This window comes from Pseudomonas sp. DSV-1 (assembly GCF_035830915.1).
In the GTDB taxonomy this organism is placed as follows: domain Bacteria; phylum Pseudomonadota; class Gammaproteobacteria; order Pseudomonadales; family Pseudomonadaceae; genus Aquipseudomonas.
Window position 1 is genome coordinate 3,762,065 of record NZ_JAYMYG010000001.1, and the last position, 459,593, is coordinate 4,221,657.

At 57.9% G+C, this 459,593-nt stretch carries 429 protein-coding genes, 7 tRNA genes, 4 pseudogenes and 1 riboswitch (2 of these 441 running past the window's edge); of the genes and pseudogenes, 200 read left to right on the forward strand and 240 right to left on the reverse strand.

The genetic code is table 11. The features are described 5' to 3' along the window. A protein-coding gene (locus VSQ83_RS17645) for an MFS transporter (RefSeq protein ID WP_133077334.1) crosses the window boundary here: on the reverse strand, positions 1–989 show its 5' portion. The gene continues 280 nt to the left of window position 1, outside the view; the window shows 989 of its 1,269 coding nt (coding positions 1–989); its start codon is at positions 987–989; its stop codon lies beyond the left edge, outside the window. A gap of 116 nt (positions 990–1,105) precedes the next feature. Continuing rightward, positions 1,106–2,062: a LysR family transcriptional regulator gene (locus tag VSQ83_RS17650; protein WP_133077333.1), complete on the reverse strand. Its 957-nt coding sequence runs from the start codon at positions 2,060–2,062 to the stop codon at positions 1,106–1,108. A gap of 106 nt (positions 2,063–2,168) precedes the next feature. Here VSQ83_RS17650 and VSQ83_RS17655 point away from each other — a divergent pair, with 106 nt between their 5' ends. The 7 genes from VSQ83_RS17655 to VSQ83_RS17685 all read left to right on the forward strand — a co-directional run bounded on the left by VSQ83_RS17655 (position 2,169) and on the right by VSQ83_RS17685 (position 10,422). Continuing rightward, positions 2,169–2,909: an SDR family oxidoreductase gene (locus VSQ83_RS17655; RefSeq protein ID WP_133077332.1), complete on the forward strand. Its 741-nt coding sequence runs from the start codon at positions 2,169–2,171 to the stop codon at positions 2,907–2,909. Between the two features lie 126 nt (positions 2,910–3,035). Further along, entirely contained in the window at positions 3,036–3,884 is an 849-nt protein-coding gene (locus tag VSQ83_RS17660; RefSeq protein WP_133077331.1) for an ureidoglycolate lyase, read from the forward strand. A gap of 38 nt (positions 3,885–3,922) precedes the next feature. Then, positions 3,923–4,897: a D-erythronate dehydrogenase gene (gene denD, locus VSQ83_RS17665; protein ID WP_326427273.1), complete on the forward strand. Its 975-nt coding sequence runs from the start codon at positions 3,923–3,925 to the stop codon at positions 4,895–4,897. 151 nt (positions 4,898–5,048) lie between these two features. Further along, on the forward strand, positions 5,049–6,419 hold the full coding sequence (locus tag VSQ83_RS17670) for an MFS transporter (RefSeq protein WP_133077329.1): 1,371 nt from the start codon (positions 5,049–5,051) through the stop codon (positions 6,417–6,419). Next, positions 6,416–7,300, forward strand: coding sequence for an NAD(P)-dependent oxidoreductase (locus tag VSQ83_RS17675; protein ID WP_133077328.1), 885 nt, complete (start codon positions 6,416–6,418; stop codon positions 7,298–7,300). The genes VSQ83_RS17670 and VSQ83_RS17675 overlap by 4 nt, the downstream gene beginning before the upstream one ends. Before the next feature lie 16 nt (positions 7,301–7,316). Next, complete coding sequence (locus VSQ83_RS17680; RefSeq protein ID WP_219262042.1) at positions 7,317–9,101, forward strand: IlvD/Edd family dehydratase; 1,785 nt, start codon at positions 7,317–7,319, stop codon at positions 9,099–9,101. 133 nt (positions 9,102–9,234) lie between these two features. After that, a complete protein-coding gene (locus tag VSQ83_RS17685) occupies positions 9,235–10,422 on the forward strand; it encodes a fumarylacetoacetate hydrolase family protein (RefSeq protein ID WP_326427274.1) in 1,188 nt (395 codons plus the stop codon). Positions 10,423–10,481: 59 nt separating this feature from the next. On the opposite strand, the gene VSQ83_RS17690 is transcribed toward VSQ83_RS17685, so the two are convergent. Beyond that, positions 10,482–10,558: transfer RNA gene (locus VSQ83_RS17690), tRNA-Arg, on the reverse strand. 616 nt (positions 10,559–11,174) lie between these two features. Between VSQ83_RS17690 and VSQ83_RS17695 the strand changes: the two genes are divergently transcribed. From VSQ83_RS17695 to VSQ83_RS17715, 5 genes are all read left to right on the forward strand, one after another. Continuing rightward, positions 11,175–12,716, forward strand: a complete 1,542-nt coding sequence (locus tag VSQ83_RS17695; protein WP_133077325.1) for an NCS1 family nucleobase:cation symporter-1 — start codon at positions 11,175–11,177, stop codon at positions 12,714–12,716. A gap of 55 nt (positions 12,717–12,771) precedes the next feature. After that, entirely contained in the window at positions 12,772–13,500 is a 729-nt protein-coding gene (locus VSQ83_RS17700; RefSeq protein ID WP_133077324.1) for an aspartate/glutamate racemase family protein, read from the forward strand. 233 nt (positions 13,501–13,733) lie between these two features. Continuing rightward, the gene (locus VSQ83_RS17705) at positions 13,734–13,964 is read left to right on the forward strand and encodes a hypothetical protein (RefSeq protein ID WP_326397505.1); all 231 of its coding nucleotides are present in this window, start codon (positions 13,734–13,736) and stop codon (positions 13,962–13,964) included. 29 nt (positions 13,965–13,993) lie between these two features. Then, positions 13,994–14,170: a PA3371 family protein gene (locus tag VSQ83_RS17710; protein ID WP_219262041.1), complete on the forward strand. Its 177-nt coding sequence runs from the start codon at positions 13,994–13,996 to the stop codon at positions 14,168–14,170. A gap of 273 nt (positions 14,171–14,443) precedes the next feature. Further along, positions 14,444–14,770: an Arc family DNA-binding protein gene (locus VSQ83_RS17715; RefSeq protein WP_133077322.1), complete on the forward strand. Its 327-nt coding sequence runs from the start codon at positions 14,444–14,446 to the stop codon at positions 14,768–14,770. Positions 14,771–14,882: 112 nt separating this feature from the next. Here VSQ83_RS17715 and mgtE read toward each other — a convergent pair whose 3' ends face one another. The 9 genes from mgtE to ltaE form a co-directional block, all read right to left on the reverse strand. Continuing rightward, positions 14,883–16,325 carry a magnesium transporter gene (gene mgtE, locus VSQ83_RS17720; RefSeq protein ID WP_133077321.1) on the reverse strand — a complete coding sequence of 481 codons (1,443 nt, stop codon included), beginning with the start codon at positions 16,323–16,325 and terminating at the stop codon, positions 14,883–14,885. A 298-nt stretch (positions 16,326–16,623) separates the two neighbouring features. Beyond that, positions 16,624–16,700: transfer RNA gene (locus VSQ83_RS17725), tRNA-Arg, on the reverse strand. 70 nt (positions 16,701–16,770) lie between these two features. Next, positions 16,771–16,847: transfer RNA gene (locus VSQ83_RS17730), tRNA-Arg, on the reverse strand. Between the two features lie 70 nt (positions 16,848–16,917). Further along, positions 16,918–16,994, reverse strand: a tRNA-Arg gene (locus VSQ83_RS17735). 106 nt (positions 16,995–17,100) lie between these two features. Next, positions 17,101–17,191, reverse strand: a tRNA-Ser gene (locus VSQ83_RS17740). Positions 17,192–17,252: 61 nt separating this feature from the next. Beyond that, positions 17,253–17,441, reverse strand: a complete 189-nt coding sequence (gene csrA, locus VSQ83_RS17745; RefSeq protein ID WP_003175645.1) for a carbon storage regulator CsrA — start codon at positions 17,439–17,441, stop codon at positions 17,253–17,255. 187 nt (positions 17,442–17,628) lie between these two features. Next, positions 17,629–18,864 (reverse strand): aspartate kinase, encoded by a 1,236-nt coding sequence (locus VSQ83_RS17750; RefSeq protein ID WP_019823401.1) that lies wholly within the window; start codon positions 18,862–18,864, stop codon positions 17,629–17,631. 83 nt (positions 18,865–18,947) lie between these two features. Beyond that, positions 18,948–21,566, reverse strand: a complete 2,619-nt coding sequence (gene alaS / locus VSQ83_RS17755; protein WP_219263248.1) for an alanine--tRNA ligase — start codon at positions 21,564–21,566, stop codon at positions 18,948–18,950. Between the two features lie 146 nt (positions 21,567–21,712). Further along, positions 21,713–22,717 (reverse strand): low-specificity L-threonine aldolase, encoded by a 1,005-nt coding sequence (ltaE, locus tag VSQ83_RS17760; RefSeq protein ID WP_133077319.1) that lies wholly within the window; start codon positions 22,715–22,717, stop codon positions 21,713–21,715. A 215-nt stretch (positions 22,718–22,932) separates the two neighbouring features. After that, positions 22,933–23,102: riboswitch (FMN riboswitch) on the forward strand. Positions 23,103–23,233: 131 nt separating this feature from the next. On the opposite strand from ltaE, the gene VSQ83_RS17765 reads away from it, so the two are divergent. Next, positions 23,234–23,746: a 6,7-dimethyl-8-ribityllumazine synthase gene (locus VSQ83_RS17765; RefSeq protein WP_326427275.1), complete on the forward strand. Its 513-nt coding sequence runs from the start codon at positions 23,234–23,236 to the stop codon at positions 23,744–23,746. A gap of 127 nt (positions 23,747–23,873) precedes the next feature. Here the strand turns inward: VSQ83_RS17765 and astE are convergent, their stop codons facing one another. The 7 genes from astE to VSQ83_RS17800 form a co-directional block, all read right to left on the reverse strand. Beyond that, a complete protein-coding gene (astE, locus tag VSQ83_RS17770) occupies positions 23,874–24,884 on the reverse strand; it encodes a succinylglutamate desuccinylase (protein WP_326427276.1) in 1,011 nt (336 codons plus the stop codon). Between the two features lie 13 nt (positions 24,885–24,897). Further along, entirely contained in the window at positions 24,898–25,188 is a 291-nt protein-coding gene (locus tag VSQ83_RS17775; protein WP_019823410.1) for a hypothetical protein, read from the reverse strand. Between the two features lie 67 nt (positions 25,189–25,255). Then, positions 25,256–26,602, reverse strand: a complete 1,347-nt coding sequence (gene astB / locus VSQ83_RS17780; RefSeq protein WP_326397504.1) for an N-succinylarginine dihydrolase — start codon at positions 26,600–26,602, stop codon at positions 25,256–25,258. A 148-nt stretch (positions 26,603–26,750) separates the two neighbouring features. Then, positions 26,751–28,217: a succinylglutamate-semialdehyde dehydrogenase gene (gene astD, locus VSQ83_RS17785; RefSeq protein WP_326427734.1), complete on the reverse strand. Its 1,467-nt coding sequence runs from the start codon at positions 28,215–28,217 to the stop codon at positions 26,751–26,753. Then, positions 28,214–29,251, reverse strand: a complete 1,038-nt coding sequence (gene astA, locus VSQ83_RS17790; RefSeq protein ID WP_133077314.1) for an arginine N-succinyltransferase — start codon at positions 29,249–29,251, stop codon at positions 28,214–28,216. The genes astD and astA overlap by 4 nt, the downstream gene beginning before the upstream one ends. Positions 29,252–29,306: 55 nt before the next feature. Next, a complete protein-coding gene (gene aruF / locus VSQ83_RS17795; RefSeq protein WP_133077313.1) occupies positions 29,307–30,326 on the reverse strand; it encodes an arginine/ornithine succinyltransferase subunit alpha in 1,020 nt (339 codons plus the stop codon). A gap of 168 nt (positions 30,327–30,494) precedes the next feature. Beyond that, on the reverse strand, positions 30,495–31,715 hold the full coding sequence (locus VSQ83_RS17800; RefSeq protein ID WP_133077312.1) for an aspartate aminotransferase family protein: 1,221 nt from the start codon (positions 31,713–31,715) through the stop codon (positions 30,495–30,497). Positions 31,716–32,186: 471 nt separating this feature from the next. Between VSQ83_RS17800 and VSQ83_RS17805 the strand changes: the two genes are divergently transcribed. After that, on the forward strand, positions 32,187–37,286 hold the full coding sequence (locus VSQ83_RS17805) for an NEL-type E3 ubiquitin ligase domain-containing protein (protein WP_326427278.1): 5,100 nt from the start codon (positions 32,187–32,189) through the stop codon (positions 37,284–37,286). A 2-nt stretch (positions 37,287–37,288) separates the two neighbouring features. On the opposite strand, the gene argR is transcribed toward VSQ83_RS17805, so the two are convergent. The 7 genes from argR to acs all read right to left on the reverse strand — a co-directional run bounded on the left by argR (position 37,289) and on the right by acs (position 45,129). Continuing rightward, positions 37,289–38,269 (reverse strand): transcriptional regulator ArgR, encoded by a 981-nt coding sequence (argR, locus tag VSQ83_RS17810; protein ID WP_133077309.1) that lies wholly within the window; start codon positions 38,267–38,269, stop codon positions 37,289–37,291. Between the two features lie 115 nt (positions 38,270–38,384). Then, on the reverse strand, positions 38,385–39,149 hold the full coding sequence (locus tag VSQ83_RS17815; protein WP_019823425.1) for an ABC transporter ATP-binding protein: 765 nt from the start codon (positions 39,147–39,149) through the stop codon (positions 38,385–38,387). A 23-nt stretch (positions 39,150–39,172) separates the two neighbouring features. Then, entirely contained in the window at positions 39,173–40,285 is a 1,113-nt protein-coding gene (locus VSQ83_RS17820) for a succinylglutamate desuccinylase/aspartoacylase family protein (protein ID WP_133077308.1), read from the reverse strand. Between the two features lie 3 nt (positions 40,286–40,288). Then, complete coding sequence (locus VSQ83_RS17825) at positions 40,289–40,987, reverse strand: ABC transporter permease (protein ID WP_016782124.1); 699 nt, start codon at positions 40,985–40,987, stop codon at positions 40,289–40,291. Further along, a complete protein-coding gene (locus tag VSQ83_RS17830; protein ID WP_133077307.1) occupies positions 40,984–41,673 on the reverse strand; it encodes an ABC transporter permease in 690 nt (229 codons plus the stop codon). The genes VSQ83_RS17825 and VSQ83_RS17830 overlap by 4 nt, the downstream gene beginning before the upstream one ends. Positions 41,674–41,764: 91 nt before the next feature. Further along, positions 41,765–42,538, reverse strand: coding sequence for an ABC transporter substrate-binding protein (locus VSQ83_RS17835; protein ID WP_133077306.1), 774 nt, complete (start codon positions 42,536–42,538; stop codon positions 41,765–41,767). 635 nt (positions 42,539–43,173) lie between these two features. After that, positions 43,174–45,129: an acetate--CoA ligase gene (gene acs, locus VSQ83_RS17840; RefSeq protein ID WP_133077304.1), complete on the reverse strand. Its 1,956-nt coding sequence runs from the start codon at positions 45,127–45,129 to the stop codon at positions 43,174–43,176. Positions 45,130–45,544: 415 nt separating this feature from the next. Between acs and VSQ83_RS17845 the strand changes: the two genes are divergently transcribed. The 4 genes from VSQ83_RS17845 (at position 45,545) to VSQ83_RS17860 (ending at position 48,558) form a co-directional block, all read left to right on the forward strand. Next, entirely contained in the window at positions 45,545–45,808 is a 264-nt protein-coding gene (locus VSQ83_RS17845; protein ID WP_133077303.1) for a DUF2790 domain-containing protein, read from the forward strand. Between the two features lie 143 nt (positions 45,809–45,951). Next, the gene (locus VSQ83_RS17850; protein WP_219262896.1) at positions 45,952–46,209 is read left to right on the forward strand and encodes a heme utilization protein; all 258 of its coding nucleotides are present in this window, start codon (positions 45,952–45,954) and stop codon (positions 46,207–46,209) included. Positions 46,210–46,713: 504 nt separating this feature from the next. Beyond that, positions 46,714–47,964: a ribonucleotide-diphosphate reductase subunit beta gene (locus VSQ83_RS17855; RefSeq protein ID WP_095035466.1), complete on the forward strand. Its 1,251-nt coding sequence runs from the start codon at positions 46,714–46,716 to the stop codon at positions 47,962–47,964. Between the two features lie 276 nt (positions 47,965–48,240). Continuing rightward, positions 48,241–48,558, forward strand: a complete 318-nt coding sequence (locus VSQ83_RS17860) for a helix-turn-helix transcriptional regulator (RefSeq protein WP_326427279.1) — start codon at positions 48,241–48,243, stop codon at positions 48,556–48,558. 12 nt (positions 48,559–48,570) lie between these two features. On the opposite strand, the gene VSQ83_RS17865 is transcribed toward VSQ83_RS17860, so the two are convergent. Next, positions 48,571–49,596 (reverse strand): MBL fold metallo-hydrolase, encoded by a 1,026-nt coding sequence (locus VSQ83_RS17865; protein WP_326427280.1) that lies wholly within the window; start codon positions 49,594–49,596, stop codon positions 48,571–48,573. A gap of 274 nt (positions 49,597–49,870) precedes the next feature. Between VSQ83_RS17865 and VSQ83_RS17870 the strand changes: the two genes are divergently transcribed. Further along, a complete protein-coding gene (locus tag VSQ83_RS17870) occupies positions 49,871–50,938 on the forward strand; it encodes a diguanylate cyclase (protein ID WP_133077299.1) in 1,068 nt (355 codons plus the stop codon). Between the two features lie 40 nt (positions 50,939–50,978). Here the strand turns inward: VSQ83_RS17870 and VSQ83_RS17875 are convergent, their stop codons facing one another. Continuing rightward, positions 50,979–51,302, reverse strand: a complete 324-nt coding sequence (locus VSQ83_RS17875) for a DUF2025 family protein (RefSeq protein WP_133077298.1) — start codon at positions 51,300–51,302, stop codon at positions 50,979–50,981. A 232-nt stretch (positions 51,303–51,534) separates the two neighbouring features. Here VSQ83_RS17875 and VSQ83_RS17880 point away from each other — a divergent pair, with 232 nt between their 5' ends. From VSQ83_RS17880 to VSQ83_RS17895, 4 genes are all read left to right on the forward strand, one after another. Further along, the gene (locus tag VSQ83_RS17880) at positions 51,535–52,659 is read left to right on the forward strand and encodes a glycerophosphodiester phosphodiesterase (RefSeq protein WP_133077297.1); all 1,125 of its coding nucleotides are present in this window, start codon (positions 51,535–51,537) and stop codon (positions 52,657–52,659) included. Positions 52,660–52,755: 96 nt separating this feature from the next. Then, on the forward strand, positions 52,756–53,061 hold the full coding sequence (locus tag VSQ83_RS17885; protein ID WP_133077296.1) for a PepSY domain-containing protein: 306 nt from the start codon (positions 52,756–52,758) through the stop codon (positions 53,059–53,061). Between the two features lie 149 nt (positions 53,062–53,210). Then, complete coding sequence (locus tag VSQ83_RS17890; protein ID WP_219262898.1) at positions 53,211–54,389, forward strand: GAF domain-containing sensor histidine kinase; 1,179 nt, start codon at positions 53,211–53,213, stop codon at positions 54,387–54,389. A gap of 120 nt (positions 54,390–54,509) precedes the next feature. Continuing rightward, positions 54,510–55,016: a GNAT family N-acetyltransferase gene (locus VSQ83_RS17895; protein WP_133077294.1), complete on the forward strand. Its 507-nt coding sequence runs from the start codon at positions 54,510–54,512 to the stop codon at positions 55,014–55,016. On the opposite strand, the gene VSQ83_RS17900 is transcribed toward VSQ83_RS17895, so the two are convergent. Next, a complete protein-coding gene (locus tag VSQ83_RS17900; protein WP_219262899.1) occupies positions 55,013–55,504 on the reverse strand; it encodes a GyrI-like domain-containing protein in 492 nt (163 codons plus the stop codon). The two genes, VSQ83_RS17895 and VSQ83_RS17900, sit on opposite strands and share 4 nt — an antisense overlap. A gap of 199 nt (positions 55,505–55,703) precedes the next feature. Here VSQ83_RS17900 and alaC point away from each other — a divergent pair, with 199 nt between their 5' ends. Next, positions 55,704–56,912 (forward strand): alanine transaminase, encoded by a 1,209-nt coding sequence (gene alaC, locus VSQ83_RS17905; RefSeq protein ID WP_219262900.1) that lies wholly within the window; start codon positions 55,704–55,706, stop codon positions 56,910–56,912. 112 nt (positions 56,913–57,024) lie between these two features. Here alaC and VSQ83_RS17910 read toward each other — a convergent pair whose 3' ends face one another. Beyond that, a complete protein-coding gene (locus tag VSQ83_RS17910; protein ID WP_019829158.1) occupies positions 57,025–58,377 on the reverse strand; it encodes a GntP family permease in 1,353 nt (450 codons plus the stop codon). An 85-nt stretch (positions 58,378–58,462) separates the two neighbouring features. Beyond that, a complete protein-coding gene (locus tag VSQ83_RS17915) occupies positions 58,463–58,996 on the reverse strand; it encodes a gluconokinase (RefSeq protein ID WP_133077291.1) in 534 nt (177 codons plus the stop codon). 229 nt (positions 58,997–59,225) lie between these two features. On the opposite strand from VSQ83_RS17915, the gene VSQ83_RS17920 reads away from it, so the two are divergent. Beyond that, the gene (locus VSQ83_RS17920; RefSeq protein WP_326427281.1) at positions 59,226–60,257 is read left to right on the forward strand and encodes a LacI family DNA-binding transcriptional regulator; all 1,032 of its coding nucleotides are present in this window, start codon (positions 59,226–59,228) and stop codon (positions 60,255–60,257) included. 21 nt (positions 60,258–60,278) lie between these two features. On the opposite strand, the gene VSQ83_RS26805 is transcribed toward VSQ83_RS17920, so the two are convergent. Both VSQ83_RS26805 and VSQ83_RS26810 read right to left on the reverse strand, forming a co-directional pair. Further along, positions 60,279–60,851 (reverse strand): methyl-accepting chemotaxis protein, encoded by a 573-nt coding sequence (locus VSQ83_RS26805; RefSeq protein WP_371928113.1) that lies wholly within the window; start codon positions 60,849–60,851, stop codon positions 60,279–60,281. Beyond that, positions 60,828–61,598, reverse strand: a pseudogene (locus tag VSQ83_RS26810) (PAS domain-containing protein); the annotation flags it as partial. The gene VSQ83_RS26805 and the pseudogene VSQ83_RS26810, both read right to left, overlap by 24 nt. A 591-nt stretch (positions 61,599–62,189) precedes the next feature. On the opposite strand from VSQ83_RS26810, the gene VSQ83_RS17930 reads away from it, so the two are divergent. Next, on the forward strand, positions 62,190–62,639 hold the full coding sequence (locus tag VSQ83_RS17930; protein WP_133077288.1) for a GNAT family N-acetyltransferase: 450 nt from the start codon (positions 62,190–62,192) through the stop codon (positions 62,637–62,639). Here the strand turns inward: VSQ83_RS17930 and def are convergent. Together def and VSQ83_RS17940 are read right to left on the reverse strand one after the other, a co-directional pair. Continuing rightward, positions 62,593–63,132 carry a peptide deformylase gene (gene def / locus VSQ83_RS17935; RefSeq protein WP_133077287.1) on the reverse strand — a complete coding sequence of 180 codons (540 nt, stop codon included), beginning with the start codon at positions 63,130–63,132 and terminating at the stop codon, positions 62,593–62,595. The genes VSQ83_RS17930 and def overlap by 47 nt on opposite strands. Positions 63,133–63,134: 2 nt before the next feature. Continuing rightward, positions 63,135–64,088, reverse strand: coding sequence for a YihY/virulence factor BrkB family protein (locus tag VSQ83_RS17940; protein WP_133077286.1), 954 nt, complete (start codon positions 64,086–64,088; stop codon positions 63,135–63,137). A gap of 279 nt (positions 64,089–64,367) precedes the next feature. On the opposite strand from VSQ83_RS17940, the gene VSQ83_RS17945 reads away from it, so the two are divergent. Continuing rightward, the gene (locus VSQ83_RS17945) at positions 64,368–64,745 is read left to right on the forward strand and encodes a hypothetical protein (RefSeq protein ID WP_133077285.1); all 378 of its coding nucleotides are present in this window, start codon (positions 64,368–64,370) and stop codon (positions 64,743–64,745) included. A 145-nt stretch (positions 64,746–64,890) separates the two neighbouring features. On the opposite strand, the gene fadD1 is transcribed toward VSQ83_RS17945, so the two are convergent. Next, positions 64,891–66,582, reverse strand: coding sequence for a long-chain-fatty-acid--CoA ligase FadD1 (gene fadD1, locus VSQ83_RS17950; RefSeq protein ID WP_133077284.1), 1,692 nt, complete (start codon positions 66,580–66,582; stop codon positions 64,891–64,893). A gap of 359 nt (positions 66,583–66,941) precedes the next feature. Continuing rightward, positions 66,942–68,630, reverse strand: coding sequence for a long-chain-fatty-acid--CoA ligase FadD2 (fadD2, locus tag VSQ83_RS17955; RefSeq protein ID WP_133077283.1), 1,689 nt, complete (start codon positions 68,628–68,630; stop codon positions 66,942–66,944). A gap of 209 nt (positions 68,631–68,839) precedes the next feature. Between fadD2 and VSQ83_RS17960 the strand changes: the two genes are divergently transcribed. Together VSQ83_RS17960 and VSQ83_RS17965 are read left to right on the forward strand one after the other, a co-directional pair. Continuing rightward, positions 68,840–69,784, forward strand: coding sequence for an alpha/beta hydrolase (locus VSQ83_RS17960; protein ID WP_326427282.1), 945 nt, complete (start codon positions 68,840–68,842; stop codon positions 69,782–69,784). A gap of 76 nt (positions 69,785–69,860) precedes the next feature. Beyond that, complete coding sequence (locus VSQ83_RS17965) at positions 69,861–70,331, forward strand: MaoC family dehydratase (protein WP_019829146.1); 471 nt, start codon at positions 69,861–69,863, stop codon at positions 70,329–70,331. 133 nt (positions 70,332–70,464) lie between these two features. On the opposite strand, the gene VSQ83_RS17970 is transcribed toward VSQ83_RS17965, so the two are convergent. Beyond that, on the reverse strand, positions 70,465–70,932 hold the full coding sequence (locus VSQ83_RS17970) for a PA2169 family four-helix-bundle protein (protein WP_133077281.1): 468 nt from the start codon (positions 70,930–70,932) through the stop codon (positions 70,465–70,467). A gap of 207 nt (positions 70,933–71,139) precedes the next feature. Between VSQ83_RS17970 and VSQ83_RS17975 the strand changes: the two genes are divergently transcribed. Together VSQ83_RS17975 and VSQ83_RS17980 are read left to right on the forward strand one after the other, a co-directional pair. Beyond that, entirely contained in the window at positions 71,140–71,376 is a 237-nt protein-coding gene (locus VSQ83_RS17975) for a DUF3820 family protein (RefSeq protein ID WP_019829144.1), read from the forward strand. Between the two features lie 11 nt (positions 71,377–71,387). Beyond that, complete coding sequence (locus tag VSQ83_RS17980; protein WP_326427283.1) at positions 71,388–72,578, forward strand: aminotransferase class V-fold PLP-dependent enzyme; 1,191 nt, start codon at positions 71,388–71,390, stop codon at positions 72,576–72,578. A 184-nt stretch (positions 72,579–72,762) separates the two neighbouring features. On the opposite strand, the gene VSQ83_RS17985 is transcribed toward VSQ83_RS17980, so the two are convergent. From VSQ83_RS17985 to zwf, 3 genes are read right to left on the reverse strand one after another with little or no spacing between them, the layout of a single operon-like run. Then, positions 72,763–73,428 carry a bifunctional 4-hydroxy-2-oxoglutarate aldolase/2-dehydro-3-deoxy-phosphogluconate aldolase gene (locus VSQ83_RS17985; protein WP_133077279.1) on the reverse strand — a complete coding sequence of 222 codons (666 nt, stop codon included), beginning with the start codon at positions 73,426–73,428 and terminating at the stop codon, positions 72,763–72,765. Positions 73,429–73,445: 17 nt separating this feature from the next. Further along, on the reverse strand, positions 73,446–74,159 hold the full coding sequence (pgl, locus tag VSQ83_RS17990; protein ID WP_326427284.1) for a 6-phosphogluconolactonase: 714 nt from the start codon (positions 74,157–74,159) through the stop codon (positions 73,446–73,448). Continuing rightward, a complete protein-coding gene (zwf, locus tag VSQ83_RS17995) occupies positions 74,146–75,615 on the reverse strand; it encodes a glucose-6-phosphate dehydrogenase (protein ID WP_219262906.1) in 1,470 nt (489 codons plus the stop codon). The genes pgl and zwf overlap by 14 nt, the downstream gene beginning before the upstream one ends. 205 nt (positions 75,616–75,820) lie before the next feature. Between zwf and VSQ83_RS18000 the strand changes: the two genes are divergently transcribed. From VSQ83_RS18000 to VSQ83_RS18010, 3 genes are all read left to right on the forward strand, one after another. Next, entirely contained in the window at positions 75,821–76,681 is an 861-nt protein-coding gene (locus VSQ83_RS18000) for a MurR/RpiR family transcriptional regulator (RefSeq protein WP_173667433.1), read from the forward strand. 481 nt (positions 76,682–77,162) lie between these two features. After that, positions 77,163–82,073 (forward strand): SpvB/TcaC N-terminal domain-containing protein, encoded by a 4,911-nt coding sequence (locus VSQ83_RS18005; protein ID WP_326427285.1) that lies wholly within the window; start codon positions 77,163–77,165, stop codon positions 82,071–82,073. 175 nt (positions 82,074–82,248) lie between these two features. Beyond that, on the forward strand, positions 82,249–85,014 hold the full coding sequence (locus tag VSQ83_RS18010) for an RHS repeat-associated core domain-containing protein (RefSeq protein WP_219262907.1): 2,766 nt from the start codon (positions 82,249–82,251) through the stop codon (positions 85,012–85,014). A gap of 79 nt (positions 85,015–85,093) precedes the next feature. Here the strand turns inward: VSQ83_RS18010 and VSQ83_RS18015 are convergent, their stop codons facing one another. The 6 genes from VSQ83_RS18015 to VSQ83_RS18040 form a co-directional block, all read right to left on the reverse strand. Next, entirely contained in the window at positions 85,094–85,957 is an 864-nt protein-coding gene (locus VSQ83_RS18015) for a D-hexose-6-phosphate mutarotase (protein WP_326427286.1), read from the reverse strand. A gap of 97 nt (positions 85,958–86,054) precedes the next feature. Then, the gene (locus VSQ83_RS18020; RefSeq protein WP_133077274.1) at positions 86,055–87,392 is read right to left on the reverse strand and encodes a carbohydrate porin; all 1,338 of its coding nucleotides are present in this window, start codon (positions 87,390–87,392) and stop codon (positions 86,055–86,057) included. 83 nt (positions 87,393–87,475) lie between these two features. Further along, a complete protein-coding gene (locus VSQ83_RS18025) occupies positions 87,476–88,636 on the reverse strand; it encodes an ABC transporter ATP-binding protein (protein WP_133077273.1) in 1,161 nt (386 codons plus the stop codon). 3 nt (positions 88,637–88,639) lie between these two features. Continuing rightward, positions 88,640–89,485, reverse strand: a complete 846-nt coding sequence (locus VSQ83_RS18030) for a carbohydrate ABC transporter permease (protein ID WP_133077403.1) — start codon at positions 89,483–89,485, stop codon at positions 88,640–88,642. A 1-nt stretch (position 89,486) separates the two neighbouring features. Continuing rightward, complete coding sequence (locus VSQ83_RS18035) at positions 89,487–90,395, reverse strand: carbohydrate ABC transporter permease (protein WP_019822330.1); 909 nt, start codon at positions 90,393–90,395, stop codon at positions 89,487–89,489. A 103-nt stretch (positions 90,396–90,498) separates the two neighbouring features. Then, positions 90,499–91,788 (reverse strand): ABC transporter substrate-binding protein, encoded by a 1,290-nt coding sequence (locus tag VSQ83_RS18040; protein WP_133077272.1) that lies wholly within the window; start codon positions 91,786–91,788, stop codon positions 90,499–90,501. A gap of 354 nt (positions 91,789–92,142) precedes the next feature. Between VSQ83_RS18040 and VSQ83_RS18045 the strand changes: the two genes are divergently transcribed. Further along, positions 92,143–92,790, forward strand: coding sequence for an AP2 domain-containing protein (locus tag VSQ83_RS18045; RefSeq protein WP_326427287.1), 648 nt, complete (start codon positions 92,143–92,145; stop codon positions 92,788–92,790). On the opposite strand, the gene VSQ83_RS18050 is transcribed toward VSQ83_RS18045, so the two are convergent. The 4 genes from VSQ83_RS18050 to edd form a co-directional block, all read right to left on the reverse strand. After that, positions 92,759–94,219, reverse strand: coding sequence for an ATP-binding protein (locus VSQ83_RS18050; RefSeq protein WP_133077270.1), 1,461 nt, complete (start codon positions 94,217–94,219; stop codon positions 92,759–92,761). The two genes, VSQ83_RS18045 and VSQ83_RS18050, sit on opposite strands and share 32 nt — an antisense overlap. Next, positions 94,209–94,940 carry a response regulator gene (locus tag VSQ83_RS18055; protein ID WP_219262909.1) on the reverse strand — a complete coding sequence of 244 codons (732 nt, stop codon included), beginning with the start codon at positions 94,938–94,940 and terminating at the stop codon, positions 94,209–94,211. Before VSQ83_RS18055 ends, VSQ83_RS18050 begins: the two co-directional genes overlap by 11 nt. 116 nt (positions 94,941–95,056) lie before the next feature. Continuing rightward, positions 95,057–96,013: a glucokinase gene (locus tag VSQ83_RS18060; RefSeq protein ID WP_133077268.1), complete on the reverse strand. Its 957-nt coding sequence runs from the start codon at positions 96,011–96,013 to the stop codon at positions 95,057–95,059. After that, the gene (gene edd, locus VSQ83_RS18065) at positions 96,010–97,836 is read right to left on the reverse strand and encodes a phosphogluconate dehydratase (RefSeq protein WP_133077267.1); all 1,827 of its coding nucleotides are present in this window, start codon (positions 97,834–97,836) and stop codon (positions 96,010–96,012) included. The genes VSQ83_RS18060 and edd overlap by 4 nt, the downstream gene beginning before the upstream one ends. Positions 97,837–98,045: 209 nt before the next feature. Between edd and gap the strand changes: the two genes are divergently transcribed. The 7 genes from gap (at position 98,046) to VSQ83_RS18100 (ending at position 105,231) form a co-directional block, all read left to right on the forward strand. Then, complete coding sequence (gap, locus tag VSQ83_RS18070; RefSeq protein ID WP_133077266.1) at positions 98,046–99,047, forward strand: type I glyceraldehyde-3-phosphate dehydrogenase; 1,002 nt, start codon at positions 98,046–98,048, stop codon at positions 99,045–99,047. A 4-nt stretch (positions 99,048–99,051) separates the two neighbouring features. Further along, entirely contained in the window at positions 99,052–99,516 is a 465-nt protein-coding gene (locus VSQ83_RS18075) for a methylglyoxal synthase (RefSeq protein WP_133077265.1), read from the forward strand. A 280-nt stretch (positions 99,517–99,796) separates the two neighbouring features. After that, positions 99,797–100,315, forward strand: coding sequence for an RNA polymerase sigma factor (locus VSQ83_RS18080; protein ID WP_133077264.1), 519 nt, complete (start codon positions 99,797–99,799; stop codon positions 100,313–100,315). A gap of 99 nt (positions 100,316–100,414) precedes the next feature. After that, the gene (locus VSQ83_RS18085) at positions 100,415–101,320 is read left to right on the forward strand and encodes a FecR family protein (RefSeq protein ID WP_257623035.1); all 906 of its coding nucleotides are present in this window, start codon (positions 100,415–100,417) and stop codon (positions 101,318–101,320) included. Positions 101,321–101,438: 118 nt separating this feature from the next. Beyond that, positions 101,439–104,036 (forward strand): TonB-dependent receptor, encoded by a 2,598-nt coding sequence (locus tag VSQ83_RS18090; RefSeq protein ID WP_326427288.1) that lies wholly within the window; start codon positions 101,439–101,441, stop codon positions 104,034–104,036. 111 nt (positions 104,037–104,147) lie between these two features. Beyond that, a complete protein-coding gene (locus tag VSQ83_RS18095; protein WP_133077261.1) occupies positions 104,148–104,756 on the forward strand; it encodes a biliverdin-producing heme oxygenase in 609 nt (202 codons plus the stop codon). Positions 104,757–104,811: 55 nt separating this feature from the next. After that, on the forward strand, positions 104,812–105,231 hold the full coding sequence (locus VSQ83_RS18100) for a YbaN family protein (protein WP_326427289.1): 420 nt from the start codon (positions 104,812–104,814) through the stop codon (positions 105,229–105,231). 95 nt (positions 105,232–105,326) lie between these two features. Here VSQ83_RS18100 and arcD (VSQ83_RS18105) read toward each other — a convergent pair whose 3' ends face one another. Next, entirely contained in the window at positions 105,327–106,754 is a 1,428-nt protein-coding gene (gene arcD / locus VSQ83_RS18105) for an arginine-ornithine antiporter (protein WP_326427290.1), read from the reverse strand. A gap of 453 nt (positions 106,755–107,207) precedes the next feature. On the opposite strand from arcD (VSQ83_RS18105), the gene arcD (VSQ83_RS18110) reads away from it, so the two are divergent. The 12 genes from arcD (VSQ83_RS18110) (at position 107,208) to VSQ83_RS18165 (ending at position 121,603) form a co-directional block, all read left to right on the forward strand. After that, positions 107,208–108,635, forward strand: coding sequence for an arginine-ornithine antiporter (gene arcD / locus VSQ83_RS18110; protein ID WP_133077258.1), 1,428 nt, complete (start codon positions 107,208–107,210; stop codon positions 108,633–108,635). Positions 108,636–108,668: 33 nt separating this feature from the next. Next, the gene (gene arcA, locus VSQ83_RS18115; protein ID WP_326397473.1) at positions 108,669–109,925 is read left to right on the forward strand and encodes an arginine deiminase; all 1,257 of its coding nucleotides are present in this window, start codon (positions 108,669–108,671) and stop codon (positions 109,923–109,925) included. A gap of 77 nt (positions 109,926–110,002) precedes the next feature. Next, complete coding sequence (locus VSQ83_RS18120; protein WP_133077256.1) at positions 110,003–111,013, forward strand: ornithine carbamoyltransferase; 1,011 nt, start codon at positions 110,003–110,005, stop codon at positions 111,011–111,013. A gap of 111 nt (positions 111,014–111,124) precedes the next feature. Next, entirely contained in the window at positions 111,125–112,054 is a 930-nt protein-coding gene (gene arcC / locus VSQ83_RS18125; protein ID WP_133077255.1) for a carbamate kinase, read from the forward strand. Positions 112,055–112,109: 55 nt separating this feature from the next. Further along, entirely contained in the window at positions 112,110–112,469 is a 360-nt protein-coding gene (locus VSQ83_RS18130) for a DUF5064 family protein (RefSeq protein ID WP_133077254.1), read from the forward strand. A gap of 151 nt (positions 112,470–112,620) precedes the next feature. After that, entirely contained in the window at positions 112,621–114,129 is a 1,509-nt protein-coding gene (locus tag VSQ83_RS18135; protein ID WP_219262913.1) for a sigma-54-dependent transcriptional regulator, read from the forward strand. A 389-nt stretch (positions 114,130–114,518) separates the two neighbouring features. Continuing rightward, positions 114,519–114,902 carry a glycine cleavage system protein GcvH gene (gcvH, locus tag VSQ83_RS18140; RefSeq protein ID WP_133077668.1) on the forward strand — a complete coding sequence of 128 codons (384 nt, stop codon included), beginning with the start codon at positions 114,519–114,521 and terminating at the stop codon, positions 114,900–114,902. Between the two features lie 10 nt (positions 114,903–114,912). After that, positions 114,913–117,771 (forward strand): aminomethyl-transferring glycine dehydrogenase, encoded by a 2,859-nt coding sequence (gcvP, locus tag VSQ83_RS18145; RefSeq protein ID WP_326427291.1) that lies wholly within the window; start codon positions 114,913–114,915, stop codon positions 117,769–117,771. Positions 117,772–117,914: 143 nt separating this feature from the next. After that, positions 117,915–119,291, forward strand: coding sequence for an L-serine ammonia-lyase (locus VSQ83_RS18150; protein WP_133077670.1), 1,377 nt, complete (start codon positions 117,915–117,917; stop codon positions 119,289–119,291). A gap of 17 nt (positions 119,292–119,308) precedes the next feature. Next, the gene (gene gcvT / locus VSQ83_RS18155; protein ID WP_326397470.1) at positions 119,309–120,433 is read left to right on the forward strand and encodes a glycine cleavage system aminomethyltransferase GcvT; all 1,125 of its coding nucleotides are present in this window, start codon (positions 119,309–119,311) and stop codon (positions 120,431–120,433) included. Positions 120,434–120,809: 376 nt separating this feature from the next. Next, positions 120,810–121,022 carry a cold-shock protein gene (locus VSQ83_RS18160; protein ID WP_019822293.1) on the forward strand — a complete coding sequence of 71 codons (213 nt, stop codon included), beginning with the start codon at positions 120,810–120,812 and terminating at the stop codon, positions 121,020–121,022. Between the two features lie 92 nt (positions 121,023–121,114). Continuing rightward, positions 121,115–121,603, forward strand: a complete 489-nt coding sequence (locus tag VSQ83_RS18165) for an RDD family protein (protein ID WP_133077672.1) — start codon at positions 121,115–121,117, stop codon at positions 121,601–121,603. 148 nt (positions 121,604–121,751) lie between these two features. Here the strand turns inward: VSQ83_RS18165 and VSQ83_RS18170 are convergent, their stop codons facing one another. The 4 genes from VSQ83_RS18170 to rpoE form a co-directional block, all read right to left on the reverse strand. Next, positions 121,752–123,173 (reverse strand): DegQ family serine endoprotease, encoded by a 1,422-nt coding sequence (locus tag VSQ83_RS18170; protein ID WP_219262916.1) that lies wholly within the window; start codon positions 123,171–123,173, stop codon positions 121,752–121,754. A gap of 179 nt (positions 123,174–123,352) precedes the next feature. Then, positions 123,353–124,315 carry a MucB/RseB C-terminal domain-containing protein gene (locus VSQ83_RS18175; RefSeq protein WP_219262917.1) on the reverse strand — a complete coding sequence of 321 codons (963 nt, stop codon included), beginning with the start codon at positions 124,313–124,315 and terminating at the stop codon, positions 123,353–123,355. A gap of 8 nt (positions 124,316–124,323) precedes the next feature. Next, positions 124,324–124,914: a sigma-E factor negative regulatory protein gene (locus VSQ83_RS18180; protein WP_133077675.1), complete on the reverse strand. Its 591-nt coding sequence runs from the start codon at positions 124,912–124,914 to the stop codon at positions 124,324–124,326. Positions 124,915–124,945: 31 nt separating this feature from the next. Beyond that, positions 124,946–125,527, reverse strand: coding sequence for an RNA polymerase sigma factor RpoE (gene rpoE / locus VSQ83_RS18185; RefSeq protein WP_048359852.1), 582 nt, complete (start codon positions 125,525–125,527; stop codon positions 124,946–124,948). A gap of 508 nt (positions 125,528–126,035) precedes the next feature. Between rpoE and nadB the strand changes: the two genes are divergently transcribed. Next, positions 126,036–127,643, forward strand: coding sequence for an L-aspartate oxidase (gene nadB / locus VSQ83_RS18190; RefSeq protein ID WP_326427292.1), 1,608 nt, complete (start codon positions 126,036–126,038; stop codon positions 127,641–127,643). A gap of 467 nt (positions 127,644–128,110) precedes the next feature. On the opposite strand, the gene VSQ83_RS18195 is transcribed toward nadB, so the two are convergent. The 4 genes from VSQ83_RS18195 to VSQ83_RS26815 all read right to left on the reverse strand — a co-directional run bounded on the left by VSQ83_RS18195 (position 128,111) and on the right by VSQ83_RS26815 (position 132,038). Beyond that, entirely contained in the window at positions 128,111–129,133 is a 1,023-nt protein-coding gene (locus VSQ83_RS18195) for a hypothetical protein (protein ID WP_326427293.1), read from the reverse strand. 65 nt (positions 129,134–129,198) lie between these two features. Beyond that, complete coding sequence (locus VSQ83_RS18200; RefSeq protein WP_326427294.1) at positions 129,199–129,597, reverse strand: hypothetical protein; 399 nt, start codon at positions 129,595–129,597, stop codon at positions 129,199–129,201. 393 nt (positions 129,598–129,990) lie between these two features. Next, on the reverse strand, positions 129,991–130,785 hold the full coding sequence (locus VSQ83_RS18205) for a hypothetical protein (protein WP_326427295.1): 795 nt from the start codon (positions 130,783–130,785) through the stop codon (positions 129,991–129,993). 812 nt (positions 130,786–131,597) lie between these two features. Then, positions 131,598–132,038 carry a BRO-N domain-containing protein gene (locus VSQ83_RS26815; RefSeq protein ID WP_442800236.1) on the reverse strand — a complete coding sequence of 147 codons (441 nt, stop codon included), beginning with the start codon at positions 132,036–132,038 and terminating at the stop codon, positions 131,598–131,600. A gap of 73 nt (positions 132,039–132,111) precedes the next feature. Here VSQ83_RS26815 and VSQ83_RS18210 point away from each other — a divergent pair, with 73 nt between their 5' ends. Beyond that, entirely contained in the window at positions 132,112–132,357 is a 246-nt protein-coding gene (locus tag VSQ83_RS18210; RefSeq protein WP_078467895.1) for a protein L, read from the forward strand. A gap of 71 nt (positions 132,358–132,428) precedes the next feature. Here VSQ83_RS18210 and VSQ83_RS18215 read toward each other — a convergent pair whose 3' ends face one another. Beyond that, positions 132,429–133,868 carry a tyrosine-type recombinase/integrase gene (locus tag VSQ83_RS18215; RefSeq protein WP_442800237.1) on the reverse strand — a complete coding sequence of 480 codons (1,440 nt, stop codon included), beginning with the start codon at positions 133,866–133,868 and terminating at the stop codon, positions 132,429–132,431. A gap of 43 nt (positions 133,869–133,911) precedes the next feature. Here VSQ83_RS18215 and VSQ83_RS18220 point away from each other — a divergent pair. The 6 genes and pseudogenes from VSQ83_RS18220 to VSQ83_RS18245 form a co-directional block, all read left to right on the forward strand. Continuing rightward, a pseudogene (locus VSQ83_RS18220) lies at positions 133,912–134,094 on the forward strand (L-aspartate oxidase); the annotation flags it as partial. 304 nt (positions 134,095–134,398) lie between these two features. Continuing rightward, a complete protein-coding gene (locus VSQ83_RS18225; protein WP_133077677.1) occupies positions 134,399–134,620 on the forward strand; it encodes a hypothetical protein in 222 nt (73 codons plus the stop codon). Then, entirely contained in the window at positions 134,617–135,474 is an 858-nt protein-coding gene (locus tag VSQ83_RS18230; protein ID WP_219262918.1) for a DUF4123 domain-containing protein, read from the forward strand. The genes VSQ83_RS18225 and VSQ83_RS18230 overlap by 4 nt, the downstream gene beginning before the upstream one ends. Then, the gene (locus VSQ83_RS18235) at positions 135,471–136,244 is read left to right on the forward strand and encodes a hypothetical protein (RefSeq protein WP_219262919.1); all 774 of its coding nucleotides are present in this window, start codon (positions 135,471–135,473) and stop codon (positions 136,242–136,244) included. The genes VSQ83_RS18230 and VSQ83_RS18235 overlap by 4 nt, the downstream gene beginning before the upstream one ends. Positions 136,245–136,256: 12 nt before the next feature. Continuing rightward, positions 136,257–137,033 carry a hypothetical protein gene (locus VSQ83_RS18240; RefSeq protein ID WP_219262920.1) on the forward strand — a complete coding sequence of 259 codons (777 nt, stop codon included), beginning with the start codon at positions 136,257–136,259 and terminating at the stop codon, positions 137,031–137,033. Between the two features lie 12 nt (positions 137,034–137,045). Then, positions 137,046–139,232, forward strand: a complete 2,187-nt coding sequence (locus VSQ83_RS18245; protein WP_219262921.1) for a lipase family protein — start codon at positions 137,046–137,048, stop codon at positions 139,230–139,232. Between the two features lie 10 nt (positions 139,233–139,242). Here the strand turns inward: VSQ83_RS18245 and VSQ83_RS18250 are convergent, their stop codons facing one another. Then, a complete protein-coding gene (locus tag VSQ83_RS18250) occupies positions 139,243–139,695 on the reverse strand; it encodes a protein YgfX (RefSeq protein ID WP_219262922.1) in 453 nt (150 codons plus the stop codon). Beyond that, positions 139,679–139,933, reverse strand: coding sequence for an FAD assembly factor SdhE (locus VSQ83_RS18255; protein ID WP_003440597.1), 255 nt, complete (start codon positions 139,931–139,933; stop codon positions 139,679–139,681). Before VSQ83_RS18255 ends, VSQ83_RS18250 begins: the two co-directional genes overlap by 17 nt. Positions 139,934–140,071: 138 nt before the next feature. On the opposite strand from VSQ83_RS18255, the gene ygfZ reads away from it, so the two are divergent. Both ygfZ and VSQ83_RS18265 read left to right on the forward strand, forming a co-directional pair. Further along, positions 140,072–141,016 (forward strand): CAF17-like 4Fe-4S cluster assembly/insertion protein YgfZ, encoded by a 945-nt coding sequence (ygfZ, locus tag VSQ83_RS18260; RefSeq protein WP_133077682.1) that lies wholly within the window; start codon positions 140,072–140,074, stop codon positions 141,014–141,016. 30 nt (positions 141,017–141,046) lie between these two features. Beyond that, a complete protein-coding gene (locus VSQ83_RS18265; RefSeq protein WP_133077683.1) occupies positions 141,047–141,850 on the forward strand; it encodes an HDOD domain-containing protein in 804 nt (267 codons plus the stop codon). 115 nt (positions 141,851–141,965) lie between these two features. Here VSQ83_RS18265 and VSQ83_RS18270 read toward each other — a convergent pair whose 3' ends face one another. Together VSQ83_RS18270 and VSQ83_RS18275 are read right to left on the reverse strand one after the other, a co-directional pair. Then, entirely contained in the window at positions 141,966–143,369 is a 1,404-nt protein-coding gene (locus VSQ83_RS18270; RefSeq protein ID WP_133077684.1) for a sensor histidine kinase, read from the reverse strand. Then, positions 143,362–144,033 carry a response regulator gene (locus VSQ83_RS18275; RefSeq protein ID WP_133077685.1) on the reverse strand — a complete coding sequence of 224 codons (672 nt, stop codon included), beginning with the start codon at positions 144,031–144,033 and terminating at the stop codon, positions 143,362–143,364. The genes VSQ83_RS18270 and VSQ83_RS18275 overlap by 8 nt, the downstream gene beginning before the upstream one ends. 423 nt (positions 144,034–144,456) lie before the next feature. On the opposite strand from VSQ83_RS18275, the gene VSQ83_RS18280 reads away from it, so the two are divergent. Genes VSQ83_RS18280 through VSQ83_RS18295 form a run of 4 tightly spaced genes read left to right on the forward strand, consistent with a single transcriptional unit; the run spans position 144,457 to position 148,506 of the window. Next, complete coding sequence (locus VSQ83_RS18280; protein ID WP_133077686.1) at positions 144,457–145,434, forward strand: Bug family tripartite tricarboxylate transporter substrate binding protein; 978 nt, start codon at positions 144,457–144,459, stop codon at positions 145,432–145,434. Between the two features lie 58 nt (positions 145,435–145,492). Continuing rightward, positions 145,493–145,951, forward strand: coding sequence for a tripartite tricarboxylate transporter TctB family protein (locus VSQ83_RS18285; RefSeq protein ID WP_219262924.1), 459 nt, complete (start codon positions 145,493–145,495; stop codon positions 145,949–145,951). Position 145,952: 1 nt separating this feature from the next. Further along, positions 145,953–147,467, forward strand: a complete 1,515-nt coding sequence (locus VSQ83_RS18290) for a tripartite tricarboxylate transporter permease (protein WP_133077688.1) — start codon at positions 145,953–145,955, stop codon at positions 147,465–147,467. Next, positions 147,460–148,506: an AbrB family transcriptional regulator gene (locus tag VSQ83_RS18295; RefSeq protein ID WP_133077689.1), complete on the forward strand. Its 1,047-nt coding sequence runs from the start codon at positions 147,460–147,462 to the stop codon at positions 148,504–148,506. Before VSQ83_RS18290 ends, VSQ83_RS18295 begins: the two co-directional genes overlap by 8 nt. A 44-nt stretch (positions 148,507–148,550) precedes the next feature. On the opposite strand, the gene ung is transcribed toward VSQ83_RS18295, so the two are convergent. The 3 genes from ung to VSQ83_RS18310 all read right to left on the reverse strand — a co-directional run bounded on the left by ung (position 148,551) and on the right by VSQ83_RS18310 (position 150,252). Beyond that, the gene (gene ung / locus VSQ83_RS18300; protein ID WP_133077690.1) at positions 148,551–149,243 is read right to left on the reverse strand and encodes a uracil-DNA glycosylase; all 693 of its coding nucleotides are present in this window, start codon (positions 149,241–149,243) and stop codon (positions 148,551–148,553) included. A gap of 62 nt (positions 149,244–149,305) precedes the next feature. Beyond that, positions 149,306–149,614, reverse strand: coding sequence for a hypothetical protein (locus VSQ83_RS18305; protein WP_133077691.1), 309 nt, complete (start codon positions 149,612–149,614; stop codon positions 149,306–149,308). 200 nt (positions 149,615–149,814) lie between these two features. Next, the gene (locus VSQ83_RS18310) at positions 149,815–150,252 is read right to left on the reverse strand and encodes a DUF3757 domain-containing protein (RefSeq protein ID WP_219262927.1); all 438 of its coding nucleotides are present in this window, start codon (positions 150,250–150,252) and stop codon (positions 149,815–149,817) included. A gap of 273 nt (positions 150,253–150,525) precedes the next feature. Here VSQ83_RS18310 and VSQ83_RS18315 point away from each other — a divergent pair, with 273 nt between their 5' ends. The 4 genes from VSQ83_RS18315 to VSQ83_RS18330 all read left to right on the forward strand — a co-directional run bounded on the left by VSQ83_RS18315 (position 150,526) and on the right by VSQ83_RS18330 (position 152,613). Then, on the forward strand, positions 150,526–150,735 hold the full coding sequence (locus tag VSQ83_RS18315) for a cysteine-rich CWC family protein (RefSeq protein ID WP_326427298.1): 210 nt from the start codon (positions 150,526–150,528) through the stop codon (positions 150,733–150,735). A gap of 45 nt (positions 150,736–150,780) precedes the next feature. Continuing rightward, positions 150,781–151,491: a pseudouridine synthase gene (locus VSQ83_RS18320; RefSeq protein ID WP_133077694.1), complete on the forward strand. Its 711-nt coding sequence runs from the start codon at positions 150,781–150,783 to the stop codon at positions 151,489–151,491. Between the two features lie 84 nt (positions 151,492–151,575). Beyond that, complete coding sequence (locus VSQ83_RS18325) at positions 151,576–152,433, forward strand: alpha/beta fold hydrolase (protein ID WP_326427299.1); 858 nt, start codon at positions 151,576–151,578, stop codon at positions 152,431–152,433. A gap of 106 nt (positions 152,434–152,539) precedes the next feature. Beyond that, positions 152,540–152,613: transfer RNA gene (locus VSQ83_RS18330), tRNA-Gly, on the forward strand. Positions 152,614–152,698: 85 nt separating this feature from the next. On the opposite strand, the gene VSQ83_RS18335 is transcribed toward VSQ83_RS18330, so the two are convergent. The 4 genes from VSQ83_RS18335 to VSQ83_RS18350 all read right to left on the reverse strand — a co-directional run bounded on the left by VSQ83_RS18335 (position 152,699) and on the right by VSQ83_RS18350 (position 156,531). Then, on the reverse strand, positions 152,699–153,976 hold the full coding sequence (locus VSQ83_RS18335; RefSeq protein WP_326427301.1) for a diguanylate cyclase domain-containing protein: 1,278 nt from the start codon (positions 153,974–153,976) through the stop codon (positions 152,699–152,701). 80 nt (positions 153,977–154,056) lie between these two features. Continuing rightward, complete coding sequence (locus VSQ83_RS18340; RefSeq protein ID WP_133077697.1) at positions 154,057–154,692, reverse strand: LysE family translocator; 636 nt, start codon at positions 154,690–154,692, stop codon at positions 154,057–154,059. An 89-nt stretch (positions 154,693–154,781) separates the two neighbouring features. Then, complete coding sequence (locus VSQ83_RS18345) at positions 154,782–155,939, reverse strand: phospholipase D-like domain-containing protein (protein ID WP_326427302.1); 1,158 nt, start codon at positions 155,937–155,939, stop codon at positions 154,782–154,784. Between the two features lies 1 nt (position 155,940). After that, positions 155,941–156,531: a YceI family protein gene (locus VSQ83_RS18350; RefSeq protein ID WP_133077699.1), complete on the reverse strand. Its 591-nt coding sequence runs from the start codon at positions 156,529–156,531 to the stop codon at positions 155,941–155,943. A 238-nt stretch (positions 156,532–156,769) separates the two neighbouring features. On the opposite strand from VSQ83_RS18350, the gene olsB reads away from it, so the two are divergent. Beyond that, complete coding sequence (olsB, locus tag VSQ83_RS18355) at positions 156,770–157,525, forward strand: L-ornithine N(alpha)-acyltransferase (protein WP_133077700.1); 756 nt, start codon at positions 156,770–156,772, stop codon at positions 157,523–157,525. Continuing rightward, a complete protein-coding gene (locus VSQ83_RS18360; protein WP_326427304.1) occupies positions 157,525–158,304 on the forward strand; it encodes a lysophospholipid acyltransferase family protein in 780 nt (259 codons plus the stop codon). Before olsB ends, VSQ83_RS18360 begins: the two co-directional genes overlap by 1 nt. Before the next feature lie 1,194 nt (positions 158,305–159,498). On the opposite strand, the gene VSQ83_RS18365 is transcribed toward VSQ83_RS18360, so the two are convergent. Then, positions 159,499–159,768 (reverse strand): short-chain dehydrogenase, encoded by a 270-nt coding sequence (locus VSQ83_RS18365; RefSeq protein ID WP_219261615.1) that lies wholly within the window; start codon positions 159,766–159,768, stop codon positions 159,499–159,501. A gap of 424 nt (positions 159,769–160,192) precedes the next feature. Then, positions 160,193–160,780, reverse strand: coding sequence for an acyl carrier protein phosphodiesterase (locus tag VSQ83_RS18370; RefSeq protein ID WP_133077704.1), 588 nt, complete (start codon positions 160,778–160,780; stop codon positions 160,193–160,195). 155 nt (positions 160,781–160,935) lie between these two features. Between VSQ83_RS18370 and VSQ83_RS18375 the strand changes: the two genes are divergently transcribed. Genes VSQ83_RS18375 through VSQ83_RS18385 form a run of 3 tightly spaced genes read left to right on the forward strand, consistent with a single transcriptional unit; the run spans position 160,936 to position 163,486 of the window. Further along, positions 160,936–161,238, forward strand: coding sequence for an ArsR/SmtB family transcription factor (locus tag VSQ83_RS18375; protein WP_019822239.1), 303 nt, complete (start codon positions 160,936–160,938; stop codon positions 161,236–161,238). Positions 161,239–161,249: 11 nt separating this feature from the next. Next, positions 161,250–162,416, forward strand: coding sequence for an MFS transporter (locus VSQ83_RS18380; protein ID WP_133077705.1), 1,167 nt, complete (start codon positions 161,250–161,252; stop codon positions 162,414–162,416). Positions 162,417–162,436: 20 nt separating this feature from the next. Beyond that, positions 162,437–163,486, forward strand: coding sequence for an alkene reductase (locus tag VSQ83_RS18385; protein ID WP_133077706.1), 1,050 nt, complete (start codon positions 162,437–162,439; stop codon positions 163,484–163,486). A 627-nt stretch (positions 163,487–164,113) separates the two neighbouring features. Here the strand turns inward: VSQ83_RS18385 and rpoS are convergent. From rpoS to VSQ83_RS18425, 8 genes are all read right to left on the reverse strand, one after another. Next, on the reverse strand, positions 164,114–165,118 hold the full coding sequence (rpoS, locus tag VSQ83_RS18390; protein WP_046810484.1) for an RNA polymerase sigma factor RpoS: 1,005 nt from the start codon (positions 165,116–165,118) through the stop codon (positions 164,114–164,116). Between the two features lie 106 nt (positions 165,119–165,224). Continuing rightward, positions 165,225–166,052, reverse strand: coding sequence for a peptidoglycan DD-metalloendopeptidase family protein (locus tag VSQ83_RS18395; RefSeq protein WP_133077708.1), 828 nt, complete (start codon positions 166,050–166,052; stop codon positions 165,225–165,227). Between the two features lie 209 nt (positions 166,053–166,261). Next, on the reverse strand, positions 166,262–166,897 hold the full coding sequence (locus tag VSQ83_RS18400; RefSeq protein WP_219261723.1) for a protein-L-isoaspartate(D-aspartate) O-methyltransferase: 636 nt from the start codon (positions 166,895–166,897) through the stop codon (positions 166,262–166,264). A 41-nt stretch (positions 166,898–166,938) separates the two neighbouring features. Beyond that, a complete protein-coding gene (gene surE, locus VSQ83_RS18405) occupies positions 166,939–167,688 on the reverse strand; it encodes a 5'/3'-nucleotidase SurE (protein ID WP_133077710.1) in 750 nt (249 codons plus the stop codon). After that, positions 167,676–168,734, reverse strand: a complete 1,059-nt coding sequence (gene truD / locus VSQ83_RS18410) for a tRNA pseudouridine(13) synthase TruD (protein ID WP_133077711.1) — start codon at positions 168,732–168,734, stop codon at positions 167,676–167,678. Before truD ends, surE begins: the two co-directional genes overlap by 13 nt. Then, entirely contained in the window at positions 168,731–169,204 is a 474-nt protein-coding gene (gene ispF, locus VSQ83_RS18415) for a 2-C-methyl-D-erythritol 2,4-cyclodiphosphate synthase (protein WP_095001325.1), read from the reverse strand. Before ispF ends, truD begins: the two co-directional genes overlap by 4 nt. Positions 169,205–169,266: 62 nt before the next feature. Further along, positions 169,267–170,109: an S-formylglutathione hydrolase gene (fghA, locus tag VSQ83_RS18420; protein WP_442800238.1), complete on the reverse strand. Its 843-nt coding sequence runs from the start codon at positions 170,107–170,109 to the stop codon at positions 169,267–169,269. 155 nt (positions 170,110–170,264) lie between these two features. After that, positions 170,265–171,377 carry an S-(hydroxymethyl)glutathione dehydrogenase/class III alcohol dehydrogenase gene (locus VSQ83_RS18425; protein WP_133077713.1) on the reverse strand — a complete coding sequence of 371 codons (1,113 nt, stop codon included), beginning with the start codon at positions 171,375–171,377 and terminating at the stop codon, positions 170,265–170,267. 108 nt (positions 171,378–171,485) lie between these two features. Between VSQ83_RS18425 and VSQ83_RS18430 the strand changes: the two genes are divergently transcribed. Further along, the gene (locus VSQ83_RS18430; protein WP_326427307.1) at positions 171,486–172,391 is read left to right on the forward strand and encodes a LysR substrate-binding domain-containing protein; all 906 of its coding nucleotides are present in this window, start codon (positions 171,486–171,488) and stop codon (positions 172,389–172,391) included. Between the two features lie 24 nt (positions 172,392–172,415). Here VSQ83_RS18430 and ispD read toward each other — a convergent pair whose 3' ends face one another. The 23 genes and pseudogenes from ispD to rpsB form a co-directional block, all read right to left on the reverse strand. Next, positions 172,416–173,120, reverse strand: a complete 705-nt coding sequence (ispD, locus tag VSQ83_RS18435; protein ID WP_219261620.1) for a 2-C-methyl-D-erythritol 4-phosphate cytidylyltransferase — start codon at positions 173,118–173,120, stop codon at positions 172,416–172,418. Beyond that, complete coding sequence (gene ftsB / locus VSQ83_RS18440) at positions 173,117–173,395, reverse strand: cell division protein FtsB (protein ID WP_019822218.1); 279 nt, start codon at positions 173,393–173,395, stop codon at positions 173,117–173,119. The genes ispD and ftsB overlap by 4 nt, the downstream gene beginning before the upstream one ends. Before the next feature lie 168 nt (positions 173,396–173,563). Beyond that, positions 173,564–174,853, reverse strand: a complete 1,290-nt coding sequence (eno, locus tag VSQ83_RS18445; RefSeq protein WP_133077716.1) for a phosphopyruvate hydratase — start codon at positions 174,851–174,853, stop codon at positions 173,564–173,566. A gap of 153 nt (positions 174,854–175,006) precedes the next feature. Then, the gene (kdsA, locus tag VSQ83_RS18450; protein ID WP_019822215.1) at positions 175,007–175,852 is read right to left on the reverse strand and encodes a 3-deoxy-8-phosphooctulonate synthase; all 846 of its coding nucleotides are present in this window, start codon (positions 175,850–175,852) and stop codon (positions 175,007–175,009) included. Between the two features lie 5 nt (positions 175,853–175,857). After that, positions 175,858–177,489, reverse strand: coding sequence for a CTP synthase (locus VSQ83_RS18455; RefSeq protein ID WP_019822213.1), 1,632 nt, complete (start codon positions 177,487–177,489; stop codon positions 175,858–175,860). 272 nt (positions 177,490–177,761) lie between these two features. Continuing rightward, a complete protein-coding gene (gene tilS, locus VSQ83_RS18460; protein ID WP_326397451.1) occupies positions 177,762–179,078 on the reverse strand; it encodes a tRNA lysidine(34) synthetase TilS in 1,317 nt (438 codons plus the stop codon). 108 nt (positions 179,079–179,186) lie between these two features. Beyond that, a complete protein-coding gene (locus tag VSQ83_RS18465) occupies positions 179,187–180,134 on the reverse strand; it encodes an acetyl-CoA carboxylase carboxyltransferase subunit alpha (RefSeq protein ID WP_046810490.1) in 948 nt (315 codons plus the stop codon). 184 nt (positions 180,135–180,318) lie between these two features. Continuing rightward, positions 180,319–183,840, reverse strand: coding sequence for a DNA polymerase III subunit alpha (gene dnaE, locus VSQ83_RS18470; RefSeq protein WP_326427308.1), 3,522 nt, complete (start codon positions 183,838–183,840; stop codon positions 180,319–180,321). A gap of 78 nt (positions 183,841–183,918) precedes the next feature. Then, positions 183,919–184,536 carry a ribonuclease HII gene (gene rnhB, locus VSQ83_RS18475; RefSeq protein ID WP_133077719.1) on the reverse strand — a complete coding sequence of 206 codons (618 nt, stop codon included), beginning with the start codon at positions 184,534–184,536 and terminating at the stop codon, positions 183,919–183,921. Between the two features lie 11 nt (positions 184,537–184,547). After that, entirely contained in the window at positions 184,548–185,678 is a 1,131-nt protein-coding gene (gene lpxB / locus VSQ83_RS18480; RefSeq protein WP_133077720.1) for a lipid-A-disaccharide synthase, read from the reverse strand. Between the two features lie 2 nt (positions 185,679–185,680). Next, positions 185,681–186,457: an acyl-ACP--UDP-N-acetylglucosamine O-acyltransferase gene (gene lpxA / locus VSQ83_RS18485; protein WP_133077721.1), complete on the reverse strand. Its 777-nt coding sequence runs from the start codon at positions 186,455–186,457 to the stop codon at positions 185,681–185,683. After that, on the reverse strand, positions 186,454–186,894 hold the full coding sequence (gene fabZ / locus VSQ83_RS18490) for a 3-hydroxyacyl-ACP dehydratase FabZ (RefSeq protein WP_016781990.1): 441 nt from the start codon (positions 186,892–186,894) through the stop codon (positions 186,454–186,456). The genes lpxA and fabZ overlap by 4 nt, the downstream gene beginning before the upstream one ends. A 109-nt stretch (positions 186,895–187,003) precedes the next feature. Next, a pseudogene (gene lpxD, locus VSQ83_RS18495) lies at positions 187,004–188,058 on the reverse strand (UDP-3-O-(3-hydroxymyristoyl)glucosamine N-acyltransferase). 2 nt (positions 188,059–188,060) lie between these two features. Further along, entirely contained in the window at positions 188,061–188,564 is a 504-nt protein-coding gene (locus VSQ83_RS18500; RefSeq protein ID WP_003440444.1) for an OmpH family outer membrane protein, read from the reverse strand. A 44-nt stretch (positions 188,565–188,608) separates the two neighbouring features. Beyond that, positions 188,609–190,957 carry an outer membrane protein assembly factor BamA gene (bamA, locus tag VSQ83_RS18505; RefSeq protein WP_326427309.1) on the reverse strand — a complete coding sequence of 783 codons (2,349 nt, stop codon included), beginning with the start codon at positions 190,955–190,957 and terminating at the stop codon, positions 188,609–188,611. A gap of 75 nt (positions 190,958–191,032) precedes the next feature. Next, complete coding sequence (rseP, locus tag VSQ83_RS18510; protein ID WP_326427310.1) at positions 191,033–192,385, reverse strand: RIP metalloprotease RseP; 1,353 nt, start codon at positions 192,383–192,385, stop codon at positions 191,033–191,035. 43 nt (positions 192,386–192,428) lie between these two features. Beyond that, positions 192,429–193,616: a 1-deoxy-D-xylulose-5-phosphate reductoisomerase gene (ispC, locus tag VSQ83_RS18515; protein WP_133077725.1), complete on the reverse strand. Its 1,188-nt coding sequence runs from the start codon at positions 193,614–193,616 to the stop codon at positions 192,429–192,431. Continuing rightward, entirely contained in the window at positions 193,613–194,419 is an 807-nt protein-coding gene (locus VSQ83_RS18520; protein ID WP_326427311.1) for a phosphatidate cytidylyltransferase, read from the reverse strand. The genes ispC and VSQ83_RS18520 overlap by 4 nt, the downstream gene beginning before the upstream one ends. Next, positions 194,419–195,174, reverse strand: coding sequence for a polyprenyl diphosphate synthase (uppS, locus tag VSQ83_RS18525; RefSeq protein ID WP_133077727.1), 756 nt, complete (start codon positions 195,172–195,174; stop codon positions 194,419–194,421). Before uppS ends, VSQ83_RS18520 begins: the two co-directional genes overlap by 1 nt. A 15-nt stretch (positions 195,175–195,189) precedes the next feature. Next, on the reverse strand, positions 195,190–195,747 hold the full coding sequence (gene frr, locus VSQ83_RS18530) for a ribosome recycling factor (protein ID WP_019822187.1): 558 nt from the start codon (positions 195,745–195,747) through the stop codon (positions 195,190–195,192). Then, complete coding sequence (gene pyrH, locus VSQ83_RS18535; protein ID WP_003440426.1) at positions 195,744–196,487, reverse strand: UMP kinase; 744 nt, start codon at positions 196,485–196,487, stop codon at positions 195,744–195,746. Before pyrH ends, frr begins: the two co-directional genes overlap by 4 nt. Before the next feature lie 208 nt (positions 196,488–196,695). Further along, positions 196,696–197,565, reverse strand: a complete 870-nt coding sequence (gene tsf, locus VSQ83_RS18540) for a translation elongation factor Ts (protein ID WP_133077728.1) — start codon at positions 197,563–197,565, stop codon at positions 196,696–196,698. 206 nt (positions 197,566–197,771) lie between these two features. After that, positions 197,772–198,515, reverse strand: coding sequence for a 30S ribosomal protein S2 (rpsB, locus tag VSQ83_RS18545; RefSeq protein WP_016781981.1), 744 nt, complete (start codon positions 198,513–198,515; stop codon positions 197,772–197,774). Positions 198,516–199,004: 489 nt separating this feature from the next. Here rpsB and map point away from each other — a divergent pair, with 489 nt between their 5' ends. Genes map through dapC form a run of 3 tightly spaced genes read left to right on the forward strand, consistent with a single transcriptional unit; the run spans position 199,005 to position 203,843 of the window. Next, a complete protein-coding gene (gene map / locus VSQ83_RS18550; RefSeq protein WP_326397448.1) occupies positions 199,005–199,859 on the forward strand; it encodes a type I methionyl aminopeptidase in 855 nt (284 codons plus the stop codon). A 55-nt stretch (positions 199,860–199,914) separates the two neighbouring features. Next, positions 199,915–202,617 carry a [protein-PII] uridylyltransferase gene (locus VSQ83_RS18555; RefSeq protein ID WP_326427312.1) on the forward strand — a complete coding sequence of 901 codons (2,703 nt, stop codon included), beginning with the start codon at positions 199,915–199,917 and terminating at the stop codon, positions 202,615–202,617. Between the two features lie 26 nt (positions 202,618–202,643). After that, positions 202,644–203,843, forward strand: coding sequence for a succinyldiaminopimelate transaminase (dapC, locus tag VSQ83_RS18560; RefSeq protein WP_326427313.1), 1,200 nt, complete (start codon positions 202,644–202,646; stop codon positions 203,841–203,843). 155 nt (positions 203,844–203,998) lie between these two features. Here dapC and VSQ83_RS18565 read toward each other — a convergent pair whose 3' ends face one another. Beyond that, on the reverse strand, positions 203,999–205,645 hold the full coding sequence (locus VSQ83_RS18565) for a Na+/H+ antiporter (protein ID WP_133077732.1): 1,647 nt from the start codon (positions 205,643–205,645) through the stop codon (positions 203,999–204,001). Positions 205,646–205,927: 282 nt separating this feature from the next. Here VSQ83_RS18565 and VSQ83_RS18570 point away from each other — a divergent pair, with 282 nt between their 5' ends. Genes VSQ83_RS18570 through VSQ83_RS18585 form a run of 4 tightly spaced genes read left to right on the forward strand, consistent with a single transcriptional unit; the run spans position 205,928 to position 208,971 of the window. Further along, a complete protein-coding gene (locus tag VSQ83_RS18570) occupies positions 205,928–206,236 on the forward strand; it encodes an arsenate reductase (protein WP_326427735.1) in 309 nt (102 codons plus the stop codon). 35 nt (positions 206,237–206,271) lie between these two features. After that, positions 206,272–207,306 carry a 2,3,4,5-tetrahydropyridine-2,6-dicarboxylate N-succinyltransferase gene (dapD, locus tag VSQ83_RS18575; RefSeq protein WP_133077733.1) on the forward strand — a complete coding sequence of 345 codons (1,035 nt, stop codon included), beginning with the start codon at positions 206,272–206,274 and terminating at the stop codon, positions 207,304–207,306. A 58-nt stretch (positions 207,307–207,364) separates the two neighbouring features. Continuing rightward, on the forward strand, positions 207,365–208,570 hold the full coding sequence (locus VSQ83_RS18580) for an aminotransferase class V-fold PLP-dependent enzyme (RefSeq protein WP_219261629.1): 1,206 nt from the start codon (positions 207,365–207,367) through the stop codon (positions 208,568–208,570). After that, positions 208,567–208,971: a SufE family protein gene (locus VSQ83_RS18585; RefSeq protein WP_133077735.1), complete on the forward strand. Its 405-nt coding sequence runs from the start codon at positions 208,567–208,569 to the stop codon at positions 208,969–208,971. The genes VSQ83_RS18580 and VSQ83_RS18585 overlap by 4 nt, the downstream gene beginning before the upstream one ends. A gap of 175 nt (positions 208,972–209,146) precedes the next feature. Here VSQ83_RS18585 and tcdA read toward each other — a convergent pair whose 3' ends face one another. Further along, positions 209,147–209,956, reverse strand: a complete 810-nt coding sequence (tcdA, locus tag VSQ83_RS18590; RefSeq protein WP_133077736.1) for a tRNA cyclic N6-threonylcarbamoyladenosine(37) synthase TcdA — start codon at positions 209,954–209,956, stop codon at positions 209,147–209,149. A 275-nt stretch (positions 209,957–210,231) separates the two neighbouring features. Here tcdA and VSQ83_RS18595 point away from each other — a divergent pair, with 275 nt between their 5' ends. The 4 genes from VSQ83_RS18595 (at position 210,232) to VSQ83_RS18610 (ending at position 215,346) form a co-directional block, all read left to right on the forward strand. Next, positions 210,232–212,823, forward strand: coding sequence for a glycosyltransferase (locus VSQ83_RS18595; RefSeq protein WP_326397444.1), 2,592 nt, complete (start codon positions 210,232–210,234; stop codon positions 212,821–212,823). Between the two features lie 104 nt (positions 212,824–212,927). Then, positions 212,928–214,079 (forward strand): succinyl-diaminopimelate desuccinylase, encoded by a 1,152-nt coding sequence (gene dapE / locus VSQ83_RS18600; RefSeq protein WP_046809204.1) that lies wholly within the window; start codon positions 212,928–212,930, stop codon positions 214,077–214,079. Beyond that, on the forward strand, positions 214,079–214,888 hold the full coding sequence (locus tag VSQ83_RS18605; protein ID WP_326397443.1) for a putative RNA methyltransferase: 810 nt from the start codon (positions 214,079–214,081) through the stop codon (positions 214,886–214,888). Before dapE ends, VSQ83_RS18605 begins: the two co-directional genes overlap by 1 nt. Before the next feature lie 80 nt (positions 214,889–214,968). Further along, positions 214,969–215,346, forward strand: a complete 378-nt coding sequence (locus tag VSQ83_RS18610) for a hypothetical protein (RefSeq protein ID WP_133077740.1) — start codon at positions 214,969–214,971, stop codon at positions 215,344–215,346. Positions 215,347–215,457: 111 nt separating this feature from the next. Here VSQ83_RS18610 and VSQ83_RS18615 read toward each other — a convergent pair whose 3' ends face one another. Further along, a complete protein-coding gene (locus tag VSQ83_RS18615; RefSeq protein ID WP_219261633.1) occupies positions 215,458–215,667 on the reverse strand; it encodes a cold-shock protein in 210 nt (69 codons plus the stop codon). Between the two features lie 240 nt (positions 215,668–215,907). On the opposite strand from VSQ83_RS18615, the gene plsB reads away from it, so the two are divergent. From plsB to VSQ83_RS18630, 3 genes are read left to right on the forward strand one after another with little or no spacing between them, the layout of a single operon-like run. Next, positions 215,908–218,418 (forward strand): glycerol-3-phosphate 1-O-acyltransferase PlsB, encoded by a 2,511-nt coding sequence (gene plsB / locus VSQ83_RS18620; RefSeq protein ID WP_326427314.1) that lies wholly within the window; start codon positions 215,908–215,910, stop codon positions 218,416–218,418. 11 nt (positions 218,419–218,429) lie between these two features. Next, complete coding sequence (locus tag VSQ83_RS18625; RefSeq protein ID WP_326427315.1) at positions 218,430–218,828, forward strand: YbaY family lipoprotein; 399 nt, start codon at positions 218,430–218,432, stop codon at positions 218,826–218,828. 14 nt (positions 218,829–218,842) lie between these two features. After that, complete coding sequence (locus VSQ83_RS18630; protein ID WP_133077744.1) at positions 218,843–219,532, forward strand: DUF4197 domain-containing protein; 690 nt, start codon at positions 218,843–218,845, stop codon at positions 219,530–219,532. 110 nt (positions 219,533–219,642) lie between these two features. Here VSQ83_RS18630 and VSQ83_RS18635 read toward each other — a convergent pair whose 3' ends face one another. Then, a complete protein-coding gene (locus VSQ83_RS18635; protein ID WP_133077745.1) occupies positions 219,643–222,717 on the reverse strand; it encodes an efflux RND transporter permease subunit in 3,075 nt (1,024 codons plus the stop codon). Positions 222,718–222,722: 5 nt separating this feature from the next. Further along, complete coding sequence (locus tag VSQ83_RS18640) at positions 222,723–223,823, reverse strand: efflux RND transporter periplasmic adaptor subunit (RefSeq protein WP_326427317.1); 1,101 nt, start codon at positions 223,821–223,823, stop codon at positions 222,723–222,725. A gap of 89 nt (positions 223,824–223,912) precedes the next feature. Here VSQ83_RS18640 and VSQ83_RS18645 point away from each other — a divergent pair, with 89 nt between their 5' ends. Beyond that, complete coding sequence (locus tag VSQ83_RS18645) at positions 223,913–224,551, forward strand: TetR/AcrR family transcriptional regulator (protein ID WP_133077747.1); 639 nt, start codon at positions 223,913–223,915, stop codon at positions 224,549–224,551. A 19-nt stretch (positions 224,552–224,570) separates the two neighbouring features. Here the strand turns inward: VSQ83_RS18645 and VSQ83_RS18650 are convergent, their stop codons facing one another. Next, positions 224,571–225,353, reverse strand: coding sequence for a class I SAM-dependent methyltransferase (locus VSQ83_RS18650; RefSeq protein WP_219261638.1), 783 nt, complete (start codon positions 225,351–225,353; stop codon positions 224,571–224,573). A gap of 93 nt (positions 225,354–225,446) precedes the next feature. Between VSQ83_RS18650 and VSQ83_RS18655 the strand changes: the two genes are divergently transcribed. Then, positions 225,447–226,067: an energy transducer TonB gene (locus VSQ83_RS18655; protein ID WP_219261639.1), complete on the forward strand. Its 621-nt coding sequence runs from the start codon at positions 225,447–225,449 to the stop codon at positions 226,065–226,067. On the opposite strand, the gene VSQ83_RS18660 is transcribed toward VSQ83_RS18655, so the two are convergent. The 5 genes from VSQ83_RS18660 to ppc all read right to left on the reverse strand — a co-directional run bounded on the left by VSQ83_RS18660 (position 226,064) and on the right by ppc (position 231,702). Then, entirely contained in the window at positions 226,064–226,933 is an 870-nt protein-coding gene (locus VSQ83_RS18660) for a DUF72 domain-containing protein (protein WP_133077750.1), read from the reverse strand. The two genes, VSQ83_RS18655 and VSQ83_RS18660, sit on opposite strands and share 4 nt — an antisense overlap. Before the next feature lie 3 nt (positions 226,934–226,936). Further along, positions 226,937–227,233: a hypothetical protein gene (locus VSQ83_RS18665; RefSeq protein WP_019822138.1), complete on the reverse strand. Its 297-nt coding sequence runs from the start codon at positions 227,231–227,233 to the stop codon at positions 226,937–226,939. Positions 227,234–227,358: 125 nt separating this feature from the next. Next, positions 227,359–228,042 (reverse strand): tRNA (adenosine(37)-N6)-threonylcarbamoyltransferase complex dimerization subunit type 1 TsaB, encoded by a 684-nt coding sequence (gene tsaB, locus VSQ83_RS18670; RefSeq protein WP_133077751.1) that lies wholly within the window; start codon positions 228,040–228,042, stop codon positions 227,359–227,361. 95 nt (positions 228,043–228,137) lie between these two features. Then, complete coding sequence (adk, locus tag VSQ83_RS18675; protein ID WP_016781956.1) at positions 228,138–228,785, reverse strand: adenylate kinase; 648 nt, start codon at positions 228,783–228,785, stop codon at positions 228,138–228,140. 286 nt (positions 228,786–229,071) lie between these two features. After that, the gene (gene ppc, locus VSQ83_RS18680; protein ID WP_326427318.1) at positions 229,072–231,702 is read right to left on the reverse strand and encodes a phosphoenolpyruvate carboxylase; all 2,631 of its coding nucleotides are present in this window, start codon (positions 231,700–231,702) and stop codon (positions 229,072–229,074) included. A 270-nt stretch (positions 231,703–231,972) separates the two neighbouring features. Between ppc and VSQ83_RS18685 the strand changes: the two genes are divergently transcribed. Both VSQ83_RS18685 and VSQ83_RS18690 read left to right on the forward strand, forming a co-directional pair. Beyond that, positions 231,973–232,386: a DUF4398 domain-containing protein gene (locus VSQ83_RS18685; protein ID WP_019822131.1), complete on the forward strand. Its 414-nt coding sequence runs from the start codon at positions 231,973–231,975 to the stop codon at positions 232,384–232,386. 66 nt (positions 232,387–232,452) lie between these two features. Then, a complete protein-coding gene (locus VSQ83_RS18690) occupies positions 232,453–233,232 on the forward strand; it encodes an OmpA family protein (protein WP_133077753.1) in 780 nt (259 codons plus the stop codon). A 77-nt stretch (positions 233,233–233,309) separates the two neighbouring features. Here VSQ83_RS18690 and VSQ83_RS18695 read toward each other — a convergent pair whose 3' ends face one another. The 7 genes from VSQ83_RS18695 to prfB all read right to left on the reverse strand — a co-directional run bounded on the left by VSQ83_RS18695 (position 233,310) and on the right by prfB (position 240,138). Further along, positions 233,310–233,636 carry a hypothetical protein gene (locus VSQ83_RS18695; protein WP_326427319.1) on the reverse strand — a complete coding sequence of 109 codons (327 nt, stop codon included), beginning with the start codon at positions 233,634–233,636 and terminating at the stop codon, positions 233,310–233,312. Continuing rightward, complete coding sequence (locus tag VSQ83_RS18700) at positions 233,633–234,544, reverse strand: alpha/beta hydrolase (protein ID WP_326427320.1); 912 nt, start codon at positions 234,542–234,544, stop codon at positions 233,633–233,635. Before VSQ83_RS18700 ends, VSQ83_RS18695 begins: the two co-directional genes overlap by 4 nt. Before the next feature lie 123 nt (positions 234,545–234,667). After that, positions 234,668–235,945: a flavohemoglobin expression-modulating QEGLA motif protein gene (locus VSQ83_RS18705; RefSeq protein ID WP_133077755.1), complete on the reverse strand. Its 1,278-nt coding sequence runs from the start codon at positions 235,943–235,945 to the stop codon at positions 234,668–234,670. Positions 235,946–235,970: 25 nt separating this feature from the next. Next, positions 235,971–236,519, reverse strand: a complete 549-nt coding sequence (locus VSQ83_RS18710) for a hypothetical protein (RefSeq protein WP_326427321.1) — start codon at positions 236,517–236,519, stop codon at positions 235,971–235,973. Positions 236,520–236,531: 12 nt separating this feature from the next. Further along, a complete protein-coding gene (locus VSQ83_RS18715) occupies positions 236,532–237,248 on the reverse strand; it encodes a TetR/AcrR family transcriptional regulator (RefSeq protein ID WP_326427322.1) in 717 nt (238 codons plus the stop codon). A 178-nt stretch (positions 237,249–237,426) separates the two neighbouring features. After that, a complete protein-coding gene (gene lysS, locus VSQ83_RS18720) occupies positions 237,427–238,929 on the reverse strand; it encodes a lysine--tRNA ligase (protein ID WP_133077758.1) in 1,503 nt (500 codons plus the stop codon). Between the two features lie 113 nt (positions 238,930–239,042). After that, positions 239,043–240,138 (reverse strand): peptide chain release factor 2 gene (prfB, locus tag VSQ83_RS18725; RefSeq protein ID WP_133077759.1). Its coding sequence is split into 2 segments (ribosomal slippage): positions 239,043–240,065 and positions 240,067–240,138, totalling 1,095 coding nucleotides; the frame shifts between segments, so codons are not numbered across the junction. 357 nt (positions 240,139–240,495) lie between these two features. Here prfB and VSQ83_RS26820 point away from each other — a divergent pair. Continuing rightward, positions 240,496–240,852 (forward strand): DUF3077 domain-containing protein, encoded by a 357-nt coding sequence (locus VSQ83_RS26820; RefSeq protein ID WP_442800239.1) that lies wholly within the window; start codon positions 240,496–240,498, stop codon positions 240,850–240,852. Positions 240,853–241,596: 744 nt separating this feature from the next. Here the strand turns inward: VSQ83_RS26820 and VSQ83_RS18735 are convergent. The 12 genes from VSQ83_RS18735 to VSQ83_RS18790 form a co-directional block, all read right to left on the reverse strand. Next, complete coding sequence (locus VSQ83_RS18735) at positions 241,597–242,598, reverse strand: response regulator (RefSeq protein WP_133077761.1); 1,002 nt, start codon at positions 242,596–242,598, stop codon at positions 241,597–241,599. Between the two features lie 52 nt (positions 242,599–242,650). Continuing rightward, complete coding sequence (locus VSQ83_RS18740; RefSeq protein WP_219261650.1) at positions 242,651–243,661, reverse strand: chemotaxis response regulator protein-glutamate methylesterase; 1,011 nt, start codon at positions 243,659–243,661, stop codon at positions 242,651–242,653. Beyond that, positions 243,658–245,970: a hybrid sensor histidine kinase/response regulator gene (locus tag VSQ83_RS18745; RefSeq protein WP_133077763.1), complete on the reverse strand. Its 2,313-nt coding sequence runs from the start codon at positions 245,968–245,970 to the stop codon at positions 243,658–243,660. Before VSQ83_RS18745 ends, VSQ83_RS18740 begins: the two co-directional genes overlap by 4 nt. Further along, positions 245,967–246,653: a chemotaxis protein CheW gene (locus tag VSQ83_RS18750; RefSeq protein ID WP_133077764.1), complete on the reverse strand. Its 687-nt coding sequence runs from the start codon at positions 246,651–246,653 to the stop codon at positions 245,967–245,969. The genes VSQ83_RS18745 and VSQ83_RS18750 overlap by 4 nt, the downstream gene beginning before the upstream one ends. Next, the gene (locus VSQ83_RS18755) at positions 246,650–247,924 is read right to left on the reverse strand and encodes a CheR family methyltransferase (protein WP_133077765.1); all 1,275 of its coding nucleotides are present in this window, start codon (positions 247,922–247,924) and stop codon (positions 246,650–246,652) included. The genes VSQ83_RS18750 and VSQ83_RS18755 overlap by 4 nt, the downstream gene beginning before the upstream one ends. Further along, positions 247,921–248,436: a chemotaxis protein CheW gene (locus tag VSQ83_RS18760; RefSeq protein WP_133077766.1), complete on the reverse strand. Its 516-nt coding sequence runs from the start codon at positions 248,434–248,436 to the stop codon at positions 247,921–247,923. The genes VSQ83_RS18755 and VSQ83_RS18760 overlap by 4 nt, the downstream gene beginning before the upstream one ends. Then, positions 248,436–250,058, reverse strand: coding sequence for a methyl-accepting chemotaxis protein (locus VSQ83_RS18765; protein WP_133077767.1), 1,623 nt, complete (start codon positions 250,056–250,058; stop codon positions 248,436–248,438). The genes VSQ83_RS18760 and VSQ83_RS18765 overlap by 1 nt, the downstream gene beginning before the upstream one ends. 278 nt (positions 250,059–250,336) lie before the next feature. Further along, on the reverse strand, positions 250,337–252,007 hold the full coding sequence (locus VSQ83_RS18770) for an acid phosphatase (RefSeq protein ID WP_219261652.1): 1,671 nt from the start codon (positions 252,005–252,007) through the stop codon (positions 250,337–250,339). A gap of 209 nt (positions 252,008–252,216) precedes the next feature. Next, the gene (locus VSQ83_RS18775; protein WP_133077769.1) at positions 252,217–252,936 is read right to left on the reverse strand and encodes a tellurite resistance TerB family protein; all 720 of its coding nucleotides are present in this window, start codon (positions 252,934–252,936) and stop codon (positions 252,217–252,219) included. 80 nt (positions 252,937–253,016) lie between these two features. Further along, positions 253,017–254,123 carry an NADH:flavin oxidoreductase/NADH oxidase gene (locus VSQ83_RS18780; protein WP_133077770.1) on the reverse strand — a complete coding sequence of 369 codons (1,107 nt, stop codon included), beginning with the start codon at positions 254,121–254,123 and terminating at the stop codon, positions 253,017–253,019. 231 nt (positions 254,124–254,354) lie between these two features. Continuing rightward, positions 254,355–256,064 (reverse strand): single-stranded-DNA-specific exonuclease RecJ, encoded by a 1,710-nt coding sequence (recJ, locus tag VSQ83_RS18785; RefSeq protein WP_326427324.1) that lies wholly within the window; start codon positions 256,062–256,064, stop codon positions 254,355–254,357. A 42-nt stretch (positions 256,065–256,106) separates the two neighbouring features. Continuing rightward, entirely contained in the window at positions 256,107–256,649 is a 543-nt protein-coding gene (locus tag VSQ83_RS18790; protein WP_019822101.1) for a YaeQ family protein, read from the reverse strand. Positions 256,650–256,784: 135 nt separating this feature from the next. Here VSQ83_RS18790 and VSQ83_RS18795 point away from each other — a divergent pair, with 135 nt between their 5' ends. Together VSQ83_RS18795 and VSQ83_RS18800 are read left to right on the forward strand one after the other, a co-directional pair. Beyond that, entirely contained in the window at positions 256,785–257,984 is a 1,200-nt protein-coding gene (locus VSQ83_RS18795) for a CaiB/BaiF CoA transferase family protein (protein ID WP_133077772.1), read from the forward strand. A 42-nt stretch (positions 257,985–258,026) separates the two neighbouring features. Continuing rightward, entirely contained in the window at positions 258,027–258,839 is an 813-nt protein-coding gene (locus tag VSQ83_RS18800) for a TIGR02285 family protein (protein ID WP_326397416.1), read from the forward strand. Between the two features lie 165 nt (positions 258,840–259,004). On the opposite strand, the gene VSQ83_RS18805 is transcribed toward VSQ83_RS18800, so the two are convergent. From VSQ83_RS18805 to xerD, 6 genes are all read right to left on the reverse strand, one after another. Next, complete coding sequence (locus VSQ83_RS18805) at positions 259,005–259,421, reverse strand: response regulator (RefSeq protein WP_326397415.1); 417 nt, start codon at positions 259,419–259,421, stop codon at positions 259,005–259,007. Positions 259,422–259,557: 136 nt separating this feature from the next. After that, positions 259,558–261,651 carry a transporter substrate-binding domain-containing protein gene (locus VSQ83_RS18810; protein ID WP_326427325.1) on the reverse strand — a complete coding sequence of 698 codons (2,094 nt, stop codon included), beginning with the start codon at positions 261,649–261,651 and terminating at the stop codon, positions 259,558–259,560. A gap of 119 nt (positions 261,652–261,770) precedes the next feature. Beyond that, positions 261,771–263,180, reverse strand: a complete 1,410-nt coding sequence (gene thrC / locus VSQ83_RS18815; protein ID WP_133077776.1) for a threonine synthase — start codon at positions 263,178–263,180, stop codon at positions 261,771–261,773. Between the two features lie 61 nt (positions 263,181–263,241). Next, positions 263,242–264,546 carry a homoserine dehydrogenase gene (locus tag VSQ83_RS18820; RefSeq protein WP_133077777.1) on the reverse strand — a complete coding sequence of 435 codons (1,305 nt, stop codon included), beginning with the start codon at positions 264,544–264,546 and terminating at the stop codon, positions 263,242–263,244. Between the two features lie 136 nt (positions 264,547–264,682). Further along, positions 264,683–265,414, reverse strand: coding sequence for a thioredoxin fold domain-containing protein (locus VSQ83_RS18825; protein WP_133077778.1), 732 nt, complete (start codon positions 265,412–265,414; stop codon positions 264,683–264,685). A gap of 123 nt (positions 265,415–265,537) precedes the next feature. Then, positions 265,538–266,434, reverse strand: coding sequence for a site-specific tyrosine recombinase XerD (gene xerD, locus VSQ83_RS18830; RefSeq protein WP_133077779.1), 897 nt, complete (start codon positions 266,432–266,434; stop codon positions 265,538–265,540). Positions 266,435–266,554: 120 nt separating this feature from the next. On the opposite strand from xerD, the gene VSQ83_RS18835 reads away from it, so the two are divergent. Further along, on the forward strand, positions 266,555–268,354 hold the full coding sequence (locus VSQ83_RS18835; protein ID WP_326427326.1) for a cation:proton antiporter: 1,800 nt from the start codon (positions 266,555–266,557) through the stop codon (positions 268,352–268,354). Between the two features lie 137 nt (positions 268,355–268,491). Here the strand turns inward: VSQ83_RS18835 and VSQ83_RS18840 are convergent, their stop codons facing one another. The 6 genes from VSQ83_RS18840 to ffh form a co-directional block, all read right to left on the reverse strand. Beyond that, on the reverse strand, positions 268,492–268,905 hold the full coding sequence (locus VSQ83_RS18840; RefSeq protein WP_019822086.1) for an acyl-CoA thioesterase: 414 nt from the start codon (positions 268,903–268,905) through the stop codon (positions 268,492–268,494). Positions 268,906–269,000: 95 nt separating this feature from the next. Continuing rightward, positions 269,001–269,351, reverse strand: a complete 351-nt coding sequence (gene rplS / locus VSQ83_RS18845) for a 50S ribosomal protein L19 (protein WP_003440273.1) — start codon at positions 269,349–269,351, stop codon at positions 269,001–269,003. Between the two features lie 45 nt (positions 269,352–269,396). Then, positions 269,397–270,149 carry a tRNA (guanosine(37)-N1)-methyltransferase TrmD gene (trmD, locus tag VSQ83_RS18850; RefSeq protein WP_003440270.1) on the reverse strand — a complete coding sequence of 251 codons (753 nt, stop codon included), beginning with the start codon at positions 270,147–270,149 and terminating at the stop codon, positions 269,397–269,399. A gap of 2 nt (positions 270,150–270,151) precedes the next feature. Further along, complete coding sequence (gene rimM / locus VSQ83_RS18855; protein WP_133076263.1) at positions 270,152–270,691, reverse strand: ribosome maturation factor RimM; 540 nt, start codon at positions 270,689–270,691, stop codon at positions 270,152–270,154. Between the two features lie 5 nt (positions 270,692–270,696). Continuing rightward, entirely contained in the window at positions 270,697–270,948 is a 252-nt protein-coding gene (rpsP, locus tag VSQ83_RS18860) for a 30S ribosomal protein S16 (protein ID WP_095001251.1), read from the reverse strand. A 249-nt stretch (positions 270,949–271,197) separates the two neighbouring features. Further along, positions 271,198–272,574 (reverse strand): signal recognition particle protein, encoded by a 1,377-nt coding sequence (gene ffh / locus VSQ83_RS18865; RefSeq protein WP_016781914.1) that lies wholly within the window; start codon positions 272,572–272,574, stop codon positions 271,198–271,200. Between the two features lie 208 nt (positions 272,575–272,782). On the opposite strand from ffh, the gene VSQ83_RS18870 reads away from it, so the two are divergent. The 3 genes and pseudogenes from VSQ83_RS18870 to VSQ83_RS18880 all read left to right on the forward strand — a co-directional run bounded on the left by VSQ83_RS18870 (position 272,783) and on the right by VSQ83_RS18880 (position 276,061). Further along, on the forward strand, positions 272,783–273,595 hold the full coding sequence (locus tag VSQ83_RS18870; RefSeq protein ID WP_133076264.1) for a cytochrome C assembly family protein: 813 nt from the start codon (positions 272,783–272,785) through the stop codon (positions 273,593–273,595). A 186-nt stretch (positions 273,596–273,781) separates the two neighbouring features. Next, a pseudogene (locus tag VSQ83_RS18875) lies at positions 273,782–274,486 on the forward strand (transporter associated domain-containing protein); the annotation flags it as partial. A 258-nt stretch (positions 274,487–274,744) separates the two neighbouring features. Beyond that, positions 274,745–276,061 carry an MFS transporter gene (locus tag VSQ83_RS18880; protein ID WP_133076265.1) on the forward strand — a complete coding sequence of 439 codons (1,317 nt, stop codon included), beginning with the start codon at positions 274,745–274,747 and terminating at the stop codon, positions 276,059–276,061. 107 nt (positions 276,062–276,168) lie between these two features. Here the strand turns inward: VSQ83_RS18880 and purT are convergent, their stop codons facing one another. The 5 genes from purT to VSQ83_RS18905 form a co-directional block, all read right to left on the reverse strand. Next, positions 276,169–277,350 (reverse strand): formate-dependent phosphoribosylglycinamide formyltransferase, encoded by a 1,182-nt coding sequence (gene purT, locus VSQ83_RS18885; RefSeq protein WP_133076266.1) that lies wholly within the window; start codon positions 277,348–277,350, stop codon positions 276,169–276,171. Between the two features lie 83 nt (positions 277,351–277,433). Further along, entirely contained in the window at positions 277,434–277,895 is a 462-nt protein-coding gene (locus VSQ83_RS18890; RefSeq protein ID WP_019822065.1) for a VUT family protein, read from the reverse strand. A gap of 93 nt (positions 277,896–277,988) precedes the next feature. Continuing rightward, positions 277,989–278,198, reverse strand: a complete 210-nt coding sequence (locus tag VSQ83_RS18895) for a DUF1289 domain-containing protein (RefSeq protein ID WP_133076268.1) — start codon at positions 278,196–278,198, stop codon at positions 277,989–277,991. Beyond that, a complete protein-coding gene (locus tag VSQ83_RS18900) occupies positions 278,191–278,718 on the reverse strand; it encodes a gamma carbonic anhydrase family protein (protein ID WP_326427327.1) in 528 nt (175 codons plus the stop codon). Before VSQ83_RS18900 ends, VSQ83_RS18895 begins: the two co-directional genes overlap by 8 nt. 40 nt (positions 278,719–278,758) lie before the next feature. Beyond that, a complete protein-coding gene (locus VSQ83_RS18905) occupies positions 278,759–279,361 on the reverse strand; it encodes a CoA pyrophosphatase (protein ID WP_133076270.1) in 603 nt (200 codons plus the stop codon). Positions 279,362–279,506: 145 nt separating this feature from the next. Between VSQ83_RS18905 and VSQ83_RS18910 the strand changes: the two genes are divergently transcribed. Together VSQ83_RS18910 and VSQ83_RS18915 are read left to right on the forward strand one after the other, a co-directional pair. Beyond that, entirely contained in the window at positions 279,507–280,064 is a 558-nt protein-coding gene (locus tag VSQ83_RS18910) for an NUDIX hydrolase (RefSeq protein ID WP_133076271.1), read from the forward strand. 35 nt (positions 280,065–280,099) lie between these two features. After that, the gene (locus VSQ83_RS18915; protein ID WP_133076272.1) at positions 280,100–280,666 is read left to right on the forward strand and encodes a L,D-transpeptidase family protein; all 567 of its coding nucleotides are present in this window, start codon (positions 280,100–280,102) and stop codon (positions 280,664–280,666) included. A gap of 72 nt (positions 280,667–280,738) precedes the next feature. Here VSQ83_RS18915 and VSQ83_RS18920 read toward each other — a convergent pair whose 3' ends face one another. Both VSQ83_RS18920 and purL read right to left on the reverse strand, forming a co-directional pair. Continuing rightward, complete coding sequence (locus VSQ83_RS18920; protein ID WP_133076273.1) at positions 280,739–281,050, reverse strand: Nif3-like dinuclear metal center hexameric protein; 312 nt, start codon at positions 281,048–281,050, stop codon at positions 280,739–280,741. Positions 281,051–281,071: 21 nt separating this feature from the next. After that, the gene (gene purL / locus VSQ83_RS18925; RefSeq protein WP_133076274.1) at positions 281,072–284,968 is read right to left on the reverse strand and encodes a phosphoribosylformylglycinamidine synthase; all 3,897 of its coding nucleotides are present in this window, start codon (positions 284,966–284,968) and stop codon (positions 281,072–281,074) included. 285 nt (positions 284,969–285,253) lie between these two features. Here purL and mltF point away from each other — a divergent pair, with 285 nt between their 5' ends. After that, a complete protein-coding gene (mltF, locus tag VSQ83_RS18930) occupies positions 285,254–286,711 on the forward strand; it encodes a membrane-bound lytic murein transglycosylase MltF (protein ID WP_133076275.1) in 1,458 nt (485 codons plus the stop codon). A gap of 21 nt (positions 286,712–286,732) precedes the next feature. Here the strand turns inward: mltF and pdxJ are convergent, their stop codons facing one another. From pdxJ to lptF, 8 genes are all read right to left on the reverse strand, one after another. Continuing rightward, positions 286,733–287,476: a pyridoxine 5'-phosphate synthase gene (gene pdxJ, locus VSQ83_RS18935; RefSeq protein WP_326427328.1), complete on the reverse strand. Its 744-nt coding sequence runs from the start codon at positions 287,474–287,476 to the stop codon at positions 286,733–286,735. A 50-nt stretch (positions 287,477–287,526) separates the two neighbouring features. Further along, positions 287,527–288,216, reverse strand: coding sequence for a DNA repair protein RecO (recO, locus tag VSQ83_RS18940; RefSeq protein WP_219261658.1), 690 nt, complete (start codon positions 288,214–288,216; stop codon positions 287,527–287,529). A 95-nt stretch (positions 288,217–288,311) separates the two neighbouring features. Continuing rightward, positions 288,312–289,214 carry a GTPase Era gene (gene era / locus VSQ83_RS18945; protein ID WP_019822047.1) on the reverse strand — a complete coding sequence of 301 codons (903 nt, stop codon included), beginning with the start codon at positions 289,212–289,214 and terminating at the stop codon, positions 288,312–288,314. Further along, complete coding sequence (gene rnc / locus VSQ83_RS18950; RefSeq protein ID WP_003440162.1) at positions 289,207–289,896, reverse strand: ribonuclease III; 690 nt, start codon at positions 289,894–289,896, stop codon at positions 289,207–289,209. Before rnc ends, era begins: the two co-directional genes overlap by 8 nt. Positions 289,897–290,114: 218 nt before the next feature. Further along, positions 290,115–290,969, reverse strand: coding sequence for a signal peptidase I (gene lepB, locus VSQ83_RS18955; RefSeq protein WP_019822043.1), 855 nt, complete (start codon positions 290,967–290,969; stop codon positions 290,115–290,117). Positions 290,970–290,974: 5 nt separating this feature from the next. Then, on the reverse strand, positions 290,975–292,774 hold the full coding sequence (gene lepA, locus VSQ83_RS18960; protein WP_133076278.1) for a translation elongation factor 4: 1,800 nt from the start codon (positions 292,772–292,774) through the stop codon (positions 290,975–290,977). Positions 292,775–292,935: 161 nt separating this feature from the next. Continuing rightward, entirely contained in the window at positions 292,936–293,997 is a 1,062-nt protein-coding gene (gene lptG, locus VSQ83_RS18965) for an LPS export ABC transporter permease LptG (protein WP_133076279.1), read from the reverse strand. Further along, positions 293,990–295,108: an LPS export ABC transporter permease LptF gene (gene lptF / locus VSQ83_RS18970; RefSeq protein ID WP_133076463.1), complete on the reverse strand. Its 1,119-nt coding sequence runs from the start codon at positions 295,106–295,108 to the stop codon at positions 293,990–293,992. Before lptF ends, lptG begins: the two co-directional genes overlap by 8 nt. Positions 295,109–295,417: 309 nt before the next feature. Here lptF and VSQ83_RS18975 point away from each other — a divergent pair, with 309 nt between their 5' ends. The 5 genes from VSQ83_RS18975 (at position 295,418) to rlmF (ending at position 301,945) form a co-directional block, all read left to right on the forward strand. Beyond that, complete coding sequence (locus tag VSQ83_RS18975) at positions 295,418–296,908, forward strand: leucyl aminopeptidase (RefSeq protein ID WP_219261659.1); 1,491 nt, start codon at positions 295,418–295,420, stop codon at positions 296,906–296,908. An 83-nt stretch (positions 296,909–296,991) separates the two neighbouring features. Further along, entirely contained in the window at positions 296,992–297,420 is a 429-nt protein-coding gene (locus tag VSQ83_RS18980) for a DNA polymerase III subunit chi (RefSeq protein ID WP_219261725.1), read from the forward strand. 7 nt (positions 297,421–297,427) lie between these two features. Then, entirely contained in the window at positions 297,428–297,811 is a 384-nt protein-coding gene (locus VSQ83_RS18985; RefSeq protein ID WP_133076281.1) for a DNA polymerase III subunit chi, read from the forward strand. Between the two features lie 172 nt (positions 297,812–297,983). Continuing rightward, positions 297,984–300,830 (forward strand): valine--tRNA ligase, encoded by a 2,847-nt coding sequence (locus VSQ83_RS18990; RefSeq protein ID WP_133076282.1) that lies wholly within the window; start codon positions 297,984–297,986, stop codon positions 300,828–300,830. Positions 300,831–300,928: 98 nt separating this feature from the next. Beyond that, complete coding sequence (gene rlmF / locus VSQ83_RS18995) at positions 300,929–301,945, forward strand: 23S rRNA (adenine(1618)-N(6))-methyltransferase RlmF (RefSeq protein WP_133076283.1); 1,017 nt, start codon at positions 300,929–300,931, stop codon at positions 301,943–301,945. Between the two features lie 174 nt (positions 301,946–302,119). Here rlmF and VSQ83_RS19000 read toward each other — a convergent pair whose 3' ends face one another. Next, positions 302,120–302,401 (reverse strand): HU family DNA-binding protein, encoded by a 282-nt coding sequence (locus VSQ83_RS19000; RefSeq protein ID WP_003440137.1) that lies wholly within the window; start codon positions 302,399–302,401, stop codon positions 302,120–302,122. A 386-nt stretch (positions 302,402–302,787) separates the two neighbouring features. Between VSQ83_RS19000 and yejK the strand changes: the two genes are divergently transcribed. After that, positions 302,788–303,792, forward strand: a complete 1,005-nt coding sequence (gene yejK, locus VSQ83_RS19005) for a nucleoid-associated protein YejK (protein ID WP_133076284.1) — start codon at positions 302,788–302,790, stop codon at positions 303,790–303,792. Beyond that, positions 303,792–304,142 (forward strand): glutaredoxin family protein, encoded by a 351-nt coding sequence (locus tag VSQ83_RS19010; RefSeq protein WP_133076285.1) that lies wholly within the window; start codon positions 303,792–303,794, stop codon positions 304,140–304,142. The genes yejK and VSQ83_RS19010 overlap by 1 nt, the downstream gene beginning before the upstream one ends. On the opposite strand, the gene VSQ83_RS19015 is transcribed toward VSQ83_RS19010, so the two are convergent. From VSQ83_RS19015 to VSQ83_RS19030, 4 genes are all read right to left on the reverse strand, one after another. Continuing rightward, positions 304,108–304,410 (reverse strand): GIY-YIG nuclease family protein, encoded by a 303-nt coding sequence (locus VSQ83_RS19015; protein ID WP_133076286.1) that lies wholly within the window; start codon positions 304,408–304,410, stop codon positions 304,108–304,110. The genes VSQ83_RS19010 and VSQ83_RS19015 overlap by 35 nt on opposite strands. Further along, positions 304,407–304,877: a nuclear transport factor 2 family protein gene (locus VSQ83_RS19020; RefSeq protein WP_133076287.1), complete on the reverse strand. Its 471-nt coding sequence runs from the start codon at positions 304,875–304,877 to the stop codon at positions 304,407–304,409. Before VSQ83_RS19020 ends, VSQ83_RS19015 begins: the two co-directional genes overlap by 4 nt. A gap of 66 nt (positions 304,878–304,943) precedes the next feature. Continuing rightward, positions 304,944–306,263 (reverse strand): MFS transporter, encoded by a 1,320-nt coding sequence (locus VSQ83_RS19025; RefSeq protein ID WP_133076288.1) that lies wholly within the window; start codon positions 306,261–306,263, stop codon positions 304,944–304,946. After that, positions 306,253–306,912 (reverse strand): FadR/GntR family transcriptional regulator, encoded by a 660-nt coding sequence (locus VSQ83_RS19030; protein ID WP_133076289.1) that lies wholly within the window; start codon positions 306,910–306,912, stop codon positions 306,253–306,255. Before VSQ83_RS19030 ends, VSQ83_RS19025 begins: the two co-directional genes overlap by 11 nt. A 164-nt stretch (positions 306,913–307,076) precedes the next feature. On the opposite strand from VSQ83_RS19030, the gene VSQ83_RS19035 reads away from it, so the two are divergent. Together VSQ83_RS19035 and VSQ83_RS19040 are read left to right on the forward strand one after the other, a co-directional pair. Then, positions 307,077–307,388, forward strand: a complete 312-nt coding sequence (locus VSQ83_RS19035) for a type II toxin-antitoxin system MqsR family toxin (protein WP_133076290.1) — start codon at positions 307,077–307,079, stop codon at positions 307,386–307,388. Next, entirely contained in the window at positions 307,385–307,855 is a 471-nt protein-coding gene (locus VSQ83_RS19040) for a type II toxin-antitoxin system MqsA family antitoxin (protein WP_133076291.1), read from the forward strand. Before VSQ83_RS19035 ends, VSQ83_RS19040 begins: the two co-directional genes overlap by 4 nt. 40 nt (positions 307,856–307,895) lie before the next feature. On the opposite strand, the gene VSQ83_RS19045 is transcribed toward VSQ83_RS19040, so the two are convergent. From VSQ83_RS19045 to VSQ83_RS19060, 4 genes are all read right to left on the reverse strand, one after another. Then, positions 307,896–308,660 carry an amino acid ABC transporter ATP-binding protein gene (locus VSQ83_RS19045; protein WP_133076292.1) on the reverse strand — a complete coding sequence of 255 codons (765 nt, stop codon included), beginning with the start codon at positions 308,658–308,660 and terminating at the stop codon, positions 307,896–307,898. Between the two features lie 9 nt (positions 308,661–308,669). Beyond that, positions 308,670–309,767: an amino acid ABC transporter permease gene (locus VSQ83_RS19050; RefSeq protein ID WP_133076293.1), complete on the reverse strand. Its 1,098-nt coding sequence runs from the start codon at positions 309,765–309,767 to the stop codon at positions 308,670–308,672. A gap of 10 nt (positions 309,768–309,777) precedes the next feature. After that, positions 309,778–310,959, reverse strand: coding sequence for an amino acid ABC transporter permease (locus tag VSQ83_RS19055; RefSeq protein WP_133076294.1), 1,182 nt, complete (start codon positions 310,957–310,959; stop codon positions 309,778–309,780). A 65-nt stretch (positions 310,960–311,024) separates the two neighbouring features. Continuing rightward, entirely contained in the window at positions 311,025–312,056 is a 1,032-nt protein-coding gene (locus VSQ83_RS19060) for an amino acid ABC transporter substrate-binding protein (RefSeq protein ID WP_133076295.1), read from the reverse strand. Between the two features lie 420 nt (positions 312,057–312,476). On the opposite strand from VSQ83_RS19060, the gene VSQ83_RS19065 reads away from it, so the two are divergent. After that, positions 312,477–313,133 (forward strand): alpha/beta hydrolase, encoded by a 657-nt coding sequence (locus tag VSQ83_RS19065; protein WP_133076296.1) that lies wholly within the window; start codon positions 312,477–312,479, stop codon positions 313,131–313,133. Between the two features lie 84 nt (positions 313,134–313,217). Further along, positions 313,218–314,720, forward strand: coding sequence for an ATP-dependent RNA helicase RhlB (rhlB, locus tag VSQ83_RS19070; RefSeq protein WP_219261661.1), 1,503 nt, complete (start codon positions 313,218–313,220; stop codon positions 314,718–314,720). A gap of 97 nt (positions 314,721–314,817) precedes the next feature. Here rhlB and moaE read toward each other — a convergent pair whose 3' ends face one another. From moaE to moaC, 3 genes are read right to left on the reverse strand one after another with little or no spacing between them, the layout of a single operon-like run. After that, entirely contained in the window at positions 314,818–315,267 is a 450-nt protein-coding gene (gene moaE, locus VSQ83_RS19075; protein WP_326427331.1) for a molybdopterin synthase catalytic subunit MoaE, read from the reverse strand. A 2-nt stretch (positions 315,268–315,269) separates the two neighbouring features. Beyond that, positions 315,270–315,515, reverse strand: a complete 246-nt coding sequence (locus VSQ83_RS19080; RefSeq protein ID WP_326397400.1) for a MoaD/ThiS family protein — start codon at positions 315,513–315,515, stop codon at positions 315,270–315,272. Beyond that, positions 315,512–315,985, reverse strand: a complete 474-nt coding sequence (gene moaC / locus VSQ83_RS19085; protein WP_133076300.1) for a cyclic pyranopterin monophosphate synthase MoaC — start codon at positions 315,983–315,985, stop codon at positions 315,512–315,514. Before moaC ends, VSQ83_RS19080 begins: the two co-directional genes overlap by 4 nt. Positions 315,986–316,130: 145 nt before the next feature. Here moaC and VSQ83_RS19090 point away from each other — a divergent pair, with 145 nt between their 5' ends. Next, a complete protein-coding gene (locus tag VSQ83_RS19090; RefSeq protein WP_326427332.1) occupies positions 316,131–316,577 on the forward strand; it encodes a DMT family transporter in 447 nt (148 codons plus the stop codon). Here VSQ83_RS19090 and VSQ83_RS19095 read toward each other — a convergent pair. From VSQ83_RS19095 to VSQ83_RS19105, 3 genes are all read right to left on the reverse strand, one after another. Then, positions 316,566–317,477 (reverse strand): LysR family transcriptional regulator, encoded by a 912-nt coding sequence (locus tag VSQ83_RS19095; protein WP_219261662.1) that lies wholly within the window; start codon positions 317,475–317,477, stop codon positions 316,566–316,568. The genes VSQ83_RS19090 and VSQ83_RS19095 overlap by 12 nt on opposite strands. A 228-nt stretch (positions 317,478–317,705) precedes the next feature. Continuing rightward, positions 317,706–319,100 (reverse strand): PhoH family protein, encoded by a 1,395-nt coding sequence (locus VSQ83_RS19100; RefSeq protein WP_133076304.1) that lies wholly within the window; start codon positions 319,098–319,100, stop codon positions 317,706–317,708. Between the two features lie 259 nt (positions 319,101–319,359). Beyond that, entirely contained in the window at positions 319,360–320,478 is a 1,119-nt protein-coding gene (locus tag VSQ83_RS19105) for a polysaccharide deacetylase family protein (RefSeq protein WP_326427334.1), read from the reverse strand. 134 nt (positions 320,479–320,612) lie between these two features. On the opposite strand from VSQ83_RS19105, the gene yaaA reads away from it, so the two are divergent. Then, positions 320,613–321,392 (forward strand): peroxide stress protein YaaA, encoded by a 780-nt coding sequence (yaaA, locus tag VSQ83_RS19110; protein WP_326427335.1) that lies wholly within the window; start codon positions 320,613–320,615, stop codon positions 321,390–321,392. Between the two features lie 48 nt (positions 321,393–321,440). On the opposite strand, the gene VSQ83_RS26825 is transcribed toward yaaA, so the two are convergent. The 3 genes from VSQ83_RS26825 to VSQ83_RS19125 all read right to left on the reverse strand — a co-directional run bounded on the left by VSQ83_RS26825 (position 321,441) and on the right by VSQ83_RS19125 (position 325,969). Continuing rightward, positions 321,441–322,874: an RHS repeat domain-containing protein gene (locus tag VSQ83_RS26825; protein WP_442800240.1), complete on the reverse strand. Its 1,434-nt coding sequence runs from the start codon at positions 322,872–322,874 to the stop codon at positions 321,441–321,443. 25 nt (positions 322,875–322,899) lie between these two features. Then, positions 322,900–324,452 (reverse strand): IS3 family transposase gene (locus VSQ83_RS19120; protein ID WP_326397640.1). Its coding sequence is split into 2 segments (ribosomal slippage): positions 322,900–323,990 and positions 323,990–324,452, totalling 1,554 coding nucleotides; the frame shifts between segments, so codons are not numbered across the junction. A 32-nt stretch (positions 324,453–324,484) separates the two neighbouring features. Beyond that, a complete protein-coding gene (locus VSQ83_RS19125; protein ID WP_326427337.1) occupies positions 324,485–325,969 on the reverse strand; it encodes an RHS repeat domain-containing protein in 1,485 nt (494 codons plus the stop codon). A 209-nt stretch (positions 325,970–326,178) separates the two neighbouring features. Between VSQ83_RS19125 and VSQ83_RS19130 the strand changes: the two genes are divergently transcribed. Together VSQ83_RS19130 and VSQ83_RS19135 are read left to right on the forward strand one after the other, a co-directional pair. Next, on the forward strand, positions 326,179–326,643 hold the full coding sequence (locus VSQ83_RS19130) for a multidrug transporter (protein ID WP_133076308.1): 465 nt from the start codon (positions 326,179–326,181) through the stop codon (positions 326,641–326,643). 10 nt (positions 326,644–326,653) lie between these two features. Continuing rightward, a complete protein-coding gene (locus tag VSQ83_RS19135) occupies positions 326,654–327,478 on the forward strand; it encodes an SDR family oxidoreductase (RefSeq protein WP_133076309.1) in 825 nt (274 codons plus the stop codon). Positions 327,479–327,509: 31 nt separating this feature from the next. Here the strand turns inward: VSQ83_RS19135 and VSQ83_RS19140 are convergent, their stop codons facing one another. After that, the gene (locus VSQ83_RS19140; RefSeq protein ID WP_219261666.1) at positions 327,510–328,394 is read right to left on the reverse strand and encodes a LysR family transcriptional regulator; all 885 of its coding nucleotides are present in this window, start codon (positions 328,392–328,394) and stop codon (positions 327,510–327,512) included. 109 nt (positions 328,395–328,503) lie between these two features. Here VSQ83_RS19140 and VSQ83_RS19145 point away from each other — a divergent pair, with 109 nt between their 5' ends. Both VSQ83_RS19145 and VSQ83_RS19150 read left to right on the forward strand, forming a co-directional pair. Further along, entirely contained in the window at positions 328,504–329,727 is a 1,224-nt protein-coding gene (locus VSQ83_RS19145; RefSeq protein ID WP_326427339.1) for an MFS transporter, read from the forward strand. Positions 329,728–329,740: 13 nt separating this feature from the next. After that, positions 329,741–330,136 (forward strand): DUF4440 domain-containing protein, encoded by a 396-nt coding sequence (locus VSQ83_RS19150; RefSeq protein ID WP_133076312.1) that lies wholly within the window; start codon positions 329,741–329,743, stop codon positions 330,134–330,136. Between the two features lie 103 nt (positions 330,137–330,239). On the opposite strand, the gene VSQ83_RS19155 is transcribed toward VSQ83_RS19150, so the two are convergent. From VSQ83_RS19155 to VSQ83_RS19170, 4 genes are read right to left on the reverse strand one after another with little or no spacing between them, the layout of a single operon-like run. After that, positions 330,240–331,103 carry an efflux RND transporter periplasmic adaptor subunit gene (locus tag VSQ83_RS19155; protein ID WP_133076313.1) on the reverse strand — a complete coding sequence of 288 codons (864 nt, stop codon included), beginning with the start codon at positions 331,101–331,103 and terminating at the stop codon, positions 330,240–330,242. A gap of 10 nt (positions 331,104–331,113) precedes the next feature. After that, a complete protein-coding gene (locus VSQ83_RS19160) occupies positions 331,114–331,314 on the reverse strand; it encodes a DUF1656 domain-containing protein (protein ID WP_016781859.1) in 201 nt (66 codons plus the stop codon). Beyond that, entirely contained in the window at positions 331,304–333,490 is a 2,187-nt protein-coding gene (locus VSQ83_RS19165) for an FUSC family protein (protein ID WP_133076314.1), read from the reverse strand. The genes VSQ83_RS19160 and VSQ83_RS19165 overlap by 11 nt, the downstream gene beginning before the upstream one ends. 30 nt (positions 333,491–333,520) lie before the next feature. Beyond that, a complete protein-coding gene (locus VSQ83_RS19170) occupies positions 333,521–335,032 on the reverse strand; it encodes an efflux transporter outer membrane subunit (RefSeq protein WP_133076315.1) in 1,512 nt (503 codons plus the stop codon). A gap of 221 nt (positions 335,033–335,253) precedes the next feature. Between VSQ83_RS19170 and VSQ83_RS19175 the strand changes: the two genes are divergently transcribed. After that, entirely contained in the window at positions 335,254–336,186 is a 933-nt protein-coding gene (locus VSQ83_RS19175) for a LysR family transcriptional regulator (protein WP_133076316.1), read from the forward strand. Between the two features lie 164 nt (positions 336,187–336,350). After that, a complete protein-coding gene (locus VSQ83_RS19180; protein WP_133076317.1) occupies positions 336,351–337,340 on the forward strand; it encodes a 2-hydroxyacid dehydrogenase in 990 nt (329 codons plus the stop codon). Between the two features lie 109 nt (positions 337,341–337,449). Here the strand turns inward: VSQ83_RS19180 and VSQ83_RS19185 are convergent, their stop codons facing one another. Beyond that, positions 337,450–338,346 (reverse strand): DMT family transporter, encoded by an 897-nt coding sequence (locus tag VSQ83_RS19185; protein ID WP_326427340.1) that lies wholly within the window; start codon positions 338,344–338,346, stop codon positions 337,450–337,452. Positions 338,347–338,480: 134 nt separating this feature from the next. Between VSQ83_RS19185 and VSQ83_RS19190 the strand changes: the two genes are divergently transcribed. Next, a complete protein-coding gene (locus tag VSQ83_RS19190; protein ID WP_133076319.1) occupies positions 338,481–339,353 on the forward strand; it encodes an AraC family transcriptional regulator in 873 nt (290 codons plus the stop codon). Positions 339,354–339,407: 54 nt separating this feature from the next. Here VSQ83_RS19190 and VSQ83_RS19195 read toward each other — a convergent pair whose 3' ends face one another. The 3 genes from VSQ83_RS19195 to VSQ83_RS19205 all read right to left on the reverse strand — a co-directional run bounded on the left by VSQ83_RS19195 (position 339,408) and on the right by VSQ83_RS19205 (position 343,494). Continuing rightward, complete coding sequence (locus VSQ83_RS19195; protein ID WP_326427736.1) at positions 339,408–341,825, reverse strand: TonB-dependent siderophore receptor; 2,418 nt, start codon at positions 341,823–341,825, stop codon at positions 339,408–339,410. Between the two features lie 125 nt (positions 341,826–341,950). Beyond that, entirely contained in the window at positions 341,951–342,937 is a 987-nt protein-coding gene (locus VSQ83_RS19200) for a FecR domain-containing protein (protein ID WP_133076320.1), read from the reverse strand. Continuing rightward, entirely contained in the window at positions 342,934–343,494 is a 561-nt protein-coding gene (locus VSQ83_RS19205) for an RNA polymerase sigma factor (protein ID WP_133076321.1), read from the reverse strand. Before VSQ83_RS19205 ends, VSQ83_RS19200 begins: the two co-directional genes overlap by 4 nt. Positions 343,495–343,670: 176 nt before the next feature. On the opposite strand from VSQ83_RS19205, the gene VSQ83_RS19210 reads away from it, so the two are divergent. The 4 genes from VSQ83_RS19210 (at position 343,671) to VSQ83_RS19225 (ending at position 348,198) form a co-directional block, all read left to right on the forward strand. Next, the gene (locus VSQ83_RS19210) at positions 343,671–344,159 is read left to right on the forward strand and encodes a sigma-70 family RNA polymerase sigma factor (RefSeq protein WP_219261669.1); all 489 of its coding nucleotides are present in this window, start codon (positions 343,671–343,673) and stop codon (positions 344,157–344,159) included. Continuing rightward, positions 344,156–345,121: a FecR domain-containing protein gene (locus tag VSQ83_RS19215; RefSeq protein WP_219261670.1), complete on the forward strand. Its 966-nt coding sequence runs from the start codon at positions 344,156–344,158 to the stop codon at positions 345,119–345,121. Before VSQ83_RS19210 ends, VSQ83_RS19215 begins: the two co-directional genes overlap by 4 nt. 109 nt (positions 345,122–345,230) lie before the next feature. After that, the gene (gene fecA / locus VSQ83_RS19220; RefSeq protein WP_133076324.1) at positions 345,231–347,567 is read left to right on the forward strand and encodes a TonB-dependent Fe(3+) dicitrate receptor FecA; all 2,337 of its coding nucleotides are present in this window, start codon (positions 345,231–345,233) and stop codon (positions 347,565–347,567) included. Between the two features lie 202 nt (positions 347,568–347,769). Further along, positions 347,770–348,198 (forward strand): HPF/RaiA family ribosome-associated protein, encoded by a 429-nt coding sequence (locus tag VSQ83_RS19225; protein ID WP_133076325.1) that lies wholly within the window; start codon positions 347,770–347,772, stop codon positions 348,196–348,198. A 70-nt stretch (positions 348,199–348,268) separates the two neighbouring features. On the opposite strand, the gene VSQ83_RS19230 is transcribed toward VSQ83_RS19225, so the two are convergent. Beyond that, positions 348,269–348,769, reverse strand: coding sequence for a phosphate-starvation-inducible protein PsiE (locus VSQ83_RS19230; RefSeq protein ID WP_133076326.1), 501 nt, complete (start codon positions 348,767–348,769; stop codon positions 348,269–348,271). A 256-nt stretch (positions 348,770–349,025) separates the two neighbouring features. Between VSQ83_RS19230 and VSQ83_RS19235 the strand changes: the two genes are divergently transcribed. The 3 genes from VSQ83_RS19235 to VSQ83_RS19245 all read left to right on the forward strand — a co-directional run bounded on the left by VSQ83_RS19235 (position 349,026) and on the right by VSQ83_RS19245 (position 350,369). Beyond that, positions 349,026–349,283, forward strand: a complete 258-nt coding sequence (locus VSQ83_RS19235; protein ID WP_019410845.1) for a YebG family protein — start codon at positions 349,026–349,028, stop codon at positions 349,281–349,283. Positions 349,284–349,361: 78 nt separating this feature from the next. Next, complete coding sequence (locus VSQ83_RS19240) at positions 349,362–349,937, forward strand: NAD(P)H-dependent oxidoreductase (RefSeq protein ID WP_133076327.1); 576 nt, start codon at positions 349,362–349,364, stop codon at positions 349,935–349,937. 39 nt (positions 349,938–349,976) lie between these two features. Beyond that, positions 349,977–350,369 (forward strand): MerR family transcriptional regulator, encoded by a 393-nt coding sequence (locus VSQ83_RS19245; RefSeq protein WP_133076328.1) that lies wholly within the window; start codon positions 349,977–349,979, stop codon positions 350,367–350,369. On the opposite strand, the gene VSQ83_RS19250 is transcribed toward VSQ83_RS19245, so the two are convergent. The 4 genes from VSQ83_RS19250 to hmgA all read right to left on the reverse strand — a co-directional run bounded on the left by VSQ83_RS19250 (position 350,345) and on the right by hmgA (position 354,853). Next, on the reverse strand, positions 350,345–351,370 hold the full coding sequence (locus tag VSQ83_RS19250) for a Leu/Phe/Val dehydrogenase (protein WP_133076466.1): 1,026 nt from the start codon (positions 351,368–351,370) through the stop codon (positions 350,345–350,347). The genes VSQ83_RS19245 and VSQ83_RS19250 overlap by 25 nt on opposite strands. A gap of 219 nt (positions 351,371–351,589) precedes the next feature. Next, a complete protein-coding gene (gene maiA, locus VSQ83_RS19255) occupies positions 351,590–352,228 on the reverse strand; it encodes a maleylacetoacetate isomerase (protein ID WP_133076329.1) in 639 nt (212 codons plus the stop codon). A 12-nt stretch (positions 352,229–352,240) separates the two neighbouring features. Next, the gene (gene fahA / locus VSQ83_RS19260) at positions 352,241–353,545 is read right to left on the reverse strand and encodes a fumarylacetoacetase (RefSeq protein ID WP_133076330.1); all 1,305 of its coding nucleotides are present in this window, start codon (positions 353,543–353,545) and stop codon (positions 352,241–352,243) included. A gap of 3 nt (positions 353,546–353,548) precedes the next feature. Continuing rightward, positions 353,549–354,853, reverse strand: coding sequence for a homogentisate 1,2-dioxygenase (gene hmgA / locus VSQ83_RS19265; RefSeq protein WP_133076331.1), 1,305 nt, complete (start codon positions 354,851–354,853; stop codon positions 353,549–353,551). Between the two features lie 164 nt (positions 354,854–355,017). Here hmgA and VSQ83_RS19270 point away from each other — a divergent pair, with 164 nt between their 5' ends. Further along, positions 355,018–355,812, forward strand: a complete 795-nt coding sequence (locus VSQ83_RS19270; RefSeq protein WP_133076332.1) for an IclR family transcriptional regulator — start codon at positions 355,018–355,020, stop codon at positions 355,810–355,812. A 12-nt stretch (positions 355,813–355,824) separates the two neighbouring features. Here VSQ83_RS19270 and VSQ83_RS19275 read toward each other — a convergent pair whose 3' ends face one another. The 3 genes from VSQ83_RS19275 to VSQ83_RS19285 form a co-directional block, all read right to left on the reverse strand. After that, entirely contained in the window at positions 355,825–356,199 is a 375-nt protein-coding gene (locus VSQ83_RS19275) for a hypothetical protein (RefSeq protein ID WP_326397380.1), read from the reverse strand. A 410-nt stretch (positions 356,200–356,609) separates the two neighbouring features. Further along, a complete protein-coding gene (locus VSQ83_RS19280; protein ID WP_133076334.1) occupies positions 356,610–357,296 on the reverse strand; it encodes an LrgB family protein in 687 nt (228 codons plus the stop codon). Further along, positions 357,286–357,672 (reverse strand): CidA/LrgA family protein, encoded by a 387-nt coding sequence (locus VSQ83_RS19285; RefSeq protein WP_326427341.1) that lies wholly within the window; start codon positions 357,670–357,672, stop codon positions 357,286–357,288. The genes VSQ83_RS19280 and VSQ83_RS19285 overlap by 11 nt, the downstream gene beginning before the upstream one ends. Positions 357,673–357,771: 99 nt before the next feature. On the opposite strand from VSQ83_RS19285, the gene VSQ83_RS19290 reads away from it, so the two are divergent. Beyond that, positions 357,772–358,668 (forward strand): LysR family transcriptional regulator, encoded by an 897-nt coding sequence (locus VSQ83_RS19290; protein WP_133076336.1) that lies wholly within the window; start codon positions 357,772–357,774, stop codon positions 358,666–358,668. Here VSQ83_RS19290 and VSQ83_RS19295 read toward each other — a convergent pair. Next, positions 358,649–359,104 carry a flavodoxin gene (locus tag VSQ83_RS19295; protein WP_133076337.1) on the reverse strand — a complete coding sequence of 152 codons (456 nt, stop codon included), beginning with the start codon at positions 359,102–359,104 and terminating at the stop codon, positions 358,649–358,651. The genes VSQ83_RS19290 and VSQ83_RS19295 overlap by 20 nt on opposite strands. 110 nt (positions 359,105–359,214) lie before the next feature. Between VSQ83_RS19295 and VSQ83_RS19300 the strand changes: the two genes are divergently transcribed. After that, positions 359,215–359,682 (forward strand): PAS domain-containing protein, encoded by a 468-nt coding sequence (locus VSQ83_RS19300; protein ID WP_133076338.1) that lies wholly within the window; start codon positions 359,215–359,217, stop codon positions 359,680–359,682. A 58-nt stretch (positions 359,683–359,740) separates the two neighbouring features. Continuing rightward, entirely contained in the window at positions 359,741–360,346 is a 606-nt protein-coding gene (locus VSQ83_RS19305; protein WP_133076339.1) for a hypothetical protein, read from the forward strand. Positions 360,347–360,352: 6 nt separating this feature from the next. On the opposite strand, the gene VSQ83_RS19310 is transcribed toward VSQ83_RS19305, so the two are convergent. Then, positions 360,353–361,285 (reverse strand): MerR family transcriptional regulator, encoded by a 933-nt coding sequence (locus VSQ83_RS19310; protein WP_133076340.1) that lies wholly within the window; start codon positions 361,283–361,285, stop codon positions 360,353–360,355. Positions 361,286–361,546: 261 nt separating this feature from the next. Between VSQ83_RS19310 and VSQ83_RS19315 the strand changes: the two genes are divergently transcribed. From VSQ83_RS19315 to VSQ83_RS19340, 6 genes are all read left to right on the forward strand, one after another. Continuing rightward, positions 361,547–362,116 carry an antibiotic biosynthesis monooxygenase gene (locus tag VSQ83_RS19315; RefSeq protein WP_326427342.1) on the forward strand — a complete coding sequence of 190 codons (570 nt, stop codon included), beginning with the start codon at positions 361,547–361,549 and terminating at the stop codon, positions 362,114–362,116. Between the two features lie 88 nt (positions 362,117–362,204). Continuing rightward, a complete protein-coding gene (gene folM / locus VSQ83_RS19320) occupies positions 362,205–362,915 on the forward strand; it encodes a dihydromonapterin reductase (protein ID WP_133076342.1) in 711 nt (236 codons plus the stop codon). Between the two features lie 24 nt (positions 362,916–362,939). Further along, positions 362,940–363,500, forward strand: a complete 561-nt coding sequence (gene folE / locus VSQ83_RS19325; RefSeq protein ID WP_133076343.1) for a GTP cyclohydrolase I FolE — start codon at positions 362,940–362,942, stop codon at positions 363,498–363,500. Next, positions 363,500–363,886: a dihydroneopterin triphosphate 2'-epimerase gene (gene folX, locus VSQ83_RS19330; RefSeq protein ID WP_133076344.1), complete on the forward strand. Its 387-nt coding sequence runs from the start codon at positions 363,500–363,502 to the stop codon at positions 363,884–363,886. The genes folE and folX overlap by 1 nt, the downstream gene beginning before the upstream one ends. A 14-nt stretch (positions 363,887–363,900) precedes the next feature. Continuing rightward, a complete protein-coding gene (locus VSQ83_RS19335; RefSeq protein WP_133076345.1) occupies positions 363,901–364,194 on the forward strand; it encodes a DUF1244 domain-containing protein in 294 nt (97 codons plus the stop codon). Continuing rightward, a complete protein-coding gene (locus tag VSQ83_RS19340; protein ID WP_219261674.1) occupies positions 364,191–364,532 on the forward strand; it encodes a HopJ type III effector protein in 342 nt (113 codons plus the stop codon). Before VSQ83_RS19335 ends, VSQ83_RS19340 begins: the two co-directional genes overlap by 4 nt. Before the next feature lie 70 nt (positions 364,533–364,602). On the opposite strand, the gene trxB is transcribed toward VSQ83_RS19340, so the two are convergent. Continuing rightward, positions 364,603–365,565, reverse strand: coding sequence for a thioredoxin-disulfide reductase (trxB, locus tag VSQ83_RS19345; protein WP_133076347.1), 963 nt, complete (start codon positions 365,563–365,565; stop codon positions 364,603–364,605). A 310-nt stretch (positions 365,566–365,875) separates the two neighbouring features. Here trxB and cysZ point away from each other — a divergent pair, with 310 nt between their 5' ends. Together cysZ and VSQ83_RS19355 are read left to right on the forward strand one after the other, a co-directional pair. After that, positions 365,876–366,625, forward strand: coding sequence for a sulfate transporter CysZ (gene cysZ, locus VSQ83_RS19350; protein ID WP_133076348.1), 750 nt, complete (start codon positions 365,876–365,878; stop codon positions 366,623–366,625). 64 nt (positions 366,626–366,689) lie between these two features. After that, positions 366,690–367,880 carry a glycosyltransferase family 4 protein gene (locus tag VSQ83_RS19355; protein ID WP_326427343.1) on the forward strand — a complete coding sequence of 397 codons (1,191 nt, stop codon included), beginning with the start codon at positions 366,690–366,692 and terminating at the stop codon, positions 367,878–367,880. Here VSQ83_RS19355 and VSQ83_RS19360 read toward each other — a convergent pair. Further along, positions 367,877–368,359 carry a glutathione peroxidase gene (locus VSQ83_RS19360; RefSeq protein ID WP_133076350.1) on the reverse strand — a complete coding sequence of 161 codons (483 nt, stop codon included), beginning with the start codon at positions 368,357–368,359 and terminating at the stop codon, positions 367,877–367,879. The genes VSQ83_RS19355 and VSQ83_RS19360 overlap by 4 nt on opposite strands. 133 nt (positions 368,360–368,492) lie before the next feature. Beyond that, positions 368,493–368,978 (reverse strand): FKBP-type peptidyl-prolyl cis-trans isomerase, encoded by a 486-nt coding sequence (locus VSQ83_RS19365; protein ID WP_019824979.1) that lies wholly within the window; start codon positions 368,976–368,978, stop codon positions 368,493–368,495. On the opposite strand from VSQ83_RS19365, the gene VSQ83_RS19370 reads away from it, so the two are divergent. The 3 genes from VSQ83_RS19370 to VSQ83_RS19380 are packed head-to-tail and all read left to right on the forward strand — an operon-like array spanning position 368,947 to position 372,350. Further along, positions 368,947–369,285: a DUF3565 domain-containing protein gene (locus VSQ83_RS19370; protein WP_133076351.1), complete on the forward strand. Its 339-nt coding sequence runs from the start codon at positions 368,947–368,949 to the stop codon at positions 369,283–369,285. The two genes, VSQ83_RS19365 and VSQ83_RS19370, sit on opposite strands and share 32 nt — an antisense overlap. Before the next feature lie 59 nt (positions 369,286–369,344). Next, complete coding sequence (gene pta, locus VSQ83_RS19375; RefSeq protein ID WP_326427344.1) at positions 369,345–371,444, forward strand: phosphate acetyltransferase; 2,100 nt, start codon at positions 369,345–369,347, stop codon at positions 371,442–371,444. Then, positions 371,445–372,350 (forward strand): acyltransferase, encoded by a 906-nt coding sequence (locus VSQ83_RS19380; protein WP_133076353.1) that lies wholly within the window; start codon positions 371,445–371,447, stop codon positions 372,348–372,350. Between the two features lie 226 nt (positions 372,351–372,576). Here VSQ83_RS19380 and cysN read toward each other — a convergent pair whose 3' ends face one another. The 3 genes from cysN to VSQ83_RS19395 all read right to left on the reverse strand — a co-directional run bounded on the left by cysN (position 372,577) and on the right by VSQ83_RS19395 (position 376,330). Beyond that, entirely contained in the window at positions 372,577–374,475 is a 1,899-nt protein-coding gene (cysN, locus tag VSQ83_RS19385; protein WP_133076354.1) for a sulfate adenylyltransferase subunit CysN, read from the reverse strand. A gap of 9 nt (positions 374,476–374,484) precedes the next feature. Continuing rightward, complete coding sequence (cysD, locus tag VSQ83_RS19390; protein WP_095028988.1) at positions 374,485–375,402, reverse strand: sulfate adenylyltransferase subunit CysD; 918 nt, start codon at positions 375,400–375,402, stop codon at positions 374,485–374,487. A 169-nt stretch (positions 375,403–375,571) separates the two neighbouring features. Next, positions 375,572–376,330 carry a Nif3-like dinuclear metal center hexameric protein gene (locus tag VSQ83_RS19395; protein WP_219261677.1) on the reverse strand — a complete coding sequence of 253 codons (759 nt, stop codon included), beginning with the start codon at positions 376,328–376,330 and terminating at the stop codon, positions 375,572–375,574. 100 nt (positions 376,331–376,430) lie between these two features. Between VSQ83_RS19395 and algW the strand changes: the two genes are divergently transcribed. Continuing rightward, positions 376,431–377,588: a Do family serine endopeptidase AlgW gene (algW, locus tag VSQ83_RS19400; protein ID WP_133076356.1), complete on the forward strand. Its 1,158-nt coding sequence runs from the start codon at positions 376,431–376,433 to the stop codon at positions 377,586–377,588. A gap of 126 nt (positions 377,589–377,714) precedes the next feature. Here algW and hisC read toward each other — a convergent pair whose 3' ends face one another. The 10 genes from hisC to VSQ83_RS19450 form a co-directional block, all read right to left on the reverse strand. Beyond that, complete coding sequence (gene hisC, locus VSQ83_RS19405) at positions 377,715–378,770, reverse strand: histidinol-phosphate transaminase (protein WP_219261678.1); 1,056 nt, start codon at positions 378,768–378,770, stop codon at positions 377,715–377,717. A gap of 2 nt (positions 378,771–378,772) precedes the next feature. Continuing rightward, positions 378,773–380,098, reverse strand: coding sequence for a histidinol dehydrogenase (hisD, locus tag VSQ83_RS19410; protein WP_133076358.1), 1,326 nt, complete (start codon positions 380,096–380,098; stop codon positions 378,773–378,775). Between the two features lie 147 nt (positions 380,099–380,245). Further along, on the reverse strand, positions 380,246–380,881 hold the full coding sequence (gene hisG, locus VSQ83_RS19415) for an ATP phosphoribosyltransferase (RefSeq protein WP_133076359.1): 636 nt from the start codon (positions 380,879–380,881) through the stop codon (positions 380,246–380,248). Between the two features lie 183 nt (positions 380,882–381,064). Next, a complete protein-coding gene (gene murA, locus VSQ83_RS19420; protein ID WP_133076360.1) occupies positions 381,065–382,330 on the reverse strand; it encodes a UDP-N-acetylglucosamine 1-carboxyvinyltransferase in 1,266 nt (421 codons plus the stop codon). 31 nt (positions 382,331–382,361) lie between these two features. Beyond that, positions 382,362–382,601, reverse strand: coding sequence for a BolA family protein (locus VSQ83_RS19425; protein ID WP_003439919.1), 240 nt, complete (start codon positions 382,599–382,601; stop codon positions 382,362–382,364). 115 nt (positions 382,602–382,716) lie between these two features. Next, positions 382,717–383,022, reverse strand: a complete 306-nt coding sequence (locus tag VSQ83_RS19430; RefSeq protein ID WP_019825006.1) for an STAS domain-containing protein — start codon at positions 383,020–383,022, stop codon at positions 382,717–382,719. After that, positions 383,019–383,678, reverse strand: coding sequence for an MlaC/ttg2D family ABC transporter substrate-binding protein (locus tag VSQ83_RS19435; RefSeq protein ID WP_133076361.1), 660 nt, complete (start codon positions 383,676–383,678; stop codon positions 383,019–383,021). Before VSQ83_RS19435 ends, VSQ83_RS19430 begins: the two co-directional genes overlap by 4 nt. A gap of 11 nt (positions 383,679–383,689) precedes the next feature. Next, a complete protein-coding gene (gene mlaD, locus VSQ83_RS19440; RefSeq protein ID WP_019825010.1) occupies positions 383,690–384,157 on the reverse strand; it encodes an outer membrane lipid asymmetry maintenance protein MlaD in 468 nt (155 codons plus the stop codon). After that, complete coding sequence (gene mlaE / locus VSQ83_RS19445; RefSeq protein WP_133076362.1) at positions 384,157–384,954, reverse strand: lipid asymmetry maintenance ABC transporter permease subunit MlaE; 798 nt, start codon at positions 384,952–384,954, stop codon at positions 384,157–384,159. The genes mlaD and mlaE overlap by 1 nt, the downstream gene beginning before the upstream one ends. Continuing rightward, positions 384,954–385,763, reverse strand: coding sequence for an ATP-binding cassette domain-containing protein (locus VSQ83_RS19450; RefSeq protein WP_046809022.1), 810 nt, complete (start codon positions 385,761–385,763; stop codon positions 384,954–384,956). The genes mlaE and VSQ83_RS19450 overlap by 1 nt, the downstream gene beginning before the upstream one ends. Before the next feature lie 292 nt (positions 385,764–386,055). On the opposite strand from VSQ83_RS19450, the gene VSQ83_RS19455 reads away from it, so the two are divergent. The 10 genes from VSQ83_RS19455 to VSQ83_RS19500 all read left to right on the forward strand — a co-directional run bounded on the left by VSQ83_RS19455 (position 386,056) and on the right by VSQ83_RS19500 (position 393,126). Continuing rightward, a complete protein-coding gene (locus VSQ83_RS19455) occupies positions 386,056–387,030 on the forward strand; it encodes a KpsF/GutQ family sugar-phosphate isomerase (protein WP_019825016.1) in 975 nt (324 codons plus the stop codon). Then, positions 387,030–387,554 carry a KdsC family phosphatase gene (locus tag VSQ83_RS19460; protein ID WP_133076363.1) on the forward strand — a complete coding sequence of 175 codons (525 nt, stop codon included), beginning with the start codon at positions 387,030–387,032 and terminating at the stop codon, positions 387,552–387,554. Before VSQ83_RS19455 ends, VSQ83_RS19460 begins: the two co-directional genes overlap by 1 nt. 8 nt (positions 387,555–387,562) lie before the next feature. Further along, positions 387,563–388,135 carry an LPS export ABC transporter periplasmic protein LptC gene (gene lptC, locus VSQ83_RS19465; RefSeq protein ID WP_133076364.1) on the forward strand — a complete coding sequence of 191 codons (573 nt, stop codon included), beginning with the start codon at positions 387,563–387,565 and terminating at the stop codon, positions 388,133–388,135. Beyond that, positions 388,122–388,667, forward strand: a complete 546-nt coding sequence (gene lptA, locus VSQ83_RS19470) for a lipopolysaccharide transport periplasmic protein LptA (RefSeq protein ID WP_133076365.1) — start codon at positions 388,122–388,124, stop codon at positions 388,665–388,667. The genes lptC and lptA overlap by 14 nt, the downstream gene beginning before the upstream one ends. Next, complete coding sequence (gene lptB, locus VSQ83_RS19475; RefSeq protein ID WP_133076366.1) at positions 388,667–389,392, forward strand: LPS export ABC transporter ATP-binding protein; 726 nt, start codon at positions 388,667–388,669, stop codon at positions 389,390–389,392. The genes lptA and lptB overlap by 1 nt, the downstream gene beginning before the upstream one ends. Before the next feature lie 231 nt (positions 389,393–389,623). Beyond that, positions 389,624–391,117 (forward strand): RNA polymerase factor sigma-54, encoded by a 1,494-nt coding sequence (locus tag VSQ83_RS19480; protein ID WP_133076367.1) that lies wholly within the window; start codon positions 389,624–389,626, stop codon positions 391,115–391,117. A 75-nt stretch (positions 391,118–391,192) separates the two neighbouring features. Continuing rightward, on the forward strand, positions 391,193–391,501 hold the full coding sequence (gene hpf, locus VSQ83_RS19485) for a ribosome hibernation-promoting factor, HPF/YfiA family (RefSeq protein WP_016781796.1): 309 nt from the start codon (positions 391,193–391,195) through the stop codon (positions 391,499–391,501). Positions 391,502–391,513: 12 nt separating this feature from the next. Then, on the forward strand, positions 391,514–391,978 hold the full coding sequence (gene ptsN, locus VSQ83_RS19490) for a PTS IIA-like nitrogen regulatory protein PtsN (protein WP_133076368.1): 465 nt from the start codon (positions 391,514–391,516) through the stop codon (positions 391,976–391,978). 2 nt (positions 391,979–391,980) lie between these two features. Next, positions 391,981–392,838: an RNase adapter RapZ gene (gene rapZ / locus VSQ83_RS19495; RefSeq protein WP_133076369.1), complete on the forward strand. Its 858-nt coding sequence runs from the start codon at positions 391,981–391,983 to the stop codon at positions 392,836–392,838. A gap of 15 nt (positions 392,839–392,853) precedes the next feature. Then, a complete protein-coding gene (locus tag VSQ83_RS19500; protein WP_019825032.1) occupies positions 392,854–393,126 on the forward strand; it encodes an HPr family phosphocarrier protein in 273 nt (90 codons plus the stop codon). A gap of 17 nt (positions 393,127–393,143) precedes the next feature. Here the strand turns inward: VSQ83_RS19500 and VSQ83_RS19505 are convergent, their stop codons facing one another. From VSQ83_RS19505 to VSQ83_RS19525, 5 genes are read right to left on the reverse strand one after another with little or no spacing between them, the layout of a single operon-like run. Then, positions 393,144–394,037 (reverse strand): ZIP family metal transporter, encoded by an 894-nt coding sequence (locus VSQ83_RS19505; RefSeq protein ID WP_133076370.1) that lies wholly within the window; start codon positions 394,035–394,037, stop codon positions 393,144–393,146. A 27-nt stretch (positions 394,038–394,064) separates the two neighbouring features. Continuing rightward, positions 394,065–394,676 (reverse strand): superoxide dismutase, encoded by a 612-nt coding sequence (locus VSQ83_RS19510; protein ID WP_326397368.1) that lies wholly within the window; start codon positions 394,674–394,676, stop codon positions 394,065–394,067. A 1-nt stretch (position 394,677) separates the two neighbouring features. After that, positions 394,678–395,127, reverse strand: a complete 450-nt coding sequence (locus tag VSQ83_RS19515) for a hypothetical protein (protein WP_133076372.1) — start codon at positions 395,125–395,127, stop codon at positions 394,678–394,680. A gap of 27 nt (positions 395,128–395,154) precedes the next feature. After that, positions 395,155–396,531, reverse strand: coding sequence for a class II fumarate hydratase (locus VSQ83_RS19520; protein ID WP_133076373.1), 1,377 nt, complete (start codon positions 396,529–396,531; stop codon positions 395,155–395,157). Beyond that, positions 396,524–396,919: a FagA protein gene (locus tag VSQ83_RS19525; protein ID WP_326397366.1), complete on the reverse strand. Its 396-nt coding sequence runs from the start codon at positions 396,917–396,919 to the stop codon at positions 396,524–396,526. Before VSQ83_RS19525 ends, VSQ83_RS19520 begins: the two co-directional genes overlap by 8 nt. A gap of 234 nt (positions 396,920–397,153) precedes the next feature. Between VSQ83_RS19525 and VSQ83_RS19530 the strand changes: the two genes are divergently transcribed. The 4 genes from VSQ83_RS19530 to VSQ83_RS19545 all read left to right on the forward strand — a co-directional run bounded on the left by VSQ83_RS19530 (position 397,154) and on the right by VSQ83_RS19545 (position 402,303). Further along, on the forward strand, positions 397,154–397,702 hold the full coding sequence (locus VSQ83_RS19530) for a fimbrial protein (protein ID WP_326427345.1): 549 nt from the start codon (positions 397,154–397,156) through the stop codon (positions 397,700–397,702). A 63-nt stretch (positions 397,703–397,765) separates the two neighbouring features. Then, positions 397,766–398,512, forward strand: a complete 747-nt coding sequence (locus tag VSQ83_RS19535) for a fimbrial biogenesis chaperone (protein WP_326427346.1) — start codon at positions 397,766–397,768, stop codon at positions 398,510–398,512. 225 nt (positions 398,513–398,737) lie between these two features. After that, positions 398,738–401,203, forward strand: a complete 2,466-nt coding sequence (locus VSQ83_RS19540) for a fimbria/pilus outer membrane usher protein (protein ID WP_326427347.1) — start codon at positions 398,738–398,740, stop codon at positions 401,201–401,203. Positions 401,204–401,256: 53 nt separating this feature from the next. Next, positions 401,257–402,303: a fimbrial protein gene (locus tag VSQ83_RS19545; protein WP_326427348.1), complete on the forward strand. Its 1,047-nt coding sequence runs from the start codon at positions 401,257–401,259 to the stop codon at positions 402,301–402,303. A gap of 183 nt (positions 402,304–402,486) precedes the next feature. Here VSQ83_RS19545 and pmbA read toward each other — a convergent pair whose 3' ends face one another. Beyond that, entirely contained in the window at positions 402,487–403,833 is a 1,347-nt protein-coding gene (pmbA, locus tag VSQ83_RS19550; protein ID WP_133076379.1) for a metalloprotease PmbA, read from the reverse strand. Positions 403,834–403,940: 107 nt separating this feature from the next. Here pmbA and yjgA point away from each other — a divergent pair, with 107 nt between their 5' ends. After that, entirely contained in the window at positions 403,941–404,462 is a 522-nt protein-coding gene (gene yjgA, locus VSQ83_RS19555; protein WP_095029013.1) for a ribosome biogenesis factor YjgA, read from the forward strand. A gap of 47 nt (positions 404,463–404,509) precedes the next feature. Here yjgA and tldD read toward each other — a convergent pair whose 3' ends face one another. The 8 genes from tldD to mreB all read right to left on the reverse strand — a co-directional run bounded on the left by tldD (position 404,510) and on the right by mreB (position 415,731). Next, the gene (gene tldD / locus VSQ83_RS19560; protein ID WP_326427349.1) at positions 404,510–405,952 is read right to left on the reverse strand and encodes a metalloprotease TldD; all 1,443 of its coding nucleotides are present in this window, start codon (positions 405,950–405,952) and stop codon (positions 404,510–404,512) included. 128 nt (positions 405,953–406,080) lie between these two features. Further along, positions 406,081–406,908, reverse strand: coding sequence for a carbon-nitrogen hydrolase family protein (locus VSQ83_RS19565; protein WP_133076381.1), 828 nt, complete (start codon positions 406,906–406,908; stop codon positions 406,081–406,083). 9 nt (positions 406,909–406,917) lie between these two features. Continuing rightward, positions 406,918–410,730, reverse strand: a complete 3,813-nt coding sequence (locus VSQ83_RS19570) for a YhdP family protein (RefSeq protein ID WP_326427350.1) — start codon at positions 410,728–410,730, stop codon at positions 406,918–406,920. A 75-nt stretch (positions 410,731–410,805) separates the two neighbouring features. Further along, the gene (gene rng, locus VSQ83_RS19575; RefSeq protein ID WP_133076383.1) at positions 410,806–412,263 is read right to left on the reverse strand and encodes a ribonuclease G; all 1,458 of its coding nucleotides are present in this window, start codon (positions 412,261–412,263) and stop codon (positions 410,806–410,808) included. Positions 412,264–412,319: 56 nt separating this feature from the next. Beyond that, the gene (locus VSQ83_RS19580) at positions 412,320–412,925 is read right to left on the reverse strand and encodes a Maf family protein (RefSeq protein ID WP_133076384.1); all 606 of its coding nucleotides are present in this window, start codon (positions 412,923–412,925) and stop codon (positions 412,320–412,322) included. 51 nt (positions 412,926–412,976) lie between these two features. Next, the gene (mreD, locus tag VSQ83_RS19585; protein WP_019825061.1) at positions 412,977–413,465 is read right to left on the reverse strand and encodes a rod shape-determining protein MreD; all 489 of its coding nucleotides are present in this window, start codon (positions 413,463–413,465) and stop codon (positions 412,977–412,979) included. Beyond that, on the reverse strand, positions 413,465–414,550 hold the full coding sequence (gene mreC / locus VSQ83_RS19590; protein WP_133076385.1) for a rod shape-determining protein MreC: 1,086 nt from the start codon (positions 414,548–414,550) through the stop codon (positions 413,465–413,467). The genes mreD and mreC overlap by 1 nt, the downstream gene beginning before the upstream one ends. 143 nt (positions 414,551–414,693) lie before the next feature. Then, entirely contained in the window at positions 414,694–415,731 is a 1,038-nt protein-coding gene (gene mreB, locus VSQ83_RS19595) for a rod shape-determining protein MreB (RefSeq protein ID WP_003439856.1), read from the reverse strand. A 210-nt stretch (positions 415,732–415,941) separates the two neighbouring features. Here mreB and gatC point away from each other — a divergent pair, with 210 nt between their 5' ends. The 5 genes from gatC to VSQ83_RS19620 all read left to right on the forward strand — a co-directional run bounded on the left by gatC (position 415,942) and on the right by VSQ83_RS19620 (position 420,792). Further along, the gene (gene gatC, locus VSQ83_RS19600; RefSeq protein ID WP_019825066.1) at positions 415,942–416,229 is read left to right on the forward strand and encodes an Asp-tRNA(Asn)/Glu-tRNA(Gln) amidotransferase subunit GatC; all 288 of its coding nucleotides are present in this window, start codon (positions 415,942–415,944) and stop codon (positions 416,227–416,229) included. 14 nt (positions 416,230–416,243) lie between these two features. After that, positions 416,244–417,695, forward strand: a complete 1,452-nt coding sequence (gatA, locus tag VSQ83_RS19605; RefSeq protein ID WP_133076386.1) for an Asp-tRNA(Asn)/Glu-tRNA(Gln) amidotransferase subunit GatA — start codon at positions 416,244–416,246, stop codon at positions 417,693–417,695. Between the two features lie 10 nt (positions 417,696–417,705). After that, complete coding sequence (gatB, locus tag VSQ83_RS19610; RefSeq protein WP_133076387.1) at positions 417,706–419,151, forward strand: Asp-tRNA(Asn)/Glu-tRNA(Gln) amidotransferase subunit GatB; 1,446 nt, start codon at positions 417,706–417,708, stop codon at positions 419,149–419,151. Positions 419,152–419,329: 178 nt separating this feature from the next. After that, the gene (locus VSQ83_RS19615) at positions 419,330–419,701 is read left to right on the forward strand and encodes a septal ring lytic transglycosylase RlpA family protein (RefSeq protein ID WP_133076388.1); all 372 of its coding nucleotides are present in this window, start codon (positions 419,330–419,332) and stop codon (positions 419,699–419,701) included. 50 nt (positions 419,702–419,751) lie between these two features. Beyond that, positions 419,752–420,792 (forward strand): calcium/sodium antiporter, encoded by a 1,041-nt coding sequence (locus tag VSQ83_RS19620; RefSeq protein ID WP_326427737.1) that lies wholly within the window; start codon positions 419,752–419,754, stop codon positions 420,790–420,792. Here VSQ83_RS19620 and VSQ83_RS19625 read toward each other — a convergent pair. Then, the gene (locus tag VSQ83_RS19625) at positions 420,783–421,730 is read right to left on the reverse strand and encodes an AEC family transporter (protein ID WP_326427351.1); all 948 of its coding nucleotides are present in this window, start codon (positions 421,728–421,730) and stop codon (positions 420,783–420,785) included. The genes VSQ83_RS19620 and VSQ83_RS19625 overlap by 10 nt on opposite strands. 65 nt (positions 421,731–421,795) lie before the next feature. After that, on the reverse strand, positions 421,796–422,353 hold the full coding sequence (locus VSQ83_RS19630; protein WP_133076390.1) for a hypoxanthine-guanine phosphoribosyltransferase: 558 nt from the start codon (positions 422,351–422,353) through the stop codon (positions 421,796–421,798). A gap of 165 nt (positions 422,354–422,518) precedes the next feature. On the opposite strand from VSQ83_RS19630, the gene upp reads away from it, so the two are divergent. Beyond that, a complete protein-coding gene (gene upp / locus VSQ83_RS19635) occupies positions 422,519–423,157 on the forward strand; it encodes a uracil phosphoribosyltransferase (RefSeq protein ID WP_133076391.1) in 639 nt (212 codons plus the stop codon). Between the two features lies 1 nt (position 423,158). Beyond that, the gene (locus VSQ83_RS19640; RefSeq protein ID WP_133076392.1) at positions 423,159–424,433 is read left to right on the forward strand and encodes a uracil-xanthine permease family protein; all 1,275 of its coding nucleotides are present in this window, start codon (positions 423,159–423,161) and stop codon (positions 424,431–424,433) included. 80 nt (positions 424,434–424,513) lie between these two features. Here the strand turns inward: VSQ83_RS19640 and hemH are convergent, their stop codons facing one another. After that, on the reverse strand, positions 424,514–425,539 hold the full coding sequence (hemH, locus tag VSQ83_RS19645) for a ferrochelatase (protein ID WP_133076393.1): 1,026 nt from the start codon (positions 425,537–425,539) through the stop codon (positions 424,514–424,516). A gap of 13 nt (positions 425,540–425,552) precedes the next feature. Beyond that, positions 425,553–426,455, reverse strand: coding sequence for a TIGR01777 family oxidoreductase (locus VSQ83_RS19650; RefSeq protein ID WP_133076394.1), 903 nt, complete (start codon positions 426,453–426,455; stop codon positions 425,553–425,555). Between the two features lie 191 nt (positions 426,456–426,646). Here VSQ83_RS19650 and VSQ83_RS19655 point away from each other — a divergent pair, with 191 nt between their 5' ends. From VSQ83_RS19655 to VSQ83_RS19700, 10 genes are all read left to right on the forward strand, one after another. Then, positions 426,647–427,633, forward strand: coding sequence for an NAD(P)/FAD-dependent oxidoreductase (locus VSQ83_RS19655; RefSeq protein ID WP_133076395.1), 987 nt, complete (start codon positions 426,647–426,649; stop codon positions 427,631–427,633). A 222-nt stretch (positions 427,634–427,855) separates the two neighbouring features. Then, complete coding sequence (locus VSQ83_RS19660) at positions 427,856–428,824, forward strand: DUF1722 domain-containing protein (RefSeq protein WP_133076396.1); 969 nt, start codon at positions 427,856–427,858, stop codon at positions 428,822–428,824. 2 nt (positions 428,825–428,826) lie between these two features. Further along, positions 428,827–429,762 (forward strand): MerR family transcriptional regulator, encoded by a 936-nt coding sequence (locus VSQ83_RS19665; RefSeq protein WP_326427353.1) that lies wholly within the window; start codon positions 428,827–428,829, stop codon positions 429,760–429,762. Between the two features lie 12 nt (positions 429,763–429,774). Then, positions 429,775–431,220, forward strand: a complete 1,446-nt coding sequence (phrB, locus tag VSQ83_RS19670; RefSeq protein WP_326427354.1) for a deoxyribodipyrimidine photo-lyase — start codon at positions 429,775–429,777, stop codon at positions 431,218–431,220. Beyond that, entirely contained in the window at positions 431,213–431,983 is a 771-nt protein-coding gene (locus tag VSQ83_RS19675) for an SDR family NAD(P)-dependent oxidoreductase (protein ID WP_326427355.1), read from the forward strand. The genes phrB and VSQ83_RS19675 overlap by 8 nt, the downstream gene beginning before the upstream one ends. Further along, positions 431,980–433,227 (forward strand): NAD(P)/FAD-dependent oxidoreductase, encoded by a 1,248-nt coding sequence (locus tag VSQ83_RS19680; protein ID WP_326427356.1) that lies wholly within the window; start codon positions 431,980–431,982, stop codon positions 433,225–433,227. Before VSQ83_RS19675 ends, VSQ83_RS19680 begins: the two co-directional genes overlap by 4 nt. Continuing rightward, complete coding sequence (locus VSQ83_RS19685) at positions 433,224–434,024, forward strand: DUF1365 domain-containing protein (protein ID WP_326427357.1); 801 nt, start codon at positions 433,224–433,226, stop codon at positions 434,022–434,024. Before VSQ83_RS19680 ends, VSQ83_RS19685 begins: the two co-directional genes overlap by 4 nt. Beyond that, entirely contained in the window at positions 434,011–435,282 is a 1,272-nt protein-coding gene (locus tag VSQ83_RS19690; protein WP_219261687.1) for an SAM-dependent methyltransferase, read from the forward strand. The genes VSQ83_RS19685 and VSQ83_RS19690 overlap by 14 nt, the downstream gene beginning before the upstream one ends. After that, positions 435,275–435,766 carry a DUF2878 domain-containing protein gene (locus VSQ83_RS19695; protein WP_326427358.1) on the forward strand — a complete coding sequence of 164 codons (492 nt, stop codon included), beginning with the start codon at positions 435,275–435,277 and terminating at the stop codon, positions 435,764–435,766. Before VSQ83_RS19690 ends, VSQ83_RS19695 begins: the two co-directional genes overlap by 8 nt. A gap of 102 nt (positions 435,767–435,868) precedes the next feature. Continuing rightward, a complete protein-coding gene (locus VSQ83_RS19700) occupies positions 435,869–436,174 on the forward strand; it encodes a YkgJ family cysteine cluster protein (protein ID WP_037032157.1) in 306 nt (101 codons plus the stop codon). A gap of 10 nt (positions 436,175–436,184) precedes the next feature. Here VSQ83_RS19700 and VSQ83_RS19705 read toward each other — a convergent pair whose 3' ends face one another. From VSQ83_RS19705 to hemA, 6 genes are all read right to left on the reverse strand, one after another. Continuing rightward, positions 436,185–436,703 carry an acyloxyacyl hydrolase gene (locus VSQ83_RS19705; RefSeq protein ID WP_219261689.1) on the reverse strand — a complete coding sequence of 173 codons (519 nt, stop codon included), beginning with the start codon at positions 436,701–436,703 and terminating at the stop codon, positions 436,185–436,187. A gap of 82 nt (positions 436,704–436,785) precedes the next feature. After that, positions 436,786–437,577 carry a glutamate racemase gene (murI, locus tag VSQ83_RS19710; protein WP_326427359.1) on the reverse strand — a complete coding sequence of 264 codons (792 nt, stop codon included), beginning with the start codon at positions 437,575–437,577 and terminating at the stop codon, positions 436,786–436,788. After that, positions 437,570–438,325 (reverse strand): molybdopterin-synthase adenylyltransferase MoeB, encoded by a 756-nt coding sequence (locus VSQ83_RS19715; RefSeq protein WP_133076406.1) that lies wholly within the window; start codon positions 438,323–438,325, stop codon positions 437,570–437,572. The genes murI and VSQ83_RS19715 overlap by 8 nt, the downstream gene beginning before the upstream one ends. Then, a complete protein-coding gene (prmC, locus tag VSQ83_RS19720) occupies positions 438,319–439,149 on the reverse strand; it encodes a peptide chain release factor N(5)-glutamine methyltransferase (protein WP_133076407.1) in 831 nt (276 codons plus the stop codon). Before prmC ends, VSQ83_RS19715 begins: the two co-directional genes overlap by 7 nt. After that, positions 439,150–440,232 carry a peptide chain release factor 1 gene (gene prfA, locus VSQ83_RS19725; RefSeq protein ID WP_019825109.1) on the reverse strand — a complete coding sequence of 361 codons (1,083 nt, stop codon included), beginning with the start codon at positions 440,230–440,232 and terminating at the stop codon, positions 439,150–439,152. It abuts the gene before it with no gap. A gap of 2 nt (positions 440,233–440,234) precedes the next feature. After that, a complete protein-coding gene (gene hemA / locus VSQ83_RS19730) occupies positions 440,235–441,518 on the reverse strand; it encodes a glutamyl-tRNA reductase (RefSeq protein WP_133076409.1) in 1,284 nt (427 codons plus the stop codon). 203 nt (positions 441,519–441,721) lie between these two features. Between hemA and VSQ83_RS19735 the strand changes: the two genes are divergently transcribed. From VSQ83_RS19735 to VSQ83_RS19825, 19 genes are all read left to right on the forward strand, one after another. Further along, on the forward strand, positions 441,722–443,446 hold the full coding sequence (locus VSQ83_RS19735) for a tetratricopeptide repeat protein (protein WP_133076410.1): 1,725 nt from the start codon (positions 441,722–441,724) through the stop codon (positions 443,444–443,446). An 18-nt stretch (positions 443,447–443,464) separates the two neighbouring features. Continuing rightward, positions 443,465–444,076, forward strand: coding sequence for a lipoprotein insertase outer membrane protein LolB (gene lolB / locus VSQ83_RS19740; protein WP_405046719.1), 612 nt, complete (start codon positions 443,465–443,467; stop codon positions 444,074–444,076). A gap of 1 nt (position 444,077) precedes the next feature. Further along, positions 444,078–444,965 (forward strand): 4-(cytidine 5'-diphospho)-2-C-methyl-D-erythritol kinase, encoded by an 888-nt coding sequence (gene ispE / locus VSQ83_RS19745; protein ID WP_326427360.1) that lies wholly within the window; start codon positions 444,078–444,080, stop codon positions 444,963–444,965. Positions 444,966–444,975: 10 nt separating this feature from the next. Then, positions 444,976–445,050, forward strand: a tRNA-Gln gene (locus VSQ83_RS19750). Between the two features lie 45 nt (positions 445,051–445,095). Beyond that, complete coding sequence (locus VSQ83_RS19755) at positions 445,096–446,037, forward strand: ribose-phosphate pyrophosphokinase (protein ID WP_019825119.1); 942 nt, start codon at positions 445,096–445,098, stop codon at positions 446,035–446,037. Between the two features lie 140 nt (positions 446,038–446,177). Beyond that, positions 446,178–446,765 carry a 50S ribosomal protein L25/general stress protein Ctc gene (locus VSQ83_RS19760; RefSeq protein ID WP_095035802.1) on the forward strand — a complete coding sequence of 196 codons (588 nt, stop codon included), beginning with the start codon at positions 446,178–446,180 and terminating at the stop codon, positions 446,763–446,765. Between the two features lie 166 nt (positions 446,766–446,931). After that, the gene (pth, locus tag VSQ83_RS19765; protein WP_003439790.1) at positions 446,932–447,516 is read left to right on the forward strand and encodes an aminoacyl-tRNA hydrolase; all 585 of its coding nucleotides are present in this window, start codon (positions 446,932–446,934) and stop codon (positions 447,514–447,516) included. Positions 447,517–447,539: 23 nt separating this feature from the next. Beyond that, positions 447,540–448,640, forward strand: a complete 1,101-nt coding sequence (ychF, locus tag VSQ83_RS19770) for a redox-regulated ATPase YchF (protein ID WP_133076413.1) — start codon at positions 447,540–447,542, stop codon at positions 448,638–448,640. A 131-nt stretch (positions 448,641–448,771) separates the two neighbouring features. Beyond that, positions 448,772–449,845 (forward strand): FUSC family protein, encoded by a 1,074-nt coding sequence (locus VSQ83_RS19775; protein ID WP_219261694.1) that lies wholly within the window; start codon positions 448,772–448,774, stop codon positions 449,843–449,845. A gap of 236 nt (positions 449,846–450,081) precedes the next feature. Then, positions 450,082–450,999 carry a sigma 54-interacting transcriptional regulator gene (locus VSQ83_RS19780; RefSeq protein WP_219261695.1) on the forward strand — a complete coding sequence of 306 codons (918 nt, stop codon included), beginning with the start codon at positions 450,082–450,084 and terminating at the stop codon, positions 450,997–450,999. Positions 451,000–451,293: 294 nt separating this feature from the next. Beyond that, entirely contained in the window at positions 451,294–451,575 is a 282-nt protein-coding gene (locus VSQ83_RS19785) for a hypothetical protein (protein WP_326427361.1), read from the forward strand. Positions 451,576–451,695: 120 nt separating this feature from the next. Continuing rightward, positions 451,696–452,046 (forward strand): EscI/YscI/HrpB family type III secretion system inner rod protein, encoded by a 351-nt coding sequence (locus tag VSQ83_RS19790; RefSeq protein WP_219261697.1) that lies wholly within the window; start codon positions 451,696–451,698, stop codon positions 452,044–452,046. Positions 452,047–452,084: 38 nt separating this feature from the next. Continuing rightward, a complete protein-coding gene (gene sctJ, locus VSQ83_RS19795; RefSeq protein WP_219261698.1) occupies positions 452,085–452,831 on the forward strand; it encodes a type III secretion system inner membrane ring lipoprotein SctJ in 747 nt (248 codons plus the stop codon). Continuing rightward, a complete protein-coding gene (locus VSQ83_RS19800) occupies positions 452,828–453,400 on the forward strand; it encodes a type III secretion protein (RefSeq protein WP_219261699.1) in 573 nt (190 codons plus the stop codon). Before sctJ ends, VSQ83_RS19800 begins: the two co-directional genes overlap by 4 nt. Next, complete coding sequence (gene sctL, locus VSQ83_RS19805) at positions 453,378–453,992, forward strand: type III secretion system stator protein SctL (protein WP_219261700.1); 615 nt, start codon at positions 453,378–453,380, stop codon at positions 453,990–453,992. Before VSQ83_RS19800 ends, sctL begins: the two co-directional genes overlap by 23 nt. A 21-nt stretch (positions 453,993–454,013) precedes the next feature. Beyond that, a complete protein-coding gene (locus VSQ83_RS19810; RefSeq protein WP_219261701.1) occupies positions 454,014–454,232 on the forward strand; it encodes a type III secretion protein HrpF in 219 nt (72 codons plus the stop codon). Next, a complete protein-coding gene (sctC, locus tag VSQ83_RS19815) occupies positions 454,232–456,262 on the forward strand; it encodes a type III secretion system outer membrane ring subunit SctC (RefSeq protein ID WP_326427362.1) in 2,031 nt (676 codons plus the stop codon). Before VSQ83_RS19810 ends, sctC begins: the two co-directional genes overlap by 1 nt. After that, the gene (gene hrpT, locus VSQ83_RS19820) at positions 456,259–456,462 is read left to right on the forward strand and encodes an HrpT family type III secretion system protein (protein ID WP_326427363.1); all 204 of its coding nucleotides are present in this window, start codon (positions 456,259–456,261) and stop codon (positions 456,460–456,462) included. Before sctC ends, hrpT begins: the two co-directional genes overlap by 4 nt. 34 nt (positions 456,463–456,496) lie before the next feature. After that, complete coding sequence (locus tag VSQ83_RS19825; protein ID WP_326427364.1) at positions 456,497–456,895, forward strand: type III secretion system chaperone; 399 nt, start codon at positions 456,497–456,499, stop codon at positions 456,893–456,895. Positions 456,896–456,911: 16 nt separating this feature from the next. On the opposite strand, the gene VSQ83_RS19830 is transcribed toward VSQ83_RS19825, so the two are convergent. Then, positions 456,912–459,593: the 3' portion of an AvrE-family type 3 secretion system effector gene (locus VSQ83_RS19830; RefSeq protein ID WP_326427366.1), read on the reverse strand. 1,722 nt of this gene lie beyond the right edge of the window; only the last 2,682 of its 4,404 coding nucleotides appear in the window; its start codon lies off the right edge, out of view — the gene reads right to left on this strand; its stop codon occupies positions 456,912–456,914.

Here is a 459,593-nt window from a genome sequence, read left to right on the forward strand (position 1 = left end):
AACATGGTCAGGCACAGCAGGATCACGCACGCCACCACGTTGGTGGTAAACGCCACGATCAGGGTAAACAGCGCCCCGCCCAGCAGGCCCAGAATCACCATCAGTTTTCGGCTGGCCAGTACCCGCATGCCCCTCGCCACCAGGCGGTCGCAGCATTTGCCGGCGACGATGGTGCCCAAGGCGCCGAACAGGTAAGCCAGCGATACCACCCAGGCCGTGCGGTACAGGTCCAGGCCATGCTCGCGCTCAAAGTAGCCGGGCAGCCAGGTGAGATTGAGCCAGATCATGTAGATCACGCCCATGAACCCGAGGAATGCACCCCATGTATTGCGGTCCTTGAACAGCGAGGTCCAGCGCACTTTCGGCGCCTTGGCCTGCTGCACCGGTACCGGTTCTGCGCGGCCTGTTTCGGCCATGTATTGCGCTTTGCTTTTGTAGAACTTGAACCAGCACACCGCCAGTAACAGGCCCATCACACCGGTCAGGATGAACATCCCGCGCCAGCCCAGATGCACCATGAATACGGTCAACAAAGGCGGCGCCAGGCACGGCCCGATGCAGGTCGAGGACCACACCCAGCCGGTTGCCGTGCCCCGCTCCTGGGTGTCGAACCACTCCGACAAGGCCTTGGCCGCCGAAGGAAAGACCGGTGCCTCGCCAATCCCCAGCAATACCCTCAGCCCGACCAGATGGCCGTAGCTGCTGAATAGCCCGAAAGCCGCCTGCGCTACCGACCACACCACCAGCGAGCCACCCAGTGCCAGCTTGCTGCCCAGCTTGTCGATCAAGGCACCGAGAGGGAGTTGGGAGAAGGCGTAGGCAATGGAAAAGGCAGAGAGCATCACGCCCATTTGCATCGGGCTGATGGCCAGGTCTTTCTGGATGGTGGTGTTGGCGATGGACAGCGCGCTGCGGTCCAGGTAGTTGACCACGCCAATCAGGAACAGGAAGAAGATTGTCAGCGTCTTGTAGCTTTTTATTGTTCTCATTCGCGCCTCTCATGAGCGGTTTCGCCCCTACCCGGCAGGTGGGGCGACGCTCACTTTAGAGGGCGATCTGGCCTGTGCCCAATCACATGATTGGATCAGTTAATAACTGAGGGTTATCAAGATGTCTGGCGAGCACCGCGCAGGGCATCGGGACCACTTAACAGGGCATCGATAAAGGCTTTGGCAGACCACTGAGGCACTTCGTTGCGCCGGGTAATCACGCCGTAATCCGCCAGTACCAGGGGAAACGGCAACGCCAGACGGGTCAAGCGCCCGGCCTGGATTTCCGGCTCGACCATCGACTCCGCCAGCATGGCCACCGCAGGCGTTGTTTGCAGCAGTTGCATGGTGGTTTGCAGGGACACGGTTTCCACGGTGTTTTCAGGGGTTTGCATACCCGCCTCGACAAAGGCTTTTTCTACCCGCGCCCGCATCGGTGTGCCCGTGGGGTAAATCACCCAGGGCCAACTGCCGAGTTCGGCCAGGGGGACTTCGCTGGCACCCGCCAACGGATGCTGACTGCCGGTGACCAGACACAACGGCTCCGGCGCCAGCGCCTGGAACTCGAACAGTTCACGGTGACGGTCGAGGGTAAACCGGGCCACCACCAGGTCCAGTTCCTTGTGTTCAAGCAGGGTCAGCATGTTGGCACTGGTGCCTTCAAGCACTTGCACGGTGAGCAACGGCCACTGCTGCTTGACCCTCACAATCGCCGCGGGCACCGCCAGAGCCGTTGCCGCATAGATAGTGCCGACCTTCAGCAGGCCATGCCCGCCCTGGCGCAGATGATTGATCTGGCTGACGAACTGGCCGGTATCGTTCAACGCGATCTGGGCGAACCGGGCCACGTGGGTACCCAGATCGGTAAGCGTCATGCTGCGCGGCAAGCGGGCAAAGACGTCGAAACCCAATTGGTGCTCGATCTCACGCAACATCTTGCTGACTGCTGGCTGGCTGATGCTCATTTCCTGCGCGGTGGCATGCATGTTTTGCGTGCGCGCCAGCGTGTCGATAAGCACCAAATGGCGAAACCGCAGCCAGTTGCACAGTTGGTTAAACCCGACATCCGCCATCCGATAACCTCCGGTTATTAAGTCCTGAGAATATCTCATTGGCGATTATCGCAAAGCAACTTTAGTGTGAAGGGGTTGCGCCAAATAATAACAACGGACTCTTGTCATGAACCTAGCCAACAAACGCGTTCTGATCACCGCTGCAGCGCAGGGCATAGGCCGCGCATCGGTACTGGCCTTTCGGGATGCCGGCGCTCAGGTCATCGCCACCGACCTGCATATCGAAGCCTTGCACGACATTCCCGGCATTCAAACCCTGTCTCTGGACGTGACCCGTGCCTCGGACATTGACGCGATCTGCCAACAGGTGGGCAACGTGGACGTGCTGTTCAACTGCGCCGGTTACGTGCACAGCGGTGCCGTCCTTGAGTGCGACGAACAGGCCTGGCAATTCTCTTTCGACCTCAACGTAACGGCCATGTACCGGATGATCCGTGCCTTCTTGCCAGGCATGTTGAGCAACGGTGGTGGCTCGATCATCAACATGGCTTCGGTGGCCTCCAGCGTCAAAGGTGTGCCCAACCGCTTTGCCTACACCGCCAGCAAAGCCGCCGTGATCGGCCTGACCAAATCGGTGGCCGCCGACTACGTAGGCCAGGGCATTCGCTGCAACGCCATTTGCCCCGGCACGGTGGACTCCCCGTCGCTGCGCCAGCGCATCGCCCAGCAGGCACTTGAGCAAGGGCGCTCCGAAGCCGAGGTGTACCAGGCTTTCGTCGACCGCCAGCCCATGGGCCGCATTGGCAACGCTGAAGAAATCGCCCGGTTGGCGCTGTACCTGGCCAGCGATGCCAGCAGTTACACCACCGGCACGACCCAGGTGATTGATGGCGGGATGAGCAACTGAAACCAGACTCACTGTAGTCGCTGCCGAAGGCTGCGATGGGTAGCGCAGCTACCCCGCTTTTGAAGGGCCTGCGGCAGCGGCTACAGGAAATGGCTGCACTCTTCTTATTTGGATAAAGGAGCTTTTATGAAACTGCTGCGCTACGGCGATAAAGGTCAGGAAAAACCCGGTCTGCTGGATGCTCAAGGCAATATCCGTGATGTGTCGGCGCACATCGCCGATGTCGCAGGCTCCGCGCTCAACCCCGAAAGCCTGGCCGCACTCAGCAAGATCGACCCCGCCACCCTGCCGCTGGTCAGTGGTTCGCCCCGTATCGGCGCCTGTGTCGGCCAGGTCGGCAAGTTCATCTGCATCGGTCTCAACTATGCGGACCACGCCGCAGAGTCCGGTCTGGCCGTGCCGTCGGAACCGGTGGTGTTCAGTAAATGGACCAGCGCCATCTGCGGCCCGAACGATAACGTAGAAATTCCCCGCGACTCGACCAAGACCGACTGGGAAGTCGAGTTGGGCGTGGTGATCGGCAAGGGCGGCCGCAATATCAACGAACACAACGCACTGGAACACGTGGCCGGTTACTGCGTGATCAACGATGTGTCCGAACGCGAATGGCAGCTGGAGCGTGGCGGCACCTGGGACAAGGGCAAGGGGTTCGACACCTTCGGCCCCCTCGGCCCGTGGCTGGTGACCCGTGATGAAATCACCGATCCACACCAGCTCGACCTGTGGCTAGAGGTAGATGGACAGCGCTACCAGAACGGCAATACCCGCACGATGGTGTTCCAGATCCCGGCATTGATTGCCTACCTGAGCCGCTGCATGTCGCTGCAACCAGGCGATGTGATTTCCACCGGTACGCCACCGGGTGTGGGCCTGGGCGTCAAGCCGTCGCCGGTCTATCTGCGCCCGGGTCAGGAAATGCGCCTGGGCATCAGCGGCCTGGGCGAACAGCGCCAGCGCACCGTGCAGGCCGACTGATTCACCGCTCAAACAACTATAAGAAACAGGGGCTGTACATGAGAATTCTAATCACCGGCGGTACCGGCTTTATCGGCAAGCAACTGGCTCAGCGTCTGCTTGACCTGAACACCCTGACCCTCGAAGGCCAGGCACCTCGTGCCATTGAACGCATCGTGCTGTTTGATGCCTTTGCGGGCGAAGACCTGCCCAGTGATCCGCGCATCGAACTGGTGACCGGTGATGTGGCTGACCCTGAAGTCATCGCCCGGGTGACTGACGGCGTGGATCTGGTATGGCACCTGGCAGCGGTGGTCAGCTCGGCTGCCGAGGCGGATTTCGACCTCGGCATGCAGGTCAACCTGCACGGCCTGATGTTGCTGCTCGAAACCCTGCGCAAACAGGGCAACGCACCGCGCTTTGTGTATGCCAGCGGCTTCGCCGTATTTGGCGGCACGCTGCCGCCTGTGGTCGATGACAACACCGTACTCACCCCTCAGTCCTCCTACGGCATGCAAAAAGCCGTGGGCGAACTGCTGGTGGCCGACTATGCGCGCAAGGGCTTTGTCGATGGCCGCGTGCTGCGCCTGCCAACGGTGGCCGTGCGCCCCGGCAAGCCGAACAAAGCGGCATCGACCTTCTTCAGCTCGATCATCCGCGAACCGCTGGCAGGCCTGCCTGCCGTCTGCCCGGTGCGCCCGGACACCCAGGTGTACCTGACCTCGCCGCGTCGCATTATCGAATCGATGTTGCTGGGCATGACCCTGTCGCCGCAAACCCTGGGCAACGAACGCATCATCCCGCTGCCGGGTGTGACCACCACCGTGGCGGACATGGTCTCGGCGCTGCAACGGGTCGCCGGTGAGGACGTCACCCAACTGATTCACTGGGAGCCGGACGCCACCATCCAGCGCATCGTCGAAAGCTGGCCGAGCAAGGTCCAGGCCCCTCGCGCCCGGGCACTGGGCTTTACCGCCGACCCGGACTTCGACGCCATCGTGCGCGCCCATATCGAGGATACGGCCCCCAAATAACCCCACACCTCTGTGGGTGCGGGCTTGCTCGCGACGGGATCGATGCGGTTGTTCAGTGACACCGCGTCGCCTTTATCGCGAGCAAGCCCGCTCCCACAAAAAGCAAAAAAGCTCGCGTTACACACAACAATAAAAACTGAGGCCGTGCGATATGACCACAACGCCACTTCCCGATGTCTCCGACATCGAACAACAGACGATCAAGCGCGTTACCAAACGCATGATCCCCTTTCTTATCCTGCTGTTTGTGGTCGCCTTCCTGGACCGCAACAACGTCGGGTTCGCCGCACTGCGGATGAACGAAGACATCGGCATCAGCCAGACCATCTATGGCCTGGGCGCGGGTATTTTCTTCCTCGGCTACTTCATGTTCGAAGTGCCGAGCAACATTCTGCTGCACCGCTACGGCGCCCGTGTCTGGATTGCACGGATCATGGTGACCTGGGGCATCATCGCAGGGGCCATGGGCTTTTTGCAGACGCCCGTGCACTTCGTCTCCCTGCGCGTACTGCTGGGTATCGCTGAGGCCGGGTTCTTTCCGGGGGTCATTTACCTGCTGTCGCTGTGGTTCCCGAGCCGTTACCGCGCCCGCATGATCGCTACCTTTTACCTGGGCGTTCCCATTGCACAAATCATCGGCGCGCCCCTGTCGGTAGGCCTGATGGAACTGGGCGATGCCTGGGGCTTGGTCGGCTGGCGCCTGATGTACATCGTTGAGGCCGTACCGGCCGTGATCCTCGGTGTGGTGTGCTACTTCTACCTCACCGACCACCCGGCGGATGCTCACTGGCTGACCGACAAACAGCGCAACTGGCTGATCAACACCCTGGCCCAGGAAGAGCGCAACAAACCGCTGGTGGTGGGCATTCAACCGACCAAAGGCCAGATGATCCGCAAGGCACTGTGCAACCGTCAGGTATGGCTGCTGGCGCTGGTGTATTTCGGCATCACGTCGGGCTCCAACGCGATGAACTTCTTCATGCCCACCGTACTGGCCTCGTTCCGTGGCTCGTTCGGGCTGGAGATCGGCCTGATGCAAAACGGCCTGATCACCGCCATCCCGTACGCCGTCGCCGCTGTGGCGATGATCTGGTGGAGCCGTCGCTCTGATCGCCTGCAAGAACGTCACTGGCATGCCGGCGGCGCCGCCATGCTCGCGGCCGTGTCCATTGCCGTGGCGCTGTGGCTCAACCAGCCGTGGATCATCGTCGTCGGTTTCATCCTTCTGGCGATGGGTGTTTACAGCGCGATCAACGTGTTCTGGGCCGTCCCGGGGCAAGTACTGACGGGCGTCGGGGCCGCCGTGGGGATTGGTCTGATCAACTCCATCGGTAACCTCAGCGGCTTTATCGGCCCTTACCTGACCGGCTATCTGTTCACCGTCACCGGCAGCTACACCCCAGGCTTCATGGTGATTGCTGCACTGGTCGGCCTGGGTGGCCTGGGCATGGTGCTGATGCCACGCAACAAGGTGTCGCAGATTGGCGAGCAAATGGTCCCGGCGGCTGGAGGCAAAGCATGAGCCTGCCAACCGTAGCCTTCATCGGTACCGGGATCATGGGCCAGCCCATGGCCCGCAACCTGCTGCACGCAGGCTTCCCGGTGCGGGCATGGAACCGTTCTTCCGCCAGGGCGCAGGCACTCGCGGCACAAGGTGCCGAGGCTTTTCAGGCCCCGGCGCATGCCGCAAACGGCGCCCAGGTGCTGATCTGCATGCTCAGCGATGGCCCGACCTGCGACGAGGTGCTGTTTGGCGAGAACGGCGCTGCCTTGGCCTTGGCGCCGGGTGCGCTGGTGATTGTGATGAGTTCGATCCCGGTCGACACCGCCGCCGCACAGGCACGGCTATGTGCTGAACGGGGCCTGCGCTACCTCGACGCCCCGGTGTCGGGGGGCGAGCGTGGGGCGCGGGAAGCCAGCCTGGCGATCATGGTCGGTGGTGAAACCGTGGCCTTCGAGCAAGGCCGCGAGGTGCTGGCCGCCATGGGCCGCCCGGTACACGTCGGCCCGGCGGGCACTGGCGAACTGTCCAAACTGGTCAACCAGTTGATTGTCGCCAGCACCATCGCCACCGTCGCCGAAGGCCTGCTGCTGGCCGAGCGCGGCGGCGCCGACCCGTCAAAAGTCCACGAAGCGTTGATGGGGGGCTTCATCGATTCGCCGATCTGGCGTCAACACGGCCAACGCATGCTTAACAACGACTTCACCCCCGGCGGCCCGGCCAAGTGGCAACTCAAGGACACCCGGACCGCCCTCGCCCAAGCGCAAAAGCTGGGCCTGAACCTGCCCGTGGGCACCCTGGTGGACAGTCTGTTTGCAGCGATGGTCGAGGCCGGTGACGGCGAACTCGACCACGCCGGACTGATCCGCCAAGTGCGCCGCAACAACCCTTTGCCCGAATAATCTGCTGGAGCCTGCCATGACCGATTCAACCCCACGCCGCCTGCGCAGCCAGCTGTGGTTCGACGATCCAAGCCACGCCGACCTTACTGCGCTGTACGTTGAGCGCTACATGAACCAGGGCCTGACCCGGGCCGAACTGCAATCGGGACGGCCCATCATCGGTATTGCCCAGACCGGCAGCGACCTCACGCCCTGCAACCGCCACCACATCGAACTGGCCAAGCGGGTCAAGGACGGTATTCGCGACGCGGGGGGCATTCCGATGGAATTCCCGGTGCACCCGATCGCCGAACAGTCACGTCGCCCAACCGCGGCGCTGGATCGCAACCTCGCCTATCTGGGCCTGGTGGAAGTGCTTCACGGCTACCCGCTGGACGGCGTCGTGCTGACCACCGGCTGCGACAAGACCACCCCGGCCTGCCTGATGGCGGCGGCCACCACTGACTTGCCCTCTATCGTGTTGTCCGGCGGGCCAATGCTCGACGGCTGGCACAAAGGCCAGCGCATCGGCTCCGGCACCGTCCTGTGGCATGCGCGCAACCTGCTCAGCGCAGGGGAGATCGACTACGAAGGGTTCATGACCCTGACCACGGCTTCATCGCCGTCCGTGGGCCACTGCAACACGATGGGCACCGCGCTTTCCATGAACGCACTGGCCGAGGCACTGGGCATGTCGCTGCCTGGTTGCGCGAGCATTCCGGCACCGTACCGCGAGCGCGGTCAAATGGCCTATGCCACCGGCATGCGCATCGTCGACCTGGTGCGCGAAGACGTGCGCCCATCGCACATCATGACCCACGCCGCATTTGAAAACGCCATCGCCGTGGCCTCGGCACTGGGCGCGTCCACCAACTGCCCGCCACACTTGATTGCCATTGCCCGCCACAGTGGCATCGATCTGTCGCTGGAAGACTGGCAGCGTGTGGGCGAAGACGTCCCGTTGCTCGTCAACTGCATGCCTGCCGGTGAATACCTTGGCGAAAGCTTCCACCGCGCGGGCGGCGTACCGGCAGTGATGCATGAACTGGACAAGGTTGGGCGCCTGCACCGCGACTGCCTCACCGTCAGTGGCCGCAGCATGGGGGAAGTAGTTGCCGACACCGTCACCGGCGATCGCGACGTGATCCGCTCGTACGAAGATCCGCTGATGCACCGCGCCGGTTTTATCGTGCTCAGCGGCAACTTCTTCGACAGCGCCATCATGAAAATGTCGGTGGTGGGTGAAGCCTTCCGCAAGACCTATCTCAGCGACCCGTTGCAACCCAACAGCTTCGAAGCGCGAGCCATTGTGTTCGAGGGACCCGAAGACTATCAGGCGCGCATCAACGACCCGACGCTGGACATCGATGAACGCTGCATTCTGGTGATTCGCGGCTGCGGCACTGTCGGTTTTCCCGGCAGTGGCGAGGTGGTGAACATGGCACCGCCTTCCAACCTGATCAAGGCCGGGATCGACTCGCTGCCGTGTATGGGCGATGGCCGTCAAAGCGGCACCTCGGCCAGCCCGTCGATTCTCAACATGTCTCCGGAATCTGCCGTGGGTGGCGGCCTGTCGTTGCTGCGCACGGGGGATCGCCTGCGCGTCGACCTGAATGCGCGCAGCGTCAATTTGCTGGTGGACGAAAGCGTGCTCAACGAGCGTCGCCAGGAACCCCTGCCACCGCTGGCCCCGTCGCAAACGCCGTGGCAGGAACTGTATCGCCAACTGGTCGGCCAGTTGTCCACGGGCGGCTGCCTGGAACCGGCAACACTGTACTGGCGCGTGATCCCGGAAAACGGCCCGCCCCGCCACTCTCACTAAACACTATGGACACATGACCTGTGGGAGCGGGCTTGCTCGCGATGCAGGCGGCGCGCTCTCTCAGGTACACCGCAGTGGCGTCATCGCGAGCAAGTCCGCTCCCGCACTGCCCATTTTTTCAAGGATCAGGCCTATGCAAACGCTGCAATTGACCGTAGAAAACTCCCTGCCGAACGACTGGCAGCGCGCGACGCTGGTGGGTCGTGTATGGCTACCTGGCGAGCGTGGTGGTCCGGCCGTGGTGGTGATTCGAGACGGCGAGGTGATCGACTGCACCGCGCACTTCGCCACCCTGAGCGCGCTACTGGAAAGCGACAAACCGCTGCAAAGCGTACGCGAAATCAGCGGTACGGCCTTGGGTACGATTCAGGCCCTGCTGGCCAACAGTGGCGAGCAGCGTGACATGGCCAAGCCCTATCTGCTGGCCCCTGCAGACCTGCAAGTGATCAAGGCCGCAGGCGTGACATTTGCCGCCAGCATGATCGAGCGGGTCATCGAAGAAAAAGCAGGCGGCGATGCCCTGCGTGCTCAAGAGATCCGTGCCCTGGTGCAAGAAGTCATCGGTGACAACCTGCGCGACCTGCTCCCCGGCTCGCCCGAGGCCATGCGCCTCAAGCAGGTGCTGATCGAACAGAACATGTGGTCCCAGTATCTGGAAGTCGGTATCGGCCCGGACGCCGAGATCTTCACCAAGGCCCCGATACTGGCGGCGGTGGGCAGCGGTAATGCCATCGGCATTCACCCGGGGTCAAGCTGGAACAACCCGGAACCGGAAGTCGTGCTCGCGGTGGACAGCCAGGGCCGGATTCACGGCGCAACCCTGGGCAACGACGTCAACCTGCGCGACTTCGAAGGCCGCAGTGCGCTGCTGCTGAGCAAGGCCAAGGACAACAACGCATCCTGCGCACTGGGACCGTTTATTCGCCTGTTCGACGAACACTTCAGTCTCGACGACGTGCGCCAATGCGAAGTGACCTTGCGCGTCGAAGGCACGGACGGCTACGTACTGGACGGCAAGAGTTCCATGAACCAGATCAGCCGCGACCCGGCCAATCTGGCGGAGCAAACCCTCAATGCCAACCACCAGTACCCGGACGGCTTTGTGCTGTTTCTCGGCACCCTGTTCGCGCCCACAGAAGACCGCGACCATTCGGGTCAGGGGTTCACCCACAAGGCGGACGACGTAGTGAGCATTTCGTCACCCGCTCTGGGCGCCCTGCACAATCGCGTGACGGGTAGCGACCAGGCTCCACAATGGGCATTCGGGGTTGGGGCACTGATGAAGAACCTGGCGGGGCGCGGGCTGCTGGGCCAGGCCTGACTGATTGAAAGCCACAAAAAAGGCCCCGCCTGTTCAACAGTGCGGGGCCTTTGCGTATCTGGTGTCCCAGGCGGGGTTCGAACCTGCAACCTTCCCCTTAGGAGGGGGATGCTCTATCCAATTGAGCTACTGAGACAAATGACGGCGAGCATGGTAACGGTCATGCCTTTGTTTGTCATGTCGTGCGTGGCCTTTTTAACGGTCAGACACACGCCCCTTGACCGTTAATGCCGTGTAACCGTCAGACCTGACGCCCAGGACTTACGACCGATCACAACCTCACGCAGCTCAACGACAACCACAGGCGCATACAGCGCCTAATGATCGTATACAAAACGTCACATAACGGTGCACCCAACCGCGCCACAAACCTTTTATGCATCAAAAAGTAACAACCCTCTCTCTGGTCACAATTGACCACGATCCATCTCCCTTTCTGTTCGCTGGTTTTTCAGATGGCCCGCAAAAAATAAAAAATCCATTAATTTCATACAGATAAAAAACAGCATAGGGATCCGTGAACACGGCTACTGATCTGTGTGTTTCTGCTGGCATGAATATCGCTTACACCCACACGACACTTGTATACAAAACGAACAAAAACTAAGTACACATTGTTTCGTGGCCTGCTACATAAAAGCAGGCATACCGCGAATTCTCACAACCAGTGATTTCCGCTGCCGTGACGAAGATTTGTCGAGCCAACGCTCATGAACAGTCATCACACCAGCGGACATCAGGAGCTTGCCAGAATGCGTTCAAGACTCTCCGATACCCTCGCTCTGGATTTACCTTCACCGGTTTCAACTCCCCTCCCCGACTCCCTGGACGCTACTGCATCCACCCTGGCGCTCAGTCCGCGCCTGCACAACAGTGACCTGGCCCCCACTAAAACCGAAGGCCGCCGCTGGGGCCGCTACAGCATCTTTGCCCTGTGGACCAACGATGTGCACAACATCGCCAACTACTCGTTCGCCATCGGGCTTTACGCCCTGGGCCTCAACGGCTGGCAGATCCTGCTTTCACTCGGGATCGGCGCTCTGCTGGTGTTCAACTTCATGAACCTGTCGGGCTATATGGGCCAGCGCACCGGCGTGCCCTTCCCGGTCATCAGCCGGATAAGTTTCGGCATTCATGGTGCGCAGATTCCTGCGCTGATACGCGCGGTCATTGCTATCGCCTGGTTCGGTATTCAGACGTATCTCGCCTCGGTGGTGTTACGGGTGCTACTGGTGGCCGTGCATCCCGGTTTCGACGCTTACGACCATGACTCGATCCTTGGCCTGTCGAGCTTGGGCTGGGTGTGTTTTGTCGCGATCTGGCTGGTGCAGCTGACGATCCTGGCCTACGGCATGGAAATGGTTCGCCGCTACGAGGCGTTTGCCGGACCGGTCATTTTACTGACGGTACTGTGCCTGGCAGGCTGGATGTACTTTCAGGCCAACGGCACCATTGCCTGGTCAGACCGCGTGCCCTTGAGCACCGCCGAGGTGTGGCGCAACGTGTTTGCCGGAGCCGCGCTGTGGCTGGCGATCTACGGCACGCTGATCCTGAATTTCAGTGATTTCTCACGTTCATCGCCGTGCTGCAAAACCATCAAGGTTGGTAATTTCTGGGGCCTGCCGGTGAACATTCTGGTGTTTGCCGGTATCACCGTCCTGCTGTGCGGCGCCCAGTTTCAAATCAACGGCACCATTATCGAAAGCCCGACGCAGATTATCGCGTCGATCCCGAACACCTTCTTTCTGGTGCTGGGCTGCCTGGCATTCCTGATTGTGACGGTGGCGGTGAACATCATGGCCAACTTCGTCGCACCGGCTTTTGTGCTGAGCAACCTGGCACCCAGGCATCTGACGTTCAAGCGCGCCGGACTGATCAGCGCAACCCTGGCCGTGCTGATCCTGCCGTGGAATCTCTATAACAGCCCGCTGGTTATCGTGTACTTCCTGTCCGGCCTGGGTGCCCTGCTTGGCCCGCTGTACGGGGTGATCATGGTCGACTACTGGCTTGTACGAAAAGGCCGTATCGACGTGCCGGCGTTGTACAGCGAAGACCCGAGCGGCGCTTATTACTACAGCCGAGGCGTTAATTTACGCGCCGTCGCGGCGTTTATTCCTGCTGCTCTGATCGCCATCGTGCTGGCATTGGTGCCAGGTTTTCATACTGTTTCGCCGTTCTCCTGGATGATCGGGGCCGGCATCGCGGCAATGCTTTACCTGATCATCGCCAGGCGCCAACCCCACTACGCCCACGTCAGCGGCGAGTCGATCGCGGTCGACAACGCTGGCCATTGATACGTTTGCGGTCTGGCCAATTCAGACCGCCCACTCTTGATTTGAAGGAGCCCCCATGCGAATTCTCGTGGTCAATGTCAACACGACCGACAGCATCACCCAGGCCATTGCACGTCAGGCGCAGTCCGTCGCCGCGCCGGGCACCGAAATCATCGGGCTGACGCCCGGTTTCGGCGCCGAGTCGGTTGAGGGGAATTTTGAAAGTTATCTGGCCGCAATCGCGGTGATGGACTGCGTCATGTCCTACGACCAGCCCTTCGATGCCGTGATACAGGCCGGGTATGGCGAGCATGGCCGTGAAGGGTTACAGGAACTGCTCAACGTGCCCGTGGTGGACATCACTGACGCAGCGGCCAGCACCGCCATGTTTTTGGGCCGCGCCTATTCGGTTGTCACCACGCTGGATCGCACCGTGCCGCTGATTGAAGATCGCCTGAAACTGTCCGGGCTCTGGTACCGCTGTGCATCGGTGCGCGCCAGCGGCCTTGCCGTTCTGGAACTCGAATCTTCGCCGCAACGCGCGGTTGAAGCCATTGTTCACCAGGCAGAACTGGCCGTCAGCGAGGACAAGGCAGAGGTCATTTGCCTGGGCTGCGGTGGTATGGCGGGCCTTGATGAGCAGATTCGCCAGCGCACCGGCGTGCCCGTGGTCGATGGCGTTACCGCTGCGGTGACCATTGCCGAGTCGCTGGTTCGCCTGGGGCTGTCGACGTCAAAAGTACGCACTTACGCGACCCCACGGCCCAAGGTTATCAGTGGATGGGCCGAACGTTTCGGGCGATAACCGATCGCCTGCAGGCGATATCGACTGAATCCTTGCCAAGCCCGCTCCCGCGGGCTCTGGCCTGTATCGTGCAATTTGCACTACATCAAAAAGCCATCATTGCAAATTGCACTGAAACCCTCTTGAATACATACTCCAAGCAGCTGTTTTATAAGGGTTTTTAGCTCTTTAACAGTTGGCACGAAGACTGCTCTATTAACAGTATCCCGTCCATGCTCTCAGAGATGACCGCCATGAACAGCACCCTGTTACTGTTAAATGCCCTGGCACTGGCTGTTTTAGTGATTTTTCACTTTCAACCTGAACCCGCCACCGATGAGCAATACGTCCAGACCTATGACAAACCCCTCGCGCCGCTGCCGCAAGTGGCGGTCATGAATAGCGTGAGCAGCGCGACACCTCATCTGACTACAGACCACCCTGCAGCCAACCTGGCTCCCGAGGGTGAGCGCTGGGTCTTTTGAAGCGCATATTGAGAGGTTGGCAGTAAATCATGTCCAAAATTGCTTTGAGTTTGTTGATGCTGGCGCTATCAAGCCTTGCACTTGATGTCTTCGCCCGTAACGAATTCGGAAACCTGCCCTTGATCGCTGCGGGAGTATTTTTCAGTTGCTGGCTGGTGGCGCTGATCATCGGGCGCAGGTTCAAATTTGACCCGCAATTACGCTGAGAGCGCCCTTCTGCTGGAGAACAGACCTTTCAGGATGAACGGTGGATTTGTGCACTATCCACGTCGATGCATTTTTTTAATAATCACTACTGGCATAACGCCTTTATCCGGTTCAATATTTGTCACAGAATTGACGCCAGGGAAGTGGCAGATTTGAGGCATGATGCGCGCCTCCTAGCAATTCAGGTTGAACTTTGGCTATAAGGACGGTCTTAATCACATCCTGCGGCCAATTCCCGAGAACCGCTCCCCTGAACTAACCGGTTAACTAAAATGCGCCCATTGAAACAGGCAATTTACTCCAGCCGTACGGCTGACAAGTTCGTCGTACGCCTGCCAGACGGAATGCGCGAGCGCATCGCCGAAGTGGCTCGCAATCATCACCGCAGCATGAACTCAGAAATCATTGCTCGCCTTGAGCAAAGCCTTATTCAGGAAGGCGTACTGGGTGACGAACTCAGCATGCGCCTGGACAGCCCCGAGCTCTCCCTGCACGAGCGCGAACTGCTGCAACGCTTCCGCCAACTGTCCCATCGCCAGCAAAACGCTCTGGTTTCACTGATTGCTCACGACGCTGAGGCAGCTTCGGAGGAAGCCTGATTTAATTCAGGTAACAAAAAGCCAGCATTGCGCTGGCTTTTTTTATGGGCGCCATTTGCGCCAGAAACAAAAACGGCCTGATCTGACAGCTGTCAGATCAGGCCGCTGGCCGTCAGAGCAGGAAGATGGTTGCCAGCCCCAGGAAGATGAAGAACCCGCCGCTGTCAGTCATGGCTGTGATCATCACACTTGCACCCATCGCCGGGTCACGCCCAAGCCGGGCAAGTGTCATGGGGATCAAGACGCCCATCAGCGCTGCCAGCAGCAGGTTAAGCGTCATGGCCGCGGTCATCACCACACCCAGTGACCAGCTGCCGTACAACAGATACGCGACAACACCGATCACCCCACCCCACACCAGGCCATTGATCAAGCCCACGGCCAGTTCCTTGCGCATCAGACGCGAGGTGCTACCGGTATTGACCTGATCGAGCGCCATCGCCCGTACGATCATGGTAATGGTCTGGTTGCCGGAGTTACCGCCAATACCGGCCACGATGGGCATCAGTGCTGCCAGTGCCACCAGCTTCTCAATCGAACCTTCGAACAGACCGATCACCCGCGAAGCAATAAACGCGGTGACCAGGTTGACTGCCAGCCAGGCCCAGCGGTTACGCAGGGACTTCCAGACCGAAGCGAAGATGTCTTCTTCTTCACGCAGACCGGCCATGTTGAGCACTTCGTTCTCGCTCTCTTCACGGATCAGGTCGACCATTTCATCGATGGTCAATCGGCCGATCAGCTTGCCGTTCTTGTCGACCACCGGGGCCGAGATCAAGTCGTAACGCTCAAACGCCTGTGCAGCATCGTAGGCGTCCTCGTCCGGATGAAAACTTACCGGATCGCTGGCCATGACCTCGGACACTTGTTTCTCGGGGTCGTTGACCAACAAACGCTTGATCGGCAACACGCCTTTGAGCGCACCGTCGTAATCAACCACGAACAGTTTGTCGGTATGGCCCGGCAATTCTTTGAGGCGACGCAGGTAACGCAATACCACTTCAAGGCTGACGTCCTCACGGATCGTCACCATCTCGAAGTCCATCAGTGCGCCGACCTGATCCTCGTTATAGGACAGCGCGGAGCGAACACGCTCACGCTGCTGACCATCAAGGGTCTCCATCAGCTCATGGACGACGTCTCGCGGCAGCTCGGGGGCCAGGTCAGCAAGTTCGTCGGCGTCCATCTCCTTGGCAGCTGCCAGGAGCTCGTGATCGTCCATGTCGGCGATCAGGGTTTCACGTACCGAGTCAGAGACTTCAAGCAGGATGTCGCCATCGCGATCGGCCTTGACCAGCTGCCAGACCGTCAGGCGGTCGTCCAGTGGCAATGCTTCAAGGATGTAGGCAACGTCTGCGGAGTGCAGGTCTTCCAGCTTGCGCTGGAGCTCAACAAGGTTCTGCCGATGAACCAGGTTTTCAACCCGGTCATGGTGATGGCCTTCCTGACGATGAGTCAGGTCTTCGACCACACGCTGGCGATTAAGCAGCTCAATGACTTGAGCGAGGCGGCTTTGCAGGCTTTCTTGTGTTTTCTTTACTTCAACTTCGGTCATAGGCGAACTCCACTCCCAGCAGCAGGGCACGCCGGAAGGATCAATCAGTCAATTCATGATTGGAAAAACGGGATGCTGAGTTACTACTGGGTAAGTCCATGGAGGTATTCCACAAGCCCCGGCGGGGCTGACGGGCGCAATCATACACGGCTTAAAAATTAATGACGCAAAAATCTTGGCAATAACAAAAGCTTGCGCAGCACTGCCAGAATAATCAGAAGAGAAGTCGTCAGGATGACAGCAATAGCCAAATCGCAGATAGCAAAAAGCCCGCATAAAATGCGGGCTTTTTGGTGTTTGGTGCACTCGACAGGATTCGAACCTGTGACCGCTCGGTTCGTAGCCGAGTACTCTATCCAGCTGAGCTACGAGTGCAAGTTGTGCTTGATAAACCAGACCACCCTGGTTGAAGCCAAGTTAACCGCCGAAGCAATTGACTCTTAAATGGTGCACTCGACAGGATTCGAACCTGTGACCGCTCGGTTCGTAGCCGAGTACTCTATCCAGCTGAGCTACGAGTGCAAGTTGTGCTTGATAGACCAGACCACCCTGGTTGAAGCCAAGTTAATCGCCGAAGCAATTGACTCTTAAATGGTGCACTCGACAGGATTCGAACCTGTGACCGCTCGGTTCGTAGCCGAGTACTCTATCCAGCTGAGCTACGAGTGCATTTGAAGCGGCGCATTATAGACCGTTGAATCTCTCTGGCAAGATTTTTTTCAGTAAATTCAATAACTTACCGAAACTACCCAGACCCAACGTGCTACATGAATAATGGCGGAGAAGGGGGGATTCGAACCCCCGACACCCTTTTGAGATGTACTCCCTTAGCAGGGGAGCGCCTTCGGCCACTCGGCCACCTCTCCGCAACACGGGGCGTATAATAACCAGCCTTTTCCCCGCTTGCAACTAAAAACTTAAATAAAATTAGAGACTTGGTTCTTCATCCTTTTCTTTCTTGATCCGCAGGTAGATCTCCTCACGGTGCACCGCCACTTCCTTGGGGGCGTTCACACCGATACGCACCTGGTTTCCTTTGACGCCGAGTACGGTCACAGTAATTTCGCCATCGCCTATGATCAGGCTTTCCGCACAACGGCGAGTCAGAATCAGCATACTTTTCTCCTCACACTTTTCATTTCAGTGGCCACAGTCTGCAAAAAAAAAGGGCTTCGGGCTATTCGCTAAACAGCTATAGCCCGCCGCTCCTTAGTATTGACCAACATGACGAAACAGGAGGTCTTCGTTCATGCCCGTCAAAAAAACAAAGGGCGCGGATTAACCGCGCCCTCCAGACAACGCCTTACTCGCCCTGTCGGGCTGGCGCGTCCAAATCAAAAGCGGTGTGCAAGGAACGCACTGCCAGCTCCAGGTACTTCTCTTCAATCACCACCGACACTTTGATCTCGGAGGTCGAGATCATCAGGATGTTGATGTTCTCTTTGGCCAGGGACTCAAACATGCGGCTGGCAACGCCCGCGTGAGAGCGCATGCCCACACCGACAATCGAAACCTTGGCAATGTTGGTGTCGCCGACCACTTCACGGGCACCGATCTCACGCGCCGTGTTTTCCAGCACGCTTTGCGCAGCACTGTAGTCATTGCGGTGCACGGTGAAGGTGAAGTCGGTGGTGTTATCGTGCGCAACGTTCTGCACGATCATGTCGACTTCGATATTGGTCGCACTGATCGGACCCAAAATCTTGAACGCCACGCCCGGGGTGTCTGGCACGCCACGGATGGTCAGCTTGGCTTCATCGCGATTGAACGCAATACCAGAAATGATCGGCTGTTCCATGGATTCCTCTTCATCAATAGTAATGAGGGTGCCTGGACCCTCCTTGAAGCTGTGCAAAACGCGCAGCGGTACGTTGTACTTGCCTGCGAACTCGACCGCCCGGATCTGCAACACCTTGGAGCCCAGGCTGGCCATTTCCAGCATTTCTTCGAAGGTGATCTTTTCCAGACGCTGAGCTTTTGCCACAACCCGCGGGTCAGTGGTGTAAACACCGTCGACATCCGTATAGATCTGGCACTCATCAGCCTTGAGGGCCGCCGCCAGCGCCACACCGGTGGTGTCAGAGCCGCCACGACCCAGGGTGGTGATGTTGCCGTGCTCATCAACGCCCTGGAAACCTGCAACCACAACCACACGCCCGGCCTTCAGGTCGGCGCGAATCTTCTGATCGTCAATTTTCAGGATGCGGGCTTTGGTGTGCGAACTGTCCGTCAGGATGCGCACCTGGCTGCCGGTGTAGGACACCGCTGGCACGCCGCGCTTGTTCAGCGCCATTGCCAGCAGACCAATCGTCACCTGCTCACCCGTGGACACAATCACATCCAGCTCACGGGGTAACGGCTGATCGCTGATCTGCTTGGCCAGTTCGATCAGGCGGTTGGTTTCGCCGCTCATTGCAGATAGCACGATCACCAGATCATTGCCGGCTTCGCGGAACTTCTTAACTTTATCGGCGACCTGCTCGATTCTCTCGACAGTGCCGACCGAGGTGCCTCCGAATTTCTGTACGATCAAAGCCATTTCAAAGCAGCCTCAGCCCATAAAGGGCGCCCATTTATCATTCAAACGACGCGCCATCACTAGACGATGGCGCGTACTGGACCTCAGATACCCTGTTCGACAAATGGCACAGTCAGGGCCAATGCGGCATCAAGGGCTGCAGCATCAACACCGCCGCCTTGCGCCATGTCAGGACGACCACCGCCCTTCCCGCCCACTGCCGCAGCAGCCTGCTTCATCAAATCACCGGCTTTGAGTTGGCCAGTCAGGTCTTTGGTTACGCCTGCAACCAGTACAACCTTGTCTTCATGGACACTGCCGAGCAGGATCACCGCACGGCCGAGTTTGTTCTTCAGCTGATCTACCAGCGCCAGTAGCGCCTTGCCATCTTGACCGTCCAGGCGGGCAGTCAGGACTTTCACGCCTTTTACGTCCACCGCCGACGATGACAGATCGTCACCGGCCGCGCTTGCTGCCTTGGCCTGCAATTGCTCAAGTTGTTTTTCCAACTGGCGATTGCGCTCAAGTACCGCCGACAGCTTGTCGACCAGATTCTCACGAGAACCCTTGACCAGGCTCGCGGCTTCCTTGAGCTGCTCTTCGGCGGCGTTCAAGTAAGCCAGTGCGGCTGCACCCGTAACCGCCTCGATACGACGGATACCGGAAGCTACGCCGCCTTCGCTGATGATTTTCATCAGGCCGATGTCACCGGTGCGTTTGGCGTGAATACCGCCACACAGCTCAACCGAGAAATCACCACCCATGCTCAGCACGCGCACGTTGTCGCCGTACTTCTCGCCAAACAGCGCCATGGCGCCTTTTTGCTTGGCGGTTTCGATGTCGGTTTCTTCAGTCTCGACCTGAGTGTTCTTGCGAATCTGGGCGTTGACAATATCTTCCAGCGCCTTGATCTGCTCGGGCTTGATCGACTCGAAGTGACTGAAGTCGAAACGCATGCGCTGGCTGTCGACCAACGAGCCTTTCTGCTGAACGTGCTCGCCCAGCACCTGACGCAAGGCCGCGTGCAGCAAGTGGGTCGCCGAGTGGTTCAGTGCCGTGGCGTGACGCACATCGGCGTCAACCTGGGCTTCAACGGTTTCGCCAACATTCAGGCCGCCCGCGGCAACCACGCCGTGATGCAGGAATGCGCCGCCGGTTTTGGTGGTGTCGCGCACGTCAAAGCGCGCCGCGCCAGCTTGCAGGAAGCCGCAATCGCCAACCTGGCCGCCCGATTCGGCGTAGAACGGGGTCTGATCAAGAATGACCACGCCCTCGTCGCCTTCGCTCAGGCTGGCAACCGATTGACCGTCTTTATAGAGAGCAACGATGGTGGCCGAAGCCTGGGTCGCGCTGTAACCGACAAACTCGGTCGGCACGTCAACTTTAACCAGCGTGTTGTAGTCCAGGCCGAAAGAGCTGGCCGAACGTGCGCGAACACGCTGGGCTTCCATCTCGCGCTCGAAGCCTTCTTCGTCCACGGTCAGGTTGCGTTCACGGGCGATATCGGCCGTGAGGTCCATCGGGAAGCCATAGGTATCGTAGAGTTTGAACACCACGTCGCCAGGCACTACGGTGCCCTTGAGCTCTGCCAGATCCAGCTCAAGGATTTTCAGGCCCTGTTCCAGCGTCTTGGAGAACTGCTCTTCTTCGGCTTTAAGTACGCGCTCGATGTTGGCCTGCTCGCGCACCAGCTCCGGGAAGCTTTCGCCCATCTCGGCAACCAGTGCCGCGACGATCTTGTAGAAGAAGTTACCGGTAGCGCCCAGCTTGTTGCCGTGACGGCAGGCGCGACGAATGATGCGGCGCAGTACATAGCCGCGACCTTCGTTCGATGGCAGCACGCCGTCAGCAATAAGGAAGCTGCACGAACGGATGTGGTCAGCCACCACCTTGAGCGATGCCTGGCCTTCGTTGGCACAACCGATCGCGTCGGCTGCAGCCGTCAACAGGCTCTGGAACAGGTCGATGTCATAGTTGGAGTTGACGTGCTGCATCACCGCACTGATCCGCTCCAGGCCCATGCCGGTGTCTACCGACGGCGCTGGCAACGGATGCAACACGCCATCGGCGGTGCGGTTGAACTGCATGAACACGTTGTTCCAGATTTCAATGTAGCGGTCACCGTCTTCGTCTGGCGAACCTGGCGGGCCACCCCAGATTTCTGGACCGTGATCGTAGAAAATCTCGGTGCACGGGCCGCACGGGCCGGTATCGCCCATGGTCCAGAAGTTATCCGACGCGTACGGAGCACCCTTGTTGTCGCCAATACGGATCATGCGTTCGGCAGGTACGCCGACGTCCTGGGTCCAGATGTCATACGCTTCGTCATCGCTGGCGTAGACCGTTACCCAGAGCTTGTCTTTAGGCAGGTTGAGTACGCCGGTCAGGAAGGTCCAGGCGAAGTTGATCGCGTCTTTCTTGAAATAATCGCCAAAGCTGAAGTTGCCGAGCATTTCAAAAAAGGTGTGGTGACGGGCGGTGTAACCGACGTTTTCCAGGTCGCTGTTCTTGCCGCCGGCTCGCACGCACTTCTGGCTGCTGGTCGCTCGGGTGTAGGCACGTTTTTCTTGACCCAGGAAACAGTCCTTGAACTGGTTCATCCCCGCGTTGGTGAACAGCAGGGTCGGGTCGTTATTAGGGACCAAGGAGCTGGAAGGGACACGGGTGTGACCTTGCTCCTCGAAGAAGCGAAGGAAGGCTTCACGGATTTCTGCGCTTTTCATAGGTTCTTCCACGGAGGCTGCGGCCAGAGGCAAGTAAATCACGTCAATCGACAGTGCGACTCGCAAAGGGCCGCATTATATCGGCCCTTCGCCCCGGGTACAGCGTGTTTATACGATAGCGACAAGCAATTGGACGGATCGCAAGCTTATTGGCTGGAAAACTCGGCAAAAACGGCTATTACCTGTTCAATCTGGCTGCGATTGACATCCATGTGCGTCACCATTCGCAAGCGCGACGCGGCACTGAGCACAATCCCCTGCTCGGCCGCAAAGGCCTTGAGGGCTTCGGCCCGCTCACCGATCTGAACGTACACCATGTTGGTCTGCACCGGTTCGACGTCATAACCGGCCGCACGCAAACCTTCAGCCAGTAACTGGGCGTTGGCATGGTCATCGGCCAGACGCTCGACCTGATGATCCAGCGCATACAGACCGGCTGCCGCCAGTTGACCGGCCTGGCGCATGCCGCCACCGACCATTTTGCGCAAGCGCCGCGCCCTGGCGATCAAGTCAGCAGTGCCGCACAACACGGAACCCACCGGAGCGCCCAGTCCCTTGGACAGGCACACCGATACCGAATCGAAATGCCGGGTGATCTCACCCGCATCGACACCCAGCTTGACCGCTGCGTTGTACAGCCGCGCGCCATCAAGGTGCAGCGCCAGGCCATGTTCACGGGTCAGGCGACTGGCAGCTGCCAGATACTCGAGTGACAGCACCTTGCCCTGCATGGTGTTTTCCAGTGCGAGCAAACGCGTGCGGGCAAAGTGAAAGTCGTCAGGCTTGATTGCAGCTGCAACCTGCCCCAAGTCCAGCGAGCCATCAGCCTGAACCTCCAGCGGCTGTGGCTGGATGGACCCCAGAACCGCCGCTCCGCCGCCTTCATATTTATAGGTGTGCGCCTGCTGACCCACAATGTACTCATCCCCGCGCCCGCAATGCGCCATCAGTGCCAGCAAGTTGCTCATGGTGCCGGTGGGCACGAACAACGCTCTGGCAAAGCCCAGACGCAGCGCCAGTTCGGACTCCAGCTTGTTCACCGAAGGATCTTCGCCATACACATCGTCGCCCATCGGCGCACTCGCCATGGCCTCGCGCATGCCGGTGCTGGGTTGGGTAACGGTGTCACTACGAAGATCGATAACAGTCATTGGAGCGGCCTCGGCAATAAGTGATCAGCTCTGGATGCTAATCGGGGAGTTCCCTTTCGGACAAGAGTCGTGCGGCCAGGATTTGACATATTCAGCGGCTTGAGCGGGATCGCGCTGATAACCCAGCGAAAAAATTGATGGCTATTAGCCAAAAGCAGCCATGCATCTGCGAAAAAATTATGATACAAAATGTCCGCCACCAGAAAAGCTGGTGGCAACGTTCTCAGGGCGGGGTGCGACTCCCCACCGGCGGTAATTGCGCGCAATGCGCATAGCCCGCGAGCGCTTGGCTGATCCACCCGTTTGGGTTGTGGGCAGTCAAGGTCAGCAGACCCGGTGTGATCCCGGGGCCGACGGTCATAGTCCGGATGAAGAGAGAACGGGATTGGCGCCAAAGGGCCGTCAACCAGGTGGGCAAGTGGCGATGCCGAAAGGCCATGCGCTGCCCTCCTGAACGCACCCTTTAATCCCATTCGATTCATATGCCCTGTTTTTCACACAAACAGGAATCTGAACATGCAACCCACTGCAATCGACAGCAAAAACAAAAGCCACCACAACGAACGCGTGGCATTTATCCAGGCCTGCTGGCACAAAGATATTGTCGACCAGAGCCGTAAAGGCTTCCTGGCCGAAATGCTGGTACAGGGCTATCAGGAAAGCGACATCGACTTTTTTGAAGTCGGCGGTGCCTTCGAAATCCCGCTGCACGCCAAGCTGCTGGCCAAGACTGGCCGTTATGCAGGCATCGTCGGCGCAGCGCTGGTAGTGGATGGTGGCATCTATCGTCACGACTTCGTGGCCCAGACCGTGGTCAGCGCCTTGATGCAAGTGCAGCTGGAAACCGAAGTCCCGGTTTTCTCGGTCAGCCTGACACCGCACCATTTCCATGCAGGTGAAGAGCACCAGAAGTTCTTCTTCGACCATTTCGAACACAAAGGCCAAGAAGCCGCGAAAACCTGTGCCGACACCCTGCACAAAATCCGCACCATCAAGCGCATGGACTCCCAGCAAAAACGCGCGGTGTAAAGCCAGCTCTTGCAGGAGCGGGCTTGCTCGCGACTGGAGCGGCGCGGTTTGACTCTCTGACCGCGTCGCCTGCATCGCGAGCAAGCCCGCTCCCACAGTTATCCTTAACTGACAGGCACTGCCCTGGCTACGCTAACGCCAGAGCGCGAGCCGGCTCGATGATCATCCCGGCCCGCAGGCCGTTTTTCACCTTCGGGTTGGGAAAGATAATCCGCGCACCCTCTTCTTCGACAACCCATCGGGTCTTGCCCGCGTCTTGCGCCAGCAAGTAGCCCTTGGGCAACTCACAGAAATTTTCGACGTCCGCCGGCAAGTGCAGGATAAAGGCATCGCTGTGCTTGATCACCTCGCGGGCCACGCTGAACAGCTGCAAGCCTTCGAGCGAGTCATCGGCCAGTGGCAGCTCGGTGCCTTCGATCATCTGCTGCAAGCGCAGCTCAAGACGCTCGACATTGACTCCGCCGTTCTGCCCAAAAGGCCGGGCCTTGCCCAGCTCAAGGGTAAACGCCTCGGCGCCCAACTGATCGTAGGTGTAAGCACTGAACACAATCGATGGCTTATTCTGCAACAAGACCGCTTCCATCCCGGCTGCGCGCAAGCGGGCCAGCTCATCGCGAGAGTGGACACGCCCTTCTTTATAGGGATACAGCGCGAACTGCTCGATCTTCGACCCACGAATGGCCGTGTGCAAATCGTAATGAAGGCGGGAGCGCTCAGGGAGGCTGAAAAACGTTTCGGCCAGGTGTTCAAGTTCACACGCACGCAGAGCCTCGGGGCCACTGCTGCTTTCGTGGCGGCCGTTGAACAGCCGGTTAAGGTCTTCTTCGACAAAGCGCGCACCGGTGCGCATGGCACCCGGGTTGCCGAACAAGAATAGAATTCGTGCGCGGGGCTTGATAACGCCCCGGGCAATGGCCTGCAACAGGCGATCGAGCAATTCGATCGGCGCTGTTTCATTGCCGTGGATGCCGGCTGACAACAGCAGATCCATACCGTTGTCACTCGCCTGGGGCGGGCGTACTTCGAGCGCGCCCTCGGTCAGCCAGCGCATCCGCACGCCGTCGACAGTCAGTTGAGTTTTCTCGGCCGGTTCACGTCCGGCCAAGGTCAGTTCAAGCAGTTTGCCGAGAGCGAGCATGGTGCATCCTTAATCAGTGGTTGCAGTCTGGACCGTGTACGTGGCCATCTTCACCGTCTTCTTCAATGTCTGCCGGTTCCATTTCCAGTTGCAGGCTGACAAGGTTAGTCGCCAATGGACGCAGCAGCAGGTTGGCGTATTCGGCATCGCCTTCTTCAACATCAACACCGATCAGCAGTTGGCCACGGCCGTCATGCTGGATCCACAATTCCTTGCCCTGCCACATCACGGCAACGCGGGTGCAAGAGGTTTCCAGTTGAGTGCCATCGGTGTCTTCAAGGATCAGCTTCAGGGTATCGGTCATTATTTCGCTCTCATTTGGAGGTGAAGGTGCGTGCCACAGGTTAATAATCCCTCAGGCACGCAGCCGTTCAATTGATCTGGAAGGGGTAAACCGCGCCCAGTTTAAGGATTTGCGTCAGTTCATCCAATGCCGCGCGGCATTCAAGCAGCAATTGTGGATCAGCCAGGTCACTTTCGCGCAGAGCATCGCGATAATGTTTGTTCACCCAGGCCGTCAGGGTGTCGTACAGCGCCGGCGTCATGATCACGCCGGGGTTGACCGCCGCCAGTTCAGCTTCATTGAGCGCTACACGCAACCGCAGGCACGCCGGGCCACCACCGTTCTGCATGCTTTGCTTGAGATCAAACACCTTGACCTCACGAATCGGTCCGCCAGCAGCGGTCAGCCCTTGCAGGTATTGCCAGACTCGCGGATTGGAGCGGCACTCTTCAGGCACGATCAACAACATCGAACCATCTGCACGGCTCAGCAGCTGGCTGTTGAACAGGTACGAACGCACTGCATCTTCCACCGCCACCTGATCGCGCGGCACGCTGATCGACTGGAAATTGCCGCCACGTGCTGCCAGCTTGCCATGCAGCTCGGCCAGCATTTGCTCGGTGTTGAGGAACGCATCCTGGTGATGGAACAGCAACTCGCCATTACCCACTGCGATCACGTCGTTGTGAAACACGCCCTGGTCGATGACCGACGGGTTTTGCTGAGCGAATACCACGCCCTCTTCGCTCAGGCCGTGCAGACGCGCCACAGCCTGTGAAGCTTCAAGAGTCTGGCGTGCCGGATATTTTTGCGGTGCCGGGTAGCGGCTGTCGAACGCACTGCGCCCGTACACAAAAAACTCGACACCCGCTTCGCCATATTCACGGCAAAAACGCGTGTGGTTGGCGGCGCCTTCGTCGCCAAACTGAGCCACTGCAGGCAACGCAGCATGGTGCGCAAAGTGTTGCGGGTCGGCGAACATCGCGCCCAACACGCGACTGGTGGTCGGATGCTCGATGCTGCGGTGGTATTTGCAGTTGAGGTTGGCTGCGGTGAAGTGCACGCGGCCATCTGCGGTGTCGGCACTTGGGCTGACCGTCGCGGCATTGGCCACCCACATGCTCGATGCCGAGCAACTGGCTACCAGCAATGGCATGGCTTCTTTGGCGGCGCGCTCGATGACCTGAGCGTCAGTGCCGCAAAACCCCAGACTGCGCAGACCCGCGACATCCGGGCGCTCTTGCGGCGCCAGCACGCCCTGGACAAAACCCATGTCCATCAGCGCTTTCATTTTTTCCAGGCCCTGCAGCGCGGCTTCCTTGGGGTTGGAAGCCTGCTGGCTATTGCTCTGGGAGGCGACGTTGCCAAACGACAAACCGCCGTAGTTATGGGTCGGCCCCACTAAACCGTCAAAATTGACTTCAAAGGACTTCATCAGCGAGGCTCCGGAAAACGGTTGTTATAGACACGAAAAATGCACTTCTGTAGTCGCTGCCGCAGGCTGCGAAGGGTTGCGGAGCAACCCGTTTTCTTGAAACCCCACCGATCCCTTCGCACCCTGCGGCAGCGACTACAAAGCCCGCTTACATCCGCACGCCCGGGGTCAGCGCAGCAGGCAAGGCCAGCGCCGGCGCTTCCAGGGATGCCACCGGATATGCGCAATAATCCGCCGCATAATAAGCACTGGCGCGATGATTACCCGATGCTCCGATACCACCAAACGGGGCACTGCTAGCTGCGCCCGTCAACTGCTTGTTCCAGTTCACGATCCCTGCACGGCTTTCAAGCCAGAACTGCTGATAACGTGCTTCGGAATCCGACAACAAGCCTGCCGCCAGACCAAACACGGTGTTGTTGGCCTCGGCAATGGCCGCGTCAAAGTCGGCGTAGCGAATCACTTGCAGCAGTGGCCCGAACAGCTCTTCATCCGAGCGGTCGCTGACCTCTGTCACATCGATAATGCCCGGCGTCAGCAAGGCCGCATTGCTGTCAGGCTGATGCATTTCCAGCAAGGCCACGGCGCCCGAACCCAACAACACTTCCTGCGCATCCATCAAGGCACGCGCTGCGCCCAGGGAAATCACCGACCCCATAAAGGGCGCTGGCTGCTGGTCAAAAGCACCCACTTCGATACGTTGGCTGACTTCAACCAGACGCGTCAGCAGGCTATCGCCCCAGGCGCCTTGCGGCACCAGCAAACGGCGGGCGCAGGTACAGCGTTGCCCGGCGGAGATAAACGCCGACTGAATGATGGTGTACACCGCAGCATCCAGATCCTCGACCTGATCGACCACCAGCGGGTTATTGCCGCCCATTTCCAGGGCCAGGATCTTGTCAGGGCGACCGGCAAACTGCTGATGCAGCGCATTGCCAGTACGGCTCGAACCGGTGAAGAACAACCCGTCGATACCCGTGTGCGCCGCCAGCGCGATACCGGTTTCACGGGCACCTTGCAGCAGGTTCAGCACCCCGGCTGGCAACCCGGCTTCGATCCAGCACTTGACCGTCAGCTCGGCGACTTTCGGGGTCAGCTCACTCGGTTTGAAAACCACGCTGTTACCGGCCAGCAACGCCGGAACAATGTGCCCGTTGGGCAGATGCCCCGGGAAGTTGTACGGGCCAAACACGGCGACCACGCCATGTGGCTTGTGACGCAAAACGGCGGTGGCATCACCCAGCGGGCCGCTCTTTTCACCGGTACGCTCGCGGTAGCTCTGTACCGAGATCGCCACCTTGTTGATCATGCTGGTGACTTCGGTGGCCGACTCCCACAGGGGCTTGCCGGTTTCTTCACCGATGCAACGGGACAGTTCGTCCGCGTGGCTTTTAAGACTTGCGGCAAACGCTTCGAGCACGCTCAGGCGCTCTTCAAACGTGCGCCTGGCCCAGGCCGGAAATGCCTGGCGTGCGGCCTTGACGGCGGCATCTGCCTGCTCGGCATTCGCGCCATTGCCTGTCCACAGCACGTGCTGCGTCACCGGGTTCAGCGATTCAAAGGCTTCGCCCTGCCCGTCCTGCCAGATGCCTGCGATGTACAACGTGCTCATTATTTCGACTCCCGTGGGACAACTGGCTGGGCAGACAACGCAACAGCGCGCACTTGATCGCCCGCCGTCAGTTGCAAGCGTTTGGCAGTCAACGGATCGACCACCAGAGTGCCCGCAGCCAGGCGCGCAGGAGCGGCCGTGATGCGGCAATCTTCGCGCTTGCGGTTGTGCATCAGGTAAGGCGTGGCATCGTCACCCGGTGTGCCGATCGCCAGCACCAGCGCTTCGCTGTCGCGTACAGCGCGGATTTTGCTGGTTTCACATTCAACCGCCGGGCCTGCGTCGAAAATATCGACGTAGCCCTGATAGCTGAACCCTTCGCTTTTAAGCATGTTCAAGGCAGGTTCGGTGTGGGTATGGACCTTGCCGATCACCCCACGGGCATCTTCAGACAAGAAGCAGGTGTACACCGGGAATTTGGGCATCAACTCGGCAATAAAAGCCTTGTTGCCTACACCAGTCAGGTAGTCCGCCTGGCTGAACTCCATTTTGAAGAAGTGCCGACCCAGGCTTTCCCAGAACGGCGAGCGCCCGGCTTCATCGGACATGCCGCGCATTTCAGCAATGATCTTGTTGCCGAACAGCTCAGGGAACTCGGCGATAAACAGCATCCGTGCCTTGGCCAGCATGCGGCCATTGAGACCGGTGCGGTAATCGGCGCTCAGGAACAACGAACACAGTTCCGAGTTGCCAGTCAGGTCGTTGGCCAGAAACAGGGTTGGAATTTCGCGATAAATATTCAACTCCTGGGAGGCGCTGACGGTCAGGCCCACCCGGAAGTTGTACCAGGGCTCACGCAGGCCAACGGCACCGGCAATGGCGGAAATACCCACCACCTTGCCTTCGTCGTTTTCAAGCACAAACAGATAATCCGCATCGCCGCGCTCGGCTTCGCCACGGAAGGTTTTTTCAGCCCAGGTCACACGATGCAGCAAGCGCTCTTCGTTGGCCGGCAAGGTGGTCAGGCCGGTTCCGGTGCTGCGTGCCAGCTCAATCAGGGCCGGTAAATCGCTGTTGCGTACAGGACGAACGATCATGCTATCTCCTCAAACAGGGCTCGCTGACGAACCCCGCGAAACTCGCTCAAACGCGTTAAACCGCCACGACTCGTACGCTGGCACCTTCGCCAACGCCCAGTGCTTCGGCCGCTTCCAGATCCAGCGTGACCGGCTTGCCCGGTGCCCAATCCAGCTCCAGCAACACCGCGCGGTAATCCTGCAACTGGGCATTGGCCACCAGGTACTGGCGACCGCCACCTTTGCTCAGCGTGCCGATCTTGACCGGCACCACACGGCTTTGGGCGATTGAGCGAATACCCGAGACCCGCGCATGCAGGGTTGGGCCGCCGTCGAAAATATCGATGTAATGATCGGTCTCGAAGCCTTCGCGCATCAGGATGTCGAAGGTAATCTGCGCCCGCGGATGAACCTGCCCCATGGCTTCCTGGGCAGTGTCTGGCAGCAGCGGCACGTAAATCGGGTAATGGGGCATCAGCTCGGCGAGGAAGGTGCGGCTTTTGAGCCCGCACAGGCGCTCGGCGGCGGCATAGTTCAAGTCGAAGAAGTTGCGGCCAATGGCGTCCCAGAACGGTGAGTCGCCATTTTCGTCGCTATAACCAACAATTTCGGTCACGACAGAATCGGCAAAGCGTTCCGGGTGGTTGGCCACAAACAGCAGGCGTCCACGGGAGTTGAGTTCCGACCAGGCCGAACCCACCAGCTGCGGGACCACATAAAAACTGGTCAGCAGGCTGTTACCGGTCAGGTCATGGCACTGCGAGAGCACGTGGATCTTGTTGTGAATCTTCAGCTCGCGGGAGGCATGCACGAAGGTCTCGTTACGGAAGCTGTAAAACGGCTCCGAGTAACCGGCCGAGGCCACGATCGCCGAACACCCCACCAGCGTGGAGGTGGCGGTGTCTTCAAGGACGAAGAAGTAGCTCTCTTCACCGTTGAAACTGACTTCGGCGGCAAACGAGGTTTCGGACGCAGCGATCTTGTCGCGCAGGCGTTCGATATCGTCCGGCAATGAAGTGACACCAATCGGGCTGTCCGCAGCCAGACGCTGTACCTCGCCCAGATCAGCCATTTGCGCAGGGCGCATCACCAGCATGGTGTCACTCCTTAAATCCTTGAACTACATAGAGGGGGTGTGGAGCGGGCTTGCTCGCGATGGCATCAGCGCGGTTGTGCAGACAGACCGCGGTGCTGCCATCGCGAGCAAGCCCGCTCCCACATTAATTCGGTTCGACGCCCGGCAAGCCGGGCGTCGAGGTCACACTCAGGCTTGCGTCAGATTCTTTACGGCGCGTTCGAAGCGGTTCAGGCCCTCTTCGATATCGGCTTCTTCTACCACCAGGCTTGGCGCAAAGCGCACCACGTCGGGGCCAGCCTGCAAAATCATCAGGTTTTCTTTTTCGCAGGCGTTAAAAATGTCTTTGGCGCGGCCTTTCCAGGCATCGTTCAACACGCAGCCGATCAACAGGCCCATGCCACGCACTTCAGTGAACAGGCCGTATTGCTGGCCGATCTGCTCAAGACGGGTTTTGAACTGATCGTGTTTGGTTTTGACGCCAGCCAGCACTTCAGGGGTGTTGATCACATCAATCACCGCATTGCCCACCGCGCATGCCAGCGGGTTGCCGCCGTAGGTGGTGCCGTGGGTGCCGACAACCAGATGCTTGGCCAGTGCTTCGGTGGTCAGCATGGCTGCGATCGGGAAACCGCCGCCCAGGCTCTTGGCGCTGGTCAGGATGTCCGGGGTCACGCCGTAATGCATGTAGGCAAACAGCTGGCCGGTACGGCCCATGCCAGTTTGCACTTCGTCGAACACCAGCAGCGCGTTGTGCTCGTCGCACAGCTCGCGGGCGCCTTGCAGGTATGCCTGCTCGGCTGGCAGCACGCCGCCTTCACCTTGAATCGGCTCCAGTACCACCGCGCAGGTCTTGTCCGAAATGGCCGCTTTGAGTGCGTCAAGATCGTTGAACGGAACGTGGGTAATGCCGGTGATTTTCGGACCAAAGCCGTCGGAGTACTTCGACTGCCCGCCGACGTTCACGGTAAACAGCGTACGACCGTGGAAGCTGTTGAGTGCGGCGATGATTTCGTACTTCTCGCTGCCGAACCGATCAAAGGCCACACGACGGGCCAGCTTGAAGGCGGCTTCGTTGGCTTCGGCACCGGAGTTACAGAAGAACACACGCTCGGCAAAGGTCGAGTCCACCAGCTTTTTGGCCAGGCGCAGCGCCGGCTCGTTGGTGAAAACGTTGGATACGTGCCACAGGGTATTGGCCTGCTCGGTCAGCGCGCCGACCAGTGCCGGATGCGCATGCCCCAACACGTTAACGGCAATGCCGCCAGCGAAGTCGATCAATTCACGACCGGCCTGGTCCCACACTCGGGAACCGGCGCCGCGCACAGGAATAAAGGCTGCAGGCGCGTAGTTGGGAACCATGACCTGATCGAAATCGGCGCGTTGCACCGGGGCTTGCTCAACGGACATCGGAGTCTCCTGAAGAGGAACGCCTGCCTAAACTGGCGAGCGATGGGAGGATTGTAGGGACACACGGGGGGCACGCCTTGTCGCCAAGCGACAACTTCTTATAGCGCCCAACCATGATTTTCCAAGGCATTACGACAATGCGACATATTCCGTCACAAAGGCGCAGTTTAAACGCTGAGGCACTTTTACGGCAGCACTCTGGCGTTTTGTTTGCGCGAAAAGCGTGAGCGTTTCCAGAGCGGCTTAGGCGGACCGCTTTCGGGTGCCAAATGTGTATCGGCTGAACGCTGTTTATTGATCGGAACCCCAGTGGGTTGAGCAGGTATTTGCGCTTTTTTTCAGTCCCGGGCTGGCCGATCTTGATGGCCACTCTTCGAGGCAATTACACGGTGTCGACTTGGGCCAGGGCCTGGGCAACGACGCCAGGCTAATGCGCACCCTCTTGTTCCACTCTCTGAAAATGGACTCATCATGAGCAGCATTCTCGAAACCCCGCCGCCCCCCGAACAGCTGTTTCACTACAGCCCTCACTTCACCCATGTGAGCAAGGCCCTTCCGAGCTGGGCAGGGCACTTGAAAACGCCCGATTTGCAGCGTCTGAAAACAATCAAACCAACCCTGCACCGCTCCCTTGCAGCCCTCACCGCCACTCAAAACCGCACCTTCAAAAACACACTGACCGAGCGCTGGGCCGCGCACGGCGCTGTGAACCAGCAACTTGAGCACATCCTCGATGTGCGCGCCTTTGCCGAACCGTTGCTCAAGCGACTGATCAAGCAACGCCACGGCCTGGACCTGGACGTCAACCAGATCTACATCAACCTTTACACCCCTACCTACCTGCCAGTGATCGGCCTTCTGGACAGCGGCTCTACAACCTGGCGCGCGTCGTTACTGGACGCCGCCCTGCACAACTTTGAACTGCATGAAACCTTGCCCTATGCCTACGAGCCTGACTCCGGCTATATCACTCGCCCCGACGAGCTGGGTCATTACAAACTCAGGGACGATATCACCGAAAAAATGCCGGTACTGGCCTTCACCGCCCTGTGCCGCGCACTCAACCTTGGCGCCCGCTATGACGCTCATTTGAGAACCCATCTGGGGCTCAATGACCGTGCCAGGCAATTACGGCTAAAAACCACCCTGGGCGAATGCCATCAGGCCGATCTCAAGGCTGACCTGCTCCATGGGGTTCTCACCCGGAAAATGCACGCACCCCTGTACGAGTCTTTGAATGGCTTTATGAGCGGCACGAGCGACAAGTGGCTGACCTACAGCCTCTCGGTGTGCGCATTGGCGGCAGAGGGACCGGTCATCTTCATTCCCGAGCATCAGCGCTCCATTGTGGTGTACCTCCCCCACGATCCGCTGCACCCGATAAAGGAATACTCATCCATCGGTAGCTTTGTTGAGCACCTGACCGCACGCCTGAGCGCTGACGACTACCAGCATTTCTTTCGTCGTTTCATCCCTCACGAGCATCTGGCGACGTACTTTTCAGCATTGAAAAGAACCTACTTCCACATCATCACCGACACCCCCAATGCCCCCGACCTGGAAGACCGCGACTTCGGGGTCGGACAATCCCTGATCCCGATCGACAACCCCCTGCTCGATTGTTCGATTGAGCCGATCACTGAAGACCTGTGGGAAACCCTCTACAGCAGAAAGCTGGCCAGGATATTCAGTGACGCCAAGAGCATTGCCGTCTCTACCGACGCAGAAGACCGCAAGACCCGCCAGGATCGACTGGAGCGCTGGAAGCGCATCGGCCTGGCCCTGTTCAATGCGGCAGCCTTTGTCATCGCCCCGTTTGTGCCGGTGGTCGGCGAGTTGATGCTGCTACAAATGGCCTATCAACTGCTGGATGACGTCTATGAGGGCGTGCACGACTGGGTGGAAGGCCAGACAACCGAAGCCTTCGAGCATTTGATTGCAGTGCTGGAAAGCACAGTACAGGCAGGGCTGTTTGCCGCGGGAGGACACATCGTCAGTGACCTGCTGCCAAAATCGTCAGCCTTCGTAGAGGGCATGACACCCGTGACGGGCAGCGACGGCAACACCCGCCTATGGAATCCTGACATCAGCGTCTACAACCATGAGTTGAATGTGCCCGACAGCGTAGCCACTGACGAACTGGGCCTGCGGCACCACAACGATCAAATGCTGCTGACACTCAACAGCACCGGTCTGGCTGAACACACCCTGGTGCTTGAGAAAGCCGAAGGCGCGCAACATTTCACCCTGCACCATCCCACTCGCCCGCACGCGTACCGGCCCAAAATCCTGCATAACGGCGAAGGGGCCTGGCTGATGGAGGGCGAGCGCCCGCAGACCTGGAAGGATGCCACCCTGATGCGGCGACTGGGGCATGCAACGGACGGACTCAGCGACACGGAGCTGCAAAACCTGCGACGTGTCAGTGCGACCTCCAATGGGGTCTTGCGCCGGGTACACATGAACAGCGAGAAGATCCCGCCCTTGCTCAAAGACAGCCTGACGCGCTTGAAGCTGCACAAACAAAACATCAAGGATATTGAGCATGTGCGCCAGGGCCTGACCACGTCAGAGAAGAGCAACTGGCTTGAAAGCCTGCCAACCGAGTTGCAAGGCTGGCCTGAGGAAAAGGCACTGGCCATCTACTCGGATCAAACTCTGTCCGGCCAGCCCCATGTGTACGGCAACCGTGACGCCCTGCCTGAAGACACGTTGAAAATATCCCAGGGCGAGGTCAAGCAGGGACAGCTTTGGCCACTGATTGTCGACAGCCTCGACTCAAGCCAGCTCAACGCATTGCTGGGCCCCGAGACCGTCAAGGCGGATGCCGTGAAAGCACTCCACGCCAAAGTGGCCGATTACGCCTATCAGCGCCGGGAAGATATTTTCAACCACACCTACGCCAAAGAGCGACTCACACATCGCCCCCAGGCCCGCTTGATTGAAACCGCCTTTGCGCAGCTTCCCGCCCCTGCGACCCAGGCCATGCTCGATACCGCCAGCACCCTTGAAAAGAAAGACTTGCTGATGGGTCATAACCTGCCGCTACGGATCAGGAACCTGGCCACGGAGCTGCAAATCCAGACAAGGATCGCCCACGCACAGGAGGGGCTGTTTGAAGAAGACCTGGTCAGCCCCGACGCCGAGAAAGCCGCCATTAACACGCTGAGAATGCACACCGACGCCATCAGCGACCTTAAGCTCGATGTTCGTGAATCAGTCGTGGACGGGGCTTTGCGCCATGCCCATCACCCGGAGGGGGCCAGTCAGTCACGAGTCATCGTGCGGCTGGGGCCGGGCAAGTACGAAGTTTATGATGAGCATGGGGCTTTGCTCCACCCGGCCTCGGGCTTCTACAGCGCCCTTCAGAAATCATTGCCCGAGACCAGCCTTGAACACGTGAGATCACACCTCAAGCCTGGGCAAAACTTCAAGCAATGGCTCATCGAAAAATACCAGCTCAACAATCAGGTGCGAACCGCCCTGGAGCTTGGTAATGCCAATCGCTCCGTGGCCCTGGAGACTGAAACGCTACTGCGCGGCATCGGCAGCAGTCATATAGATCCCAACTCCCCGTCCAGCCCCCTGAAAAACCAGGTCAGAGCGCTTTACCCGATGCGCGATGAGGCCGAAATCGGGCTGATAACCGCACGCATCAACACCGAACAGGCGTTGACCCAGCTCAATGTTCTTATGGATGAAAAAAACCTGTTGTTTCGCGAACTGGATGAGTGGGTACAGTCGCCACGCGCCAGCTCAGCATCAGACACCGACGGCCTCGAAATTCACGAAACCCGCAAATATGTCAGTGCCAGGATCAAGGACTCATGGCACACGGCAGATAAACCACACATCAATAAGGCCGGCAGAATCGAGATACGTGCAGTGCTCGACTTTAGCCACGCCGAGCTGGGCGCTATCGAACTCGACAGCCTGAACTTGAGCAGCCCCTTGCGTCATGTCGCCGGGCTGTTTCTCGATGATTGCCAGTTGTCGTCCTCCAGTGAAGAGTTCCTGAATCACTTTCCGAACCTGCGGGTGCTTTCTCTGGCGTCCAATCAGCTGGAACGCTTTCCACCAGCCCTGACCAGGCTGCGCCGACTCAGGCAATTGACACTCCCCAACAACAAGCTGGTGATGACCCGCGAGGCACAGGATCGTCTCAATGGCCTGACGCGGCTTTTGCATCTGGACCTGAGTAACAATCCCCTTGGACAACCTCCGGCCATTGGCCAAATGCCTGAGCTCCTGACATTGACCCTGAACAGAACCGGTATCACCCAGTGGCCAGAAGGCCTTCTTTCAGTGGGCAGGCCCCGAACCTTCAATTTGAGTCTGCTGGGTAACGAGATAGCAACAGTGCCTGATTACTTGCCCGAGTCCGCAGAGTCCTGGGTGGTCGCCAATACCCGTCTGGAGCGACAAAAACTCGATCTGGACAACCAGGACCGGATTATCCGGTACCGTCAGGCACAAGGCCTTGACCCCCATCGCACCTACCCGCCACGAGGCCTGGAAGGCAGCAAGTTTTGGCTCGACGACACACCCGCTGAACAGGCCTCGATGCAAAGCAGCTGGGATAACGTCGAAAAAGAGCACGGATCCCAGGGCTTTTTTGAAGTCATTTCCAGAATGGAAGTCCAGCCAGAGGTATTTGAGACCGAAAGTGACAGGATCAACTATGAAGAAGCTTGGGAGGATCTGGCCAGCAAAGTGTGGCGACTGATCGATGCCGCCCATAACGATACCCTTATGCGCGAAAAACTCTTCACCCTTGCCAGCGCCCCCACACATTGCGCGGATGCCGGGGCACAGATTTTCAATGCGATGGGCCTTGAGGTCATGGCCTACGAATACTACGAAGCAGCAACCCCTGCCAGGGAACTGAAAAACAACCTCATCACCCTGGCACGGGGCAAGGCCCGGCTGGCGAAAATCCATGATATCGCCCGCGCTGATGTCGCTCAGCGAGTAAAGCCTGTCAGCGAGGGCGGCCTGGGCTTGAGGTTCAGCTCTGAAGTCATCGATGGTGTACCCGGGACCGTGGATGAGGTCGAAGTACACACCGGCTATCAGGCTCGCCTGAGCTCCAGCCTAGAACTGCCCTGGGTGCCCAATTACATGGTGTACCGCCTCACCGCAGGGGTGGGGAACGCGGAGTTTACGCGGGCCTACAACCTGATCAAGGAGGGCGAAAAAGGTGATGGCCTGGTTAACCAGATCCTGGCAGAAGCGCCGTTCTGGGAAACCTACTTGAACAAAACCTATCCGGGACCGCTTGAAGACAACACACGGATATTCGACGAACGCGTGGACTGGCTAAACCAGTTGCTGGAACTACAAAACGCCTGGATCAAGTCACAGGAGCAACTGCAAAATCGCGATCCGGTGTTGAGAGCTTCGCTGGTAGAAATAGCCGCAAAACTGAAGGTCACTGAAGCTGAAGTGCTGACCCAAGAGCCCCTCAGCGACAGCCTGTATAACCGGATTTACCTGCAACTCGCCGATGAGCGCCTGGAAGTAAGCCGGAATATGACCCGCATCGCCCTTGCCCAGGCCAAGCGGCTCTGACTTCAGCCACGCTCGGCAGGAGCCGAAGACAACTCGAACGGGCTGCTGCTTCGGCGCTGATTGCGGTCTTCACGGGGTGTCGCGCCAAAGAAGTTGCGATACGCACTGGAGAAATGCGGCCCCGATGAAAAGCCGCAGGACAAGCCGATCTGGATAATCGACTTGCTGGTTTGCATCAGCATTTGCCGAGCCTTGTTCAGGCGCAGTTCCAGGTAATACTGGCTAGGCACGCGGTTGAGGTATTGCTTGAAAATCCGCTCCAACTGCCGACGGGATACGCACACATGCTGGGCGATTTCGTCGGTGGTCAGGGGTTCTTCGATGTTGGCCTCCATCAGCAACACGGCCTGGGTCAGCTTGGGATGGCTGGAGCCAAGACGGTTTTGCAGCGGAATACGCTGGCGCTCGCCACCTTCGCGGATGCGCTCCACCACCAGCTCTTCGGACACCGCACCGGCCAGTTCAGCCCCGTGATCGCGAGCCAGAACAGCCAGCAACAAATCGAGCACCGACAACCCGCCACAGGCGCTCAGACGATCACGGTCCCAGTCAAACAAGTGACTGGTGGCAATCACCTTGGGGAAACGCTCGGCAAAATCGTCCTGCCAGCGCCAATGCACTGCAGCACGATAACCATCAAGCAAACCTAATTGCGCCAGCGGATACACCCCGGCCGACAGCCCGCCAATCACACACCCTGCCCGCACCAGTTGCTTGAGCGCACTGCTCAAGGCCGGAGCCAGGGTGGTCGGGGGCTCATCAGCCAACAGGAACAGCTTTTGGCAGCCTTCAAGCTTGCCGTTCCAGGGCTCGCCGGGCAATTTCCAGGCGCCCTCGGGCGCAGGTTCTGCCTGCAGGAACAACAACTCGTAGACGACTTCAGGATGCACGCGCTGAGCAACACGCAACGCTTCCTCGGCCAGCGCCAGGGTCAAGGCTTTGGTGCTGGGCCAAATGAGGAAACCAATTCGATGGGCGGTCATAGCGTGCTATCCGGAACGAAAACGGGAATAAAACATGTGCACCTGACCTAAGCCAACTGCGCTGGATGCGGAGCATGACCTATTTTGGTGCACAGAGGCAGTCTTAAAATTGCAGTTACTTCAAGCTGCCCGACAGAAACTGCTGCAACCGCTCACACTGTGGATTAACCAGCACTTCACGGGGGTTGCCGCTTTCCTCAACAATACCTTTGTGCAGGAATACCAACTGGTTCGACACTTCACGGGCAAAGCCCATTTCGTGGGTCACTACCACCATGGTCCGGCCTTCCAGAGCCAGATCCTGCATCACCTTCAGCACATCACCCACAAGCTCCGGGTCGAGGGCTGAGGTCGGCTCATCAAACAGCATGACCTCAGGCTCCATCGCCAGTGCGCGGGCAATCGCCACACGCTGCTGCTCACCGCCGGACATATGCCCCGGGTAGGCATCCTTGCGATGGGACACACCTACCTTGTTGAGGTAGTGCTCGGCTTTTTCACGGGCTTCGGATTTGGTCATCCCCAGCACATGCACCGGCGCTTCCATGATGTTTTCCAGTGCGGTCATGTGCGACCACAGGTTGAAATGCTGAAACACCATCGACAAACGCGAGCGCATGCGCTGCAGCTGCTTGGGATCAGCGGCCTTGAGAGCGCCGTCCTTGTTGGCAATCAGCTTGAGCTCTTCGCCATTGAGCAGGATCTTGCCGGCATGGGGCTGCTCGAGCAGGTTGATGCAACGCAAAAAGGTACTTTTGCCGGAGCCACTGGAGCCGATGATGCTGATCACATCGCCTGCCTTGGCGGCCAGTGAAACGCCTTTGAGCACTTCATGACTGCCATAGCGTTTATGCAGGTCTTGGACTTCAAGTTTGTACATGCTGTCGGTTCTCACAAAAACAGTCAGTCGTTGAGCAAGCGCCCGTGGCGCAAAGGCTCGCGCCCCGCCACTTTAGCCAGCCAGAAACCGGGTTGGGCATAACGCAGTCGCTCAACGGCAAATAACACGCCGGAGGTGCCTGCGCATACCGTACTGACCCGGTCAGATAAAGGATCAATCACTTCGAACAGCGGCTCGCCAGTCTCTACCCAGGCGCCCACCGGTCGTAAAAAACTCACCACACCGGGGTGCGGTGCAAATAACAGCTCAGTGCCTTCAAACGGCATCCCTTCGCACGTTTCATACTGCGCAGCAGGCCATTGGCCCGTGATCAGCCCCTGCTCGGCCAGAAACGCCAGAATGCCCTCGGCATAAGCTTCGGCCTCTGGGCGTCCGGTGTCGGCCTGCCCTCCCAGCTCCAGCGTGGTCGACATGCAAGCCAAAGGGATCTGCGCGTCGCTGAACTGGCGCTGCAACCGCAACCAGGGCACCGAACAGGCTTCATCGAAGGAACTGCCGCCCGAATCTTCGGCCAACAGCCCTACACGCACATCCAGCTGCGCAGCCAGAGAACGCCACTGCGGCCAATGCTGAGGCAAGGCGTACATGTGCAGTGCGGCGTCGGTCTCGCAATGCAAGTCGAGCACAATGTCAGCACTGCAGGCATGGCTGAGCAACACACGCTGCATACCTTGCAACTGGCTGGTCGCAGGGGGCAGTTCAGACAATACATCCATCATCGCCTGACGGATCAGTCGGGTGTTGGCGTGGGGGTCATCCCCCAGGCACCCGGCCAGTCTCTGCGCTACCGGCTCGCTCAACTCAACGAAATCACGGTTGAAATTCTTGCCGCTGCCAAACTCAAAGCGCCCCTGATGGCTGCCCTGCAGCAATTGGCCAAGCCCCAGGGGATTGGCCACGGGCACCAGCTCGATCACACCGTTCAAGGCGCCTTGTGCTTCAAGCTCGGCCAGACGTTTCTTCAGCTCCCAGGCACACCGCATGCCCGGCAGTTCGTCGGCATGCAAGCTGGCCTGGATATAGGCCTTGCGCTCACCTGCACCGAAACGAAACACCGTCAAGTGGCGCTCAGAACCCAGGGTACTCCACGGCAACACGTGATCAATACGTTCCATGGGTCAGGCCTTGCGCGGGGCCATGTAGCCCAGCCAGCGGCGCTCGGCCAGTTTGAACAGGCGCACCAGAATGAAGGTCAGGCACAGGTAGAAAGCACCTGCCGTGATGTAGGCCTCAAACGGCAAGTAGTACTGCGCATTGACGGTACGTGCAGCGCCCGTAATGTCGATGAGGGTCACGATGGAGGCCAGACTGGTGGTCTGCAACATCATGATCACTTCGTTGCTGTATTGCGGCAGCGCCCGGCGCATGGCCGACGGCAGCAAAATACGGCGGTACATTTTAGACCGCGACATCCCCATGGCCTTGGCCGCCTCAATCTCGCCATTAGGCGTGGCCCTGAGGCTACCGGCAATGATTTCTGCAGTGTAGGCGCTGGTGTTGATAGCAAACGCCAGGCATGCGCAGAAGGTTGCGCTGGACAGCAGTGGCCACATGAAGCTGTCACGAATGACTTCGAATTGGGCCAGGCCGTAGTAGATCAAAAACAGCTGTACCAGCATCGGCGTGCCGCGAATCACGTAGGTAAACAGCCAGGCCGGGAAGTTGACCCACGCCTGCTTGGAAACCCGCATCAGCCCCAGTGGCACTGCTGCGAGCAGACCGAAAAAGAGTGAAATGCCCAGCAATTTCACGGTTTCCAGCAGCCCGCTCAAGTACAGCGGCATGCTGGCCCAGATGACGTTGTAGTCAAAGATCATAGCTCAGCCGCCCTTACGCCTACCGAGTAGCGCTTCTCAAGTTGTCGCAACGCCAGCAGCGAAACACTGGTCAACACCAGATACATCGCTGCTACGGCCAGGAAGAAGGTGAACGGCTCGCGGGTGGCATCAGCCGCCTGCTTGGCCTTGAACATCATGTCTTGCAAGCCGACCACCGAAATCAGGGCCGTGGCTTTGGTCAATACCAGCCAGTTATTGGTAAAGCCCGGAATCGCCAGGCGAATCATCTGCGGCACCAATACCCGGAAAAACACCTGAAACGAACTCATGCCATACGCCATGCCGGCCTCAGCCTGCCCTTTGGGGATGGCCATGAACGCACCACGAAAGGTTTCGGACAGGTAGGCACCGAAAATGAAGCCCAGGGTGCCGATACCGGCCGCCAGCGGATTCAAGTCGATATAGTCGTCGTAGCCCAGCATCGGCGCCACGCGATTGAGCAAATCCTGGCCACCGTAAAAAATCAGCAAAATCAGCACCAGATCGGGAATCCCGCGGATTACCGTCGAATACAGATCGCCCATCCAGGCCAGCCAGCGTACCGGCGACAAGCGTAACGAAACACCGATCAGACCTAGAACAATGGCCAGGGCCATGGACGACAAGGCGAGCTGAAGCGTCAGCCAAGCGCCATCGAGGATGACAGCCCCGTAGCCTTTCAACATGATTCAGGTCCTCAGAAATGGGGATGAAAAAATGGCGCAAACTTCAGAGAATCTGTTGCTTGCGCCATTTCGGACTTACCGCTGCGATGTATTACTGACCGTAAATATCGAAGTTGAAGTATTTGTCCTGGATTTGCTTGTACTTGCCGTTTTCACGGATAGCGGTAATTGCAGTGTTGATCTTGTCTTTGAGGGCATCGCCCTTGCGCACTGCGATACCTACGCCGTCACCAAAATATTTGACGTCGGTGAATGCCGGACCCGCAAATGCATAGCCTTTACCCGCCGGGGTTTTCAGGAAACCGTCTTCGAGCAGGGTGGCGTCTGCAACGGTGCCATCAAGGCGGCCCGCTTCAACGTCCAGATAGATTTCGTTCTGCGAACCGTAAGGAACAACGGTTGCACCTTTAGGCGCCAGAACTTCCTTGGCGAAACGGTCGTGGATCGAACCGCGCTGTACGCCGATTTTCTTGCCCTTGAGCTCTTCAAGGTTATCGCCGACCACAGTGCCTTCCTTCATCACCAGACGTGCCGGAGTGAGGTAGTACTTGTTGGTGAAATCAACCGACTTTTTGCGGTCTTCGGTAATCGACATCGAGGACAGGATGGCATCGATCTTGCGCACTTTCAGCGCAGGGATCAGACCGTCGAATTCTTGTTCGACCCACACACACTTGACCTGCATCTGCTCGCACAGAGCATTACCGATGTCGTAGTCAAAACCCACGATACTGCCATCCGGGGCCTTGGAGGCGAACGGAGGGTACGCCGCTTCAATACCAATCTTCAGAGGTTTATCAGCAGCAAAAGCCTGCAGGGACAGCACGGACAGTGCCAGGGCGCCAAGAAGCACGAGTTTCTTCATCTTAGGACTCCATCGGTAAAGGGCAATAAATGCAGAGTGAGCCTAGGCCCAATATGCGGAGGTTAAACCGGGAATGCGGCGCCACGTCCTACTGGCGTTGCACTGGGATCAGCACAACAACGACGAGCGAGTGATCGGCATTCTAACGACAGGCTTCAAGCCGTAATTTCTTCAATGCGACAACTAATTACAGATGCACCGAAAAAGGCGACCCTAGGCATTGACAGCTCTCCAAAATAATGAAAGAGCAAAAGATGTAGAACCTATATGAGTTGCAAATAGCGGGCCTATTATTCGCAAACCCTTCTATTCCGGCAAGTGTAGCGTTTCATCTTATTTTATGACGGGCTGAAAAGGGCTCTAAATCAGTGCTTTGGGTATCGCAAAGCCCCACCTTGGAGCAGCCGGTTACACATTCGGTAACACCGAGGGCCTACACCTACAGGAGCAACCGTCTTACTGGTCCTAAATACCCCTGTGGGAGCGGGCTTGCTCGCGATACAGGCGATGCGGTGTGCCAGACAAACCGAACTGCTGCCATCGCGAGCAAGCCCGCTCCCACTGCAGATTCCAGGCCACCATAAAAAAGCCCCGCCAGGCAACGCCGGACGGGGCTCGATGACACTCAGCACGTGTTATGCGACTTTCATGCCTTTGTGGGTTTCAATCAAGTGCTGCACCACACCCGGGTCAGCCAGGGTAGAGATATCACCCAGACCATCGTATTCACCGGTGGCAATCTTGCGCAAAATGCGGCGCATGATTTTGCCCGAGCGGGTTTTCGGCAGCCCCGGTGCCCACTGGATGACATCCGGCGAGGCGATCGGGCCGATCTCCTTGCGCACCCAGTTTTTCAACTCAAGGCGCAGCGCTTCACTCGGCTCTTCGCCACCATTGAGCGTGACGTAGACATAGATCCCCTGCCCCTTGATGTCATGCGGCACGCCGACAACTGCGGCCTCGGCAACTTTAGGGTGCGCCACCATCGCGCTTTCGATTTCGGCGGTACCCATCCGGTGGCCGGACACGTTGAGCACGTCATCCACGCGACCCGTGATCCAGTAGTAGCCATCCTCATCGCGACGCGCGCCGTCACCGGTGAAGTACATGCCACGGAAGGTCTTGAAGTAGGTATCGACGAAACGGTCGTGATCGCCATACAGGGTCCGCGCCTGCCCCGGCCACGAATCCAGAATCACCAGGTTGCCTTCGGCAGCCCCTTCTATAAGGTTACCCAGGTTATCCACCAGCCCCGGCACCACGCCGAAGAACGGACGCGCCGCAGAGCCAGGCTTGAGTGCGTGCGCCCCCGGCAGCGGGCTCATCATGCAAGCACCAGTCTCGGTCTGCCACCAGGTATCCACGATCGGGCAACGCTCCTTGCCCACGGTTGTGTAGTACCAGTTCCAGGCCTCAGGGTTAATCGGTTCGCCCACCGAACCCAGCAAACGCAAGCTGGAGCCATCGGCATCCTTAACCGCAGCCTGACCTTCAGCCATCATGGCGCGAATGGCGGTTGGCGCGGTGTAGAGAATGTTGACCTTGTGCTTGTCGACAATTTTCGACACGCGGGTGATGTCCGGATAGTTCGGCACACCTTCAAACAACAGGGTGGTCGCGCCATTGGCCAACGGCCCGTAGACAATATAGGTGTGACCGGTCACCCAGCCCACATCGGCCGTGCACCAGTAAATCTCGCCAGGACGGTAATCGAACACGCGCTCGTGGGTCAGTGCCGCATAGAGCAGATAGCCGCCCGTGGTGTGCTGAACGCCCTTGGGCTTGCCGGTTGAGCCAGAGGTATACAGGATGAACAGGGCTTCTTCGGCCCCCATTTCTTTCGGAGCGCAGTGCTTCGAAGCAACGGCCATCAAGTCGTGGTACCAGATGTCACGGTGCTTGTACCAGGCGATGTCGCCACCGGTACGCTTGAACACAATGATCTTCTGCACACTGGAAGTGTCCGGGTTGGTCAATGCCACATCGACATTGGCCTTGAGCGCTGTGCGCTTGCCACCACGCAGACCTTCGTCAGCGGTAATGACCACCTTGGATTTGCAATCGATGATCCGTCCGGCCAGTGCCTCAGGCGAGAAACCACCAAACACCACGGAGTGAATCGCGCCGATCCGGGTACAGGCCAGCATGGCGACTACGGCTTCAGGCACCATCGGCATATAGATAGTAACGACATCACCACGGTGCACATCCTGACCGCGCAGGGCGTTGGCCAGCTTGCACACTTCTTCGTGCAGTTCGCGGTAGGTGATGTTGCGCTGTTCGGAAGGGTCATCCCCTTCCCAGATGATAGCGACCTGATCGCCGCGCTCGGCAAGGTGGCGATCCAGGCAGTTGTAGGAAACGTTGAGCGTGCCATCTGCAAACCATTTGATGTCGACATGATGGTCGTCGAAGGACGTCTGCTTGACGGTAGTAAAAGGCTTGATCCAGTCGAGACGCTTTGCTTGTTCGCGCCAGAAGCCATCCGGGTTGACGACGGACTGCTGGTACATCGCCTTGTAGGTCGCCTCGTCAGTCAGCGTGTTGGCAGCGACTTCAGGGCGTACGGGATACAGGGAAGCGGCACTCATGTTTCATACCTCAATGCTTGTAGTTGTTGTTTTATGACCCTGTTTTAGCCGGGCCAAGCCGTGAGATCCATTCGACGTTGGTAGTAAGAAACACGCAAAAAAACTATGGTTTTCCTGCGCAAGGCTCAAGCACAGTACTTACAGCCCGTTACGGCTGGGTGCCCACCTTGCAAACGTCCAAAACCAACCCTGTTTTCGACGATTGTTGCAGAAACTGTCAACAGTCTTTATCAAAACCCCCTCTATATGCCCGTGCGGCGCAGGCCTAAAATTCATCTCGCCAACCAAGGCACCGCGATTAACCCAAGTTACAGCCCCCACGAAGGCAAGTTTAGTCGCTCTTCATCACTCAGTTTCACACACAGCCTCATAAGGGCTGTGTGACCCCACTCGACCTAAAACAGGTAATTTCGAAATGAAAGCGTTGTTAGTTCTGGCTCTGAGCAGTGTGTGTTTAACCGCCATGGCGGATGAAACAAGCACACAGGCTACGCACCAGCAACCTGCCGTTGAACAGTATTCCTACTCTTCCGAACTGGACATTGCCAAAGTGATTTCCATGAGCGAAATCCCCAGCGTCTGCGAAGTCGTACCGGCGCAAATGGTCTACGAAGACTCCCAGGGCATGCAGCACACCCTCGAATACCGCGTGATGGGTAACGGTTGTTCCAACGGCTGATTCATCGCACCCGGTTTATTAAAGCGTTAATCAACTTACTTATATAAGCGATCCCTCGCGGCACTTAATTGCAACTTTCAACGCAACTTATATCGCCCTTGAACAGTTGTGCGCCTGCGCCTGTATCGCACGGGAATTATTAAATGAAACGCTCCTTGATAGTGGCTTTTAGTTTGTCAGTTCTGGCCAGCGCAGCGTTTGCCGCTGACGGTTATGACCGCACTCACGCAGCCAGCTTTACAGAAGACGGCTACAACAGCACACGCTCGGCCAGCTTTGCAGAAGACGGTTACGACAGCACACGCTCGGCCAGCTTTGCCGAAGATGGCTATGACAACACCCGCTCGGCAGGTTTTGCCGAAGATGGTTATGACCGTACCAACGGCCATCGCCTCAGCTGACACCGCATCGACTTAACGCCCGGTTTCGGCCGGGCTTGATCCTGCCTCGCACCAAAACCCGACTCATTCCCCCTCTAGCCACAGGTCATTCGACCTCTTGGCCCCATGACAAAAAAACTTCTGCTCCTGTAAACCCTCGCCCAGCCCCAGCCTTCCTTAAGCCCAGGATAAATTTAGGGCGTTTCGTCGCATCCCCGGAAAAAAAACTGGCTGAAATACCTTGTGCAAAAGCCGTATACTGCGGCCATCAAAAAGGCTTGATATATCCCCTTGGCGGGCTGTAAATCCACGCTGCTACGGCCTCAAGGCCCAGGGTGAGTGCAGGTAAAACCTCCTCCCCTGAGCGACAGCGGTACAAGCCAACGTACACATTCATGTTTTTGCGTGAGCACAACGCTACTGCAAGCAACATTTCTTAGATCCAAGTGGCCTATGGCCGTGTAAAAACCAAACCATCAGTGTTTTCACACAGCCAACAGGCCCTCACGCAGGAGACGATACGTCATGCTGAGCTGGGACGAATTCGACAAAGAAGACGAAGGCGAAGTCGCTGTTAAAGGCGCCAACGCAGGCCACGCAACCGAAGCCAACATGGACCGCCTCGACGCCGCCGGCGGCGTAGCAGCCCAGGAAGCCCGTGCAGTGACCGCCAGCGACTCGGCCGCGATCATTCGCGCCAAGGCTGCCCTGGACAACCTCGACATCGCTGAAGGTCTGGCCGAACTCGAAGGCGCTTCCGCCCGTGTTGCGGTTGACGAAAAGATGATGATCAACTGCCGCGCCGACCTCAACCAGCTCGTGCCGTTCAAGTACGACTGGGCCTGGCAGAAGTACCTGGACGGTTGCGCAAACCACTGGATGCCGCAAGAAGTCAACATGACCGCCGACATCGCCCTCTGGAAAAACCCGGAAGGCCTGACCGACGACGAGCGCCGCATCGTGATGCGCAACCTGGGCTTCTTCTCCACCGCCGACTCCCTGGTTGCCAACAACCTGGTGCTGGCCGTGTACCGCCTGATCACCAACCCTGAATGCCGCCAGTACATCCTGCGCCAGGCATTCGAAGAGGCGATCCACACCCACGCCTACCAGTACTGCATCGAATCGCTGGCCATGGATGAAGGCGAGATCTTCAACATGTACCACGAGATCCCGTCGGTCGCCAAAAAAGCCACCTGGGGCCTCAAATACACCCGTTCGATCTCCGATCCGAAGTTCGAAACCGGCACCGTTGAGACCGATAAAGAGCTGCTGCGCAACCTGATCGCCTACTACTGCGTTCTGGAAGGCATCTTCTTCTATTGCGGCTTTACCCAGATCCTGTCGATGGGCCGTCGCAACAAAATGACCGGTGTCGCCGAGCAGTTCCAATACATCCTGCGCGACGAATCCATGCACCTGAACTTCGGCATCGATGTGATCAACCAGATCAAAATCGAAAACCCGCATCTGTGGGACGCTGAAATGAAGGAAGAAGCTTCGCAGATGATCCTGCAAGGCACCCAACTGGAAATCGAATACGCTCGCGACACCATGCCGCGCGGCGTACTGGGCATGAACGCCGCGATGATGGAGGACTACCTCAAATTCATCGCCAACCGCCGCCTGTCGCAAATCGGCCTGAAAGAAGAATACCCGGGCACGACCAACCCGTTCCCATGGATGAGCGAAATCATGGACTTGAAGAAAGAGAAAAATTTCTTCGAAACGCGGGTAATTGAATACCAAACCGGTGGTGCATTGAGCTGGGATTGATACGAGGCTTGAGTTAAGCCATACGTAGCAAACAAGAAGGGCCAACGATTGTTGGCCCTTTTTTTTGTGAAAAAATTAACTGCGTGTGGCCAACAGATACGACACCCGTGAATCGACTGGGGGCAGTCCAACCGAGTGGTCGGTATCTTGAGAGGAGATAAATGAGGCGACTTTTCCGGTCGGGACTTATCAGAAAACGAGTTTGATCCACGCCAAAAATAACTGTATAAAAACACAGTATATTTTCAAGCACTGACTCAGCCCTGGAGAACACCCATGCCTCATTCAGCCACGCGCAGTACGTTTGAACGCATTGTCATTAATCAATTTACCCCGCTGCACTGCGCGCAAGCCCGCGAAATGCTTGGCTGGAATCTCGAGTATCTGAGCCAGCAGTCCGGGGTTTCAGTCCCGGCAATTGAACGCTTCGAAGCCCAAGGCCCTGTGCGCGACGTTACCCAGCTGGCCCTCGCCTACAGCCTGGAGGCGCAAGGGCTGGTGTTCTTTCCCGGGTTTGCGCCCGGTCGCGGGGGCAATGTTCGCGGCACTACACCCGACCCGATGGGCCGCGAAGACTTTGCCATGATCGAGTAAACCCCGGCCCTACTACTCCGGGGTGTGTACTTCAAGCCACCAGGCACGCCCTTTGTGGGGCTGCATCAGGTTGAACACTTCCCCCATTTGTGGCGTTGTAATGAGTACATTGCGTTGCTCCGCCAACGCCACAATACGGTCAAACGGCTCGGACCAGGCATGGAAAGCCAGATCAAAGGTGCCGTTGTGAATCGGTATTAGCCAACGTCCATTGAGGTCGATGTGGGCTTGCAGGCTGTGCTCGGGCTGCATGTGTACATGTGGCCAATCGACGTTGTAGGCCCCCGTTTCCATTAGAGTCAGGTCGAATGGTCCCAACTGTTCACCAATCAGCTTGAAGCCGTCGAAGTACCCCGAATCTCCACTGAAGAAAATCCGCACCCCATCAATGATCATCACCCAGGATGCCCAAAGCGTCTGGTTGTGATCAAACAGGCCGCGGCCTGAAAAGTGCTGGGATGGAGTGGCGATAAAACGAATGCCTGCAACATGGGTGTCTTGCCACCAATCCAGTTGCTGAACTTTGCTGGCCTGTACTCCCCATTTGATCAACAGGTCGCCGACACCCAGCGGCGCCAAAAAATGCTGCGTTTTAGCCGCAAGTTGCAACACGGTTTTTTGGTCCAGGTGATCGTAGTGATTATGGGAAAGAATCACGGCCTCCAACGGTGGAAGCTCTTGAAGGCTGATGGGGGGAGCATGGAAACGCTTGGGGCCAATCCACTGCAGCGGTGAGGCACGCTGCGCGTAGACAGGATCGGTCAGCCAGTACTTGCCATTGAGCTTGAGCAGCAAGGTCGAGTGCCCCAATCGATAGACACTGAAGTCAGGTGCCGCGGCCAACTGTTCACAGGTTAACGGCTTGACCGGAATCACACCTGCAGGACGTGTACTCGCAGGCTTTTGAAAAAGCATTCTCCAAAAAATACCCAAGGTCTTGCCAAGACTGGAGGACGGCCGGGCGCCATCATTTCGAAATGCACCTTGATAACGCTCAGCGGGTTTAAGCCGCTCAGCACTGCGTGAGTCGAGTGCCATGGCATGAAGCCTCCGGTGAAAAAATGAGTATTATCTTGCTTTCCGGCCTGTTAGCGGTTGATCGTCATTCTATAAGAACTAACAGTGGCCACAGACATTGTCACCAACGCTGACTCGCCTTCGACTTAATAGAGCTAGTCTGCATCCATAACCGTTCCAAAAATGTGCGGAATATGTGCGATGTATTCTCGACAACGGGTGTCAGCAAGCAATCGGCGGCCCGGATACCCAGCGGTATCCGGACTCATGGTCCAAACATCTCACGCAGATAACCATGGACAATAAAAGAGGCAAAGGCTTGTCGTTTGCCAAGCGTATTTATACGCCACGTGCCATAGGTTCAGGGTTTGGCGGGCTCAGTCTGGTAGCCGCCCTGTACCCTCTCGACAAGCCCATCTGGCTATGGGGACTGCTGCTGTTCAATGCACTCGTATGGCCACACCTGGCACTCCAATTGTCTTCACGTGCGACCTATCCGTATCGGACTGAGCGGCGAAACATCTTGATTGACTCGCTGTGCGGGGGGTTCTGGGCAGCAACCATCCAGTTCAACGCGCTGCCGACAGTCATTATTGTGTCCATGATGATGATGCATAACGTCGCGGCAGGAGGGCCAAGATTTCTCCTGTACGGTGTGTTGGCGCAGCTGGCAGGGGTCCTGATTTCGCTTCTGTTTCTGGGAGCTGCCTTCACGCCTGAAACCAACAGCCTGCAAGTCTATGCCTGCATACCGGTGCTGATTCTTTATCCGTTTTCTGTAGGCATGGTCAGCTATCGCCTGGCGATAACCTTGGCCGAGCATAAACGCGCACTGAGCACCCTGAGCCGCACCGACAGCCTGACCGGGCTGCTCAATCACGGCTCATGGAAAGACCTGCTGCACCTGAGCTTCCTGCAAAGCCGGGAGAGTCGTTCGCCCGCCACCCTGGCCCTGATTGATATCGACCATTTCAAGCAGATCAATGATACCTACGGGCATATCGTCGGTGATTGTGTATTGCGCCAGCTCAGCAAGGAGCTCAAGGACAACTTGCGCGCTCAAGACCTGGCTGGTCGGTATGGCGGTGATGAATTCTGCATCATCCTGCCCAACCGCTCTCTGCATCAGGCCCAGGAAATCATGGAGCGACTGCGTCAGGTATTTTGCAACTTTCAACACGCGGACGAGCCTGAACTGCGGATAAGCGTAAGCCTGAGCATTGGACTGGCCTCTTGCCGCCCCGAGTTTCAAAACGCTTCCACTTGGTTGAATGAAGCCGATAAAGCACTGTATATCGCAAAAAATACGGGCCGTAACAAAATCAGTATCAGCGCTGCAGACACTCTTTCACAGCCGTATTGAATAGCAGCCCAGGAAAAAATAGTGTCCTGGGCTGCTCCACTCAATTGACGCAACGGCGTACAGCCGAAATCTCAGGCACGTCCAGACGCTGCATGTACACACGCAATGGCTCGGTGATGTTCAAACGATCATCAATATTTTGATCCAGTAATAACTGAATCAGCTCGCGCTTGAGGGTCATGGTGTCTGCGCCATCGGCGTGCCAGACAAACTCGCTGGCGGGCGTAATGTTGTCGTCAGCGACATCCATCCCGAAGGAATCCTCACTGAAACGGACAATGTGCTGGCCTGTCTTGCGATTTAAACCGACAAAGCCGTTTAGCTGGTCGGCGGCCTGGCAGATTAGTTGCGAAGTGATACGCATGGTAAACCTCACTGACGAGCCCAGAGGCTCTGGAACGATGGTTTACACGCAAGATTTAACGCCTGCCCCTCTGCCGGGGGCACTGATGTGGCCAAGAATACTGCACATTTGTAAGAAAAAACGCTTAAAACCGAACAAGACACTCGTTTGTGTCGGATTCTTGATAGTACCCATGGCTGCCGTGTTGTTAAAAAGGCGACCTCTATTTTTCTGATTGAAAGGAACTCAACCCATGCCTGACCCTTTTGGCAAAACCGCCCTGCTACTGAGCCTGCTTCTAGGCATGGGCGGCGCACAGGCCGCCAGCGCATCCAGCACGACCGAGGCGGCACTGGCCAACGCTCATGGCATACCGCGTCCTGCAGTGATTGCACATCGGGGTGCCTCCTTCGACGCCCCGGAATCAACAGCAGCAGCCTATACCCTCGCCCGGGACCTGGGCGCCGACTATCTGGAAATGGACCTTCAACGCAGCAAGGACGGGGTTCTGTTTGCGTTACATGACAACAGCCTGTTACGCACCACCGACGTGGCCAAAAAATTCCCGGAACGCAAGGACAGTCCCGCCAGCGCCTTCACGCTGGCCGAGCTTAAAACCCTGGATGCCGGTAGCTGGTTCAATCAGGCTTATCCCGATCGTGCGCGCCCATCCTATGTTGGGCTGCCCATTCTGACGCTGGACGAAATAATCGATATTGCCCAAGGCAACCCGCAACACAAGCCTGGCCTGTACATCGAAACCAAAGAGCCCAAACAGTTCCCGGGGCTTGAGCACGACCTGAAAAACAAACTGAGCGAACGTGGCTGGCTCGAACCGGCAACAACAACGGCAGAGCCTCTGGTCGGCCAGGGAAAAGGCCGGATAATGTTGCAAACCTTTGACAAAAACAGCCTCGAACTGCTGCAAAAAGAAATGCCCAACACACCAAAAATCTTGCTGTTATGGGTCGGTGAAGGCGGTATGACACCGAACACCACTCAGCGCTTCGCCGACTCGGGCGAGAAGGATAAAGCTGCGTATTACGCCAAGCTGCAGCCTAAGGACAAGGCCGAGTTCATCCAGTGGCTCGACTTTGCCAAGGCCAACGGAGCCATCGGTACAGGCCCTTCGGCAGCGTTGACCCGCGGCGGTGACCAGAGCTACTTCGACCTGATCAAGCCGTGGATGAACAAGGCGACCCACGACAAGGGCTTGCTGGTACACGTGTACACCCTCGACGAACCCGTGGACTTCAAGAAGGCAATGGACGCAGGCGTCGACGGTATTTTCACTAACCGCGCAAGCGAACTGCTCACGTACTACCAGCGATCGGCTCCACACAGCGTCAACCAAGTGCTGGAAAAGAATGGCTACTGAAACCGCTAACCTGTAACGGGGTGGAAATTAAGGATGAGTTAAGTTGCGCCGGATAATCTGATCCCACTTAAACACCTCAACCCCAAGGGATTAAACATGAAAGCACTGAATATAGTATTCGCCACTCTTGCCCTGGCACTGACTGCCGGTGTTGCCCAGGCAGATGTACGCCCAGACCATATTCCAGGGCTGATCAAGTCGGGTGAAATCACCTCATTTGAAAAGTTGAATCAAGCGGCGCTGGATAAACACCCAGGCGCAACCATTCTCGATACAGAGCTTGATCATTCCTACGGCAAACTGGTTTATGAAGTTGAATTACGCGATACCAAAGGCGTTAAGTGGGACGTTGATCTCGACGCCAAAACAGCTGAGGTCCTGCAGGATAAACAAGACACTTGAGTTGATTTAAATAAAAAAGCCGCCCCTTATTTATGAAGGAGGCGGCCTTTTTTATTGGCCCAACTCAGGCCTGTATACAAATCCTCCAGGAATTTGTGCCACGCTCAGTGTTATGGCTAGAATCAATTTTTTAAGCAAGAGCATCCACCATGGCGCAAGGCGCGATTGACGATATCGCAACGATTAACCGGATCAGTGCTGTTCCAGCGATCCTCAAGGTCATTACTGAAATGACCGGAATGCGCTTTGCCGCCGTTGCCCGTGTCACCCAAACAACCTGGACCGCCTGCGCGGTACTCGACAATCTGAACTTTGGTTTGCAGCCGGGTGGAGAGCTGGACCTGGTCAGTACCCTGTGCTTTGAAAGCATGAACTCGCACCTGCCGATCGTCATCGACAACGCCAGCGAAGATCCGCTGTACCAGAACCATCACACGCCAAAAATGTATCGTTTCAAGAGCTACATCACGATTCCGGTGTGGCGTACCGACGGCAGTTTTTTCGGCACCCTGTGTGCACTTGACCCAGAGCCTGCACGCCTCAGGGACAGCACCATCCAGTCGACAATGGAGTCTTTTTCACGCCTGCTATCGCTGCAAATCGAAGCAGAAGAAAACCTGCAGCGCACAGAAACAGCGCTGCAGCAGGAGCGAGAAAATGCTGAGTTGCGCGAACAATTTATCGCCGTTATCGGCCATGACTTGCGCAACCCGTTATTCGCCATTACGGCCGCCGCCGAGCGCTTGCTGCGCAAGCACTCCAACCCGCAGACCGACGTTCTGGTGCAGCACATCCTGACCTCTGGCCATAGGGCCTCGCAGCTGGTCAATGACGTCCTGGACTTTGCCCGGGGACGGCTCGGCAGCGGAATCCCCGTGACCTTGAGCGAATGCCGGGATCTGAATCAGGTATTCAGCCACGTGATTTCAGAGATACAAAATGTTCATCCCGAGCGGTTGATCCTCTCGCAGATAGGTCAACTCAAAGGTCTTCAATGTGACAGTGGCCGCTTGGCACAACTGCTCTCCAACCTGCTGATCAACGCCATCACCCATGGCTCTTCCACCGGCACGGTGCGCGTCGCCATCCAGACCCAGGATGGCGTGTTCAGTATCAGGGTGGCCAACCAGGGCAAGACCATTCCGGCTGATGTGCTGCCACACTTGTTCAAACCCTATTCACGTCCGGCCAACCACATCCCGCAAGCCGGTCTTGGACTTGGGTTGTACATTGCCAGCCAGATCGCCCTGTCCCATGGAGGCCAACTCGAAGTCGCCTCCGATGAAGTTCATGGCACGGTTTTCACCTTCAGCTTGCCGACGAACTGAAAACCGATAAACGAATAAATCTGTATTTGGCCCCCTGATGGGTAGAAACTGACGTGCTGCTCAGCAGTAACTGATCCAACCCGTCAGTTGCCCCCTATTGCGCCTCGACAGAATCCAGATATGAACACCCGCCTCTGCGCTTATGAAGACCTTACCCCCCTGCAACGCGAGCAACTGCGCAAGATTGAGGTAGCTCCTGAGCAAATCGCTTTTTGCGGCGACATTGCTTCGGCCTTGCACTCACTGCCTGCTCAGCCGCACGCGGGGATCAAGGGATTGGCGCTGCTCAGTGAGGAGTTTCCGGTTGCCTTTATGCTGCTCAAGCGTGAGCCGCTTTTGGCCCATTGGGCTGAGCCTGGCAGCGCAACCTTGCATGCGTTTCAAGTCGACAGCGGCGTTCAGGGCCTGGGGTTGGGTAAAGCCTGCCTGCGCGAACTCCCCCGGGCCATTCGACAGTTCTGGCCCGAAATTCGGCTATTGATGCTGTCGGTAAGCCCGTTCAACGCCAGCGCCCTGGCTTTTTATCTGAGCCAGGGCTGGATCGAACAAGGCGAAGCCTACCGTGGCGAGCGACGCCTGGTACTGCCCCTGATATCACCGTCGCAGCCCCAACTGCGCGCAAGCTAAATCGGCTTTTTAACAGGCAACCAGATTTCTAACAGCCCTGCGCCGGTGTCCGGATTGAAGTCCGCGCTGTAACGTTCAAACTCGGGCGCATCAGCAGCTTCGTAGCCCGAATGAGGCAACCAGTCTTGCCAGATTGCCTGAAACGTCTGCGCAAGGGTGTCCAGTGGGCCGCGATGTTCAAAGACCGCATACGACTGCTCTTGCAGTTCGATCCAGCGATACCGTTCAGGCAGGTCGTCCAACTTGCTGATGGCCACGCCGGCAATGTATTCGAAGCCCCCTTCGCCATCAGGGTTACAACAAACGCCGTAGGTTTCATCGCCAATTTGACTTGGCACTTTTCCGATTTCCGGGATGAATTTTTCCCACAATTGTGGAATTCGATCAGCGGTCTCCTCAGTGAAACGGCCACCCAAACCCGCGATCAGTTGAAACTGACCTTTGGCAAATCGCGGAGCTGACAGTTCGAACTTTTCTATTTGATCCATGGGGCATGCTCGATAGAGTAAGTAGGAAACTTAGCAGCTGAGTATAGGAACAAATATACAGCTGGGTCGGATCAGCGGAAAAATAGACCCCGACAGCATCTAGACAAAAGGCCATCACCGCCCGTATTGTTTTGCCCGGACCACCGCAGTGGTCAACGTCGCTCGGACGGTTCCGGGCGCTTACGTATCAGAGGCTCACATGGCAGACCAAGGTTCGCCGCGCCGTTTTGCGCGCATCGATCGACTCCCCCCTTACGTTTTCAACATCACGGCTGAGCTGAAGATGGCCGCCCGACGTCGTGGCGAAGACATCATCGACTTCAGCATGGGCAACCCTGACGGCCCGACGCCTCCTCATATCGTCGAAAAACTCTGCACCGTCGCACAGCGTGAAGACACTCACGGCTACTCGACTTCGCGGGGTATTCCCCGTCTGCGCCGGGCTATTTCTCGTTGGTATGCCGACCGTTACAACGTTGAGATCGATCCGGAACACGAAGCCATCGTCACCATCGGCTCCAAAGAGGGCCTGGCACACTTGATGCTGGCCACCCTGGATCAGGGCGATACCGTGCTGGTGCCTAATCCCAGCTACCCGATCCACATTTACGGTGCCGTGATTGCCGGCGCCCAGGTGCGTTCGGTGCCGCTGATCCCCGGTGTGGACTTTTTTGCCGAGCTGGAAAAAGCCATTCGCGGCTCGATCCCCAAGCCAAAAATGATGATTCTGGGCTTCCCGTCCAATCCGACGGCGCAATGCGTGGAGCTGGACTTTTTCGAGCGCGTGGTGGCCCTGGCCAAGCAATACGATGTGTTGGTGGTTCACGATCTGGCTTACGCCGATATCGTCTACGACGGCTGGAAAGCACCTTCGATCATGCAAGTACCTGGCGCCAAGGACGTAGCCGTGGAGTTCTTCACGCTGTCCAAAAGCTACAACATGGCAGGCTGGCGTATTGGTTTCATGGTGGGCAATCCGGAGTTGGTCAACGCTCTGGCGCGGATCAAGAGCTACCACGACTATGGCACCTTCACTCCGCTGCAAGTGGCCGCGATCGCTGCGCTCGAAGGCGACCAGCAGTGCGTCAAGGATATTGCCGAGCAGTACCGCCAGCGCCGTAACGTCATCGTCAAAGGGCTGCACGAACTGGGCTGGATGGTCGAAAACCCGAAAGCTTCGATGTATATCTGGGCCAAGATCCCGGAGGCTTATGCACACATGGGCTCACTGGAATTCGCCAAGAAGTTGCTGGCGGATGCCAAAGTCTGTGTGTCCCCAGGCGTAGGATTTGGTGAATACGGCGACGATCATGTGCGTTTTGCCCTGATTGAAAACCAGGACCGCATTCGCCAGGCGCTACGTGGTATCCGCGCCATGTTCCGGGCTGACGGCTTTAACCCGGGCTAAGCCATAAACCAGTGTGGAAGCGGGCTGGCTCGCGATTGGATCGCCGCGGTGCAATAGATACACCGCGTTGCGCTTATCGCGAGCCAGCCCGCTCCCACAGGTTTGGTGGCGCTTAAACCACCAACGACAGCAGCAGAATAAAGATCAAACCTACAATCGACAGGATGGTTTCCATCGCGGTCCAGGTCTTGAACGTTTCAGCCACTGTCATGTTGAAGTACTGCTTCACCAACCAGAAACCGGCATCGTTGACGTGAGACAGAATCAACGAGCCCGCCCCTGTTGCCAGCACCAGCAGTTCGCGGTTAACGCCCGGAATCATATCCACTACCGGCAATACAATCCCCGCCCCGGTAATCGTTGCCACGGTCGCAGAACCTGTTGCAATACGAATCACCGCTGCCACCAGCCAGGCCAGCAGGATTGGCGAAATTTGCGCGTTCACCGCCATATGGCCGATCACGTCACCCACACCGCTGGCTACCAGCATTTGCTTGAACCCGCCGCCCGCGCCGATGATCAGAATGATCGCTGCGGTAGGGGCCAGGCTCGCGTCCAGCAGCTTGAGGATGCGCTTGGAGTCGATCCCCTGGCGCGCGCCAAAGGTGTACAGCGCCAGCAGCAATGCCAGCAACAGGGCACTGATCGGATGACCGATCATGTCCATCCAGACACGGAAGAAGTTGCCATCAGGCAGCGCAACGTCGGCAAACGTCTTGAGCAGCATCAGGAATACTGGCAGCAGCACAGTGATCAAGGTGATGGAGAAGCTCGGCAGCGTGCTGGATTCCGGCTCGCTCGCCAATTGGTCCATCAACTCCTGGGAAGCGTGACCCGGGATGTACTTGGAGATGAACGTGCCATAAATCGGACCGGCAATGATCGCGGTAGGCAGTGCAACGATCAGGCCGTACAAAATGGTCTTGCCGATGTCAGCACCGAATACACCAATGGCCAGCAGCGGCCCCGGGTGCGGCGGCACTAGACCGTGAACGGCTGACAAACCTGCGAGCAACGGAATACCGATTTTGATGATCGACACGCCGGTACGACGCGCAACGATAAACACCAACGGAATCAGCAGCACAAAGCCGATTTCGAAGAACAACGGAATACCCACCAGGAAGGCGGCAAACATCATTGCCCATTGCACCTTTTCCTTGCCGAAGGCACGAATCAGGGTCCGGGCGATCTGGTCAGCCCCCCCGGAGTCGGCCATCATTTTGCCAAGCATGGTGCCCAGCGCCAGGATGATCCCGACAAAGCCCAATACACCACCAAAACCGTCCTGGAACGACTTGATGATCAGGTTGGCAGGCATGCCGGCGGTCAAGCCAAGAAACGCCGAGGCAATGATCAAGGCAATAAACGGGTGCAGCTTGAATCGGGTGATCAATACGATCAGGCCGATGATGGTGACCACTGCATCGAGCAGCAGAAACGTATTGTGGGACATGCCTAGCATGGGGCGTCTCCTGCCTTTTTGTTCTTATCAAGTACGTAGGTGCCGCTACAGCCGAGGCAGGTAGCGCTATCTGTTTGAAACAACATCATGAGGTTGCCATTACCGTCTGCTCGCACCACCAATCCCGGGCAGCGCTCGCTAATTGCTTAATGTTCATCTCGGCTGCATTCAAGGTCAGCACCAATGACTCATTGGTCGGAGACTCAAGTGCAGCGAACTGACTGTCAATCAGGGTCTTGGGCATGAAGTGCCCCGGACGATCGGCCACTCGCGCAGCGGCAACCTCGGGGGTCAGCTCCAGAAAAACAAAGCCCAGACCGTCAACCGCATCACGCAAACGCTCGCGATAACGCAGTTTTAGCGCCGAGCAGGTCAAGACCGGACGCTGGCCACTGGCAACCGCACGACGCAACTCATCGCACAGGCTGTCTAACCAGCCGGCACGATCTTCATCGGTCAGGGGAATACCGGCACTCATTTTGTCGATGTTGGCCGCAGGGTGAAACGCATCGCCTTCAATCGGGGTCGCGCCATTGAGCTGGCACAGTGCCTGGCTAACGCTGGACTTGCCGCAGCCGGCAACGCCCATGATGACCAGAGCAGTGATAGGTTGACTCATGAAACACCTCAGTCCGTAGACAGCGCTGTCTTTGTCCATGCGTTCAATACTTGAAAGCAAAGCACAAAGCCTAGGCTACCGACGTCTATTTCTCATTTTTATGGGGAGACGCGGTGACGCTCTCGACATACAAAGCTGGGGTAACTGATTTACACACAATCAGGCAATTGCGGGCACGTCAGGACAGCGCTACCTTAGTGACTTGTTTTTTGTTTGGCAAGCCGCCCCGATGACCACCTCTAAAAACGATAAAAACACCCGAACCACGGGTCGCCCCACCCTTAACGAAGTAGCCCGCCTGGCCGGGGTCAGCCCCATCACTGCCTCCCGTGCCTTGCGCGGTATCAGCAGCGTCGCCACGGACCTTGCCGAAAAGGTGCGAATTGCCGCCGATGAGCTGAACTACGTGGTCAACCCGGCCGCCCGGGCACTGGCTTCAGCACAGAGCCACTCCGTCGTGGTGCTGGTTCCGTCCTTGTCCAACCTGCTGTTTATCGACACCCTCGAAGCCATACATGACGTATTGCGTCCTCGGGGTTTTGAGGTGCTGATCGGCAACTTTCACTACTCCCGGGATGAAGAAGAGAACCTGCTGCGCAACTATATGGCCTATCAGCCGCGCGGCCTCCTGCTGACCGGATTTGACCGTTCCGAAAGCTCACGACGGATGATTGAAAGCAGCAATGTACCCTGCGTGTACATGATGGAGCTGGATGCCGCCGAGGGCCTGAACTGCGTCGGGTTCTCCCAATTGAAGGCCGGTGAAACCGCTGCCCGGCACCTGACCTCCCGTGGCCGCAAGCGCCTGGCCTATATAGGCGCCCAACTTGATCAGCGCACGCTGTTGCGTGGCGAAGGTTTTCGCCGCGCCTTGCAGCAGGCGGGTTTGTACAACCCGGAGCTTGAACTGCTGACGCCGCGCCCGTCCTCTGTTGGCCTTGGTGGCGAACTGTTCCTGCAGTTGCTGGCCAGCCATCCGCAGGTAGATGCGATCTTTTTCGGCAACGATGACCTTGCCCAGGGCGCACTGCTGGAAGCCGCACGCACCGGCATTAAAATCCCGGAGCAAATCGCCATATTAGGTTTTAACGACCTGCCGTCCTCGGAATTCATGGTGCCGCGCTTAAGCAGTATTCGTACCCCCCGAGAAGCCATCGGCCGTCGTGCGGCCGAGCAGATGCTCACACTGATGGCCGGCAACAAAGTGGCCAATCCGGTGCAAGACATGGGTTTTGAACTGATGGTGCGTGAGAGCAGCTAAGGCCCCTGCTCCCACAGTTAATTAATGCAGTTGCAACGTTGAGTTGAACTGGCTGATGGCATCGACCACATGCCTGGAGCCTTGCTGGATTTCCAGAATCGCCTCCCCGGCTTCATTCGCCAGTTCGACCCCCAGGCCGGTTCGACTCAGACTTGACTGCATACTGGTCACTGCACTCAGCGAGAGGTCATGGTTTCTGCGGACCACTTCGACAATCTCCAGGGTGGCCGCACTGGTACGCGCCGCCAGACTTCTCACTTCATCCGCCACCACGGCAAACCCGCGACCATGCTCCCCTGCCCTCGCCGCTTCGATCGCGGCATTGAGCGCCAGCAAATTGGTTTGATCGGCAATCCCGCGAATGGTCTGCACAATCTTCCCGATGCTGTCCGACTGCTTGCTCACCGCATCAATGCTTTGCGCCGCCTCGTTGAGGTCTTTGGAGATGGCTTCAATGATTTGCACAGTCTGCTGAACCACCTGTGAGCCTTTCTGCGCACAGGCGTCGTTTTGCACCGACGTGCTGTGGGCCGATTCGGCGGCAGTTTGCAGATTGGTGACTTGAGCTGTGATATCACTGGCAAACTTCACCACCTTGTACAAACGGCCCTTGGCATCAAAAATCGGGTTGTAGGAGGCTTCGAGATAAACCGTGTGCCCATGTTTGTCGACCCGTTCAAAACGCCTGGAGTGATACTCGCCACGATTGAGCGAAGCCCAAAATGCTTTATAACCCGATGATTCGGCCTCATGGGGCCGACAGAACATGCCGTGGTGCTGACCGACGATTTCACTCAGCGAGTAATGCATGGTATTGAGAAAGTTCTGATTGGCATTGATCACCCGGCCATCAGGAGAAAACTCGATCATTGCCATCGAGCGGCTCAAGGCGTTCACAATGCTCTGGTTTTCGTGCTCTTTGTTGATTCGAGCGGTGATATCCGAAGCCACCTTGATCACGCGGGTGACGTGCTGATCTGCGCCGACAATGGGCATGTAACTGGCTTCAAGCCACACCTCGCGCCCGGCCTTGTCGAGCCGTGAAAAGGTACCGTTCAACGGTTCTCCACGGGCCAGATCACTCCAGAAATGACTGTAGTCGCTGGACCTCTGGTAACTATCTTCGCAAAAAATCCGGTGATGCTTACCCCGAATTTCGTCAGCGCAATAGCCCATTACCCTGCAAAAGTTCTCGTTGGCATCAAGAATGGTGCCATCCGGAGCGAATTCAATAATGGCCATGGACCGACTGATGGCCTGCACCTTCGCTAACGTGTCATTCAATGAGCCGTTTAGACGTTTGTTCTCAAGCAGGTCGGCTTTGTTATGCAAATTAAACATGGCTCAATCCCTGGAGGTGCTGTCTATTGATAATTCAAAAGTTTCAAGGCTGCGCTTTAAACTTTTAACGTTAGAGCTGTACGCACTTCGAGGGTTAAAGCATTTATCGCCTACGCCCCGTAACGGTGGAGCATAGCTAGGCAAATGATCCGTGCAAGCACATAGCCATCAAGCTGCGACGGAGCGCTCACGCTTTAAAAAATAGCTAAATGGAGGATGTGCACTTTAAAACTGGCAGGGGCCCAAGAACTGAGCCCCCGGCAAATCACTTAATGCCCAAACAATCCAGTATCGGATTTCTTGGATTTTTTATCAGCGCGTTTTTCATCCGCTGTTTTGGCCGGCTTTTTCTTCGCCGCCTTTTTTGAATCCATGCCTTTAGCCATGTCGTGCGCTCCAGTGTTCAAGGATGTGAACTCAGGTATAACACTGGTCCGTTGCGAACTTTTAATTAAAACCCGTTATTCAAAAAAGAATGAATGCTCTTGCGTTTTAATTTCGAATAACCCTTTCCAGTAAAAACCGACAACGGCACAAAACCACTCCGTTGTTTGTTTATACTGCGAGCCCTTCCCTAAAGCCTGTGGACTTATGACTGCGATTGTTTACGCCCCGCTTGACGCACCTTTATGGCCGTTAATGAACAAGTTTTACCGTACCCATCAATCGTCGATGAAAGCGGTCAAGGACGCACAATTATGGGTCGCTCGCCAAGAGGACATTGTCGCCGGATTGTGTCTGCGGCCAATGGCTCACGGCCACTGGCTGACCGGGTTGTTTGTCGCACCAGCACTGCGCGGCCAAGGCGTTGCAGGGGAGCTGGTGAGGCATGCGGTGAAAGCCTGCGAAGGACCGGTCTGGTTGTTCTGCGATCCCGAGCTGCAAGGGTTCTATGAAAAGCTGGGGTTCAGCCTGGACGTGGAGTTGCCCCACGCCCTGCACGAGCGGCTGGTTCGCTATCAACGCAACAAGGCGATGATAGCGCTGGGATCCACTACTCCTGGGTACCCGGCTCCAGATCAGGAAACAGCACCTCGATAAAACCGAACTTGCTGAAATCCTTGATCCGTGACGGATAAAGGCGACCTATCAGGTGATCACACTCATGCTGTACCACCCGCGCATGAAAACCTTCGGCCACCCGTACGATCGGCTCACCCTTGGGCGTGAAGCCTTCGTAGCGGATCTTGTGAAAACGCTCAACGACCCCACGCAGACCGGGTACTGACAGGCACCCCTCCCAGTCTTCTTCAAGGGCCGGGCTCAGAGGCGTGATCAACGGATTGATCAGGATGGTCTGAGGCACGGCTTCAGCATCCGGGTAACGCTCGCTGTGCTCGAATCCAAAGATGACCAATTGCAGGTCAACCCCGATTTGCGGAGCCGCCAGACCCACGCCTCCTGCGTGCTCCATGGTCTGCAGCATGTCGTCGATCAATTGCCAGAGTTCTGGCGTGTCGAACATTTCATCCGGCACTGGCTCTGCGACACGCAATAGACGCTCATCGCCCATTTTCAAGATTTCACGAATCATGGTCAGTATTCATCAGAAGTGGGTTTAAGGGAGTGGTCGCGCCCAAGGCCGGAGACATGCTTCTTTGGATCAGGGTCGTCAGACTCATCGAACGTCTTCTCACCCGGATTCTTGCCTTCAGCCGACATGTGTTCAATCACAGCATTCATTTCAGCGCCCAACAACAGCACTGCGGACGAAATGTAGAAGTACAGCAACAGCACGATGATTGCCCCGATACTGCCATACATGGCGTTGTAGTCCGCGAAGGTTTTGACATAAAAGGCAAAACCCAATGACGCGATGATCCATACCACCACTGCCAGCACCGAGCCCGGCGTAATGAAGCGAAACTTCTGCTCCACGTCGGGCATCACGTAATACATCAACGCCACGGCCACCATCAGCAGCAGGATGATCACCGGCCAGCGCAGGATGGTCCACAACGTCACCACAAAGTCTTCAAGGCCTACCTGCCCCGCGAGCCAGCTCATCACCTGTGGCCCGAGCACCATCAGTGCCGCAGCAACCAGCAGCATGCCGGCAATACCGATGGTGTAAAAAATCGACAGCGGAAAACGCTTCCAGATGGGACGCCCTTCTACCACGTCATAAGCGGCATTCATTGCACTCATCATCAGCCGCACGCCTGCGGAAGCTGTCCACAACGCAATCACGATACCCACCGACAGCAATCCGCCCTTGGATTGCTGTAATTGATCGATCACCGGATTGACCTGTTCCAGCGCTTGCGGTGGCAGCACCAGTTCGGACTGCAGGCGCAGCCAGGTAAAGAAATCGGGAAGATGCAAAAAGCCGATCAATGCAATCAGAAACAGAATGAATGGAAATAACGAAAACAGCATTTGATAGGCCAACGCCGAGGCATAGGTCGACATCTCATCGTCGATAAATTCCTTGACCGTTCTGATCAAGACTTTGCCCAAAGGCAGGCCGTTCAAGCCTGGAAAAAACATAGCGTCTCCTTTCGCCGCTGAGTTATTGAGATCACACGCCTCCAAGCGAAGGGTTGTACCTAAAAGTAGTCCAATTGGCGACTTTGAAAGCACTTGATCGCCAAACCTGTGAAAAGCCCGCTCCAAGGTTGACCCCCCGGCCCGGCAACGAGTTTCATTTAATTCTGCCGATCATTTCGTCGATCAGAGCAGGTTGGGCTTTATGTTTGCTCGCTAACCCCCGAGAATACGCGACGTATTCAGGCTATGGCGCTGAAGATCCGCAATTGTAGGAAGTTTATGAAACTCGATAAAAAGCTGGCTATTGCCCGCAGAAACCAGGAACTCGGCGGCGCGGTACTCGGCGTCAACAACTGCCATTTCGCCGCACTGAACACCAACAAGAACATCTGGTGGTTCGATATTCCGCTGGCCCGCCTGGCCATCGGTCAATACGAATGGGTGCACCTGTTGCTGCACACCCCAAGCACCGACGAACTGCTCCACCTGAAGGTGACCACTGCATTCCTGCGTGAAAAACGCGAAGGCATGGTCGTTCGCGCAACGCACAAACGTACGCCGACCATGAGCCTTGAGCTGAGCGCGGACAAAGACTCCTACTTGCAGGACGTGCGTCCGACAGGTACCGGCGTCAACTTCGCACAGTTTGTGTTGTAGTCGCTGCCAAAGGCTGCGAAGGGCTGCGTAGCAGCCCGTTTTTTGAACGCCACACACCTGCATCGCAGCCTTCGGCAGCGACTACAAGCGTTGCGTTCAAAACAAAAAAGCCCCGCAATGCGGGGCTTTTTCGTATCCAGGCCCGTTACTTCTTGAGGCCCAGTTTCTTCAGTTCTTCGTCTCGCAGTTCACGGCGCAGAATCTTGCCTACGTTGGTAGTCGGCAAACTGTCGCGGAACTCGACGAATTTCGGAGCCTTATAGGCAGTCAGATTGGCACGCATGTGCGCCATGACCTGATCCTTGGTCAGCGTCATGCCCGGCTTGACCACGATAAACACCTTGATCAATTCACCGGTCTTTTCATCCGGAATACCGATTGCTGCTGACTGCAATACGCCAGGCAAGGAAGCCATCACATCTTCCAGTTCGTTCGGGTAAACATTGAAACCCGACACCAGGATCATGTCTTTCTTGCGGTCGACGATACGCATGTAGCCATCAGGCTGAATGACCGCAATATCACCGGACTTCAACCAGCCATCGCTGTCCATGATCTCGGCGGTCGCGTCGGGACGCTGCCAGTAACCCTTCATGACCTGCGGGCCCTTGATGCACAGCTCGCCAATTTCGCCCAGCGGCAGTTCTTCACCGGCATCATTGATCACTTTGCACAGGGTCGAAGGCATCGGAATGCCGATAGTGCCTACCTGAATGTTCTGGATCGGGTTCACCGAAGCCACAGGGCTGGTTTCGGTCATGCCATAACCTTCGCAGATCGGGCTGCCCGTCACGGTTTTCCAGCGTTCAGCTACCGACAGTTGCAAGGCCATACCGCCCGACAACGTCATCTTGAGGGCCGAAAAGTCCAGCTTGCGGAACGCCTCGTTATTGCATAGAGCAACAAACAGGGTGTTAAGACCGACAAAACCGCTGAACTTCCACTTGGACAGTTCCTTGACCATCGCAGGCAAATCACGGGGGTTGCTGATCAGCACGTTGTGGTTGCCGAGCAACATCATTGCCATGCAGTGAAAGGTAAATGCGTAGATGTGATAAAGCGGCAATGGCGTAATCAGGATTTCACTGCCCTCGTTGAGGTTGGAACCCATCAACGCCTTGCACTGCAGCATGTTGGCGATCAGGTTGCGATGGCTCAGCATCGCGCCCTTGGCCACACCCGTGGTACCACCGGTGTATTGCAGCACGGCAACTTCACTGCTTACCGGGTTCGCTTCCTTGACCGGCTGGCCACGGCCTTTGCTCAACACGTCGTTGAACTTGATGGCCTGAGGCAAGTAATAGGCCGGGACCATCTTTTTCACATACTTGATGACAGCGTTGATCAGCACACGCTTGAAGGGCGCCAGCATGTCAGCCACTTCGGTGACAATCACATACTTGACCGAGGTCTGCGGTACGACCTTCTCGGCCAGGTGCGCCATGTTCGCCAGGCATACCAGCGCTTTGGCGCCGGAGTCCTTGAATTGGTGCTCCATTTCCCGCGCGGTGTACAGCGGGTTGGTGTTGACCACGATCAAGCCGGCGCGGATGGCTCCGAACACAGCGATCGGGTATTGCAACAGGTTGGGCAACTGCACGGCGATGCGATCGCCGGGTTGCAGGTCGGTGTGCTGCTGCAACCAGGCAGCAAATGCGCCGGACTGCTCGTAAAGCTCACCGTAGGTGATGGTTTTGCCGAGGTTACTGAACGCCGGTTTATCAGCGAAACGCTGGCAAGACTCTCGCAGTACCGTCTGAATATTTGGATATTCATCGGGATTGATTTCAGCAGCAATCCCAGCTGGGTACTTATCCTTCCAAAAGCCTTCAATCATGGAAGCCCACTCCTCAGCGTCGCGAATTCTTCACCGCATCGGGTGCGGTTCTTATTTGTTTGATTTTTATAATGGACAGATCTGGCTTTTACTTACCTAGAAGTCACAAAGCGCGCCGAGAGTAGCAGCTTTGCCAAAGGCCGCCTAGAGCCAAAAACAGGGTTTAGAGTCACCAACCTGACTGTAGGACAATCCAAAGTCATCATTAGTGCAAAAACTCTATTAACGACAAAACCCCTCTATATCGGGCCTCACAGATCATTCATTTGGGGCTATCGATAACGATTGGTCATTTTCATGGCTGAAAAAAACGCCCACTGCCTCAAGGCAAGCGGGCGTCTGTCGCCAGGCTGAACGAATCAGGCGATATCTCGTAACTCGCGACGCAGGATTTTGCCCACCGGGGTCATGGGCAAGGAATCGCGCAACACGATTTGCTTGGGCACCTTATAACCGGTGAAGTTGTCCTTGCAGTAAGCCTTCAGTTCTTCAACGGTCACTCCGCCTGCACGAGGCACGACAAACAATTTGACCGCCTCCCCGGTGCGATCGTCCGGTACGCCAATGACCGCGCAATTGGCCACTTTTGGATGGGCCATCACGATGTCTTCAATTTCGTTGGGGTACACATTGAAACCGGAGACGATGATCAGGTCTTTTTTGCGATCGACAATACGGACAAAACCATCCGGATCAATCACTGCGATATCACCGGTCCTGAACCAGCCCTCGGCATCCAGTACTTCGGCCGTGGCCTCGGGGTTTTGCCAGTAGCCTTTCATCACTTGAGGGCCTTTGACGCACAACTCGCCTCTCTCGCCCAGGCCCAGGTCGACACCTTCGTCGCTGATCACCTTCATGGCCGTACCGGGAACCGGCATGCCCACCGTCCCCAGCCTTGCCAGTGAACCGCAAGGGTTGGCACTGGCCACCGGGGAGGTTTCAGTGAGCCCGTAACCTTCAACAATCCGGCACCCCGTGAGTTTTTCCCAACGCTCTGCCGTGGCCTTGACCAGCGCCGTGCCGCCCGAGTTGGTGATTTTGAGCCCGGAGAAATCCACGGTCTTGAAGTCAGGGTGATCCATGAGCGCAACAAACAAGGTGTTAAGGCCCAGGAAACCAGTGAATTTCCAGTTTTTGAGCTCCTTGATAAACCCTTTGATGTCGCGTGGATTGGTGATCAGGACGTTATGGTTGCCCGTGACCATCATCCCCATGCAATTGGCGGTGAAAGCATAGATATGGTAGAGCGGCAATGGGCCGATCATGATCTCGCGGCCGTCCTTGAGCATCGGCTGACCATCCGGGCCATGCTGGGACAGGCAGGCACGCAGTTGCAGCATGTTGGCGATCAGATTGCCATGGGTCAGCATCGCGCCCTTGGGCAAGCCGGTGGTGCCGCCGGTGTATTGCAGCACCGCGGTGTCATCCAGGGATGTCGTCAGCGGGCGGATAACCTGACCCGCGCCACGGCGCAAAACATTTTTGAAGGGGATCGCCTGGGGTAACTGATAGGCCGGCACCAGCTTTTTAACCTTGTCGACCACCAGATTTGTGACCCAGCCTTTTACGGCCGGCATCATGTCGCCCATTCTGGCTTCGATCAGGTAGTCGATTTCGATGTCTTGCAGCACTTCCTGCACGCGCTTGCCAAACATGTTCAAGTACACCAGCGCACGAATCCCGGCGCTCTTGAACTGATGGTGCATCTCGCGCGAGGTGTAGAGCGGGTTGGTGTTGACCACCACCAGCCCCGCACGCATCGCACCAAATACGGCAATCGGGTACTGCAGGGTATTGGGCATTTGCACGGCGATACGATCGCCGGGCTTGAGATCGGTGTGTTCCTGCAGGTAACCGGCAAAAGCAGCACTGTAGCGCTCCAGTTCGGCATAGCTGATGGTCACGCCCAGATTGCTGAAGGCCGGGCGGTCCGCGAATTTCTTGCAGGAGCGCTCAAACACGTCAACGACCGATTTGTAGGTCGTCATGTCGATATCCAGCGGTACCCCGGCGGGACGTTTGTCATTCCAGAAATCAGGTTGCATTATTTTTATCCTCGTACCTGAGCGTGTCTTGCCGCAACTTTCACTTCGTGAAAAGCGGAACTTGCGGACGGTAACAGTTATCAAGTTGTAGGCAAATACAGCGATCTTCGCCATTTACATCTTGAATCTTATTACAACACGACTCCTTGATAAGTGGCCGCTCTGCAAATGCGCTATACACTGCTACGACAACAAATGAAGGAACTGCCATGACCCCTGAGACTTTTTGGCTGGACGCGAATGACCGAAGTGGTCTTTTCGTTAACCAGTGGCTGCCTGCTGGCACGCCCAAGGCCATAGTCCTGCTGGCTCATGGCATGGCCGAGCACAGTGGTCGTTATTCCCTCCTGGGCAAAACCCTGAATGATGCCGGTTTTGGACTGTATGCCCATGACCAGCGCGGACACGGCAAAACGGCCGAACAGGGGACTCTGGGGTACTTTGCCGACAATGATGGCTGGTGCGCAGTCGTCAGCGATGTGGCCAGCCTTGCTCAACACATCGGCCAGGCTCACCCCGGGGTGCCGATTTTCCTGCTGGGCCACAGCATGGGCAGCTACATCGCCCAGGCGTACTTGATGCATCACAGTGCCAGCCTGCAAGGCGCCATTCTCAGCGCCTCAAATTTCCAGCCGGTGGCGCTCTATCGTGCAGCCAGCCTGATCGCCCGCTTCGAGCGTTTGCGCCAGGGACCAAAAGGTCGAAGTGCGTTGATCGAGTGGCTGTCCTTCGGCTCTTTCAATAAAGCCTTCAAGCCCAATCGCACACCTTATGACTGGCTTAGCCGTGATCCGGCGCAGGTCGATGCCTATGCCAGCGACCCTCTGTGCGGGTTTCGGTGCACCAACCAGCTATGGATCGATTTGCTTGGCGGGTTGCAGCAAATCAGCAAAGCGTCCAATCTCGCTCAGATCGATCCAGGCCTGCCTTTACTGATAATGGGCGGCGAATGTGATCCGGTGAGTGAAGGCAAGCGTCTCACTGATCTGGCCAAGGCTTTGCGAGATGCCGGCAATCGCCAGTTGCAGCTGAATCTGTATCCGCAAGCGCGGCACGAACTCTTCAACGAAACCAATCGCGACGCAGTGATGGCGGATGTGATCGCCTGGCTCAATCATGCATTGAGCCATACCCGCCCGCTGCGCAGCGAATGAGCAACCACAATTTCGCTATAAAGTACTTTAAAATCAATATCTTAAAACCGAATACTCGTCACAGGACATGCGCTAGATGACCCAGGTTACCAACACCCCGTACGAAGCCCTCGAAGTCGGCCAGACTGCCAGCTACAGCAAGACCGTCGGAGAGCGCGACATTCAGCTTTTTGCGGCCATGTCCGGCGACCACAACCCTGTGCACCTCGATCCTGAGTTCGCGGCTGCGACCATGTTCAAAGAGCGCATTGCCCATGGCATGTTCAGTGGCGCACTGATCAGTGCTGCCGTGGCCTGCGAACTTCCGGGCCCTGGCACTATCTATGTCGGCCAGCAAATGAGCTTTCAGAAGCCGGTAAAAATCGGTGACACCCTCACCGTGCGTCTGGAAATTCTGGAAAAGCTGCCAAAATTTCGCGTGCGCATTGCGACCCGTGTCTTCAATCAGCGCGATGAAATTGTCGTTGATGGCGAGGCTGAAATCATTGCGCCACGCAAACAACAAACCGTGACCTTGCCGGTGCTACCGGCAATCAGCATTGGCTAAAACCCAATGCATGCGGGAGCGGGCTTGCTTGCGATGCAATCAACCCGGTACATGCCTCATACCGGGTTGTTGCTGTCGCGAGCAAGCCCGCTCCCGCTGTAGATCTAAACTGGATCTACCCGCCCCGGGCTAATCAAGCCCGGGCACGTGCCTCGTTACGCAAGGCCTTGACCTGATCGTGATTGCGTTGCACGCCATGCAACTGACGCTCTACCAGATCACGAATACCTACCAGATTGTGCTTGCTGATTTTTTCCAGCGCTTCCTTGTAGGCTTTCAGGGCATGATCTTCGCCGCGCTCGGCTTCGTTGAGCACCGCTTCTTCATCCTTGCCTGTAAACACGGATTTCACGTCTACCCAACGGCGGTGCAAATCACCGGCCACGCTGGTGCTGGTTTCAGGATCGCCGCCCAAAGCGCGTACCTGAGCCTGCAACTCGGCAGCAGCGGCTGCACATTCGGCTGAGCGCTTGGCAAACAGCGCCTTGAGCTCTGGGTGCTTGATGTCTTCGGCGCAGGTTTTAAACCCTTCCTGACCGTCTTTGCTGGTTTCGATCAAATCGTTCAGGACGCTAATGGCTTCTTTATTGAGGTCAGTCATTGTTCAATTCCTTACAAGGTTGAGGATCGTGCAATAGAGATTGCAGGGCTCGTGCCAGTTTTTGAATTAAATAAAATGCTTGAATATCAATAACTTACAAAAACACAAAAAAACTGTATCCGGTTTATATGCATGATCTGTCAATTGGCCTTCATGCAAATTGCCTGTATTTTCATTCCATCGCGTTACGCACCTGAAGGCCTTTGCATGAACCCCGAAAAACTCGAACTCCTGATCACTCGCGAGATGCCCTTCGGCAAATACAAGGGCCGAATCATCGCCGACCTGCCCGGCCAGTACCTGAACTGGTTTGCCCGCCAGGGCTTCCCCCACGGTGAACTGGGCGGCTTGCTGGCCCTGATGCAAGAGATCGATCACAACGGCCTGTCGGACCTGCTCGACCCATTACGCGCCAAACACTCGAAACCCAAACCCCGTCACTAATAGAGTTGCCCATGCCAAGGATTGAAGATAACGCCCGCGACGAAAACTTCTGGCACGCCATCGCCGAGCGCTACGACGTAGCTCCCGGCCCGATCAATCTGGAGAACGGCTACTTCGGGCGCATGACTCGCGACGTGGCGCAGGACTATCAGCGCACTGTCGACTTTATTAACCGCAACAACTCGCTACCGGTGCGCCAGCACTTCGATGAGACTCAGAGCGTTGAGATCCGCGACCAGCTCGCTGACCTGCTGGGCGTTGACCCGTCCGGCGTCGCGTTGACTTCGCGCGCGTCCGATGCCCTGCAATCGCTGATTCGCAACTACAACCGCCTGCAGCCCGGCGATCAGTTACTGATCTGCGACCTGGAGTACCACAGCGTCGAATATGCGATGCGCTGGGTCGCACAGCAGCGCGGGCTTGAGGTCATTGAAATATCCCACAAGCACCCCGCCACCCATGAAAGTCTGGTGGCCAGTTATCGCGAAGCCTTTGAGCGTCACCCACGGATCAAACTGATGGCGCTCACCCACGTCACCCACCGCACCGGGCTTGTATTACCCGTGCAGGACATTGTCGCGGCGGCCACATCTCATGGTGTGGACGTGATCCTTGACGGCGCCCACGCCCTGGGCCAGATCGAGTTCGACCTGCAGGCTCTGGGCGTCGCATTTGCGGGGTACAACCTGCACAAATGGATCGGCGGACCGCTGACCCTGGGCTTCATGTACATCGACCCCCGGCGCCTGGCCGATATTGACCCCGACATGGGCAACCAGCATTACCCCGAACCGGATATTCGTAACCGCTCACCCTATGGCACGCCAAACATACCGGCCTGGCTGACCCTGCCCAAAGTGTTGCAGGAACACCAGGACATGGGAGGCACACAGGCCAAAGGGGCACGACTGAACTACCTGCGCGACCTGTGGGTCAGTGAAGCGCGAAAAATGCCGGGGATTGAAGTGCTGATCGAGGATGATCCGCGACTGCGCTGCGCGATTACCTCGCTGCGCTTTACCCATGTGCAGGATCAGCAGCCGATGGTTGAGCGCCTGCTCAAGGACTACAACCTGTTCACCGTCGCGCGTAATGGCTCGGCGTGTGGCAGCTGCATCCGGATTACCGTTGGGTTCACTACCACCCTGGATGACATCAATCAGCTGGTCAACGCGTTGCGCGAGCTGTCGCAGGGCAATTAGTCGATCCTGTGGGAGCGGGCTTGCTCGCGATGCTGACGACGCGGTTTTTCAAATAGACCGCAGTGAGATCATCACGAGCAAGCCCGCTCCCACATCACCGACCATGTGTTTTTCAGGCAAAAAAAAGGTGCGCCGACCAAGCGCACCAAAAACCGTAGAACACACAACTATTCGTACTAAAACATCAATCCAGCAGAGCAAGCGCCTCAGCGGTGCATTCCTGGATACGGGCCCAATCGCCGTTTTTGATCCACTCGCTGTCCAGCATCCAGCTACCACCCACGCACATCACGTTTTTCAACGCCATGTAGCTGCGGATATTGGCCGGGCCGACACCGCCAGTCGGGCAGAATTTCACTTCACCGAACGGGCCGCCCAATGCCTTGATCGCGGCCACACCGCCACTGACTTCAGCCGGGAACAGTTTGAAACGACGGTAGCCCAACCCGTAGCCTTCCATGATCCCGGAGGCATTGCTGATACCCGGCAGCAGCGGGATGTCGCTGGCAACGCTGGCCTGGAGCAGGTCACGGGTGATGCCTGGGGTGACAATAAATTGCGAACCGGCTTCTTCAGCCGCCGCCAGCATGTGCCGATCCAGCACAGTACCCGCTCCCGTCACCAGTTCAGGGCGCTGATCTCGCAAAATGCGGATGGCCTTGAGGCCGAACGCCGAGCGCAGAGTCACCTCAAGGGCCGTCAGGCCACCTGCCGCCAGCGCATCTGCCAATGGCAGAATGTCTTGTTCGCGAGCAATGGTAATCACCGGCAGAATGCGTGCACGGTCACAGAGGCTGTCGATCAGGGCGACTTTATCCGCCATCGATACGTTCGCAATTGTTGTTGTCATGGCAGCTGATCCTTGGCTCATGGGCACCAGTAAATCTCTAACGTAGGTTGCAGAAAGGCACGAATCGGCAAGGCGGCAACATCGTTGCTCCCCAGCGCTTCGTTGAGGGTGTTCAATTTGGACTGTCCCTGAATCGACAGCACCTTGTGCCTGGCGCTCGCCAGCAGGCTGCGGCTCATGCTCAGGCGCTGATGCGGCACCGTAGGCGCCAGCATCGCCCAGCAACGACGAGGGTTGTCCAGTTGCAGGGCTTCGGTCAGGTTCGGGCTGTTGGGGAACAACGACGCGGTATGCCCGTCATCGCCCATGCCCAGAATCAGGACATCAATCGCCGGCAGCTCGGCCAGGCCCTGATCCGCTTCCAGTGCAGCCTTTTCAACTGTCGCAGCCGCGTTGTACAAGCCGACAAAACGGGCCTTGGCAGCCGGGCCTCGCAGCAGATGCTTCTTGAGCAGGCCAGCGTTGCTGTCGGCATGTTCAACCGGCACCCAGCGTTCATCGGCAAGGCTGACGACCACTTTCGACCAGTCGATCGGTTGTTTGATCAAGCTCTCGAAAAACGCCACCGGGCTGCGACCACCAGACACCACCAGCGTCGCAACGCCCTGACTGGCAATGGCCTGGTTCAATTGCCTGGCAACGCTTATTGCCAGCCCCTCGGCCATGGACGCCGGGTTCTTGAAGGTGTGCGCATGGACACCCTCAGGCAGTTTCAAATCAGATATCGCCATACCAAGACCTCCCGTCCCGCGTAATCAATGCAATGGAACTCATCGGTCCCCAGGAACCCGCCGCGTACGGCTTGGGCGCATCACCGGACTTTTTCCAGCCCGCGATCAACTGGTCGCACCATTTCCATGCCGCTTCAATTTCATCTTTGCGTACAAACAGGTTCTGGTTGCCACGCATGACTTCGAGTAACAGACGCTCGTAGGCATCCGGAATCCGAGCACTGCGATAAGTGTCGGAAAAATTCAATTGCAACGGACCGCTGCGCAGTTGCATGCCTTTGTCCAGGCCCTGCTCCTTGGTCATCACACGCAAGGAAATACCTTCGTCCGGCTGCAGGCGAATGATCAGCTTGTTGCCGATTTGCAAACGCTGCTCCGGGGCGAAGATGTAGTGCGAAGGTTCCTTGAAGTGGATCACGATCTGCGACAGCTTTTGTGGCATGCGCTTGCCGGTACGCAGGTAGAACGGCACACCCGCCCAACGCCAGTTACGGATATCGGCACGCAGCGCAACGAAGGTTTCGGTGTCGCTCTGGGTGTTGGAGTTTTCTTCCTCCAGATAACCCGGCACTGACTGGCCTTCGCTGTAACCTGCGATGTACTGGCCGCGCACCACTTGGGTGGTCAGGCCTTCGGCGCTGATCGGGGCCAGGGCCTTGAGCACTTTTACCTTTTCGTCGCGAATGCTGTCAGCCGACAGGTCCGCTGGCGGGTCCATCGCAATCAGGCACAGCAACTGCAGCAGGTGGTTTTGAATCATGTCGCGCAGCTGGCCGGCCTTGTCGAAATAACCCCAACGACCTTCGATGCCCACTTTCTCGGCCACGGTGATTTCAACGTGGGAGATGTAGCGCTGGTTCCACTGGGTTTCGAACAGGCTGTTGGCAAAGCGCAATGCAATCAGGTTCTGGACGGTTTCTTTGCCCAGATAGTGGTCGATGCGGTAGGTGCGGTTCTCGGGGAAGAACTGCGCCACGGAGTCGTTTACCTTGCGCGACGACTCGAGGTCCGAGCCGATGGGCTTTTCCAGCACCACGCGGGTATTTTCAGCCAGGCCGACTTTCGACAGGTTCTCGCAAATGGCGCCGTAAACCGCAGCCGGTGTGGCGAAGTAGGCAATCAGGCGTTGTTCTGTTCCGGCAAGCTCTGCCAGAGGCACATAATCTTCAGTCTTGAAAAAATCCACATGCAGGTAGCTCAACCGAGCCAGGAAGCGGGTCAGCGCCTCAACTTCGATTTCCTTCTCGCCCAGATACTGGCGCAACTGGCTGTCGATGTGCGCCAGATGCGCAGTGGCTTCGCCCGGCTCACGGGCCAGGGCGAGAATGCGCGTATCCGCATGGAGCAGACCGGCGCGGTCCAGTTGGTATAAAGCAGGAAACAGCTTGCGCAAGGCCAAATCGCCAAGGGCGCCGAACAAGGCAAAGGTGCACGGTTCAACCGTAATCGAAGGCATGATGTTTGTTCTTTTATCAAGTTAAGCTACAAATACCTTTTTTCAAGGCATCACTCAAGGAAAAATGTAGTAATAAACACAACATTTTCTCAAAATACAGATTCCTGCTAGTGGTCATCACAGGCCACCAGTAGGATAGGCCACCTTCCAGAACCGCTTTAGAGCGGTTCTTGCATCGCTGACCCAAGGATCATAAATGGACCGCGTGCGAAATTTACTCGAACAGATCAAGGGCCGCCTCGAAGACCTGAACAAGGCCGAGCGCAAAGTGGCTGAAATCATTTTGCAGAACCCGCAGCAGGCAACCCGATTCAGCATCGCAGCACTGGCTCAGGCGGCTTCGGTCAGCGAGCCGACGGTTAACCGTTTCTGCCGTTCATTTGGCGTCAGCGGCTACCCTGAACTGAAGCTGCAACTGGCACAAAGCCTGGCCAGCGGCGCAGCCTATGTCAGCCGCGCGGTCGAAGCCGACGACAATCCCGAAGCCTACACCCAAAAGATTTTCGGCAGCGCCATTGCCTCACTGGACAGCGCTTGCCAGGCATTGGACCCGAACCTTATCAGCCGCGCCGTCGACTTGCTGATCCAGGCACGGCAAATCCACTTTTTTGGCCTGGGTGCTTCGGCTCCGGTGGCGCTGGATGCACAACACAAGTTCTTTCGTTTCAACCTGGCGGTCACCGCCCATGCCGACGTATTGATGCAACGCATGATCGCGTCCGTGGCCCATACCGGTGAGTTGTTCGTGATTATTTCCTACACCGGACGCACCCGCGAGCTGGTGGAAGTGGCGCGCATTGCGCGAGCCAACGGCGCTTCAGTGCTGGGTCTGACGGCAGAAAACTCGCCACTGGCCAAGGCCAGTACCCTGAGCCTGAACATTCCGCTGCCCGAAGACACCGACATCTATATGCCGATGACCTCGCGCATCATCCAGCTCACCGTACTCGATGTACTTGCCACCGGCATGACCCTGCGCCGGGGCGTGGACTTCCAGCCGCACCTGCGCAAAATCAAGGAAAGTCTCAATGCCAGCCGCTACCCGGTAGGCGACGAGTTCAACTGATAGCCTCGCTACGTTCCTAAGCGGCTACACATTCACCGCCTGCCCGCTTTTGTAGCCGCTGCCGCAGGCTGCGATCGGCCGCGTAGCGGTCGTTAAACCGCAATACACGGTTTGCCTGATTAAACTGGGAGGCTGACTTTACGACGGCTACGCCGCCGATCGCAGCCTCGCTACGCTCCTCAGCGGCTACAAATACGACTACCGTGCCAGCCGACAAGCGGCAGCGCCCTGCTCTTCCCCCCCTCCTCTTTCCAGCCCCTGTTTTCTAAAACAATCGCTCCCTTACCGCCTATAAAGCTGTAGCTCCAAAGACGTTTAACTGTCAGATATGACAGGTTACAGCTGTCGAAAACAGTCATAACGTGAACACCTCGGGGTCATTTTTTGAAACGGGGTTCAGACGTTGCTGCGCCTGCTGCTCCTGCCCCTACACATTCAGATCGATCTATCTGAAAAGTCCCCGTGGCAGGAGCTAATGATCATGGCCCAAGAACCGCTCAGTATTGCTGCACCCTCACTGCCTAAAGGCGGCGGCGCCATTCAAAGCATTGGCAAGGGCTGGGGAGCCGTAGGTTTTACCGGTGCCGCTTCATTGGCAATCCCGCTGCCCATTACTCCAGGTCGCGGTTATGCCCCCGCACTAAGCCTGAGCTACAGCAGTGGCGGTGGGCGCACCGAGTTTGGTCAGGGCTGGTCCATCAACCGCCCCTCGATCAGCCGGCAAACCAGTCTGCAAACACCTCAGTTCGAGCCCGACTCCAATGGCCATTTGGCCGAGCCGGTTTACCTCTCCTCCAGTGGCGATGTGTTATTGGCGCAACGGGATGTCAGCGGCCAGATCATCACCCGAGACACTTCACTGTTTCGCGACCGACAGCTGCCTGAAAACTATCAAGTGACCGCTTACCGTCCACGGGTAGAAGGCGACTTCAGCACGTTCGAGCACTATGTCGGTACAACCGACTCGTTCTGGTTGATCCAGCTCGCGGACGGCAGCGTTCATGTGTACGGCCACAGTCACAACGCCCGCCTGCAACACCTGCGGGGCGCCTCGACCTGGGTGGCCGAGTGGCTTCTTGAAGAGTCGGTCGCCGCCAATGGCGAGCACGTGCTGTACGAATACATCTCTGAGAACGATGCATCGCTCAACACACTGACCGGGCCAGTAGCCGATACCTGGCTAGGCCGCGACAGCAGCACCCATCGTTACCTGCAACGGGTGCGATACGGCAACCTGACAGGGGATCGGGTGCCCTTCTTGCTGCAAAAGCCGGTGGTGCCCACCTGGCTGTTTGATCTGGTCTTCGACTATGGCGAATGTGATGCCCGTCTGACGGTCAAGCCCCTGTACCCCCAAACCCCGGGTACGCAGTGGCCGCTGCGGGCCGATCCAGTCAGCAATTACCGCTACGGGTTCGAAGAGCGCACGCTGCGACTGTGCCATCAGGTGCTGATGTTCCATTGGTGCGCCGATGGTCCGGACAATAGCGGCCCTGTCCTGCTCCAGGGCGAGCCCTCGCTGGTACAGCGCCTGCAACTGGAATACCGCCAGGAACCGGCCGTGTCCTTGCTGACCGCGGCCCACGTCATCGGCTATGTCGGGCAAGAAGCGCAATTCAACCCGCCGCAAGAGTTCGACTACACCCCCTTCACTTTCACCCCGGAGTCCGCAACGTTCTCACCGTTTTTTACCGAGCAGACGCCCCCCCAGAGCCCTGGCATCGATGCCGATAACTACCAGTTGGTGGATCTGTTTGGCGACGGATTGGCCGGGATCCTCTATCGCCTGCAAAACGCCTGGTACTACCGTCGCCCCATCCGTCATCCGATGCCCGGCCCGAATAAAAACGCGGTGAGTTACGCGGCCCAGGAGCAGCTCAAACAGATTCCGGTCGCCAACAACAACTCGCCAACGCTGCAGGTGCTCACCGACATCAACGGTGACGGCAAGCTCGACTGGCTGGTGGCCCAACCGTCCTTAGCGGGGTTTTTCACCCTGGATACCGACCAGCAATGGAACCACTTCACGCCCTACGCGGCCTTCCCCACCGAGTTTTTCCACCCGCAGGCACAGCTGGCCAGCCTGATGGGAAACGGCCTGTCGGACCTGGCAATGATCGGGACCCGCAGCGTGCGCTTGTATGTGAATTTGAAAGACAAGGGCTTCGACAACCCCGTCGACGTCAGCCGCTCAAGCTCTGAGACGCCTTTGCCCGCGGTCAGTGACCAACGCTGCGAACTGATGGCGTTCAGTGACATGCTGGGCTCCGGGCAGCAGCATTTGATCCATATCACCGCCCAGTCCGTGCGCTGCTTCCCGAACCTGGGGCGCGGCCGGTTTGGCGAACCGGTCAACTTTGGCAAGCTGGACTTTGCGGGCGAGTTCAACCCTGCCCATATCCGCCTCGCCGACCTGGACGGTTCGGGCGCGGTCGACATCCTGTACCTGCAAAGTGATTCGGTGCAGGTTTTCATGAACCTCAGCGGACACGGGTTCGCCGCCCCTGTCACGATCCCTTTGCCTGAAAGGCTGAAGTACGAGTCCTTGACCCGAGTCAGCGTGGCCGACCTGCAAGGGCTGGGCTGCTCCAGCCTGGTCGTGACCAGCAGTACCCACAACACCCAGCTGCGACCCGAGCATTGGCGCTGTGACTTTGTCGCTGGCAACAAACCGTATTTGCTGTGTGCCTCGGACAACAACATGGGCGCCGGGGGCGAGGTGGTGTATCGCTCATCGGCGCAGGAATGGCTGGACGAAAAAGCCCTGCTGCCAGATCCGTCCCTGGCCGTATCCGAATTGCCCTTCGCAATGCATCTGGTCAGCGAGCAGCGCCAGTTCGACCAGATTACCGGCAACCATTTGTCCCAGTTCTTTAGCTATCGGCACGGCTATTACGATGGCGTGGAACGGGAATTTCGCGGGTTTGGACTGCTGCTGCAAACCGACACCGAGGCTGACACCAGCGATACCGAGGGCTACAGCGCACCCGTACAGAGCAAGACCTGGTTCCACACCGGAAAAACCCTGCATATGGACGTGCCTGATGCCTGGGCCGGTGATATCCAACTGGCACCGCTGGGCAACACCCTGTGTACCCAACACATTGATGGCACCGAGCAAACGCACACTGACTGGGATGCCCCGACACTGCGCGACGCGGCCAGAACCTTGAGCGGCTCGGTGTTACGCGCCGAAACTCTGGGCGTCGATGGCAACGCCGTGCCTTACAGCGTCACGCAAAGCCGGTTTGGCGTTCGCCTGCTGCAAGCGCGCTCCGACGTTGCGCCTTACAGCGTCATGCTGGGGTTTGTCATCGAGCAACGCAGCCTGCAGTACGAGCGCCTGGCCGATGACCCGCTTTGCCAGCACCAAATCACCCTGGCCATTGATGACTATGGCACTGTCAGCCACGGCGTCAGCGTCGCCTATGCCCGCCGTGCCAGCGCACAACCGCCCTATCCCGACGATGAAGAGCACGCCCATTTGCGGCGCTGGTGGATGGATGCCAGGGATGACGCCCAACTGTGCTTCTACCTGAGCGAGATGCGTGAACGGGTCTTGCATATCCACCAGACCGATTACCTGCGATTGAGCCTGCCCTACCGCAGCCAGGCGAGCGCCTATGTTGTGCCCGCTGACGATCCGTCGGTCGATGTCATCGGTTACGAAGCCTTTCTTGGTCCGCAATCGCCATTGGGCAAAGACCCGGCCAACGGCCAGCGCATGCTGGCGGGCCAGAGCCGCGTGCAATACCAGGGCTGCACGGACGGCACGGTGAACTTCGATGCGCTGCCTGAATACAGCGAACAGGGCCAGCTGGATGCCGCTGCCCTGCAAGCCTACGTCGTGAAAGATGATCAGGGCGCAGACAAAAACCTGTTGGGCAGCACCCCTGGCGAGGTGAAAGCCCGACTCGAAACAGCGGGCTATGTCGATGTCGGACTGTGGCGGCCAACCAGCAATACCGTTGACACGTCCACCAGCCTTTGGGCAGCGCGCACGGGATACACAACCTTTGCCGGGGTCGAGCATTTCAACACGGTGCTTGAGCAAAAAGCGGTCGCATGGGTCAAGCCATCGAAGGTCAGTTATGACAGCCTCTGGCTATTGCCTGTCAGATTCACGGCACCTGACGACGGCGTGACCGATGCAGTCCATGACTACAGCACGTTGCAGGTCAAATGGATTCGCGACCCCAATCAGAATGTCAGCCAGGCCCGCTACGACGGGATGGGCCGTGTGGTGCTGACCACCTTCTGGGGCACCGAATGGGACGAAGGCACCCAAGCCGTTAAAGAGGTCGGCTTTGGCAACATGGACAGTCATTCGTGGGTGCCGGCAAGCGCCGCCCAGGCCATTGCCGACAGCTCGGTCATGGGCGATCTGGCAACCGCACTCTTCTACGAAAGCAGTAGCTGGATGGGCCAAGCCCCGCCGGACCTGTTACCCAACGGAGTTGAGCTGGGCGTGCTGATGCCCTCCGGACATTTGCGTGCCAGTGCGCGCAAGCGCCTGGCCAAGGGTGATTACCCTGTAAGCCAGATTCCGGCCCAGACCTGCTCAGCCTTGCTGGCCCTGCCTCGCGAACCGGCACACAGTGCCGTTCTGCAAGCTGACCGCTATCCGGGGGATCCCGATAAACAGGTGAGGATGTCGCTGAGCGCCTCGGATGGTTTTGGCCGTGCCTTGCAAAGCAAACAGAAAGTCGAACCGGGCCTGGCCTACGCCGTCGACGACAAGGGCAACCTGATAACCCAGGGCGGTGAACCGGTTCAAGTGCAGGCCACCGAGCGCTGGTGCGTCAGTGAGCGTGTGGAATACAACAACAAAGGGCTGGCCGTTCGCATCTACCGGCCTTATTTCGCGAACCAATACCGTTACATCAACGATGAGTCGTTCCGCCAGTTCGGCTACAGCGACCAGCAGTTCTATGACCCCCTGGGGCGCCCCACCAAAACCATTACCGCCAGTGGCTATTGGCGCCGCCAGACGTACATGAACTGGTACACCATTGCCGAGGATGAGAACGACCTGTATCAAGAGGCACTGGAACACCCGAGAGTCGCCAGCGTATTGCAGGCGCGCGGCAACCGGCTCGATCCGATGCAAGCCCTTGAAGGCGCAACGGTGCGGGTTGAGTACCCGGGCATGCTGGCCACCGACAGCATTACGATGAGCTGGAGTGGTGTCGCCGGTGCAGGCTCACCTTCGCTGGCAGCAAAACAAGGCAGTGCGACAGGTCGAGTGCTGTTTGATATTCCAAAAACAGCCGTGGCTGCCAACATCGGCAAAACGGTGGAAGTGGCCTATACCGTGACACGCACAAGCGAGGTGCTCAATTCGCAGGTCCTTGATCTGAACATTGCGACGTCCCCCCCGCCAGCTACCTGATGCAACTGGCTGACGGCAGCACGTTCACGGTGATTTTCAAAGTCGCATTCTCGGGTAGCGATGAAACACAGGCGTTAGCGCTCCCCTTGAAAAAACTGGTCATTCTTGACAGTACCAATGCCTCGTAATGGACGACGAGTCTCGATAGCCAACGCAACAATCAGGTATGGCAACGATGACTTATCAATTGCACCAAAAAACGCCATTACTGATCTCGATAGATCCGCGGGCAGCCCTGCTGCGCAGCGTGGCTTACCATCGCCGGGACATCAGTCAGACACCATCGGCCCACACCACGCGGCAACGGTATAACGCGCTGGGTCATCTCACCGAACAATGGGATGCGCGACTGTCGGTGGCCAATCAGCAAACTCGCTTCAGCCTGACGGGGCAGGAGCTATGCAGTGATTCGGTGGATGAAGGCTGGCGCGTGCGTTTCTACAACGCGGCCGCACAGGCCGTGCACAGTTGGGACGGGCGTGAAAGCTTTATGCGCCTGGACTACGATGAGCAACTGCGACCTGTTGCACTGTTTGAAAAAGGGGCTGATGAAAACGTAGAGCAGTGCGTCGAACGCTTTACCTATGCCGCAAACAATACTGAAGATGCTCAACGCAACCGGTGTGGCCGCATGCTGCGTCACGACGATCCAGCCGGCAGTGTGTGGCATGAAGCGTTCGCCGTAACCGGCCAGCCACTGATTGAGACCCGGCGCTTTTGCGTCTCGCTGACCGCTCCCCACTGGCCGGATGCCCCGCTTCAGACCGTCAGCTACAGCACCCGCTGGCAGTACGACGCACTGGGCGCGGTGATCGCGCAAACCGATGCAGCAAACCACGTAAGCTCGATAAACGTCGACATTACCGGCCGGCCCTGCGCGTCACAGCTGGACGGTATAGCACTGCTCAAAAGCTGCGAATACAACGCCTTCGATCAGGTGGAGACAGAGCAAGCTGGCAACAATGTACTGACCATCGCGAGCTACTCAGCGGCAAATGGTCGGTTGCAACGGCTCAAGGCCAGCACTCTGACCGGGCATTTACTGCAAGACCTGCACTACCAGTACGACCCGGTGGGCAATATCGAGCGCATCGAAGATCTGGCCCAGCCCGTACAGTGGTTTGCCCAACAACAGGTTGAGGCAATCAGCACCTACCGTTACGACTCCCTCTACCAACTGATCGAAGCCACGGGCCGGGAAAACGCCAGCCAACGTATCGGACCTGAACTGCCCGGGCTGGAGATTTTCGGCGCCAGGGATGACAGCCACTGGCGCAACTACACCCAGACCTACACCTATGACAGCGGCGCCAACCTGACTTCACTCAAACATGATGCTGGCGCCGGTAACACCTATCTGCGCCAGATGGTGGTGGCAGAACACAGCAACCGCAGCCTGTTCAAGGGTGAAGCACCCGCGGAGTTTGCCAGTGGTTTCGATGCCAACGGCAATCAACAGGCACTGGCACCGGGGCAGCTCATGCACTGGAATACTCGCAATCAATTGCATCAGGTCACGCAGGTGGTGCGCGAGGCACCTGATGGCCGGGACGACGATGTCGAGACTTATATCTATGACGGCACGGGTCAGCGCGTGCGCAAGGTACGCCGGGCCAAGACCGGCGGTGGTGAACAGGTCATTGAGGTGCTGTATTTGCCGTGTCTGGAAATCCGCACACCCACCACGGGCGAGCAGTTACATGTCGTGACGACCCAGGCCGGTCGCAACCAGGTCCGGGTGCTGCATTGGGCGACCGAGCCCGATCAGTGGCGCTACAGTTTGGGTGATCATCTGGGCAGCAGCACCCTGGAGCTGGATCACGCGGGCGAACTGATCAGCCAGGAAAGTTACTACCCCTACGGCGGTACATCCTGGTGGGCCGCACGCAGTGCCGTGCAGGCCAGATACAAGACCCTGCGTTATTCCGGCAAAGAGCGCGATGCCACAGGGTTGTATTACTACGGCGCACGGTATTACGCACCGTGGTTGCAGCGGTGGATTTGCCCGGATCCGGCGGGCAGTGTCGATGGGCTTAATGTGTACTCAATGGTCAATAACAATCCTGTCACTCACCGGGACTTGCACGGACTGGCCAAAGAAAAATCAGTACCGAACGTTATCCATCACTTCTGGCAAGGAGAACTCAAAAATCTTGAGCAGCATCATTCCAACTTGAAAAAAATAGCGCTCACCAACAGTGCCTATAAAGTTGAATTGCACGTCCTGCCAAATCCGGGGGAAGACACTCAGCTCAAGGCCCTGCAAAGCAGCCTTGGCAGTGGTGTAAAAGTGATTAATATCAAAGAGGAAAAGTGGTTTAAAAAATTCCAGACCAAGGAGCGTTACACACAATTTGAAGCATCAAGAAGCGGAGAACGCGCCCATCTGGCATCCGGTTCGGACATTTTAAAAACCGAGCTGACTTATAAATTGGGTGGCGTGTTCAATGATGTGGACAACGTGCCTATCGCACCTCTGCCCGCCTCCCTGCAGCACCAGGAAAAAACATTAATGACTGCAGGCCCGACTCAATTCAATCGTTGGGGCGGAGAAAAAGGCATTCATTCCAGTACGTTTGCCACTTACAAAAAAAATCCGATCTTGAAAGAGATGAACAAAGAAAGCTTCAAAAAGTTCAAAGCAATTCAGCACATCATTTACCGTAAAAATGATATGACAGCCAACCCTGACGACCACTTCAAAATGGTTTCGGAAACCGCAGGTTCTTTACATTTTTCCCGCGAATTGAAGAGACTCGATACGGGCTTTAATTCCGCGCTGGAAAATCTGATGCTGACTAGCAACAAATATGATGAAGGCAACATCGTATTCGATAAATACTTCAAGCCCACCACCACCACGGGAGCAGGGGATCTTGATGAGGATCAAATGATTGCACTTTTTAATGCCATGTCCGCACCCGGCCATGTAATGATTTGAGCATCTCTGAGGTTGGGTTAATAAAACCCGACCTCAGACTCTCTTGTCGCTGCTCTGGCCTGCCGACTTCACAAAGCTCTCAACCCCCCACCAACCTCGCCCGCGCCTGCAAACTCAAATGCGCCTGCTCCCCCGGCGCCAGGGTTTGGTTGTGGATGCCACCGCTGGTGGACTCCACGCACACAAAACCCATCACCTCATTCCAGCTCACGCCCAGCAAGGGTCGTTTGCCCGGGTGCCAGACCACCGTATTGGCCTGATGCCCGGTATCGATGCTCAGCGCCCTTTGCCAGGCGTGATCATTGAGCTGCATTTCTCCGTCATGCTGGAACACGCGCTGACAACCGCCCGCCACCCGCAACTCACCCTGCTGCTGGCAAACCTCACGATTCAACTGATCGTAGCCGTGAACACCGTCCAGACCAGACAGCGCTACCTTGGCAACATCTCCGATGCGCCAGTAAGCACGTAAGGCTTGGCTGACCTGGCAAGGCTCATCATCCTGATGCTCGGTGCTCAAGCGCAGTTCCATTTCTTCGCCCAGTCGTGCATGTAAATCGACCTGCCAATCGCACAACTTCAAGCGCCAGTGCAGGGTCACCCCTTCTTCGTCGCTGCTGCTATCGAGCAGTTTCCAGTCGATCAACCGCGCCCAGCCATGGGATGGCCATGCATTTTCACTGGGGTGGCGACCATACCAGGGCCAGAAAATCGGCACTCCACCGCGAATCGCACCCACCTGCGGCCACTTGGCAGCGCACCACAACCAGGGCTTTTGCCCGGTTGGCTTAAAATGCAGCAGCTGCGCGCCCTGACGGCTGAACACCGCCTGACAATGGGGGTGATCGATCACCAGCACGTCGCGCTGCTGAAAACGCTCCCATTGGAAGACCGGTTGCTCGCGCCTGGATTTGAAAAAACGGTGAAGCGGATGCTCATGCATGTGCCGCAGTCCTGAAAATCATGCGCCGAGGTGTGCAGCCCCGAAAAAAAGCGGATAGCCAAGGCTATCCGCTGGAAAAACAAGGAGCTTAGCGCATTTAGAACGTCGACTGAATCTTCAGACCGGCCACCAGTGCGTTGTCAACCTTGTCCACACCACCCGGGTGAGTGATGTACTGCAGGTTTGGACGCACGGTCAGCCAGTTGGTCACGTGAAAACCGTAGTTGAGTTCGTAGTTGTACTCGGTGGAGCGCAGTGGCGAGTACAGCGGATCGTTGTAATCGGTGGCACCAATGGAGGCGTTGATCTGCTCGGCGCTTTTCTTCACGTCATCATTGACGTGGATGCGGGCGGCGCCAATGCCGATGTCATCCTTGGGACGGGCATCGAAAGGCCCCTTGTACACAAACATCAGCGACTGGTAGTTGTCGACGATGTTGGTGGCCTTGTCGTGAAAAGTGGCGTTGGCCGCGATATTCAGACCGCGCGACGGGTCACCGTTGTGGCTGGTGAGTTGCTGCTGCACCACAAACCAGTAACCGTGCTTGCTGTCGCGTACACGATAGTCCTGACCGGTGCTGGTGATGTCGACGCGCACGTCATCGGCAGGCGCCGTGCTCTTGTAGTAACCAACACGGTACTCGCCCGGCAGGTCGTTGACCTTCGGCGACCAGACCAGCTCGACCGGCAACACCGTGCCCTTGGTGCCGCTGCCGCTGAGTTTGAAGCCGTTGCCGTGTTCCAGTTGCGACGGGTTCTGGTTGTACGCGCCAATCTGGGCATACAGCTCAGGGGTGATGTTGTATTTCACCCGCAGTGCCGCCTGGCTGACCGGCCAGTTGTACCAGACGTTGGTGGCCCAGTTACCCACCTGAGAGCCACAGAACGCCAGGTTCTGGAATTCGCACGGGAAGGTGTTGAAGTCTTCGCCTTCACCGAAGTAACCGGCCTTGACGTCCAGTTTGCCGTCGAGGAACTGGTGCTGAATCCACAATTGGGTCAAACGCACCATATGGCCACGGCCATAGACTTCCTGGGAGGAGCTCAGGGTACCGGCACGGGGGTCGCCGATACGGTCATTGGAGATGTTCTGGCCATTACGGTTGGTGAGCTGGATCTTGGCCTGGGTGTTGTCCCAGCCCCACAGCTTTTGCAGGTCCAGCGCGACGCCCAGACCGAACTGGTCACTGTAGCGCGCTGTCTTGTCATCGTTGTAACCGCCATGCAGGTTGGCGCCGACTTCACCGACGTAATCGGCCTTGATGTCGATGCCCTGCTCGATCAGTCTGGTTCGCTCACCGCCCCAGTCGCCGGTCATCCATTTCGAATCGGCACTGAACGCTTCGTCAGCGTAGACACTGCTTGCACCCAGGCTTAGCGCGACAATCGCCGATAGCTGGCAGGCCAGACGGGTACGGGTCATTCTGTTAGTCATCCCTTAAATCCTCGTTGTTTTCTTATTGGCTTTCTATAACGCGGCACCACCCAAGGAGGCCCGGTAACAGGCTCCCTGTTGACTTAACGACCCTTGAATTGCGCCACGTTATCAGCCCGGCCGAGCGTCTGAGGCGAACCCATCGCCCCCAGACGCTCGCCCGTATTCGCATCAAACAGTAGCACTTTGGCTGGATCGAACTGCAAATTGAGGCTCTGACCCACCTGAGGCGCATCATCAGGGGCCATTCGGCAGCAGACCTTGCTCCCGTTCAGGTTTACAAAAACCAGGGTGTCCGGGCCGGTAGGCTCGATGACTTGGGCTTCGGCGCGAATGACGGGCAAGCCGTTGGGCTCTGCGGGCGCCAGTACAATCTGCTCGGCGCGTATGCCCACAATCACATCACGGTCCTCAAGCCCCGCGTCCTGCATGCTCAACGGCAGCTCGCAGCGTGCCTGGCCGCTGTCGAGCAAGGCCAGCAAGCGGCCCTCGCGGCGTTGCAGGCGCAGGGGAATGAAGTTCATCGGTGGCGAGCCAATAAAGCTCGCCACAAACAGGTTGGCCGGATCGTTATAGATCTGCTTGGGCGTACCGAACTGCTGAATGATCCCGTCCTTCATCACGGCCACTTTGTCGCCCAGGGTCATGGCTTCAATCTGGTCATGGGTGACGTAGACGGTGGTGGTTTTCAGGCGCTGGTGCATCAGTTTCATTTCGGTGCGCATCTCGACCCGCAGCTTGGCATCGAGGTTGGACAGCGGCTCGTCAAACAGGTAGATCTTGGGCCGCCGCGCCAGCGCCCGGCCCATGGCCACGCGCTGTTGCTGACCACCCGACAGTTGGCCGGGCTTGCGGGTCAGCAGGTGTTCGATTTGCAGCAGCTTGGAAACCCGCGCCACCTCTTCATCGATCGCCGCCGCGCTCATCTTGCGGATCTTGAGACCGAAGGCAATGTTGTCCCGCACATTCATGGTCGGGTACAGCGCGTAGGACTGGAACACCATGGCGATATCACGGTCTTTGGGGCTCATGCCGCTGATATCGGCATCGTCCACCAGGATCGCCCCGCCGCTGATGGTTTCAAGACCGGCGATGCAGTTCATCAGGGTCGATTTACCGCAGCCCGAAGGCCCCACCAGAATCAGGAACTCGCCGTCATCGATTTTCAGTTCGATGTTTTTCAGCGTGTCGGGCAAACCCTTGCCGTAGGATTTATTCACGTTGCGTAATTCGAGAGTCGCCATGCCTTACCCCTTGACCGCGCCGGACGTCAGCCCGCGCAGAAAATACTTGCCCGCAAAGATGTAAACCAGCAGCGTCGGCAGCCCCGCGATCATGGCCGCAGCCATATCAACGTTGTATTCCTTGGCGCCGGTGCTGGTATTGACCAGGTTGTTCAACGCCACCGTAATCGGCTGCGCATCACCACTGGCAAACACCACACCAAACAGAAAGTCGTTCCAGATTTGAGTGAACTGCCAGATCAGGCAGACCATCACGATCGGCACCGACATCGGCAGCAGGATTCGCCCGAAAATCGTGAAGAAACCCGCGCCATCCAGCCGTGCAGCCTTGACCAGCGCATCCGGGATGCTCACGTAGTAGTTGCGGAAAAACAGCGTGGTGAAGGCCAGGCCATACACCACGTGCACCAGCACCAGGCCGGTGGTGGTATTGGCCAGCCCGAGCTTGCCGATGGTGAACGAGGCCGGGAGCAACACGGTTTGAAACGGCAGGAAGCAGCCGAACAGCAGCAAGCCAAAAAACAGCTGTGAGCCGCGAAAACGCCACATCGACAGCACATAGCCGTTCATGGCCCCGATAAAAGTCGAGATCAATACCGCAGGCACGGTGATCTTGACCGAGTTCCAGAAATACCCGCCCACCGTGTCCCAGGCCTTGATCCAGCCAATGCCGTCAATCACTTGCGGCCAGCTCAACAGGTTGCCGGTACGGATGTCTTCCGGGCTTTTGAAGCTGGTGAGCAGCATCACCACCAAGGGGATCAAATAGACCGCCGCAGCAAGAACCAGGGTGGCGTAAATGGCCAGGCGGCTGAAGGTGAATCGGGACGCGCCGATGCCGCTTGTCATGTTAGTCATGGCGTTTGTTCCTCAGCTCGGAATACAGATACGGCACGAGGATGGCCAGAATCGCTCCCAGCATCATGATCGCGCTGGCAGAACCAATGCCCATTTGCCCACGGCTGAAGGTGAAGGAGTACATGAACATGGCTGGCAAGTCGGAGGAATATCCCGGACCACCGGCGGTCATTGCCGACACCAGATCGAAGCTCTTGATGGCAATGTGCGCAAGGATCATGAAGGCGCTGAAAAACACCGGGCGCAGGCTCGGCAACACAATGCGCAGGTAGATGGTCGGCAAGCTCGCACCGTCGACCTGGGCCGCACGAATGATCGACTGATCGACCCCGCGCAATCCGGCCAGGAACATCGCCATCACAAATCCCGAAGCCTGCCACACCGCAGCGATCACCAGGCAGTACACCACCCGGTCCTGATCCAGCAGCCAGTCAAAACGAAAACCTTCCCAGCCCCAGTCACGGAGCATTTTGTCCAGGCCCAGGCCCGGGTTGAGCAGCCACTTCCAGGCCGTACCGGTGACGATCATCGACAGTGCCATCGGGTACAGGTAGATCGTGCGGATGAAGCCTTCCTTGCGAATCCGCTGGTCGAGCAGGATGGCCAGAAACACGCCGATCACCAGGCTGATGACGATGAACATCCCGCCAAAAACCGCCAGGTTTTTGCTGGCGACCCACCAGCGGTCGTTGTCCATCAGTCGTGCGTATTGCTGCAAGCCAACCCATTTGTAGCTGGGCATAAAGCTGGAATTGGTGAACGAGAGCAGGAACGTCCAAAAAATGTAGCCATAAAAGCCAACCAATACGATCAGCATGCTCGGTGCCAGGACCAGCTTGGGCAACCAGCGTTGCAGCGCATCAAACGGCGAGGCCTTGCTGAACACAGCCACGGAACTCATCGAAATACTCCCGAGAGGGTATGCCGGCATCTGCACACGCAGATGCCGCACAACCAGGGATAAGGGGGAGCCACGCGCAGGCGTGGCAGGTCAGATCAACGAATTACTGTGCGGACTTGATGGCCGAGTAGAGCTTTTTACCGGCCGTGGCCGGATCAGCACTCTTGTCGCTCATAAAGTTGCTGACGGTGTCGAAAATCGCGCCTTGCACCGCCAGTGAAGTGGCCATGTTGTGCGCCATGCTCGGCAGCTGGCTGTTGGCCTTGCCCGCTTGGGCGAAGTCTTTGGCAGAGGCCTGACCACAGCTGTCGAACTTGCTCATGTCCAGGTCACTGCGTACCGGGATCGAGCCTTTGTTCTGGTTGAACACGTACTGGAATTCAGGCTCAAGCGCGACTTTGGCCACGTCGTTTTGCGCGGCGATATTGCCCGGCGTGTTGTTCTTGGCCGACAGTTTGAACATCGCCAGCGAGTCGATGTTGTAGGTAAAGCTGCCCTGGGTGCCCGGGAATGGCACGCACTCAAAATCAGTGCCGGCCTTTTTACCCGCAGCAGCCCACTCGCTTTTCGCCCAGTCACCCATGATCTGCATACCGGCCTTGCCGTTGATCACCTTGGCGGCTTCCAGGTTCCAGTCCTGACCGGTGCCATCCGGGTCCATGTAGCCCTGCAGTTTTTTCAGGTGGGTGAAAACTTCAGCCATCTGGGGGCCGGTCAGGGTTTTCTCGTCAAGATCGACGAAGGCTTTCTTGTAGCCATCTGGCCCCATGACGCTGAGCACCAGGTCTTCAAAGACCGTGCTGTCCTGCCACGGCTGACCACCGTGGGCCAGAGGGATAAAGCCCGCGGCCTTGAGTTTGTCGCCTGCCGCGTAGAGTTCATCAAGAGTGGTTGGCGCTTTGTCGATGCCTGCCTTCTTGAAGACTTCGGGGTTGATCCACAACCAGTTCACCCGGTGAATGTTCACCGGTACAGCCACGTAATGGCCGTCGTATTTCATGGTGTCGGAGACGGTTTTCGACAGCAGGGTGTCCCAGTGATTGGCCTTGGAAACCTCATCGAGGTTGGTCAACAAACCGAGCGCGCCCCACTCTTGCAAGTCAGGGCCTTTGATTTGTGCTGCTGAAGGCGGGTTGCCGGAGACGGCCCGGGTTTTCAGTACGGTCATGGCGGCGGCACCGCCACCGCCTGCCACGGCACTGTCCTGCCAAGTGTAACCGTCTTTTTCGATCAGCTTTTTAAGCACATCAACCGCTTTGGCCTCACCACCGGAGGTCCACCAATGCACCACTTCAACCGTGCCTTTGGAGTCGGCAGGGGCAGCGGCATAAGCACCCAGGGGGAATAATGTAGCCAGAGAAATGACAACGGCGAGGCGATTGAATGAATTCATGTCTGGACCTTTCTTGTTGTTATAGCTGTGCAAGTCTTTTTGCTTGCGCTGCCAAAGAGTGTATCCATCACCGTCTGCCCGCACGTAACGAAGAGACGCTCAAATGTCACAACCTGGTGACACAGAAGCAGGGTGAGGGCGTTTGGTTCCGAGGATATTTCAACGATGTCTGACTCTGCTTTCCTGTAAGCCATAAAGCTGCCCCCAAAGCCACGTAAGGCATTTTCTGCGTTGACTGTAGGACGCATCCCGAAGTCGTTTTCCCACGTTGAACCTGTAAATAACTTCAGCGAGTCTGCAACACATCGCCACGTTTCAAGAACGGATGCAGACACCCATCAGGAGATGAGACTCATGCAGAAATATCGTGCAACGGCCCAGAACCACTGTTTCATTTGCCCGTTGGAGTATCCGGACGGTTGCCGCTACGCCTGGAAACTGGACATCCGGCGCTCAGGCAAAGTGCATGTCCACCAATTCGACTTCGCCGAGTATGGCGGTGAGGCCGCGGCCCTGGATGCAGCTGAACATTTGCGCAACCAGCTGGTGCTGGAAATGCCCCAGCCCCTCACCTATGAAAATCGCCAACGCCTGACGCGCCACAACACCAGCGGGCACCCCGGGGTCTATCGGGTGCACGCCAACCAGATCCATTACTGGCGCGCCACGACCCGCATTCACGGTTACAACCTGAGCAAGAGTTTTCGTGTGGATCGCTATGGCGATGACGAGGCCAAGCGGTTGGCGCTGCAAGAGCGCGAGAGGCAACTGACCCTGTGCAACGAACCCTATGATGTGGCCATGGAAAAACTGCAGCTGCACTTCAGTCAGACCAGCAGGCGGGTGCGCGAAAACCGTATCAACGCCGCGATGAGCAGTCACCGCCAGCCAACGTCCATGATGGAAGTGGCCTCAGACCGCCCACTGGAACCCTTGCTACCCATCAGTGCCGAACAGGCGAGCCAGTCGATCAATCGCCATTTCGCGGCAAGTGCAAAGTGACCCGCAGGCCGCCCACGCGCAGGTTTTGCAGACTGACTTCACCACCGTGGCTATGGGCAATACTGCGGGCAATCCCGAGCCCCAGCCCGTAACCCTGCTGCTGCCCGGCCAGGCGAAAGTGAGGCTCGAAGACTTGCTCCAGGCGTTGCTCGGGCACCCCCGGTCCTTCGTCATCAACGGTCAGCACAAAGGCCTGCTCATTGTCATCGATACGCAAGTGCGCGTTGTTGCCGTACTTGAGGGCGTTGTCGATCAGGTTGCCCATGCAGCGGCGCAGGGCCAGCGGCTTGCCGGGGTAAGGTTTGAGGGCTCGTCCCTGAAGGGTTACGCGACCGTTTCCCTGAGGGAGCAAATACGGTTCGATCAAGCAGTCGAGCAGGTGATTCAAGTCCACTGCCTCGATGTTTTCGTGAATGTCCGTATCTTTCACGCACTGCAGCGCACCTTTGACCAACATCTCCAGCTCATCCAGATCGCGCCCGAACTTGTGCTGCAACTGCTCGTCTTCAAGCAGTTCGACCCGCAGGCGCAGGCGGGTGATCGGGGTGCGCAGGTCATGGGAAATGGCGCTGAACAACTGACTGCGCTCGGTCAGATAACGGCTGATGCGAGCACGCATGGTGTTGAAGGCTCGCCCCACTTCGACCACCTCACTGCCGCCTCCGATCTCGACCGGCCTGACTTCATCCTCACCCAGCGACATGTCACGGGCCGCCCGGGCCAGACGCTTGAGCGGGCGGCTTTGCCAATGCACCAGCAAGCCGATGAACAACAATAAAAAGACGCTGCTGAGCACGATGAACCACACCTGCAATGCCGGCAGTCCTTCTTCTTCGAGGCTGGTGTACGGCTGCGGCAACAGGGACGCGATATACAGCCACTCGCCCGGCACCATCTGGATTTGCGTCACCAGCACCGGTGGATTGACCGGCTCAAGCGTCAAGGCGAAATGCGCCCAGGAACGGGGCAACTCATCGAGCTTGAGGCCCGCATTGAAAATGCGCAGGTCCTGGGGGCTGACAAACGTCACCGACATGTCGACATCGGGTCCCACCGCCTCGCGCAACACCTTGTCCACGGCGTCCAGCACCGCCTGTTTGCGCTGGGTCGGCGGCAATACGGGCATGTCCAGGGGCCTGTCATTGAGGCTCACCACAAACCGGGTTCCGCCCATGCTGCGCAATTGATCCAGCACCAACGGACGATAGGCCAGCGGCAGGGAGCGCAGGTAAGCCACGGTCGCATTCATCGAGTGCGCCATGCTGCGCGCACTGTTGACCAGCCCTTCGAGTTGCGTGGTGCGCAACTGCGACAGCCAGATCGCGCTCGACAAGGTTTGCGCCAGCAAAATGGCAAGCAACGTCAGCAGCAACATACGCCCCAGCAATGAGCGGGGCATGTGCCATTTGCGCAGGAAATTAAAGGTCATTGCCGGACAAGACCTGAGCCGCCAACTGATAGCCGCTGCCGCGTACGGTACGGATCAACCGGGGGGGCTTGTCGGTGTCGCGCAGACGCTGGCGCAAGCGGCTGACGGCCATGTCGACAATTCGGTCCAGAGGCATCAGGTCCCGACCGCGGGTCGCATTGCCGATGGTGTCGCGGTCAAGAATCTGTTGCGGGTTATCCAGAAACAGCTTGAGCAACGAAAAATCAGCCCCGGACAGAATCACCTCTTCGCCATCGGTATGAAACAGTCGATGGGTCACGGTGTTCAGTCGCCACTCTTCGAACGCCAGGACTTCGTTACCCGAACTGGTATTGGCAAATTGCGCCCTGCGAAGCAATGCCTTGATTCGTGCCAGCAGTTCACGGGGGCTGAAGGGTTTGCCCAGGTAGTCGTCGGCGCCCAGTTCAAGGCCAATGATGCGATCGGCCTCGTCAGAACTGGCGGTGAGCATGATGATCGGGATCTGGGCAAAGCGCGGATGCTGACGCACCCATCGGCACAGGCTGAAGCCATCTTCGTCGGGCAACATGACATCGAGGATCAGCAGATCACTGGCGGCCCTATCAAGTGCTTCACGAAAGCCCGCACCATCGCCCACGGTACGCACCTGAAAACCGGCGCGGGTGAGATAGATATCAAGGAGTTCTCGAATTTCCTGGTCATCATCGACCAGCAAAATGGATTTGCCGGGTGCACTCACAGTGATGTTCCTTATTGTTTTTATCACGTCTGTGGGAGCGGACTTGTTCGCGATGCAAGCGATTCGATGTCTGCGCTAACGCGAGCAAGCCCGCTCCCACAGTGTGTGCATGGCTTTTAGCCAAATGCCTGTTGCAACGCCACTCCCGCGCCGATCAATCCCGGATACGGTGCTGTCACCAGCCACACCGGGATGCCCTTGAGGTAGTCGCTCATGCAGCCTTTGTCGGCGAAGCTGCGGGCAAAGCCGCTGGCCAGGAAAATATCGGCAAAGCGCGGGATGACCCCGCCCACGATATAGACCCCGCCCCGCCCACCGATGGTCAATACATTGTTGCCCGCCACACGCCCCAGCCAGCAACTGAAGTGTTCCAGCACCTGCAGGGCGACCGGATCACCGGCCAGGGCCGCTGCCGTGATTGCACGGTCGCTGTCCAGCACCGGCGTATGGCCATCCACCGCGCAAATCGCCCGATAGACCCGCGGCAAACCGCTGCCGCTCAAAATGCTTTCAGCACTCACATGGCCAATTTCGTTGTAAATGTGCTGCCACAACTGCACTTCACGGGGGTTGCTCATGGGCAGGTCAACGTGACCACCCTCCCCCGGCAAGGCCATCCACTGCGCCTCACCCAGGTTCAGCAAGGTACCCACGCCCAGCCCGGTTCCCGGCCCGATAACCACGGCGGGTCGTGTCGGGTCCGGGATGCCAGGGCACACCTGACGTACGTCTTCAGGTTGCAGGCGGGTCATGCCCAGGGCCATAGCGCTGAAGTCGTTGATCAACAGAAGATTGTCGACCTGCAGGTCCTTACAGAACCCCGACCGGCTCAAGCGCCAGTGGTTGTTGGTAAAGCGAAACTCATCGCCACTCACGGGACCTGCCACTGACAGGCACACCGAACCTACAGCACCCAGGGCCAGATCCAGGTCGCTCAGATAAAGCTTGATGGCTTCTTGCGGACAGGCGAAATCAGCTGTTGCCAGCACACGAACCGAGCGCAGCTGGTCGTTATCCCACAACGCAAACCGGGCGTTGGTTCCACCAATGTCACCGACCAGTGCAAGCTTCATTTCAGATTTTCCAGAGACGAGGTAAAGGTACTCGCGCCCTGCTCGGCCGAACTGAAGGCCTGACGCATGAACGCAAACAACTCACGCCCGGACCCAACGGCATTATCCAGAGTGCCGATTGCCGGGGTGCGCGCCGCGAATTCTGCCTCATCCACCAACAGTTGCAATGTTCCTTTTACGCCGTCCACGCGAATCATGTCGCCGTCCTGAACACGGGCCAGAGCGCCGCCGATCGAAGCTTCCGGGCTGACATGAATCGCTGCCGGGATCTTGCCCGAGGCGCCTGACATCCGTCCGTCAGTGATCAGTGCCACTTTAAAGCCCCGATCCTGCAACACACCCAGGAACGGCGTCATCTTGTGCAGCTCGGGCATGCCGTTGGAACGCGGGCCCTGAAAGCGCATCACGGCCACAAAGTCGTGTTCCAGCTCACCGGCCTTGAACGCATCGGCCAGTTGTTGCTGATCCTGGAATACCCGTGCCGGGGCTTCGACGATTTGATGCTCAAGCGCTACCGCCGAGACTTTCATCACGCCGCGCCCCAGGTTGCCTTCCATCACCCGCAACCCGCCCTCGGCCGAAAACGCACGTGCAACCGGACGCAAAATCGACTCGTCGAGGCTCTCGATCGGGCCTTCGCGCCAGACCAGCTCGCCATCCACCAGGAACGGTTCGCGGGTGTAACGGCTCAGACCGAAGCCCGCCACCGTGTTGACATTCTCATGGAGCAGGCCGGCTTCCAGCAGTTCGCGAATCAGGAACGCCATGCCGCCTGCGGCCTGGAAGTGGTTGATATCGGCCTTGCCGTTTGGATACACGTGGGACAGGGTCGGCACCACTTCGGACAGGTCCGCCATGTCTTGCCAGGTCAGCTGAATGCCCGCGGCCATCGCAATCGCCGGCATGTGCAGGGTGTGGTTGGTCGAGCCGCCAGTGGCATGCAGCGCAACAATGGAGTTCACCAGGGAGCGCTCGTCGACGATTTCGCCCAACGGGGTGAAGTCGCCATTTTGCTTGGTCAGGCGAGTGACTTGATGAGCGGCCTCACGGGTCAGCGCATCACGCAATGGCGTGTAGGGATTGACGAAAGAAGCGCCCGGCAAATGCAGCCCCATGACTTCCATCAGCAACTGGTTGGTGTTGGCGGTCCCGTAAAACGTACAGGTGCCAGGGCTGTGATAGGACTTCATCTCCGACTCCAGCAGCTCTTCGCGGCTGGCCTTGCCTTCAGCGTAACGCTGACGCACGTCGGCCTTTTCCTTGTTGGAAATACCCGACGGCATCGGCCCGCCCGGCACAAAAATGGTGGGCAGATGACCGAAGCGCAGCGCGCCCATCAGCAGGCCCGGCACGATCTTGTCACATATGCCCAGCATCATTGCCGCATCGAACATGTTGTGGGACAGCGACACGGCCGTCGACAGCGCAATCACTTCACGGCTCAGCAGGCTGAGCTCCATGCCCGGCTCGCCCTGGGTCACGCCATCGCACATGGCCGGCGTGCCGCCCGCGAACTGGCCCACCGAGCCGATTTCACGCAGTGCTTTTTTGATTTGCTCAGGAAAGTGTTCGTAGGGCTGATGCGCCGACAGCATGTCGTTATATGACGAAACAATTGCGACGTTGGCGGCGTTCATCATCCGCAGGCTGTTTTTATCTTCAGCGCCACACCCGGCCACGCCGTGGGCGAAGTTGGCACATTGCAGCTTGCCGCGTTGCGGGCCGTCACTGGCGGCACCGCGAATAAGCGTCAGGTACGCCTCACGGGTGGCACGACTGCGGGCAATAAGACGCTCGGTGACTTCAAGAACGCGGGGATGCATGTGTTGAACTCCAGGCTAACGGATGTGGCGACCTGTACGTGTCCTATGCTGACCGAAGGGCTTTGAGGAGCGACTTCGACCATTCGGACCCGTTGATTCAGGTCACTCGTTGTAGATAAAACAAAATATTGCCACTTAAATGGCTTGTTTTCTATTTTTATGCGAATAATCTTGTAATTCCAACAACAAATCGATGGCAGGCGCTTTCCATGACTCTACGAATCGCAATCAATGGTTTTGGCCGGATCGGCCGTAACGTCCTGCGCGCACTGTATACCCAAGGCTACCGTCAGGACCTGCAGATCGTCGCAATCAACGATCTGGGTGACAGTTCGATCAACGCTCATCTGCTCAAGTACGACACGGTTCACGGCACGTTCGACGCAACTGTCGAGCATGATCAGGAGAGCCTGACGGTCAATGGCGACCGCATCAGCGTGACCGCCATTCGCAACCCGGCCGAACTGCCTTGGGCGGCGCTGAAAGTAGATGTGGTGTTTGAATGCACAGGTTTGTTCACAGATCGCAGCAAAGCTGAAGCGCATATTAGCGCTGGTGCCCGTAAGGTGATTATCTCTGCACCCGGTAAAAATGCCGATGCGACTGTGGTCTACGGCGTTAACCACGACATTCTGCGCCAATCCCACCAAATTATTTCCAATGCTTCCTGCACCACCAACTGCCTGGCACCTGTGGCGCAAATCCTGCACCGCGAGTTCGGCATTGAAAACGGCCTGATGACCACCATCCACGCCTACACCAATGACCAGAACCTGACCGACGTTTATCACTCGGACCCGTACCGTGCGCGCTCTGCCACCCAGAACATGATCCCGAGCAAAACCGGTGCCGCCGAAGCCGTGGGCCTGGTATTGCCTGAGCTGGCCGGCAAGCTGACCGGCATGGCCGTTCGGGTTCCGGTAATCAACGTGTCGCTGGTTGACCTGACCATCGAGCTCAAGCGCGAAACCACCGTGGCTGAAGTCAACGCGCTGTTCAAGGAAGCCAGCCAGCACTCCAAAGTTCTGGGCTACAACACCCTGCCGCTGGTATCGAGCGACTTCAACCACAACCCGCTTTCGTCGATCTTCGACGCCAATCACACCAAAGTCAGCGGCAAACTGTTGAAAGTACTGGCCTGGTATGACAACGAGTGGGGCTTCTCCAACCGCATGCTCGATAACTGCCTGGCGCTGTGCAACGCGGAGTAACGCGATGATCGGTATCAGCTTCACCACGGCCACCCTGGCGGCGCGCAAGCGCATCGCCCTGGTGGCCCATGATCACTGCAAGGGTTTCTTGCTGGACTGGGCCGAGCGCCACAAATCGGAACTCAGCCAGCACGACCTGTGCGCCACCGGCACCACGGGCCTGCTCTTGAGCCAACGCCTTGGGCTGCCGATCGAAAGCATGATCAGCGGCCCGTTGGGCGGCGATCAGCAGGTGGGCGCCAGGATCGCGGAGCAGCGGGTCGACATGCTGGTGTTTTTCTGGGACCCGTTTGAACCCCAGCCCCATGATCCGGACATCAAGGCCTTGTTGCGGGTGGCTGCGGTCTGGAACATTCCGGTGGCCTGCAATGAGTGCAGCGCTGACTACATGCTCAGCAGCCCCCTGATGAGCCAGCCCCACGAATACCGCATCCCGGATTACAGCGCGTACCTCAAAGGCCGCGTTTAACCATCCCTCTGTAGCCGCTGACGAGTAGAACGAGGCTGCGTCCGAGCGCGAAGCGGTCGCAGAATCGGTAGCTGCGAAGTGTCTGAACGTACGGATTTCCCGGGTTTACGACGGCTTCGCCGCCGAACGCAGCCTCGGTGCGCTCCTCAGCGGCTACAGGTCAGGGGGCGTTCATCACGGGGCTAGCGTTTTTTGTTATTCATGGCTTTTCAAAACAGCGCTTGACCAACGGCATAGATGATAAGCATTATCATTCGCTCAAAATCGGTCGGGTAGCACTGTGAGTCAGTCCCACTTCAATCAAGTCTTCCTGACCCAGCGGGTCACCTTGCTGCGCACGCTGGAGCGGATGGTCAATAACCACAGCACCGCCGAAGACCTGCTGCAAGAAACCTACTTGCGCGTGACGCGGGCCTTGAGCGAGCGCTCCGTCGAACACCTTGAACCCTTTGTTTTCCAGACCGCACGCAACCTGGCGCTCGATCATCTGCGCGCCCGGCGCATTCAGTCACGCACCGTCGTCGAAGATGTGCCGCTGGAAGTCATCGAAGGCGTCGCCTCCCCTCTCAGCACCCCGGAAGAAGCCCATCAAGCCGCGCAATTACTGGAGCGTTTGAGTGTGAGCCTGAGCCAGCTAAGCGCCCGCCAACAGCGAATTTTCATCCTGAGCCGCCTTCATGGCTGCAGTTATCAGGAGATTGCCGAAGAGCTTGATGTGTCCTTGAGCACGGTTCAAAAGGAGCTCAAATTAATCATGGCAATCTGCATCGGGGTAGCCGACAGGCTGAATCGGCCTTAACCTTGACGGGCTATGCCTGTAAGAACGCTCTGTAACTGCCAAGGAACACCCGTGCCGGACACTCATAATTCTGCGCAAGACGTGCTGCAAGACAGCGCCATGGATCAGGCACTGGACTGGCTGATCACCCTTGAGTGTGCGAGCGACGAACAAAAAGCCGCCTTCCAAAACTGGCTCAATGCCGACCCTGCCCACGCCCTCGCCTTTGCCAAAGCCAATGCGATCTGGAATGGAGAGCCGGTTCTGGCTGCCGCGCAAACCCTGCAAACCCGCCGCACGCCACGCCTGTTGCAACGCATCGGGCGGCACTGGAAGCACCTGGCAACAGCGGCGGTCGTGATTCTTTGTGTCGGCAGTTACGGCAATGTGCCCTTGCGACTGCAAGCCGATCATCTGACCGTGGTCGGCGAGCGCCAGCGCCTGCAACTGGAAGACGGTTCAAAAGTACTGCTTAACACCAACTCCGCGTTCTCCAGCAAAGTGGTCAATGCCCAGGCCAGCGCTCGCCTGTACCAGGGCGAAGCGTACTTCGAAATCCCGGCCGACCTGGAACTGCCCATGGTTCTTGATGCTGGCCCCGTGCGTGTCAGTGTGCGCGATACCGACTTTGCCGTGAGCTACCTCAATGGCGAAGCCCAAGTGCGGGTGCAACGCGGCGATGTTGACTTGCGGGTGAGCAGTGTCGGCACCCAAATGCGTTTGTCTGCCGGTAACAGCGTGCGCATCGGCCCCAACGGATTCAGCAAGACCGCCAGGCTCAACCCCCAGACCGACCTGGCCTGGGTTCAAGGGCGCCTGGTGTTTGAAAACTGCCCGATGGGCAAAGTACTGGATGAAGTGCGCCGCTATTACCCCGGATGGATCGTCAGCAACAACGACAAACTGGCCAGCATTGCAGTGACCGGAAACTACCGGCTCGACCAGCCGCTGGACATCCTGCGCTCACTCGCCCACATCACCTCGAGCAACATCTCGGAATTCCCCGCGCTGGTCATTCTTAATTAGTTGTAAGTTTTTTTACGCGATAGCCACAGGTCGTTCGTCTCGCTGTAGTCAATGCAACTGATTCGCATTTTGAATCAGCTTCGCAACTATAAGATTCGTTCACCACGGAGCGCTATCAATGCCCACTCGTTTCAACAGCCGGTCCTCATCCAACGTCCGCACGGGCGGTTTGCAGCAGTGCACGTTGTCGTTGTTGACCGCTGCCATGCTCCTGGCCGGTGTACAGGCGGCTCCCGTCATGGCCGCGACCGATGGGCAGTCGGCCACCCGCTCCGTGGGCAATTACAAATTCGCGATTTCCCAGCAGCCGCTGGCGTCTGCCCTGAACGATTTCAGCGCCGTCACCGGCTGGCAGGTCGGGTTGCCGGCAGAGCTGGCGCAGAATGTGTCCTCGCCCGGCGTACGCGGCTCCCTGCCCCCGGAAAAAGCCCTTGAACGTCTGCTCATCGGTACCAACCTGGGCTACCACAAACTGGGCAGCAACAACATTGTGCTGGAAAAGCGCAGCAGCTCCACCGGCACCCTGGCCTTGCAACAAGTGACCATCAGCGCCACTCGCCAGGAACAGGACGTGAACTCGGTGCCCAGCACCGTCACCGTCCATGACCGCCAGGAGCTGGACCGCGATAACGTCAATACCATCAAGGATCTGGTGCGCTATGAGCCGGGTGTCACGGTAGGTGGCGCCGGTCAGCGCGGCGGTATCAGCAACTACAATATCCGCGGTATCGATGGCGACCGGATTCTGACCCAGATTGATGGCGTTGAAATCCCCAGCTCGTTCTTCAACGGCCCTTACGCCAAGACCCAGCGCAACTACGTCGACCCGGAAATCATCAAGCGTGTTGAAATCCTCCGTGGTCCGGCGTCAGTGCTGTATGGCAGCAACGCCATCGGCGGCGCCGTCAGCTACTTCACCCTGGACCCGGATGACATCATCAAGCCGGGCCAAGATGTCGGTGCCCGCCTGAAAACAGGCTACAGCTCGGCCGATCGCAGCTGGCTGAAATCCGGCACGGTGGCCGGTCGTTCGGGTGAATTCGATGGTTTGCTGCACCTGAGCCAGCGCGACGGGCATGAAACCAAATCTTATGGCGATCACGGCGGCACCGGCCTCTCCCGGACCGCGGCCAACCCCGAAGACGTGAAAACCACCAACGTGCTGGCCAAGGCCGGCTGGAACTACAACGATGACGATCGCCTGTCCTTCACCTACGAGAAGTACAAGGACCGTACTGATATCGATGTGAAAAGTGCCGTCGGTGGCCCGTTCAACAACGGCCAGCCGCTGGGCATGTATCGCTCCCGAACCGGCCAGGACACCATCACTCGCGAACGTTTCGGTGTGGAAAACAGCATGGTTCTCGACACCATGCTGACCGATCACTTCAAGTGGAGCCTGAACTACCAGATCGCCAAGACCGACCAGAACACCCTGGAAAACTACTTCCCCTTCACCCGCAATGTGATGCGCTCGCGCAACACTAAATATGAAGAAAAAATGTGGGTACTGGACGTCCAGGCGGACAAGGCTTTCCATATTGCCGACACCGATCACCTGCTGACCTATGGCGCCACCGTCAAGCATCAGAATGTCACCGGTTCGCGCAGCGGCTCGGGCACCTGCCTGGCAGTGGGCAGAGGCTGCACGGCTGTTGGCGCCAACAGCCCGAGCGATTATCTGGTCAAGTCCAGCGACTTCCCCGACCCGACCATCAACACCTACAGCCTGTTCGCCCAGGATCAGATCAGCTGGAACGACTGGACCTTCATGCCCGGTCTTCGCTACGACTACACCAAGCTGACGCCGCACGTCACACAGGAATTCCTCAATACCGTCAACAGTGACCAGCGAGGCACGGTGAACGACGATGAAAAAGTCTGGCATCGACTGTCGCCCAAATTTGGCGTGACCTACGCGTTCAACGATAACTACACGTGGTACGGCCAATACAGCGAAGGCTTCCGCACCCCAAGCGCCAAGGCCTTGTATGGTCGCTATGACAACCTTCAGGCGGGCTACACGGTCGAGCCAAACCCGAATCTGGAACCGGAAAAAAGCAAAAGCTACGAGACGGGCCTGCGCGGCAACTTTGAGGCGGGGTCATTCGACGTCGCAGTTTTCTATAACAAATACCGCGACTTCATCAATGAAGACGCCATCACCCCCGGCTACAACGAACTTGCGTTCCAGAGCAATAACATCAAGCACGCCACCATCAAGGGGGCTGAAGTCAAAGGCCGCTTGAACCTGGACGCCTTCGGCGCACCGCAGGGCCTCTACACCAAGGGCTCGGTGGCGTATGCCCACGGCCGCAACAACGACACTGGCCAGCCGATCAACAGCGTCAACCCGCTGACCGCCGTCATGGGCCTGGGCTACGAGCAACAGAACTACGGTGGTCTGGTGAGCTGGACACTGGTCAAGAGCAAAAACCAGGTCGACGACAACACCTTCTTTTCCCCGGATGGCACCAGCAAACAGTTCAAGTCGCCGGGCTATGGCGTGCTCGACCTGACCGGTTTCTACAAGGTCACCCAGGACGTCACCGTCAATGCTGGCCTGTACAACCTGACCGACAAGAAATACTGGAACTGGGATGACGTGCGCGGTTACGACAGCGTGGGCGAAGCCGGTGTGCTGAACCCGGCCAATATGGAGCGCTTGACCGCTCCGGGCCGCAACTTCGCAATCAATCTGGTCTGGGATATCTGACCGCGCGCCTCACTGCGCAGACTTTTGTTCTGCGCAGTGAGGATTTTTTACTGTGATCCGTCTTCCTGATCGTCTAGTTACAAAGCGCATCTCATTCTCAAGGATATTGGCATGACCACTCCAGATTCCGCACCGCGTCCTTCCGAGCGCTCCAAGCGCCTGACCCTCGCCACCCGTGAGACTCACGACACCCTGGGCGAGAAAGTCATGGGCCGCGACCCCTTTGGCAGCCTCGAAAACTACACCCACTTCGCGACCGCCCAGTACCTGTTCCTGACCGAGCTGGCCGCGCTGCACACCGATCCACGCCTGACCCAGCACATCCCCAACTTGCCAGAGCGCTGCCGTGCAGAGCAAATCAAGGCTGACCTGATCGACCTGGGCGTCGAGCTGCCGACACCGGTTGCCGGCGCGGTCAATGCACCGAGCAAGGCACAGGCACTGGGTTGGGTATTTGTGTCCGAAGGCTCCAAGCTGGGCGCGGGCGTATTGATCAAGCAAGCCCGCCTCCTGGGCCTTAGCGAGACCCACGGTGCCCGTCACATGGGTGAACCTGCCGAAGGCCGTGGTCGTAACTGGAAGAGCTTTATCGAAATGCTCGACAGCGTCGAACTCACCCCAGAGGAAGATGCCGAGCTGGAACAAGCCGCCAACGATGCCTTCAGCCGCTTTACCTTCCTGCTGGAACAGACCTACGTGAAACAGCCAGAACTGGCTTAAGCTTGTTGCCCGGCCAGCACTCGCTGACCGGGCGTCCTTTACGCGTCTTGAGCTTATGACCCGCCAAACCCAATCCTCGTCGAAAATCACGCGCATCCTGTTCGGCTTGCTGGCCTACGTGAGCCTGGGCATTGGCTTGATCGCGATTGTGATTCCGGGCCTGCCGACCACCGAATTCATTTTGCTCGCCGCCTGGGCCGCGACCAAAAGCTCTCCGCGCCTGAGTGCCTGGCTGGAAAACCACCGATTGTTCGGCCCTATCCTGACCAACTGGCGCAACGGCAAGATCATCAAGCGCAACGCCAAAATCAGCGCCACTGTCAGCATGTTGTTGTGTGCAGGGCTGATGCTTTATGTACTGGATCACAACTGGCCGGTGTTTCTGGCGATTGCCGGCATGAGCATGGGCAACCTGTGGATCTGGTCGCGGCCGGAGAATATGCCCGCAACCATTGCGACGACTAAACAGCTGTAGTCGCTGCCGCAGGCTGCGAGGGGATCGCAGGGTTTTCGAGAAAACGGTTTGCTACGCAACCCTTCGCAGCCTGCGGCAGCGACTACACAGCCTGCCTACAACGCCAACGCCCCGCTATACAGCGCATAAGCTGCCGCCATGGCAGCCAGCAGCACCATCGCGAATATGACTTTCTCCCAGGGTGTGAACAGTGTCTCGCCCTGTTCGCGTTTGGCCTTGGCAAAAAAGATGATCCCCGGCGCATACAGCAATGCCGAGAGCAGCAGGTACTTGGGCCCCGCCGCATACAACAGCCACATCGCGTAGATCAGCGCGACAGCCCCCACCAGCAGATCCTTGAGGCGCCGCCGTCTCGCCCTCTCGTAAGTCTCACCCCTCACGCACAGCAGCACCCCATAGGCTGCCGACCACAGATAAGGCACCAGAATCATCGACGACGCGAGGTAGATCAGGCTGGTGTAGGTCCCCGCTGACACCAGGGTAATCACCAGGAAAATCTGGATCATGGAGTTGGTCAACCACAGGGCATTGACCGGCACATGGTTGGCGTTTTCCTTTTTCAGGAACGCCGGCATGGTGTTGTCCCTGGCCGTGGCATACAGAATTTCGGCGCACAACAATGCCCACGACAACAACGCGCCCAGCAGCGAAATCGCCAGGCCGATACTGATCAGGATCGCACCCCACTCCCCCACCACATGCTTGAGCACACCGGCCATCGACGGGTTTTGCAGGTGTGCCAGCTCCGGCTGACTCATGATCCCCAGCGACAGCACGTTCACCAGCACCAACAGCGCCAGCACCCCGAGAAAGCCGATGACCGTGGCCTTGCCGACATCCGAGCGTTTTTCCGCACGGCCCGAGTACACACTGGCGCCTTCAATGCCGATAAAGACAAACACCGTGACCAGCATCATGTTGCGTACCTGGTCCATCACGCTGCCCAGGCTTGGGGTTTCAGTGCCCCAAAAGTCCCGGGTGAAAATATCCGCTTTGAAGGCCACGGCGGTCAGCACGATAAACATCACGATCGGCACGATCTTGGCCACGGTGGTCAACTGGTTGATGAACGCCGCCTCCTTGATCCCGCGCAGCACCAGAAAATGCACTCCCCACAGCAGCAGCGACGCACAGCCGATGGCGACAGGCGTGTTGCCCTGGCCAAACACCGGAAAAAAATACCCCAGAGTGCTGAACAGCAACACGAAATAGCCGACGTTACCCATCCAGGCACTGATCCAGTAACCCCAGGCGGACGAGAAGCCCATGTAGTCGCCGAAACCGGCCTTGGCGTAGGCATACACCCCCGAATCCAGTTCCGGCTTGCGGTTGGCAAGGGTCTGAAACACGAAGGCCAGCGCCAGCATGCCCACGGCAGTGATCGCCCAACCGATCAACACGGCACCACCCGCGGCACGCTCGGCGATATTTTGTGGCAACGAAAAAATCCCGCCGCCAATCATCGAGCCTACCACCAATGCAATCAAGGCGTTTAGCCGAAGCTTCTGCGTCTGTTGCGACATCGACACCTCTGAATGTGCTGGTTAGTTAATTCATCATTATCGGGTTTAAAACGTTCACCGACTAATTATATGTACCCGCCGAACGTTTAGTAGAGTTACGCAATAAGCCCGCCCTTATTAATAACGTTATTTTCTATTGAAACCTAAAAATCAGTACACATATAGATGACGATTTAATTTCATCGACAGGGGCATGAAACATGAAGATGACATTTGCAAATCTCAAAATACTGTCTAGCTTCAATCTCCACGACAACGCGATTAAGCAACGTATTAACACCTGCAAACATCTCTGGCGTAAGGCTTTGAGCAAGCGTCATAAAAATACGATATCGCGACCTTCCCCGCTCTACTGACAATGGAATGTAGTAATGCCCTGATCTATGTCAAATGGCTTGATTATCAATGGACTTAACTTCGAAGCCTCACTTCTCCTAGATTGGAGTCACTACAATGTCTGATACTCCTGGAAAACTGCGACTGGGTGCGCTGGTTGCTCTGGTAGTCGGTTCCATGATTGGCGGCGGTATTTTTTCATTGCCGCAAAACATGGCCGCCAGTGCTGATGTAGGTGCAATCCTGATCGGCTGGGCAATCACCGCAGTCGGTATGCTGACCCTCGCTTTTGTGTTCCAAACCCTCGCCAATCGCAAACCTGACCTGGACGGTGGTGTTTACGCCTACGCCAAGGCCGGCTTCGGCGATTACATGGGTTTCTCATCCGCATGGGGTTACTGGATCAGCGCCTGGCTGGGTAACGTCGGCTATTTCGTGTTGCTGTTCAGCACCTTGGGCTACTTCTTCCCGATCTTCGGCGAAGGCAACACCCCCGCCGCCATCATCGGCGCCTCGATCCTGCTGTGGGCCGTGCATTTCCTGGTACTGCGCGGGATCAAGGAAGCAGCCTTCATCAACCTGGTGACGACCGTTGCCAAGGTCGTACCGCTGGTCCTGTTTATCCTGATCGCCATCTTCGCGTTCAAACTGGACATCTTTACCAGTGACATCTGGGGCGTAAAAAACCCGGACCTGGGCAGCGTGATGGATCAGGTGCGCAACATGATGCTGGTCACCGTGTGGGTGTTCATCGGTATCGAGGGGGCAAGCATCTTCTCGTCCCGTGCAGAAAAACGCTCCGACGTAGGTCGGGCCACCGTGATCGGTTTTATCACCGTGCTGCTGCTGCTCGTACTGGTGAACGTACTGTCGCTGGGCATCATGACTCAGCCTGAACTGGCAAAACTGCAGAACCCGTCGATGGCGGCCGTGCTTGAGCATGTTGTCGGTCACTGGGGGGCGGTGCTGATCAGCGTCGGCCTAATCATCTCTCTGCTGGGTGCCCTGCTGTCCTGGGTGCTGCTGTGTGCCGAGATCATGTTCTCGGCCGCCAAAGACCACACCATGCCGGCCTTCCTGAAAAAGGAAAACGCCAACCATGTACCGGTCAACGCCCTGTGGCTGACCAACGCCATGGTGCAACTGTTCCTGATCATCACCCTGTTCTCGGCCAGTACTTATCTGTCACTGATCTACCTCGCGACCTCGATGATCCTGGTGCCTTACCTCTGGTCGGCGGCCTACGGCTTCCTGCTGGCAGTACGCGCCGAGACTTACGAGAACGCCCTGGCCGAACGCAAGAAAGACCTGATCATCGGTGGTATCGCGCTGATCTACGCCATCTGGCTGATCTATGCCGGCGGCCTCAAGTACCTGCTGCTCTCGGCCCTGCTGTACGCACCTGGCGCCATTCTGTTCGCCAAGGCCAAGCGTGAAAGCGGCCAACCTGTTTTCACCCACATTGAGAAAGTGATTTTTGCCGCAGTAGTGATCGGCGCCCTGGTGGCTGCCTATGGCCTCTACGACGGATTCCTGACCCTGTAACAACCTGTTTGTGTACTTTGGAGGATGACTGTAATGACCACGGAAAAAGTGAAGTTCGGCGTGCATTCCGAAGCCGGTAAGCTGCATAAGGTTATGGTGTGTTCCCCAGGCCTGGCTCACCAGCGCCTGACCCCAAGCAACTGCGATGAGCTGCTGTTCGATGACGTGCTGTGGGTCAATCAGGCCAAGCGTGACCACTTCGACTTCGTGACCAAAATGCGCGACCGCGGCATTGATGTGCTGGAAATGCACAACCTGCTGACCGATATCGTTGCCATTCCAGAAGCCCTGGACTGGATCCTGGACCACAAAGTGACACCGAATCAGGTGGGTGTGGGCCTGGTCAACGAAGTCAAATCATGGATCAAGAGCCTTGAGCCTCGCCAGGCAGCCGAATACCTGATTGGCGGTGTGTCGGCAGACGACCTGCCCGACAGTTTTGGTGGCAAGACCATCCAGATGTTCCGTGACTTTCTCGGTCATACCAGCTTTATCCTGCCACCGCTGCCCAACACCCAGTTCACCCGTGACACCACCTGCTGGATCTACGGTGGCGTGACGCTGAACCCGATGTACTGGCCGGCGCGTCGTCAGGAAACCCTGCTGACCACCGCGATCTACAAGTTCCACCCCGAGTTCACCAACGCCGACTTCCAGGTCTGGTACGGCGACCCGACTGTCGACCACGGCAATGCCAGCCTTGAAGGTGGCGACGTAATGCCCATCGGCAACGGTGTGGTACTGATCGGCATGGGCGAGCGCACCTCGCGCCAGGCCATCGGCCAACTGGCGCAGAACCTGTTCAAGCATGGCGCCGTAGAACGCGTGATCGTTGCCGGCATGCCCAAGTCCCGCGCTGCGATGCACCTGGACACCGTGTTCAGCTTCTGCGACCGCGACCTGGTCACCATCTTCCCTGAAGTCGTGAACCAGATCGTTGCGTTCTCGGTGTACCCGGACGACAAGAAACACGGCGGCGTGGACGTGCGCCGTGAAGAAGGTCACTTCCTCGACGTCGTGGCCAAGGCCCTGGGCGTGAAAAAACTGCGGGTCGTCGAAACCGGCGGCAACTCCTTCGCGGCAGAACGCGAGCAGTGGGATGACGGCAACAACGTGGTCGCCCTGGAGCCTGGCGTGGTAATCGGCTACGACCGCAACACCTACACCAACACCCTGCTGCGCAAGGCGGGCGTTGAAGTCATCACCATCAGCGCCTCCGAACTGGGACGCGGCCGTGGCGGCGGTCACTGCATGACCTGCCCGATCGTACGTGACCCAATCGACTATTAAGTAACCCATTTGATTGCTTGCACGGCCCCCAAAAGGGGCCGGTGCAAGCCGGTTAACCCGAAACCAAGGAGATCACCATGGCTTTTAACATGAAAAACCGCAGCCTTCTGAGCCTGGTGCACCACACACCACGTGAGTTGCACTTCCTGCTCGATCTGTCCCGCGATCTCAAGCGCGCCAAGTACACCGGTACTGAAGAGCCGCACTTGAAAGGCAAAAACATTGCGCTGATCTTCGAAAAAACCTCGACCCGCACCCGCTGCGCGTTCGAAGTGGCGGCCCACGACCAGGGCGCACACGTGACGTACATCGACCCGGTTTCTTCGCAGATCGGTCACAAAGAAAGCATGAAAGACACCGCCCGCGTTCTGGGCCGCATGTTTGACGCCATCGAGTACCGTGGTTTTGAACAGGCCATCGTGGAAGAACTGGCCAAGTACGCTGGCGTACCGGTGTTCAACGGCCTGACCGCTGAATTCCACCCGACGCAAATGATCGCCGACGTGCTGACCATGCGTGAACACAGCGACAAGCCGCTGCACAACATCAGCTACGCGTACCTGGGCGATGCCCGCAACAACATGGGTAACTCGCTGCTGCTGATCGGCGCAAAACTGGGCATGGACGTACGTATCGCCGCACCGAAAAGCCTGTGGCCAGAAGAAGCGTTCGTTAAGCAGTGCCAGGAATTCGCCAAGGAAAGCGGTGCCAAAATCACCCTCACCGAAGACCCTAAAGCAGCAGTCAAGGGCGTGGACTTTATCCACACCGACGTCTGGGTATCGATGGGCGAACCGGTCGAAGCCTGGAACGATCGCATCAAGCTGCTGCTGCCTTATCAGGTCAACAGCGACATGATCAAAGCGGCAGAAAACCCACGCGTGAAGTTCATGCACTGCCTGCCTGCGTTCCACAACTGTGAAACCAAAGTCGGCAAGGACGTGGCCGAGCACCATCCAAACCTGAAAAACGGCATTGAAGTGACCGAGGAAGTGTTTGAGTCTCCAGTCAATATCGCCTTCGAGCAAGCTGAAAACCGCATGCACACCATCAAGGCGATTCTGGTCGCGGCACTGGCTGATATCTAAGCCTGTCCACGGTAGTCATGTAAACGCATGACTACCGTGGGAGCGGGCTTGCGCGCGATGCAAGCCCGCTCCCACACACACGGCTCCCACACATTTAAAAGGATATTTTTTATGCGTATCGTCGTTGCACTGGGCGGTAACGCCCTCTTGCGTCGCGGACAGCCCATGACCGCAGAGAACCAGCGCGAAAACATCCAGACCGCTACCGCCCAAATCGCTCGCATAGCCCACGGCAATGAACTGGTAGTGGCCCACGGCAATGGCCCTCAGGTCGGCCTGCTATCGCTGCAAGCCGCCGCCTACACCGCCGTTGCTCCTTACCCGCTGGACGTGCTGGGCGCTGAAACCGAAGGCATGATCGGCTACATGATCGAGCAAGAGCTGGGCAACCTGCTGCCACCCGAAGCGCCTTTCGCCACGCTGTTGACCCAGGTTGAAGTCGATCCAAAAGACCCGGCGTTCCAGAACCCGACCAAGCCGATCGGTCCGGTGTACACCGAAAGCGAAGCCAAGAGCCTGGCCGCAGAAAAAGGCTGGAGCATTGCTCCGGACGGCGACAAATTCCGGCGCGTGGTCGCCAGCCCTAAACCCAAGCGCATCTTCGAAATTCGCCCGATCAAATGGCTGCTGGAAAAAGGCACCATCGTGATCTGTGCGGGCGGTGGCGGTATCCCGACCATGTACGGCGAAGACGGCAAGCTCAGGGGGATTGAAGCGGTGATCGACAAGGACCTGGCGTCCTCGCTGCTGGCCCAACAGCTGGACAGCGACCTGCTGGTGATCGCCACAGACGTGAATGCGGCCTTTATTGACTGGGGCAAGCCAACCCAGAAAGGCATTGCCCAGGCCCATCCGGACGAACTGGAAAAACTCGGTTTTGCCTCGGGTTCAATGGGACCGAAAGTCGAAGCTGCTTGCGAGTTTGCCCGTAAAACCGGCAAGACCGCAGTGATCGGCGCACTGGCGGATATCGAAGCAATCGTTCAAGGTAAGGCCGGTACTCGGGTCAGCACCGAAAAACCGGGTATCACTTACTTTTGAGCCCCAGGGCAGGCCCAGGGGCCTGCCCTTTCCCATAGCATCAAGGAGTAACCCTATGGCCTCGTTCGAACCCGGTCACCTGCATATTCATCGCGAGCCGCTGCAACCGGGCGACTTTGGGTATGACATCAAGATTGATTACCAGGTCGTTCAGGATCCCAAGGAAGGCAAGTCGATGCAGTTCGACATGCATGGCCAGATCAACAAGAAGGACTTCAAAGAGTCGTTCACGCTGCCCAAGGACATGGCCTACAACTTTGCCCATGATGCTTTCCGGATTGCCGTCAAGCACGGCATTCCCAAAACCGCTGACATCCGCGCGATGCACGGTTACTACGACAAGATGTTTTCCGACGTCCTGGCCCAGCTCAACCACAAGCCGGGTGATCCGATCAAACCAGAACATCTGGAGTAATTCAGCCACTTGATGGTGGCTGCGCTTTTGTGGGAGCGGGCTTGCTCGCGCTGGTGCCATCGCGGGCAAGCCCGCTCCCACGGAATTTCACCTATCTCCCCCACCAAGGCATACTGGCCATCCCTGCTGGCCAGAAGTGTTTGCCGTTCCCATGCGTATCCATGTCAGTTTCATCGACCGTGTCGGCATCACCCAGGAAGTCCTGGCGTTGCTGGGCGGGCGTAACCTCAATCTGGATGCGGTGGAGATGGTCCCGCCCAACGTGTATATCGACGCCCCGACCCTGAGCCCGCAAGTACTCGACGAACTGCGAGAAGCGCTGTTCGGGGTCAGGGGTGTGCAGACCGTGACCGTGGTCGATATCCTTCCCGGCCAGCGCCGCCACCTGCAACTCGATGCCCTGCTCGCCGCCATGACCGATCCGGTATTGGCGCTGGACAGCGAGGGCCATGTGCTGCTGGCCAACCCGGCACTGGTGGCCTTGTATGGCCGAGAGCCGACCGGCGAAAGTATCGGCGAGCTGTTCAGCGACCCCGGACTGCTGGCTGTGTTGCTGGAAAACGGCTTTCGCCTGCCATTGCGCGAAGTCACGCTCAATGGCCATCCGTTGATGCTCGATGCCACCCCGATAACCGATGCAGGCGCCCTGCTGACCCTTTACCAACCAAGCCGTATCGGCGAACGCCTGGCTGCGCTGCACCACGATCACGCTGAAGGCTTTGATGCCCTGCTGGGCGACTCACCCGCCATTCGCACGCTCAAAGCCCGGGCGCAGCGTGTGGCGGCCCTGGACGCGCCCTTGTTGATCCAGGGTGAAACCGGCACCGGCAAGGAACTGGTCGCCCGTGCCTGCCATGCCATCAGCGACCGCTTTGGCGCGCCGTTTCTGGCCCTCAACTGCGCCGCACTTCCGGAAAACCTGGCCGAAAGCGAACTGTTCGGCTATGCCCCCGGGGCCTTCACCGGCGCACAGCGCGGCGGCAAACCGGGACTGATGGAACTGGCCAACAACGGCACGGTTTTTCTCGACGAAATCGCTGAGATGTCGCCCTACCTGCAAGCCAAGCTGCTGCGTTTTCTCAATGACGGCAGCTTCCGGCGAGTGGGCGGCGAGCGCGAGGTCAAGGTCAATGTGCGCATCCTCAGCGCCACTCACCGCAACCTCGAAAAAATGGTCAACGAGGGCACGTTTCGTGAAGACCTGTTCTACCGCTTGAACGTACTCAACATCGAAGTGCCGCCCCTGCGCGAGCGCGGCCAGGACATTTTGCTGCTGGCCCGCGCCTTCATGCAGCAGGCCTGCACCCAGATCCAGCGTCCGGTGTGCCGCCTGGCGCCCGGGACCTACCCGGCCCTGCTGGGCAACCGCTGGCCCGGCAACGTGCGCCAGTTGCAGAACGTGATCTTTCGCGCTGCCGCCATTTGCGAAAGCACCCTGGTCGACATTGGCGATCTGGACATTGCCGGCACATCGGTTGCACGCCAAAGCGACGGCGAGGTTGAAACCCTGGAACACGCCGTTGAAACCTTCGAAAAGGCACTCCTGGAAAAGCTCTACGTCAGCTACCCCTCGACGCGCCAACTGGCTAGTCGCCTGCAGACCAGTCATACCGCCATTGCCCACCGATTGCGCAAGTACGGCATCCCGGGCAAAGCCTGAGGCTCACCCCCTTGTGGGAGCGGGCTTGCTCGCGATGGCATAAGCGCGGCAAGCCTGAAATACCTCGCCGAAGCATCGCAGGCAAGCCAGCTCCCACAGAAAAGCCCAGAGACTTGTATCGAATTCACTCCAGCGGAACGAATTCGATACATACCCTCTGCACCCATACTGCGCAAGGCTTTGATCCTCTTGGATTTTTCCATACCCCATAGACTGTATCGATTTCGCTACACAGCTATCTGCCAGCGCCCTTCAACCAGCACACAAGCCATTGATAAATAACGATATTTTCAAACTGGCAACCATCTTGCAGTGAACTCCTCCATAAGCTCGAGCTGCACGAGCATTTACCTGTGACCACCAGACATGTCTGGCCCTGAGGAGTTTCCATGAGCGAATTGCGTTTTACTGAAGACCACGAATGGCTGCGCGCCGAAGCCGATGGCAGCGTAACTGTTGGGATTACCGCGTTTGCGCAAAACGCTCTGGGTGATGTGGTATTTGTGCAATTGCCTGAGTTGCAGTCCTACGACAAGGGCGCAGAAGCCGCCACCGTTGAGTCGGTCAAGGCGGCCAGTGGCGTGTACATGCCTCTGGACGGTGAAGTGCTCGAAGTCAACCCGGCACTGGACAGCAGCCCGGAACTGGTCAACGAAGACCCGCTGGGTCAGGGCTGGTTCTTCCGCTTCAAGCCCGCCGACGCCGACGCTGTAGGCCAACTGCTCGATCAGGACGCCTACGACCGCCTGATCAAAGCCCAAGACGACAACTGAGAAGCCTGCCATGACCCTTAATCTCAGCACTGACAATGAATTTATCGCGCGCCACATCGGCCCGCGCCAGGCCGATGAGCAGGCGATGCTCGCCACCCTCGGCTTTGATTCCCTTGAAGGCCTCAGCGCCAGCGTAATCCCGGAAAGCATCAAGGGCACCAGCGTGCTCGACCTGCCGGCCGGTCTGAGCGAAGCCGACGCACTGGCTTCGATCAAGGCCATCGCCGCCAAGAACACAGTGTGCAAAACCTATATCGGTCAAGGCTATTACAACTGCCACACCCCTTCTCCGATCTTGCGCAACCTGCTGGAAAACCCGGCCTGGTACACCGCCTACACGCCGTATCAGCCTGAAATCTCCCAAGGTCGTCTCGAAGCCCTGCTTAACTTCCAGACCCTGATCAGCGACCTCAGCGGCCTGCCGATTGCCAACGCTTCGCTGCTCGACGAAGCCACCGCCGCTGCCGAAGCGATGACCTTCTGCAAACGCCTGAGCAAGAACAAAACCAGCCACCGCTTCTTTGCTTCCAGCCACTGCCACCCGCAAACCCTTGACGTGCTGCGTACCCGTGCCGAGCCGCTGGGCATTGAGGTTGTGGTCGCCGACGAGCGCGAACTGACTGACGTGACGGCCTACTTCGGTGCCCTGCTGCAATACCCGGCCAGCAACGGCGACGTGTTTGATTACCGCGAACTGGTTGAGCGCTTCCATACCGCCAACGCACTGGTGGCGGTTGCCGCCGACCTGCTGGCCCTGACCCTGCTCACACCTCCGGGCGAGTTCGGCGCGGACGTGGCCATCGGCAGCGCCCAACGCTTTGGCGTGCCACTGGGTTTCGGTGGTCCCCATGCCGCCTACTTCGCCACCCGTGACGCGTACAAGCGCGACATGCCGGGGCGTCTGGTCGGTGTTTCGGTTGACCGTCACGGCAAACCGGCACTGCGTCTGGCCATGCAAACCCGCGAGCAACACATCCGTCGCGAGAAGGCCACGAGCAACATCTGCACCGCCCAGGTGCTGCTGGCCAACATCGCCAGCATGTACGCCGTGTACCACGGTCCCAAGGGCCTGATCCAGATCGCGCAGCGCATTCACCAGTTGACCGCGATTCTGGCCCAGGGCCTGAGTGCGCTGGGGCTGGCCGTCGAGCAAACACATTTCTTCGACACCCTGACCCTCAACACCGGCGACAACACCGCAGCCCTGCACGACAGGGCTCACGCACAGGGCATTAACCTGCGTGTGATCGACGACCAGCATCTGGGCCTGTCGCTGGATGAAACCAGCAGCGAGTCCGATGTGGTTGCCCTGTGGGCCCTGTTCGCCGCTGATGGCCAGGCCCTGCCTGACTTTGACGATCTGGCAAATACCGTCACTGGCACCCTGCCAGAGGCCTTGCTGCGCCAGTCGCCGATCCTCAGCCACCCGGTATTCAACCGTTACCACTCCGAAACCGAGCTGATGCGTTACCTGCGCAAGCTGGCCGACAAGGATCTGGCGCTGGATCGCACCATGATTCCGCTGGGCTCGTGCACCATGAAGCTCAACGCTGCCAGCGAAATGATCCCGGTCACCTGGGCCGAGTTCGGCAACCTGCACCCGTTTGCGCCTGCCGAGCAAAGCCAGGGCTACCTGCAACTGACTACCGAACTGGAAGCCATGCTCTGCGCGGCCACCGGCTACGACGCCATCTCCCTGCAACCGAACGCCGGTTCCCAGGGCGAGTACGCCGGTCTGCTGGCCATTCGTGCCTACCACCAGAGCCGTGGCGATGAGCGCCGTGATATCTGCCTGATCCCGTCCTCGGCCCACGGCACCAACCCGGCAACCGCCAACATGGCCGGCATGCGCGTGGTGGTCACTACCTGTGACGCTCGCGGCAACGTGGACATTGAAGACCTGCGCGCCAAGGCCCTGGAGCACCGCGATCACCTCGCCGCGCTGATGATCACCTACCCGTCGACCCACGGTGTTTTCGAAGAAGGCATCCGCGAAATCTGCGGCATCATTCATGACAATGGCGGCCAGGTGTACATCGACGGCGCCAACATGAACGCGATGGTGGGCCTGTGCGCACCGGGCAAGTTCGGCGGCGACGTGTCCCACCTCAACCTGCACAAGACATTCTGCATTCCCCACGGCGGTGGCGGCCCGGGCGTTGGCCCGATTGGCGTCAAGTCCCACCTTACGCCGTTCCTGCCGGGTCACGCGGCAATGGAGCGCAAGGAAGGCGCGGTCTGCGCAGCACCGTTCGGCAGCGCCAGCATTCTGCCGATCACCTGGATGTACATCAGCATGATGGGCGGCGAAGGCCTCAAGCGTGCTTCGCAACTGGCCATCCTCAACGCCAACTACATCGCCCGCCGCCTTGAAGAGCATTACCCGGTGCTGTACTCGGGCAGCAACGGCCTGGTTGCACACGAGTGCATCCTGGATCTGCGCCCGCTCAAGGAAACCAGCGGGATCAGCGTCGACGACGTGGCCAAGCGCCTGATCGATTTCGGCTTCCACGCTCCGACCATGTCGTTCCCGGTCGCGGGCACGCTGATGATCGAGCCGACCGAAAGCGAGTCCAAGGAAGAGCTGGACCGCTTCTGTAACGCCATGATCTGCATCCGCGAAGAAATTCGCGAAGTCGAAAGCGGCGGTCTGGACAAGGAAGATAACCCGCTGAAAAACGCGCCCCACACCGCGGCTGAAATAGTCGGTGAATGGACCCACCCTTACAGCCGCGAGCAAGCGGTGTACCCGGTTGCATCCCTGATCGAAGGCAAGTACTGGCCACCGGTCGGGCGGGTCGACAACGTGTTCGGCGACCGCAACCTGGTGTGCGCATGCCCGTCGATCGAGAGCTATCAGGAGGCGTAAGCAAGACTTGTAGTCGCTGCCGCGGCTGCGTTGGGGACCGCAGGGTTTTCAAAAAAACGGGTTGCTTCGCAACCCTTCGCAGCCTGCGGCAGCGACTACAGGTTATTTTTTGCCAATAAACCTATAAGAAACCGGAGAACCCTATGTCGTTAAGCGTGTTCGACCTGTTCAAGATTGGCATCGGCCCTTCCAGTTCCCATACCGTCGGCCCCATGCGCGCAGCTGCGCGTTTTGTCGAAGGTCTGCGCCGTGATGAGCTGTTGCAACACACCGCCTGCGTAAAAGTTGAACTCTACGGCTCCCTTGGCGCCACCGGCAAAGGACACGGCAGCGACAAGGCCGTGTTGCTGGGGCTTGAAGGCGAGCACCCGGACACCGTCAACACCGATACCGTGGCCGAACGTCTGGCTGCCATTCGCAACAGCGGGCGCTTGAACCTGCTGGGCGAACACCCCATCGATTTCAACGAAAAATCCCACTTGGCGATGATTCGCAAACCCCTGCCCTACCATCCCAACGGCATGATTTTCAGGGCGCTGGATGCCGCCGGCATCCAGATCCGCAGCCGCGAGTATTACTCGGTCGGTGGCGGCTTTGTGGTGGATGAAGGCGCCGCGGGCGCTGACCGTATCGTCGAAGACAGCACCCCGCTGCAATACCCCTTCAAGACCGCCAAGGATTTATTGCGCCATTGCGTCACTCATGACCTGTCGATCAGTGAAGTGATGATGGCCAACGAAAGCGCCTGGCGCCCCGAGGCCGAGACCCGCGCCGGCTTGCTGAATATCTGGCAAGTGATGCAGGACTGCGTGAGTGCGGGTTGCCGCAACGAAGGCATTTTGCCCGGTGGGCTGAAGGTCAAGCGACGGGCCGCTGCACTGCACCGTCAACTGTGCAGCAACCCCGAGGCCGCCTTGCGCGATGCGCTGTCGGTACTGGACTGGGTCAACCTGTACGCACTGGCCGTCAATGAAGAAAACGCCAATGGCGGACGCGTGGTCACCGCCCCCACCAACGGCGCGGCCGGGATCATTCCTGCCGTGTTGCATTACTACATGCGCTTTATCGGCGGAGCCAACGAAGACGGGGTGGTGCGCTTTCTGCTGACTGCCGCCGCCATCGGCATTTTGTACAAGGAGAACGCCTCGATCTCGGGCGCCGAAGTCGGCTGTCAGGGCGAGGTCGGCGTGGCCTGCTCAATGGCTGCAGGCGCGCTGTGTGAAGTGTTGGGCGGCACCGTGCAGCAAGTCGAGAACGCAGCTGAAATCGGCATGGAGCACAACCTCGGCCTGACCTGCGACCCGATTGGCGGCCTGGTGCAAGTGCCGTGTATCGAGCGCAACGCGATGGGTTCGGTCAAGGCGATCAACGCCGTACGCATGGCCCTGCGTGGCGACGGCCAGCACTTTGTGTCCCTGGACAAAGTTATCCGCACCATGCGCCAGACCGGCGCCGACATGAAAAGCAAATACAAGGAGACCGCTCGCGGCGGTCTGGCTGTAAACATTATTGAGTGCTGATTTTCAAGGAGTCTGGAATGTCCACCGAACAACTGCTTAAAACCCCGCTGCACGCACTGCACCTTGAACTCGGCGCCCGCATGGTGCCATTTGCCGGCTACGACATGCCCGTGCAGTACCCGCTCGGCGTGATGAAAGAGCACCAGCACACCCGTGAACAAGCCGGGTTGTTTGATGTCTCCCACATGGGCCAGATTCGCCTGACCGGCGCTGATGCAGCCAGGGCACTGGAAGCCCTGGTACCGGTCGATATCATCGATCTGCCAGCAGGCATGCAGCGCTATGCCATGTTCACCAACGAACAGGGCGGCATCCTCGATGACCTGATGGTTGCCAACCTGGGTAATGACGAGCTGTTCCTGGTGGTTAACGCCGCCTGCAAGGATCAGGACCTGGCCCATCTGCGCAAGCACTTGAGCGCCCACTGCCAGATCCAGCCGCTGTTTGAAGAGCGCGCCCTCCTCGCCCTGCAAGGCCCGGCAGCCGTCAACGTGCTGCAACGCCTGGCACCGGAAGTGGCAAAAATGACCTTCATGCAATTTGCCCCGGTGACGTTACTGGGCGCTGACTGCTACGTCAGCCGCTCGGGTTATACCGGCGAAGACGGCTTTGAGATCTCAGTCCCTGCTGATCGCGCCGAAGAGCTGGCTCGTCGCCTGCTGGCTGAGCCAGAAGTGCAGGCAATCGGCCTGGGCGCTCGGGACTCCCTGCGTCTGGAAGCGGGCCTGTGCCTGTACGGCCACGACATGAACGACACCACCACGCCGATTGAAGCCAGCCTGCTCTGGGCCATCTCCAAGGCCCGCCGTGCAGACGGCCCTCGTGCCGGTGGCTTCCCGGGCGCCGAAACCATCTTCGCCCAGCAGCAGAACGGTGTTGCGCGCAAGCGCGTGGGCTTGTTGCCACAAGAACGTACACCGGTGCGTGAAGGCGCTGAAATTGTCGATGCCGACGGCACGGTGATTGGCACCGTTTGCAGCGGCGGCTTTGGCCCGACCCTGGGCTCGCCTCTGGCAATGGGTTATCTGGATATCGCGTTCACGCCAGTGGACACTGAAGTCTGGGCGATCGTGCGAGGCAAACGCGTACCGATGAAAGTGTCGAAAATGCCGTTTGTCGCGCAACGTTATTACAGAGGTTAAGCCCTCACTCTAGCGCGTTGCATGTCCTGATACTTTCAGGGCATGCAACTGCTAAAACCGCCTTTAACTTTCGATAGCGAACACACTGTTTTAAACACGAAAACAATTGAACCCGCCTATGATTAACCTTCACTTATAACTTCATCGCCTATGTTAATAACCCGGTTTACGGGGTTATTCGAGGGGCTTGTTTTTTCAATTCCAGTTTCGTAGAGTTTGCCCACTGTGTTTGCATGGGTCGCTGGAATCGTGACCTGGGCAGTAGCTCTAAGTTTGCTACACCCGTTCTGCGTCTCTTACTTTCCTGCAACCCAGCACCAGTACTCTTTCATGTGAAAGAGGCTGTCATTAATTGTTAGCGTCAAGGAATTAAGAAATGTCCCAACGTCAGAGCGGTACCGTCAAGTGGTTTAACGACGAGAAAGGATTTGGCTTTATCACCCCGGAAAGCGGTCCGGACCTGTTCGTGCACTTCCGTGCCATTCAGGGCAACGGCTTCAAAAGCCTGAAAGAAGGCCAGAAAGTGACCTTCATCTCGGTTCAAGGCCAAAAAGGCCTGCAGGCTGACGAAGTTCAAGCCGAAGGCTGATCTCGTACACAAAAGCCTCTGATGGTGACATCAGAGGCTTTTTTATGGCTGTAATTCCGTAAGATGGCGTTTTTCCTTCACGAGACCCTGCCATGTCGAAACAACCACTTAGACCCCAAGGCGATTTTCCCGCCGTTGGCCTGGGGCGCCGCCTGGCAGCCATGTTTTATGACTTTCTGCTGTGTACCGCCTTGCTGATCGTCACCACCTTTATCTACAAGCTGATCATGATGAGCTTTATCGGCGAAGCCAAAATGAGGGCGCTGTCAGAAGCCGGCGCTCTGGATGGCGACCCTCTGCTCTCAACCATCCTGTTCTTTGTCCTGTTCGGTTTTTTTGCCAAGTTCTGGACTCACTCCGGGCAAACCCTGGGCATGCAGGTCTGGGGCATACGCGTACAGAACGCGGACGGCACGGCCATCAGCCTGTGGCAGGCCTTGCTACGCTTTATCGTCTCTATCGGCTCATGGCTGTGTCTGGGGCTGGGGTTCATCTGGTCGGTATTCGACAAGCAAAACCGCACCTGGCATGACATGTATTCCAACACTCAGTTGGTACGGATCCCCAAGCCAAAGAAATAAAAAAAGCCCGTATCTCTCGATACGGGCTTTTTTGTTACTGCGTTGCATCTCATGACTCTGTAGGAGCGGGCTGCTTGAAGATCCGAAGGATCTTCAAGCAAGGGTTGCTACGCAACCCATCGCAGCCTTCGGCAGCGACTACAGAGACTTACTCCGCCAGCTTGAAGGTAATGAAGCTGGCGCGACCCTGGCGCAGAACCCGCATCGACACTGAACGATTCTTCGGCAATGCCTTGGCAATTTCAGTGAACTCCTTGCCGTTGGTAATCGCCTGATTGTTCAGATGAGTAATCACGTCGCCTGGTTGCAGGCCGATCAAGGCAGCAGGACCGTCCTGAACGTCAGTGATGATCACACCGCCCTTGATGTCGTTGGCTTTCTTCTGCTCTTCACTCAGGTCCGCCACAGACACACCCAGACGGTTGCTGCTTTGCTCGGCACCGGTGCCCGAAGCAATGTCTTTCGCGTCATCGGGGATGGCACCGACAGTCAGGTCCAGGTTTTTGCGCTTGCCGTCACGAATCACTTCAAGCGTTGCCTTGCTGCCGGCCTTGAGTGCGCCAACCAGATGCGGCAAATCTGCCGACATGACGATCGGCTGACCATTCATGCTCAGAATCACGTCGCCGACTTGCAGACCGCCTTTGGCAGCCGGACCGTTATCCAGTACCTGGGCTACCAGTGCACCGGCAGGTTTTTCCAGACCGAAGGACTCGGCCAGGTCCTTGTTGACCTCTTGAATCACCACGCCCAACCAGCCACGGCTAACCTTGCCGCCAGCCTTGAGCTGGTTGGCAACGTCCATCGCCACATCGATAGGGATTGCGAAGGACACGCCCATGAAGCCACCGGAGCGGGTGTAGATTTGCGAGTTTATACCCACCACTTCGCCCGCGAGGTTGAACAGCGGACCACCCGAGTTGCCCGGGTTGATCGGCACGTCTGTCTGGATGAACGGTACGTAGCTTTCATTCGGAAGGCTGCGACCGATGGCGCTGATAATGCCTTGGGTCACGGTATGGTCAAACCCGAACGGTGAACCGATGGCAACCACCCACTGACCCGCCTTCAGATCCTGGGACTTGCCCAGCTTCAAGACAGGCAGGTTTTTGCCTTCGATTTTCAGCAACGCAACGTCGGAACGTGGATCCGTCCCCACCAGCTTGGCTTTCATTTCACTGCGATCAGACAAGCGCACGATGATTTCATCGGCGTCCGCCACCACGTGGTTGTTGGTCAGGATGAAGCCATCCGGCGAGATGATGAAGCCCGACCCAAGGGACTGGGCTTCGCGCTGGCGACCACCTTTGCCACTTGGCGGCATGCTGCGTTCAAAGAAGTCACGCAGGCCTGGCGGCAAGCCTTCCAGGTCTGGCATTTGCCCCATGCTTGAGACCCGGCGCTCCGGCAGCTTTTGCGTGGTGCTGATATTCACTACCGCTGGCGAGGCTTGCTCGACCAATTGGGTGAAGTCAGGTAACTGCGCTTCTGCCATGACTGGCACTGCCTGCCCGAGCATCAGCACGGCTGCAAAAATAGGTAAATACGATTTCAATCGAGGCATCGACATACAGCTCCCGTTAGTAACTGCAGAGTTAAGCGACAGGCACCAAAAAACAAGATCAAAGCATAGACCGTTTTTTAGGCCCCGGAAAACAAACAAGGCCAGAGCCCGCTAGGGCCCTGACCTTCATAAAAAGACAATAAAATGGCAAATCAAAATGTGTCACCCGCCATGTCGGAGCAACCCTATGGTTTGGCCTGCGTATCGTCTTTACCGACACGCATCGAGAGCGCAATACGCTCTGCGGTCCCCAAAGGAATTTCACCGACCACAGTGGCCATCATGTCTCCCTCGGGAGTACTCAGGTGCCGAGTAACCGCAGCTGTAGGCCCCAGTTGGACACGGGCATCGGGAACGGCAGCGCCCTGCAAAGGTTCGAGAAACACAGAGAAGCGCGTCAAGCCATCGTCATACAAAAGACTGGTGACTTCAGACTTGGTCCGGGGATCACGATGCACTGTGCTGCTGACCTGCTCGAAACCGGGCGGCAGCCAGTCGGAGTGCCAGACATGAGCCGTGTCAGCGACAGGTGCTGCAGTATCAGCCACCGTAACCGGGCGGCATTTTCCTGCAGGCGTCAGCTGGTTGTCATCAGGGGGCGTCGTCACCAGGGTTGTAAACTGGTAACGCTCAAGCAACTGGCCCTTGTCATTAAGCAACAACGACTTGAGAGGCAAACCGGTTTCACGATCCAGGTACAACTCAAACCCATAACGGTGCTGGTCGCGAGGGGCGAGTGAGATCACCACCACCGGTCGACCTGCAACCCTGGAGTCACCCTGCTTTGTGACGGAGTACCAGTCATTGAGCTTCTGGGCATCGAACTGTCTTGCCGGGACGGCAGTGACATCTCCCAACGCCGAGGCCAACTTGCCAGTGACACATTCAGTGCGCCCATCCGTACGAATGACCTCTTGAGCAGAGCCATCCAACTGCATCAAACGTTCGCGAACTTTCCCATCCTGCACACGGTGCCAGATGCTATGGGTAGAAAAACTACCGTTACGCTCGTAAACGAAAGTGCCTTGATAGCTGTGCTGTTGCTCGGCCTGCCCAAGACGTTTGAGCCAGTCCTGGGCTTCATCGGCGTGGGCCGGTACTGCAAACCAGCCACTCAGCAGAAGAGGTAGCAAAGGTAGGACGCGCATATTGGTCCTTAACGGTTTTCAAGGCTCGCGGCACGAGCATACGGCAGCGGGCTTTCAGCCCCTTTCAACGCGGCTTGCTGTGCGTGCTGACGCAGGTAGCCTGGCAAGCGCTGATCCTGCCAACCTGGCTGGCCTTGCAGAACACCGTTGGCCATGGGGCCTGTAGCCTTGTCGGAGCTTTCGCTGTAATTGGCCAGTACCGCCGGGCCTTTCGCCATCGGTGCACTCAGGCTCTGCACAGCATTCTGCTGAGCCAGCTGATTACCGACGATGTCATCCTGGTTGTACAGCCTTACACCCGCCAGAACAGCAACGGTAACCGAAGCGGCTACGGCCAGACGACCAATGCTGCGCCACGGGCCACGTACGACCTTGACCGGGGTTTGCTCTTCGGCCAGCGCGGCCGAAACGGCAGATGCGATGTCCAGGCGCGGAATCAACAGGTCCTTGTGCATCACAGCACGGGCCACCTGATAACGGGACCAGGTGTCACGGGTTTGTGTGTCGTCAAAGGCATTCAATACCCGACGTAGTTCCAGTTCGTCCGCTTCGTTATCCATCACTGCGGACAGCGATTCCTGCAGGGCTTCACGACTCATGGCGGTTCCTCTCTTGGCTGTCGCCGCTGTCTCAGTTTTCCTGCAACAACGGCTGCAGGGCTTTATCAATGGCTTCCCGAGCGCGGAAAATCCGGGAGCGCACGGTACCCACCGGACACTGCATGACGCTCGCAATGTCCTCATAACTCAGACCATCAAATTCACGTAAAGTTAACGCCGTACGCAAATCTTCTGGCAGTAACTGAATAGTGCGATGAACGGTGCTTTCGATCTCGTCACGGAGCAAAGCGCGCTCCGGCGACTCGAGATCCTTGAGACCATGATCACCATCGTAAAACTCGGCATCTTCCGAGCTCACATCACTATCCGGCGGACGTCGCCCCCGTGACACCAGGTAATTTTTCGCCGTATTGATGGCGATGCGATACAGCCATGTATAAAAGGCGCTGTCACCGCGAAAATTACCGAGTGCCCGGTAAGCCTTGATAAAGGCTTCCTGGGCTACGTCCTGGGCTTCATGGGTGTCGTGCACAAAACGCACGATCAACCCGAGAATTTTGTGCTGATACTTCAACACGAGCAGATCGAATGCGCGCTTATCGCCACGCTGTACGCGCTCGACCAGCTGCTGATCCTCTTCCTGGGCTAGCATGAATACTCCTCATAAGACCGGGAGGAAGATTGCTTTGCTAAATGATCAGGCTTGCAAACATAGACTCGGGCTTTACACAAAAGTTCTCTCCCCCCTGGCAAGTTTCCTGCGTGCTCGGATTTGGCACACACGAAAACGCAGCTCGGGCCTGGCCGGCTGCGTCAATAATCTTGTCGTCACATTCCGCTGTCAGGTCGAAACACAGACCCCGCATCAATCTGGACGCCGTACCCCTGCATCAAGGGCAGCCCTTAATGGAACCCCGGACCGTACGAAAAGTTCAATATCTTCGTACGCCACCGATGGCACCACACCAGCGCAACAGACCTGGCGTTACCCCCAGCCCTGATCCCCCTTGCAGATTTTTTGTGCAAATCAACATGCAGACCCATCGAGTCTGAGGCACACTTTGCGCCCGCTGTAATTTCACAATGCCATAAAGGCCCGGCCATTGTGCCGATCCCCCCCTCTATATACTAGTGGGCGCTTTTTTGCGGATGTCAGAAGAATGAGCCAACATTTTCAACATGATGTGCTGGTGATTGGCAGCGGCGCTGCCGGCTTGAGCCTTGCGCTCACGCTACCCAGCCATATGCGTATTGCGGTCCTCAGCAAAGGCGATCTGGCCAATGGTTCGACGTTCTGGGCACAGGGCGGCGTAGCCGCAGTACTGGATGACACCGACACGGTGCAGTCTCACGTCGAAGACACCCTCAATGCTGGCGGCGGGTTATGTCATGAAGACGCTGTGCGCTTTACCGTCGAGCACAGCCGCGAAGCCATCCAGTGGCTGATCGATCAAGGCGTCCCCTTCACCCGTGATGACACCGTCGACCCCGAGCAGCCCGGCTTTGAGTTTCACCTCACCCGTGAAGGCGGCCACAGCCACCGGCGCATCATCCATGCGGCGGATGCCACGGGTGCCGCCATTTTCAAGACGTTGCTCGAACAGGCGCGCCAGCGACCCAATATCGAACTGCTCGAACAGCGCGTCGCCGTTGATCTGATTACCGAGCGTCGACTGGGCCTGGAAGGCGACCGCTGCCTGGGGGCCTATGTACTGGATCGCGCCACGGGCGAGGTCGACACCTTTGGCTCGCGCTTCACGATTCTGGCCACGGGTGGTGCGGCCAAGGTGTATCTGTACACCAGCAACCCGGACGGCGCCTGCGGTGACGGAATCGCCATGGCCTGGCGCTCGGGGTGCCGCGTTGCAAACCTGGAGTTCAACCAGTTCCACCCTACCTGCCTGTATCACCCGCAGGCCAAAAGCTTTCTGATCACCGAAGCGCTGCGAGGCGAAGGCGCACACTTGAAGCTGCCCAACGGCGAGCGGTTCATGCAGCGCTTCGACTCCCGGGGTGAACTGGCTCCGCGGGATGTCGTCGCACGCGCCATCGACCATGAAATGAAGCGCCTGGGCATCGACTGCGTGTACCTGGACATCAGCCATGAGCCCGAAGCATTTATCAAGGCCCACTTCCCGACTGTCTATGAGCGCTGCCTGACATTCGGCATCGACATCACCAAACAGGCCATCCCGGTGGTGCCTGCGGCGCATTACACCTGCGGCGGAGTGATGGTCGACGAACATGGCCACACGGACGTACCAGGCTTGTACGCCATTGGCGAAACCAGTTTCACCGGTCTGCACGGCGCCAACCGAATGGCCAGTAATTCACTGCTGGAGTGCTTTGTATACGCCAAGTCAGCGGCGGCCGACATTCTCGCCCAACTCCCTGAAATCGCTGCGCCCGCAGCCCTGCCAAGCTGGGATGCAAGCCAGGTTACCGACTCTGACGAAGATGTGATCATCGCCCACAACTGGGATGAACTGCGGCGCTTCATGTGGGACTACGTAGGCATCGTGCGCACCAACAAGCGCCTGCAGCGCGCCCAACACCGGGTGCGCCTGCTGCTGGACGAAATTGACGAGTTCTACAGCAACTATAAAGTCAGCCGCGACCTGATTGAATTGAGGAACCTTGCTCAGGTAGCTGAACTGATGATCAGGTCTGCCATGGAACGCAAGGAATCTCGGGGTCTGCACTACACGCTGGACTATCCAGAGATGCTGCCAGAGGCGAAGGATACGATCCTTACCCCGACCAGATGAGGCACGTTAGGAGCCCTGAGGTTAGCATGGCTTTTAACAGTCTTCTAACACTTTCAGGGCCCTCTTGAGTCATCTTGCAGCCTATCCCCTACCCATCTTGGGTCTGCTTACAGTGGCGCGTACAGGCACGATAAAGACCCCTTGCGTGCGCGCGTTAAGGCTCAGGCGCGGGAGGGCCCACGGGGGACTTTGGGTTTGCTCTTACGTTGAGATGGGCACACAAATTATTCCCATTTTTCCCCAAAAGAGTTCTTAGAGAACCCACACGGCAATCATCAGGCGCACCACTAACGACACACCACAGAAGACCCAATAGGCGTCCTGTAAGGTGATCGTCATATGGCCTCCTTTAATTGAACCGTTATACCATTACATAAAAATAAGGGAGACCCGAAGGCATCCCTAAAGTGAATCGTTACTGTGGTGCTATTTGTTATTGAATGATCTGACCAACCTCCCCTTCTTTATTAGGGAGCTGCTGTGAATACCAGTCGCTTGATCATCTTGAAGGGCACCATCTCGGTCTGAAGGCCATCAGAGTCCAGCTTGACCTTGACCATAGCGTTAGCCAGCAAGTCAAAGACACAACGGATCTCAAGGTCCCAACCCTGCTTAGCAGCATTACGGGTAGCCTCAACATTCCAGATGTTGCCATTACGACCACCACGGTAGCTCACGGAGGTGAACGACTTCGGCAACAGGTAGACACCATAGTCAGTGCCTGAGTAGGCCTGAACGTGGGTGCCCAAGAGGTCTGAAGCACTCTCAAGGCCAGCACGTTGAGCGGCACGGTTGAGCATGGGGGACATGGCTGATGGGATCAGAACAATGAAGTCAGCAACATCGACACCCACAGCAGGGTTAACGTGTTCTGAAAGCAGGTCTAAAAGGTCTTCTGCCTTCTCCACTGCTTTGCCTGTCAGGGCACCTACATACGAGGTGTCCACTGAAGGCGCACCCACAAGGGTCTTAGCAATCTGACCAGCCGCATGAAGCTCAATGTCCAACAGGAGCTTTTCACCTGTCTGCATCATGGAGCCTTCGGTGAAGCCTGCCTGAAGGGTGTGGTCCAGCATGGTGACTCGATGGCTGATCAGAATGGCCTTCTCAGCGGCCTCAGTGAAGATGAACTCACCGGCCAGCACAGGGGCCTTATCGACCACCTGATTGTCCCAGTTCTCACGAGGATCAAAAGTCACTGATTGATCAGCCAACAAGGCAATCTGTTGACCAGTAGCATTGGAGCCATAAGGACGAAACTCACAAGGGCTGGCCTCCATAGCCAACTTGCGCCAGTCTTCAGAGTTCAAATGCTCATCAAGAGCCTCACTCAGTGCCTCGATGTAAACAGAAGTATCAGCAGCAGCCAGGGAGTCTTTACGGATAGGACCCGCATTGAATTGGATCTGACCACCATTAACCTGATCGTACTCATCCGAAGTAATAGCAGTGGTAAACGAATCTGGTTTCTTGTTCTCAAAAGGTTTCATGTAGTTCTCCTAAAGTTGTATTGAGTTGCCCCTCTGTTATGAAGGGCTGTTTGATATATGCCTTGTTACCAGTCCACACCATTGCCGGAATTAGCACGGATAGCTTCACCGTGGGCTCTGGCTTGAGCAAACTTACGCTCACGCTCAAGGCGCTTCTCAGCTTGTTCACGTTGAGTCGGCATATGGACACGATCAGCGGCAGACTGAGCCAACACTTGGCGCTCCTGTTCGATACGGGACTGTTCTTGGCGTTGCTCAAAGAGGAACCGTGAGGCCTCAGGGACAGCACTAAGGGACAAGCCCGCATCATCGAAAGCCTCAGCTACCTTAGTGACCTTAACGCGATCCTTACTGGCCTGAGAGACCAACAAGGGCAACATGATGGACTCAGCAAAGGAACGGGTAATAACTTGACCGAACAACTCAACAGACTTAGGGGTTACATTAGTGATAATGATATGCATGATTTGAATGTCTCCTGACATTGGAAGGGAATCAGGCGCATAAGGAAGTAGACGACCAGAAAGGCGGAGACCAAACGTCTCTCCCTACTGATTCACTTCCAATGGCATCTCTGGATTTATATTGCGATAGCCCCATGCGCGGGACTTTAAGAACTTTAGGTGACACTTATTGTTATTATAGGCACTACTGGTTGACCCGACAGTGATTAGTCACCGTACTTACAGCCCACCCTTGCTAACTGATGTTCGACCCAAAGTCTCTTAGCGGACTCTGAGGGCCTGGGTATGCAATAGGCTCCCGCATTACGATCAACAGCCCTGATGGCATTATGAGCTTCTCTACGCATATTCTTGTAGGAGTCCATCAAGATGGTCTCAGTGTGACTAATGGGCTTAAGCATTACTCACCTGTTTACGAGCATAGGCAGCCCTTTGAATCTCATTAATAAAGTCATTGGAGACCTGAGCAGGAGTCCTTTTAGCAAGACGTTTCTTGGCAGTCAGCTCACGGACCCCCTCATTGATCTTTGAGGATCTTTCAGCCAGCCAATTCACACCCTTGGCAGTCACCCGCCAGCCTTCAAGATTCCCATGGAGTCCTTTGGCGCGCTTGAACAAACCCTCTTGGATACGCTTTTGGGATGGTTCAATAACATCATCCCCTTTGTTATGGTCAAACACCTTACGTAAAACACCGGCAGCCAGAAGAACATCTTTAGCTAAGCGGCTCTGTAGGACATTAGCGGCGCGACAGGCATCAGTCCAGGAGATACCAAGACCATCCGCCTTCTGCATCAAGGCCGAAGCCTTAGGCATATTGTCGGCCAATAGTGCATCCTTCTCGACCAACGCAATAGCAGCCATACGCGCAGACAAAACGGCATCGTTCCGCATGGTTACGAATGCATCAACAACTATTACATAGAAGTCCAAGGAGCACGACATAGCATAGGCAATGGTGGCCCGTTCGGTTGCATAGGTCCCACCTGTCCGGCCATCTAAACTATGCAAATCTGCACAGTTATCAAAGTAGTCACGATCACGTCCGCGCCATTGTGCGGGCGGCTTGGTCATCTCTGGAAGTTGCTTATTAATATCGGTAAGTGACCATAGACCCTCAGTGTTTGACTTAAAGGTGTGCCCTTCAATAACGATAGGCAACAACTCGGCTTGAGCATTGGTAAACATGGTGTCGTTACTCCTTTTGATTGCTCCCTGAGTTCGCTCCCACAGGCCAGCACAGAGACCCACGACAAGGGGACTGGCAAGTGGCACAGGGAACAATCAGAAAGACTCTGTTGATGTATCGACCATGCGACTGGTCGTAAAGGTGAGCAGTGTGTACTCTATCTGTGAGGGTTATTAAATGGCTAACCTCAGCAGCCTTGGTATGGACTCATAGTAGTGGTCATCATTGCGAAGCAAGACCCACAACTGAGACTGACTTAAAGACTGACCTCAAGCAATAACCATCACTGGTCTAAATCAATAAGTCCTGCCTTGACTCAAAGCTACTCCTTAGACACTTAAAGTCTAAAGCAAAGATTAATAGAAGATATTGTAGAGAGTTACTTCAGGTCCTCTTTAAGAACCTAAAGATAAAAGCCCCCTATTCACATACCAAAGCACAACCTGAGAGCCCCAAACTCAGATGTGACCAAGACACACTTGGCTTACTTTGATACATGCCTGTTCCGACTACAGGTTGACCCTAAAAAAGGAGTCTTGAGTGCCAAGCCGTGAGAACCACAGCAAGATCGGATAGCGCAGCCTTATGGCTACAATCAGGAGGCACCAAAAGATTTCTCTTGAGGTGTTTCCTTATGTGAGGGTTAATTAAACAGGTTGACTTATGGTGGAATGTTACGAAGATTTCAGTGCGACTCACAGGCAATAGTGAGGGTTTTTAAGTCCAGCCCTTCTTGGCACAGCGCTCCTACGTGGATTCTGCAAGGCTAAGCCCCTGCCCGACCCTCAGATTTCATTCAGGCCCTTGAGGGTTAAATAGCCATGTTCTCAATGAGCGCCCTCAAGTCCCCAAAGTCCATGCTGATCTGTTGGGCCTCGGGTGTCTTGCTGGCCCCTAAGTCATACGAGCCGGTCTTGCGGATGGACGGTAGGACTTCTTCAGTGACCCACTTACGGAATGGCTCAGAGGCCGGAGCGTGGCCCCTTAGGAGCATCTGATAGGTTTGGGACTCAGTGAACAGCGTAGAGTTTCTGTTAAAGACTCGACCACTTACATCAGTAGGGAGGACACCTTGATGGATTATCGAGGTCACTTGAAACAGCTTCAGGGTTGGCCCGAAGTCAGGACGTTGTGCTGCTTGGTGAACTGTGGCCGAGGAGTCATTGTAGCCAGCCACACGAGCCACCTGAGTAGCGATGAACAGGAGGCCATGCTCAGGGTGCCCGATTAGGACATCCAATTGGTTGCCCATGAAGCCCCACTAATAGCACTTTGCCTTTATAGGGTTTGTGTGCTCAATTACAAGCCCACCTAAGGAGATCCACATGGCTTACTACACAGATAAATCAGTTTTCCAAAAAATAACTAACCCTCATGAAATATGGGGAAAGGAGTTTGGCCCAGCCGAAATTGTTCCAGTTTCAGGCATATACCGCTGTACAGGATGTAACAAGGAGGTGACCTCCAATCATGGCGACAAATTCCCACCACAGAACCACCATCAGCACACATTATTAGCTGGCCCGATCAAGTGGAAAATTAATGTTTGGACGAATACCGAAGGGAAATAATCTAAGAAAACCCTCTATGCACCACGTTAAATAAGGGCATAGAGGGTTTCTTGTTCATCAAACCGCTTGGGTCAGGCTACCCCAAAGGCCGACTTCAAAGCCTCAGCCATACGCCCCACTTCTACAGCGCTCCCAGCACCATAAAGGTCATAACTGATCGACCCCGACGAGTGCCCCAAGATCGACTCAGCAGTTCCCACAGGGACCTCAGCGGCCTTCAAGGCACCAGCCAATGAGTGGCGTAACGAGTGGAATGTCTGTGTCCGATCAGCCTTCAGATCCAACACATCCCTAAGGGCCCCATTGAGCAGCCCTGAGAATTGACCAACGCCCAGCTTAAACAGCTTTGAGTCAGCCTTATCGGTGAAGGTAAGGAACGCTTGAAGGTCAAACCCATAGGCCCCATCGGTCAACGGTACGACCCGGACTGAATTATTGGTCTTGGCTGACTTGCCATCGTTCCTATTAATGTCGATGACCCATACATCAGCGACCTGCTTAACGTCCGACTTGGTCAACTGCCTTAGCTCCTCAATACGAGCCCCTGTGATGACCCCAAGGGACAATGCCCATCGTTGCCATGCATCTACCTGGAGTGTCTTCGAGTGATCCATCAGAGCCTGTACCTGATCCTGAGACAAGGCCTCACGAGAGCTATCAGCGTCCTTGGAGAGCTTCAGTCCCTTATCGAAACTCTTGTCGAGATAGCCGTTATGCACGGCCCAATCCATGACCGTTGATAGTCGGGTTAGGATCTTGTTCACAGTGGAACCTTTACGGTCCTCAAGGAGCTTAGCCTTAAGCGCCACCATATCGCCCCGTGTGTGGGTCTTCAGGTTCAACTCACCCAAAGCATCACCAACAACGGTACAGGTAGACCGAATATCACGCATGGTGCTGGCCTGTACGTTGTCCTTTTGTTCGGCCATGTAGAGCGCTGAAAGGGACTTAAAAGTCAGGCTGTTGGATGCACTTACAGATAGGGACACAGGCAAGTGACTAAAGCTATCGATATTTGACTGCTGATCTAATTTATCTATCAATCCCAGTAAGCCAGAGGAGTCCCCCTGTAGTCGCTCCTGAGCTGCAATCATTATCTGCTGACCCAATCCAACAGCTTTAGCCTGAGAGGCCGTGAGTGCTGCTGTAGAGCCTATGGCCTTCAGGTCTGACTGCATATCCGCATAGACCAATGCTTGAGAGTCCAACAGTTCCCATTCAGTAGGAGTTGAGAGCACACCCTCAGCAATCTCCTTGAGTCGGCCACTCAGCTCCTCCCAAGTTGCCTCAGGCTGGTCCAGATGGAAGGCCCTGAGCGTGGACTGTAAGAGCTTGCTGGTGGACATTGCGGACTGCCTATCAGATGAGCGAAGGGAGATCGTACAGGAGCACAAGGAGCCTACAGGTCTGACCCTGAGGTAATAGATACCTGATCGCCGATAGTGCCAAGGTTTGGCGAGCTTGGTTTGTGGCAGGAGTCTAACAGTTGGTGCTGTGAGTGAGATGGTCATCGGCTGAAACCCTTGTGTCCTTTGGGTTTAGCCTCATTCGGTCGAGTTCTACAGCAACTACAAAGTCAGCCGCGACCTGATCGAACTGCGCAACCTGGCACAAGTCGCCGAATTGATGATCTGCAGCGCCATGGCGCGTAAAGAATCACGCGGCCTGCATTACACCCTGGACTATCCAGAGATGCTGGCGCAGGCGAAGGATACGATCCTGACCCCGACCCGGTGAGGCACGTCAGGTACGAGAACGCGGCACCGCTCGAGACAGCGTTGCCGCGTTTTTTTTCACGGTGAACAACAGTCCCACCTGCAGCCAGGACAAGCGCGCCAGAGCGCAACCAGTCTGGCAACGCCCTCTCAAGCAGCATCCTGAATTAGCGACAGTTCCGGCAAGAACTAGGATACGTCCTACATATTTAACATCTAAACATTGCTAGCTTTTTCGGTTTTAGCTTTCCACGCGCACTACGGGCCAATCGTTCGCCTGCTCAGTGCCTGTGGTCCGCGCCATATGACTGAAAAAGGAACACTGGATGTTCAACCCACGCCCTCAAACCCGTTTCAACCTGACCGCAAGCGTCTTCAAGCACCCTTCCTTCGCCCACCAAAAATCCTTTAACGCGCCCTCTTGTTTTGACCTGGAACGGGTCAGCGAACGTCCTGATCTGGATATCGAAAGCCTGCAACCTCAAGTCCTTGAAAAGGGCCTCTCCAGCAAAAAAGGTGTTTGCCTGATTGAAGGAGCCGCAGCATGACCCAGATTGCGGCGCAACAATGGATGGCCGAGCAACGCCACCTCGGGCGCTCTGTATGTTTGATTCTGGACTCACTGGACGAACTCACCGCCCGTAACGGCCTGTTGAACAACAGGGCACCTGAGCTGTATTGCAGCATTTACCGCGAAACGCCGGCTGCCGATATGGCAGACAATGGGCCTTTTCTGTTTCTTATCGACAACCCTGAAGACAAGCACTTGAGCGAGTTGCTCAAAGCGCCTGAAAGGAACTGGGGCTGGCTTGCCAGTGTTGCACCTGAGGCAGGGCTACAGGCGCTGGTCAAACATTGGCGCGACCGCATGATTTTCGGCGTCCGGCCCCATCGAGGGATTTATCGTTTCCATGACAACCGGGTGCTGGCCCGCGCCCTGAAGCACTTAACCACTGCAACGGTTGCGGGGTATTTAGGACCCGCGATCAGCGTCTGCTACTGGCAAGGGGAGCACTGGGAAACACTCAGCAACCCGGCACCGGGCAACTATCCAGCTCCTGAAAGCCCTGTCTGGAATGACTTTCCCATGGAGGCCGATCAGCGCGCCAGCACGCGCGAAGCCAATGCCCACCGCTACCTGCTGGCCAGGCATCTTGAAGCCTATGCCCGAATTGCCGAACAACAAGACCCGGAACTATGGCTCAGTACTCTATTGGCCCAGGCCAACACCTGGGGTTGGCAGGCGTCTGAGCAGTTGGAGTTTTTGCTCGTTCAGCGTTTAAAGACTACCACTGACCCACTTGCACAGCGCTGGGAGGCGCGCCCTGGTGAAAGTCCTGATGCTCATTTCCAGCGAGTTTTTCAGGAAGTGCAGTTTTGGCAAGGCGATGGCCCTTTATGAAAGCAATGATTAAAGCGCTGTTCCTGGGGACCTGCGCACTGTCAACGACTGGATGTTTTGCTGACAAGTCAGACAGTTTTATTTTTACGGCTGATCTGCCTCCAAGTTTTGCTTATTACGCAGTGGCCAAGTACGCGCCCGCCAAGGGAGAAACTTGTACGGCCACCCTTGATGACAATCCATACCTCGGTTTCAACAGAGAGTGGCGAACAGCATACAAACCAGAATCTGAAATACCGATTTACCGCACAGTCAAAGGCTGCAGACTGGCCATCTATAAAATCGACCTGGAAATCAATGCCACTTATGGAAAAACTCGAGGAGACTTCAGCACCGAAACAACAGCCGTTATTATTCGAGAAAAACTAGAAGAGCAATATAAAGGAGCTTTCGATACCAAAGGAGAAAGCACCATTAATGGTCAATGCCAATGGCTGTTTCGCACAATCGGACCAGACAGTTACATCACAAAACTCCTCGACTGCAAAAAAATTGACGATAAAGGTTTGGTGACTAAAGGACGACCCGTAGGGGCTTACACCCTAGATCAACTACCGGGTAAAACTGTGAGACTGAAGATAAATTTGGCCAATGAGGAAAGGCCTTCAATTGGCAATACTTGGCTGAGGTTTCCTAATGGTTGGAAACGTTGCATGGGCACAGGCATGGAAGACCAATATGCATTCTGCCGTAAAAACCAAAAAGACTTCAGCACTTTTCTCATGCCCGGCGGAAAGCAGTGCTCTATCTATCCTGGCTGCATAGAATAAGGAAATTACCCAATGACAGTAATATTTAAAGGCGGCGTTTTGGGTTCTTGTGTGGCCCTGGTAGCAGGGTGCGCCATGGGCAAATCGGAAAGTTTTACCTTTACGGCTGATCTGCCTCCCAATTTCACTTACGAAGCAGTGGCCAAATATGCCCCCATCAAGGGGGAAACCTGCACCGTTAAAAAGCCTCATGTTGGCTATAACCAAAGATGGCGCCTTGGCCATAGAGAAATATACAAACTCGATCAAGAAACCCCCATCTATCGGACTGTAGAGGGCTGTCGGGTCGCTATTTATCGCATTGAACTCTTCATCTACGGTTCTTATGGAAAAGACCGTGGAGACTCCAGTAGAGACTCAGCGATGGTTATCGTTCGCGAGGAACTGGAAGAACAATATAAAGAAACTTTTGATGTTAGTGGAGAAAGCGCCATAAATGGTCAATGCCAATGGCTGTTTCGGACAGTAGGCCCCAAGCGATATATAAGAAAACTCCTCGACTGCAAAAAAATTGACAATCAAGGCTTGGTGACTAAAGGACGACCCGTAGGGACTTACACCTTGGATCAACTACCAGGTAAAACTGTGAAGCTAAAAATCAAGTTGGCCGATGAAGAAAGACCCGGCTGGGGAGATACATGGGTCAAGTTCCCCAATGGCTGGAAACGCTGTATGGGAAAAAGCTTTGAGGATCAAGACGCATATTGCTTCGGAAACCACAAAGAATTTAGCAGTTTCAAAATGCCTGATGGGCGTAGCTGCACTATTTATCCTGGCTGCACTGAATAAGGACACTAAAATATGACCACTTTTGATGAAGAGGTGAAACACCCGCTAAACAGTCGTATGTTTGCCTGTCCTACTCAAGGCAAATGGACACGTTTTCAGTTGGTTGACGAAAATGGCGAAGGGCAACCTTATGCTGGACTTGCCTATAAGGTAATCGATGCGGAAGGACAGGTATACGAGGGTAAATTAGACGACACAGGAACAGGCAAGGTAGAAAACCACTTTGGAGGCCCAATAGCTTTGATTTTAGAAGCGCATTATCAAGGGCAAGAGCTGGCCTATGTACGCCGAATACAAAGGCCCCACTACCCACTTCCAATAACTGACCTCCAGGTTCGTGCCGAACAAACCCGTTACTTTCATAACGACGGCTCACGCACTCAAAGTAACCCCGCCCAAGCCAGTGCAGATTTTTTCTGCCAAGTTGAAGTTCGCCATCTGGTTAAACATGTCGCACATTTACCGCCCGAGGTTGAAGCTCACTATCCGCCCAATAAACACTGGGCCAAGCTTATGCGCGAGCATGGAAAACAGGGCGTCTGCCTGCTTCCAAATAAACATAACGTACTGGAAATGCGCCCTTTACGGGCCCTGCGCCCGATGCTCTCCACCGACTCGCAGTTCTGTGCGCTGAATCTGTATCAGCTCTCCCTTATGACCACCTTGAGCTACAACCCGTTTGGTCAGCAGCCTGATAAGACGCCCATCAGGGCGAAGGCTGTAAGTTTCCCTGTACAGCCGAGCATGGGTAACTGGTTTGGCGACGCTCTGGCCAGGTTTGATGAAATCTGGAAAGTAGACCCTGGACAAACCAGTGCCTACTACCCGCTATATGAAGATGTACCGTACTCAAAACGCCTGGAAATCGTGCCGTTTGATCCTGATCTGTACCCATCGAATAGCCCGGATCTGGAAGATAAACAAGAACACCCGGCCAGCATTCACTTTCTCGATGATCGAGAGCAAATTAATAGTACTGACACCCAGGCCTTTATCACCCATAACGACGAGTTCATGCTGATTTCTGTACGCGGTACCAATGAAATACTAGCGGATGGACTTAGGGATGCAGATGCGCTCCAAGTCCCTTTTGTTGAAGGCGTCGGCAAGGTTCACCGTGGATTCTATGAAGCGGCACTGAAAGTCTATGACCTCACGGCCAACTATCTCGAGAAGTTTTACACCGGACAGAAGCTAATCATTTGCGGCCACAGCCTGGGTGGGGCAATTTCCTTACTGCTCTCGGAGATGCTGCGGCGCCAGAAAGAATATGAAGTCGACATCGTGCTGTACACCTACGGCGCCCCAAGAGCAGCAGACAGCACTTTTGTAAAAGGCGCTGCCGACCTGGTGCATTACCGCATGGTCAACCATAACGACCCGGTACCCAGCGTGCCGGCACCCTGGATGAACACCAAGCCCAGGGTGTACCTCCCGGGAGCGGCACTCACTTTCTTTAACGCGCCTCTGGGCATCGCAGGCTTTGTCGCGGGCATTGCCAACTTGACCGGCGAGCCTTACGAGCATCACGGCACCTTGCAACACTTTATGCCGGTAGCGTTCGGCGCAAACAAAATGTCCTCGATTATGTGGGAACCCGGCTGCGACACCATTACCGAGCATGCGGCCTGTACTCTGGCCATTCATCAGAACAATGGGCTACCTGAAAGATCGGGGTTCATTTCCCAGATTTTTGACGCGGACAACCATTCAATGGTCGGCGGCTATATCCCCGGTTGCTGGGCTGCCCTGCGGCGTTGGCAAGAAGCCCTGAAACTCAAGCGCTCTCTGGTGACCTATGATGAGTTCGAGCACATCAGAATTGCTCTGGCAACAATCACGGAACAACTGCGCTCCAAGCGCCGCATGCTCAGCGACTCTCCTACCCCCTACAACCGGGCCATCGAACTGACCATCGATGCGCTCAATCGTGAGATCGACAAGGTACACATGACCTTCGAGCGCTTGAAACGCCTGCAGCAAAGCACAATCAACGAGGCCCGTGTTTACGGCGCGTTTTCAACACAGCCCGACCTGCTGTCAGAGTGCCTGTTGCGCTGGGATGCTCATCCGGAAAACAAGGTCCCGGAACAACTGGCCATGGCCCCCACCGCAGACGCCAATCATGAACGGTTGGGCTTGCTCCACGGACGCGTCATTGGTACGCCCTTTACCGTCAGTATTGATTCACTGTTCTAGGCCCTGGGCACTATTCGGGTGCCAGCCACCTACGCCGACTGAACTTCAGTCGCACGCGCAAGCGTCGGTGCTGATCCGGCGCCAGCGCATCTGCCGGGATGCACACCGCCCGCACCCGCCACTCATCGCGTACACGAAAGCGCACGATCACGACCCAGGGCAGCGCCAGGCTGTCACGGCGCAACTGCACGGCCTGCCAGCCCTTGTCACGACTCCATAACTGCCAGCCATCGGCATCATGGCGCAATCGGGTTACGGCACTGGCGTGGGTCAGTCGAATATGCCGTGGCAGCGCCCAAACCCCATGGGCCAGGCACAACAATGCGCCAAGCACACGTGCCCAGACAGGTATTGAAAGAAGGCAGATTGAGATCAGCGCCAGGGCCTGGGCTGCAAGATAAGCCGCCAGCAATTGCCCGCAGGCATGCCAGCGGCATTCAAAACAATTACTTGGGCTGGACACGATCCAGAATCATGCGAACCATGCGCTGCAGCTCAGGGTCTTCAGACTCGGCGCGCTCCATGAACCAGCCAAACATGTCCTGGTCTTCACATTCCAGCAGCTTGCGATAGCATTCACGGTCCACGTCGTTAAGGGTGGCGTACACCTCCTTGACGAAAGGCACCAGCAGCACGTCCAGTTCAAGCATGCCGCGACGGCTGTGCCAGTAGAGACGATTGAGTTCAACATCTTCGACCATGGAGCGCTCCTCAAATAGAGCGCAAGTATACAGGCCGATCCGTCATAGAACAGTCGGCTTTGGTCGGCCCCTGGAACTACCCATTTGCAGGGCACACCTCTATGATGTGTCCCAGACATTTTTTACCTGCGATGACCCATGGCCGACTCTGCTTTTTTCTGCACTCTGAACCACGAAGGCATTCTTGCTGTGATCGGCAACGACGCCAGCAAGTTTCTGCAAGGCCAGTTGACCTGCAACCTCAACTACCTGAGTGAAACCCGCTCGAGCCTGGGGGCCCGCTGCACGCAAAAAGGCCGCATGCAGTCCAGTTTTCGCATCGTGCTGCAGGACAACGGCTGTCTGCTGGCGATGGCTCGCGAGCTGGTTGAACCCCAGTTGGCAGACCTGAAAAAATACGCGGTGTTTTCCAAATCCAAATTGACCGACGACAGCGCCAACTGGGTTCGCTTTGGCCTGTACCAGGCGGACGCGGTACTGCAAAGCCTGGGCCTGAACCTGCCTGCCGAAACCGACAGCGTTGCTCGTGCCAGCGATTTGATCGCCATTCGCGCCTCCGAAGACCGTGCTGAGCTGTGGGCTCCTGTGGAGCAGACCGAAAGCCTGGTCCAGCACTTGAAAACGCAACTGGTTGAGGCCGATCTCAATGAATGGTTGCTGGGCCAGGTACGCGCAGGCATTGGCCAGGTCATGCCCCAGACCCGCGAACTGTTTATTCCGCAGATGATCAACCTGCAAGCCGTGGGCGGTGTCAGCTTCAAAAAAGGTTGCTATACCGGCCAGGAAATCGTCGCCCGCATGCAATACCTGGGCAAGCTCAAACGCCATCTTTACCGTTTGTCGCTGGAGGCGGGTCATGATGTCCCGGCGCCCGGCACCCCTCTGTTCTCCCCTACCCACACCAGCTCCGTAGGCGAAGTAGTGCTTGGGGCCAAAGCAGAGAACGGGATCGAGTTGCTGGCCGTCCTGACCTCCGATGCCGCGCAAGCGGGGGATATTCACGTGGGCGACTTGCAAGGCCCTGGCCTTTCGCTGCTTGAGCTGCCGTATCAACTGGACCGTGATCGCGAGATCCAGCGTTGATTGCCACACATCGAAATACCCCCTAGAGAAATGAGCATGCTGGCGCGCAGAGTCCAAATGGACTTGATCAAGGCCATTGATAGAGATGATCTGGTTTTACCAACGCTGCCTGAAGTGGCGTTGAACATCCGCAAGGCAGCTGAAAACCCTGAAATCAGCGTCAGCCACTTGAGCAAGGTCATCGGTCGCGACACCGCGCTGTCCGCACGCCTGATCAAAGTGGTCAACAGCCCGATGCTGCGTGCCACCCGGGAGGTCACTGACCTGCACACCGCGATCACGCGCCTGGGAGTCAACTACAGCAGCAATCTGGCGATCGGGCTGGTCATGGAGCAAATCTTCCATGCCCGCTCGGAAGTCGTTGAGCAAAAAATGCGCGATGTATGGCGTCAAAGCCTGGAGGTGGCAGGGATTTGCTACACCCTGTGCCGCCGCCATACCTCGCTCAAGCCCGACCAGGCGGCACTGGGTGGCCTGGTGCATCAAATCGGCGTGCTGCCCATCCTGACCTACGCCGAAGAGAACAACGAACTGCTCTCCGACCCGATTTCACTCAATCACGTCATTGAAAGCATTCACCCGCTGATTGGCGACAAATTGCTGGCGGGGTGGGAGTTCCCGGAAATGCTGTTAAAGGTTCCGGGCCAGTATCAGGACTTTTCTCGCGAATCCAAAAACATCGACTACATCGACCTTGTTCAAATCGCGACCGTGTTCATGCAACAGGACATCGACAAGCTGAACGCCCTGCCCGCCTTCAAGCACCTGGGGCTGGATGCAGGCGATGCAAAATTTGAACAGCAGCTCAATGACGCACGCGGAATGTTTATCTAGGCCAGCAGCTGGCTTTGTGGGAGCGGGCTTGCTCGCGATGGCATCAGCGCAGTCTTTCAGTCAAACCGGGTCGCCTGGATCGCAGGCAAACCGGCTCCCACACAAAACACGCCTGCTACTGCACCCGCCCGCCATTGGCCGGCACGAAACTGACCCGCACTTTCAACCCGCCCTGGGCACCGTCATGCAGGCTGATGTGTGCCAGGTGAGCGCGACAGATATCGCCCACAATCGCCAGGCCCAACCCCGACCCCGCCACGTGTGAATTGCGTCGATAGAAGCGTTCAAAAACCCGTTCGCGGTCTTCAAGAGGAATCCCCGGACCGTCATCTTCGACTTCCAGTATCGCGGGCGAATTGACTCGCAAAATAATATTGCTACCCGATGGCGAGTGGGCCATGGCGTTGTCCACCAGATTGCTCAGCAGTTCATGCAGCAACGTGGGCTCACCGTACAACCACACCGGCTGGTCGGCCTCAAGCGCCAGCGCAAAACCCCGGGCATGGGCCAGCGGTGCCATTGCCATCCCCAGCTCGCGGGCCAACTGGCTGAGGTCGAGCAACTGCGCCCCCCCTTCGGCGATGGCGCGGGCGCCATTTTCAATACGCGCCAGCGACAGTAGCTGATTGGCCATGTGGGTCAGGCGGTCAGTGCCCTGGGTCGCCTGCTCGAGCGTATTGCGCCAGGTCGACGGATCATTGGCGCGCAAACCCAGCTCAAGCTGGGCCTTGAGCACCGCCAGGGGTGTACGCAGCTCATGGGCGGCATCTGCAATAAACTGCGCCTGACGCTTGAATTGACTGCGCAAGCGCTCGGTAAAGTGATTGAGCGCCTGAACCAATGGCCGCAACTCTCGCTGTACCGAGACCAGCGGCAAGGGTCGCAAGTCATCCATCTCACGCTCCTCAACGGCTGTGCGCAAACGCTCCAGCGGGCGTAAAGCGGCACTGACGGCAAACCACACGACCAACAACGCCCCCAGCCCCAGCATGCCCAAACGCAGCAAGGTATCCGCCATCAAGCTGCGCGCCATGGCCACCCGGGCCTCATCGGTTTCGGCGACGCGGATTTCCGCCATGCCATTCATGCTGGGTTCGGTGACGGCCTTGAGCAAACTCACGACCCGCACGTTCTGCCCCAGGTAGGTGCCGTTATAGAAACGCGCCAACGCCGGGTAATCATCGGTACGCGGCGTGCCCGGTGGCGGAGCAGGCAGGTTTTCATAACCTGAAATCAGGTGCTGATGGATATCGTTGACCTGATAGTAGATTCGGCCCGCACTGTCGTAGGCAAACGTATCAAGGGCAACGTAGGGAACATCTGCGCTCAGGGTGCCATCACGTTGTGAAAGGCCTGCAGAAATGGTTCGGGCCGAGGCCAGCAAGGTTCGGTCGTACGCCGTGTCGGCGGCCTCACGACCATTGAAATAGGCGCTCAGCCCACTAGCCAGCATCAAGACAACCAGCAACAGCGTGAGGTGCCAGAGCAGGCTCCAGCGCAAGCTGTCGAGTTTAAACATCGCGGCTTTCCAGCAAGTACCCCAGGCCCCTGAAGGTCACAATCGCCACCGCCTGGCCGTCGAGCTTCTTGCGCAAGCGGTGAATATAGATTTCGATGGCGTCAGGACTCGCTTCCTCGTCCAGGCCAAACACTTGAGCCGCCAGCTGCTCCTTGCTCATGACCCTTCCCGGCCGTGCAATCAGCGCTTCGAGCACGGCTTGCTCGCGAGAGGTCAGGGTCAGCAGCTCATCACCCAGGGAAAAGCGTCGGGTGCCCAGGTCGTACACCAGGGACCCGCATTGCTGCTGGCGTTCGCCGCCCAACACGCTACGGCGCAACAGCGCTTTGACCCGCGCCTCCAGCTCGGTCAGCTCAAAGGGCTTGGCCAGGTAATCATCGGCCCCGAGGTTGAGCCCATGAACCCGGTCCTTTACGTCACTACGCGCCGTCAACATCAACACCGGCAAGGTTTTGCCACGGGCACGCAAACGCGCCAGCACTTCAAAACCGTTCATGCGCGGCAATCCCACATCCAGAATCGCCACTGCATATTCTTCACTGCTCAAGGCCAGGTCGGCGGCCACGCCATCGTGCAGTACATCCACGGTCAGGCCTGTGCCTTTCAAGGCCTGGGCAACACTCTCGGCCAGCTGTAGCTGATCTTCGACCAAAAGCACACGCATCGTGTTTACCTCAATTTTTTTGTCCGGGCCGCAGCCTTTTGTGCGCGGAGTGTACAGACGACAGGAGTGCTGTGAAGCCCAAAAACAGGGAATGTCTACTGAAAGGTTAGCGAAAGGTTGACGAGCTAGCATCGCGAGACTGACAGGAATCTCTGTTGCCGTTATGCACAGCACAACGGCCCGAAAAACGCCTTGAAGCGTTTTCGTCAATAAGAACAATAACGGAGCACCCCATGCTGACTTATCAGTCCAAGACCTCTCGCTTCTGTATTTCTTGCGTGTCCGATACTCCCCTCGCGGCCCCTGCGAGTGGCTTTCTGCCATCTGCACGTTCTACGTAACGCGGGTGGAGCACGGCTCTGCGCCAACGATTCCAAGCAACAAAAAATGCCCTATAAAAACAAAAGCTCCTGAGGAGACGATATGAAACTTCCCCTGCGCACCCTGGCACTCGCTGCCGGCTGCATGCTGTTCACCGGCCAGCTCATGGCCGAGCCAAAACGTCCTGAATGCATTGCCCCGGCCTCCCCAGGCGGCGGTTTTGACCTGACCTGCAAACTGGCTCAAAGCGCACTGGTGAACGAAAAGCTGCTGAGCAAACCCATGCGCGTGACCTACATGCCCGGTGGCGTGGGCGCCGTTGCCTATAACGCCGTGGTCGCCCAGCGCCCGGCCGATGGTGGCACCCTGGTCGCCTGGTCCAGCGGCTCATTGCTCAACCTGGCGCAGGGCAAATTCGGTCGTTTCGATGAAGGTGCCGTGCGCTGGCTGGCTGCTGTCGGCACCAGCTACGGAGCGATTGCGGTGAAAAACGACTCGCCCTACAAAAATCTCGACGATCTGGTTCAAGCACTGAAGAAAGATCCGAGCAAAGTGGTGATTGGTTCGGGCGGCACGGTGGGCAGCCAGGACTGGATGCAAACGGCACTGATTGCCAAGGCTGCCGGGATCAACCCCCGCGACCTGCGTTATGTGGCACTGGAAGGTGGTGGTGAAATCGCCACAGCGTTGCTGGGCGGCCATATCCAGGTCGGCAGCACGGACATTTCCGACTCCATGCCGCATATCCAGAGCGGCGACATGCGCCTGCTGGCGGTGTTCGCCAACGAACGCCTGGACGAGCCGGAGATGAAGGACATTCCGACCGCCAAAGAGCAGGGCTATGACATTGTCTGGCCCGTGGTGCGCGGCTTCTACCTGGGGCCGAAGGTCAGCGACGAGGATTACGCCTGGTGGAAAGCGGCTTTCGACAAGCTGCTGGTCTCCGAAGAGTTCAACACCCTGCGCGATCAGCGAGAGCTGTTCCCGTTTGCCATGACCGGCCCGGAGCTGGACACCTACGTCAAAAAGCAGGTGGCTGACTACAAAGTCCTGGCCCAGGAATTTGGCCTCATTCAGTAAGCCTTACTGACCGGTAACCGGGCCACGATCCTTCGCAGGCCCGGTTCAGGAGTGAACCATGCTCTTCCAACGCATTTTTGCCTCAGTGCTGCTGCTCGCGTGTGCCGCACTGGCGCTGATGGCCTGGCCCTATCAGGCGCAGTTTTCCTATGAACCCGTTGGCCCGCGGGCCTTCCCGCTGCTGATGCTCGGCCTGATGGGACTGGGGCTTGTCTACATGATTTTTCGCCCCACGCCCGTCGTCCACAGTGAAGACGACCCGCAGCTGGACCGCGAAACCCTGACCAAGATCGCGCTGTGCACCGTGTTGCTGCTGATCTTCGCCGGTACGTTCGAGCCCTTGGGTTTTATCCTTAGCAGCATCCTGATCGGTATCCCGATGGCACGCCTGTATGGCGGACGCTGGCTACCCAGTTGCGTGATCGTCAGCCTGATAAGCGTCGGTCTTTATCTGCTGTTCGATAAAGCGATGGACGTCCCACTGCCGCTTGGCCTGCTCGAAGCTCTGGAGAACTGATATGGATACTTTTGGCTATTTGGGCCAGGGCTTTGGCGTCGCACTCAGCCCGTACAACCTGGTCACCGCGCTGTGCGGGACTCTGATCGGCACGGTGGTCGGCCTGTTGCCGGGGCTTGGGCCGATCAACGGGGTCGCACTGCTGATTCCAATCGCATTTGCCCTGGGCCTGCCACCGGAGTCTGCCCTGATTCTGCTGGCCGCGGTCTATCTGGGCTGTGAATACGGCGGCCGTATCAGCTCAATCCTGCTGAACATCCCGGGCGAAGCGTCCACCGTGATGACCACCCTCGACGGCTACCCTATGGCCCGCAAGGGTCTGGCCGGGGTGGCGCTGTCGCTGTCCGCGTGGAGCTCGTTCATCGGCGCCTTCATTGCCACCTGTGGCATGGTGCTGTTCGCCCCGTTATTGGCCAAGTGGGCGATTGCCTTCGGCCCGGCGGAATATTTCGTGCTGATGGTGTTCGCCATCGTTTGCCTGGGCGGCATGGCCGGGGACCGCCCTCTCAAGACCTTTATCGCTGCACTTATCGGGCTGTTTCTGTCCACAGTCGGGATTGATGCCAACAGCGGTGTTTACCGGTTCACCGGCGACAACATCCACCTGACTGACGGCATTCAGTTTGTCGTGCTGGTACTGGGCCTGTTTTCCATCAGCGAAATCCTGTTGCTGCTGGAGAAAACCCACCGCGGCCAGGAAGCCGTGAAGGCCACGGGCCGCATGATGTTCAACTTCAAGGAAGCGTCTGCTGTATTTGTCGTGAACATCCGTTGCGGCTTGCTCGGCTTCATCATGGGCGTACTCCCGGGGGCAGGCGCAACACTGGCCAGCGCCGTGGCCTACATGACCGAGAAACGTCTGGCAGGCGCTAGCGGCAAATTCGGCCAGGGCGACATGCGTGGTCTGGCAGCACCTGAAACCGCCATCGGCGCTTCGGCCTGCGGCGCACTGGTGCCCATGCTGACTCTCGGCGTACCGGGTTCCGGCACCACGGCGGTGATGATCGGCGCCCTGTCGCTGTACAACATCACCCCGGGCCCCCTGTTGTTCCAACAGCAACCCGATATCGTCTGGGGCCTGATTGCGTCGTTGTTTATCGCCAACATCATGCTGGTCATCCTCAATATCCCGATGATCCGCATCTTCACCCGCATTCTCTCGGTGCCAAACTGGGCGCTGGTGCCGGTGATCGCAATCATTACCGCAATCGGTGTATACGCCGTGCACGCCACCACGTTCGATCTGTTCCTGATGATCGGTATCGGCATCTTCGGCTACATCCTGCGCAAGCTCGACTTCCCGCTCTCTCCGGTACTGCTGGGGTTCATCCTGGGTGGTTTGATGGAGCAGAACTTGCGTCGTGCGTTGTCGATTTCCAACGGTGCGCTGGAGATCCTGTGGGCAAGCCCGATCACCCTGGGTGTCTGGGTGCTGACGGCGATCATGTTGCTGCTGCCTGTGCTGCGCATCTGGCGCAAGCGTAGTGCTCAACGTCGCGCCTTGGCCGATGCTTGATTCAGGATTCAGGCACTGGTGGGGCACGCCACTGGTCGGTCTGGCCGGTGGCTACCTCGCCAGCCTGATCGGCTGGCCGTTGCCGTGGATGGTCGGCTCCTTGCTGGCCATCATCCTGGTGCGCTGCCTGACACCCTGGCAGTTGGCCGAGATCCCTGGCGGACGTAAATGCGGTCAGTGGATTGTGGGCATCGGTATCGGCCTGCACTTCACGCCCGTGGTCATGGAGCAGGTGCTGGCACACTTCTGGCTGATCCTGGCGGGCGCCCTGCTCACCAGCGTATCGAGCGTCATCGGTGTGTGGCTGATGCGCCGCAGTGGTGAGGACCGCGCCACGGCGTTCTTCTCCAGCATGCCTGGTGGTTCGGGTGAGATGGTCAACCTCGGCGCCCGCAACGGCGCCGTGTTGAGCCGGGTTGCTGCTGGCCAGAGCCTGCGGGTGCTGACCGTTGTACTGTGCGTCCCGGCAGCCTTCAAATACCTGATGGGCGAAGGCGCTCCCGCCTTGCAGCCCGCACCTGTCAATTTTTACTGGTTGGCGCTGCTGTTTCCGGCAGGGGCTTTGCTGGCCTGGATCTGGCAACGCTTGCGCCAGCCCAATCCGTGGCTGTTCGGGCCGCTGCTGGTCAGCGCCAGCGTCAGTATCCTGTGGGATTTGCACACTGGCCTGCCGGACGGCAGCAGCCAGATGGGCCAGTGGCTGATTGGCAGCGGGCTGGGTTGTCACTTCAACCGGGCGTTCTTTCGTCGGGCGCCGTCCTTTATCGGACGAACCTTGCTCGGCACCGCGGTGACAATGCTGATCGCCAGCCTGTGTGCGCTGGGCTTGAGCACCCTAACCCAGCTCGATCTGCGCTCCATGACCCTGGGCATGATGCCCGGTGGTATCGCAGAAATGAGCCTCACGGCAGAAACCCTGCAACTGTCAGTCCCGCTGGTCACGGCCTTGCAGGTCATGCGCCTGATCTTCGTGCTGTTTTTAGCCGAGCCCCTGTTTCGATACTGGGTTCGCCAGGACCACAACGGGTCATCTCTGTAATCCTGGGCACACCCGATGTCGCGGGTGTGCCTCCTCCCATGCACTTAAACCGGCGGCAGTTTCCAGTCGATCGGGGACAGGCCGTTTTGCTCAAGGAACTTGTTGGTCCGACTGAAGTGGCCGTTACCAATAAAACCCCGATAGGCAGACAACGGTGAAGGATGCACCGAGGTCAGCACCAGATGCTTGGTCGCATCAATGAGTTTTTGCTTGCTCTGGGCATGGGCACCCCACAACAGGAAAACCAGCTTGGGCTGCTGCTCGCTCACCACCTGGATAATCCGGTCAGTGAAGTGTTCCCAGCCTTTTTTGGCATGGGAGGCCGCATTGGCGCGCTCCACCGTCATTGTCGTGTTGAGCAGCAATACACCCTGCTCGGCCCAATGCTGCAGGCAGCCGTGGGGGGCGATATCGATGTTCAGGTCACGTTTGAGCTCTTTATAGATATTGACCAGCGAAGGCGGCGTCGGGATACCGGGCTGCACTGAAAAACACAGGCCATGCGCCTGGCCCGGGCCGTGGTAAGGATCCTGCCCCAGAATCACCACCTTGATCTTGTCCAGCGGCGTCAGGTTCAGGGCGTTGAAAATAAGCGGACCTGGCGGGTAGATCTCTTTGCCGGCGGCATGCTCCTGGCGCAAGAACTCGCGCAGCCCGGCCATGTAAGGTTTATCGAACTCCTCACGCAAAGCCTGCTTCCAGACAGGTTCAAGTTTTATACGGTCATCCGACGTCATGGCTACATCCTGAAAAACAATGGGGCGGACACTAGAAAAGCCCGCCCCCATTGTCAACTGCCCTAACGGCCCCGCCACCCTCCGCCATTATCGGGGCCCCTGCCATAACCAGGCCCGTGGCCAGGATGATAGCCTCGCTCGCGGTAGTAGCCCCGTGGTGCAGGGTAGTAACGCGGCCCCTGATAGTAGCGTGGAGCTGGCGCGTAGTAGCCACGCGGGTAAACATGGTAAGGACGGTAACCGCCTTCGTAATAAGTGACCGGAGCCGAGTACACCTCAGAGCGGTAGTAACCGGAACTGCCCGAGTAGTAAGGCACGCAGGCTGTCACAGATAAGCTGATGGCAATGATAGAAAGTAGGCGACGATACATGGCGGCCTCCTGGACCGCGAAAGAGCACCCCCAGCGACGCTGGGGGGCGACAAACAGCAACAGCGTCTGACACCTGTTAAGACAGCAAAAATGATATTCAGTGCCGTTGATAAAACGCGTCAGACCTGCAGATCCGACCAAGGGTGAGTGCCATCCCTGGCACCTCTCGCAGGTCGACCCGCCGTCAGTTAATCAAGCACTCAGTCGAGCACCGAAAAAGCACAGGCACCAGCGTTTGCGGCAGTGCACTCGTACACTATCAGCCCCACGCCGCTTTCAATCATTGTCCAGCTGTCAATATTGGCAAGACGCATTGAATGTTCATTCGCCGTACTTTGACGATACGACAAGTTGATCCGGGAGCGGTCCTGAGCTTTATATTCACAATATCCGATGCGACCGGCAGTGCCTTGCTGATTGTTCAACGGATAAAAAACAGCGCCCTCAAATGACGTCAGCCGCGAAGGTGACAAAGCACTGGAGACCGCGATCCATTCATCCCCGGCCCTGTGGCTCGGCGCCGTGTAGACGCCCTCCCTGAGGGTCACATTATCAACACTCGGACAACTTTCGGCCGCACTGACCAGTGAACTTGCCGACAGAAACAGTGCGCACAAAAAAACATGAACTGACTTCATAAACAGACACTCCAGAAGATGAATTTTAATGTTGATATTTACGAACAGGCGTTGCCTGCCGATAACTTCAAGAGTAATCAACCAAGACTATTTAACAATGCCGTTATACGTAGCTACTTTCCGATAGTGTTGCGTGAAGTTATTTAACAACTAACTATTCGCCAATGAGCGGGTGTACACACCTGAACGACTCGAGCAACAGAACCCTGCGTACACCTCCAACAGCGATTACCATAGCTCGAGTAAACGCCTGCCCCACAACGGACACCTGACATGACCACGCCCGACCTTTGCCCAGCCTGTGGCGCCCGTAACGACTGCACCCAGGCCAACCCTGACACCCTGGGCCAACCCTGCTGGTGCTTCGGCGTGACTATCGACCCAGAAATCATCCGTGCCTTGCCAGTGGAGCAGCGCAATCTGACGTGTCTCTGCCCTCGCTGCGCGAACGTTCTGAGCCAATTGCAGCCAGCGCAAACGTAACACCTCACGTAAGATGTTCGGCTGTATTCCTTGTGATTGATCGCTATGCGTGTAGACCGTTTTCTGAGCAACCTGCCCCAGTTCAACCGCCAACAGGTTCGCTTGCTCATGATTGAGAAGCGCATCCAGGTCGATGGGCAGGTCATCAGCGATCCGCGCCACGAAATCAATGCATTCAGCCGTATCGAGCTGGATGAGAACATCCTGCAGGCCGGAAAACCTGCCCGGTACTTCATGCTGCACAAGCCACAAGGTTGCGTAAGCGCCACCCGGGATGCGGAGCATCCCACTGTGCTCGACTTGCTGAATGAGCCGGACAAGCATGACCTGCATATCGCCGGTCGACTGGACTTCAATACCAGCGGGCTACTGCTGATCACCAATGACGGGCACTGGTCGCGCCATGTCACCCAGCCGCAGACCAAGATGCCCAAGGTGTATTACGTCGAGACCGAGCAGGAAATAACCGATGCCTACATCAGCAAATTTCGCGAGGGCGTCTATTTCGCTTTCGAAGACTTGACCACCCAGCCCGCCGGGCTGGAGTTGCTGGGCCCATTCAGTGCGCGCCTGAGTATCGTTGAAGGTCGTTACCATCAAGTCAAACGCATGTTCGGCTTCTTCGACAACAAGGTCATGCGCCTGCACCGTGAGAGCATCGGGCCACTGGTGCTCGACAGCCAACTGGCCCCCGGCGAGTACCGGGCGCTGAGCGAGCAGGAAGTGCTTCAATTCCAACCCGCACCTGCGAGTTAGCCTGCAACGGGGCCTACCCCTTTCTGTAACAATCACGGAGCACCATCAGTCAGACCGACGCTCGATTCACCGGAGTCTGACGCCATGATAACGCCCGAAATCGCTGTGCTCGATATTCAAGGCCACTATCGAATTCACACCGAGTTCTATCGCTGCGACACCGCAGAAAACACCATTATTCTGGTCAATGGCTCAATGGCCACGACCGCCTCGTTTGGCCAGACCCTGAAAAACCTGCACCCCCATCTGAACGTCGTTCTGTATGACCAGCCGTACGCGGGCAAGTCAAAACCCCACAACCCTCATCAAAAGATGCTGACAAAAGAGCTGGAAGCCCAGGTGCTTCTTGAGCTGATAGAACACTTTGACGCGAATTATCTGCTGTCATTCTCGTGGGGGGGGACTGCGGCACTCACAGCGTTGGCAAACACACCACGGCGTATCGAAAAAGCGGTGATCAGTTCCTTTTCACCGCTGATCAACGAAGCCATGCGCGATTACCTGGAACGTGGCCGCAGTTGCCTGGCAGCCTGCAATCGCACTCAGGTCGGCAACCTGGTCAACGACACGCTGGGCAAACATTTGCCGCCCCTGTTCAAGCGCTTCAACTTCCGCCATGTCAGCACGCTGGCCGCCCATGAATACGCGCAGATGCATTTTCATATCAATCACGTCCTCAATAATGACCAACCATGCTTTCTCGATGCTGCCAGGGGCATTGATATTCCGGTGTTGTTTATCAACGGCGCATGGGACGAGTACACCGTGGCCAACGATGCCAGGCGCTTTGCGCACCCCATCGCCAACAGCCAGTTCATCAGCCTGGAAAACACCGGGCACTTTCTGGACATGGAGCACAAATCTGCCAGCCACATCAGCAGAACCGCGCTGCTCAATTTTTTAGAACCGACACAAAGTGAACACCAGCAACAGTCCCTGTGAAGCGTTCCAGGTAACCCGGAAATTGAAAAAACACTGCAAAATTACGCATTTGAAGAATAAAACTTCTCATCAAGGCTGACATCTGGTACAAAGTCAGCCGCTCTGAGCGGGTGTCGTATAATGGTATTACTCCAGCTTCCCAAGCTGATCACGCGGGTTCGATTCCCGCCACCCGCTCCACTTCTTCAAGGCTTTCACCCCTCTGAAAGCCTGGCCTGTACAGCAGCAAACTCCCCCTTCGCGTTTTACAGCTTGCACACGATGTTCACCCGCGCCCCCTCTTTTTGACTCGATACATCGCCGTATCTGCATGGTGCAGCAATTGCTGGGCCTGCTCTCCGTGCTCGGGGTAAACCGCAATGCCAATGCTGGGAATGATGTTCAGCGTGTGATTGCCAATCAAGACAGGCTGGCTGAGGTTAAGGCGAATTTTTTCAGCCACGATCAGCGCATGCGATGGCAGTTTGAGCCTCTCCAGCACCAGCACAAATTCATCCCCGCTCATCCTGGAGACCGTATCGCTTTCGCGCACGCACAGCGTCAGGCGCCGCGCCGTCTGCTGCAACAAGTCATCACCCACCGCATGCCCATAGTTGTCGTTGACGAGTTTGAAATGGTCCAGATCGACATACAGCACGGCCAGGCATTCATTGTCCCGTTTGGCAGCGGCCAGCGCGCGGTGCAGGCGATCATAGAGAAGGTCGCGATTGGGCAAGTGAGTCAAGGCGTCGTACTGCGCCAGATACTGCAGGCGGGCATGCAATTGCTTGCGCTCAATGGCCGTTGCCACCTGGGTCGACACGTATTGCAGCAAGTCTTTGTGTTGCTCGGTGTAGCGTTCTTTACCCGGCAGGCTTTTGACCACCAACGCACCCATAGTGCCGTTCTGAGTGGCCAGCGGAACACCCAGCCATGACGGCCCATGGTCAGGCACATGCATGACGGGCTGGCCACTGAGCATGACCTCCTCACTCAGGTGGCGAACGGGCGAGTGCTGCTCAAGTGGATGATCGTCGACGTAATAGGGAAACGTCAGCGAACCCTGCTCCCGAAGTGCGACCGAGAAACTCACCGCGGGCAACCACTGCCCGATGAGCTGGTGCACACATTTGAACAGCGCCAGCAAATCCTCGGCCCCATGGGCAGCCTCCGAAATCGCAAAAAGAGCCGCCTGGCGTGACTCCGCCAGTTTGCGCTCGGTGACATCGCGGGCCACGGCAATGCGCATTTCATGGGTTTCAGACCAGCATGCAGACCATTGGATATGCACCACATGCCCGTCCTTGTGCACATAGCGGTTCTCGAAATTGAGCTTGGGTTCACCGGCCATGATGTCGCTGGCCGCGAGCAGCGTTCGCTCACGGTCAGCGGGGAAGACCAGATCGATCATCGACTGGCCTTTAAGCTCGTGGGGCTCATAGCCCAGGATACGTTTGCAGGCTGCACTGACATAAACGAAGCGACCATTGCGGTCCACCACACAGACAGCGTCAAGCAACAGGTCAATAAAACCTGCCTGGAGCAGGTAATTCTTGATGTCCATAGGGCAACTCGATGCCTCAGGGTTAAATGGAAACATTCATCCCTGACTCACACACCGCACCGCATTCCCTGCCACCTACGTCAAACGATAGTTCGTAACAACCCAGGCAGTGCATGCATCAACGCACTGATGGCAAAACCGATGAACATGACCCCGCACAGCCGGGTAATCAGCAGCTCATGACGCTGATAGAGTGCCCTGACATGCCCCGCTCCTACAATACCAACCAAAATCGCGTAGGCCATCGCCCCACCGACAAAACTCAATGCGATCAACCAGGGCAGCATTTCCCAGGTCAGAAGCTCTGCACGGCTGGACAGCAGCGCCGTAAACGTCGCCACCGCCACGGGATACGCCTTGGGATTGGTCAGGCCGAAGAAAATCCCGTGAGCAAACGGCTGTCGCGCCGGTCCTTGCCGGGCAACGCTGCTGCGCTGGGCGCGCACCGCGCGCAATCCCAGCCAGAACAGGTAGAGCCCGCTGATCAAGCCCAACACATTGAAGGCGGTGCTGCCAAATTCACGCGCGCCCACGATGGCGATCAGCGCCGTGCTGCACCAGATCACATCACCCAGCAAATGCCCGCACAGAAACCCGGCCCCGGCACGTCGCCCACGGGCCGCACCAATGCCAAAAACAGCGAGCACGCCTGGCCCCGGGGTGATGCCATAGATAAAACCAGAAGCCAGAACGGCCAGTAACAACGAAGGTGTCATGCACACAGCTCCAAAAATCATGCCTCACGCTTTGCGTGACCCGTGAGGTCGCCCGATTTTGCACGTTCTTGAAGCGTCTGTAACCGCGTCTAGTGTCGACGCCCCAAAACATTAACCACCAGCCGATCGACCCAGCCCCAGATACGCTGTTTTACTCGTCGCCAAAGTGGTCGTGACTGCCAGTCTTGCAAGCTGACAGGCAGGCTTTGGGCAAAGTCGGCGTTAAAACTGGCGACCACCGCCTGCGTCAGCGCCGGGTCGAGCGCCTCGAGGTTGGCCTCAAGGTTGAAGCGCAGGTTCCAGTGGTCGAAATTGCACGAGCCAATGCTGACCCAATCGTCAGCCAGCACCATCTTCAGGTGCAAAAAACAGGGCTGGTATTCCAGTATCTGCACACCGGACTTCAGCAGCCGCGGGTAATAGCGATGACCGGCGTAACGCACGGAAGGATGGTCGGTGCGCGGCCCCGTGAGCAACAGCCGTACATCAACGCCCCGGGCCGCGGCGCGACGCAGAGAGCGGCGCACACTCCAGGTGGGCAAGAAATAAGGCGTGGCCAGCCAGATACGTTGGCTGGAACTGTTGATCACCCGCACCAGCGATTGCAGGATATCGCGATGTTGATGAGCATCCGCATAGGCGACACGGCCCATGCCTTTGGCCTCCCGGGGCAGGCCAGGCAAGCGTGCAAGCCCGAAGTGAGTGGCGGGCTTCCATGCCTTGCGACTGATATTGGCGCGCCATTGACGATCAAACAGCATCTGCCAGTCCATGACCAGCGGGCCTTGAATGTTGACCATGACTTCATGCCATTCACAGGTGTCGTCACTGGGGCGCCAAAACTCATCCGTAACGCCAGTGCCCCCGACCACGGCCAGTTGCTGATCCACCAACAACAGTTTGCGATGATCGCGATACAGGTTGTTCAGGCCACGGCGCCAGCTAAGCGGGTTGTAATGCCTGAGTTCAACTCCGGCATCGGTGAGCCTTCGGCGCAAACTCAAACCCAGGCCCAGACTGCCATAGGCGTCAAACAGGCAGCGCACTCGCACCTCGCGCCAGGCGGCGTGTTCCAGCGCCTGCACGATGGCTTCGGCGCAGCCACCCGCCTCAACCAGATACAACTCCAGATCAATCTGCTCTTGTGCCTGCTCGATGGCTGCCAGTATCCGGGGGAAAAACCGGGAACCATCGATCAGCAACTCGAACTGGTTGTCGCTGCGCCAGCCAAACACCGCGCCGGCCATCTTAGCGAGCCGTGAAAATCAGTACCGCACCCACCGGCACTGAAAAACTGATGGCTGACAATCCAGCCAATTTGCGCAAGGTTTCGAGCTCCGGCTGCAGGCCAAAATCTTCGGCTTGCAGCATCAGCGGCTCCAGGGTTACGACCTGAAAGCGCCGTTCATCAAGGCGGGTGGCCAACAGTTCGGCCTCATAGGTGTGTTGTTTGCCGCGCAGGCTCACCGTGACAGGCAAGTGCAGTTCCAGTTGCGCACCGGGGGCAAGATCATTGATCGGTTGCAAGTCAATCTGCGCCGTAATCTGTGCTTCCGGGAAATGCTTGAAATCGAACAGCACGTCGCGCATGCGCTCATCACGCAGCGGTACGGCACTGTTGACCGAATCCATTTCTATACGCAATTGCGCCAGGCCTTTACGGTCGACCTTGCCGTGCAGGACCAAAAAGCGATGCACGTTCGCGATATTGGCATTTTGCGTGGAGACAAACGAAAGCCGTGATGACTCACCGTCCAGATACCAGTTGGCCTGGGCAGAAAGGCTCACGCCAAGGGTCAACAACAAGGCGCAGGCAGAAGAAAACAACACTTTAAGCATAAAAACTCATCGACAAATAAACGTGGGCGAACATTAACCCTGGCGAGCGGTTTTGGCTGGACTTTTTAACACAGTGTTAGGACGCCGTCAGACACCGACAGTTCCTCCGGGGCTCCTGTCATACAAGCATCATCCAAACGTCACAGGGGTGACATTGCACCTGCCTAGCCTGAAGTTGCACACCTCAGTCGATTGGCAGAAACCCAAGGCGGGCCCGGTGCCTGCACGGAGATTCGCAATGTCCCAGATCGTCCGTATCCGCGACACCGCTCCAGAACGCCGTCTGCAGGCAGAGCGCCTGATCGGGCCCGACGCTTTGCGCGAGGCCCAGACCCTGCGTTTTCGTGTGTTCAGCGGCGAGTTGAAGGCCAGGCTCAAAGGCGCCGAACATGGACTGGACGAGGACGGTTACGACGCGCATTGCGAACATATCGGGGTCCGCGACCTCAATAGCGGCCAGCTGGTAGCCACCACTCGCCTGCTGGATCACAGTGCCGCCCGAAACATCGGCCACTTTTACAGCGAAGAAGAATTCAACCTTCACGGCCTGGCCAATCTGCAAGGGCCCGTACTTGAAATCGGAAGAACCTGTGTCGACCCTGCCTACCGCAACGGCGGCACCATCGCCGTACTCTGGGGCGAGCTGGCAGAAGTCCTCAACCACGGCAATTACCGATATCTGATGGGCTGCGCCAGCATCCCCATGCAGGACGGCGGCATCCAGGCTCAGGCAATCATGCAGCGCCTGCGCGAACGCTACCTGTGCACGGAACATTTGCGCGCCGAACCGAAAAAGCCGTTACCGGCCCAGGAAATACCCGCCAACGTCATCGCCGAAATGCCGCCATTGCTCAAGGCCTACATGCGCCTGGGCGCCAAGATTTGCGGTGAACCTTGCTGGGATGAAGACTTCCAGGTGGCAGACGTGTTTATTTTGCTCAAGCGCGATGAGCTATGCCCGCGTTATGCGCGACACTTCAAGGCGGCCATGTAATGAGCCGTTTGCGCCGATATGGCCGAGTGGCGCGTGTGCTGGCCGTTGTCAGCCTGGGGCTGGGCATGGCCAGTGCGTTCGCCGTGCTTGAGCGCTTGAGTCTGAGCAGCACGATGGACCGTCGCCAGCGCTGGTCGCAATTTTTCATGTCTCGCCTGAGCAACGCCCTGCCCTTTCGCATCACCGTCGTCGGCCAGTTACCGGCAACGCCCATGCTGTGGGTCAGCAACCACGTGTCATGGACCGACATTGCGCTGCTGGGGCAACTCACCCCGCTTTCGTTTTTGTCCAAATCAGAAGTCCGCGGCTGGCCCGTTGCCGGTTGGCTGGCGGCCAAGGCCGGGAGCCTGTTTATTCGCCGGGGCGCAGGAGACAGCCAACTGATTCGCGAGCAAATGAGCCAGCACTTGCAGCACCCGCTTTCTCTGCTGATGTTTCCCGAGGGCACCACCACTGACGGGCGTTCGATACGTACCTTTCATGGTCGGTTGTTATCGGCGGCGATAGACAGCCAAGTGCCCCTGCAGCCGGTGGCCATACGCTATTTACGCAATGGCCAGATTGATGGGATAGCACCGTTTATTGGCGACGATGACTTGCTGTCACATTTACTGCGCCTGTTTAGCCATGAACAGGCCGAGGTCGAAATCCATCTGCTAGAGCCCATCGCCAGCCAGGCGCAGGAGCGCGCCGTGCTGGCGTTCAGGGCGCAGGAGGCGATACGGCGGGTGGTGACAGCGCCGGTGACGCAAACAGCTCCTCTGGGGGCGATGATCTGAACTGCCCTGTGTAACTGGAATAAAGGTTCCGCCCTCATTCCGGCACTGTTATGGGCATTCGTGGCGCTCAGGTAATCGAGTGGCTACAAATGCGTCGCAGACGTCACAAAACCTTGCGCAAAACCCGTAGTCGCTGACGAGGAACGAAGGCTGCGTTCGCTTTGGTGCGCCACTGCGACGCAGCAGTCGTAAAACCGGACACAGCGATCGTTCAGGTAAATCCCGGACTCAGGTTTACGGTCGCTTCGCAACCGGACGCAGCCTCGCACGGCTCGTCAGCGACTACAGATTGAGCCGCGCGCACTTACACCAACTCCGGCACTGTTATGGGCATTCGTGGTGCTCAGGTAATCGAGTGGCTACAAATGCGTCGCAGACGTCACAAAACCTTGCGCAAAACCCCGTAGTCGCTGACGAGGAACGAAGGCTGCGTTCGCTTTGGTGCGCCACTGCGACGCAGCAGTCGTAAAACCGGACACAGCGATCGTTCAGGTAAATCCCGGACTCAGGTTTTACGGTCGCTTCGCAACCGGACGCAGCCTCGCACGGCTCGTCAGCGACTACAGACTGAGCCGCGCACACTTACACCAACTCCGGCACTGTTATGGGCATTCGTGGCGCCCAGGTAATCGAGTGGCTACAAATGCGTCGCAGACGTCACAAAACCTTGCGCAAAACCCGTAGTCGCTGACGAGGAACGAAGGCTGCGTTCGCTTTGGTGCGCCACTGCGACGCAGCAGTCGTAAAACCGGACACAGCGATCGTTCAGGTAAATCCCGGACTCAGGTTTTACGGTCGCTTCGCAACCGGACGCAGCCTCGCACGGCTCGTCAGCGACTACAGACTGAGCCGCGCACACTTTCACCAAACAGGCCGGCCGGTCGGCCGCCTCGGGGCGCAGTGCTTTTGAACTGCCCGCCCCTTCGGGAGGCCGAGAGGAGGTTCTGCGCAGTGGGCATCCCGGCATGGATGCCGGGAGAGCCGTGTTGGGCCAGGGATGGCCCGTCACGGCGGGCCCACGGAGCGGGACCGGAACGAGGGAACCTGAGCGAAGCGAAGGCCGTACGCTGGGGCGAGGACTTTTTGGTTCCTTTTTGGTCCTTCAAAAAGGGACTCGCTGTAAGAGCGAAACCAATATTCCAGTTAAACGCTGATGCCGGATATGTACTCAATACATCAGTAATAAAAACGGTATCAAACAGGCCGCAAGCGCCAGCCCAAGACATCAAGCATGTCACAACCGTCGCGCAGCAATTGCGCCGAAACCGTGGCCAGGTGTTTGAGGTCGACAGAATCGGCCTGCTGCACTTCGCGGGCGGAGAACATTTCCATCAACTGGGTGACGGCCAGAACGCGGGCGACGGCGTTGGCGTGAAGTACGTCCAGGGGCGCGTTGCGGTCGATCAATAAGGCGGGGATGGTGCAGTCGATAGCGGTGAGGGGGATAAACTGGGAATGAGTCATAAGTAAACCTCTGATGCTATATGTAATAGCCATCCGTTTTCGTCGCCAAACAAAAACAGGTGGCCGCTGTACGCGGGTTGGCGAACCGGTCATCCCCAAAACCCGGCAGACCCGAAGGTCTCCCACGTACAGCCGCCATAAAACACAGCGCGCAAAATACACGCTCCGCCATATATAGCAATTGCACATATTTTTGAAAATGTTCCAAGTCGCCAAACCCGGTCGCCTTATCGGCGAGCACCGACTATAGGCCGCGCACCAAGCACCAGCAATTGCCAACCCTGTGCGAAAAATCCCGAAAAAACGTGAGCGTTAAACAACGCGGGCAATCCCATGGCCAAGGGAAATCGAGTCCACATCAATGCACGTGTCAACATAGGGTTTTTGCTGCTGCTTCGCAGCAGATCGCAGCCTTCGGCAGCGACTACAGAGATCCCTGCCGGTAGCAGCCCGCTGCAAACCCCTGCAACTGCGGATAAAACAACCGGAAATCCTCACTCAACGGCTCATACAACGCCTTTAAATCCTGCATCGCCCCCGCCAGCTCTTCGGGGCGCGACAGACGCCGCGCAATCCCGTTGAACACCTGCTCCAGCACATCAAAATCCCGGTACGAACCCAACCAGTCATGGGCCGCCATGTGCGGTGCGATACTGGCCAGCCTGCGCGGCAACTGCTGCTCAGCCACCAGCACGCGATAAAAATCCGAGGTAAAACGCTCCAGCGGCCCCTCGGCATACTGCCCCCAGTCCCGGGCCAGGCAGTGGTCGAAAAACACATCCAGCACGATGCCGGCATAGCGCCTGCGGGTGCGGGTAAAACGCGTCAACGACTGATCAACCAACGGGTGATTGTCCGTGAAGACATCAATGCTGCGATGCAGTTGAATCCCGTGTTCAATCTCGGGGCTGTACTGACCGTGCAGCCGACCTTTGACGAAATCGCCATAAAGACTGCCAAGTAATTCTTCAGGACGCTGGCCGCCCAGGTGCAGATGTGCGAGATAATTCATGGCGCGCAGTTTAGCACTGCCACACCAATATCGTTATAACCCGATATACCGATTTGAACTGACCTAAGATCAAATCCATATTTGTATATCGCGATATAACGATTTAAAGTTCGCCTCATCGCGATATAACGTTGTACCCATTGAGCACTGCCACCATGCCGATCGACCTCGACGAAATAATAAAAGCCCTGGCACACCCAGTACGCCGAGAAATTCTCAACGCACTCAAAAACCCTGATGCTTCGTTCCCTGACCAAATCCACTCCACCGAACACGGTGTGTGCGCCGGGCAGTTTGATCAACTCTGCGGCCTGTCGCAGTCGACGGTCTCTGCCCACCTGGCAACGCTACAACGAGCGGGCCTGATTACCAGTCAGAAGCACGGCCAGTGGCACTTCTTCAAACGTAATGAGGAAACCATCAAGGTCTTCCTCGAAAAAATCAGCCAAGAGCTTTAACAAGGACTTCCATGCCACTCTCGCTACTCATTCTGGCGCTCAGCGCTTTCGCCATCGGGACCACCGAGTTCGTGATCATGGGCTTGCTGCCTGATGTAGCAGCCGATCTTGGCGTATCGATCCCGGGTGCGGGTTGGCTGGTGACCGGTTACGCGCTGGGCGTGGCCATCGGTGCTCCGTTCATGGCACTGGCCACGGCCAAGTTGCCGCGCAAAGCCGCTCTCGTCGCCTTGATGGTGATCTTTATCATCGGCAACCTGCTCTGTGCCCTGGCCAGTGATTACAACGTGCTGATGTTTGCCCGTGTCGTTACAGCCTTGTGTCACGGTGCGTTCTTCGGCATCGGCTCGGTCGTGGCTGCAGGCCTGGTACCAGCCAACAAGCGCGCTTCGGCGGTAGCACTGATGTTTACCGGCCTGACCCTGGCCAACGTGCTGGGCGTTCCCTTGGGCACCGCTCTGGGGCAGGCCGCAGGATGGCGTTCAACGTTTTTTGCAGTCACCGTGATTGGTGTCGTGGCGCTGATCGGCCTGATCCGCTTTCTGCCCGCCAAGCGTGACGAAGAAAAACTCGACATGCGTGCCGAACTGGCCGCACTCAAAGGCGCCGGGATCTGGCTTTCCCTGAGCATGACTGCGCTGTTTTCCGCGTCCATGTTCACCCTGTTCACTTACGTAGCGCCCCTGCTCGGTGATGTCACCGGCGTATCGCCAAGCGGCGTGACCTGGACCTTGCTGCTGATCGGCCTTGGCCTGACGGTAGGCAACATCATCGGGGGCAAGCTGGCGGACAAGCGCCTGGCCGCTACATTGATCGGTGTTTTTATCGCGATGGCCGTGATGTCGACCGTACTGACCTGGACCAGCGTCGCCGTGATCCCGACCGAAATAACCCTGTTCCTGTGGGCCGCCGCTTCGTTTGCCGCCGTACCGGCGCTGCAAATCAACGTCGTGACCTTCGGCAAGGCCGCACCCAACCTGGTTTCAACCTTGAACATCGGCGCTTTCAACGTCGGTAATGCGCTGGGCGCCTGGGTCGGCGGCAGTGTCATCGCCCACGGTTTCGGCCTGACCAGCGTTCCCCTGGCTGCTGCAGCGCTGGCGATTCTGGCACTGCTGGTCACCCTGATTACTTTTCGCCAGAACGGCAATGCCGAGCTGGCAACTGCCACACATTGATCCCTGAGAGGGCTGCATAAATGACCACGATTTTTGATCCGATCAAGCTGGGTGATCTTGAACTGCCCAACCGCATCATCATGGCTCCGCTAACCCGCTGCCGCGCCGATGAAGGTCGGGTTCCCAATGCGCTGATGGCTGAATACTACGTTCAGCGCGCCTCTGCGGGCTTGATCCTGAGCGAAGCAACTTCGGTGACGCCGATGGGCGTCGGCTACCCCGACACCCCAGGAATCTGGTCCAACGACCAGGTCCGCGGCTGGACCAACATCACCAAGGCAGTACACGCTGCCGGTGGCCGGATCGCTCTGCAGTTGTGGCATGTCGGGCGCATCTCGCACCCGATGTACCTGAACGGCGAAGCGCCAGTCGCCCCAAGCGCCATTGCCGCCAAAGGCCATGTCAGCCTGGTTCGCCCCAAGGTTGAATACCCGACACCTCGCGCACTGGAAACGGCCGAGATCGCCGATGTTGTAGAGGCCTACCGCACAGGCGCAGAAAACGCCAAGGCTGCCGGCTTTGATGGTGTAGAGATTCATGGCGCGAATGGCTACCTGCTCGATCAGTTCCTGCAAAGCAGCACCAACAAGCGCACCGACCAGTACGGTGGCAGCGTGGAGAATCGCGCTCGCCTGTTGCTTGAAGTCACCGACGCAGCCATCGAAGTCTGGGGTGCTGGCCGGGTTGGCGTGCATCTGTCGCCACGGGCCGACCTGCACGATATGGGTGACGACAACCTGGCTGAAACCTTTGGTTATGTAGCCCGCGAACTGGGCAAACGTGGCATTGCGTATATCTGCGCCCGTGAGCACGAAGCAGCAGACAGCCTCGGCCCACAACTCAAGCAAGCCTTTGGTGGCCCATACATCGCCAACGAAAGCTTCACCAAGGACAGCGCCAATGCATGGCTCGCTGCGGGCAAGGCAGATGCCGTAGCCTTCGGCGTACCTTTTATCGCCAACCCGGACTTGCCTGCACGCCTGAAGGCCGATGCGCCACTCAATGAAGCACACCCTGAAACCTTTTATGTGAAAGGTCCTGTGGGCTATATCGACTATCCAGCGCTGTAAGTACTGAACCGTCGGCCTGCAGAAACAGGCTGGCTGGCACCACAACGCAAAACGCCCGAGGTCTGTGACCTTGGGCGTTTTGCGTTGCACGATTCGGTAAAGTGTTTTTCGCGAGTCTTGAGGCTCTAAAGCAGCACACCCGGTTATTATTCAGGCAAAAAAAAGGGGCGGTTTGACCCGCCCACATTTTTTCCCTAGTCCCTTTTTTCCTTCTCATCATCCTGATGAATCGCATCCCGCGATGTCCGTCTGCGTTCTTCCTTGAGCGCCGTGTCGATCCGTCGACACAGTTCAAATACTAGAGTTTTATAGGATTGCTGCAAGCGCATCAGTTATAGATTTTTATTACACAGCCTCTTTGGACTTGTATTAAAAAACCTTATTTTTCATTGAGTTATGAAAACAATGAAGTAAGAAAAAGGTGCTTGCCTGACCTATTTAAGCCCTTGGCTTACGTGAAAGGTAAGTAAAGGCTTACAGCACTACGCAGATAATAATCAATCTTGTCCGTGACATCCCATTTCCAAACAAACCGATAAGGCACAAGACAAAACGGCAATCGAAACATTTTCCATCACACACAAAAAACCCCGAAAAGCTCGGGGTTTCAAGTCAGCCTGTTGTGAGTTACTGGAACAGCGACTCACTCGACAGACCGTTGCGTTCAAGGATTTCCCGCAGGCGCTTGAGACCCTCGACCTGGATCTGGCGCACGCGTTCACGTGTCAGACCGATTTCCAAACCTACATCTTCAAGGGTGCTGCTTTCATGACCACGCAGCCCGAAACGGCGAATCACCACCTCACGCTGCTTGTCTGTGAGTTCAGACAACCACTGATCGATACTTTGCGACAAATCATCGTCCTGGAGCAGCTCGCAAGGATCTGTAGGACGATCATCGGTAAGGGTATCAAGCAGCGTTTTGTCTGAGTCAGGGCCTAGAGAAACGTCTACCGAGGACACCCGCTCGTTGAGCCCAAGCATGCGCTTGACCTCTGCGACAGGTTTTTCGAGCAGATTGGCGATTTCTTCAGGGGAAGGTTCATGATCGAGCTTTTGCGTGAGTTCACGCGCAGCCCGTAGATAGACATTGAGTTCTTTAACGACATGGATCGGCAAACGGATGGTGCGGGTCTGGTTCATGATCGCCCGTTCAATCGTTTGGCGGATCCACCAGGTGGCGTAAGTCGAGAAGCGAAACCCTCGTTCCGGGTCGAATTTCTCGACGGCCCGAATCAGTCCCAGGTTGCCCTCTTCAATCAGGTCAAGCAACGACAACCCACGATTGACGTAGCGACGTGCGATTTTCACCACCAGCCGCAAGTTGCTTTCAATCATGCGTTTTCGCCCGGCGGGATCGCCACTTTGCGACAAACGAGCAAAGTGGACTTCTTCTGCAGGGGAGAGCAACGGAGAGAAGCCTATTTCATTGAGGTACAGCTGGGTCGCATCGAGCGCCCGCGTGTAGTCAATGTACTTATGCTGTTTTGTAGCGGGTGCTTTTTTGGACTTGGTTCGAGCTGTAGGGGTTGAATCGTCTTCTTCTGACATCAAGTCGCTGTCGATGTTGGAGTCCATAAGGAGCACCTCATCGTCGATGTCAAACCCCGGCGCTTCTTTGTTGAGAGCCATTGCTATAGTCCTTTGATGAGTTCGACCTCAAGCTCAAGCATCGCCCAAGTCCTTGGCAACGCTGGAGCCTGTTCCTTATCCACATCAGGAACAGGCTGGTAAGCGATCAACGGCGAGGAAGGAATTGCAATGGATCTACAGGTTTACCTTGACGGCGAATTTCAAAGTGAAGCTTCACCCGGTCTGTACCAGTTGACCCCATTTCGGCAATTGTCTGTCCGACCTTGACCTGCTGCCCCTCCCGAACCAACAGCCTACGGTTATGACCGTAAGCACTGACGTAGGTATCGCTGTGTTTGATGATGATCAGTTCGCCGTAGCCCCTCAATCCACTGCCAGCGTATACAACCGACCCATCAGACGCAGCTAAAACAGGCTGTCCCAAATCACCGGCGATATCAATACCTTTATTCAAACTACCGTTTGAAGAAAATTTGCCGATCAAAATACCGTTCGAAGGCCATCCCCAACCCTTGGGTGCGGGGCCTGCTGGCAGCGGCGCGGCGGCTGCAGGCGCAGCTGCGACAGTGCCGGTACGCTTGATAACCGTGGTCTTGCTGCCCGCAGAAGACGAAACCACGGTGCTGGTCGTGCCACCTGCTGGCTGGCTCCCAGAGCGTCCGTCAAAACGAATCACCTGGCCTGGGACAATGGTGAACGGGGCGCCAATATTGTTACGGGCGGCCAGAGCCTTCCAGTCCCAGCCGTAGCGAAAAGCAATCGAAAACAAGGTATCGCCACGACGTACGGCGTATTGCCCTGTGGTCACTGCCGGACGCTGGGCTACCCCGTTACGGTCAACGACATTTACGCCACTTTTGGGGCTGCTGGAGCACGCGGCCAACAATGCCAGTGTGGCACTCAGGAACAGACCGACCACCAGCCTCTGAAGGCTTTTGCTGCTCATACGCTGCGCAATGACTGTGAGACTCACCCGCCGCTCCCTTTGAAGATGGCTAAATAGTAAAACGCCAGTACTGGCCATGGTTTAGCGCAAGTATAACTGGCTACAGGGCTTTTACAGACTGCAAAGCCGAATCATAAACACACTGTATAAAATATAAACAAACACTGGGCAGGGCCCGGGTGACGGGCTTTATGACCCGCAGCTCACCCTATAATTCACCCGACGCCAATAAAGACTCAGGCCAGCGGCCCGTTAAGCAGTGGCACAAAGCGCACATTACCGATTACCCGTCGGGCAAAGCCGTGCTCTTCGCGTACGATCAACATCAACTGCTGGACCTCTCCCGCACCGACCGGGATCACCATGCGTCCACCGGGGGCCAGTTGGTCGAGCAATGCCTGAGGCACATCGGTCGCGACGGCCGTCACGATGATGCCGTTGTAAGGCGCCAGCGCAGGCCAGCCTTCCCAGCCATCGCCCCAACGGAACACCAGGTTGCGCAGATTGAGTTCAAGCAATCGTTCCTTGGCCCGATCCTGCAGCACCTTGATGCGCTCGACCGAGAATATCCGTTCAACCAGCTGCGAGAGCACGGCGGTTTGATAACCCGATCCGGTGCCGATCTCCATCACCTTGTCCAACGGCCCGTCCTCAAGCAGCAGCTCGCTCATGCGCGCCACCATGTAAGGCTGAGAGATGGTCTGGTTATTGCCGATGGGCAGCGCCGTGTCTTCGTATGCCCGGTGGGCCAGGGCTTCATCCACAAACAAATGACGTGGCGTGCGGCGAATGACCTCAAGCACGTCCTGGTTAACGATGCCCTCTTCACGCAGGCGCTGGATCAGCCGCTCTCGTGTGCGCTCAGAGGTCATGCCAATGCCACGGTGCATCATGCCATCCTGCTCGCGCGCCATCAGCCCATGCCCTCCAGCCAGTCATTCAGGCTTTTGAAACCATCCCCAAAGGTGCGATCCAGTTGCAGCGGCGTGATCGACACATACCCCTGCATCACGGCATGAAAGTCGGTGCCCGGACCGCCATCTTCGGCGTCACCTGCCGCGGCAATCCAGTAACCGGCCTTGCCTCGCGGATCAACTACCCGCACCGGCGCCGCAGCGCGTGCCCGATGCCCGAGGCGGGTCAGTTGAATGCCGCGAATTTTCTCGAGCGGCAAGTTGGGAATATTCACATTGAGGACCGTACGCGGCGGCAAGTCCAGCGATGCGTGGGCTTCAAGCAGCTTGCGGGCAAAAAATGCCGCAGTCGCCAAGTTGTCCACCTGGCGCGACACCAACGAAAAGGCAAAGGATGGACGATCCAGAAAACGCCCCTCAAGTGCCGCCGCTACAGTGCCGGAATACAACACGTCGTCACCCAGATTGGCACCCAGGTTGATCCCTGACACCACCATGTCCGGTTGCGGCTCCAGCAAGCCGTGAAGGCCCAGGTGCACGCAGTCGGTGGGTGTGCCATTAATGCTGATAAAGCCATTGGCCAAGGTGTGTGGATGCAGGGGACGATCCAGGGTAAGCGAACTGCTCGCCCCGCTTTTGTCTTGATCCGGGGCAACCACCACGCACTCGGCGTAGTCGGCCAGCGCACCGTAGAGCGCAGCCAACCCCGGAGCGGTGACCCCATCATCGTTTGAAATCAGAATACGCATAGGCTATCCGCTTGATCCAAAGGCACCAGATCAACAAGCTCGCGCACCAGAACAGTGGCGAAGCATCCGGCCGGCAGAACAAATTCCAGTTGCAGAATGTCAGGCTGCGGATAATGCCACGTCAATCGTCCGATGGGCAGTCGCAGGATACGTCGCTCATGGCTCATGCCTGCGCGAACCAGCCAGTCACGCAATTGGGCTTCACGCTCTGCAATCGACTGCTCCAGCGCATGGGTCACGCCGGTGGTCGGTGACTCACCCTCGCCCCACTGGGGACCGGTTGGGTGCAGATCGAGAATAGCCAGCCGCGGATCGCTGCATTCAGCCTCGCCTGCCGGGAAAAAACTGCGACTGTCGGTAAAGGCCAGCAAATCGCCGACCTGTGCCCGCTGCCAGCTACCATCCGCCACCCGTGCGGCCAGCACCTGATTGAACAGATAGCTGCGGGCAGTGGATAACAGACGCGAGCGAACGTTGCGCTGCTCAGGCAAGGCCTTGCGCGCAGCATAGTCACGCGCCTCGCCCACATTGCCACCCTGCCAGCCGAAACGCTGGGTGCCGAAATAGTTCGGCACACCCTGTTTGGCGATCAGTTCAAGGCGTTGCTGCAGCGCGTCCTTGTCCCCGGCCAGTTGCGTCAGGCGCAGTGTGAATCCGTTGGCCGCATGGGCACCACGCTGCAATTTACGTTTGTGGCGTGAGGTCTTGAGAATTTTCAGGGTTTCGTTTTCAGCGCCCGACAAGTCAGGGTCTGCCTTGCCCGGCAGCTGCACGCTGAACCATTGGCGAGTTAACGCCTGGCGGTCCTTGAGGCCCGCGTAACTGACCGTGCGCAAAGGCACGCCCGCCGCCTTGGCAATGCGACGCGCTGCTTCTTCGGTATTCAGGCCACGCTTTTCAACCCACAACCACAGGTGCTCGCCGTCCCCGGACAGCGGTATATCAAGCACCTCGTCGACTTGAAAATCTTCAGCCGTCGCTTTGAGCACGGCAGTGCCCAATGCCTCGCCGTAGGCCCGAGGGCCGAGCAGATCCGACTCGTTCATGAGCGAACCAACAACGCAATGGAATGCACCGCAATACCTTCTTCACGACCCACGAAGCCAAGCTTTTCGGTGGTCGTGGCCTTTACGTTTACCTGGTCCAAGTCAACCTCTAGATCCGCGGCAATCAGCGCACGCATCGTTTCAATATGCGGCGCCATTTTTGGCGCCTGGGCAATGATGGTGTTGTCGACATTGCCGACTTTCCAGCCCTTGGCATGGATCAGACCCACGACATGACGCAGCAGGACACGACTGTCAGCGCCCTTGAAGGTCGGATCGGTGTCCGGGAAATGTTTGCCTATATCGCCAAGCGCCGCAGCCCCCAGCAAGGCATCGCTGAGGGCATGCAAAAGCACATCGCCATCAGAATGGGCCAGCAGCCCGAATTTGTGGGAGATCCGCACGCCGCCCAACGTAATGAAATCGCCTTCAGCGAAACAGTGCACATCATAGCCGTGGCCAATACGCATAAAAAAACGCCCCGATTAAGTCAGGGCGTGATTCTACCTACTTTGACCAACATTGGGCGCTATTAGCTCAGTGCATTGGCGTGATGACGCAAGTGGTCATCGATGAAACTTGCGATGAAGAAATAGCTATGGTCGTAGCCTGGCTGCAGTCGCAGGGTCAGCGGGTAGTCGGCCAGTTTGGCGGCCTGCTGCAGCACCTCAGGCTTGAGCTGGACAGCCAGGAAGTCATCCCGATCACCCTGATCAACCAGCAGCGGCAGTTTTTCGCGCGCTTCGCCAATCAACACGCTGGCATCCCACTCACGCCAGCGAGCACGCTCCTCGCCCAAATAGTTGGAGAACGCCTTTTGCCCCCATGGGCAGTCCATCGGATTACTGATCGGCGCAAAGGCTGACACCGACTGATAGCGTCCTGGATTGCGCAATGCACAAACCAATGCCCCGTGCCCGCCCATCGAGTGCCCGCTGATACCGCGCTTTTGCGAAGCGGGAAAATGCGCTTCGACCAAAGCCGGCAACTCCTGCACTACATAATCGTGCATCCGATAATGCTGCGCCCAAGGCTCTTGCGTAGCGTTCAGGTAAAAACCTGCACCCAATCCAAAGTCCCAGGCGCCCTGCGGGTCATCCGGCACACCTTCGCCACGGGGGCTGGTGTCCGGCGCCACGATGATCAGCCCCAACTCGGCAGCCATCTTCATTGCACCTGCCTTGTGCATGAAATTCTCGTCGGTACAGGTCAAGCCAGACAGCCAGTAAAGCACCGGCAACTTTGCCCCCTGCTCCGCCTGCGGCGGCAAGTACACGGCGAATACCATGTCGCAGCCCAGCACTTCAGAACGATGCTTGTAACGCTTGAGCCAACCGCCAAAGCTTTTTTGGCAGGAGATATTTTCCAGTGTCATGGGCAACTCCAGTCCGCAAGCAAAACACCCCACCTGTGGGAGCGGGCTGGCTCGCGATGCAGACAACTCGGTCTTTCAGTCAAACCGGGTAGCTGCAATCGCGAGCAAGCCCGCTCCCACACGTGTTTAGCGGTGTTTAGACTTACCGCTGTTAATTAGAAATGGATGACGGTACGAATGCTTTTGCCTTCATGCATCAGGTCAAATGCCTTATTGATATCTTCCAGGCCCATGGTGTGAGTAATGAAGGTATCCAGCGGAATCTCGCCGCTTTGCGCCATGTCGACATAGCTTGGCAGTTCCGTACGACCACGCACGCCACCAAACGCCGAACCACGCCAGACGCGACCGGTCACCAACTGGAATGGACGGGTGGAAATTTCCTGGCCTGCACCGGCTACGCCGATGATCACAGACTCGCCCCACCCTTTGTGACAGCACTCCAGCGCCGCACGCATCAAATGCACATTGCCAATGCATTCAAAGGAGAAATCGACACCCCCATCCGTCATGTCGACGATCACTTCCTGAATCGGGCGATCGAAGTCTTTCGGGTTGACACAATCGGTCGCACCCAACTGCCGGGCGATTTCAAACTTGGCCGGGTTGATGTCGATGGCAATGATCCGTGCAGCCTTGGCTTTCACCGCACCGATCACCGCGGACAGGCCAATACCGCCCAGACCGAAGATGGCCACGGTATCACCCGGCTTGACCTTGGCGGTGTTGAGCACCGCGCCGATCCCGGTCGTCACGCCGCAACCCAGCAGGCAAACCTTCTCAAGCGGCGCATCTTTCTGAATCTTGGCGACCGATATTTCCGGGAGCACGGTGTATTCAGAAAAGGTCGAAGTCCCCATGTAGTGGAAAATCGGCTGACCCTTGTAGGAGAAACGCGTAGTGCCGTCCGGCATCAAGCCCTTGCCTTGGGTCGAGCGAATCGCCTGGCACAGGTTGGTCTTGCCCGACAGACAGAATTTGCACTTGCCGCACTCGGGGGTGTACAGCGGGATGACATGATCACCGACCGCAACGGAGGTCACGCCCTCGCCAATCGCTTCAACGATGGCGCCGCCCTCATGGCCCAGGATCGACGGGAAGATGCCTTCCGGGTCCGCGCCTGACAAGGTGTAGGCATCGGTATGGCAAACACCCGACGCCACAACCCGCAGCAGCACTTCGCCAGCCTTGGGCATGGCAACGTCAACCTCTACGATTTCCAGGGGCTTTTTGGCCTCGAAAGCTACGGCAGCACGTGACTTGATCATCGATCGTCTCCAGCAAAGTAAAAACAAGACGACGAGTGTAAATCAGCGCTGAGTGATTAATAATCCAGACAAAAGCAAAACATTATTGCCATGCAGGGATAATCAGCCGTGAATGAAAACCGCTGGGAAGGTATCGATGAGTTTGTCGCCGTGGCCGAGTGCGGCCAATTTACGGCGGCGGCCGAGCGCCTTGGCGTCTCGTCATCCCATATCAGTCGCCAGGTCGCGCGCCTCGAAGAGCGCCTGCAGACCCGGCTGTTTTATCGCAGTACCCGCAAGGTAACGCTGACCGAGGCAGGGCAAACTTTTTTGCAGCATTGCCAGCGCCTGCAGGACGGACGTGAAGAAGCACTGCGAGCGGTAGGAGATCTGGCCAGCGAGCCCAAGGGCATGTTGCGCATGACCTGCGCGGTGGCCTATGGCGAACGATTTATCGTGCCATTGGTGACGCGTTTCATGGGGCTGTATCCGCAATTGCGGGTCGACATAGAACTCAGCAATCGACCACTGGACCTGGTACATGAAAGCCTGGACCTGGCGATTCGACTGGGACGCTTGCAGGACTCAAGGCTGGTGGCCACGCGGCTCGCACCCAGGCGCATGTATGTCTGCGCGTCACCTTCCTACCTGGAACATTATGGCCGCCCCCACAGCCTGTCAGAGCTGAGCCGACATAACTGTCTGATTGGTAGCTCGGATCTATGGCAATTGCAGCAGGACGGGCGTGAGTTTTCGCAACGGGTGCAGGGGAATTGGCGCTGCAATAGTGGGCAAGCGGTATTGGATGCGGCACTTCAAGGTGTAGGGCTTTGTCAACTGCCGGACTATTACGTATTGGAGCACTTGAAGACAGGGGCCCTGGTGTCTTTGCTCGACACTCACCAGCCGCCAAACACTGCTGTCTGGGCGCTTTATCCGCAACAGCGGCACTTGTCGCCCAAGGTCAGAAAGCTGGTGGATTACCTGAAGGAAGGTCTGGCCAAGCGGGAGGAGTATCTGACGCTATCTCCGTAGCAGCTGCCGAAGGTTTGTGTTTACTCAACGGTTAACCCAACGCAAACGCAACCACTCAAGGTCTTCCGGGCGAGTGACCTTGATATTGTCCCCACGCCCTTCGATCAGTCGCGGGGCCAGGCCGGCCCATTCCATTGCCGAAGATTCGTCCGTGATGGTCGCATCGGCCACAAGGCTGTCCGCCAGAGCGCGATGCAATGGCCCCAGGCGAAACATCTGCGGTGTATAGGCTTGCCAGATCAAACTGCGATCAACGGTTTCAACCACACGACCTTTTTTGTCCACTCGCTTGAGTGTGTCCCGCGCAGGAACAGCCAGCAAACCACCCACCGGGTCGTCAGCCAACTCACCCAGCAGCTTGTCTAGGTCTTCACGGGACAGGTTTGGACGTGCCGCATCGTGGACCAATACCCAGTCGTCATCCGCCGCACCTTGCGCATGCAGGTACAGTAACGCGTTGAGTACGGAGTCCGCCCGTTCCCGCCCGCCGTCCACCCGCACAACCCGCGGATCAGAAGCACACGGCAATGACGGCCAGAAGGGATCATCAAAAGCAACGCTGACCACCAGCCCCTTGAGGCCTGGATGATCGAGAAAACAGCTGATGCTGTGTTCGAGAATACTGCGCCCGCCCAATTGCAAATATTGCTTGGGACGGTCCGCGGCCATACGGGCACCCACGCCCGCGGCAGGAATCACGGCCCAAAAGGCCGGTGATGAATGACTCATTGGGCCAACTGATAGAGGGTTTCACCCTCCTTGATCATGCCCAACTCATGGCGAGCGCGTTCTTCAACGGTCTCCATGCCTTTTTTAAGCTCCAGCACTTCCGCATCCAGCACGCGGTTACGCTCCAGCAAAATTTCGTTTTCAGCACGCTGATCGGCGATTTGCTGAGTCAGGTCGGTAACCTGCGCCAAACTGCCATTCCCCACCCACAGGCGATACTGTAGGCCAGCCAGCAGCAAGAGCAGGACGAGAAACAACCAATAGGGACTGCGCATCGAATATCAGGTATCCAGTAAAAAGACAGCCATGCCGACAAACGTAAACATCGAATAGTACAAAGCCTGGAAGAACCAGGCTTGTATACAGAAGCATCAGATTAGTGTCAAAAGACCCGCATTGACGAGCTTTTCAACACAATCTGCTGACTTTTTACGATTCAGTACTCAGCCGCGGAACTCGCCACGACCGTTGTACTTGGCTTTTGCACCCAATTGCTCTTCGATACGCAGCAATTGGTTGTACTTGGAAACACGATCAGAACGGCACAGAGAGCCGGTCTTGATCTGGCCAGCCGAAGTACCCACCGCCAGATCGGCAATCGTGGAATCTTCGGTTTCGCCGGAGCGGTGCGAGATCACAGCCGTGTAACCAGCAGCCTTGGCCATCTGAATGGCTTCCAGCGTTTCGGTCAGGGTACCGATCTGGTTGAACTTGATCAGGATCGAGTTGGCAATGCTCTTGTCGATGCCTTCTTTCAGGATCTTGGTGTTGGTTACGAACAGGTCGTCACCCACCAGCTGAACCTTCTCACCGATTTTGTCGGTCAGGATTTTCCAGCCATCCCAGTCAGACTCGTCCAGGCCGTCTTCGATGGAGATGATCGGGTAGCGCTGAGTCAGACCCTTGAGGTATTCAGCAAAACCTTCGGAACTGAAGACTTGACCTTCGCCCGACAGGTTGTATTTACCGTCTTCGTAGAATTCGCTGGCAGCGCAGTCCAGAGCCAGGGTCACGTCAGTGCCCAGGGTGTAACCGGCGTTTGCAACGGCTTCGGAGATCACTTTAAGTGCATCTTCGTTGGAAGCCAGGTTCGGTGCGAAACCACCTTCGTCGCCCACTGCGGTGTTCAGGCCACGAGCCTTGAGCACAGCTTTGAGGTGATGGAAGATTTCGGTGCCCATGCGCAGCGCGTCAGAAAAAGTCTTGGCGCCAACCGGCTGAACCATGAACTCTTGAATGTCGACGTTGTTATCAGCGTGCTCGCCACCGTTGATGATGTTCATCATCGGAACCGGCATCGAGTAAACACCCGGAGTGCCGTTCAGGTTGGCAATGTGTGCGTACAGCGGCAGGTCCTGGTCCTGGGCAGCGGCTTTGGCAGCAGCCAGAGACACGGCCAGGATGGCGTTGGCGCCCAGGGAGCCTTTGTTCTCAGTGCCGTCCAGCGCGATCATCGCGTGGTCCAGCGCCTTTTGGTCAACCGGGTCTTTACCCAGCAGCAAATCACGAATCGGGCCATTGATGTTGGCAACGGCTTTCAGCACGCCTTTGCCCAGGTAACGGCTCTTGTCGCCATCACGCAGTTCCAGCGCTTCACGGGAACCAGTGGATGCACCGGACGGCGCGCAAGCACTGCCGATGATGCCGTTGTCGAGAAGCACGTCCGCTTCCACAGTGGGATTGCCACGGGAGTCGAGAACTTCACGACCTTTGATGTCGACGATTTTTGCCATTGTTGTAAACACTCCAAAGTTGACGAAAACGACGCAGCTGAGGGAAATATTGTTATCGGCGGCAAGGGGCAAATAGCGGGCAGCCTTGCGGGCGATAAGGCTCGGGCCCTGAGGCCCGAGAAATCGTGCGGTACTTTACCGGAGAAACGAGGTTTACGCGGTTTCTATTGTCGGAAAACTTTTAACCAACTCATCCAGAGACTTCAGCTGGGCCAGGAAAGGCTCCAGCTTGTCCAGACGCAAGGCGCAAGGGCCGTCGCATTTGGCATTGTCCGGATCCGGGTGCGCCTCAAGGAACAGGCCCGCCAGGCCCTGGCTGATGCCAGCCTTGGCCAGGTCGGTCACTTGGGCACGACGACCACCGGCTGAGTCCGAGCGACCACCGGGCATTTGCAGCGCGTGGGTCACGTCGAAAAAGACCGGGTATTCGAACTGCTTCATGATGCCGAAGCCCAGCATGTCTACAACAAGGTTGTTGTAGCCAAAGCTGGAACCACGCTCGCAAAGGATCAACTGATCATTGCCCGCTTCTTCGCATTTGCTCAGGATGTGCTTCATTTCCTGAGGCGCAAGGAATTGGGCCTTTTTGATGTTGATCACGGCGCCGGTCTTGGCCATGGCCACGACCAGGTCAGTCTGACGCGACAGGAACGCCGGCAACTGGATGATGTCGCAGACTTCGGCGACCACGGCTGCTTGCGCAGGCTCGTGAACGTCGGTGATCAGCGGCACACCGAAAGCAGCCTTGATGTCCTGAAAAATCCGCATGCCTTCTTCGAGGCCGGGGCCACGGTAAGAGCTGACAGATGAACGGTTGGCCTTGTCGAAACTGGCCTTGAACACGTAAGGGATGCCGAGCTTTTCGGTAACCCGTACGTATTCTTCGCACACCTGCATGGCCATATCACGGCTTTCCAGCACGTTCATGCCACCGAACAAGACCATTGGCTTGTCGTTGGCAATTTCGATATTGCCTACACGGATAATCTTTTGCGCCATTCTGATTACGCCTTCTTCTCGTGTTGCGCCAGTGCAGCTTTGACGAAACCGGTGAACAGTGGATGGCCATCACGTGGCGTGGAGGTGAACTCCGGGTGGAACTGGCAAGCGACGAACCAAGGATGATCCGGAGCTTCAACCACTTCTACCAGCGCGCCGTCACCGGAGCGACCGGTCACTTTCAGGCCTGCTTCAGTCAGTTGCGGCAGCAGGTTGTTGTTCACTTCGTAGCGATGACGATGACGTTCAACAATCACGTCCTTGGCATAGCAGTCGTGAACCAGGGAACCGGCTTGCAGCTGGCAATCCTGCGCACCCAGACGCATGGTGCCGCCCAGATCCGACGTTTCGGTACGGGTTTCGACTGCACCGGTGGCATCTTCCCACTCAGTGATCAGGCCCACAACCGGATGGCCGCTGCTGCGATCGAACTCGGTGGAGTTGGCGTCTTTCCAGCCCAGCACGTTACGTGCGAACTCGATTACCGCTACTTGCATGCCCAGGCAGATACCCAGGTATGGAACCTTGTTCTCGCGAGCGTACTGAACAGCAGTGATCTTGCCTTCTACGCCGCGCAGACCGAAGCCGCCCGGAACCAGAATGGCATCACAGCCTTCAAGCAGTTCAGTGCCTTTGTTTTCGATGTCTTCGGAGTCGATATAACGCAGGTTGACCTTGGTACGGTTGGAAATACCGGCGTGACTCATCGCTTCGATCAGCGACTTGTACGCGTCCAGCAGCTCCATGTACTTGCCCACCATCGCGATGGTGACTTCGTGCTCTGGATTGAGCTTGGCATCGACAACCTGTTCCCATTCGGACAGGTCGGCGCTGTTGCATTCCAGGCCGAAACGCTCGACAACGAAATCATCCAGACCCTGGGCGTGCAGCATGCCCGGGATGCGGTAGATGGTGTCGGCGTCTTCCAGCGAAATAACGGCACGCTCTTCAACGTTGGTGAACAACGCAATCTTGCGACGCGAAGAAATATCAACGTGGTGATCGGAACGGCAGATCAGGACATCTGGCTGCAGGCCGATGGAGCGCAATTCTTTAACCGAGTGTTGCGTTGGTTTGGTTTTCGTTTCGCCAGCAGTGGCGATGTACGGAACCAGCGTCAGGTGCATCAGCATGGCGCGCTTGGCGCCCACTTCGATGCGCAACTGACGGATAGCCTCGAGGAACGGTTGGGACTCAATGTCACCCACAGTACCGCCAATCTCAACCATCGCTACGTCGGCATCGCCGGCGCCCTTGATGATCCGACGTTTGATTTCGTCGGTGATGTGCGGAATCACCTGGATGGTTGCACCCAGGTAATCACCACGGCGCTCCTTGCGCAGGACGTGTTCGTAAACGCGGCCCGTGGTGAAGTTGTTGTTCTGGGTCATGGTCGTGCGGATGAACCGCTCGTAATGCCCCAAGTCCAGATCGGTTTCGGCGCCGTCGTGAGTGACGAACACTTCACCGTGCTGGAACGGGCTCATGGTGCCCGGATCAACGTTGATGTAGGGGTCCAGCTTCAGCATGGTGACCTTAAGTCCCCGCGCCTCCAGGATGGCTGCCAATGAAGCCGAGGCAATGCCTTTCCCCAATGAAGAAACAACACCGCCCGTGACGAAGATGTAGCGCGTCATGAAAAACCCTAGAAGTCTGCGTTAAAGCGGTCAGAGCCGCCGGGGAAAGCGAAGGAAGGCCGAAGCCCCCAATCACCAGCATTAGTCACAGTGCACCTTTCGAAAAACTGCTGCGTTGAAACAGACCGACGTAAATCATCGGTTCGATGCAAGCCACACATTTTTTTAAAATCGCCCAGCAAAGACTGCTTGGTAATCGGCAACTTCTGTAATTCCGGTGAATCCACAGAAGTTGTATCAAGAAGGGAGCGTAGTCTACCGGAAACCCCCTTTCAGCTCAAACCTTGATCGCTCGAAGTTGGCAGCCACTGTAATTGCCAGCGTCCACAGGGGCTGGAGTCCAGTCCATTGAGGTTTGCCACGGCCAATAACTGCTCATTGCGGTACAGAAGCGGCAATCTGCCACGGGCAAACAACGGAACACCCCGCTCGTTGAACAACCGCTTCAGATCACGGTGACCGCGCTGTTCCAGCGCCATCACTTCGCCCCCTTGACGATAGCTCACTTGCAAGGGGCCATCGGCCGTCGTCCCGACAAAGCGCACCTGACCATTACCCGGCAGGGTCAGCGCCTGGTCGGGTTGCGTCCACAATCCTGGCACAGCGGGCGGGAGCAACCAGTCACCGGACAACCACCAGATGCGGCCGCCAGCGCGATGCAGCTCACCGCCGGCGAGTTTCCAGAGCGGTTGGGCACCCTCACGGGCGTCACGCAGGGCATTCCACCCAGCCCAGTGATCGGTATCAGGCAATGGGGTGAATGCTGCCAGCCAGTGACGCAATGCGTTGCGCTGACGTGCAGGCGACAGACGGACGATGGGCGCAAGCGCCAGCGAGGGCACCCCGAGCCAGGCAAATTCGGTGTCTGTACCCGCATCGCGAAGATCCTGTTGCGCCAACTCATCAAGCAGACCTTGAGCCTCGGCACAATGGGCTGCACTGCGGGCCAGGCTGGCAGCCGCCTGTGGCCATCGCCGTGCGAGGACTGGAAACACTTCATGGCGCAAATAATTACGGGAAAAATCTGTTTGGGCGTTGGACGGGTCTTCGATCCAGCCCAGTCCCTGCTCAAGGGCGTAAGCCTCAAGCTGAGCGCGAGAAACGTCCAGCAAAGGCCGGCACAGGTGTCCTGCCCCCAAACGTCGTTGACGAGGCATGGCCGCCAACCCGTTGACCCCTGCCCCTCTCAGCAGGCGAAACAGCAGGGTTTCAGCCTGATCGTCACGGTGCTGCCCGACCAGCAGCACCTCTTCAACACCCGTCAGCGCAGCAAACGCCTGATAGCGCGCATCCCGCGCCGCACGCTCGACACTTGCGCCTGCCTGCACCTGCACGCGAATCACCTGCAACGGCACGCTCAACCGGTCACACAGCGCCTGACAATGATCCGGCCACGCATCAGCCGCCGCCTGCAGGCCATGATGAACATGGACAGCGGTAATGGGCGGTAATGGGTGGGTCTGGCGCAATTGAACGAGAAGGTGAAGCAGCACAGTCGAATCGAGACCGCCGGAGAGCGCGACATGCCAAGCCTTGGCGTTGCGCCAGGGGCTGAGGGCTTGCAGCAGCGGAATCGATAGACTGGGCATTACGCAATCCTGTAGGAGCGGGCTTGCTCGCGATGCTGACTACTCGATCTTTGAGCCAAACCGCGCAGATGCCATCGCGGGCAAGCCCGCTCCCACACTAAATCCGAATCAGAGACCGTAGCTCATCAGACGATCGTAACGACGCTTGAGCAGTGTTTCGTGATCCAGCTTGTTCAGCATGTCCAGCTGGGAAATCAGGTCGGCACGAATGCTGGCAGACGCAGCAGCCGGGTCACGGTGTGCGCCACCCAATGGCTCGCCAATCACCTTGTCCACGATACCCAGGCCTTTGAGGCGCTCGGCGGTAATGCCCATGGCCTCAGCGGCGTCCGGTGCTTTTTCTGCGGTTTTCCACAGAATCGATGCGCAACCTTCCGGCGAGATCACCGCGTAGGTCGAGTACTGCAGCATGTTCAACTGGTCGCAAACGCCAATCGCCAAGGCACCGCCCGAACCGCCTTCGCCGATAACGGTGGCGATGATCGGGGTTTTCAGGCGCGACATGACACGCAGGTTCCAGGCAATGGCCTCGCTCTGGTTACGCTCTTCAGCGTCGATGCCAGGGTAAGCACCCGGCGTGTCGATGAAGGTCAGGATCGGCATTTTGAAACGCTCGGCCATTTCCATCAAACGGCAGGCCTTGCGATAGCCTTCAGGACGCGGCATACCGAAGTTGCGGCGTACCTTTTCACGGACTTCACGGCCTTTCTGGTGACCAATCACCATCACTGGCTGATCGTCCAGGCGGGCAATACCGCCAACGATGGCCGCATCATCCGAGAAATGACGGTCGCCATGCAGCTCATCGAACTCGGTGAAGATGTGATCGATGTAGTCCAGTGTGTATGGACGACGCGGGTGACGGGCCAAACGGGCAATCTGCCAGCTGGTCAGCTTGCCGAAAATATCTTCAGTCAGCGTTTTGCTTTTGTCTTGCAGACGAGAGATTTCATCACTGATATTCAGCGAATTGTCATTACCAACCAAGCGCAACTCTTCGATTTTGGCTTGCAGGTCAGCAATCGGCTGTTCGAAATCAAGAAAATTCGGGTTCATAAGCATCCGTCTTGGGTCGGCGGCAAAGCATGCCAGAAGGTCTGAAACCCAGCATTTACTGGCGTTTCGAACCGAGCTGGGGCAGCCGGTTGATCTGTATCGCGCCTACCTTAAGGGACAGGCGCTCTCAGGTCGAGATTAAAAATTCAGGTCGAGGTCAGGGCGCAGCTGTAGCCCCTGACCGTCAACGGTATTGGAGGAAGACGTTGTCTCGCCCGAACTGGTCACGCAGGGCTTGAATCAAGCTGTCTGCCGGATCGATCCGCCAGGTCTCGCCAAACTGCAACATGGCCTTGGCGTCTTCGCCGGTGTAATCCATGGTGATCGGGCACGCACCACGATGTTTCTTGAACAATTCGCCCAACCAGCGCAACTGATCGCCCTTGAGTGCAGCCCGATTCACTTTCAGGCGCAAGCTCTCGGCCAGGCTGGTGCGGGCATCTTCCATGCTCATCACCCGCTTGACCCTCAGGCGCAGCCCGCCAGAGAAGTCATCATTACTGACCTCCCCTTCGACCACCACCATCGCATCGGTCTGCAACAATGACTGTGCCGAATGGAAGGCCTCGGCAAACAGCGAGGCTTCGATACGCGCCGACCGGTCGTCGAGGGTAATAAAGCCCATCTTGTCGCCTTTTTTGTTCTTCATCACCCGCAACGCAATGATCATCCCGGCAACGGTCTGAGTATCGCGCGCAGGCTTGAGATCAATAATGCGCTGACGCGCAAAACGACGGATTTCGCCTTCATATTCGTCAATTGGATGACCGGTCAGGTACAGGCCCAACGTGTCCTTCTCGCCTTTGAGTCGCTCCTTGAGCGTCAGTTCCTTGGCCTTGCGGTGATTGGCGTAGACGTCTGCGTCCACTTCGACAAACAACCCGCCAAACAGGTCGGCGTGACCGCTGTCATGGGTGCGCGCGGTTTGTTCGGCCGCCTTGATTGCTTCTTCCAGGGCCGACAACAACACCGCGCGGTTCTGGTCGATGCTGGCTTGCCAGGCTTTGGGCTCGTCATGAAAGAACGGCCCAAGACGGTCCAGTGCACCACTTCGAATCAGACCGTCGAGTGTGCGCTTGTTGATGCGCTTGAGGTCAACCCGGGCACAGAAATCGAACAGATCCGTGAACGGACCGTCCTGACGCGCTTCGGTGATGGCCTCTACAGGCCCCTCGCCAACACCCTTGATCGCCCCAAGGCCGTAAATGATCCGGCCTTCATCGTTTACGGTGAATTTGAACTCCGAGGCGTTCACGTCCGGCGCGTCCAGACGCAGCTTCATGCTGCGAATTTCTTCGATCAGGATCACGACCTTGTCGGTGTTATGCATATCCGCCGACAGTACCGCGGCCATGAAAGGTGCCGGGTAGTGGGTTTTCAGCCAGGCAGTCTGGTACGACACCAGGCCGTAGGCAGCGGAGTGGGATTTGTTGAATCCGTAACCGGCGAATTTCTCTACCAGGTCAAAAATGTTACCGGCCAGGTCGCCATCAATGTTGTTGTTGGCACAACCTTCAATAAAACCGCCGCGCTGCTTGGCCATTTCTTCGGGTTTTTTCTTACCCATTGCCCGACGCAGCATGTCGGCGCCGCCGAGGGTATAACCGGCCATGACCTGGGCAATCTGCATCACCTGTTCCTGGTACAGGATGATGCCGTAGGTCGGCGCCAAGACTGGCTTGAGACCTTCGTACTGATAGTCGGAATGCGGGTACGCCAATTCGGCGCGACCGTGCTTGCGGTTGATAAAGTCATCAACCATGCCGGACTGCAGCGGACCCGGACGGAACAGGGCCACCAGTGCGATCAAGTCTTCCAGGCAGTCGGGCTTGAGCTTTTTGATCAGCTCTTTCATGCCGCGCGACTCAAGCTGGAACACCGCAGTGGTCTCGGCCTTTTGCAGCAATTGATACGTCGGCTTGTCGTCGAGCGGGATAAAGGCGATATCCAGTGGCGGCTCATCAACCTTGGCGCGATCGCGGTTGATGGTTTTCAGCGCCCAGTCAATAACCGTCAGGGTCCGCAGACCCAGGAAGTCGAACTTCACCAGGCCGGCAGACTCAACGTCATCTTTATCGAACTGGGTAACCAGACCGCCGCCCTCTTCATCGCAGTAAATCGGCGAGAAGTCGGTCAGTTTGGTCGGCGCAATAACCACACCACCGGCGTGCTTGCCGACGTTACGCACAACGCCTTCAAGTTTGCGGGCCATTTCCCAGATTTCAGCGGCTTCCTCATCGACCTTGATGAAATCACGCAGGATTTCTTCTTGCTCAAAGGCTTTTTCAAGCGTCATGCCGACTTCAAAAGGAATCATCTTCGACAGACGATCCGCCAGGCCGTAAGACTTGCCCTGCACCCGCGCCACGTCACGGATTACCGCCTTGGCAGCCATCGAACCAAACGTGATGATCTGGCTTACAGCGTTGCGGCCATATTTTTCGGCCACATACTCGATCACCCGGTCACGACCGTCCATGCAGAAGTCGACGTCGAAGTCGGGCATCGATACCCGTTCCGGGTTAAGGAATCGCTCGAACAGCAAGTCATATTCCAGCGGGTCGAGGTCAGTAATCTTCTGCACATAGGCCACCAGCGATCCGGCACCCGATCCACGGCCCGGCCCCACAGGTACGCCGTTGCTCTTGGCCCACTGGATAAAGTCCATCACGATCAGGAAGTAGCCCGGGAACCCCATCTGGATGATGATATCCAGCTCGAAATTCAGCCGGTCGACATACACCTGCCGCTTGGCGTCGTAATCCTCGGTGGTGTCCCTGGGCAGCAGAACGCTCAGACGGTCTTCCAGACCATCAAACGACACCTTGCGGAAATACTCATCGATGGTCATGCCATCGGGAATCGGAAAGTTGGGCAAAAAGTGAGTACCCAGCTTCACTTCGATATTGCAGCGCTTGGCAATTTCAACCGTGTTTGCCAGCGCCTCAGGCAAGTCACTGAACAGCTCGGCCATTTCCTCGGCGCTTTTCAGATACTGCTGATCGCTGTAATTCTTTGAACGGCGCGGGTCATCCAGCGCCCGGCCTTCACCGATGCAAACACGGGTTTCGTGGGCTTCGAAATCCTGCTGCTTGATGAAACGCACATCGTTGGTCGCAACCAGTGGCGCGCCAATTTTGTCCGCCAGGGCGACGGCAGCATGCAGATGCTCTTCATCGTTGGGACGCTTGGTGCGCTGAACTTCGATGTAGAAACGATCCGGGAACACCGCCATCCATTCGCGGGCCAGGGCCTCGGCTTCTTCAGTGTTGCCACTGATCAGCGCGACGCCAATCTCGCCCTCTTTCGCCGCCGACAACATGATCAGGCCTTCTGCAGCCTCGGCAACCCATTCGCGCTCAATGATGACCTGGCCATTACGCTGGCCATCGATGTAACCACGGGAAATAAGCTCGGTCAGGTTGCGATAACCCAACGGGTTCATTGCCAGCAGGCTGATTCGGATGAGCGGGTTTTCCGGATCCTTGTTCGACAGCCACAGGTCCGCACCACTGATCGGCTTGATCCCGCCCCCCATGGCGGTCTTATAGAACTTGACCAGGGAGCACATGTTGTTCTGATCGGTCACCGCAACAGCGGGCATATTCATGCCAGCCAGGGTTTTGATCAGCGGTTTGATCCGCACCAGGCCATCGACCAGGGAATATTCAGTGTGCAGGCGCAGGTGAACGAATGAAGCCGGCATGGTGATCCTGTCTATAAGCTTTGAGAAACAACAAGGCCCGGATTGTACCGGGCCTTGGCAAAAACATCAGCCTTGCGGCTAAACCTTGGCAAGACCTTCAAGCGCCTCATACGCACGACGAACCGGGCCAAACGAACGCCGGTGAATCGGTGTCGGGCCCAGACGTTCAAGCGCTTCGAGGTGAACAGCCGTTGGATACCCCTTGTGTCCACCAATCCCATAGCCCGGGTATTGCAGCTCAAAGGCAGCCATTTCACGGTCACGACTGACCTTGGCCAAAATCGATGCTGCCGCAATCGCAGGCACCTTGCTATCGCCCTTCACCACGGCCTCTGAAGGCATTGTCAGCTTGGGGCAGCGATTGCCGTCGATCATCGCCAGTTTAGGGGTAATGCTCAGCCCTTCGACAGCGCGCTGCATGGCCAGCATCGTGGCGTGCAAAATATTCAGCTCATCGATTTCTTCAACTTCGGCCCGGGCAATACACCAGCTCAAAGCCTTTTCACGGATTTCGTCGTACAGCTTTTCGCGACGGGCCTCGGTGAGTTTTTTCGAGTCGTTGAGCCCGGCTATAGGCCGGTTGGGATCAAGAATAACGGCCGCCGTCACGACAGCGCCGCACAATGGGCCGCGCCCCACTTCGTCGACACCGGCCACGAGGTCTTCGACCAGATTGAAATCCAACCCGATTTGCATGGTTACTTTACTCATTTGGATTGTGCAATCAGGTCCAGTACCGCTTTAGCGGCCTGATTGGAAGCGTCGAGACGCAATGTACGATGAATTTCGTCAAAGCCGCGGGTCTGCTCTTCGCCACCCTCGAGCAAAGGCAGCAACGTGCGGGCCAGCGCCTCAGGCGTGGCGGCATCCTGCAAGAGCTCGGGCACCAACATGCGCTGAGCCAGCAAATTGGGCAGGGACACGTAAGGGCTTTTGACCAGCCGCTTGAGGATCCAGAACGTCAGACGTGCAAGGCGATAAGCCACCACCATTGGCCGTTTGTAGAGCAAGGCCTCAAGCGTCGCGGTACCGGATGCAATCAATACCGCATCACAGGCCGCCAGTGCCAGATGGGATTGACCGTCAAGCAAGGTCAGCGGCAGATCACGCCCCACCAGCATCTGCTCGATCTGCTCGCGACGTGCGGCGCTCGCGCATGGCAATACAAAATGCACATCTGGCCGGGCCTCTCGAATTATCTGCGCTGCATCGAGAAACAGACCGCCCAGCTTGCCCACTTCTCCGCCGCGGCTGCCCGGCATCAAGGCGACCAACGGCCCGCCAGACAGGCCCAACTCGGCTCGGGCACCGGTTTTATCGGCTTCAAGGGGGATAGTGTCGGCCAATGAATGACCAACGAAGCGCACGGGCACGCCGTGCTCTTCGTAGAATTTGGCTTCAAACGGCAGCAGCGTCAGCATCAAATCGCAACCTTCGCGAATTTTCAGCACTCGCTTCTGACGCCACGCCCATACGGACGGGCTGACGTAATGCACGGTCTTGATCCCGGCACGGCGCAATTGAAGTTCAATATTGAGGGTGAAATCGGGCGCATCGATACCGATAAACACATCGGGTTTTTCGGCGATCAGGGTCTGGACAAGGAGTTTGCGGCGCTTAAGCAGTTCTCGCAGACGACCCAACACTTCGACCAGGCCCATTACCGACAGACGCTCCATCGGGAAGTAGGAGCTCATGCCCTCAGCTTCCATCAATGGACCGCCAACGCCGATAAATTCGATATCAGAATGCTGAGCCTTGAGCGCTCTCATCAATCCTGAGCCCAAAATGTCGCCCGAGGCCTCTCCCGCCACCAGCGCGATACGCAATCTGGCCATGACTAGCGCGTAATGCCGCGGGAGGAAGAACGAATGGACTCTACAAACATGGCAACTTCCGGAAACTGCACCGCAGGCTCAGCCAGCTCGGCGAGCGCCTGGTCAACGGTCAAGCCCTGGCGATAAACCACTTTGTAGGCACGACGCAACGCATGAATGGCATCTTCACTGAAGCCGCGACGACGCATACCTTCGAAGTTCATGCTGCGTGCTTCGGCAGGACTGCCAAACACGGTCACGAACGCAGGCACATCCTTGCCGATTGCAGTACCCATGCCCGAAAAGCTGTGGGCACCAATGTGGCAGAACTGATGAACCAGCGTGAAACCTGACAGGATCGCCCAATCACCCATATGCACATGACCCGCCAACGCGGCGTTATTGACCAGAATGCAATGGTTGCCGATGACGCTGTCATGGCCGATGTGAGCATAGGCCATCACCAGATTGTGATCACCCAGGGTAGTTTCGGCACGGTCCTGAATCGTTCCGCGATGAATAGTGACCCCTTCACGAATAACGTTATGGTCACCGATCACCAGGCGAGTTTCCTCCCCCTTGTACTTGAGATCAGGCGTGTCTTCACCTACCGAAGAAAACTGGTAGATGCGATTGTGCTTACCGATTTTGGTTGGGCCTTTGAGAATTACATGCGGCCCAATCACTGTCCCCTCGCCGATTTCCACACCAGCGCCGACGATCGACCAAGGGCCGACCTCGACGTCGTCGGCCAAAATGGCCGTCGGATCGATGATTGCGCGAGGGTCAATCAAACTCATAGTTTGCGTTCCGCACAGATAATTTCAGCCGAGCATACCGGCTTGCCATCAACCGTTGCCTGGCATTCAAACTTCCAGATGGAGCGTTTGCAGCTCAGGAACTTGGCCTCCAGGATCAGTTGATCACCTGGCAGCACAGGTTGACGGAAGCGCAGTTTGTCGGAGCCTACGAAGTAGTAGAGCGTACCGTCAGCCGGCTTGAGGTCCATCATCTTGAAGCCAAGGATGCCAGCAGCCTGAGCCATGGCTTCAATGATCAATACACCGGGCATGATCGGGTGCGCCGGGAAGTGACCGTTGAAAAATGGCTCGTTGATGCTGACATTCTTGTAGGCACGAATGCGCTTGTTCTCGACATCCAGATCCACCACTCGGTCCACCAGCAGGAACGGGTAACGGTGGGGCAGATATTCGCGAATCTCGTTGATGTCCATCATTTCGTGGGGAAGCCTGTAATAAAGATTGGGCGCGCGCGACTAAGGCGCGCTCCTCTAGCAAATCAAGGAAGCAAACCAGAGGCTCTGCATGCTTGATATGGAAATTGTATTAGCCTTTTGAAGAAGCATTACCGTCGGGGGTCACTTACCGACGCGCTTTTCCAGTTGTTTCAACCGCCGGGCTATATCGTCCAACTGACGAATACGTGCCGCACTTTTGCGCCACTCAGCGGCTGGCTGCATGGCGGTGCCGGAAGAGTAGGCGCCAGGCTCGGTAATCGAGTGGGTCACCATCGTCATGCCAGTCAAGAACACATTGTCACAAATTTCAATGTGCCCCACCAAACCGACCCCCCCCGCCAACATGCAGTGCTTGCCGATTTTAGTGCTACCGGAAATCCCTACACAGGCGGCCATAGCCGTATGGTCACCGATCTGAACGTTGTGCGCGATCTGGATCTGGTTGTCCAGCTTGACGCCATTACCGATCAGCGTGTCAGCCAAAGCACCGCGATCGATAGCGGTATTGACACCGATTTCGACATCATCACCGATGGTCACGCCACCGATTTGCGCAATTTTTTGCCAAACACCCTTCTCATTGGCAAAGCCAAAACCTTCGCCTCCCAGCACAGCACCTGATTGGATGACGACTCGCTTGCCGATGCGGACATCGTGATAGAGCGTCACTCGTGGAGCCAGCCAGCCGCCTTCGCCAATTTCGCAACGAACCCCGATGAAGCAATGAGGTCCGACCGTGACACCGGCAGCGATGCGAGCACCGCTTTCGATCACGGCAAAAGCACCAATGCTCGCCGCAGGGTCAACCACCGCGTCAGCAGCAATGACCGCCGTTGGATGAACGCCGGCAGCCGCCTTGGGCTTGGGATCGAACAGATGGGAGATGCGTGCATATGCCAGGTAAGGATCAGGTACAACCAGGGCATCACCGACATACTCTTCGGCGTCAGCAGCCTTGAGCAATACAGCTCCAGCCTGGCAATCGACGAGAAATTTCCGGTACTGGGGGTTGGCCAGAAAGCTCAACTGAGCTGGGCCAGCCTCTTGCAAAGTGGCTAGCCCAGTGATTTCTTTCTCCGCAGAGCCACGCAAGGTGGCGCCGAGGAACTCGGCCAATTGGCCGAGTTTTATAGTCGCAGTCATAATTACTTCAGCTGGTTCATGCGCTCGATAACTTGGCGAGTGATGTCGTACTGAGGCTTAACATCAATCACAGCACCACGCTCGAACACCAGGTCAAAGGCGCCTTTTTTGATGACTTCTTCAACAGCGCTGTCCAGTTTTGGCTTCAGCTGTTTCAGCATTTCGCGGTCAGCAACGGCTTTGGCTTCGTTCAGTTCCTTGGACTGGAACTGGAAGTCACGGGCCTTTTGCTTGAATTCAAGCTCCAGACGCTCACGCTCGCCCTGCTGCATTTTGTCGCCGCCCTTCACCAGGCGGTCCTGAATACCTTTGGCGCTGCTTTCCAGGCTTTTGAGCTTGGTCAGTTGCGGGCCAAATTTCTTCTCGGCATCTACGGCATAACGCTTGGCAGCGTCCGATTCAAGCAAAGCCATCTGATAGTTCAGTACGGCAATTTTCATATCGGCGAAAGCCGGGCCAGCTACCAAAACCGAAGCCAGGAGAACCAATTGAGTCAACTTACGCACGATGCACTCCTAAAAAATCCGTTGTCTGTATCTAAGGTCAGGCTTTAGAAAGTCTGGCCGAGGGAGAATTGGAACACTTGAGTGTCTGCGTCATCCGGTTTCTTGATCGGCATGGCCAAGCTAAAGCTCAACGGGCCAAGCGCAGTCACCCAGGTCACACCAACACCAACAGAACTGGCCATATTGCTGAAGCTGATATCGCAATCCTTGGTTTCGCCCTTGCAGTTGGTGTCAAACACGTTACCCACATCCCAGAACACGGAGGTACGCAGGGAACGCTGGTCTTTCACAAACGGCATAGGGAACAGAACCTCGACACCACCCTGGATCAGCACGTTACCACCAAATGGCAGCGGGTCCTGGTCCGGGTCAGCAATGGTGCCCGGGTTTTTACCGGTACTTGGCGTACTGCGAGGGCCAAGAGCGCTGTCCTTGAAGCCACGTACCGAGTTGAAACCACCAGCGTAGTAGTTCTCGTAGAACGGCAAGCCCGCAGTCGAACCGTAACCATCACCATAGCCCAACTCTGTGTGCAGACGCATGGTGTAGGTATCGGTCAACGGCTGGAACAACTGGGCGCGATAATCAAGTTTGTAGAACTGCAGGTCGCTGCCCGGGATTGTCGTCTCGAGCACCAGGCTTTGCGAGCTGCCGCGAGTTGGCAATACACCTTTGTTCAGGGTCGACTCAGACCAGCCAACCGACGCCTTGAAGTTGAGGTACTTGTCACCTTCACGGTTTACGAAGTCGAAAATCTCGTCAACGGTGTACTGACCCGTGCTGATTTCATCCTGCTGCACAGTCAAGCCGTAGGTCAGACGCGATGTGTCGCTGATCGGGTAGCCCATGGTGATACCAGCGCCCAGGCTGTCCACCGAGTAGTTTGCTACGTCAACGTCGAGATCTTTGTAGTCGGTGGTGCGGTAGAACGCGTTGTAACCCAGGCTCACGCCATCAGCAGTCCAGTACGGATCAACGTAGCTGAAGTTGTAGCGACTCTGGTATTCGCTGCGCGTCAAACCAAGGCTGACCTTGTTACCCGTACCCAGGAAGTTGTTCTGGGTGATCGAGCCGCCAAGGATCAAACCGGCGCTCTGGGCAAAACCGACGCTTGCAGTGATCGAACCCGACGCCTGTTCTTCAACTGCGTAGTTTACGTCCACCATATCGTCAGTACCCGGTACTGCCGGGGTTTCGACGTTCACTTCCTTGAAGAAGCCCAGGCGCTCGAGGCGGACCTTGGACTGATCAATCAGGTAAGTCGACGCCCAGCCACCTTCCATCTGACGCATTTCGCGACGCAGCACTTCGTCTTCCGACTTGGTGTTATCGCGGTAGTTGATGCGGTTTACGTAAGCACGCTTGCCCGGATCAACCACAAAGGTGATGGCAACGGTGTGATTTTCAGGGTTTGGCTGAGGTACGCCGTTAACGTTGGCGAAGGTGTAACCCTCGTTACCCAGGCGACGGGTAATCAGCTCGGAGGTGGTGGTCATCAGCTTGCGCGAGAACACCTGGCCCGGCTGAACAAGCAACAGCGACTTGATCTGGTCTTCCGGAACCTTGAGGTCACCGCTCAGTTTCACTTCGCCGACGTTGTATTTCTCGCCTTCATTCACGTTGACGGTGATGTAGACGCTTTTCTTGTCGGGAGTGATCGAAACCTGGGTCGAAGCGATATCCATATTGATATAGCCACGATCGAGGTAGTAAGAGCGCAGGCGCTCAAGGTCACCCGACAGTTTTTCACGTGCGTACTTGTCGTCGTTCTTGAAGAACGACAACCAGTTCGTGGTTTTGAGCTCGAACAGGTCAACCAGGTCAGATTCCGGGAAAACCGTGTTGCCCACCACGTTGATGTGCTGGATAGCGGCAACAGTGCCTTCGTTGATGTTGACCTTCAAGGCAACGCGGTTACGCGGCTCGGACACCACTTCGGTGTCGACAGTCGCCGAGTAGCGGCCCTGGGCAACATACTGACGTTGCAGTTCGTTACGCACACCTTCAAGGGTAGCGCGCTGGAAAATTTCACCTTCGGCCAGCCCCGACTGTTTAAGACCTTTCATCAGGTCATCAGTGGAGATCGCCTTGTTCCCGTCAATGGTGATGCTGGAGACAGAAGGACGCTCGACAACCGTGATAACAAGCACGTTGCCATCACGACCCAGTTGGATATCCTGAAAGAACCCGGTTTTGAACAACGCACGAGTGGATTCCACCAAACGGCGGTCATCCGCTACCTCACCCACGTTCAGGGGCAACGCACCAAACACGCTACCGGCGGAAACCCGCTGGAGCCCGTTGACACGGATATCAGAGATAGTGAAGGACTCGGCGTGAACTTCGGCGATCATCAGTACGGCGAGAACCGCAGTTAGCAGCAGACGTTTCATGAAGTCCTTTCTTATTCCAACTGGCAATAAACAAACTGCCGCAAAATGCGGCAGATTCGCAATTCAGCGAAGCGTTTACAGACGGCCCAAATCGTTGATCAAGGCAAGCAACATCACCCCGACCACCAAACTGATACCGATCTGCATTCCCCAACCCTGTACCCGATCCGACAAGGGACGACCACGCGCCCACTCGATCAGATAAAACAACAAATGCCCCCCATCCAGTACTGGTATGGGCAACAAGTTCAGAACCCCCAGGCTTATGCTCAGATAAGCCAGAAAATTCAGGAAATCCGCAACACCCGACTGGGCAGAAGCGCCCGCCACTTTAGCAATGGTTATCGGTCCACTCAAGTTTTTTACCGAGAGCTCACCGAACAACATTTTCTTGAGTGAGTCGAGCGTCAATATGCTCATGGTCCAGGTACGTTTTGCCCCTTCCCCGATTGCAGCAAGCGGGCCGTAACTGACCTCCCGGATCATCGCTGGTGGCCAGTCGACACCTTTAACCCCGGCTCCCAGGTAACCCGTAGCGTCCTTGCCTTCGCCCCGAGCAGCCAGCGTGACAGGAATATCAACAGGGACGCCATCGCGCTCGACGTGCAGCACAACACGACTGCTTGGACGCACACGCACCCAGTCCACGACTTGCTGCCAATCCTTGATAGCCTGATCGTTCATCGCCAGCAGTTTGTCGCCAGCTTTAAGCCCGGCAGCCTGGGCAGGACCTTTCGGATCCAGCTCCGCCAGAACCGCAGGCAACTCGGGGCGCCACGGATGAATCCCCAGAGAGGTGATCGGGTTCGGTTCATCAGCGCCCTTGAGCCAATCTTTTAATACAAGCTGATGCGAGGCCTGGGCGGTGGAGCCCGGCTCACTCACAACAACCTGCAGAGAACCGCTCTCACCCAGACGGCGAACCAGTTGCAGATTAACGTTGGACCAGCCCGTCGTCGGCTCGCCATCAATGGAAATGATTTCCTGACCCGCTGCCAAACCGGCCTGGGCCGCCAGACTGCCGCTCTCTACCGAACCAATGACAGGGCGCACTTGCTGGCTGCCCATCATTGCCAGCACCCAGAAAAAGGCCATCGCCAACATGAAGTTGGCAATTGGCCCCGCCGCGACGATGGCAATGCGCTGACCCACGGTCTTGCGATTGAAAGACTGGTCGAGCTGGTCGGCCGGTACTTCGCCCTCACGCTCGTCGAGCATTTTTACGTAGCCGCCCAACGGTATGGCTGCGACAACAAACTCGGTGCCCTGGCGATCATGCCAGCGCAGCAAAGGCGTACCGAAGCCCACGGAGAAACGCAGAACCTTGACGCCGCAACGACGCGCCACCCAAAAGTGACCGAATTCATGAAAAGTGACCAGCACCCCCAATGCCACCAGGGTGCCAACAATCATATAGAGCGCGCTCATCTACTTTCTCCGCGATTCTGTCCGGGTCCGGCAATCACCACTTTTAGCCGTTACGACTCAACCACTGTTCAGCCAGCATCCGGGCTTTGCCGTCAGCGGCAAATACCGCTTCCAATTCATCTACGGCAACCACAGGCTCGCTATTCAATACATCTTCGATGATACGGGCGATCTGTGGGTAACGGATGCGCCCGTCCAAAAAGGCAGCCACTGCCACCTCGTTTGCCGCATTGAGCATCGCCGGGGCGCTATTGCCTGCCAGCGCAGCCTCTCGAGCCAAACGCAAACAAGGGAAACGTTGCTCGTCAGGACGCTCGAAGTCCAGCCGCGCGACCGCAAAAAGATCCAGTGGTGCAACACCCGAATCAATACGCTCAGGCCAGGCCAGGGCATTGGAAATCGGTGTTCGCATATCCGGATTACCCAACTGCGCCAGTACCGAGCCATCCACGTAATCAACCAATGAATGAATCACGCTCTGCGGATGAATCACCACTTCAACTTGATCCGGCCGGGCATCGAACAACCAGCACGCCTCGATCAGCTCCAGCCCCTTGTTCATCATGCTCGCAGAATCTACGGAAATCTTGCGCCCCATCGACCAATTGGGATGAGCGCAGGCTTGATCCGGCGTGACGTGCTCAAGCTCTGCCAGCGGTGTTTCACGGAAAGGGCCACCAGACGCCGTCAGCAAAATGCGACGAACGCCCACATTACCCAGTCCCCGCGCAAAGTCTTGCGGCAAGCACTGGAAGATCGCGTTGTGTTCACTGTCGATAGGCAGCAAAACCGAACCGCTGCGACGCACAGCCTGCATGAACAGGTCGCCCGTCATCACCAGCGCTTCTTTGTTGGCCAACAGGATCTTCTTGCCGGCATTGACCGCTGCCAGCGTCGGGCGCAGACCTGCAGCACCGACGATTGCCGCCATCACCGAGTCGACTTCAGGGGCAGACGACACCTGGCACAAGCCCTCCTCACCCACCAACACCTCGGTGTTGAGCCCGGCAGCGCGCAGATCTGCCTGCAACTGGACGGCAGCACCTTCATGGGGCACCACAGCAACCTGAGGCCTGTGCTTGATGCACAAGGCCAGTAACTCGGCGAGACGACTGTAGCCACTCAGGGCAAATACCTGATAACGATCAGGGTGACGCGCAATAACATCCAGGGTACTCAGGCCAATGGAACCCGTAGCCCCCAGAACAGTAATCTGTTGTGGACGACTCATGAGGCAGCCATCCACAGCAATACAGCAAATACAGGGATCGCCGCCGTCAGGCTGTCGATGCGATCCAGAATACCACCATGGCCCGGCAGCAGGTTACTGCTGTCTTTAACACCGGCCTGGCGCTTGAACATGCTCTCTGTGAGGTCACCCACCACCGAAATCAGTACGATCAAGGCAGCACCTACCAGCGCAGCAAACATCTGTGAGGCGCTCCAGTCACGCACAATACCTACTGCAGCGGTGATCAGCAGGCTCAGTAACAGACCGCCAAAAACACCTTCCCAGCTTTTACCCGGGCTGACTTTAGGGGCGAGCTTGCGCTTGCCAAATTTGCGACCTGAAAAATAAGCGCCGATATCTGCGCCCCACACCAGAACCATCACTGCCATGATCAGCCAATTGCCCAACGGCATCGCCTTGATCAAAACCAGACCTTGCCAGGCTGGCAACAGGATCAACAGGCCAATCACCAGCTTGGTTGCAATACTCGACCAATGCACAGCGGATTGCGGAAAGGTCAGCACCAGAAAGGTTGCCAGCGCCCACCACAACACCGCCGCACCCAGCACCCACGGCGCCAGATCAGGAAAAATGTGCAAACCAAAGAGCAGCAAGGCCACTACCGCTGCAAATAAAACCCGTGCAGATTGAGCCTCAAAACCTGCAAGACGGGCCCACTCCCAGGCCCCCAAGGTAACGACCAGGCCTATAAACAGCGCAAAGCCGCTACCCTCAAGCAGGAAAAAGCCGCACAAGGCAATTGGCAGCAAGATAAGTGCAGTGATGATTCGTTGTTTAAGCATTAAATCCGGGCTCCAGCCTCAACCTGCTCGCTCGTTTTACCGAAGCGGCGCTGGCGAGAAGCGAAATCAGCCAATGCATGACGCATGGCCTCGTGTTTGAAGTCCGGCCAGAACAGGTCGGAGAAGTACAACTCGGAATAGGCGAGCTGCCACAGCAAGAAATTGCTGATGCGATGCTCGCCACCGGTGCGAATACACAGGTCAGGCAAAGGCAGATCGCCCGTTACCAGACAGGTTTGCAGCAACTCCGGCGAAATGTCCTCAGGCTGCAAGTGGCCTGCCTGGACTTGACGCGCCAGTTGCTGCGCAGCCTGGGCAATGTCCCACTGACCACCGTAGTTAGCGGCAATCTGCAAGACAAAGCGACCTTCGCCCACCGTCATTTCTTCCGCTTCACGCATCGCCTTTTGCAAGTCGGGATGAAAGCGTGAGCGGTCGCCGATGATCCGCAGACTAATCTCGTTTTCGTTGAGGCGCTTGGCCTCACGACGCAGTGCCCTGAAGAATAAATCCATCAAGGCACTGACTTCAGCCGCAGGACGCCGCCAGTTTTCACTGGAGAACGCGAACAGGGTGAGTACCTCGACCTTGGCCTCGACACACACCTCAATGACCGCACGAACTGCATCCACACCTGCTTTATGCCCGGCAACACCCGGCATAAAGCGTTTTTTCGCCCAGCGATTATTACCGTCCATGATGATCGCGACATGTCGCGGAACAGATGACGGATCAGCCTGCTTCGTCTTTTCCATAAAACGCCCTGACCCTTATACGGCCATCAGGTCCGCTTCTTTCTGCTTGGTGGCCACTTCAATATCAGCCACGGCCTTGTCGGTCAGCTTCTGAATGTCATCAGCAGCACGACGCTCTTCGTCTTCGCTGATTTCCTTTTCCTTGACCAGGTCTTTCAACTGGCTCAACGCGTCACGACGGATATTGCGCACGGCAATACGCGCATCTTCAGCTGCGTCACGAGCCTGCTTGGCGAAAACCTTACGGGTTTCTTCAGTCAGAGCTGGCATGGAGATCAGCAACAATTCGCCCAGGTTGGTCGGATTGAGGTTCAGGCCCGCGCTCTGGATTGCCTTGTCTACTGCGCCAAGCATGTTGCGCTCGAATGCAACAACTTGCAGGGTGCGCGAATCTTTAACCGTGATGTTGGCTACCTGGCTGATCGGAGTATCCGAGCCGTAGTAAGGCACCATCACGCTGCCCAGGATGCTTGGGTGGGCCTTGCCGGTACGAATCTGGCCAAATGAATGGGCCAGGGATTCCAGCGATTTCTGCATGCGCGTTTGAGCGTCTTTCTTGATTTCGTTGATCATTGTTGACCTTCCTCGATCAGAGTGCCTTCAGCACCGCCATGGACAATATTAAGCAGGGCGCCAGGCTTGTTCATATTAAATACACGCAATGGCATTTTGTGGTCGCGGCACAGACAGATAGCCGTCAGGTCCATCACACCCAGTTTGCGATCCAGAACTTCATCGTAAGTCAGATGATCGAACTTCTCGGCATGGGGATCTTTGAATGGATCTGCGGTATACACGCCGTCAACCTTGGTTGCCTTGAGCACCACATCAGCGTCGATTTCAATGGCGCGCAAGCAGGCCGCCGAATCCGTCGTAAAGAATGGATTACCGGTACCCGCAGCGAAAATCACCACATCCTTGGCATTGAGATGGCGCATGGCCTTACGACGATCGTAATGATCGGTCACGCCAACCATGGAAATAGCCGACATAACGATGGCAGAGATATTCGCACGTTCCAGCGCATCGCGCATGGCCAGGGCGTTCATCACGGTAGCCAGCATGCCCATATGGTCGCCCGTTACACGGTCCATACCGGCGGCGCTCAATGCAGCACCACGGAACAGGTTGCCACCACCAATTACCAATCCTACCTGAACGCCGATGCCGACCAACTGGCCCACTTCCAGCGCCATGCGGTCGAGTACTTTGGGGTCGATCCCGAACTCTTCAGAGCCCATCAGGGCTTCGCCGCTTAGCTTGAGTAGAATGCGTTTATAGCGAGCTTGATAACCACTGCCCTGCTGAGCCATTGCGAATCTCTCCTGCCGCGTTTTATTAAAAATCTGTGCGAGGCCATTTTGCTGCCTGCGCATACTCTAGCTGTGGTACTGCACAGCAGCACCATCGGAACACGATTTTGCAAACCGGTTCCGTCGAGAAGGGAAAAACCCCTCCCATTTGAAAAGAGGCTGCGCGCGTGAGCGGGCAGCCTCTTCGGGTCGACAGTTGTAAACCGTCTTATTGCTTGCTTGCAGCCACTTGTGCAGCAACTTCTGCAGCGAAGTCATCAACTGGCTTCTCGATGCCATCACCTACTTTGAAGTAAGTGAAGGAAACGATTTCAGCGCCGGCTTTCTTGGCCAGGTCGCCGACTTTGATTTCCGGGTTCTTAACGAAAGCTTGCTCAACCAGGCTGGCTTCGGCCAGGAACTTGCTGATGCGACCGGCAACCATTTTTTCAACGATTTCTGCTGGCTTGCCTTTGATCTTGTCTTCATTGAGGCTCATGAACACGGTTTTTTCGCGTTCGATAGCATCAGCGGAAACTTGCGATGGCAGCAGGAACTCAGGGTTGCTTGCAGCTACGTGCATGGCGATGTCACGAGCCAGCTCAGCGTTGCCGCCTTTCAGAGCCACTACAACACCGATCTTGTTGCCGTGCAGGTAAGCGTCAACAACGTCACCTTCGATGCGCGCCAGGCGACGAATGTTAACGTTCTCGCCTACTTTACCAACCAGAATCAGACGAGCTTCTTCTTGAGCGGCGATCAGCGGAGCTGCGTCAGTCAGTTTGTCAGCAAACGCTTTTTCAACGCTGGCAGCGACGAAGTTTTTGAAGTCTTCTTGCAGAGCCAGGAAGTCGGTTTGCGAGTTGACTTCAAGAATGACGGCCGACTTGTTGTCGTCCGCAACTTTAACTGCGATAGCGCCTTCAGCAGCAACGTTGCCTGCTTTTTTGGCTGCCTTGATGGCGCCCGAAGCACGCATGTCATCAATGGCTTTTTCGATGTCGCCGCCAGCCTTGGTCAAGGCTTTCTTGCAATCCATCATGCCTTCGCCAGTACGCTCACGCAGTTCTTTAACCAACGCTGCAGTAATCTCTGCCATTTCAAAATTCCTCTTGGATAGGTTTTCAACCATTCCACCCGACCGAACGGGCGTTCAATTCGTTTGAAGCGCACCCCGAATCAACTGTGCAGGTCGCCATCTGATACAGATACGACAAACATGGTTACAACAAATGGATTTCGAGGTGGCAAAAAGGGGGCCAAGCCCCCTTTTTGCGTACTGAGTAAACGCTAGGCGTTAATTACTCAGCCTTCAACTACCGCTGCAGCTGGAGCTTCTTCGACGAAAACGTCGGTGCCGCCAGCAACGTGGTTACGGCCTTTGATCACAGCATCAGCCATCGCACCCATGTACAGCTGGATAGCGCGGATTGCGTCATCGTTACCCGGGATGATGTAGTCAACACCTTCTGGGCTGCTGTTGGTATCGACAACGCCGATTACCGGGATACCCAACTTGTTAGCTTCGGTGATCGCGATACGCTCGTGGTCAACGTCGATAACGAACAGAGCGTCTGGCAGACCGCCCATGTCCTTGATACCACCCAGGCTACGATCCAGCTTCTGCAGATCGCGAGTGCGCATCAGCGCCTCTTTCTTGGTCAGCTTGGCGAAAGTACCGTCTTCTGCCTGGATTTCAAGGTCACGCAGACGCTTGATCGAAGCACGAATGGTTTTGAAGTTGGTGAGCATGCCGCCCAACCAGCGGTGATCCACGTACGGCGAACCGCAACGTGCTGCTTCTTCAGCAACGATCTTGCCAGCGGAACGCTTGGTGCCGACGAACAGAATCTTGTTTTTGCCCTGGGCCAGACGCTCTACGAAAGTCAGAGCTTCGTTGAACATTGGCAGGGTTTTTTCAAGGTTGATGATGTGGATCTTGTTACGCGCGCCAAAGATGTATTTACCCATCTTCGGGTTCCAGTAACGGGTTTGGTGACCGAAGTGCACACCGGCCTTCAGCATATCGCGCATGTTGACTTGGGACATGATAGTTCCTTAATAAGTCGGGTTAGGCCTCCACGTATCCCAACGACCAACCAGCAGCTTCAAAGCTGAAGGCACCCAGGTCATCGTGTCGACACGTGTGTGGGTTTGTGCTCTGCGGGCTATACCCGCAAAGCGGCGCATTTTATACCACAAGATGGTCAATAAACGAAGCACGGATTCTGATTTTATTGCCAAGCCGTTGCATGGCAAGGGTTTACGTCAGATTTTGCGCTTGCCGCTGACCTGACAATGTTACTGCCGCCACTGAAATATTCCAAACACCACTGAGTACATATCCATTCGATGCATCACGGCTTTCTACAGGTGCGCCCTTACGAAAAGATCAAAAACCAGATCAAAATCTGACTCATTGGACCTGCACCTTTTTTACCCAGGCCCTGAAATAGAACCAGACTGTCCATTCTATTAATAGAAGCGATGGCAACAGGCCCATGATTAACGCCGACCGTCTGTTAGAATCGCGTTTTTATGACGGTGTGCAGCGACAAACAGCACACCCGCAATCCTGATGATGAGCGCCAACGCGCGAAGAGAGCCCGAATGACCGTCACCCTCAAAACCCCCGAGGACATCGCAAAAATGCGTGTCGCCGGCAAACTGGCCGCCGAAGTCCTGGAAATGATCGCCGAGCACGTCAAGCCCGGCGTGACCACCGAAGAGCTGGACCGCATCTGCCACGACTATATTGTCAACGTGCAGCACGCCATCCCTGCTCCGCTCAACTATAAAGGCTTCCCGAAGTCTATCTGCACCTCGATCAACCACGTGGTGTGCCACGGCATCCCTGGCGACAAGGTCCTGAAAGACGGCGACACCCTGAACATCGATGTCACCGTGATCAAGGACGGCTACCACGGCGACACCAGCCGCATGTTCCACGTCGGCAAGGTACCGGTCTGGGCCGAGCGCCTGTCGCAGGTGACTCAGGAATGCATGTACAAGGCCATCGAGATCGTCAAACCGGGCTGCCGCCTGGGCGATATCGGCGAAGTGATCCAGAAGCACGCTGAAAAGAACGGTTTCTCGGTGGTTCGCGAGTTCTGCGGCCACGGTATCGGCAAGGTCTTCCACGAAGAACCGCAAATCCTGCACTACGGTCGCGCTGGCACCGGTATGGAGCTCAAGGCAGGCATGACCTTCACCATCGAGCCGATGATCAACCAGGGCAAGGCCGACACCAAGGTGCTGGGCGATGGCTGGACCGCCATCACCAAGGACCGCAAGCTGTCCGCACAGTGGGAGCACACCCTGCTGGTGACCGAGACCGGCTACGAGATCTTCACCCTGCGCAGCGATGACACCATCCCGCGCGTTTCGGCCTGATACTTGCCTGTTGCCACCGTTTAAACAGAAAAAACCACGATAGGAATGCCAATCGATGCCGCAGGTGGATCCAGAACTTTTTGACCGCGGCCAGTTCCAGGCCGAGCTGGCATTAAAGGCAAGCCCCATTGCCGCTTTCAAAAAGGCGATCCGCCAGGCACGCGAGGTGCTCGACGAACGCTTCAAAAAAGGGCGCGATATTCGCCGCCTGATCGAAGATCGTGCATGGTTCGTCGACAACATCCTGCAACAGGCGTGGGATCAGTTCACCTGGAGCGACCAGGCGGACATCGCTCTGGTCGCAGTCGGCGGTTATGGCCGCGGCGAACTGCACCCCTACTCCGACATCGACCTGCTGATCCTGCTGGACAACGCCGACCACGAAATTTTCCGCGATTCCATTGAGCGTTTTCTGACGCTTCTCTGGGACATTGGCCTGGAAGTCGGCCAGAGCGTGCGGTCGGTGGCCGAGTGCGCAGAGCAAGCCCGTGCCGACCTGACCATCATCACCAACCTGATGGAAAGCCGCACCGTTGCTGGTCCCGAGCATCTGCGCCAGCGCATGCTGGACGTCACCAGCACCGAGCACATGTGGCCCAGCAAAGACTTTTTCCTGGCCAAGCGCGCCGAGCAGAAGGCTCGCCACCACAAGTACAACGACACCGAATACAACCTGGAACCCAACGTCAAAGGCTCCCCTGGCGGCCTGCGCGATATCCAGACCCTGTTGTGGGTAGCCCGCCGCCAGTACGGGACCCTGAACCTGCGCGCCCTGGCCGGCGAAGGCTTTCTGGTCGAAAGCGAGCACGCCCTGCTCGCCTCATCCCAGGAGTTTTTGTGGAAGGTGCGCTACGCCCTGCACATGCTCGCAGGCCGCTCCGAAGACCGCCTGCTGTTCGATCATCAGCGCAGCATCGGCGAGTTGCTGGGCTTTGCCGGCGAAGATGCCAAGCAAACCATCGAAAACTTCATGCAGCAGTACTACCGGGTGGTCATGAGCATTGCCCAGCTCAGCGACCTGATCATCCAGCACTTCGAAGAGATCATCCTCGCTCCCGAAGACGAAGCGCCGCCAACGCCCTTGAACTCACGCTTCCAGTTGCACGATGGCTATATCGAAGCCACCAGCGACTACGTGTTCAAGCGCACGCCCTTCGCCATGCTCGAAATTTTCCTGCTGATGGCCCAACACCCTGAAATCAAGGGCGTACGGGCCGATACAATCCGCCTGCTGCGCGAACATCGCTACCTGATCAACGACGATTTCCGTAAAGACATTCGCAATACCAGCCTGTTTATCGAGCTGTTCAAGTGCAAGATCGGTATCCACCGCAACCTGCGCCGCATGAACCGCTACGGCATTCTCGGACGCTACCTGCCCGAATTCGGCTTTATCGTCGGGCAGATGCAGCACGACCTGTTCCACATCTATACGGTCGACGCCCATACCCTGAACCTGATCAAGCACCTGCGTAAGCTGCAATACACCCAGGTATCAGAGAAATTCCCGCTGGCCAGCAAGCTGATGGCCAAGCTGCCAAAACCCGAACTGATCTATCTGGCCGGGCTGTACCACGACATCGGCAAAGGCCGACACGGCGACCATTCCGAAATTGGCGCAGTGGATGCCGAGGTGTTCTGCATTCGCCACCAGTTGCCGCTGTGGGACACGCGCCTGATCGTCTGGCTGGTGCAAAACCATCTGGTGATGTCCACCACCGCTCAACGCAAAGACCTGTCAGATCCGCAGGTCATCCATGACTTTGCCCAGATCGTGGTCGACGAAACTCATCTCGACTACCTCTATGTACTGACCGTCGCCGACATCAACGCCACCAACCCGACGCTATGGAACTCCTGGCGCGCCAGCCTGTTGCGCCAGCTCTACACCGAAACCAAGCGCGCCTTGCGTCGCGGCCTGGAAAACCCGGTAGACCGCGAAGAACAGATTCGCCAGACCCAAAGTGCTGCGCTGGACACCCTGGTACGCAATGGCAACGATCAGGATGATGTAGAGCAGCTCTGGTCACAGCTGGGTGATGACTACTTCTTGCGCCACACCTCGGCCGACGTAGCCCTGCACACCGAAGCCATCCTGCAACAGCCCGCCGATGGCGGGCCGCTGGTGCTGATCAAGGAAACCACCCAGCGCGAGTTCGAGGGCGGCACGCAGATCTTCATCTATGCACCCGATCAGCACGACTTCTTCGCCGTGACCGTGGCGGCCATGGACCAGCTCAACCTGAACATCCATGACGCACGCATCATCACGTCCAGCAGCCAGTTCACCCTCGACACCTATATCGTGCTCGACAACGACGGCGGCTCCATCGGCAACGATCCGGCGCGCATTGAAAAAATCCGCAAGGGCCTGACCGAAGCCCTGCGCAACCCGGACGACTACCCGACCATTATCCAGCGCCGGGTACCGCGCCAACTGAAACACTTTGCCTTCGCGCCCCAAGTGACAATCCACAACGACGCCCAGCGCCCGGTCACCGTACTGGAACTCAGCGCCCCAGACCGTCCGGGCCTGCTGGCCCGGATCGGGATGATCTTTCTGGAGTTCGACCTGTCGTTGCAAAACGCCAAGATCGCCACCCTGGGCGAGCGCGTCGAAGACGTATTTTTCATTACCGATGCACACAACCAACCGTTGTCCGACCCACAGCTGTGCATGCGCCTGCAGGAAGCGATCGTCGAACAACTGACGGTCAACCAGGATTCAACCCCAGAACCGTGGCGCCTTAGCATTTAACCGCCGCCGAGTGAGACCCGCACCCCATGAACAACGCTCTAAACCAGCTTCAGCCTTACCCGTTCGAAAAACTGCGCGCCCTGCTTGGCAGCGTGCAGCCCAATGCCGACAAGCGACCGATTGCGCTGTCGATTGGCGAACCGAAACACCGCTCGCCGGACTTCGTGGCCAAGGCACTGGCTGACAATCTCGACCAGATGGCGGTCTACCCGACCACCCTGGGCATCCCCGCGCTGCGTGAAGCCATCGCTGGCTGGGCCGAGCGTCGCTTCAACGTGCCAAAAGGCTGGCTAGACCCGGCGCGCAATATCCTGCCGGTCAACGGCACCCGTGAAGCCCTGTTCGCCTTCACCCAAACCGTGGTCAACCGTGGCGACGACGCACTGGTCGTCAGCCCGAACCCGTTCTATCAGATCTACGAAGGCGCAGCCTTCCTTGCCGGGGCCCAGCCGCACTACCTGCCATGCCTGGCCGAACATGGCTTCAACCCGGATTTCGACGCGGTATCGGCCGAGACCTGGAAGCGCTGCCAGATTCTGTTCCTGTGCTCACCGGGCAACCCGACCGGCGCACTGATCCCCCTCGACACCTTGAAAAAACTCATCGCCCTGGCCGACGAACACGATTTCGTGATCGCCGCCGACGAGTGTTACAGCGAGCTGTACTTCGACGAGCAAACGCCGCCAGTGGGCCTGCTCAGCGCTTGCGTGGCACTGGGCCGTGAAGACTTCAAGCGTTGCGTGGTGTTCCACAGCCTGTCCAAGCGCTCGAACCTGCCAGGCCTGCGCTCAGGCTTCGTGGCGGGCGACGCCGAGATCCTCAAGGCATTTTTGCTGTATCGCACCTACCACGGCTGCGCCATGCCGGTACAAGCCCAGCTGGCCAGCATTGCCGCCTGGAATGACGAGGCTCACGTACGCACCAACCGCGATTTGTATCGCGAGAAATTCGATGCGGTGCTGGCGATCCTGGCCCCGGTACTGGACGTACAGCGCCCGGATGGCGGGTTTTACCTGTGGCCAAGGGTTGAAGGCGACGACGCCGGGTTCTGCCGCGACCTGTTTGCGCAAGAGCACGTGACCGTGGTGCCGGGCTCTTACCTGTCCCGTGAAGTCGACGGTTTCAACCCTGGAGCAGGACGGGTACGCATGGCACTGGTCGCGCCACTGGCTGAGTGCGTAGAAGCCGCCGAGCGCATTCGCGACTTTATCCAGCGCCGGGGCTGAACCCCTCGACACTGACCCGCTCCCACACAATGGCACTGCAAGGCGCTATAAAACCGGTGGGAGCGGGCTTGCCTGCGATGCCATCAACTCGGTCTGACTGACAAACCGCGGCGATACAATCGCGAGCAAGCCCGCTCCCACACAAGGCTGGTGTATTACTTCACCGACCCCAGATTGGCCTCGCTCAAGTCCAGATCCTTGAGAATCTCGCTCAATGCGTCATCCCCGATTTCGTGATGACGTCTCAAGCTGTAAAGCTCCAGCCGTTGCGCCCTGAGCGCCTTGAGTCGCAGCCGGCTTTCCAGCTGGTCCATCTGGGTCGCCAGTTCCTGCGCCTGCGCCGTGTCGTTATACACCTCAAGTTGATGACGATATTCGGACATGATCCGCGCCTTCAACTCAGCCGCCAACGCTGCCTGAGCGGCATCCTGCTGCCCAACTGCCTCGACCACGTCTTCAGCTTCCAGCGCGTGGATCGCCGCCTCGGCAGTGCGTCGCCAGGCTTCTCGCACTTCATTGCGCATGGCATCGTCCGGGCTTTTTTCAATCCCGCGCAACAACAAAGGCAGCGCAATGCAAGCCGCCACCAGAGACAGCAGGATCACCCCCGCAGCAATAAAGATCAGCAGGTCACGCTCGGGAAAATCCAGCCCCTCGTTCAGTAACAGCGGTATGGACATCACACCCGCCAGCGTCACTGCGCCGCGCACACCCCCGACGGTCAAGAGCCAGCAGGAGCGTGCAGTCGGCACCATTGTCAGCTCACCCTTGCCTCGCAGGCGGCGCAACAGGCCGGACAAACGCCAGATGCTCTGTACCCAGATAAATCGCAGCGCCAGCAACACCAGAAAAATCGCCACGACATCCAGACAGCGATACATCAAGGCGGGCCACAGTGTTGGCTCCAGGTGGACCACAGCCTTGATGATGTCCGGCAGTTGCAGGCCCAACAGCAAAAAGATCAAACCGTTGAACGCAAACTCCAGCAGCGACCACACACTGCGGTTAAGCATCCGGGTGCTGGTCTGGCGCGGCAACAGGTCCAGCCAGCTCTGCATCATCCCTGCAGCAACGGCTGACAAGATACCCGACGCGCCCAGGCGCTCGGCCAGCACATAGGCCGCAAAAGGCAGCAGCAACATAAACACCACGTGGGTTGCCGGGTCATCCCAGCCACGGGCGATCATCCACGAGCGCAGGCGCCCCACCAGCCAGCTCAGGGCCACACCGATGGCCAAACCGCCGCACGCCACCAGCACAAACGCCAGGCTGGCATTGGTCAGGGAAAACACCCCGGTAATGGCGGCCACCAGTGCAAACTTGAATGTCACCAGGCCCGTCGCATCATTCATCAATGCCTCGCCTTGAAGCATGTGCATCAAGGGTGCGGGCAAACGATTTTGCGCGATGGCCGATACCGCCACGGCATCGGTGGGTGACAGCACCGCCGCCAGCGCAAACGCCACCGGCAAGGGGATGGTCGGCAATAGCCAGTGAATGAAATAACCTGCACCCACCACCGTGAACAGCACCAACCCGACCGCCAGCGTCAGGATCGGCCCGCGCAGGCGCCAGAACTCGCGTTTGGGCATGCGCCAGCCATCCGAGAACAGCAGCGGCGGCAGGAACAGAAACAGGAACAGTTCTGGCTCCAGGGCCACGTGCAGGCCCAGGGTCGGCCAGGCCAGTACAGCGCCAGCAGCAATCTGCACCAATGGCAAAGGCAAGGGAATCAAACGCCCCAATAGACGCGAGACTCCCACCAGCATCAGCAGGATGAGGACGGTATAGGCGGTTTGCATATCGACAAGGTTCCCAAACAATCAGCTTCTACTAGACACAGCTAGCAACATTTTTGCATTGCAGGTCATAGTAGCCGCTGGCGATACATCTGGAGCCTGAACATAAGTCGCAGTGCGACGACATGTCACAAGAACATGAGATGCTCAAGCCATCCACGCCCAAGCACGCTGCCCATGGCATAATCCGCGGCTGATCATTTTCACGCATCTCCAAGGGGGGCAATTTCCGTGACCGATTCAAGCAAGACGTTGCACCTTTTCGGCATCAAAGCCTGCGACACCATGAAAAAGGCTCGCACCTGGCTGGATGAACATGCTGTGCGCTACGACTTCCATGACTACAAAAGCAGCGGCATTGACCGTGAACACCTGACCCAGTGGTGCAACGAGCACGGCTGGCAAGTGGTGCTCAATCGCGCAGGTACAACCTTTCGCAAGCTCGACGACGAACGCAAAGCCGATCTCGACCAAGCCAAAGCCATTGAACTGATGCTCGCCCAACCCTCGATGATCAAGCGCCCTGTGCTCGATCTCGGTGACAAAACCCTGATTGGCTTCAAGCCAGATCTTTATGCGGCGACCCTTCTTTAAGCGACCGCCCATTTATTTTTGTAAGAGGTAATTGCATGTCTACTACCCTGTTCAGCGCAGCCTTCGGCGTCGGCACCCAAAACCGTCAAGGCGCATGGCTGGAAGTGTTCTACGCACAACCCCTGATCAATCCATCGGCCGAGCTGATCGCAGCCGTAGCCCCAATCCTGGGCTACACCGGCGGCAATCAGGCAATCACCTTTACCACCGCGCAAGCAGCACAAATGGCTGAAGCCGTTAAACCGGTCGATGCAGCTCAAGCAGCCCTGCTGACCCGTCTGGCCGAAAGCCACAAGCCGCTGGTCGCCACTTTGCTGGCCGAAGATGCCGCGCTGACCTCAACGCCAGAGGCCTACCTCAAGCTGCACCTGCTGTCCCATCGCCTGGTCAAGCCCCACGGCCTGAACCTGGCCGGTGTGTTCCCGCTGCTGCCGAACGTGGCCTGGACCAGCCAGGGCGCCATCGACCTGAGCGAGCTGGCCGAGCGTCAACTCGAAGCGCGCCTGCGTGGCGAACTGCTGGAAGTGTTCTCGGTCGACAAGTTCCCGAAAATGACCGACTACGTGGTGCCGGCAGGCGTGCGTATCGCTGACGCGGCCCGTCTTCGCCTGGGTGCTTACATCGGCGAAGGCACCACCGTGATGCACGAAGGTTTCGTCAACTTCAACGCGGGCACCGAAGGCCCGGGCATGATTGAAGGCCGCGTCTCGGCTGGCGTATTCGTCGGCAAGGGTTCGGACCTGGGCGGCGGTTGCTCCACCATGGGCACCCTGTCGGGTGGTGGCAACATCGTGATCAAGGTGGGCGAAGGCTGCCTGATCGGCGCTAACGCCGGTATCGGCATCCCGCTGGGCGACCGCAACACGGTTGAATCCGGCCTGTACCTGACGGCTGGCACCAAAGTGGCGCTGCTGGACGAAAACAACCAGCTGGTTAAAGTACTTAAAGCCCGTGACCTTGCAGGCCAACCTGACCTGCTGTTCCGTCGCAACTCGCAAACCGGCGCTGTGGAATGCAAAACCCACAAGTCGGCCATCGAGCTGAACGAAGCACTGCACGCTCACAACTAAGCGTTTATCTGCCACTGACGGGGCTGGTTTCCAGCCTCGTCAACAGAGCCCGAACACCATGCTTTTGCCTTCTCCCTGGCGCGCTGACTTCCCAGCCATCGCCGCCTTGCAACGTCAGGACCAGACTTATCTGGACAACGCTGCAACCACGCAAAAACCCCAAGCCCTGCTCGACGCACTGACGCACTACTACGCCAACGGCGCAGCCAATGTGCACAGGGCCCAACACCTGCCGGGCGCTCACGCGACCCAGGCATTCGAAAACACCCGCCACAAAGTGACGCAATGGCTCAATGCCGGCGAATGCGGGCAAATCGTTTTCACCCACGGCGCCACCTCGGCCCTGAACCTTCTGGCCTATGGCCTGGAGCACCAATTCAATGCGGGCGATGACATTGTTATCAGCGCCCTGGAACACCACGCCAACCTGCTGCCGTGGCAACAGCTTGCCCAGCGTAAACAACTGAATCTGGTGGTATTACCACTGGATGCCGATGGCGTCATCGACCTCGATGCGGCCGCTCGCCTGATCACCCCGCGCACCCGCCTGCTGGCCGTGAGCCAACTGTCCAACGTACTCGGCGTGTGGCAGCCCTTGCCCGCGCTGTTGGCCCTGGCCAAGGCACAACATGCACTGACGGTGGTTGATGGCGCACAAGGGGTGGTCCATGGCCGGCATGACGTGCAAGCGCTGGGCTGCGACTTCTACGTATTTTCCAGCCACAAACTCTACGGTCCCGACGGGCTGGGCGTGCTGTTCGGTCGCCACGAAGCACTGGCCCGATTGCAGCACTGGCAGTTTGGCGGCGAGATGGTGCAAGAAGCCGACTACCAGCACGCCACCTTCCGCCCCGCCCCGCTCGGGTTTGAGGCTGGCACTCCGCCGATTGCCAGCGTGATCGGGCTGGGGGCAACCCTAAACTACCTGGCCAACCTCGATCAGGCCGCCGTCCAAGCCCACGAAGCAGCGCTGCACGCGCTACTGGTCGATGGCTTGAAACAGCGCCAAGGCATTCAACTGCTCGGGTCGCCACACTTGGCGCTGGTCAGCTTTGTGGTTGAGGGCGTGCACAACGCCGACCTGGCCCACTTGTTGACCGAACAGGGGATTGCCGTTCGCGCCGGGCATCACTGCGCCATGCCGCTACTGAAAAGCTTTGGGCTGGCCGGTGCCATCCGTGTCTCGCTGGCGCTGTACAACGACTCGGAAGATCTGGAACGCTTCTTCGACGCCCTTGATCAGGCTTTGGAGCTTTTGCAATGACCCTGCCCGCCGACGCCCAGGCCGCACTCGACAGTTTTGAGCACTGCTCGGGCTGGGAGCAGCGCGCACGCCTGCTCATGCAATGGGGCCAGCGCCTGGCGCCATTGAGCGACGCCGACAAAACCGATGCTCATCGCGTGCATGGCTGTGAAAGCCAGGTGTGGCTGGTGGGCGAACGGGTCGATGGACATTGGCAATTTGCTGCCAGCAGTGATGCGCGACTGATTCGCGGTTTGGTGGCGTTACTGCTGGCGCGAGTCAATGGCTTGAGCACCGAGCAACTGCAGCAGGTTGACTTGCCTGACTGGTTCGACCAGCTAGGTCTGAGCCGCCAGCTATCACCGTCGCGCAGCAATGGCTTGAACGCCGTGCTGCAGCGGATGCGGGAATTGGCAGGCTGAACCGCAGCGATACCTGTAGTCGCTGACGAGGAACGAGGCTGCGATCGGGATGAGTAGCACCCCGCACAGCCAGAATCCTCGAGATTCCTGCTACACATGAACGGCTAATTCATGACTGCTACGCAGCCAATCGCAGTCTCGTTCCTCGTCAGCGACTACAAGGACCGCATCGCACTCATTCAGGCTTGACCCGCTCCGAAGGCCGGCGCACGCCCGCTACGATTTTGTCCACCGCCTTGGTGGCCGCGACCATGCCGAAGGTCGCCGTCACCATCATCACCGCGCCAAAACCACCGGCGCAGTCCAGTTTGACGCCATCACCGACAAAGCTCTTCTGCAGGCAAATACTGCCGTCCGGCTTGGGATAGCGCAGCTGCTCGGTGGAGAACACGCATGGCACGCTGTAATGGCGCGTCATGGTCCGCGAAAAGCCATAGTCGCGGCGCAAGGTCGAACGAACTTTCGAGGCCAGCGGGTCATTGAACGTGCGGTTCAAGTCACAGACCTGAATCAGCGTCGGGTCGATTTGCCCGCCCGCACCACCGGTCGTGATGATCTGGATCTTGCGGCGCTTGCACCAGGCAATCAGTGCCGCCTTGGCATTGACGCTGTCGATGCAGTCGATCACGCAGTCAATATTCGGGGTGATGTACTCGGCCATGGTTTCGCGCGTCACGAAATCCGCGACTTCGTGAACGATGCAGTCCGGGTTGATCTGACGCAGACGCTCGGCCATCACCTCGACCTTGTCCCGACCAATGGTCGTGCTCAAGGCGTGCAACTGCCGGTTGCTGTTGCTGACGCAAACGTCATCCAGGTCAAACAGCGAAATTTCGCCCACACCGCAGCGCGCAATCGCTTCCGCAGCCCAGGACCCGACACCGCCCACACCGACGATCGCCACATGTGCCGCCTTCAGTCGTTCAAGGCCTTCCAGCCCATATAACCGGGCTACACCGGCAAAACGTGGATCTTCTGTACTCATGACCAACCCCCAAAAACCGGCGCGCATTATAGGGGGATGACATGACATTGAGTATTTTTCCTACAAGCTATCCGACCAAGACTGCTTTAATGGCCTATAGAGTAGGAAGACAAGAGCTACAAGAAATAAATAAAGAACTTAAGTTCGCTGCAACTGCCAAATGCCAGACCCAATTCCATCAGCTATACGATAGGTCTGAGCACAGTGTAGGATGCGCGCCGCTTGGCACCCGCCGACCGATCTTCGTTCCACTCCCTTTGGAACCCGAAATAGTTATGTCATCGCGTAAATTTGGACTCAACCTGGTGGTGGTACTGGCCATTGCCGCACTGTTCACAGGCTTCTGGGCGCTGATCAATCGCCCGGTGTCTGCACCCAACTGGCCCGATCAAATCTCCGGTTTTTCGTATTCGCCGTTCCAACAAGGCCAGTACCCGCAGAAAGACCAGTACCCGACCGACGATGAAATGCGTCGCGACCTGGAGATCCTCAGCAAGCTGACCGACAACATTCGGACCTACTCGGTCGACGGCACCTTGGGTAATATCCCCAAGCTGGCGGAAGAGTTCGGTTTGCGCGTGACCATCGGGATCTGGATCAGCCCTGATCTGGAGCGCAACGAGCGCGAAATCCAGAAAGCCATCGAGCTGGCCAATAACTCGCGCAGCGTCGTGCGGGTTGTGGTGGGTAACGAAGCCCTGTTCCGTGAAGAGATCACGCCAGAAGACCTGATCGTGCTGCTGGATCGGGTCCGGGCCGCAGTCAAGGTGCCTGTCACCACGTCCGAGCAATGGCATATCTGGGAGAAATACCCGCAACTGGCCAAGCACGTTGACCTGATCGCCGCGCACATCCTGCCGTACTGGGAGTTTATCCCGGTGGACAAGGCCGGTGAGTTCGTACTGGACCGTGCCCGCGACCTGAAAAAACTGTTCCCGAAAAAGCCCCTGCTGCTGTCGGAGGTTGGCTGGCCGAGCAATGGCCGCATGCGCGGTGGCGCTGATGCCACCCCGGCCGACCAGGCGATTTATCTGCGGACGCTGGTCAACACCCTGAACCGTCGCGGCTACAACTACTTTGTGATCGAAGCCTTCGACCAGCCGTGGAAGGCCAGCGATGAAGGCTCCGTAGGCGCGTACTGGGGCGTGTACAACGCTGCACGCCAGCAAAAATTCAACTTTGAAGGCCCGGTGGTCGCCATCCCGCAATGGCGCGTACTGGCCATTGGTTCGGTGGTGATGGGCTTGCTGTCGCTGGCGCTGCTGCTGATCGACGGCTCCGCACTGCGCCAGCGGGGTCGCACCTTCCTGACCTTCACCGCGTTCCTGTGCGGATCGGTGCTGGTGTGGATCGGTTACGACTACAGCCAGCAATACAGCACATGGTTCAGCCTGACCGTCGGCTTCCTGCTCGGACTGGGCGCACTCGGGGTGTTTATTGTCCTGCTGACCGAGGCCCATGAGCTGGCCGAGGCGGTCTGGACGCATAAGCGGCGACGAGAGTTCCTGCCGGTCGAAAGCGACGACGCCTATCGCCCGAAAGTCTCGATCCATGTGCCCTGCTACAACGAGCCGCCAGAGATGGTCAAACAGACCCTCGATGCCCTGGCGAACCTCGACTACCCCGATTTCGAAGTGTTGATCATCGATAACAACACCAAGGATCCGGCAGTCTGGGAGCCCGTGCGCGACTACTGCGCCACCCTGGGCCCGCGCTTCAAGTTCTTCCACGTGGCACCCCTGGCCGGCTTCAAGGGCGGCGCGCTGAACTACCTGATCCCGCACACCGCGCCGGATGCCGAAGTGATTGCTGTGATCGACTCCGATTACTGTGTGGATCGCAACTGGCTCAAGCACATGGTGCCGCACTTTGCCGATCCGAAAATCGCCATTGTGCAATCGCCCCAGGACTACCGCGACCAGAACGAAAGCACCTTCAAGAAGCTCTGCTACTCGGAATACAAGGGTTTCTTCCACATCGGCATGGTCACCCGCAACGACCGCGACGCGATCATTCAGCACGGCACCATGACCATGACCCGACGCTCCGTGCTCGAAGAGCTCGGCTGGGCGGACTGGTGCATCTGTGAAGACGCCGAGCTGGGCCTGCGCGTATTCGAAAAAGGCTATTCCGCAGCGTATTCCCACAACAGCTACGGCAAGGGCCTGATGCCTGACACCTTTATCGACTTCAAGAAACAGCGATTCCGCTGGGCCTACGGTGCGATTCAGATCATCAAGCGTCACACCTCAAGCCTGTTGCGCGGTAAAGACACTGAACTGACCCGTGGCCAGCGCTATCACTTCCTCGCGGGCTGGCTGCCGTGGGTGGCCGATGGCATGAACATCTTCTTCACCGTGGGCGCCCTGTTGTGGTCGGCGGCGATGATTATCGTGCCGACGCGGGTCGATCCGCCGCTGCTGATTTTCGCCATCCCGCCATTGGCACTGTTCGTGTTCAAGGTCGGCAAGATCATCTTCCTGTACCGCCGTGCCGTGGGGGTTAACCTCAAGGATGCGTTTGCGGCAGCACTGGCCGGGCTGGCGTTGTCCCACACCATCGCGAAAGCGGTGCTGTACGGATTCTTCACCACCAGCATTCCGTTCTTCCGGACACCCAAGAACGCCGATAACCACGGCTTCTGGGTCGCCATTTCGGAAGCCCGTGAAGAAGTGTTCATCATGCTGTTGCTCTGGGGCGCGGCGCTGGGGATCTTCCTGGTCCAGGGTCTGCCAAGCAACGACATGCGCTTCTGGGTGGTGATGTTGCTGGTGCAGTCGCTGCCGTATCTGGCGGCGCTGATCATGGCCTTTATGTCTTCGCTGCCCAAACCGGTGGACGCGGCACAAGAGCAACCGGCTGCATAAATTGACTGCAACCTCCTAAACGGCGGCCTCTGGCCGCCGTTTTGCTTTAAGATAACCGCCCTTTCTCGCCCGCCCCGCACATGCCCTGCTTCGGAGTCCACACCATGACGGCCCACGCCGACCTTTCGCCGACCCTGCAACTTGCCTGCGATCTGATCCGTCGCCCTTCCGTGACCCCGATCGACGCCGATTGCCAGAAGCTGATGATGCAGCGCCTGGGCGATGCCGGTTTCAAGCTTGAGCCGATGCGCATCGAGGACGTAGACAACTTCTGGGCCACCCACGGCAAACACGAAGGCCCGGTGCTGTGCTTCGCTGGCCACACTGACGTGGTACCGACCGGCCCGGTGCAAGCCTGGCAAAACGACCCGTTCGACGCGCTGATCGATGAACACGGCATGCTCTGCGGCCGTGGCGCCGCAGACATGAAAGGCAGCCTTGCCGCCATGCTGGTGGCGGCCGAGCGTTTCGTCGCCGACTACCCGGACCACAAGGGCTCGGTCGCATTTCTGATCACCAGTGACGAAGAAGGCCCGGCCCATCACGGCACCAAGGCCGTGATCGAGCGCTTTGCTGCCCGTAACGAGCGTCTGGACTGGTGCATCGTCGGTGAACCGTCAAGCACTTCCCTGGTGGGCGATGTGGTCAAAAACGGCCGTCGCGGCTCCCTGGGCGCCAAGCTCACCGTTCGCGGCGTTCAAGGCCATGTGGCCTACCCGCACCTGGCCAAGAATCCGATTCACCTGGCAGTACCTGCGCTGACCGAACTGGCCGCCGAGCATTGGGATAACGGCAACGCCTTCTTCCCGCCGACCAGCTTCCAGATTTCCAATCTGAACTCCGGCACGGGCGCAACGAACGTGATCCCGGGTGATCTGGTGGCGGTCTTCAACTTCCGCTTCTCCACCGAGTCCACCGTTGAAGGCCTGCAAAAGCGCGTGGCGGACATACTGGACAAGCACGGCCTGGACTGGCACATCGACTGGGCGCTGTCCGGCCTGCCGTTCCTGACCGAGCCGGGCGCCCTGCTGGACGCGGTGTCGTCGAGCATCAAGCAGGTCACTGGCCGCGAAACCAAAGCTTCTACCAGCGGCGGGACTTCGGACGGGCGCTTTATCGCGACCCTGGGTACCCAGGTCGTCGAACTGGGACCGGTCAACGCGACCATTCACCAGGTCAACGAGCGGGTTCTGGCCAGCGATCTTGATGTACTGACCGAGATCTACTACCAAACCCTGATCAAGTTGCTCGCCTGATGCTCGCCTGCCCAATTTGCAGTGCACCGCTGAACGCGGTCGACAACGGCGTGGCGTGCCCGGCCGGGCATCGCTTTGACCGCGCCCGCCAGGGTTATTTGAACCTGCTGCCCGTGCAACACAAGAACAGCCGTGACCCTGGCGATAACCAGGCAATGGTTGAAGCCCGCCGCGACTTTCTCAATGCAGGCCATTACGCGCCCGTGGCCAAGCGCCTGGCCGAACTGGCGAGGGAACGAGCGCCGCAACGCTGGCTCGACATCGGTTGTGGCGAGGGTTACTACACCGCGCAAATCGCCGAGGCACTGCCCAACGCCGATGGCTACGCACTGGATATCTCCCGCGAGGCGGTCAAGCGCGCCTGCAAGCGCAGCCCGCAACTGACCTGGTTGATCGCCAGCATGGCCCGCGTGCCACTGGCCGATGCCAGCTGCCAGTTTTTGGCCAGCGTCTTCAGCCCGCTGGACTGGCTTGAAGCCAAACGCCTGCTCAGCCCGGGGGGCGGCCTGATGCGTGTTGGCCCGACTCGCGGGCACTTGATGGAGCTGCGCGAACGGCTGTACGACGAAGTGCGCGACTATTCAGACGACAAGCATTTGGCCCTGGTGCCCGAAGGCATGCAGGTGCAGCACAGCGAGACACTGGAATTCACCCTCAGCCTGAGTGAGCCCCAGGATCGCGCCAATCTGCTGGCCATGACCCCCCATGGCTGGCGCGCCAGTGCCGAGCGTCGCGCCCAGGTCATCGAACACCCCGAGCCTTTAGTGGTGACGGTGTCGATGCGCTACGATTACTTCGTGCTTCAATAACCAACTTTACGGCCAAGGGCACACGCCCTTGGCCCGATTAATCCGCGAGTGGATTTTTCAGACCCGCAGTGAGGACATCCATGCGCCAACCCGATATCGAGATCTACCTGAAAGAAGCGGTCACCTACAAGGACGTCGAAGCCTGGCTGGCCAACGTGCTGGGCCCGTGCACCGAATGGAAAAAGAAAGGCGAAACCTGGAAGTGCACCGCAGGTGACGTACCCGTTACCTGGATGCCAAAAGCCGTCGGCAAATGGAACAGCCTGTACCTGGACAGCGACCAGACACCGTGGGAAGACGACATTGCCTGTGCCAAGGCCGCTTTTGACGCACTGAAGATCGAAGTGCGTTGCGCGCCGGGCAGCTGGGTCGAGGAACAGGGCGAGGCTGATGCTGATCGCTGGATCCGCATCAGCGAAGACGGCCAGGAAGAAATCACCTGGAAAACCGGTTCCTGAGCTGCAAATAACACCCTGTAGCCGCTGCCGCAGGCTGCGACAAGGGCCGAAGGACCTTCAGGGTCGCTTCGCAACCCATCGCAGCCTTCGGCAGCGACTACAGGAACTGCATTACAGCCCCACTACATCTTCAGCCTGCAAACCCTTGTCACCTTTGACCTGGGTGTACTCGACCTGCTGGCCTTCAGCCAGGCTGCGATGGCCTTCACCGCGAATGGCGCGGTAATGCACAAACACATCCGCCCCGTTTTCACACTGAATAAAGCCGTAGCCCTTGGCATCGTTGAACCACTTCACACTGCCTGTTACGCGCGTTGTCATGGATCCTTTCCCCCTTTTTATTATTGATCGGGCTCGTTAATTGGCCCTTTGAGAACTAGTGTTTGAACCTGACGCTTCACTACTGGGTCTTGCGCAGTGTCGCGAAAGACCACCGAGTATAAGTCAGGCAAAAAAACACTCAATCAATATTAGTTCGCCGCTTTTTTGCCGATTTTCGGGAGATACGGCACACTACCCGGCCGAGTAAACGCTCGTTTTATCCACTAACGCAGAAGCCGTATGACCCCCTCCCCATTCCGCCGCCTTGTATTTGGCGCCCTGCGTCGCTTGCTGTACCTGTGGGTGCGCTCGGAGACCATTAATCAGTCTTCCCTGACCCTGAACCTGGATCGCAGCCGACCCGTGTTCTACGTACTGCAATCGCCCTCGCTAACCGAACTGGCCGTGATCGATACCGAGTGTTCCAAGGCCGGCCTGCCGCGCCCGGTATTGCCGGTTGCAGTGGGAGAGATGATCGAGCCTGCCGCCTTTTTTTACCTGACCCCCGAGCCCGACTGGCTGGGGCGACAGGACAAGCGCGGAGCACCGCCAACCTTGACCCGCCTGGTCGACGGCCTGACCCAAAACCCGGGCGAGGATGCGCAAATCATTCCGGTCAGCGTGTTTTGGGGGCAGTCACCCGACAGCGAGTCCAGCCCCTGGAAACTGCTGTTTGCCGACAGCTGGGCCGTCACCGGGCGCCTGCGCCGCTTGCTGCGCATCCTGATCCTGGGTCGCAAAACCCGCGTGCAATTCTCGGCCCCCATTCACTTGCGCGAACTGGTCGACCTCAACAAGGGTCATGAACGCACCGTGCGCATGGCCCAGCGTATTTTGCGCGTGCACTTTCGCAACCTGAAAACCGCCACCATCGGCCCGGACCTTTCCCACCGTCGCAACCTGGTCAAGGGGCTGGTCAATGAACCCGCCGTGCGCCAGGCCATCCTTGACGAAGCCGAGCGCGAGAACATCTCGCCGGAGAAGGCCCGTGCCCAGGCACTGCGCTACGCCAATGAAATCGCCTCGGACTACACCTACACCGCGATCCGTTTTTTTGAAGTGCTCCTGAGCTGGTTCTGGAACAAGATTTACGACGGGGTCAAGGTCAACCATATCGAGAGCGTGCAGAAGGTTGCCCAGGGTCACGAGATCATTTACGTGCCGTGCCACCGCAGCCATATCGACTACCTGCTGCTGTCCTACCTGCTGTTTCGCAACGGCCTGACTCCGCCGCACATTGCCGCCGGGATCAACCTCAACATGCCGGTGCTGGGCCGCCTGCTGCGCCGTGGCGGGGCTTTTTTCATGCGCCGCACGTTCAAGGGAAACCCGCTGTACACCTCGGTGTTCAACGAATACATGCATACCCTGTTCACCAAGGGCTTCCCGGTGGAGTACTTCGTCGAGGGCGGCCGCTCGCGCACCGGGCGCATGCTGCAACCGAAAACGGGGATGCTGGCCATTACCGTGCGCAGTTTCTTGCGCTCTTCCCGTACGCCAATCGTGTTTGTCCCGGTCTATATCGGTTACGAGCGTGTGCTCGAAGGCCGCACCTACCTGGGCGAACTGCGCGGCGCCAGCAAGAAGAAAGAGTCGATTTTCGACATTTTCAAAGTGATCGGCGCCCTCAAGAAACAGAAGTTCGGTCAGGTCGCGGTCAACTTTGGTGAACCGATCAAACTCGCCGAGTTCCTTGAACAGGAGCAGCCGGGCTGGCGCCAGCAGGAGCTTGCGCCCCTGTATCGTCCTGACTGGCTGAGCCCGACCACCAATCGCCTGGGCGAAAAGGTTGCCCAGCATCTGAATGAAGCGGCAGCCATCAACCCGGTGAACCTGGTGGCACTGGCCCTGCTTTCAACCACCCGGCTGGCACTGGACGAACAGGCCATGGCCCGGGTGCTGGATCTGTATCTGGCCCTGCTGCGCCGTGTCCCCTACTCGCCCTACACCACCTTGCCAGAAGGCGATGGCAAGGCGCTGATCAACCATGTAAAGGACATGAACCTGCTGGCCGAGCAAAGTGATGCGCTGGGCAAGATCCTCTATCTGGATGAGCAGAACGCGGTGCTGATGACGTACTACCGCAACAACGTGCTGCATATTTTTGCATTGCCTTCGTTGCTGGCCAGCTTTTTCCAAAGCGCCTCGCGCATGAGCCGCGAACAGATCCTGCGCTACACCCACGCGCTCTATCCCTACCTGCAGTCAGAGCTGTTTATTCGCTGGTCAGCAGAGGAACTGGACGCCGTGGTCGACCAGTGGCTGGAGTCCTTTGTCGAGCAAGGTTTGTTGCGCTTTGAGAACGGCGTGTACCTGCGCCCGCCGCCGAGTTCGCGACACTTTGTATTGCTGACGTTGTTGTCCAGAAGCATTGCGCAAACCCTGCAACGCTTCTACATGGCCATTTCCCTGCTGCTCAACAGCGGGCAAAACACCCTGAGCGCCGAAGAACTGGAAGACCTGTGCACCATGATGGCCCAACGCCTGTCGATTTTGCATGGGCTCAACGCCCCGGAGTTCTTCGACAAGAGCCTGTTCCGCCACTTTATCCAGACATTACTTGAAGAAGACGTGCTGCGCCGCGATGCCAACGGCAAGTTGAGCTATCACGAACTGCTTGGCGAACTGGCCGAAGGTGCTGCCAAGCGTGTGTTGCCTGCCGAAATTCGCCTGTCGATTCGCCAGGTTGCGTTGCACCGCAGTGAAGACACCCACGAGCAGCCGCCGCTCTCGCTCGAAAAAACATCTTGAAGGAGAAATCCATGAAAAAAGTACTTTTACTCAGCCTCACCGCCCTGCTTGGAGCCTGTAGCTCTATGACCTCGACCCCTCAAGCATCCCTCGATGGCGAAGTGTTCTACCTGCAGCGTATTGCCCTGCCGCCTACAGCTACACTGGAAGTTAGCTTGCAGGATATATCGCTGGCCGACGCTCCAGCGGTGACACTTGCCAAGCAAAGTGGCCCAATCAAGGGCCAGGTACCCCTGCCATTTCACTTGACCTATGACCCGGCGCAGATCAAACCCGGCCATACCTACGCGGTGAGTGCGCGGATCGAAGAGAACGGCCAGTTGCTGTTTATCAGCACAGAGCGCAACAGCGTCGATCTGACTGCAAAAACCCAGCAACCTGTCCGCCTGCGTGTCGATCAGGTTCGCTAATCAAGGAGTTTGCCATGCTGCGACCTTCCATACGCTTTGCGGGCCTGTGCGCAGGCCTGTTGATTTCGGCCAATGCCCTGGCGTTATCGCTGAGCGATCTGTCCCAAGGCGACGCCACGGGCGGCCTCAAAGATGCCCTGACCCAAGGTGCGCAAATTGCGGTCAAGCAACTGGGCACCCCCGGGGGCTTCAGCAATAACCCCGAAGTCAAGATCGAGCTGCCGGGCAACCTTGGCAAAGTCGCGAAAAAGATGAAGCAATTCGGCATGGGCGATCAGGTCGATCAACTCGAAACCAGCATGAACAAAGCCGCAGAAGCGGCCGTGCCACAGGCGCAAGCCCTGCTGGTCGATGCGGTGAAGAAAATGACCGTGGCGGATGCCAAGGGCATCCTCAGCGGCGGCCAGGATTCGGCGACCCAATACCTGAGCAAAAGTAGCCGGGATCAGATCCGCGCCAAGTTCCTGCCTATCGTCAAGGCCGCCACGGACAAGGTCGGTCTGGCCCAGCAGTACAACTCATTTGCAGGGCAAGCCGCCACGCTGGGTGTGGTGGACGCCAAAAGCGCCAACATCGAAAGCTACGTGACCGAAAAGGCCCTGGACGGCTTGTTTGAAATGATCGGCAAACAGGAAGAAACCATCCGCCAGAACCCGGCAGCGGCTGCTACCAGTTTGGCGAAAAAAGTCTTCGGAACGCTGTAACCCTTGCGAAGGCGGGCTTGCCCGCCTCCACAACAATGGGTGCCCAGGCCCGGATGATGTGAGCCACACAAACCCTGTGGGAGCAGGGCTTGCCCGCTCCCACAGGGGCTTCAAGCCTCTGCTGGCTTCTTGACCTTGAACCACGCCGCATACAGCGCCGGCAAGAACAGCAAGGTCAGTGCAGTCGCCACAATCAGCCCACCCATGATGGCAACCGCCATCGGGCCGAAGAACACACTGCGTGACAGTGGAATCATCGCCAGTACCGCCGCCAGTGCGGTCAGCACGATCGGGCGGAAACGCCGTACCGTCGCTTCAATGATCGCCCGCCACGGGTCCAGCCCCGCCGCCTTGTCCTGTTCGATCTGATCCACCAGGATCACCGAGTTGCGCATGATCATCCCCGACAACGCAATGGTGCCCAGCATCGCCACAAAGCCGAACGGCTTGCCGAACAACAGCAGAAAAAGCGTGACCCCGATCAGCCCCAGCGGCGCCGTCAGGAACACCATCACCATGCGCGAGAAACTGCGCAGCTGCACCATCAACAGGGTCAGCACCACCACGATAAACAACGGCACACCGGCCTTCACCGAGTCCTGGCCACGGGTGGAGTCTTCGACCGTACCGCCCACGTCCAGCAAATAACCATCCGGCAGTTCGGCACGAACGCCCTCAAGGGTCGGCAGAATCTGCTGCACCAGTGTCGCCGGTTGCTCCTTGCCGTAGATATCTGCACGCACGGTCACGTTCGGCAGGCGGTTACGGTGCCAGATGATGCCCTCTTCGAAGCCATATTCCAGCGTCGCGACTTGCGACAGGGCAACGCTCTGGCCGTTGTCGGTGGGTACCGCCAGGCTAGGCAGCAACGCCAGCTCGGTGCGTTCCTGAGGCGTGCCGCGCAACAGGATTTCGATCAACTCGTTGTCTTCGCGGTACTGGCTGACGGTGGATCCCAGCAACGTGCTTTGCAAAAAGCGCGACAGGTTGGCCGTGCTCACACCCAGGGCCCGCGCACGGTCCTGATCGATGTTGAGATACACCACCTTGCTCGGTTCTTCCCAGTCCAGGTGCACGTTCACCACATGGGGGTTGTCGCGAACCTTGGCCGCCACCTTGCGCGCCAGTGCCCGTACCTCTTCGATATGTTCGCCCGTCACCCGGAACTGCACCGGATAGCCCACAGGCGGACCGTTTTCCAGACGCGTGACCCGCGAGCGTACGGTCGGGAATTGTTCGTTAAGGGTGTCAATCAACCAGGTGCGCAGTTCTTCCCTGTCCTCAATGGTCTTGGCCAGTACCACAAACTGGGCAAAGCTGGCCGCTGGCAACTGCTGATCCAGTGGCAGGTAATAGCGTGGCGAGCCGGTCCCGGCATACGCCACATAATTGGCAATACCCGGATGGTCCTTGAGCAGTGCTTCGAGTTGCTTGACCTGATCGGTGGTATTGCTCAACGAAGCGCCTTCGGCCAGTTTCAAGTCGACCATCAATTCCAGTCGGCTGGACGCGGGAAAGAACTGCTGCGGAACAAACTTGAAGAGCACGACCGACCCCAGGAACACCAGCACCGTCAATGCAATCACGGTCTTGCGCCGGGTGACGCACCACTCCACCAACCGTCGGACCCGCTGGTAAAACGGTGTGGCGTAAGGGTCGGGAGCACCTGCGCCCGAACCGTGTTTGGCGGCATGAATTTTCGCCAGGTCCGGCAACAACAGCGCCCCCAGATACGGCACAAACACCACCGCCGCAATCCACGACGCCAACAGGGCAATGGTCACCACCTGGAAAATCGAGCGGGTGTACTCACCCGTGCTCGACTGCGCCATGGCAATCGGCAAAAAGCCTGCTGCCGTGATCAGCGTACCGGTGAGCATGGGGAACGCGGTGCTGGTCCAGGCGAAGCTCGCCGCCTTCATCCGGTCGTAACCCTGCTCCATCTTGATCGCCATCATTTCCACGGCAATGATCGCGTCGTCCACCAACAAGCCCAGGGCCAGCACCAACGCCCCCAGTGAAATCTTGTGCAGGCCGATCCCGAAGTAATGCATGGCGGCAAACGTCATTGCCAGCACCAGCGGGATGGTGAGTGCCACCACCATGCCGGTGCGCGCACCCAGGGAGAAGAAGCTGACCAGCAGCACGATCACCAGGGCTTCCACCAACACTTGAACGAACTCGCCGACGCTGGTTTTCACAGCCGCTGGCTGGTCAGAGACCTTGCCCAATTGCATCCCGGCCGGAAGGTTCTTCTGGATCCGTTCGAACTCGGTATCCAGCGCCTTGCCCAGCACCAGGATATCGCCACCGTCTTTCATGGCCACGGCCAGACCTATCGCATCCTGGCCCATAAAGCGCATACGCGGTGCCGGTGGATCATTAAAGCCGCGACGCACATCCGCCACGTCGCTGATGCGAAAGGTGCGCTCGCCCACGCGGATCGGGAAACGTTCGATCTCCTCTACCGTCTTGAAATTACCGCTGACGCGCAGTTGCACCCGTTCTGTCGGTGTTTCAAAGAAGCCCGCAGTCGACACCGCGTTTTGCTCCTCAAGGGCTTTTTGCACGGCGGCCAGCGGCAAGCCCAGTGTGGCCAGTTTGAGGTTGGACAGCTCGATCCAGATTTTTTCGTCCTGCAGCCCCAGCAATTCGACCTTGCCTACATCCTTGACCCGTTGCAGCTGGATCTGGATGCGGTCGGCGTAGTCTTTGAGCACTGCGTAGTCGTAACCTTCACCGCTCAAGCTGTAGATATTGCCGAAGGTCGTACCGAATTCATCGTTGAAAAACGGCCCCTGCACATCAGGCGGCAAGGTGTGGCGAATGTCACTGATCTTTTTGCGAACCTGATACCACAGCTCCGGAATCTGATTCGAGTGCATCGAATCGCGGGCCATAAAGGTCACTTGCGACTCGCCAGGGCGCGAGAACGAAACAATGCGCTCGTACTCACCGGTCTCCATCAGCTTTTTTTCAATACGTTCGGTGACCTGCCGAGAGACTTCCTCAGCCGTAGCACCCGGCCACAGGGTGCGAATGACCATGGCCTTGAAGGTGAACGGTGGGTCTTCGCTTTGCCCTAATTTGGTGTATGAAAGCCCGCCGACAATAGCCAGCAACAGCATCAGGAACAGGACGATCTGGCGATTGCGCAACGCCCAGGCAGAAAGGTTAAAGCCCATGGGGGTTACTCCTTCGCCGAAACATTGATTGCCCGGTTGGAACGATCAATCGGCCGCACCTCTTGCCCGGGATGCAGCACATGCACGCCGGCAGCGACGATCCAGTCATCGGCCTTGAGGCCTTCGAGAACCGGCACGCTTTTTTCGCCAAAAGGCCCCACACGCACCGGCACTTGCTCAAGCTTGTTGCCTTGGCCGACTCGCCACACGTAGGCCGCGCCGTTCTCGGCGGTCAAGGCTGACAGCGGCACCGACAGCGAACTGTCGCCTTCGCCCTGAATGAAAACCCGGGCACTTTGGCCCAGTTCGGCAGGCACCTTGCCAGAGGTGAACGTGATACGGGCAGCAAAGGTACGTGACTTTGGATCTGCCGATGGCGACAGCTCGCGGATACGGCCGCTGAAACGCTGGCCGGGCTGCGACCACAACTCAACCGCCACCGGCATACCGATCTTGAAGCGGCTGAAATCCTGCTCCGGCAGGCTGATCAGCACTTCACGCTCACCATCGGCTGCCAGGGTGAACACGGTTTGCCCGGCATTGACCACTTGCCCCACTTCAACCTGGCGCTGGGCGATCACGCCATCTTGTGGGGCGCGCAACACGGCATAGCTGGCCTGATTGCTGGCCACATCCTGCTCGGCCTTGAGCTGCTGGAGCTTGGCAACGCCAGAGCGGTAGAGGTTTTCGGCGTTGTCGAACTGTGAGCGGCTGACCATCTGCCGATCCAGCAGGGTCTTGTAGCGATCGCGCTCAGCACGCACCAGGTTCAGATTGGCCTGCCCTGCCGCCACTTGAGCACGGGTAGCGTCCAGTTGCAGGCGCACGTCTTGCGGGTCCAGCTCTGCCAGGGGCTGATTGGCCTTGACCCGCTCACCTTCATCGACCAGGCGCCTGGTGACTTTGCCTGCGATACGAAACGCCAGTTGCGGATCGAAACGCGCGCGCACTTCGCCGGGATAGCTCTGACTTGCCAGCGCTGAAGGCTGCGGATGCACCACCATCGCCGGGCTGATGCTGATTTTTGCAGGCTCTTGCTGCCCGCATCCAGACAATAAAAACACCAGACAGACAGGCACAGCGCGGGACAAGGCATGGCGCAACATGTTGACGACCTTTCGCTAAAGGGGCTTGGAATATTTATACTGGCAGCATGTTATTAATACTAAACTCACCAGTCCAGTAATAAACGGCTATGTCTGACCATCCTTTACCCCCTAACGCTCTCGGCCGCCCCAAGGACCTGGCAAAACGCCAGTCCATCCTCGACGCCGCCAAAACCCTGTTTTTGACCAAGGGCTATGCCAACACCAGCATGGATGCCGTTGCGGGCCTGGCGGGCGTGTCAAAACTGACGGTCTACAGTCACTTCACCGACAAGGAGACCCTGTTTTCTTCGGCGATCATGTCCAAATGCACAGAGCAGCTACCGGTACTGTTTTTTGAGCTGCCGGCCGGCAAGCCCATTGAAGGGGTGTTGCTGAACATTGCCCGAGGCTTTCAAGTCCTGATCAACAGTGAAGAATCACTGAACCTGCACCGGTTGATGGTCACCCTCGGCAGCCAGGATCCAAAGCTTTCGCAGATCTTCCTTGAGGCCGGACCGGAGCGCGTGGTGCACGAGATGGAGGGCTTGCTGCGCAAGATGGATCAGAGCGGCGCGCTGCGGATCGACGACCCGCATTACGCGGCAGAACACTTCTTCTGCATGCTCAAAGGCGCCCCCAACTTTCGCCTGCTGTTTGGCGGCGGTGAACCGCTGGGGCCGCAGGAAAGCGAAGCCCATGTGCAGGAAGTGGTGGGGATGTTCATGCGGGCTTATCGACCAGAGTGAAACACCCGCTCCCACATGTTCAGGGCTTGAGTGCTTTCTTCGGATAGATATCGTACCGGCTCGATTTGCCATCCAGCGCATGACTTGGCTTGGGCCCCGCAATGCACGGTGCCTTGCGGGGCCGCTTGACCACCACACGGTGGGTCGCCAGCGCCAACGCAGCTTCAAGCAGGGCCGGTGCATCATTGTCATCGCCCACTAACGGGCGAAACAGGCGCATTTCTTTTTTCACCAGCGCGGTTTTCTCACGATGGGGGAACATGGGGTCCAGGTAGATCACCTGCGGTGGCTCCCCCTCCCAATTGCGCATCACTTCAATCGAGTTGCCTTTTAGCAAGTGCATGCGCGACACGATTGGCGCCACTTCAAAGTCATCCAGGCCACGGGCCAGCCCGTCCTCAAGCAAGGCACCGATCAGCGGCTGGCGCTCGATCAGACTCATCTCACAGCCCAGGCTTGCCAGCACGAACGCGTCCTTGCCCAAGCCCGCCGTGGCATCCAGCACCCGTGGGCGCACGCCTTGCTGAATACCCACCGCCTTGGCAATCATCTGCCCCGTACCGCCGCCAAACAAACGACGATGGGCCGCGCCGCCTTCGACAAAGTCGACCCGCACCGGACCTGGTGCATCCGGCCCCAGTTGCTGCAACTGCAAACCCTGGGCGCTCAACTGCAAGGCGAACTCCGCGTCAGGCTCATCCAGAGGCAAACCCAGGCGCTCAGCCCATTGCTCGGCCAAGGCCTGAAAGGCCTCGTCCAGCGCTTCGACTTTGATACGACAGCCCGCTGCTTGCTCAATCATCTAAAAACACGCTCAAAAATTTAATGATCGGCAAAGGCTGCCGATAAATGAAATATCCGCCATTTTGCCAGAGCTGGGCGTCGACCGAGAGCTATGTCAGACATTCATTGCGCACCTATCGGCTTTATTGCGCCAATTGGCGACTTTGGCCGCCACAATTCGCAGATCACAGGCAGCGTCAATCACCTGTGGAAGGACTTCTACGCCCAGGCATTGGCAGAACAGTCCGGTACCGATGCATTGGCGGCCATGGATGTCGAGCTGCCAGCCACTACTGAAAACGCTGAGCCCCGTGGTGGCACCCACCTGTTGGGCACTATCGTGATCCAGCGCCACTGCGAGGTTCAGGACACCGAACTGCGCCCGCCTGAAGCCCTGTTCTTGCCCATTGCCGAATTCGAACTGGACCTGCTGCCGCCACCCGCCGTGCCCTACCCGCCTGAAGACATTGTCGAGCAACAGCACCAGCAAGATTTCAACAACACATGGGTGCGCCCGATCGTCATGACCCAGGGTCATCCGCTGCCCGATCCAGGCCCGGGGCCTGAGCCACGACCTTTGCATCTGCCCATAGCCGAGTTTGAACAGGACTTGCTGCCCCCCCCCGCCGAGCCATTCGACGCCATTACGCTGATAGAGCAACAACGGGCGATGGACTTCGACCTGGGCTGGGCCCGCCCGATTGTCATCAACAACCTGCGCCTGGCCGCTTAAAGCAGGCCCAGTTGCTCGCGAGCCTGGGATTGATGCAACTCGGGCAGTGGGGGCAGGCCCGGTAAGCGCTCACTCAATTGGCGATGAAAACGCCGCGCCAGCTCAGGAGCGCGGTGATTGTCCGGCGTATGCAAAAACACGTAGGGCGTACGCCCCTCCTCGATCCAGCCCGCGACTTTTTCAATCCAGGGCAACAAATAAGGATCGTTGGCCTCCAGCTCCGGGCGGCCAATAAATCGCACCTGCGGACATTGGGTAAAGGCCGCCGGGCGAGGCGGCACTTTGGGCTTTTTCGATTGAGCGTGGAGCACGGCAGGATCGGTCGAGTGGCAACTGAACAGTGCCCGGGGATCAAGGCAGATACGCTCGACACCGCGATCCATCAGCAAGCGGTTGAGCAGCCGCTCGGCATCGCCCCTGGCAAAGAACTCCGGATGACGAACCTCAATGGCCAGCGGGCGCTGCAAGGTGTCCATGAAGCTCACCAGCTCGCTCAAGCGCTGAGGCCCGAAACTGGCTGGCAGTTGCAGCCAAAACGGCGCTACCCGCCCCCCCAGGGGCCCCATGAGTTGCAAGAAATCTTCAGCGGCTTGCAACTGCTCACGCAAATCGCCGCCGTGGCTGATATCCCGTGGGAACTTGGCGGTGAACCTGAAGTGTTCAGGCAGGCTTTGCGCCCAGCGTTCAACCGTGGCCGGTGCCGGGCGGGCATAGAACGTGGTGTTGCCTTCGACGGCATTGAAGACCTGCGCATACAGGCTCAGGAAATCAGTTGAACGCGCGTTCTGCGGGTACAGGCCTTCGCGCCAGGCGTTTTCACTCCAGGACGGACAACCGAGGTAATAAGGGAGGGACGTGAGGGTCATGGCTCAAATATACAGATCCAGCCCCAGCACTTCTGTTTCCCAATCGACGAAGCCTGCGGTGGTCAGGTAGCTGGCAAGGGCACTGGCTGCGCTTTTGCTCATGGCACGCTGGAAGATCATGTCCTGGGAGCGGACCGGCAACTGGCTGATGCGCTCACCGGAAGGTGGGGTACGGGCAGCCTGGGGGGTGTTTTCGAACGAGGCTTCATTGTCGTCAACCGACTCATCGACCAGCGGCTGACCTTTACGCGGCTTGCGCTTGATCGGGTAGGACTGGGAAGAAAAGCCGTCAATGCGCATGGCAACAAGCTCGTTAGCGATAGTTACAATTTAGCGGCGCTGGCAAGACTAAGCAAATGGGCCGGCTATTTTGTAGTCGCTGCCGAAGGAACGAGGCTGCGTTCGTCAGCGGCTACAACAGCGGATCAAACGCCACGTTCAGCTTTTGTAGCCGCCACCTTGTCGCGCAAGTACACCGGCTGTGCATCATCGGCCCGGATGGCCTCGCCACGGGCCCAGGCAAATCGGGCCAGGGTCAGCAGGTCTTCGGCGTGAGGCAACATGCCTGCGTCCATTGCGTACGGCTTGACGTTCAAGCGCTCGGCATACCCCCAGCCAGTCCCGGCGCCAAACCAGTCACCGCTGGCGCCATCCGGCAAGGCAGTTGCTTCCGGTGCGAGCACGGCTTCAGCGCCTTGCAGACGCATCTCCCCCGCCTGCTCGCGATAGCAACCCCAATACACTTCGTCCATTCGCGCATCAATGGCCGACACCACCTGGGTCGCGCCGTGCTCGCGATGGGCTCGCTGGGCCAGTACCGCCAGATTGGAGATCGGCAACACCGGGCGCTCCAGCGCAAAGGCCAGCCCCTGGACCACGCCAATGGCAATGCGCACACCGGTAAAGGCGCCAGGACCGCGGCCAAAAGCAATGGCATCGACCGCCGACAACTCGATCCCGGCCGCAGCCAGCAAGTCTTTGATCATCGGCAATAGCTTTTGCGCGTGCAGGCGCGGGATCACCTCGTAGTGGCTAGTAACCTTGCCATCGTGCAACAAGGCAACTGAGCAAGCTTCAGTCGCGGTATCCAGGGCCAGCAAGGTGCTCATCGGTGTTCCCGTCAGAATCAGAATTGAAAAAAGTGCAGCAGTATAAACAACAACAGCCCGCAAGCGGGCTGTTGTGATGACGCAAAATCGACTTATCAGCTCAGCGCTTCAAGCACCTTGGCCGTGATCGATTCGACCGAGCCAACACCTTCAACGTGGCTGTACTTGGGCTTGCCCTGGGCAGCAGCCAGCTTCTGGTAGAAGTCCACCAGCGGCTTGGTTTGCGAGTGGTAGACCGACAGGCGGTGACGAACGGTTTCTTCGGTGTCGTCCTTGCGCTGTACCAGGTCTTCGCCGGTCACATCGTCCTTGCCTGCCACTTTTGGCGGGTTGTAGACGGTGTGGTAAACGCGGCCCGAAGCTTCGTGTACACGACGGCCGGCAATACGCTGAACGATCTCTTCGTCTTCAACGGCGATTTCCAGCACGTGGTCCAGCTCCACACCGGCTTTTACCAGGGCTTCAGCTTGTGGAATGGTGCGCGGGAAACCGTCGAACAGGAAACCGTTGACGCAGTCTGGCTGAGCAATGCGCTCTTTCACCAGGTTGATGATCAGGTCATCGGATACCAGACCACCGCTGTCCATTACGCCTTTGGCGATCAGGCCCAGCTCGGTGCCGGCTTTAACGGCTGCACGCAACATGTCGCCGGTGGAGATTTGCGGGATGCCAAATTTTTCAGTGATGAACTTTGCCTGAGTACCTTTACCGGCCCCGGGAGCTCCCAGCAGAATTACGCGCATCGATGTGCTCCTCAAATTTTTTATTTAAATGACAACAGACTCGCCTCTTTGGGCCAGTCTCAAAATCGGATTATGGCCATCAAAACGGCCAAGGGCTGATCAAGATACACAGCAGGCCCGGCCCACACAAGCCGCCCAAAGTAGGAAAAATTACAGGCAAACCGGCCTCTGCGGCCGGGTGTCACAGGTCGCAACCCCACAATAAAGTGTCGCGCCCGCACGGGGGTCGGCATCAATCCGGCCCGGCCCCCGCCTGCCTTGGCGCGACATTCGCCGCTCTTTTGCTTTAACCGGTGTTACGCAAGCCTGCCGCGATCCCGGCCACAGTCACCAGCAACGCTTGTTCCAGAGGGCTGTCCTGCGCCGCTTGCTGGCGTCGCGAACGTGCCAGAAGCTCGGCCTGCAATAGATGAAGAGGATCGAGGTAAGTGTTGCGCAAGCGGATGAATTCAAGGGTCTCGGGGCTGTGTGCCATCAACTGCGCCTGACCGGTCAAGCCCAGCACCACCGAGCACGCCTGCGACAATAAGTCGCGTAAGTGCGCCCCCAATGGCAGCAGTTCCGGACTCACCAAACGCTCGTCGTAGAGCCGGGCGATATCGGCATCGGCCTTGGCCAGGACCATTTCCAGCATGTCGATGCGGGTACGGAAGAACGGCCACTGCTCGCGCATTTGTGCCAACTGCTCGCCTTCGCCCCGTGCCAGTGCCTGGCTCAGTGCGGTTTCCCACCCCAGCCACGCGGGCAGCATCAGGCGGGTCTGGGTCCAGCCGAATATCCACGGGATGGCCCGCAGGCTTTCAATTCCGCCTGCCCGGCGTTTGGCCGGACGACTTCCCAGCGGCAATCGCCCCAGTTCCTGCTCCGGCGTTGACTGGCGGAAGTACTCCACGAACTGTGGATTATCACGCACCACCCCACGGTAGGCCTTGACCCCGTCAGCTGCCAATTCGTCCATCAGTACCCGCCAGCCAGGTTCCGGCAGGGGCGGCGGGAGCAAGGTGGCTTCCAGTACGGCCGCCAGGTAGAGATTGAGATTCTGCTCGGCAATGTCCGGCAGGCCGAACTTGAAACGGATCATTTCGCCCTGTTCCGTGGTACGGAAGCGCCCCGCGACAGAGCCCGGCGGCTGCGACAGGATCGCCGCGTGAGCCGGGCCACCGCCGCGCCCCACGGTGCCGCCACGACCATGGAACAACAACAATTCAACGCCTTGCTCGCGGCAGATATTGACCAGTGACTCCTGCGCCCGGTACTGCGCCCAGGCCGCCGCGGTGGTGCCTGCATCCTTGGCAGAGTCGGAGTAGCCGATCATCACTTCCTGCGGGCCCTTCAGGTGTGCGCGATAACCCGGCAACAGCAACAGCCGCTCGATCACCGGTCCCGCGTTGTCCAGGTCGGCCAGGGTTTCAAACAACGGAACCACACGCATCGGGCGCTCAAGCCCGGCCTCTTTGAGCAGCAGTTGCACGACCAGAACATCAGAGGCGGCACCGGCCATCGAGATCACATAGGACCCCAGGGAAGCCCCCGGTGCGGCTGCCACTTCGCGACAGGTCGCCAGTACTTCGGCGGTGTCGGCACCGGGTTTGAAGTAACTGGGCAACAACGGGCGGCGGTTGTTCAACTCGCGCATCAGGAAGATCAGGCGCGCATCTTCGTCCCAGTCTTCATAGCGGCCAAGGCCCAGGTAGTCGGTGATTTCGGTCATGGCCGAGGCGTGACGAGCCGCGTCCTGACGCACATCGAGGCGCACCAGAAACAGGCCAAACGTCACGGCTCGGCGAAGGAAATCGAGCAATGGGCCATCAGCGATCACGCCCATGCCGCAGGCATGCAGTGATTGATAGCAAAGCTGCAGCGGCTCCAGCAGCTCGCGATTGTCCTGCAACACATCGCTCGGTGCAGGCTGCGTGCTGTTCAGGGCGCTATGGGCCCAGCTGCGGGTCGCCCGCAGGCGCTCACGCAATTGCTTGAGCACGGCGCGGTACGGCTCGGCACTCTCCCCTGCGACTGCCAGCAGTTGCGGGGTGGCCTGTTGCATCGACAGGTCAGCGGCCAGTTTATCGATGTCGCGCAGGTACAAGTCAGCGGCCATCCAGCGCGCCAGCAGCAACACTTCGCGGGTCACGCTGGCGGTGACGTTGGGGTTGCCGTCGCGGTCGCCGCCCATCCAGGAAGCAAAGCGAATCGGTGTCGCCTCCAGGGGCAGGTGCAACCCGGTCGCCGCATGCAGCGCCTTGTCAGCCTTGCGCAGCATGTGCGGCACGGCGTGCCACAAGGAGTGTTCGATCACAGCAAACCCCCACTTGGCCTCATCGACAGGTGTGGGGCGGGTGCGACGGATTTCTTCGGTGTGCCAGGCTTCAGCGATCAGCCGCTGCAAGCGCTGTTCGATTTCGGACTTTTCCGCAAGGGTCAGGTCACGATGGTCCTGGGCAGCCAGTTGCTCAGCGATTGCGTCGTACTTTTGAATCAGCGTGCGACGAGTCACCTCGGTGGGGTGTGCGGTGAGCACCAGTTCGATGTCAAGACGGCTGACCTGCCGCGCCAGCGACTCGGGGTCATGCCCTTCGGCCAGCAGCCGTTCGAGCAATTGAGGCAGGACCAGCGCCTCGAAAGGCTCGGCCTGACCTTCTTCACGGCGGTGGATCAGCTCGTACTGTTCGGCAATGTTCGCCAGGTTCAAAAACTGGTTGAACGCTCGCGCAACCGGCAGCACTTCATCGTCGCTCAAGGCATCCAGAATCGCACTCAGCTCTTCGCCGGTAGTGCCGCGCCGGTCGGCCTTGGCCCCCTGGCGAATGCGCTCGATCTTGGCGAGAAAAGCTTCGCCGTATTGGTCACGAATCGTATTACCCAACAGCTCACCCAGCAGGTGAACATCATCGCGCAAGCGTGCATCAATATCGGTCATCAGCAGTTTCTCCAGCAGTATCCGGGGGACAGCTCGTCCCCAAGAGTGCTTTGCAACGCCTGCTTTTGACAAGTCTTGCACGGGGCAAAACGTAAATAGGCGCCTGACCAATCGGTCAAAAATCTTTTAGGCCATTTGCCATCTTTTTTTGAACTATTCAAAAATCGTTTCGGTCACAGCCATTAACCATCACCGCTGGAACTCGTGTTCCAACACTCCGGGTGACGCCACCAGTCGTGATGGAATTAGCTGTTATTAAGGAGTTTCCCAATGGAGTTGAAGACCATGATGACCCGCACTGTCAAAACCACCTCCCCTCGCCTGCGCGGGCTAAAACTGGCTGCGCTGGCAATCGGCACCAGCTTCGTTTTGGCCGGTTGTGCTGGCAATCCACCGTCAGAGCAGTACGCCGTGACCCAATCGGCCGTGAACAACGCCGTGAGCGCAGGCGCTACTGAATATGCACCGGTAGAAATGAAGTCGGCTCAGGACAAGCTCAAGCAGGCCGAGCTGGCCATGCATGACAAAAAATACGATGAAGCCCGTCGTCTCTCCGAGCAAGCGGAATGGGACGCTCGCGTAGCAGAGCGCAAAGCCCAGGCCGCCAAGGCAGAGAAGGCCGTTCAGGATGCTCAGAATGCCGTTCAGCAACTGCGTCAGGAAGGCATGCGCAGCGTTCAATAAACGCTGCCCCTTTTTGACTGCACCTGGCGACACAGCACTCCTAATCGATAGAAAGGACTAAATATCATGCGCAATACAGTAATGATCCCCGCCCTGTTAGCTCTGAGCGTTGGCCTGGCGGCGTGCTCGCATCAGCCGAACGTCAACCTGGAAAACGCCAAGACCAACTTCTCGGCCCTGCAAACCAACCCTGAGTCGACCAAGGTTGCAGCGCTGGAAACCAAGGACGCCAGCGAATGGCTGGACAAGGCCGAGAAGGCTTACCTGAACAAGGAAGACGAGTCCAAGGTTGATCAACTGGCTTACCTGACCAATCAGCGTGTTGAAGTGGCCAAGCAAACCATCGCGTTGCGCACCGCTGAAAACAACCTGAAGAACGCAGGCGCAGCCCGTAACCAGGCATTGCTTGATGCCCGTGATGCGCAGATCAAGCAACTCAAGGGCATGAACGCCAAGCAAACCGAGCGCGGCACGCTGGTCACCTTTGGTGATGTGCTGTTCCAGTTCGGCAAGTCCGACCTGCAGCCCAACGGCATGCGCAATATCAATACCCTGGCCGAGTACCTGATCCAGAACCCGGACCGCAAGGTGATTGTCGAGGGTTACACCGACAGTGTCGGTTCGGCAGCTTTCAACCAGACGTTGTCTGAGCGCCGTGCTGAATCGGTGCGTAATGCACTGGTGCGCAAAGGCGTAGACCCGACCCGCATCGTGGCTCAGGGCTATGGCAAGGAATACCCTGTCGCGAGCAACAGCACCGATTCGGGCCGTGCCCAGAACCGTCGCGTTGAAGTGACCATCTCCAATGACAACCAGCCTGTAGCACCGCGCTCCTCGATGCAGTAACCCCCTGTAAAAAAGCCCCGCCTGAGTGATCAAGCGGGGCTTTTTTTGGGCGCAGATAAATCCACAACTGTGGCGCTTTACTGCTGCAGCTTCGGTGCTTCCTGGTCCAGGCAACGCACCGCCTGTTTCTTGTTGTTGACCAGTACCCCGGTCAGGCCTTTTTGTTCGGTATCGAACAACACGATGATGCCGTCAATGCACTTCGCCACCTGATTGGCCGGAGTGAGGGAGACTTTATAGTCTTCGCCCGGGATGGTCTTGAGCATGGTGTAGTCACTGAGCAGCAAGGCGTCTTCAGGCTTGGCGAAGTGCAGGTAGCCGTAGTACCACAGGGCCCCCACGGTGCCGATGATGCTGCAGACACCCGTAATGATCAGGGGGATGGCGTTGCGTTCTTCACTCATTGTTGGCTCTCGGGTTCACGTTCGGTGTTCGGTGAGGCGGGGTAATTGGCGATTTCGCCCAGTCGCCGCACGCCATTGAAATGTTGGGGGTCATCCAGGTAGCGCAGCATCACCTGACGCCAGGTCGGGTCGGCAAATGTCTGTACGTGACCACCACGGGTCAGTTGCAGCACCTTGGGCGGGGGCGCAGCTTGATACAGGCGCAGGCCATTGGAAAGCGGCACGACCGGATCATCCAGGCTGTGGAAGATCAGCATCGGCACGCCGCCCATGTGCGGCATGGCATAGATGGCACTGTCGGCATCGGGCACCAGCCACGATAACGGCACTTGCAACGGCCAGGTCAGCCAGGACGTACTCAAGGCAAACTGCCCCACTTCGCGGTAACTGGCCGGAACGCCATCGAGCACCATGGCCGTGATTCGCGCCCGCTGCTGCGGGTGCTCGCTCAGGTAGTGAACCCCCATCGCGCCGCCCAGGCTTTGCCCCAGCACAATCAGCGGCAAGCCCTGGGTGTGCGGCTGGTGCTGCAACCACTCGAACGCCGCGTCGATGTCCTGATACACCCCTGGCAAGCCCGGCGAGCCCTGGGACAGGCCGTAGCCGCGATAATCAAGCATCAGCACCTGATAGCCCTGGGCTGGCAGCCACGCAGTAGCGCCAAGGTGATAGGCCAGGTTGCCGCCATTGCCGTGCAGATGCAGCACGGTACCCTTGAGGGGTACACCTTTTTTGGCCGGCAACCACCAGCCACTCAGGCGCGTGCCATCGGCGGCCGTCAAGGTCACGTCACGATATTCAAGGCCTGCCGCCGTCGGGGTGATCGGCAGACCGGGCTCGGGATAGAACAGCAATGAACTGCATCCGCTGAGGCTCAACAGCAGGCAGAGTGCAGCCAGGGTTTTCATCTTACTAGCTACCCTATGTAGTCGCTGCCGAAGGCTGCGATGGGGTTTGTGGGGCCTTCAATAAAAACGGCTTGCTGCGCAACCCTTCGCAGCCTTCGGCAGCGACTACAGGTTTTGTGTTGCTTACAAAATGTTGGAGTAATCCGCTTCGATACGATCAAGGCTCAAATGGTTGAGGAAGTTGGAGAAACACATCCAGGCCGAGAGCGCGTTCATGTCCCTGAACTGATCCGGCAAGTACTTGGGCGCCACCACCAATCCTTCATCCACCAACTGGCGCAAGGTACGCATGTCTTCCAGCGTGGTTTTGCCACAGAACAATAGCGGCACTTGTTCCAGCTTGCCTTTACGCACGGCCAGCTGAATGTAGTTGTAAACCATGATAAAGCCCTTGAGATAGGACAAGTCTTTGGTGAATGGCAGGCCGTTTGGCACCGACCCACGGAAAACCCGACTCGCATTGCCATAGCTTTCTGGCATCTCAAAGCCTTGTTCACGGAAGAACTCGTACACCTGCATAAAGTCCGCGCCCTCCTCCACCATATGAATGGCACGGGTGCGGTTGGTCAGTTTGCGCAGGCGGCTGGGGTAGGAGGCAAAGGTGATGATCTCCATCAGAATCGCCAGCCCCTCCTGGGTCACGGTGGACGACGGCGGCCCCTTGGACAGGAAGGTGCAGATCGGCTGGTTCAGACCATTGAGCGTGGTGCCCACATGCACCAGCCCTTCGTGAACTTCCAGCGCACGCACGTCGCGCTCGTTGAACATCGCATCGGTGCGGATCTTGATGTAATCAGCCCCCGCCGCCGCATCCGCGACAATGCCGTCGGACTCGAACACGCGGATGGTCTCTTCGGCCTCGCCAAACACCTTGTTCAGACGGCTTTGCAGCAGGTTCACGGCATCCTTGGCCGTCAGGGTCTTGGCTTCGTCCTTGAGCGCGCCACGCCCGTCGATGTTGTCCAGGTAGTCGGACATCATCAGGCCCAGGTCGGCCAGGGTCGGGTCGCCGGCATGGAACGCGTCGGAGGCCGCGCCATACAACTCCTGGGAGATCAGACCGAAATCTTCAGTGCCGCGCGCTTCAAGCATGCGCACCACCATCCGGTACTCTTTGCACATACGGCGCATGATCTGTCCGACCGGGTTGAACTGCCCCAGCTGGCGAGTGATATCACGCTCGATGTTCTGAAACTCGGACTTCACCGCCGCCGAATCAAAGGACAGCGGCCGGCCGAGGTAATAGTCGCGATTGACCGCGGGCATTTCCTTGCCCTTGGCCTTTAAAAAGCCTTGGCGGATGCTGTCGTCCCACTTCACCGCATCCAGCACGCGGATCGGTGTTTGTGCCAGCACGATGCGGTCAGACAACGTGCGTATCGTGCGCTGGTAGTCGTCCACCGGAAGCTTCCTTTAATTAAGAGCGTTACTTGGCCACACGTTTATAGCGGGCCGCTTCGACAAATACGTCGGAATTGGCCGGGTCGTCCAGGTAGGCAAAGACTTCAGCCGACGGGCTTTTGATCAAGGTGCCAGGGCCTTCGGCGGTTTCAACCGGGTCGCCGTTCAATACGGACTGGCCGATGGCCTGCTTGACTTGCTCCAGGTCCAGATCGTAGATCACCAGTTCGCCGTTATCGGTCAACTCGAAACCGCTGAGCGTGTGATTGCCCCCCAGTTTGGCCGGTATCGCAGCCGAGGCATACCAGCGACTGCCGTGGCGGGCAACAATGAACACATAACGCTCACGGGCCTTGGGCTCGCCCTTGGGATAGACCACCGCCTGGTAACGCGTTTTGTCGACGGCACTGATTTCGAGATTGCGGGCTTGCCCCCAGGCGTCCTTGCTGACCCATTTACCCAGCAGCTGTTTAGGTGCCGGCTGTGCCACAAACGGCGCCTGACTAAAAGTCACCAGGCATCCGTTCAACATTAAAAACGACAATGCCATGAGCATCACGCGCCAAGCTTTCATGCCTGCATCCTTCTATAGAGCGGCCAGCACCAAGTGCATATAACGCGCAAGAATAGCCAGCCGGTCGTCATCCGCCTCAGGCTGCGCGCCATCAAGTAGGGCCTGATATTCCATCCGACCGATAATCGCCGTCAAGACTTTGGCATCCTGGCGAGGTTGCCTGGAGCCTAGCACCTCGAAGATCTGACAGGCGCCCTGCAGGAAAATCTGCTGATGGGCACGTACCAGCACCGCCAGCCGGGGGTTGATCAACGCCGCCTGGTGAAAGGCCTGCTCGGCCATCAACTGGTCGCGACGGGTCAGCATCTGGTGATGAAGGTAATGCGCGGTCATCTGTGCGATCTCGTCGGCCAGCATGGCGCGCGACTGCTGGCTGCCATCGCCCTTGGCCACCAGTTCACGCAGCTTGCCTTCAGTGCTTTGCCATAGCTTGGCCATATAGGCCGCGCTGCGTTCCACATACTGGGCGAAGGTGACATTGAGCAAATCGTCAATGTCCTTGAAGTAGTAAGTGGTTGCCGACAGAGGCACCCCGGCTTCAGCCGCCACGGCCCGATGGCGCACACCACGTACGCCGTCGCGCACGACAATGCGCATGGCGGCATCGAGGATCAATTGGCGACGCTGTTCGCTGCCATGGCGGCTGGCCTTGCGGCCCTGATACTCAACACTGTGCGCGAGCGCCACCGCGACATTTGCTGCGCCCTGGGAAGACTTGACGAGATTCACGGGAAAATCCTTTTAATGCTGATGGGAACCTTGTAGTTGCTGCCGAAGGCTGCGAGGGGACCGCAGTGTTTTCGAAAAAACGGTTTGCTACGCAACCCTTCGCAGCCTGCGGCAGCGACTACAGGAAACGCCAGACAATAAAAAGCCGCCTTTGACGGCGGCTTTTTATTCTGCATCGTTACGCTTGTGGGCGCATATGCGGGAACAGGATCACGTCACGAATCGACGGCGAGTTGGTCAACAACATCACCAGACGGTCGATACCGATACCTTCACCGGCAGTCGGTGGCATGCCGTATTCCAGGGCGCGTACGAAGTCTGCGTCGTAGTGCATGGCTTCGTCGTCGCCTGCATCCTTGTCAGCAACCTGCGCCATGAAGCGCTCGGCCTGATCTTCGGCGTCGTTGAGCTCGGAGTAGGCGTTGGCGATTTCACGGCCACCGATAAACAGCTCGAAGCGGTCAGTGACGTTCGGGTTCTCGTCATTGCGACGGGCCAGCGGCGACACTTCGAACGGGTACTGGGTGATGAAGTGCGGCTGCTCCAGCTTGTGCTCGACCAGTTCTTCGAAAATCATCACTTGCAGCTTGCCCAGGCCTTCGAAGCCCAGCACCTTGGCGCCGGCTTTTTTGGCAATGGCACGAGCCTTGTCGATGTCGTTCAGGTCGTCAGCGGTCAGCTCAGGGTTGTACTTGAGGATCGAGTCGAATACCGACAGACGCACAAACGGTTCGCCAAAGTGGAATACCTTGTCGCCGTACGGCACGTCGGTCGTGCCCAGAACCAGCTGAGCCAGCTCACGGAACAGTTCTTCGGTCAGGTCCATGTTGTCTTCGTAGTCGGCGTAAGCCTGGTAGAACTCCAACATGGTGAATTCAGGGTTGTGACGAGTCGAAACACCTTCGTTACGGAAGTTGCGGTTGATCTCGAACACTTTCTCAAAACCACCCACTACCAGACGCTTGAGGAACAGTTCCGGCGCGATGCGCAGGTACATGTCCATGTCCAGAGCGTTGTGGTGAGTTTCGAACGGCTTGGCTGCCGCGCCGCCCGGGATGGTTTGCAGCATCGGCGTTTCCACTTCAAGGAAATCACGCGCCATCAGGAAGCTGCGGATGTGGGCGATCACTTGCGAACGCACACGGAACGTGTGGCGCACGTCTTCGTTGACGATCAGGTCAACGTAACGCTGGCGATAGCGCTGCTCGGTGTCGGTCAGGCCGTGGTGCTTGTCCGGCAGCGGGCGCAGGGATTTGGTCAGCAGGCGCACGTTGGTCATTTCAACGTACAGATCGCCTTTGCCGGAGCGGGCCAGGGTGCCTTCGGCGGCGATGATGTCGCCCAGGTCCCAGGTTTTCACTTCGGCCAGGGTTTCTTCCGGCAGGGTCTTGCGGTTGACGTAGACCTGGATGCGACCGGTCATGTCCTGGATCACCATGAACGAGCCACGGTTAAGCATGATGCGACCAGCAACCTTGACCGGGATGGCGGCTTCAGCCAGCTCTTCCTTGGTGGCTTCGGCGTACTTCTTCTGCAGGTCGGCGCAGTAGTTGTCACGGCGGAAGTCATTCGGGAAGGCATTGCCCTTGGTGCGCTCGGCTGCAAGTTTTTCCTTGCGCAGGGCGATCAGGGCGTTTTCTTCCTGTTGCAGGTCTTGCGGGTCGAGTTGTTGGTCGCTCATGTCTTTAAAAATTCCATCACAGGTTCGTTGCCCCCGCCTGGCGGCAGGGGGAAGCGGGCTTTAGCGCGCCTTGTGGGCATCGCACTGGCTTCGCACACGTTTTGTTGCGCGACTTACAGCCCTTGTTTCAGGCTGGCTACCAGGTATTCGTCGATATCGCCGTCGAGCACCTTGTCGCAATCGCTGCGTTCGATGTTGGTACGCAAATCCTTGATACGCGAGGCGTCGAGTACGTACGAGCGGATCTGATGACCCCAGCCAATGTCCGACTTGGTGTCTTCCAGGGCCTGGGAAGCGGCATTGCGCTTCTGGATTTCCTGCTCGTAAAGACGCGCCCGCAGCATTTTCATCGCGGTGTCTTTGTTCGCATGCTGCGAACGTTCGTTCTGGCAGCTCACCACGGTGTTGGTCGGTACGTGAGTGATACGTACGGCCGAGTCGGTGGTGTTTACGTGCTGACCACCCGCACCGGAGGAACGATAGGTGTCGATCCGCAGGTCGGAGGGGTTGATGTCGATTTCGATGTTGTCGTCGATTTCCGGCGAAACGAATACAGCCGAGAACGAGGTGTGACGACGGTTGCCCGAGTCGTACGGGCTTTTGCGAACCAGACGATGGACGCCAATCTCGGTACGCAACCAACCAAACGCGTATTCGCCTTTGATGTGTACGGTTGCGCCTTTGATCCCGGCCACTTCACCGGCAGACAATTCCATGATGGTGGCATCGAAGCCGCGCTTGTCGGCCCAACGCAAATACATCCGCAACAGGATATTGGCCCAGTCTTGCGCTTCGGTGCCACCGGAGCCGGCCTGGATGTCCAGGTAAGCGTTGTTGGCATCCATCTCACCGCTGAACATGCGGCGGAATTCGAGTTTTTCAAGGGCTTCGCGCAGACGTTCCACTTCAGCGGCAACGTCATCTACAGCGGCCTGATCTTCTTCCTCGGCAGACATCAGCAGCAGGTCTTTGGCGTCGGCCAGACCCGTGTGCATCTCATCGAGGGTTTCAACGATCTGCGCCAGCAGGGAGCGCTCGCGCCCCAGTTCCTGGGCGTACGAAGGGTTGTTCCAGACACTCGGATCTTCAAGCTCGCGATTGACTTCAGTCAGACGCTCATGCTTTTGATCGTAGTCAAAGATACCCCCGAATGGTTTCGGAGCGCTCTGACAGGTCCTTGATGCTGTTAAGGATCGGGTTGATTTCCATGGCTGGCGGCACTCGTAGGCGATTTTTACAAAGCCGGGGAGTATACCGTAAACAGAGCGTATCAGCAGCCCGCCTGGCGGGGTTCTGGGCAGGAAAGTGCAGATAAACCGCACCGATCCAATCTCGAACGATCTCGCTCACAGATGATCAGGGGTAATAGCTTATTGACGCATTCCGTCAGAGATTTCCTCTTTCCGGTGAAGGCTAGATCCTGGAAGTTTGTCCCCGGTCCAGATCAGCTTGCACCTTGGAAAAACGGAGCTTTAGTGTGCGCTCTTCGCTGACCTTTCAGCGGACGGAAGTGGAAGTCCGAAGCTAATCAAGCACACGGTAATTAACCAACGGAGCTTTCACCTCTTGAAAAAAAAATCCCCAACTTGCCGACACTTCAAACCCTTAAAACTACCCAAACCCGCGTACTCAAAGCATTTAAAGCCCCAGCCCCCCACGATTGTTTCAACCCTTCCCGCGACCACCGAACGTGCCTTCGGCCCGGTCGATTCGACCTTGCAACCCATGTTCACCTTGCGTGCCGGTATCAGCGCACAGGATGCGCTGGCCCATGTTTCATTGCTTTTGCTCTGCGCGGAACAAACCAGTGATGACATTACCGAGTTGGGCAGCGGTGTTGAACGCGGCCTGATCTGGTCGATGGTGCACTCGGTCGAAATGGCGCGCGCCGTGGTGGACTCATTGCTGGAACGTGCCGGGTAAGTGATGCATCGATTGGGTTTGTACTCGGTGGTTTTCACTGCAATACCGAGTACATATCCAGCATTGCCGTCCAACTGAAAGATGGGTTTCACTCTTAAAAATGCGTCACAGAACCCCGCGCAAAATCTGTAGCAGCTGACGAGTAGAACGAGGCTGCGTCCGGTTGCGAAGCGACCGTAAAACCTGAGTCCGGGATATACCTGAAAGACCGCTGTGTCCGGTTTTACGACTGCTGCGTCGCAGTGGCGCACCAAACCGGACGCAGCCTCGCACGGCTCGTCAGCGACTACAGATTGAGCAGCGCACACTTACACAAAACAGGCCGGCCGGTTGGCCGCCTCGGCGGGTTTGCTGTTGATCTGCCCGCCCCTTCGGGAGGCCGAGAGGAGGTTCTGCGCAGTGGGTCGACCGGCATGGATGCCGGGAGAGCAGTGTTGGGCCAGGGACGGCCCGTCACGGCGGGCCCACGGAGCGGGGCCGGAACGAGGGAACCTGAGCGAAGCGAAGGCCGTACGCTGGGGCGAGGACTTTTTGGTTCCTTTTTGGTCCTTCAAAAAGGGACTCGCTGTAAGAGCGAAACCAATCTTTCAGTTAGAACCAAATGCCGGATATGTACTCGGTATTCCAGTTAACACCGTAGTCCTCGTTATATCCGAACGACTGCTGCGTCGCAGTGGCGCACCAAACCGAACGCAGCCTCGCACGGCTCGTCAGCGACTACAAAGATCGGCGTACCTCGCCCCTCTACTCAATCCCCACCCGATTACGCCCATTCTTCTTGGCCAGATAAAGCCCCTTGTCCGCTGCCGAAATCAGCTCGCGGCAGTTGCTGTTCTGCTGCGGGGTCATGGTCGACAGACCAATGCTGATGGTCAGGCTGCTGCCAGCGACCGGCGAAATGTGCGGAATGTTCATGGCTTCAACCGACATCCGCAGTTTTTCAGCCACCAGTCGGGCGCCACCCTGGGACGTATTGGGCAGCACGATGGCAAACTCCTCGCCACCGTAGCGGGCCGGCAAGTCAGACGGTCGGCTGCTGGCATCACGAATGGCCCCTGCCACCTTGCGCAACGCTTCATCACCGTCCAGATGACCAAAGGTGTCGTTGTAGGACTTGAAGTAATCAACATCGATCATCAGCAACGACAACTGGGTTTGCTCGCGCAGGGCTCGGCGCCACTCCAGCTCCAGGTACTCATCGAAGTGCCGACGGTTGGACAGTCCGGTCAGGCCGTCGGAATTCATCAGCCGCTGCAGCACCAGGTTGGTGTCCAGCAACTGCTGCTGGCTGACCCGTAGCGCACGGTAGGCGGCATCCCGCTGCAACAGTGTCATGTAGGACCGCGAGTGATAGCGGATCCGCGCCACCAGCTCGATGTTGTCCGGCAGTTTCACCAGGTAATCATTGGCCCCCGCCGAAAACGCCGCGCTCTTGATCAGCGGGTCTTCTTTGGTGGAAAGCACGATGATCGGGATGTTCTGGGTCGCAGGGTGATTGCGGTACTCGCGCACCAGGCTCAGCCCGTCCAGACCCGGCATCACCAGATCCTGCAAGATCACCGTGGGCTTGATGCGGATGGCCTGAGCAATGGCCTGATGCGGGTCCGCACAAAAGTGAAAATCAATGTTCTGCTCAAGGGCCAACCCACGGCGCACGGCTTCGCCGATCATTGCCTGATCGTCCACCAGCAACACCATGGCCGCGTTTTCGTCAGTTTTAACGTCGTCCAACTGCAAGTCGCTCATGCGCGTTCACCTGAATTACTTCCTTCAAGCCAGACCTGCCGGGTTTTACCAGTCATTTGGCAAATTTCTCCAGCAAGCGTGGCGCAATCTTGTCCAAGGGGCGGATCTCAACCGCTGCATCGATGGCGGCCGCCGCTTTGGGCATGCCGTACACCGAGCTGCTCTGTTGATCCTGGGCAATGGTGAGAAAACCCTGCTGACGCATGAGTTTGAGACCTTGAGCCCCGTCACGTCCCATGCCGGTCAACAGCACCCCTACCGCATCACCATTCCAGTACTGGGCAACACTTTCAAAAAAAACATCTATCGAAGGTCGGTAGATTTCATTAACCGGCTCGGCGGTATAGGCCAGCGTGCCGTTTTTCAATAACCGTATGTGGTGGTTGGTCCCTGCCAGCAGGACTGTCCCCACCTGAGGGGTTTCGCCGTCACGGGCCAAACGCACGTCAAGCCCGCACGAGCTGCTCAGCCACTCGGCCATGCCGGCAGCGAAGACCTGATCCACATGCTGGACCAGCACGATGGCCGCACCAAAGTTCCTCGGCAGGCCCTTGAGCAATGTTTCGAGCGCTGCCGGCCCGCCCGCCGACGAACCGATGGCCACCAGCCCGCCCCGTAAACCCGGAACACGTGGCTGAGCAGAAACCGGGGAGACCCGTTTTTCGCTTTGGCCCATCAACCAGCCGACATTGAGGATCTTGCGCAGGAGTGGCGCCGAGGCCTCTTTGGGATTGCTGCCACCCAGCACGGGGGTATCCACCACGTCCAGCGCGCCAAAGCCCATGGCTTCGAACACCCGGTGGACATTCTGCTCACGGTCGATGGTCACAATGACGATGGCACACGGGCTTTCGGCCATGATCCGGCGTGTCGCTTCGACCCCGTCCATGACCGGCATGATCAGGTCCATCAAGATCAGGTCTGGCGTGTTTTCGGCACACAGGCGCACGGCCTCTTCGCCATCACTGGCGACCCAGACCACCTGGTGGGCAGGTTCGAATGCAAGGGCTCGACGCAAGGCTTCAACCGCCAAGGGCATATCGTTGACGATGGCTATTCTCATGTCTGGGCTCCTCCAATCAGCTCAACCACTGCATCAAGCAGCGCATCGTCATGGAAACTGGCTTTGGCTAGATAATAGTCGGCTCCTGCATCCAGGCCGCGCCGACGGTCTTCTTCACGATCTTTGTAAGACACCACCATCACCGGCATCGATTGCAATCGACTGTCGCGACGTAACAGCGTAACCAGTTCGATGCCATCCATGCGCGGCATATCGATGTCGGTGATCAACAGATCAAAGTGTTCGGCACGCAAGGCATTCCAGCCATCCATGCCGTCAACCGCCACAGCGACTTCATAGCCACGATTGAGCAGCAACTTGCGTTGCAACTCGCGCACTGTCAGGGAGTCATCCACGACCAGGATACGTTTGCGAGTCAGTTCGGCGGTGTGCCGGTTGCGCCGGTCGATACGTTCCAGACGCCCGGTGTTGAGCAGTTTGTCCACCGATCGCAGCATGTCTTCGACATCCACGATCAGCACCGGCGAGCCATCGTCAAGCAAGGCCCCGGCCGAAATATCCTGCACCTTGCCCAAACGCGGGTCCAGGGGCAATACCACCAGGGTACGCTCACCCACAAAGCGCTCGACAGCCACGCCGTACACGGCGTCGCGCTCGCGAATCACGACCACCTTGAGGGTTTCGTCATCGCTCTGACTGGGCGGGCGCTGCAGCAATTGACTGGCGGCCACCAGCCCCACATGCCGGCCCTCATGCCAGAAATGCTGGCGCCCCTCCAGTTGCACAATGTCATCCGGATGCACATCGCGCATGCGCTCGATATGCGCCAGCGGGAACGCGTAAGCCTCGTCTGCGACCTCCACCACCAGACTGCGCACCACTGACAAGGTCAGCGGTACTTCCAGATGGAAGCGACTGCCATGCTGGGGGGTGTGCTCCAGCACAATGGCACCGCGCAGCAGGCGCACCATGTGCTGAACGGCATCCAGCCCCACGCCGCGCCCCGAGACTTCGGTCACGGTGTCGCGCAGGCTAAAGCCCGGTAAAAACAGAAAGCTCAGCAGTTCTTCTTCGCTCAGTTGCGCCACTGTAAGCTCGGTGGACAGCTGACGTTCAACGATGGTGCGGCGCAAACGTTCCAGGTCGACACCGGCTCCGTCATCGCTCAACTCCAGCACCAGCAGCCCGGCCTGATGGGAGATGCGCAAGCGAATCAGGCCCTCGGCCGGCTTGCCGGCCAGCAGTCGCTGCTCCGGCGTCTCAATGCCGTGATCGACGGCATTGCGCAGCAAATGGATCAATGGCGCTTCGAGCTTTTCCAGCACATCGCGGTCAACCTGGGTTTTCTCGCCTTCGATTTCCAGGCGAATCTGTTTACCCAGGGCGCGGCCCAAATCACGCACCATGCGCTCCTGCCCCACCAGAACATCGGCAAACGGGCGCATGCGGCAAGCCAGGGCCGTGTCGTAGAGCATTTGCGCACGCTGACCCGCCTGCCAGCAAAACTCGTCGAGTTCGGCGGTCTGTTCGCCAAGCAATTGCTGGGACTCCGCCAGGATCCGCCGGGCGTCTATCAACGCCTCTTCAGCTTCATGGCCAAGCCCCATGACCTTGAGCTGCTCACTGAGGGTGTCCATCGCCCGCAGGTTGGTGCTCTGCATGCGTTTAAGGCGCTGCAATGTCACCAGAAAGGGCTTGAGCCGCTGGGTTTCCACCAGGGATTTACTGGACAGATCCAGCAGGCTGTTCAGGCGCTGCGCCGTGACCCGCAAGACCCGTTCGCCGCTTTCGGTCAGGCGTTGCGGGCGACGCACCGGCTCTGGCGACACCTGGGGCTCGACCTGAGCCTGCGCAGGCACGTCAATCACGGGCTCTGGCGCAACCGGCGTCGGCATCAGCAGCAGTTGCGACACGTCAAAATCGGGGGGCGCTACCTGCACAGACGGGGCCACCGGGGCCGAAGGGTCCAGCAGTTCATTCATGTGCGCCACATAGGCGTCGATATCTTGCGGGCCCACCGTGTTGCCGGGGGTCGCGATACGCATCAGCAGGTCAGTCCCTTGCAGCAAGGCATCAATATGCTCGCGCTGCAGGTACAAACGGCCTTCCTGGGCACTGACCAGGCAATCTTCCATGACATGGGACACGCTGACCCCGGCGTCCACCCCGACAATCCGTGCCGCACCCTTGAGCGAATGGGCGGCACGCATGCAGGCTTCAAGCTGGTCGGCCTGGGTCGGGTTACGTTCCAGCGCGAGCAAACCGGCATTGAGCACCTGGGTTTGCGCCTCGGCCTCAAGACTGAACAGCTCAAGCAACGAGGCGTCGCGCATTTGCTCAGGGGTCATGTAAGGCTCCGGGTGATTGCACTCAACAGTTGCTCTTCATCCAATAAACGCAGACTGCGGGTTTTCCACTGCAGCACTCCCCGGGTGTATTTGGCGCTGGCATGCCCGCCAGAGACTGACGCTGCGTTGATGTCACCCTCGGCGATATTGTGGATGCCATCCACTTCATCCACCGGCAGCACGACCGCTCCGCCGTGGGCCGCCACAATCAACATGCGCGGCATGACCCGCAGCGATGTTGCACCGGGCACTCCCGGGTCGAGCCCCAACAGCTCAACCAGTGACAGGCACGGCACCAGGGTGCCGCGCACATTCGCCACCCCGCGCAAGGCGCTGGAGCGCTGGTGAGGCAAGGAGTGGATCGACTGCATCGGCGCGACTTCATCCAGACACCGCGTGACCAGCGCCAGCCATTCATCGCCCAAACGAAAAATCACCAGCGAGCAGGTCGCCACTTTCTGCTCATGCCCCTGGGAGGCCTGTATTTCCTGGCTCTCGTGCTCAAAGGCGTAGCGATCCAGCAAACGGGTCGCAGCACTCGAATACACGGCGCAGTTACGGCAATGGATATGCTGGGGCAACACCGTACAGCTCTTGTCACCGTAGATACCAATGCGGTTCCAGCAGTCATCGATAGCCTGCGCTTCGGAGTGGATCAAGCTCTGTGCGGCTAAAGTGCTCATTGTTTACGCTCACTTTGGGCCGAACGCCCGTTACGGGCAGCGCGCTCGTTCAAGCGCTGAGCGCCTGCCGTATCGCCTTGCGAAGCCAGCAGGGCCGCCAGATGGGCCAATGCCTGCGAATGCTGGGGTTCCAGGTACAGCGCCTTGCGATAAAAAACCTGGGCCTCGGCCGTCTGGCCCTGAACATCACTGAGCAGGCCCAGCCAGTAAAAGACTTCTGCCTGCGGGTCATGGCGCTGCAAGAACTGCTCGCAGACCGCACGGGCCTCTGTGCTTTTACCTTCGTTGGCCAGGGTCGCGATTCGCTCCAGCAAAACCATCGGATCTTCAGCCGTCGAAGGGGCTTTTGGCGCCGCATGGGCCTGGGGCCTCGGCGCAAAGGGTCGGTTGGCCGGTGGAGGCAACGGGGTGGGCGGCTGGGGGCGCATCAGCGGTTTGAACTCTGCCAGTACAGGACGAGCCGCAGGAGCAGGTTCGTGGCTGTGGCAAAAGGCAAACGACTGTGGCGCACCGATCGAACGCATGCCCAAGCGGCTGAGCAGGCTGCCCTCGGCCGGGCCAATAAACAAAACGCCGTCCTCACAGGTCAGACGCTTGAGCACATCCAGTGCCTTCTGCTGGGTTTTAAGATCAAAGTAGATCAAGAGGTTGCGGCAGAACACAAAGTCATAAGGCGCATGACTGCCTGCCAGCGCCGGGTCCAGCAAGTTGGCGACAGTGAAGCGGACCTGTTCGCAGACCCGCCCGGACAGTTGATAACCGTCAGTCTCAAGGCTGAAGTAGCGCTCGCGAAAATCAGTTTGCTGACCACGAAAAGAGTTTTTGCCATACAGGGCAGTCTGGGCCCTTTGGACTGAAAGCGGGCTGACATCCAGCGCTTCGACTTTAAATTGATGCGCAGCAAAACCGGCATCGAACAGCGCCATTGCAATCGAATACGGCTCTTCGCCGGTCGAACACGGCACGCTCAGGATTCGCAGGGCGCGCCGATTGCCGATTTGGGCCAGGCGCTGTCTGGCCAGGCGTCCCAGCGTGACAAAGGACTCGGGATAACGAAAAAACCAGGTTTCGGGCACGATCACGGATTCGATCAGGGCCTGCTGTTCATCCTGGGAGCTGAGCAGGTGCTGCCAGTAGCGATCGTTGTCGACCATGTGCAGCGCAATGCAACGCTGGCGAACGGCACGTTCAATAATGGCCGGACCGACCGAAGCCACATCCAGGCCGATTCGCTGCTTCAGAAAATCGAAAAAGCGTTGATCGGTACTCATGGGCTCACCTGCGCGCAGGCGTCATCTTCACCTTGGGCAAAAAGCAACGCATACACCGCCGGGCTCAGCAACTCATCGACGCTCAACCACTGCAACAGCCCCGCTTCGTCTTTGCGCACGGGCCCCAGATAAGGCGCATCGCAGTTATCGATGCAATAGGGCTGAAACTCCGCAGGATCACAGCGCAAGGTATCGCTGGCCTGCTCAAGCAGCAGACCGAGCAATTGCCCGCGATAGTTGACCAGCACCAGACGGGTGCTGGTGCGGGCCACGGCGTCGGTGCCAAACGTCATGGCGCTGATATCGATCACCGGAATCATTCGGTCACGGTGAGCGAACACCCCGGCCACCCACGCAGGGGCATGGGCAATGGGCTTGAGCGGCAAGCGCGGCAGCACCTCGACGACATCGGTGGCGGCCAGGGCATAGCGCTCGTTGCCAATGTAAAACACCAGAAACAGGCGTTGCTTGGGCACCTTCGCGCCCGCGTGCTTGGCTAGAGGCTCGCTCATCAGACTTTGAAGCGCGAAACGCCGCTGCGCAGCCCGACGGCAACCTGACTGAGTTCGTCGATCGCAAAGCTGGCCTGGCGCAAGGACTCGACGGTCTGGCTGCTGGCATCACCCAGTTGTACCAGCGCGAGGTTGATCTGCTCGGCACCCGTGGCCTGAGCCTGCATGCCCTCATTGACCATCAGCACACGCGGCGCAAGGGCCTGGACCTGATGGATGATTTGCGACAATTGCTCGCCCACCTGCTGCACCTCGGACATGCCGCGACGCACCTCTTCAGAAAACTTGTCCATGCCCATCACGCCTGCAGAGACCGCCGACTGAATTTCGCGCACCATCTGCTCGATATCGTAAGTGGCCACAGCGGTCTGGTCAGCCAAACGCCGGACTTCCGTGGCGACCACGGCGAAACCACGGCCATATTCACCGGCTTTTTCAGCTTCGATGGCGGCGTTGAGCGACAACAGGTTGGTCTGGTCGGCCACTTTGACGATGGTCACGACCACCTGATTAATGTTGCCGGCCTTCTCGTTGAGGATGGCCAGCTTGGCATTGACCAGATCGGCGGCGCCCATGACCGAGTGCATGGTTTCTTCCATGCGGGCCAGGCCTTGCTGCCCGGAACCGGCCAGTATCGAAGCCTGATCCGCTGCCGAAGTCACTTCGGTCATGGTGCGCACCAGGTCACGGGACGTGGCTGCAATTTCACGGGACGTGGCGCCGATCTCGGTAGTGGTCGCAGCGGTCTCAGTGGCCGTGGCCTGTTGCTGCTTGGAGGTGGCGGCGATTTCAGTGACCGAGGTGGTGACCTGCACCGAAGAGCGCTGGGCTTGAGATACCAGCGAAGTCAGCTCCGCCATCATGTCGTTAAAGCCGGTTTCAACTGCACCGAACTCGTCCTTGCGCTCCAGGTTCAAGCGCGAGCTCAAGTCACCGGAGCGCATGACTTCGAGAATCGAAACGATGCGCTGCATCGGCGACATGATCGCCTGCAGCAACAGGAAGCCACACAGCGCCGCGGCCAGTACGGCAATCACCAACGAAACAATCATGCTGATCTTGGCAGTCATTACCGCTTGACCAATGTTGTCGGTTGCAAGAACAGCGGACTCGCGATTGCCATCGATAATATCGTTGAGGGCCTTGCGTCCAGCCATCCAGGCCGGGGCAAGTTCCTCGCCAAGCACCTTGTGGGCCTGTGCAAAGTCCTTGTTCTGATACAGGTCCAGAACCTTCGCCAACACCAGGCCGTATTCCTCATGAAGACGTACGAAGCTCTCGTAGTGAGCGTTGTCGTCACCTTCAAAAATGGTGCTGCGATAGTTCTTCAGTTCCCTGTTCAAGCGGTCTTCGTAATTGGCGTACAGCTTTTGGTCTTCGTTGGTCAGATCACGCTGGTTGAGCGAACCCACCAGTTCCAGGGTCAAGACATAGCTGTCGACCCAGGCACTGCGAATCATCGAGCTGTAATAAACCCCGGGGATCGAGTCGGTTTGCACCTTCTCTTCGCTGCTTTGGATTGAGAGCAGGCGCGAGTAAGACGCCACAACCATCAGCAACATAATGGCGATGATTACAGCAAAGCTCGCCAAGATGCGTTGGCGTAACGTCCAGTTCTTCACAGTCGATCCTCGGGAGCCATTCAAATGAAGGCGAGTATAGCCGAGGGTACGCAAGGATTCGTACAGACGTTGAGACAGATCTCACAGCAACAAACAAAAAAGCCTACGCATAAAAACAGACTAAATAAGTAGGAGATCACAAATTGTGCTCAATCTGTGGGAGCGGGCTTGCTCGCGATTCAGGCGACGCGGTGGATCTGGCAAACCGCGTTGTTTTCATCGCGAGCAAGCGCGCTCCCGCAGGTCAGATGTCACTCATACAACCCGGGGGTTGCCAGTCAAAACATCAGGGCATTGGTCAGGTCACCCATCGGCGTCTGTCCGCGCGCTTTCATTGCATCGTCACGCTGTTTGAGCCCATCAAGGACTTCCAGCCCGTGCACGCGGGTGATCAGGCGAAGGATCGAAGCAGTGTCATACACCGTGTGATCCACCGTCCCCTTGCGTGCGAAGGGTGATACCACCAAGGCAGGAATTCGCGTACCCGGCCCCCAACGGTCCCCCTTGGGCGGTGCAACGTGATCCCACCAGCCACCGTTCTCGTCCACCGTGAGCACTACCACCATGTTTTTCCATTGAGGGCTGTTACGCAGCACCTTGAGTGTGCGGTCGAGATGGCGATCACCGGCGGCCACATCGGCATAGCCCGCGTGCAGGTTGAGGTTGCCCTGGGGCTTGTAAAAGCTCACTGCGGGCAGTTTTCCGGCTTCGGCGTCGGCCAGAAAGCGGTTGGTGGTCGCCTCGTCGCCCAGGCCACCGTCGCGCAGCCGCTTGTTGCGCTCTGCCGGGTTGTGCGGGCCTTGTCGCTCGAAGTAGTTGAACGGCTGATGGTGGTACTGGAAGTTAGGGATCCTGGGGAGGCTTTCAGACCCTTTATACTGCTCCAGCGTGGCCTGCCAGGCGCCAGCGTACCAGGCCCAGTCGATGTTCTTTTTACTCAGCTTGTCGCCAATATGCTCGTGGCTTTGTGGCACCAGCACACTGGGCAGGTCGGGCTTGGCGTAGTCCGGTCGTTCAGGGTCGCGAATCCAGGTCGGCCAGTAGGGCGGGGCCATTGTGTTCACCGCGAAGCCGTCCGGCGTCAGGGCGCTGGGGCCGAACTGAGGAGCACCGGTCATGGCGCTGGCCGGGGACTTGCCCAGGGGTTTGAGGCGCGTGCCGGTGGGATCATCACCTTGCAACACCGCGATCTGGGCCTCGGCCACTGAGGTGTTCGCGTTGGGATAGAACGGCACGGTGGCGCTGATCAGGTACTGGTGGTTGAGAAACGAGCCACCAAAGGCGCCCTGGAAGAAGTTGTCACACAGCACGAACTCACGGGCAACGTCCCACAGACGCAGGGAATACTGGGACTGGGCGTAATAGCCCATGGTGAACCCACCGGAGTCTCCCCAGGCAACGAACTGATCATTCTTGCCGTCATTGATCTGCATCTGGTTCTGATAGAACACGTGCCACAAGTCGCGGGTGATCAGGTTGAGCGGCAGGTCTTCCTGATTCGGCCCCTTCAGGGCGAAGGGGGCATTGGGCAGGTTTTCCTGGAACTGCACACCCGGGGCATAGGTCACGCCATCGACCGTCTGCGGCCCCACTTGCAGCACCCCGCCCCAGGCTGGCGGCAAGGTCTGCAACAGGCTGCCATCGCGGTCGCGTTGCTGATAGTCGGCGGGCTTGAGTGCCGACAACGGTTTTTCTACACCCGGAAAGTTGGCGAACAGGTTGTTGAAACTGCGGTTCTCGGCATAGATCACCACGATGGTCTTGACCTGTTCGTGGAGCTTTTTGTCCAGCTCGACCGGGGACAATGGCTGCGGATTGGTGGGAGCGTCGTGCTCAAAACCGCCACAAGCGCTCAAGGTGGCCGCTCCTGCGCCCATTGCCGCAGCACCGGCCAGGAAACGACGGCGGCTGCTATCGACCTGGAGAGCCTTGTCTTTCTCGTCACTCATTACACATTCCTGATCAAACGTAACAAAATGTTTCTTGCGGGCACGCTATCAGGGGATTATGACGAGGAAGTGGCAACGGTTCGAAGAAAAGAACCACGAATTGGCTCGTGTGGTGTTTTCACACATAAAAAACGCCCCGGACCATTGCGGACCGGGGCGCTGAAAAAAACATGGGGTGAAGCCTGCCCCCATAGGGCTGCAGAAGGACTTTAGCTGCTCGCCTGCTTGACCTGAGCTTCGAGCTCAAGCTTGAGGCCCGGGTCAAGCTTGAGCTGTTTGGCCAGTTCTTCCAGGTAGGCACGCTCCATGAAGTGCTCTTCATCCACCAGGATCAGGCTGGCGATATACATTTCGGCGGCTATTTCCGGGGTGCTGGCAGCACTGGCCACTTCGGCAGGGTCCAGGGGTTTGTTCAGCTCGGCCTGCAGCCATTGCCGCAGTGCAGGGTCGCCGTTGAGTTTGCTGAGTTCGCCCTCGATCAACTGGCGCTCGCGCTCATCCACATGACCATCGGCCTTGGCGGCCGCTACCAGGGCTTTGAGAATCGCCTGGCTGTGTTGCTCAACCTGTGGCGCCGGTACTCGGTCAATGGTTTGCGGCTCGGTTTGCGGTGCAGTGCCCTGGCTGGCCTGCCAGTTGCCGTAGGCCTTGTAGGCCAGCACGCCCAGGGCGGCCAGACCGCCGTAAGTCAGAGCTTGCCCGCCATATTTGCGCGCACTCTTGTTACCCAGCAGCAGGCCCAGTGCACTGGCCGCCAGTGCGCCGCCACCGGCACCTGAAAGCAAGCCGCCCAGCCCACCGGAACCCCCCAGCAGCCCGCCCAACCCACCTTTTCCGGCACTGGAAGCGTTGCCTTGAGCGCCGGCTTTCTTCTCCAGCATTTGCTGGCCGGATTTCAGTAACTGATCAAGCAATCCACGGGTACTCATACGCAGCCTCTCGCAACAGGGTTCAAGGGAAGCCACAAAGCCCGCCAAACAGGCGGGCTTGTGGTGGAAACAGACGCGTTTCAGTCACGCAAGTCAGACTCATGAATCGGTTGGTCACGGTGGGTGGCACGCTGGTACTGGGCAGGCCACGTGGCCTTTTTGCCACCCAGGTCATCATCGGCGTGCAACGGCCAATACGGATCACGCAACAGCTCGCGAGCCAGCAGAATCAGATTGGCCTGACCGGTGCGCAGAATATGTTCGGCCTGAGCAGGCTCGGTGATCATCCCCACCGTGCCGGTGGCGATGCAGGCCTCTTTGCGCACGCGCTCGGCAAAACGGGTCTGGTAACCCGGCCCCACCGGAATTTCGGCATTGGCCGCCGTTCCGCCTGAGGAGACGTCGATCAGGTCGACACCCAACGCCTTGAGGCGTCGTGCCAGCTCAACGGTTTCGTCGGGGTTCCAGCCGTCTTCGACCCAGTCGGTGGCCGACACTCGCACAAACAGCGGCAACTCTTGTGGCCACACCCCGCGCACGGCCTCGGTGACTTCCAGCACCAGGCGAATGCGGTTTTCGAAGGAGCCACCGTACTGGTCTCGCCGCTGATTGCTCAGTGGCGAAAGGAATTGATGCAACAGGTAGCCGTGGGCAGCGTGCACCTCAACCACCGAAAAGCCCGCTTCCAGCGCCCGCTTGGCGGCATCGACGAAAGCCTGGATCACATCCTGTATCTGGGCTTCGTCCAATTGTGTCGGCGCGGTGTGTTGCGGATCGAAGGCAATCGGTGAAGGTCCGACGGGCACCCAGCCGCCCTCCTCCACTTTGACGCTGCCATGCTTGCCCAGCCACGGACGATGGGTACTGGCCTTGCGCCCGGCATGGGCCAACTGAATACCGGCCACCGCACCTTGTGCCCGAATAAAGCGGGTGATGCGCTGCAGGGGTTCGATCTGTTCGTCGTTCCACAAGCCAAGGTCCTGGGCGGTGATTCGCCCTTCAGGGCTTACGGCGGTGGCTTCGGTAAAAATCAGTCCGGCGCCGCCTACGGCACGGCTGCCCAGATGGACCAGATGCCAGTCATTGGCCAGTCCGTCGACACTGGAGTACTGGCACATGGGAGAGACCGCAATGCGGTTAAGAAGGGTCAGTTGTCGCAGAGTGTAGGGCTCGAGCAGCAGACTCATGGGTCACCTCTAATTCCAGTGGGTAGGCTCCAAGTACTTCTAGAGACTAGTCGACAACACTGGATGAGGGCGAGTTCAAATCGCACAGGGCAGGAGTAAATTTCCTGTGCGAGTAACCCGTTTTTTTGTGGGAGCGGGCTTGCTCGCGATACAAGCGCCGCGACCTGTCAGACAACCCGGGGAGATGTTATCGCGAGCAAGCCCGCTCCCACAAAGGGGGGACTGGAGGTATTAACGTGGTTCGATATGGGCAATCATCAGTTGCACGGTTTCGTTGCCGCGAAACTCGTTGAGGTCGAGTTTGTAGGCCAGCTCAACCCAGCGAATGGTCGGGTTCGGCCACACTTCGCGATCGACCCCGAAGGCAATGCCGTCGAGCTTCACACTGCCGCATTCAGTTTTGAGCACCACTTTCAAATGCCGCTCGCCAACGATGCGCTGCTCAACCAACTGGAACACCCCGTGAAACAACGGCTCCGGGAAGTGCTGCCCCCACGGCCCGGCATTGCGCAGGGCCCGCGCCAGCTTCAGGTGAAACTCTTCAACTGCCAGGCTGCCGTCGGACAACATACGCCCGGTGAGGTCCTCTTCACGCAGTTGACGTCGGACTTCGGCATCAAATGCCTGAGAGAACAGCGTGAAGTTGGCCTCGGGCAAGGTCAATCCGGCCGCCATCGCATGGCCGCCGTATTTACTGATCAAGTCCGGATGCTGGGCGGCCACTACGCTGAGTGCGTCGCGGATATGAAAACCCTGAACCGAACGCCCCGACCCCTTGAGCATGCCGTCGCCTGCATCGGCAAAGGCGAAGGTTGGGCGGAAGTAACGCTCCTTGAGGCGCGAAGCCAGAATCCCGATCACCCCCTGGTGCCACTCAGGATCAAACAGACACAGGCCAAACGGCATGCTGTCGATTGTCAGATCCTTGAGTTGGGCCAGCGCTTCACGCTGCATCCCCTGCTCGATGGACTTTCGGTCCTGGTTCATCTCGTCCAGTTGCGCGGCCATTTCCCGAGCCGCATTGGCGTCATCGGTCAGCAGGCACTCGATGCCCAGGCTCATGTCGTCCAGTCGCCCGGCGGCGTTCAGGCGCGGCCCCAGGATAAAGCCCAGATCGGTCGAGGTGATTTTTGAGTGATCGCGCTTGGCCACTTCCAAAATGGCCTTCAGCCCCGGACGCGCGCGCCCGGCACGGATTCGCTCAAGCCCTTGATGCACCAGAATCCGGTTGTTGGCATCCAGCGGCACCACGTCCGCCACACTGCCCAATGCCACCAGGTCCAGCAACTCGGCGATGTTCGGCGCCTTGCTGTCCTGGTACCAGCCCAGGCTGTTCAAGCGCGCACGCAAGGCGATCAGTACGTAAAAGATGACCCCGACCCCCGCCAGCGCTTTGCTGGGGAATTCGCAGCCGGGCTGGTTGGGGTTGACGATGGCATCCGCCGCCGGCAGTTCGTTGCCCGGCAAGTGGTGGTCGGTAACCAGCACGCTCAATCCGGCTTTTTTGGCCGCGGCCACGCCTTCAATACTGGAGATCCCGTTGTCGACCGTAATCAGCAACTGCGGGGTACGCGTCAGCGCGACTTCGACGATTTCCGGGGTCAGGCCGTAGCCGTATTCAAAGCGGTTGGGCACCAGATAATCGACATGGGCCGCCCCCAGCAAACGCAAGCCCAGCATGCCCACCGTACTGGCCGTAGCCCCGTCGGCGTCAAAGTCGCCCACGATCAGAATGCGCTGGCGCTGCTCGAGCGCCACCACCAGCAAATCCACGGCCGCATCGATGCCCTTGAGCTGCTGGTACGGGATAAGTCGCGCCAGACTTTTGTCCAGCTCAGCTTGCGACTGCACACCCCGTGCCGCGTAGAGACGCGTCAGCAGGGTTGGCATTTCGCCCAAAAAAGGCAGGGTTTGAGGCAGTGGACGAGGTTCGATGCGCATAAGCGGGTGAAGAGTCTCTTGGTCGTAATAAAGTGGAGTGGCTTAGCCGCGTTCGCCTTGCAGCCACTGCAACTGCACTTCGTGCTGGCCGCGATCGTCGGTCACGAAGATAGTGCCTTCGCTGATCATGACATCCCACTTGATAACCCGTGGCATGTCTTTGGCCAGCACTTCAAGAATCTCTTGCGGGACGGCAGCAATGTTGACGTTTTTCAGGTTTTTGATCGCCGGGATCACCTTGCCTTCCCACACACGCAAGCTGCCATAGGCCAGCAAACTGGTGCGCTCGGTACGGCGCGAGCACCAGGTCAGGCGGTCGGCGTCGGGCTGGCCAACTTCGATCCAGTGCAAAACACGGTCATCCAGGCTTTTTTCCCACAGAGCTGGTTCGTCTACATCAGACAGGCCACGACCAAAAGACAGATGCTCGTTGTACCAAAAGGCGTAGGCAAGAAGGCGCACGGTCATGCGTTCTTCGGTTTCCGAAGGATGACGGGCGATGGTCTGCTTGACGCTTTCATAAACCCCGCGATCGAGATCGGTCAGGTTGAGTTCAAACTTGTAGGTCGTGGACGGCTGTGCCATGAACGGGCTTCTTGATACTGAGAAAGGCGGCAAGTCTAACCGATACGCTGTCATTGAACGAATCGACCCGCTTCTTGCCAGCGACCAGCTATGTTAAAAGGCTGTACTCGCTCGCCCCCAGGACAAGGATTCCACATGCCGCTTGCCACCAAACCCCTATCAGGCCTAAAGGTCGTCGAACTGGGCACTCTGATCGCGGGGCCTTTTGCATCGCGCATTTGCGCTGAGTTTGGCGCACAGGTGATCAAGGTCGAGTCCCCGGATGGTGGCGATCCTCTGCGAAAATGGCGCAAGTTGTACGAAGGCACGTCGCTGTGGTGGTTCGTCCAGGCGCGCAACAAAAAATCCCTGACCCTGAACCTCAAGCATCCCGATGGCCTGGGCATCCTCAAGGCCTTGCTGGCTGACGCCGATATCCTGATCGAAAACTTTCGCCCCGGCGTGCTCGAAAAACTGGGCCTGGGCTGGGATGTGCTGCATGCCCTGAACCCGAAACTGGTGATGGTGCGCCTGTCCGGCTTTGGCCAGACCGGCCCCATGAAAGACCAGCCGGGCTTTGGCGCGGTAGGCGAGTCCATGGGCGGGCTGCGCTACATCACCGGTTTTGAAGACCGCCCTCCGGTGCGAACCGGCATCTCCATTGGCGACTCGATTGCCGCGCTGTGGGGCGTCATTGGCGCCCTGATGGCGTTGCGTCATCGCGAGGTCAACGGCGGGCAAGGCCAGGTGGTGGACGTAGCACTCTACGAGGCCATTTTTGCCATGATGGAGAGCATGGTCCCCGAATTCGATGTGTTCGGTTTTATCCGCGAGCGCACGGGCAACATCATGCCGGGCATTACCCCGTCTTCGATTCATACCAGCCTGGACGGCAAGCACGTACAGATCGGCGCCAACGGCGACGCTATCTTCAAGCGTTTCATGCACATCATTGGCCGTGACGACCTGGCGAATGATCCGGCACTGGCCAGCAACGATGGCCGTGACGCCCGTCGTGATGAGCTGTATGGCGTGATTGACCGCTGGGTCGGCTCGCTGCCGCTTGAGACGGTGCTGGAGCAGTTGAGCACGGCGCAAGTCCCCGCCAGCCGCATTTTTTCAGCAGAAGACATGTTCACTGACCCGCAATTTCTGGCCCGTGAAATGTTTCTGCAAGCCAAGCTGCCTGACGGCAAAGACTTCAAAATGCCCGGTATCGTGCCCAGGCTGTCTGAGACTCCCGGCTCGGCCGATTGGGTCGGGCCTGAGTTGGGCGCCCATAATCATGAGTTGTTGAGCGCGCTGGGCTACGACGCAGCAGCCATCGCCAACCTCAAGCAAGCGGGCGCCATTTAGGCCCGTTGCCACGTTGAGTGGCAACCGAAGGAGATCAGCACGATGACTCATCGCTTGAAGTGGCGAAGCCTTTGGGCAGGCCTGATAACGCCGCTGCTTCTGGTCTGGGCCACCGGCAGTCAGGCCGAGCCAAAGCTGATCTGGCTGCTGCGCGATCTACCGCCGCTCACGGTGTTTCACGGGCAGCAAAAAGGTCAGGGGGTCATCGATCAAATGATGCCCGTGCTGATCGAAAGCATGCCGCAGTACCAGCACGTCATCATGCAGGTCAACCGGGCGCGGGCCCTGCAGATGCTGGGTGAACGGGCACTGGCCTGCGATCCGGCCTTGATCTGGAACCCCGCTCGCGCCCAGTCGATTGTCTACTCCGCACCCGTTGCAGTCATGCACAGCAATGGCATGGCCATTCTGAGTGAGAACCGGCACCTGGTCGAACCCTTCATCCAGAACAACAAGGTTGACCTGCCAGGGCTGCTAAAGGCTCAAACCATGAAGCTTGGAGTCATTGCCAAGCGCAGCTACGGCGAGTGGATTGACGCCCAGCTGACCCAGGCCCCTGCCAGCCAGATTGTCATGCATTACGGCAACGATCCGCTGAGCAGCCTGCTGCAAATGCAGCAGGCTGGCCGCATGCCGGCACTGCTGGGGTATTGGCCGGAGATCCAGGCCAAGGCCAACGAACAAGGTTTGCCGCCCGACTCACTGACGTTTTACCCGATTCAGGGCGCACCCGAGTTTCAGTCCATTTACATTGGTTGTTCGGCCACACCTGAAGGTCGCGAGGTCATTCGCAGCGTCAATACCCTGCTCAACACATTGGGGCCAGCCCCCGTGTCGCACCTGGATTCGCAATGACAAAAAAAACAATAAAAAAAACCCGAGCAGTGGGGAAGCTACTCGGGTTTTAACAAGGTCTTGACGACCCGCTCAACAGGCTACAAGCATCGGAGCAATAGACTTGCTCCTGTTGATGGAAAATCTGACACACCAAGCCCGCTGAAAGTTCCCCGATACCAGCAGTTAATTCCCCTTGGCAGCGCCAGCGCTCGAACACGTGCGCTGATATGAGTCCAGCAATTGCCCCAAGCTGCCCAGGGTCAGTGGTTTAGACAAGCAGCCCAACACCCTCAGGCCTTGCTTGCGGGCCAGCTGGGCCGCTCTTTCGATCACAGGGGGCGCCGCCGCACTCAAAATGATCACCGCCCTCGCACTGCGCGCGCGGGCCAGTTCGCTGATCAACTCAAGCCCCGATGTGCCGTCCATGTAGAGATCGCAAATGGCAAGATCGATTGCCCCGCACTTGAGCAGGGACTCCCGGGCCGAGTCCACGCTTTCAGCCGTCAGGACGTCAAAAATCCGAAAAGCGTTCAACATTTGGTGCAACGCCATTAACTGAAACGGGTTGTCTTCAAGAATCAATACTTTCAGAGGCCGCATCTTGAACCTTCAGGGCATAAACCTGCTGTTACAGAGTGTGTGAACTTTAGTAGGCCCAGCAGCCAAGAAACATAGGAAATTTCTGAAAGTTGTGCTGTTTTATACAAAGTTTGTTTTTAACGTTTAAGTGAGCCTGCTAGCTCCACTTCCTGGTCTCGGAGGTATCAAACCACCCGCCTACCAGCCCTTCCAGCCGCCCTGATACGGAGTAAAACGGGACAGTCCACTGGTAGATTTCCATACCTCCCGCTTTAAACTCCACCCACCGTTTTTTGTAGCAAGGCTTACGGCTCTGGATCATGCGCATAAGCTCTTGCTGAAACTGCTCAGCCAGCTCATCAGGAAATAAATTGACGTCCGTGACCTTCAATCCGCATATCTGCTCCAGTTGCACCGACAAGCGCTCTTCATAGCTTTTATTGCAGGCGAGCAACTCACCTTCCAGGCCCACCACGAATATCGGGCTGGGGATGCCATCCAAATAACGTCGATTGAGTTCCAACTCCTCGCGCAGGGATTGCTCAAACCGGCGCCTGATCCCTAGCTGCCTGCGCAGAGACCGGTTCCATGAAAACAGCATGAGGCCAGCGGTAAACAACGCTGTAAATGCCCAATACAACCAGACTGAAGGGTAAGACCCCCCCTCGATAACAAGTGGTTGACCAACGCCTCCCAACCATCGGGTTCTCAGCGCTCGAAATTCGGCCACCGGAATGGCCTCAAGCGCCTTGTTCATGATGCCAAGCAGCTCAGGGTATTGGGTCGATACCGAAAAACTGGCAGCGGTCCATCGTCCATCCACACTGCGCCCGACCTTTAGACGCCCCGGCGGATAGAGGTGAGCTTGTGTCTCGCTCTGGATCGTTGCATCCGCATCACCCGTGGCCACTGCGTGGCGTGCCTGGGCGTAGGTATCCACCAGCAGCAAGGTGATTGCGGGGTACTCTCGTCGAATCAAGTCTTCGAGGGCGTGCCTGGCGGGAAGCACCAGTACCTTACCCGCCAACTGGTCCAGCGAACCCAGCCGGGAATCATTGACGCGCACCACAAATACCCAGGGTGCCCCTCCGTAGGAATAGGTGAAGTCCAGAAAAGCGCTACGCTCACGGTTTCGGGAGAGGCTGGAGTTCATTTGCGCCTCGCCACTTTTGAGCATGTCCAGAATGTTCACCGTAGAAAACGCTTCCTTGTGCACAAACTGCAGCCCGGTCATTCGAGATATACGCGCCAGAATGTCAACGCTCAGCCCCACCCAGCGACCGTCTCCAGCCCTGAACGCGTACAACGGAAACTGTTGGGTGGCGAGGGTCACGACCGGATGACGCTTGATCCATTCCTGCTCGTCGGGCAACAGATCGATGGGCTGCTGCCCGCTGCTCCCTTCAAGCCCGGTCGTCCAGCGGGCCAGGACCATCTGCCTCGTTGCGTCATCAATGCTGCCGAATGCCTTTTCAATCAACGCTGCTAGCTGGGGCTCGGAGCGGCGAGTGGCAAAAGCAAACCCGTCAGCCGGCAAAACGCTATCACCCATAATGCGCACCCCTGAGTAAGGCCGAACATTCTTGAATGCCTGCACCATGAGCTCGTTACCGATGAATGCATCGATATCCCCTTCAGCCAGCGCTTCCATGGCACTCTGCAAATGGGGGGTGAGGATGAGCTCGCTGTCGGGGTAAAACCCATGGGCGGTCTGTATATCGACGTAACCATCGACAAAGCCGATCTTTTTACCCGCCCAGCGCGTAATCGGCTCGAAGTCACTGGCACGCCCGACGATGACCCCTTGATCAACCATGTAGCTGCGGGAAAAAGCGATGCCTTCAATCCCCCGTTCAAAGCCGCTGGCACTGGTCAGGATGTCGATTTTCCCGGCCAGCAGCTCGGCCACTGCCTGGTCTCGCTTTTTGTAGCCCAAAAGCTCGACAGACACTCCCAGCCTGTCACGAACGAGCCCCAGGTAATCGGCGCTGAGGCCCTGGTAGTAATCGCGATCATTGGTGATATCGACAGGTTCGTAATCGCCGAGGGCGATACCCACACGCAGCGTTGGGTGATCGGCCAGCCATTGCTGTTCAGAGGCATCCAGTTGCAGCGGCTTGAACTCGATAAAGCTTGTTGCAAGCCTGAAGGGCAAACCATGGCTGGCAATGGCCGGCTGCATACAGGTCAGGAGAACCATCGCCAGCAATAGGCGCGCCCCTGATTCAAATGCCTGGTGAAGTGGTGACATGACAGAATCCTTGGCCACAAACCCGCCAACATGCGGGGTCTAAAAGCGGCCAAGGATGCCATGCGCAAACAAAAAAGCCCGTCAGATGACGGGCTTCAAAACGCGTAAGACAAATGCTCTTAAAGAGGCTTGCCTCGATTGCCATGCTGGCTGACAAAGGCTTGAACAGCCTTGAGATCATTTGCCAACACGGTGTAGCGCTCTTCTCGCTCAAAAAGGTCGGAAAGGTGCGACGGCAACTCCTGCGCTTTTCCTATGCCGGCTTTCTCAACCGCTTCCGGGAACTTGACCGGGTGTGCCGTGCCCAGGATAACCATCGGAATATCCAGGCTGCGACGGCATTCGCGAGCTGCACGCACGCCAATGGCAGTGTGCGGATCCAGCACTTCACCGCTCTCGGCAAACACCTGGGCGATGGTTTCGCAGGTCTGCTCATCATCGACTGCCAACGAGTCGAACAGACGGCGCGCCTCGGTCCAGCGATCATCTTCAACGCTGAAGTTGCCGGTTTGCTTGAACGTGTCCATCAGGGCTGCAACCGCCGCGCCATTGCGACCGTGAAGATCGAACAGCAAACGTTCGAAGTTCGAAGACACCATGATGTCCATCGACGGCGACAGGGTCGCGTGCAGGGTGTCCTTGGCGTACTGATTGCCGCTCATGAAGCGATGCAGGATGTCGTTGCGGTTGGTGGCAACGATCAACTGGTTGATCGGCAAGCCCATGTTGCGCGCCAGGTAACCCGCAAAGATGTCGCCAAAGTTGCCGGTAGGCACCGAGAACGACACTGATCGGTGCGGTCCGCCCAGTTGCAGGGCTGCATGGAAGTAGTAAACGATCTGGGCCATGATCCGCGCCCAGTTGATCGAGTTCACCGCGACCAGGCGTGTGCCCTTGAGGAAACCCTGGTCGGCAAAACTGGCCTTGACCATTTCCTGGCAGTCATCGAAGTTGCCTTCGATGGCGATGTTATGAATGTTGTCACCGAACAGCGTGGTCATCTGGCGACGCTGAACTTCCGACACCCGGTTATTGGGGTGCAGGATGAAAATGTCGACATTCTCGCAATGCTTGCAGCCTTCAATGGCGGCCGAGCCGGTATCACCGGAGGTTGCTCCGACAATCACCACGCGCTCGCCACGCTTTGCCAGCACGTAGTCGAGCAAGCGACCGAGCAGTTGCAGGGCGAAATCCTTGAACGCCAGGGTCGGGCCGTGGAACAGCTCAAGCACCCATTCATTGCCATTGAGCTGACGCAGCGGCGCTACCGCTGCGTGGGAAAACGCGCCGTAGGTTTCTTCGAGAATCTTTTTGAAGTCCGCGTCCGGGATACTGCCGGTCACAAACGGGCGCATGACCCGAAACGCCAACTCGTGGTACGGCAAACCTGCCCAGGAGGCGATTTCTTCCTGGGTAAAGCGCGGCAGGTTTTCCGGCACATACAAACCGCCATCGCTGGCCAGCCCGGCCAGCAATACATCTTCAAAATTCAGGGCCGGTGCCTGGCCACGGGTGCTGATATAGCGCATGTTTTTCAAACCTTCGGTTTGAGCGCCAAGCGGCCGGGAACCTGCCGCTTGGCGCTATCAATTAATTGAGATGTTCAACTCGGATACGAACCACTGGCCCCACTACGCCCTGCAACGTTTCAAGCGCCGTGATCGCATCGTTCATGTGCTGCTCGATGACCCGATGGGTCAGCAGAATCATTGGCACCAGACCATCGTGCTCCTCGACCTCTTTTTGCATGATCGACTCGATGTTGATACCACGCTCGGACAGGATACTGGCCACTTGAGCCAATACGCCCGGATGATCCTTCGCCTGGATACGCAGGTAGTAGGCGCTTTCACACGCATCGATCGGCAGGATCGGGTGATCGGACAACAGGTCTGGCTGGAAGGCCAGGTGCGGCACACGGTTTTCAGGGTCGCTGGTCATGGCGCGAACCACGTCCACCAGGTCGGCAATCACGGACGAAGCCGTTGGTTCCATGCCCGCACCTGCGCCGTAGAACAGGGTCGAACCGGCAGCATCACCATTGACCATGACGGCGTTCATGACGCCATTGACGTTGGCCAGCAGGCGATCAGCCGGAATCAGCGTTGGGTGAACACGCAGTTCGATACCATTGGCCGTGCTGCGCGCAACACCCAGGTGCTTGATGCGGTAACCCAGGGCTTCAGCGTAATTCACGTCAGCGGTTGTCAGCTTGGTGATGCCTTCGGTGTAGGCCTTGTCGAATTGCAACGGGATACCGAAGGCAATCGACGCCAGAATCGTCAGCTTGTGTGCTGCATCGATCCCTTCAACGTCGAACGTCGGGTCGGCTTCGGCATACCCCAGCGCTTGCGCTTCAGCCAGCACGTCTTCGAACGTACGGCCTTTTTCACGCATCTCGGTGAGGATGAAGTTACCGGTACCGTTGATGATGCCCGCAACCCAGTTGATGCGGTTGGCCGACAGGCCTTCACGAATGGCCTTGATCACCGGGATGCCGCCTGCAACGGCCGCTTCGAACGCAACGATCACGCCCTTTTCCTGGGCCTTGGCGAAGATTTCGTTACCGTGAACGGCAATCAGCGCCTTGTTCGCAGTCACGACATGCTTGCCGTTCTCGATGGCCTTGAGCACCAGCTCACGAGCGATGGTGTAACCACCGATCAGCTCGATGACAATGTCGATTTCAGGGTTGGTCGCAACAGCGAATACATCGTTGGTAATGGGGGTACCGGTAATGTCGCACTGAGGGTTTGGCGTACGCATTGCAATTTGCGCAACCTGGATACCACGCCCGGCACGGCGCGCAATCTCCTCGGCGTTACGCTTTAGTACGTTGAAGGTGCCGCCACCGACGGTCCCGAGCCCACAGATACCTACTTTGACCGGATTCACGCTGAACTCCCCATAAAACGGCCGACTCAAGGTCGGCCGTGGAAAACAACCGTGGATTGCCACGGTTCTCTATTAATAGCCGGGCAGTTGGACTGCCCCGCCATGATCGTCAAAGGCTTACCGTGACGATGCAGGATTATTTAACACTGAGTGCCAGCTTGCCAACCTGTGCAGCAGGCTGATAACCCGGAATTACCTGACCGTCAGCCAAAACAATGGCTGGCGTGCCATTTACACCGATGGACTGGCCCATCGCGAACTGCTTGGCGACCGGGTTGGCGCATTTTGGCGCCTCGACCGTTTTACCGTCAGTCATCTTGTCCATCGCCGACTTTTTGTCCTTGGAGCACCAGACGGCCTGCAGTTGCTGGTCACCTGGAGAACCAAGGCCCTGACGCGGGAATGCAACATAGCGCACTTCGATCCCCATTTTGTTCAGCTCAGGGACTTCGGCGTGCAATTTGTGGCAATACGGGCAAGTGGTGTCGGTAAAGACCGTGATGTGCGACTTGGTTTCACCGATTGCAGGGTAAACGACGGTCTCTGCCACCGGAATGCCATTGATCAATTTGGCGACGCCAACACGCTCTGCCTGCTCGGTCAGATTGACCGGCTTACCGTCCTTGAGCTGGAACATATAGCCTTGAACGATGAACTGTCCATCCGCACTGGCGTACAGAACGCGACTGCCCTTGAGTTTGACTTCATACAGGCCGGCCATCGGGCTTGCGCTGATGCTCTCGACCGGAACATCCAGCTGCAGCGTTTCGAGGCTCTTGCGAATAGCTTGCTCGGCGCCGGTGTCGGCGAACGAAAACGTACTGACCAACGCAATGGCTGCGGCGGCAAAAATCTGGGTCACGCGCATGGGAACTCCTGAAGACGGGCAACGCGGCCAACCCGCAATACCCGACATGGAACTTCGAGTGGGGGCGGCGCGCTTTCTGAACCGGCAAAGCCTACCACAGATGGCTTGCATGACCGACTACCACTAGCCACGCGGGTGATGGCGGGCGTGGAGGTCCTGCAGGCGGGCACGGGCCACATGGGTGTAGATCTGGGTCGTGGACAGGTCGCTATGCCCCAGCAGCATTTGCACCACACGCAGGTCGGCGCCGTGGTTGAGCAGATGGGTGGCGAAGGCGTGACGCAAGGTATGAGGCGACAGTGACTTGTCGATCCCCGCGACTTTGGCTTGATGCTTGATGCGGTGCCAGAAGGTCTGGCGAGTCATTTGCTCACCTCGCTGGCTGGGAAACATCACATCACTGGGGCGCCCTGCGAGCAGCTCATGCCTGGCATCGCGCATGTAGCGCTCAACCCAGACGATGGCCTCCTCCCCCATCGGCACCAGGCGCTCCTTGCTGCCCTTGCCCATCACCCGCAACACCCCCTGACGCAGATTGATCTGCTCCAGGGTCAGGCTGATCAACTCTGTCACCCGCAGGCCACAGGCATACAACACTTCGAGCATGGCCCGATCACGCTGACCGATGGCATCACTCAGATCCGGAGCGGCGAGCAGCGCCTCAACGTCGGCCTCTGACAGGGACTTGGGCAACGGCCGGCCTAACTGCGGCATATCGACCTGCAGCGTCGGGTCGACGGCAATCAGCCTTTCTCGCAGCAAGTAACGATAGAACCCCCGCGCGCCTGACAGGAAGCGCGCGGTGGATCGGGGCTTGTAGCCATGCTCCAGTCGCCAGGCCAAGTGATCGAGGATCAATTCGCGCCCGGCATTGATCAACGCAATGTCGCGCTCGCCCAACCAGCCATTGAACAAGGCCAAATCACTGCGATAAGCGCCGCGAGTGTTGTCCGAAAGGCCTTTTTCCAACCACAAGGCATCCAGGAAACGGTCGATAAGTGGATCGTCTATAGCGGGCATTGGCTCTCGAAATGCGCAGGCCAGAGGCTGCGCACAAATAAAAAGTGAAGTGCAAAAGTGGCCGCTAGTCTTTCATAGCCGGCGCACGCCATAAACCCCAAGTTCCTACAGGATCACCTTATGACCGAACAACAGATTTTGCTGTCTTTCGGCGGTATCGGCATCGCAGCTCTGGGCTCCCAGTGGCTGGCCTGGCGACTGAAGTTGCCGGCCATTCTGTTTTTGCTGTTGACCGGGATTTTAGTGGGCCCCGTATTAGGCTGGCTTAACCCTCAAGAGCTGTTCGGCCCCTTGCTGATGCCGCTGGTTTCTCTGGCTGTAGCGTTGATTCTGTTTGAAGGCAGCCTGACCCTTCACCTGTCCGAGTGGCGCGAAATCGGCACAGTGGTGCATCGACTGGTCACGATCGGAGCGCTCTCGACCTGGGCGGTGATCACCCTGGCTACCCATTGGCTGCTGGGCTTTGACTGGCTGCTGGCCTTGCTGTTCGGCACCCTGACGCTGGTCACAGGGCCGACGGTGATTGTGCCGATGCTTCGTGTCGTGCGGCCCAAGGCGTCTATTGCCACTATCCTGCGCTGGGAAGGCATTGTCATCGACCCGATTGGGGCGTTGCTCGCGGTCGTGGTTTACAGCTTCATCATCGCCAGCGCCACGGGCGAAGGCCTGAGCCACAGCCTGCTGACCTTTGCCGGGGTGATTGTCTGCGGCAGCGTGTTCGGCATCGTGGGCGGCTGGATCATGGGGCACATCGTGCGCCGCCAATGGCTGCCCGAGTATCTACAAAGCCTGGCAACACTGGCGGCGGTGCTGGCTGTGTTTATTGGTGCCAATGAGGCCATGCATGAATCGGGCTTGCTGGCGGTCACGCTGATGGGCATGTGGATGGCCAACATGAAAGGCGTAGATGTACGCAACATTTTGCACTTCAAGGAGAACCTGAGCATTTTCCTGATCTCGGGCCTGTTCATTCTGCTCGCCGCGCGCCTGGACTTGAACGCCATGATCGGTCTCGGGCCAGTGGTCCTGGTGTTGCTGCTGATTATTCAGTTTATTGCTCGTCCACTGAACGTCGTGCTCTCAACGTTTGGCTCAAAACTGAACTGGCGTGAACGCGCTCTACTGGCCTGGATTGCTCCGCGCGGAATTGTAGCGGCAGCCGTTTCAGCGATTTTTGCAATCAGGCTGGACGAAGCGGGTCACGAAGGCGCGTTGCTGCTGGTGCCGCTTACGTTTGCGGTGATCATTGGCACCGTGGTACTGCAAAGCGCCACGGCACGGCCTCTGGCCCGCCTGCTGAAAGTGGCCGAGCCCGCACCCAGCGGCTTTTTGATCGTCGGCGCCAATGGCCCGGCCCGCCTCATCGGCAAAGCCCTTCAGCAACTGGGCAGCCGGGTACTGCTGACCGACTCCAACTGGGAAAACATTCGCTCAGCGCGCATGGAAAACCTGCCGACTTACTTTGGCAACCCGGCATCAGAGCACGCCGAATCCCATCTTGACCTGGTGGGCCTGGGGTATTTGCTCGCCCTGTCGCCGTCTGGCGAGCTGAACACCCTGGCAGCGGTTCGTTTTCACCACGAGTTCGGCCCCCAGCGCTTGTTTGCCCTGACCAATGGCCAGGAAAGCCGGCGCACCGACAAACATCGCGCCAGTCACGAGTACCGTGGGCAAGCGCTGGGCAACCCGGCACTGACCTATGGCCAGCTGGCCAGTGAACTGAGCCAGGGTGCCGAGTTGTACAGCACGAACTTGACCGACAACTTCACCTGGGAGGACTACCAGAACCTGCACGGTAAACGCGTCACCCTGCTGTTCGCCCGGGACGGGAATGGCTGGGTCCATGTGGTGACACCCGACAGCGAGTTGAAACCGGGAACCGGGTGGACGTTGCTGGCACTGATCAGGCAGCAGAGCTGAAGCCCCACCTTCCTTGTGGGAGCGGGCTTGCTCGCGATGGCATCCCTGCGGTGTGCCAGCCAGACCGCGGCGCTTGCATCGCAGGCAAGTCAGTTCCCACATGTAATGCGCTGCTCACAAAACTGCGCAATGCCGTTTTACGAGGCAAACCCTGGCAACACCGGCACCGGGCGCTTGTCATCATCGATGGCAACAAAGCTGAACAAACCCTGGATGGCCAATTCGCGGCCATCGCAACTCATGCTTTCGACATACACCTCAACCTCAACCTTGAGACTGGTGTTGCCGACTTTAACCACTCGCCCCACCAGCTCAACGATGCAACCCGCGGCAATGGGGTGGTTGAAGTCAATGCGATCGGTAGACACCGTCACCAGCGGCAGACGACAAAAACGAGTGGCGGCGATAAACGATACTTCGTCCATCCAGGCCAGCGCAGTGCCGCCAAACAGGGTGTTGTGGTGATTGGTGGTCGATGGGAAAACCGCTTTGGTAATACGGGTAACGGATAATTCAGTACGACGTTGAATCTCTTGCTCACGCAAAGTCATGCTTTTACTACCTACAACTGGACAAAGGTATGACAAATCTCAGGCAACAAAAAAGCAGCCCGAAGGCTGCTTTTTTCTGCATCGGGAAGCTGGACTTAAGCCAGTTTTTCCTTGATGCGAGCTGCTTTACCGGACAGGTCACGCAGGTAGTACAGCTTGGCTTTACGAACGTCACCGCGACGTTTCACTGCCATGCTGTCGATTTGCGGGCTGTAGGTCTGGAAAGTACGCTCTACGCCAACACCGTTGGAGATTTTACGAACAGTGAAAGCACTGTTCACGCCACGGTTACGCTTGGCAATCACTACACCTTCGAAAGCTTGCAGACGCGAACGATCGCCTTCCTTCACTTTCACCTGAACGACAATGGTGTCGCCCGGGGCAAAAGGAGGGATCTCTTTGGTCATCTGCTCTGCTTCGAGTGCAAGGATGATTTTGTTAGTCATGCTGTGCTCCTAAGGTAGATCAACTGATCTACCATCGATACGTTGTTAACTATCGTCCCGCTCGCGGATATATTCCTCGAGCAGCTTCTTCTCTTCTCCAGAAAGCGAGCGGCTTTCCAGAAGATCGGCGCGTCGTTCAAAGGTCCGCCCAAGGGACTGCTGTAAACGCCAACGCCGGATGTGTGCATGATTGCCACTAAGCAATACGTCGGGAACACGCTGATCCGCATACACCTCCGGTCGGGTGTAGTGCGGGCAATCCAGCAAACCATCCGTGAAGGAATCTTCCTCCGCGGAGTCCGCATGCCCTAAAGCTCCAGGCAGCAGTCGTGTAACCGCATCAATCAGAACCATCGCCGGTAGCTCGCCACCAGAGAGTACATAGTCACCAATCGACCACTCTTCATCGACATAAGCGTCTATAAAACGCTCGTCAATGCCTTCATAACGACCTGCAATGAGGATTAATGCTTCCTCATTCGCCAGTTCGCGTACCGCCGACTGATTCAGTTGACGGCCTTGGGGCGACAGGTAAATAACCTTCGCCGCCTCTCCGGCTGCTTCTCTGGCCTGAACCAGTGCATCTTCCAGAGGCTTGATCTTCATCACCATGCCCGGACCACCGCCAAATGGGCGATCGTCCACAGTGTGATGTCGGTCCGTTGTGTAGTCTCGCGGGTTCCAACAAGTCAGCTGCAAGAGCCCTTGTTTCACCGCACGACTAGTGATGCCGTAGTCGCTGATGGCGGAAAACATTTCGGGAAACAAACTGATCACTTCTACGCGCAATTTAGCCACGCTTAGAAGTCCGCATCCCAATCCACCTTCATCTCGCCCGCTACCAGGTCGACGCTCAGCACGCATTGCTCTGTATAGGGCAACAAGCGATCGCGATCATCCAGGCTACCTGGGCAAGGTTTGACTTCCATGACATCGTTCGAGCCAGTTTCCATCAGGTCAACAATCTTGCCGAGCAATTGCCCTTCAAGGTTGGTCACTTTCAGTCCCTGCAGCTGGTACCAGTAGTACTCGCCGTCGGTCAGTTCAGGAAACAGGTTACGCGGCACGCAGATTTCGAATTCACGAAGAAGACCAGCTTCATCACGGTCATCGAGACCCTTGAGCTTCACAACCAGAAACTTGCCGTTATGAGAACGGCCACTGACCAGCTCTGCCTGTCGTACATCATTGCCGCGCCGAAGCGTCAGCTTTTTGTAGTCCAACAGGTTATCAATTGGATCCGTAAAGGAATAAACCTTCACTTCGCCGCGCACGCCGTGAATCGAATAGATTTTGCCGATAACGATCAAATCATCAGCAGTTTCAGGCGTCACGCTCATATTGCTCAGGCCGCAGCCTTAGCGTTTTCTTTAACCAGCTGAGCAACACGCTCAGACAGTTGAGCACCAACGCTCAGCCAGTAGGCGAGGCGGTCTTCTTTAACGGAGAAACGGATTTCCTGACCACGGGCAACCGGGTTGAAGAAACCAATTTGTTCCTTGTGGGAACCGTCACGTGGGTTACGGCTGTCGGTAACGGTCAAGTGGTAAAACGGGCGCTTTTTGGAGCCGCCAAGGGCAAGACGGATTGTTAGCATGTGAACATCGTTCCTGTAGTCGGTGCTGCAAATCTAAAGGCACAGCGGGCATAGGTGCCCGAAAGGCCGCATATTCTAAGGAATATCCGGACTTTTGCAAATGTCTTTTTCTGGCGCCTATCGGCATGCCGTACAGACTTGCAACGAGATCACCATGAATGGTGACAGGTCAGCTCCCGCACAGTGCGGGTTTGCCGGGTGTCTCGCATTGCTGCGAGTTGCCCGCACGCAAGCGTACGGGCGGGTAAATTACATTTTTGGCATGCCGCCGCCGGGCATCATCGAGCCCATGCCGCGCATCATTTTGGCCATCCCACCTTTGGTGGAGAACTTTTTCATCATCTTCTGCATCTGCTTGTGCTGCTTGATCAAGCGACCGATGTCCTGCACCTGAGTGCCGGAACCCATGGCAATACGGCGTTTACGCGAACCGCTGATCAGCTCAGGGTCGCGGCGCTCGGCCGGGGTCATGGAGTTGATGATGGCTTCCATCTGCTTGAACTGCTTTTCAGCTGCGCCCTGGGCATTGCCCATTTGCGCCAGATTGACGCCGCCCATGTTCGGCAGCTTGTCCATGAGGCCGCCAAGGCCGCCCATGTTCTTCATCTGTTGCAGTTGGTCGCGGAAGTCTTCGAGGTCGAAGCCTTTACCTTTCTTGAGCTTTTTGGCCAGCTTGTCGGCTTTGTCTTTATCGAGGGTCTGTTCGGCCTGCTCGATCAGGCTGAGCACGTCGCCCATGCCCAGGATGCGCGAAGCGATACGGTCCGGGTGGAAAGGCTCAAGCGCGTCGCTCTTCTCGCCCATACCGATGAACTTGATCGGCTTGCCGGTAATGGCACGCACGGACAGCGCCGCACCGCCACGGGCATCACCGTCGACCTTGGTCAGGATCACGCCGGTCAGCGGCAATGCGTCACCGAAAGCCTTGGCGGTGTTGGCCGCATCCTGGCCGGTCATGGCGTCAACGACAAACAGGGTTTCAGCAGGCTTGACGGCCGCGTGCAGCTCCTGAATCTCAGCCATCATCTCGGCATCGATATGCAGGCGGCCCGCGGTATCGAGGATGACCACGTCGATGAACTTCAGCTTCGCTTCAGCAATGGCTGCGCGAGCGATGTCTACCGGCTTCTGGCTCAAGTCGGACGGGAAGAAGGTCACGCCGACTTCATTGGCCAGGGTTTCGAGCTGCTTGATCGCTGCCGGACGATAAACGTCGGCCGAGACCACCATCACGGTTTTCTTTTTGCGCTCTTTAAGGAAGCGCGCCAGCTTGCCGGCGGTGGTGGTTTTACCCGCACCCTGCAAACCGGCCATCAATACAACGGCTGGCGGCGTGACATTGAGGACCAGATCCTCGTTGGCAGCGCCCATCAGGCTTTCAAGCTCAGCCTGGACGATCTTCACAAACGCCTGGCCAGGCGTCAGGCTGCGGGACACTTCCGTGCCTACAGCGCGCTCTTTGACCGCGTTGACGAAGTCTTTGACGACTGGCAACGCCACGTCGGCTTCCAGCAACGCCATGCGCACTTCACGCAGGGTGTCTTTGATATTGTCCTCGGTCAGCTTGGCCTTGCCGGTGACATGGCGCAGCGTCTGCGAGAGACGATCGGTTAAATTTTCAAACATGCGCGATCCTTTCAGGCCCAAAGTAGACCGGGGTTATTGCGGCCCAGCCCGTGTAAAACTGATGCTCGGCGAGCCTGCGGCGTGGGCAGGTCGCGGATTATAGCGAAGACTGGCCGTGTCCGACACCTTGCCGTCGGCTTATGTGGTCTTTCGTGTACAGGCGGTTGTATGCCAAACTCAGTCCTTTCGGGCTTGCCTAACAGGATTTATGCTCCCCTTGTCACCCAGCTTGCTACCCAGCCTCGCCGCCGCCTGCTTATATGCCGCTGCGACCTTCTATCAAGGCTCTTGCCTGCGCCAAGGCGCAAAGGCGAACAAACGCCTGTTGGTGACGCTTGGCATTCTTGCCGTGCTCGCCCACGCCGCCAGCCTGTTTACCCACCTGATGACGCCTGCCGGCCTTGAACTGGACTTTTTCAGTGCAGCCAGCCTGATTGCCGCGGCCGTGATCACCGTGACCCTGGTTGCCTGCGCACGGATACCGGTCGAGAACCTGCTGCTGCTTTTATATCCGCTGGGCATGCTGACAGTGCTGCTGTCCGAATTCGCGCCGCCCGGCACGGTTCAGGTCATTAATGAAGAGCCCGGCATACTCGCGCATATCCTGCTGTCGATCCTGGCCTATGGCATGTTCACCATCGCGGTGTTCCAGGCATTGCTGCTGTCGCTGCAGAACTATCAGCTCAAGCACAAGCATCCCAAGGGCCTGATCAAAAACTTCCCGCCGCTGCAAACCATGGAAAGCCTGCTGTTCGGCTTCTTGTGGGCCGGCTGGTCACTGCTCTCGATGTCCCTGATTTCCGGCTGGCTGTTTTTGGGCAACCTGTTCGCCCAGCACCTGGTGCACAAAACCTTGCTGGCCTGCCTGGCATGGATCGTATTCAGCGTGCTCCTGCTGGGCCGTTATCACCTCGGCTGGCGCGGCCACAAAGCCATCCGCTGGACGTTTGCCGGCTTTTGCCTGTTGATGCTGGCCTACTTTGGCAGCAAGCTGGTTCGTGAATACATTCTGCATATCTGACGGGCGATAATTATGGATAGCTTGCCCCCTGGGCCGATTCTGGCGGTCTCGGCGCTGTTGATCGCAGGAGCCGGGATACTTGTCGGCTATTTTCTGGGCAAGACTGGCGCAGCGGCCAAGCGTGCAGAAGCCCTGCAAGCGCGCGAGGAAGCGCCCCAGCAACTGGACGAGCAAAACAACAGTCGCCCGCACCTGCTTTCCGGTATCCATGCGCTGGACAACATCACGGTCAACGACATCCTGATCCCGCGCAGCGAAGTCGAGGGCCTCAATCTGGATGATCCGATCGAAGACCTGATCGAACAACTACGCCAGACCACACGCACGCGCCTGCCGGTGTTTCACAACGACATCAATCAGGTCGAAGCCATCCTCAACACCCGCCACATTCAACACATGCTGCCTGATGCCAGCCTGACCAAAGAGGCATTGCTGGCCGTCTGCCACGAACCTTACTTCATCCCCGAAAGCACCCCGCTGCAACTGCAACTGCTGAACTTCCACAAGCAGCAGCGTCGGCTGGGGGTGGTGGTCGATGAATACGGCGAAGTGCTGGGCATCGTGACACTTGAAGACATCCTCGAAGAAATCGTGGGCGAGTTCGAAGATGAGCAAAACATCGACAACCCCCATATCGATCCCCTGCCCGACGGACGCTATGTGATTGATGGCGCAGCCTCCATACGCGAGCTGAACAAAGCCCTGGGCTGGCACCTGCCCTGCGACGGCCCCAAAACCCTCAATGGCCTTGTCACCGAAGCGCTGGAAACCATCCCGGAAACCACGGTATGCCTGAAGATCGGCGGCTACCGCCTGGAGATCCTCCAGACCGAAGATAACCGCGTCAGCCGAGTGCTTATCTGGCACAACAGCGTCAAGCCCGCGGCTTAATCGCCGCGTAAGGTCTTGTTACATTTAAACGGGCCTCCCTATAATCTTCCTCGCTTACCCAAGCCTCGCCGACACGCGTGCTACCCGCACCCAGCGCTGTCGGCGCGTTGCTTTACGCAGTACCTGCGTACGTTCCCATCCTGAACTGCGCTTGCACCCTGTTATCCCTCAGGGCAAACGACCATAAAAATTGCTCGCCACGTCACGCCGCAAAGGCTGGCATCGGCCAATGAGCTCATAACTGTCAGGGATTTACGCATGACCTCCAGCACTACTTACAGCGAAGCCTCGCCCGACAAGCCGGCCAACTCCGCAACCCGCGTTGCCACGGCCAGTTTTATCGGCACGGCCATCGAGTTCTACGACTTTTACGTGTATGCCACCGCCGCCGCACTGGTCATTGGCCCGGTATTTTTTCCGCAGACCTCCGGCACGGCGCAGATGCTGTCGGCGTTCCTGACCTTCGGCATTGCCTTTCTCGCCCGCCCGCTGGGCTCTTTCCTGTTTGGCCACTTCGGTGACCGTATCGGGCGCAAATCCACACTGGTCGCCTCCCTGCTGCTGATGGGAGTGTGCACCACGCTGATCGGCGTGCTGCCAGGTTACGCCACGATCGGCGCCTGGGCTCCGATCCTGCTGTGCGTGCTGCGCTTCGGTCAGGGGCTCGGGCTGGGCGGGGAATGGGGCGGCGCAGCATTGCTGGCCACCGAGAACGCTCCCAAAGGCAAGCGCGCCTGGTATGGCATGTTCCCGCAACTGGGGCCCTCGATCGGGTTTCTGGCAGCCAACGGCCTGTTCCTGATTCTGGCCATGAGCCTGAGCGATGAGCAGTTCCGTTCATGGGGCTGGCGCATCCCCTTCCTGCTGAGTGCGGCGCTGGTGATGGTCGGCTTGTATGTGCGCCTGAAACTGGAAGAAACCCCGGTGTTTGCCAAAGCCGTAGCGCAACACGAGCGGGTAAAAATGCCCATCGTTGAGCTCTTCAGCCAATACTGGGCACCGATGCTGCTGGGCGCCGCCTCGATGGTCGTGTGCTATGCACTGTTCTATATCTCGACCGTGTTTTCGCTGAGTTATGGCGTGTCCACGCTGGGCTATACCCGCGAGACCTTCCTCGGCCTGCTGTGCTTTGCCGTGCTGTTCATGGCCGCTGCAACACCTCTTTCAGCCTGGGCCAGCGATAGATATGGACGCAAGCCGGTGCTGATTGTCGGCGGTGTACTGGCGATCTTGTCGGGCTTTCTGATGGAGCCTCTGCTCACCCAGGGTTCGACCTGGGGCGTGGCGCTGTTTCTGTGCATCGAGCTGTTTCTGATGGGCGTGACCTTTGCCCCCATGGGCGCCCTGCTGCCTGAACTGTTCCCGACCCGCGTGCGCTATACCGGCGCATCGGCGGCGTACAACCTGGGCGGGATTGTGGGCGCATCGGCCGCACCGTTCTTTGCCCAGAAGCTGGTGAGCATGGGCGGTTTGAGCTGGGTGGGCGGGTATGTTTCGGGTGCGGCAGTGCTCAGCCTGATCGCTGTGCTGTGCCTGAAAGAAACGAAAGAGGCTGACCTGAACAAGGTGGCCTGATCGGCGCAGGAAATCCGTAATCGCTGTCGAGGCACGAAGGCTGCGAGCTCTTAAAGTTTAAAAGCTCGCAGCCTTCGTGCCTCGGCAGCGACTACGGGGATGTTTTTTTACAGCTCGACCACTACAGCCTTGGCTGCACGGGTCGCCTTGGCGCGTGCAGCTTCAATCGACTCATCACGGGCCAGGGCCACGCCCATGCGGCGCTGGCCATTGACCTCTGGCTTGCCGAACAGGCGCAAGGCCGTATCCGGCTCGCTCAAGGCCGCACCCAGGTTGGAGAACGCAGTCTGGGTCGACTGCCCTTCCACCAGAATCACCGCCGAGGCCGATGGCCCGAACTGACGGATCAGCGGAATCGGCAAGCCCAGAATCGCTCGTGCATGCAGGGCGAACTGGGACAAGTCCTGGGAAATCAGCGTAACCAGACCGGTATCGTGCGGGCGCGGCGAGACTTCGCTGAACCACACCTGATCGCCCTTAATGAACAGCTCAACGCCAAACAGGCCGCGGCCGCCCAGCGCCTCGGTCACGGCTTTGGCAACACGCTCGGACTCGGCCAGAGCAATCGGGCTCATGGCCTGCGGCTGCCAGGACTCCTGGTAGTCGCCCTTCTCCTGACGGTGACCGACCGGCGCGCAGAACGTGGTGCCACCGATGTGGCGTACGGTCAGCAGGGTGATTTCGTAGTCGAAGTCGATAAAGCCTTCGACAATGACCCGCCCCTTGCCCGCACGACCGCCTTCTTGTGCGTAGTCCCAGGCAGCTTTCACATCATCAGTGCTGCGCAGCAGGCTCTGGCCCTTGCCCGACGAGCTCATCACCGGCTTGACCACACACGGGAAGCCCAGGTCCAGCACGGCGGCGCTGTAGTCTTCAAAGGTATCGGCAAAGTGATACGGCGAGGTTGGCAGGTCCAACTCTTCTGCCGCCAGACGTCGAATGCCTTCTCGGTTCATGGTCAGCGAAGTGGCGCGGGCGGTCGGAATGACGGTAAAGCCTTCGGCTTCCAGCTCAACCAGGGTCGCGGTGGCAATGGCTTCGATTTCAGGAACAATAAAGTGCGGCTTTTCTGCTTCGATTACGGCACGCAAGGCTGCGCCATCGAGCATATTGATGACGTGGCTGCGATGGGCAACCTGCATGGCCGGTGCGTTGGCATAGCGATCGACAGCGATCACTTCGACCCCCAGACGCTGCAATTCGATGACAACTTCTTTGCCCAGTTCGCCGCAGCCACACAGCAATACGCGGGTCGCGGTCGGCGACAGTGGGGTTCCGATACGGGTCATTTCAGGTCCTCATGGAAACAAATCATCGAAGGCGCGCACACAACCTGCGCCTGCAGGGGAAGAAAGGCCGGCATTTTACCTGACTAAACGGCGGCTTTGCGCAGTCGCCAGGCCATTGCCAGCCACACACAGGTCACTCCGGCAAATTTCGACGCCATGGCGATGAGAATCACGCCCGGGGTAAACGCATCGATCATGCCGAAAAAGATAAAGGTATCAATCGGGATACTCAGCGCAGAGCTGATCCACAAGCGGTCATGCAAGGGTCGCTTGGTGATGCTGAACACCAGCCAGTCGATGCATTCGGAGACGGCGAACGCGGTGGCGCTGGCCAGGGCAATCGAAGGATCAGAGGTGATGTATGACAGCACCAGTGCCGCCAGCATGGCCAACAGCGCACCGTGGCCAAAGCGGGTTTGCACCATGTCGCGCAAAACAAACACCAGCCCGCCCCAGGCCGACCAGATAATGTCCAGGTGCGGCGCCGTTGAGAACGCGAAGTTGATCAGCACGACGCTGGCGATATAAGCGATAAGAAACAGCATGGGAGCGGGCGACACCTCTGAATAAGGCGCACAGGGTACTTGAGTCGCACCCGATTTTGTACCCGCCACATGCCCCTGTGACAGCGGTATTTGTCAGGTACTGGCGCCCTGCATCCACACCAGGCCACTGGACTTGGCCCGCTCATGACACAGCACCAGCACTTCCCGGCGCTCGACGTTGGTCATGCGGCTCCAACGGGTGATTTCAGCCACGGTACGCTGACAACCACTGCACACATCGTCGTCATCCAATGCGCAAATGTTCACACAGGGAGAGGCGACCGGGCGCTCCACTTCAGTCATTGCTCTGCACCTTCAAATCACGGGCATAACGCTGGCCGTTCTGCACGTAATGCGCGGCACTGGCCTCCAGCAGTTTTTTCTGTTCGTCGGTCAAGTCACGCACCACCTTGCCCGGCGACCCCATGACCAGCGAACCGTCCGGGATTTCCTTGCCTTCGCCAATCAGCGAGTTGGCGCCAATGATGCAATGCTTGCCGATTCTGGCGCCATTGAGGATGACTGCATTGATCCCGATCAGGCTGTAATCTCCCACCGTGCAACCATGCAACATGGCGTTATGGCCAATGGTCACCCCCGTCCCCAGGGTCAGCGGGTAGCCCATATCGGTATGCATCACCGCGCCATCTTGCACGTTACTGTTCTTGCCAATCAGGATCAGCTCGTTATCACCGCGCAACACGGCGCTGAACCAGACACTGGCACCCTCCTCCAGGCGCACCTTGCCGATCAGGGTGGCGTTGGGCGCAGTCCAGCTTTCTGGATGGGTTTCGACGAGCGAGTCGCCCAGGCTGTATTTCATGCAGATGTCCTCAAGGCAGCGTGGCCGTCTGCTGACGGCTCTAGATTGGAATGGAACGCTCAGGCGGGGTATGCAGATTGATATTGACGTCGTCGTACAGCAGGTTCATCAGCTCAACGATCATGATTGCCGTGAGCCCCCAGATTTTATAAACCCCAAAACGGTAGCTCGGCACATACCAGCTGCGCCCCTGATAATCGATGCGATGGGTGTGCTCACGGGGGTCCTGGCGAAAAAACTCCAGAGGTACGCTGAACACGGCAGCAATTTCGGCGTCGTTGGCCAGGTATTCAACGTAGTCCGGGACGAGGCCAACGTAGGGCGTTACACGGATACCGTGCAACGAAATCAAAGGGCTCAGCGGCCCGATGACTTCGACCAGCCCGGGCGGCAGACCGATCTCTTCTTCGGCCTCACGCAGGGCGGTAAATACCAGATCCGGGTCTTCAGGATCGCGGCGCCCGCCCGGGAAAGCCACTTCACCGCCGTGGGTCGACAACCCGCTGGCACGCAGGGTCAGAATCAGTTCGGGTTCAGCGCTGCGCGTCACCGGCAACAGCACGGCAGCCTCGGGGAAATTCCGTTCCGTTTCCAGCGTGCGCGGGGTGTAGCGGCTTACACGGCCAAGCAGCTCGTCCAGCATAGGTCATCTCGATCCGTCACTTATCGGGCATCATGCACCAAATCGTGGGCAGCACCCAAGCCCCACAGTGTCGCAGCCGCCATATCGCACTTGCCGCGAGGCCGCCTCAGCCCCCAAGATAGGCGCCAGAGCCAGAGACCCCAGCATGAAATTTTGCAGCCAGTGCGGCCACTCCGTCAGCCAACACATCCCACAAGGCGATTCACGCCTGCGGTATGTGTGCGACCACTGCCAGACCATTCACTATCAGAACCCGAATATCGTTGCCGGCTGCCTGCCGACCTGGGGCACACAAGTGCTGTTGTGCCGTCGCGCCATCGAGCCGCGCAAAGGCTACTGGACGCTGCCCGCAGGTTTCATGGAAAACGGCGAGACGGTCGAAAATGCAGCTCGACGTGAAACCCTCGAAGAAGCCTGCGCTGCAGTTGAAAACCTGAACATCTACACCCTGATCGATGTACCGCACATTAATCAGGTGCATATTTTTTATCGTGCCGAGCTGCAAAGCCTCGATTTTTCAGCCGGTGAAGAGAGCCTTGAAGTCCGGCTTTTTGAAGAAGCTGACATCCCTTGGTCAGAGCTGGCTTTCCGCACGGTCAGCCGTACCCTAGAATGCTTTTTCGCTGACCGCCGGGACAACACCTACCCCGTGCGCAGCGAGGCTGTAGCGCCCCTGTCCAGCCTGATCAAACCCCAACAATAATGCTGTTCGCCTTGCACCTCAGGAATATCCCTCTAATGCGTTGGTTGCTCGCTGCTCTTTGCTTTTCATTTGCCGTTACCTGCCAGGCTTCTGTTGTCATCACCGTAAACGGCAAACCCGTCGATAAGAATCAGGTACTCCAGTCAACCCCATCGGCACCCTCTGCGCACGCCGGGCAAAGTATCGACAAGGTTCTTGTGCTCAAGTCTGCCCGCAAGTTGCAACTGATCAGCGATGGCAAACCGATCAAGACCTACCGCATCTCCCTGGGCAAACAACCCAAGGGGCCAAAAATGCGCGAGGGAGACAAACGCACACCTGAGGGGCTGTACTGGGTCGACTGGCGCAAAAAAAGCGACAAGTTCAACCTGGCCATGCACATCAACTACCCCAATATCAGCGACGCGGCCACCGCCCGGCGTGAAGGCGTGAACCCCGGGTCGATGATCATGATCCACGGCACGCCGGACAGCGAAGAAAACCCTGAAGAACTGTTCCACACCCTGGACTGGACCGACGGCTGCATCGCAATGAAAAACCACGAAATGCGCGAAGTCTGGAACCTGGTCAAGGACGGCACGATGGTTGAAATCCGCCCTTAGCCCCACGCCACGCACATAACAAAAAACCCGCTGACCGTTACCGGTTCAGCGGGTTTTTTATACGCATTGCAGCTAGAGATCAGCCAAACGCCACACTTCATAAGCGGGCGTTTCATACGGGTGGCTGTGCTTGAGCGCAGCCACCACGTCGTGGACAAGATCGTCTGCGACGACCAGCTCAACTTTCCATTCCCCGACATATTCGACCTGGCCGGTTTGCCCGATAAACGGCTGACTGCCGTCCAGCGCGCGAAACTGGCCCTGGCCCAAGGTCTGCCAGGCGCAGTGGTCATAATTGCCGATTCGTCCGCCACCGGCGGCGAATACGGCATTTTTGACCACGTCCACGTGGCTTGGGGGAACGAAGAAGCTGAGCTTGTACATCGCTTTTAATCTACCCAGCCTTTAATTGACCCAAGCACGAGCGTTACGGAACATGCGCAACCACGGCGCATCTTCGTTCCACTCTTCTGGACGCCACGAGTTCTGTACGGCGCGGAACACACGCTCAGGGTGCGGCATCATGATGGTGACACGCCCGTCACTGCTGGTCAGGCCGGTAATCCCGCGCGGAGAGCCGTTCGGGTTGGCCGGGTAGTTTTCAGTGACCTTGCCGTGGTTGTCGACGAAACGCAGCGCCACAGAACCGGACAGATCCGCTTGCAGCATGGCTTCTTCGCTGGCGAACTCGGCATGACCTTCACCGTGAGCAATGGCGATTGGCATGCGCGAACCGGCCATGCCCTGCAGGAAGATCGAGTTCGACTCCTGCACCTGGACCATCGCCACACGGGCTTCGAACTGCTCGGAGCGGTTGCGCACGAAGTGTGGCCACAGCTCGCTGCCCGGAATCAATTCGCTCAGGTTGGACATCATCTGGCAACCGTTGCACACACCCAGGGAGAAGCTGTCGGTACGCTCAAAGAAGCTCTGGAACGCATCACGGGCACGGGCATTGAACAGAGCCGACTTGGCCCAGCCTTCACCGGCACCCAGCACGTCGCCGTAGGAGAAACCACCGCAGGCAACCAGGCCCTTGAACTCGTTCAGGTCGACACGGCCGGCCAGAATGTCGCTCATGTGGACGTCAATGGCATTGAAGCCGGCGCGATCGAACGCCGCTGCCATTTCAACCTGACCGTTTACACCCTGCTCACGCAGTACGGCCACTTGAGGGCGAATGCCTGTCTTGATGTACGGCGCGCTGATGTTCTCGTTGACATCAAAGCTCAGCTTGACGCTCAGGCCCGGATTGTCTTCTTCAAGCAACACGGCGAACTCTTGCTCCGCGCACTCGGCGTTGTCGCGCATACGCTGGATCTGGTAGCTGGTTTCAGCCCACTGACGCTGCAGCAGACGGCGCTGACCTTCAAACACGGTCTCGCCATTGAACTCGATGCTTACATCGTCACAGTTGCGCGGCTGGCCAATGACCGATACGCAGTCGCCCAAACCGGCAGCGCTGAACTGCGCAAGGATGTCTGCCATGGAGTCCTGGCGAACCTGGATCACTGCACCCAACTCTTCGTTGAACAGGATCGCAGGAATGTCGGCGGCGGTTTCAGCCAGGCCGTCGAGGACCAGGTTGACACCACAGTGACCGGCAAACGCCATTTCCATCACGCTGGTCAGCAAACCACCGTCGGAACGGTCGTGGTAAGCCAGCAGATGGCCGTCGGCATTCAAGCCCTGGATCACGGCGAAGAAAGCCTTGAGGTCTTCTGCGTCATCCACGTCGGGAGCCTGTTTACCCAGCTTGCCGTAGGTTTGAGCCAGGATGGAGGCGCCCATACGGTTTTGGCCACGACCCAGATCGATCAGAACCAGATCGGTCAGGCCCTTGTCCATGCGCAGCACGGGGGTCAGGGTCTGGCGCACATCGAGCACCGGGGCAAAACCGGTAACGACCAACGACAGCGGCGAGGTGACCGTCTTGTCAGTACCCTCTTCGCTCCAGCGGGTTTGCATGGACATCGAGTCCTTGCCCACCGGAATGGTGATGCCCAGCTCTGGGCACAGCTCCATGCCGACCGCTTTCACGGTGTCGTACAGGCGGGCGTCTTCACCCGGGTGACCAGCAGCGGACATCCAGTTGGCAGACAGCTTGATGTCACTGATCTTGCCGATCCGCGAAGCTGCGATGTTGGTCAGGGTTTCGCCGATCGCCATGCGGCCCGATGCCGGGGCATCCAGCAGTGCCAGCGGAGTACGCTCGCCCATGGCCATGGCTTCACCGGTGTAGACGTCGAAGCTGGTGGCGGTGACGGCAACGTCAGCCACAGGGACCTGCCACGGACCCACCATCTGGTCGCGAGCAACCAGGCCGGTGATGGTACGGTCGCCGATGGTGATCAGGAAGCTCTTGCTCGCTACAGCCGGGTGATGCAGGACGCGTTCAACGCATTCGCCGATGTTCAGCGCTGCCGGGTCGAAATCATCGCCCAGCTCTGCTTCACGTACTGCTGAACGGTGCATGCGCGGCGCCTTGCCCAGCAACACTTCCAGTGGCATGTCCACCGGGTTGTTGCCGAAGTGGCTGTCGGTGACGGTCAGTTGCGGCTCGGCAGTGGCTTCGCCGACGACGGCAAACGGGCAACGCTCGCGTTCGCAAATCGCCTGGAAGCGGTCGAAATCTTCGACGCCCACGGCCAGAACGTAACGTTCCTGGGATTCGTTGCTCCAGATTTCGTGCGGGGCCATGCCCGGCTCGTCGTTTGGAATATTGCGCAGTTCAAAACGACCGCCACGCTCACCGTCGTTCACCAACTCCGGGAAAGCGTTGGACAGACCGCCCGCACCCACGTCGTGGATGAAGCTGATCGGGTTTTTGTCGCCCAGCTGCCAGCAACGGTCGATCACTTCCTGGCAACGACGTTCCATTTCCGGGTTTTCGCGCTGAACCGAAGCGAAGTCCAGGTCAGCCGAGCTTGCGCCGGTGGCCATCGAGGAAGCCGCGCCGCCGCCCAAGCCGATCAACATCGCCGGGCCACCGAGCACGATCAGCTTGGAGCCAACCGTGATTTCGGCTTTCTGTACGTGTTCGGCGCGGATGTTGCCCATGCCGCCAGCCAGCATGATGGGCTTGTGGTAACCACGGACTTCTTCGCCGCGGGGAGTCGTGATGGACTGCTCGAAGGTACGGAAGTAACCGGTCAGGGCCGGACGACCGAATTCGTTGTTGAACGCAGCACCGCCCAGAGGGCCTTCGATCATGATGTCCAGCGCGGTAACAATGCGCTCTGGCTTGCCGTATGGCACTTCCCACGGCTGTACAAAGCCTGGGATCTGCAGGTTGGATACGGTAAAGCCGGTCAGGCCAGCCTTGGGCTTGGCACCACGACCGGTTGCGCCTTCGTCACGGATCTCGCCACCGGAACCGGTCGCAGCACCCGGGAACGGGGCGATTGCGGTTGGGTGGTTGTGAGTTTCGACCTTCATCAGGATGTGTACAGGCTCCTGCACCGCGCCGTACTGGCGGGTTTCAGGGTCCGGGAAGAAACGCCCGGCAACACTGCCTACGATGACCGAAGCGTTGTCCTTATAAGCAGACAGAACGCCCTCGCTGTGCATCACGTAGGTGTTCTTGATCATGCCAAACAGGCTTTTGTCCTGGCTCTGGCCGTCAATATCCCAACTGGCGTTGAAGATCTTGTGACGGCAATGCTCGGAGTTGGCCTGGGCAAACATCATCAGTTCGATGTCGTGCGGGTTGCGACCCAAACCGTTGAAGGCGTTGACCAGATAGTCGATTTCGTCTTCAGCCAGTGCCAGACCCAACTCGACGTTGGCTTTTTCCAGCGCGGCGCGACCGCCACCCAGCACGTCAATCGCTGTCAGCGGCTTGGGCTCGGCGTGACTGAACAGACCGCTGGCCTGCTCGAGATTACCCAGCACGATTTGCGTCATGCGGTCATGCAGTGCAGCACCAATCAGCTCGGCATCAGCGTCGCTGAACTGGCCAGCCACGTAGAACGCAATGCCTCGCTCCAGGCGCTGGACTTTAGCCAGGCCACAGTTGCGGGCAATGTCGCTGGCCTTGCTGGACCAGGGGGAAATGGTGCCAAACCGCGGCAACACCAGGAACAGTCGGCCGCTCGGCTCTTGGACCGGTACGCTTGGACCGTACTTCAGGAGACGAGCCAGTACCTGCTGTTCATCGCTGGTCAGCTCACCGGTCGTTTCGGCAAAGTGGGCGAATTCAGCATACAAACCAGTGACAGCCGGAACCTTCAGGCTCAGTTGTGCAAGGAGTTTGCTGTGGCGAAAGGCAGAAAGGGCAGGAGCGCCGCGCAGGATCAACATCTTCGGGACAGCCTCGGGAGGGGTATGCTTTGAGGCCCGGCATTCTAGCCTAAACCGTTCGCCTCGGCACCCGAAACGGTACACCTGACGCACACCAGACGTCGCTAATCGACCAAACCCTTATTCTTTATAGCTATCAGCCGCTTCAGAGATGGTCTTTTATGATCTTTAGACAGTGACCCGACCCCCATTCCACAGGGGTTTCAGGGTTTTTTGCAGCCAATATCAGAATGATCAAAAATTGTCGAGATATGGCACCTGCGCAGCTTTGCGTATACTGCGCGGATGTTTTCTCTAACTGTATTCCGCCAGCGCTGCGCCAGATGGCTCTTCGCAACCGGACTCTTCCTGATGCTCGGTGCCTGCGTTGAAAAACCCAGCACCCTTGAGCGCGTAAAGGAGGACGGGGTACTGCGGGTGATCACCCGTAACAGCCCAGCGACCTATTTCGAGGATCGCAATGGCGAAACCGGCTTTGAATATGAGCTGGTGAAGCGCTTTGCCGACGATCTGGGGGTAGAGCTTAAAATCGAAACGGCTGACAACCTGGATGAAATGTTCAATCAGTTGAGCCAACCCGACGGCCCTGTTTTGGCTGCTGCCGGTCTGGTCAGCAGCGAGAAGCGCCTGCAACAAGCCAAGTTCTCCCACCCGTACCTTGAAGTCACGCCGCAGATCATCTATCGCAACGGGCAATCGCGTCCGACCTCCCCAGCCGATCTGGTTGGCAAACGCATCACCGTACTTAAAGGCAGCTCCCACGCCGAGCAGCTTGCCGAACTCAAGAAGCAATACCCCGGGATTGAATACGACGAGTCCGACGCTGTCGAAGTCGTTGACTTGCTGCGCATGGTCGATGAAGGCCAGATCGACCTCACACTCGTCGACTCCAACGAAGTGGCCATGAACCAGGTGTACTTCCCCAATGTTCGTGTGGCATTTGATCTGGGCGACGCACGCAGCCAGCGCTGGGCAGTTGCCGCAGGTGAAGACAACAGCCTGCTCAACGAGATCAATGCGTACCTGGACAAGGTCGAGAAGAACGGCACCCTGCAACGCCTCAAAGACCGCTATTACGGGCACGTGGATGTACTGGGCTACGTGGGTGCCTACACCTTCGCCCAGCACCTGCAGCAGCGTCTGCCCAAGTATGAAAAGTTCTTCAAGGATGCCGCAAAAAAAGAACAGATCGACTGGCGCCTGCTCGCAGCCATGGGCTACCAGGAATCATTGTGGCAGCCCACGGTAACGTCCAAGACCGGCGTTCGCGGCCTGATGATGCTGACCCAGAACACTGCGCAAGCCATGGGCGTTTCCAACCGCCTGGATGCAAAGCAGAGCATCATGGGCGGCGCCAAATACCTCGCGCTGATCAAGAGCGAGCTGGACGATGACATTGAGGAGCCTGACCGCACGTGGTTTGCGCTGGCGGCCTACAACGTTGGCGGCGGACATCTGGAAGACGCACGCAAACTGGCCAAGAAAGAAGGCCTGAACCCGAACAAGTGGCTGGACGTGAAGAAGATGCTGCCTCGCCTTGCGCAGAAGCAGTGGTACAGCAAGACACGCTATGGCTACGCACGAGGCGGTGAGCCGGTGCATTTTGTGGCCAACATCCGTCGTTACTACGACATCCTGACATGGGCCACACAGCCGCAACTTGAAGGCGATCAGGCTGCTGACAGCAAGCTGCACATCCCCGGTATCGACAAGACCAAGCCCAAGGAAGAGCCACAGCTGTAGAGCGATTCATGCCTGATCTACTTAAACCTTAGCAGCAGCCACTATCAGCGCTTTCATCTCGGCCACAGCTGATTTGAAGCCCACGAACAACGCATGCGCCACCAGCGCATGGCCAATGTTCAACTCGTTAACCCCCTTGATTGCCGCTACCGCTTCCACGTTGTGGTAGTGCAAGCCGTGGCCGGCGTTGACGATCAACCCCTGGGCCAGACCAAACGCCACCCCCTGTGCCACGCGCTGCAACTCCTCAGCGACGTCGGAAGGGGTTTGCGCGTCGGCATAACGGCCAGTGTGCAGTTCGATAGCAGGTGCACCGACACGCCTTGACGCCTCAATCTGACGCTCGTCCGCATCGATGAACAGCGACACTTCACAACCGATTTTGGCCAGACGCTCGACAGCGGCTTTGATCCGCGCCTCTTGCCCGGCTACATCCAGACCGCCTTCAGTGGTCAGTTCCTGACGGGTTTCGGGCACCAGGCAGATATGAGCCGGGCGAATGTGCTCGGCAAATACCATCATTTCTTCAGTCACGCCCATTTCGAAGTTCATGCGCGTTTGCAGCACGTCCTTGAGCAGCAACACATCACGCTCTTGAATGTGCCGACGGTCTTCGCGCAGATGTACGGTGATGCCGTCGGCGCCCGCCTCTTCGGCGTCCAGCGCAGCCTTGACCGGGTCAGGGTAACGCGTGCCGCGAGCCTGACGCAGCGTGGCTACGTGGTCGATGTTCACGCCGAGAAGAATGCGATTGCTTTGGGTCACTGGGGCTCTCCTGAAGAGTTGACGATTCGGCGCACAGCATACCGGTCTATTCAGGGCTTGCGAAACAACTCGCGACTGGCCAGGGGCTTGCCAGCCAAATGCACGGCCAGTGCCTGACGCATCAGGCGCTTGGCAGCAGACAAGGCGCCAGGAACGGTCCAGTCAGCCTCGGCCATCCCGTGCAGTTCTGCGCCATGAAACAGCCCGGGCTGCACCAGATAAATCCGCTCAAGCCCCGCATCTACCTGCAACCGATACATGCCATCAGCCGCCACCGGCTCGCCGTGAATGTCATGAGCCAGGGAAAAGCCATAGCCCAAATCGTCCAGCAAGCGCCACTCGAACGCCCGCAGCAGTGGCTCCAGCGGTCGCCCTTCAGCCAATGCCAAAAGCGTTGCCGCATAGTGGTCGAAGACCGCCGGATGAGGGTCTTCGGCAGGCAAAAGCCGCACCAGCAGTTCGTTGAGATAAAGACCGCTGAACAGCGCTTCGCCATTGAGCCAGGTAGAGATACCCGCGCTCTCCATGCGCCCTACGTTTTTCAACTCGCCCCGCCCGCGAAACTCGATTTCCAGCGGGACAAAGGGCCTGGCCAACGAGCCCGCCTTGCCCCGCGCACTGCGCAACACTGCCCGCAGGCGACCTTGAGGCGTGATGAAATCCACCAGAGCGCTGGTCTCACGATAGGGACGACTGTGCAGGACGTAGGCGAGTTGGGCTGTGGGGGCTTTGCTGGACATGGAACTCAGCTATCTCAGAAGGCAAACACTGCCAGGAAGAACAGCACAAAACCAAAGTGGGAGCGGCGGTGCTCCCACAGGGGGTAGTGCCGTGCTTACAGGTCGCCGTAGCCCAGAGAACGCAGGGCGCGTTCGTCGTCGGACCAGCCGCCTTTGACTTTAACCCACAGGTTCAGCATGACCTTGGAGTCGAACAGCAGCTCCATGTCCTTGCGCGCTTCGGTGCCGATGCGCTTGATACGCTCGCCCTTGTCGCCAATGATGATTTTCTTCTGACCGTCACGTTCAACCAGAATCAAGGCATGGATATGCAGGGTTTTGCCCTGCTGCTTGAACTCTTCGATTTCGACAGTGATCTGGTACGGCAGCTCGGCGCCCATCTGGCGCATGATTTTTTCACGCACCAGCTCGGCAGCCAGGAAGCGGCTGCTGCGGTCAGTGATCTGGTCTTCCGGGAAGAAGTGATCGTTTTCCGGCAGGTGATCGGCGATCACGCGCTCCAGGGCTTCAAGGTTGTGACCATGCTGAGCGGAGATCGGAATGATCTGGGCGTTCGGCAGTTGCTCCTGAAGCCAGCTCAGGTGCGGCATCAACTCGGCCTTATCTTCGATGCGGTCGGTCTTGTTCAGCGCTACGATCAGCGGTCCGGTCACATACTGCACACGCTCCAGCACCATCTGATCTTCGTCGGTCCACTTGGTGCGGTCGACAACGAAGATCACTACGTCGACGTCTTTCAACGCCGCCGAAGCGGTTTTGTTCATGTAGCGGTTAAGGGCCTTTTCGCCGCCCTTGTGCATGCCCGGGGTATCAACGTAGACCGCTTGCACGTTGCCTTCGGTCTTGATGCCCAGCATGTTGTGACGGGTGGTCTGGGGTTTGCGCGAAGTGATCGCCAGCTTTTGACCCAGAATGTGGTTCAGCAGTGTGGATTTACCCACGTTTGGTCGACCAACAATGGCAACGTAGCCACAGCGAGTTGCAGTTGTATCAGTCATGGCCATTCTCCACGCCAAGGGCTATCAGTGCTGCGGCGGCCGCTACCTGTTCGGCAATACGACGACTCACACCCTGACCTCGGCTTTTTTCATTCAATAGGGCAATTTCGCACTCAACGAAGAACGTGCGGCAATGCGGTTCGCCCTGGATATCTACCACTTCGTAACGCGGCAGATCGCAGGCACGCGACTGCAAGAACTCTTGCAGACGGGTCTTTGGATCTTTATTGGTGTCGACCAGGGTCAACGTCTCGAACTCGCTGGCAAGCCAGGCCAGTACACGGTCACGGGCGGCGTCCATGCCCGCATCCAGGTAAATGGCGCCAATCAGCGCTTCAAGGGCATCAGCCAGGATCGATTCGCGGCGAAAACCACCGCTTTTGAGCTCACCCGAGCCCAGGCGCAGGTACTCGCCCAACTCAAAACCACGGGCCAGTACGGCCAGGGTTTCGCCTTTTACCAGGCGTGCGCGCAGACGCGACAACTGGCCTTCTCGGGCCAACGGGAAGCGGTCAAACAGTGCTTCACCGGCAACAAAATTGAGAATGGCATCACCCAGGAACTCAAGGCGCTCGTTATTGCGCCCCGCGAAACTGCGGTGTGTCAGGGCCAGAATCATCAGTTCCTGGTCTTTGAAGGTGTAGCCGAGCTGACGCTCTAAACGTTCTAAAGAAAAACTCACGATTTACCCACGCTGAGTTCGTGGCCGAATGTCACCACCGGACCGATATTAGGGATCAGTGATGTTCGTTTATCGCATAGCAAATGGACAGGGAACAGGCTGTTCGCCGCCGTCACACTTAACGCTTTGTTCAAATCCACATCCTGAATACTCAGGCATACGACTTATTCGTACACCTGAAAAGCATTCGGCGCTGTTATTAACAGCGCCGTTTTTGGCTACTTGATCAGACCAACCCGCGAGAAGTTCGGCAGGTTGCTCGCCTTGGGCTCCGGCCAGCTCATCCAAACAGCGAAGGCCTTGCCGACAATGTTCTTGTCGGGGACCATGCCCAGTTCGTCTTTGGGAATGTTCGGATCATCCCAGTAACGGCTGTCGTTCGAATTGTCGCGATTGTCGCCCATCATGAAGTAATGCCCGGCCGGAACCGTCCACTCCTTGTCAGGCGGCGCACGATAGCGGCTCATTTCCTTGCGGATCATGTGCTCGACTTCGCCCAGCTTCTCTTTGTACAACTCGGCACTGCCCAGGGTGCCAGCTTCGACACCCACCAATTGCTCGGCTACCGGCTTGTCGTTGACATAGAGATGCTTGTCGCTGGTGTAGCGAATCTTGTCGCCCGGCAGACCCACTACACGCTTGATGTAGTTGACTGTCGGATCGCTTGGGTAACGAAACACCATCACATCGCCCCGCTTCGGATCACCCACTTCGATGATTTTCGTGTCCAGTACCGGCAAGCGGATCCCGTACGAAAATTTATTCACCAAAATGAAGTCGCCCACATCCAGGGTCGGCTTCATCGAACCGGACGGGATCTGGAACGGCTCAACCAGAAACGAACGCAGCACCAGTACGATGAACAACACCGGGAAGAACGACTTGCCGTATTCAACCAGCAGCGGTTCCTTGTTGAGCTTTTCGACTACCTGCATATCAACCGGAGTAACACTGGCTTGATAGTTGGCAATGGCCTTGCGCCGGCGAGGAGCCAGGAAGACCAAATCGAGCAGCGCCAGCAAACCGCACACGGCAACAGCAATGACCAGCAACAGCGGGAAATTTAGTGACATAGGACCTAGCTATCCAACCTGAGCACTGCAAGGAAGGCTTCTTGTGGAATTTCCACGTTACCCACTTGCTTCATGCGTTTTTTACCGGCTTTCTGCTTTTCCAACAGCTTGCGCTTACGGCTAACATCACCACCGTAGCATTTGGCCAGTACGTTTTTTCGGAGCGCTTTAACAGACGAGCGCGCAATGATTTGGCCGCCAATGGCAGCCTGAATTGCCACATCGAACATCTGACGCGGAATCAGCTCTTTCATCTTCTCGGTCAACGCACGCCCTTTGTAGTGAGCGTTGTCGCGGTGAACAATCAGTGCCAGAGCATCAACTTTCTCGCCGTTGATCAGTACATCGAGCTTGACCAGATTGGCCGACTGATAACGGTTGAAATGGTAATCAAGCGAAGCATAGCCGCGACTGGTGGATTTGAGACGGTCGAAGAAGTCCAGAACCACTTCGTTCATCGGCAAATCGTAGGTCACTTGCACCTGAGAACCCAGGAACAACATGTCGTGCTGAACGCCGCGCTTTTCAATGCACAGGGTAATGACGTTACCCAGGTGCTCTTGAGGCACAAGGATATTGGCGCGCACGATTGGCTCGCGAATGTCTTCAATCGAAGAGACGTCTGGTAGCTTGGACGGGTTGTCGACGTAAATCGTTTCGCCCGTCTTGAGCAGCAGTTCGAAAATTACGGTTGGGGCCGTGGTGATCAGGTCCAGGTCGTACTCGCGCTCAAGGCGCTCCTGGATGATCTCCATGTGCAACATGCCCAGGAAGCCGCAACGGAAGCCGAAGCCCAGTGCATCGGAGCTTTCCGGGGTGTACTGCAGCGACGAATCGTTCAGCGTGAGCTTTTGCAGGGCTTCGCGGAAGTCTTCGAAGTCGTCAGAGCTTACCGGGAACAGACCCGCGTAAACCTGAGGCTGAATACGCTTGAAACCTGGCAGTACGTCGACGTCAGGCGTCGTGCTCAAGGTCAGGGTATCGCCCACTGGCGCACCATGAATGTCCTTGATGCCGGCAATGATGAAGCCTACTTCACCGGCCTTCAGGTCAGTGGTAGCCGTGTGCTTGGGGTTGAACACACCCACGCTGTCTACCAGGTGCATCTTGCCGGTGGACTTGACCAGGATCTTGTCGCCCTTTTTCACGCGGCCGTGGCGCACGCGAACCAGGGACACAACGCCCAGGTAGTTGTCGAACCAGGAGTCGATGATCAACGCTTGCAGCGGATCTTCGTAGTTACCGGTTGGCGCAGGAATGGTGTGCACCAGGCGCTCAAGCACTTCGTCGACGCCCAGGCCGGTTTTGGCGCTGCAGGTCACGGCATCAGTGGCATCAATGCCAATGATTTTTTCGATTTCTTCCTTCACGCGATCAGGATCAGCCTGCGGCAGGTCGATCTTGTTCAGCACCGGCATGACCTCAAGGCCCTGCTCGATGGCGGTGTAGCAGTTGGCAACGGACTGGGCTTCTACGCCCTGCCCCGCATCGACTACCAGCAAGGCACCTTCACAGGCTGCCAGGGAACGGCTGACTTCGTAGGTGAAGTCAACGTGTCCCGGCGTATCAATGAAGTTCAATTGATAGGTAATGCCGTCTTTGGCCGTGTAATACAAGGTGACGCTGTGGGCCTTGATAGTGATCCCGCGCTCACGCTCGAGGTCCATGGAGTCCAGTACCTGGGCTTCCATTTCGCGGGCACTCAGGCCACCGCACATCTGGATGAAGCGATCGGCCAGCGTCGACTTGCCATGGTCAATGTGGGCGATGATGGAGAAATTGCGGATATGACTCAAATCACTCACGGGTCAACACTCAAAAAAGTCGCAGGCAGACTGCCCGCCGAAAAATAGCCGGGAATTGTACCTGATCCTCTCGCCAAGCGTCACGTTCACAGGCCAATGGACACCTACAAAAAAGCCCCTATCGCGAGATAGAGGCTCTTGATTGACTCAATGACCGCTCATCAACCCGCCCGGCGTAACAGCCAGAAACCGGCCAGAGCACAGATGGCAGCCGGCACCAGCACCGCGAACAGCGGCGAGAAGCCGAACACCAGGCTCAATGGCCCCAACAGGTCTTGCGCGATCTTGAAGACGAAACCGACCAGCACCCCGGTAAATACCCGCTGGCCCAGAGTAACAGAGCGCAACGGGCCGAAGATGAAGGATATGGCCATCAACACCAGCGCAGCCGTTACCAACGGCTGCAACACCTTGACCCAAAAGGCCAGCCAGTAACGGCCATTATTCAGCCCCTGATCCTTGAGGTAATGGATGTAGCTCCACAAACCCGCGATCGACAGCGACTCGGGAGCCATGACCACGGTATTGAGCAATTGCGGGCTCAATGACACATCCCAGCGCTCTTCAGGGGTCTTTACAACTTCAGTGCTGTTACCGTGAAAAAGCGTGGTGCTCACGTCGCTCAACTGCCAGTTACCCTGGTCGAACTGCGCCTTTTTGGCGAAGCTGGCCGACTGCATCTGGTGATCTTTGTCAAAACGATACCGGGTCACGCCGTAAAGCAGGCCATTGGGCTGAACAGCGTTGATGTGGATGAACTCGTCACCCTGACGATGCCACAGACCGTGCTTGGAGCTTTGGGAATCACCGCCACCCTGCGCCAGCGCGCGATTGGCCTGAGCGATGTTCTCGGTGGCCGGAACCACGTACTCGCCAATCAGCACGCCCGCCAGCATCAGCACCAGCATCGGCTTCATGACGGCCCAGACAATGCGCCCCAGGGACACGCCCGCAGCACGCATGATGGTCAGTTCACTGTTGCTGGCAAGGCCACCCAGGCCAATCAGACAGCCAATCAACGCTGCCATCGGCAGCATTTCATACAAGCGGCGCGGCGCGGTCAGCATGACAAAACTGAACACATCCAGGATGGTGTAGCTGCTGCTGATACTGCGCATCTCATCGATCAACGCAAACAGCAGCGCCAGACCCAGAATAATCCCCAGCACGGCCAAAATCGCAAATAACACACTGCTACCAATGTAGCGGTCGAGCTTAACCACGGGCCATCTCCTCGGCACTACGGCGACTTGCCAGTTTCAAGCGCAGCGGCTCCCAATACATCAGCCCCAGACCAATGACCAGGAACAGGCCATGCACCCACCACAAGCCCAGCGCCAACGGGATTTTGCCGCCTTCAAGCAGGCCTCGCCCCCAGGTCAGCATGCTGAGGTAGCCCATATAAAGCAGAATGGCCGGCAACAGCTTGAGGAAGCGCCCCTGGCGAGGATTGACCCGCGACAACGGCACCGCGATCAGGGTCACGATAAATACCAGCAGCGGGAAAGCTATACGCCATTGCAACTCGGCGACCGCACGGGGTGCCGGATTGCCGATAAGGTCCGGAGTCGGGATGGCGTCACGATCGGTCACATCATTGCTGACTTCCGGTTTTGGCAGCAATACACCGTAGGTGTCGTACTTGATGGCACGGTAATCGGCCTGCCCCGGATTGCCGTCATAGCGATAGCCATCGTCCAGAATCAACCAGCGACTGCCGTCAGGACGAATCTCCTGGCGACCCTTTTGCGCCAGCAGCACAGAAATACTGCGGTCCGCAGCATCCTCTCCGAGCTTCTTCTGAGTAATGAAGACGCCGGACAAAAGGCTACGGTTATTGCTCAGTTCTTCGGTGTAAGTCACCCGCGTGCCGTCACTCAAGGACTGAAAACGACCAGCCTCCAGGGTGTCGAACTCGGTCAGGGCATCTTGCTTATTGAGCAACAGCTGAAATTCATTGGCGCCCTGGGGTGCCAGGCTCAGGCTGAGCCAGGCCACGATCAGGGCAATCAGCGCAGCAGGAGCCATAGTGATGGCCAGCAAGCGCTGACGACTCATGCCGGTGGCCGACAGAACGGTCATTTCGCTTTCAAGGTACAAGCGACCGTAGGACAGCAGAATGCCCAGAAACAGCCCCAGCGGCAGGATCAGCTGCATGAAGCCTGGCAGGCGGAACCCCATGATCAGGAACAATGACCCCGGATCCAGGGCACCCGAGGCGGCCTGAGCGAGATACTTGATGAAACGACCGCTCATGATGATGACCAGCAGCACAGCGCTGACAGCGCTCAATGTAAGCAGGACTTCGCGGGATAGATAACGGAAGACGATCAAACCAGACACTCCAGGGTCGTCAGGCTAAGGCGGCCAAACAAACAGCATAACGAGTCGGCCCATACCTCATCATAGATGAGACGGGCCGTCTAAAAAGATGGCGCATTATCCTGTGAATGACCGCCCCTGTCACTGCGCAGTCTTGAAAGTACCCCGCTGGCCAAATACCGGGGTTGTCAGGCTCCTGCGGCGGGGTTCAAACTGCCCGCCTTGACGCCAGCCTTAATCACAGGTGAAGCGCTTCATCTATCAAGCAAGCAAACAGTACTGTTTGTGCGCATGTTGACCATTTGATTCAGGGACCCCGACATGGAACTGGTTGTAAAAAGCGTTAGCCCAGAAACGTTGAAAACCGCCACTCTGGTGGTCGCCATCGGCGAAGGCCGCAAGCTGGGCCCTACCGCCACCATCATCGACGAACTCACCGGCGGCGCCATCAGCGCAGTACTCAAGCGCGGGGATCTGGCGGGTAAAACCGGTCAAAGCCTGCTGCTGCACAGCCTGCCCAACCTCAAGGCCGAGCGCGTGCTGCTGCTGGGCACCGGCAAGGATGACGAGCTGGGCGACCGCCCGTTCCGTAAAATCATCAGCGGCGCACTGGGCGTATTAAAAGGCCTGGGCGGCAGCGATGCGGTGTTTGCTCTCGACGAACTGGTGGTCAAGGGTCGTGACAGCTACAGCAAAAACCGCCTGCTGGCAGAAACCCTGATCGACGGCGGATACACCTTCGACCGTTTCAAAAGCCAGAAAGCCGAACCTCGTGCCCTGAAGAAAATCACCCTGCTGACCATTAAAGCAGCACAGGCTGAAGTTCAGCGCGCCGTGACCCACGCCCAGGCGATCGCTTCGGGCATGTCATTCACCCGCGATCTGGGCAATCTGCCACCCAATATCTGCCATCCGATTTTCCTGGCCGAACAGGCCAAGGATCTGGGCAAGGAATTCAAAGGCCTGAAAGTCGAGATTCTTGATGAGAAGAAAATCAAGGATCTGGGCATGGGCGCGTTCTATGCCGTAGGCCAGGGCAGTGACCAGCCACCTCGCCTGATCGTAATGAACTACGCCGGCGGCAAGAAATCCGAAAAACCGTACGTACTGGTCGGCAAGGGCATTACGTTCGACACCGGCGGCATCAGCCTCAAGCCGGGCGCCGGCATGGATGAAATGAAGTACGACATGGGCGGTGCTGCCAGCGTGTTCGGCACACTGCGCGCCGTACTGGAACTGAAACTGCCGATCAACCTGGTATGCATCCTGGCGTGCGCCGAGAACATGCCGAGCGGCGGTGCTGCACGCCCGGGCGACATCGTGACCACCATGAGCGGCCAGACGGTCGAAATCCTCAACACCGACGCCGAAGGCCGCCTGGTGCTGTGCGATGCACTGACCTACGCCGAGCGCTTCAAGCCTCAGGCCGTGATCGACATCGCCACCCTGACCGGCGCCTGCATGGTTGCACTGGGCGCTCACACCTCCGGCCTGATGGGCAACAACGACGAGTTGATCGGCCAACTGCTGGAAGCCGGCAAACTGGCAGACGACCGTGCATGGCAACTGCCGTTGTTCGACGAGTACCAGGAACAGCTGGACAGCCCGTTCGCTGACATGGCCAACATCGGCGGTCCCAAAGGTGGCGCCATTACCGCAGGCTGCTTCCTGTCGCGCTTCGCCAAGGCCTATAACTGGGCTCACCTGGATATCGCCGGCACGGCATGGGTCAGCGGCGGCAAGGACAAGGGTGCCAGTGGCCGCCCTGTCCCCCTGCTGACTCAATACCTGCTCGATCGCGCCAACGCTTGAAGCTGACAATCGAAGGCTGCGCCGCCTGACGGCGGCGCGGTCCCGATTCAGGAATCGCAATGACCCCGGAACCCAACACCGAGTTGACCAAGGTCGACTTTTATATCCTGCCTAGCGCCGAACCTTCCGCGCGGCTGGATTTCGCCTGCAAACTCACCGAAAAGGCCTGGCGTCTGGGCCACAGGGTGTATTTACACTGCACCGACAGCGCTCAACGTCAGGATCTGGATGAACGCCTGTGGCGCTTCAAGGGCGAAAGCTTCGTGCCCCACAGCAACACCGAAGACGAACCCGACGGCGTCGTTGTCATGGGCTGCACAGAAGCACCGCCAAGCCATCAGGACTTACTGATCAACCTGGACCTCAAAGTCCCCGAATTCTTCAAACGCTTCGCCCGCGTGGCTGAAGTGGTGGTCGAAGACCCCGCCGTCCGACTGGCCGCACGGGAGAGTTTCCGCTTCTACCGTGAACAGGGCTATCCTCTGCAAGACCACAAGCTACAACGACTCTGAGCACACGATGGACACCTCCAATTCGCCGCAAAAAGCTGCACACCTGCTCGATGATCTTGAGTCCATTCGCAAGCTGCTCGGCGATGAGGGCCTGCAACCGCCGCTGCTGACCGAGATGGTGGGCGGTGAAGACGCGCAGATTCCATTGTTGTCTGAAGTCATCAGCGAAGAACCCGAGCCCGAGCAAATACCGCTGGTCGGCATTACCCCGGCACCCGTGGCAGAAAAAGCCCCGGACGCACTGCTGGTGCATCTGGACAAAGAGCTGCGCACGGCAGCCCAGGCCATCATGCAGGACGTGATCAACGACTTCGCCCCGCACATCGAAACCGAGATCAAACGCCGCCTCGATGCGCATATGGAGCGCTTGCTCGCACAACATCAAAGCTGACCCTGTGGGCGCGGGCTTGCTCGCGATTGCAGCGCCTTGATGAACCAGATGCACCCCGTCGCCCGTATCGCGAGCCAGCCCGCTCCCACAACAGCAATAGGTTCCCCGCGCAGTCCCACCCCGCTATACTTGTCGGCTTTCCTGAATTAATGCCAATAGGGTCCCGCCGCGCATGGATAAGACCTACCAGCCGCACGCCATTGAAACTTCCTGGTACAAAACCTGGGAAGAAGAGAATTATTTTGCCCCGCAAGGCGCGGGCGACCCGTACACCATCATGATCCCGCCGCCGAACGTCACCGGCAGCTTGCACATGGGTCACGGTTTCAACAACGCGATCATGGACGCCCTGATCCGTTTCCGCCGCATGCAGGGTCGCAACACCCTGTGGCAGCCGGGCACCGACCATGCGGGTATCGCCACCCAGATGCTGGTTGAGCGTCAGATCGAAGCACAAGGTCTGAACCGCCACGACCTGGGTCGTGAAAAATTCCTCGATAAAATCTGGGAATGGAAAGACCAGTCCGGCGGCAATATCAGCCGTCAGATCCGTCGCCTTGGCTCGTCCGTAGACTGGAGCCGCGAACGCTTCACCATGGATGACGGCCTGTCCGAAGCCGTGAAAGAAGCCTTCGTACGCCTGCACGAAGACGGCCTGATCTATCGCGGCAAGCGCCTGGTCAACTGGGACACCAAGCTGCACACCGCCATTTCCGACCTTGAAGTGGAAAACCACGACGAGAAAGGCTTCCTGTGGAACCTGCGCTACCCGCTGGCTGACGGCGCAACGACCGCAGAAGGCCTGGACTACCTGGTGGTTGCTACCACCCGTCCGGAAACCATGCTGGGCGACGCCGCTGTTGCCGTTAACCCGGAAGACGAACGCTACAAGGCCCTGATCGGCAAGTTCGTCGAGCTGCCACTGGTTGGCCGCCGTATCCCGATCATCGCGGACGACTACTGCGACCCTGAATTCGGCACCGGTTGCGTGAAGATCACCCCGGCCCACGATTTCAACGACTACGAAGTCGGCAAGCGCCACAACCTGCCGCTGCTGAACATCTTCGACAAAAACGCCAAAGTGCTGGCTGCTGCCCAGGTGTTCAACCTCGACGGCAAGCTCAACGAAACCGTCGACGGCACCCTGCCGGCCAAATACGCCGGCCTGGACCGCTTCGAAGCGCGCAAGCAAATCGTTGCTGACTTTGACGAAGCAGGCCTGCTGGTCAGCGTTGACGATCACGCCCTGAAAGTACCGAAAGGCGACCGCTCCGGCACCATCATCGAGCCGTGGCTGACGGACCAGTGGTACGTGTCGACCAAGCCTCTGGCAGAACCAGCCATTGCAGCCGTGGAAGACGGGCGCATCGCGTTTGTGCCTAAACAGTACGAAAACATGTACTTTTCGTGGATGCGCGACATCCAGGACTGGTGCATCAGCCGCCAGCTGTGGTGGGGCCATCGCATCCCGGCCTGGTACGACGAGTCGGGCAAGGTCTATGTAGGCCGCGACGAAGCTGAAGTCCGCGCCAAAAACAACCTGGGCCCGGACGTTGCGCTGCAACAGGACAACGACGTACTCGACACCTGGTTCAGTTCGGGCCTGTGGACGTTCTCCACCCTGGGCTGGCCGGAAAAAACCGACGCGCTGAAAACCTTCCACTCCACTGACGTGCTGGTGACGGGCTTCGACATCATTTTCTTCTGGGTTGCCCGGATGATCATGCTCACCATGCATCTGGTGAAAAACGAAGACGGCACCCCGCAAGTTCCGTTCAAGACCGTGTATGTACACGGCCTGGTACGTGACGGTCAGGGCCAGAAGATGTCCAAGTCCAAGGGCAACGTCCTGGACCCGCTGGACATCATCGACGGCATTGAACTCGAAGACCTGGTGGCCAAACGCACCACCGGCCTGATGCAGCCAAAACTGCTGAAGAAAATCGAGAAACAGACCCGCGACGAATTCGCAGACGGCATCGCCAGCTATGGCACCGACGCCTTGCGCTTCACCTTCTGCTCGCTGGCATCTACCGGTCGCGACATCAAGTTCGACATGGGCCGCGTTGAAGGCTATCGCAACTTCTGCAACAAGATCTGGAACGCCGCACGTTACGTGCTGGACAAGGGCGAGGACTGCGGCCAGAACGGCGAAGCCTACGAGCTGTCACTGGCCGACCGCTGGATCATCTCGCAACTGCAGCGCACCGAAGCCGAAGTGACCCGTCACCTCGACCAGTTCCGTTTCGACCTGGCCGCACAAGCGCTGTACGAGTTCATCTGGAACCAGTACTGCGACTGGTACCTGGAACTGTCCAAGCCTGTGCTGTGGGACGAAAACGCTCCGGTAGAACGTCAGCGCGGTACCCGTCGCACGCTGGTTCGTGTACTGGAAGTTGCCTTGCGTCTGGCGCATCCGTTCATGCCGTTCATCACCGAAGAGATCTGGCAGCGCATCGCGCCGCTGGCCGGCGTTGAAGGCAAGACCATCATGCTGCAACCGTGGCCAGTGGCCAACGAAGCACGCATCGACCAGGCGGCCGAAGACGATATCGAATGGCTCAAGGGCTTGATGCTCGGCACGCGTAACATCCGTGGCGAAATGAACATCGGCCCGGGCAAGCCATTGCAGCTCTACCTGAAAAACGTCAGCAGCGAAGACCAGCGCCGTCTGACCGAGAACGATGCCTTGCTCAAAAAGCTGGCTAAACTCGAATCGATCACCGTGCTGCAAGACGGCGCCGAAGCACCTTTGTCCGCTACCGCTCTGGTAGGCGAGATGGAAGTGCTGGTGCCGATGGCCGGCCTGATCGACAAAGATGCAGAGTTGGCGCGCCTGGACAAGGAAATCCAGCGCTTGCACGGCGAAGTTGCGCGAGTGGGCGGCAAATTGTCGAATGCCGCGTTCGTTGACAAGGCCCCGGCCGAAGTCATCGAAAAAGAACGTGCCAAATTGGCCGAAGCCGAACAGGCCTTGAGCAAATTGGCAGACCAGCACGCGCGGATTTCCAGCCTGTAATAACGCTGCGCACCTGATCGCGGGCAAGGCCGCTCCCGCAGGGTTCAACTCTGCAGGAACGGGCTTGCCCGCGATTGCTTTTGTGGAATGAATTGAACATGACTACCCCACGCACTTCCAAAGCAACACGCCACAAGCCCAAGGCTGCCAGCGATGCCAAACCGGTCGAGCCGCGCGTCAAGCCCAGCCTGCACCCGCGCAACCGCCACCAGGGCCGCTACGACTTCCCACAGCTGATTTCGGTGTGCCCGGAACTGGCCGAATTCGTGATCATCAACCCGTACGGCAAGGAAAGCATCGACTTCGCCAACCCGAGTGCCGTGCGCGTATTCAACCGTGCCCTGCTCAAGGCGTTCTACGGCATTGCTCACTGGGATATCCCGGCCGACTACCTGTGCCCGCCCGTACCGGGTCGCGCTGACTACGTGCACTTCCTGGCCGACCTGCTGGCCACCATGAACGACGGCGAGATCCCTCGCGGGCAAAACGTTCGCGTGCTGGATATCGGCATGGGTGCCAACTGCGTCTACCCGCTGATCGGCCACAGCGACTATCGCTGGCAGTTCCTGGGTACGGAAGTCGACCCGACTGCCGTTAAAGCGGCCAAGGCGATTGTGCAGTCCAACGGTCTGAACAAAGCCATCAGCCTGCGCCTTCAGCCTAATCCGCAGAAAATCCTGCTGGACGTGCTGGAAAGCAGCGAACGTTTCGACCTGACCATGTGCAACCCGCCGTTCCACGCCTCGCTGGACGAAGCCACACGCGGCAGTGAGCGTAAATGGCGCGCACTGGGCAAGGCAGATCCAAAGCGCAAGCTGCCGGTTCTGAACTTTGGTGGCCAGGCGGCCGAATTGTGGTGCGAAGGCGGCGAACAGCGCTTTGTCACGCAACTGATCCGCGAAAGCGTCCACGTTGCGCGTCAAATCCTGTGGTTCAGCGTGCTGGTGTCCAAGGCTTCCAACTTGCCAGCCATCCAGACCGCGCTGAAAAAAGCCGGTGCACGGGAAAGCCAGGTGGTGGAAATGTCCCAGGGCAACAAGCAAAGCCGCTTTGTGGCCTGGACCTTCCATGACAAGGACCAGCAGCAGATGTGGCGCGAGAAGAACTGGAAGTAAGCCCCGCGCAATCCTGTAGTCGCTGCCGAAGGCTGCGATAAGAGCTGAGGGGCCCTGAGAAAGCGGGGCCGCTTCGCAGCCCATCGCAGCCTCGTGCCTCGACAGCGACTACACAAATTGCGGGCATAAAAAAGCCGCGCTTCGGAGTGATCCGAAGCGCGGCTTTTTTAATGCTTACTTGTTAACAGCGTCAGTCAGGCCTTTGGCCACAACGAGCTTGATAACTTTTTTGGCAGCGATTTCGATGGCAGCGCCAGTCGAAGGGTTACGGCCAGTACGGGCAGGACGCTCGGTCACTTTCAGTTTGCCAATACCTGGCAGAGTGATTTCGCCGCCATTTTCCAATTGATCAGCAACGATCTGAGCCAGTTGGTCCAGAGCGTTACGCGCGGTAGTTTTCGGCGCGTCGATGGCTTCAGCGATATCAGCGATCAGTTGGTCTTTAGTAATAGCCATTGAGATGTTCCTTCCCTATCAAATTCATTTGGTTTGCAGAGTGCAATGTCAGCCATCGAGCCAGATCTCAAGGGTCTGGCACACCCGCCAGCTTTCACGACGAATCGCGGATGTAGATAGCTAAAACGGGGTTTGGTTCGACCTGACACATGCTGAATGCACGCTTTACGCCGTTTCCGAGCGCAAGACCGGGCAAAACTAGCACAGAGACGGTTAAATATCCGCCTCTACCTGGGCTTTTGGTCAGCTTTATCGCCTTAAAACCGTAAAAAAGCCGTCCCGGGTGGTCTCAAGCCCCCCAAACACCGACCCAGCGCTCAGGTGCGGTACACTTGGCGCCTTTGCGGGGTGCGCCCCCTGTCCTCTCATTACTCGCCGAGAAGCCCATGCCGATCCGTCATTGCATCGTCCATTTGATTGACAAAAAACCCGACGGTACGCCCGCTGTTCTCCATGCCCGCGACTCTGAACTGGCCGCGTCTCAAGCCATCGAGAACATGCTCGCGGACCTCAACGAAAGCTACAACGCCAAGCAAGGCAAAGCATGGGGCCTCTTCCATGCTGAATCCGGCGCGCATCCGTTCAGCGGCTGGCTCAAGGAGTACCTGGACGGCGGCAAAGACTTCACCGCATTCAGCCGCGTGGCCGTCGAGCATCTGCAGAAGCTGATGGAAGAGTCCAACCTTTCCGTCGGTGGTCACGTACTGTTTGCCCATTACCAGCAAGGCATGACCGACTACCTGGCGATCGCCCTGCTGCATCACAGCGATGGCGTGGCGGTGACCTCGGATCTGGACGTGACCCCATCGCGTCACCTGGACCTTGGCCAACTGCACCTGGCGGCACGGATCAACATTTCCGAGTGGCAAAACAACAAGCAGTCCAAGCAGTACATTTCGTTTATCAAAGGCAAAAACGGCAAGAAAGTTTCGGAGTACTTCCGCGACTTTATCGGCTGCCAGGAAGGCGTCGACGGACCAGGCGAAACCCGGACCCTGCTCAAGGCCTTCAGCGACTTCGTTGAAAGCGAAGACCTGCCCGAAGAGTCCGCCCGCGAAAAAACCAAGACCCTGGTCGACTACGCCAGCAGCCAGGCCAAAATCGGCGAACCGATGGGTCTGGCCGAATTGTCCGAGCTGATCGACGAAGAGCGTCCGAAAGCCTTCTACGACCATATCCGCAACAAGGACTACGGCCTTTCTCCCGAGATCCCGGCAGACAAACGCACCCTGAACCAGTTCCGCCGCTTCACCGGGCGCGCTGAGGGCCTGTCTATCAGCTTTGAAGCCCACCTGCTGGGCTCCAAGGTAGAGTTCGACGAAGAAGCCGGCACGCTGGTGATCAAGGGCTTGCCGACCCAACTGCTAGACCAGCTCAAGCGCAGCAAATAATGCTCAACGGTATTTTGAAGAAAGTCCTGTTTGTTCTGGTGGTGGTGGTCATCTTCCAGAACTGGGGCAAGATCGAGCGTGTACTCAATCCCTCGGGTGTCGTCTCCGAGCAAACCCGGGCCAGCGCCCGTGTGGTGCTGTACTCCACGCAATGGTGTGGCTACTGCAAGGCGACGCGCCGGTTTCTGGATGAGAAAGGCATCCCGTTCAAGGAGTTTGATATCGAGAAAGACGCGGTCGCCCGCCAGGCTTACGAAGCGTTGGGCGGACGCGGAATTCCGATACTGGACGTGAACGGCACGCTGATAAGGGACTTCAAGCCGGATGCGATACTGGCGGCATTGAAATAACCCCTTGCGCCTGACTTTGCACCAGGCATTCCTTGGCGCTCTTCCTGAGTTTTTTGATCAGTCGTTCCTGGCGCAAGGCTTCGCCCCTGTCAGGCCAGGATTCGACATACACCAAGGCCACTGCCGGGCTTGAAGCAAAAAAGCGTGCGCCCTTACCGCTTTGATGTTTGGCAAAACGGCGCACCGGGTCATCGCTGATCCCGCAGTACAGAGCGCCATTGGCGGCCCGCACCAGATAAACGAACCACGGTTTTTCGCTCACTTTCAACGGCTGCCCTGAAAGGCCTTGAGTCCTTTTTGCGCCTGAGCCCTGATGGCGTTCTTCACCAGCGGCGTCCACCCCAGCAACAAGCCCTTGGTGCCCAATGCCTGACGCGACCAGCGCCACAGGTCAAAGTGATCGTGGTGCTCGCAAATCTTGCCGTCGCGAAACACAAACTGCGCCTGAATATCATTGACCACCGTGGCCCCGGTCTGGCCAAACACGTAGGTTGCCACCCAGTGTGCGCTGCCGCGCTGCCCCTGAGCCTGGACCTGATCGAAAGTCAGGCTGAAATCCTTGGCCCGCGAGGTCAGCATGCGCCACATGTCTGCGGCATCCTGGCCACGCAATTCACCAAAAACCGGATCGCTGAACAAGACGTCATCGGTGTAGCAGGCCGCCATCGCTTGTGCATCGAGCTGCTGGAAGGCCTGGTAGAAACGAGTGATCAATGCTTGATGGTCTTGGCTCATGGCAGGGTCCGTGCGGGTCAGTAATCTGTGCACGATAATCTGCCATGAACAGAAACACTATGGCCCTCAGATTTTCTCGCTCTGCACATTCACATACAGGGAACGTCCCGCGCCGAGCCCGGCGACGATAGCCCCCAGGCCCACCACGGCAAAAATCCAGCCCACAGCACTCCAGCCGCCCGTGACTTCATGCACGATCCCGACCGCCAGCGGCCCCATGGAGGCCACGGTGTAACCAATACCCTGGGCCATGCCAGACAGGTTGGCCGCAACATGAGCGTCCCGCGAACGCAATACGATAAGCGTCAGCGCCAGGCTGAACGTACCGCCCTGCCCCAGGCCCAGCACAATCGCCCAGCCCCACAAGCCCTCGATGGAGGCATACAGGCAGCCGAACAGCCCGGCCAGGGTCATGCTCATGACCAGCACAATGGCCAGCCGCTGATCTTTGCCCCGCGTGGCCAGCCAGGGCGCTGTCAGTGCAGTCAGCAATTGCACGATGACCGAGCCCGACATCACCAGCCCGGCCTGGGTCGGGGTCAAACCGCGCCCGATCAGAATGGAGGGCAACCAGCCAAAAACGATATAGGACAACGAGGACTGCAAGCCCATGTAAAGCGTCACTTGCCAGGCCAGCGGATCACGCAGCAGGCCACTCACCCGATAAGCAACATTGTGTGAGCCCTGACGCTTGCCCACTTGGGGCAGCCAGAAAATGGCCGCAACCAGAGCCGGCAAGGCCCAGAAGCCGAGTCCCAGTGCCCAGCTCTGACCCAACGACTCGCTCAGTGGTACCGTCGCGCCCGCCGCCAGTGCCGCGCCCAGGCACAAGGCCATGGTGTAGACACCGGTCATGGTCCCGGCATGCCCTGCGAAATCACGCTTGATAATGCCCGGCAACAGCACGCCGATGATGCCAATGCTGGCGCCCGCCAGAATGCTCCCGGCAAACAGCCCTGCCTCTCCCAGGCAACTGCGCAGAACGATGCCGCCGCCCAGTGCCACCAGAATCCCCAGTACCACCCACTCAGTACCAAAACGCCGGGCCAGAATCGGTGCCAAAGGCGCGAACAGTCCCAGGCAAAGCACCGGCAAAGTGGTCAATAAACCGGCCTGCGCTGCCGACAGCCCCAGGCTGTCCGACACTTCTCCCAGCAGCGGCGCCATGCTCGACAATGCCGGACGCAGGTTCAGCGCCACCAGTACCAGGCCCAATAGCAGCAACCACGGCCTCAGCACGACCGGGGGCGTTTGCTGCACCTGTTCGTCGTCTATCTCAGCATCGATCAGCAACGCTTCCAGCTCATCCAGATGACGAGCGGGCTCGGCGCTGGCATTGGCGACTGACAAAGGTTGAGTCATGGCGTGCTCCGGCTCAGGGTTCATTGATCAACGTCCGGCATAACGCCATGGCCCGTTGCGGGTTTTGTTGTTCTACGGCTTCGAGTAGCTCGACGTGCAGGTCGAACACCAATTGACGCCTGGGATGAACATCCATCGTCTTGCGCAAATGGTTGGTCACAACGCTGGAGGTGTAGCGATACAGCTCGCTCAAGGCCGGGTTGTGTGCGGCATCTATCAGCCGCTGGTGAAACACCAGGTCGCAACAAATATAGGTATCGAGCTCACCGTGATAGTGCTCGCCACTTGCATCGAGCGCCTGATGCAGCAGCCGCAAGTCCTCGTCCGTACGACGCAAGGCCGCCAGGCCAACGGCTTCAACCTCAAGGATGTGCCGCATCTCCCGACCCTGCTCCATTGAGCAGGATGACAAGGCACGCAACGTGTCCATCGGGTCGACTCGCCCTCGCAGATAACTGCCATCGCCCTGACGGATTTCGATCAGCCCGGCGAATGCCAGCACGCGCATGGCTTCACGCACGGTGTTACGGCTGATGTTCAGTTGCGCCGCAAGCTCCGGCTCGGTCGGCAAACGCTGCCCCACCGCCCAGGTGCCGTTGTTTATTCGCGCACGCAGTTGCTCAAGCGCCTGGTCAACCAGGGAACGTTTTATCAGTGGAGAAGCATCTGTCATCGAATTTACCTTTTCATCCAATCATAGGATGAATTTTCCTACATGTTAGCCAGACGTCTTCACATCGGCAATCAACTACAGATTAAGTGCCCCAAAAAAATGCTGATTGAGCATTGAATTAACAACCCTTAAAGGGTATTTTAAAAAAATCGAGGCTGCCTCTTATGGAAAAGAAAACACCTCACTACAACCTCCAGTGCATTCAAGCCGACGTACAACGGCTTGGCGCTGTAGCGTTTACCAAAAGCGCCCTGGATGGCGGACGAACCATGGGCCTGACCCTGGCGCAAATGCAGCGGGTCATTGCTTCTTTAGAACGCCGGGCGCTGTACAAATCGATGTCGACCCACTCAGACCACAAGGTCTGGCAAGACGTCTATCACGCACAGGCCTACGGTTTGGCTATTTATATCAAGGTGACTTCTCGCCCGAGTGGAGGGCCGCCAGTCATCGCTTTCAAGGAAAAAGACCTATGAGCAAACATGACTGTTACGCCTGCGGGGCCCCCAACGCGATGCACGCCTTCAAAGGGCGTAGCTTCAATGTGAATTTCAAGCAAATGAACCGGATGGTGCACAGCCTGAGCGGCCATGAATGCACGGAGTGCGCAGAGGTCGAGTTCGATGCTCCCAGTGCAGAGCGTTATGCCCGGGCAGGAGATGAACTGATTGAAGATGCCAAGCAGGTGATAGCTGATGAGATGAAGCGCATTCGGCGCAAACTACATTTCACTCAAAAAAGTGCTGTGCAACTGCTGTCGGGGGGTGGCCACAATGCGTTCAGCCGTTATGAACGTGCCGAGGTCGAACCACCGAAACCCTTGTTTGTGCTGATGCGCTTGCTGGATCGCCATCCCGAACTGGTTCGGGAATTACAGGCCATCAATGAGTGCACCGATATCAATGCGCTGCTGGTGCAAAAACAACAGCAGCGACACGAATAGCCTGTAGCCGCAGCCTTGGGCTGCGGCTACAGCGGTTGAATCAATGCAAAATCTGATTCAGGAACAATTTGGTCCGGTCATTCTGCGGGTTGTCGAAGAAGTCATTCGGGGCAGCCTCTTCCACGATTTCGCCCTTGTCCATAAAGATCACCCGGTTGGCCACTGTGCGGGCAAAGCCCATTTCGTGGGTCACGCAGAGCATGGTCATGCCGTCTTCGGCCAAGCCGATCATGGTGTCCAACACCTCTTTCACCATCTCCGGATCGAGCGCTGAAGTCGGCTCATCGAACAGCATGATTTTTGGTTTCATGCACAACGCCCGGGCAATCGCCACACGCTGTTGCTGGCCGCCCGACAACTGCCCCGGAAACTTGTGCGCCTGCTCCGGAATTCGAACCCGCTCCAGATAATGCATGGCGATTTCTTCAGCCTGGCGCCGGGGCATCTTGCGCACCCACATCGGCGCCAGCGTGCAGTTCTGCAAAATGGTCAGGTGCGGAAACAGGTTGAAGTGCTGAAACACCATGCCCACTTCGCGCCGTACCGTCTCGATCTGCTTGATGTCGTTGGTCAACTCTACCCCGTCAACCACGATACGCCCCTGCTGGTGCTCTTCGAGGCGATTGAGGCAGCGAATGGTCGTCGACTTGCCGGAGCCCGAAGGCCCGCACAACACAATGCGCTCGCCTGGCTGGACGTTCAGGTTGATGTCCTTGAGCACATGGAACTGGCCGTACCACTTGTTGACGCCCTGCATCTGAATAATGCCTTCGGCGCTTGCAGGCTTTTTGATTGCTTCACTCATGTCGCACTCCTAACGCTTGTGGCCAGTGTCCAGCTTGTGCTCCAGATGCATGGAGTAGCGGGACATACCAAAACAGAAAATCCAGAACACCAACGCTGCAAACACATAGCCTTCAGTAGCCATGCCCAGCCATTTCGGGTCGGCGGCGGCTTGCTTGACGCTGTTGAGCAGATCGAACAGACCGATGATGATCACCAGGCTGGTGTCCTTGAACAGGGCAATAAAGGTGTTGACGATGCCGGGGATCACCAGCTTGAGGGCTTGCGGCAAAATCACCAGGCCCATGCTGCGCCAGTAACCCAGGCCCATCGCCGCAGCCGCTTCGTATTGCCCTTTGGGAATGGCTTGCAGGCCTCCGCGTACCACTTCAGCCACATACGCCGACTGAAACAGGATCACGCCGATCAAGGCACGCAGCAGCTTGTCGAAGTTCATGCCCTCAGGCAGAAACAACGGCAACATCACCGAGGACATGAACAGCACGGTAATCAGAGGAACGCCGCGCCAGAACTCGATGAAGGTCACGCACACCACACGAATGGCGGGCATGTCCGAACGTCGGCCCAACGCCAGCAAAATCCCCAATGGCAAGGCACCGGCAATGCCCACGGTGGCAATGACCAGCGTCAGCATCAGGCCGCCCCACTGGCTCGTGGCCACGTTGCTCAGGCCCCAGTAGCCGCCATGCAACAAGGTGAATGCCAGAATCGGGTAGACCACCAAAAAGCCCAGTCCCCAGATGGCCTTGTGCTTGAAGCGCGAGATAAACAACGGCGCGGCGCCCACCACGGCAAGCCACACGGTCAGGTCTACACGCCAGCGCAGTCCGGTCGGATAGTAGCCATACATGAACTGGCCAAAACGCTGCTGGATAAACACCCAGCAGGCGCCTTCCTTGGTGCAGTCCGCCTGGGTGCTGCCGACCCAGTTGGCGTCAAGGATCGTCCAGCTCAGCAGCGGCGGCACGATCAGCCAGATCAGGTAAAAGGCAAACAGGGTGAGCAAGGTGTTGAGCCAATTGGAAAACAGATTGGCCCGCGCCCAGGCAACGATACCGATGCGGTTGCCCGGCGGCGGCATGTCGGGTTTAAAAACATGAGTTGTCATAGTCCCGTCCTCATCGCTCGATCAGCGCAATACGCGTGTTGTACCAATTCATCAGCAGCGAAATGCTGATACTGATGGCCAGGTACACGCTCATGGTGATGGCAATGACTTCAATCGCTTGCCCGGTCTGGTTAAGCACCGTGCCTGCAAACAGTGAAACCATTTCCGGATAACCGATGCCCGCCGCCAGCGACGAGTTTTTCACCAGGTTCAGGTATTGGCTGGTCAGTGGCGGAATAATCACCCGCAGTGCTTGCGGAATAATCACCTTGCGCAGTGTTGGCCCCGGACGCAGACCCAGCGAGCGGGCAGCCTCGGTCTGGCCATGGCTGACCGACTTGATCCCCGAACGTACGATTTCAGCAATGAAAGCCGCGGTGTACACCGTCAATGCAATGGTCAGCGCCAGCAGCTCCGGAATCAGCACCCAGCCGCCAACAAAGTTGAAACCCTTGAGCTCTGGCATTTCCCAGTGCACCGGAGTGCCGAACAACACAATGCTCAAGCCCGGAATCACCAGCATCAGAGCCAGCCCGACCCAGAACTTGTGAAACGGTACGCCGGTCTCTTCGAAGCGCTTGTTGGCCCGGCGAACCATCAGCACCACGGCTGCAATCGCCAGCACCACACTGCCCACAAAGGGCCAGAAGGCCTCGGTACCAACAGCTGCAGGCATGTTCAGGCCGCGGCTGCTCATATAAAAGGTGTCGGCAAAGTTGTGGCTGTTGCGTGGCCCCGGCATGGTCAGAAAGACCGCGAAGTACCAGAAGAGGATTTGCAGCAGAGGCGGGATATTGCGGAAGATCTCGACATACACCGTGGCCAGCTTGCTGATCATCCAGTTCGACGACAGGCGCGCGACACCGATGATAAAGCCCAGAACCGTCGCCAGGACAATACCGATGACCGACACCAGCAATGTGTTCAGCAAACCGATCAGAAAAACCCGGGCATAACTGTCGGACTCGGTGTAATCGATCAAATGCTGCGCAATGCCAAAACCGGCACTGCGTTCCAGAAAGTCAAAACCCGAAGTAATGCCGCGATGCTGCAGGTTGGTCTGGGTGTTGTTGAACAGATACCAGCCCATGAACACCACCAGCGCAACGGTGATGAGCTGAAATAACCACGCACGCACACGTGGATCGCCGAGGCTGAGCCTTGGCTTGGGTGCGCCGACTTTAATTTGCATGAAGTGCCCCTAAAAATGGATCAGACAACATCACCCGGCAGTTGGCCTGCCGGGTGAAAGGGCTATCAGCGCACAGGTGGTGCGTATTGAATGCCGCCGTTATTCCACAGAGCGTTCAGCCCGCGGTCGATGGCCAAAGGGGTATTTTTGCCGAGGTTTTTCTCGAAGACTTCGCCGTAGTTACCGACCTGGCTGACAATCTGTACTACCCAGTCTTTTGGCAGTTTCAGGTCTTTGCCATATTCGCCGTCAGCACCCAGCAAACGGGCCACATCAGGGTTTTTGGTCGACTTGGCTTCAGCCAGGACGTTTTTGGAGGTGATGCCCGCCTCTTCAGCATTGAGCATGGCGAACAGAGTCCACTTCACAATGCTGAACCAGTCTTCGTCGCCCTTGCGCACGACAGGGCCCAGCGGCTCCTTGGAGATGGTTTCAGGCAATACGACGTAGTCGCTCGGGTTCGCCAGTTTGCTGCGCTGTGCGTACAACTGCGACTTGTCGGAGGTCAACACGTCGCAACGGCCGCTTTCCAGCGACTTGGCGCTTTCATCGGAGGTATCGAAAGTGATTGGGGTGTATTTGAGGTTGTTACCGCGGAAGTAATCCGACACGTTCAACTCGGTGGTGGTACCGGCCTGGATACAGATGGTTGCACCGTCCAGCTCCTTGGCACTTTTAACCCCCAGCTTTTTGTTGACCAAAAAACCGATGCCGTCGTAATAAGTCACGCCTGCGAACACCATGCCCATACCCGCATCACGGGAGCTGGTCCAGGTGGTGTTGCGCGACAGCACGTCCACTTCGCCCGATTGCAGCGCGGTGAAACGCTCCTTGGCGTTCAACTGGCTGAACTTGACCTTGGTTGCATCGCCAAATACAGCGGCGGCCACTGCTCGGCAAATGTCTGCATCAATACCCTGAATCTTGCCAGTGGCATCCGGCACCGAGAAACCCGGCAATCCGTCACTGACACCACATTGCACAAACCCTTTCTTTTTAACGCTGTCCAGGGTTGCGCCTGCGTGGGCAAAACCACTGGCACTGAGTAACACGATGGCTGCGGTGGCCAGAGCCAGGGTGGATTTCAACTGCTTCATTCAAACCTCCAGTGATGCTTTTGTTGTGTTTGAACAAGACCCGCCGCCCCCTTGTGAGGCACTGTTGACCCGTGTTGGCTTTTTATTGGGTCAAGCGGCATAAGTCTTGAGCGATGGGTGCATCGCACGAACCGTCAAACTGAAGCGCTCACTTGAGCTGTTGAATTCCTTGTCTAACTTCAACCTCGGGATTTTTGCTGTCCCCCCACCGGCAGTAGCCTGTTAGTGTTACCGCCGAAGGTGAGCGCATTCACGTCCCTGTCCACAAAGCAAAGCGCGTACCACTCCTGCTGCTTAAGTAAGTTCAGTAGGTAATGCAGGAAAAAACGTTCAAGCAAGCGACATTTTCTGTAACTTTTAACCGATCAAGCACATTTGTAGCGCACCCGGTTTGCGCACATGCACAACGATGGAGCAGTCATGACCCAACCTCTTGTCATCCAACCCCAAAAGACCGCAGACGCCTGTGTTATCTGGCTCCACGGTCTGGGTGCCGACCGCTATGACTTCATGCCGGTGGCCGAAATACTGCAACAGTCGTTGCTGACCACACGCTTCGTATTGCCACAGGCACCGACCCGCGCGGTGACCATTAATGGCGGTTATGCCATGCCGAGCTGGTACGACATCAAGGCCATGAGCCCTGCCCGTTCCATCAGCGAAGAAGAGCTGGAAGAGTCGGCCGACATGGTCATTCAACTGATCGAGGCCCAGCGCCAGAGCGGTATCGACTCCAACCGGATTTTTCTGGCCGGTTTCTCCCAAGGCGGCGCCGTGGTCTTGCACACCGCCTACCTGAAATGGCAGGGACCATTGGGTGGCGTACTTGCCCTCTCCACTTATGCCCCGACCTTCAGCGAAACCCTGCCATTGTCAGCCAGCCAGCAACGCATCCCGGCGCTCTGCTTGCATGGGCAGTACGACGAAGTAGTCCAAAACGCTATGGGCCGTACGGCTTATGAGCGCTTAAAAGCCGCAGGTGTGGCGGTTACATGGCAGGAATACCCAATGGGCCATGAAGTGTTACCCGAAGAAATTCGCGACATCGGTACCTGGCTGGCGAAACGCCTGGGCTAAAACCGAAACATCCTGTCGTTCACTACGCCGAGCACCCGACTTGCATTACACTGCCCGGCGTACACTCCTTAACCAACTGATGAGATGACCGTGCTCAAAGCACTCAAAAAAATATTCGGTAAAAGCGAGGCTGAGCCGCTCGCGCCAGCATCCATCGCACCTGTGAGCAACCCCGGCCCGCGAACCGACGCGCAACAGTCTGGCCGTGCTGCTCCTGCTCCTGTTCCAGCCGCTGCGCCGGTGAGCACTCCTGACGCACAACCTGCTGCTGAACAACCACGCCTCGAAAAACCAAAAGCTGCAAAACCACGGCGTGAAGTAGCGCCCAAGCCACCGGTCATTCCATGGAAACTCGAAGATTTTGCGGTCGAGCCACAAGAAGGCAAAGTCCGGTTCCACGATTTCAAGCTCACCCCCGAGCTGATGCACGCCATTCAAGACCTGGGCTTTCCGTACTGCACGCCGATCCAGGCTGAAGTGCTGGGCTATACCCTGAGCGGTCGCGACGCCATTGGCCGCGCCCAGACCGGTACGGGTAAAACCGCTGCATTCCTGATCTCGATCATCAGCCAGCTGACCCAGACCCCGCCGCCCAAAGAACGTTACATGGGCGAGCCGCGCGCACTGATCATCGCGCCGACCCGCGAGCTGGTGGTGCAAATCGCCAAGGACGCCGCCGACCTGACCAAATACACCGACCTCAACGTCATGACGTTCGTGGGCGGTATGGACTTCGACAAGCAGCTCAAGCAGCTTGAAGCGCGTCATTGCGACATCCTGGTCGCCACGCCGGGCCGCCTGCTGGACTTCAACCAGCGCGGCGAAGTGCATCTGGACATGGTCGAGGTGATGGTGCTCGACGAAGCCGACCGCATGCTGGATATGGGCTTCATCCCGCAAGTACGTCAGATCATTCGTCAAACGCCGCCGAAAGCCGAGCGCCAGACGCTGCTGTTCTCTGCGACCTTTACCGAGGACGTGATGAACCTGGCCAAGCAATGGACCACCGACCCTGCCATCGTCGAAATCGAGGCGGTCAATGTCGCCAGCGACATGGTTGAGCAGCACGTGTATGCCGTTGCCGGTGCCGACAAGTACAAACTGTTGTTCAATCTGGTGAACGACAATGGCTGGGAGCGGGTCATCGTCTTCGCCAACCGCAAGGACGAAGTACGCCGCATTGAGGAACGCCTGGTGCGTGATGGCATCAACGCCGCCCAACTGTCGGGTGACGTGCCGCAGCACAAACGTATCAAGACCCTCGAAGGCTTTCGCGAAGGCAAGATTCGCGTACTGGTGGCCACCGACGTGGCAGGACGCGGGATTCACATTGACGGCATCAGCCATGTGATCAACTTCACCCTGCCCGAAATGCCCGACGACTACGTACACCGCATTGGTCGTACTGGCCGTGCAGGCGCCAGCGGCGTTTCCATCAGCTTTGCCGGTGAGGACGACTCGTATCAACTGCCGTCGATCGAAGCCTTGCTGGGCCGCAAAATCAGCTGCGAAACACCACCGACCGAACTGCTGCGCCCTGTTGTACGGGCCGTGCGCAAGCCCCACGATCCGGCGTCAATCGCCTAGGTAGCGCAATTGTAGTCGCTGCCGAAGGCTGCGATGGAGATCCTGGGGTCTTCAAGAAACGGGTTGCTACGCAACCCTTCGCAGCCTTCGGCAGCGACTACTTCCAGCGATCCGCCGCCGCTTCATCGCTGGCCCGCCCTTCAACCCAGCGCGGGCCGTCATTGGTCTGTTCTTTTTTCCAGAACGGGGCACGGGTCTTCAGGTAGTCCATCACAAATGCACAGGCATCAAATGCCGCCTGGCGATGGGCACTCGCCACACCTACAAACACAATGGGCTCACCCGGCTCCAGCGCTCCCACCCGGTGCAGCACTTCAAGCCTGAGCAAGGGCCAACGCTGCCCGGCCTCATTCATGATGTTGGTCAGCGCCTTTTCAGTCATCCCCGGATAGTGCTCCAGAAACATCCCCGCCACGTCACGCCCGTCATTGAAGTCGCGCACATAACCGACAAAACTCACCACCGCCCCCACGCCCATATTGGCCGCGTGCAACGCGTTGACTTCGGCGCCCGGGTCAAAGGCTGCCGCTTGCACCCGAATCGCCATGTTCAGCCTCCGGTCACAGGCGGAAAGAACGCGACTTCATCGCCATCTGCCACCCCTTCATCCAGCTTGCACAGCTCCTCGTTGCGCGCACACATCAGGTTGGACTCAGCCAATACCTGCCAGGCACCCCCGCGTTGCGTCAGGTGCGCGCGCAACGCGTCGATGGAGGTGAATTCACCTTCCACTGATTCGCCATCCAGCCCCAGGGCTTCACGGTAGCGGGCAAAAAACACCACGTTGAGCTTCATGACAGGTCAGCCTGAAAGTGCCCGCTCTTGCCGCCGAGCTTTTCCAGCACACCCACGTTTTCGATGGTCATGCCGCGATCCACGGCCTTGCACATGTCATAGATCGTCAGTGCCGCAACGCTGGCGGCAGTCAGGGCTTCCATCTCGACACCGGTCTGCCCGGACAATTTGCAACGCGCCACGATCAAAACGGCATCGCTGCCACGGGCGCTGAGTTCAACCTTGACGCTGGTGAGCATCAGGGGGTGGCACAGCGGGATCAAATCCGAGGTTTTCTTCGCCGCCTGTATCCCGGCAATGCGCGCCACCGCGAACACATCACCCTTGGGGTGACCACCACTGACGATCATTTCCAGGGTTTCAGGGCGCATGCGCACCACCGCTTGTGCCACGGCCTCACGGGAAGTCACTGCTTTATCGGTGACATCGACCATGTTGGCGCGGCCTTGGGAATCTAAGTGTGTCAGCACAGGGGGTACTCCAGACAGGAGACTCGATTGTAAACCCGAGTTTCAGTGGAAGGCCATCGACCCCGCGAATACCGCGCATCAGAACATCGAATTGGCCGCCCACGACCATTCGCCGTACAACGGTTGAAACTCTGGAGAAGCCCTTATGCCACTTTTTATAGCCATTACCCTGAGCCTGCTGGCCGGTGCTGCGGTGCCCCTGCAGGCAGGCAGCAACGCACGACTGGGCCTGATGCTGGGGCATCCCTTTTGGGCCACCGTGATCTCATTGCTGGTGAGTGGTATCGCGATTGCGCTGGTGATGCTGATCGTCAAAGTGCCACGGCCCAACCTCGAGGCCTTGATCACCGGTCCCTGGTGGATCTGGCTGGGCGGGCTGGCCGGGGTGTTTTACATCACGGTGGCTCTGATCACCGTACCGCGACTGGGTGCGCTGAATTTCATCATGGCAGTGGTAGTGAGCCAGCTGATCATTTCACTGCTCATCGATTATTTCGGACTGCTGGGCTTGCCTAAAAACACACCTGGCCTGCAAAAACTGCTCGGGGTCAGCGTGGTGCTGGCAGGGTTTTTCATTGCATCACGGGGCTGAGGACGGGCTCACCTGCCTGATCAGATCTCGCAGCCAGCGATGGGCCGGGTCTTCATTGAAACGTTGATGCCAGACCTGCACATAGTTGAACGGCGCCACCGTCATGGGCGGCGCCCGCGCTATCAGGGTGTCGCCATATGACAGGTTGTCCAGCGTACGAGTGGCCACCGTGAGAATCAGGTCAGTGTCGGCAATCATCCCTGGCGCCGCGCCCCAATGAGGGACGTTGACCGCAACCCGTCGATGCAGGCCCTGGGCGCGCAATACGTTGTCGACCTCGCCCTGTGTGTTGCCATCCGTCGACACCAACAGGTGCGGGCGAGCCAGATAACTCTCCAGATCGAGCACGGCATTGTCCGCAAGCGAGCGACGATCGAGCAGGCACGTGAAGGTTTCTTCAAACAGCACATCGCTGGAAACATCCGCCGGCAACCCCGCAAAAACCCCCAGGGCCAGGTCGATCTTGCCTTGTTCGATCTGCTCCAGCATGCCCAGGCGGCTGTCCTGGACCACCACAAGCGAGGTATCAGGGGCCTTGGCCCGCAATTGCACCAGCAATTTGGGCAACACAATAGCGGCGCCGTAATCGGACATCGCCACGCGAAAGGTGCGCTGTGAGTCGGCCGGCACAAAATCGATGGACTGGCCGAGCAGCGCTTCGATCTGCCCAAGGATCGCCTTGAGCGGTGCCTGAAGATTTTGCGCCAACGCGCTCAGCACCACGTCGTTGCCCTGACGAATCAACAACGGATCATCGAGCAACACCCTGAGTTTGCTCAGCGAATGACTGATGGCTGGCTGACTCAGGTGCAAACGGACACCGGTGCGGGTCACGTGTTTTTCCGTGAGCAGCGCATCGAGCACCACCAGCAGATTCAAATCAATATTGCGCAGTAACACCCCGACGCTCCTGTCTTGGTCAACTCCAGGGCAGCGCTGCATTACCAGATTCAACAAGACCCAAGGGCCCGGCGCGCAACCTCCGCCAGCTTACCTTACAAACCGGGTTACCAGACATGTAGCCAAAACAACGGTGGGAGCGGGCTTGCTCGCGATGAAGACGGCGCGGTGCAATCTGAAACACCGGCCACTTTCATCGCGAGCAAGCCCGCTCCCACCTTCAAACGGTTACAAATGAGATTCGGCGTATTCGGCCAGAATCGAACGTGGCACCCCTTGCAGCGCGATGTGCACGCCGTTGGGGAAGTCTTTGAAACGCTCCGTCAGGTAGGTCAGCCCCGAACTGGTGGCTGACAGGTACGGTGTATCGATCTGTGCCAGGTTGCCCAGGCACACCACTTTGGAACCGGCGCCCGCACGGGTGATGATGGTTTTCATCTGGTGCGGTGTCAGGTTTTGACACTCATCGATCAAAATCAGGCTTTGCTGGAAGCTGCGACCGCGAATGTAGTTCAGGGATTTGAACTGCAACGGCACTTTACTCAGGATGTAGTCGACGCTGCCGTGGGTGTTTTCGTCATCCATGTGCAGAGCTTCGAGGTTGTCGGTAATGGCCCCCAGCCAAGGTTCCATTTTCTCGGCTTCGGTGCCTGGCAAAAAGCCGATTTCCTGATCCAGGCCCTGCACGCTGCGGGTACAGATAATCCGCCGGTAGCGCTTGCTGACCATGGTTTGTTCAATCGCCGCCGCCAGCGCCAGGATGGTCTTGCCCGAACCCGCCGCACCCGACAGGTTGACCAGATGAATATCCGGGTCAAGCAAGGCAAACAGCGCCAGCCCCTGGTAAATATCCCGTGGTTTCAAACCCCAGGCTTCCTGATGCAGCAACGGCTCCTGATGCATGTCCAGAATCAGCAACTGGTCCTTGCGCACCTCTTTGATCCAGCCGACAAAGCCCTGCTCATCGATGATGAATTCATTGATATGCACCGCCGGCAGGTTTTCGTTCATCTGCACCTGATGCCAGGTACGGCCATGCCCCTGACGGGTTTCGACTTTGTTGACCCGGTCCCAGAAAGAGCCGGTCATGGTGTGATAACCGCGCGACAACATCGACACGTCGTCAACCAGTTGGTCGGTGCTGTAATCCTCGGACTCGATCCCGCAAGCCCGGGCCTTGAGGCGCATGTTGATGTCTTTGGTGACCAGCACCACGCGCAACTTCGGCTCACGGGCGTGCAGGTCAATCAACTGGTTGATGATGATGTTGTCGTTGAGGTTTTCAGGCAACAGCGCGTTGGGTTCCCGGCGCTTGCTCATCATGATCGACAGAAAGCCCTTGGGTGCGCCTTTGCCTCGCTGGATCGGCACACCCTTTTCGACATCCTCAGGGCTGGCAACCCCCAACAACTGGTCAATCAAACGGATGGCCTGACGGCACTCGGCTGCCACCAGTAACTTGCCGGTCTTGAGCTTGTCGAGTTCTTCGAGCACCGTCATCGGGATCGCGACGTGGTGTTCCTCGAAGTTAAGCAGTGCGTTTGGATCGTGAATCAGAACATTGGTATCGAGTACATAAAGGATTGGCTGGTTGGAAGAAGGAGTGCGTCCGTGATCATCCATACTCGGTCACCTTTGTGGGAGCCAGTCGACGCAATACCACAACAGTGCTGCGCCTCGAAGTGACTGCCGTATACCCTGCCCGATGGGTCTTGGAAGACGCCACCTGTGTCGCAGGTTTCGGCCGTCTGTCTTCGTAATACTCCTAAATGTGTGACAAAAAAAAGCTTTTTTAGCGATAACACACTTTATTTTTTTGAGTGACGAATCGCCTTGGCGAATGCCTTAAGCAGGGCTAAAGTCATATATTAACTGCATGTTTCTACAGCACTTCGCAGTCTTCCCAACCCAGCCCGCTCTGTGCCGTCGCCTTGAGTAACCAGGGCAACGCGGTACGAATTTTGTCCTGGGTGTCGTGAAACTTGATCACGCCATGACGCCACAGCAGCATCAGACTCAACACCCGCTGTGCCGACTCCTCGCCACTCAGGTTGGCCGCCATGTCCTGGGCATCAATATCCCACAGCGACACCTGCAAGCCCTGCCTCTGGAAAAACGCCCCGCTATCTGCCCGCCGCTGCCCGTAGGGCGGGCGAAACTGTGCCAGATAGTTGTGCGGCACAACCTGCTTGACCAGGGCAACGCTGCGTAAAATCGAGTCCTGCCACTCTTGCCAATGACTGTGGGAGCGATACTCCCAGCCCTGCACACCCACGCACTGACCCTTGTACAGCGCTTGCAGCGCCCGCTCACCGCCTTTGTCCAGTCGTACTTGCAGGCTGTTGCCCAACACAAAAAACCTCGCACTCAGGGACTGCTTGCGCAAGTAGTCGGTCAACCAGTCGGTGGTACCCGGCAATTGGGAGGGACCACTGTCGAAGGTCAGTACAAACAGCCGATCATGCATCCCGACGCCGTTACTTTCCTGCTCGCCGAACAGCTCGATTTCACTGCTGATTTGCGGGAACAGCGCGGCCTTGCGCAGTTGCTCATCCAGATAACGCCGGTGAAACTCACGGCTTGGCTCAGCCCAGGCCGCATAAAACGAGTCATCGGCCACTGCAAACTTGCCCGCCTGCTCGCGCAAGCTGTCCATGCCGTCAACGTAATAGCAAAACGAGGCATCCTGATCACAGCTTTGCTGGGCAACGTTGTAGTTGGCCAACAGCCGCTGCCACATCCGCTTGCGCACATGATTGATGGCATCCTGGTTGATGTTTTTCAGACCCAGGCGCTGTTTGAGTGCGCTTTCATCCAGCACCTCGCTGGCCAGCAAGGCATGGGCGAAGGCAAGAATTTCGGCCCTTGAGGCCACATCGAACAAGGCCGGGCTGATCAACTGCTCGGGCCAGGCGCTGCGACCCAGCGTCGCCGGTTCATTGGGTGCTGCAACGGCCCCCAGGCACACCAGCCAGGCCGAGAAAAAAAGAGCAATGCGCACGGGTCAATCTCCCTGTGAAAACTGGCAGCACTATAGCGGCTACAGGATTTTGTATTTGCCCTCTATCAACGTCATAGGTGGAGTCAAACCGCCCAACCCCCTAGAATCCCCCGACGCTAAAAGGAGACGAACTCATGCTGATGGTGATTTCACCCGCTAAAACCCTCGATTACGAAACGCCGCCCGCCACAGCACGTTTCACCCAGCCACAGTATCTGGACCACTCCCAGGAACTGATCGAACAATTGCGCGAACTGAGCCCGCAACAGATTGGCGAGCTGATGCACTTGTCCGACAAGCTTTCGGGCCTCAATGCGGCGCGCTTCGGCAGCTGGACTCCCGCCTTCACCCCCGAAAATGCCAAGCAGGCACTGCTGGCCTTCAAGGGTGATGTGTACACCGGCCTCAATGCCGTCGACTTCAGCGAAGCGGATTTTGACTACGCGCAAACCCATCTGCGCATGCTCTCCGGGCTGTATGGCCTGCTGCGCCCGCTGGACCTGATGATGCCGTATCGCCTGGAGATGGGCACCAGGCTGGCCAATGCCCGGGGCAAGGATTTGTACGCGTTCTGGGGCACGCAAATCAGCGAATGGCTCAACGAGGCCCTGGCCGAACAGGGCGATGACGTCGTGCTCAACCTGGCGTCCAACGAGTATTTCTCGGCGGTCAAAAAGTCGGCTTTGAACGCACGCATCATCAATACCGAGTTCAAGGATCTGAAAAACGGCCAGCACAAGATCATCAGCTTTTATGCGAAAAAAGCCCGCGGCATGATGAGCCGGTTTGTGATCAAGGAGCGCATCAACAACCCGGATCACCTCAAGCAGTTCGATGAGCAGGGCTATCGCTTTAGCGCTGAACAGTCCAAGCCTGATCTGTTGGTGTTTTTGCGCGACCACGCCCCACAATGACGGACGCGGTGCAGCCAGCCAATGCTGACTGCACCCGCCTCACTGACGTCACTGCAAACCGTAGTGAACATTCATGTAACTTGAGTAATGTTTCATGCGGTCATTCACATAACTGGCAGGCAAGTTATTGAATACTTTTTCCTTGCCCGACTTCATGTACAACATGCCCCGATATTTATCTTCAATTGAAAACAACTGTTCAAAGAGCGGCGACTTGCCTGTTCGGCTCCGGGCTTTGGCGTTGTCATCATATTCCTTGATTAGTTTTCTACGCTTATCGCTGACACCTCCCGTGATCGCTAACACAGGGAACGACATTTCGCTGTTGCCCTTCAATGTTGCATCATCCAATCGAAACGCAGGATCCGCGTCCCTGCCTGCTGTTTCTGCCGTATTGCCTATTCTGAATTCCCCGACATCGGCGGTATGCACCATGGGAAAGTTTGGCCACGGATCAACAATCACCAGTTTTTCATCGCTCATCTGGCGACGGTCGCCGATCACTACAAAAGCATGATCAACGCCCTGAGCATTAACGCGAAATACCGGTTGCTCGGTTTTGGTGCTGGCCAGCAGGCTAAAGGCAATTTCCGAGTGTTCACCGCAATTACCGGTCCGGCATTGAATATAAGCGCTCGTACCCTGTTTAAACTGACGCTGCTGGAGAAAGTCTGCCGGATCCCTGCGTGATCGCCACAAATCAACAAATTGATTGGGCGAACCTTCAATCAACAGGGTTTTAGTGATCAGGTTAGTCGCATGCCCCTGTTTGAAAGAGTTGTACATTTCAGAACTCAACTCTCGTGTCTTGCTGCTGGGTTTTACTTCGCCCCGACCGGCATCATGTACCTTCCAGGCAGGCTTGACCTGCGGCCCCTCAAGGTCGATCGCTTTCTTTTGCTCTTTGGTCAAGTTACTGACGTCAATGCGTACGGCACCATCACCGTCCATGAAGGTTATCGGGTTGCCTCCAACAAACGCATAGATATTAGGCCCATCCAGATAACCCTTGGGATCAGGGTTGACCCATCGCTGTAGCCAGGGCATGTAATAGCGAAGCCCGTAATAATAAAGCCCCGTTGCATCCCGCTCCTTGCCCGAGTAACACAACGTGCGATAGCTGCTTTCGCTCGAATCTCCTCTCTCACTGAACGCCGTGGTGCCAAACGGATGATAGGTTTCGCGACTGACAACCTTGGCCTGGCTGTCCAGTTCAAGGGTGCAAGAGCCCAGAAGATCGCCAAGAGAGTAGCGATATTGTCGATTGGCTAGCCCTTTGGGGGGTGAGTCTTTCCAGTGCAACACCTGCACACTGTTGCGACCCGCCTGCGCGCTGATCACGTACAAGGTTTCGCCGGTGGCGTTGTTGATGCGAACTTCCAGCCCCGGCAGATAGCGAGTCTCGCTGATGACGGTACGGACATTGGTTTGTACCGAACGGATCTTGCGCTGACGCAAGCCGTCAACATCGGCGTTTTTCAAGGTACTTGTCGCGTCAACCATCCAACTATGCCGCTCTTTTCTCGGCCTGCTGCTCCCGATCCGGGTTCAGCATCACCGTCCCTATTGGCTCCCAGTTACGCGTCTGACCTGACCAGCGTTCCGGGCTTTTCTTCCGAGCTCGTTCGTACAGGTCATGCCGCCGAGCCAGGATCTGATGATCCAACCCACGATGGCGCTCTGACGGCGTGACGAAGCGGATCCGGCTATGCCGATGCTCGTTGTTATACCAGCGCATAAAATCCCTCACCCAGACCCGTGCGGCATCCAGGCTGGCGAAGCCTGCCTGCGGCCATTGCGGGCAATATTTCAGCGTTCTAAACAGTGACTCCGAGTACGGATTGTCATTGCTCACTCGCGGCCGACCACGGGACGGCGTAATGCCCAGGTCGTACATCTTGCTCAACAGCGTCAGCGATTTCATCGGTGCTCCATTGTCCGAGTGCAGCACCAGCGGCTCGTATAAACACTGCTCGCCGATCACGCTGCGCTGCAGCAGCGCAGCGGCTTTTTCGCCGCTTTCTTCTTCGTAAACTTCCCAGCCCACGGCCTTGCGGCTGTAAATATCCTCGATCAAATACAGGTAGTAATACTTGCCCCGTATCGGCGACGGCAAGTACGTGATGTCCCACGACCACACCTGGTTGGGCGCTTGCGCAGCGTGCGTTGTCGGTGCTGCGTAGCGCCGGGGACGCTGGCTACGGCCTCGATGCTGTTGCTGGCCCGCCGCTCGCAAGATGCGATAAAACGTGGCCTCCGACGCCAGATAACGTGCTTCGTCAGCCAGACGCGGAACGATCTGGCTCGGAGGCAGATGGGCGTATGCCGGGCTGTTGCACAGCGTCACGATGGCTTGCCGCTCGATCTCGCTCAAGGCATTACGCGGCGTAGGCCGCACGGTGGTCGTGCGGGCATCGGCTTGAAGCACCTGCGTTTCGGTCCACCGTTGCAAGGTTCTGAGCGACAGCCCTACCTCTCGGCATGCCAGGACTTTTCGGGCTCCGGCCACCACTGCTTCGACCAGCCAAGCTACGAGCAACTGCCGTTCCGGCAAAGAGGTCAGTTGTCCTCGCTGTCGATCCCCCAGTAATCGTTGAGCTTTTTTCGCAGCACCAACAGCGCGGCGGTTTCGGCCAGCGCCTTGTCTTTGCGGCGCAGTTCACGCTCAAGTTCCTGGATGCGTTTCTTGTCTTTACGCGCTTGTTCGCGGTCGTCTTTTTGCTGGGACTTTTCAGACTTTTGGCCGCTGATAAATGACTGTCGCCAGGTGGCGATCTGTTCGGGATAAAGTCCTTTGCGGCGGCAATATTCTCCCAGGTCGATTTCGGCCAAACCGGCGGCTTCAAGGACAATGGCGAACTTGGTTTCGGCTGACCAGTTCTGGGATGACGGCTTGGTTTCGGACACTACATTCCCTTCGGATCTGAACTGTTTGCGCCAGTTGGACAAAGACATTTCGCTGACCCCTTCGCGCCGGGAAACCTCGGCCATCGTCAGGCTCAGCGGGGGAAGCAGCATCTTGAGCAATGCGGCTCTACGTTCAGATGAATAATACGGCACGACCAGTCTCTTTCCGCCCCCGATATGCTTTTTCAGGAAAAATCGGAGAGGCGACAACTATCCTGACACCGGGGGACATCGTAAATATAATGCTCGCGGTCATCGAGTCCCGACTCGCGCTCAACCGGTCTGACTTCGCTTAGCTGATTGCGCAGATTCCACCCCAGAGCCCGCGCATTATCCAGAGATCGCAGATTGCCGCACGGATCAAAACCTGCCTCAATCTCGTCTTGCGTGGGTGCCTGTCCATTGTGTTCGGCCAGGCACCGATTGCTGTATTTTCCAGCTGTCAGCACGCGCCCATGCCTTTGCGGCCCCTTGTGAACCAGTTCCAGTAAATTGCCTCCCCCGTCGTAACGGTAGGCTTGATGGTATGAGGCCACTGCCTGAGGATCCGCAATCTGGTCTGGCCCACGGTTGTCACTTCCGGCCTCCCACCCCGTGGCCTCGACCAGTTGGTAAAGGCTGTCGTAGGTGTAGTGGTTGATCGGCTCGATGCGCTGGTTGGCGAAATGACGAACCGCCAAGGCCTTGTCCTCGATACTCAGGATATTGCCGACCGGGTCATGGACGTAGTTCAAATCCTGCAAGGGTTGTTGCTGTGGCAGGCTGGCGTACAGACGTAAAAGCCGGCCTGTTCGAGGCGCGTAATCAAACAGGCTGACAACACCATTGCCAGCGGTTTGACCCGTGACCTCACCTTGGGCGTTGTAATGAATATCGCGCACCAGCACTTTCGGCTCGGCCTCCTTGAGGCGCAACCGGGTCTGGCGCAGCTGACCGTCCACGTTGTGATCAAACTGCTGCTGGTTGCCCTGGGCATCGGTTTGCATCACAAGCTCACCCAAGGCGTTGAAGACCATCCGCGTGGTGGCGCCCTCCCCGGACTCAAGCAGCTCATCGCGATCACTCAGTGGCTCTGGCCAGTGCGGCGGCTCCAGCGCCCGCAAAAAATACTGTTGTTGTGCAAGCAACGCCCCTTTGATTGAGAAGTGACTGAAATGACAGGTGCCTGCCGAGCTATCGAGGCGGATTACCTGGCCATACTGGTTACGCCCGGCAAAAGCCCCATCCGCCGCGCCGTACACGTAACGCGCAATGCAGGATTCAGAGCTGTTCAACGCCTGTTCAAAAACAGCCGTGGGACGCAGTAATTCGTCGTACTCGACCTTTTGCTGACTCCAGCGCCCGTCCCAACTGTGCAGCACCTGCCCGAGCTCACCGGTCAGATTGACCCGCACACCGGCATCCACGCTGCGCGAGGTCAACAGCACTCCCGACAGGGAATACATATTCTCAAGGTTGCTCGGGGTCGATGGATCCTCTGCCCGCGACGCCCATAACCGCGGATCCCATTGCGCCGCAGCCCTGCCCACTGCATCGAACTTGATTCGACTGACACGCGCCTCCGCAACCGTGCTGCTGGCAGCACTGCAATAAGCGACCGAGCGCACCGTCCGGCCTTGCGGGTCCGAAACAGCCAGGGTGGGCGTATAACGATCCTGATCCAACATCATCACTACTCGCAGGCGGGAAGTTATCGACAGTTAATCCTCGGGGCTGCCGCGCTGCGACTGTCAACTATGACAGTTACGACTAACGGCATTGCCCCGGCTCAGGTAAGGTTGTGAGTTAAATCGTCCGTAAACCCGGACCTGGGCCTAAACTGGGTAGTGAGCCTGGGCGAATCCGCTACGCGTCCACAGTCGTATAACGAGACCTTGCAATGCTTATCGGCGTGTTACTGATCATCACCTGGCTTGTCCTGCTGCTGCGCTATCCGGCCAAGGCCTTGCCGGTTTCGTTGGCGGCAGTGTTCGGGCTTGCGGTAGTCGCAGCCTCGGTAGCGTGGCTGGACAGCCGCGAAAATGCGCAACTGGCACGCCTGGAGCTGCGTATCGTCTATGACCCCGCGCAATGCCCGGCAGACCGGCCATTGCAGCTGACCCTGAAAAACAGCAATGACGTACCACTGGTCGAACTCGGCTGGCGCATTGCTGCCTATGCTCCGGGCGATACCGTCAACCTTGCCGACAACCTCTATACCGCCCCTCGCTACCGCGGCCCCGGAGAACTGCAGGCGGGTGCAAGCTGGCAGGATTGCTTGCCGATGCCGCCCCTGCGTGCCGGTTATCGTCCACAAACCCTGGAATTCCGGGCCGAACGCCTGCAGGGCAGTTTTTCCAACTAAGGATTTTTCCATGCTGCGTGTTTTGATCACCGGTTGCTCCAGTGGTATTGGTCGCGCCCTGGCCGACGCCTTCAAGGCGGCGGGTCATGAGGTGTGGGCCAGCGCCCGCAAGCCTGAAGATGTGGCCCGACTGGCAGCGGCGGGATTTAACGCGGTCCTGCTGGACGTGAACGACCCTCAGGCGCTGGCACAGCTGGCCGAACGCCTGACACGAGACGGTGGCGGGCTGGACGTACTGATCAATAACGCAGGTTTCGGCGCCATGGGTCCGTTGCTCGATGGCGGCGTCGAGGGCTTGCAACAGCAGTTTGAAACCAATGTGTTTTCAGTGGTCGGTGTCACCCGCGCCCTGTTTGCGGCGCTACGCCGTAGCAAGGGCCTGGTGGTCAATATCGGCAGTGTCTCCGGTGTACTGGTGACCCCGTTTGCGGGAGCCTATTGCGCCTCAAAAGCCGCCGTTCATGCATTGAGCGATGCCCTGCGCATGGAGCTGGCACCTTTTGCCATTCGCGTACTGGAAGTGCAGCCTGGCGCTATCGACACCCACTTTGCCAAAAATGCCAGTGCCCAGGCCGAACAGTTAATCGACCAGCAGTCCGCCTGGTGGCCCGTGCGTGAGGGTATTCGCGCCCGGGCAAAAGCCTCGCAAGACAACCCCACCCCGGTAACAGACTTCGCTCAAGCGGTGCTCAAGGCCGTACAAAAACCTTCCCCGCCGATAGTGCTGCGTTACGGCAATGGCAGCCGTGCCATGCCGTTGCTGGCGGCACTGGTGCCCCGCAGGCTGCTGCACAAAATCCTGATGAAGCGCTTTGGGCTGAACGCATCGTTGTGATGTCCAGGCACTTGTGGGAGCGAAACCACGTTCAAGCATGGGCCTTCATGAAATCGATAAATACCCGCACTTTCAGCGGTAGATGACGGGTGTCAGGGTAAAGCGCATAAACCCCCTGGCGGGTCAGTTGCCAGCCGGGCAGCAGCCGCACCAGTCGCCCGGCCCGCAAGTCCTCCTCGACCAGCCAGTCGGGCAAGATCGCCACACCCTGCCCCGTCAAGGCAAAAGCCTGCAGTACCGATGAGTTTTGCGCTTTGATCCGCGCCCGCGAAGGGTTGGGCTGGTAAGGCCTGACCAGGCCACTGCTCAACTCGGTAATGTTCAATTCCCCTACCCGGCCATGCTCCAGCCACAGCGTTTGCTCCAGGGCCTGCACGCTGTTGATGGGCGCCACGCTGGCGACAAAGGACGGGGACGCCACGGGCACAATCTCGAACGTACTCAACTGCACGGCACGATGACTGGAATCAAGAACCCGGCCCAGTCTCAAGGCCACATCGAAACGCTCCGAGATAAGATCCGCGTGGGTCGACGATGTCGACAAATGCACATTGAGATCGGGGTGCACGGTGCGAAACAGCTCAAGCGCCGGCACGACCTTGGCCAGCGCATACTCCACCGTGGTGGTGATACGCAGGGTGCCCTTGAGTTGGGTGTGTTCGCTGCGGGCTTCGTCAATCGCCAGCCTGGCCGCCTGCAGCATGCTCAGGCAATGCACATAGAAACGCTCACCGGCCTCGGTGAGGGCCAGCCTTCGGGTGTTGCGCGTCAGCAAGGTCACACCCAGTTCGGCCTCGAGCCGCTTGATATTGAAACTGACCACAGCACGGGTTTGTCCCAGCAGATCTGCGGCCGCCGTCAGCGAACCAGCCTCGACAACGGCTTTGAAGGTGTCGAATCGATCGAGGCTAACCATGCAACATCCCACCTATTGTCAAAATATTTTTGACAATCTAGCAGCGAGCGGACGGTTCCTCCACACGCAAAAGCTGCTTACTGTGCGGCCTCCAGTCAAGGAGCCTACCATGGCCTACCGCAACAAAATCGCAGGGGTGTATCTACTGGGCTTTGCGCTGGACCTGGTCAACATGTTCGCCGCCTCGATTGCCTACCCGGACATCAGCCAGGAGCTGCAGGCTTCAGTCACTCAGCTGGCGTGGATCGGCAATGCCTACATGCTCGGGCTGATCCTGATCATCGTGCCCAGTGTCTGGCTGACACAGCGGGTGGGGGAAAAACGCCTGATCGTACTTTCCCTGCTGCTGTTCAGTGTGGCGTCGTGGTGCGTGGCCCGGGCGGCTTCGATCGAGGCACTGATTGGCTGGCGCCTGCTTCAGGGGCTCGGTGGCGGACTGCTGATACCGGTCGGTCAGGCCATGGCCTATCGGCACTTTCCGATCCGTGACCGAGCGCGCCTGACCTCGGTGATCTTGCTGGTAGCCCTGCTGGTGCCCGCACTCTCGCCAGCTCTGGGGGGCTGGATGGTCGAAGCGATGTCCTGGCGCTGGGTGTTTTACGCCAATCTGCCGCTGGCCCTGCTCACCCTGCTGCTGGCCGGTTATTGGCTAAAATCCGAACCACGCCTGCAAAACCCGCCTCCTCTGGATTATCAACGTGTCCGGGCGGGTGCCATCGGCATGGGCCGCTTGCTCAAAGGTCCGTTGCTGCAAGTGGCGATGCTTGCCTACCTGTTTATTCCCGGCATTTTTATCGGCACGCAACTGGTGAGTATTTTGTATTTGCACCAACTGGGTTTCAGCGCCACGCAAACCGGTGCGCTGATGCTGCCCTGGGCGCTGGCGTCGGCGCTGGGCATTACATTGAGCCGTTACCAGTTCAACCGCCTTGGCCCCGAACCCTTGTTGCTGCTGGGCATGAGCGCACAAGCCGTGGGCATTGCCCTGTTGATCCAGATCGATGCTTCCAGCACCTGGCTGCCAATGGCGCTGTACGCACTGATGGGATTTGGCGGCAGCCTGAGCAGCAGTACCGCGCAGAACACGGCATTTATCGACATCTCGCCCGAGCACATGGGTCATGCCAGCGCACTCTTCAATATCAACCGTCAGTTGAGTTTTCTGCTTGGCCCGGCGCTGATGATGGCCCTGTTTGGTGCATTGACCGCGATCACCTCGACGCACCACGCCTTTGCCCTATGCTTTGCCATCGGGTGCGCATTGACGCTGGTGCCGCTTATTCCCGTTCTACGCCTCGATACACCCCGCGTGCTTGCCTTGCTCGCACCCTGACCTGGAGATCCTGATGACTGATTATGCGAGCTACTTCGACCTTGTAACCGAAACCCACGTCGAGATTGAAGGCTGGTTTTCCGGGCTGGAGCCCGGCGTGTTGCCAGTTCTACTGGGACGTTTTTCGCCGCAGTTTTCGATGATTGCACCCAGCGGCACAGTGCTGGATATCGATGGCGTTGAAGCACTGTTTGAACAACTGCGCGGTGCGCGCCCGGGCCTGAACATCACCCTAAGCGAGTTCAAGGGTATTGCCCTGCACGCGGGCGGTGCAGTGGTCAGTTACCGCGAGCTGCAGGAAGAGCATAACGGCAACCGCACCGACCGCCGCGCCACCGTAGTATTCGAAAAAGACGCCAGCGGCAAGGTACTGTGGCGGCATTTGCACGAGACGTTTTGCGCGGTTTGAACCCCGGTCTCGATCGTGTGGGAGCGGGCTTGCTCGCGATGCAGTCACTGCGCAGTTTCAGTTAAACCGCGTCGTGGCCATCGCGGGCAAGCCCGCTCCCACATTACTCGGCCTTGCCCTGATCCACGATCACCGTACACGTCGTACCCGCTGCCAGCAGGAAACCTTCCGGGATTTCATCGATGTGGATGCGCACCGGCACCCGCTGCGCCAGGCGCACCCAGTTGAACGTAGGGTTTACGTCCGCCACCAGTTCACGGCTCTCGGGGTTGTCGCGGTCGTAGATGCCGCGGGAGATGCTCTCGACGTGGCCTTTCAACACTTCACCGCTCATCATTTGCAGATCGGCTTTGTCGCCCACGCGGATGTGCGGCAGCTTGGTTTCTTCAAAAAAGCCATACACCCAGAACGAATCCTGGTCGATCACGGCCATTTTCGGATCCCCCACCCGTGCATAGTCACCGCGATGCACATTGAGGTTAGTCACATAGCCGTCGACGGTGGCCAACACTTTGGTGCGCTTGAGATCGAGCTGCGCAGCGTCCAGTTGAGCCAGGGCGTGCTGATAATCGGCCAGGGCCGAGTCGGCGATGTTGCTGGCGTCGTCACGGTTTTCGCGGGAGATCACCAGACTGTCCATGTCGGCCCGGCGATGGGCGTTGACCTTGCGCATTTCCCAGGTCGCCTTGCGGGATGCCACCAGGGACTGTGCCTGCCTGACCACGATCTGGTAATGCTCGGGGTCGATTTCCAGCAGCACGTCGCCCTTTTTCACCCACTGGTTATCCTTGACCGGCACGCCGACCACATAGCCGTTGACGTCGGCCGCAACGTTGATGATATCGGCCCGCACCCGTCCATCACGGGTCCACGGGGTGTTCATGTAATGTTCCCACAGGGTTCGGCCGATCCATATCGCAAGGGCCAAAACCAGCAAGGTGGCGAGCAGGCTGAAGAACTTTTTCATCGGATCGGTCTCAACGGTAAACAGTGAGCGCCATGGCGCCAAAAAGACAGGCAAACAGGCTCAAACGCAGCAGCGCCGGGTGCCAGAAGAAGCGGTACAGGTCGTAGCCGGAAAACAGTCGGTCAAAGCCCCATGCCAACCCCGCCGCGATAAAAAACATCAGGGTCATGGTGGGCATGTAGACGCCGTGGAAGGCGATTTCACGAGGCATGTTCTAGTCCTTGCGGCTGGGCGTAGGCGGCCAGCGGCGATTGCGGGTCGAGCAGTGAAGTACGGATAAAGTGCAGGTAGCTTTGCACCCGGACCAGCGCCGAGGTGTCGAAGTTGCGGGCAAACGGTTCGTCGGTGGATTGCACCCGGCCAATGGCGTGGTCGACGGCAATCAGCGCACGCTCCAGGTTGCTCTCGCTGGGGGCGATAAACAGCCGGACCAGTGCCCGGCCCATCACCCGAATGGCCTGACGCCACGGCTGGGCCGGGGCGTAAGCCGGGTGAACCGGCAAAATCGCCTGCTCTTTACGCAACTCGATAATCGCGTGGCCGACTTCCAGCACCACAAACATCCAGCGCAACAGTTCACGCTGTACCTGGGGTTTGCCGGCGGCCAGGCCATAGGCCTGGTGCATCAGGTCGCGGGTACGACTTTCCAGGCTGGAGCTCAGGCCACGCAACTTGCCGCTGATGGCGTACACCACTTGCTCGCGCAGGTCCTGCTCCAGACGGCTCCACAACCAACGGCTGTTGGGCGGCAAAATAATTGCCCCCGCAGCAGCGCAGACCAGCATGCCCAGCACCATTGCGATGTAGTCATTGATGAACTGGTACGGGTTGTAGATCGTCAGGTTGTCGGGGACCGAACCGATGCTGAAAAAAATCAGCAGGCCCAGGCCGACCCCGGCGTAATTGGCCCGCGAAGTCAGGAACGAACCAAAAACAATCACCGGCGTCAGCACCAGGCACAGCAGCGGGAAGCCGTCGATGTTGGGGAGTACGAAGAACATTTCGACAAAACCCACCAGCGCCCCGATAAAGGTGCCGCAAGCCATCTGAAACGCCATGCGCTTGGGGTTTGGCGTGGCGGCAGACAAGCCCACGGTGGCGGCAGCGACCAGGGTCATGGTGGCGCCGCTGGGCCAGGCGGTCATTACCCAGTAGGTGCCGAGCACCACCAGAATGAACGCGGCCCTGATCCCCGAGGCAGCGGCAGACCACCAGTTGGTTTGCGAGATAAAGGGCTGATCCCAGCGCTCCCGTTCGTGGGTGTGATCGGCCAGCGAGGCGTGGGTCAGTGCATAGTTGTGCAAGTCATCGACAAAACGGAACAACAGCTCGTAAGCCGTATTGAAGTCCAGAAGGTCCGATGAGCCGGGCTCACTTTCCAGGAACTTCACCCGCAGTGCACGGACGTGCCCCGGCAGGCTCGCCTTGAACACATCCAGTTGCTCGGCCAGCAAGGCCGCATCTTTATCGGTCATCGAGCGACCGGAGTAGGTGTCGAGCAATTGAGCGAGCATTTCCAGCTCGGGCTCAATGGCCGACACCACGTCCACCACGCCACGGCTGCGCAAACGTGCGAGCAACTGGTGCAGGGCATTGAAGCGCGTGGTGATGGCCATGAACTCGCTGTTCAGGCGGCTCAGGCGGCCACTGCGACGACGCATGTGCGGGTCTTCAAACACCGTTACGCTGCGCATGCCTTCCAGCCCTACGCTCTCAGCGATAAAGCGCACATTACTGGCTTCATAAGCCTCCTGGGAGGACTGGCCGCGCAAGCCTTCGGCAACGAAACCGGCGAACACACCAAAGCGCTTATACAGCGCGTCATGCATGGCCGCGCCTGCGGTTTTAGGCAAAATGGCAGCGCTGACCACCGTGGCACACAGGATGCCCAGCGAGATCTCGAGCACCCGCCACACCGCAGCCATGAAGGCCCCTTCAGGATGCGCCAGCGCAGGCAGGCCAACCATAGCCGCGGTGTAGCCGGCCAGCACAAAACCATAGGCGCGAAAGTTGCGGCAACGGGCTGCACCGGCCGAGCAGATACCTACCCAGATCGCCATCGCACCGAGAAACAACACGGTGTTTTGTGCAAATAAGGCGATCAGCGCGACCATCACTGCCGAGCCGGTCAGGGTGCCCAAAAACCGGTAAAAGCTTTTGGCGAACACCTGGCCACTTTGCGGCTGCATCACGATAAACACGGTGATCATCGCCGTGCGCGGTTGCGGCAGCTCAAGACGCATGGCCAGCCACAGGGTCAGGAAGGCCGCGACCAGCACTTTGAAAATATGCACCCAGGTCACGCCATCACTGCGTGCCCAGTCAAAAAAGCCACGGCGCCATTCCAGGGAATACAGCCAGCGTACCGGGGCGGGCAAGTGGTTCATCTACAGGCTCTCAAAATGGCCATCGGGGGGTTAGTGATTGAACAGCGCCATGACGGCCGGGGGTTTGTCGGGGACATAGCGATCATCCCTGGGGACATCAAAACCTGCCCCAAGGCCGCCACCCAGAGCAGTTACCAGCTCGGCATGGGCACTCAGGCGGGCCGCCTGGACCTGCTGCTCGATCTGCTGCTGCTTGAACAGCAGGGTTTGGGCATTCAGTACGTTGAGGTAGTCGGTCAGCCCGCGCTGGAACGCGACCACGGCGATGTCATAGGTTTTCTGTGCCACTTGCACCGACTCGGCGGCGAAGACCTGCTGTTTTTCCATCGATTCGCGCTTGATCAACTGATCTGAAATACCCTTGAGCGCTGTCACCAGCGTCTGGTTGTACTTGGCCACGGCCATGTCGTAACCACCGGACGCCACGCCCAGTTCCGAGCGCAGACGGCCGCCGTCAAAAATCGGCAGCGAAATCGCCGGACCGACGTTGTAGTTGAGTTTCTTGCCGGTCAAAAAGCCCAGCGCGCTCCCCCCGGTGGCCATGAAACCGATGCTGCCAACCAGGTCCACGTTGGGGTAGAAGCCGGCATGGGCGACATCGATGCCTCGGGCCTGCGCCGCCACTTCCCAGCGGCTGGCGACCACGTCCGGACGTTGGCCCAGCAATTGCGCAGGCAAGGCCGATGGCAGCTTGAGTGCCGTGTTCAAGGCAAGGGTCGGACGTTTCAGCCGTGCGCCCTCGCCCGGACCTTTGCCGGCCAGCGCCGCCAACTGGTTGCGGGTCAGGGCGATTTCTTCTTCCCGGGCGTCAATCTGGCGATGGATCTCGGGCAGCGGCGCTTGCGCCTGACTGACTTCAAAATGTGTACCGATGCCGCCGTCCAGACGCTTTTGCGCCAGATCGAGGATCTGCTCCTGCTGATGCAGGGTCGATTCGATGATGTCGAGCTGGGCGTAATGCAGGGACAGCTGGATATAGGCGCGAACCACATTGTTCTGCAGTTCGAGCTGGGCCTGACGGGCCTCTGCTGCACTCATGTGCGCCATGTCCAGGGCCTGCTCGGTGGCATTGCTTTCACGGCCCCACAGGTCCAGCGCAAAGCTGAAGCCCAGTGCGGCGTTGTTGTCCCAGGTCGTGGAGTTGTCCAGCGCGCCGGGGCCATAGAACTGGTCCGACGGCCAGTTGTGCCGCTTGAGGGTCGACTCACCGTTGATTTGCAATGACTCGGCCGACTCGGCAACCCCCGCCATCGCCCTGGCCTGGCGTACTCGGGCAGCAGCCATTGCCAGGGTTGGACTACCCTGAACAGCCAGACTGACCCACTCATCCAGTTGCGGGTCGCCGTAAGCGTGCCACCATTGGGCTTTGGGCCAGTTTGCGTCTTTCGCGGCGCTTTGAATCGCCTCGTCGGTGGCCAGGGCATTGGCTGGCAACATCGTGCCCTTGGGCGCAATACCACCAAAACCGATGCAGCCATTTAATGCTAACGATAAAGCCAGAACACTGAGGGCTTTAAGCTCTCTGCTGATGCGACGCTGCACTGCTGCAAATTCCTGAAAAGGAGGGGGGGGTTCTTGAGATAGAGAAGTCTATGGCTTGGCAGGCACCACGATAAGCGGGCATAAATGTGAATCTTTATTACCGTTCTTGGGATAATCCGTTAGTCGAATGAAAACCGGCCAGTAATGTCCGAAACTTCATGTCACAATTTGTTGATGTGTAATCGGTTGCTGTCCCCTATATCGCCCCTTGAGAGCACTTCATGGACACTTTGCAAAACATGCGCGCCTTCAGTTGCGTGGCCGAAGCCGGAAGTTTCACGGCTGCTGCCGTCATGCTGGACACAACCACTGCCAACGTCTCGCGCGCGGTCTCCAACCTTGAGGCCCACCTGCAAACACGTCTGCTTAACCGCACCACCCGCCGCATCGCCCTGACCGAAGCCGGCAAACGTTACTTGCTGCGCTGCGAGCAAATCCTGGCTTACGTCGAAGAAGCCGAAGCCGAGGCCAGCGACGCCCACTCGCGCCCTGCCGGCCAGTTGAAAGTGCATACCATGACCGGTATCGGCCAGCACTTTGTGATCGACGCCATTGCCCGCTATCGCAAGACTCACCCGGATGTGACCTTCGACCTGACCTTGGCCAATCGCGTGCCGGACTTGCTCAATGAGGGTTACGACGTCTCCATCGTGCTGGCCAGTGAGTTACCGGATTCGGGCTTTGTGTCCCAACGCCTGGGCATCACCTACAGCATCGTCTGCGCATCGCCCGGTTACGTGAAAGCCAACGGCACCGCAACCACACCCAGTGACCTGCTCAACCACGCCTGCCTGCGCCTGGTCAGCCCGGTGATTGCACTGGACAAATGGGTGTTCGAAGGGCCGGAAGGCCAGGAAATGGTCCTGATCAACTCCTCGCCGTTTCTGGTCAACTCAGCCGATGCGATGAAAACCGCGATCACCAGCGGCATGGGTGTGGGCGTATTGCCGGTCTATGCCGCCATCGAGGGCCTGCGCAACGGCACACTGGTGCGCATGCTGCCCAAGTACCGCTCCCAGGAACTGAACCTGTACGCCATCTACCCGTCGCGCCAGTACCTGGATGCCAAGATCAAGACCTGGGTCGAGTACTTGCGCGGCTCGCTGCCGGAAATTTTGACCGCACACCAGACTGAGCTGACCACCTACAGCTAACCCTGTAGACGCTGCCGGGGGCTGCGAGAGGATCTTCACTGGCTCCGGAAAACGGGCTGCTACGCAGCCCTTCGCAGCCTTCGGCAGCGACTACAGGGATTGGCGCAAGGCGGGCGGGAATGTTAGCGTGCTTACATTCCCGACAGCCGATGAGCCTTGTTCCGATGAGCCTTTCCAGCACAAAGAAAACCGTACTCGCCTTCAGCCGCGTCACCCCCGAGATGATCGAGCGCCTGCAACAGGACTTCAACGTCATTGCCCCCAACCCCAAGCTGGGGGATATCAACGCACAGTTCGATGAGGCCCTGCCCCACGCCCACGGATTGATCGGCGTCGGCCGCAAGCTGGGACGCAAGCAGCTGGAAAACGCCACACAGCTGGAAGTGGTGTCCAGCGTGTCGGTGGGCTACGACAACTACGATGTCGACTATTTCAACGAGCGCGGCATCATGCTCACCAACACCCCGGACGTCCTCACTGAAAGCACGGCTGACTTGGGTTTTACCCTGATCATGAGCAGCGCCCGCCGGGTCGCGGAGCTGGACGCCTGGACCAAGGCCGGCCAGTGGCAGGCCAGTGTTCCGCCGGCCTTGTTCGGCAGCGATGTGTACGGCAAAACCCTGGGAATCGTCGGCATGGGCAATATCGGCGCAGCGGTTGCTCGCCGGGGACGGTTGGGTTTCAACATGCCCATCCTGTACAGCGGCAACAGCCGCAAGACCGAGCTTGAGCAAGAGCTGGGCGCTCAGTTTCGCAGCCTGGACCAACTGCTGGCCGAGGCGGATTTCGTCTGCCTGGTGGTGCCGCTCAGCGAGAAGACCAAACACTTGATCAGCCATCGCGAACTGGGCCTGATGAAGAAAAGTGCGATTCTGGTGAACATCTCCCGTGGCCCGGTGGTCGACGAGCCGGCCCTGATCGAAGCCCTGCAAAACGGCACCATCCGTGGCGCGGGCCTGGACGTTTACGAGAAGGAGCCCCTGAGCGATTCACCGCTGTTCCAGCTCAAGAATGCCGTAACCCTGCCCCACATCGGCTCGGCCACCCATGAAACCCGTGAGGCGATGGCCAACCGTGCGCTGGCCAACCTGCGCAGCGCCCTGCTGGGTGATCGCCCGCAAGACCTGGTCAACCCGCAGGTGTTCAAGGGCTGACACTGGGCCTGTTGTGGGAGCGGGCTTGCTCGCGATGGCAGCGACGCGGTGTATCAGTCACACCTCGGCGATCCGATCGCGAGCAAGCCCGCTCCCACAGGGGGGAGGCTCACGCCAGCTTGGCGTTCAGTGCCACCGGTTTGGGCTTGCGAAACACCAGCACGTTGCCCAGCATCACCAGCACCAGCCCGGCCAAAGCCGGAGCCGTCCACTGATAGCCCTCTGCAAAGGCCGACACATTCAGCGCCACCAGCGGGAACAACACCGTGCAATACGCCGCGCGTTCCGGGCCCATGCGCCCGACCAGCGTCAGGTACGCGGTAAAACCGATCACCGACCCCGGTATCACCAGATACAGCAACGAACCGACATAACGCGCGTTCCATTCCATGTCGAACGGGATACCCCTGAACACGCAGTACACCGCCAGCATGCTGGCGCCATAGAGCATGCCCCAGGCATTGGTCGTCAGCGGCTTGAGGCCAGCCTTCTGTTGCAAGCTCGACAGCATGTTGCCCGCCGAAAAACACAGGGTGCCGATCAACGCCAGGCCCAGCCCGAGCAAAATCTGCGGCGTCGCCGTATGCCCGCTTAATTCCGGCCAGAACAACAAACCCAGTCCGAGCATCCCCAGAGCACCACCGGCAATGACGTTACGGGCGACTTTCTGCTTGAAGAAAATCCGCGAATTCAGCGCGTTCCACAACGTTGCAGTGGAAAACACCACCGCGATCAACCCCGTTGTCACCCACTGGCTGGCGGTCAGAAAACACATGAAATTGACGCAAAACAAACACAGCCCCTGAGCCAGGCATATCAGATGCCCGCGCCTGTTCATCACCTGCAATTTGCGGCTGAGCAGCAGCACAACAAATAGCACCAGCGCCGCCAGGCCAAAGCGATACACGATGGACACCGGAATCGCCACCACTCCCAGTTGCAGCTTCAGGGCGATCCACGTGGTCCCCCAGATCAGCACGGTCAACACATACAAAAAAAGATTCATGGCGCACTCCAGACAATGGCTTTCAGTCTGTGCCCGAGCCTGTGCGCGCACTTGCAGATTCTTGCGCTTTTGTTGGCCCGGGGCTGGCAGCCCGGGCGCTACGGAGTAGGATGCAAGGCGTTGGAGAACTGACCATGCACACACTGCACACCCTACAAGTCTTTCAAGCCATGGGCCGCTCGCCCAATGCGCGCCTGGAGAACAGTGCCGAACTGGGTGACGGCATGTCTGCGGCCATGTGGAGCAATCACCACGACACCCGGGATTATGAAGCACCGACCCACCACACGTTGTCGTGCTACATCTCTGGCGGCACTGGCACTTTTCGTCGTGAGACACCCGGCGCCAGAGGCGCTCCGGGCAAGTTATGCGTGCTGCCCGCCGGGCATCAATCGGCCTGGATCATCAATGGCGAGATTCGACTGGCCCATGTCTATGTCAGCCAGGAGCAGTTTGCGCTGAGCTGCATCACCCTGCTCGACCGCGAACCACGGGAACTGCAACTGCGTGAAATCACCTTTCAGGATGACGAGCAGCAGACCCGGCGTTTTCACCAACTGATTGGCATGAACTGGAACGAACCCGGCGAACGCCTGCTGACCAGCAGCCTGGCGGGCGCCCTGCTCGACCATGCGGTGCTGACACAAGTGGGCTTGCGTGACGGGTTGCAACTCAAGGGCGGGCTGGCGGCCTATCAACGGCGCCAACTGGTCGACTACATCGAACACCAGTTGGCCGAGCCCCTGAGCATCGGCCAACTGGCGGCCCAGTGTGCGCTGTCGCCTTATCACTTTGCGCGCATGTTCCGCGAAAGCTTCGGCGTGCCGCCCCACCAGTACCTGTTGGCCCGCCGCCTGGCCCGCGCCCGCGACTTGCTGCGCCACAGCGCCCTGGCACTGGGCGACGTGGCACTGGCCTGCGGCTTTGCCAGCGCCAGCCACTTCGCCAACCGTTTCAAGCAAAGCCTGGGCAGTACACCGGGGGAGTATCGAGTGGCGTTCAGGTAACGTTGAGGGAGCAAGCTTGCTCCCTCAACGAGTCATACCCACAGGTTCCGGCCCTTAAAACTCCAGCGTGCTGGAGAATGTCATTTGCCGCGCATCCCCGATCGAGACGAAGGTCCGGCTGGCCGCCGAGGTGTAGTAAGTGCGGTCGAAAAGGTTTTTGACGTTGACCTGGAATTTGACCTTCTGCCCTTCGATCCGGGTGTCATAGGTGGCGAAGGCATCGGCCACGGTGTAGCCCGGCAGGTCGAAGTCGTTCAGGGCATCCCCCGCCCGCTCGCCCACATAGCGGGCACCGGCACCCACCCGTAATTTGTCACCGCCCACGATGTTGCCAAAGTCATACACCGCCGACACCGAGCCGCTGTTTTTGGCCACGTTCTGCAATCGCATGCCTTCGTATTTAGTGTCCTTGGTCACTTCGGCATCGGTGTAGGCGTAACTGCCGATCAGGCTCCACTGCTCGCTCAACTGGCCGCTCACGTCCAGTTCCAGCCCTCGCGATCGAACTTCACCGGCAGCCGAATACACGGTATTGCGGCCCTCGGTGGTGGAAACCAGTACGTTGCGCTTCTGGATGTCGAACAGCGCAACGCTGCCGGTGATACGCCCGGGAAGATCGAGCTTGGCGCCCAGTTCCCAGGATTTTGACTCCTCCGGCGCAATGGCCGAATCCAGTACCACACCCCCTGTCAGCGGCGCGATGGTGGAGTTGGGTTTGAACGATTCGGTGTAGCTGCCATAGAACGACAGTTCATCGGTGTAGCGATAAACCAGACCGGCACGGGGGATCCATTTCACGCCATTGGTGTCAGTGTTGGCCTTGAACGGAATGGCCTTGCCAGCCAGTTGGTCGTACTTCTGAAAACGTGCCCCGGCTACCAGAATCCATTGGTCGGTGAGGTGGATAGAGTCCTGGGCAAAGAGCGAGTCACTGCGCAGCAAGTCGGTCTGGTTGCTGTCACTGGCGCTCACGGTGGTACCGGCAACTTCCTTGCCATACACCGGGTTTTCATAGTTGAACACGGACTGGCTGTCCTGGCGGATCAGCTCGGCGCGGTAGATCTTGCGGTATTCATCATCCACGCCAAACACCAGGTCATGCTGCATCCCCGCCGCCTGGACCTTGCCCTGCAGGCTGAAGGTCGAGAAGCGGTCGGTGGTGAGTGCGCCTTGGGTGCCGTCCATTTTACGGGTCAGGGTGCCATTGGAGTTGACCTCAGTGACGCGCACCTGACTGGCATCGTAGGTCTCACGATTCCAGCTGTAGCCGAAATGGGCTTTCCAGTCGTCGTTGAGGTCGTGATCGACTTCGAGACGGTACAGGTCAGAGCGCCCTTCCATATTGTTGAACGGCTCATCCAGTCGGCGCGTGGCCGGAATATCCAGCGGATGATTGGTGGCCGGGTTGATCGCCGTACCGCGATCAAAAGGCGTCAAGAATTCCCGATGTTCGTATGCCAGCAACACCTGCGTGTTGTCGCCATACCAGGCCAGAGACGGTGCAATCAGCGTCTCGCGGTGCACACCGAAGTTGCGCCAGTAATCTTCGTCCTGATGGTCGATGATCATCCGGTAAGCCAGCCCCGAATCACCCAGCGGGCCGGTGCTGTCCAGGCTGCCACCACTGCCGTTTTTGCCCGAGCCATAGGTTGAGCCACGTACCGTCAGTGCGTTGTACTGCTCAAACTGCGGTTTTTTGCTGACCACGTTGACCACGCCGCCCGGGTCTTGAATCCCGTAGAGCAACGAGGCCGGCCCCTTGAGCACTTCGACCCGCTCAGTGGTGGCATTCATCGCCCGCCCCTGCACCAACGGCATGCCATCGCGCATGATCGAACCGTCGCGGTTGTCGCCAAAACCGCGCTTCATCACCGAGTCCTGGGTGCTGCCCAGCGTATTGCCCTGGGTGATACCGCTGACATTGTTAAGCGCGTCATCCAGATTGCGCGGCGCCTGATCGCGAATCACCTGGGCGGCAACCACGTTGATGGTCTGAGGGACTTCCATGGACGAGCCCGTGCCGCGCATGACCGAAGTGGTGGCCGGTGGCTGGTAGCTGGTGTCGGTTGAGGCCAGCGAGGTGATGCTGGTGGCCCCCAGGTTCAGGGCGCCTGCCGTAGGCTGGGGTTCGAGGGCGAAGGTGTTGGCGTCGGTACGGCGCACATTGAAGCCCGACTGCGCGAGTAACTGCTGCAAGGCCTGATCAGCACTCATGCGGCCCTTGATGGCGGGAGCCTGCAGGCCGAAAGGGGCTTCGTCGGTATAGACCACGCTGAGACCGGTCAAACGTGAGAAGTCGTTCAGGGCATGGGGCAGCGGTTTGGCCGGCTGGTTGAAATCGAACAACGCGCTGGCCTGCTGCTGCGCAACCTCGGCGGCCATCGCGACGTAAAGCGGGTTGAGTGCCAACCCGGTCATCACTAAAGCAGAAGCCCCCAACCACTGTTTCACCGAACTTGCCCTGGACTTCATGCTCATGACCTGTGTGTCGACCTGATACGGAATACGAATTTTTCGCATTTTCAAGCACTACACGGATGCGGCCGGGGGATACCTCACCTGATGCTGAAAAAAAATTTCGGATGTGGGAGCGGGCATCAACGCAACACAATCAGCCCAAGCACGCTGTGCTGCTCGAACCCGAGCACGCCCTGCAACGAATTGAGCACCGCCTGCGGGTCCTGGCTGGGAAAGCTGCCGCTGATCCGCCTGGCGCCCAACTGGCTGTTGAGCAACACGATCTGACCGGGGTAATAGCGCTTCAGGTCTGCCACGACGTCGACCAGCGGCGTTTTGTAGTAGGTCAGCCAGCCCGAGCGCCAACCCAGCTGGGCCTCACTGTCGACACGATGCACCGCATCGGTCACTCCAGCGTCGTAGGCCATTTGCTGATCGGCGATCAGAATCTGCTGCGCAGCGTCCTTGCTCGCCTTGACCCCTACCCGCCCGGACAGCACCGTGACTTGCGCGCCACCGGGTTGCAGGCGCACCTCGAACTCGGTACCCAGCACCCTCGCTTCGCCGCCCTCGGCATCAACGACAAAGGGATCACCGGTGTGGGTGACGTGAAAAAAGGCCACGCCGCGGCGCAACTCGACATGCCGTTCGCCAGCGCTGAAGTTCACCGCGATGGCGCTGTCGGCATCGAGCGTAACCCTGGATTGATCGGCCAAAATTACGGTGCGTACTTGCCCCGGCGCGCTCACATAATCAGCGCCCAGATCATCCAGCCATCGCGCTGGCTGCCAACCGGCAAACACGCCGACCACCATCAGCAAACACGCAGCAATGGCCAGACCGCCGGACCAGTGGCTGACGCGGCTGCGTCGGGAAGTGTTCATCGCTGACAGATAACGCTGCATGACCCGTGCTTCTTCGGCCGCCAGGGTGCTGCCCGCCACTTCGCTCAACTCCCACACCACTTGCGCCTGGGCGTAGGCCTCGGCGTGGGCAGGATCGGCCTGCAGCCAGCGGCTGAATGTGGCCTGGTCACCGCTATCGGGCTGATCGTGCAGCACACTGAGCCACGCCAGTGCGGTGCGCTCTTGCTCGGGGGTGACGGAAACTTTCGAACGACTGATCACAACGCTGTCTCTGATGGCGGCTCACGCAGACTGGCCTTGCAGGCCTCCAGGGCGCGCATCATATGTTTTTCGACGGCACTTTGGGACAGGCCCATGACCTTGGCGATCTCGGCATAGGTACGACCGTGAATCCGGTTGAGCAAGAAGATATGCCGCGTGCGCTCAGGCAGGCTGCGCAAGGCGGCCTCGACCTGACGCAAATCATTGCCCGCCTCCAGCGCCGCCTGGGGCTCGCAACCGTTGGCGTCCGGCTCGGGCTGCCAGTGATGGTTGATCCGCTCGCGCGTACCTTCGCTGCGCAAGTGGTCGATGGCGATGTTGCCCGCGCAACGCAGCAAATAGGTGCTGAGTTCTTCGACTTGCACCAGGGGCCGCCGCCAGAAACGCAGAAACAAATCCTGAACCAGATCGGCAGCCGTTGCCCGGCATCCGACGCGACGGCTCACCAGCGCTTCCATTTGCGGACGCTGGGATAAAAACACCTGCAGAAAATGCGCACGTCCTTGGCGGGCTTCGCGGGTGGGACCATTCTCAGGTTCGGGTGGGATCATGGACATCGGCGCGCAGGTTAAAAGGAAAGCGATACTAATGATAAATATTCTCATATGCAAAAGCAGATGACGGGGTGCGCTGCTGTCATTGATCAGTGGTGATTGCTCAATGCAATCAGGCACCTCTACAATGCGAACAATTCTTGTTCTCTAAAGCGTTTTCAGCGCAGCTGGAGTGGTCGTTGTCGCAGTCAAACACCGTCGAGGTTCTGTATCAGGACCACCACAGCTGGCTCACGGGCTGGTTGCGGCGCAAGCTGGGTTGCCCGCAAAGCGCCGCCGACCTGGCCCAGGACACGTTCATGCGGCTGCTGACCGCCCGCGAAACCCCGACCCTGGCCGAGCCCCGGGCTTTTTTGACGGTTGTTGCCAAGCGTGTGTTGTTCAATCACTACCGCCGCCAGGATCTGGAGCGCGCCTATCTGCAGGCGCTGGCCCAAATGCCGGAACAGGTGGTCCCCAGCGAAGAAGAACGGGCAATCATCCTGCAAACCCTGATGGAACTGGATCAGTTGCTCGACGGTTTGCCCTCCCCGGTCAAGCGCGCCTTTCTGCTGGCCCAGATCGACGGCCTGAGCCACGCCGAAATCGGCGCCCGGCTGGGCATTTCGGTCGCCACCGTCAAACGCCATCTAAACAAGGCGGCCCTGCGCTGCTACTTCGCCCTGTGAACGGCGCCTTCCCCCAGGCACCCGACATTGGTTCGGCTGTCGCCGAGCAGGCCGTGAACTGGCTGATCGAAATGCAGGACGGCGAGCTCAGTCCACGGCGCCAGCAGGCATGGCAGCAATGGCTGCAGGCCCACAGCGAACACGAGCGGGCGTGGGAGCATATTCAACGGATCAACCAGCGTTTGCGCGGTTTGTCGTCACCACTGGCCCATGCCGCCTTGAATGCACCCAAAGGCACCAGCCGCCGTCAGGCCCTGAAACTGTTGCTGTTGTTGGGCGCCGGTTCTGCGCTGACCTACGGCTTGCGCGATCAATTGCCCATCACCCCGCTGCTGGCGGACTTCAGCAGCCCGGTGGGCCAGCGCCGCACGCTGCAATTGCACGATGGCAGCCAGATCCAGCTCAACACGGCCAGTTCGGTTGATGTGAGGCTTGACGGTCAACAGCGGGTGATTCGCTTGCTCGAAGGCGAGATGCTGCTGACCGCAGCCCAGGATCCGCGTCCCTTACAGGTACTTACCGCCCACGGCGCCCTGCAGCCCCAGGCCGCACGCTTGAATGTGCGCCAGTTCAGCGATCGCACGGAGGTCGCCGTATTTGATGGCCGGGTTGCCCTCACCCCAACGGCGCATTCGGGTAGCCCGCTGTGGATCGAGCCCCACCAGCAACTGAGCTTCAATCGCCTGGACTGGAAGCCGCCGCGCCCACTGGATGCGGGGAGCGGTGCCTGGACCGACGGCATGCTGGTTGCCGCCCACATGCGCCTGGCCGACTTTCTGGCCGAGCTGGGACGCTATCGTCGGGGCCAGCTCCACTGTGACCCGAACGTCGCCGACTTGCTGATTTCAGGCACCTATCCGGTAGACAACAGCGAGCGCGTGCTGGACCTGCTGGCGGTCAGCCTGCCGGTGCGGATCAAGCGCTTCACCCGGTATTGGGTGACGGTCGAAGCAAAGGCCTGATAACGCCCACACAGGGGCAATATAAATTTCAAACACTGTGAGCTGATTTCAAATCTGGCGTGACAGAGAAGGCAAGCCACTTCGTTTTTCATCTTCTCAGGATCCTTTCATGCCTGCTCAGCCCTTGCGTCTCATGTCCCTGACCCGTTTGCTACTGGGTGCCAGTTTGAGTTTCAGCGTTCTGCCGATGGCCTTGGCCGACGCCAAGGCCTATCACATCGCCCCCTCATCGCTGGAAAACGCCCTGAACCAGTTCGGTCGTGAAGCCGGGGTGCTGATTTCCTTCAGTTCAACCGCCGCCAGCGGTATTCAGAGCAAGGGCCTGGAAGGCACCTACGACCCCGAGCAAGGCTTGCACGCCTTGCTCGAAGGCACCGGCCTGCAAGCCCGTGCCGAAGGCCAGGGCGCGTTCAGCCTGCAACCGGTGACTGCCTCCACAGCGCCGGCAAGCATTGAGCTGGGCGCTTCCAGCGTGGTCGGCGACTGGCTGGGAGACGCGGCGCAGACCAATGTATTCGAACACCCCGGCGCCCGTGACGTGATCCGCCGCGAAGACTTCGAACGCCAGGGCGCGACCACTGCCCGGGAAGTGCTCAATCGCATTCCCGGCGTCAACGCCCCGGAAAACAACGGTACTGGCAGCCATGATATGGCCCTCAACTTCGGTATTCGCGGGCTCAATCCACGGCTGGCGACCCGTTCGACCGTGTTGATGGACGGCATCCCCGTGCCCTTCGCGCCCTACGGTCAGCCGCAGTTGTCGTTTGCCCCGATCAGCATGGGCAACATGGATGCGGTCGACGTGGTTCGCGGCGGCGGTGCAGTGCGTTATGGCCCGCAAAACGTAGGCGGTATCGTCAATTTCGTGACTCGTGCCATTCCTGACGAACCTACCGTCAAGGCGGGTTTCCAGACCGAGACCAGCCCCTCGTCCACACAGGATGGCTTCAAGAAAACCGCCAACCTGCTGGCCGGTGGTACCGCTGACAATGGCCTGGGCGGCGCCTTGCTGTACTCCGGTACCCGCGGCGGTGACTGGCGCGAACACAGCGACACGCGCATCGACGACTTGATCCTCAAAGGCAATTACCAGATCGACGAAGCCAACAGCCTGAACGCCATGGCCCAGTACTACGATGGCGAAGCCGATATGCCCGGCGGCCTGAGCACAGCAGCCTACAAGGCTGACCCGTATCAATCGACCCGCCCGAACGACAAGTTCTGGGGCCGCCGCACACTGGTCAACTTCGGTTATCGCTACCAGGAAGACCGCCGTGAATTCACGGTCAACAGCTTCTTCACCAAAACCCTGCGCAGCGGTTACCTGGACCAGGGCACCTTTCTCTCGCTGTCACCACGGGAATACTGGGTTCGGGGGATCGAAACACGCATAGCCCAGGGCTTTGATCTGGGCAACACCAGCCACGAAGTGGGCGCGGGCTATCGCTATATCAACGAAGCCGGCCATGAACTGCGCTACCGCACGCCCATTGCAGCCAACCAGCTGCCTACCACCAATAGCCGCAATGACCGCGACACCCGGGGCGCCACCGAGGCCCATGCGTTCTTTATCGACGACAAGATCGACATCGGCAAGTGGACGTTCACCCCCGGCATTCGCTACGAAATGATTGAACAGCAGCAAACCAACCTGCTGACCCACGTCAAATACAAGGGCGACTACAACACTCCGCTGCCTGCCTTGAACGTGATGTACCACGTGACAGACAGCTGGAATCTCTACGCCAATACCGAAGGTTCTTTCGGCAGCGTGCAGTACAGCCAGATGCCCAACCGCGTCACCGGCGGCGAAGTAAAACCGGAAAAAGCCCGCACCTGGGAAATCGGCACACGCTATGACAATGGCAACCTGCGCGCGGAGATCGGCGCATTTCTCATCAACTTCAACAATCAGTACGACAGCAACCAGACCACCGATACGGTGATCGCCCGGGGCAAGACACGGCACCAGGGCATCGAGGCCAGCATCAATTACGCGCTGGATGGCCTGAGCCCGGTACTGGCGGGTTTCGACGTATACGCCACCTACGCCTATGTTGACGCGACCATCCGCGAAGATGGGCCGAACAAAGGCAATCGTGTGCCGTTCTCCTCGAAAAACAAAGGCAGCATCGGAGTCGGTTATACCGAAGGCCAATGGAAAGCCAATCTGGACAGTACCTTCCAGAGCAACCAGTTCGCCGACAACGCCAACACACGTGCCGAAAGCGCTGACGGCAGCACCGGTCTAATCCCCGGTTACATGGTGTTCAACAGCCGCGTGGGCTATGACTTCGGTCATCAACTGTCTGACCTGAACGTGGCGGTGGGCGTCAAAAACATCCTCAATCACGAGTACTACACACGCTCGTTTGACGATAACAACAAGGGGAAATACGTGGGCGAACCGCGCACGCTCTACGTCCAGACTTCTGTCGCATTTTGATATAAATCGATCATAGCCCGCACACGCGGGCTTTTCTCACCGGCAAAGACTGACGCCGATCACGACTTGAAAGACTTCCTGAAAATAGTGCTTGAAATATTTGCTCATCGGCCCAAACACTGTAACTGAGCAATGACGATGAACCTTTGTACACACGAGGCCGTCAGACCTCACACGAGCACGCTTATATAAGGGAAGAACTATGCTTACTCACGTCTTTTCCGATAAACATATCGACAGTGACAAACGCACCCAAGACTGGGTCACCGCTACTGTTGAAGTAACGCTCGAACGCCATTTGGAAGATCTGACCCGGGTCGAGGTCCATCTCAGTGATGAAAATGGTGGCAAGTCTGGTCCGAAGGACAAACGCTGCAAAATGGAGGCTCGACCTAAAGGACACCAGCCGATTCTTGTATCCCACGACGCTGATTCGCTGACCCAGGCTGTGGAGGGTGCAGCTGAAAAGCTGGAGCACGCTCTGGAACACCTGTTTGGCAAGCTGCGTGGCAAACGCACTGCGGCCCTCGCCCCGGAAGGGTTTGAGGCAAAAGAACCAAAGCAGAGCGCTGACGCTTTGCTGGAAGAAGAGTTTTTGGAAAAAGAAAAAGAACTCGAACTCAATAGCTGATACCGCGTCCAGGACGCATAAAAAAGGGCGGGCTTACTTCGGTAAGCCCGCCCTTTTTCATGAAGAGCCCTTACAACTCGCCCTTCTCCACTTCCGGATGCTCACTGGAGCCGGTACCGGTCTTGCGATGGGGATTCTCGATCTTCACCGACGGGAACTGCGAAGACGCATAGCGCACCACCAGGATGGCAAACGCCAGCAACAGGATTGCCCCGGTCAGGTACACCACGCCCATGTCCGGCGGGTTGTGGTGTGACACGTTGGAAATCAGCAAGCGGGTCAGCGCCGTAATTGCCACGTAAATCAGGAAGCGCACGGGCATGTGGTTGGTTTTAAAATAAATGCCTACCATGGCGCCCAGTTCCAGGTAGATGAACAGCAGCAGGATGTCATCAATCGAGATGTTGCCTTTCTCCACCATCCCCAGAAATTCCATCACCGCCGCCCAGGCAGTGACCGCTCCAATGGCAAACAACGCCAGGTAATGGAAGGTTTCGACGAACAGATTGCCCATCGATTCGGCCAGTTCATGAACCTGGCGACGTAGCTTCTCAGCTTTGTTAACTCTCACGATGCAGCTCCTTGAATCGACTCGAACGGATCATCCGCGATGCACATGACGCTTTTTACATGCAGAAAAAAGGCCAGCGACCCCTGGTGAGATGATGGCGGGCGGCTATTAGACACGTCAGGCTACCGTTGCACCTACCAATTGCAGCTAGAGTGAAAAAGCCGCTATTCAAATCCAGGTGATTGGACTATCCTTTTAGCTGTATATAAATACAGTAATCGCAAGATAATTTACGTGAAGGCATATGAGGTGGTAAATGGCCGTCGAAGTGGTATACCGCAGCAGCCGAGATCTGGAGCGTTTGTTCATGGATAAAGCCGAAGCTGACCGTCATGACAAAATGCTGGAACTGGCAGAATTGCTGGCCGAAGTGTTACAAAAAGCTGTGCCGTCCCTGAGCGAGCAACAAGTCGAGGAAGCCGGTATTTACATGGCGAAAAATCGCGATGTGTTTGCCAAGGCCTTCAAGAGCCAGCCGGACGCCCTGTCCGAGTTGCTGGTCGACAGCGAGTAATCGCACCCAGTCCTCGCTTGACTCTCCCCTATGGGGCAGCCCCTAACCTCGAAGGCCCCCTTTCAGGTTGGCGTCACGATGAGCAAGCGAGTACTGGTGATCCTGGGTCACCCCGGCACCGACAGTTTCTGTGGTGCACTGGCAGACAGCTATGTCGAGGCTGCCAGGAGTGCCAACCATGATGTTCGCGTCATGCAATTGGGCACCCTGCACTTCGATCCGGTACTCCATGAGGGTTACAGGCAGATCCAGGCACTGGAGCCTGATTTGCTCAATGCTCAGGCAGACATCCTCTGGGCTGAGCATCTGGTCCTGGTCTACCCGATCTGGTGGGGTGGAATCCCCGCATTAATGAAAGGTTTTTTCGACCGGATCCTGCTACCCGGCTTTGCCTTTCAGTACCGCAAGGGCAAGGCATTCCCCGACAAGCTCCTGAAAGGTCGCAGTGCCCACCTGCTGGTGACGATGGACACGCCCCCCTGGTACTACAAATGGGTTTACCGCATGCCGGGGCTGCATCAAATACGCAAAACCACCCTCGCGTTTTGTGGCATAAAGCCCCTCGCCACCCTGACGTTCGGCCCGCTTCTGGACGCCACGCACGCACAAAAAAACACATGGCTGCAGCAAGCCCGCACGCTCGCGATCCGCTGAGCATCAGCCTTGCGGGCGACCATTGAAAAAGGACTTTTCATGTACATCGGCAAAGCCGCCCAGCTGTCGGGCACCACCGTCAAAAGCATTCGCCATTACGAAGACATCGGCCTGTTGCCACCACCGCAACGCCGGGGGGCTTATCGCGTCTACTGCGAGCAGAGCGTTGAGCTGTTGATGTTTATCAAGTGCGCGCAGCAATTGGGTTTCAAACTCAAGGAGATGCAGGCCATTCTCGATGAGCACCGTGGCCAGACATTGCCTTGGGAAGTGGTCAGCAACGCAATTGCCCGCAAAAAACACGCTGTGGCAAGCCAGATCGAGGCATTGCAGCAGGTGCATGCGGGGCTGGTTGAGTTTGAGTCACGCTTTGCCATGGGAGGCCTGGAGCTGGATTTGGCCTGCGTTCAATCCTTGGGGTACAGCAATTGATGCGCCAGCTCATCCGAAACCCGTGCCGGTGAGCGCTTTTCAGCCTGGGCATGGGCGTAGATGCCGGTCAATCGCCGGCTGATACGCAATAACTGCTCATTGATGGCCTCGGGCGTTGCGCCTTCATGGGTCAGCGCCATATAGATCAAGCCGCCAGAATTAATGACGTAATCGGGTGCGTACAAAATGCCACGCCGCTCGAGCTGATCTGCCACTTGCAGGTTGGTCAGCTGGTTATTCGCACATCCGGCCACAGCCGAGCAGCGCAGTTGCGCCACACTATGCCAGTTCAGCACGCCACCCAGACCACACGGCGCCAGAATATCGCACGGGGTACTGAGCAAGGCTTCGCACGCGATGGGATGCGCTCCGAGTTGCTCCATGGCCAGGCGCACTTTAACCGGATCGGTATCGCAGACCAGCAACTCGGCTCCCGCAGCATGCAGTTGCTCGGCCAGCGCATACCCCACCTTGCCCAACCCTTGTACCGCTACCCGCAAACCTTCGAGATTGTCGCTGCCCAAGCGCGACGAGGCGGTGCTGCGAATACCGGCAAACACACCCATTGCCGTATGGGGCGAAGGATCGCCTGCAGCGCTGGTACTGGTGACGTGTCGGGTATGTTGGGCAATGCAATCCATATCGGCGGTAGAGGTGCCGCTGTCGATGGCGGTGATGTAGCGCCCGTCCAGTTGCTCCACGCAGCGGCCAAACGCTTCAAACAGCTGCGCACGGCTTTCGACATGGGCCGCACGAATGACGACTGCCTGCCCACCCCCAACGGCAAGACCGGCCAGAGCCGCCTTGTAGCTCATGTCTTGAGCCAGATGAATGGCATCGTTCACAGCACTTTCGTCGTTGGGATACGCAAGATAACGGCAGCCACCCAATGCTGGACCCAAATGAGTGTTATGAATCGCAATCACGGCCTTGAGGCCTGTAACGGGGTCCACACTAAGGTGCAGCGACTCCATCTGAGCGCTTTGCATGAGAGCAAACATCATCAGGCCCTCGAACGATTATGGGTAATCGCCAGTATAGGCGGCGCCAGAAAAATCGTTGAAGTGCGCAGGAATAAGCCTGTGCGGTTTTCGGGGTTTCGGACATATCCCGGCGGGATTGGATTCTGTGGGAGCGGGCTTGCTCGCGATACTGACAACGAGGTTATCCAGCAAGACCGCGTTGATTCGATCGCGAGCAAGCCCGCCCCCACAGTGAGTTCAGGCAGGTGTATCGGGCTGATTGGCTGGATGCGCCTGGATAAACGCCGGGTGTTGCTCAGCCAGCGCTGCCACACGGGCAATGCGCGGGTACGCCGCCATTGGCACGCCAAAACGCTGCGCGGCGTACAACTGCGGGATCAGGTACACATCCGCCAACCCTGGCTGCGACCCGAAGCAATATCCGCTGTCACCGATCAATTGCTCAATGGCTCCCAGCCCTTGGGTGATCCAGTGACTGATCCACTGCACGACTTGCTCTTCGCTCTGCCCCAATTGACGCAGTTGATTGAGCACGCTGACGTTGTGCAACGGGTGAATATCGCAGGCCACCAGGGCCGCCACCGCCCGCTCGTGAGCGCGGACGGTAAGGTCCGGGGACAGCAGCGCTACCTGCGGGTAACGCTCTTCAAGATATTCAATGATCGCCGGCGACTGGGTCAGGACGCTGCCCTCATCGGTGCGCAAGGCCGGCACGCGGCCTTGCGGGTTGATCGCCAGATATGCCGCCTGGCGGTGTTCACCGCCAGGCGGCGCAATCAGGTTGACCGGCACTGCCTGATAATCCAATCCCTTAAGCGCCAGCGCGATCCGCACCCGGTAAGAAGACGTGGAGCGGTAATAGGTAAAGAGTTCCATGACCCGCTCCTTTTAACGCGCTGCGACAACCTTGCCCCGGCACTCGCCGAAACCAATGGAGGCATGACCTTCACGGGTGCAGCGGGCACGCAGGATGATTTCATCACCGTCCTCCAAAAATTTGCGCACCTCTCCCGAAGCCAGCTCGATCGGGAGTTTGCCGCCTTCGGTGATTTCCAGCAGGCTGCCCAGCTGCGAGCGGTCAGGGCCCGACAAAGTCCCCGAACCGAACAGGTCGCCTGACTGCAATTGGCACCCATTGACGCTGTGGTGAGCCACCAGCTGCGCAGCGGTCCAGTACATGTTCAGGCTATTGCTCAACCCCAGGCGATGGGCGGGCAGATTTTGCTGGCGCATCGACTCGGTCAACAACAGCACTTCAAGTTCAATATCCAGGGCGCCACCGGCCTGGTCCTTGGGATCAAGCAGATACGGCAACGGCTGCGGATCACCTTCAGGACGGGCCGGTTGCGCACGGCGGAACGGCTCCAGCGCTTCAGCCGTTACCACCCACGGCGAGATGCTGGTGATAAAGCTCTTGGACAGAAACGGGCCCAGCGGCTGGTATTCCCAGGCCTGGATATCCCGGGCCGACCAGTCGTTGAGCAAGCAAAAACCGGCAATGTGCTTGCCTGCTTCGCTGACAGGGATCGCGTCCCCCATCTCATTGCCCTGGCCAATCCAGATCCCCAGCTCCAGCTCATAGTCCAGGCGCGCGCATGGACCAAAGGTCGGTTCAGTCTGACCCGCTGGCAAGGTTTGCCCTTTTGGACGGCGTACGTCGGCACCCGACGCACGAATGGTAGAGGCGCGGCCGTGATAGCCAATCGGCACATACTTATAGTTGGGCAGCAGCGGATTGTCGGGACGAAACAGTTTGCCGACGTTTTTTGCGTGCTCGATACCGACATAAAAGTCGGTGTAGTCACCGATTCTGGCAGGCAGATGCAGCTGGCAATCCGCCGCCAACGGCAGCAGCTTTGCGCCTTGGGCTTCGATTTTCCCACGCAGGGTGCTGCCTTCAACCAGCAGTTCAAGCAGGCGCTCGCGCAGGGCAACCCGGGCGCTGCGGCCCAACTCAAAATAGGCATTCAAGGCCCCGCCCAACGAGGCTTCTACTGCAGCCTTCGCCTGGTCTTCGAACAGACCCGCCGCCAGTCCGGCTTCAAGGTCAAAAATGGAATCGCCAATGGCAACCCCGCTGCGCGCAGCAGATCCATCAATACTGAAAATGCCCATCGGCAGGTTTTGCAGCGGGAAGTCGCTGTGACCGTTGGCGGAGGCAATCCAGCTACGGGGGAAGGTGGACTGGGTCATGGGTTATCTCCGATTCGGGGTGAAGGTTGCGGGCAAGGAGGCCCAGCAAGCGTCGTAGTTCGATTGCAGTTGCGGGCACTCAAGCGCAAACCGGCTGGGACGCAACACCTGGCTGGTCTCAAACATGAAAGCCATGGTGTTGTCGATCTTGCCCGGTTGCAGCTCAGCCGCAATCGCTTTGGTACAGGTTTCGCCGTCCGGGCCGTGGGCGCTCATGCAGCTGTGCAGAGAGGCGCCTCCCGGCAAGAAGCCTTCGGCCTTGGCATCGTAGCTGCCCTGGATCAGGCCCATGAATTCGTTCATCAGGTTGCGGTGGAACCACGGTGGCCTGAAGGTGTTTTCAGCCACCATCCAGCGCGGCGGAAAAATCACGAAGTCCAGATTGGCCAGGCCAGGCACGCTGGTCGGCGAAGTCAGAACGGTAAAAATGGACGGATCGGGATGGTCGAAGCTGACCGTGCCAATGGTATTGAAGCGGCGCAAGTCGTATTTGTAGGGCACGTTATTGCCATGCCACGCGACCACGTTCAGCGGCGAGTGATCCAGCTCGCAGCCCCACAGTTCGCCGAGAAACTTTTGCACCAGCGTCGTGCTGCCCTGGCCGTCTTCGTAATGGGCGACCGGCGCCAGGAAGTCGCGGGGGTTGGCCAGACCATTGCTGCCAATCGGCCCCAGGTCCGGGAGACGCAACGGCGCGCCATGGTTTTCGGCGACATAGCCACGGGCCTGCGGGTCGAGTAACTCAACGCGAAACTTTAGTCCACGGGGGATGACCGCAATCTCCAAAGGCTCCAGGTCCAGACGCCCCAGCTCCGTGCAGATACGCAAGCGACCCTGCTCAGGCACCAGCAGCAACTCGCCGTCAGCATTGAAAAACACACGCTGCATCGAGGTATTGGCACGGTAATGGTAAATGCTGATGCCCGAGGGCTTTTCCGCCCCGCTATTGGCCACCATGCCCACAAGGCCATCGATAAAGTCAGTGGCCTCGGCAGGGATCGGCAGCGGATTCCATCGCAAGCGATTAGGCGTCACCGGGCCCAGTGGGCCGCCGACCAATTGCCGCTCCAGTTTAACGAACGCAGGATGATTGGCGGACGGCTGGATGCGGTACATCCAGGTCCGCCGCGACTCGCTGCGGACCATGGTGAATGCAGTGCCGGACAACAATTCGGCGTACAGGCCGTACGGGGCTTTTTGCGGAGAGTTCTGACCGACCGGCAAGGCGCCGGGAAGTGCTTCGCTGCTGAATTCATTGCCAAACCCGGATTGATAGCCAAGGACTGGCGAAGACGCGTCGAGGTTCATGGAGCCTCCAGAGTGGAGAAGACAGTGGACTGCGCATTGCTGTGAGACAACCTGCGCGTCGCTGCGTTATTTTTATCGTAATTCAATTACGCATAACGTAATTTGATTGGTATTAAGCGTCAAGCTATAAAGACGCCCATTCGTCCCGAGATATAAGCATCACCATGGAAAAGCCCCGTAGCAGCAATGACAGTGCCGGCAAACAAAAAGTGCGTTCGGCCGAGGTCGGCACAGACATCCTCAAGGCCCTGGCCGAGCTGTCACCCTCGACCTCGCTGTCGCGCCTGGCCGAACACGTGCAGATGCCCGCCAGCAAGGTACATCGCTATCTACAGGCGCTTATTGCCAGCGGGTTTGCCGAGCAGAATATCGCCACCAACCATTACGGCCTGGGGCGTGAGGCGTTACGAGTGGGCCTGGCCGCGCTCAACAGCATGGATGTGCTAAAGGTCGCCGCCCTGCCCCTGGCCGAGTTGCGTGATGACTTGAACGAAACCTGCTTTCTGGCCGTGTGGGGCAATCAGGGGGCCACGGTGGTGCATATCGAACCGGCGGTGCGGGCAATCACGGTGGTCACTCAGCTAGGCTCGGTTTTACCGCTGCTGAGTTCATCAACGGGGCTGGTGTTCAACGCCTTTTTGCCGGACCGCGAAACCGCCGATTTGCGCGAACTGGAATTAAAAACCGATCTGGTTCACCCGCTGGAAAAACCCGAGGCCTATACCCGGCTTTGTGAGCACATCCGTCAGCGTGGCTTGCACTTTGTGCATGGCTTGCTGATGCCCGGTGTTGATGCACTGTCGGCCCCGGTATTCGATGCTACCGGCAAGGTTGCCGGCGTACTGACCGTGGTTGGCCCCACATCACTGTTCCACGCCGATGAAAACGGGCCGGCAGCCAAGCGTTTGCTGGCTGCCAGCCAGGCCATCAGTTGGCGAATGGGCTATCAGCCGGGCTGACGATCAGCGGTGTCAAACCATCCATTTGTATTTGGCTTCATCGAGCAGGTCTCTCATCAGTTGTTCGATGTCCTCGATGGCAAACTGATGCATTCGGTGGCTGTCCTGGAACGTCCAGGGTTTAGAGAACACGCCTGTTTCCCAGTCGTTGTGCAACTGGACCGTGCCCCACTCCAGCGTGTCCATGCCAAGACCCTGCAGGTCCTGGCTGTAGGTCAATGTCAGGTCAACGATGTTGTTGACCGTGTTGATGTAAATGCTTTCGCAATCTATTGCATGGTGCAGCAACTGCTCATTCAGAAACGAGCGTACCCGCTCGAGTACGTCCGGGCTCGGCTTGAGGGTGAAGCTTGCAGCATCGAACACGCGCTTATCCATATCGCTCATGATGAACCTCCTGTCATTGCTCCCGGCCTGTGCAGCCTCGTGCTGCATCAGATCAGCCGGGAGAAATCATGTAAAAGCGCATTCAACACGGCCAATATGCAGGGCATGAAGTACATAGTTATCACGCCCTCATCAGACATATAACCCTCTGAGCTACCGCACTTTTTTGCTCCACCACTGTTGTCGAAGCTGTAAAAGAGATTGTCGTAAAGCGGCCTTACTCCGCAGCGGGCAAGTCCTTATTCTTGTCGAACTTTCCAGCACGGACACACGTCCAACGCATCGAGTCGCATCGACTCTGCACCCGATTTACCCTGACGTTGATTTGTAGCTCCTTGATGAACGTCTTCCTTGGCCGCTGTTTTCAGCGGCCTTTTTTATGCCCGCAGATTGTGTGGCAACGGTACAAACTAGAACACCATCGCCAGCAGCGGCGCGGCGAACAGGTTAAGAATGCCGGTCAACACCATCACCAGCCCTGCCACCGAACCTTCTTCGCTCCCCACTTCCCGGGCTCGGCTCACGCCCGCCCCATGGGCACCGATACCGAACAGCGCACCCCTTGCCAGACTGCTGCGCAGCGGCAACCACTTGAGCAGGATGCCGCCCAGCAATGCGCCAAATACTCCGGTAAACATCACAAACACAGCCGTCAGCTCCGGTACGCCACCCAAACCCTGGGCCAGCGGCATGGCAAACGGGGTGGTGATGGAGCGCGGCACCAATGACATGGTGAGCTCAGTGTCGAGTGACAGCGCCCTGGCCAGCCAGAATGAACTGCCGATGGACGCTGCGCTGCCTGCCAGCATGCCCAGCAGCAAAGCCACCCAATGCCGGGCCAGCAACCTGCGCTGCTGCCAGATAGGCACAGCGAAGGCGACCGTCACAGGCCCCAACACCAGCATCAGCCAATGGGTGTTGCTGGAGTACTCGGCATAGGCGGTGTGTAACGGGACGGCCACGGCAAGCAGCAAGGCAGGTACCAGAATCAGCGGTGACAGCAGATAGCGGCCGGTGCGCTGATACAACCAGCGGCTAAAACCGTAGGTGGCCAGAGTGAACAACAGCCAGAACATGGGCATCAGTTCAAACTTCATGGCGCACTCTCCAACGGCATACCGCCTCAACGGTAAACGCCGTCACAACCATTACCAGCAGGGTGCTGACGCCAATCACCAGCAGGATGCGCCAGCCGTCATCACGCATGATCACGCCGTAGTCGAGCAGGCTCATCAGCGCGGGAATAAAAAACAACAGCATTTCAGTCATCAACACGCCGGCCCCCAGTTGCAGGGTCGCAGGCTTGACCCAGCCCAGGGCAAACGCCAGCAGCAACAACGCCATGCCCACAACACCTCCCGGTATTGGCAGGTGCCACCAGGCCGCGAGCTGGCAGCCCAAGAAGTAGAGCGCCAACAACACCGCCAGCTCACTGATCAGCCGACCCAAGCGTTTTACATCGAAGCGTTTCATGATCTTTCCATTCCTGACAGGCCATCAGTCTAAAGAGCCTGCTACCATCCCGAAAACGAATTGTCAGACTTATAGCCATTCCAAAACGGAATCACGACGATGGAATTCAAACACCTGCGCACCTTTATTGAAGTCGCACGCCTGGGCGGCTTCACCCAGGCCGCCAGCGGCCTGCATATCAGCCAGTCGGCGGTCAGCAAGCAGGTGGCACAGCTCGAGCACAGCCTTGGCACGCCCCTGTTCGATCGCCTGGGCTCACAGGTCAGGCTGACGGCTGCGGGGACGGTGGTGCTACAGCGAGCCGAGGACATGCTGCGTTTGCACAACGAGTTGCTGAGCGAGCTGGACGATTTGAGCCATCTGACCCGGGGCGAGCTGCGAGTAGGCCTGCCATTGCTGGGCAGCAATACGCTGTTTGCCGGGTTATTTGCCGAATACCGGCGACGTTATCCGAATATTCAGGTGCAATTGTTGGAAGAAGGCAGCTTGAATATTGAAAAGGCGGTTTTGAGCGGCGAGCTGGAACTGGGCGGTAGCTTGACGCCGAAGAATCCCGCATTTGCTTATCAGCCCTTTTGTGACGAGCCTCTGGACGTTTTGATCCCGGTAGATCACCCGCTGGCAGAAGGCCCCAGCGTGCGCCTTGAACAATTGGCCGATACTCCTTTTTTGCTCTATCAGCGCAGTTTTGTGCTCAACGATCGCGTGCTCAAGGCCTGCCAACAAGCGGGCTTTACCCCCATTGAAGGCGGACGCAGTGGGCAGGCGGATTTTTTGGTGGCACTGGTGGCCGCAGGCCAGGGCGTGGTGTTGCTGCCCAGCGTGGTTGCCCGCGGGCTGGTGCGCCCCGGCGTGGTGCGGGTAAAGCTGCTGGCACCGGACTATTTGCGCTGGGATATAGCGTTCATCTGGCGCGAAGGCGCGTATTTGTCACGGGCAGCCCAAGCCTGGCTTGAGCTGCTGCGTGAACGCCCGGTTATTGGCTCAGTGCTTTGATCAAGTCTGCAATCCAGGGCTCGGAGTCTTCCTCTGGCGTCACCGTGACACTGGAGTCCAGGCGCAGCATCGGCAGTACTTCGCCCACGCCAAGCTCGGCAAACAGTTCGCGCAGTTGCTCGCCACCGCCACAGAACGTATCGCCGTAGCTCTCGTCACCCAAGGCGATCACGGCACCGGGCAAACCGCGCCAGGCGGCTGGCAGTTGGTCACGAATGGCGCTGTACAACGCCACAAGATTGTCGGGCAGCTCGCCCATGCCCGTGGTCGAGGTCACGGCCAACAAAGCCTCAGGGCCGAACGCCTGGAGATCGGCAAGGGTGGCGCGGGAATTGAGAAACACCTCAAAACCGGCATCAGTGAGCAGTTGCTTGGCATTACGGGCGACTTCTTCAGCAGTGCCGTACACCGAGCCGCAAAGGATGGCGACTTTCATCAATCTGATCCTGTAACTGACTAAAAGGCTGGGATATTAACAGGTGCGACACAGCTCTCGTACCTATGCCTTAAGATGCAGCAATCTGTTCGACTAAAGAGAATTGCACGATGATCAACGCCCGCTTGTTGCAGCGCATGGTAGACGCGTCCCAGGACGGCATTGTGGTGGCCGAACAAGAAGGCGAAGACAACATTCTGATTTATGTTAACGATGCGTTTGAGGCCCTCACCGGCTACAGCCGCGACGACATCCTGTATCAGGACTGCCGTTTTTTGCAGGCTGGCGACCGCGACCAGCGTGGCCTGCAGTTGATCCGCGAAGCCATTGCCAGCGGGCAACCGACTCGCCAGGTGCTGCGCAACTATCGCAAGGACGGCACGCACTTCTGGAATGAGCTGTCGATCACGCCGGTGTTCAACGAGAACGACCAGCTGACCTACTTTATTGGCGTGCAGAAAGATGTCACCCAGCACGTCAAGGCCGAACAGCGTGTCGCGCAGCTCGAAGCCCAGCTGGCTGCTGTCCAGGCCGAGTTGCAGGCACTCAAGGCGACGAGCGGATCAAACAAAACGTAAAAAGAGCGGTCTGATAATCGCAATGACGATTTTTCTGACCTTTTTTTGAGCCCCATCCATGTCTCACGATGCCCTTTTGACTCAGGACGAGCTGGATTTCATCCGAACGATTCACCAAAACCCGCTGCTCAATACGCGGGATGCGTCGTCCAGCCTGACGGTCAACGGGATGTCGCAAATCCGTGATCTGCTGACACGCCTGGCGGCCCATGAACAGGTCACCATCCTGGCGCAATTCGCCAACCAGCAAATGAGCTTTCCACTGCGCCTGGTTGAAGACGAGTTCCATGCCCAGCATCTGCAACTCGGAACGCCAAGCATCTTCGAAGACGGGCCCAAATCCCGCCCCTGGCGCCTCACCCTAGCAGAACCAGTCCCCCTGGAAAACATCAGGGGCAAAGCCGGACACCTGTGGGTCACCGAACTTTCGTTCAAAGGGATGCTGGTTGAAATGCGTCACGACAGCGAGCCACCCCGCCAGTTTGCACAGTGGTTCAGCCCAGGCGGCCATGAGCGAATTGCCCTGCGCGGCACCCTTGAACGTAAAACCGAACTGGGCCTTTACGCCTACCAGCTCAGTCAGCGTAACAAGGGCGAGACTGAACGCCTGCGCCAATACATCTTGCAGCAACACCGCCTGACGCACCCAAGCCTGCACGGCTGATCTCGATCAGCTGCCCAGTGTTGCCTTGAGATCAGCGTCCAATCGCTGATTCATCAACCGGGCCTCACTGCCCAGGCAAGCAATGGATGAACCCGCCAGCGCCTCCTGGGCCACGTTCGAACCGGCCCCGGCCAATGACATCGAGCAATTCAAGGTCTGCGCCAGCCGCATCAGCCGGCGGTGGTGCGCCGTCCCCAGGGCATGACTGGCAAACAGTACGACAGCCTGAGGCTCCAGTTTTTCGCAGACCAGTGACAGCTCTTCCAAGGGTTGGCCGATGGCCAAAACCCGGACTACGCGATCATTACGGGTCAACAGCAAGCCCGTCACCAACAGTTCCAGCTCGCGGCACAGCTCGGGCATCGCCACCACCATCACACACTGCCTGGCATCTGCCGCCTGCAACTGCAGGCGATGCTGCACCCGCCCGCGCAAGAATCCATCCAGCATCAGCCATTCGCTGGTTCGGCCAAACACATCCCGAGCTTTTGACAACTGTTGCCACAGGGGCAGGAAGATCCCCTGAAACACCACTTCGACCGGGTAGCTGGAGTAAATCTGACCGTAGAGTCGCTCCAGCTCCGACTCATTGAAGGCCGCGAGCGCGCTGCTTATACGGGTTTGCCATTCGCCATACTCGCTGGCCTCGGGTTGCGGATTGTCAGCGGGCTTCGTGTTTGCGAGCAATTGCGCGACTTTGCTGACAGCAACCCCACGCTCAAGCCAGCCCATGATCAGGCGAATTGACTCAATATCGCTCACTGAATACAGCCGATGCCCACTTTCGGTGCGTTTTGGTTCGATCAAACCATAACGCCGCTCCCACGCACGCAGGGTCACCGGGTTGATGCCGGTGAGCCTGGCCACATCCCTGATCGGGTAGAGACCTTGGCAATCATCAGCCTGTGTAATGGGCTCAACTTCAGTAATCACGGACATTGGGCGGGCAACAGTCAGAAAGGGATGACAGGATTCTACCCCTCAATCCAGACGCTGTGGGAGCGGGCTTGCTCGCGATGCAGGCCGAGCTGCCTGCCAGATAAGCGGCGGTGATGCTATTGCGGGCACGCCCGCCCCACAAACGGCGCCGTGAGCATTCAGGAACAATACTTGCTTGTTTTTCATCACTCAGCCCACCACCCCGGCGCTGTGTTTTGTGCCTGCCCTACCCGGGCAGCATTAGCCTCATGGAGATACACAATGTCTGCCTCCCCTGTCACGTTGATGGTTGCGCGCCGTGTCGCCAAAGGTCGCTACCAGGAGTTGATTGCCTGGTTGCATGAAGGCGAACAACTGGCCACGGACTTTTCCGGATACCTGGGTTCCGGCGTACTGGCCCCGCCACCGGGCGACGACGAATTTCAAATCATCTTCCGCTTTGCCGACGAAACCACCTTGCATGCCTGGGAGCACTCGGTATCGCGCAAGGCCTGGTTGCTGCGCGGCAGCGATTTGTTTGCCAACCCGTCGGAGCACCGCGTCAGCGGGATCGACGGCTGGTTTGGCGTTGCCGGACAAAGACCACCACGCTGGAAACAAGCCGTTGCCATCTGGCTGGCGTTCTTCCCCGTATCGCTGCTGTTCAATTTTGTGTGCGCGCCCTTATTGAGCGAGCTGAGCCTGTTGCATCGGGTCCTGGTCAGCACCCTGGCCCTGACGCCGCTGATGGTTTATCTGTTTATTCCACTGTCCACGCACCTGCTGGCCAACTGGCTGCACAGCTCGCCAGGCAAACCCCTGCGCAGCGCAATCGCAACCCAGCGCAACTAAGCTCGGGCTTGGGCTTTACGTCGCGGACGCTGGTATAGTTTTGCCATTGCGCCGCGACTGTTTCCGGCTTACCTGCTCCGAGTCTGTCATGCCCACTTCTTCTGCTCCGATCCTGATCACGGGTGCCGGCCAGCGCATCGGCCTGTACTGCGCGCAGCAATTGCTGGCAGACGGCTACCCGGTGGTTTTTACCTATCGCAGCGAAAAACCCGGGGTGCAAACCCTGCGTGACCTGGGCGCTGTTGCGTTGTTTGCCGACTTCTCCACCGAAGCTGGCATTCTGGATTTTATCCAGCGACTTAAAGAGCACACCGACTGCTTGCGGGCAATTGTGCATAACGCCTCGGCCTGGCTGGCAGAAACCCCGCAGACAGAAACCGACGCCTTTACGCACATGTTCAGCGTGCACATGCTCGCGCCTTACCTGATCAACCTGCATTGCAGCGAGCTGCTCAAGCGTTCGACCCCGGCGGATATCGTGCATATCAGCGACGATGTGACCCGCAAGGGCAGCAGCAAGCACATTGCCTATTGCGCCACCAAGGCCGGGCTCGACAGCCTGACCCTGTCATTCGCGGCTAAACTGGCCCCACAGATCAAAGTCAACGGCATCGCCCCGGCCATGCTGTTGTTCAACCCTGACGACGATGCGGCGTACCGCACCAAAGCGCTGGCCAAGTCTGCGCTGGGCATAGAACCCGGCGCCGAGGTGATTTACCAGAGCCTGCGTTATCTGCTGGACAACCCCCATGTGACCGGCACTACCCTGACCGTCAATGGCGGCCGGCATCTAAAATAAGCCGCCCCGCGAGGAAGTATTTTCATGAGCGCATCACTGCCCGGGCATTACCGCGAAATCCTCATCGATATCGGTGAAGACCCTGACCGCGAAGGTTTGCTCGACACCCCCAAGCGCGCAGCCAAAGCCATGCAGTACCTGTGTCATGGCTATGAGCAGAGCCTGGAGACCATCGTCAACGGCGCCCTGTTCGCCTCTGACAGCGACGAAATGGTGATCGTGGCCAATATCGAGCTGTACTCACTGTGCGAGCATCACCTGCTGCCGTTTATCGGCAAGGCCCATGTGGCCTACATCCCGACGGGCAAAGTACTGGGGTTGTCGAAAATCGCCCGCATCGTCGACATGTTTGCCCGTCGCCTGCAAATTCAGGAAAACCTCACCCGTGAAATCGCCGACGCCATTGAAAGCGTGACCCAGGCCGCAGGCGTAGCCGTTGTGATTGAAGCTCAGCACATGTGCATGATGATGCGCGGCGTAGAAAAACAGAATTCGACCATGAACACCTCGGTCATGCTTGGCGCGTTTCGCGAGCCGAGCACCCGCATGGAGTTCTTGCAACTGATTGGACGGAGCAAGTCGTAATGCCACAACTTCAGCCAGGAATGGCCCGTATTCGCGTCAAGGACCTGTGCCTGCGTACCTACATCGGTATCAATGAGGAAGAAATCCTCAACAAGCAGGATGTGTTGATCAACCTCACCATCCTCTATGCCGCGCAAGAGGCGGTGCGCGATAACGACATCGACCACGCGCTCAATTACCGCACCATCACCAAGGCCGTGATCCAGCACGTCGAAGAGAACCGCTTCGCCCTGCTTGAGCGCCTGACCCAGGAGTTGCTGGACCTGGTAATGGCCAATGGCGCGGTACTGTATGCCGAAGTCGAAGTCGACAAGCCGCACGCGCTGCGCTTTGCCGAATCGGTCTCGATTACGCTGGCGGCGAGCCGCCAGGCTGCAACTTCATAACCCCGGTGAACCCCATGACTCCTCAAGAACAGCTTGAACTGGAGGCGGCCGCCTTCCGCCGCCTTGTCGCACATCTGGACAGCCGCAAGGACGTGCAAAACATTGACCTGATGAACCTCTCGGGTTTTTGCCGCAACTGCCTGTCCAAGTGGTACAAGGCTGCTGCTGACGAGCGCCAGATCGACATCAGCCTCGATGACGCCCGTGAAGCGGTGTACGGCATGCCGTATGCCGACTGGAAATCCCAATACCAGAAAGAAGCCAGCGCCGAACAAGCCGCGGCGTTTGCCCAAGGAAAAAAGCAATGACTGATGTGAACACCCTGCGCGCCAGCCTCGACAGCGGCGAACACCTCTTCGCCGACACCCTGGCATTTATCGCAGCGCACTACGATTACCAGCCGCAGGCCTTCAATAACGGCGGCGTGGAAAACGCTGCCGGGCAGAATGAAGGTTCGTGCAAGACCCTGGGCCTGGCGCTGCTGGAAGGTTTGAGTGATCAGCAGGCGCTGTTGGCGTTTGGCGAGCATTACCGTTCGGTGCTTGCCACGCCTGAAGGCACAGACCACAGCAATATCCGTGCGCTGATTGCCCACGGCCTGGCCGGTGTCAAACTCGACGCACAGCCGCTGACCCGCAAGGCGTAAGCCAGCCTCTGCCCCACAGGGCAGACACAAAAAAACCGGCCGAAGCCGGTTTTTTTATTGGGGTGGGCTATCAGAACTGAGCGTTCTGCAGGCCGTCCAGGTAGCGCTCGGTATCCAGCGCGGCCATGCAACCGGCGCCAGCCGAGGTGATGGCTTGACGGTAAACGTGGTCAGCCACGTCGCCGGCAGCAAACACGCCTTCGACGCTGGTAGCCGTAGCGTTGCCTTCACGGCCGCCCTGCACAACCATGTAGCCGTCTTTAAGCTCCAGCTGGCCTTCGAACAACGAGGTGTTCGGCGTGTGGCCGATGGCGATGAATACGCCGTCCACTTTCAGCTCGTCAAAGCTGCCATCGTTGTTTTTCAGGCGCGCGCCGGTCACACCCATGTTGTCGCCCAACACTTCGTCCAGGGTCGCGTTCAGCTTGAGTTCGATCTTGCCTTCAGCGACACGGGCGTGCAGTTTGTCGATCAGGATCTTCTCGGCGCGGAAGGTTTCGCGACGGTGAACCAGGGTCACTTTGCTGGCGATGTTGGCCAGGTACAGCGCCTCTTCAACGGCAGTGTTACCACCACCGACCACGGCAACCGGCTTGTTGCGATAGAAGAAACCGTCACAGGTTGCACAGGCGGAAACGCCCTTGCCCATGAACGCTTCTTCGGACGGCAGGCCCAGGTAACGGGCGCTGGCGCCGGTCGCAATGATCAGGGCATCACACGTGAACGTGCCGCTGTCACCTTTCAAGGTAAACGGACGGTTTTTCAGATCCACTTCATTGATGTGGTCGAAAATGATTTCAGTCTCAAAGCGCTCGGCGTGCTCACGCATGCGGTCCATCAGGGCCGGACCGGTCAGGCCGTGAACATCACCTGGCCAGTTGTCGACTTCAGTCGTGGTGGTCAATTGACCGCCAGCCTGCATGCCCGTGATCAGCAGTGGTTTGAGGTTGGCGCGGGCCGCGTAGACCGCGGCGCTGTAACCGGCAGGGCCGGAACCCAGAATAATCACACGCGAATGACGTACTTCAGACATGACTCACTCCTATGACCGCCCGCATTGGAACCGGGTCGGAACGCCGTTTACCGGCTGGAATAAAAAGAAACCGTAAACCTGCCCAGGCCAAGCCTGAAAAACGCAGGTCCTGAAAAATATGGGTGAAGCATATAGAGGCCGCAGAGAGTAAGGAAATACGCATTAACAATCCAGCTCATAGCGGGTCTCTATGTAGTCGAATTCGATTTTAGACGGCTTTGTTACAGTTATTGTCGATAGTGCAACAAGGCTTTCGTCCTACAGATAAAGCCGTTAAGGTCGCCCGGTTTTCCACTGCTCGGAGCACTCTATGCCCGCCCCCGTTCTTTCTGGCCCGCAGTACCTGCGTGAAGGCCTGACGTTGGTTCTCAGCCCTGGCCTGCGCTTGTTCGTGCTGCTGCCGTTGCTGATCAATCTGGTGCTGTTCGTCGGGTTGATTTATTTCGCCGGGCATCAGTTCAGCCTCTGGGTCGATACCCTGATGCCGTCACTGCCAAGCTGGCTCAGCTTCCTCAACTACCTGTTGTGGCCGTTGTTTGTCGTGCTGGTGGCGTTGATGGTGTTTTTCACGTTCACCATGCTGGCCAACATCATTGCGGCGCCGTTCAACGGTTTTCTCTCGGAAAAAGTCGAGGCCGTCGTACGCGGGGTCGATAACTCACCGCCCTTCAGCTGGGGCGAACTGGCTGCGATGGTGCCCCGCACCCTGGCCCGGGAAATGCGCAAGCTGGGCTACTTTCTGCCACGGGCCGTTGCGCTGCTGATCCTGTCGTTCATACCGGTGCTCAACCTGATTGCGGCCCCGTTGTGGCTGCTGTTCGGGGTCTGGATGATGGCCATTCAGTACATCGACTACCCCGCTGATAACCACAAGCTGGGCTGGAACGAGATGCTCGCCTGGTTGCGCGAGAAGCGCTGGCAGAGCATGAGCTTCGGCGGCATCGTCTATCTGGTGCTGCTGATCCCGGTGGTCAATGTGCTGATGATGCCCGCTGCTGTCGCTGGCGCCACCCTGTTCTGGGTGCGCGAGCGGGGCGATGAAGCGCTGGCATCTCGCTAACGACTTCATAAATCCATCATCACCGTGACACACGGGCGTCATGACCCCAGAACACACTGGGGTCATGACCACAGCCCTGCACATCGTCCTGATCACCGAAACCTTCGCGCCTGAAATCAATGGTGTCGCCAATACCCTTGGCCAGCTGTGTGATGGCTTGCGTGCGCGCAATCATCGCGTGGAACTGGTGCGCCCGCGCCAGGCCGACGATGGCGGCCAGCGCAGCAACGACGAACTGATGCTGTGCCGGGGCTTGCCGCTACCCGGCTACCCCGGCCTGCAGTGGGGCCTGACATCCACCCATCGCCTGACCAAACGCTGGCGCCAACAACCTCCGGATGTGGTCTACATCGCCACAGAGGGACCGTTGGGCCTGTGTGCATTGCGGGTTGCACGTCGCCTGGGCATTACAGCGGTCACGGGGTTTCACACCAACTTCCAGCAGTATTTGCGTCAACACGGCCTGACCCTGTTCACCCGTGCACTGACGCACTACTTGCGCTGGTTCCATAACCGCTCTGCACTGACCCTGGTCCCCAGCACCAGCCAGCGCGTGGAGCTTGCGCGCAGGCATTTTGAACGCCTGGATCTGCTCCCTCGCGGCGTTGACAGCCAGTTGTTCAGCCCGGCAAAACGCCAGGACGCCTTGCGCCAGAGCTGGGGACTCAGGGAAAACGACATTGCGCTGTTACATGTGGGGCGCCTGGCACCGGAAAAAAACCTGGATGCACTCAAGCGCTGTCTTGATGCGCTGCAAGCCCGCTATCCGGCGCGCCGGTTCAAGTTGATCGTGGTGGGTGACGGATCAAAACGTGCGGCCCTGGAAGCCTCATTGCCCGAAGCGATTTTTTGCGGGCAACAGTCAGGACATACCCTGGCTTGTCACTACGCCTGCGGGGATGTGTTTCTGTTTCCGAGCCTGAGCGAGACATTTGGCAATGTGGTGCTTGAAGCCCAGGCCTCTGGCTTGGGCGTAGTGGCCTATGACGAGGCCGCTGCTGGCCTGCATATCCGCCATGGATACAATGGCGTACTGGCCATGCCGGGGGACGAATACGCCTGGATCGAAGCCGCCTGCTGGCTCCTTGAAGACCCAGAGACCTTACGTACCCTGCGCCTCAATGCCCGACGTCATGCCAGCCGCCAAAGCTGGCCAGGCAGTGTCGAGCAGTTCGAAAGCCAGTTGTTGCGAGCTCGACAGGGCTCCATGTGCGAAGCCCCGGAGCCTATTCACGTCGCGGTAAAAAAACCTTAAGCCAGGGATTTTTCAATCGACTGAATCACCGTCGCATCGTCTGGCGCGGTGCGCGGTGAGAATCGCGCCAACACCCGCCCATCTTTGCCGACCAGGAACTTCTCGAAGTTCCAGGTGATTTCCCCCTCAAACTCGGCCCCCTCGCCTGCCAGCAAACGATAGAGCTGATGACGGTCAGGCCCGTTGACCTCAAGCTTGCTGCTCAGAGGAAAACTGACACCGTAGTTGAGGCTGCAAAACGCCTGAATTTGCTCCTCGGTACCCGGCTCTTGCCCGGCGAACTGATTGCATGGCACGCCCAAAACGCTGAAACCCTGGCCCTTGAATTGCTGATACAGGTTTTCCAGCGCTGCGTACTGAGGGGTCAAACCGCACTTGGAGGCCACGTTCACTACCAGCACCACTTTGCCTTTAAAGGTGTCCAGTGGTAGCGGCTTGCCATCCAGCGCGTCTAAGGTAAGTTCGTGAAAAGCACTCATGACGGACTCCAAAATTCCCGTATCCACGTTCAAGCAATCGTCCGACGTACCGATTACCGTAATCTCCCAGGATCAAAAAAGGCGCCCGTAGGCGCCTTCCTGGCTAGTTCACAAGTGAGCGTAGCAGCACTTATCAGTGCTGATGACCGCCTTCACCGTGGACGTGGCCGTGAGCGATTTCTTCTTCGCTTGCATCACGAATTGCAACAACCTTGACCTTGAAGTTCAGACGCTGACCAGCCAGTGGGTGGTTGCCATCAACGGTCACATCGTCGCCGTCCAGATCACGGATGGTCACGATCTGCATTTGGCCGTCCGGCGCCGAAGCGTGGAACTGCATGCCAACTTCCAGTTGGTCAACGCCTTCGAACATGCTGGCGCTCAAGGTGCTTACCAGCTCGGCGGAGTATTCGCCGTAAGCGTCTTCAGGTTCAACGCTAACGTCCAGCTCGTCACCAACAGCCTTACCGATCAGAGCCTTTTCCAGACCCGGAATGATGTTACCTGCACCTTGCAGGTAGACCAGCGGCGCGCCGCCGGCAGAGCTGTCGATGACCTCACCAGCGTCATTGGTCAGGGTATAGTCGATGGAGACAGCCTTATTGGCGGCGATCGTCATGGGGCGAGACCTTTTGCAAAAAAATAATGAGTTCGCAAGTTTAACCAAGCAATCGCCCGAAAGCGAACACAACAAAGACCAACGGATAATTTTGAAAACTTCAACGATCATTGGCTGGCGTCAGGATGAAGAGCAGCACTGGGTTGTCGTGCTCTCCTGTGGCCACACCCAGCACCAGCGTCACCAACCGCCCTGGCAATCAAGACCCTGGGTGCTTGACCCTGAGCAGCGCCAGGCAAAAATAGGCCAGCCCTTTGACTGTGGCTGGTGTGCTCAAGACGCGGATAGCGCTAATCTTGGCAATTGATTCAGGCACAAGCCCGGTTAAAGGGTGTTGCCCTTGCACTGCCACGTCAGGAAGCTCGCATGCAAACTTTCTTTATCGCTCCCACCGACTTTGGTGTGGGTCTGACCTCTATTAGCCTGGGCCTGGTTCGCACCCTGGAGCGCGCCGGGTTGAAAGTCGGGTTTTTCAAGCCCATTGCCCAGCCGCATCCGGGTGACTTCGGCCCTGAACGTTCCACCGAGCTGATCGCCCGCACCCACGGCCTCAAGCCGCCGACACCACTGGGTCTGGCCCATGTCGAACGCATGCTCGGTGACGGCCAGTTGGATGAGCTGCTCGAAGAGATCATCAACCTCTATCAACAGGCTGCCATCGGCAAGGACGTACTGATCGTAGAAGGCATGGTGCCCACCCGTACCGCCAGCTACGCGGCTCGGGTCAACTTGCACCTGGCCAAGAGCCTGGATGCCGAAGTGATTCTGGTCTCGGCCCCTGAAAACGAAGTGCTGACCGAACTTTCCGGACGGGTGGAGTTACAGGCGCAGCTGTTTGGCGGGCCCAAGGACCCAAAAGTACTCGGTGTGATCCTCAACAAGGTACGCACTGACGAAAGCATGGAAGCCTTCTCGGCACGCCTCAAAGAGCATTCCCCATTGCTGCGCAGTGGTGATTTCAAGCTGCTGGGCTGCATTCCGTATCAACCCGAACTCAACGCCCCGCGCACCCGCGATGTAGCCGAACTGCTCGGCGCCCAGGTGCTCAATGCCGGGGACTATGAAACCCGGCGCATGTCGAAAATCATCCTGTGCGCCCGCACGGTACTCAACACCCTGCAACTGCTCAAACCGGGCGTGCTGGTCGTCACCCCCGGCGATCGCGACGACATCATCCTGGCCGTCAGCCTGGCCGCGATGAATGGCGTTCCGCTGGCGGGCCTGCTGCTGACCAGCGACACCCAGCCCGATCCGCGCCTGATGGAGCTTTGCCGGGGTGCGTTGCAGGCCGGGCTGCCAGTGCTGTCGGTGAGCACGGGGTCCTACGACACCGCCAACCGCCTCAATGGCCTGAACAAGGAAATCCCGATCGATGACCGCGAACGTGCGGAAATCATCACCGACTTTGTTGCCAGCCATCTGGACGCCCACTGGCTGCATCAACGCTGCGGCACGCCACGGGAAATGCGCCTGACCCCTGCCGTCTTCCGCTATCAACTGATCCAGCGCGCCCAGCAGGCCAACAAGCGCATCGTTTTGCCCGAAGGCAGCGAGCCCCTGACCGTACAGGCGGCAGCTATTTGTCAGGCTCGCGGCATCGCCCGCTGCGTATTGCTGGCCAAGCCCGAAGAAGTCCACGCGGTCGCCAAGGCCCACGGTTTCGAACTGCCCGAGGGTCTGGAAATTCTCGACCCGGACCTGATTCGCGCCCGGTACGTCGAACCGATGGTGGCCCTGCGCAAGACCAAGAGCATCAACGCGCCGATGGCCGAGCAGCAGCTGGAAGACCCGGTGGTGATTGGCACCATGATGCTGGCACTGGACGAGGTCGACGGGCTGGTTTCAGGGGTTATCCACTCCACCGCCAACACCATTCGGCCTGCCCTGCAGTTGATCAAGACGGCACCGGGCTGCACGCTGGTATCGTCGGTGTTCTTCATGCTGTTCCCCGAGCAGGTGCTGGTGTACGGCGACTGCGTGATGAACCCGCACCCGAGCGCCTCTGAACTGGCGGAAATCGCCCTGCAAAGCGCCGACTCTGCTGCGGCGTTCGGCATCACCCCGCGGGTGGCCATGATCAGCTATTCCAGCGGCGAATCGGCCAGCGGTGAAGAGGTCGAAAAAGTCCGCGAAGCCACCTTGCTGGCCCACGAAGCCCAGCACTCACTGCTGATCGACGGCCCGCTGCAATACGATGCCGCCGCCAACGAGGTAGTTGCCAGGCAACTGGCCCCCAACAGCCAGGTGGCAGGCCGAGCCACCGTTTTTGTGTTCCCGGACCTGAACACCGGCAATACGACTCACAAAGCCGTGCAACGCAGCGCCGATTGCGTCAGCCTCGGGCCAATGCTGCAAGGCCTGCGCAAGCCGGTGAACGATCTGCCACGCGGCGCTCAAGTGGACGATATCGTCTACACCATCGCCCTCACGGCCATTCAAGCCGCCAACCGACCTATGGATATTTAAATGTTGGACTTCTTGCCTGCACCGCTACGCGGCGTCATTGCTTCGCTGCTGCTGGCGATCAACACCATCGTGTGTTGCACGCCGCTGTTCATCGTCGCGATTTTCAAGCTGTGTCTGCCCTTTGCGGCAGCTCAACGGGTGACCGATGAATTGATGCGCCGTATCCACGAAGCCTGGATCGCCAACAACAATCGCTGGATGGACTTGCTGCGCAAGACCCGCTGGCATATCAAGGGCCTTGAGGGGCTGGACTATGAGCACTCGTATCTGGTGACCAGCAACCACCAGAGCTGGGTCGACATCATGGTGCTGCAATACGTGCTCAACAAACGCATCCGCCCGCTCAAATTCTTCCTCAAGCAGGAGCTGATCTGGGTGCCGGTCATTGGCCTGGCATGGTGGGCGCTGGGCTTTCCGTTCATGAAACGCTACTCCAAGGCCTACCTGGCCAAGCACCCGGAGAAAAAAGGCGCGGATCTGGCGACCACACGTAAAACCTGCGCCAAGTTCAAAAACCAGTCCGTGGGGATCTTCAACTTCGTCGAGGGCACGCGCTTTACAGAAGCCAAGCACGCGCAGCAGAACTCGCCGTTCCGCTACCTGCTCAAGCCCAAGGCCGGAGGCATCGCCTTTGTGCTGGATGCAATGGGCGAACAGCTGCAGTCCATCATCAACGTGACCATCCACTATCCGGGCGGGCGTCCAGGGTATTGGGACTTGCTGTGCGGCAATGTGAAAGACGTGGTCGTGGTGTTTGAAGAGCTGAATATCCCGGCTGAGTTTCTGGGTAAAAACTACGATCAGGACCCCGAGTACCGGCTGGCATTCCAAGGCTGGATCAACCAGTTGTGGGAAGACAAGGACCGGCTGCTGGAGGAGTTGCATCGCGAGTTTCCCAACACCTGACGATTCAACCCTGTAGTCGCTGCCGAGGTCCGAAGGCTGCGATAGGGATCGAAGAGCCCGTACAACCTCAGTCCCGAATGGATCTGAAACACCGGGGTGGCTTATTTACGACGGCTTCGCCGCCGATCGCAGCCTTCGTACCTCGTCAGCGGCTACAGGTAGTGGATAACCGCACCCAATAAAAAGCCCGCCACCGATCTCTCGGTGGCGGGCTTTTTAGTGCGGCTTAAATCGCGCCGCGTTGGCGCAACAGGTCGAGCACCAGTTTGACGCTCTCTTCCAGGGACAGCGATTGCGTGTCGACCACAAGGTCGGCATTCAACGGCACGTCGTACGGGAAGGATTCACCCGGGATGTTGTCACCACCCGCTGCATACAGCCCTTGCGGGTCACGCTCGGCGCACACGGCCGGGGATGCCTGAACATAAACGGTCACCAGACGGTCGCTGCCAATCAGCGCCTTGGCCTGTTCACGGCCTTCAGCGTCCGGGGCCACGAAGGCGGCCAGTGTCAGCAGACCGGCTTCGTTGAACTGGCGCGCCACGTGAGCAGCACGGCGCCAGTTTTCAGTACGTCCGGCACGGTCCTGTGGCAGACCCTTGTTCAGGTCATGGCGCAGGTTCTGGCCATCCAGCACGAATACCGCACGTCCCATATCGAACAACTTGCGTTCAACCGCATAGGCCAAGGTGCTTTTGCCGGCACCCGACAGCCCGCTGAACAACACGGTGGCCGGTTGCTGGCCAAAACGCTGGGCACGCTCTTCAACAGCCACATGGGCCAGTTTGCCGTGATGGGTTGCGCTGCCATGACTCAACGGCTGGGCAACGATCATGCCTGCACCCACGGTGCCGTTGGTCAGGCGGTCGATGATGATGAACGAGCCGGTCGTGCGGTTGCTGTCATAACCATCCAGCGCAATCGGCGCGTCGAGGCTGATTTTGACCTTGCCGATTTCGTTCAGCTGCAAAGCACTGGCCGGACCTTCTTCCAGGGTGTTCACATCGACTTTGTTGACGATGCTGGCAACCGAACCCGGTACGTAGCTGGTAGCGCGCTTGATGTCGTACTTCTTGCCCGGCAACATCGGCTCTTCAGCCATCCACACCAGCATGGCTTCGAAGTTGTCAGTCACCAGCGGCACGTTGTCGGCATGCACCAACAAGTCGCCACGGGAGATGTCGATCTCGTCTTCCATGGTCAGGGTAACTGCCTGACCGGGGCCTGCGTGCTCCAGTTCACCTTCAAAAGTGACGATGGATTTGACGCGGCTGCTCTTGCCCGACGGCAACACGACGATTTCATCGCCCTTGTGCACGATGCCGCTGGCCAGGGTGCCGGCAAAACCACGGAAGTTGAGGTTCGGACGGTTCACGTACTGCACCGGGAAGCGCAGGTCGGTGAGGTTGCGGTCGGCCGCCACTTCCACGGTTTCAAGGATTTCCATCAGCGACTGGCCGGTGTACCACGGCGAGCGCTCGGACTTGTTCACCACGTTGTCGCCTTTAAGGGCAGACATCGGCACAAAGTGCAGGCTGGTCGGCTTGAGCTTCAAGCCCTCGGCAAACTTCAGGTAGTCGGCCTTGATCGACTCGAACACACCTTCATCAAAACCCTTGAGGTCCATCTTGTTGATGGCCACGACGATATGCTTGATGCCCAGCAACGAGGCAATGAAGCTGTGGCGACGGGTCTGGGTCTGCACGCCGTAACGGGCATCGACCAGAATGATCGCCAGGTCACAGGTGGACGCACCGGTGGCCATGTTGCGGGTGTACTGCTCATGGCCTGGGGTGTCGGCAATGATGAATTTGCGCTTGGCGGTAGAGAAATAGCGATACGCCACGTCAATGGTGATGCCCTGCTCGCGCTCGGCTTGCAAACCGTCAACCAGCAGTGCCAGGTCGATATCGTCGCCCGTGGTGCCACTTTTTTTCGAGTCGCGGGTAATGGCTTCCAGATGGTCTTCGTAGATCATCTTGGAGTCGTGCAGCAGGCGCCCGATCAGGGTGCTCTTGCCGTCGTCGACGTTGCCGCAGGTCAGGAAGCGCAACATCTCTTTGCGCTCGTGCTGGCCCAGGTAGGCGAGGATGTCCTCGCTGATCAAATCAGATACATGCGACATGACAACCCCTTAGAAATAACCTTGACGTTTTTTATCTTCCATTGAGCCTGCGCCATCGTGATCGATGACTCGGCCCTGGCGCTCGGAAGTTCGCGTCAGGAGCATTTCCTGGATGATGTCGGTCAGGGTTTCAGCCTCTGACTCCACCGCGCCGGTCAGCGGGTAGCATCCCAGAGTACGGAAGCGGACCTTTTTCTTGACGATGCGAGCCTTGTCTTCGTCAGACAGGTGCTCAAGGATACGGTCGTCGTCGATCATGATCAGCGTGCCGTTCTTCTCGATGACGTCGCGCTCGGCCGCAAAGTACAGCGGCACAATCGGGATGCCCTCAAGGTAGATGTACTGCCAGATGTCCAGCTCGGTCCAGTTCGACAACGGGAACACACGAATGGATTCGCCCTTGTTGACGTTGCCGTTGTAGACGTTCCACAACTCGGGGCGCTGGTTTTTCGGATCCCAGCGGTGCTTGCTGTCACGGAAGGAATAGACGCGCTCTTTGGCACGGGATTTTTCTTCGTCGCGACGGGCACCACCAAAGGCGGCATCGAAGCCGTATTTGTCCAGAGCCTGCTTCAGGCCCTCGGTTTTCATGATGTCGGTGTGCTTGGCACTGCCGTGGGTGAAGGGGTTGATCCCTTGAGCCACGCCGTCAGGGTTGACGTGAGTGATCAGGTCCAGGCCCAGCTCGGCAACCATCTTGTCGCGAAAGCTGTACATCTCCTGGAATTTCCACTGGGTGTCGACATGCATCACCGGAAACGGCAGCTTGCCAGGGAAAAACGCCTTGCGTGCAAGGTGCAGCATCACGGCGGAATCTTTACCGATCGAGTACAGCATCACCGGGTTATCGAACTCGGCGGCCACCTCGCGGATGATGTGGATGCTTTCCGCCTCCAGCTGTTTCAGGTGCGTCAGTTTGTCGACCATGGCTACTCACGAAAGCTATCTTATGAACGGCCTGCGGGCCGTGTTCGAGGGTCGAATGCTAGCACAGCGTCCGCTTCTATAGATGACCCCAACTAGATCGAAACGGTCTAAGAATAGACCCCGGAGTTTGGGCGATTACTCCATGTGGGAGCGGGCTGGATTCCAATAATCAGATCGGATTCGGGCAATCGATAAACAGGTGTTCCAAAGCAAAGCGCCGCGCCAGGTAGTCACCCAATGCCTGCACGCCATAGCGTTCGGTAGCATGGTGCCCCGCGGCAATGAAGCTGATGTCGTTTTCCCGGGCACTATGGAAAGTCTGCTCCGAAGCTTCGCCACTCAGGTACAGATCAACGCCCGCCAGCACCGCCTGATCGATATAGCCTTGCCCGCCACCGGTACACCAACCCACGCGGCGGATCATTTCACTGCCTTCAATCAGCAGCGGCTCGCGCCCAAGCGCCTCTTGAACACGGCGTGCAAAATCACGGGCGGTCACAGGCTCGGCCAGAGAGCCCACCAACCCCACCACTTTCGAATTGCCAGGATCAAGCGGGCCTTCGACGGTGATGTCCAGCTGCCGCGCCAATTGCACGTTGTTGCCCACCTCGGGATGCAGGTCCAGTGGCAAGTGATAGGCCAGCAGGCTGATGTCGTGCTTGAGCAGCGTCTTGAGGCGACGTTGCTTCATCCCGGTCACGCAGGGATCTTCACCCTTCCAGAAGTAACCATGATGCACCAGCACCAGATCGGCCTGGGCCTCGACTGCAGCATCCAGCAGTGCCTGGCTGGCGGTCACGCCACTGACGATGCGCATCACCTGGGGGCGACCTTCGACCTGCAGGCCATTGGGGCAGTAATCATTGATGGTGGCGCAATTGAGGTAACGATTTGCTTCTTCTACCAGCGTGCTCAGGGCGACAGCCATAAAAGACTCCTAAATATAGCGTTCAGAGCCGGGCGGCCCTCGTATAATGGCGCCATTATGGGCCGTCAGAATGGCTCTGCAACCTTCAGGACTGAGTTCAATGTTTAAGGCTTTGCGTTTTTTTGGCTGGCCATTGCTGGCTGGCGTGCTTATCGCTTTGCTGATTATTCAGCGTTACCCGCAATGGGTTGGACTGCCGAGCCTGGACGTCAATCTGCAACAAGCCCCGCAAACCAGTTACATGCAGCAAGGACCGGTGACCTATGCCGACGCGGTAGTGCGTGCCGCGCCTGCCGTAGCCAACCTGTACACCACCAAAGTGGTGAACAAAAACGCCAGGCCCTTGTTCGAAGACCCGCAGTTCCGGCATTTTTTCGGCAACAACGAGCCCAAGCAAAAACGTATGGAGTCCAGCCTGGGTTCGGCGGTTCTGATGAGTCCCGAAGGCTATTTGCTGACCAATAACCACGTGGTCGCAGGGGCCGACCAGATTGTGGTGGCGCTGAAGGACGGTCGTGAAACACACGCCAGGGTCATTGGCAGCGACCCGGAAACTGATCTCGCGGTGCTAAAGATTGACCTCAAGAATCTGCCGGCAATCACCATCGGCCGCTCGGACACCTTGCGTATCGGTGATATCGCCCTGGCGATTGGCAACCCGTTCGGCGTGGGTCAAACCACCACAATGGGCATCATCAGTGCCACAGGCCGCAACCAGTTGGGCCTGAACAACTACGAAGACTTTATCCAGACCGATGCCGCGATCAACCCGGGCAACTCGGGCGGCGCACTGGTAGATGCCAACGGCAACCTGACCGGCATTAACACCGCGATTTTTTCCAAGTCAGGCGGTTCGCAAGGCATCGGCTTCGCGATCCCGATCAATCTGGCGATGGAGGTCATGAAGTCGATTATCGAGCACGGCCAGGTCATTCGCGGCTGGCTGGGGATTGAGGTTCAACCCTTGACCCAGGAACTGGCCGAGTCGTTTGGTCTCAGTGGACGCCCTGGAATTGTTGTCGCGGGCATTTTCCGTGGGGGTCCGGCGCAAAAAGCCGGTCTTGAACTGGGAGACGTGATTCTGAGCATCGATGGCGAGCCTGCCAGCGATGGGCGCCGCTCAATGAATCAGGTGGCGCGGATCAAGCCTTCGGACAAGATCACGATCCAGGTCATGCGTAACGGCAAAGAGCTTAAGCTCACCGCCGAGGTGGGCCTGCGACCGCCACAGGAACAGCCGCCGCAGCAGGAAGAATAAGTAACGCGCCCTCACCACCTGATGTGGGAGCGGGCTTGCTCGCGATGGTATCGCCGCGGTTTGCCTGAACTACCGCGGCGCCTGCATCGCGAGCAAGCCCGCTCCCACAAGAGCCGCGGTCAACCTCTATTCGATATCCGACAACCCTTCAATCAACGCCGCATTCTGCTCCGGCGTACCGATGCTGATGCGCAAGAACTGGGCAATGCGCAATTGCTTGAAGTGGCGCACGATCACGCCCTGCCCCCGCAACTTGGCCGCCAGCGCCGCCGCATCGTGTTCCGGATGACGGGCAAAGATAAAGTTCGCCGCCGACGGCAGCACTTCAAAACCCAGTGCCTGCAACTGCCCTACCACGTGTTCGCGACTGTCGATTACCTGCTTGCAGGTGTGCTCGAAGTATTCACGGTCGGCAAACGCAGCCGCAGCGCCCGCAATGGCGATACGGTCCAGCGGGTAGGAGTTGAAGCTGTTCTTGATCCGTTCCAGCGCTTCGATCAGATCCGGGTGGCCCACTGCCAACCCGACCCGCAAGCCGGCCAGGGAGCGCGATTTGGACAGGGTCTGAGTCACCAGCAGGTTCGGGTAGCGATCCACCAGGCTGATGGCCGTCTCGCCACCAAAGTCGATGTACGCTTCATCCACGACAACCACTGAATCAGAGCTGGCCTTGAGGATCTGCTCGATGGCCTCCAGCGCCAAAAGACAGCCGGTCGGGGCATTCGGGTTCGGGAAGATGATCCCGCCATTAGGCCTGGCATAGTCCGCAGGCTGGATCTGGAACTGCTCATCCAGAGGCACGGCGTCAAATTCGATGCCGTACAAACCGCAGTAAACCGGATAGAAGCTGTAGCTGATATCCGGGAACAGCAGCGGCTTGTCGTGCTGGAACAGGCCATTGAATACATGGGCCAGGACTTCGTCCGAACCGTTGCCCAGAAACACCTGGGCAGTCTGTACACCGTAGTACTCGGCCACCGCCTGCTTGAGCAGGTCGCTGTTCGGGTCAGGGTACAAACGCAGGTTGTCGTTGATCTCGGCCTGCATCGCCGCCAGGGCCTTGGGCGAAGGCCCATAAGGGTTTTCGTTGGTGTTGAGCTTGACCAGCTTGGTCAGCTTCGGCTGCTCACCCGGCACGTAAGGCACCAGATCCTTGACGAATGGACTCCAGAATTTGCTCATGTTTATTGCCCCTTGTCGTCGGCGATGATGCGGTATTCGGCACTGCGGGCGTGACCGGTCAGCGACTCACCACGGGCGAGAATCGATGCGGTCTTGCCCAGGTCGGAAGCACCCTGCTCGGAGCAGAAGATGATCGAGGAGCGCTTCTGGAAGTCATACACCCCCAGCGGCGACGAAAAACGTGCCGTGCCGGAAGTTGGCAATACGTGGTTGGGGCCCGCGCAGTAATCACCCAGGGCTTCAGACGTGTGTCGGCCCATGAAGATCGCGCCAGCGTGACGGATCTGCGGCAGCCAGGCTTGCGGGTCAGCCACCGACAACTCCAGGTGCTCCGGAGCAATGCGATTGGCAACGTCGATGGCTTGCTGCATGTCATTCACCAGAATCAGTGCGCCACGGCCATTGATCGACGTTTCGATGATGTCGGCCCGCTCCATGGTCGGCAACAACTTGGCAATGCTCGCCGCGACCTTGTCGAGGAACTCGGCGTCGGGGCTGACCAGAATCGCCTGTGCGTCTTCATCGTGCTCGGCCTGGGAAAACAGGTCCATGGCAATCCAGTCCGGATCGGTCAGGCCATCGCACACCACCAGAATTTCCGAAGGGCCGGCGATCATGTCGATGCCCACCTGACCGAACACGTGGCGCTTGGCGGTGGCGACATAGATGTTGCCCGGGCCGACCACTTTGTCGACTTTCGGAACGCTTTCTGTGCCGTAGGCCAGTGCCGCAACGGCCTGTGCACCGCCGATGGTGAACACTCGGTCAACGCCCGCAATGCAGGCGGCAGCCAGCACCAGCTCATTGATTTCGCCACGAGGGGTCGGCACCACCATGACCACTTCGGTAACGCCTGCGACCTTGGCCGGAATGGCGTTCATCAACACCGATGACGGGTAAGAGGCTTTGCCGCCCGGTACATACAAGCCTGCACGGTCCAGTGGCGTGACTTTCTGGCCCAGCACCGTGCCGTCGGCTTCGGTGTAGCTCCAGGAGTCCTGCTTCTGTTTTTCGTGATAGCTGCGCACACGCTGTGCGGCTTTTTCCAGCGCTTCACGTTGCGGCGCGGTGATACGGGTCAGGGCCAGCTCCAGGCGCTCGCGGGGCAGGATCAAGTCGGCCATCGAGTTGACGCTCAGCCCGTCAAAGCGCTGGGTGAACTCAACCAGTGCAGCATCGCCACGCTCACGCACGGCTTTGATGATGTCGAGCACACGCTGGTTGACCGAGTCGTCAGACACACTTTCCCAGCTCAGCAGATGATCCAGATGCTGCGCGAAATCCGGGTCAGCAGCGTTGAGTCGGCGAATTGCAGTGGGAGCGGTCATAGCGAGGGCCTCGGTATTGGGCGAATGCTTAGAATGAATGATGTTACACAGTGAAGGCAGCAAGACTACCAAGCCATCCGCGCAGGTCGCTGAAATTTCTGGCTATTACACGGATAGATGGGCGCGACTCAAGGTCGCGCAGGTGAGTCAGCCGCGGTGTCGCGATTCCACTGCCTTGCGCAGGGTATCGATCAGGGCTTGAATACGGGCGTGCTGCATTTTCATCGAAGCCTTGTTAACCACCAGACGGGAGCTGATGGCGGCAATGAATTCCTGAGGTTCCAGGCCATTGGCGCGCAAGGTGTTGCCGGTGTCGACCACGTCGATGATCTTGTCGGCCAGGCCAATCAGCGGCGCCAGCTCCATCGAGCCGTACAGCTTGATGATGTCGACCTGACGGCCTTGCTCGGCGTAGTAGCGCTTGGCGACATTCACGAACTTGGTGGCAACACGCAGGCGGCCTTTAGGCTCGGGAACACCAATGGCACCGGCAGTCATCAGCTTGCACTGGGCAATCTGAAGGTCCAGCGGCTCGTAAAGGCCCTGGCCGCCGTACTCCATCAGCACGTCTTTACCCGCGACACCGAGGTCTGCCGCGCCATGTTCAACGTACGTCGGCACGTCGGTGGCGCGTACGATCAGCAGACGTACATCGGGTTGGGTAGTCGGAATGATCAGCTTGCGGCTTTTGTCCGGATTCTCGGTCGGCACAATGCCCGCTTCAGCGAGAAGCGGCAGGGTGTCGTCAAGGATACGGCCCTTGGACAGTGCAATGGTCAACATGGGAAACGTAAGTCCTTATCAGGGTACTTTTTGCCCGGGCGCAATCGGCGCCGGACAAGCATCGAGCCTGATATCAGGCTCGACTTGAACGATTCGAGGCCAGGTAAGGTAACGCTTGCAAGCCGTTACGTCACCTGGCGGCTGGACACTATCCCTGTGCCCATGATGCCAAACAACAAAAAACTAGCCCGGAACGCGGCGAATTTTGGCGCCCAGCATTTGCAGTTTTTCTTCGATGCACTCGTAACCACGGTCTATGTGGTAGATGCGGTCGATCAGGGTATCGCCTTCAGCGACCAGAGCCGAAATAACCAGGCTGGCCGAAGCACGCAGGTCGGTAGCCATGACTGGCGCACCCTTGAGGGTTTCAGTACCGGTGACGATGGCAGTGTTGCCTTCGACCTGGATCTTGGCGCCCATGCGGTGCAGTTCGTACACGTGCATGAAGCGGTTTTCGAAGATGGTCTCGATCACTGCGCCCGTGCCTTCGGCAATGGCGTTCAGGGAGATGAACTGCGCCTGCATGTCAGTCGGGAACGCCGGGTACGGAGCCGTACGCACGTTCACCGCTTTAGGACGCTTGCCGTGCATGTTCAGCTCGATCCAGTCTTCACCGGTAGTGACTTCGGCGCCCGCTTCCTTGAGTTTTTCAAGAACGGCTTCGAGGATGGTCGGATCGGTGTCCTTGACCTTCACACGGCCGCCAGTCACGGCAGCGGCTACCAGGTAGGTACCGGTCTCGATACGGTCCGGCATCACGCGGTAGGTCGCGGTGTGCAACTCTTTGACGCCATCAATGGTGATGGTGTCCGTGCCTGCACCGCTGACCTTGGCGCCCATGGCGTTCAGGAAGTTGGCCAGGTCGACGACTTCAGGCTCGCGTGCAGAGTTCTGCAAAACGCTGCGGCCATTGGCCAGAGCGGCGGCCATCATGATGTTTTCAGTACCGGTCACGCTGACGGTATCGAAGAAGAAGTTGGCACCGCGCAAGCCGCCTTCCGGAGCCTTGGCCTTGATGTAGCCACCTTCCACGTCGATCACTGCGCCCATGGCTTCAAGGCCGCGGATGTGCAGGTCAACCGGACGCGAACCAATGGCGCAACCACCAGGCAAGGCCACTTCGGCATAACCGAAACGCGCAACCATCGGGCCCAGAACCAGGATCGAGGCACGCATGGTTTTAACCAGTTCGTACGGTGCGACCAGGGTTTTGATGGTGTTCGGGTTGATTTCGACGCTCAGCTTTTCATCGATCACCGGCTCAATGCCCATGCGACCGAACAGCTCGATCATGGTGGTGATGTCATGCAAGTGCGGCAGGTTGGCTACAGTGACCGGGCCATTGCACAGCAAGGTCGCTGCCAGAATCGGCAGGGCGGAGTTCTTCGCCCCGGAAATGCGGATTTCGCCATCTAGACGAACGCCGCCGGTAATAATCAATTTATCCATAACAATCTCGACGCCAATGGGCTCAGGGGGCTCAGGTGCGCTCGGCCCAGGCCGCGCTGCTGAAGAATTTCATAGTGACCGCATGGATGCTGCCATCAGCGATCCACGGGTTCAAATGGGCATAGATGCTTTGTTGACGTTTGACCGGGCTCAAGGCCACCAGTTCGTCACTAATCACGTTCAGCTGAAAGTTGCAGCCTTCGCCCTCAACTTCTACCTGGGTTCCAGGCAGCTTTCCCTCAAGAAAGCTCTTCACTTCTACGGCCTGCATGCTCAACCTCAATCGGCGCCTAACGCGCGCGGGTCGGCCATCATACAAAAAAGCCCCGCGCCTGCGAACCCCGTATAACAGGACTCTGACGGGGGGACTTTTCTATACGTGGCTATTAATGATGTGCCAGCAATTCGGTCAAGCCCGAGACCTGGGCGATTTCGCGCATGTCTTCGGGCATGTCACGAATGCTCAATGGCTTGTTCAGGGCTTGCGCATCACGGATGTAACACAGCAACAGCGACAAACCGACGCTGCTGGATTTGGTGACACCCGAGCAGTCAACGACCAACGCCTTGGCCAGAGCTTTTTTGATCAGTGCCTGACCTTCAGTGCGCAAGCGGGGGCCGGTCTGATAATCGAGTACGCCACTGAGGCGCAACTCGCTCTCGCCGGCCAGGGTTACAGCCGCTTCACTCATTGGCCTGCAGCCTTGGGCGAAGCTGCATCGGTCGTTTCCTTGGCCTTGGCTACTTCGCCAGCCCAGTTATCGATGGTTTTATCCAGGTTGTTGCCGTTGCGCTGCATGGCGTCGGCGAACTGATCACGGAACAGCTTGCCGATGTTGATGCCGTTAATGATCACGTTACGCACTTTCCACTCGCCGTTAACCTTGTTGAGGGTATAGGACAGCGGGTAAATCGCCCCGTTATCACCCTTGACGGTCATATCGACGCTGGTGCGATCGCCGCTTTCATCCTTGGCCGGGGCAACGGTGATGCCCTGGTTTTTGAACTCAAGCAAGGCATTGCCATAGAACTGCATCAGGCTGCGCTTGAAGTTCTCTTGAAAGCGCTGCATTTGCTCAGGACTCGCACTACGGGAGTACTTCACGGTCATGATGCTTTTCGAAATACCGTCGGCATCCACCACCGGCCCGACAATACCGTTCAGGGCATCGTAGAACTTGCTCGGGTTTTGCTTGTACTGCTCTTTATTGGCAGCCAGGTCAGCCAGCAACCGGGTGGTTGTGTCTGAAACGATGTCGTGAGCAGACTGCCCCGGCGCAGCATTTGCCACCAGAGGGAGGGCTGCAGCCATAATTACCAACAGGCCACGGCGCAAGAGAGAAATCATCTTAAAGCTCCTTATTTGGCGTCTTTGCTAACGGTATTGAGCAGGAATTTACCGATCAGGTCTTCAAGGACCAGCGACGACTGAGTGTCGTGAATGGTGCCACCGTCCTTGAGCACAGTGTCTTCACCACCCACGCTCAGACCGATGTATTTCTCGCCCAGCAGACCCGCTGTGAGAATAGACGCAGTCGAATCGGTCGGCAGATTATCCACAGCTTTTTCGAGCTGCAGGGTGACACGGGCCATGTAGTTGTCACGGTCCAGGTCAATCGCCGTAACCTTGCCGATGGTCACGCCCGCCATGGTGACTTTGGCGCGCACGGTGAGGCCGGCAATGTTGTCAAAGTTGGCGTAGAGCTTGTAGGTGTCAGTGCTGGCGGTCGGGGACAGTCCGCTGACCCGCAGGGCAAGCAGAAGCAAAGCCAGGATGCCAGCCAGCAGGAACAGGCCGACACCGATTTCCATGGTGCGGTTTTGCATCAGAAATCTCCAAACATCAAGGCAGTCAAAATGAAGTCCAGCCCGAGGACTGCCAGAGAGGCATACACCACGGTCTTGGTAGTGGCACGGCTGATCCCCTCTGATGTGGGCTCACAGTCATAACCTTGAAACACGGCAATCCAGGTCACCACGAAAGCAAAGACGATGCTTTTGATGATCCCGTTAAGTACGTCACCACTGAAGGTCACGCTATTTTGCATATTGGCCCAGTAGGAACCGTCATAGACACCCAGCCAGTCCACTGCAACCCACGAACCGCCCCAGATGCCGACCACACTGAAAATCATCGCCAGCACAGGCAGGGAAATAAAACCGGCCCATAACCGCGGCGCGATAATGTATTTGAGTGGGTCGACCCCAATCATTTCCAGGCTGGACAGCTGCTCTGTCGATTTCATGTTGCCGATTTCAGCGGTCAAGGCAGAACCCGCGCGACCGGCGAACAGCAAGGCAGTCACCACCGGCCCCAATTCGCGCAACAGGGTGAGGGCCACCATCTGCCCAACCGCCTGCTCGGAACCATAGCTGGACAGAATGCTGAAGCCTTGCAGCGCCAGCACCATGCCGATGAATATGCCGGACACCACGATAATGACCAGCGACATGACGCCAACGGAGTGCAGCTGCTTGATCAGCAGCCCGAAACCGCCGCCGATACCGCCTCGCCCCAGCAGTGCATGAAACAGGAAAATCGTCGAACGCCCCAGCACCGCGACGATGTCGATCCCGGCTCGGCCAAACAAACCGATACGGTCCATTAATGAATGTCTGCGCATCAGCGCTTCCCCAGTAGATCGGTTCGGTAGTCCGACGCCGGAAAGTGAAACGGAACCGGGCCATCCGGATCGCCGGTCATGAACTGGCGAATGCGCGGGTTATCGGCGTTCATCAACTCTTCAGGCGTACCCTGCCCCAGCACCTGACCGTCACCGACTACATAGAGATAGTCAGCGATGCTCGCGGTTTCAGCCAGGTCGTGAGACACCACAATACTGGTGATGCCCAGCGCATCGTTAAGCAGGCGAATCAGCCGCACCAGCACTCCCATTGCGATGGGATCCTGGCCCACGAAGGGTTCGTCATACATCAGGATTTGCGGATCCAGGGCAATCGCCCGCGCCAGGGCCACCCGACGCTTCATGCCGCCGGACAACTCGTCGGGCATCAAATCGATAGCCCCGCGCAAGCCCACCGCCTGCAATTTCAGCAGCACGATGTCACGAATCATTTCTTCAGGCAGCTGGGTATGCACCCGCAGCGGGAAGGCAACGTTCTCGAACACATCCAGATCGGTGAACAATGCACCACTCTGGAACAACACCCCCATGTGCTTGCGGGCATCAAACAAATCACTGCGCGACAGGGTCGGCAGGTTTTGATTGTTGACCCACACTTCGCCGCTGCTGGGACGCAGTTGCATGCCCATCAGGCGCAATAGTGTGGTTTTGCCGCAGCCCGACGGGCCCATGATTCCCGTGACCTTGCCACGGGGAATTCGAATATCGACATTATTGAAGATGCTGCGCGTGCCGCGCTTGAAGGACACTCCCTTCAGCTCGACCGCGTAGGCGTTATCGGCGCTCATCTAAACTCCTTGCGATGCAGCCTCTGCCTCTCACCCGGACACCAAACCTCTTATCAAGAAGCACGCGTTCCCTGGCGGGCCGAACTGGCGGCGAACTATACCACTGCTCATAGTGACCGCCCAAGACCGAAGGAGTGCCGGTTCAGCCTCAATACAGTGAAATAAAGCGGGTTTTTCTGTAAACACACTAAGACTTTACCTACGCAGGCAACAAAGCACTGCGATCAAGCGTGAGGGAACGTCACATAACCGCTATAATCGTTGCCTTTTCTCAGGCTACCCGACTTCAACCATGAGCCAATCCAGCGACCTGATTCAATCCGCCCAACGCACCATCCGCCTCGAACTGGAAGCCGTAGAGGGCTTGCTGACTCATATCGACGCAGATTTCGTACGCGCTTGCGAGATGATTTTGGCAAGTAAAGGCCGGGTAGTCGTGGTCGGCATGGGCAAGTCAGGGCACATAGGCAACAAAATTGCCGCCACCCTGGCCAGCACCGGCACCACGGCTTTTTTTGTTCATCCGGCAGAAGCCAGCCACGGTGACATGGGCATGATCACCCGGGATGACATCATTCTCGCGCTGTCCAATTCTGGCTCAACCGCCGAAATCGTCACCCTGTTGCCGCTGATCAAGCGCCTGGGTATCAAATTGATCAGCATGACCGGTAATCCGCAATCACCCCTGGCCAAGGCTGCCGATGTCAGCCTAGATGCAAGCGTGGCCCAGGAGGCCTGCCCGCTAAACCTGGCACCGACCTCCTCCACCACGGCAACCCTGGTGCTGGGCGATGCACTGGCCATAGCACTGCTCGAAGCCCGTGGCTTCACGGCCGAAGACTTTGCCTTCTCCCATCCGGGTGGAGCACTGGGCCGGCGTTTGCTGCTCAAGGTCGAAAACGTCATGCACTCTGGCGATGAGTTGCCGCAAGTCATGCGCGGCACCCTGCTCAAAGAAGCACTGATGGAAATGACCCACAAGGGGCTGGGCATGACTGTCGTCATCGAAGAAGACGGCCGGCTGGCCGGGATCTTCACTGACGGTGACTTGCGCCGCACCCTGGACCGCGAAATCGATATCCGCAACGCAACCATTGATGCCGTCATGACCCCGCACGGCAAAACCGCCCGGGCCGACATGCTGGCGGCCGAAGCCCTGAAGATCATGGAAGATCACAAAATCAGCGCACTGGTGGTTGTCGACAAGCAAGATCGCCCGGTTGGCGCCTTGAACATGCACGATCTGCTACGCGCAGGAGTAATGTAATGACCCAGGAACTTCTCAAACGCGGCAAAGGCATCAAGCTTGCCATTTTTGACGTTGACGGTGTCTTGACCGACGGTCGCCTGTACTTCCTCGAAGACGGCAGCGAATTCAAAACCTTCAATACCCTCGACGGCCAAGGCATCAAGATGCTGATGGCGGCCGGTGTTCAAACCGCAATCATCAGCGGCCGCAAAACCCCGGTCGTCGAGCGCCGCGCGCAAAATCTGGGCATCCCGCACCTCTATCAGGGCCGGGAGGATAAATTGGTCGTGCTGGACGAGCTTCTTGGCCAACTCAACCTAAGCTATGAACAGGTCGCCTATTTGGGCGACGATTTGCCAGACTTGCCGGTTATCCGTCGTGTCGGCCTCGGCATGGCAGTGGCCAATGCTGCAAGTTTTGTTCGCGAGCACGCCCACGGCGTTACCCAGGCACGTGGTGGCGAAGGTGCCGCCCGCGAATTCTGCGAGCTGATTCTGCGCGCCCAGGGCAGCCTGGACGCAGCCCACGCCGCCTACCTATAGAGCTTTCTATGCTGAGCAAAAAGATTCGCCAAATACTGCTGTTCGCGGTCATTGCTTCGCTGTTTGCAGCAGTTGGCTACTGGAACATCAGGCCGGAACGCTTTCTCGACGCCCCTACCGTGGCCGTGGATGAACACGCTATCGACTATTACGCCACCAACGCACGCAGCCTTCAGTTTCTGCCCGACGGCAAGTTGCAGTACGAGATGACCTCCGAGAAGCTTGAGCATTTGAAAGCTTCCGAAGTCACTCAATTGACCAACCCGAAAATGCAGCTGTATCGCGGCACGGCCTACCCGTGGGACGTGAAGAGCGAGCGCGGTGAAGTCAATCCGGACGGTACTGAAGTCGAGCTGATCGACTCGGTGCGCATAGCCCGTACCGACGAGAAAAAACGCACCACGATTATTACCAGTACCCGCATGACTGTATTCCCGCAGAAGCAATATGCGCAGACCGAGCGAGACGTTAGAATCGACGGCGCCGGCGGCGTGACTACTGGCAAGGGAATGAAAGCATATTTGAAAGACGGCAGGATGGACCTGCTGTCCAACGTAAGAGGACAGTATGAGTCTCGTTAAAACCCTCCCTTTATTGCTCAGTTTGAGCGCAGCACTGGGAAGCGTGAGCGCCTGGGCTCTGCCGAACGACAACGAGCAACCTATCCGCATTCAGGCCAACGAAGCACAACTGGATGACAAGCAAGGCATCGCCACCTACAAGGGCGATGTAATCATCACCCAGGGCTCGATGAAAATTACCGGCAATACCGTCACCATCACCCGTAACGCTGCGGGAGAAATCGACGTGGTGACTTCTGTGGGCAACCTGGCTTACTTCGAGCAGCTGCAAAAAGCCACAGACCCCAAGCCGGTTCAGGCTTACGCCGTCACCATTCAGTACCATGCGCCGCAAAATCGCATCGTGCTGATCGACAAGGCCAAGGTCATCAACGACGGCAACACCACCGAAGGCGAGAAAATCGTCTACGACACGGTGAAACAAATCGCCAGCGCCGGTCGCGCCAATGGTAGCCAGGTCACAGCACCTCGCCCACGCATCGACATGGTGATCCAGCCCAAGAAGAAAACCGACCCGCAGAAGGCCCAGTAATGGCAACTCTGAAAGCCCAGCATCTGGCCAAAAGCTACAAGGGCCGTCAGGTAGTACGTGATGTCAGCCTGTCGATCGACAGCGGGCAAATCGTGGGTTTGCTCGGCCCTAACGGCGCGGGCAAGACCACGTGCTTCTACATGATTGTCGGCCTGGTGCATGCCGACCAGGGTCGCGTCCTGATCGACGACCTGGACGTCAGCCATGAGCCCATGCACGGCCGCGCACGCGCCGGTATTGGCTACTTGCCGCAGGAAGCCTCGATTTTCCGCAAGCTGTCTGTCGCGGATAACATCATGGCCATCCTCGAAACACGCAAGGAACTCGACAAGGCCAGTCGGCGCAAAGAGCTGGAAAGCCTGCTGCAGGAGTTCCACATCAACCACATCCGCGACAACCTGGGCATGAGCCTGTCGGGTGGTGAACGTCGCCGGGTAGAAATTGCCCGTGCCCTGGCCACTGCGCCAAAGTTCATCCTGCTCGACGAACCTTTTGCCGGGGTTGACCCGATTTCGGTGGGCGACATCAAGCAAATCATTCACCACCTCAAGGCCAAAGGCATTGGCGTGCTGATCACCGATCACAACGTTCGCGAAACCCTCGACATCTGCGAAACCGCTTATATCGTTAACGACGGCCAACTGATCGCCGAAGGTGATGCAGAAACGATTCTGGCCAACAAGTTGGTGAGAGAAGTTTACCTGGGCCATGAGTTCCGCCTGTAAATCCAGGCATGTCGCGTGTTGTCAGAGCACCAGAGGCAGCAAAAAGTCCCCATGATTTTTATTGCCCGGGCGCTCTCAATTGGTTTACTCCCCCTGCGTGGAAACTAATTGAGAACGCCCCCTAGGCAAACGCACCGGTTTCAGGCATATAATTTGCTTAAGTTTGGCGCTCGCGCGCCCTGTAGTGGATGGCGCCATGTGCGCCGGCGAATAAGGTGTTAAGCCCCTGCCATGAAACCATCGCTAGTCCTGAGAATGGGCCAGCAGCTGACGATGACACCTCAGCTGCAACAGGCCATCCGCCTGCTCCAATTGTCGACCCTCGACCTGCAACAGGAAATCCAGGAAGCCCTGGAGTCCAATCCGATGCTCGAACGCCAGGAAGAAGGCGACGACTTCGACAATGCAGACCCCTTGGCCGACAACATCGAGCAAAAACCCAATTCCGACGTTCAGGAGCCCACCTACCAGGAGCCCGCTCAGACGGTAGACAACCTGGAAGACGGCGACTGGGGCGACCGCATCCCCAATGAGCTGCCTGTGGACACTGCCTGGGAAGACGTCTACCAGACCAGCGCCAGCAGCCTGCCAAGCAACGATGATGACGAGTGGGACTTCACCACCCGCACCTCTGCCGGCGAGAGCCTGCAAAGCCACCTGCTGTGGCAGTTGAACCTTGCGCCGATGTCCGACACCGACCGACTGATCGGTGTGACCCTCATCGACTGCATCAATAACCAGGGCTACCTGGACGAAACCCTCGAGGAAATTCTCGAAGCGTTCGATCCGGAACTGGATATCGAGCTCGACGAAATCGAAGCCGTACTGCACCGCATCCAGCAATTCGAACCTTCCGGCATTGGTGCGCGCAACCTGGGCGAGTGCCTGCTCCTGCAATTGCGCCAGCTCCCGGCCAAGACACCTTGGCTGAACGAAGCCAAACGTCTGGTCACGGATTACATCGACCTGCTGGGCGCGCGCGACTACAGCCAGCTCATGCGCCGCATGAAGCTCAAAGAGGACGAACTGCGCCAGGTCATCGAACTGGTGCAAAGCCTCAATCCGCGCCCGGGCTCGCAAATCGAGTCCAGCGAAGCCGAATATGTCGTGCCGGACGTGATCGTTCGCAAGGACAACGAACGCTGGCTGGTGGAGCTCAACCAGGAGTCCGTGCCACGTCTGCGGGTAAACCCGCAATACGCAGGTTTCGTGCGTCGCGCCGACACCAGCGCCGACAACACCTTTATGCGCAACCAGCTGCAAGAAGCACGCTGGTTTATCAAAAGCCTGCAGAGCCGCAACGAAACCCTGATGAAAGTGGCGACCCAGATCGTCGAGCATCAGCGCGGATTTCTGGAATATGGCGACGAGGCCATGAAGCCACTGGTACTGCACGACATCGCAGAAGCCGTGGGCATGCACGAGTCAACCATTTCGCGGGTTACCACGCAGAAATTCATGCATACCCCGCGCGGTATCTATGAGCTGAAGTACTTTTTCTCCAGCCACGTCAGCACCTCTGAAGGCGGCGAATGCTCCTCCACTGCGATCCGTGCCATCATCAAAAAACTGGTTGCAGCTGAAAATCAGAAAAAGCCGTTGAGTGACAGCAAGATCGCTGGTTTACTGGAGGCACAAGGTATTCAGGTAGCCCGTCGCACCGTCGCCAAGTACCGCGAATCCCTCGGGATAGCGCCTTCGAGCGAACGCAAGCGTTTGATGTAAGCCACGGACCCCGGCGTTTCAGTGGCAGGCTGCTCGGCCTGCCGCTTTATGCAATGGCATCAAAGGAGAAACTGTATGCAAGTCAACATCAGTGGACACCAACTGGAAGTCACCGAACCGCTACGCGCTTACATCGGCGAAAAACTCGACCGACTTGAGCGTCATTTCGACAAGATTACCAACGTACAGGTAACGATGGCGGTCGAAAAACTGAAACAGAAAATCGAAGCCACCTTGCACATCCATGGAGGAGAAGTCGTTGCCAACGCCGAGCATGACGACATGTATGCCGCCATTGATCTGCTCACTGACAAGCTTGATCGCCAACTGAAAAAGCATAAGGAAAAGACCCAAAGCCTGCTCCAGGGCGCGACCGGTCGTTAATACTCCCTACCCATGATCCGACTTGAAAGTATCCTGACCCCCGGCCGTTCCTTGGTGAACGCGCCGGGCGGCAGCAAAAAGCGCGCACTCGAACACATTGCCAACCTGATCAGCCGCGAAGTGCCTGGTCTCGAAATGCAGGATGTTTTTGAGAGCCTTATTGCCCGTGAAAAACTGGGTTCCACCGGTTTTGGTAACGGCATCGCCATACCCCATTGCCGCCTCAAGGGCTGTGAGTCGCCTGTCAGCGCCTTGCTTCACCTCGACGCCCCTATAGATTTCGACGCCATCGATGGCGCGCCGGTCGACCTGCTTTTCGTTTTGCTGGTACCAGAAGCGGCAACCGATGCACACCTGGAACTGCTCCGGCAGATTGCCAGCATGCTCGATCGTAAAGACGTGCGCGATAGACTGCGTAACGCACCCAGCAACGAAGCGTTGTATCAGGTTGTTCTGGACGTACAGAACGGTCATTAATCATGCGCTTAGTCATTGTCAGCGGACGCTCCGGCTCCGGTAAAAGCACTGCCCTCGCCGTCCTTGAAGACAACGGTTTCTATTGCATCGACAACCTTCCGGCAGGCTTGCTGCCGGAACTGGCCGAACGTGCGCTGATTCACACCGAATTGGCGCAACCCCTGGTGGCCGTGTCGATTGACGCGCGAAACCTGCCAAGCCATTTGTCACGCTTTCCCCAGTTGCTTGAAGAGGTTCGCAACCGACACATCCAGTGCGACGTGCTCTACCTGGATGCCGACGAAGAAACCCTGCTCAAGCGCTTCTCGGAAACCCGCAGGCGTCACCCGCTCAGTAGCGCAAGCCGTTCGCTTGCCGAAGCTATTCGCGATGAAACCCAGCTGCTTGGACCGATTGCCGACCTCGCTGACCTGACCATCAACACCACCAATCTGAACCTGTATCAGTTGCGTGACACCATCAAGTTGCGCCTGCTGAACAAACCTGAAGCCGGCACCGCCTTTTTGGTTGAGTCGTTTGGTTTCAAGCGCGGGATGCCAGTGGATGCCGACCTGGTCTTTGACGTACGTTGCCTGCCCAACCCGTACTGGAAACCCGAACTGCGCGAGCAATCCGGGCTGGATCAGCCGGTTGCCGATTATCTGGCAGCACAACCTGATGTCGAGGAAATGTTCCAGGACATCTCCAGCTACCTGCTGAAGTGGCTGCCACGCTTTGCCGCGAGCAATCGTGCCTATGTAACGATTGGTATTGGTTGTACGGGCGGACATCACCGCTCCGTGTACCTGACCGAACGACTGGGCAAGTGCCTGCAAGAAACTCTGAAGAACGTCCAGGTTCGCCACCGCGACCTTACTTGAAGGATCTACCCTGCGATGCCTGCACTGGAAATACAAATCATCAACAAACTGGGCTTGCACGCCCGGGCATCTGCAAAGTTCGTCGGTATCGCAGGTCAGTTTCCATGCCAGATCCGGGCAGGTCGTACACCCGAGTCAATGGTAGACGGCAAGAGCATCATGGCAATGATGATGCTCGCCGCTGGCAAAGGAACCACCATCCACCTGAAAACCGAAGGCGAGAAAGAACAGGAAGCTTTGGATGCGTTGGTCGCGCTGATCAACAACTTCTTCGATGAAGGTGAGTAGCGGCTACAGCGATCGGCTCAACCAAGCGCCGTATCCATCACCATCATCAAACAGAAACCTACACACAATCCCAGACTCGCCAGTTTTTCGTGACCATTGCGTCGAGACTCCGGGATAACCTCTTGTGTGACCACCAGTAGCATCGCCCCTGCAGCCAATGCCAACCCCAATGGCAACAACACTTCGGCCAGATTGACCAGCCACGCACAAAGCACCGCAAACACTGGCTCGACCAAACCTGAGGCGGCACCAATCAGGAAGGCCTTGATTCGCGACATCCCTGCCCCAGCCAACACCAAGGCAATTACCAGCCCTTCCGGCACATCCTGCAGCGCAATCCCCATCGCCAGGCTATCGGCATCAGGCATTCCGCCCCCTGCCGACACCCCGACCGCCATCCCTTCAGGAATGTTGTGCGCCACAATCGCGATCACAAACAACCAGATGCGCGGTGCAATGACCGGCTCTGCGGGACGGCTGGCAAAGACTTGCGGCCCAACCCCCGACACTTTGCGATCCACCATAAACAGGCAGAATGCACCCAGCAGGATGCCCACACTGATCAGGCCACTGGATGACCAGGGCGACAACCCCAGACTCTGAGCAGCCGCGATTCCCGGCACAATCAGCGAGAAAGCGGTGGCAGCCAGCATCACCCCGGCACCAAAGCCAAGCAAGGTATCGCTCACTGCAACCGGCATTTTACGAATGACCAATACCGGCACCGCGCCCAACGCGGTGCCTAATGCACAGAGCGCACCGCCTTGCAGCGCCCGCAGCAATCTGGGCTCCAGGTCCAGCCAGACCAGCCCCTTGGCCACCAGCAAGGCAGTACCCGCCAAGAGCAAGAGTGTGCCGAGGGCATAACGAAACATCCGAACACCACCGACGGCCAATATTTGCGTGCCCATAATCTGCCTGAATCCTGTTAAGTGGGCTCAGCCAATCGCGGCTTGATAACGACGCGCCACTTCCGGCCAATTAATCACGTTATAGAACGCGTTAATGTATTCCGGACGACGGTTTTGATAACGCAGGTAGTAAGCGTGCTCCCACACATCCAGCCCCAGAATCGGCGTATTGCCATTCATCAACGGACTGTCCTGGTTGCCACTGCTTTCAATCACCAGTGTTTTTTGCGGCGTCACGCTCAGCCATGCCCAGCCGCTGCCAAAACGCGTCAACGCGGCCTTGGTGAAGTTCTCCTTGAACGTCTCGAGCCCACCCAACTGCTCGTCAATTGCCTTGGCCAATGCACCTTCTGGCTTGCCCCCGCCCTTGGGGCTCATGACCTCCCAAAACAGCGAGTGGTTGGCATGCCCGCCGCCCTGGTTGATCACCGCAGCCCTTAGTTTCTCGGGTAATTGATGAACACTGGCCACCAGCTTTTCTACAGGCCATTGCGCCCATTCAGTACCCTCTACCGCCGCATTGAGATTATTGATGTAGGTCTGGTGGTGCTTGGTGTAGTGAATTTCCATTGTTTGCGCATCAATATGCGGCTCGAGCGCGTCGTAGGCATAAGGCAAGGCAGGCAAGGTATAAGTCATATCAGTGTGCTCCTAAGTGATGGCCGCTAACTGTCGAGAACTCATGGCTGTTCTGAGCCACATTGCTTTTGAGTAAAAGATTGGAGCGCGGGTATTCGCCGTGCTCACTGATGAAATTCAAAAGCTCAACATAGGTTTTGCTGCTCTGACGCAACGCTGCTTCACGCAACGCCGACGACAGTCGAGCGTTCTGCATGGTTTGCAATAAACGCTGATGGATCGCACAGAGGTACTCGACGCTTTCCTCCGGCTGGTTGAGGCGCAAATGCAAATCCGCCAGGTTATGGTGCGAAATGACGCAAGCCGCCACTGCTTCGTCGGCATCACTCCATCGTTCGAACAACACTTGAGCCAACGCCAGCGCCTGCAAGTAATGCTCTCGCGCATCGACCAATTCACCCTCGGCGAAACAGCGATTGGCTCTTTCGATCGTGCGTTTCCAATGTTCCATGTGAGCCTCCAAAGCAGTGTGGATGCGTTAAACGCCGCCGGCGGTCAGTTTCTCGGGGTCTAGCAAGATCTCTAGCTGGCTGCGTGGCAGGTCGGTGTACTCAAGGGCCACGTCAATCACCGGACGACCTTGTTGATAGGCGGTCTTGGCGATTTCAGCGGCTTTTTGATACCCGATGATCGGGTTAAGGGCAGTCACCAGAATCGGGTTACGCGACAGCGCCTCTTTAAGCTTGGCCTCGTTGACCTTGAAGCTGGCAATCGCCTTGTCGGCCAGCAGACGGCTGGCGTTGGCCAACAACTCAATACTGCTCAACAGGTTCTGGGCGATCACCGGCAACATCACGTTCAGCTCAAAGTTGCCGGACTGACCTGCAACCGTGATCACCGTGTCGTTACCGATAACCTGAGCCGCAACCATTGCAGTGGCTTCCGGGATCACCGGATTGACCTTGCCCGGCATGATCGAGGAACCGGGTTGCAGGGCCTCCAGCTCGATCTCACCCAGGCCCGCCAACGGCCCGGAGTTCATCCAGCGCAGATCGTTGGCGATTTTCATCAGCGACACCGCCGTGGCTTTGAGCTGCCCCGACACGGATACCGCCGTGTCCTGCGAGCCAATCAACGCGAACAGATCCTTGCCCGGCGTGAACGTCACGTGAGTCAAGGCGCTGAGCCGCTGACTGAATAACCCGGCGAATTGCGGGTGCGCGTTAATCCCCGTCCCCACCGCCGTACCGCCCTGCGCCAGGGATTGCAGCGCTGGCTGCAGGTTGTGCAAATGCTCGATATTGGCCTTGAGCTGTTGTGCCCAACCGTTGAGCACCTGGCTCATGCGCACGGGCATGGCATCCATCAAGTGCGTGCGCCCGGTTTTGACGTACACATGAACCTGCTCGGCCTTGTGCTCGATCACCTGAACCAGATGCGTCAACGCCGGTAGCAGTTGCTCGTGCAGACCTAACGCCGCGCTGACATGGATGGTGGTCGGGATGATGTCGTTGCTGCTTTGCCCGCAGTTGACATGGTCATTGGGATTGACCTCCTCGCCCAGTAGCCGCGTGGCCAGCGTTGCGATCACTTCATTGGCATTCATGTTGGAGCTGGTGCCCGAACCGGTCTGGAAAATATCCACCGGGAAGTGCTCCATGAAATCCCCGGTCAGCAGGATCTGTGCGGCCTCGACAATGGCCTCGCCCTGGGCAGCAGTGATCTGTTTGAGTTCGACGTTTGCCTGGGCGGCCGCAGCTTTTGCCAGGATCAGCGCGCGAATGAATTGCGCCGGCATGCGTTGATGACTGATGGGGAAGTTGTCGACCGCACGCTGTGTTTGAGCGCCATACAGCGCCGCCTCAGGTACGCGCAACTCACCCATGCTGTCACGTTCGATACGAGTGTTACTCATCAGGAAATCCTTGCACCAGTTCTGTTAAAGAAATTGAAGGTTGGAGCTCGCAGGTAGCCAACAGCCAGGCAAAGCTTTGCCAGCGTTTGAGTCGGCAGGTACACAGGGCTTGGGTTTCGAGGTCGCGCAGCGGACGCCACGCGTGGTCCAGACACAGAGTGCGCCAATGCCAGGGCAGAGCAGTATCGGTTGCGGTATCCAGCAACAGCCGGAACGAGGTAACGGCAATCATCCAGGGAGAGGTCGCCGTACAGCCGGCAAGATAGCGGCCTTCAGCCAGGTAATGCTCGATCAGGCGCGGCTCGTCCGGCGCCAGCCCGCAGCGGATCTGGCGGCTCATCCAACGCCAGCTTTCTAGATACGGCCCTTCACGCAAGGCAGAACTCATGACCCAAGCCCACTCGATAATGAGATTCATTATTAAGCGATATTGATTATCAACACAAGCCCGGAGGGATTGATTTCCATCCTCTGCGTTCGACAATCCAACAAAATTTGAGAAAAACCCTACGCATACGCTGGACTAGTCCGTTAACTGATTCATGCGCATCAAAAGTACCATCCTGAAGTTGCGAAGCACTCATCCAACACACTCATCGGATTGCTCCATCAGAAGGCACACATGAAAAAACTAATCCTCGCTTCAGGCATATTGGCGGCGGCCTCTTTTATTCAGTTAGCTCAAGCTTCAACAGGCAATATTAACTTTACAGGCGGTTTAACCACTGCAACGTGTTCTATTAACGGTGGCGGGGGTTCTGACCTCGACGTTGATCTTGGCCTGGTATCAATTGACGATTTAAACGATGGCAGCGCTGCTGCAGGCGCCAATACCCGAATTACCGTAGACATCGACTGCACCGCTGCAACCGGGCTCAGCAATGTCTATATGAACTTCGATCCGCGCTCGGGTTCGGGTCAAGATAGCCGCGACTCCAGACTGTTGAAAACAGAGGGCGATGCCACGGGGGTCGGTATTGGTTTAATCAATGGCGCCAACCAAATTCTCGACATGCGGGCAGGTGACACGATTACAGAACCTCTGACCGTTGCCGCCGATGGCACGGCAAGAGCATCTCTCGATCTACGGGCGGCTTATGTCGTGAACGGTGATCCTGTTGTCGCCGGCGAGGCGAATGCAACGTTGCCATTTACGTTTACTTACGACTAAGCGCCAAGCAAGGGAAGTTCCAAAACTTCCCTTCGAATCATAGAGCGCCGTGAGGGCACTACCATGTTTCAACATTCTTTAAACAGTCTGGTGGCGCTGTTAGCCATCTTGCTGTGCGGTCAAGCGCAGGCTGCCATCACGCTCAGTTCAACACGGGTTATCTATGACGGAGATAAAAAAGAAGCCAGTGTCACGGTGCGCAATGTGGGCAGCGATGAAATATTGATCCAGTCCTGGCTCGACGGCGACAGGCCCGGCAGGCCTTCCGGGTCGATTCCCTTTGCCGTCACCCCGCCGTTAGCCCACATGGGGGGCCAAAGCCGACAAGTGCTGCGCATTCTTTTTCAAGGGAGCGGCGTGCCCACGGACAAGGAATCGGTGTTTTGGTTGAATGTTCAGCAAATCCCCAAGGCGCCTGAGGGCACTAATGTTTTACAACTGGCCATTCGCCAACGCATCAAGTTCTTCTACCGCCCCGCCGGATTATCGGGCACCCCGAAAGATGCTCCGGGCGCACTAACATGGCATGCCGAACGCGATGGTAAAAACAGTGGATTGCGCGTCAACAACCCCAGCCAATACCACGTCACCATCACCGACTTGCAGGTCAAAGGATCGGATTATACCAGTGCCCCAATTACCAACTTCATGATTGCGCCGGGCGCCTCAATGTTTATCAAGATCCCCAAACTTCCTGCGGCCCATTCATTGACGTTAAGTGCCCACCCCATCAACGACTTCGGTGCAAAAGAGCTGTACAGCACGCCCTTGGGCTCTGCAACTTTAAAACTTGAACCTGCCAAACAGTAACACTTCTTATTGCCTTTTTTAGCGGCAATTAAGTGATATGGCCTTACTGGGTTATTGCGCTGATTAATCTATAGCGCAAGCACCAGGACTGAAGCACACATGACACTTACAACCGTAATCATCAAGATACTCTCTCATTGTTTACAGCCACAACCGCACTGGACCGCTCCCCATAAACACGCTGCGTTTATAGTGAGCAAGTTATATCTTGGAATTGCGTTTAGCGTGCCTGTTATTGCGTTGGCCGATACCCCCGAAAAAACCAACACCGCCACAAAGTTCAGCACCAGCTTTTTACAGAACGGTGGCGCGGGCGTCGACCTGAGCGACTTTTTGCAAGGCAGCAATGTGGTGCCGGGCACTTATCGGGTCGACCTGTATATCAACCGCTCCCTGGTCGGGCGCCAGGATATTGTCTTTGCCAAACAGGATAAAACCGGTCGTGTCGAAGCCTGCCTGACACTGCCAGTGCTTCAGTCCCTGGAGCTGGATATGAATGCACTGCGCCAGGCAGGCCTGCTGGACGACACTCAACCCGAGCAGTGCCATGACCTGCCCAGCCTGATCGAATTGAGCAGCGTCGAGTACGATACCGGGCGCCAGCAGCTCACTATCGCTGTGCCCCAAGCCGCCATGCTGCGCAGTGCCAGGGGCTATGTAGCCCCTTCATTATGGGATGAAGGTGTCACCACAGGCTTTATCAGCTATGACCTGACAGCTCGACGCAATACCACCCATGACAGGACTGCCAACCGTTACTACGTGGGACTGCGCAACGGCATCAACCTGGGCCCGTGGCGACTGCGCAATGAATCAAACTTCACCAACAGCAACAACGGGGGCATGAAGTTCTCCAGCGACCGCACGTTTGCCCAGCGCGATATCACTTCACTCAAGAGCCAATTGACCGTGGGAGCGGCCTATACCGACCCGAAAATCTTCGACAGCGTGCGTATAAATGGCGTGTTGCTGAATTCCGATGACGCCATGCTGCCAGACAGCCAGCGCGGTTATGCGCCGATCATTCGCGGTGATGCCGAGACCAACGCAACCGTTGAAATCCGCCAGAATAATTACCTGATGTACAGCCTCAACGTTCCCCCCGGGCCGTTTGTGATCGATGACCTTTACCCTAACGGCTCCAATGGCGACCTTGAAATTACCGTGATCGAAGCCGATGGGCGCCGGCGGGTGACCACCCAGGCCTTCTCTTCGCTGCCGCAAATGGTGCGCCGTGGCCAGCTTCGTCAAAACCTTGCCCTCGGCGAATACGACAGCACCACCCAAGACTCCATCTCGCCCAAGATTGCCATGGCGACGCTGGCCTATGGCTTGACCGATAACACCACCCTGTTCGGCGGCTCCCAATGGTCCCACGACTTCAGTGCATGGAACCTGGGCGCCACACAAAATACCGTCTTAGGCGCGTTTTCGACAGACATCACCCAGGCCTCAAGCGCCGCCCCAGACATTCGACGCCAGATCCAGCGCAACAAGGGCCAGAGCGCTCGCGTGCTTTACGCCAAGACGCTCGCCCGTACCGACACCACCTTTACCCTGGCCAGTTATCGCTATTCGACCGAGGGCTACCGCACCCTGAACGAGCACCTGCGCGATTTGGGCAACAACCCCCAATACCGATCCAGTGGCCGGGCGAAATCGCGCTTTGACCTGTCCCTCAGCCAAAGCCTGGGGGGCCGTGAGTACGGCTCGCTGTATCTGAGGTTGAACGAGCAGCGCTATTGGAACCTTGCAGGCAAAACCCGGCAGTACACCGTGGGTTACAGCGGCAACTGGGGCAAGTTGAGCTACAACCTGAGTGCAACCCACTCGGTGAACCCGGTGACCTATTACGGCGGTAATGACAGTTCACGGTTTTCCCTCACCCTGTCCTTGCCGCTGGGTAGCGGCAGTAATACCACCTATGCCCGAAGCACCCTGACCCGTGACGACAACGGCGTACAAAGCCGGAGCGGCGGCGCCAGCGGCCGCATCATGGGGCGTAACGATGCGGCCTGGTCGGTGAATGCCAGTCATGAAAGCCTGAGTGAAAAAACGTTCAGTGGCAGTGTCAGCGGCACTACCCCGGTGGCACACATGAACGCTGGATATACCCAGGGCAATAACTTCACCACCTTCAACGCCGGTGCCTCGGGCTCCATCGTGGCCCATGCTGGCGGTATCAACCTGGGCCAATCACTGAGCGAGAGCTTTACCCTGGTAGAAGTGCCGGGCGTTGCCGGGGTTGCGGTGGGCAATAGCGCGGGGGTTACCACAGGCGCCAATGGCTATGCCGTGGTACCGAACGCGCAGCCCTACCGCACCAACTGGATCAACCTGGACTCCAGCCAGCTGGGGGCGGATATCGAAATCGATAACACCACCCAGCAGGTTATTCCGCGCCGGGGTTCGGTGACCGTGGCGCGCTTTAACGTCAAGCAGGGTCGTCGGGTGCAGTTTGAACTGGTCAAGGCCGATGGCACGCCAATGCCCTTTGGCGCCCGCGTAGAAAATGAACAAGGCACGCTATTGGCCATTGCCGACCCGAGTGGTCAGGCACTGGTGATGGTCGAGTCGGACAAGGGTGTATTGAAGGTCAAGTCCGGGGCTTTGCTGTGTGAGGCGGGTTATGTATTGCCGGAACGCGCCAATGTCCAGGGTTATGATCAGGTGAAATTGGCATGTCGATAATAAGTGGGGCAATCTCGGTATCAGTTATGACCATATTTAAAGCATGTAACACAATGAGCAGTACCACTTATCAAGTATTGCGCAAGTGTAATGAACTTACAAAAGCTCTTAAATACTTGACCCTGATATCGATAGCAATATGCGCAGCCTTTTTTAATCAAGCGGCGTTAGCTGCCTGCACAGTTACGGGGGACATCAATAGAATTCTTGACAACTACAGATCCCCCGACCTTATCCAAATTGACTCTACATTACCTATTGGCGCAACCTTGGGAAGGATATTTGTTGCAACCCTGGCTCTTCAACCCGATATCTTATTAACTTGTGCTGAAGGCCGACCGCTCGTTGAGGTGACCTCTGTTTACCCACAGCATAGCGCAACTATTTTTGACACTGGAATTCCTGGCATTGGCATGTCAATACGGTCACATACAGAATTTACGGGCCTTATGCCAGTAACATTTCAGCAGACTGATCCCTCTCCCATTAACCCAGATAGTATTTTTATTAATTTGGTGTATGAACTGACTTTTAAAAAAACTGGCTACATCCCCTCTGGAGGTCAAATCCCCGCAGGACTATTAGCCCAAGCTCATGTTACAGACTTTGATAATGTACTGGTCATGAACAGCATATTGCCAAGACCCATAACATTTACTCTGCTCAGACCCACCTGCGCAGTCAATACCCCCAACTTCACAGTGGACTTGAGAGAAGTAAGCATGGTCGACTTCAATGCCTCTGGCAGAACTTTACCAAAGAGTTTCAGCATTGATCTAACCTGCACTGGCGGCACCAATTCGGCCGATGTATATGTCACCCTGACGGATGCAAACAACCCTGCAAACGCGACAAGCCAACTTGGCCTCTCGCCTGACTCAACAGCTGAAGGTATTGCACTTGAAGTCAACAACAGGTTTGGCGCAGTCAACTTTGGGCCCGATCTGGAGGGTTTGGGTCACCCTGGGCAGTGGAACGATGGATCGACTGGCATAGGCAGTTATTCAATCCCGCTATCAGTGAACTATGTAAGGCTCCCCGGCCCGATTAAAGGCGGTTCAGCAAATTCCGGGGTCACGTATACGCTGAATTATGACTAAGCCTCTGACTGCAGCAAGACCGGAACACGCGGTTCACCAGAGGCTTCCTGACAGTTGATTTTACGACTGCTGCTCAGCCGGACGTAGCCTCGCGGAGCTCGTCAACTGCTACAAGGGGTTCATTCCCCCATTGTTTATATTGTGGAAGCGGCATTGCACCGCTCCCACATAAGGTTCAGCGCTTTAGCTACCCGCTACCATCATGCGTTCGATCAACACCGAGCCAGTGCGGATGTTGCTGCGCAGTTCCAGGTCATTACCCACCGCCACGATCTGTTTGAACATGTCGCGCATGTTGCCGGCAATGGTCACTTCCTGAACCGGGAACTGAATCTCGCCATTTTCGACCCAAAAACCCGCCGCGCCACGGGAATAGTCGCCCGTGACCATGTTCAGGCCACTGCCCATCAACTCAGTGACGAACAGGCCGCGCCCCATGCGCCGGATCAATGCCGCCTGATCCTCATCGCCATGGGTCACAAACAGGTTGTGTACGCCGCCTGCGTTGGCCGTGCTCGGCATACCCAGCTTGCGACCGGAGTAGGTGCTGAGGATGTAGGACACCAGTTCGCCGTCCTTGATAAACGGCTTGGCGTAGGTGGCCAGACCATCATTATCGAATGACGAGCTGCCCATCGCGCGCATGAGGTGCGGACGCTCATCCAGGGTCAGCCATTCAGGGAAGATCTGCTGGCCCATTGCATCCAGCAGGAAAGACGACTTGCGATACAGGTTGCCCCCCGAGATCGCACCCAGGAAGCTGCCAAACAAACCACCGGCCAACTCGGCCGAAAACAGCACCGGCACTTCGCACGTTGGCACCGGACGCGAGCCCAAGCGGCGCGCTGCACGCTCAGCAGCACGCTGGCCGATGGTGGCGGCGTCCATCAACAACTCGCCCTGGCAGTTCACGTCATACCAATAGTCGCGCTGCATCTGGCCGTCGCCTTCGGCGATCATCACGCAGCTCAGGCTGTGACGGGTCGAAGCAGAGCCACCAATAAAACCGTTGCTGTTGCCGTACACGCGGCAGCCCTGATGGGTGCTCAGGGTCGTGCCATCGGCGTTTTTGATCCGGCTGTCAGCCTCGAACGCCGCAGCTTCACAGGCCAGCGCCTTTTCGATGGCTTGCTCGGGGGTAATGTCCCAGGTATGGAACACATCAAAATCTTGCAGGTCACGGGCCATCAGGCTGGCATCCGCCAGACCCGAGCTCTCGTCTTCGGAGGTGTGTTTGGCAATCGCCAAGGCTGCCGCGACGGTTTCGCGGATGGCATCGGGGCCGGTGGCCGAGGTGCTGGCCGAGCCTTTGCGCTGGCCGACGTAGAGGGTGATGCCAAAACCCTGGTCGCGGTTGAACTCAACGGTTTCGACTTCACGCTGACGCACCGAAGTCGACAGCCCCTGCTCCAGGGACACGGCGACTTCACAGGCACTGGCGCCCTGGCGCCTGGCTTCGGCGATGATTTGCTCGACCTGCTCCTGCAGTGCCGGCAAGGCCTGCGGGCCGACGCTTTGTACTGCACTCATGGTTTTCTCCACTCAAATTCTGTTTTCGGCAGGGCCGCCGAGCGACCGGGCCGGACAAGCGGCCCCCGACTGGTTATCATGGCGGCGTTTCTTTGCGGACTGCCACCATGGTTGATTCTTACGACGACGCCTTCGACGGCGAAAAAAGCAAATCGCAGGTCAAACGCGAGCTTCACGCTCTGGTTGATCTGGGCGAGCGTCTTACGACACTCAAGCCTGACTTGCTGAACAAAATGCCCCTGACTGACGCTATGCGAAAGGCTTTGGCAGATGCTCCAAAACACACGGCCAATATTGCGCGCAAGCGCCATATGATGTTCATCGGCAAACTGATGCGCGATCAACCGCTTGACGAAATTCTTGCTTTGATCGATCAAGTCGATGCCTCTTCTCGCCAGTACAACGAACGTTTCCACAACCTCGAGCGCTGGCGTGATCGCCTGATCGAAGGTGATGACGCTGTACTGGAAAAGTTTGTCGCCGAGTTCCCTGAAGCCGATCGCCAGCAAATGCGTTCGGTCATACGTCAGGCCAAACACGAGCTGGCTCATAACAAGGCACCGGCCTCAAGCCGCAAATTGTTCAAGTACATCCGTGGGTTGGACGAGACTCAACGCGGTCTGCGTTAAGCCTCGTAACCGGGAAGGCTGCCCTGCAGCCTTCCCGGCAACTTCCATCAACCGCCCGTACCGCCCACGGTAATCGCGTCAATCTTCAAGGTTGGCTGCCCAACGCCTACCGGCACCGACTGCCCGTCCTTGCCACACGTGCCCACGCCGCTGTCCAGCGACAGATCGTTACCGACCATCGACACCTTGCTCATCGCTTCCGGCCCGTTGCCAATCAGGGTCGCGCCTTTGACTGGGCGAGTGATTTTGCCGTCTTCAATCAAATAGGCTTCGCTGGTGGAGAACACAAACTTGCCGCTGGTGATGTCGACCTGACCACCGCCCAGATTGGCGCAGTAAATGCCCTTTTTCACCGAGGCGATAATTTCGGCCGGATCGCTTTCACCGCCCAACATGTAGGTGTTGGTCATGCGCGGCATCGGCAGGTGCGCATAAGACTCGCGACGGCCGTTACCCGTGCGGGCCACACCCATCAGGCGAGCATTGAGCTTGTCTTGCATATAGCCCTTGAGCACGCCGTTTTCGATCAGTGTGGTGCACTCGGTCGGGGTGCCTTCGTCATCCACGCTGAGCGAGCCACGGCGGCCTACCAGGGTGCCGTCATCGACGATGGTGCACAGTTTGGAGGCCACCATTTCACCCATGCGCCCGCTGTAGGCCGAACTGCCCTTGCGGTTGAAGTCGCCTTCCAGGCCATGACCCACGGCTTCGTGCAGCAGTACGCCCGACCAACCGGAGCCCAGGACCACCGGGAAAGTGCCCGCCGGTGCCGGTACGGCTTCAAGGTTGACCAGTGCCTGACGCAACGCCTCGCGGGCATAGCCCATGGCACGGTCGTCAGTGAGGAAATAACGGTAGTCGGTGCGCCCGCCGCCGCCATGACCGCCGCGCTCGCGACGGCCATTCTGCTCGACGATGACACTGACATTGAAACGTACCAGCGGACGAATATCCGCTGCCAGGCCACCGTCAGTGGACGCCACCAGAATCCGTTCCCAGACCCCGGCCATGCTCACGGTCACTTGCTGGATACGTGGATCGAGGGCACGGGTGGCGGCATCGACACGCTTGAGCAGTTCGACTTTTTCCGCGCGGCTGATGACTTCCAGGGGGTTATCCGGGCCATACAACTGGGCCACGTCCTGGGCGGTGAACGCCTGCACCGTGCCGTTTTGTCCGGCGCGGGAGATCGATCGTGCAGCCCGTGCAGCCAGGCCCAGCGCTTCAAGGGTGATGGCATTGCTGTATGCAAAACCGGTTTTCTCACCCGACTGAGCGCGTACGCCCACGCCCTGATCGAGATTGAAGCTGCCTTCTTTGACGATGCCGTCTTCCAGTGCCCAGGACTCGGAAATCTGGCCCTGGAAATACAGGTCTGCCGCGTCGATACCTGGCCCGGCCAGGTCGCCTAAAACGCTTTGCAGGCTTTCGATGGTGACACCGCCCGGTGCCAACAGGTGTTCGCTGACTGAGGTCAACAACTCGCTCATATTCACTCCGTCTTGGCCCCTGCTTCAGCAGCTTTGAGTGCTGAACACACGGGCCTGAAAATTAGTCCTGCCTGAATCTGTGAGAGCGGGCTTGCTCGCGATCGCATCGCGGGCAAACCCGATCCCACCTAAATTAAATGGGCGTTGAACCGCCGATGGTTCACCACCGGCATGCGCGCCCTGATATCTGCTTGTTCGCCAGCATCGCGCCGGGCCAGCAATACACCCTCGCCTTGCGCCTGCTCGGCCAGTATCCGCCCCCAGGGGTCAATAATGGCAGCATGCCCGTAAGTCTCGCGGGGGCCCGGATGAACACCACCCTGGGCGGCTGCAAGCACGTAACACTGGGTTTCGATGGCACGGGCACGAATCAGAATGTCCCAATGCGCGGCCCCGGTGACGGCAGTGAAGGCCGACGGTGCGGTAATCAGTTCAGCACCAGCGGCTCGAAGCTCACTGTACAGCTCCGGGAAGCGCAGGTCATAACAGACGGTCAGGCCCACCTTGCCGACCGGGGTATCCGCCACCACCACGCGCTCACCCTGAGCATAGTCATCGGACTCACGGTAGCGACCACGATTGTCTGACACATCCACGTCGAATAAATGCAGTTTGTCGTAACGGGCCACTTGCTCGCCGTCGGCGTTGATCAGCAGTGAACAGGCATTGACCTTGGCATCAGGCTGGCCCTCCGGCGGCAGGGGCAAAGTCCCTGCAACTACCCATAAGTTGAGGTCGCGGGCAGCCTGTTTCAACCAGGGCAGGATCGGGCCTTCACCCAATGCCTCGGCGCGACCGATATCGGCTATGTCGCGACGGCCCATGGCGGCGAAATTCTCGGGCAACACGGCCAGTTGCGCACCACCGCTTGCAGCCTCTTGCAGCAGGCGTCGAGCCTGAGCCAGGTTCGCCAGAACATCGCTCTGGCTGACCATTTGAATCACTGCGAGTGACATGACGCGCTCCTAGTTTTTCTCGAACGGCTTGTCGAAGGTGATCTTGGGATCGTTCCACGGGCCTTGAATGCTGTATTGCACGCTGGCGAATCGCGACACCTGGTCGCCGATCAGCTTGTTGAGCAGGAACACCGCCCCACCGACGGCCGGCCCGCCCACCAACAGCGCGGCCAGCGGCAGGTTATTGGTCACCGGCAAGGTCACCAGCAGCTTCGCATTGACCTGATCGGTGATCATGTTCAGCGTGCCGTTAAGTTCAAGATTGGTGGACGGCCCGGTCATCAGAATCGGTTTGCTGGTGCTGTATACGCCACTGCTGGCATTGAGTACGCCCTTGACCCGATCGTAACTCAGGCCCTTGCCAAACAGGTCGGAGAAATCCAGACGCAGGCGACGGCCGATCGCGTTGAAGTTGAGCAAGCCAAAAATGCGCAGCACCTGGGCGCTGCCATCGACCTCCACAAACTGGCCTTTATTGAACGAGGCGTCCAGGGTCCCGGAGAAGCGCTTGAGGCCGATCCAGGCAGGTGAACCGGGCCAGTTACCATCAATGTCCACGTGAAAGTTATCGCTGGTCACGCTCGGCGCAAAGCCCCAGTTCTTGAGTACATCGGCCAGATTGCCACCGCCCAGTCGGCCCTGATACCAGCTCTTACTGTTACCCGCAACGCCTTCCCAGCCGCCCGCGCCTTCGAGCAGCATGCCCTTGAGCCCAAGATTCAAGTTGCTCAGGTTGATGCCCCGACTGGTGGGGCGAACCTTGAGTGACCAGGCACCGAGCAGGTCGGGCCCCTGGTAGAGCTGACGAATAATGATATCCAGCGCCGGAATTTTGCGCGGATCAACCGCGGCCAGCGGGTCCGGAGCATTTTCATCGGCCACGGCCTTCGGATCGGGCGCAGGCAATCTGATGCTCTGCATCGTGACCACAATCGGGGCGTTTTTGGCATCCGGCAAGGTCACGGCACCGATAGCCTGTTTGCTGTCGATTTGCAGCGCCCAGGCCGCCGCGTTGCGCTTCATGACCAGACGAACTTTGTCCAGTTGGGTACCGAAGGCAATCAACTTGCCGACTTTAAAGTCCGCACTGCTGAGCAGTTGCTTGGCACTGCCCCCCGGATCCTTGCCGGCATAGCGTTCGACCAGCGCCTGCCACGGGGCAACGTCCAGTTCCGACAGCACGCCACGAATTCTCAGGCCTTTGGTGGTCGGCAAGATCGGATCGCCATCGCCCAGAAACAACTCACCGCGTCCGTCTTCAAACTTGCCGTTGGGCGCGGCAAAGGTCAGGTTGGCCAGGTCGCCGTAGTCAAACCAGTAACGGCGCTCGGCACCTTGCAGGGTCATGCGAAACACGCTGTTGCGGCTTTCATTGGCCGCCAGACCGAAGGGCGCTGGCAAATCAACCACTGCGCCCTTGAGGCTGGAACTGACCCGTAGCTGGCTGTCGGCACCGTCCAGGGTCAGTTGCAATTGATAAGGCAAGTCACCCGTCACCGGGATCGGCTGATTGAACTTGAGCCAGTCCGTGAGTTTTTTAACCCCAACCTGGCCGCTGGCCACGACCCGGGTGCTGAGGCGACCAGGCTTGCCATCGGCAAAAATCTGCGCCGTGATCGGACGATCAAAGGCCCGGGCGCTGATACCCTTGCCGGTCAGCCCCTTGGTACTGTCAAAGCGAAAGCTGCCCTTGAGCTGAGTCAGTTCAAACTCGGGGTCGCTGATTTTCAAGCGCGCCTTGTCGGTGTTGAAATCCACCAGGATTTTAGGCTCAACGCCTTTCTCCAGAGGGATATCCAGATCGACACGGCCTTTGAGCGAGCCGTCTCCCTGCCAGCCGGCGAACGTTTCAGCGGTGCCAATCGGCGCCTCCTGAAGTATTTTCAGGCCATCACCCAGCCCACCCTCAAAATCGCCGTCCAAAAACAGGTGGCTGACCTTGCCGGTGGGCACATGGGGAATACTGACGGCCACATTGCGGACCTGAGTGTCGAGCAACTGGCCCTTGCTGGCCATGATGCGCACACCGCTGTCTTCGATGAACACATCACCCGAGACGTTGCGCACATGGGGCCAGCCGGGCTGGAACGCCAGTTCGGCGCCATGCACTTTAAAGAACAGGCTGATATTGCGCGCTGCCGCAACGGCGTCGTGGCTCAGAGAGCCCTGGTACTGGAAGAAGCCCTCTTCCACCGCACCCTTTATGATTGCGGTGCTCAACCATTCGGTGAGCGCCGGGCTCAACACTTCTGGCAGATATTTAGGCGTGAATCTGCCGTCGCCATCCGTAAGACCGACACGCAGGTCCATGTAGTCTTCCTGGGAATGGTCGAGATGGATACGGATCAAAAAGTCCGCCGCAATCTTGCCTTCTTCGCCCAGCACTTTGATGTAAGGGGCAACCAGGGTGAAGCTGTCCTTGTTCAACGTCCACGTCAGCAAGGCGTTGGCCTGCTGATACTGCCAGGGTTTGGCGAAGATCGGCTCCAGATGCAGCATGAAGTCCTTGCTGTCGAGCCGCAGTTCGCCCTTGCCCAGGTCACCGCTGATCAGGCCGCTGACATTGCGCGCAGCCGGGGCGCCGTGGGTGGCGTTGAAGCCGACCTGCTGCAGGTTCGCCGCAAAGCTGAGTTTTTGATCATCGCGGGCCTCGGGGCGGTAATCGGCCAGCACATTGCGCAGCGTACCCGTGACCTTGAGTTGGTCAACAACCTTGGCCACACCGTCCGGCCAGGGTGCCAGGGAGTCGAGCAAGGGTGTGATCGGGGTCAGGTCCAGGCGGTCGGTCTGTAAATGCCAGCGCTCCTGCTCCTTGTCGGAGGCCGCAAACTGCTGCAGTTGCAGGCGGGTTTCCCAGCGGGTCTTGCCCAGATTCATGGCCAATGAATCGAGCACCACATTGAAACCTTGCTTACCTCGTTCGGCCCAGGCATGCAGGGCCAGGTTCTCGATGGTTTCAGGTTTGCGGTCGGCGTAGGCACCTTTCAGTTTTGGCGCATTCAAGCGCGCAACCGCGCTCTGTACCGAGCCCTGACCCCAGTTGAACCAGAGTTCGCCGCCCGCCTTCAGCTCAGAGGCTTTCCAGGGTGCAATCAGTGTGGCTGGCAGCCATTTGGCCCAATCACTTTGCGGCAGGCTCACGTAGGCCTGGGCCGCGCCATCACGCCAGCGACTGGCCTGGACCTGGGTCTTGAGGCTCAGCGCTACTGGCTGGCCATCGGGCAGGGTCAGGCGTGCATCGAGACGCTGATCCGAGGGGCCAACGTCCAGCGTCAGCCCTACATAAGTCAGGGTCAGCGGAGCTTGCTTGAAGGGTTCGAGCGTCACCTGGCTGTCGAGTACCGACAACTGCGCCACGTGTTGCAACTGATTGAGCAACTGCTCCGGGTCCAGTGGCTGATCATCCTGCACCGGCAGCCCTTCAAGGCTCCAGTGGCCGCTTTCATCCTGGCGCAAGCTCAGTTGCAGGCCATTGAGTTGTACGCGAGCGATGCGGATATCCCGGCTCAACAGGCTGGCCCACACATCGGGTACCACCTGCACTTCATCCAGACGCAGGGCACTGTTGCCCTCGCCGATCATCACGTCGTGTGCCAGCAACACCGGCGCCATCACACTCCAGCGGCCCTCGAGGCTGCCAATGGTCAATGGCATGCCCAAGGCTTCGCGGGCCTTGTTCTGGACCTCTACGCGGTATTCGGCAATCAGGGGCGTGAGTTCGCGGCCCAGGCTGACGTACAGCGCCGTCAGCACCAAAACCAAAGCACACAGGCCCAACCCCCAACGGGTCAGCGCGGCAAAAAAGCGTGTCAGACGCTCCATGTCATGTGGCCCCTTCAGTAGTAATCGAAGGGGCCGGATTCAGCCCCTTTAAAACGCTATATGACGCCTGATACTTCAGAGCAGCACCACGTCGTATTGTTCCTGGGAATACATGGTTTCCACTTGAAAGCGAATCGTACGCCCGATAAACCCTTCAAGCTCTGCAACGTTACCCGACTCTTCGTCCAGCAAGCGATCGACCACTTTCTGGTTGGCCAGTACCCGATACCCCGTTGCCTGATAAGCCCGGGCCTCGCGCAGGATTTCACGGAAGATTTCATAGCAGATGGTTTCAGGGGTTTTCAACTTGCCACGGCCCTGACAGCACACGCACGGCTCGCACAAGACCTGTTCCAGGCTTTCGCGGGTACGCTTGCGGGTCATCTGCACCAGGCCCAACTCGGTAATCCCGATGATGTTGGTTTTGGCGTGATCACGCTCAAGCTGTTTTTCGAGGGTACGTAACACCTGCCGCTGATGCTCTTCATCTTCCATGTCGATGAAGTCGATGATGATGATCCCGCCCAGATTGCGCAGGCGCAGTTGCCGGGCGATGGCTGTGGCCGCCTCGAGGTTGGTCTTGAAGATGGTTTCTTCAAGGTTGCGATGGCCCACGAATGCGCCGGTATTGACGTCGATGGTGGTCATGGCTTCCGCCGGATCGACTACCAGATAACCGCCGGACTTGAGCGGTACCTTACGATCCAGGGCTTTCTGGATCTCGTCTTCGACGCCATACAAATCGAAAATCGGCCGCTCACCCGGATAATGCTCAAGGCGGTCGGCAATTTCCGGCATCAACTCGGCAACAAACTGCGTGGTCTTCTGGAAGGTTTCCCGTGAATCGATGCGAATTTTCTCGATCTTGGGGCTGACCAGATCGCGCAAGGTGCGCAACGCCAGGCCCAGGTCTTCATAGATCACGGTCGGCGCGCCAACGGTCTGGATCTGGGCACCGATCTGGTCCCACAGGCGACGCAGGTAACGAATGTCCATCAGGATTTCATCCGCCCCGGCGCCCTCGGCCGCCGTACGCAGGATAAAACCACCGGTTTCCTTGATGCCTTCCTGGGCCACGCAATCGCTGACAACCTTCTTCAGGCGCTCACGCTCGGCTTCGTCTTCGATCTTCAACGAAATGCCCACATGGGCAGTGCGTGGCATGTACACCAGATAGCGTGACGGTATCGACAGCTGGGTTGTCAGGCGTGCACCTTTGGACGCAATCGGGTCTTTGGTGACTTGCACCACCAGGCTCTGGCCTTCATGCACCAGGGTGCTGATGCTTTCAACCGCCTGGCCTTCACGCAGGGAAATTTCGGAGGCATGGATAAACGCAGCGCGATCCAGACCGATATCAACAAATGCGGCCTGCATGCCGGGCAAAACCCTGACAATCTTGCCTTTGTAGATATTGCCCACAATACCCCGGCGCTGGGTACGTTCGACATGAACCTCTTGCAGAACACCGTTCTCTACCACCGCCACGCGCGATTCCATCGGCGTGATGTTGATCAGGATCTCTTCACTCATGGCTGGGTCTCGTTCAGGCGTCATCACAGTAGTGCCACGTCTCGTAGGTGCGGTATTCAGCGCACGGTAAGGTTTTGCCAACAGGGTATGCCGAAATGCCCGAGCAGTTCTGCGGTTTCGCACACAGGCAAGCCCACAACGGCGGAATAACTGCCATTGAGCCCCGCTACAAACACTGCGGCCAACCCCTGAATGGCGTAGCCACCGGCTTTATCCTGCGGCTCACCGCTGGCCCAATACAGGCTGGCTTCTTGTTTGCTGATATTGCGAAAGCGTACCTGGCTGCTGACCACACGGGTTTCACAGCGATCGGCATCAATGATTGCGATGGCGGTCAACACTTCATGCTCCCGGCCAGACAGCGCCATGAGCATAGCCAAGGCATCGGCCTCGTCGATTGGTTTGCCAAGAATGCAGCCATCCAGGACCACGGCGGTGTCGGCCCCCAGCACGCAAAAAGTGCTGTCCGCCGCTGTTGTCAGGAGTTGCTGGCGCCCAGCCTGGGCCTTTTCGCGCGCCAGGCGCTCGACGTAGGCCACAGGGGGTTCATTTTGAAAGGGAGTTTCATCGATGGCCGCGCTGACCGTTTTGAACGGCACGCCGATCTGAGTCAGTAACTCGCGTCGGCGCGGTGAGCCAGAGGCCAGATAAAGCGAAGTCATCAAGACATCTCCCTGTCGAAGTGCACAAACCAGGAAATGGCTCGTATCCAATTAATTGATTTTAAAACGTCGGCACAGCCCACGAAGTCCATAACTGATCCAGGGCCACAACAGGGCGCTGACCAACGCGGGCAAGACCAGCGCCAGGGTCGGCTGTCGGTTGCCGGTCAAGGCACTGAGCCACAACTGGGCAAGCTGGGCCAGACCGAAAATCACCAGAAGCACCAGGCATTGCTGCCACATCGGGAACACCCTCAGGCGCTGTTGAAGCGACAGTACCAGGAAGGTGATCAGGGTCAGGGTCAGTGCATTCTGCCCCAGCAACGTGCCGTACAGCACATCTTCGGCCAGTCCCAGGCAAAACGCTGTAACCATACCCACTTTGTGCGGCATGTATAAGGCCCAAAAAGCCAGCAACAGCGCCAGCCACAGCGGACGCAGGATTTCCATGAACTGGGGCATCGGTGAAATGCTGAGCAACAGGCCGATGGCAAACGTCAGCCAGATCAACCAGCCATTACTCGAACGCGTATTCGCCATTATTGCCTCTCCCGAGTAGTGGCCGGCGCAGTGGCAGGCGTTCTGGCTGCGGCTGGGGTTGCAACTGGCGCAGGTTTTTTCACGGCCTTGGGGTCAGCGGCCACCGCCGCAGGCGCGGCAGGTGTAGCTGGCGCTGCAGCGGGTGCAGCGGCTGGCGCAGGCACTGTCGGCTTGGGCACTGTGGTCGGAACGATCGCTGGCGCTTCACCGTTTTGCTCGGCTTCCTGGGCCTTGGCCGCATCGTTGGCCCGCTCTTCCGGAGTTCGGCTATCGCTGAACACCAGCAGCAGGTAGCGACTGCGATTCAATGCCGCCGTGGGAACCGCACGCACAATGGCGAACGGCTGACCCGAGTCGTGGATGACTTCCTTGACCGTTGCCACTGGATAACCGGCCGGGAAGCGCTGCCCCAGGCCCGAGCTGACCAGCAGGTCGCCCACTTTGATATCCGCAGTGTCGGCCACATGGCGCAGTTCCAGGCGCTCGGGGTTCCCCGTACCGCTGGCAATTGCACGCAGGCCATTACGGTTTACCTGCACCGGAATGCTGTGGGTGGTATCGGTGAGCAACAGTACACGGGAGGTGTAGGGCATCAACTCAACCACCTGCCCCATCAAGCCCCGTGCGTCGAGCACTGGCTGACCCAGCACCACGCCGTCGCGCTCACCCTTGTTGATGATGATGCGATGGGTAAAGGGGTTAGGGTCCATGCCGATCAACTCGGCCACTTCCACCTTTTCGTTGACCAGCGCAGAGGAGTTCAACAGCTCGCGCAGGCGAACGTTCTGCTCGGTCAAGGCGGCCAGCTTTTGCATGCGGCCTTGAAGCAGAAGGTTTTCGGTTTTGAGTTTCTCGTTTTCAGCCACAAGCTCGGTGCGGCTGCCGAACTGACTGGCCACGCCCTGCCACAATCGCTGCGGCAAATCGGTAATCCAGTAGGACTGCATCAGCACCAGCGACATTTGACTGCGCACAGGCTTGAGCAACGTGAAGCGAGCGTCCACTACCATCAGCGTGACGGATAGCACGACCAGCACCAGAAAGCGCACGCCCAATGATGGGCCTTTGGAAAAGAGCGGTTTAATAGGCCGCTCCTCCCGGGTAAGTGTTCAATTTATTCATACGGCTTCAAGCGGCCTGGATGAAGATTGACAGAAGATAAACGCCAAAAGGCAGCACTGCAAAGTGCTACCTTTTGGTGATAACCATAGGACTGCACCACGCGATCTTATTCGCTGGAGAGCAGGTCCATTGTGTGTTTATCCATCATTTCCAGCGCACGGCCACCGCCACGCGCAACGCAGGTCAGCGGGTCTTCGGCAACGATGACCGGCAGGCCGGTTTCCTGAGCCAGCAACTTGTCGAGGTCACGCAGCAAGGCGCCACCACCGGTCAGTACCAGGCCACGCTCGGCGATGTCCGAAGCCAGCTCTGGCGGAGACTGCTCCAGCGCGCTTTTCACAGCCTGAACGATGGTTGCCAGCGACTCTTGCAGAGCCTCAAGCACTTCATTGGAGTTCAGGGTGAAGGCACGTGGGACACCTTCTGCCAGGTTACGGCCGCGCACGTCGACTTCACGTACTTCGCCACCCGGGAAAGCCGTACCGATTTCGGTCTTGATACGCTCGGCCGTCGATTCACCGATCAGGCTGCCGTAGTTACGACGCACATAAGTGATGATCGCTTCGTCGAAGCGGTCGCCGCCAACCCGTACGGATTCGGCATACACCACACCGTTGAGGGAGATCAGCGCGATTTCAGTGGTACCACCACCGATATCGACAACCATCGAGCCGCGTGCTTCTTCAACCGGCAAGCCGGCACCGATGGCAGCAGCCATTGGTTCTTCGATCAGGAACACTTCACGGGCGCCCGCGCCGAGTGCCGATTCACGAATGGCGCGACGCTCTACCTGAGTCGACTTGCACGGGACGCAAATCAGTACGCGTGGGCTAGGTTGCAGGAAGCTGTTTTCATGCACCTTGTTGATGAAGTACTGCAGCATTTTTTCGCAAACGCTGAAATCGGCAATAACGCCGTCCTTCATCGGACGAATGGCAGCAATGTTGCCCGGTGTACGGCCAAGCATGCGCTTGGCCTCGGTGCCGACGGCAACGACACTTTTCTGGTTACCGTGTGTCCGAATAGCCACAACCGATGGCTCATTCAGGACGATACCGCGCTCACGCACGTAAATAAGGGTGTTGGCAGTGCCCAGGTCGATGGAAAGATCGCTGGAAAACATGCCACGCAGTTTCTTGAACATGGGAAAGGGACCCTAGGCAACGCGTGGGTAAAAAAGTGCGGCAAACTCTAACAACGACAGGGATTTTGGGCAAGGCGCCAATATGTTAAATTGGGCGCTTTTCTGAGCACCAACTCCCACAATCGCGGCCATATGACCGTAGAAATGCGGTAGTGTTCCGACAATCTAACACACGGATAGCATCCGTCCTGTTTTCCACTGGAGAATCCCATGGCGCTAGACCGCTCCGACGTGGAAAAAATCGCTCATTTGGCCCGCCTTGGTCTCAATGATGCCGATATTCCACGCACCACCGAAGCCCTTAACAGCATTTTGGGGCTAATTGATCAGATGCAGGCTGTCGACACCACAGGTATCGAGCCTATGGCCCACCCTCTGGAAGCCAGCCAGCGCTTGCGTGCAGACGTCGTGACTGAAAGCAATCATCGCGAGGCTTATCAGTCCATCGCTCCAGCGGTCGAAAACGGCCTCTATCTGGTTCCGAAAGTCATCGAGTAAAGGAAAGAGCCTGCATGCATCAATTGACTCTGGCCGAGATCGCCCGCGGACTCGCCGATAAAAAGTTTTCTTCCGAAGAGCTGACCAAGACCCTGCTGGCGCGTATCGCCCAGCTCGATCCTCAGCTCAACAGTTTCATCACACTCACCGAAGACCTTGCCCTAGAGCAGGCCAAGGCCGCTGACGCACGTCGCGCCAACGGTGAAACCGGTGCCCTGCTGGGCGCGCCGATCGGTCACAAGGACCTGTTCTGCACCCAGGGCGTACGCACCAGCTGCGCCTCCAAAATGCTCGACAACTTCAAGGCTCCGTACGACGCCACCGTGGTTGCCAAGCTTGCCGCTGCCGGCACCGTGACCCTGGGCAAGACCAACATGGACGAATTCGCCATGGGGTCGGCCAACGAGTCGAGCTACTACGGCGCGGTCAAAAACCCGTGGAACCTCGAGCACGTACCGGGCGGTTCTTCGGGCGGTTCGGCAGCCGCTGTTGCCGCTCGTCTGCTCCCCGCTGCGACCGGCACCGACACGGGCGGATCTATCCGACAGCCGGCAGCCCTGACCAACCTCACCGGCCTGAAACCGACATACGGTCGTGTTTCGCGTTGGGGCATGATCGCTTACGCCTCCAGTCTCGATCAGGGCGGCCCATTGGCTCGCACCGCCGAAGACTGCGCCATCCTGCTGCAAGGCATGGCAGGTTTCGACCCGCAAGACTCCACCAGCATCGACGAACCCGTACCGGACTTCAGCGCCAGCCTCAATGGTTCGCTGCAAGGCCTGCGCATCGGCGTGCCTAAAGAGTTCTTCAGCGAAGGCCTGGACGCGCGCATTGCCGAACTGGTCCACAACAGCGTCAAGGAGCTTGAAAAGCTCGGTGCCGTGATCAAGCCCATCAGCCTGCCGAACATGCAGCACGCTATTCCTGCGTACTACGTGATCGCGCCAGCAGAAGCTTCGTCCAACCTGTCGCGTTTTGACGGCGTGCGCTTCGGCCATCGCTGCGAAGACCCGAAAGACCTCACCGACCTGTACAAGCGCTCGCGCGCCGAAGGCTTTGGCCCGGAAGTACAGCGCCGGATTCTGGTCGGTGCCTACGCCCTGTCGGCGGGTTACTACGACGCTTACTACCTGCAAGCGCAAAAAATCCGTCGCCTGATCAAAAATGACTTCATGACCGCGTTCAACGAAGTCGACATCATCCTCGGCCCGACCACGCCTAACCCGGCCTGGAAAATCGGCGCTAAAAACAGCGATCCGGTTTCGGCCTATCTGGAAGACGTCTACACCATCACCGCCAACCTCGCCGGCCTGCCAGGCCTGTCGATGCCAGCCGGTTTTGTCGATGGCTTGCCAGTAGGCGTGCAATTGCTTGCGCCTTACTTCCAGGAAGGCCGCCTGCTCAACGTCGCTCACCAGTATCAGCTCAACACTGACTGGCACACGCGCTCACCTGCCGGCTTCTGAGGAGAAACATATGCAATGGGAAGTTGTGATCGGGCTGGAAATTCACTCCCAGCTCGCCACCCAATCGAAGATTTTCTCCGGTAGCGCCACCACCTTTGGCGCAGAACCGAACACCCAGGCCAGCCTGGTTGACCTGGGCATGCCCGGCGTACTGCCGGTGCTGAACCAGGAAGCCGTGCGCATGGCGGTCATGTTCGGCGTAGCCGTTGACGCCGAAATCGTTCAGCACAACGTGTTCGCCCGCAAGAACTACTTCTACCCGGACCTGCCCAAGGGCTACCAGATCAGCCAGATGGAACTGCCGATTGTCGGCAAGGGCCACCTGGACATCACCCTGGAAGACGGCACCGTCAAACGTGTCGGCATTACCCGTGCCCACCTGGAAGAAGACGCAGGCAAAAGCCTGCACGAAGACTTCAGCGGTTCCACCGGCATCGACTTGAACCGTGCCGGCACGCCGTTGCTAGAAATCGTTTCCGAGCCGGACATGCGCAGCGCCAAAGAGGCCGTGGCCTACGTCAAGGCGATGCACGCTCTGGTGCGTTACCTGGGCATTTGCGACGGCAACATGGCTGAAGGCTCCCTGCGCTGCGACTGCAACGTATCGATCCGCCCGGTCGGCCAGGCCGAGTTCGGGACTCGCTGCGAGATCAAGAACGTCAACTCGTTCCGCTTTATCGAGAAGGCGATCAACAGCGAAGTACAACGCCAGATCGAGCTGATCGAAGACGGCGGCAAGGTCATTCAGCAAACCCGCCTGTACGACCCGAACAAGGACGAAACCCGCGCCATGCGCAGCAAGGAGGAAGCCAACGACTACCGTTACTTCCCCGATCCTGACCTGCTGCCAGTGGTGATCGAAGATTCGTTTATCGAAGAGGTGCGCGCCACGCTGCCGGAACTGCCGCCGCAAAAGCGCGAACGCTTCCAGTCGCAGTTCGGCCTGTCGGCCTACGACGCCAGCGTATTGGCTTCGAGCCGCGAGCAAGCGGACTACTTCGAAAAGGTCGTGAGCATCAGTGGCGATGCCAAGCTGGCGGCCAACTGGGTGATGGTCGAGTTGGGCAGCCTGCTCAACAAACAAGGCCTGGATATCGACCAGTCGCCGGTCAGCGCAGAGCAATTGGGCGGCATGCTGCAGCGCATCAAAGACAACACCATCTCCGGCAAAATCGCCAAGGTTGTGCTGGAAGCGATGGCCAATGGTGAGGGCAACGCAGACGAAGTCATCGAAAAGCGCGGCCTCAAGCAAGTGACCGACAGCGGCGCCATTGAAAAGGTGCTGGATGAAATGCTGGCGGCCAACGCAGAGCAGGTCGAGCAATACCGTGCGGCAGACGAAGCCAAGCGCGGCAAGATGTTCGGCTTCTTCGTGGGCCAGGCGATGAAAGCCTCCAAAGGCAAAGCCAACCCGCAACAGGTCAACGAACTGCTCAAGAGCAAGCTCGAAGGCTAAGCCACAAAACTCGTAGCAGCTGCCGCAGGCTGCGTCCGGCGGCGTAGCCGTCGTAAAACCAGAGGTTGCGGTTCAAGAGTTGAACCGCATTTTCTGACTTTACGATCGCTTCGCAATCGAACGCAGCCTTCGGCAGCTGCTACGCGAATCGCTTTTCAAGCAACATAAGGATTCCCCCATGAAGCGGCTACTCGGCGCTTGCGCCCTGCTCAGCTTGCTCGCAGGCTGCGCCAGCCATGACATAGACCCCCGTGGCTATGACAAAACAGGCATTGCCTCTTATTACGGTGCTCGCCATCACGGCAAGCGAACCGCCAGCGGTGAACCATTCGACCAGAATGCCCTTACCGCCGCCCACCCCGCCCTGCCTTTCGGGACGCGGGTGCTGGTCACCAATCTGAGCAACGACAAATCTGTGGTGCTGCGCATCAACGATCGCGGCCCCCATACCCGCGGACGCCTGATAGACGTTTCGCGCAAGGCCGCCCAGCAACTGGATATGCTGCGCAGCGGCACAGCCAAAGTCCGGGTTCAGGGCTTGAGTGATTAATTGAGGGAGTTGCCGCCATTTTGGGCTTGAGCGCGCTGTCACCATGGAACCTGCTGCAATTGCTCTGCGGCCTCGTCATGCTGATCGCAGGGGCCGAATTGCTGGTGCGCTGCGCCGTACGCATGGCTGCCAACATGAAGGTGCGCCCGCTGCTGATCGGCTTGACCGTGGTCGCATTGGGCAGCAGCGCCCCACAGATGACTGTCAGCCTGCAGGCCGCGCTCAATGACACCTCGGACATTGCCGTAGGCAGTGTGATCGGCAGCAATATATTCAACATCCTGGTCACCCTGGGGCTGTCGGCGCTGATCATTCCCCTGCGCGTATCCCGTCAACTGGTACGCCTGGACATTCCCCTGATGATCCTCGCCAGCGCACTGGTGTTTGCCCTGGCACTCAACAAACAGCTCGATCGCCTGGACGGTGTTGTCCTGTTGTGCGGCCTGATGATCTACCTGGCCCTGCTGCTGCGCCAATCGCGTCAAAGCGGCCACCATCACAACAGCCACGCACAGCCACACACCCCATGGCTGCACAACATCGCGTTAATGCTGTTGGCCCTGATCCTGCTCGGGGCGGCCGGGCACCTGCTGCTCGGCGCGGCAGTCACGGTTGCCACTGAGCTTGGGCTATCAGAGCGGATTATCGGGCTGACCATCATTGCGGTCAGCACTTCACTGCCGGAACTGGCCACGTCACTGATCGCAGCCTTTCGCGGCCAGCGCGAAATCGCTGTCGGCAATGTGATTGGTAGCAATGTTTTCAGCTTGCTGGGGGTACTAGGCCTGACGGCTCTGGTCGCTCCAGCGCCCTTGTCGGTATCGCCCAACGCGCTGGCGTTCGACTTGCCGGTGATGCTGGGTGTGGCGGCGCTGTGTCTGCCCGTGTTCTACGCGGGGTACCGCGTCACCCGTGCTGAAGGGTTGCTGTTTCTGGGTTTATACCTGGCCTATGGGCTGCATGTAGTGTCCTTCACCATCGGCATGCCCTTGGCCGGCAAGCTTGAACACCTGATGCTGTTTTTCATCTTGCCGGCGCTGCTGGTGTTTCTGCTGTTCAGTACCCTGCGCGCGTGGCGCCGTCAGCAATAGATCCAGCCGCCCCACTGCAATACAAATATCCCGATATTGGTCGTGATGGCCGCCATCAAGGTGGTGATCACAATAATTGCGGCCGCCAATTCGTGATTACCGTTGGCCGCACGTACCATGACATAACTGGCAGCGGCCGTCGGGCTGGCGAAATAAAGGAACAAAATCCCCAATTCCGGCCCGCGAAAGCCACACAACCAAGCCCCCAGAGTTGTCAGTAGCGGCAAACTGACCATTTTCACCAGACTTGCACTCAGCGCCCTGTCGCCACTTTTACGCAGGCTTGCCAGCGACAGCGTGCCACCGATGCAAATCAGCGCCAGGGGCAAGGTCATTGCGGCCAGGTATTCGCCAGACGCTTGCAACCAACCGGGCAGGCTGATCTTGAATACCGCAAACGGCACCGCAGCCAGCACGCTGATGATCAGCGGGTTCTTGACCACACTTTTGCAGATGCTCCACGGATCGGACTTGATCACCGGGCTGTACACCGCCAGCACGATAGTCGACAGCGTGTTGTAGAACAGGATCACCAGGCCTGCGAGTACGGCGCCCAATGAAATCCCGTAGTCGCCGTACATGCTGGCCGCGAGAGCCAGGCCAATGACCCCGTTATTGCCGCGAAAGGCGCCCTGGGTGTAGACCCCACGGTCTTCACGGGGGCAGCGCCAGATCGACCAACCCCAGGCAAACGCAAACCCTGCAAGGGTTGCCAGCACGAAATAAGCCAGCACCTTGGGCTGCAGGGCCGCCCTGAGATCGGCATGCAAAATGCCCAGAAACAACAACGCCGGCATGGTGACGTTAAACACCAGTGCCGACGCTGTGTGGATAAAGTTGTCATTGATCCAGCCCACGCGCTTGAGCACCACGCCTAGAAACAGCATGGCAAACACGGGGGCGGTTATCGTGAGCGTCTGAAGGAAAATAGCCAGCATGTCAGCACACTCATGGAGGTAGAACCGGGTTGAGGCCTTCTTGAAGAAAGCCTCAACGTCCTTTGTTACATACCTTTAACGGCATAAATGCCGGCGGCATTACGCCAGTAGCCTTTGTAGTCCATACCATAGCCGAAGATATAACGGTCAATGCACGGCAAGCCGACGTAGTTGGCCTTCAAGTCCGGACGCGCCTTGCGGTCATGGTCCTTGTCGATCAATACCGCGGTGTGCACCTGACGGGCACCGGCGTGCTTGCAGAACTCTACGATCGCGCTAAGGGTGTGCCCCTCGTCGAGGATGTCGTCGATGATCAACACGTGACGGTCGATGAACGATACTTCTGGCTTGGCTTTCCAGAACAGGTCGCCGCCAGTGGTTTCATTGCGATAGCGCGTAGCGTGCAGGTACGACGCTTCAAGCGGGAATTTCAGATGGGTGAGCAGCTTGCCGGAAAAAATCAGGCCACCGTTCATCACACAAAAAACCACTGGATTGGTCTCGGCCATTTCTGCCGTGATTTGCGCACCAACGCGGGCAATTGCCTCTTCGACTTCGGCTTCGGTGTACAGGCAGTCAGCCTCTCGCATGATTTGACGGATATGCTCGAGATCAGCAGACATGACGCTCTCCAGGGGGGGTTGTGCAAGAAAAGCGGGCAAAGGTACGCATCCGCATGGCTCAGATCAAGCATTTATGGACTAACGTGCAGTAATGTCTGTAGGACATCACCCCGGATTAGATTAATCTAGGCCGGTTTTTTTGCCTGCCCCCCGGAGTTTTTCCCTATGCCTATCCGCGAGATACGCCATCCGCTAATCCGTCATAAACTCGGCCTCATGCGTCGCGCTGACATTAGCACGAAGAATTTCCGTGAGCTCGCTCAGGAAGTCGGCGCTTTGCTGACCTATGAAGCCACCAGTGACCTGACCCTCGAAACCTACGATATCGAAGGCTGGTGCGGCACTGTTCAAGTTGAAAAAATCGCCGGTAAGAAAATTACCGTCGTACCGATCCTGCGCGCCGGTATCGGCATGCTGGAAGGTGTTCTGAGCCTGATCCCGGGCGCCAAAGTCAGCGCTGTCGGTATTGCCCGCAACGAAGAAACCCTCCAGGCCCACACCTACCTGGAAAAACTGGTTCCGGAAATCAACGAGCGTCTGGCGATGATTATCGACCCGATGCTGGCCACCGGCTCTTCGATGGTTGCCACCATTGATCTGCTGAAAAAAGCCGGCTGCAAGGAAATCCGCGCCATGGTGCTGGTTGCTGCGCCAGAAGGGATTGCTGCTGTTGAAGCCGCTCACCCGGACGTGACCATCTACACCGCCTCCATTGATGAGCGTTTGAACGAGCACGGCTACATCATCCCGGGCTTGGGCGATGCCGGCGACAAGATCTTCGGCACCAAGCAAAAGGACATTTAACATGCAGGACGAGTTCAACGACCCGCTCTGGCGCCAGATAATTTCTGGCGCGCAGATGCTCTTCGTGGCGTTTGGCGCGTTGGTGTTGATGCCATTGATTACCGGCCTCGACCCCAACGTTGCGCTGTTCACGGCGGGTCTCGGGACTCTGCTGTTCCAGATCGTGACCCGGCGCCAGGTGCCGGTCTTTCTGGCTTCGAGTTTCGCTTTCATTACCCCGATCATTCTCGCCAAAGGGCAGTTCGGCCTTGCAGCGACCATGGGCGGCGTCATGGCAGCCGGTTTTGTGTATACCTTTCTCGGTTTCGCGGTGAAGCTCAAGGGCACCGGGTTCATCGACCGCTTGTTGCCACCTGTGGTGATCGGTCCGGTGATTATCTCGATTGGCCTGGCGATGGCGCCCATTGCAGCGCACATGGCCATGGGCCGCGCTGAAGATGGCACCGAGCTGATTCACTATCAGACGGCCATGATGATCTCGATGCCAGCGCTGCTGACCACCTTGATCGTGGCTGTATTCGGTAAAGGGATTTTCCGTCTGGTGCCCATCATCGCCGGTGTGCTGGTCGGGTTTGGCATGGCGTTTTACTTCGGCGTCGTCGACACCGCCAAGATCGCCGCAGCGCCGTGGTTCGCCATGCCGCACTTCACTGCCCCCGAGTTCAACTGGCAGGCGATTCTATTTATCGTCCCCGTAGCGCTTGCTCCGGCCATTGAACATATCGGCGGCGTGATTGCCGTAGGCAGCGTGACCGGTCGCGACTACCTGAAAAAGCCGGGCCTGCACCGCACGCTGTTCGGTGACGGTATCGCCACCACCGCTGCCGGCATGCTGGGCGGACCACCCAACACCACCTACGCCGAAGTGACTGGCGCAGTGATGCTGACCAAGAACTACAACCCGAAAATCATGACCTGGGCAGCGATTTTCGCCATCAGCCTGGCATTTGTCGGTAAGTTCGGCGCACTGCTGCAAAGCATTCCGGTCCCTGTAATGGGCGGGATTCTGTGCCTGCTGTTCGGTTCGATTGCAGCCGTGGGCATGAACACACTGATCCGCCATCAGGTCGACCTGAGCGAAGCACGCAACCTGGTGATCGTGTCGGTGACTCTGGTCTTCGGGATTGGCGGCGTGCTGATCGGTACTGGTATGGGGCCTGAGGACTTCGGTCTTAAAGGCATCGCGTTGTGCGCCATTGTGGCGATTGCGCTGAACCTGATCCTGCCGGGCAACGACAGCTGGAAACACAAGAAAGGTGACGGCCCCGTCATCTGACCTGTAATCCCTATGGGAGCGGGCTTGCTCGCGATTGCATCACCTGCATCGCGAGCAAGCCCGTTCCCACAGGGGTTTTTCTAAAGCGCCAGCGGCGCCCTTTCACACAAAGTGTTCAACGCCTGCGCCCATTGCGGGTTGTCATTGAGACACGGCACCAGCACCAACTCTTCGCCCCCCGCCTCGATAAACTGCTCGCGCCCGCGATCACCGATCTCTTCCAGCGTTTCAATGCAATCAGCCACAAACGCCGGGCACATCACCAGAATCTTCTTCACCCCCTGCTTGGCCAACGCATCAAGACGCGCCTCCGTGTAGGGTTCGATCCACTTGGCCCGGCCCAAACGGGACTGGAACGCCACCGACCACTTGCCTTCAGGCAACCCCATACGCTCGGCAAAAGCCTGGGCAGAACGCAAACACTGCGCTCGATAACAGGTTTGCAAAACTGCAGGCGAAGCATTCTGGCAGCAGTCTTCATTCTTGAAGCAGTGATTGCCGGTCGGGTCCAGCTTGTGCAAATGCCGCTCGGGCAAACCGTGAAAGCTGAGCAGCAGGTGATCGTAATCCTGCTCCAGATGCGGCCGGGCGCTAGCCACCAGCGCATCGAGGTACTCGGGCTGGTCATAGAAGGGCTGCACAATCGAAAACTGCATCGGCAATTTTTTGGCCTTGACCACGCGCTTGGCTTCTTCAATCACCGTGGTCACGGTGCTGTCAGCGAACTGCGGATAAAGCGGTGCCAGCGTGACTTTCTTGATGCCCTGCGACGCCAGACGGGTGAGCACGGTTTCAATCGACGGCTCGCCGTAACGCATGGCCAGTTCGACCGGGCCCTGGGTCCACTCTTTGGTCATCGCCTGCTGCAGGCGACGACTGAGTACCACCAGTGGCGAACCCTCGTCCCACCAGATCGAGGCATACGCGTGGGCCGACTGCTCAGGACGCTTGACCAGGATCAACGACACCAGCAAGCGCCGTACCGGCCACGGCAAGTCGATGACGTACGGATCCATCAAAAACTGGTTCAAGTAACTGCGTACATCCGCTACCGAAGTAGACGCCGGCGAACCCAGGTTAACCAGCAACAACGCGTGGTCGGTCATGCAACTTCCTATTTCAGAGGCGGGCGGCGACATCATCAAGTGCCGCACGCAAATCGGTGAACTGAAAAGTAAAACCGGCAGCCAGCAACTTTGCAGGCATAGCCCGCTGGCCACCCAGTAACAAACCGGACATCTCGCCCAGCAACACGCGCAGTACAAATGCGGGCATGGGCATAAATGCCGGACGGTGCAACACGCTGCCCAAGGTCCTGGCGAAGTCGGCATTGCGTACCGGGTGTGGCGCGCAGGCATTATAAGGACCGCTGGCGGCATTCTCATGCACAAGAAAATCAATCAGGGCAATTTGATCCTTGATATGAATCCACGGCATCCACTGCCGACCATTGCCTATCGGCCCGCCCAGCGCCAGCTTGAAAGGCAACAACAGGCGCGACAAAAAGCCGCCTTCAGCTGCCAGTACCAGTCCCGTGCGCACCAGCACCACTCGAATGCCCAAGGCCTGCGCCCGCTGCGCGGTTTCTTCCCAGGCAATGCACAAGTGGCTGGCAAAATCTTCGCTGACTGGCGGTGAGTCCTCGGTCAGCTCACGCTCGCCACCGTCGCCGTACCAGCCAACGGCCGAACCGGACACCAGCACCGACGGCCTTTGATCCCGGCTTTCAAGCCAGGCCACCAGGGTTTCGGTCAGGGTAATGCGACTGCTCCACAGCAGAGCCTTGCGCCCGCGCGTCCAGGGACGATCGGCGATGGGCGCACCTGCCAGATTGACCACGGCATCAATCGGTTCCTGCCCGAGTTCCTCAAGCAGGGCAACACCCTTGACCTGAGCACCGCACAATCGGGCCACTTGCTCAGGGCGCCGACTCCACACACTAAGGCGGTGGCCTTGCGCCAGCCAGTGACGACAGAGCTGACGCCCTATCAAGCCTGTACCGCCGGTCAGCAATATGTGCATGAGTTGATCCTCGCAAGGAGTTTTATCGGGAGCACTGGTCTATTTTTACTGTAAGACCTTTTATCGGTCGTCGACCTGACTTAAGAATAGGCCACATGGATCTGGAAGAATCACTAAAACCTATACTAACAAATAGAATTGTACAGGTATTGCCGACGGCGTAGTCTGTGCAAACAGAGATCGAGGCCATAATGACTGTACCTATCGCGATTATTGGCGCCGGCATAGCCGGACTGGCAGCAGCAAACACTCTGCACAAGGCAGGGCACGCGATTCATCTTTTCGACAAGAGCCGTGGCAGCGGCGGACGCATGTCGAGCAAGCGCAGCGATGTCGGTGTACTGGACCTGGGGGCTCAGTACTTCACCGCACGGGACCGGCGTTTTGTCGATGAAGTCCAGCAGTGGCAAGCCAATGGCTGGGCTGCCGAATGGGAGCCACACCTGTACCACTATAAAAACGGTCAGTTAAGCCCCTCCCCTGACGAACAGACCCGCTGGGTGGGAACGCCACGCATGAGCGCCATCACACGCGGCCTGCTCGGCAGTCTGCCGGTCAGTTTCTCGTGCCAGATCACCGACCTGATACGCGGCGAGAAACACTGGCACTTGCTGGATGCCGAAGGTGCAGAGCACGGCCCGTTCAGCCACGTCATCATTGCCACCCCGGCGCCACAGGCCACCTCTCTGCTGGCCAGCGCCCCGAAGCTGGCGAGTACCGCAGCCGGGGTCAAAATGGAACCAGCCTGGGCCGTCGCCCTGGCCTTTGAGTCCCCCCTCGACACGCCTATGGAAGGTTGCTTCGTACAAGGCGGCCCGCTGGACTGGCTAGCCCGCAACCGTAGCAAGCCCGGACGTGCCAGCCAGCCTGACACCTGGGTTTTGCACGCGACCAGTGCCTGGAGCAAGCAGAATCTCGACTTGCCCAAAGAGGCCGTCATCGAACACCTTCATGGTGCTTTTGCAGAGCTGATGCACTTCCCTACACCCGCGCCGACTTTCAGCCTTGCCCATCGCTGGCTCTACGCGCGACCTGCCGCTGCCCATGAGTGGGGTGCCCTCGCGGATTCCGATCTGGGCCTGTATGCCTGCGGCGACTGGTGCCTGTCGGGCCGCGTCGAAGGTGCATGGCTTAGCGGTCAAGAAGCTGCCCGTCGACTGATAGAGCATCTGGAGTGATGCAAAACCCGTAGTCGCTGCCGCAGGCTGCGATGGTTTGCGTAGCAGGCCTGCAAAGCTGAAGGTCCTGCGGCCCTTTTCGCAGCCTGCGGCAGCGACTACAGACCCCTCCCATCAAAAAACCTGTACAAGAGATTTGACTTGTACAACATCAGGCATATGATGAACTCAAGTTGTACATCAACATAAAGATGTACAAGTAATTCTTGAGAGGTTCGTCAGATGGCCAGCACCTTATCAGCCCGGCACAAACCCAAAATTGCCATCAGCGCGTGCTTGCTGGGGGCCGAAGTTCGCTTCAACGGCGGGCACAAAGAGTCGCGGCTTTGCAGCCAGACGTTGAGCCAGCACTTCGAATTTGTGCCGCTGTGCCCCGAGGTTGCCATCGGCCTTGGCATTCCTCGCCAGCCTGTACGCCTGGTGGGCAATCCTGCTCAACCCCAAGCCGTCGGCACCGTCGACAGCACCTTGAACGTGACTCAGCCACTGCACGACTACGGCGTGGAAATGGCCGCAGCCCACACGGATATCTGTGGCTACATCTTCATGCAAAAGTCGCCCTCATGCGGCCTGGAGCGGGTCAAGGTGTATCAGGACGGCGGCCGCCCCGCAGAGTTGAGCGGCCGTGGCATTTATGCTCAAGCGTTTTGTGACGCCCATCCCGACTTGCCTGTGGAGGAAGACGGTCGATTGAATGATCCGGTGCTGCGCGAGAACTTCATGACCCGGGTTTATGCCTACAGCGCCTGGCAGGCCCTGCTCAAACAGGGCGTCACCCGCCGCTCACTGACCGAATTTCACGCCCGCTACAAATACCAGCTGATGGCCCATCACCCGGTGCAGTACAAAACCCTGGGCAATTTGCTCGGCAGTCTTGGCAAGCAAGATCCGCGAGCCATTGCACCGCAGTACTTCAGCGAGCTGATGAAAGCGCTGAAAAAATGCGCGACCCGACGCACCCACACCAACGTGCTGCAACACATCAGCGGCTACCTCAAACAATCCATCAGCCCCGAAGACAAGCAGGAAGTTCAGCAACTGATTGGCCAGTACCTGCACGGCATCGTGCCGCTGGTGGTGCCCCTGACCCTGCTCAAGCATCACTTTCGCCTGCACCCGCACCCATACATCTCGCGCCAGGTTTACCTGCAGCCGCATCCGGAAGACCTCAGCCTGCGCAATGCCATCTGACCATGAATGATGACCTGATCATGTCCAATACCCCTGACGCGGACTACAGCCAGGCACTGGCTGAGGGCTGGTTGCCCATTCGTGAAGTCTCGCGCATCACCGGTGTGAATGCCGTGACCTTGCGTGCCTGGGAACGACGCTATGGCCTGATCGTGCCGCACCGCACGGCCAAGGGCCATCGTCTGTTTTCCAGCGAGCATATCCAGCGTATTCAGCACATTTTGTTGTGGCTCAATCGCGGCGTGTCGGTCAGCCAGATCAAACCGCTGCTCAACACCCCCTCGACTCCCGCCGTAACGCCCGACAGCGACTGGCAGGTGTGGCGCCAAACCATGATTGAGTCCATCAGTGAACTGGCCGAGCGCCGCCTGGATGATTGCTTCAATCAGGCAATGTCGCTCTACCCTGCTCGCCCGCTCTGCGAACAACTGCTGGTGCCGCTGCTCAACGATCTGGAGCAGCGCTGGCAAGGGCAATTCGGCGCGCAACTGGAGCGTGTGTTTTTCCACTCCTGGTTACGCAGCAAACTGGGGGCCCGGATTTATCACAACAACCGCTCGCTCAAGGGCGCACCGGTCTTGCTGATCAACCATTCCGACCTGCCGTTCGAGCCACAGCTGTGGCTGACCGCCTTGCTGGTCAGCAGCAGTCACTGTGCGGTCGAGGTATTCGACGCGCCTTTACCCAACGGTGAACTGGGCCTGGCGGTGGAGTATTTAAAACCCCGTGCAGTGGTGCTGTATTCCAGCAAAACCCTTAACACCCAAGTACTGCCCAGGCTACTGAGCGGCATTGAATGCCCGATCCTGATTGCCGGACCAACGGTAAGCATCCATTTCGATCTGTTGTCCGTAACTACAACCGAGATCGCAGGATTGTACCTGGCCCACGACCCGGTAGAGGCCCATCAACGCCTCAGCCAACTTGGCCTTTTATAGCAAGGAATTGACATGCAACTGATCTGGCTGCGCAGCGACTTGCGCCACTACGACAACACCGCCCTGAGCGCCGCAGCCAAACGCGGACCGACCGTGGCCGTGTACCTCATCAGCCCCGAGCAATGGCTGGCCCACGATGATGCGCCGTGCAAAGTTGATTTCTGGCTGCGCAACCTGCGCACCTTGAGTGACAGTCTGCAGCAGCTCAACATCCCGCTGCTGATCCGTACCGCTCCAGCATGGGATCAGGCGCCAGCAGTGCTGCTTGAACTGTGCCAGCAGCTCGGGATTCAGGCCGTCCACGCCAATCAGGAATACGGCATCAACGAAACCCGTCGCGACCAGGAGGTGGCTCGGACCGTTGAAGCCCAGGGCATCGAGTTTCACAGCTACCTCGACCAACTGCTGTTCCAGCCGGGCAGCATCCTGACGCAATCGGGCTCGTACTTTCAGGTTTTCAGCCAGTTCCGCAGGATCTGCTACAACCGCCTGCACATGGCCTTGCCACAAATTGTGGCCAGGCCTGACAGCCAGGCACCGCTGAACATCGAGCCCGATAGCATTCCAGAATCGGTCAGCGGATTTGCTACACCCATCCAAACGTTGCGGGCGCTCTGGCCAGCAGGCGAGAAAGAAGCTCAGCAGCGCCTGGCACAGTTTGCCGATGAACAGATTCACTTCTATCAGGACGAACGCGACCTGCCGGCCAAACCCGGTACCAGCCAGCTTTCGACCTACCTCGCAGCGGGCGTTATCTCACCCCGCCAATGCCTGCATGCGGCATTGCACAGTAACAACGGCGAGTTTGAAAGCGGCAGCCCGGGGGTGTTCACCTGGATCACTGAACTGCTCTGGCGCGAGTTCTACAAACATATTCTGGTCGGTTACCCACGCGTCTCCCGTCATCGCGCCTTCCGCCTTGAGACCGAATACCTGCCGTGGCGTAACGCTCCGGATGAGTTGGCCGCCTGGAAACAGGGGCGCACGGGCTTCCCGATTATCGACGCGGCCATCCGCCAACTGCTGGAAACAGGCTGGATGCATAACCGCCTGCGCATGGTAGTGGCCATGTTCCTGACCAAAAACCTGCTGATCGACTGGCGCGAAGGCGAGCGCTTTTTTATGCAGCATTTGATCGACGGTGATTTGGCCGCCAACAACGGCGGCTGGCAGTGGAGCTCATCCACAGGCACCGACTCAGTACCGTACTTCCGAATTTTCAACCCGCTGACTCAGTCAGAACGCTTCGATCCCGAAGGTCGATTCATCAAACACTGGCTGCCGGAGCTGGCGGACCTGAATAAAAAACAAGTGCACAACCCCGCCTTGATCGGCGGGTTATTTGGCGTGGCCAATTACCCGGCCCCCATCGTCGATTTGAGCAAAAGCCGCGAGCGTGCCCTGAGCGCTTTCAAGAGCCTGCCGTCGCGGCAAATAGTGGAGGTGAGCCATGGCTGAAGGGCGGCGGATCTGGCTGACAGGCGCCAGCAGCGGGATTGGCGCGCAAATCGCTGAGGAATTGCTCACAAGCGGCGCCCGGATGGCGTTGACTGCCCGAACGCTCACCCCCTTGAAAGCCTTGTCTGACCGCTTCCCCGGCCAAGTCCTGCTGGTACCCGGCGACCTGACCGACATTGTGCAGGTCCGCGAGATCAGCAAACGCATCGCCCAGGCCTGGGGCGCACTCGATACCGTGATCCTCAACGCCGGGACCTGTGAGTATGTCGACGTCCGTGAGTTCGACTCCGCATTGATCGAGCGCGTGGTGCGCACCAACCTGCTGGCCAACTGTTATTGCATTGAGAGTGCGCTGCCACTGCTGCGCGCCGGTTCGCGTCCGTATCTGGTGGGTGTGGTCAGTTCTGTTACCTATTGGGCGCTGCCACGGGCGCAGGCCTATGGCGCATCAAAAGCCGGCTTGCGTTACTTGCTCGAATCGCTGCGTATCGACCTGGCCCAGGAAGGCATCAATGTCACCCTCGTCAGCCCCGGCTTCGTCGACACCCCGCTCACCGAAAACAATGACTTCCCGATGCCGATGCGCTGGTCAGCGCAAAAAGCGGCACAGCATATTTGCCAGCACCTGAAAAAACGTCCGTTGGAAATCGCCTTTCCCACATTGTTCATCGTCTCGCTGAGGCTGTTGGCGAACTTGCCAAAACGCCTGCAAGTCGCACTCGGTAAACGCCTGGCACGCAACTCTGACGGTAAACCCTCATGAAAATCGCGATCATTGGCAGTGGTATTTCGGGGCTGACCTGCGGCTACCTGCTGCATAAAGAGCACGACATCAGCGTATTCGAAGCCAGTGACTGGGTCGGCGGCCACACGCACACCGTCAACCTGAGTGTCAAAGGCCGGTCCTACGCCGTGGACACCGGCTTTATCGTGTTCAACGACTGGACTTACCCCAACTTCATCAAGCTGATGGACCAGTTGGGGGTTCGCTCAAAAGCCACTGAAATGAGCTTTTCAGTGCACGACACCGACAGCAACCTCGAATACAACGGCAACACCCTCAATAGCCTGTTTGCCCAGCGCAGCAACCTGTTGTCTCCCGGGTTCTGGGGCATGTTGCGCGACATCCTGCGTTTCAATCGCCAAGCCATTCGCGACCTGGACGAGCAGCGCATTGCCAGTGACACCCGGCTGGGTGACTACCTGCAGCAGCAGGGTTATGGCACGCGTTTTATCGAGCACTACATCGTACCGATGGGTGCTGCGATCTGGTCCATGTCCCTGGCAGACATGCTGAGCTTTCCGCTGCAGTTTTTTGTGCGCTTCTTCAAGAATCACGGCTTGCTCAGCGTCAGCAATCGTCCGCAATGGCGTGTGATTGAAGGTGGCTCCAGTGCCTACATACAACCCTTGAGTGCAGGTTTTGCCGACAGGATTCGTCTCAACTGCCCGGTCATTCAGGTAACCCGCAATGAACAGGGCGTTCAGGTACACAGTGCCGGCGGTATTGAAGACTTCGACAAGGTGATCTTTGCCTGCCACAGCGATCAAGCCCTCAAGCTGCTGGCCACCCCCTCATCTGCAGAACGGCAAATCCTGGCCGCGATGCCCTATGCCGATAATGACGTGGTGCTGCACACCGATACCCGCTTGCTGCCAGACCGAAAACTGGCCTGGGCGAGCTGGAATTACCGCTTGGGCTCTGCAGGCCAAAAGCGGGCTGCCGTGACCTACGACATGAACATTCTGCAGGGGATTGAGAGCGAGACCACATTCTGCGTCAGCCTCAATCAAACCAGCGCGATTGATCCGCTCAAAATACTGGCCAGCTTTACCTATGCCCATCCTCAGTACAGCCTGGGCGCCATTGCGGCACAAGCACGCTGGCAAGAACTACTGGGCGCCCAGCACAGCTACTTTTGCGGCGCCTATTGGGCCAACGGCTTTCATGAAGACGGCGTGGTCAGCGCATTGCGCGTGGCCCAGGCCTTTGGCCAACAACTATGAACAGCGCCCTGTACAGCGGCTGGATCGCCCATCGACGCTTTGCGCCGACTACCCATGCGTTCCGCTACCAGATCGGCTTGTTGTATCTGGATCTGGATGAGCAAGACGCTGTACTGGGACTTTCGGCGCTGGCAGGAAAAAGCCGATTTGCACCTTTCTCCTTTCGTGAAACTGATTACCTGAAAACCTACACCGCAACCGGTATGCGCCTGATTGACGCGGTTCGTCAGCAAGTCGGCATCGCCTTAGGGCATACGCCCCAGGGCTCGATCTGTTTGCTGACCCAAGCCCGCAGCTGGGGGCTGTCGTTCAACCCGGTGAGCTTCTTTTACTGCCACGAGGCGGACGGAAAACTGGCTGCCATCTTGTGCGAAGTCACCAACACGCCTTGGCGTGAACGCTATCACTACGTGCTCCCGGCACAAGGCGATGGTTTTCAGCATGTCGCCGTGGCCAAGGCCTTTCACGTTTCCCCCTTTCTGCCACGGGACCTGGAATACCGCATGAGCTTCAGCCCACCCCAGGCCCGGCTCGGCGTGCATATGGCCGACTGGCAGGGCGAGCTGAAACTGTTCGACGCCACCCTCAACCTGCAACGTGCGACCCTGGACCGCGCAGGGCTGCATCGCTACTTGCGGCAGTTTCCGTGGATGACCGCCAAAACCTGTCTGGCCATTTACTGGCAAGCCTTGCGCCTGTTTCTCAAACGCACACCGATTTTTTCCCATCAGGCCGCCGACGGCGCCTTTCGTATTGCCGCCCTGCAACCCAAGGATAAACGCCATGAAGAGCTCTAGCCTGGTGAGCAAATCCTCACTGTCGACTACCCATAACCTGACCAGTGCGCTATTGCGACGCGGAGTCATGCGCCAGCTCGGCCAGTTGAAACACGGTCATCTGGTGGTGATCGAAAACGGCGAACGCCTGATGTTCGGCGACAGCGGCGCCGGTCTGGTCGGCGAAGTACAGATTCACGATGCTAGCCTGTGGGGCATGATGGCCAGCAGCGGCTCGATTGGCGCGGGCGAGGCCTTTATTCATGGCTACTGGAGTTCACCCGACCTGACCAAGGTGATCCGGGTGCTGGTCAGCAATATGGATGTGCTCGATGCAATGGAGGGTGGCCTGGCGCGCCTGGGCCGCCCGTTGATACGCGGCCTGCACTGGATCAATCGCAATACCCGCAAGGGCTCGCAAAAAAACATTGCAGCCCATTACGACCTGGGCAATGAGATGTTCGAGCAGTTTCTAGACCCTACCATGATGTATTCAGCGGCCCAGTTTTTAAGCCCTGACGACACGCTGGAACAAGCGCAGCTCAACAAGCTGGAACGCATCTGCCAGAAGCTCGATCTCAAGCCCGAGGACCACTTGCTCGAAATTGGCACCGGCTGGGGCAGCATGGCGTTATTTGCGGCGCAGCATTACGGGTGCAAGGTCACGACCACGACCCTGTCCAAAGAGCAGTTCGACTACACCAAAACCCGCGTTGACGCTTTGGGCTTACAGGACCAGGTAACGTTACTGCTGGAGGATTACCGCGATCTGACAGGGCAGTACGACAAGCTTGTATCGATCGAAATGATCGAGGCGGTCGGGCATCGTTTTTTACCCAGCTACTTCAAACAGTGCTCCCACCTGCTCAAGCCCCACGGATTGATGCTGCTGCAAGCCATCACCATTCGCGAGCAGCGTTATGAGCAAGCCAAAAGCAGCGTGGACTTTATCCAGCGCTACATTTTCCCCGGCGGTGCCCTGCCCAGTGTGCAAAAAATGCTCGAAATCGTGGGTAAGGACACTGACATGAACCTGATGCACATGGAAGATTTCGGCTTGCACTACGCCAAAACCCTGCGCCTGTGGCATGAGAACTTTCGCCGCGCTCACGGGCGTTTGACTGAATTGGGTTACGACGAATACTTTCTGCGCCTGTGGGAGTTTTACCTGTGTTACTGCGAAGGTGGCTTTCTGGAACGCAGCATCGGTACCGCGCAATTGTTGCTGGCCAAGCCTGCCGCCATGCCTGAACCACTGCTCGGTCGGTTCAATGCTTAAGAATCTGGCCAATGCCGGGCTGTTCCAGCTCGGCTGGTTTGCCTGTGTAGTGGGCGGCAACAGCCTGTGGCTCGTGCTGGCAGGTGGTGCATTGATGGCGCATCTGCTGTGGATAAGTCGCTCAATGGCAGAGGTCCGTTTAATCGTGGTCGTGTGTTTGCTCGGCACTGCCGTAGACAGCCTGCTGCTCAATGCCGGAGTTTTCGTCTTCAAGCAGCCCGGTTTGTTGATTCCATTCTGGCTGATACTGCTTTGGGCCCTGCTGGCCATCACCTTGAACCACTGTCTGGCGTGGACTGCCAAGCCCTGGTGGCGGGCTGTTTTGCTGGGTGCCATCGGTGGACCGCTGTCGTATTACGCCGGGCAACGTCTGGGCGCGGTGCAATTCCCTCTGGGCCTGTGGCCGACGCTGGCCGGGTTGAGCCTGTTGTGGGCCGGGTTGTTTGCATTGCTAATCACCTGTAGTCGCTGCCGAAGGCTGTGATAGCGGCCGCAGGACCTTCGCAGCCTTCGGCAGCGACTACAAAAGCCGGCGTTCATCAGCACATTTACACCTGATGCCAGCTCTGCCTTACACTGCGCGTCTATGACCAACATCCCCCTGACCGAAATTACCGAACCCGCCGTCACGTGTTCGACGTGCGCGGCGTGCTGCTGCCAACTGGAAGTGATGTTGATCACTGATACCGGCGTGCCCGAGCGCTTCATCGATAACGATGACTGGGGCGGTGAAGTGATGCTGCGCCTGGATGATGGCTGGTGTGCGGCCCTGGACCGCAACACCATGATGTGCACCATTTATGAGCTGCGCCCGCTGATTTGTCGCGAGTTCGAAATGGGCGATGTTGAATGCCTCAACGAACGCCAGGGCATTGCGACGGCGTATCGTTAACCCCCCGCAACTACAGCGCCATTGTGTAATGCAGCGCATAGCTTTCTACGCCGTCATTGGTGCTGGAGATCCCGGCATTGGAATAGTGGGTCGCACGAATCCCGACTTCATGCCCCCCCGCAAAGCGCACACCGAAGCCAAGACGGTCCTCAAACTGGAAGGCCGTTCCCAGCTTGTTCCCTTCAACTTCGGTGTGAGAAAACAACGCGACCCCAATACCAGCCTCGACATAGGGCTTTACCCTTTCACCCGCAAATTCGTACACCAGTACGGGCGAGAACGACAGACTGCTGCTCGCGGATGACTTGTCACCTTCCCAGTAGGTGTAAGCCCCATCCCAATAACCGGTCAGGCGACCGACATCACTTTGCAGCCAGCTGTTGTTCCAATCCGACTTCAAGCCAAGCCGATACGTCATGGTCGATTCGCTGGTGTGCCCTACCCCAAATTCAAGCCCGGCAGCGTTTGCCGTAAAACTTTGCCCCAGTGCAACGGCTGCAACCGCAGCCAAACAAAACAGTCGCTTCATAAGAAAATCCTATTTTCATATGCCCGTGTCAGTTGTTATGCGCTACATCAGGCAGGCGTTTTAAAGCGGAGTTCAGGTTTTTTTACAGACCGAAGCTTCGCACAACGCCAGATTTATTCCACAACACAGGCAGGATATTTCCCATGTGTTCAGGTGAGGCGCTGGTCCAGAACTGTGCTTCACAAGGAGGGCCTGCTGCCAGCAGGTCTTGCTCAGCCAACAAGCGCTGAAGCTGACGGGCCACGGCAGCGCCGGTATCGATCAGGGTGATCGAGGGCGGGAGCATCCGGGCAAGCAGAGGCTTGAGAAAAGGGTAATGGGTGCAGCCAAGAATGATCGTGTCACAGCCCGCTGCCAGCAACGGATCGACATAACCCCGCAACAGGGTGCACAAGGCTTCGCTGTGCAAGTCTCCGGTCTCGATCAGCTCCACCAGGCCCGGGCATGGCTGGGTGATCACCCGGACATCGCTGGCAAAGCGATCAAGCAAGGCGGCAAATTTGGCACTTTGCAACGTGCCCGTCGTTGCGAGCACACCCACCACGCCGCTGCGAGTGGCCGCTGCAGCGGGTTTGACCGCAGGTTCCATGCCGACCATGGGCCAGTCGGGATAACGCTGACGCAGGTCCGCCACCCCCGCCACCGTCGCCGTATTACAGGCCAGCACCAGTGCCTTGGCCCCCTGACGCTGGAAAAAATCAGCCATTACGGCACAGCGCTGACGGATAAATTCAGGGCTTTTTTCGCCATAGGGAATATGCCCACAGTCCGCCACATAGAGCAGCGACTCGTTGGGCAGCAGTGCATGAATTTCCTTGAGTACCGACAAACCGCCAACGCCGGAGTCAAAAACCCCAATCGGCGCCTCACTCATGGCCAGTACCACACACGCTGCAGGCAGGATCGCGCTTGACCCGCAACTCGCGAAAGCGCGTGCTCAATGCATCGACCAGCAATAGACGCCCCACCAGCGGCTCACCAAAACCGGCCAGAATCTTGAGTGCCTCAAGGGCTTGCAGGCTGCCGACCAGCCCCACCAGCGGCCCCATCACTCCGGCTTCGCTGCAGGTCAGTTCAGCTTCGCTGCCGTGCCCGTACAGGCAGTGGTAGCAGGGACTGGCAGGCTGACGCGAATCAAACACCGACAACTGCCCTTCGAGGCGAATGGCCGCGCCACTGACCAACGGTTTGCGCGCCGCCACACAGGCTTTGTTCACCGCTTCACGCGTGGCAAAGTTGTCGCAGCAATCGAGCACCAGATCCACTGCGCTGACAGCCTCGGCCAGCGAATCGGCATCCAGTGCCGAACGGTGGGCAACCAGTTTGATGAGCGGATTGATCAGGCGCAGTCGGCGAGACGCCGAGTCGACCTTGCTCTCCCCCACATTGGCGGTGTCATGGATGATCTGACGCTGCAGATTGGTCAGGTCAACGCTGTCAAAGTCGGCCAGATGCAGTTCGCCGATACCGGCGGCCGCAAGGTAGAGCGCAACGGGCGAACCCAGACCGCCGAGGCCGATAATCAGTACACGACTGTTTTTCAGCTTCAACTGACCGTCGATATCAACCTGTTGCAACAGGATCTGTCGGCTATAGCGCAACAGCTCCTCATCGGTCAGCACGGCAGGCGGCCCAACGTGATGCGCTCGTGGCCACCTAGGTCCTTGCGGCTTTCAACCTGTGCAAAACCAGCGTCTTGCAGCAGTTGTCGAACCGCCTCTGCCTGGTCATAACCGTGTTCCAGCATCAACCAGCCACCCGCATTCAGGTGGCTGGCAGAGCCGGTAATGATCTCGCGAATATCGTCCAGGCCATCGGTACCGGCAACCAGGGCGCTTTCCGGTTCGAAACGCACATCACCTTCAGCCAGGTGAACGTCGCCGGCGGCAATGTAGGGCGGGTTGCTGATAATCAGGTCAAAACGCTGGTCGGCCAATGCGCTGAACCAGTGGCTGGTAAACACGTTGACGTTTTCAAGCTGCAAACGTTGGCGATTGCGCTCGGCCAACGCTACGGCTTCCAGCACGCGGTCAACTGCCGTGACGTGCCAGGCGGCGCGCTCACTGGCCAATGCCAGGGCGATTGCACCGCTGCCAGTGCCCAGGTCCAGCACCTTGGCCGGGCTTTCCGGCAACAGGGCCAGCGCGGTTTCGACCAGCAGTTCGGTATCGGGACGCGGGATAAGCGTATGTGGCGCCACTTCCAGATCAAGGTTCCAGAAACCCTGTTGGCCCAGAATATAGGCCACCGGCTCTCCGGTACGGCGACGCAACAGGTATTCGGCGAAGGTCAATGCCGCTTCGCTGCTGACAATCTTTTCGGGCCATGTATGCAGATAACTACGCGACTTGCCCAGGGCAGCAGCCAATAAAAGCTCCGCATCCAGACGGGCCGTGGGTGAGTCAGGCAGTTCAGCAGCACGTAACAAACTGGCAATAATAGTCATTTATTCACCCAGGGCTGTCAGTTGATCAGCCTGAAACTCCGCCAATAATGGCTCGATAACGGCATCAACGCCGCCAGCCAGTACGTCATCCAGGGAATACAGGGTCAGGTTGACGCGATGGTCGGTCACTCGCCCCTGCGCGAAATTGTAAGTGCGGATGCGCTCGGAACGATCCCCCGAGCCCACCAGCGACTTGCGCTCGCTGGCAATTGCATTTGCCGCCGCGCTGGTTTGCTGGTCATTCAACTTGGCCGACAGCCAGGACATCGCCCGCGCCCGGTTTTTATGCTGGGAACGCTCTTCCTGACACTCCACCACAATACCCGAGGGCAAGTGGGTGATACGAATCGCCGAGTCGGTCTTGTTGACGTGCTGACCACCCGCACCCGAGGAACGGTAGGTATCAACGCGCAAGTCGGCCGGGTTGATCTCGATGGCTTCCTGCTCGTCCGGCTCTGGCAAGACCGCCACAGTACAGGCGGAAGTATGGATACGGCCCTGGGATTCGGTGGCGGGTACACGCTGCACGCGGTGAACACCCGACTCGAACTTCAGCTTGCCGTAAACATTCTCGCCCTCGACGCGGGCAATGACTTCTTTATAGCCACCATGTTCGCCGCTGTTTTCTGACAGAATTTCCAGCTTCCAGCCGCGACGTTCAGCGTAACGGGAATACATGCGAAACAGGTCGCCGGCAAAGATGGCCGCTTCATCGCCACCGGTGCCGGCCCGAATTTCAAGGAACACGTTGCGTCCGTCATTCGGGTCCTTGGGCAACAGCATCCGTTGCAGGTCTTTTTCAAGCTCGCTCAGGCGCTCTTTGGCTTCGCGAACTTCTTCGACCGCCATTTCACGCATGTCAGGGTCGTTGTCCTTGAGCAGCGCCTGGGCGCCTTCAAGGTCGGCCTGCACTTTGAGCCACAGCCCGTAAGCCGCGACAATGGGTTCAACTTCTGCGTATTCCTTGGAATAAGCACGAAATTTGGTTTGATCAGAAATGACTTCGCCATCGCCAAGCAATGCGGTCAGTTCTTCAAAACGGTCCTGGAGGATGTCCAGCTTATTCAGCAGTGACGCTTTCATTACTATTTTTTATCCGCAGAGCTATGCGATGAGCCCTCACCGAGGGCAAAAAGTTCTTGGGCCATGGCCAGCGCATCGAGGCGGCCTTCGGCGGAAAGCTTTTTCAGCTGCACGCTGGGCGCGTGCAGCAATTTATTGGTCAGGCCGCGTGCCAGTTGTACCAGCACATCTTCAGGGTTGCTGCCGTTGGCGAGCATCCGCTGGGCTTTTTGCAGTTCTTCATCACGCAGGCGCTCGCTTTGCTGGCGATAGGCTTTGAGCACATCGACAGCCGCCAGCTCACGCAAACGCACCATAAAGTCTTCGGCGCCGATGCTGACCAGCTCTTCTGCCGCCTGGGCTGCACCCTGACGACTCTTGAGATTCTCGGCGACCACTTCGTGCAAGTCATCGACGGTATAGAGGTAAACGTCGTCCAACTCGCCGACTTCAGGCTCGATATCGCGGGGAACCGCAATATCGACCATGAAAATAGGTTTGTGCTTGCGCAACTTCAAGGCACTTTCGACTGCCCCTTTGCCCAAAATCGGCAACTGGCTGGCCGTGGAGCTGATCACGATATCGCTATGTACCAGCTCTTGAGGAATATCCGACAGCAGCACTGCATGGGCACCGAACTGCTCAGCCAGAGTGCTCGCGCGCTCCAGGGTACGGTTGGCGACCACGATGCGTTTTACGCCCAGGTCATGCAGGTGACGGGCGACCAGGGTAATGGTCTCGCCCGCACCGATCAGCAAGGCCTGACTGCGCTGCAAGTCGCTGAAAATCTGCTTGGCCAGGCTCACCGCAGCAAACGCGACGGAAACCGGGTTTTCACCGATGGCGGTGTCGGTGCGCACTTGCTTGGCCGAGTTGAAGGTCGCCTGAAACAAGCGCCCCAACAAAGGCCCTACCGTGCCCGCCTCACGCGCTACCGCGTAGGCCGATTTCATCTGGCCGAGAATCTGCGGCTCGCCCAGCACCAGCGAATCGAGACCCGACGCCACACGCATCATGTGACGAACGGCAGCGTCTTCTTCATGGACATACGCACAGGCACGCAGTTCATCAAGGCTCAGGTTGTGATAGTCGGCCAGCCACTTCAGTACGCTGTCAGCTGAAAGGTGGTCCTGCTCTATATAGAGTTCACTGCGATTGCAGGTGGAGAGGATCGCAGCTTCGCGACTGTCGGTTAGGCGGCAGAGCTGCTGCAGGGCCTCAACCAACTGCTCCGGAGTAAAAGCCACGCGCTCGCGGACGTCTACTGAAGCAGTCTTGTGGTTAATACCGAGTGCGAGGAAGGCCATTCAATATCGCTGATGATGACGAGAAGCCGACAATTGTCCTACTTCGCCAGATTGAGAACAACCACTGCTGACTATTGTCTCTATAGTTAACCTCTGTTGAACACATCATCAGCCCCCCGGATATCGATAGTCGCACCTGCTAGGGTTTGCGACATCGCATGTGTCATGATGCCCGGACCGCAGGTAAGTCGCCCATCTCTTATATGAATAGATCCTCCGCGTTGCTCCTCGCCCTCGTTCTTCTCAGTGGCTGCCAGGCTTTGGCTCCCACGTCCCCGGATGACTCATCCGCGGCCGAAGACGTCACCTCCGTCCCGGAAAAACCAACGGTCTACAGCTCGTTCAGCGAAGAAACGCTGTACAGCCTGTTGAGCGCCGAGCTGGCCGGCCAACGTAATCGTCTGGATATCGCACTCGATAACTACGTGACGCAGGCGATCAATACACAAGACCCCGGCATTTCCGAGCGGGCGTTTCGTATTGCCGAATACCTGGGCGCCGATCAGGCCGCACTTGATACCTCGCTGATCTGGGCCAGAAATGCACCGGACGACCTTGAGGCACAACGTGCTGCCGCCATTCAGCTGGCACGTAACGGTCGTTACGACGAATCCATGGTGTACATGGAAAAAGTCCTGCAGGCCAAGGGCGATACTCACTTCGATTTCCTCGCCCTGTCGGCGGTAGAAACAGATGCGGACACCCGTGCGGGCCTGCAAAAAAGTTTTGACAGCCTGCTGGTCAAGCATCCGGACAATGGCCAGCTGATTTTCGGCAAGGCCTTGTTGATGCAACAGGACGGTGATGCCGAAGGCGCGCTGAAACTGCTGGAAAAAAATCCGCCGCAAAACGGTGAGGTTGCCCCTGTCTTGTTGCGCGCCCGTTTGCTGCAAAGCCTCAATCGCGGCAAAGAAGCCTTGCCACTGCTGCAAAAAAGCATTCGCCAATACCCCGACGACAAGCGCCTGGGCCTGACGTATGCCCGCACGCTGGTCGAGCAGAACCGCATGGGCGAGGCAAAAGTGCAATTTGCCAGTCTGGTCGAGCAATACCCCGAAGACGATGAGCTGCGGTTCTCCCTGGCCCTGGTGTGCCTGGAAGGCAAGGCCTGGGATGAGGCCGAGGGCTATCTCGAAGAGCTTATCGAGCGCGACAGCCATGTCGACTCGGCGCACTTGAACCTTGGCCGTATCGCTGAAGAGCGCAACGACCCCGAGACTGCACTCACCCAATACGCACTCGTCGGCCCGGGCAACGACTATTTGCCCGCACAACTGCGCCAGGCCGATATTCTGATCAGCCACGGTCGCGGTACCGAGGCATCGAAAAAACTGGCCGCGGCCCGTGATGCTCAACCCGACTTCGCCATTCAGCTGTATTTGATAGAAGCGGAAACCCTGTCGGCGAATAACCAGACCGATCGCGCCTGGAATGTCCTGCAACAGGCACTCAAGCAGTACCCGGACGACATGAACCTGTTGTACTCACGGGCCATGCTGGCCGAGAAGCGCAACAATCTCGAACAAATGGAGCGGGATTTACGCGCCATCATCCAGCGCGAGCCTGACAATGCCATGGCATTGAATGCGCTGGGCTACACGCTATCGGATCGCACCACGCGCTACGCCGAGGCCAAAGCATTGATCCAGCAAGCCTACGACCTGAATCCGGATGACCCAGCAGTGCTCGACAGCCTGGGCTGGGTCAATTTCCGCCTTGGCAATCTCGACGAAGCCGAACGTTTGCTCCGCCAGGCGCTGGAACGCTTCCCGGACCAGGAAGTCGCCGCTCACCTGGGCGAAGTGTTGTGGGCCAACGGCAAGCAACGTGAAGCCAAAAAAATCTGGGGCACTTTTCTTAAAGAAAATCCTGACAGCCCTACTCTGCGCAAAACCATCTTGCGCCTGACCGGATCAGAGACTCTTTAACTCATGTTTTTTCGTCATATGCGCCACCTTGTTGTTTTTAGCCTTATCGCCCTGCTCGCCGGTTGCGCGGGCTTTGGTGCCCGCGAATCCGTTGAAGGCCACGGCAGCCCGGCCTTGTGGTCGGCCCATAAACAGCAATTGACCCAGCTCGACGGCTGGCAAATCAACGGCAAAGTCGGCATTCGCGCCCCCAAAGACTCAGGCAGCGCCACGCTGTTCTGGCTCCAGCGCCAGGATTATTACGATATTCGTCTTTCCGGTCCGCTGGGCCGAGGCGCTGCCCGCCTGACCGGACGCCCGGGCAGTGTCGTTCTGGAAGTCGCCAATCAGGGCCGCTACGAAGCACCAACGCCTGAAGAACTGCTGGGCGAGCAATTGGGCTGGAGCCTGCCAGTGTCACATCTGGTCTGGTGGGTGCGCGGCTTGCCTGCACCTGGCAGTAAAAGCCGCGTGACGCTGAACGCTGATAGCCGCCTTGCCAACCTGGAGCAGGACGGCTGGAAAATCGAATATTTAAGCTACGTCGAGCAAAACGGCTTCTGGCTGCCGGAGCGGGTCAAGCTGCACGGCCCGGACCTGGATGTCACGTTAGTGGTTAAAGATTGGCAACCTCGCCTGTTGGGTCAATGAGATGCAAGGCCATTTAGATAAAGAAAGCCTGGTTTTGCCCTCCCCGGCAAAGCTTAACTTGATGCTGCACATCCTCGGCCGTCGCGAAGATGGCTATCACGAACTGCAAACGCTGTTTCAATTCCTCGATTACGGCGATGAAATGACCTTTGCCGTACGTGACGATGGCGTTATTTGCCTGCACACCGAGTTCCCCGGTGTCCCTCACGACGAAAACCTGATCGTGAAGGCGGCAAAAAAACTTCAGGCGCAATCCGGTTGCGCCCTCGGGATCGACATCCAGATCAAAAAAGTATTGCCCATGGGTGGCGGCATCGGTGGTGGCAGCTCAAATGCGGCGACCACCTTGCTGGCGCTCAACCATCTTTGGCAATTGGCCTGGGATGAAGACCGGCTGGCTGCGCTGGGCCTGAGCCTGGGGGCCGACGTCCCGGTTTTCGTGCGCGGACACGCCGCATTTGCTGAGGGTGTGGGCGAAATCCTTACGCCTGCAGACCCTGAAGAACCGTGGTATCTGGTCCTTGTCCCGCAAGTCTCTGTTAGTACTGCAGAAATATTTTCAGATCCTTTGTTGACACGTGACTCTTTGCCCATTAAAGTGCGCCCCGTTCCCAAGGGAAACAGCCGAAACGACTGCGAAGCAGTAGTGAAGGAGCGTTATCCAGAAGTACGTAACGCTTTGAATTTGTTAGGTAAATATACCGAAGCAAAATTAACTGGAACTGGAAGTTGTATATTTGGGGCCTTCCCAAACGAAGCAGATGCTGATAAAGTGCTGCACCTTCTGACAGACACCCTTACAGGGTTTGTAGCAAAAGGAAGCAACGTTTCGATGTTGCATCGCAAACTACAAGATCTGGCAAAGGAAACGGGTACACGGTACTCGTAGCAACAGATACAGGGGCGTCGCCAAGCGGTAAGGCAGCAGGTTTTGATCCTGCCATGCGTTGGTTCGAATCCAGCCGCCCCTGCCATTTCTTATACTCATCCAGGTTACCCTCAGCCTTCAGGTACTGCGCGTGTCCAAGATGATGGTCTTTACGGGGAACGCTAACCCCGATCTGGCTCGGCGTGTCGTACGTCAGCTGCATATCCCACTCGGTGACATCTCTGTCGGCAAGTTTTCCGACGGCGAAATTACCGCTGAGATTAATGAAAATGTCCGCGGTAAAGACGTTTTCATCATTCAGCCGACTTGTGCTCCGACCAACGATAACCTGATGGAACTCGTCGTGATGGCTGATGCCTTCCGCCGCTCCTCAGCGACTCGTATTACTGCTGTTATTCCTTACTTTGGTTATGCCCGTCAGGATCGCCGTCCGCGTTCCGCACGTGTGGCTATCAGCGCAAAAGTTGTCGCTGACATGCTTACCGTAGTCGGCATCGATCGTGTTCTCACGGTTGATTTGCATGCTGACCAAATCCAGGGTTTCTTCGATATTCCTGTAGATAACATCTATGGCTCCCCAGTTTTGGTGGATGACATCGAAGATCAGCGCTTTGAGAACCTTATGATTGTGTCCCCGGATATCGGCGGCGTCGTGCGTGCACGAGCTGTTGCCAAGTCCTTGGGCGTCGATCTGGGTATCATCGACAAACGCCGTGAGAAAGCCAATCACTCGGAAGTGATGCATATCATCGGTGATGTCGAAGGGCGTACCTGTATTCTGGTTGATGACATGGTCGATACCGCCGGCACTCTGTGCCACGCGGCTAAAGCCTTGAAAGAGCATGGCGCTTCCAAAGTGTTCGCCTACTGCACACACCCTGTGCTGTCAGGTCGGGCAATCGAGAATATCGAAAATTCCATGCTGGATGAGCTGGTGGTGACTAACACCATTCCGCTGTCCGCAGCCGCACAAGCCTGTTCGCGTATCCGTCAGTTGGATATCGCACCGGTTGTGGCTGAAGCGGTTCGCCGCATCAGCAACGAAGAATCGATCAGCGCGATGTTCCGATAAGGGCCCTGCCCTTCTCAGACATCACGTTGACGAAAAGCGCCCCGCCCCAGCAGCCTGTTGGGGCGGGGCTTTTTTGCCCATACCGTCCATAGCGCTGGTCGCAAACGCTAGGCCGGATGTGGTTATTTTGGAGATACAACATGAACGATTTTACTCTGAATGCTGAAGTGCGTTCCGACCTGGGGAAAGGTGCGAGCCGCCGCCTGCGTCGTCTCGCAAGCCTGGTTCCAGCTGTAGTTTACGGTGGCGAAAAAGCCCCTGAATCCATCAGCATGCTGGCTAAAGAAGTTGCCAAACTGCTCGAAAACGAAGCTGCTTACAGCCACGTTATCGAACTGACCGTTGGCGGCGTTAAGCAAAACGTGATCATCAAAGCTCTGCAACGTCACCCGGCTAAAGGCCACGTGATGCACGCTGACTTCGTTCGCGTTGTTGCTGGTCAAAAGCTGACTGCAATCGTTCCAGTTCACTTTGTTGGTGAAGCTGCTCCGATCAAGAAAGGCGGCGAGATCTCGCACGTTGTTGCAGACATCGAAGTTTCCTGCCTGCCAAAAGACCTGCCTGAATTCATCGAAGTTGACCTGGCTAACGCCGAAGTCGGCTCGATCATTCACCTGTCGGACATCACCGCTCCTAAAGGCGTTGAGTTCGTAGCTCTGGCACACGGTAACGACCTGGCAGTAGCCAACGTTCACGCTCCACGTGTTGCACCAGAAGCAGCAGAGTAATTCATTACTCTGTCGTTGGAGTCTTGAGAAACATCGCGAGCTAACACGCAGCGAGTAAAGCGGACAAGATCGCGAAGTTTACTCATGTAAACCCGCTTTTTTGTCCGTTTTCGCCGCTAACTGTTAGCGGCGATGTTATCCACAACTCCATAGAAGGGCCCTTGTCGTGACCGCCATAAAACTGATCGTTGGCCTGGGAAATCCAGGCACCGAATACGAACAGACCCGGCATAACGCAGGGGCCCTTTTTGTTGAGCGTCTCGCGTCGGCAAACGGGGTAAACCTCGTTGCGGATCGCAAATATTTTGGCCTGACCGGGCGTTTCAGCCATCAGGGTCAGGATGTTCGTCTGTTGATTCCCACCACCTATATGAACCGAAGCGGCCAAGCCGTTGCGGCGCTTGCCGGTTTCTACCGCATTGCGCCGGAATCCATATTGGTGGCCCACGACGAACTCGACCTCCCACCAGGCGTTGCCAAGCTCAAACTGGGCGGCGGCCACGGAGGTCACAACGGATTGCGCGACATCATTGCGCAACTGGGAAACAACAATAATTTTTACCGTCTGCGGCTCGGCATTGGCCACCCAGGCGTCGCCAGCATGGTGTCCAACTTTGTCCTGGGTCGTGCGCCTCGCGCCGAGCAGGAAAAACTGGACGCCAGCATCGATTTTGCCCTCGGCGTGCTGCCGGATATCCTCGCCGGGGAATGGAACCGTGCGATGAAAAACCTGCACAGCCAGAAGGCCTGACTCTACTCCTCGGGGAAAACACCATGGGATTTAACTGCGGCATCGTCGGCTTGCCTAACGTCGGCAAATCCACCCTGTTCAACGCCCTGACCAAATCCGGTATTGCGGCCGAGAACTTCCCCTTCTGCACGATCGAGCCGAACACCGGTATCGTGCCGATGCCCGACCCACGTCTGGACGCGCTGGCTGCCATCGTTAAACCCCAGCGCATCCTGCCAACCACCATGGAGTTCGTCGATATCGCGGGTCTCGTGGCTGGCGCATCGAAAGGCGAAGGCCTGGGCAACAAGTTTTTGGCCAACATCCGCGAGACCGATGCTATCGCTCACGTGGTCCGCTGCTTTGAAGATGAAAACGTGATTCACGTTTCCAACAGCGTTGACCCGAAGCGTGACATCGAGATCATCGATCTTGAGCTGATCTTCGCCGACCTCGACAGCTGCGAAAAGCAACTGCAGAAAGTCGCGCGTAACGCCAAGGGCGGCGACAAGGACGCGGTGGCTCAAAAAGCACTGCTGGAACAACTGATCGCACACTTCACCTTGGCCAAGCCGGCGCGTAGCCTGATCAAGAACATGGATGCCGATGAGAAACAAATCATCAAAGGCTTCCACCTTCTGACCACCAAGCCTGTGATGTACATCGCCAACGTGGCTGAAGACGGTTTCGAAAACAACCCGTTGCTCGACGTGGTCATGGCCATTGCCGAAGAAGAAGGCGCAATCGTGGTTCCGGTCTGCAACAAGATCGAAGCTGAAATTGCCGAACTCGACGATGGCGAAGAAAAAGACATGTTCCTTGAGGCCCTGGGTCTTGAAGAGCCAGGTCTGAACCGCGTAATCCGTGCCGGTTACGAGATGCTTAACCTTCAGACCTACTTCACCGCAGGCGTTCAGGAAGTTCGCGCCTGGACCGTGAAGGTGGGCGCTACCGCTCCGCAAGCAGCTGGCGTGATTCACACCGACTTCGAAAAAGGCTTTATTCGCGCCGAAGTTATCGCGTACGACGATTTCATCAAGTACAACGGCGAAGCCGGTGCAAAAGAAGCCGGCAAATGGCGTCTGGAAGGCAAGGAATACATCGTCAAAGACGGTGACGTCCTGCACTTCCGCTTCAACGTGTAATACAGCACACGTCTAAAAAACCGCGCCCAGGCGCGGTTTTTTTTGGTCCGGTATTGAGTGCAGGTCAAACCATCCCCCGGACAAAAGGTCTATGGTAAGTCTCAAGGCCATAAGACTGATCGGGAGTTTCAATGCTCGCCAAGGTGTTCATCAATCGCTTCACCACCCCTCTGATTCAGCGGATAAGCTTTCGCTGGTCCTCCGCCTGGCGAGATGCATTGGCTTCAGCAATCGCAGCGGCGTTGGCCTGGGTTCTCGCCAAGCATTTGTTCGGCCATGTACACCCCGTCTTTGCTGCCATCAGTGCAGTGGTTTGCCTGGCACCCGGTTTGCCCAGTCATGGCAAACAGGCGATTGGTTTGATGGTGGGTGTCGCCACCGGGATTATCGTGGGTGACGCGGCCTTGTGGCTTCCAGATGCCTATCCTTTGCTGCGGATTGGCTTTGCCACGTTCTCTGCCATCGCCATTGCTGCCTTGTATGGTCTGGGACCCGTGGTTCCGATTCAGGCCGGGGTTTCGGCCGTACTGATGCTCGCAGTCGGCCCCGAGAGTGCCGGGGTGGTACGCATGCTTGATGTACTGGTAGGCGCTGGCGTAGGACTGGTCTTCAGCCAAGTGCTACTGACCCCCAATCCTATTGGCATCATTGATGGCTCGGCGAAGGACTTACTGGAAAAACTCTCCTCGGGATTTAGCAAAAGCCTGCAGGCACTCGAAGAAAATAACGCTGACAAGGCTCAAAGCGCCGTACAGATTTTCTCTCGGGCCCACGACAGCCTGATTGCCCTGGAGAACGGAATCAGCATGGCCCGCAACACCGCACGCTGGACCTTGCGCGGGCGCTTTGTGTCACGGGAGGTCAAGGGTATCGCCAGCCGTTACGAACGCCACGCCGTACGTTTGTACGCAAGCTCGCTGCTGTTCTCCGAGGCCTTTGCCGATGCCTTGCGCAAGGAGCAAGGCCCGGCACCGGCCTCGTTACACGAGCGACTGGAAAATGTAGCCTCAGGCTGTGCTTCGATCGCCAACGACAATGAGCGGCCAGTGCTGATCCCGGTATCAGCCAGTGAACTGGCCGATGCAGTGTCGGCACCGTGGCAGCTTTGCTTGCAACACTTGAGTACCGTTGAAAGCGCCCTTCTGACGTTTGGCTTTACCACGCAAACCGAAAGCCAGACAAACGCCAGCAAAAGCAAACCATAAGCATCAGTGAAACCCTTGCTCTTTCATGGCAAGGGGTTAAATCACACAGCTATTAGTACTATCTCCTACAACTTCTATTTCTCTTAACTCAAGAAATACGACTATTCCAAGACTTGGTTTACATATTCAATAGCACCAAGCTGTTACCAGACAGGAGTCACTCCACAAGACTGTCTATCCGAGCTGACCGTAAAGCACAGCCTTCCCTATAAAGAAACAAGACGGGAGCAAACTCAATGGCGTCTTCCCATTCGAGAGACGAACATTATCAAGCCTATCAATTCGAAGACCCCGAACTCGACGCCATCATCAACAGTACTGCAACACTTGATATAGACATATTACTCTACGGCGAAACCGGCACTGGCAAGGACACGCTGGCAGAACGGCTACATTCTTTATCCGGACGCCGAGGTCATTACATTGCAATAAACTGCGCGGCCATCCCCGAAAGCCTGGCTGAGAGCCAGTTGTTCGGCGTCACACACGGGGCATTTACAGGCGCGATGCAATCACGGGCGGGCTTTATTGAAGCCTCAGATATGGGCACGTTGTATCTCGATGAGATAGACAGTATGCCGCTGATCCTGCAAGCCAAATTATTGCGTGTACTGGAGACTCGCGGAGTCGAGCGGCTAGGATCGACAAGGTCCATACCCGTAGACATGCGCGTCATAGCCTCGGCTCAATCTTCTTTATCAGAGATGGTGGAACAAGGTCGTTTCAGAAGGGACCTGTACTACCGTCTCAATGTTGTGAGCTTGCATTTACCGCCTTTACGCGAGCGACGCGAACACATTATTCCCTTGTTCCTGAATCTGATTCAGCGCGAAGCAAACTACTTCAACTCATCCATACCAGTGCCCAGCACCTCACTGCTTCAACGTGTTGTTTGCCATGACTGGCCTGGAAATGTCCGGGAATTGAGATCCGTTGCCAAGCGACTGGTACTGGGTTTACCCTCACTTTTGGCATGTACAGGGATCAATAACAATGACGAAAAAACCTTGAAACTGCGTTTACAGCAAATCGAAAAATTAATCATTCAGGACTCCCTGCGACGTCACCTATATAGCTTGGATGCTGTGGTACTTGAGTTAGGTGTTGCGAAACGTACGCTTTACCATCGAATGAAACAACTGGACATATCCTGACCTCTATAAATTGGAACCGGGCGACTTAATAACCTCACTCAAACAACGAGCCAACTTCCTGGTTCAATATCAATATCGGCTTCCAGAGGAATACATATGCTACCTCTACTCCCCCTGTTGGCACCTATTATTTCACCTGCCGTAAACAAGGCTATTGATGCACTCGGTGGTCTTGCGAAAGACGCATTGAACGTCGCGATAACGACTGCGACATCCTCCCTCAACACTCCGCCTTCTACTGAAAAAATCATGTTTTAACACTTCCACAAGATAACCAACCACAGGAATATCACTATGTTTTTCCCACTCTTATTTGCGTTGTTCCGCGCAGGCGGTGGCGGTGGCGGTGGCGGTGGCGGTGGCGCCGAGGGTAATGCCCGCAACGGCGGCTCCCAAGACAAAGACCCCATCAAAGAGCAAGCAGAATTAAACAAGAAACTTGCCTGGGACAGTTACTTAACAAACAAAGAGAAACTGGAAAATGACGCCCGCGGTGCAAAATCGGCGGGCATCATGGATACCGCCAGTAAGCAGATGAATGCGATGCAATCTGCTGGTAAAGCACTGAACTATTGATGCATTGGCCAATGCCCCATCTCAATAATGGGGCATTGGCCTAAACGACCCGCTCAGACCTTTCTTGCGACACTCACCGATACGTCTCGCAGACCGAACACGGCACACCTGAGGCTTTATATGAACGTTAATGCCCCTGACGTTGCCACTCTGGCACCGTCCATGCCCTCTGACACGCCCCATCCACCTGAGACCGCCGATATAAACTGGTTCAATACCTTGTTGAATACGCCTGCGGCAGAAGCTTCTTACAACAACGGCGCCAACCCGCTCAGCCAGCGCTCGGAATTCCTGCAAGGCCTCTCGAACAGGGCTGCACAGGCCTTGCAAAAAGTCGGCACCAGTACCGATCCCATCGACATGCTCAAATCAACCCGGGCCATGTCGGCATTTCATCTTGAGACCGTATTGAGCGCCAAGATAATCAGCAAAACCTCACAAGCAATCGAAAAACTCACCAATCTGTCTTAGACGGTAACAGCATTGTGTCGCGCCTTATCAAGAGCCTGATGTTTTTGCTCGTAATCTGTTTGGCCGGTTGTGGTGAAAGTGTGGAGCTTCACAGCCAGCTTTCCGAACAGGAAGCCAATGAAGTCATCGCCGAACTGGCAGACAAACAAGTCCATAGCCAAAAGATCCCTACCAAAAACGGAGTCTCCGTGCGGGTGAGTGCGCAGGATATCAGCCGGGCTATCAAGACTCTGGCAGCCGCCGGGCTACCCAAGGCAACGCGCTCGACACTGGGACAAATCTTTCGCAAGGAGGGAGTCATTTCTACCCCGCTGGAAGAGCGTGCCCGCTACATCCACGCCTTGTCACAGGAACTCGAAGCCACGCTGTCAAACATAGAGGGTGTCATCGTTGCGCGTGTGCATGTGGTGCTTCCCGAGCGCGTAGCCCCGGGCGAGGCAGTTCAGCCCGCGTCGGCTTCGGTCTTCATCAAACATGACTCAAGGCTGGACCCCGACAGCATTCAGTCTCGGGTACGCCGAATGGTTGCCAGCAGCATTCCGGGCATGGCCACGGCATTAGACAACCCGAACAAAATAACCACGGTATTTGTCCCGTCGACGGCGTTTAAAGACAAGCAGCAGTTGCTCTTCTTCGGTCCTTTTCTGGTGCCGGAGCAAAACCTGGGGTTCTGGAAAAAAACCTTTGCCGTTGGAGTGTTTGGGCTCCTTCTTGCGATTACCGGCCCTGTCATGTGGCTGAAGTCGAGAAATAAAACGCCCCCACCTGAGGAAGGCTCTGCATGAACGAGGCTGACCTGTGGGCTCAGTGGTGGGCCTTCCCATGGCGCCAAACGCATCCGGACTGGCGCAACGTTGAAGCTGTTGTTTCTGAGGGTGCGCTAACCCGTAACCGGCACTCGGCCGTGAGCAAGGCTTTTTCCATTACCCCCTGCCTGCCCTGCGAACCTTCTGCCAGCCTGGTTTATCTGGCATTGGCCCAGCCGTCGCAACACGACTTCATGTTGCAACTGGTCGATCATATTTGCCGCCCGCTGCTGCCAAATCAGCTAAACGCGACACAGCGCCTGTGGTGCCAGCGCCTGGCGACAGGCCTGCACACCCAGAGCTGGCTCAAGCCAGCCGACGACGCGTTGCAGCTGCTGAGGGCTTGGGTTGAGCCGCACGTGTGGCAACGGCTGCGACTGCGCTTTGCGCCCCCAAGGATCATGGCACTGGAGCAAAAACCACCGTTGGATATCCGCCCGTCCAGGCTTCAGGTGCTTTGGCAAGCCGTGCTCTGGCATGAGCAAACATACCCTCCAGACTCAGGAAACACCGAGGGCAATCACAATGCTGTCACGACGCACGATTGAACTGCGGCCTGGCGCCCCCGGGCTGCCCCAGACACTGATTACCCGCGAAAACCTCATCGACTGCGGCCAGGTCAATCAAGTCCTTGAACAGGCAAAGGCACAAGCCGAAGAACTGCTGAGTCACGCTCATGCAGCATCCGAGGCCCTGTTGAAAAAAGCCCACGGCGAATTCTGGCAACAGGCCAATGCCCAGCTCTCGCACTGGCAACTGGAACACCGGGCCTTGTGCCAGGGGATCGAGTCGAGCGCTTCAACAGTGGTCAACCAAGCCTTGCTTCAATTACTCGATGAGGTGCCACAGCCTGCCCGTATCGCCGCCCTGCTGGCGCATCTGCTGCGCGCTCAATGCCCGCCCGCGAACGCCACCTTGCGCTGCCATCCACAGGCCCTTGAACCTGTTCGGCAGTGGCTCGGCACCCGTCCAGACAATCACTGGCAACTACAAACGGATGAACGTCTCGACAGCAAGGCCCTGGTGCTTGTCACCGCCTGTGAAGACCTGCGCATCGACTGGGCAACTGCAATTAAGGCCTTGTTGATCCCTGCCCCCACCGACGGAACCGATCATGGGCAAATCGCCACTGAGTCGTGAATATTAATGGTTGGAGGAACTATGGCTTCGTTCGAGAGTGTCCAGCGCCGAATTGATACCCGCTTTGCCCAGGCCCAAAAAAACCTGGATGAAATAGCCTTGAACAATCAGTCCGGTGTCGAAGACATGATGCGGTTCTACGAGGCTTCGCGAAGCATGGCGAGCGCAACGTTCGCGCTCACCGAGCAAACCCGGTTCAAGCACAGCCTGACCAAAAGCATTATCGATGCCGTGCAGTAATGATGGGGATCAAACGCGCCAGCCAGATCGCACTGTTGCCGTATCTTTTCATGTTGATGCCACAGGTCATGGCTGCAATCCCCGATGACTGGAAAAAAACGCCCTATGCCCATGAAGCAAACAACCGGGAGTTGCGCGACTTTATGGCGGACTTCGCCCACACCGTTGGTCTGCAGCTACAGATTGACGGTTCGTTGCAAGGCGTCATCAACGGCAAGCTTCGCGCCGATACGCTGCAGGGCTTTCTGGACCGGCTGGCTCTGGAGCACCGCTTCCAATGGTTCGTCTACAACAACACGCTCCACATCAGTTCTCTGGACCAGCAAAGCTCTGCTCGGCTGGAAGTCGCGGACGACACCGTAGCCGACTTGAAAACTGCACTGAGTCAGATAGGGCTGCTGGATGAACGCTTCGGTTGGGGTGAGCTGCCCGATATCGGCGTAGTCCTGGTTTCAGGGCCAAAACGCTACATTGAGCAAATAAGGCAGTTCAGCCGCAAGCGGGCACAAACGACCAACAAACAGGATGTTTTGAACTTCACGCTCCAGTTCGCCAACGCTGCGGATCGCCAGATCGACTATCGGGGCGAAAAGCTGACAGTCCCTGGCATTGCCAGCCTGTTGCGCGGGCTGCTCGATCACAAATCATCAATCCCCTTGGCGCTTGAACCAGCCACCACTCCCCCGCCAGTCAGCCTCGGCTCCACCTTTTCCAATCCCCCCCCGGCCCCTGTGCCTAAAACTGCCCGGGCAACCACAGGTACAGGCAACATCAGGGTGGAGGCCGATGTGCGCAACAACAGCGTGCTGATCTACGACGCCACAGAGCGACGGGCGCTGTATCAAACCTTGATCGCCGAGCTCGATGTACCACGCAAACTGGTAGAAATAGACGCTCTGATTCTGGACATCAATCGCACTCAACTCAAAGAGCTGGGCGTGAACTGGGGGTTTCAGAACAGCCGCTTCCAGGCAGGAGTGGGGAATCTGTCAGGCAACAGCTTTTCGTCTGTCTCCATTGCCCAATTTGATCGCTTCGTGGCTGATGTGAAGGCCCTGGAGGTGCGCGGCCTGGCGACGGTGGTGTCCAACCCTTCGATCATGACACTGGAGAATCAGCCGGCCGTCATCGACTTCAATCACACGCAATACATCAGAGCCATCGGTGACAGGGTGGCCAATATCTTGCCGGTTACCACAGGTACCAGCTTCCAGGTCATACCCAGGGTTATCGCGGCCAATGGGGCCAATCAAATTCACTTGATCATCGACATTGAGGACGGCGCCTTTACCAATACCACCGGGCCTGACTCAACACCGGATGTGCGTAAAGGCAACGTCAGTACCCAGGCGGTTATCAGCGAACAACAATCCCTGGTCATAGGGGGATTTCATGTCGCGCAAGAGGCCGACAGCCGCAATCAGGTGCCCTGGCTGGGAAGTATTCCCTGGTTGGGCAAAGCGCTGTTTTCTTCGTCGCAGTCCACTCAAAACCGACGTGAGCGCCTGTTTATCCTGACACCACGGCTGATAGGCGATCAGACCAACCCTGTACGCTACTTGCCGCAATCGGATCAGGCAGTGCTCGAAGCCGCGCTCAGCCCCCTGGCACGACGTGAAGCGCAGCAGCCCGTGATCACTCGCACCGAAGTTGCTCAAGCCCTGGCTAGTTTGGTCAAGGGCCGCGTACCTGCACATTTCACGGCCATGCCAATGCCTGCCGAAACGGAGGCAGGGTGTAAAACGTCCAACTTCCTGAGGGTTGATCCCGACCGACGCCAATGGTTCGAAAGCGCTCATTACAACGTAGCCGTGCTGGTTTTGCACAACCAGAGCCAGAGCCGCGTGCGCATCGATGAAAGTGAATGCAGCAATGCCAACACTCTGGCGGTCAGTATCTGGCCCCGGCCGTGGCTGGCGCCCGGAGAACAGGCTGAAGTGTTTATTGCGACTCGACCGCCCGGCCAGGATGAACTCAAGGCTGCACCTCGCCCATCATTGCTTTCGCCCACCCGGAGTACCCCCCAATGATCAGGGTGTTCGCTGTTGCCATGACCATTGCCCTGGGGATCTCTCTTCAAGGTTGCGCCACCCGATGCCAAGGTGATGTGTGCACGCGGCCAGTGTCCAGCGCCAGCAATCTGGTGATCTGGTGGTCACCAACAATGCGCATAGAGACAGGCCCTGACGCCGTGCGGCCAGACCATCAGGTGGTGCGCCTTGAGCAATAGTTCCAACCGCTGAACTCCCTATAGCGAGACCTCGATGAATCAACACCCGTCCACACCTCAGCGACTACTGGCAGCCCTGAGTCAGCATCTCAACGTCAACCTGCAACTGGACAATGGCGTATGCGCGCTGTTCGACAGCCAGGACCGGGAGGTATGCGTCATCGAACTGCAACCTCAAAGCAGCGCGGCACTTTTGCATTGCGCAATGAGTGCAAACCACCCTGCCCTTGAGCGCGACCGCCAGTTGCTCAGACTCAACTTTCAACCCGACCTGCTACACGGTTGCTGGTTGGCACTCGATGGCAGTGAGGGCGTGCGCTTATGTACGCAGTGCCCACTCGAGCATTTGATTGAAGCTACTTTTTGCCAGTGGGTCAGCGGGTTTATCCAGCAGGTCATAGCGACGCGCCAACTGCTGGGCCAGCCCGGCTGAACGGCTGGCCAACGCCTCAGAACTCGGGTCGACGGCCATCGCGAATCGTCTGTTCAAGCTGTTCAGGGTGCAGGTCGCTGTTATCGACGCCGGATACAGCATCCTTGAACAGCATCCGAACAGGGACATTGGCATCCTTGCCGTACTCGAACTCGGCATTGAGTAGCTTGTGGGTGTGACTCAGCGCTACGCTGCTGCCAAAAGACAGCACAGGCACAGGTAACGTCATGCCGTGGGAGCGGCTTGCGGTGTAACTCACACTCATGCTTTTGACTCGCAGGTTGTGCGGGTTTTTCAGTATCTGTTGCACATCATGCCGGGCGTCACGGCCATCATCGACTGTACGCTCAAGCATGCGAAGAACGTCCGGCCTGACTTCCAGCCCGATAGTCACTGAGGTGCCCTTGTTGCTCTGCAGATCATTGAGTGTTTGCGCCAATTGCGGGTTACCCAGCAATTGGAGAATCGCCGCCTTGTTTGCCGGGGCGGTGTCGTCCAGCCATTCATGTTTTGCATTACCGTCCAGGCCTACAAACGACACCGTACGCTCAACCGAGCTCAGCTCGCGCTTGCCCTGCGCGGCCAGCTCGTGCTGATGAACCCGTTTTTGCAGTTGATCCTTGAGCACAAAGTGTTCCTCTGTACGAGTCACTGGAGGCGGCGACTTGGCGAGCAGTTGATGCAGGCTGTGCAGTTGCTCACCAATCTCGCCTCCCGGCGATGGGAGCGCTTGCAATTGAGCCCTCAAGGGTGCCGAAAAGCGCGCAATCCCATCACGCAACTCATCAACCTGCGCCTGCTCGACCAAAGGCGAGTGCTTGAAAGTAAAGCGAAAGGCATGGCTGGCACTGCGGTCAAAACTGACAGTCAGTGCAACCTCAGACCCGATAAAGCCCGACAGCGTTGAGCCATCTGGCGCCACTTGAGCGGTCACCACCGCGTTGGCAGCGCCCGCTCCGATAGAAGCGCTGCCTTTGCTCAAGAGCTGAAAGTTATCCCCATGGGTGCGGGTAACCTCATGCTCCCCTTGGGTCCGCGCACTGCTTTTGTCGAAATGCGCCAGGTTAAGATTGGCGCTCCCGCCAATGACCGCACGAACCAGACCGTTCAGAGCCTGGGAGTTTTCCTGCGCCTTGAAGTGGGCACGGCCTTGAATAAAGGCCGAGAGGTTCAGGTCGACACTGTTTTTCGAGCTTTTGCCGCTTTGATGGGCGCTGCCAAGGTCCAGCAAGTCGAAGACATCGCCCTTCTCCCCCGTAAGCAGCTCCATCATTCTTGAAAAATCGGCTTCCTTGATCTCAAAGCTGACACTCGCAGTCGTTTCCCGTGCAACCGCCAGGCTGGCCTCAGCCCCCGCCCTGACCCCCGCCCCGAGGAGAGCACCGCCTACTGGCGCCAACGTGACGCCCGCGCCCAGCGCAGCATTCAGGGCATGAGTAGTGTTCATTTTGATGTCGACGCTGGCCCCCGTATCGGTTCGGCTGAGCGTTACGCCGTTGGACCTGGACCGTGAAGCGCCTATCGAGAGTTCCAGAACCGGTACAGGCGCCACGCCTAAAGCCGCGACCCCGGCGCCCTTGGTCTTGCTTCGGCTCGAGGCAATGGACTGGCCACTTTCCAGCTGCTGGATTTCTTGCATCAGGGCTTGTTTGATGCCGCCCTGCCCGGGCAGACCCAGCAGATGCGTAATATGCATATTCAGTGCTGATCCAGGCGTACCCAAGTCTTTTGCCAATAGCTTGAAGTTCTTGTACAGATCTTCTGCCTGAGCGTGACTGTTGATGTTTTGCACCACTTTTTTGTGCACCTCATTGCCCTCGTACCCCTTCATCACCTCCTCCAGGGACGCGGTGATCCGGGCCAGGTCAGGGTGGCTTCCCTCCAGCCTGGTGATGAGCGTGCTTAACCGCGATAGTGTCTGCGCATGATGGATCAAATCGCTCTCAACCAACGCGGTAGGGTTTTTCAAGTCCCGTAGTTGTGCTGGGTTATACCCGGACAACATCAGGCCCTGAGTCTCATAACTGCGAAGCAGGGCCGCCGTGGCATTGGTCTTTGAGGGCGCGCAGGACTCGAACGCCTGGCGTAGCTGGCAGAGACTGGATTGCGCCTTGCCCAGGGCACTGTTGGCTGCTGCATCGGGCGCCGCCTGGGTAACTTGCGCCCCGTGCAAGTCACCCAGTTTGCGAGCCGAAGTCGTGCTGTTTTTTTCCACCAGGGCGATCGCGCTTTCCAGCGCCAGGGCCAGCTCGCGCTGACTCAGTTGACCGACTCGTGACTGCATGTCCTGCAGGGCGGGCCGGGCATTTGCCAGCCCTTTCAAGTCAGCACGCAATGCCTTGTCGGCGGCATACAGACCTTGCAGTCCGGCGCGCCCTTTGGTCCGATGCTGGATATCCTGCCCCAGGTGGCGGATACCTTCACCTGGCTTGAAATGCGCCCTCAAGCCTTTGAAATACCCTCGGTCAGTAGTCAGCCCTTCGGTCTTTTGGCCTGCAACGCTTGAAGTCACCGTCCAGGCCGTTGCATTTTTCTGACCCTTTATTTCACCCTCACGCAACACTGTGCCCAGGTGGCCTTCTCGCACCGTTTGCGAGGCCACCGGCGCCCATTGCAACGCCCCATCCGGGGTACTTATCAACTGCCGATATTTTTCACCCCAGCGATTGTTATGAGCGCTGTTGTGCCCCCAACTGGC

Excerpts from the sequence above, each read along its gene's own strand:
- VSQ83_RS17965 (WP_019829146.1), top strand. The coding sequence starts at position 69,861 with ATGACCCAGGTTACCAACACCCCGTACGAAGCCCTCGAAGTCGGCCAG.
- VSQ83_RS18780 (WP_133077770.1), bottom strand. The coding sequence starts at position 254,123 with ATGAGTCTGCTGCTCGAGCCCTACACTCTGCGACAACTGACCCTTCTT.
- lepB (WP_019822043.1), bottom strand. The coding sequence starts at position 290,969 with ATGTCACTAAATTTCCCGCTGTTGCTGGTCATTGCTGTTGCCGTGTGC.
- VSQ83_RS18015 (WP_326427286.1), bottom strand. The coding sequence starts at position 85,957 with ATGCATGAGCATCCGCTTCACCGTTTTTTCAAATCCAGGCGCGAGCAA.
- VSQ83_RS19520 (WP_133076373.1), bottom strand. The coding sequence starts at position 396,531 with ATGAGTAACACTCGTATCGAACGTGACAGCATGGGTGAGTTGCGCGTA.
- VSQ83_RS19295 (WP_133076337.1), bottom strand. The coding sequence starts at position 359,104 with ATGAAAGTCGCCATCCTTTGCGGCTCGGTGTACGGCACTGCTGAAGAA.
- thrC (WP_133077776.1), bottom strand. The coding sequence starts at position 263,180 with ATGCGCTATATCAGCACCCGTGGCCAGGCACCGGCCCTGAATTTTGAA.
- VSQ83_RS18090 (WP_326427288.1), top strand. The coding sequence starts at position 101,439 with ATGCCCACTCGTTTCAACAGCCGGTCCTCATCCAACGTCCGCACGGGC.
- VSQ83_RS17650 (WP_133077333.1), bottom strand. The coding sequence starts at position 2,062 with ATGGCGGATGTCGGGTTTAACCAACTGTGCAACTGGCTGCGGTTTCGC.
- VSQ83_RS19000 (WP_003440137.1), bottom strand. The coding sequence starts at position 302,401 with ATGGCTATTACTAAAGACCAACTGATCGCTGATATCGCTGAAGCCATC.
- VSQ83_RS18230 (WP_219262918.1), top strand. The coding sequence starts at position 134,617 with ATGACCCAGATTGCGGCGCAACAATGGATGGCCGAGCAACGCCACCTC.
- VSQ83_RS19660 (WP_133076396.1), top strand. The coding sequence starts at position 427,856 with ATGGCCAGCACCTTATCAGCCCGGCACAAACCCAAAATTGCCATCAGC.
- VSQ83_RS18915 (WP_133076272.1), top strand. The coding sequence starts at position 280,100 with ATGCGTTGGTTGCTCGCTGCTCTTTGCTTTTCATTTGCCGTTACCTGC.
- VSQ83_RS18770 (WP_219261652.1), bottom strand. The coding sequence starts at position 252,007 with ATGAGTGACGAGAAAGACAAGGCTCTCCAGGTCGATAGCAGCCGCCGT.
- VSQ83_RS19650 (WP_133076394.1), bottom strand. The coding sequence starts at position 426,455 with ATGCACATATTGCTGACCGGCGGTACAGGCTTGATAGGGCGTCAGCTC.
- arcA (WP_326397473.1), top strand. The coding sequence starts at position 108,669 with ATGACCACGGAAAAAGTGAAGTTCGGCGTGCATTCCGAAGCCGGTAAG.
- VSQ83_RS19140 (WP_219261666.1), bottom strand. The coding sequence starts at position 328,394 with ATGGTTAGCCTCGATCGATTCGACACCTTCAAAGCCGTTGTCGAGGCT.
- mlaD (WP_019825010.1), bottom strand. The coding sequence starts at position 384,157 with ATGCAAAACCGCACCATGGAAATCGGTGTCGGCCTGTTCCTGCTGGCT.
- VSQ83_RS19080 (WP_326397400.1), bottom strand. The coding sequence starts at position 315,515 with ATGAAGCTCAACGTGGTGTTTTTTGCCCGCTACCGTGAAGCCCTGGGG.
- VSQ83_RS18465 (WP_046810490.1), bottom strand. The coding sequence starts at position 180,134 with ATGAACCCGAATTTTCTTGATTTCGAACAGCCGATTGCTGACCTGCAA.
- VSQ83_RS17920 (WP_326427281.1), top strand. The coding sequence starts at position 59,226 with ATGACCACCTCTAAAAACGATAAAAACACCCGAACCACGGGTCGCCCC.
- VSQ83_RS19180 (WP_133076317.1), top strand. The coding sequence starts at position 336,351 with ATGAGCCTTTCCAGCACAAAGAAAACCGTACTCGCCTTCAGCCGCGTC.
- gap (WP_133077266.1), top strand. The coding sequence starts at position 98,046 with ATGACTCTACGAATCGCAATCAATGGTTTTGGCCGGATCGGCCGTAAC.
- VSQ83_RS18595 (WP_326397444.1), top strand. The coding sequence starts at position 210,232 with ATGTCATCGCGTAAATTTGGACTCAACCTGGTGGTGGTACTGGCCATT.
- VSQ83_RS18710 (WP_326427321.1), bottom strand. The coding sequence starts at position 236,519 with ATGAAAGCTTGGCGCGTGATGCTCATGGCATTGTCGTTTTTAATGTTG.
- VSQ83_RS19100 (WP_133076304.1), bottom strand. The coding sequence starts at position 319,100 with ATGGATGATCACGGACGCACTCCTTCTTCCAACCAGCCAATCCTTTAT.
- VSQ83_RS18285 (WP_219262924.1), top strand. The coding sequence starts at position 145,493 with ATGCTCTTCCAACGCATTTTTGCCTCAGTGCTGCTGCTCGCGTGTGCC.
- VSQ83_RS17930 (WP_133077288.1), top strand. The coding sequence starts at position 62,190 with ATGACTGCGATTGTTTACGCCCCGCTTGACGCACCTTTATGGCCGTTA.
- VSQ83_RS17685 (WP_326427274.1), top strand. The coding sequence starts at position 9,235 with ATGCAAACGCTGCAATTGACCGTAGAAAACTCCCTGCCGAACGACTGG.
- VSQ83_RS17870 (WP_133077299.1), top strand. The coding sequence starts at position 49,871 with ATGGACAATAAAAGAGGCAAAGGCTTGTCGTTTGCCAAGCGTATTTAT.
- VSQ83_RS19305 (WP_133076339.1), top strand. The coding sequence starts at position 359,741 with ATGTCTCACGATGCCCTTTTGACTCAGGACGAGCTGGATTTCATCCGA.
- VSQ83_RS17700 (WP_133077324.1), top strand. The coding sequence starts at position 12,772 with ATGCGAATTCTCGTGGTCAATGTCAACACGACCGACAGCATCACCCAG.
- prmC (WP_133076407.1), bottom strand. The coding sequence starts at position 439,149 with ATGACTATTATTGCCAGTTTGTTACGTGCTGCTGAACTGCCTGACTCA.
- VSQ83_RS19480 (WP_133076367.1), top strand. The coding sequence starts at position 389,624 with ATGAAACCATCGCTAGTCCTGAGAATGGGCCAGCAGCTGACGATGACA.
- gatC (WP_019825066.1), top strand. The coding sequence starts at position 415,942 with ATGGCGCTAGACCGCTCCGACGTGGAAAAAATCGCTCATTTGGCCCGC.
- rnhB (WP_133077719.1), bottom strand. The coding sequence starts at position 184,536 with ATGCAAATCGGGTTGGATTTCAATCTGGTCGAAGACCTCGTGGCCGGT.
- VSQ83_RS17710 (WP_219262041.1), top strand. The coding sequence starts at position 13,994 with ATGTCCAAAATTGCTTTGAGTTTGTTGATGCTGGCGCTATCAAGCCTT.
- VSQ83_RS18210 (WP_078467895.1), top strand. The coding sequence starts at position 132,112 with ATGGCTTACTACACAGATAAATCAGTTTTCCAAAAAATAACTAACCCT.
- yjgA (WP_095029013.1), top strand. The coding sequence starts at position 403,941 with ATGGTTGATTCTTACGACGACGCCTTCGACGGCGAAAAAAGCAAATCG.
- VSQ83_RS17985 (WP_133077279.1), bottom strand. The coding sequence starts at position 73,428 with ATGACAACAACAATTGCGAACGTATCGATGGCGGATAAAGTCGCCCTG.
- hemH (WP_133076393.1), bottom strand. The coding sequence starts at position 425,539 with ATGACCGACCACGCGTTGTTGCTGGTTAACCTGGGTTCGCCGGCGTCT.
- mlaE (WP_133076362.1), bottom strand. The coding sequence starts at position 384,954 with ATGCGCAGACATTCATTAATGGACCGTATCGGTTTGTTTGGCCGAGCC.
- recO (WP_219261658.1), bottom strand. The coding sequence starts at position 288,216 with ATGTCCAGCAAAGCCCCCACAGCCCAACTCGCCTACGTCCTGCACAGT.
- mreB (WP_003439856.1), bottom strand. The coding sequence starts at position 415,731 with ATGTTCAAGAAACTGCGTGGCATGTTTTCCAGCGATCTTTCCATCGAC.
- VSQ83_RS19370 (WP_133076351.1), top strand. The coding sequence starts at position 368,947 with ATGGAGACAGCCTTATTGGCGGCGATCGTCATGGGGCGAGACCTTTTG.
- VSQ83_RS18610 (WP_133077740.1), top strand. The coding sequence starts at position 214,969 with ATGCGCCAACCCGATATCGAGATCTACCTGAAAGAAGCGGTCACCTAC.
- rseP (WP_326427310.1), bottom strand. The coding sequence starts at position 192,385 with ATGAGCGCGCTCTATATGATTGTTGGCACCCTGGTGGCATTGGGGGTG.
- VSQ83_RS19615 (WP_133076388.1), top strand. The coding sequence starts at position 419,330 with ATGAAGCGGCTACTCGGCGCTTGCGCCCTGCTCAGCTTGCTCGCAGGC.
- VSQ83_RS18195 (WP_326427293.1), bottom strand. The coding sequence starts at position 129,133 with ATGAAACCTTTTGAGAACAAGAAACCAGATTCGTTTACCACTGCTATT.
- VSQ83_RS18225 (WP_133077677.1), top strand. The coding sequence starts at position 134,399 with ATGTTCAACCCACGCCCTCAAACCCGTTTCAACCTGACCGCAAGCGTC.
- VSQ83_RS18075 (WP_133077265.1), top strand. The coding sequence starts at position 99,052 with ATGATCGGTATCAGCTTCACCACGGCCACCCTGGCGGCGCGCAAGCGC.
- alaC (WP_219262900.1), top strand. The coding sequence starts at position 55,704 with ATGGCAGACCAAGGTTCGCCGCGCCGTTTTGCGCGCATCGATCGACTC.
- VSQ83_RS18585 (WP_133077735.1), top strand. The coding sequence starts at position 208,567 with ATGACCCTGCCCGCCGACGCCCAGGCCGCACTCGACAGTTTTGAGCAC.
- VSQ83_RS17945 (WP_133077285.1), top strand. The coding sequence starts at position 64,368 with ATGAAACTCGATAAAAAGCTGGCTATTGCCCGCAGAAACCAGGAACTC.
- rpsP (WP_095001251.1), bottom strand. The coding sequence starts at position 270,948 with ATGCTAACAATCCGTCTTGCCCTTGGCGGCTCCAAAAAGCGCCCGTTT.
- ispC (WP_133077725.1), bottom strand. The coding sequence starts at position 193,616 with ATGAGTCGTCCACAACAGATTACTGTTCTGGGGGCTACGGGTTCCATT.
- VSQ83_RS18315 (WP_326427298.1), top strand. The coding sequence starts at position 150,526 with ATGACCACGCCCGACCTTTGCCCAGCCTGTGGCGCCCGTAACGACTGC.
- VSQ83_RS18340 (WP_133077697.1), bottom strand. The coding sequence starts at position 154,692 with ATGACACCTTCGTTGTTACTGGCCGTTCTGGCTTCTGGTTTTATCTAT.
- fadD1 (WP_133077284.1), bottom strand. The coding sequence starts at position 66,582 with ATGATTGAAGGCTTTTGGAAGGATAAGTACCCAGCTGGGATTGCTGCT.
- lptA (WP_133076365.1), top strand. The coding sequence starts at position 388,122 with ATGAGTCTCGTTAAAACCCTCCCTTTATTGCTCAGTTTGAGCGCAGCA.
- VSQ83_RS19135 (WP_133076309.1), top strand. The coding sequence starts at position 326,654 with ATGCTGCGTGTTTTGATCACCGGTTGCTCCAGTGGTATTGGTCGCGCC.
- VSQ83_RS19680 (WP_326427356.1), top strand. The coding sequence starts at position 431,980 with ATGAAAATCGCGATCATTGGCAGTGGTATTTCGGGGCTGACCTGCGGC.
- VSQ83_RS18665 (WP_019822138.1), bottom strand. The coding sequence starts at position 227,233 with ATGCGCATTGACGGCTTTTCTTCCCAGTCCTACCCGATCAAGCGCAAG.
- rlmF (WP_133076283.1), top strand. The coding sequence starts at position 300,929 with ATGACTACCCCACGCACTTCCAAAGCAACACGCCACAAGCCCAAGGCT.
- hrpT (WP_326427363.1), top strand. The coding sequence starts at position 456,259 with ATGATCAGGGTGTTCGCTGTTGCCATGACCATTGCCCTGGGGATCTCT.
- hisC (WP_219261678.1), bottom strand. The coding sequence starts at position 378,770 with ATGAGCAAATTCTGGAGTCCATTCGTCAAGGATCTGGTGCCTTACGTG.
- VSQ83_RS19380 (WP_133076353.1), top strand. The coding sequence starts at position 371,445 with ATGTTGGACTTCTTGCCTGCACCGCTACGCGGCGTCATTGCTTCGCTG.
- VSQ83_RS18565 (WP_133077732.1), bottom strand. The coding sequence starts at position 205,645 with ATGCAAACCGCCTATACCGTCCTCATCCTGCTGATGCTGGTGGGAGTC.
- VSQ83_RS19025 (WP_133076288.1), bottom strand. The coding sequence starts at position 306,263 with ATGAACCCTGAGCCGGAGCACGCCATGACTCAACCTTTGTCAGTCGCC.
- tsaB (WP_133077751.1), bottom strand. The coding sequence starts at position 228,042 with ATGAGCACCTTGCTGGCCCTGGATACCGCGACTGAAGCTTGCTCAGTT.
- VSQ83_RS18685 (WP_019822131.1), top strand. The coding sequence starts at position 231,973 with ATGGAGTTGAAGACCATGATGACCCGCACTGTCAAAACCACCTCCCCT.
- VSQ83_RS18645 (WP_133077747.1), top strand. The coding sequence starts at position 223,913 with ATGTCTGACCATCCTTTACCCCCTAACGCTCTCGGCCGCCCCAAGGAC.
- rpsB (WP_016781981.1), bottom strand. The coding sequence starts at position 198,515 with ATGTCCCAAGTCAACATGCGCGATATGCTGAAGGCCGGTGTGCACTTC.
- VSQ83_RS18625 (WP_326427315.1), top strand. The coding sequence starts at position 218,430 with ATGAAAAAAGTACTTTTACTCAGCCTCACCGCCCTGCTTGGAGCCTGT.
- lolB (WP_405046719.1), top strand. The coding sequence starts at position 443,465 with ATGCGCCACCTTGTTGTTTTTAGCCTTATCGCCCTGCTCGCCGGTTGC.
- VSQ83_RS19505 (WP_133076370.1), bottom strand. The coding sequence starts at position 394,037 with ATGGGCACGCAAATATTGGCCGTCGGTGGTGTTCGGATGTTTCGTTAT.
- VSQ83_RS17670 (WP_133077329.1), top strand. The coding sequence starts at position 5,049 with ATGACCACAACGCCACTTCCCGATGTCTCCGACATCGAACAACAGACG.
- ispE (WP_326427360.1), top strand. The coding sequence starts at position 444,078 with ATGCAAGGCCATTTAGATAAAGAAAGCCTGGTTTTGCCCTCCCCGGCA.
- VSQ83_RS19435 (WP_133076361.1), bottom strand. The coding sequence starts at position 383,678 with ATGATTTCTCTCTTGCGCCGTGGCCTGTTGGTAATTATGGCTGCAGCC.
- VSQ83_RS18840 (WP_019822086.1), bottom strand. The coding sequence starts at position 268,905 with ATGACTTTGCGTGAGCAAGAGATTCAACGTCGTACTGAATTATCCGTT.
- VSQ83_RS19300 (WP_133076338.1), top strand. The coding sequence starts at position 359,215 with ATGATCAACGCCCGCTTGTTGCAGCGCATGGTAGACGCGTCCCAGGAC.
- VSQ83_RS17775 (WP_019823410.1), bottom strand. The coding sequence starts at position 25,188 with ATGACCGATACCCTGAAGCTGATCCTTGAAGACACCGATGGCACTCAA.
- VSQ83_RS19190 (WP_133076319.1), top strand. The coding sequence starts at position 338,481 with ATGCACACACTGCACACCCTACAAGTCTTTCAAGCCATGGGCCGCTCG.
- VSQ83_RS17895 (WP_133077294.1), top strand. The coding sequence starts at position 54,510 with ATGAACACCCGCCTCTGCGCTTATGAAGACCTTACCCCCCTGCAACGC.
- mltF (WP_133076275.1), top strand. The coding sequence starts at position 285,254 with ATGTTTTCTCTAACTGTATTCCGCCAGCGCTGCGCCAGATGGCTCTTC.
- VSQ83_RS18265 (WP_133077683.1), top strand. The coding sequence starts at position 141,047 with ATGAGCATGCTGGCGCGCAGAGTCCAAATGGACTTGATCAAGGCCATT.
- VSQ83_RS18455 (WP_019822213.1), bottom strand. The coding sequence starts at position 177,489 with ATGACGCGCTACATCTTCGTCACGGGCGGTGTTGTTTCTTCATTGGGG.
- lysS (WP_133077758.1), bottom strand. The coding sequence starts at position 238,929 with ATGAGCGACCAACAACTCGACCCGCAAGACCTGCAACAGGAAGAAAAC.
- VSQ83_RS18740 (WP_219261650.1), bottom strand. The coding sequence starts at position 243,661 with ATGAGAATAGCCATCGTCAACGATATGCCCTTGGCGGTTGAAGCCTTG.
- VSQ83_RS18640 (WP_326427317.1), bottom strand. The coding sequence starts at position 223,823 with ATGTTGCGCCATGCCTTGTCCCGCGCTGTGCCTGTCTGTCTGGTGTTT.
- VSQ83_RS18350 (WP_133077699.1), bottom strand. The coding sequence starts at position 156,531 with ATGCTTAAAGTGTTGTTTTCTTCTGCCTGCGCCTTGTTGTTGACCCTT.
- ptsN (WP_133076368.1), top strand. The coding sequence starts at position 391,514 with ATGATCCGACTTGAAAGTATCCTGACCCCCGGCCGTTCCTTGGTGAAC.
- VSQ83_RS17980 (WP_326427283.1), top strand. The coding sequence starts at position 71,388 with ATGCCAAGGATTGAAGATAACGCCCGCGACGAAAACTTCTGGCACGCC.
- pta (WP_326427344.1), top strand. The coding sequence starts at position 369,345 with ATGCAAACTTTCTTTATCGCTCCCACCGACTTTGGTGTGGGTCTGACC.
- VSQ83_RS19655 (WP_133076395.1), top strand. The coding sequence starts at position 426,647 with ATGACTGTACCTATCGCGATTATTGGCGCCGGCATAGCCGGACTGGCA.
- yaaA (WP_326427335.1), top strand. The coding sequence starts at position 320,613 with ATGCTGATGGTGATTTCACCCGCTAAAACCCTCGATTACGAAACGCCG.
- cysZ (WP_133076348.1), top strand. The coding sequence starts at position 365,876 with ATGCCCGCCCCCGTTCTTTCTGGCCCGCAGTACCTGCGTGAAGGCCTG.
- ftsB (WP_019822218.1), bottom strand. The coding sequence starts at position 173,395 with ATGCGCAGTCCCTATTGGTTGTTTCTCGTCCTGCTCTTGCTGCTGGCT.
- VSQ83_RS19630 (WP_133076390.1), bottom strand. The coding sequence starts at position 422,353 with ATGTCTGCTGATCTCGAGCATATCCGTCAAATCATGCGAGAGGCTGAC.
- VSQ83_RS19050 (WP_133076293.1), bottom strand. The coding sequence starts at position 309,767 with ATGACAACTCATGTTTTTAAACCCGACATGCCGCCGCCGGGCAACCGC.
- VSQ83_RS18130 (WP_133077254.1), top strand. The coding sequence starts at position 112,110 with ATGGCCTCGTTCGAACCCGGTCACCTGCATATTCATCGCGAGCCGCTG.
- VSQ83_RS18890 (WP_019822065.1), bottom strand. The coding sequence starts at position 277,895 with ATGCTGTTTCTTATCGCTTATATCGCCAGCGTCGTGCTGATCAACTTC.
- VSQ83_RS18215 (WP_442800237.1), bottom strand. The coding sequence starts at position 133,868 with ATGACCATCTCACTCACAGCACCAACTGTTAGACTCCTGCCACAAACC.
- VSQ83_RS19365 (WP_019824979.1), bottom strand. The coding sequence starts at position 368,978 with ATGACGATCGCCGCCAATAAGGCTGTCTCCATCGACTATACCCTGACC.
- VSQ83_RS18760 (WP_133077766.1), bottom strand. The coding sequence starts at position 248,436 with ATGAGCGAGCCTCTAGCCAAGCACGCGGGCGCGAAGGTGCCCAAGCAA.
- VSQ83_RS18280 (WP_133077686.1), top strand. The coding sequence starts at position 144,457 with ATGAAACTTCCCCTGCGCACCCTGGCACTCGCTGCCGGCTGCATGCTG.
- VSQ83_RS17705 (WP_326397505.1), top strand. The coding sequence starts at position 13,734 with ATGAACAGCACCCTGTTACTGTTAAATGCCCTGGCACTGGCTGTTTTA.
- VSQ83_RS18360 (WP_326427304.1), top strand. The coding sequence starts at position 157,525 with ATGAGCCGTTTGCGCCGATATGGCCGAGTGGCGCGTGTGCTGGCCGTT.
- VSQ83_RS19045 (WP_133076292.1), bottom strand. The coding sequence starts at position 308,660 with ATGAGTGAAGCAATCAAAAAGCCTGCAAGCGCCGAAGGCATTATTCAG.
- VSQ83_RS17885 (WP_133077296.1), top strand. The coding sequence starts at position 52,756 with ATGAAAGCACTGAATATAGTATTCGCCACTCTTGCCCTGGCACTGACT.
- VSQ83_RS17815 (WP_019823425.1), bottom strand. The coding sequence starts at position 39,149 with ATGTACAAACTTGAAGTCCAAGACCTGCATAAACGCTATGGCAGTCAT.
- pmbA (WP_133076379.1), bottom strand. The coding sequence starts at position 403,833 with ATGAGTGCAGTACAAAGCGTCGGCCCGCAGGCCTTGCCGGCACTGCAG.
- recJ (WP_326427324.1), bottom strand. The coding sequence starts at position 256,064 with ATGCGCATCGAACCTCGTCCACTGCCTCAAACCCTGCCTTTTTTGGGC.
- VSQ83_RS19245 (WP_133076328.1), top strand. The coding sequence starts at position 349,977 with ATGTACATCGGCAAAGCCGCCCAGCTGTCGGGCACCACCGTCAAAAGC.
- plsB (WP_326427314.1), top strand. The coding sequence starts at position 215,908 with ATGACCCCCTCCCCATTCCGCCGCCTTGTATTTGGCGCCCTGCGTCGC.
- trxB (WP_133076347.1), bottom strand. The coding sequence starts at position 365,565 with ATGTCTGAAGTACGTCATTCGCGTGTGATTATTCTGGGTTCCGGCCCT.
- VSQ83_RS18700 (WP_326427320.1), bottom strand. The coding sequence starts at position 234,544 with ATGAAAACCCTGGCTGCACTCTGCCTGCTGTTGAGCCTCAGCGGATGC.
- fghA (WP_442800238.1), bottom strand. The coding sequence starts at position 170,109 with ATGACACTGGAAAATATCTCCTGCCAAAAAAGCTTTGGCGGTTGGCTC.
- VSQ83_RS19695 (WP_326427358.1), top strand. The coding sequence starts at position 435,275 with ATGCTTAAGAATCTGGCCAATGCCGGGCTGTTCCAGCTCGGCTGGTTT.
- VSQ83_RS19030 (WP_133076289.1), bottom strand. The coding sequence starts at position 306,912 with ATGACAGATGCTTCTCCACTGATAAAACGTTCCCTGGTTGACCAGGCG.
- VSQ83_RS19395 (WP_219261677.1), bottom strand. The coding sequence starts at position 376,330 with ATGGCTGTCGCCCTGAGCACGCTGGTAGAAGAAGCAAATCGTTACCTC.
- VSQ83_RS19125 (WP_326427337.1), bottom strand. The coding sequence starts at position 325,969 with ATGATGTTGGATCAGGATCGTTATACGCCCACCCTGGCTGTTTCGGAC.
- VSQ83_RS19145 (WP_326427339.1), top strand. The coding sequence starts at position 328,504 with ATGGCCTACCGCAACAAAATCGCAGGGGTGTATCTACTGGGCTTTGCG.
- VSQ83_RS17890 (WP_219262898.1), top strand. The coding sequence starts at position 53,211 with ATGGCGCAAGGCGCGATTGACGATATCGCAACGATTAACCGGATCAGT.
- VSQ83_RS18895 (WP_133076268.1), bottom strand. The coding sequence starts at position 278,198 with ATGACTGAAGTGGAGCGCCCGGTCGCCTCTCCCTGTGTGAACATTTGC.
- VSQ83_RS19690 (WP_219261687.1), top strand. The coding sequence starts at position 434,011 with ATGAAGAGCTCTAGCCTGGTGAGCAAATCCTCACTGTCGACTACCCAT.
- gcvH (WP_133077668.1), top strand. The coding sequence starts at position 114,519 with ATGAGCGAATTGCGTTTTACTGAAGACCACGAATGGCTGCGCGCCGAA.
- VSQ83_RS18245 (WP_219262921.1), top strand. The coding sequence starts at position 137,046 with ATGACCACTTTTGATGAAGAGGTGAAACACCCGCTAAACAGTCGTATG.
- zwf (WP_219262906.1), bottom strand. The coding sequence starts at position 75,615 with ATGCCTTCGATTACGGTTGAACCGTGCACCTTTGCCTTGTTCGGCGCC.
- lptC (WP_133076364.1), top strand. The coding sequence starts at position 387,563 with ATGCTGAGCAAAAAGATTCGCCAAATACTGCTGTTCGCGGTCATTGCT.
- VSQ83_RS18690 (WP_133077753.1), top strand. The coding sequence starts at position 232,453 with ATGCGCAATACAGTAATGATCCCCGCCCTGTTAGCTCTGAGCGTTGGC.
- tldD (WP_326427349.1), bottom strand. The coding sequence starts at position 405,952 with ATGAGCGAGTTGTTGACCTCAGTCAGCGAACACCTGTTGGCACCGGGC.
- VSQ83_RS18295 (WP_133077689.1), top strand. The coding sequence starts at position 147,460 with ATGCTTGATTCAGGATTCAGGCACTGGTGGGGCACGCCACTGGTCGGT.
- VSQ83_RS18750 (WP_133077764.1), bottom strand. The coding sequence starts at position 246,653 with ATGAGCACTTTAGCCGCACAGAGCTTGATCCACTCCGAAGCGCAGGCT.
- VSQ83_RS17765 (WP_326427275.1), top strand. The coding sequence starts at position 23,234 with ATGCAACCCACTGCAATCGACAGCAAAAACAAAAGCCACCACAACGAA.
- mreD (WP_019825061.1), bottom strand. The coding sequence starts at position 413,465 with ATGGCGAATACGCGTTCGAGTAATGGCTGGTTGATCTGGCTGACGTTT.
- VSQ83_RS19185 (WP_326427340.1), bottom strand. The coding sequence starts at position 338,346 with ATGAATCTTTTTTTGTATGTGTTGACCGTGCTGATCTGGGGGACCACG.
- VSQ83_RS17660 (WP_133077331.1), top strand. The coding sequence starts at position 3,036 with ATGAAACTGCTGCGCTACGGCGATAAAGGTCAGGAAAAACCCGGTCTG.
- tcdA (WP_133077736.1), bottom strand. The coding sequence starts at position 209,956 with ATGAGTACAGAAGATCCACGTTTTGCCGGTGTAGCCCGGTTATATGGG.
- cysN (WP_133076354.1), bottom strand. The coding sequence starts at position 374,475 with ATGTCGCATGTATCTGATTTGATCAGCGAGGACATCCTCGCCTACCTG.
- VSQ83_RS18880 (WP_133076265.1), top strand. The coding sequence starts at position 274,745 with ATGACCTCCAGCACTACTTACAGCGAAGCCTCGCCCGACAAGCCGGCC.
- VSQ83_RS17845 (WP_133077303.1), top strand. The coding sequence starts at position 45,545 with ATGAAAGCGTTGTTAGTTCTGGCTCTGAGCAGTGTGTGTTTAACCGCC.
- VSQ83_RS19515 (WP_133076372.1), bottom strand. The coding sequence starts at position 395,127 with ATGGAACATTGGAAACGCACGATCGAAAGAGCCAATCGCTGTTTCGCC.
- fahA (WP_133076330.1), bottom strand. The coding sequence starts at position 353,545 with ATGACCCAGTCCACCTTCCCCCGTAGCTGGATTGCCTCCGCCAACGGT.
- VSQ83_RS18630 (WP_133077744.1), top strand. The coding sequence starts at position 218,843 with ATGCTGCGACCTTCCATACGCTTTGCGGGCCTGTGCGCAGGCCTGTTG.
- murA (WP_133076360.1), bottom strand. The coding sequence starts at position 382,330 with ATGGATAAATTGATTATTACCGGCGGCGTTCGTCTAGATGGCGAAATC.
- VSQ83_RS18805 (WP_326397415.1), bottom strand. The coding sequence starts at position 259,421 with ATGCGGCCTCTGAAAGTATTGATTCTTGAAGACAACCCGTTTCAGTTA.
- VSQ83_RS18205 (WP_326427295.1), bottom strand. The coding sequence starts at position 130,785 with ATGTTTACCAATGCTCAAGCCGAGTTGTTGCCTATCGTTATTGAAGGG.
- moaE (WP_326427331.1), bottom strand. The coding sequence starts at position 315,267 with ATGGCGATTCGGGTGCAAGCGGCAGCCTTTGACCCGGGCGCCGAAGTC.
- VSQ83_RS18985 (WP_133076281.1), top strand. The coding sequence starts at position 297,428 with ATGGACACCTCCAATTCGCCGCAAAAAGCTGCACACCTGCTCGATGAT.
- VSQ83_RS18335 (WP_326427301.1), bottom strand. The coding sequence starts at position 153,976 with ATGGACATCAAGAATTACCTGCTCCAGGCAGGTTTTATTGACCTGTTG.
- ltaE (WP_133077319.1), bottom strand. The coding sequence starts at position 22,717 with ATGACTGTTATCGATCTTCGTAGTGACACCGTTACCCAACCCAGCACC.
- lpxA (WP_133077721.1), bottom strand. The coding sequence starts at position 186,457 with ATGAGTTTGATTGACCCTCGCGCAATCATCGATCCGACGGCCATTTTG.
- kdsA (WP_019822215.1), bottom strand. The coding sequence starts at position 175,852 with ATGGCGCAAAAGATTATCCGTGTAGGCAATATCGAAATTGCCAACGAC.
- ung (WP_133077690.1), bottom strand. The coding sequence starts at position 149,243 with ATGACGTCGGATGACCGTATAAAACTTGAACCTGTCTGGAAGCAGGCT.
- rpoS (WP_046810484.1), bottom strand. The coding sequence starts at position 165,118 with ATGGCTCTCAACAAAGAAGCGCCGGGGTTTGACATCGACGATGAGGTG.
- VSQ83_RS19035 (WP_133076290.1), top strand. The coding sequence starts at position 307,077 with ATGGAAAAGAAAACACCTCACTACAACCTCCAGTGCATTCAAGCCGAC.
- folM (WP_133076342.1), top strand. The coding sequence starts at position 362,205 with ATGCCCACTTCTTCTGCTCCGATCCTGATCACGGGTGCCGGCCAGCGC.
- VSQ83_RS18035 (WP_019822330.1), bottom strand. The coding sequence starts at position 90,395 with ATGAGTTCCGTGGCTGTGTTCAGCAAGGCCTCGCCGTTTGATGCGCTG.
- VSQ83_RS19565 (WP_133076381.1), bottom strand. The coding sequence starts at position 406,908 with ATGTCACTCGCAGTGATTCAAATGGTCAGCCAGAGCGATGTTCTGGCG.
- sctJ (WP_219261698.1), top strand. The coding sequence starts at position 452,085 with ATGTTTTTGCTCGTAATCTGTTTGGCCGGTTGTGGTGAAAGTGTGGAG.
- VSQ83_RS18735 (WP_133077761.1), bottom strand. The coding sequence starts at position 242,598 with ATGAGCGACTTGCAGTTGGACGACGTTAAAACTGACGAAAACGCGGCC.
- VSQ83_RS17855 (WP_095035466.1), top strand. The coding sequence starts at position 46,714 with ATGCTGAGCTGGGACGAATTCGACAAAGAAGACGAAGGCGAAGTCGCT.
- VSQ83_RS17835 (WP_133077306.1), bottom strand. The coding sequence starts at position 42,538 with ATGAAGAAACTCGTGCTTCTTGGCGCCCTGGCACTGTCCGTGCTGTCC.
- VSQ83_RS17695 (WP_133077325.1), top strand. The coding sequence starts at position 11,175 with ATGCGTTCAAGACTCTCCGATACCCTCGCTCTGGATTTACCTTCACCG.
- fadD2 (WP_133077283.1), bottom strand. The coding sequence starts at position 68,630 with ATGCAACCTGATTTCTGGAATGACAAACGTCCCGCCGGGGTACCGCTG.
- fabZ (WP_016781990.1), bottom strand. The coding sequence starts at position 186,894 with ATGATGGACATCAACGAGATTCGCGAATATCTGCCCCACCGTTACCCG.
- VSQ83_RS18990 (WP_133076282.1), top strand. The coding sequence starts at position 297,984 with ATGGATAAGACCTACCAGCCGCACGCCATTGAAACTTCCTGGTACAAA.
- VSQ83_RS18175 (WP_219262917.1), bottom strand. The coding sequence starts at position 124,315 with ATGCGCGTCCTACCTTTGCTACCTCTTCTGCTGAGTGGCTGGTTTGCA.
- VSQ83_RS18180 (WP_133077675.1), bottom strand. The coding sequence starts at position 124,914 with ATGAGTCGTGAAGCCCTGCAGGAATCGCTGTCCGCAGTGATGGATAAC.
- VSQ83_RS18005 (WP_326427285.1), top strand. The coding sequence starts at position 77,163 with ATGGCCCAAGAACCGCTCAGTATTGCTGCACCCTCACTGCCTAAAGGC.
- VSQ83_RS19055 (WP_133076294.1), bottom strand. The coding sequence starts at position 310,959 with ATGCAAATTAAAGTCGGCGCACCCAAGCCAAGGCTCAGCCTCGGCGAT.
- VSQ83_RS26815 (WP_442800236.1), bottom strand. The coding sequence starts at position 132,038 with ATGGGCAACCAATTGGATGTCCTAATCGGGCACCCTGAGCATGGCCTC.
- VSQ83_RS19060 (WP_133076295.1), bottom strand. The coding sequence starts at position 312,056 with ATGAAGCAGTTGAAATCCACCCTGGCTCTGGCCACCGCAGCCATCGTG.
- surE (WP_133077710.1), bottom strand. The coding sequence starts at position 167,688 with ATGCGTATTCTGATTTCAAACGATGATGGGGTCACCGCTCCGGGGTTG.
- VSQ83_RS19510 (WP_326397368.1), bottom strand. The coding sequence starts at position 394,676 with ATGACTTATACCTTGCCTGCCTTGCCTTATGCCTACGACGCGCTCGAG.
- ispF (WP_095001325.1), bottom strand. The coding sequence starts at position 169,204 with ATGCGTATTGGCCACGGCTATGATGTGCACTGTTTCGCTGAAGGCGAT.
- VSQ83_RS19675 (WP_326427355.1), top strand. The coding sequence starts at position 431,213 with ATGGCTGAAGGGCGGCGGATCTGGCTGACAGGCGCCAGCAGCGGGATT.
- VSQ83_RS17850 (WP_219262896.1), top strand. The coding sequence starts at position 45,952 with ATGAAACGCTCCTTGATAGTGGCTTTTAGTTTGTCAGTTCTGGCCAGC.
- nadB (WP_326427292.1), top strand. The coding sequence starts at position 126,036 with ATGAGCCAACATTTTCAACATGATGTGCTGGTGATTGGCAGCGGCGCT.
- tilS (WP_326397451.1), bottom strand. The coding sequence starts at position 179,078 with ATGCCCAGTCTATCGATTCCGCTGCTGCAAGCCCTCAGCCCCTGGCGC.
- prfA (WP_019825109.1), bottom strand. The coding sequence starts at position 440,232 with ATGAAAGCGTCACTGCTGAATAAGCTGGACATCCTCCAGGACCGTTTT.
- VSQ83_RS17865 (WP_326427280.1), bottom strand. The coding sequence starts at position 49,596 with ATGGCACTCGACTCACGCAGTGCTGAGCGGCTTAAACCCGCTGAGCGT.
- VSQ83_RS18160 (WP_019822293.1), top strand. The coding sequence starts at position 120,810 with ATGTCCCAACGTCAGAGCGGTACCGTCAAGTGGTTTAACGACGAGAAA.
- edd (WP_133077267.1), bottom strand. The coding sequence starts at position 97,836 with ATGCATCCCCGCGTTCTTGAAGTCACCGAGCGTCTTATTGCCCGCAGT.
- VSQ83_RS19430 (WP_019825006.1), bottom strand. The coding sequence starts at position 383,022 with ATGAGTGAAGCGGCTGTAACCCTGGCCGGCGAGAGCGAGTTGCGCCTC.
- VSQ83_RS19205 (WP_133076321.1), bottom strand. The coding sequence starts at position 343,494 with ATGTCCATGATCCCACCCGAACCTGAGAATGGTCCCACCCGCGAAGCC.
- VSQ83_RS18635 (WP_133077745.1), bottom strand. The coding sequence starts at position 222,717 with ATGGGCTTTAACCTTTCTGCCTGGGCGTTGCGCAATCGCCAGATCGTC.
- VSQ83_RS18150 (WP_133077670.1), top strand. The coding sequence starts at position 117,915 with ATGTCGTTAAGCGTGTTCGACCTGTTCAAGATTGGCATCGGCCCTTCC.
- VSQ83_RS18275 (WP_133077685.1), bottom strand. The coding sequence starts at position 144,033 with ATGCGTGTGCTTTTGGTCGAAGATCAGCTACAGCTGGCCGAGAGTGTT.
- VSQ83_RS18020 (WP_133077274.1), bottom strand. The coding sequence starts at position 87,392 with ATGACTAACAGAATGACCCGTACCCGTCTGGCCTGCCAGCTATCGGCG.
- VSQ83_RS18975 (WP_219261659.1), top strand. The coding sequence starts at position 295,418 with ATGGAACTGGTTGTAAAAAGCGTTAGCCCAGAAACGTTGAAAACCGCC.
- argR (WP_133077309.1), bottom strand. The coding sequence starts at position 38,269 with ATGACCGCCCATCGAATTGGTTTCCTCATTTGGCCCAGCACCAAAGCC.
- bamA (WP_326427309.1), bottom strand. The coding sequence starts at position 190,957 with ATGAAACGTCTGCTGCTAACTGCGGTTCTCGCCGTACTGATGATCGCC.
- aruF (WP_133077313.1), bottom strand. The coding sequence starts at position 30,326 with ATGCTGGTGATGCGCCCTGCGCAAATGGCTGATCTGGGCGAGGTACAG.
- VSQ83_RS18400 (WP_219261723.1), bottom strand. The coding sequence starts at position 166,897 with ATGACCTCTGAGCGCACACGAGAGCGGCTGATCCAGCGCCTGCGTGAA.
- VSQ83_RS19570 (WP_326427350.1), bottom strand. The coding sequence starts at position 410,730 with ATGGAGCGTCTGACACGCTTTTTTGCCGCGCTGACCCGTTGGGGGTTG.
- VSQ83_RS19335 (WP_133076345.1), top strand. The coding sequence starts at position 363,901 with ATGACTCCTCAAGAACAGCTTGAACTGGAGGCGGCCGCCTTCCGCCGC.
- VSQ83_RS19175 (WP_133076316.1), top strand. The coding sequence starts at position 335,254 with ATGGACACTTTGCAAAACATGCGCGCCTTCAGTTGCGTGGCCGAAGCC.
- VSQ83_RS18135 (WP_219262913.1), top strand. The coding sequence starts at position 112,621 with ATGCGTATCCATGTCAGTTTCATCGACCGTGTCGGCATCACCCAGGAA.
- dapE (WP_046809204.1), top strand. The coding sequence starts at position 212,928 with ATGACGGCCCACGCCGACCTTTCGCCGACCCTGCAACTTGCCTGCGAT.
- folE (WP_133076343.1), top strand. The coding sequence starts at position 362,940 with ATGAGCGCATCACTGCCCGGGCATTACCGCGAAATCCTCATCGATATC.
- VSQ83_RS17715 (WP_133077322.1), top strand. The coding sequence starts at position 14,444 with ATGCGCCCATTGAAACAGGCAATTTACTCCAGCCGTACGGCTGACAAG.
- def (WP_133077287.1), bottom strand. The coding sequence starts at position 63,132 with ATGATTCGTGAAATCTTGAAAATGGGCGATGAGCGTCTATTGCGTGTC.
- VSQ83_RS18045 (WP_326427287.1), top strand. The coding sequence starts at position 92,143 with ATGCAGAAATATCGTGCAACGGCCCAGAACCACTGTTTCATTTGCCCG.
- arcD (WP_133077258.1), top strand. The coding sequence starts at position 107,208 with ATGTCTGATACTCCTGGAAAACTGCGACTGGGTGCGCTGGTTGCTCTG.
- VSQ83_RS19360 (WP_133076350.1), bottom strand. The coding sequence starts at position 368,359 with ATGAGTGCTTTTCACGAACTTACCTTAGACGCGCTGGATGGCAAGCCG.
- VSQ83_RS19275 (WP_326397380.1), bottom strand. The coding sequence starts at position 356,199 with ATGAGCGATATGGATAAGCGCGTGTTCGATGCTGCAAGCTTCACCCTC.
- VSQ83_RS18100 (WP_326427289.1), top strand. The coding sequence starts at position 104,812 with ATGACCCGCCAAACCCAATCCTCGTCGAAAATCACGCGCATCCTGTTC.
- VSQ83_RS19040 (WP_133076291.1), top strand. The coding sequence starts at position 307,385 with ATGAGCAAACATGACTGTTACGCCTGCGGGGCCCCCAACGCGATGCAC.
- VSQ83_RS17655 (WP_133077332.1), top strand. The coding sequence starts at position 2,169 with ATGAACCTAGCCAACAAACGCGTTCTGATCACCGCTGCAGCGCAGGGC.
- VSQ83_RS19535 (WP_326427346.1), top strand. The coding sequence starts at position 397,766 with ATGTTTCAACATTCTTTAAACAGTCTGGTGGCGCTGTTAGCCATCTTG.
- VSQ83_RS17910 (WP_019829158.1), bottom strand. The coding sequence starts at position 58,377 with ATGCTAGGCATGTCCCACAATACGTTTCTGCTGCTCGATGCAGTGGTC.
- astB (WP_326397504.1), bottom strand. The coding sequence starts at position 26,602 with ATGAAGTCCTTTGAAGTCAATTTTGACGGTTTAGTGGGGCCGACCCAT.
- astE (WP_326427276.1), bottom strand. The coding sequence starts at position 24,884 with ATGCTCGCTCTCGGCAAACTGCTTGAACTGACCTTGGCCGGACGTGAA.
- VSQ83_RS19530 (WP_326427345.1), top strand. The coding sequence starts at position 397,154 with ATGAAAAAACTAATCCTCGCTTCAGGCATATTGGCGGCGGCCTCTTTT.
- frr (WP_019822187.1), bottom strand. The coding sequence starts at position 195,747 with ATGATCAACGAAATCAAGAAAGACGCTCAAACGCGCATGCAGAAATCG.
- VSQ83_RS19425 (WP_003439919.1), bottom strand. The coding sequence starts at position 382,601 with ATGCAGGCCGTAGAAGTGAAGAGCTTTCTTGAGGGAAAGCTGCCTGGA.
- VSQ83_RS19195 (WP_326427736.1), bottom strand. The coding sequence starts at position 341,825 with ATGAAGTCCAGGGCAAGTTCGGTGAAACAGTGGTTGGGGGCTTCTGCT.
- VSQ83_RS17820 (WP_133077308.1), bottom strand. The coding sequence starts at position 40,285 with ATGGAACGTATTGATCACGTGTTGCCGTGGAGTACCCTGGGTTCTGAG.
- xerD (WP_133077779.1), bottom strand. The coding sequence starts at position 266,434 with ATGCCCGCTATAGACGATCCACTTATCGACCGTTTCCTGGATGCCTTG.
- VSQ83_RS19700 (WP_037032157.1), top strand. The coding sequence starts at position 435,869 with ATGACCAACATCCCCCTGACCGAAATTACCGAACCCGCCGTCACGTGT.
- VSQ83_RS18325 (WP_326427299.1), top strand. The coding sequence starts at position 151,576 with ATGATAACGCCCGAAATCGCTGTGCTCGATATTCAAGGCCACTATCGA.
- hisD (WP_133076358.1), bottom strand. The coding sequence starts at position 380,098 with ATGACCGCTCCCACTGCAATTCGCCGACTCAACGCTGCTGACCCGGAT.
- VSQ83_RS19290 (WP_133076336.1), top strand. The coding sequence starts at position 357,772 with ATGGAATTCAAACACCTGCGCACCTTTATTGAAGTCGCACGCCTGGGC.
- VSQ83_RS18120 (WP_133077256.1), top strand. The coding sequence starts at position 110,003 with ATGGCTTTTAACATGAAAAACCGCAGCCTTCTGAGCCTGGTGCACCAC.
- pyrH (WP_003440426.1), bottom strand. The coding sequence starts at position 196,487 with ATGGCTCAGCAGGGCAGTGGTTATCAAGCTCGCTATAAACGCATTCTA.
- VSQ83_RS18660 (WP_133077750.1), bottom strand. The coding sequence starts at position 226,933 with ATGACCCTCACGTCCCTCCCTTATTACCTCGGTTGTCCGTCCTGGAGT.
- VSQ83_RS19665 (WP_326427353.1), top strand. The coding sequence starts at position 428,827 with ATGAATGATGACCTGATCATGTCCAATACCCCTGACGCGGACTACAGC.
- VSQ83_RS18905 (WP_133076270.1), bottom strand. The coding sequence starts at position 279,361 with ATGCTGGACGAGCTGCTTGGCCGTGTAAGCCGCTACACCCCGCGCACG.
- VSQ83_RS19800 (WP_219261699.1), top strand. The coding sequence starts at position 452,828 with ATGAACGAGGCTGACCTGTGGGCTCAGTGGTGGGCCTTCCCATGGCGC.
- VSQ83_RS19165 (WP_133076314.1), bottom strand. The coding sequence starts at position 333,490 with ATGAACCACTTGCCCGCCCCGGTACGCTGGCTGTATTCCCTGGAATGG.
- olsB (WP_133077700.1), top strand. The coding sequence starts at position 156,770 with ATGTCCCAGATCGTCCGTATCCGCGACACCGCTCCAGAACGCCGTCTG.
- lpxB (WP_133077720.1), bottom strand. The coding sequence starts at position 185,678 with ATGGCCAGATTGCGTATCGCGCTGGTGGCGGGAGAGGCCTCGGGCGAC.
- VSQ83_RS19525 (WP_326397366.1), bottom strand. The coding sequence starts at position 396,919 with ATGAGTTCTGCCTTGCGTGAAGGGCCGTATCTAGAAAGCTGGCGTTGG.
- VSQ83_RS18795 (WP_133077772.1), top strand. The coding sequence starts at position 256,785 with ATGCCGCTTGCCACCAAACCCCTATCAGGCCTAAAGGTCGTCGAACTG.
- VSQ83_RS19450 (WP_046809022.1), bottom strand. The coding sequence starts at position 385,763 with ATGAGCGCCGATAACGCCTACGCGGTCGAGCTGAAGGGAGTGTCCTTC.
- VSQ83_RS18605 (WP_326397443.1), top strand. The coding sequence starts at position 214,079 with ATGCTCGCCTGCCCAATTTGCAGTGCACCGCTGAACGCGGTCGACAAC.
- VSQ83_RS18310 (WP_219262927.1), bottom strand. The coding sequence starts at position 150,252 with ATGAAGTCAGTTCATGTTTTTTTGTGCGCACTGTTTCTGTCGGCAAGT.
- VSQ83_RS17800 (WP_133077312.1), bottom strand. The coding sequence starts at position 31,715 with ATGTCCGTTGAGCAAGCCCCGGTGCAACGCGCCGATTTCGATCAGGTC.
- VSQ83_RS18755 (WP_133077765.1), bottom strand. The coding sequence starts at position 247,924 with ATGAGTACCGATCAACGCTTTTTCGATTTTCTGAAGCAGCGAATCGGC.
- ffh (WP_016781914.1), bottom strand. The coding sequence starts at position 272,574 with ATGTTTGAAAATTTAACCGATCGTCTCTCGCAGACGCTGCGCCATGTC.
- VSQ83_RS19500 (WP_019825032.1), top strand. The coding sequence starts at position 392,854 with ATGCCTGCACTGGAAATACAAATCATCAACAAACTGGGCTTGCACGCC.
- VSQ83_RS18320 (WP_133077694.1), top strand. The coding sequence starts at position 150,781 with ATGCGTGTAGACCGTTTTCTGAGCAACCTGCCCCAGTTCAACCGCCAA.
- VSQ83_RS18910 (WP_133076271.1), top strand. The coding sequence starts at position 279,507 with ATGAAATTTTGCAGCCAGTGCGGCCACTCCGTCAGCCAACACATCCCA.
- VSQ83_RS17970 (WP_133077281.1), bottom strand. The coding sequence starts at position 70,932 with ATGACTGACCTCAATAAAGAAGCCATTAGCGTCCTGAACGATTTGATC.
- tsf (WP_133077728.1), bottom strand. The coding sequence starts at position 197,565 with ATGGCAGAGATTACTGCAGCGTTGGTTAAAGAACTGCGTGAGCGTACT.
- VSQ83_RS19340 (WP_219261674.1), top strand. The coding sequence starts at position 364,191 with ATGACTGATGTGAACACCCTGCGCGCCAGCCTCGACAGCGGCGAACAC.
- VSQ83_RS17915 (WP_133077291.1), bottom strand. The coding sequence starts at position 58,996 with ATGAGTCAACCTATCACTGCTCTGGTCATCATGGGCGTTGCCGGCTGC.
- maiA (WP_133076329.1), bottom strand. The coding sequence starts at position 352,228 with ATGGAACTCTTTACCTATTACCGCTCCACGTCTTCTTACCGGGTGCGG.
- VSQ83_RS17900 (WP_219262899.1), bottom strand. The coding sequence starts at position 55,504 with ATGGATCAAATAGAAAAGTTCGAACTGTCAGCTCCGCGATTTGCCAAA.
- VSQ83_RS19735 (WP_133076410.1), top strand. The coding sequence starts at position 441,722 with ATGAATAGATCCTCCGCGTTGCTCCTCGCCCTCGTTCTTCTCAGTGGC.
- VSQ83_RS17880 (WP_133077297.1), top strand. The coding sequence starts at position 51,535 with ATGCCTGACCCTTTTGGCAAAACCGCCCTGCTACTGAGCCTGCTTCTA.
- VSQ83_RS17680 (WP_219262042.1), top strand. The coding sequence starts at position 7,317 with ATGACCGATTCAACCCCACGCCGCCTGCGCAGCCAGCTGTGGTTCGAC.
- folX (WP_133076344.1), top strand. The coding sequence starts at position 363,500 with ATGCCACAACTTCAGCCAGGAATGGCCCGTATTCGCGTCAAGGACCTG.
- VSQ83_RS19150 (WP_133076312.1), top strand. The coding sequence starts at position 329,741 with ATGACTGATTATGCGAGCTACTTCGACCTTGTAACCGAAACCCACGTC.
- VSQ83_RS19235 (WP_019410845.1), top strand. The coding sequence starts at position 349,026 with ATGGCCGTCGAAGTGGTATACCGCAGCAGCCGAGATCTGGAGCGTTTG.
- hisG (WP_133076359.1), bottom strand. The coding sequence starts at position 380,881 with ATGTTGACCATTGCACTGTCCAAGGGCCGTATCCTTGACGACACCCTG.
- VSQ83_RS19160 (WP_016781859.1), bottom strand. The coding sequence starts at position 331,314 with ATGCCTCGTGAAATCGCCTTCCACGGCGTCTACATGCCCACCATGACC.
- VSQ83_RS18385 (WP_133077706.1), top strand. The coding sequence starts at position 162,437 with ATGACCACGATTTTTGATCCGATCAAGCTGGGTGATCTTGAACTGCCC.
- VSQ83_RS18345 (WP_326427302.1), bottom strand. The coding sequence starts at position 155,939 with ATGGCCGGCGCGGTGTTTGGCTGGCGCAGCGACAACCAGTTCGAGTTG.
- VSQ83_RS19355 (WP_326427343.1), top strand. The coding sequence starts at position 366,690 with ATGACCACAGCCCTGCACATCGTCCTGATCACCGAAACCTTCGCGCCT.
- VSQ83_RS18010 (WP_219262907.1), top strand. The coding sequence starts at position 82,249 with ATGACTTATCAATTGCACCAAAAAACGCCATTACTGATCTCGATAGAT.
- VSQ83_RS18365 (WP_219261615.1), bottom strand. The coding sequence starts at position 159,768 with ATGACTCATTCCCAGTTTATCCCCCTCACCGCTATCGACTGCACCATC.
- VSQ83_RS17675 (WP_133077328.1), top strand. The coding sequence starts at position 6,416 with ATGAGCCTGCCAACCGTAGCCTTCATCGGTACCGGGATCATGGGCCAG.
- VSQ83_RS18615 (WP_219261633.1), bottom strand. The coding sequence starts at position 215,667 with ATGACAACGCGCGTAACAGGCAGTGTGAAGTGGTTCAACGATGCCAAG.
- VSQ83_RS18655 (WP_219261639.1), top strand. The coding sequence starts at position 225,447 with ATGTCAGACATTCATTGCGCACCTATCGGCTTTATTGCGCCAATTGGC.
- VSQ83_RS18520 (WP_326427311.1), bottom strand. The coding sequence starts at position 194,419 with ATGCTTAAACAACGAATCATCACTGCACTTATCTTGCTGCCAATTGCC.
- VSQ83_RS19640 (WP_133076392.1), top strand. The coding sequence starts at position 423,159 with ATGCAGGACGAGTTCAACGACCCGCTCTGGCGCCAGATAATTTCTGGC.
- yejK (WP_133076284.1), top strand. The coding sequence starts at position 302,788 with ATGCCGATCCGTCATTGCATCGTCCATTTGATTGACAAAAAACCCGAC.
- rapZ (WP_133076369.1), top strand. The coding sequence starts at position 391,981 with ATGCGCTTAGTCATTGTCAGCGGACGCTCCGGCTCCGGTAAAAGCACT.
- arcD (WP_326427290.1), bottom strand. The coding sequence starts at position 106,754 with ATGTCGCAACAGACGCAGAAGCTTCGGCTAAACGCCTTGATTGCATTG.
- VSQ83_RS18375 (WP_019822239.1), top strand. The coding sequence starts at position 160,936 with ATGCCGATCGACCTCGACGAAATAATAAAAGCCCTGGCACACCCAGTA.
- adk (WP_016781956.1), bottom strand. The coding sequence starts at position 228,785 with ATGCGCGTAATTCTGCTGGGAGCTCCCGGGGCCGGTAAAGGTACTCAG.
- VSQ83_RS19270 (WP_133076332.1), top strand. The coding sequence starts at position 355,018 with ATGGAAAAGCCCCGTAGCAGCAATGACAGTGCCGGCAAACAAAAAGTG.
- VSQ83_RS18570 (WP_326427735.1), top strand. The coding sequence starts at position 205,928 with ATGAAAAAGGCTCGCACCTGGCTGGATGAACATGCTGTGCGCTACGAC.
- VSQ83_RS18060 (WP_133077268.1), bottom strand. The coding sequence starts at position 96,013 with ATGAAGCTTGCACTGGTCGGTGACATTGGTGGAACCAACGCCCGGTTT.
- VSQ83_RS18835 (WP_326427326.1), top strand. The coding sequence starts at position 266,555 with ATGACCGAACAACAGATTTTGCTGTCTTTCGGCGGTATCGGCATCGCA.
- gcvT (WP_326397470.1), top strand. The coding sequence starts at position 119,309 with ATGTCCACCGAACAACTGCTTAAAACCCCGCTGCACGCACTGCACCTT.
- VSQ83_RS18900 (WP_326427327.1), bottom strand. The coding sequence starts at position 278,718 with ATGAAATACAGCCTGGGCGACTCGCTCGTCGAAACCCATCCAGAAAGC.
- VSQ83_RS18170 (WP_219262916.1), bottom strand. The coding sequence starts at position 123,173 with ATGTCGATGCCTCGATTGAAATCGTATTTACCTATTTTTGCAGCCGTG.
- VSQ83_RS19065 (WP_133076296.1), top strand. The coding sequence starts at position 312,477 with ATGACCCAACCTCTTGTCATCCAACCCCAAAAGACCGCAGACGCCTGT.
- rimM (WP_133076263.1), bottom strand. The coding sequence starts at position 270,691 with ATGAGCGTGACGCCTGAAACTGCTGATGATTTGATCGTTATCGGCAAA.
- astA (WP_133077314.1), bottom strand. The coding sequence starts at position 29,251 with ATGATCGTTCGTCCTGTACGCAACAGCGATTTACCGGCCCTGATTGAG.
- VSQ83_RS19315 (WP_326427342.1), top strand. The coding sequence starts at position 361,547 with ATGTCTGCCTCCCCTGTCACGTTGATGGTTGCGCGCCGTGTCGCCAAA.
- uppS (WP_133077727.1), bottom strand. The coding sequence starts at position 195,174 with ATGGAAAAGACGAAGCAGGCTGATCCGTCATCTGTTCCGCGACATGTC.
- VSQ83_RS19460 (WP_133076363.1), top strand. The coding sequence starts at position 387,030 with ATGACCCAGGAACTTCTCAAACGCGGCAAAGGCATCAAGCTTGCCATT.
- VSQ83_RS19280 (WP_133076334.1), bottom strand. The coding sequence starts at position 357,296 with ATGAAGTTTGAACTGATGCCCATGTTCTGGCTGTTGTTCACTCTGGCC.
- VSQ83_RS18270 (WP_133077684.1), bottom strand. The coding sequence starts at position 143,369 with ATGTTTAAACTCGACAGCTTGCGCTGGAGCCTGCTCTGGCACCTCACG.
- murI (WP_326427359.1), bottom strand. The coding sequence starts at position 437,577 with ATGAGTGAGGCGCCGATTGGGGTTTTTGACTCCGGCGTTGGCGGTTTG.
- dapD (WP_133077733.1), top strand. The coding sequence starts at position 206,272 with ATGTCTACTACCCTGTTCAGCGCAGCCTTCGGCGTCGGCACCCAAAAC.
- truD (WP_133077711.1), bottom strand. The coding sequence starts at position 168,734 with ATGAACGAGTCGGATCTGCTCGGCCCTCGGGCCTACGGCGAGGCATTG.
- purT (WP_133076266.1), bottom strand. The coding sequence starts at position 277,350 with ATGACCCGTATCGGAACCCCACTGTCGCCGACCGCGACCCGCGTATTG.
- VSQ83_RS19760 (WP_095035802.1), top strand. The coding sequence starts at position 446,178 with ATGAACGATTTTACTCTGAATGCTGAAGTGCGTTCCGACCTGGGGAAA.
- VSQ83_RS17825 (WP_016782124.1), bottom strand. The coding sequence starts at position 40,987 with ATGATCTTTGACTACAACGTCATCTGGGCCAGCATGCCGCTGTACTTG.
- hpf (WP_016781796.1), top strand. The coding sequence starts at position 391,193 with ATGCAAGTCAACATCAGTGGACACCAACTGGAAGTCACCGAACCGCTA.
- VSQ83_RS18825 (WP_133077778.1), bottom strand. The coding sequence starts at position 265,414 with ATGCGCGTGACCCAGATTTTTGCCGCCGCAGCCATTGCGTTGGTCAGT.
- alaS (WP_219263248.1), bottom strand. The coding sequence starts at position 21,566 with ATGAAAAGCGCAGAAATCCGTGAAGCCTTCCTTCGCTTCTTCGAGGAG.
- VSQ83_RS19155 (WP_133076313.1), bottom strand. The coding sequence starts at position 331,103 with ATGAAAAAGTTCTTCAGCCTGCTCGCCACCTTGCTGGTTTTGGCCCTT.
- VSQ83_RS19825 (WP_326427364.1), top strand. The coding sequence starts at position 456,497 with ATGAATCAACACCCGTCCACACCTCAGCGACTACTGGCAGCCCTGAGT.
- era (WP_019822047.1), bottom strand. The coding sequence starts at position 289,214 with ATGACTGATACAACTGCAACTCGCTGTGGCTACGTTGCCATTGTTGGT.
- cysD (WP_095028988.1), bottom strand. The coding sequence starts at position 375,402 with ATGGTCGACAAACTGACGCACCTGAAACAGCTGGAGGCGGAAAGCATC.
- arcC (WP_133077255.1), top strand. The coding sequence starts at position 111,125 with ATGCGTATCGTCGTTGCACTGGGCGGTAACGCCCTCTTGCGTCGCGGA.
- VSQ83_RS18920 (WP_133076273.1), bottom strand. The coding sequence starts at position 281,050 with ATGTACAAGCTCAGCTTCTTCGTTCCCCCAAGCCACGTGGACGTGGTC.
- dapC (WP_326427313.1), top strand. The coding sequence starts at position 202,644 with ATGAACAACGCTCTAAACCAGCTTCAGCCTTACCCGTTCGAAAAACTG.
- VSQ83_RS18165 (WP_133077672.1), top strand. The coding sequence starts at position 121,115 with ATGTCGAAACAACCACTTAGACCCCAAGGCGATTTTCCCGCCGTTGGC.
- VSQ83_RS19020 (WP_133076287.1), bottom strand. The coding sequence starts at position 304,877 with ATGAGCCAAGACCATCAAGCATTGATCACTCGTTTCTACCAGGCCTTC.
- gatB (WP_133076387.1), top strand. The coding sequence starts at position 417,706 with ATGCAATGGGAAGTTGTGATCGGGCTGGAAATTCACTCCCAGCTCGCC.
- rpoE (WP_048359852.1), bottom strand. The coding sequence starts at position 125,527 with ATGCTAGCCCAGGAAGAGGATCAGCAGCTGGTCGAGCGCGTACAGCGT.
- rng (WP_133076383.1), bottom strand. The coding sequence starts at position 412,263 with ATGAGTGAAGAGATCCTGATCAACATCACGCCGATGGAATCGCGCGTG.
- sctC (WP_326427362.1), top strand. The coding sequence starts at position 454,232 with ATGATGGGGATCAAACGCGCCAGCCAGATCGCACTGTTGCCGTATCTT.
- ychF (WP_133076413.1), top strand. The coding sequence starts at position 447,540 with ATGGGATTTAACTGCGGCATCGTCGGCTTGCCTAACGTCGGCAAATCC.
- VSQ83_RS18555 (WP_326427312.1), top strand. The coding sequence starts at position 199,915 with ATGCCGCAGGTGGATCCAGAACTTTTTGACCGCGGCCAGTTCCAGGCC.
- algW (WP_133076356.1), top strand. The coding sequence starts at position 376,431 with ATGTTTAAGGCTTTGCGTTTTTTTGGCTGGCCATTGCTGGCTGGCGTG.
- VSQ83_RS18810 (WP_326427325.1), bottom strand. The coding sequence starts at position 261,651 with ATGTCACCACTTCACCAGGCATTTGAATCAGGGGCGCGCCTATTGCTG.
- VSQ83_RS18650 (WP_219261638.1), bottom strand. The coding sequence starts at position 225,353 with ATGATTGAGCAAGCAGCGGGCTGTCGTATCAAAGTCGAAGCGCTGGAC.
- VSQ83_RS18380 (WP_133077705.1), top strand. The coding sequence starts at position 161,250 with ATGCCACTCTCGCTACTCATTCTGGCGCTCAGCGCTTTCGCCATCGGG.
- csrA (WP_003175645.1), bottom strand. The coding sequence starts at position 17,441 with ATGCTGATTCTGACTCGCCGTTGTGCGGAAAGCCTGATCATAGGCGAT.
- VSQ83_RS19285 (WP_326427341.1), bottom strand. The coding sequence starts at position 357,672 with ATGAAACGCTTCGATGTAAAACGCTTGGGTCGGCTGATCAGTGAGCTG.
- VSQ83_RS19455 (WP_019825016.1), top strand. The coding sequence starts at position 386,056 with ATGAGCCAATCCAGCGACCTGATTCAATCCGCCCAACGCACCATCCGC.
- VSQ83_RS18095 (WP_133077261.1), top strand. The coding sequence starts at position 104,148 with ATGACCACTCCAGATTCCGCACCGCGTCCTTCCGAGCGCTCCAAGCGC.
- lptB (WP_133076366.1), top strand. The coding sequence starts at position 388,667 with ATGGCAACTCTGAAAGCCCAGCATCTGGCCAAAAGCTACAAGGGCCGT.
- VSQ83_RS19310 (WP_133076340.1), bottom strand. The coding sequence starts at position 361,285 with ATGTCCGTGATTACTGAAGTTGAGCCCATTACACAGGCTGATGATTGC.
- VSQ83_RS18800 (WP_326397416.1), top strand. The coding sequence starts at position 258,027 with ATGACTCATCGCTTGAAGTGGCGAAGCCTTTGGGCAGGCCTGATAACG.
- VSQ83_RS19250 (WP_133076466.1), bottom strand. The coding sequence starts at position 351,370 with ATGTTTGCTCTCATGCAAAGCGCTCAGATGGAGTCGCTGCACCTTAGT.
- VSQ83_RS19090 (WP_326427332.1), top strand. The coding sequence starts at position 316,131 with ATGCCACTTTTTATAGCCATTACCCTGAGCCTGCTGGCCGGTGCTGCG.
- VSQ83_RS19580 (WP_133076384.1), bottom strand. The coding sequence starts at position 412,925 with ATGACTTCGCTTTATCTGGCCTCTGGCTCACCGCGCCGACGCGAGTTA.
- VSQ83_RS19225 (WP_133076325.1), top strand. The coding sequence starts at position 347,770 with ATGCTTACTCACGTCTTTTCCGATAAACATATCGACAGTGACAAACGC.
- VSQ83_RS17960 (WP_326427282.1), top strand. The coding sequence starts at position 68,840 with ATGACCCCTGAGACTTTTTGGCTGGACGCGAATGACCGAAGTGGTCTT.
- upp (WP_133076391.1), top strand. The coding sequence starts at position 422,519 with ATGCCTATCCGCGAGATACGCCATCCGCTAATCCGTCATAAACTCGGC.
- VSQ83_RS17860 (WP_326427279.1), top strand. The coding sequence starts at position 48,241 with ATGCCTCATTCAGCCACGCGCAGTACGTTTGAACGCATTGTCATTAAT.
- VSQ83_RS17940 (WP_133077286.1), bottom strand. The coding sequence starts at position 64,088 with ATGTTTTTTCCAGGCTTGAACGGCCTGCCTTTGGGCAAAGTCTTGATC.
- VSQ83_RS18040 (WP_133077272.1), bottom strand. The coding sequence starts at position 91,788 with ATGAATTCATTCAATCGCCTCGCCGTTGTCATTTCTCTGGCTACATTA.
- rhlB (WP_219261661.1), top strand. The coding sequence starts at position 313,218 with ATGACCGTGCTCAAAGCACTCAAAAAAATATTCGGTAAAAGCGAGGCT.
- VSQ83_RS18790 (WP_019822101.1), bottom strand. The coding sequence starts at position 256,649 with ATGGCACAGCCGTCCACGACCTACAAGTTTGAACTCAACCTGACCGAT.
- VSQ83_RS17875 (WP_133077298.1), bottom strand. The coding sequence starts at position 51,302 with ATGCGTATCACTTCGCAACTAATCTGCCAGGCCGCCGACCAGCTAAAC.
- VSQ83_RS19810 (WP_219261701.1), top strand. The coding sequence starts at position 454,014 with ATGGCTTCGTTCGAGAGTGTCCAGCGCCGAATTGATACCCGCTTTGCC.
- VSQ83_RS18305 (WP_133077691.1), bottom strand. The coding sequence starts at position 149,614 with ATGTATCGTCGCCTACTTTCTATCATTGCCATCAGCTTATCTGTGACA.
- ygfZ (WP_133077682.1), top strand. The coding sequence starts at position 140,072 with ATGGCCGACTCTGCTTTTTTCTGCACTCTGAACCACGAAGGCATTCTT.
- VSQ83_RS18030 (WP_133077403.1), bottom strand. The coding sequence starts at position 89,485 with ATGACAAGCGGCATCGGCGCGTCCCGATTCACCTTCAGCCGCCTGGCC.
- VSQ83_RS18775 (WP_133077769.1), bottom strand. The coding sequence starts at position 252,936 with ATGAGTACCCGTGGATTGCTTGATCAGTTACTGAAATCCGGCCAGCAA.
- VSQ83_RS19685 (WP_326427357.1), top strand. The coding sequence starts at position 433,224 with ATGAACAGCGCCCTGTACAGCGGCTGGATCGCCCATCGACGCTTTGCG.
- VSQ83_RS18425 (WP_133077713.1), bottom strand. The coding sequence starts at position 171,377 with ATGATCAAGTCACGTGCTGCCGTAGCTTTCGAGGCCAAAAAGCCCCTG.
- VSQ83_RS19625 (WP_326427351.1), bottom strand. The coding sequence starts at position 421,730 with ATGCTGGCTATTTTCCTTCAGACGCTCACGATAACCGCCCCCGTGTTT.
- phrB (WP_326427354.1), top strand. The coding sequence starts at position 429,775 with ATGCAACTGATCTGGCTGCGCAGCGACTTGCGCCACTACGACAACACC.
- VSQ83_RS18200 (WP_326427294.1), bottom strand. The coding sequence starts at position 129,597 with ATGCATATCATTATCACTAATGTAACCCCTAAGTCTGTTGAGTTGTTC.
- gatA (WP_133076386.1), top strand. The coding sequence starts at position 416,244 with ATGCATCAATTGACTCTGGCCGAGATCGCCCGCGGACTCGCCGATAAA.
- fecA (WP_133076324.1), top strand. The coding sequence starts at position 345,231 with ATGCCTGCTCAGCCCTTGCGTCTCATGTCCCTGACCCGTTTGCTACTG.
- VSQ83_RS19790 (WP_219261697.1), top strand. The coding sequence starts at position 451,696 with ATGAACGTTAATGCCCCTGACGTTGCCACTCTGGCACCGTCCATGCCC.
- VSQ83_RS18870 (WP_133076264.1), top strand. The coding sequence starts at position 272,783 with ATGCTCCCCTTGTCACCCAGCTTGCTACCCAGCCTCGCCGCCGCCTGC.
- VSQ83_RS18290 (WP_133077688.1), top strand. The coding sequence starts at position 145,953 with ATGGATACTTTTGGCTATTTGGGCCAGGGCTTTGGCGTCGCACTCAGC.
- VSQ83_RS17830 (WP_133077307.1), bottom strand. The coding sequence starts at position 41,673 with ATGTTGAAAGGCTACGGGGCTGTCATCCTCGATGGCGCTTGGCTGACG.
- hmgA (WP_133076331.1), bottom strand. The coding sequence starts at position 354,853 with ATGAACCTCGACGCGTCTTCGCCAGTCCTTGGCTATCAATCCGGGTTT.
- VSQ83_RS17805 (WP_326427278.1), top strand. The coding sequence starts at position 32,187 with ATGAGCAGCATTCTCGAAACCCCGCCGCCCCCCGAACAGCTGTTTCAC.
- VSQ83_RS17975 (WP_019829144.1), top strand. The coding sequence starts at position 71,140 with ATGAACCCCGAAAAACTCGAACTCCTGATCACTCGCGAGATGCCCTTC.
- rplS (WP_003440273.1), bottom strand. The coding sequence starts at position 269,351 with ATGACTAACAAAATCATCCTTGCACTCGAAGCAGAGCAGATGACCAAA.
- sctL (WP_219261700.1), top strand. The coding sequence starts at position 453,378 with ATGCTGTCACGACGCACGATTGAACTGCGGCCTGGCGCCCCCGGGCTG.
- VSQ83_RS18745 (WP_133077763.1), bottom strand. The coding sequence starts at position 245,970 with ATGACCCCTGAGCAAATGCGCGACGCCTCGTTGCTTGAGCTGTTCAGT.
- ispD (WP_219261620.1), bottom strand. The coding sequence starts at position 173,120 with ATGAGTCATTCATCACCGGCCTTTTGGGCCGTGATTCCTGCCGCGGGC.
- VSQ83_RS17750 (WP_019823401.1), bottom strand. The coding sequence starts at position 18,864 with ATGGCTTTGATCGTACAGAAATTCGGAGGCACCTCGGTCGGCACTGTC.
- VSQ83_RS18580 (WP_219261629.1), top strand. The coding sequence starts at position 207,365 with ATGCTTTTGCCTTCTCCCTGGCGCGCTGACTTCCCAGCCATCGCCGCC.
- eno (WP_133077716.1), bottom strand. The coding sequence starts at position 174,853 with ATGGCAAAAATCGTCGACATCAAAGGTCGTGAAGTTCTCGACTCCCGT.
- denD (WP_326427273.1), top strand. The coding sequence starts at position 3,923 with ATGAGAATTCTAATCACCGGCGGTACCGGCTTTATCGGCAAGCAACTG.
- VSQ83_RS19010 (WP_133076285.1), top strand. The coding sequence starts at position 303,792 with ATGCTCAACGGTATTTTGAAGAAAGTCCTGTTTGTTCTGGTGGTGGTG.
- mgtE (WP_133077321.1), bottom strand. The coding sequence starts at position 16,325 with ATGACCGAAGTTGAAGTAAAGAAAACACAAGAAAGCCTGCAAAGCCGC.
- VSQ83_RS19240 (WP_133076327.1), top strand. The coding sequence starts at position 349,362 with ATGAGCAAGCGAGTACTGGTGATCCTGGGTCACCCCGGCACCGACAGT.
- dnaE (WP_326427308.1), bottom strand. The coding sequence starts at position 183,840 with ATGCCGGCTTCATTCGTTCACCTGCGCCTGCACACTGAATATTCCCTG.
- VSQ83_RS18025 (WP_133077273.1), bottom strand. The coding sequence starts at position 88,636 with ATGGCGACTCTCGAATTACGCAACGTGAATAAATCCTACGGCAAGGGT.
- VSQ83_RS19545 (WP_326427348.1), top strand. The coding sequence starts at position 401,257 with ATGAGCAGTACCACTTATCAAGTATTGCGCAAGTGTAATGAACTTACA.
- VSQ83_RS18695 (WP_326427319.1), bottom strand. The coding sequence starts at position 233,636 with ATGAGTGAAGAACGCAACGCCATCCCCCTGATCATTACGGGTGTCTGC.
- VSQ83_RS18370 (WP_133077704.1), bottom strand. The coding sequence starts at position 160,780 with ATGAATTATCTCGCACATCTGCACCTGGGCGGCCAGCGTCCTGAAGAA.
- VSQ83_RS19785 (WP_326427361.1), top strand. The coding sequence starts at position 451,294 with ATGTTTTTCCCACTCTTATTTGCGTTGTTCCGCGCAGGCGGTGGCGGT.
- map (WP_326397448.1), top strand. The coding sequence starts at position 199,005 with ATGACGGTGTGCAGCGACAAACAGCACACCCGCAATCCTGATGATGAG.
- acs (WP_133077304.1), bottom strand. The coding sequence starts at position 45,129 with ATGAGTGCCGCTTCCCTGTATCCCGTACGCCCTGAAGTCGCTGCCAAC.
- VSQ83_RS18240 (WP_219262920.1), top strand. The coding sequence starts at position 136,257 with ATGACAGTAATATTTAAAGGCGGCGTTTTGGGTTCTTGTGTGGCCCTG.
- purL (WP_133076274.1), bottom strand. The coding sequence starts at position 284,968 with ATGTTGATCCTGCGCGGCGCTCCTGCCCTTTCTGCCTTTCGCCACAGC.
- pgl (WP_326427284.1), bottom strand. The coding sequence starts at position 74,159 with ATGGCGATATCTGATTTGAAACTGCCTGAGGGTGTCCATGCGCACACC.
- ppc (WP_326427318.1), bottom strand. The coding sequence starts at position 231,702 with ATGACCGATATTGATGCACGCTTGCGCGATGATGTTCACCTGCTGGGT.
- hemA (WP_133076409.1), bottom strand. The coding sequence starts at position 441,518 with ATGGCCTTCCTCGCACTCGGTATTAACCACAAGACTGCTTCAGTAGAC.
- VSQ83_RS18235 (WP_219262919.1), top strand. The coding sequence starts at position 135,471 with ATGAAAGCAATGATTAAAGCGCTGTTCCTGGGGACCTGCGCACTGTCA.
- gcvP (WP_326427291.1), top strand. The coding sequence starts at position 114,913 with ATGACCCTTAATCTCAGCACTGACAATGAATTTATCGCGCGCCACATC.
- VSQ83_RS18255 (WP_003440597.1), bottom strand. The coding sequence starts at position 139,933 with ATGGTCGAAGATGTTGAACTCAATCGTCTCTACTGGCACAGCCGTCGC.
- VSQ83_RS19130 (WP_133076308.1), top strand. The coding sequence starts at position 326,179 with ATGCTTATCGGCGTGTTACTGATCATCACCTGGCTTGTCCTGCTGCTG.
- VSQ83_RS19705 (WP_219261689.1), bottom strand. The coding sequence starts at position 436,703 with ATGAAGCGACTGTTTTGTTTGGCTGCGGTTGCAGCCGTTGCACTGGGG.
- VSQ83_RS19775 (WP_219261694.1), top strand. The coding sequence starts at position 448,772 with ATGCTCGCCAAGGTGTTCATCAATCGCTTCACCACCCCTCTGATTCAG.
- VSQ83_RS18050 (WP_133077270.1), bottom strand. The coding sequence starts at position 94,219 with ATGACCTTTAATTTCCTGCGCAAATGGCACATGCCCCGCTCATTGCTG.
- VSQ83_RS18085 (WP_257623035.1), top strand. The coding sequence starts at position 100,415 with ATGGATCAGGCACTGGACTGGCTGATCACCCTTGAGTGTGCGAGCGAC.
- VSQ83_RS19780 (WP_219261695.1), top strand. The coding sequence starts at position 450,082 with ATGGCGTCTTCCCATTCGAGAGACGAACATTATCAAGCCTATCAATTC.